This is a genomic window from Stenotrophomonas sp. Ker107b (assembly GCF_053847245.1).
This window is the reverse complement of sequence record NZ_JBSPHX010000001.1, coordinates 1,074,302-1,535,674: the sequence shown is the minus strand read 5'-3', so window position 1 is coordinate 1,535,674 and position 461,373 is coordinate 1,074,302. Positions and strand designations below refer to the sequence as shown.

The following is a 461,373-nucleotide window of genomic DNA, read 5'->3' as shown; positions in this document are numbered from 1 at the left end:
CCGCGCCACCTGGTTGGGCAGGCTGCGCATTCGTGCCCACCTGCCGACCAGGCGAAGTATCGGTGTGCGTCCCCATCCTTTGCACGATTCAAGCGCTGGCCGATAGCGGACCTTCACGTCAGGGAGGTTTCTTTGGGGCGCGCGCTATTCCCCGGCACCCGCTGACAGAGTGTCCCAGATGCGCTCGATCCGTTGCGCTTCAGTGGTGACGTTGATCACCGCCTGCTCGCCTAGACGATCATGCAATTGCTGCAGATATAGGCTGCGAGGTGTGACCACCTGACCCATCGATTGCACGATCCCCCTCTGCTCCTCAGGCGGGAATTTCCCAGGTGCAATAGCGCCAACCTGTCCCACGCTCCAGTTCATCGCAAAGGGAGGCGTCTGGACGACGTAGATATCGTGCTCGGTGTTCCAGAACATCTGCTGCGCACCCGCCCACCCATGCCCCGTTCCGCTATACCGGCGGTTCTGTGCCCGCAGCATGTACCCCTTGGTGTTGTCGTACAGTGTGCCGGTGGACCAGCGATGGTGTGGACCACTGTCATTGCTGTCGCCGACGGCGAGGCAGTCCAGAAACACGTTGGGGCCAGGCACCCGTGCGCCGATGACGAAGGTATGCCTGCCGCCCTGGTTGTAGCAGCGCTGGATCAGATTGAAGGCCGAGTTGCCCTCGTACAGAAATACATAGCGGCGGGCGCCTTGGGTTTCGCCATACCTCGGGTCGAGATAGGCAATGTCCTGCAGGGTATTGAACTGCGCGCCGTTACGGGTCACGAATCCATGCGACACATAACGCACGGTGACATCGCGAACCCATGAATCTTGAATCGCACCCAGTCGGAGTGCGGTAAAGGGGCCGGAATCGGGGGTGCCGTTGACCGTGCCGGTCTCGGGGTTACCCTCAAGCCGGAGGTCTTCGATGCCGACCTGGGAGATACGGGTGGAATCCGTGCGATAGACGCTGCCGCCACCAAAGCGCGTCTGAATGGCATCCATGATCGGGGCATCAAGGGTGATCGTGTCATGGTCTACGGCGGTGACCACGCGTTCGCTGTAAACGGCGTAGTCGCTGGGCGTCCACCGATATCGCGCGGTATCGATGCCCTCGGGGCCGACCCAGCGGGCATCGGGCTGCCTCGCGATCGACACCGTATCGCCCACGCGATAGCCGGCTGCGGACGTTACCCTGATCCGCGTTGCCCCTACCGGCACGTAGTCCATGTTGATTGCGGTGCGGCGTGCATCCAACGCTGCGCGGGGCACCGCGGATTCGCTGGTCCCGACGTCAAGGATCCTGCCCTGACGCTCGCTGACGTCGGAGCGGATCACCGTGCCGTCTGCACCTCGACCCTCACCGCGCAGCACCACGCCGCTTGCCCGGATGGTCAGCATCTGGCTCAACCTGTAGTGGCCGCGTCGCAACAGGACTGCGCCGCGCAGGCCCCGGCTGTCCTTGGCACGTATGGCGACCGCATCGATAGCTTCCTGGATACGGGGATAGTCGTCACCCTCGGCGTTTGGCCCAAGGACTTCGATGACGGGAATGCTGGAGCGGGTGGGCAGACTGATGCCGCCGCCTTGATAGCCTGCGCGGGAGAAGTCCGGAACGATGTTGCGCGCGTGATCGCTACCGCGTTCGGCATACAAGGCATAACGCAGCAGGCCACTGCTGCCAAGGCCTATCAAAGGGGCGTCTTTGGCGGTGTTGATGGGATGGGTGAAGGCGCTGGTCTCAGAAGCAGGCTCTGCCGCTGACAGGGTGGACACCGGACAGAGTGGCAATGCCACGAGCGTCAGCGCTACAACCCGATGAAACGCCGGGAGGAAAAGCATGCGGGCGACGTCCTTCCACGGAGGAGTGGCTGACAATGTTAGCAACTGCTTCCACCGATGCAGTCCGTGCAGCCGCGTCAGGCGGGTCCGCCTCTGGCCGAAGGCGGGCGTTTGAGTTGTAAGGCGACGCACACGCAGCCTGTGCCCGCCTGCCTGGCCTAGAAGTAAAACCCGATGTTGAGGTTGAACCGGGAGTGCCAGCCTGTGGCTGCGCCGTCATCGATCCCGACCCCATTGCCGCCGGCAAACCACATGTTCTTGCCCGCGATCCAGTCGGCGTAGGTCAGCATCGCGCCCTTCTGCACACTGCAGCCGGTGACGTTCTGCCAGGAGTTCCGCAGCTGCGGGGCATCCTGCACGGGCAAGGTCATGCTCAGGTTGTTGTAGCAGGTGACGTTGTCCAGCCAGCGCGTCTTGCCGAAGGAATAGGCCACATTGGCGGTGGGGACATCGGCCTCTGCCGCGATCTCGAACGGCGCAAGGAACGCCGACATGGCGATGCGATCGCTCGGGATGCTGTAACGGTAGCGCGCCCACTGCAGCTGTGTGGTCCAGCTGTCGCGCGTCCATTGCGCGTGCACGGCCGCCGCATGATGGCCGTAACGCTGCCCGGTCCGCACGTTCTCAACCCGTCCACTGAAAGCAGAGCCGCCCAGCAGCAGGTCGCCGCCGGCCCAGGCCTGGCTGTGTTCGTAACGCAGGTGCAGCCTCTCGCGCTCGCGGTAGGGCAGTGTGTCTGTCTGGGCCACGTCGAAGGAGTAGCGATCACTGCGTGCGCCGGTGCCGTATTCGTCGCCGGCGAACCAGCCGAGGTGCCACTGGTCTGCGCCATCGCGGTGACGGATCACCATGCCGGGATCGTAGTCATCCTCGATGCCCAGGTAATAGCCGGAGCCGAACCAGAAACTCTGCGCGGCAAAGGGCAGCAGTCCGAACGGAACCTGCTGGATCCCGGCCTGCACGACGGTGTCCTCGCTCGCGTTCCAACCGACATAGGCATGGTGCACGGCATCGAACCCGTCATACCAGCGGTACTGCGCGGACAGGAACAGCGGGCCGGCACCGGCGTCGATATCGGCACGCAGCAGCTCCAGTTGCAGGCGGCTGGTGGGGCCGTAGTCCAGCCAGCCATAGTTGAAGCGCACCGCGCCGCCGATGTCCACGTGCGGTTCTGTTGTCGAGGTGGATTCAGCAGCGTGCGCCGCAGAGGAAAGGGTCGCGATCAACGCGAAGGTCAGCGACAGCGTGGAACGGTTTTTCATGGCAGTGGACGACGTAGATCGCAGAAACATCGGCGCGCACTATAGCCTGCGTTCTCTGGTCACGTGCATGTCGAATGGTTCTTAAAGAACGTCGCCTTCACGCCGTTATCGCATGACGGTGCACTGCGTCCATTCCGGACCGTGGCCATTTTCTTTCGAGTGCCATCCATGGGTTTGTCGTTGATTCGCCGTGACAGTGTCGCCGCACGTCTGATGTTCGGTACCGGTCTGCTTGCATTGGCCTGCTTCACCTTTACCGCGGTGGTCATCTACTGGCGGAGCAGTGATGCGCTGTCGACGTCAGCGCAGGACATGCTGCGCGAGGTGGCGCGGCATGAAGCGCGCAACATCTCCAGCGAGCTTGAGTTGGGCTTCGATACCGCCGCGTCGCTGGCCAATGCGCTACGCACGCAGCACACTGATCCGCGCTTCAGCCGTGAAACCGCCGCGGTCGTGCTGCGCGAGCAGCTGCGTGCGCACAAGGACTGGCTGGGCATCAGCAGTACCTGGGAGCCGGACGCCTTCGATGGCAAGGACAGTGCGTTCGCCGACACCGAGGGCCATGATTTCAGCGGACGGTTCATGGCCTATTGGTCGTGGCAGAACGGAACGCTGGTGCGCGAGACGTTGCGTGACTACGACGTCCCGGGTGTCGGCGACTGGTACCTGAAGAGCCGCAACACCCATCGGCCCAATGTCATCGAGCCCTACGTCTACCCGCTGGCCGGCGTGGACACGCTGATGACCACGTTGAGCACGCCGATCATGGACGGCGAGCGCTTCCTGGGCACGGTCAACGTGACCCTGGCGTTGGACGCGCTGCAGAAGCGCATCGCCCAGCTGCATCCGTTGGGGGTGGGCGAGGCCAGCCTGCTGTCGCCGGCAGGCGCGGTCATGGCCAGCGCCGATGCGTCGGAGGTCGGCAAGATCCGTGACGACGCCGATACCCGCAAGGTCCTGGACGTCACCCGCAAGGGCGAGGTGATCGCCGATCAGGTCAGTGTGCGTGGTGTCGACTCACTGCGTGTGGTGGTGCCGTTGCGTCTGGGCGATGCGCCGGAGGTCTTCGCGCTGGGCATCACGGTCCCCACGAGCCACGTGATGGCGCCGGCGCGGTCGCTGCTGATGGTGATCGTCGTGGTGGGCCTGCTCTCGGCGGCATTGTTGTGTGCAGCGCTGTTCCTGTTGATCCGCCGCCAGGTGCTTGCGCCGCTGGCCGAGGCGGTGCGCGTCTCCAGTGCGGTCGCCTCCGGGCGCCTGGACAGCCGGATTGAGCCGCGCCGCATGGACGAGATGGGCCAGCTGCTGCAGTCGATGGGGCATCTGCAGAACCAGCTGCGCAGCGTGATCGATGCCCAGGGTGAGATGGCCACGCGCCATGACCAGGGTGAGATGGGGTACCGGATGGAGGCATCCACGTTCCCGGGTGACTACGGACGCATGGTGGCCGGGACCAACGCACTGGTGGCCGCGCATGTCCAGGTGCAGCGCCAGCTGGTGGAGGTGATGTCGCGTTATGCGGTGGGAGACATGACCGTGGACATGCCGGCGCTGCCTGGCGAAAAAGCCGCCATCAGCGACGCGATGGTGGTGACCAAGCGGAATCTGCAGGCCATCAACACCCAGATTCTGGCGCTGGCCCAGGCGGCTGCCGCCGGCGATTTCAGCAAGCGCGGCGACGCACAGGCGTTCTCGCACGACTTCCGCGGCATGGTGGACGGCCTGAATGCCCTGATGCAGACCACCGACACCAACCTGGCCGAGCTGTCGCGTCTGCTGCGCGCCATTGCCGCCGGCGACCTCAGCATCCGCATGGTCGGCGACTTCAAGGGTGTCTTCGCGCAGATGCGGGATGACGCCGATGCGACCGTGGATCAGCTGACCGCCATTGTCGGCCGCATCCAGCACAGCAGCGGCGCGATCAATCTGGCCGCCAGCGAGATCGTGGCCGGCAATGACGATCTGTCACGCCGTACCGAGCAACAGGCGGCGAGCCTGGAGGAGACCGCCGCGTCGATGGAGGAGCTGACCTCCACGGTACGCCAGAACGCCGACCATGCGCGCAAGGCCGACGAGCTGGTGCAGCGCACGGCGCGGGTTGCCGGGCAGGGCGGCGAGGTGGTCGCCCAGGTGGTCACCACGATGGCGGGGATCGAGACGTCGTCGCGACGCATCGCTGACATCATTTCGGTCATCGACGGTATTGCGTTCCAGACCAACATCCTGGCGCTCAATGCCGCCGTGGAAGCGGCCCGCGCCGGTGAGCAGGGCCGAGGCTTTGCCGTGGTGGCCAGCGAGGTGCGTACCCTGGCACAGCGTTCGGCGGATGCCGCGCGCGAGATCAAGAGCCTGATCGAAGACTCTGTGGGCCAGGTGGAGGGCGGTGCGGTGATGGTGCGCCGTGCGGGCACCACCATGGAGGAGATCGTCGCCTCCGTGCAGCAGGTCACCCAGATCATGGCCGAGATCTCCGCAGCGTCGCAGGAACAGAGCGCCGGCATCGAGCAGGTCAGCCAGACCGTGATCCAGATGGACGAGGCCACCCAGCAGAATGCAGCGCTGGTGGAAGAAGCCAACGCTGCAGCGCGATCGATGGAGAGCCAGTCCCAAGCGCTTCAAGGGGCGGTGGCGATCTTCAAGCTGGGTGACGCGCGCCGCTGACCGGTGCTGGATAAGGGCCGGATGCTCAGCGTATCCGGCCCGCCGCGTGCGGTTGTCTTATCGGCGCGGTGGCATCAACCCGTCGAAATGCGCGCTCAGCGTCTCGATCTGCTGCGCGTGGACCACGGCGGCGACGTAACCATCCGGCCGCACCAGTACCCACTCGCCCGGCTGCAGGCCATAAGCACCGGCGAAGTGTCCCTGCGTATCCCACAGATCGCCGCACTGGCCGATCACGTGGACGTGCAAGCCCTTCCGCGCCGGTGCATCGGCGCGTGTGGCTTCGTAACCAAGCAACGTCCAATGCGTACCGCGCAGCACCTCAAACAAGCGCAATGGCTGCCCACCCGCGCCCTGCAATGGGGCGTCGGGAGCGCGGCTGCCAGGGTTGATGCGTCCGGTACGGGGCTCGCCCGCCAGCGAGAGCGATGAGTCCGCGTACCCGAGATCAAGCTGCTGGACCTCCCGGCCGCGTCGATTGTCGCCGCGGCGGGCGTGGTCGAGCAGTTTCGTCGCAAGCCCAAGCATCGCGGCTGCAACAGGGCGGCGCTCTTCTTCGTAGGTCTCCAGCAGGGTCTGCGGTGCCCCCTGCAGCACGGCGGCCAGCTTCCATCCCAGGTTGTAGGCATCCTGGGCACTGGTGTTGAGCCCCTGTCCGCCGGTGGGGGGATGCGTGTGGGCGGCGTCGCCGACGAGGAAGGCCCGGCCGACGCGGTAACGGTCGGCGAGTCGGGCGTTCATCTGGTACGCCGAGGCCCACTCGACGTCCAGAACCGCAATGTCATCCCGCCCGGTGCGCTCACGTACCATCGCCGCCAGGCCCGCTGCCGAGAGATCCACCTCGCCCTCCACGGGCACCGGGGCCTGTAACTGGAACAACGCGGTTCCCATCAAAGGACACAGCGCGATGCGCCGCGCCATGTCCTCTTCGTTGAAGGTGTGCCAGGCATCGCGTGGCAGCCCTTGCAGCACGATGTCAGCCACCACTGCACGCACGCCCAGGGTCTTGCCGGGGAAGCCAAAATCGAGTGCGTGACGCACGATGCTGCGGCCGCCGTCAGCGCCGATCAGATAGCGTGTGCGGAGCGTCTGCTCGCCAAGAGAGGTGGCAAGACGCAGGGTCACGCCATCGGCGTCCTGCTCCAAACCGATCAGTGCATGCCCGAAGTCGACCCGGTGCCCCAGCGCCGCGAGGCGGCCGCGCATCACGCACTCGGTCAGGAACTGCGGCACCATCAGCGGCCGCCGATAGGGTTCGGCGGGTGTGGCTGGCGACGCCTCCACCATGACCGTGTCCGTATGGGTGCCATCGGCGTGATGTGATCGGGAGACAGGATAGGCCCCGCCCGCCGCGAACAGCTGATTGACGATGCCCATGTCCTCGAAGACCTCTTGGCTGCGCGGCTGGATACCTTTGCCGCGTGAGCCGTGGAAGGGTCGGTCACGCTGCTCCAGCAGCCGGAATGCCACGCCGCGGCGAGCCAGTTCGATGGCGAGGGTGAGGCCGGCAGCGCCAGCGCCACAGATCACTACATCAAGGTTGTTGCTCATGCCTCGCTCCAGCTGTGTGTAATATGCACGTACTTGGAGGAGATGCTATGCCTGTGAAAAAGAAGGTGCAAGATACACATAATTCGGCTGAACTGAAGTCGCTGCACCTCTCCATGGTCAGCCTTGCCAGCGTGATGAACCGCCCGCGCAATGATGAAATGCTGATCCAGGCCGCCGGCCTGAAGCTGGACCAGGCGCTGTTCCGCCTGCTGGTGATGATCGAGCGGGTCGGCCCGATCGGGGTGGTGGATCTGGCCGACCGGCTGGGCCGCGATTACACGACCATCAGTCGCCAGGTCGCCAAACTGGCGTCGATGGAACTGGTCACGCGTCGCGGCAATCCAGAAGACCGTCGCATCCGCGAGGCGACCATCGCGCCGAAAGGCAAAGACATGACGGACCGGCTGGACGCGGCCCGCGAGCGGATCGGACGGGAGATCTTCGCCTCATGGTCCGCGCAGGACGTATCGGAGCTGGTGCGATTGATGGCAAAGTTCGCCGGCGCGCTGGAATCCCGGGAGCGTGAGCCGTAACGGCACACCCAGCCAACCTGCGTTGCCGCGCCCGGCATCTTGATCCCGCTGTTGGAACCTCACAAGGCATCACATATGAAGCGATTGTTGTTACTCGGGGTGCTGCTCGCCGTGTCCTCAACTGCCCATGCCATCGTCATCCGGCATGACGTGGATGATGCGAAGTATCGCGTTCCCGCTACCGAGTTTCCCGCACTCGTGGACATGCCCGGCGAGGGTCACGGCGCGCTGATCGCACCGCAGTGGGTGCTGACGGCCGCGCACACGCTGCCGATGCATGGTGACCTCAAGCAGGTAGTGATCAACGGAGCGGCCCGGGACGTCGAGCGCGTTGTCGTCCATCCCGGCTACAGGACGCTGCCGCAGACATTGATCGATCAGGCGATGGCCAGTGGCGAGGCAATGTTGATCGTGGTGTTCCTTGCATCGGGCGACGATGTTGCGTTGATCAGGCTGAAGGCGCCGGTGACCGACGTTGCGCCTGTGGCCATCTACAGTGGCACCGACGAGGCCGGTCAGATCGCGAAGATTCTGGGAAAGGGGGCTACGGGGACGGGCGCCACCGGGCATTCTCCCAGCGGCCCCAATCGCACCGAGCTGCGGCGCGCGTTCAACACGATCACCAGTGCCTACGACCGCTGGCTCTGCTATGTCTTCGACGAACCGCCGCAAGCGCTGCCCCTGGAAGGCGTGCTGGGCAACGGTGACAGCGGTGGCCCCGTGCTGATCGAGCGCGATGGTCAGTGGCTGCTGGCCGGGCAGGGCGCGTGGAAGGTCGTCCAGGGCAATGTGCTGACCGCCCGGCCCGGGCGCTATGGGCAGGTCACCTGCAATGTGCGTGTGAATCACTATCGTGACTGGATCGAGCGCATCATGGCCGAACCGGCGCAGACAACCGCAGTTGGTTGATCCAGCCCATTGCACGTCCTGCCAGTGGCGAGCGCCTGCATGCGGCATGCAGTGCGTGACGTGTGGGCCATCCGTGGCCGACACGCGACACGCTGGTCTGATCAGCCCGCCTGACCCAACCGCACCTTCAACTGATCGATCTCCGCCTCGCTGACGCCGATGGACTTCAGATAGCCCTCGGCCCCGCCGTACTGCGTATGCAGAGCGGCGAGAAACATCTCCATGTTCTCCGGTGCGGTGCCCGACATGCCGGCCATCTTCCTGCCGATCTCCGGGTTCTGCTTGATCAGCTCCATGATCTGCGCGTTCATCGCGCTGTCCTTGGGCTGGCCGTCGAGGTAATGCGCGGAGATCGCATAGTTGTGCACGATGTCTGCCCGGGACACGCCGGCTAGATCCAGCAGCAGGCCGGCGATGATGCCGGTGCGGTCCTTGCCCGCGGTGCAGTGGAACAGCACGGTCCCGTCGCGCTCGGCGGCGATGCGCTGGAAGACCTGCTTGAATTGCGGCTGGCTGTGATCCAGCCACTGCACATAGGCTGCGCCCAGCGAGTCGGGGAAGGTGGTCATCATTTTCTGCAGGTCCATCTTCTCGGTGCCCATCAGCGAGGTGCGCTGGTAGGCGAAGCGCGCGTCGCTGGCCAGCAGGTCGGGCGACTGCGCCTGCTCATCGGCGGTACGCAGGTCGATATCCAGCGTGATACCGGCAGCGGCGAGTGCGTCGCGGTCGGCCGCAGTCAGACGGCCCAGGTCCGAGGTGCGCACGAAGGCGCTGGCCGGGATCGGGCCATGGCTGCCTTGCAGGCCCGCAAAGGTGCGCGTGTTCCAGGCGCCCTGCAGCGCGATGACGCGCTGCGCGTCGGCGGCGACCGGCTGCACGTTGGCGCTTGCCGCGGTGGTGGGCGTGGCGGCGGTATCGGTGACGGGCGAGCGGGCCAGTGCGAGGCCGGCGCCAGCGAGCATCGGCAGGCTGAGGGCAACGGCAAGGGCAAGGTAGGTGCGGCGAAGGTGCATCGGGATCTCCAGGGCGATCAGAAGGTGACGGTGACGTCCAGGCCGTACGTGCGCGGGTCATTGAAGATCCCGCTCTGGCCCAGTGAGGCGTTGTTGAGCTTGTAGAACAGGTGTTCTTCGTCCAGCAGGTTGCGCGCCCACAGTGAGACGGCCATGGTCGAGCCCGTGCTGTTGAGGGGGACGTCAATCAGGGCGACACGGGCGTTCACGATGAAGGAACTGTCGGTGAGCATCTGGTCGTACTCGCTGGTGTAGTAGCCATCGGACCAGTTGCCGTCCAGGTGGAACTTCAGCGCGGAGAAGTTGGCGAACGGCACCAGATACTCCAGCGACACGCTGCCGGCGTTCTTCGGCGCCAGCAATGGCTGCACCGTGACCTGCACGCCGGCACCGAACGGGTCGACCGCGCTCTGCGCATCGATGCGGGTGTAGGCGTAGTTCAAGCCCACGGTGAGGTTGTCCACCGGCATCACGCTGAACTCCAGCTCCGCACCGCGTGAGGTGCCGTTGCTGAGCGCGTTGGTGGTAACCATCGTGGTGCGGGTTTCACCGCTGTTAGGATCGAACGGCAGCGAGAAATCCATCTGCTTGTGTTCGATCTTCGAATCGAACAGAGCCAGGTTCAGGCGCGCGCGGTTGTCCCAGAACTGCGACTTGAAGCCGAGCTCGATCGCCGTCACCTCTTCGGGCGCAAAGGCGGTATAGGTGGTGGAGCGCGAGTTGGCGCCGCCCGCCTTGAAGCCGGTGCTGTACTTGGCATACACCATGGCGTTCTCGCCGAGGTCATAGGCGATGTTCACCATCGGGTCGAAGCGGCCCCAGGCATCATCGAAGGCGAGATCCTTGGCGGCGCCATTGACGATGTACAGGCTGCCCTTCTTGTCATCGCGCGTGTAGCGGCCACCGGCGGTCAGGTGCAGGCGTTCGAGCGAGGCCGGCGTCCAGGTGGCTTGGCCGAAGATGCCCAGGCTGTCCGTCCACGCCTTGCTGGCGCGGTCGATGCGCACGTTGCCCAGGTTCAAGGGGTTGGTGGCGGGGTTGACGGTGTAGCTGTTGCCGCCGGGCCCCCACAGCAGCATGTTGGGCGTCTGCGCGTTGTCGCCGGCGGTTTCGTGATAGTAGAAGGCACCGGCCAGGAACTGCACCTGCGAGGTGGTGCCGATCAGCTGGAATTCCTGGCTGTACTGGTGCTGGTAGACCTGGGCGAGGCTGTAGCGGCCGAACGGCGTGTTGGGGCCGCCATAGGCGGAGATCGCGTCGACCAGACCCATGTCGAACTGGCCCTGGGTCAGTTCACGGTAGGAACTGATCGACTTCAGTTCCAGGCTGTCGCTCAGGGTCCAACCAAGGTTGAGCAGATGCCCGCTGGTACGGCCGATGTTGTCTTCCTGCGGGCCACCGAGGATGGCGGAATCGCGTCGATCTTTGCTGGCGCCGGCCTTCTGCAGCGGGCTCACGTAGGCGCCCGGCACCAGCAACTGGGTGTGGTACGGCGTGGTGGCATCGTAGGAGCGGTCGAAGGCATACAGCGCGGAGAAATCATCGCTGGGCTGCCACAGCGCGCTGAAGCGTGCACCGCGCTTGTCGTAGCTGTTGAAGTCGCGCTCGCCGCGCATCGGGTTGTCTGTGGTACCGCCGCGTTTGGCCTGCACGGCGTCGATCTTGAAGCTCACATCGCCCACCTTCGGCAGGTCCAGGTGCAGGCCGGTGGTGTAGCCGCTGTAGTTGGAGACGCCGGCGCTGACGCTGCCGCCAAACTCGCCGGTGGGCTGTTTGGTGACAATGCTGATCGCGCCGCCTTCGGTGTTGCGGCCGAACAGGGTGCCCTGTGGACCCTTCAACACCTCGATGCGCTCCACGTCATACAACATGCTGCCCAGGCCCTGCGCGCGGCCCATGAACACCCCATCGACATACACGCCGACACCGGCATCGCGCGCGGGCTGATTGGCATCGCCGGAGGCACCGATCCCGCGGATGCCGATGTTCAGCGCCGAGCTGCGGGTGGCGAACGGGGTGACACGCAGTGAGGGGATCGAGCCATCGGAGAGGCTGCCGATCGAGATCGCGCTGCGATCCTTCAATGCTTCGGCATCCAGCACGGAGACCGAGATCGGGGTGTCTTGCAGATTGGTGGCACGCTTCTGGGCGGTAACGACCACCTGGTCCAGCGCGACCACATCGCGGGCGGCGGTGTCGGCGGTGGCGACAGTGGTGGCGTCATTGGCCACGGCGAGGCCGGGCAGGGCGGTAGCGATGGCGAGGGCTAACAGGTGACGGTGCAGCTGGGCGTGGCGCATCGGGTTCGTTCACGGGAGGAGGGGGCCTGCGCAGTCTGTGCGCGTAAAATGACAGATGAATGACCGTTCATTCAGCCCCTGCGTGTCGTACCATCACCCCTCAACTGGACGCCATCTACGACGAGCAATGACGCTTACACCCCTTTCCGGCGCCCCCGCCGAAGACGCTGCAGCCGTGCGTGCCGAAGCGCAGCGCCAGCGGATCCTGGACGCGGCGCAGCGCTGTTTCATCGCCCGCGGTTTCCATGCCGGCTCGATCAGTGACATCGCCGCAGAGGCGGAGATCAGCCAGGGCCTGATGTACCGCTACTTCGAGAACAAACGTGCGCTGATCCTGGCGCTGATCGAACGACAGCTCGCTTACGACCAGGACGCGATCGGCCACATGCCGGCGGCGGCCGATCTGGTTGACGGACTGCTGCGTTGCTACCAGCTGTGGGCGCGCGGGGAGACGCTGGAAACCCGTGGCAATGCCATCGCCAATGTCGCGCTGTATGCGGAGATCACCGCTGAAGCGCACCGCGATCCGGTGGTCGCAGACGTGCTGCGCCGGCACGACAGGCAGACCAGCGCGGCCATCACCGGCTGGCTTCGGCAGCACGACATCGCGCGTGGGCGCACGCCGGAGGACGCCGATCTGGAACGGCGTACGTTGCTGATGCGGTTGCTGGTCGAAGGGCTGGCGATGCGCGCAGTGCGCGATCCAGACCTCGCGGCGGAGACCGTGCGGGGCCTGCTTGCGGTGGCCATTGCGAGCGTGCTGGGGGAGTGAGGTACCCGCCGATCAGGGTGATTTAACAGGACGGTACAGCGCCGTGCGCACACTGGTCCGGTCTGCAATGCCCCTCAAGCACCCGAACCGGAGATCCCATGTCCTTCAAAGCCCTTCTTGCGACCAAAAACGGTGACGCCATCAGTGCTGGCGTCGTCGACCTGACCGAGCAGGACCTGATGCCTGGCGACGTCACCGTTGCCGTGGAGTACTCCACGGTGAATTACAAGGACGCGCTGGCGCTGAGCGGCCGTTCGCCGGTGATCCGCACCTTCCCGCTCATTCCCGGCATTGATCTGGCCGGTGTGGTTGAAACGTCCACCCATCCGGGTTTTGCGCCGGGCGATCGCGTGCTGGTCAACGGCTGGGGCTTGAGCCAGACCCACCATGGCGGCTATGCGCAGAAGGCGCGTGTGCCGGGCGAGTGGCTGGTGAAGATTCCCACGGCGTTTTCCAGCCAGGAAGCGATGGCCATCGGCACCGCCGGTTACACCGCGATGCTGTCGGTGCTGGCGCTGGAGCATGGCGGCGTGTCACCGGATCAGGGTGACATCCTGGTCACTGGCGCCAACGGCGGTGCCGGGTCCATCGCGATCGCACTGCTCTCCACACTGGGTTACCGGGTCGTCGCGTCGACCGGCCGGCTCGAGGAATCCGCCTATCTCAAGGAACTGGGTGCGGCAGAGATCATCGACCGCGCGACGCTTTCCGGGGCCGGTGCGCCGATCGCCAAGGAGCGCTGGGCTGGTGCGATCGATGCGGTGGGCAGTCATACCTTGGCCAACGTGCTGGCGCAGACCCGCTATCGCGGCGTGGTGGCTGCATTTGGTTTGGCCCAGGGCGCGGATCTGCCGGGCTCCGTGCTGCCCTTCATCCTTCGCAACGTCACCCTGGCGGGCATAGATTCGGTCAACGCGCCCTATGCGGCCCGCGAGCAGGCATGGGGGCGACTGGCCACCGATCTGGATCTGGGCAAGCTGGCCCGTACTACACAGACAATCGGCCTGGCCGACGTTCCGGCGCTGGCCGAGCAGGTGCTGCAGGGGCGTGTGCAGGGCCGCACGGTAGTCGACGTCAACGCGTGATCCTGCCGCCGCACGCGGGCGAGGGGCTGGGGTTCCAGCCTCTCGCCAGTGCGCTAAGCCGAAGGCGGGTGGGGGCCCGGCAGCTGCCTGACCAGCTGTTCGGCCATGGCCTTGTAGATCGGCACGCGGCAGACCAGCCCGGAGACGCCGCGCGCGATCAGGACGGTCGCCAGAATGGGCAGCAGCATGTCGCTGCTGTCCGTCAGTTCCAGCGAGATGACCGCAGAGGTCAGCGGGGCCTGGGTCACCCCGGTCAGATAGGCGCACATGCCCAGCAGGACAAAGATGCGCTCATCGACGGACGGCATGATGGCGGCAAGGTTGTGTCCCAGCCCGGCACCGACGGCCAGTGCGGGCGAGAACAACCCGCCCGGAATGCCGGCAAGGTACGACACCAGATTGGCGAGAAGTTTCATCAGGCCGAATTCGTGCCCGACGGTTGCGCCACCTTGGACCAGTCCCTTGGCTTGCTCGTAGCCGGTACCGAACGCACCCGCGCCGAAGGCAGCACCCAGCAGCACCAGCGCGAGCCCGCACAGGGCGGCCAGCAGCACCGGGTGCCGCTGGCGCAGCCTGCCCAGCCATCGCGGTCGGCCCGCCATGGTGAGCAGTACCGCCTTGGCGAACACGCCACCGAGCAGGCCTGCGACCGTGCCGCACACCAGGATCGCCAGCCATGCCTGGCCCAACGGGAGCGTGGCACTTACTTTGCCGAAGTAGGTGTAGTTGCCGAGCAGGCCAAGCGACACCACGCCACCGACGATGACCGCAGTGAGCAACGTGCCTGAAAAACGGTGCTCGAAGCGGCCACTGAGCTCTTCAATGGCGAACACGATGCCGGCCAGCGGTGTATTGAACGCGGCGGCGATACCGGCTGCGCCACCGGCCAGCAGGAAATGCGACAACTCCTTCGGGTCACGGAAGCCGAACCAGCGCCCGAACATGTACATCAGGCTGGCACCGACGTGCACCGTGGGGCCTTCACGGCCCACCGATGCACCTCCGAGCAGGGACAGTGTGGTCAGCGCCAGTTTGCCGGCCGATACCTTCAGCGAGAGGTTGTCGCGCCGGAACTCGGGCGTGGCAACGTCCAGTGCGGCGATCACCTGTGGAATCCCGCTGCCACGCGTCGGCTTGAGTGCGCCACTGGTCAGCCATGCCAACAGGGCGAACACCGCCGGCGTCACCAGCAGCGCCCACCAGATCGAATGGGCGATGATCCACTGGAACACCCGGAAGGCCGCGTCGCTGGCCTTGGCGAACACGATCGCGACCAGGGCGACGGCTACCGCGCCGCCCCACAGCGCCGCACGGCGCTTCCACGCGTCCCTGGACAGGAGCGGGCGTTGAGAGTCCGGTGAGGTCATGAACCACATTATCTCACGGGGGTCTGGCGGGCTTTTTCACCCAATCTGTCGGTTGGGAGATCGCCATGGCTTACCTTCGCCCGGTGAGCATGGAGGTGCCGAAGATCAACTGCTGGGCCATGGGCCGGCCTTTCGGCGGCTCCTTCCTGCCAAGTGAGAGACCATCAGCGATGCGTGGTCAGGACGGCGTCGGCCAGTAGAGGCTGTCCGGCGTCGAGCGCGCGCCGAAGATGGCTTGGCCCACACGCACGACGGTGGCGCCTTCTTCGATGGCGATCTCGACGTCGCCGGACATCCCCATCGAGAGTTCCTCCAGGCTGACCCCCGCCGGAAGCGTACGGCGCAGTCGCTCGCGCAGATCGCGCAGACGCGCGAAGCACGGCCGCACCTGTTCCGGATCGGGCGAGAACACTGCCAGGGTCATCAGCCCGCGCACGCGCAGGTTCGAAAACGCGGGGAGCTGCTGCACGAAGTCGGCGACCGCGATCGGGTCCAGGCCGTACTTGCTGTCCTCGCCGGAGGTGTTGACCTGCACGAACACGTCCAGCGTGCGCTGCTCCAGTTCCAGGCGCTGATCCAGTGCCTGCGCCACGCGCAGGCTGTCCAAGGCCTGGAACTCGCTGGCGAAGCGCGCCACGTCGCGCGCCTTGTTGGTCTGCAGGTGGCCGATCACCGACCAGCGCAGGCCGGGCAGGTCGGCCATGGCGGCAGCCTTGCGCTGGGCTTCCTGCACTTTGTTCTCGCCCAGCTCGTGGCAGCCAGCGTCCCACGCCAGGCGCAGGCGGGCTTCATCGACCGTCTTGCTGACCGGCAGCAGACGCACGCTGGCCGGGTCGCGGCCGGCCAATGCGCAGGCACGTGCGATGCGCTCGCGGACCGCCGCCAGGTTGCGGCGGATCTCATCGACGGTGGTGGCCTGGGGCCAGGTGGGGGCAGCAATGGGCATGAGCACTCCAGAAGCGGGGACGGCTGCTGCGCGGTGGCGCGCGTGCAGGACGGTCCCATGACAACGGTTAGGGTGTCATAGCGCTATCTGAAAATCACCGCCAGCTTGCTCAGGGCGCGGCAGCGGAGTGCGGACTGATGTAGTGCGTCTGTTCGTCGTCGTTGAGAAAGATCAGCTCCGGCTTGCCCTGCCAGGAGGTCAACATCGCACCGGTGCTGTTCTGATGCTTGACCACGAGCGTGGCGCCGCGGTCCGGGTTGGCCGTGACCTTGAACACCTCGGTGGTACCGCTGGCATCGTCCAGGGTGAGGATGGCCTCATCGCCGACATCGACAGTGCCGTAGCCGCCGCGCTCGGAGCCATCGGCGCCCAGCAGGATCAGGCCTGACAGCGGTGATGCGCGTGGCCCCTGGGTCACTCCCTTGGTGAGCGGATCGGGGACCGGCGCGCCGAGGATCACCCGTGCCTGGCCCGTGGCATCGCGGATCACCAGGCCGCGTGCGGTGATGACACGCTCATCGGACTGGCTCTGATGCAGTTGCAGCGCGGTCCAGCCGGAGACAGCCAGGGCGAGGCTGGAAATGACCAGCGTGGTGACAGTCAACGCGCGCGACATGCAGTTCTCCGGATCCTTGGAAGGCTGCGACCATACCGGATAGGCCATTCACGACACCAGTCGGAAAAGTCTGGAATTGCATTCAGAGCGTGAAGTCGGTCACGGGATGGCTCAGCGGAAATCGCGGCTGTGGGTGCGCACGCCGTCGATCAGGGGGTCGATGTTGTGCATCTGGCGGACGATCAGGTGCTGCACACCGTCCACGCGTTCGAGCCGGCCATCGATCTGCATCAGTTGCGCTTCAACCAGTACGCGATGCTGGCGGTCGGCGATTTTGCGCCAGACCACCGCATTGACCATGCCGCATTCGTCTTCCAGGGTGAGGAAGGTGACGCCGCTGGCAGTCTGTGGGCGCTGGCGCATGCGTACCAACCCGGCAAACCGCACGCTTCGCCCGTGCGGCAGGGCGGCCAGTTCGTCGGAGCGGTGGCAGCGGCGCTGGCGCAGCTGGCTGCGGATGAAGGAGACCATGTGCCGGCCCAGCGTGGTGCCGGTGGTGTTGTAGTCGGCCTGCATGTCCTCGAACGCGCTGGGCAGCGGCAGCGGGACGGCGGCCTCGGTGGTGGCGCGGGCAGCCTCGAACAGCGGCAGCGGCTTTTCCACGCCGGAGACGTCCCAGCGTGCACGATGGCGATGGCCGCTCAAGCCCTTGAGTGCACCGGCATCGGCCAGCAGGCCCTGGTGGCGACGGTCCAGCTGCGCGCGCTGGCTCAGGTCGGCCACGCTCTCGAAAGGCGCGCGCTGGCGCGCCTGCACCACGCCGGTGGCGACCGCCTCGCTGAAGCCATCGACCAGGCGCAGGCCCAGGCGGATGCCGAATGGCCGGCCCGGCGAGGGGGGCGGGACCAGCGTGCAGTCCCAGTCGCTGTAGCGTACGTCCACCGGCAACACCGGTACGCCGTGGCGACGCGCATCCTGCAGGATCTGGTCCGGGGTGTAGAACCCCAACGGCTGGCTGTTGATCAGGCTGGCGGCAAACGCGGAAGGATGGTGGCACTTGAGCCAGCAGCTGACATAGGTGATCAGCGCGAAGCTGGCCGCATGGCTTTCCGGGAAGCCATAACTGCCGAAGCCTTTGATCTGCTCGAACAGGCGCTCGCCGTATTCGCGGCTGTAGTTGTTGGCGGCCATGCCGGCGAGCAGCTTGTCGCGGTGCGGCTCCAGCCCGCCGTGGCGCTTCCACGCGGCCATCGAGCGGCGCAGTGCGTCGGCCTGCCCGGGGCTGAAACCGGCGGCGGCGACCGCCAGCTGCATCACCTGTTCCTGGAACAGCGGCACGCCGAGGGTGCGTTTGAAGACCTTCTCCAGCTCGGGCGGGTAGTCGACCTCTTCGATGCCTTCTTCCTTGAGCTTCTTCCGTCGGTTCAGATACGGATGGACCATGTCGCCCTGGATCGGGCCGGGGCGCACGATCGCCACTTCGATCACCAGATCGTAGAAGCAGCGCGGCTGCATGCGCGGCAGCATCGCCATCTGCGCGCGCGACTCGATCTGGAACACGCCCAGGGTGTCGGCGCGGCAGATCATGTCGTAGGTGGGGCCATCGCCGGAGGGGATATCGGCCATGCCCATCTTCGGCTCGCCATGCGCTTCCAGCATCGCCAGGCATTTGCGCACGGCGGTGAGCATGCCCAGTGCCAGGCAGTCCACCTTCATCAGCCCGGTGACATCCAGATCGTCCTTGTCCCACTGGATCACGGTGCGGTTGTCCATGGCCGCGTTCTCCACCGGCACCATCGTGGACAGGGGGTGTTCGGAGATCACGAAACCGCCCGGGTGCTGGGACAGGTGGCGCGGGAAGTCGACCAGTTCGGCGGTCAGGGCGACCACGCGCCGCATCAGCGGGGTCTCCGGGTCGAAGCCGCGCTCGCGCAATGCCTCCGGCAGCGGCTCGTGGCTGCTCCAGCGGTCCAGGCAGGCGGCCAGTTCGTTGACCTGGTCTGGCGGCAGGCCCAGCACCCGGGCCACATCGCGCACCGCGCTGCGCCCCCGGTAGCTGATCGCCACCGCGGTCAATGCGGCGCGTTCGCGACCGTAGCGGTTGAACACGTACTGCAGCACTTCCTCGCGGCGTTCGTGTTCGAAGTCGATGTCGATGTCCGGCGGCTCATCGCGTTCGGCGGAGATGAAGCGCTCGAACAGCAGCGCCATCTCGCTGGGGTCGATCTCGGTCACGCCCAGCACGTAACACACCGAGGAATTGGCGGCCGAGCCGCGGCCCTGGCAGAGGATCTGCTGGCCGCGCGCGAAGCGCACGATGTCGTGCACGGTCAGGAAGTAGGACTCGTACTGCTTGGTGTGGATCAGCGCCAGTTCGTGTTCGATCTGGTGGCGTTGCTGGGGCGTCTCGCCCGCGGGCCAACGCCATTGCATGCCTTCTTCCACCAGCACCCGCAGCCAGCTGGCCGGGTCGTGACCGGCCGGCACCAGTTCACGCGGGTAGGTGTACTTCAGTTGCTTGAGATCGAAGTGGCAGCGCTCGGCGATGCGCACGGTTTCGGCCAGCAGCTCGGGCGGGTACAGCGTGGCCAGGGCCTGGCGGGTACGCAGGTGGCGCTCACCGTTGGGGAACAGGCGCCAGCCGGCTTCGCCGAGCGTGCAGTGGTGGCCGATCGCGGTGAGGGTGTCCTGCAGCGCGCGGCGGCGGCGCACATGCATGTGCACATCACCGCTGGCCACCAGTGGAATGCCCTGGTCGCGACCGAAACGACGCAGGCGCTGCAGGCGCGCACGGTCGTCGGCCTCGCGGTGCAGTTCAACCGCCAGCCACAGGCGCTGCGGGAAACAGGCCTGCAGCCACTGTGCATCCTCGATCCCGGGGCTGGGGGCGACCCACAGGCACAACAGGCCCGCATGCAGCTGTTCCATGTCGCTGCGCAGGCAGCGGTACTCGCCCTTGGGCGCGCGCCGGCGGCAGGTGGTGATCAGCTGGCACAGCGCGGCGTAGCTGCCCTGGTCGGTGCACAACAGCACCAGTTTCGGGCCATCTTCCAGCTGGAATTCGGCACCGGTGATCAGGGGCAGTGCGTGCTTCTGCGCCGCCTGCCAGGCGCGCACGATGCCGGCCAGCGAGCACTCATCGGTGATCGCCAGCGCGTGGTAGCCCTGGCCCTTGGCACGCGCGAACAACTCCTCGGCGATGGACGCACCGCGCTGGAAACTGAAGGCCGACAGGCAATGCAGTTCGGCGTATCCGGGCAGCGGTGCGCTCATGCGAACCAGCCGTGCAGCATGAACGGTCCGCTGCGTGCATCAGCGGCGGTATAGGCCCAGCCGCGCTGGCCTTGCGTGGTTTCGATGACGTAATAGTCGCGGCGGATGTCGTCGGCATCCCACCAGCCCGACTCGATCCGCTCCGGCCCGGACAGGATGCGCAGGTGTGGGTCCTGCAGCGCCTGCGGCTGGGCCAGCAGCCAGCCCGGGCGCATCGGCAGTACCGCAGGCGGGGCCTTGGGTGCGCCCTGGGCGTCACCGGTCGCGCGTTCGGGCCGATGATCGGCGCGCAGCCCCAGCCCCTGCACGGCGTCATCGCCGAGCCGGGCGCGCAGGCGCTCGCGCAGCTGTTCCCACGGCATGGCCTGTTGCGGGCGCGGGTCGAACAGATCGCGTGCGGCCGGCACGAACGGTGGCAGTTGCTCGGCTTGGAGGCGCAGGCCGCGGCTGCCGGCCGGCAACTGCAGATGATCCACGCGGTTGCGGGCCAGCTCGAACAGCATCGCCGGTTCGCGCTCGGGCGCGAGCAGGCCGATCGAGAGCCGCGTATCGGGGTGGTGTTCGTGTTCGAACCATAGATCGAACTGCAGCACGCCGCCATCGCGCGAGCATAGGAACGCGGCCAGATCGGCGGTCAGACGCCGCAACGGGAACAGCATGGCCTGGGTGGATTCGACCTCGTACTCGAACTCGATGCGCGCATCGAAACGGTCCGGTGGCTGGAAGTAGCGCAGCGGCGGCGTGCTGATCCCGCGCAGCGCATCCAGATGCGCCAGCACCTGCGGCGGGAAGCGCCGGGCCAGGCTCTCGCGCGGCAGGCTGAACGCCGCGCCCAGCGTGCGCAGGCCCGAGCGCGCCAGCACGGTGACCGCTTCGACCGGCAACCCGCTGCGTTCGATCGGTACCTGTGCCAGTGCGGCATCCAACTGATGTGCATCCACGCCGAGCCGGCCATGCACGCGGGCCAGCACGCTGGCGGCATGCGGATTGGGTGCGGCCACCAGCCGATGCCGGAAACCCAGTTCGGTCAGGCCACGGGTGAGCCGCTGCTCGACCTTGGGCCAATCACCGAACAGCGCGCGGCTGGCCCGGATCTCCAACGCCATCGCATGCGGAAAATCCAGGCTGACCTGCGAGCTGATGCCGTACAGCCAGCTGGCCAGCAACTGGCGGGTGGACTGCTCGGCGCGTGGGTCGTATTCCACGGTGAGCATGTCGCGGGTGAGCACCTGCGCGGCCGAGAGCAGCATGCCGCGGCGCAGCCCCCGCTGCCGCGCCGAGGGACTGACCGCATGCAGCACGCGCCGCTGCGCCGGGCCGGTGACCAGCACCAGTGGCGCGGCCGGGTCCGGTTGCTGGCGCAGGGCAGCGTCCAGCGCCAGGTGCGGCAGCAGCAGGCAGGCCCAGTCCATGGCGGCGGCTCAATGGGCCACGGCCAGCGGCAACGGCTGCGCCGGTGCCAGCCCGCCGCGGCATTTGAGGACACGCACCTGGCCATCGTCGAGCTGCAGGCGCAGCGCAGCCGGGGAGGGATTGCGCGCGTGCCGGGCATCGCGGAAGGAAAAGCCCAGGCACTGGCCGGTTTCGGCCGCCACCTGCAGCCGGCGCAGCGCCCGGTCATCGGCCTGCTGCGGCCAGCACAGCACCGCCGCGCAGGCGGCCGAACGCAGGCATTGTTCGGCGGCCCACAACGCATCGCGCGGGCTGGCCTGGACCACCTGCACCTGGTTCAGCGCCAGCCCGGCGCGGGCCCACGCCGGGGCATGCGGCAGGTGCGGCGGGGCGATCAGCACCACGGTCTGCTGTTGCTGGCTCAACCGCGCCAGCGTCGGCCAGACCAGGGCCAGCTCACCGACCCCGGGCGAGGCCAGCAGCACCTCCGACAGCGCCGAGGGCGGCCAGCCGCCGCCGGGCAGGCGGGCATCCAACGCGGGGTGCCCGGTCGGGTGCGGGGCCACCTCCGGGAAAGCCGCACGTGGCTGCCCCCGCCAGACCCGGCGGGTCTCCAGCAGCCGGTCCAGGGCCAGCACGGCGCCCATCAGCGGGCCTCCCGGCAGGGCTGGAGCAGGCGGAAACGGGCAGGAAACAAGGGCATGGCGGCAAGTATCGGCAGCACGCGTGTCAAAGGCTGAGACCGACAATCCTACCCGCAATTAGTAAAAATGCTAACGAATTCGGCAGCCGGATTTCGAACCGGTTGAGGGTGATGAATGCTTCAGGAGCGCGGAATGGCAGCGCGCCAGATGGGATGGCCACGCGCGTGATGGAGGGCATCCACGCATGGCGTGGATCTACTCAGCGCCCCTGCGGATCGGGCCGGTGATGCACGTACTCGACCACGGTGCCGTCCGGATGCACGGCGTTGAAGGCCGCCCCGGTGGGCACGACCTGCAGTGGAAAGATGATCTGCGCCCCGGCCGCCACCAGCCGGTCGTAATAAGGCTGCACGTCATCCACCAGCAGCGTGCCGGTGGTGGAGGTGAACGGGGCCAGCTTGTCCGGCGCGCCTTCGATCAGCAGGAACGCCCCGACCATCGCCAGACGCAGGCCGGCCTCGGGGAACGGAAAGCCCGCATCGGCGACCACGCCCTGCAACTGCTCGTAGAACGCCACCCGTGCTTCCAGCTCGCCCGGTCCGACGAACACCCGGATCAGCACCCGCGGGCTGCGTTGCCGGGAGGTGTCGTTGCGGTCGCGCCAGAGTTGATCGAAGTGGCGGTGTGGGGGCATGCGGCGGCTCCGGGACGTGAGCGCTCATTATCGAGCCGCGATCCGCCTGGAACAGGGCAGACCTCATGACCACCGGTGATGGCGTGATAACCCGGCATCGCCCACCAGGCCAGCAACGCCAGCAGCGACACACCGGCACCCGCCGTGCAGACCCCGGGCCACCCGAACGCGGCATACAACGCACTTCCGGCCAGCGCACCCAGCCCGCTGCCGGCAGCGTAGAACAGCATGTAGGCGGCGATGACCTGGGCCTGTGCGTGCGCGGCTGCGGCCAGAATCCGGCTCTGGTTGGTCACATGCAGCGCCTGCACCGCCAGATCCAGCAGCAGCACGCCGAGCACCAGCCAGCCCAGGTGGTGGGACATCGCGGCGATCGGCAGCCAGCTCAGCAGCATCAACCATAGGCCGCCGGTGGTGACCCGCCCGGCATGGCCCCGGTCACTCCAGTGCCCACTGCGTGCCGCCGCCAACGCACCGAGCAGGCCGACCAGCGCGAAGGCGCCGATGGCGGTGTGGCTGAGGGTATACGGCGGTGCGCTCAGTGGCAGGCTCATGCTGCTCCAGAACAGGCCGAACACAGTGAACAGCAGCAGGCCCAGCACGCCGCGCTGGCGCAGCATCGGCTGTTGCTGCAGCAAGGCGATCAACCCGGTTCGCGCGGTGGGGGGCGTCGAGACCGGCAGCCGTGGCAGGCGTGCCCACAGCAAGGTGCCCGTCACCACCATGACCGCCGCAGAGAGCAGGTACACCGCCCGCCATCCGCCCAGATCGGCTACCGCACCGGCCACGACGCGTGCCAACAACAACCCGACCACCACGCCCGCCTGTGCGGCGCCGACCACGCGGCCGCGCTCGTGCTCGCCTGCAGCGGCGGCGGCATAGGCGATCAACCCCTGGGTCATCGCGGTGCCGAGCAGGCCGACCACCAGCATGCCCAGCAGCAGGCTCCAGGCCTGGGCCGCGAGCGCGACGGCCAGCAGGGCCAGCACCAGGCCACCGGTCTGGATCGCCATCAGGCGGCGACGGTCCATGCGGTCGCCCAGCGGGACCACCCACAGCAGGGCGGCGACCGAACCCAGCTGGGTGGCGGCGATCACCGCGCCGATGTGGGCGGTGCTGATCTGGAGATCGGCGGCCAGGGCGTCCAGCAAGGGTTGGGCGTAATAGACATTGGCCACGCTCAGGCCGGCGGCGCAGGCAAACAACAGCAGCAGGGCGGACGGGAGGCGGGAGGCAGTGGCCTGGGCGATGATCGCCATCATGGAGTCTCAAAATAGAACCAGTTGATTCTGGGGTATCTGGTTCTAAAATGAAACCTGGAAAGGAGCCCGCTCATGACAACCGATGCCACTACCTCCTGCCCGGTGGGGCGCGCGCTGGATCTGGTCGGCGACCGCTGGTCGCTGCTGATCGTGCGCGAGGCCTTCGATGGGGCGCGCCGTTTCAGTGACTTCCAACGCCGCCTGGGGATGTCGCGCAGCATGCTCAGCCAGCGCCTGCAGGCCTTGCTGGAGGCAGACGTGCTGGCCCAGCAGCCGTTGGGCGAGGGCCGCGGCTATCAGGAATACGTGCTCACAACGCGCGGCCGCGCGCTGTTCCCGCTGGTGGTGGCGCTGCGCCAATGGGGCGAGGCATTCCTGTTCGCGCCGGGCGAGCCGCGCTCGGTACTGCAGGCCGCCAGCGATGGATTGCCGCTGGCACCGATGCAGCCGCGCGACCAGCGCGGGCGGGTCGTGGAGGCCGCCGCTACAGCGGTGATCAAGCCGGTTTCGGCGTAAAAGGGAGCGCCCCTGGCGTCTCAAATGTAAGCATCCTGTTGACAGGCATGAACAGGCTCGGACACTCTTCGGGGGTGAGGCGCTGGTCAGGGCCTCCCAGGTGGTGCGGCTGTCACGACGGGCGGAGGGGCCTGGACGTAGCCGTCGTCGCCTTGCGTTGTAAACGGTTCCGCGCGCCCGCGCGTGGTTCCCGCCGACATGGCGCTGCACCCTTCTGCGGCAAGACTCCCTGGATTTATTGCGCAAGCAAAGGTGTTTCGTCCGCTCATGAAAACGATTTCAAAGCCCCTGGCCCTGACGGCCGCCATCGCGCTCTCGCTGAGCGCTTCCGCCTGGGCTGCCGCCCCGGTCGCCACCACCGACGCGTTCACCGTGCTCACCCTGGAGCAGACTCCGGGCGATCTGGATGCGGCCGTGGTCGCCGCCCAGCTGGAGAAACTGCAGGTCGATGCACTGACCGTGCGCAACGTGGAGCGTCGCGCCGATCGCGTGGATCCGCTGCAGGGTCTGGCCGATGCGCTGGGCTACCACTATCGTTTCGTGACCGCCGATCCTGCCGCCGCGCAGCAGACCGGCAGCGTCGTGCTGACCCGCCTGCCGATCGAGGCCGAATCGGGCACCGAGCGGCCATCGCTGAATTACCTGCGCCTCAACGATGGCCGCCACGTGGTCGCGCTGTACACCAGTGCCGCCGATGCCGCGGCACTGCCGCCGCTGGTCACTGGCTCGCGCCTGGGTGCACCGGCCGTGCTGCTGGGTGCGGTCAGCGCCGATGCGGCCACCACCGCGGGCTTTGATCCGTCGCGCGTCGCGCTGGAAGCCAATGAAAGCTACTTCAGCGATGGCTTCCAGTCGGCCACGTCGGCGGCGATCAAGCTGCGCACCCATGAGGGCAAGAAGGGCACCACCGCAGCCACGCTGCTGACCTTGGGCTATGCCGCGCCGGTGGGTGGCGACACGCCGTGGATGGACACCGGCTTGAACGCCGATGCCCGTGCCAAGGCGCTGGTCGCGCAGATGACCGTGGACGAAAAATTCCAGATGCTGCACAGCTACTTCGGGCTGGGCAAAGACGGCGGTCCGCTGCCGGAAGGCGCGGTCGGTTCGGCCGGTTTCGTGCCGGGCGTGCCGCGCCTGGGCATTCCGGCGCAGCAGTCGGCCGATGCCGGTGTCGGCGTGACCAATCCGGGCGGCCTGCGCAAGGGTGACCATGCCACCGCGATGCCGTCCGGTCCGTCCACGGCCTCCAGCTGGAACCCGGATATCGCCTTCGCTGGCGGTGCCACCATGGGCCGCGAAGCCTGGCAGCAGCGCTTCAACATCCTGCTGGCCGGCAGCGTCAACCTGCAGCGTGATCCGCGCAACGGCCGCAACTTCGAATATGCCGGTGAAGATCCGCTGCTGGCCGGGGTGCTGGTCGGCGAGTCGATCCGCGGCGTGCAGAGCCAGCACGTCATCTCCACGATGAAGCACTTCGCGCTCAACGACATGGAGACCTCGCGCAATTTTCACAGCGCCGAGATCGGCGAGCAGGCGATGCGCGAATCGGACCTGCTGGCCTTCGAGATCGCCATGGACATCGGCAAGCCCGGTTCGGCGATGTGCTCGTACAACCGCATCAACGGTACCTACGGCTGCGAACACGATTACCTCATGAACGAGGTGCTCAAGCAGGAATGGAAGTTCCCCGGTTTCGTGATGTCCGATTGGGGCGGCGTGCACAGCGGTTCCAAGGCGGCCCTGGCCGGTCTGGACCAGCAGTCGGCCGGTGAAGTGTTCGACAAGGCGGTCTATTTCGACGAACCGCTGCGCCTGGCCGTGGCCGGTGGCGTGGTGCCGCAGGCGCGCCTGGACGACATGGTCGGCCGCATCCTGCGCACCATGTTCGCGCACGGTAACTTCGATCTGCCGCCGGTGCATGAGCCGATCGACGACGAAGCCGGCTTCCACGCCGCGCAGCGGACCGTTGAAGAAGGCAGCGTGCTGCTGCGCAATGCCGATGATCTGCTGCCGCTGGGCAAGGACGTGCAGCGCATCGTGATCATCGGTGGCCATGCCGACAAGGGCGTGATCGGTGGGGGTGGTTCGTCGATGGTGGGTTGGACCGCGCGGGGCACCAATGCGGTGCCGGGCGTGATGCCGACCACCTGGCCGGGCCCGGTGATCTTCCACCCGTCCTCGCCGCTGGAAGCGCTGCGCGCCGAGCGTCCGGATGCCCGCATCGATTACGTGGATGGCCGCGATGTGGCTGCCGCCGCGCGCGCTGCCGCTGCCGCCGATGTGGCCATCGTGTTCGCCACGCAGTGGTCGGCCGAATCGGTCGATCTGCCGCACATGCAGCTGCCGGACAACCAGGACAAGCTGATCGCCGGGGTGGCCAAGGCCAACCCGAAGACCGTGGTGGTGCTGGAAACCAATGGCCCGGTCGAGCTGCCGTGGCTGCAGCAGGTGCCGGCCATCCTGCAGGCCTGGTACCCGGGCATCCGGGGCGGTGAAGGCATCGCCGCGCTGCTGACCGGCAAGGTCAATCCGTCCGGTCGCCTGCCGGTGACCTGGCCGACCGATGTCAGCCAGCTGCCGCGCCCGCACGTCAACGGCCTGGGCTTCAATCCGAAGAACAAGCCGGATGACACCATCGACTACGACATCGAAGGTGCCAACGTCGGCTACAAGTGGTTCGCCGCCAAGGGCCTGACCCCGCAGTACGCGTTCGGCCATGGCCTGTCCTACACCAGCTTCGGCTACGACAACCTGCAGGTGGTGGTGGAAGGCCAGCGTGTGGTCGCCAGCGTGGACGTGCGCAACACCGGCAAGGTCGCTGGTGCGGACGTGCCGCAGCTGTACCTGCAGCTGCCGCAGGGCAGCACCACGCCGATCCGCCTGATCGGCTTCCAGAAGGTGACGCTGCAGCCGGGCGAAAGCCGCCGGATCCGCATCGAAGCCGAGCCGAAGACGCTGGCCAGCTTCGATACCGCTGCCAAGCAGTGGAAGATCGCCGGTGGGCAGTACGAAGTGCAGCTCTCGCGCGCGGCCAATGCACCGGTGCAGCGCGTGCCGCTGGAGCTGGCCGAGCAGGTGGTCCGCTGAGCTGACGGGCAGGGCACGACCGTGGGTCGTGCCTCCGGTCACCCCGGCAGGTGCTCGCGCAGGTGCGCCAGCAGCAGCCGGACCCGGCGCGAGGGCTGTGCAGTGTTGGGAAACACCGCATAGACGCCCTGGCGCGGGAAACGATGACGGCGCAGGATCGGCAGCAGCCGGCCCTGCGCCAGATCGTCATCGATCAACCACTGCGGCAATACCGTCGCGCCGGCCCCGGCCAGCGCGAATGCACGCAGGGTGGAGGCGTTATCGACCGTAACCACCGCATGGGCGGGGTTGCAGGCAAACAGCTGGTCGCTGCCATCGGGCGCCACCAGCGGCAGATCCGCCAGGCGCGGATACCCCAATCGCGGCAGCGTACGGACCCAGTCCGGGTCATCGCGCGCGGCATCATCCGGCAGCGTGGACAACAACGACGGCGCGGCGACCGCGCACAGCGCGTGTTCGTCCAGCAGAGTCGCGCGCAGCTGCGAGTCCTGCAGCCGCCCCAACCGGATCGCCAGATCGAACCGCTCGGGAATCAGGTCCGCCGGCGCCGGTGAGGTGGACAGGTGCAGGCGCAGCTCGGGATGCAGGGCGCGGAAGGATTCCAGCACGGGCACGACCCGGGCGATCGCATACTCCGGCGTGGTGGTCAGCCGCAGCGTGCCACGCAGCTGCAGCAGTTCGCTGCGTGCCTCCTCGATCGCCAGCTCGGCAGTCGCCAACAGGGCAGTGCAGTGCTGGTAAAAGCGTTCGCCGGCCTCGGTCAGTGCCAGGCTGCGGGTATTGCGCACCAGCAGGGTCACGCCGAGTTCCTGCTCCAGTCGCTTGAGATTGAAACTCACCACCGCGCGGCTCTGGCCGAGGCGCTGCGCGGCCGCGGTCAGGCTGCCGGCATCGACAATCGCCTTGAAGGTCTCGAAGCGGTCCAGGCTGACCATGGCGGCGCTCTGACTGTCAAAAAAGGTTTGACAGTCTTGCATCCGGTTGCCCGTATATCCAGCCGCCGCCAACGCGCATGCTGCCGCCTCGCAATCGGAGCACCGCATGACATACCGGGCCAGGGTGGAAACACTGTACCTGCTGGGATTCTCGCTGGACCTGGTGAACATGTTCATCGGTACCGTCGCGTATCCGGCCATCGCCGCCGACCTGCAGGCCTCCGTGCCGCAGCTGGCGTGGATCGGCAACGCCTACATGCTCGGCCTGACCCTGGTGATTCCACTGGGCAGCTGGCTGGCCGCGCGGCTTGGCGAGCGCAGGGTGCTGTGCCTGTCGCTGGCGCTGTTCAGCGCGGGCGCTGTGCTGGCAGGCACCGCGCCGAGCATCGAGTGGCTGATCGGCTGGCGCCTGCTGCAGGGGCTGGGTGGCGGATTGTTGATTCCGGTGGGGCAGGCGATGGCCTACCGCGAATGCCCGCCGGCCGACCGCGCGCGTCTGACCGCCCGCATCATGGCGGTGGCACTGCTGGTGCCGGCGCTGTCACCGACGCTGGGCGGCCTGCTGGTGGAGTGGGGCTCATGGCGCGGCGTGTTGCTGGTCAGTGTGCCGCTGGCCATGGTGGCCTTGGCGCTGGCGGCCGCGTGGGTGCGCCCGGGTGCGCCGGTGGCCGTACCGGCGCTGGACCGTCGCGGGCTGCTGTTGGGCTCACTGGGCCTGAGCGTGTTGCTGGTTGCGCTGAGCCTGTTGGCAGAGCCGGGGCAGCGGATGCTCGGCGCGGGCCTGCTCGTGGTCGCCACCGTGGTGCTGGCGTTGTATGCCCGCAGTGCGCGCCTTACAGATCATCCGGTCCTGCACTGGTCGCTGCTGCGACATGCCTCGCTGCGGCTGGCGATGCTGGTCTATCTACTTGTGCCGGGCACCTTCATCGGCACGCAACTGGTGGCGACGCTGCTGCTGCATCGGCAGGGCTACGGGGCCGCAGCGATCGGGGGTTTCATGCTGCCGTGGGCGATCGCCTCGGCCTGCGCCATCGCCACCACACGGCACTGGCTGCCACGCATCGGGGCGCGCCCGCTGTTGAGTGCCGGCATGGGATGCCAGGCGGTCGGCATCGCGTTGTTGATCGGCCTACCGGCCAGTCAGCCGTGGTTGCCGGTACTGGCCTTCGCGCTGATGGGGCTGGGCGGGAGCCTGTGCAGCAGCAGCGCACAGACGCTCGCGTTCCAGACACTGGCGGACGCGGAGCTGCTGCCGGGCAGTGCGCTGTGGAATCTCAACCGCCAACTCAGCTTCTGTCTGGCCGCCGCGCTGTTGGCCTGTGTGCTGGCGGTGCTGTCCTCCGTGCTGCCAGCGCACGCGTTCCCGCTCACCCTGATGCTGGCGGCGGGCATGAGCCTGCTGCCGATGCTTCTGCTATGGCGCCTGCCGGCGTCTTCCCTTGCTTTGAGAGCCTCCCCATGAATGACACGCTTGCCTTCAACGAGATCCATGACCTGCATGTGCTGATCGAAGACTGGTTCACCGGCCGCTCGCCGGTGGCTGCGCTGGACACACTGCTGGCCCGTTTCAGCGAGGACTTCAGCATGGTCGGGATCCGTGGCATCCGCCTGGACAAGCCCGCGCTCGCCGACCTCTTCGCCTCCGCCCGTGGCAGCCGGCCCGGGCTGAGAATTACGGTCGATGCAATGCAGTACCTGCCACTCGCGCCCGCCGCCTGCGCGGTGCGCTATCGTGAGGATCAGGTCGGCGCGGAGGGCACCGGCCATCGACGTGAGGCCTTGGCGGTTCTCGTGAGCCGCCCGGACGGCACGCTGCGCTGGCAGGCTTTGCACGAAACGGTGGTTGGCAGCTGAATGCGCGAAATGGCCACGGAACAGGCCGATCGGCATCTACCGGGGCAGCGCCCGCGGCGCTAGGCTGCGGGAGTTGCCATCACTGCCGGGAGAGCCCCATGCGTGTGTGTGTATTGCCAGTTGCGCTGTTGAGTCTGATGGTTGCGGCCAGTGTGTCGGCGCAGACCTCGCCGATGACCCCGGACATTCCCGCCAAGGGCTTCGTGACGCCCACGGCGCAGGACAACTACGACAAGCGCGTGGTGATGGTGCCGATGCGTGACGGAACGAAACTCTACACGGTGATCGTGGTGCCCAAGGGCGCCAGGCACGCGCCGATCCTGCTGACCCGCACGCCGTACGATGCCGCCAACCGCGCCAAACGCATGGATTCGCCGAACATGCGCGACATCCTGCCGCAGGGCGACGAGGTGTTCGTCGATGGCGGGTACATCCGGGTGTTCCAGGACATCCGCGGCAAGTACGGCTCCCAGGGCGATTACGTGATGACCCGGCCGCTGCGCGGGCCGCTCAACACCACGAAGGTGGACCACGCAACCGACGCGTGGGACACCATCGATTGGCTGGTCAAGCATGTACCCGAAAGCAATGGGAAGGTCGGCATGCTGGGTTCGTCCTATGAAGGCTTCACCGTGGTGATGGCGCTGACCAACCCGCACCCGGCACTGAAGGTGGCTGCGCCGCAGAGCCCGATGATCGATGGCTGGATGGGCGATGACTGGCTCAACTACGGTGCGTTCCGGCAGGTCAATTTCGGCTACTTCACCGGGCAGTTGGCCAAGCGCGGCAAGGGGCCGTCCATTCCCAGCGTGGGCTACGACGACTACACGACCTTCCTGCGCGCCGGCTCGGCCGGGGACTACGCCAAGGCCAATGGTCTGGATCAGTTGCCGTGGTGGCACAAGCTGATCGAACACCCCAGCTACGACGCGTTCTGGCAGGAGCAGGCGCTGGACGCGCGCATGGCCAAGACCGAGCTGAAGGTGCCCACGATGTGGCTGCAGGGCCTGTGGGACCAGGAAGACATGTGGGGTGCGGTGCACAGCTATGCGGCGATGGAGCCGCGCGACACCGGCAACACGCTGAACTATCTGGTGATGGGGCCGTGGCGGCACAGCCAGGTCAACTACGACGGCAGTAGCCTGGGCGCCCTGAAGTTCGACGGCGATACCGCGCTGCAGTTCCGCCGCGATGTGCTCAAGCCGTTCTTCGATCAGTACCTGGTGGATGGCGCGCCCAAGGCGCAGACGCCGCCGGTGCTGATCTACAACACCGGTGAAAACCAGTGGGACAAGCTGCAGCAATGGCCGCGCAGCGTGGCGCAGCCCAAGCCCCTGTATCTGCGCGCGGGCGGCAAGCTGTCCTTCGAGGCACCGCAGGCCGGTGAAGCGACCTTCGAGGCGTATGTGTCCGATCCGGCCAAGCCGGTGCCGTTCGTGCCGCGCCCGGTGCGGTTCGCCGACCGCGATATGTGGACGAGCTGGTTGGTGAAGGATCAGCGCTTCGTGGATGGCCGGCCGGACGTGCTGACCTTCGTCAGCGAACCGTTGACCGCCCCGTTGCGGATCGGCGGTGCGCCGCAGGTGAATCTGCAGGCCGCCACGAGTGGCAGCGACAGCGACTGGGTGGTGAAGCTGATCGATGTGTATCCCGACCAGACGCCGTCGACGCCGGAGATGGGCGGCTACGAGCTGTCAGTCTCGATGGCGATCTTCCGTGGCCGGTACCGCGAGAGCTTCAGCGACCCGAAGGCGATCGCGAGCAACCAGGTGCTGGACTACACGTTCGGTCTACCAACGGCGAACCATGTGTTCCAACCGGGTCATCGGGTCATGGTGCAGGTGCAGTCGAGCCTGTTCCCGCTGTATGACCGCAATCCGCAGACGTTCGTGCCGAACATCTACCTGGCCAAACCGGGCGATTACCAGAAGGCGACGCAGCAGATCTGGCACGCGCCGCAGCAGGCCAGTTTCATTTCATTGCCTGTGTACTGAGCGCCGGAGTATCGCGCGCACGAATGTTGCCGACTGCATTGCATCGTCAAGGCACAGGCGCTAGCGTGCAGCTCCACTTTGTCTGATGCGACCGATGAAAAGGATGTTCGTGGTAGGCGCGCTGGTCTGGCTGGCAGGCGGCGCGCAGGCGCAGTCGTTCACCGCACTGGGCAACAGTTTCGGCGCCGAGGCGCTGGTGTCCCTCGATGGCCGCCTGCTGGTGCCGCCCAATGGCGCGCGCATGCATCGGCTGTCCGCCGACCGCTGGATGCGTGCGCAGGGCCCCACCACGCCGCAGCAGTGGTACGACGATGCAGGACGACTGCTGCGTGAGGACCGCGGTTATACCGAGTACCACGAACGGTTCGTGCTGCCGCAGGCCGCACCCGGTGATCCGTTGTGGGAGGCGTTCATCCAGGCCGATGGTGAGGCGGTCGGTGGCCGGGGCGTGGTGGATGCGCTGGGTCAGGTTCGCTTTCCAGCGCTGAAGGATGGCGAATGGGTGCCGTTGGCGGTACCCGATCGCGTGCTGTGGAACGCCCGCAGTGGTCCGCTGCGCTTCCATGACCTGCACGGGCGCGCGGTCATGGAACTGGACGAGCAGCAGGTCCAGTGGGTGGCTGGGCCCTTCGTCGGCCGCCACGTGTATGTCGCGTGCAGTGTCCAGGTGCCTGAGCACTGCGACGTGCGGGATGAATCCGGTACGACGTTGTTTTCCGATGACATCGACGCGCTGCTGCCCGTTACCGACGGTGGCTGGTGGCTGCGCCAAGGCGAGCTGTGGCGGCGGGTGGATGCACAGGGCAGGGCGACGGACAGTGCGCGCTACCAGCAGGATGGTCTGTATCCCCGTTATCGCCAGTATGGCGGCACTGCGGGCCGGCGCGACTGGCCCGAGCAGGTCAACCGGCATGCCACCGGCAGCGCCGACGACACGCCCGAGCCCGGCTGGCTGATGGCCGACGGACACTTTGCCGCACAGCGTGGCAACGTCCGCCTGGATTACTGCGGTGGCCGCTGGCAGGTGCTGGACAACGAGGGCGCCAACCCGCCCACCGCCGCCCCGGCCGCGCTGGCAGCGGGGCTCGACGAGCCCGATGCCGAACAACGGCAGGCACCGCCGTGGCGCGTGCGGCATCCCACCGAGACCGAGACCGCAGCGGTGCTGGACTGCAATGGCGAGGTCGTGTTCGCGCCTTCAGACGTGACCCGGTTCGACGCCGTCGGCACTGGATTGCTTGGAAGGTTCGGCGGCGAATCCTCACCGCGCCTGTGGTGGGATGGACGCACGGCCTACACGGTGCCTGCCGACATGGCCATCGACGAACGCCACGTCACCCCGCCGTTGCTGGTGCTCCGGGGGGAGGCCGCCGGCGTCAACCACCTGTACAACCTCGAGCGTGGCCGCATCGTGGGTCGTCCGTTCGAAGGTGTGGTGCGCATGGACGGTGGCCGGGTGGTGTTCCGCCGGGACGGGAAACTGGGCATGATGCTGGCCGATGGCAGCGAACCGGCGCCGCCGGAGAGCTTCGATATCCTGCCCTGGGGCACGGACCGCACCTGGACGCGCCGCTATCTGGACGGGGGCGATGAAGAGCTGGTCCTGCTGGACGCCAGCCATCAGGTGCTGCTGCGGCGACGCCTGCTGTTCAGTGGTGTGGAACTGCAGTCCACCTGGCAAGGGGATGTGGAAAGCCAGCCGCTGACGCTGGTGAATCTCGGCACGATGCGCTTTGCCGATGGCGAATACTTCGTCCAGCAATGGCTGGATCGCGACGGACAGGTGCTGCTCAGTGACATCAGCTGTCCGGCATCCGGCAATGGCCCGCCCTCGAAGGGGAAGGGCGTCCTGCTCGGGCGCGGGTGGCGCGTGGACAGTCTGCCCACGCGCCCCTGCAAGCTGCCCCGGGCGCTGCTGCCGGTGCTTGCCGGCGGCGATGTGACCGATGCGATGCGCGACCGGTAACCGCGCGCGGATCAGCCTGAAACGCTGGGGTAGTCGGTATAGCCGTGCGCACCGCCGCCGTACAGCGTGTCCTGGTCCAGGTCGGACAGCGCCACGCCGAGACGGAAGCGCTCGACCAGATCCGGGTTGGCGATGAAGGGGCGACCGAACGCGATCATGTCGGCATAGCCCGACGCCACGGCGGCTTCCGCGCGTGCCTGGTCATAGCCGTTGTTGGCGATCCAGGCACCGGTGAACTTGGCGCGCAGGGCGGCGTAGTCGAAGGCGATGTTGTCGCGTGGGCCACCGGTCGCCCCTTCGATCACATGGATGAAGGCGAGCGGGCCGATGGCATCCAGGCGCTCCACGGCGCGTTCGAACAACGGCTGCGGGTTGGAATCCTCCGCGTCGTTGGCCGGTGTCACCGGCGACAGGCGCACACCGGTGCGTTCGGCGCCGATTTCCGAGACGATCGCGCGGACCACTTCATCGAGCAGGCGGGTGCGGTTCTCGATGCTGCCACCGTAGCCGTCGGTGCGCTGGTTGCTGCCATCGCGCAGGAACTGGTCGATCAGGTAACCGTTGGCGGCATGCACTTCCACGCCGTCAAAACCGGCGGTGATCGCGTTGCGCGCGGCCTGGCGGAAGTCCTGGATCAGGCCGGGAATCTCGTCCAGGCGCAGGGCACGTGGTTCGGAGACCTCTTCAAAGCCCTTGGCCGTGAACGTTTTGGTGTTGGCACGCAAGGCACTCGGTGCTACCGGGACCTCGCCCTCGGGCAGCAGGCTGGTGTGTGAGATGCGGCCGACATGCCACAACTGCAGCACGATCTTGCCGCCGCGTGCATGCACCGCATCGGTGACCTTCTTCCAGGCGTCGATCTGGGCTTGGCTGTAGATGCCGGGTGTGTCGAGATAACCCTGGCCCATCGGGCTGATCTGGGTGGCCTCGGCAATGATCAGGCCGGCGCTGGCGCGCTGTTCGTAGTACTGGATGGCGAGCGGATTGGGGATGCGGTCGTGGATCGCGCGGTTGCGCGTCAGCGGTGCCATCGCGACGCGGTTGGCGACGTCGATGGCCCCCAGACGGGTGGGGGAGAACAACTGGCCGTCACTGGAGTCTGTCATGGGTTTACCTTGGGGGAGGGGTGCCGCCATCGGCGGAGGAATCAGGTATGTAGGCGTACGACCCCGAGCATAGGCCCAGGTGCGTTGCAGCGATGGGAAGGATTGTTGCGGAGCCTGCTGTGCACGTTCTGTAACGTTTTCGCGGCGTATGGTCGAGGCATGGGCAGGCACTGCCCGCAGCCTTATTCCAACCCGAGGAACAACGCGATGATTGATTATCAACTCAAGGGAAAGGTCGCCATCGTCACCGGCGGCGTCTCCGGCATTGGCCTGGCCGTGGCTGAACTGCTGGCCGATTCCGGTGCGGCGGTGGCGGTGTGGGACCTCAAGGCCGACGCCGTCGAGAAGACCGCCGAGGCGCTGCGCAAGAAAGGTGTGAAGTCGATCGGCATCGCCTTGAACGTCACCGATGAGCACGCTGTTGAAGCGGCGGTGAAGCAGACCGTCGAGGAACTCGGCGGGCTGGATATCGCGGTGAACAACGCGGGTATCGGCGGGCCGTCGGCGGCCAGCGGCGACTACCCGGTGGAGGGCTGGAAGAACGTCATCGACGTCAATCTCAACAGCGTGTTCCTATGCCAGCGGGCGCAGATCCAGGCGATGCGCAGCGCGGGCAAGGGCGGCAGCATCATCAATATGGCCTCGATCCTGGGCCAGGTGGGGTTCGGCAACTCCTCCGCCTACGCCGCTGCCAAGCACGGTGTGGTCGGGCTGACCCAGACGGCCGCGTGGGAACATGCCGCAGACAAGATCCGCATCAATGCCGTGGGCCCCGGTTTCATCGCCACGCCGCTGCTGGACAAGATGGACCCGAAGGTGAAGCAGGCGCTGGAGAGCAAGCATGCGCTTGGGCGCCTCGGTACCCCGGACGAGGTTGCGGCCCTGGTGGCATGGCTGGCCAGTGCCGATGCCAGCTTCGCGACCGGCACCTACTACGCCATCGATGGTGGTTATCTGGCGCAGTAAGCCTTGCAGCGGCAGGCTCACCCGGGCCTGCCGCTGGCTTCACGGTGCTCAGACGCCCCTGTCTGCGACGCTCCGTCCATTGCCGGATGAGAGACGCAGATGGGACTGGAACAAGATCTATCGATCCTGCTGCGCATAGCCGTGGCGATGCTGTTGGGTGGCACCCTGGGCATCGAGCGCGAGATGGGCAAGCACGCGGCTGGCCTGCGGACACACATGCTGATTGCCGGTGCGGCGGCATTGATCGTTGGACTCGGTGACAGCATCGCAGAACACTTCCAGGAAGAGCGCTACCGCGACCTGCTGCAGGTCGATCCTGTCCGTCTGATCGAAGCGGTGGTGGCCTGCGTCGGCTTCGTCGCGGCCGGTACGATCCTGCGGGGCTCGCGCGATGACCAGGTCAGCGGACTGACCACTGCCAGCTCGTTGATCATGGCCGCCGCCATCGGCATCGCGGTTGGCATCGGCGAGTACGTGATCGCCACGGGTGTGAGTGTGCTGTGCCTGATCGTGCTGGTCGTATTCAGCCGTATCGCCAAGAAACTGGAGTCCTCATGAGCAGCGAACGACCGTTCAACATTCAGCGCATCGACCATGTGGTGCTCCGCGTGCAGGATCTGCCGCGGGCCGTACACTTCTATCGCGACATCCTCGGCTGCACCGTGGCCCGCGAGCGCCCGTCGCTGGGCATGGTGCATCTGCATGCCGGCGAATCGATGATCGATCTGGTCAGTGTGAACGGCCCCCTGGGCGCCAAGGGCGGTGCGGCGCCGGGGCGCGAAGGACGCAATGTCGATCACCTGTGCCTGCGCGTTGAGCCCTTCGATGAGGCACACGTGCGCGCGCATCTGGAGGGGCAGCAGCTCACGCTGGAAGGGCCGGCCGAGCGCAACTACGGTGCGGAAGGCGATGGGCTGTCGCTGCGCCTGCGTGATCCCGACGGCAACCTGGTGGAACTGAAGGGGCGGTCCAGCGACTGCGGCTGATCGTCCGCAGGGCGGCGGGAAAGGCGTTCGACCAATGGTCTGGTTGGCATGCCCTGCGATCTGCGGTTCACTGGGGGCCGTTCCAGCGCAGATGAGCCATGATCATTTCCGCCTCCACCGATTATCGCGCAGCAGCACAACGCCGCCTGCCGTCGTTCCTGTTCCATTACATCGATGGCGGCGCGTACGCCGAGGACACGCTGAAGCGCAACGTCACGGACCTGTCGGACATCGCGCTGCGCCAGCGCGTCCTGCGCAACATGTCCGATCTGAGCTTGGAAACCGAGCTGTTCGGCGAACGTCTGGCGATGCCGGTGGCACTGGCGCCGGTCGGCCTGACCGGGATGTATGCGCGCCGTGGTGAGGTGCAGGCGGCCAGGGCAGCGGCAAGCCGGGGGATCCCGTTCACGCTGTCCACCGTCTCGGTCTGCCCGATCGAGGAAGTAGCCCCGGCCATCGACCGGCCGATGTGGTTCCAGCTGTATGTGCTCAAGGACCGCGGCTTCATGCGCAATGCGCTGGAGCGGGCCAAGGCGGCGGGCGTGACCACGCTGGTGTTCACTGTGGATATGCCGACGCCGGGCGCACGTTACCGCGATGCGCATTCGGGCATGAGTGGCCCGAACGCGCCGGCGCGGCGCATGCTGCAGGCGGTCACCCACCCGCGCTGGGCGTGGGACGTCGGTCTGTTCGGCCGCCCGCATGACCTGGGCAACATCTCCACCTACCGTGGCAGCCCGACCGGCTTGGCCGATTACATCGGCTGGCTGGGCACCAACTTCGATCCGTCCATTTCGTGGAAGGACCTGGAGTGGATCCGCGAGTTCTGGACTGGCCCGATGGTGATCAAGGGCATCCTCGATCCGGACGATGCGCGTGATGCCGTGCGCTTTGGTGCCGATGGCATTGTGGTCTCCAACCACGGCGGGCGCCAGCTCGACGGTGTGCTGTCCACCGCGCGGGCGCTGCCGGCCATTGCCGACGCGGTGAAGGGCGAGCTGAAGATCCTGGCCGACTCCGGCATCCGCAACGGCCTGGATGTGGTGCGCATGATTGCCCTCGGCGCGGACAGCGTGCTGCTGGGGCGTGCGTTCGTGTATGCGCTCGCTGCGCAGGGCGAGGCTGGCGTGGCCAATCTGCTGGATCTTATTGCCAAGGAAATGCGCGTGGCGATGACGCTTACCGGCGCGAAGACCATCGCCGATATCGGTGCCGATTCGCTGGTGGACGCCACCCAACGGCGCCAACCACCGGCAGAGCCACAACATGGGTGGCTGCACGGAAACCCTGCGATCTGACGGTCCAGCCACCCATGGGGTGGCTACCGCGGAAGAATCATTCGCAGCGGACGGCGGTGATGACGTTGTCCTTGTCGATGAACACCCGCAGGCGGTCCTGGCGCAGGTCACGGGTGGTGATCGTGGCCGGGCCGATCGGATTGATCAGGCCGGCCCCGCTCTGCACCAGCAGCTTGCGCATGTTCGCTTCGTCGGCCTTCTGGCCCACGGCCCAGTCCAGCGCGTCGGCCTTGCACAGGCCCGGCCCCTTGATTTCCGGCCCCGGCGTGCTGACGCAGGCGGTCAGTGACAGGGTGCCTGCGAGCATGATCGCGGCGAGGGGATAACGGGAAAGGGATGCCATCGGGTCGCTCCTGCGGGGTCAGGCGCCGACCATACCACCGCGGTGCGCATGGGCGTGTGGTGGCCACCCCGCGACGGTTCGACGCAGCGAGTATCGCGCGCGCGGGCCAGAACGCCGCCGGCCTGGCGTTACACTGGATACCCGCTCAACATCGGTCATGCCGGGAGTCGCAGGTGCTGCACGTGTTCATGCTTGGCGGGCGGCACGCCCGGGCCCGGATCGAGGTCCACGATGTGGCTTTCGCCAACGTCGATGTGATCGAGGAGGCCTACCCGCAGCTGCGCCAGGACTGGTTCGGCGAGCGCAAAGGGCTGCATGTCGATGGCTGGCTCGCCGTGGATGGGGTGGAAGAGTACCGGGTTCGCTTCGCCGATGTGGCTACGGCTGTCGACGGACCGCGGTTGTATTTTCTCAATCTCGGTGGGTATGCCGCCGGCGCGCTGGGCGAGGCGCATGACTACCGGCTGCTGGTCGCCACCAGTATTGAAGAGGCCAAGCGCAAGGCCAAGGCGCTGCGCGATGCCAGCTGGTTCAAGCCGCATACCGATGCCCTGCTGGAAGTCGATGACTGCATCGCCATCGATCAGGTCGGCGGCCGCCACGTGCAGCTTGAACGCGGGGACCACCAGGGCATCAGTCTGGTCAGTGACTACATCGTGATCGGCTGAGCGGCACCGATTGCCCGTCGGCCTGTCGCTGGCGCATAGTGTCGCGGTCTTGTGAGGTCCGGCGGTATCGCCGCGACAGGTCAACCAACGGAAACAGAGCATGCAGAGCAGGAAGATCACGGCCGCCTTGATCGTGACGGTGGGAATGGCCTTGGCAGGCAGCGTGATGGCCGCCGAGCCGGAGGCGCCGGTGTTTGGAGGGTGGCGCAATCTGCATTCGGCCAATGGCGCAGCGCCCGTGCTGGAGGATCTGCCGTTCGCGATCCTGCCGCGCGACGTGGCCAAGGGCACCCGCTTTGCGCTCCTGGACCGCGAGAACAAGCAGGCGGTGTGCTGCCTGGTCGTGGACAGCGAACGGCTCGATGCGATCGGGCTGGAAACCCGCTACCGCCTGCCGGGCGTCTGGATTGCGGATCTGCTCGGCAACGAGGACTTCAACCAGCGTCATGGCGACCGCCATGTGTTCGCGATGAAGCGCGAAGACGCCTTGCTGGACCACGTTTTCTCCGATGCCGGGGGCGCCTACAGCGATCTGGGCGGGCTGCTGCTGCCGGCCGGTGCCGCGCTGGAAGAGGGCGGCAGCATCAAGCTCGGTGCGACCAGCTACCGCCTGCAGACCCAGTCGCAGCGGTTCGCCGATGACAACGGCGCACTGGATCGCTACACCCTGCAGCCGCCGGCGCCGGCCGCTCCGGTGGTGGTCGAGGTGCCGTACAGCACGTACTGACACGGAAACGACAGAAGCGGCACGGTACAATTGCGCCCGCCCGCCGGCAGTGCCCGGCCGGGCCTGCATCCCTGTACGAGCCTGTCCGTGATCGCCCGAGTGTCCCTGTCCTGCGCGCTGCTGCTGTTGACCGCCTGCGCCACGCCGGTGTTGCCGCCAGCAAAACCCCAGCCCAACCCGGACGCCCTGTGGGGCATCATCCAGCGCGACTGCGCGGGCGAGGCAGCCCCCCGTGGCAGCTGCCTGGCCGTCGCCGCCGAGGCACGGCGACGCGACGTCCTGCTGAAGGATTCGCACGGCCACTATCAGTTCCTGCTGCTGCCGCTGGATCGGGTGTCGGGCATCGAGAGCCCGGCGCTGCTGCGGGCCGGTGCACCCAATTATTTCGCCGCTGCCTGGGCCGCCCGCAGCCACACCGAGCAGGCGCTGGGCCGGCCGTTACCCCGTGACGTGGCCAGCCTGGCCCTGAACTCACCCCACGGACGCTCCCAGCACCAGTTGCACATCCACGTGGACTGCCTGCGGGCCGATGTCCTGACGCAATTGCGCCGCCTGCAGCCTGCCATCGGCAGCAGCTGGCAGGCGTTGCCCGAGCCCTTGCGTGGGCATGTGTATCTGGCCCGCCACCTGCCGGGTGCCGAGCTGACGGCCAATCCGGTCCGCTTGCTTGCCAACCACTTGCAAGACCCCGCCGATATCGGCAACTGGTCGCTGGTGGTGGCCGGGCAGACCGACGCGGCGGGTGCGCCAGGTTTCCTTCTTCTGGCAACCCGCCTGGATCTTGATACCGGCAACAAGGCCAGCGGTGAGGAGCTTCAGGACCACGCCTGCGCTGCCCTGACCGGTGCGACAGGCCCGCTGGATGGCGTGCTCTGAGGCCTGGCACGTTATAGTGGCCTTTCAATGCGATTCCCGCTTTCGCGCCCGGGCTCACTGGCGCGTCGTATTCGACTTATTCCATGACTGCTGAAACCACGACTCCGCCCACCGCTGCGCCGTCCCAGGCCACCGGTCCGCTGTTTTACCAACAGGCTGTGCCGCTGCGTTCGGACGAGCACGCCACTTGGCGCCTGCTGCCGGAAACGGCGAACTTCGCGGCTGACACCAACGCGATCCCGGCCGTGATCGGCGAGTTCGGCTCGCTGGCGCAGCACTACCCGATCATCTTCACCGGCCAGGACGCGATGCCGCTGGTGGCCGTGGGTCTGTCCCAGCGCAATCTGTTTGTCGCCGATGGCGTATGGGATGAACAGAGCTACGTGCCGGCGTACGTGCGCCGCTATCCGTTCGTGTTCATGCAGGCCGGTGAGCCGGACAACTACGTCCTCGCCGTGGATGCGGCCGCCAAGCAGGTCAACCAAGGCGACAGCGAAGAAGGCCTGCCGCTGTTCCAGGATGGCAAGGCGACCGAACTGGTCGACAACGCGATGCGTTTCTGCAGCGATTACACCCGCGAGCACGAGCATACCCGCCGCTTCTCGGCCGCGCTGATCGAGAACGATCTGCTCATCGACCGCAACATCGATGTCACCCTGGCCGATGGCCGGAAGATGTCGGTCAACGGTTTCCAGGTGGTGGATGTTGAAAAGTTCGCCGCGTTGCCGGACGAGACCGTCGTGGCCTGGCACCGCAGCGGCTGGCTGGCGCTGGTTCATCATCATCTGAGCTCGCTGGCGCGCTTCAGCGCGCTGGTGAACCGCCAGAGCCAGGTGCCTGCCGAGGCCTGAATCCCGGCACGCACGCAGTAAAAAAAACGGCGGCCGCAGGGCCGTCGTTTTTCGTTGTTCGGGAAGCGCCGCGATCAGTCGCGGGTGCTGACTTCCCAGTTGGCGTGCACCACCCCTGGCTGACGCTGCAGCCGAGCGACCACCGCGTCGAGCTCGTCGGCACTGACCGCCGTGCTGACCAGTATCGCCACCAGCTCGACCGGGCCGTCGCCGTGTTCGATCACCTGTACATCGCTGACGGGATACTGGGCGGCCTCCAGCGCGTCGACCAGGCGTTCGCGTGCGAGAGGAGTAGCGGCAGGGTCCACGCTCAGGCGCACCTCGTAGGTGGCCTCGGAGGCGGCCTCATTGATCGGGATGCGGTTGATGGCGTTGACCAAGGGCCGCAGCAGGGTGTTGCCGGCGATGATCAACACCGTCAGCAGCGCGCCCTCGGCCAGCATGTCCGCACCGGTGCACGCCCCGACCGCCGCCGAACACCACAGCGTCGCGGCGGTGTTGAGGCCGCGCACGTTCATGCCTTCCTTCATGATCACGCCTGCGCCCAGGAAGCCGACCCCGGACACCACGTAGGAAATCACCCGCACCGCCTCGACACTGCCGGCGATGCGCATGCCCAGATCCACGAAGGCCGCCGCGCCGACCGCCACCAGCACATTGGTGCGCAGCCCGGCGGTGCGCTGGCGGTACTGCCGCTCGGCGCCGATCAGCGTGCCCAGCACGAAGGCGGCCGCCAGGCTGACCACGGTGTCCAGGAAGGGATACAGCTGGAAGGTCTGGATGAAGCGCATGCGGAGTCCTTGCAGGGCAGGGCTTAGGCGAAATCCCGATAAGCATATCCCGGTCGGTCATTTCCTCCTTTCCCACCTGTTCAGCAGAATCCCGACCCTCTCTCCACCACGATCCGGCGCGGGCCTGCCTGCGCTGGCGCGTTCTTATTGACCGGAAATCTGCATGTCTGTGCTGTATCGCCCGCTGCGTCGGCGGGTCTTGGTTGTGTCGTTGTTGCCCCTGCTTGGCGCCAGTTCACTGGTTCACGCCGCCGATCCGCCCACGCAGCTGGATGCGGTCACGGTCACCGGCTCGCGCATCCCCCGCGCCAGCGTGGAAGGCCCATCCCCGGTCACCGTGATCACCCAGGAACAGATCGAGGCCCAGGGCTACCGCAGCGCCTTCGAAGCGCTCAGCGCGCTGACCGAGAACACCGGCAACGTGCAGGGCGAGGATTTCGGGAATACATTCACCCCGGCCGCCAACACCATCAATCTGCGTGGCCTCGGCCCCAACCGCACCCTGGTGCTGGTCAACGGTCGCCGCCAGTCGGATTACCCGCTGGCCTACGAAGGCTCGGTCAATGTGGTCAACCTGGCCAATATTCCAAGCGCGCTGATCGATCGGATCGAAGTGCTGGCTGGCGGTGCCTCGGCGGTGTATGGCTCCGATGCGATCGCCGGCGTGGTCAACATCATCCTCAAGAAGACCTATGACGGCGTCGGCATCAATGTGCGCGCCGGCACCACCGAACAGGGCGGCGGCGACAATCAGCGCCTGCAGGCGGTCGGCGGCAGCTCGGGCGAGCAGTGGGACGCGATCTTCGGCCTGGAGATCGCCAACCGCAAGGCGATCTATGGCTCGCAGCGCGATTTCATGGACTCGTTGAGAGATGATCCGCGGGGCGTGGCGCCGCTGGCGACGGCGGTGGCGTATCGCCGCAACGCCTCCACCAATGATTACATCGATCCCGGTACCGACGGCTGTGATGCCTCCAGCACCCTGTACGGTGGCAGCGTGTTCCGCGCGCAGAATCCGCGCCAGGGCTGGTACTGCGGCAGCAATGAGGCCGCGCCCACGTTCTGGACCGTGCAGACCGAGAAGCGCAACATCGATGCGTACAGCGCGGTGACCTGGCGCTTGAACGAACGCCAGGAACTGTTCGCCGATGCCGCCATCGGCACCGCACGCATCTACAACAACACCCGTGCGCCGAGCTGGACCTCCTCGCGCAATTACTTCTACAACCAGAACAGCGGTCAGCTGGAAAGCTGGTACCGGCGTTTCGCACCGGAAGAAATGGGCGGCGTACAGCGCAATGCCAACCGGTTCCTGGAGCAGTCCTGGTCGTTCAACGTGGGCGCGCGTGGCAGCATCGGCGGTTCGGACTGGGATTACGAAGCGGCCTACAGCCGCTCGCGCTATGAAAACAAGACGCAGCGCCCGGGCCTGCTGGTCGACATCAATACGTACCTGCTCGGCCCGCAGCTGGGCACCCGCAACGGCGTGGAGGTGTATGCACCGGATCCGTCACGTCTGTATCAGCCGCTGACCCCGGGCGAGTATGAAGGCCTGTCGGGCCGCTACGAGAGCCGCAACGCCGCGTGGCTGCAGACGGCCAGCGTCAGCGTCAACGGCCAGCTGTTCGATCTGCCCGGTGGCCGTGCCGCGCTGGCAGCCGTCGTCGAAGCGGGCAGCCAGGGCTACCGCAACCGCCCGGACCCGGCGTTGGCACAGGGCGTGTTCTGGAACCTCAATGCCGGCATTCCCGCCGGTGGCGAACGTGATCGCTATGCGGCCGGCGTGGAGCTGCAGCTGCCGTTGCTGGAGCGCCTGACCGCCACCGTGGCTGGACGCTACGACCAGTACCGCGCCGCCGGTGATCACCTGGGCAAGGCGACCTGGAGCACCGGCCTGGAGTTCCGTCCGTTCGATACGCTGCTGCTGCGCGCCAGTGCGGCGACCAGCTTCCGTGCGCCGGACATGAACTACGTGTTCGCGACCGAAACGCGTGGCTACAACCCCGGCATGACCGACTACTGGCGGTGCCGCAGTGCGGGCCAAGCCTATGACGACTGCGATTTCAGCGGATTGGCGATCGACTACACCAGCGGCGCCAACCCGCAGCTGCAGCCGGAAACCGCCACATCATATGGCCTGGGTTTCGTGTGGTCGCCCTCGGCCAACCTGGACTTCACGGCGGACTACTACGACATCCGCATCGATGATGAGGTCACCAACCTGGATGCGACCCGCATCCTGAAGGACGAAGCCGACTGCCGCCTCGGCCAGACCGTCGGCGGTGACGCACGCGATATCGGCTCGGCGCAGTGCCAGGACGCGCTGCGCCGGGTGATCCGCAACCCGGCCGATGCAACCGTGCAGCCCAACCAGGTGGTACGCGTGCTGATCAACCCGATCAACGCCGCCTCCGAAACCGTGCGGGGTATCGACCTGAAGTCGACGATGCGCTGGGATGCGGGCCGTTACGGTCGATTCTCGGCACGTGTGGCGTACTCGCTGGTGATCGATCACAGCTACCGCCAGTTCGCTGGCGATGACGTGCAGGACCAGCGCAATTCGCTGGATTCCTACCAGTGGCGCAGCAAGGTCAACGGCAGCGTCACCTGGGCGATCAACGACTGGACCGCCACCCTGTACGGCATGCGCTACGGCTCGTTGCCCAAGAGCGACGGCAGCGGCCGCATCGCCCCGTACATGACTTACAACGCGAGCCTGTACCGCAAGCTCAATGACAACGCCACGCTCGGCCTGATCGTCAACAACCTGCGCGACAGCCGCCCACCGGCGGACAAGAACGGCGGTGGCTGGCCATTCTATCCGGTCGGCAACTACGACCCCTACGGTCGCCAGCTGTGGCTGGAGTTCGACTACCGCTTTCTGTAATCGCTTCGCGGGCCCGGCAATGCCGGGCCCGCTGCGTTTGCGGCGCAGGCACCGCAGCTGCTCAGATCACCATCCTGCCCAGTACCGCCAGCGCGAGGATGATCAGCAGCACACCTGACAGGCGTTCGATCCACGGCAGCGCAGCATTGAATCGTTCCATCGCGGCGGCCCGCCCGACCAGACCCGCCATCAGCAGATCCCAGCCGAGCACCACCGCGAACATCCACACCCCGTAGAACCACCGTGTTCCGGCGCTGTTGTCCGGCCCGCTCAACATGGCCGCGAGGCTGGCGTAGAACAGGGCATTCTTGGGGTTGAGCAGGGCGGAGATTGCACCCAGCCCGAAGGCACGGAACCACGCGGATCCTGGTGCCGGGCGGGAGGACACGGCCGGCTGCCCTGCTGGAGCGCGCAGCGTCGCTGCCCCCGCATGGCGCAGGAACAGCACGCCGACATACAGCAGGAAGACGCATCCGGCCACCTGGATCACCTGGAACAGCACGCTGTCGGGCTGCAGCCCCGCCACCCCGGAGAATGCCAGCGCGATGTAGGCACCATTGGCGAGCGCCACGCCGAGGCACGCGCCGCTGGCAATGCGCCAGCCCTGATGGATGGCAGTGCGGGTGATCAGGAAAAAGTCCGGCCCCGGCGACAGCAACGCCAGAAAATGCACGGCAGCGACGAGCAGAAACTGTTCCATGGGGGCGGGCGTCAACGGGGCGCATGACTGTGCCGATGTTGCGTGATGACGTATTGCACGATATTGCGCGGCGCTCAGCGGCGCTCAGCGGCGATAGCGGCCTGGGGTGATGCCGGCGTGGGCCTTGAACAGGCGTTGGAAATGGCTTTGGTCTGCAAAGCCAAGCGCATGTGCGACCTCGGCCAGTGGTTGCCCTTGCCCCAGCCGCTCCCGGGCGACATTGATCCGCCGGTTGAGTTGCCAGGCATGTGGGGTAAGGCCAGTGACAGTGCGGAACGCACGGATCACCGCGTAGCGGTCCATACCGGTGCAGCTGGCCAGATCGTCCAGCGACACGCTCGACATCGGCGCGGCGTCCAGCAGGGCCAATGCCGGCTGCAGTCGCCGGTGCTGTTGCGGGCTTGCGTGGCGGGCCGGGATCGGTAGCCCGGCAGCGACGTCGAGTTCGTCGATGAAAGCGACGACCGCTGCTTCCTTTTCCCCTGGATCGGCACTGGAGAACAGCAGGGCATTGATGTGGCAGAACATCCGATAGCGCGCCGCGCTGCGGTCGATGCGGATCAGCGCCGCCGTTGCAGCGTCTGCGTCGGGCGGCTGCCTGTCTGCACTGACTGCCTGCACCCAGGCTGCATCCAGATGCAGCATCTGATAGCTCCAAGCGGTGTCGGGCGCTGGATTGCAGGCATGTACACGGTGCGCCGGCACGATGACCAACGTGCCCGGTTGAAGGCGGTGCTGTCCGCCCGGTGCGCCGCTGAAGATGCTCTCGCCCGCATCCACGGCGCCGATCGACCAGGTGGGGTGACTGTGCGGGCGGTAGCAGGCCCGGCTGTTGCACGCGCGGCGTGACTCAACCCACGGCAGGCGAGGATCGCGCCAGAACTCCGCCGCCGAGGTCATATCGCTGGCGAGTGGGCTGCGCACGCTCGGGGCGTCGCGTATGCTCACCGCCTGAAACTTACTGCAGTCCATGCGCCATGGTAAATCACATCCACTACCGCCGCGCGCTACCCGACGATGCCGCTGCCTGCATCGATCTGCGTGGCCGCACCCGCGAGAATGCCTTTTCCGCGGCCGACCTTGCCGAGCTTGGCATCACCGAAGACAGCTGGGCCGCCGGTATCCGTGACGGCGCACTGCCGGGACATATCGCGCTGGAGGGTGAGGGTATGGTCGGCTACTGCTTCGGCGATCGCGAGGGCGGCGAGATCGTGGTGCTCGCATTGCTCCCGGCGTATGAAGGGCAGGGCATCGGTCGGCGGTTGCTGGATCTATCCATCGCCGATCTGGTGCAGGCCGGGCATTCGCGTCTGATTCTGGGGTGCGCGGCCGATCCGGCGGTACGCTCGCATGGGTTCTACCGCTACCTGGGCTGGCGGCCGACCGGCGAGATCGATGCGCTGGGCGATGAGGTGCTGGAACTGCACGTAGGCGCGACGCCGTAACAGCGGCGTAGGGCGTGGCAGTGATTCCGTGTCGGGATCCTGCGCATCGCACGACTTGCGTGCGATCGGTCACGGCGCGCGGCGTCACGCCTGGGCAGGCTGGGCGCCTTTGGAGGGAGCAATGCGATGCCTGCCTGGTGCTTGACCTTGATCATGAGTGCCACAGCGGTAGCCCTGCCGCCGCGGCAGGTTCATACCTGTGTCGTGGATGGGGCGCGCCACTACCAGTCCACGCCCTGCGCGGGGCGCACCGAACGCATCCGCGAGATGCCGCCGGCGTCAGACACGTGGGCCAATGAGCTGTATATCGAATCGCTGCGCAAGGAGCTCAACGCCAAGCCGCGTGCTGGAACCGCGCAGCCGCGCCAACGGCGTTCACAACAGCGCAGCGTTCGGCCGACGCCCGCCATCCGGGGCGCGGCCATCTCCGTGCATGCCGATCCGGCCCGGTGTGCTGCCGCGCGACGCCAACGCGAGACGACCTACCGCAAGGCAGGCGACCGGCCCAGCCTGGCGCTGAGCCGGAAGATGGATGACCTGGTGCACGATGCCTGCCGCTGAGGTCCAGTCATCGTGGGCGATCACTGCCCCCGGTCGCGCTCCATCAGATATCGAGCCACGGCATCGAACGCCGGCAGCGTGGTCGGGTCATTCGCGCTGTTGCCGGCCACCGGGTGCGAGCCGAACCGCGCGATCACTACCCGTGCGGTGGGATCGATGTACAGCGCCTGGCCATGCACGCCACGCGCCATGTAGGCACCGTGGTCGTTGTGCGAGATCCACCACATGCCGCGATAGCTCCAGCCCGATAGTTGTGGATAGCCGGCCTTGGCGAAGGCCTGCGTGTTGCCACCGGCGCGGATCCGGTCGATCGCCGCGGCGGGGACCACGGTCTGGCCGTCCACCTTGCCCTCGTCGAGCAGGAGCTGGCCCACCCGGGCCAGATCGCGCAGGCCGGCATTGAAGCCTCCGCCCGCGAACGGTGTGCCTGTGGAATCGACGGTGTAATAGGCGTCCTGCTCGGCGCCGATGCGTTGCCAGATCCGCGATTGCAGCAACTGCGCCACCGATTGACCGGTGCGGCGGGCGATGATCCAGCCGAGGGCGTCGGTGTTGATCGTCTTGTAGCCGAACGCCTCGCCGTGGCGACCCTGTTTCTGCACGGTTTTCAGGTAGTCATAGTAACTGCGGGGGCCCGTGTAGCCGGCGGGCGGGGGCAGGGTGCTGCCGGCGGCGGCGTACGCCCAGACCTCGGCATTGGGGTCGGCGTAGTCTTCGCTGTAGCGCAGCGCGGTGGTCATCTCCAACACCTGCTTGACCGTGGCATCACCGAAGGCGCTGTCCTTCAATTCGGGAATGATCGCGCCGACACGCTGGGTTTCATCGATGACGCCCTCCGCGACCAGCATCTCGCCGAGCAGACCGGTGATCGATTTGGTGACGGACATCGCACCGTGCTGGCCCTGTTCGTCCAGGCAGCCGCTGTAACGCTCGTATACCACTACGCCGTCATGCAGTACGACGATGCCATCGGTGTAGTTGGCGGACAGCGACTGCGCCCAGGTCATGCCGGTGCTGCTGCCGGTCGGGGTGAACGAGAGCGCATCGATCGCGGCGTCCAGTCGACGCGGCAGCGCACGGGCAGCGCCGGCCCCACGGCTGACGCCCACGGTGGGCATCAGCTGACGGAAGTGGCAGGCTGTCCAGCGCAGCTTGGGAAAGCTGAAATAGTCGTCGTCGGTGTAGCGGATGCGCTTGTCTTCCGGCGGAGGCGCGCCCTGCATCCAGCCAAGCAGCTTCGGATCGGAGGCTTCTGCCGAGAGGGGTGATGAGGCAGGCGAGACCGGGGCAGCCGTGGTGGCACCCGGCAGCGCGAGCATCGCGACCAGCGCCACGGCCAACCGGGCGCGCGGTGATGCCTGTGACAAGCGCGCGCGCGACAGGGCGATGCGAGGACGTGAAACGGGCATGGTGCACTCCTTGCTGAGGCGCAGTACGTCTGCGCCGCCAAGGGTACTGCACCCCACACGAAGACGGCGCCATCGGCGCCAGGTCATCTCCTCCTCCCACCCGGGGCGGCCGCAGGCATGCTGCGGCCGCCGTATCCGGTTACGGCATCAGCACCTTGTTGATCACGTGGATCACGCCATTGCTCTGCTTCACATCGGCAATGGTGACGTTGGCCACCTGGCCCTTGCTGTCGGTCAGAGTGATGCCGTTGCCGACCACGCGGGCCGTCAGCGCTTCACCTTCGACGGTGGTGAGGCTGGCTTTGCCACCGCCCTGCTTGATCTTGGCCATCAGGTCGGTGCTGGTGACCGCGCCCGGCACCACGTGATAGGTCAGGATCTTGGTCAGGTCCGCTTTTTTCTCAGGCTTCAGCAAGCCTTCCACCGTGCCCTTGGGGAGTGCGGAGAACGCTGCATTGGTCGGTGCGAACACGGTGAACGGGCCGGCGCCTTTGAGCGTATCGACCAGGCCGGCTGCTTTGACCGCAGCCACCAGGGTGGTGTGGTCCTTGGAATTGACGGCGTTGTCGATGATGTCCTTGTTGGCATACATCGCTGCGCCGCCCACCATCGGGTTGCTGTGCTGCGCGCCCGTCATGGGGGCGGGCGCCTGCGCGAAGACGAGCGGGGATGCGGTGGCAGCAAGACAGCCGATCAGTACAAGGCCTGCAAACTGGATCTTCATGACCAAACTCCCAAATGGATGCGCCGGTATGACGCACCTTCAATTACGGCGGGAGTGGGCCGGCGGATGCAGTACCTCCGCACTATATTTTTTCGTCACGCGCAGGTGAGGATCGCGTCGAGGCGGCGCGACGGCTACAGCACCCCGGGAATCTTCACCGCGAGCGCGGCCTTCTCGGCGTCACAGCCGGTCGGCTCGACGCTGTTGCTGCGCAACGCCTGTATTTCCGCACGGGCCAGCGCCATGTCGCGATTGAAATCCGCATTGGCGTGGAGCATCGCCACGGCGCCGGCCGCCACGGCACGGCCCTCGAGCACGTCACTCTGCCAGTGCGCGTTGCAGATCAGCCGGTTCTCGCCGAAAGCGCGGCCACGGGCGAGCAGCGCATCGGCCTGGCCCGGGCTCAGCTCGGTCAGCACCAGCGCCCAGGCCCAGCTGATCGCGGTGTGGCCGGAGGGATAGGAACCATCGGTGCGCAGCGACGCCTCATCGGCGGGCGCGCAGGTGTTTTCCTTGAAGAACACGAATGGGCGGGTGCGTTTGTAGTGGTCCTTGGCCGCATACGTGGCCAGGCCGGCGTCCACCAGGGTCCGCTGCAGCAGCAGATAGAGCGCCGGTGACGTCTGTTGGCTGATCGGCACCCCCAGCGCGCAGGAAAACGTGTTGGCAACCTGCGGGAAGCGCAGGTCCGCATCGGTGGTGGCCAGCGCATAGCGCGGTGATCTGCGCAGTTGCTGCGCCGCGCGATGGACGGCCTGATCGTTGGCGAATGCGGGCGAGCCTTTGGCTGGCGGCGGCGGCAGCAGTGCCAGGCTGTCGGGCAGGGCGCGACCCAGGTAACCGGCCGGCACGCCAGGGCGCAGTTCCGGAACGGGCGCCGGCGCGGGAGCGGTGGTCGGCGCAGGCGGCGCGGGTGCGGTCGACAGCGGCGGGGCGGTACTGCAGCCGCCGAGCGTGACGGCCACGACCAGTGCAACGGCACTGTGGCGGCGGAAGGAGGGCAAGGCAATCCTGTGCATACGGGCGCTCCGCAGGGGTGTCGGCTCACTCTGTCGGTCCCGCGGCGCGCGTACAACCGCCTTTCTACGTGGTCCCCATCAGTATCTTTACTGGTGAACGGCGCTCCGCAGTGGCGGTATCGAACGGACGGTGCCGGACAGCGGAAAACGCACCTCGATACGGGTGCCGCCGAGGGGACTGGCGCTGACCTGCAGGGTCCCGCCGAGCAGGCGTGCGCGCTCCTCCATGCTGATCATGCCCAGCCCGGGCGCTGCCGGGCCATGGCTTGCCGGCATGCCGATGCCATCGTCATCCACGCGCAGCACCATCTGCTCGCCACGCACCGTGACCAGAATCTGCGCGGCGCGCGCACGGGCATGCTTGTCCACGTTGTTCACTGCCTCCTGCATGATCCGGAACAGGCTCAGTTCCTGGTCGTCGCGCAGCCGCGGCAGGTCATCGATGCGGCAGCGCACACGCAGCGCGCCACGGGCGTTGCGCTTGATGCAGAACGCATCCAGTGCACTGGCCAAGCCGGTGAAGCGCAGGATGCTGGGATGCAGTTCATGCGAAATGGAGCGGATGTCGTTGGACACGGTCAGCAGCTGATCCTGCAGGTCGATCACACGGTGCCGCTCCGTTTCGGGTATCTGGTTGCGCAGCGCGCTCAGGCAGATCGAGATCGCCGCCAGCGACTGGTTGACGTCGTCGTGCAGGTCGCGTGCGATCCGGGTGCGTTCTTCCTCCTGGACCACCAGCATGCGTCCGGTCACTTCGCCGAGCCGTCGATACGCCTGTTTCAGCTTGAGGTGGTTGGACAGCCGCTGCTCCGACAGCGCGCCGAGGAACAACAGGGCGCAGCCGGTGCCGAGGGTCCAGACCTGGGCCGTGATCAGGTTGTGGTCGGTGGTCCAGAGGGCGAACGGGCCGATGTCCTGCATGCTCAACTGCATGCCGAGCACGGCCACGATGAGCATGCAGGCCGATGCCCCCGAGACGCCCAGGACGATCAAGGCCCAGACCAGCAGCGGAATCGGCGTAAGGACCAGCAGGGGCGTCATGACCCCGTCCGCCCAGTCGACACCCCAGACCAGGCCCAGCAGCACCAGCAGCAGCACCGCGATCACCGCCGTCCGCCACTGCCATCCATCACGCCGTTCCGGTGTCTGCAGGACGCGCGCGACGTTCACCAGGCAGGGCACGATGAGCAGATAGCTCACCGCGCTGCACAGCCACAGTGCACCGATCGCACCTGACGCTGCGCCGGTGCGATGGCCCGACAGCAGCACCGCCTGCCAGAGTCCCACACACACAGGCAGTGCCACACAGCCGACCAGCACGAACAGGCCGATATCGCGGTAGCCCTCCAACGGCGCACGATCCCCACGCCAACGCAGCAACAGCCATGCCACACCGATCACCAGCGCGAACTCACCCGCGCTGGCGATCAGGTGGGTCAGCCCCAGAAACGGGGCGAAGGCAAAGGCCACCCCGGTGCCCGCACAGGCGGCAAGAATGCAGGTGCGCCACTGCGCGCGGGGGGTGAACAACAGCCAGCCGAGCAGCAACGGTCCCGGAATCCACAGCACGTGCAGACGGAAGCCGGGCATCTGGGCGAGGGTCGGCAGCAACTGTCCGAGCAGGCAGCCGAGCAGCAGCGGCGCCACCCGTGTGAGGGTGACGCGAAGCGCGGGTGAGGTGCGTGTGGACGGGGCTGGGTTGGCGGGGTCATCCGGCGGAATGTCGGTGGTGCTATCGACAGCAGCAATGTGCTTTACGGTCGCATTGACGTGCACGTAGACCTCGGCGGGGCGTGAGTATGCTCGGGTCGATCCGCGGAGGCGTCTCGATGTGATGCGCTTCACGCTTGTGGGGGATACTGCGCGACCGGTTGTCGTGATGTCGCTTCCGCCCCACAATCGGGTCGATCTAAACAGCTTGTTCCCCCGCGCGCTATCCGATTTCCGACTTGCCCAAGGAGCTGGCATGGACGAACCGATGGCCCCGTATAGTCGCTTTGTCGTCGACGGGTTCGATGCCGATGCGTTGCTGGGTGTGGTGCGTGATACCCGCTTCGAGCAGCGGCTGCTGGCGGCCGGGCATTTTCGGGCGTGCCTGCAGCGCCTGGTGTTTCCCGAGTTCAGCCTGGACAGCGGTGCCTACACATTGCCGATCTTCGCCAGCGGCAGCTTCGGCCAAGGGCTGGTCGCGCTGGCGATGGCGGTGTCCTGCGAACAGCCGATGTGGGCCAACGGACGCTGGATTCCCGCCGGGCAGGTGATGGTGTTCGCCGAGGACAGCGAGCTCAATGTGCGCCCGAGTCCCGGTGGCTGGCAGTGGGCCGTGCTGCTGATTCCACGCGAGGTGCTGCAGCGTGAAGCGGTGGCGCGGATTGGGCGCGAACTGCGTCTGCCACGCAGCGGCTGGTGCAGCCGCCCGGCGGCACCGGCAGAGGCCTATGGGTTGCGCTATGGGGTGTTCAAGGCACTCGATGCGGCCGCCAGCTGGACGGGTGTGGTCACCTCCGAGCAGGTTGCCGCGCAGGCGGCACTGTTGTTGGGGGCGTTCGTCGACGCGGTGAGTGCGGCCGATGCCGGGCCGGCGCGGCGTGCGGATGGCAGCTGGTTCGAACGCCACCGCGACAGGGTGGTGCGGCGCGCCGAGGAGTACCTCAAAGCTCACCTGGATCGGCCGTTCGACAGCAGAGCCCTGTCACTGGCGCTGGGCGTGGGAGAGCGGCAGCTCGAGCGCCTGTTCCGTGATGCCTACGGACACGGCCCGTGCCATTGGCACCAGCTGGCCCGGCTCAACTGCGTCCGCAGTGCGCTGCTGCAGGCAGATGCACGGCAGAGCGTGACGGACATCGCCCTGCGGCTGGGGTTCGGTCATCTCGGGCGGTTCTCGGTCATGTACCGGAATGTCTTTGGTGAATGTCCGCGGGACACGCTGCGACGCTGAACAATGGACTGAACGAGTACGTCCAATGTCATTGTTTCGCATGGGAAATATCACGGCCCCATCACGGCGATGTGCGCATGTTCGGCGCGTTGCAGGGGCAATGGAATCGATCCGCATCTGCAGCTCAATCAGGGGATGATTGACGCCAATGGAGGCAATGCGATGGGCGTTTCATGCGCGCAGGCAGTGGCGGTGCCGTTCCGTAAAGTTGTCGTGGCCGATGACCACATCCTGGTCGCACAGGGCATCGAACGATTGTTGATGGAGTGCTTCGAATCGATCGTGCTGGTGTCGTCGGGGGAAGAACTGCTGGCATCGCTGCATCGCGAGGCACCGGACGTGGTGGTGTCCGATATCAGCATGCCCGGCCTCAGTGGCATCGATGTGATGCGTCAGGTCCGCAGCGAAGGGTGTCTGACACCGTTCGTGTTCCTGACCATGCATGACGAATCCAGCATGGCTGCCGAGGCGATCCGTGCAGGTGCGCGCGGCTATATCCTCAAAAGCGCGGCCGGCGACGAGCTGGTACGGGCGATCAATGGCGTGATGGAAGGCCAGACCTATGTCACCCCGACGCTGGCCGCCAACGCGATCGTGTCGTCCGGCCGCTCTCAGTATGTGTTGACCGACAAGCAGCTACGAATCCTGGAGTACGTGGCCCGCGGCCTGCGTTCCAAGCAGATCGCCTACGAACTGGGCGTGTCGGTGCGCACGATCGAATCGCACAAGTACGCGATCATGCAGGAGCTGGGTGTGCACGGCACGCTGGAGTTGGTCCGCAAGGCCGAGCTGGAAGGGTTGATCCGTCACTGAACAGGCCGCGCCGGACACGGGCAAGTAGATTTACTTGCCCGTGTCCCGTTGTTTTGCCCTTGTTCCCGTAGCGCCCGCCCCACACCATCGGAACAGGCGTCGAACTGGCGAATGCGATGAATGCTGTCCGTGTGCTGCTGGCCGAAGACGGATGCGCGATGGGACGCCAGTTGCGCGGCCTGCTTGCCCAGCAGTTCCAGGTGATCGGATTGGTCCAGGACGGCGCCTCGCTCGTGCAGGCGGCGCAGAGCATGCTGCCCGACGTCGTGGTGACCGATATCGGCATGCCGGAATTGAACGGTCTGGAGGCCGCGCGTCAGCTGCGGCTGCAGCGGCCGGTGCTGGGCGTGGTGTTCATCACGGTCCACGCCGAACCGCAGATGGTGTCCCAGGCGATGGCCTTGGGCGCCTGCAGCTACGTGCTCAAATCCGATGCGGGCGATGACCTGCTGCAGGCCGTTGCGGCCGCCGTAAAGGGCGAAGCGTTCGTGTCGCGCTCGCTGCGCGGGCTGCGTCGACGCTGATCGCGCCGGCCTAGACCAGGATGCCGATCAGCTTGCGCGCCAGTTCGTCCACCGACATCGCCAACAGCACCAGGGGCAGCAGGGGAAGGATCGCGTGCAGGGCGATCCACAGCACGTTCCAGCGCGTCATCGGCAGCACCGACATCGACGCCAGCCCCTTATAGACGCCGCTGAAATCCGCGAACGCCGAGGCATCACCATGATCGAGCAGGGACTCGCTGCCCGCATCCGGTGACTGCGCCGAGGGCCAGCGCTGGTCGAACAGGTCGGCGGCGCGATTGCCCAACGCGTCAAAGTGGTACAGCGCGTGGCGCTTGGTCCGCATCATCGTCGGCATCAGCAGCAGCAACGGCGCGACCAGGACCAGTGTGGCGGCAATGACGTAGCCGGCAAGCAGGTGCCGCAGGTCGTAAAGGCTGTCGCCCAGGTAGTGCACGTGGTTGATGCAGGCGCCGGCCAGCAACAGCCCGCCCGCCAGCGCGAGCACCGCAAAGCGTTCCTGGGCCAGGCCGAGGAAGGCCAGCCCACCGGCCCCATCGGGATGCTCGGCGTGCAGCACCAGGCCGCTGCGTGGCAGGCGCCAGAGCACGCATGTCCAGAGCACGAAGCGCCACAGCCACAGCAGGGCCACCAGGCGGAACAGCGGCACCGCGACCCACTCGTACCAGTGGCCGGCCGCGGTCAGGACACCGTGCTCCAGGCGCCAGTCCGCTACCCCTGGCAGCAGGCTGACGCTGTCACCCCCGAACAACAGCGGGGCCCATGCGATCAGCACACAGAGCGCTTCGGGCAACCAGCCATCGCGCCAGTGTCGGACCTTGGCGAGCAGGGCATCCATGCGTTTCTGGCGTCGGGCCGGGACCAGACTGCTGTGGGTCAGCTGGCGGAAGGCATTGCGCAACAACGCGTCCGAACGTGGTGCTGCGATCACCAGCAAGGGCAGTGCAAGCAGCACTCTGGCCAGAGTGGCGTAATCGCCGAGCAGGGCCATCCGGGGTGGCTGTGGCCATAGCGTGCCGGCCCGCGCAGCCAGCACCAGCATGGGACCAAACGACACGACGAGCAGGATGCCGGCCACCCACAGCGACACCCGGGCACGGCCATGCAGTGCGCCGGTTGCCTGTAGCAGACGGTGCACCAGCCCGCCGCGCATAAGGGAATAGTGGTGCTGGCTCGATCGCATCGCCGGCATGCCCCACGACATCGGAAGCAGGCAGCATAGCGCTGCATTCCAAGCCGTTGAACGCAGTAAAAATACTGGGGGCGATGCAGTACTAATCTCGATTGTGCAGCGCAGGCGCGACGCCCAAGCTGGAGGCCTGACGCAAGGATCCCGCCCATGCTCCTGGTGATCGATATTCTGACGCGCTTCTGGACCGACATGATCGATCGCGCGGACGGCCCCATGACCTTCCGCTTCTTCCTGCAGCCGACGATGGCGCTGATCGCAGCATTGATCGATGGCATCAAGGACGCCAAGGCCGGCAAGGCGCCCTACGCCTGGCTGATGGCGCACAGCTCGGCCGGTGACCGTCTGGTCGCCTGGCGCGAAGGGGTCACCGCGACTGCCCGCATTCTGCTGCTCGGGGTCGGCATGGATGTGATCTACCAGTTCCGCATGTTCGGCGGCTTCAAGTATCCGGTCGAGGCGTTCGTCATCGCGGTCGTGCTGGGGTTCCTGCCGTATCTGATCCTGCGCGGCCCGATCACCCGCATCGCCAGCCACTTCCTTCGCCGCAAATGACACCCTCACGAGACGACCCGCCGATGAGTGCCCAGGACCCCCGCGAGCAGCTGACCGAGCGTGCGCGCACCATCGAGCAGGCCAAAACGCTGCTGGGGGGGGCCGATGCCACCTCGATGGAGCTTTCCTCGCGGCGCACCGGGATGTCATTCCAGCGCACGCGCATGAGCGCGGACCGCACGCTGATGTCGATCATCCGCACGGCGCTGTCGCTGATCGGCTTTGGTTTCACGATCTACCAGTTCTTCGGCCACATGCTGGAGGTGCCCGGCGTCGGCCTGCGTCCGCATGCGCCACGCAACTTCGGCATCGCGCTGGTCGGCCTCGGCATGGTTCTGTTGACCCTCGGCATCCTCTATCACATCCGCTACATGCAGGGCCTGCGTGCCGAGCGCGAGGAGATGATCCGCGAAGGCCTGATCCACGGGGAGAGTCACTACCCGATCTCGCTGACCCTGATCACCGCCGGCCTGCTGTGGCTGCTGGGCCTGCTGGCGATCGTCAGCATGACCTTCAACGTGGCGCCGTTCGCATGAGTGTCGTGGCCGATAGCATGATCGAGCTGGCCGGCGGGGTCTTCAGCATGGGCTCCAACGACCACTATCCCGAGGAGCGACCCGCGCACAAGGCGCGGGTAGGGCGGTTCCGCATCGATCGCTACCCGGTGACCAACCGGGAGTTCGCCCGCTTCATACGCGCGACCGGCCACGTCACGGCTGCCGAGCAGGCCGCCGATCCGCGCGACTACCCCGGTGCCGATCCGGCACTGCTTCAGCCAGCCTCGGTGGTGTTCGTGCAGCCGGCGCACCCGGTCGATCTGGGCAACACGCATAACTGGTGGCACTACCTCCCCGGCGCAGACTGGCGACACCCGCGCGGACCGGCCTCGAGCCTGCAGGGCCTGGACGATCATCCGGTCGTGCACGTGAACTTCGCCGATGCGCTCGCGTATGCGCACTGGATGGGCAAGGATCTGCCGACCGAAGCGGAGTGGGAGTTCGCCGCGCGCGGTGGCCGGGACAGCGGTGAGTTCGCCTGGGGCGACAGCCTGACGCTGGACGGACGCCATCAGGCCAATACCTGGCAGGGCGAGTTTCCCTGGCACAGCCTGGATGAGGACGGGTACCGTTGGACCTCGCCGGTCGGCAGTTACCCACCCAACGGGTATGGGCTGTACGACATGATCGGCAACGTCTGGGAGTGGACCAGCGACTGGTACCAGCAGCATGACCAGCTGCAGAGCAAACCGTGCTGCGCGATCGACAATCCGCGAGGGGGGCTGCGCGAACGCAGCCACGACCCGCGTGATCGCAGCGCGGTCCCACGCCGGGTAATGAAAGGTGGCTCGCACCTGTGCGCGCCGAATTACTGCAAGCGTTATCGCCCTGCGGCGCGCATGGCGCAGCCGATCGATACCGCCACCTGCCATCTGGGTTTCCGCTGCGTGGAGCGCGGATGAACCGCGCCGGCCAGGATCGACCCCGTTACCGGAGCTCCGATGATGTCTCCTCTCAAGGCGTGGCTGGTCGCGCTCACCGAGCCGGTGGTGGTGATCATCGATGCGATGGCATTGGCCCTGATCACCCTGGCCACTGCGGTGGTGTTCGTCAACGCGCTGCGCCTGGCGCTGCGTGGCCATCCCACCAATGTGGAGCGGCGCGAACTGTGGCTGTCCTACGGCCGCTGGCTGGTCGCAGGTCTCACCATGCAATTGGCGGCCGACATCATCGAATCCTCGATCTACACCAGCTGGGACGCGATCGGACAACTGGCGGCGATCGCGGTGATCCGCACCTTCCTGAACTACTTCCTGGAACGCGACATCGCCGATGTGCGCGAGCGCCAGCACCAGCACCAGCGCCAGGCAGTGCCCGGCCCACCCTGACGCCCATGACCCCGCAACCGTGTCCGCTCTGGAGGGCCACGCCATGACCATCCCTGTCCTGAAACCGCGCCGCCACACCCGACGGCACACGCCTTTGGCGGTCGCATTGACTCTGCTTGCCGCGCTGGCGGCGGTGCCTGCAGGCGCGACCGAGGGTGCGATGGGGCGCTCCATCACCGGGATGCAGATCACGTCCTATGCCGGTGTGATCCCGCCCGAGCCGGGGATGCAGTGGTCGTTGAGCTACATCCATTACGACGGCAAGATCAGCGGCAACCGGCAGGCACCGATCGCCGGACAGATCTCGCTCGGCCTGGAGGCCGATGTCAGCCTGACCGCCGCTACCGGCGTGTATGTGTGGCCGACCCAGGCAGGCAAGTGGAACTTCGCCTCGATGCTGACCGTGCCGTATGTCACCGCCGACGTGACCGCCAACCTGACGGGCCCCCTGGGCGGACGGCGGCAGGTCAAGGACAGTGCGTCCAATCTGTTCGATGTGTACTTCGCGCCGGTCATTGCCGGTTACCACATCGACCCGGTGCAGCATGTCTCGTTCGGCGTGTATGTGTACGCACCGACCGCCAAGTACGACCCCAGCCGCCTGGCCAACCCCGGCATGAACGTCTGGACCGTGTCGCCCAGCGTCGGCTACACGCATCTGTTCCAGAAAGGGACGCTGGAGTTCAGCGTGCTGGGCGCCCTGGACTGGTACGGGCGCAATGACGACACCGACTACAAGAACGGCGTGGTGGCGCGTACCGATGTGCTGCTGGTCAAGCGCACGCCCAGTGGCTGGGGCTTTGGCGCGGCCGGCGGCTGGATCCAGCAGTTGCAGGACGACGAAGGTGACACCGCCGATCGCCTCAACGGATTCAAGGGGCGCGCCTTCGGCCTGGGCCCGGTCCTGACCTACGGCAAGAAGTGGTCCGGTGGCGAGCACGTGGACGTGTCGTTCCGCTACATCGGTGAGTTCAGCGTCAAGAACCGCTTCGAGGGCGATCCCTGGAGCCTGTCCATCAGCGGCGGCTTCTGAGCCGCGCCGTGCCCCTCTTTCATGGAGTCCTGGTCATGTCACCTGCATCCCATTCCGCGGTATGGACCAGCTGCCTGCTGTTGGCGCTCTTGGCGCCGGCAGCGCACGGCGCTGCACGCACCCCGGCAGCGCCAGCCCCGCCTGCCGCTGCCACGGCTGCCGCCACGCCGGAGCGCGACCCGGAGGCACTGGCCGCGCTGGACCGCATGGGCGCCGCGCTGCGTGCGCTCAAACAGTTCTCACTGACCTCCGATGCCAGCATGGAAATCGTGCTGGACGATGGTCAGAAGGTGGAGCTGGATGGGGTGGTGACCTACAAAGTACGCGCACCGAACCAGCTGTTCCTGGAGCTTCGCAGTGATCGCCAGTTACGCCAGCTGTTCTACGACGGCAAGGCGCTGTCGGTGTACGCACCGCGACTGAAGTACTACGCGCAGGTGGAGGGGCTGAGCAGCACGCTGGGTGAGCTGGTCGAAGACGCGTCCACCCGCTACGGCATCGATATGCCCTTGGCCGACATGTTCCTGTGGGGCACCGACAAGGCGCCCAAGACCGCGATCCGCGGCGCGCTGCATGTTGGCGGTGGCACGGTCGACGGCGAAGCGATCGAGCAGTATGCGTTCAAGCAGGACGGCGTGGACTGGCAGCTGTGGGTGAGCAAGGCCACGTCGCTGCCCAAGAAGCTCATCATCACCTCACTGGACGACCCGGCACTGCCGCAGTATCGCGCGCAGCTGCGGTGGGATACCCGCACCCCCGTACCAGCTGCGGCGTTCGCGTTCAAGCCGCCGGCAGACGCGTCGCGGATCAAACTGGTTCCGGTCGCCGTGGCCGTTGTCGATGCTGAGCAGGAGAACTGAGATGCGTATTGTGATCGGACGTTTCTTCGTGGCCTCGTCATTGCTTGCAGGGGTGGCGCTGCTGGTACTGCTCACAGTCGCCACGCCCGCCAGCGCGCAGCGCGCCGGCCTGCATGGTGGTGGTGCGCGTGCCAGTGCCCACACCAGCATCAATCGCCCGGCGCAGCGCGCCCAGGGCGGAAACATCAATCACGGCGGTAATGTGAATCGCAACATCGACAACAACCGCAACGTCGATCGGAACGTGAACCGCAACGTCAACCGCAACGTCAACGTGGACGTCAACTACCACGACGATCACTGGAACCACTGGGACGATCATCCCTTCGCCACCGCAGCGGCCGTCACCGCCGGTGTGGCAGTGACCTCGGCGGTGATCGGTTCGATCGTCAATTCGGTGCCGCCCAGCTGCGTGACGACTGTGATCAACGGCATGGCGTACCAACAGTGCGGCAACGTCTGGTACGAACCGCGCTATGCCGGCACCACGGTGCAGTACGTGGTGATCAATCCACCGCGCTGATCCGCCTGTTCCACCTGTCACAGGACGGCTGCGACCGCAGCGCGTCTTTCCATCCATGCCTTGGAGACTCGCGTCATGAAAGCCCTTGCCCTCGCTGTCCTGGCCACGTCCCTGGTCGCTTGCGCGTCCACACCGACCGTCAAGACCGATTTCGATCCGTCGGCCAGTTTCGCGTCCTACAAAACCTACACCTGGGCGCTGAAGCCCGAGGCCAGCTCGCCGTTGGTGCAGCAGCGCATCATCGATGGCATCAACGCACGCCTGCAGGCCAAGGGGCTGCGTGAAGCGCCGAACGGTGACATCGCGCTGGCCGCGCACATCGCCACCGGCCAGAAGCAGACCCTGGATACCTTCTACAGCGGCACCGGCATGGGGGGATGGGGCTGGCGTGGCGGTGGCTGGGGCGGCGGCATGGCCATGGGCAGCGCCACCACCACTGTGCATACCTATGACGTGGGCACGCTGGTGGTGGACATGTTCGATGCCAAAACCAAGCAGGCGGTCTGGCGCGGGACCGCCAGCGGCACCGTGCCGAGCTCGCCGGACAAGGTCAACGCTGCGGTTGAAGCCGGGCTGGACAAGCTGTTCGTCGGCTTCCCGCCGGGCAAGACTGCGGCGCGCTGATCCCGCGCGGCACCACCTGAAACACGTTACCCGCGTGGGCCCGTGCCGGGCTCCCCCTTCCCACCGGCACGCGCCCGCGCTCTACACCCTTCCGTTGAGGTGCCCTGTGCCGATCGGCCATGCCGTCCGCTTGCTTGTGTTGTTGGGTGCATCAATGTCGTGGGCCGTATCGGCGCAGCAGACGGATGCCGATGCGACGGCGCCTGTGACGGCGACGCCTTCGAACGCCGGCATGTTCCGTGACGCTGAGGACGGCCATTTCGACATGTCGCGGTGGCTGCTTGAACACCGGGGCTTCCTGCCCGTTCCGATCATCATCACCGATCCTGCTGTCGGCAACGGGGGCGGAGTGGCACTGGCATTCTTCCAGCGCCCGTCGGGTACGCAGCCGTCAGGCGAGGGTGGCGCACCAAAGATGGTGACACCCAACATCTATGGAGGTGGCGCGATGCGCACCTCCAACGGCAGCGAGGCCTACGGGGTGGGTGCATCGCTGCATTTCGACGATGACCGCTGGCGCTACCGTGGGGGTGTGGCCAAGGCGTCGTTCAATCTGGGGTTCTACACCCCTGGCACGCTGCTGCCGGCGCAGAAGATCGAGTACAACGTCGATGGCGTGATGTCGTTCCAGCAGGGCTTCCGTCGTCTGGGCGAGCGCGATCTGTATCTTGGTCTGGCCTGGATCTACATGGATCTGGACCTCGGCTTCGACATCGCCTCGGACAGCGATCGGTTCCAGCCGCACGAGTTGTCCAAGCGCAGTTCCGGGCTGGGCCTCTCGCTGGAGTACGATTCCCGCGACAATCCGTTCACCCCGTCCAGCGGTTGGCTGGGCATGGTCGAAGGCAATTTCTACCTGCCCGGCATTGGCAGTGATGCCAGCTTCCAGAGCTATCGCGGTCACGCGTACGGTTACTGGCCGATGGGCAAATACCTGGTCCTTGGTGGCCGCGCAGATGCCCGCTGGGCTAACGGCGATATCCCGTTCTACCGCCTGCCTTACATCGATCTGCGCGGCATCGGCTCGGCACGCTACCAGGACACCCGCGCCGCGGTGCTGGAGAGCGAACTGCGCTGGAACCTGACGCAGCGCTGGGCCCTGATCGGCTTCGTCGGCGCGGGTCGCACCTGGGGGCGCCACAACAGCTTCGGCGATGGCGCCAGCCAGGTCTCCAAAGGGGCCGGGGTGCGGTATCTGATCGCCCGCCAGCTGGGCATGCATGTGGGCGTCGACTATGCCTGGGGCCCGGAAGACGACACCTTCTACATCCAGGTGGGCAGCGCATGGCGCTGATGCGTACCGGCCGAGGCAGACCACGCGCCACCAGGTTTGCGGTTCTCTGCCTGTGCGCGGCGGGAACGGTATCGCCGATGCAAGCCGCCGAGCCCGCCGTGCCCGTGGTCATGCAGGTGGGGGCCATGCATTGTGGCGAGCGCGCCCCGGGCGACACCCGGCCCCGTATCGGCCTGGCGCTCGGCGGCGGCGGCGCCCGGGGCATCGCGCATGTGCGCATCCTCAAGCAGCTCGAAGCGCTGCACATCCCGGTGGATTGCATCGCCGGCACCAGCGCAGGCGCGCTGGTCGGCGCACTGTACGCCTCCGGCTCCACCCCGGCGCAGATCGAGCAGCTCGTCCTGAGCACCGAATGGTTGAGTCTGTTCACCGACACCCTGCCGCGGCGGGATCGCTCGCTGCGGCGCAAGGCGGATGACTACGCCCAGCTGGCGCCGATCGGCATCGGGCTGGGCGGGGAGGGCAAGGCAGTCGCCCTTGCCGCGGGGGTCTCCGAAGGCGAAAAGCTGATCGCGCTGTTCGAGCGCGCGACCGGCGGCAGCCGGGTCAGTGGCCGCTTCGATGACCTGCCGATCCCGTTCCGGGCCGTGGCCACGGACATCAATACCGGCAAACCGGTGGTACTGGCCGAAGGCAGCGTGGCGATGGCGATGCGTGCGAGCATGTCGTTGCCGGGCATCTTCCGCCCTGTAGTGATCCAGGATCAGGTGTTGCTTGATGGCGGGCTGTCCAACCAGGTGCCGATCGACGTGGTGCGCGCGATGGGCGCTGACCGGGTCATCGCGGTCGATGTGGGCACGCCGCTGAGCGCACTGGATCGCGATGCCAGCCTGGTCGATGTGATCAGCCAGCTCAGCGGATTTCTGACCACCCGCAGCGCGCAGCAGCAGCTGGACAGCCTGGGCCAGCAGGATCTGCTGATCGCCCCGGACCTGACCGGCAAGGTGGCGACGGGTGATTTCGACAAGGCACCCGAGGCCCTGCAGATCGGCCAGGTGGCAGCGGAGCGGGCCGCCCCGGCACTGCTCGCCTTCGCGCAGCCGCCGGAGACGTACGACCGTCTTGTGCTGCAGCGTGCGCAGCGTGAGCGGCCGGTGGGTTCCGACCGCATCGCGTTCGTCGAGGTCGACAACCACACCGGCTATGCCGATGCGTTGCTGCTGTCCTATTTTCCGGTCGAGATCGGTGCGCCGCTGGATGTCGCGGCGATGCAGGATGGGGTGCTGCGTGCGTACGGCATGGGCACGCTGGCCAGCATCAATTACGAGGTCAAGCGGCGCGACGGGCGCACCGGGGTGGTGGTCTCCGCGTATGCCAAGCCCAATGGGCCGGCCTACCTGGAGGCCGGGCTAAGCCTGAGCAACGATCTGGAGGGCGGCCACCAGAGCAATCTGCGCGCGGGCCTGCTGTTCTCGCCGCTGTCGGCCTATGGCGCCGAAGCGCGCGTGGTGCTGCAGATCGGCAATGAGCCGGCCTTGACCGGGCAGTACTACCATCCCTTCGATCTGCAGGGCCGGTATGCGTTCCAGGTGGGCGGCGGATTCCAGACCCGCAGCTTCAATCTGTACGACGATGACGGCAACAAGACCGCGCTCTACCGTGTGCGTCGCACCGGTGCGACGGTGGCGGCGGTGCGCAATGTCTCCAATGTGCTGGCACTCACCGCCGGCGTGGAGCGCTACCGGGGCAATGCCAAGATCGAGGTCGGCGACCCATCGATTCCGCGCGTGGATTTCGAGGAAGGCGCATGGATTGCGCAGGCAACGCTGGACGATATCGACAGCCTCTACTTCCCGCGTGACGGCTATCTGGTCAACGCGGGCACCTATCAATCCAGCCCAAGCCTGGGTGCGGACGCCCGGTTCGGGCAGCTGGACCTGGATGCCGTGGCGGCCAGGTCCTTCGGCAAGCATGCCGTGCAGCTGGGGCTGCGCTACCACGTGACCTCCTCGGGAGAGGCGCCCGTGCAGAACCTGTATCGTCTGGGGGGGCGGTGGCGGCTTGCGGGCTTCCAGCACAACGAACTGACCGGCCAGGATTACGCGCTGGGCTTTGCCGGCTACACCTATGAACTGGGCAAGCTGCTCGGGCGCTCGGCCCAGGTCGGCGGCACGGTCGAATACGGCAATGCCTGGCAGCGGCGCAGCGACATGTCACTGAGTGACGGCATCTGGAACGGCAGCCTGTTCCTGGGTTTTGATTCCTGGATCGGGCCGTTGATCTTCGGCATGGGCTTCCGCGAAGGCGGCCGGAACGTGATCTTCATTGAACTCGGGCAGTCGTTGTGATGCTGGCAGCGCAGGTCACCAGACCTGTGACAGGATCACCCCGAGCGCGCCGCACCAGCAGACGATCACGAACCAGGCCAGCACCGCGTTCGCACTGATGCCGCGGTGGCGGACGAACAGGCTCAGCACCAGCGCCGCCACCAGCGGCAGCACGAACAGGCTGACGATCCAGATCAAGGGATGTCCGTGCATGAAGGTCTCTCCACGTGGATACTCTGCAGGGCGCGCGCGGTACACCGCGCCGGATTCATTCGGGGAACACCAGGGTGACGGTCAGGCGCGCGGTCCAGCGACTGGCGTACTGGGGCCGGTCCACGTTGTAGAAGCCGCCGACACCCACGCTGACCGGGGTGTGTCCCACGCGCAGTACCTTGGACACGGTGGCGCCGAGCGGCACCGTCCAGGCATCGCTGCTGGCGGCCTTCCAGTTGTAGTTGGTTTCCGAGGTCACACTGAGTGACCAGCCATCGGGCAGATTGCGGGTGACGAATGGCTGCACGCTGGTGCTGCTCACATCCTCGCGGTCATCATCGCCGGCAACGGACCAGACATGGTTGGCCAGCGCGCCGACCGTCCACGCCTTGGTCTTGTGGACCAGGATGAAGGCGGGGCCGAGCGAGTATTTTCCCGTACCGAGGCTGTCGTGCGAGGCGGTATCCAGCAGCGCGGCGAAGCCGTAGCCGAATTCGGTGCCGTGCGCTTCCGCCGCGGTCCTGGGGATGTAATACCCCTGCACGAACAGGTCCCCGGTGCCGTGCTTGTCCTGCGGAAACTGGTTCCAGCTCAGCGGCAGGATCGGGCGCAGGATGAACTTGCCGTTCTCGCCCACGAAGGGAATCACCGGCTGGATCTTCAACTGCGGGTTGTGCGCGTCGCCGCCAGGCCCGGCCGAGCCTTGGTAGTTGTACTGGAACGGCACGGAGATCAGCGCCGCGCCGGGATCGGCGAGCTTGCGTGCGATGTCGTCGGAGGACGCCGACCCGGCCGGCGCCTCCTGTGCGGCGAGGGGCGCGGCACCCAGCAGGGCGAGCAGCGCCAGCCAGGCCGGATGCCGCCGACACCTCATCGCGGCGCATCCACGACGATGTACTGCACCGTGGTGCCCGCATAGCGCGGCTGATACCAGGCGTTGTCGCACTGCTGGTAGCCGATGCCGTTGACGACGACCGTGCTGCAGTCCACCGGCAGCGAGTAGACGATCGATCCGATCACGGCCGACGTGACGGCCACGCCTGCGGTGAACGCGGCAGCATCCCAGAACGGATGGTCCCAGTACGGCGGCGGGGGCGGCGGAGGGGGTGGCCCGGGCGGATGCGGCCCGGGTCCAGGCCCAGGCCCAGGTCCAGGTCCAGGGCCTGGAGGATGAGGTCCCGGCCCGGGTCCCGGCCCCGGAGCAGGGTGGGGACCGGGACCCGGGCCAGGATGCGGGGCCGGCTCCGGGCGCGGGCCCGGGCCGGGATGCGGAGCGGGGCCAGGCCCCGGCGGGTGCGGGGTGAATCCACCGCCGCCGTGGGGCATGCCACCCCCGCCGAAGCCGCCGGCATGGGCGATCGAGGGGTGGGCAAAACCGCGCAGCCCGGGGCGCGCGTCGGCGTCGGCTGGCAGCAGCGCGGCGCCGAGCATCAGGGTCATCAGGGCCGGGGCCAGCGCGGCGCGCAGGCAAGTGGAACGGTCCATGCTCAGTTCTCCCCGTCAGTGGTCTGCACGGCCAGCGCGACCGGTACGAACACGATCTTCGTCGCACCCTTGGGATCGAACGCCAGCTCTTTGGCGGTCACCGTGCGCCGCGTATCCCAGTTCAACGTGGCCTGGTAGGTGGGCAACGCGGGATCGCTGTGGCTGGTGATCGCCAGCTGGCGGGGCAGGTGGGTCGTGTCGGAAATCCAGACCTGCCAGTCCACCCCGGGTTGCCGGAAGGCGTAGTGCTGGGTTGCCTCGCCCCCGATGCGGGCGCTGCCGATGCGCAGTGCGGAGTGCAGCTGATCGGTCGGAAACGCCGGCGTGCCCCACAGGAACAGATCGGCCAGCGGCAACTCGATGCCATAGGTCGTCGCCGATTCGGTCAACAGCGCCTGGCTGCTCTTGTTCAGGCCATCCAGCGTCGCGTAGTACTTCAGCCGCGGCGAGTAGATCGTCAGCGCCTTGCCGTCGTAGAACAGCTGGCGGTGCTGGTCCTCGCTCTGTATCTCCACGAAGAAGTGGTCCGGGCCCAGCACGCGGTACGCCACGGTGCCGGGCAGGGCGATCTTCTGCCCATCGTCGAGCACGTACTCGGTGCTGGTGGTGGCGTTGAGGGTGAAGTGCGGCAGCGCGCGCAGGGCCGTGCCCATGCGCGTCAGTGCCTGTACGGCCTGGGGATCAACGCCGGCCGCTGCGGGCTGCGCCGCAAGCGGAGGAGCAAGCAGGAGCAGCGGTCCGGCCAGGACCAGCGCCAACAGCAGGCACGATGAGGTGCGCGGCATGACAGTCTCCAGAGTGTCGTCGGTGGGGCGCGCGACGGGCCGACCCTGTTTGACACTCTGCGCACCGCCCACGCGGTGGACAACCGGAGTTACACGGTAACGCGCTAGGTATTTATACGCAGGCACCGGCCGGCGGCCGGCACCTGTGCAGGGGCGTCACGGTGTCCGGGGGGAGGCCGGTCCGCCGGCGGCGATCCAGGCGTCCACGGCCTGGCTGACCACCGTCATCGGCATGGCCCCGTTGCCCAGGATCAGGTCGTGGAACGCACGGATGTCGAAGCGGTCGCCCAGCTCCCGGCGTGCCTGCTCGCGCAGTTCCAGCAGCCGCAGTTGGCCCATCTTGTAGGAGGCGGCCTGACCCGGCTGCACCAGGTAGCGGTAGACCTCGATGCGCACATCGGCCGGGGTCATGCCGGTCTTGTCCTGCATGTAGCTGATGGCCTGCTCGGGTGTCCATCGTTTGCGATGCAGGCCGGTGTCGACCACCAGCCGCACCGAGCGGAACATCTCGGCCTGCAGACGGCCCAGATCTCCGGCCGGGTCATCGCGGTACACACCGGTCTCGGCCATCAGCTGCTCGGCATACAGCGCCCAGCCTTCGCTGAACGCACTCGGATTGAGGCTGCGGCGCAGCATCGGCAGCTCGGTCAGGGTCTGGCCGATCGAGATCTGGAAATGATGCCCCGGCGAGCCCTCGTGATAGGTGAGGGTGGGAATGCTCCAACGCGTATTGGACGTGATGTCGCCCAGGTTGATGAAGAACGTGCCCGGCCGTGAGCCGTCCATCGCCGGTGGGTAGTAGTAGCCGCCGGGCGAGGTGGCCTGCATGTGCGTGGGTACCGGCTGCACCAACAGCTTCTGCGTCGGCAGATGGCCGAAGTAGGTGGGCAGGATCGGATCGAGAGCGCGCAGGCGCTGTTCGATGTCGCCGATCAGCTGCCTGCGGCCGGCGTCGCTGTCCTCATACAGGTAGCGCGGGTCCTTGCGCAGCTGTTCGATGCGGGCGGCCACGCTGCCCTCGCGCAGGCCCAGCTGCTTCAGGCGGTCATCCATCGCCGTGTCCAGCCGCGCCACTTCGCGCAGGCCGATCTGGTGGATGGCATCGGCGTCCAGGTCGGTACTGGTGTACCAGCGCAGGGCCGCATCGTAGTAGGCCTTGCCCTCGGGCAGTGCCCACACGCCGTTGTTGCCGGGGTGGGTCGCCAGCGTGGCCTGCACGTTGTCGAGCAGGCGTTGATACCCCGGGTTCACCGCGTCGCGCACCGCAGCGGTGGCCTGCGCGATCAGTTCAGCGCGACGGGCCGCCGGGATGGACGACACCTTGTCCAGCTTGCGCTGCAATGACTGCACCCACAGGCTGTCCTGCGGCGCCGGTTTCAGCAGGGCACGGTACTGGTTGGCCGCGCCTTCCAGCGCAACCGCCGGCGGCACCACGCCCTGTTGGGCCTGCATGTCGACGTTGGCGCGGACCTGGTCCAGCTTGGTGCCCATCGCCTGCAGCCGTTCAATGTAGCGGCGGGCACTGGTCTCGTCGGTCACCGCATGCTGGTTGTCCATGAACTGTGGGAGGTTGACCGGCAGGCTGAACAACTGGTCGATCGCGTAGGTGCTGCCGCCCACCGGCAACCAGGCCGCGGCCCATGGCACGGCCATCAGATCGATCTGGGTCTGGTAGAACCAGCGCGCCAGGCCGTCGCTGAGGCGTTGCTGCGGGTCCAGCGGTGCGCCTTTCCATGCACGGATCTGCGCCAGGTTGTCGACAAGAAAGCGGCGGTTGATCTCGCGCCGGGCCAGCGAGACGTCGGTCAGCTGGCCGGATAGATCACCGCCGGCATCGCCGCTGATGCCGAGCATGGTGCGCAGTTCCGGGTCGGCGTTGATCGCGGCCATCGTCTGCGCATCGAGCAGGGCGTTGAACCCGACGTCGGCGGCGGGCGCGGCCGCCGTGGTCGGCGCCTGTGCATGCGCCCCGGTGGATGCAAGCGTGAGGGTCCCGGCGATGGCGAGTGCGAGCAGGGCGGGGAATCGGCGGGCGGGCGTGGTCGGAATCACAGGGCGATCTCCGTTGGCGGGCAGGCTGCGCGCAGGCTACGCCAGCACGTACGCCAGCGCACGTATCGATCGTCACGCGTGCGCAGCCGGCTGGATGCATCCTGCGTTCCGGTGCCTTGCCCGAGCACCGTTGGCTATGTGGATATGCAGGTGTGTAAGGGCGCTTTCGGTAAAAAGACGGGCCCCAGTGAATCAAATCAAGCACTTGATCGGTGGCGGCCCTGCACGCCATTCCACCCGCGCGGGGGCACGCCCCGCGGTGGATTGACGCTCTGCAACAAGTTTGCAACAAGTGCCTCCAGGTCACCTGGGGGAACCTGCCTTGCCTGCTCCGTACCTGCCACGGCGATGTCGCCGCTGACGTACCGCCTGCGCCGCCTCATCGTCTTCTTCGGGCGTAACGCCCGACCTCTGCGGAAACCACCATGAATCCTCGCGCCACCGTGCTGCGACGTCGCCGTCTGTCCGTCGCCGTGCTTGCCAGCCTGTTCACCGCCGTTCCGGTCCATGCTCAAACCGCGGCAAATGCGCCGGCGGTCACCCAGCTCGACCAGCTCACCGTCCTCGGCAACCGCACCCAGGCCCGCACCGTGCTCGAATCGCCGGTGCCGATCGATGTGCTGAGCGCGCAGGACCTCCGCAGCAGCGGCTACACCGATATCAGCCAGATCCTGCAGTCGCTGCTGCCCTCGTTCAACTTCCCGCACCCGACCACACCGGACGGCAACACCCACATCCGCTCGGCGACGCTGCGCGGGCTCTCGCCGGATCAGACCCTGGTGCTGGTCAACGGCAAGCGGCGGCATGCCAGTGCGTGGGTCAACACCGGCGGCACGGTGGGCAAAGGCGCGGTCTCCACGGACCTCAATGCGATCCCGGTGAGTGCGATCGAGCGGATTGAAGTACTGCGTGATGGCGCGTCTGCCCAGTACGGTTCCGATGCGATTGCCGGGGTGATCAACATCGTGCTGCGCGAGGATGCCGGCTTCGAAGGGCGGGTCAGCCGCGGCACCACCCGCGATGGCGGTGGTGGCACCACGGCCGTCGCCCTGGACACCGGCGTGGCCTTTGCCGACGGCGGCGGCCTGCACCTCACCTGGGATTATCGTGACCGCAAGGCAGCCAACCGCGCCTTGCCCGATACCCGTCAGCAGTACTTCGGGATCGGCCGCAACGGTGCGCCGGTGGCGCCGTCGGGCACCTTCGGCTCCGGCACCGGCCTGGCACCGATCGGGGGCGCGGCGGCGGGTGCCGTGGCCGACCCACGCGAAGCCAGCATCGACCGCGATGCCCTGTGGCGCTTCGCCGACTCGGCCGACACCGTGGAAAAGACCGTGTTCGGCAACCTGCGCAAGCCGCTCGCCTGGGCGGAGGGATTGGAGGCGTATGCGTTCGGCGGCTACGGGGTAAGCGAGGGCAGTTCCAACGCCTCCCTGCGCCGCGCTGGCCAGGTCGAGAACGTGCGCGCGATCTACCCCGACGGGTTCCTGCCGTGGGTCGATACCCAGAGCACCAACGCCTCGCTCGGCGCCGGCATCAAAGGTCTGCTCGGCGACTGGCATTGGGACCTGAGCAGCGTCTACGGCCGCAACAAGCTGGTCTACCGCACCCGCAACACGCTCAACGCCACGCTGGGTGCGGCCAGCCCCACCGCGTTCTACAACGGTGCGCTGGAGGCCTCGCAGTGGACCACCAATCTGGATGCCAACAACAGCATCGAGCTGGGTTGGCATGCACCGCTGCGGCTGGCGCTCGGGGCAGAGTTCCGCCGCGATACCTACGGCATTTCACCCGGTGAGCGGAACTCATACGTCTGGGGGCCGGCGCGGGTGCTTGATGGCCCCTCGGCCGGCGCGGTGCCGACGATCGGCTCGCAGGGCTTCGCGGGCATCCAGCCGGCGGACGCCGGCAACCATCACCGTCACAACGTCTCGGCCTACGCCGAAGCGGAAACCGATGTGACGGATCGCTTCCTGGTCTCGCTGGCCGGGCGCTGGGAGGACTACAGCGATTTCGGCAGTACCACCAACGGCAAGCTGGCCCTGCGCTACCAGCTCGACGGCGGGGTGGCGGTGCGCGCCTCGGTCAGTACCGGCTTCCATGCGCCGGCCTTGGCCCAGCAGTACTTCAGTTCCACCAGCAGCCGCACGTTGAACAACGCGGTGACCGGGGTGCCCGAGTACGTGCTGGTGCGCACCGCACCGGTGGATACGGTGGAGGCGCGTGCCCTGGGGGCGGGCTCGCTGGAGCCGGAGCAGGCGACCAATGTCACGGCGGGCCTCACTTGGGGCATCGGTGGGCTGAGCGCGTCGGTGGATGTGTACCGGATCGACATCGACGACCGGATCTTCCTCTCCAGCAACTTCGTTGATGCAGCCGGGTCGACCGCGATCCGTGACTACCTGGCCGCGTTGGGCTCGCCGGGCGTAACCAGCGTGCGCTACTTCAGCAACGCCGCCGATACCCGCACCACTGGCGTGGACGCCTCGGCGCGCTACCGTTGGGAGCTGGCGGACTATGGCAGGCTCACCGCGACCGTCGCGTACAACCGCAACAAGACCGAGCTGACCCATGTCGCCTCGACCCCGGCGCAGCTGACCGCGCTCGGCGTGCGCACGCCGTTGTTCGATGTCACCGAGCGCACCCGGGTGGAGAAAGGCCAGCCGCGCGACAACCTGACCCTCGCGCTGGGCTGGGATGTCGGCCGCTGGGGCCTCCACCTGGGCACGCACCGCTATGGCGAGATCGAAGGCGTGGCGGCAACCAACCAGAGCGCGGCCAATGTCGCCGCCTTTGCGCAGGGCTCGACCCGTTTCCGCACGCTGCCGACCGAAGCCGGCACCGCCGGCAATCTCGATGTGATCCAGAAGCTGGAGGCGCGCTGGGTCACCGATCTGGACATCGCCTTCCGTGCGACCGAGACGGTGACGTTGGTGCTGGGCGCCAACAATCTGTTCAACACCTATCCCACCCGCAACATCGCCACCACCCCGCAGGTCTCCGGCGCGGATACCTTTGGCGTGTTCCCGTACAGCGAGCTGTCGCCGTTCGGTTGGAGTGGCACCTACTACTACGCACGCCTGGAGGCGCGTTTCCAATGACCCGTTCCACGATTGCAGGCCACCTGCCTGCCGACCCGCAGCGCCGCCGCTGGCTGCGCGCCGGGCTGACCAGTGTCGCAGCGGTCGCGCTGGCGCCGGCCGCTGGATCCGCTGCGCCGGCCGCGCCGGTAGCCGTGACAGCCGCCGGGCGCACCACGGACCTGCTGCGGCTGGATCTCAATGAAAGCAGCTACGGCCCGTCACCTCGGGTCGGGCCCGCGGTACAGCGCGCGCTGGTGGAGGCCCCGCGGTATGTCAGCGCCGCGCAGCTGCAGGCGTTGCAGAGCCAGATCGCCACGCTGGAAGGGGTCGCGCCCGAACAGGTCATCGTCGGTGAAGTGCTCGAAGCACTGGGCCAGCATCTTGCGCTGAGCCAGGGCGCGGGCGGTTTCATCTACAGCGTGCCCGGGTATGGCGCCCTGGTGGATGCGGCCAGGCCCTTTGGCGGCCGGGCGGTGGAAGTGCCGTTGAACGCGCGGCTGGAGAATGATCTGCCCGCATTGCTGGCGGCGATCGCGCCGGATACCCGCGCGCTGTTCGTGGTCAACCCGCACAATCCCTCCGGCACGCTGAGCCCCGGGGCCGAGTTCGATCGTTTCGTGAGCGCCGCGCAGGCGCGCACGCTGGTGATCGTCGACGAGGCATACCTCGACTACCGCGAGGGTGCCGCCACGTTGAGCGCGGTGCGCCTGCTGCGGCAGGGCCAGAACGTGGTGGTGTTCCGCACGCTGGGCAAGATCCATGCCCTGGCCGGGCTGCAGGTCGGGTATGCGCTGGTGCCCGCGGCGCTCGCCGGGGCACTGCGCCAGCGCGGCGTCGGCGGCGCGCATGCGCAGAACCAGTTGTCGCTGGCGGCTGCATCGGCCGCGCTTGCCGATCCCGCCCACGTGGCCCAGGTCCGGCGCAGCGTGGCGGCGGAGCGGCAGCACTGGCAGCAGGTCCTGAGCGGCCTGCGCCTGCGCTCGACCGAAGCGGCCGGTAATTTCGTGTTCGTCGATACCGGGCACCCCCATGCAGCCGTCGCTGCCGGGCTCCTGCAACAGGGCGTGCGCATCGCCCGTGTGTTCGCCCCGTATGACACCTGGGTGCGGATCACCGTCGGCACGCCGGCGGAGAACCGGCGTGCGCAGCAGGCGTTGCGCAGCGTGCTCGCCCAGCTGGGCAAGGCCCAGGGTGGGGCGGCGGCGTAGACGCTGCCCGACGCGCCGTCAGCCGTCGATGCGCTCGAAGCCGTCCGCGCTCCAGTCCTCACTGCCCACACCGTGATGGATCACGAACAGGCCCTGCGGATCGTAGCGGCGCTTGGCGGCCTGCAGCCGGGGGTAGTTCGGCCCCCAGAAGGCCTGCTGCCAGTCCTTCTGGAAATAGTCGCTCTCTGAAACATAGGCCGGGGCCGAGGGCGCCACCACGCTCAGGGCCTGGTAGGCGCGCGCCACGTTCAAGGCACCCCGCCGTGCCCGGGGCTCATCCACCGTGCGCCCCAGGCCCGGATACACCGGCCCGCTGGCATTGCCGATGATCGCCAGCGCGAAGGCGTCCAGTACCGCCGGATGGGTGGCCGTGTCGCGGCTGGCGGCCAGCGCCGCCGCCGGCGCACCGAACAGGCCCTTGTTGCAGTGCAGGCCGACATCCATGTGATCGGCGGCTGCACAGATCGCGGCGGCCGCCTGCTCACGCTGCGCATCGTCCAGCAGCCCCGACGGCAACCAGGCCGATGCGTAGCCATGCAGAAACCAGCCGACCTGGCCCTGGTCGCCCTTCCACAGCATGTGCCGGGAGGAGGCGCCGTCGCGGGTGTCCTCGGCGATGAGGGCAGGGGCGTGCTGGCGGAAGAAGTCCGCGTCCCAGAAGTCTCTGGCCGGCATCGCCAGTGCCTGCAAGGGTTCGGTGATCGTGTACACCGGTCGGGCGCGGACCCAGTCCAGGAACGGCCTCCAGGTCGCTTCGGCCGCGTCGCGCGACAGACCCTGGAACACCATCGAGATCGACAGCCGGCGCGTGTCCTTGAAGGTGAACTGCTCACCCCAGTGCGGGTTGCACAGCGTGTCGCGGTAGAAGCGGAGCATCTCCGCCGCCAGTGCCCGCCAGCTGGCGTCGTCGCTGGCCTGGATCTGGCAGGAGACGCCGCCGAAGGTATCGGGCAGGTCATGGGTCCGCAGCGTCATCCGGGTGACGATGCCGAAACTCGCCGCGCATCCGCCCTTCAAGGCCCAGAACAGGTCCGGCTCGTTGTCGGCGTTGACGGTGCGGATCTGCCCGTCGGCGGTGACGATCTCGGCTTCGAGCAGGCTGGCCGCGGCTGTGCCATGCGCTTTGGAGAAACTGCCGAAGCCCCCGCCGGTGACCAGGCCGGTCACGCCCACCGAGGTGCAGCCGCCGCCCTGGACATAGCGCCCACCAAAGGTGGTGACCGCATCGTAGGCATCGATCCACATCGCCCCGGCGCCCACGCTGACCGCCGGCTGCGGCGGCGTGCCCGGGCGGGCGTTGTGGGCGACGAAGGCATCGTGCAGCTCGACCTGGTTCATCGCGCGGGTCCAGACCAGCAGCGAATCCGGCGCGCAGGAGGTGCCGTGATAGCTGTGCCCGCCGCCTTTGACCACCAGCCGCAGGCGGTGGGTGCGGGCGAAGTTCACCGCCGCGGCCACATCGGCGCTGTTGGCGGCGGCCACCACCTTCGCGCTGGGCACTGACCGCCACGCGCCGAAGTAACCACTGGTCTGGGTGAGCGCGGGCGCATCGCCGAGGAAGAACGGATTCTGCAGCTGCTCCAGCGCGGCGGCGCGGGTGGCGGCGTCAGCGAGAAAGGGGGACTGCGGCACCGACAGCCGACCGCCGACGGCACGCGACAATCGGTCCCACTCGGCGGCAGCGGGCCACCCCGCAGCGCCCGGCCGGACCCTCGCACGCGTCGCTGCGACGGCAGGGCCGGCCTTGAGCAGCATCGGCAGCAGCGGCAGGGTCAGCCCGGCCTTGAGGCAATCGCGTCGTTTCATGAGGGTCGTTCCTGCGGCAGCAGCGGGGTTGATGCCAGCGAGTGTGTTCCCGCAGAGGCCCGCGGGCCCTGGCCTGGGGCCGGATGTCGGTGATGAAGGGACGAGTGGCGGGGGCCCAGGGGCGGGCGGCGCCAGCCGGAGACACGTCGGTCCCGCGCCGATTGACGGATGTCCGACGGGGCTTACCCTAGTCTGGTTCCATTGCGCTCGCGGCCGTCGCTGGGCGAGCGCCCCACGACATCCGGATCCATGCCCACCTCGAACGACCCCGCCCCCGGCGCACTGGCCACCTTCACTCCGGCCACGCGCGATTGGTTCACGGCAGCCTTCGCTGCGCCCACGCCAGTGCAGGACCATGCCTGGGCGGCGATCAGCGCCGGCCAGCACACCCTGGTCATCGCGCCGACCGGCTCGGGCAAGACCCTGGCCGCGTTCCTGCACGCGATCGACCAGCTGTTCCGCAGCGGTGAGCAGCAGGGCGGTGGGCGGCCGGCGACGGCCACGTCCACCAAGCGCGGCACCCGTGTGCTGTATCTCTCGCCGATCAAGGCGCTCGGCGCCGATGTCGAGCGCAACCTGCAGAGGCCCCTGCAGGGGGTGAGTGCCGAACGCGAGCGGCGCGGCGATCCGGCGGTCACCCTGTCCGTCGCGATCCGGACCGGCGACACCACCCCGGCGGAGCGGGCGCGGCTGCTGCGGCGTCCGCCCGACATCCTGATCACCACGCCCGAATCGCTGTTCCTGATGCTGACCTCGCAGGCGCGCGAGACGTTGCGCGAGGTGCATACCGTCATCATCGATGAAATCCATGCGGTGGCCGGCAGCAAGCGCGGCACCCATCTGGCGTTGAGTCTGGAACGGCTGGATGCGCTGCTGCAGGTGCCCGCGCAGCGCATCGGGCTCTCGGCCACGGTGCGCCCGGTGGAGGAGGTCGCGCGGTTCCTCGGCGGCGACCGTCCGGTCAGCGTGGTCCATCCACCGTCGCAGCGGGCGCTGGAGGTCCGGATCGTGGTGCCGGTCGAGGACATGGCCGACATTCCGCCGCATCCCGCGACCGCCGATGCACCCGCGTCCGCCGGCCGGGTCGGCTCGATCTGGCCGCATGTGGAGGCCAGCATCCTGGACCAGGTGCTGGCGCGACGTTCGACGATCGTGTTCGCCAACTCGCGGGGCGTGGCCGAAAAGCTGACTGCCCGGTTGAATGAACTGCATGCCGACCGTGTCGCCCGTGGCCAGCTCCCGGCGCTTGCATCGATAGCGGCGGCTGCCCCCGAGCACTACGGGTCGTTCAACGGCGGCACCGCCGGGCGGGCCGCTGGAGCGGACGCGCTGATCGCCCGGTCGCACCATGGTTCGGTCTCCAAGGAACAGCGCCGTGAGATCGAACAGGCGCTCAAGTCCGGCGAGTTGCGCTGTGTCGTGGCCACCTCCAGCCTGGAGCTGGGCATCGACATGGGGCTGGTCGATCTGGTGATCCAGGTCGCCGCGCCGCCTTCGGTCGCCAGCGCGCTGCAGCGGGTGGGGCGGGCCAGCCATCAGGTCGGGGGCATCTCCACCGGCCTGGTCTACCCACGCACGCGGCGCGACCTGATCGATGCGTCCGTGGCGGTGGAGCGCATGCTGGCCGGTCAGATCGAAGCGATCGATCCGCCGCGCAACCCGCTGGACGTACTGGCCCAGCAGACAGTGGCCGCCGCGGCGATGGAGACACTGGACGTGGACGCCTGGTATGCGCGCGTACGCCGTGCCGCGCCGTACCGTTCGCTGCCGCGCAGCGCGTTCGATGCCACCCTGGACATGCTGGCCGGGCGTTATCCCTCCGATGATTTCGCCGGCTTCCGCCCGCGGCTGGTCTGGAACCGCGACACCGGTGCGCTGAGCGCGCGGCCGGGCGCGAAACAGCTGGCGGTCACCAGCGGTGGCACCATCCCGGACCGCGGCATGTTCGGTGTGGTGCTTCCGGAAGGCGAGGAGCGTGCCGGGTCGCGCCGGGTCGGCGAGCTCGATGAGGAGATGGTCCACGAATCACGGGTCAACGATGTGATCACCTTGGGCGCCACCTCGTGGCGGATCGAGCAGATCACCCATGATCAGGTCGTGGTGACTCCCGCACCGGGGCGTTCGGCGCGCTTGCCGTTCTGGCGCGGTGAGGGCGTCGGCCGCCCGGCCGAACTGGGCGAGGCGGTGGGTGCCTTCATCGGTGCGCTGGATGCCGGTGTCGCGGAAGCGGGCATGCCGGCCGGGCTGCGCGAGCGGCTGCAGGCCTGCGGATTGGCGGACAACGCGATCACCAACATCGCCGGCCTGCTGGCCGAACAGCGCGAGGCCACCGGCGTGCTGCCCACCGATCGCACGCTGGTGCTGGAGCGCTGCCGCGATGAGGCTGGTGACTGGCGGCTGATGTTGCATTCCCCCTATGGGCGGCGCGTACACGATCCGTGGGCACTGGCGGTGGCCGCGCGCATCCGCGAACGCTGGGGTGTGGATCCGGCGGTGGTCGCCAGCGACGACGGCATCATCGCGCGGCTGCCCGACGCGGAGGGGCGCCTGCCGGGCGCGGAGCTGTTCCTGTTCGAGCCCGAGCGGCTGCGCAGCGACGTCACGCGCGCCGTGGGCGGCTCGGCCCTGTTCGCCGCGCGCTTCCGCGAATGTGCTGCACGCGCGCTGTTGCTGCCGCGGCGCACGCCGGGTCGCCGCTCGCCGCTGTGGCAGCAGCGCCTGCGCGCCGGTGAACTGCTGGCCATCGCGCAGGGCTACCCCGGGTTCCCGATCCTGATCGAGACCGCACGTGAATGCCTGCAGGACGTCTACGATCTCGATGCGCTGGGCGTGCTGATGCAGCGGCTCACCGACGGCCGCGTGGCGATCGCCGATGTCACCACCGAGGTGCCGTCGCCGTTCGCGGCGAACCTGCTGTTCGGCTATGTCGCCGAGTTCATGTACGGCACCGATGTGCCGCTGGCCGAGCGCCGCGCGTCGGTGCTGTCACTGGACAGCGGCCTGTTGGGCGATCTGCTCGGCCAGGTCGATCTGGGCGAACTGCTGGATGCGGCCGTGGTGGAGCAGGTGGGCAGCGAGCTGCAGCGCCTGGCGCCCGACCGCCGTGCGCGCGGCAAGGAAGGGGCGGCCGATCTGCTGCGCGAACTGGGCCCGCTCACCGATGAAGCGATGGCGCTGCGGCGGGTCGATGACGATCCTGCCGGGCATCTGCACGATCTCGCCGCCGAGCGGCGTGCGATCCAGGTCCAGATCGCCGGCCGCATGCACTGGGCGGCCATCGAAGATGCCGCACGCCTTCGCGATGCGCTGGGGGTCACCCTTCCGCGCGGCATCCCCGAGATCTTCCTGCAGTCCTCATCGGACCCGCTGGGCGAGCTGCTGGGCCGGTATGCGCGTACCCATGCGCCGTTCACCACGGCCGAGGTGGCGGCCGCGTTCGGAGTGGGCGTTGCCGTGGCCGATGCGGCACTCACGCAGCTGGAGACGCAGGGCAGGCTGCTCAAGGGTCGTTTCGGTGTGGCGCGTCGCGACGCCGAGGCCCTCGGTGAGGCCGCCGAGCCGGCGCCGCTGGCCCGTCACGAATGGGTGGGCGAGGCGGTGTTCCGTCGGCTGCGGGTGCGCTCGCTGCAGGCGGCACGCGAGGCGACCCGGCCGGTCACGCGCGACGCCTATGCCCTGCTGTTGCTGGAGCGGCATGGGCTGCTGGCCGATGCCGAACAGGCTGCACGTGGCATCACTCACCGCGGGCCGGGTGCGCTGGAGGGCATCGACGGCGTGCTGCGCGTGGTGGACCTGCTGGCGGGTGTGGCGCTGCCGGCGTCGGTGTGGGAACAGCAGATCCTGCCTGCGCGCGTGGTGGATTACGCGCCGGCGATGCTCGATGAGCTGCTCGCTACGGGCACCGTGGTGTGGGCCGGGCACGGGCGGCTTGGCGAGGAGGATGGCCTGGTCTCGCTGCACCTGCAGGAATTCGCGGCAGAAACGCTGCCCGCGCTTGCGCTGGCAACCGCGCTGTCGCCGCTGCAGGACGCGCTGCTGCAGGTGCTGGCCGACGGGGGGGCGTACTTCGCGCGCCAGCTGGCCACCGCGGTGGGCACGCACGGGGCGCGGGCCGGCAACCCGCCCATGGAGATCACCGCCGCGCAGCTGCACGACGCCTTGTGGGGCCTGGCCTGGTCGGGGCACCTGACCACGGATCTGTGGGCGCCGCTGCGCGGCATGGCCGGGGCCCGCACGCCACGGCCGCGGGTCGCGCGCGCCTCGCGGCGCGGTCGACGCGTCCGTGGCATCCCGATGCACGACACGCCCTTGGCCGACGGCGCGCCGGGCGTGATCGCCAGCTTTGCGGCCCCCGCGCTGGCCGGGCGTTGGTCGCTGTTGCAGCGTGAGGCGATCAGTGACACGGCGCGCGCGGTGGCGCTGGCCGAGGGGCTGCTGGACCGGTACGGCATCGTGACCCGCGGGGCCGCGATGGCCGAAGGGATCGCCGGCGGCTTCCCGGCGCTGCAACAGGTGTATCGCGGCATGGAGGATGCGGGCCGGGTGCTGCGCGGGCGCTTCGTGGACGGGCTGGGCGGGGCCCAGTTCGCCGATCGCCTGATCGTGGATCGACTGCGTGGCGTCGCCGATGCCCTGCGGCCCGGTGCTGGCGAGGTGGCGATCGGGCTGTCCGCAGTGGACCCGGCCAACCCGTTCGGTACCGTGGTGCCCTGGCCGGTGCACGGCTCGGCGGTCCGGCCGGTGCGACGTGCCGGCGCCGTGGTGGTGATCGGCGGTGGGCGTCTGTTGATGTACCTGGCCCAGGGGGGGCGCCAGCTGCTGACGTTCTTCGATGCGGACGATGTGTCCCTGGTCGGCACGACGGCTGCCGCGGCGCAGGCGCTGGTCGGTGCACTGCGGCGGGGGCGGCGGATCTCGTTCACGGTGGAGCTGATCAACGATGCGCCGGCGCGGCGCGATGGAACGATGGACGCACTGCGGGCCGCCGGGTTCTCCAGCGCGCCCAAAGGCATCAGCTGGGAAGGATGAGCAGGGAGAGGCGAAGACTTACTGATGCGATCTAAGTAGAAACACGCTGGCCGCCATCGCGACCCACACCGACTATTGAGCACCACCGTCGTCGGAGAAGTGCATGGCCAGCTCATCCGCAAAGAAGAAGCCCGGTTCATCCGCAAAGAAGCCCAACATCCTCGTCATCTGGGGAGACGACATCGGCATCTCCAACCTGAGCTGCTACTCGCGCGGGTTGATGGGCTACCAGACCCCGAACATCGACCGGCTGGCCAATGAGGGCATGATGTTCACCGACTCGTACGGTGAGCAGTCCTGTACCGCCGGCCGGTCCTCCTTCATCACCGGGCAGAGCGTGCTGCGTACCGGTCTGTCGAAGGTGGGCATTCCGGGCGCGCCGGTCGGCATGAACGAGAAGATCGTCACCATCGCCGCGCTGCTGAAGAACGAGGGCTATACCACCGGGCAATTCGGCAAGAACCATCTTGGCGATCTGAACCACATGCTGCCCACCAACCATGGGTTCGATGAGTTCTACGGCAACCTCTACCACCTCAATGCCGAAGAAGAGCCGGAGATGTACGACTACTTCCCCAAGGACGAGTTCGGCGATTTCATCGAGACCATCAAGCCGCGCGGGGTGATCCACAGTTTCGCCACCGACAAAGATGACAGCACCGACCAGAAGCGCTGGGGCAAGGTGGGCAAGCAGAAGATCGAAGACACCGGCCCGCTGGACCGCAAGCGCATGCTGACCTGCGATGACGACTTCGCCGACCGCGCCAAGGGCTTCATCAAGAAGGCGAACGACGATGACCAGCCGTTCTTCGTCTGGGTCAACTTCACCCACATGCACCTGATCACGCATACCAAGAAGGAAAGTCTGGGGCAGGCGGGGCGCTGGCAGTCGCCGTACCACGACACCATGATCGACCACGACAAGAACGTCGGCTCGCTGCTCGATTATCTTGACGAACTGGGCATCGCCGAAGACACCCTGGTGGTGTACTCCACCGACAACGGGCCGCACCGCAATTCGTGGCCGGATGGCGGCATGACGCCGTTCCGCAGTGAGAAGGACACCAACTGGGAAGGCGCGTTCCGCATTCCGCTGGTGGTGCGTTACCCGGGCAAGATCAAGCCGGGTTCGGTGTCCAACGAGATCGTCCAGCACCATGACTGGCTGCCGACCTTCCTGGAACTGGCGGGCAACAAGGGCGTGGTCAACGACCTCAAGAAAGGGGTCAAGGCGATCGGGCGCACCTACAAGAACCACATCGACGGGGTCAGCCTGCTGCCGTATCTCACCGGCAAGGAGGAAAAGTCGCCGCGCAAGCTGTTCGTCTACATCTCCGATGATGGCGACATGCTCGGCATCCGCTACGACAACTGGAAGGTGACGTTCATCGAGCAGCGCTGCAAGGGCACCATGCAGCTGTGGGGCGAACCGTTCACGGTCATGCGCATTCCCAAGATCTACAACCTGCGCACCGATCCGTACGAATTCGCGGATGTGACCTCCAATACCTATTGGGACTGGTACATCAACCACGTCTACATCGTGTACGGGGCGATCGCGCTGCTCACCAAATTCAACGAGACCTTCGTTGAGTTCCCCAAGATCCAGAAGCCGAACACGTTCACCGCCGACCAGGCCGTGGAGAAGCTGCAGGAAGCAGTGACGGGCAAGTAGCGGCTGCGGTGATCGCATGGAAGGATCGACCAACGGGGGGACCGAATGTCCCCCCGTTCGCGTGCCCGCTCCGTCAGGCGGCCTCGGAGGCTGCCTGTGCGTGGGTCGGGGCGTACGCCGGGTAATCGATATACCCGGTGGCACCACCCCCATAGAACGTGTCCCGATCGGCGGGCGCCAGCGGCCACCCGTTCTGCAGGCGCGCCACCAGATCCGGGTTGCTGATGAACGGGGTGCCGAAGGCCGCCAGGTCGATCAGGCCCGCATCGATCAGCTGCTCGGCCCGCTCACGGGTCATGCCGCCGGCAAGGATGAGGGCGGTCCCGGGCAGGTGCGGCTTCAACGTGCGCAACAGACCACCGAAGCCCGAATCGCGAGCGCCATCGACCGATTTCTGGCCGACCTTGAAGCCGGACTGGTCCATGAGGTGCACGTAGGCCAGGCCACGCTGCCCGATCGCCTGGATCAGTGCGGTATAGGTCGCGTCGATTTCCGGGTAGTGCGGCATGTCGAACAACTGGCCATAGGGCGAGAGCCGGATGGCCGTACGCGCGGCGCCGACCCGCGCGACCACGGCGTCGATCACCTCCAGCGTGAAGCGCAGGCGGTTGTCCAGCGACTGCGGGCCGTACTGGTCGGTGCGGTCATTCACCTGCGGATTGATGAACTGCTCGTGCAGGTAGCCGTTGGCGCCGTGGATTTCCACGCCGTCGAAGCCGGCCTCGATGGCATTGGCGGCCGCCTGCGCGAACTCCGCCACGATGCGCGGAATCTCATCGGTCTCCAGCTGGCGCGGCGCCGGGGCGGCGACCAGCGCCGGTTGGCCCTGCTCGTTGTAGCCGAATGCCTGCGCGCCGACCGGCAGTTTCGAGCTGGCACTGACCGGGCGCGCATCGTTGGCCTGGATGGTGGGGTGCGAGACGCGACCGACATGCCAGATCTGCGCGAACATCCGGCTGCCCAGCGCATGGACCGAATCGGTGGTCAGGCGCCAGCCGGCGATCTGCTCGGCCGTGAAGATGCCGGGATTGAACAGGTAGCCCTGGCCCTCGCGGGAAATGGGCGTGCCTTCGCTGACGATCAGGCCGGCGGTGGCACGCTGGGCGTAATACAGGGCGGTTCGCTCATCAGCGGCATCCTGCGGGGCGCGTGCACGGGTCAGCGGGGCCATGACCACGCGGTTGCGCAGCGGGATGCCTGCGAGGTCGAACGTATTGAAAAGGGAGCTCATGGAGGTTCCTGAGGGGGCGAGGGGGGAGGGCGTGGCGGGTTCGCCATGCGCTTCACTTCATCGTATGGGCGTGCGATATCGGCCACAATGCGGCGATTCGGCAAATGACTATTGCTGAAACAGCAATCAGCTCCCAAGGTGCCCGCCATGCAGCTCAAAGCCCTCCGCTATTTCCTCACCGTCGCCGCCACCGGCAGCTTCCTGGCCACGGCGCGGCAGTACCGGGTGCCAGCTTCATCGGTGTCGCGCTTCATCGCGGCGCTTGAACAGGACGTGGGGCACCAGCTGTTCTACCGAAGCACCCGGGCGGTCCGGTTGACCGAAGCGGGCGAGCAGTTCCATCAGCAGGTGCGAGACGCTGTGGACCTGCTCGATGACGCGGTCGGGCAGTTGGAAGGCCGCGATGCCGAGCTGCGGGGCCTGATCCGCATCAACGCCCCAGAGTCACTGGGGCGGCTGCACATCGCACACATCGTCAATACGTTGCAGGCGAAATATCCCGAGTTGATCGTCGAGCTGACCCTGACCGACACGCTGATCGATCCCGTCCAGGAAGGCGTGGATATCATCATCCGCGTCGGGCTTCTGATGGATTCGGGCCTGATCGGCAAGGTCATCGCGCCCCACCGCAACATCCTCGCCGCCAGCCCGGCCTATCTTGCCGCGCACGGCACGCCGGTGGTGCCGGAGGATCTGCTGCAGCATCAATGCCTGGTCTACAAAGGGCAGCTCGGCATCCAGAAGTGGTATTTCCGTTCCTCGCCGGAGGTGCCGTTCAAAGCGGTGAACGTGACCGGCCCCCTGCGCAGCAACAATGCCGAAGCGCTGCTGGCGGCGGCCATTGCCGGGCGTGGCGTGGTGCTGTTCCCCACCTGGCTGTTCAACGCAGAAACGCTGCACAGTGGCAGCATGGTCACGCTGCTTGGAGACTGGGAGTTCTCCCCGCAATCCGAACGGGTGTATCTGCAGCTGCTCTCGCCGGAAAACAGACTGCGCTCACGCAAGGTCCGCGAGGTGTCGGCCTTCCTCACCGAGGCGATCGGGTCGCCGCCGTACTGGGACCTTTCTGATCGGTGAGTCATGGGCATCCCCATCACACAGGGGATGGCAGGATCGGGAGAGATTCGCCCCTCACCAGGAGACCACCATGGCTTCGACCGTTGTCCTGACCCGATCGTGGGTCATCCATCCCTTCCACGCCGCTGTATTGGGCGGGGTGCTGCCGTTGTTCCTGGCGGCGCTGCTGGCCGACTACGCGTACTGGAGCACGTACGAGATCCAGTGGGCGAACTTTGCCTCCTGGCTGCTGATCGGCGCGATGGTGATGACAACGCTCGCCTTGCTGTGCGGGATCGTCGGCCTGGTCCGCCGCAGCCGCAACCTGGCGTATGTCGTGATTCTGGCGGTGACCTGGGGCGTGGGCTTCATCAACTGCCTCCACCATGCGCGCGACGCGTGGGCGGTGATGCCGGCGGGCCTGGTGCTCTCGGTGATCCTGACCGTGCTGGCGCTGATCGCCACCTGGGTGGGACTGTCCAGCCTGCGCGTGGGAGGTGTGCGATGAGCCGCCAGACCACGCTCCGGATCCTCTCGCTGTCCGCGCTGGCGGTCGCCCTGGCGGCCTGCAGTGGCAAGGCGCCCCAGCTTGATCAATATGGTGGCAGCCCGGAGATGCCCAAGCCGCATCGCGGGCTGATGCCGGACATGACCATCGCCAAGCCGGCGCAGTGGGGCGATACGCTTCCCACGGTGCCCAAGGGCTACCGCATTTCGGCGATCGCCACCGATCTGAACATCCCGCGGCAGACCCTCATGCTGCCCAATGGCGACATCCTGGTGGCCGAAGGTCGCGGCGGCAGCGCGCCCGCGCTCAAGCCGAAGGATGTCATTGCCGGCAAGATCAAGGCCAAGGGCAATACCTCGGTCAAGAGTGGCAACCGCCTGACGCTGCTGCGCGACGCTGATGGCGACGGCACCTACGAACTGAAGACGGTGTTTGCCGACAAGCTCAACGCGCCCTATGGTCTGGCGCTGATCGGCAATGCGATCTACGTGGCCAACCAGGACGCAGTGGTGCGCTTCGATTATCAGGAAGGGCAGACCAAGGCGAGCGCGGCGCCGGTCAAGCTGACCGACCTGCCGTCGGCCATCAACCACCACTGGACCAAGGCGATGACCGCCAGCGCCGATGGCCGCTATCTGTACGTGGGTATCGGTTCCAACAGCAACATCACCGAGCGCGGCATGGCGGTGGAGATCGATCGCGCGCGGATCTGGCAGATCGATGTGGCGACCGGTGCGCACAAGGATTACGCCACCGGTATCCGTAATCCCACCGCGCTGGCGATCCAGCCGGGCACCGGCACGCTGTGGGCCGTGGTCAATGAACGCGATGAGATCGGCCCGAACCTCGTGCCCGATTACCTCACCTCGGTGAAGGAGGGCGGCTTCTATGGCTGGCCTTACAGCTACTGGGGCAAGAATGTGGATCGCCGCGTGATGCCGCAGAACCCGGAGAAGGTCGCCTCGGCGATCGCCCCGGATTACGCACTGGGCTCGCATGTGGCCGCACTGGGCGTGGCCTTCTCGTCCGAGGTGATGGGTGCGCAGTTTGCCGATGGCGTGTTTGTGGGCGAGCACGGCAGCTGGAACCGCAATCCCCCGGTCGGCTACAAAGTCGTGTTCGTGCCCTTCAGCAATGGCCGCCCGGCCGGCGAGCCGATCGATTTCGTGAGCGGCTTCTTCGGCGAAGACGGCAAGACCCGCGGCCGCCCGGTAGGCGTCACGGTCGACCCGCGTGGTGCGCTGATCGTCGCCGATGACCTCTCCAACACCATCTGGCGGGTCACCCGCGACGGCGCTCAGTAATCTCTTAACGGGGACGGAGGTAATTAATAACTACCTCCGTCCCTGTTATTTCAGCCCAGCTGCTTCAGCAGGACCTGGGCCGCCTCTTCAGACGAAGCGGGGTTCTGGCCGGTGATCAGCAGGCCATCGGTAACCACATAGGAACCCCAGTCCGGACCCTTGGAGTACGTTCCGCCTGCGGCCTTGAGCATGTCTTCGACCAGGAAGGGCACCACGTCGGTGAGGCCCACGCCTTCTTCTTCCGTGTTGGTGAAGCCAGTGACGTTCTTGCCCTGCACCAGCGGCGCACCCTCGGCAGTCTTGACGTCACGCAGCACGCCCGGGGCATGGCAGACCAGCGCGACCGGCTTGCCGGCGGCGATGAACGCCTCGATCAGCGAAATGGAGTGGGCGTCTTCGGCAAGGTCCCACAGCGGGCCATGGCCGCCGGGATAGAACACGGTGTCGAAGTCGGCCTGTGAGACGCTGTCCAGGCGGACGGTGTTGGCCAGCTGTGCGTTGGCATCGGCGTCGGCTTCAAAGCGACGGGTCGCGTCGGTCTTGAAGTCCGGCTCGTTGCTCTTGGGATCCAGCGGCGGCTGCCCACCCTTGGGCGAGGCCAGCACGATCTCCGCGCCGGCATCCTTGAAGGTGTAGTAGGGCGCGGCCAGCTCTTCGAGCCAGAAACCGGTCTTCTTGCCGGTGGTGCCGAGTTCGTCGTGCGAGGTCAGAACGATGAGGACTTTCATGGGTGATGCTCCTGTGGATGCTTGATTAGACTGGTCGTCTAGTGATGGGGCCGAGAAAAACACGCCGATGCGGGCGTGTACGAGACATCCCCTTGTCAGGGGGCGGTATGCAGAAGGCGGGCGGTCAACGCCACGGCGTCGTCGAACGGGCGCGTGCTGCGGGCGATCTTGACCATGATGCTGGTCCCGAGCCACAGCTGATACAGGTTGCGCGCGACAGCATCGGGCGGGTCCTGGATCGTCACTGAGCCGTCGGCGACGCCCGCTGCCAGGGCACGCGCCAGACGATCGGTGATTCCCGTAGTGCCACGTTGAAGGGCGGCGCGCATGGACCCGGACAGGTCGGCGACTTCCGCACCGAGCTTCACGGCCAGGCACTTGCCCTGGCAGTCCTCGAAGGACTGGCTGTCCTGCCAGGCGCGGAAGTAGGCCTCCAGCTGCGCGGCCTTGGTCTGCCCGGGCTGGCGGAAGATACGGTCCATATCAGCGAGATAGGCGGTGAAGTAGTCCTCCAGCATCGCCTCGCCGAAGGCTTCCTTCGAGGCGAAGTAGTGGTAGAACGAACCCTTGGGCACGCCGGCCGCAGCGAGGACCTCGTTGAGGCCGACCGCGGAAAAGCCCTTGGCGCTCATGATCCGCTGGCCGGTGGTCAGGATGGTGTCGCGAACCGGGGAGCTGGCGGTGGGGGAGTTCATGGACGCCACTGTACGCCTGATTAGACCGGTCGTCTAGTGTCTCCTTGCGTGGGTTACGGGAAGCCGGCCAGCGGCCGGCACTACCCCGTCCCCGGGCGGCGATTGCCGACGGGGAGGGGGCAGATCACGGTATATTCCCCGGCCCCATTTTCCTTGCCAGATATCGCCCCGCCATGAGCACGCCCCGCAAACACTACAAGCACCCCGCAGAATCCGAGATCGGCAACGGCACGATCTACCTCGAGGCGCAGGGCGATGTGATCGTGCGGCAGGTGGAGAGCTACCGCAGCGTGCTGGTCTGGGCCGACAAAACCGGGCAGGCCGATGAACGTTTTCCGCTGTCCGATCAGCCGCTGTCGTGGCTGGATCTGGATTCGGATGACGCGATCACCGCCAGCCAGTTTGAGGCCGTGTGGAAGCAGGCCAAAGCCGTTTCGGGCTGAGTGGGCCGGAAGGCTGGCGTCAGACCGTCCAGCCGGTGTTTTCTGTCGCCGCCACATGCATCAGCTGATCCAGCTGGCGCAGCGCCCGGTGCAGTTCCTGCCGGTTGGCGGCGGCACCCAATGAAATCCGCACCGCATCGTTGATCGCCACGCCCTCCGGCGTGAACGCCGATGACGGTGCGATGCCCAGGCCCTGCAGCCGTGCGGCGTGGGTCAGGCTGGCATCGGTCCAGTGCGCAGGAAGACGGCACCAGGCGTGCACGCCCGCACAATGCTGCAGGAACCGTGGCGACAACGCCGAGTGCGCCAGATAGCGGCGCTCGGCGGCTTCGTCCTGCACCAGTTTCAGCATCGCCTGCGCGGAGCCATCCAGGATCAGTTGCGTCACCAGTGCGTTCATCAGCGGCGGCGCCATCAGGTTGACCGCGCGCAAGGCATCCAGCACGCCTTGGCGCGAGACGCCATCGGGCAGCTGTACAAAGCCGGTGTGCAGGCCCGGGCTCAGGCATTTGGACAGCGTGGAGATGTAGCAGGTGTGCTGCGGCGCCAGCAGCGCAAGCGGGGCAGGGGCCTCGTTCTCCAGCAGCCAGTAAGGGTCGTCTTCGATCAATCGCAGATTCTGCGCGCGCACCACCTCGGCCAGCGCTTCGCGGCGTTCCTGCGGCAGCGTGTGGCCCGTCGGGTTCTGTGCGGTCGGGTTGAGATAGACCACCCGCGCGCTGTGTTTCCTCGCGGCACGCGCGAGTGCATCCGGGCGCATGCCATGCGCATCGCACTCGACCACCTGCAGGCGACGCTGCAGCACCCGCGCGGCATGCAGCAGGCCCGGGTAGACCAGCGGCTCGCACAGAATCGTGTCACCGGCGTTGGTCAGCGCCAGCAACAGGGCTGACAGTGCGGCCTGCGCGCCTTCCGTGACCACCAGCGCCTCGGCCTCCACCTTGCCGAGCATCGGCTTGAGCCACTGCTGCGCCGCCAGTTGATCCGCGCGGCTGCCGCCGCCGATGTGATACGTCATCAGGTTGCCCGCATCGCTGCGGGTCAGCACCGAGGACAGGCCACGCCGCAGCATGTCCGCGACCTGCCCGCCGCCGGGGCTGGGCGGCAGGTTCATGCTCAGGTCCACCAGCTGCGCCAGTTCCACCTTGGGCGGCGCCACGAACGACCCCAGCGGTCCGCGTGCATCGATCAACCCGCGCGTGCGCGCCTCGTTGAAGGCGCGGGTCACCGTGGTGAGATCGACACCGAGCTCGGTGGCCAGCGCGCGCTGTGCAGGCAGGCGCTGGCCGGGGCGCAGCGCACCCGACCAGACCGCACGTTCCAGCGCCTGCACGATGCGCAGGTAGACCGGCCCGTGGCCATCGGCGATGAGGGAGCTCCATTCCATGCGCGCATGGTACGCGCGCCGGGCAGAGCGGCTGCGACAGTGTGTCGCATCATGTATGGATCATGTCGTTGCCTAACGTACGCGGCTGCGGCGGGCACCCCCCATGCATATCGGTCATGCAGGGGGGTGTTCGCCACTTTTCATGATCCGGGCCGCCCGGCCCGGCACTGCGTTGGAAGGGCCGTCACGCATGAACCCCGCTACACATTCCGCTCGCCGCGCCACGCTGGCCGGTCGAGCCCGCGCCGGACGCTGGTTCGGCCTGGCAGCGCTGCTGCCGCTGCTCACAGGCTGCAGGAACCTGGAGCTGTTCAACCCCATGGGTAGCATCGCCGAGCAGGAAATGCAGCTGATCCTGGTCTGCACCGGCTTGATGCTGCTGGTGGTGATCCCGGTGATCATCCTCACGCTGTACTTCGCGTGGCACTACCGCGAGTCGAACAAGGAGGCCACGTACGCACCGACCTGGTCGCATTCCACCGCGATCGAAGTGGTGGTGTGGACGATTCCGTGCCTGATCGTGGTCGTACTCGGCGTGTTGATCTGGAAGAGTACCCACGCACTGGACCCGTACCGCCCGATCGAATCGGACAAGGCGCCGCTGCGCGTGGAAGTGGTCTCGCTCAACTGGAAGTGGTTGTTCATCTATCCGGACCACAACGTGGCCACGGTCAACGAACTGGTGATGCCGGTCGATACGCCGGTCGCGTTCAAGCTGACCTCCGAGTCGATGATGAACGCCTTTTTCGTGCCGCAGCTGGGCAGCATGGTCTACACCATGCCGGCCATGCAGAGCCGCCTGCATCTGATCGGGCACACGCCCGGCACCTATGCCGGCATGTCCTCGGCGTACAGCGGCGCGGGCTTCTCGGACATGAAGTTCGATGCGCGGGTGATGACCGAGGCGGACTTCGAACAGTGGCTGGCGCAGTCGCGCGGCACCGCCCAGCACCTGGGCCAGGCACGCCTGGCCGAACTGGAGAAGCCCACCCATGGGGCGCCGATGCAGCGTTTCGCCAGCGTGGACACCGGTCTGTTCGACAGCATCCTGCGCCGGTATGGCGGCATGCCCGACGACGAAATCTGCCTGCCCGGTGAAGCGCCCGGCGCGAAAACCCAACTCGTGAGCCTGGCCGCACCTGCCAGCCGTACCGCGGAGAACTGATTGTGCTTGGAAAGTTGAACCTCGAAGCGATTCCCTACCACGACCCGATCATCATGTCGGCGCTGGCGGGCTCGCTGCTGCTGGGGGCGGCGATCATCGCGGCCATCACGTATTACAAGAAGTGGGGCTATATCTGGACCGAGTGGATCACCTCGGTGGACCACAAGAAGATCGGCGTGATGTACATCATCCTGGCCCTGGTCATGCTGGTGCGTGGCTTCGCCGATGCGCTGATGATGCGTGCCCAGCAGGCCATCGCCGCCAATGACAGCGCCGGCTACCTGCCGCCGGAGCACTACGACCAGATCTTCACCGCGCACGGCGTGATCATGATCTTCTTCGTGGCCACGCCGCTCATCGTGGGCCTGATGAACATCGTGGTGCCGCTGCAGATCGGCGCGCGCGACGTGGCATTCCCGTTCGTCAACTCGCTCAGCTTCTGGCTGTCGGCGGTGGGTGCGGTGCTGGTGATGCTGTCGATGTTCGTCGGTGATTTCGCCGCGACCGGCTGGGTGGCGTATCCGCCGCTGTCCGGCATCGAGTACAGCCCCACGGTGGGCGTGGACTACTACATCTGGTCATTGCAGGTCTCCGGCATCGGCACCACGCTGACCGGCCTGAACTTCATCGTCACCATCCTCAAGATGCGTGCGCCGGGCATGGACCTGATGAAGATGCCGGTGTTCACCTGGACCGCATTGATCACCAACATCCTGATCGTGGCGATCTTCCCGGTGCTGACCGCGACCCTGGCGCTGCTGACTATGGATCGCTATTTCGGGATGCATTTCTTCACCAATGACGCCGGCGGCAACGCCATGATGTACGTCAACCTGATCTGGATCTGGGGCCACCCGGAAGTCTACGTGCTGATCCTGCCGTGCTTCGGTGCGTTCTCCGAGATCATCGCCACGTTCTCGGGCAAGCCGCTGTTCGGCTACCGCTCGATGGTCTATGCAACTTCGTCGATCGGCATCCTGTCGTTCTTCGTGTGGCTGCACCACTTCTTCACCATGGGCTCGGGTGCGAACGTCAATGCCTTCTTCGGCATCATGACCTCCATCATCTCGATCCCCACCGGGGTGAAGCTGTTCAACTGGCTGTTCACCATGTACCGCGGCCGGATCCGCTACCACTCCTCAACGTTGTGGACGATCGGCTTCATGGTCACCTTCGCGCTGGGCGGCATGACCGGCGTGATGCTGGCGATCCCGGGGGCGGATTTCGTGCTGCACAACAGCCTGTTCCTGATCGCGCACTTCCATAACGTGATCATCGGCGGCGTGGTGTTCGGCTGCCTGGCCGGCATCAGCTTCTGGTTCCCGAAGGCGTTTGGCTTCACCCTCAACGAGCGCTGGGGCAAGATCTCTTTCTGGTGCTGGCTGGTCGGCTTCTATCTGGCCTTCATGCCGCTGTACGTGCTGGGCTTCAAGGGCATGACCCGCCGCATGAACCACTACGGCGTGGAGGGCTACCAGCCGTGGCTGATCGTGGCCGCCATCGGTGCGCTGGTGATCGCCGCCGGTATCGCCGCGATGTTCATCCAGTTCTACGTCAGCGTGCGTGACCGCAAGGCCAACATGGATCTCACCGGCGACCCGTGGAATGCGCGCAGCCTGGAGTGGGCCACGTCCTCGCCGCCGCCGTTCTACAACTTCGCCACGCTGCCGGCGATCACCTCGCTGGAGCAGCATTGGGACGACAAGCAGCACGGCCGGGCCTGGCAGCGCCAGGACACCTACGAAGACATCCACATGCCGCGCAATACCGCGTCGGGTGTGGTGATCTCGGTGTTCAGCCTGGTGCTGTGCTTCGCCCTGGTCTGGCACATGTGGGTGCTGGCCGGCATTGGCCTGATCGGTGTGATCGCGACCTTCGTGCTGCGCTCGTATGACCGTGATGTGGACTACTACGTGCCCGCCGCCGAGGTGAAGCGCATCGAAGACGCGCACTTCGCGCAGATGGAAGGAGCCAAGGCATGAGCGGCGATACCCTGACCGCTGCCACGCAGCACGGGCAGCTCGCGGCCGGTCATCACGACCACGCCCATGAGCACCACGACGACGGCAACAAGACCGTCGTCGGGTTCTGGATGTACCTGATGGGCGACTGCCTGATCTTCGCGGTGCTGTTCGCCACCTTTGGCGTGCTGCTCAACGGGACGGCCGATGGCCCCAGTGGCAAGGAACTGTTCAAGCTTGGCTTCGTGCTCTCCGAAACGGTGGTGCTGCTGCTCAGCAGCTTCACCTTCGGCCTGGCGATGCTCGGCATGCAGGCCGGCAAGCGCAACCAGGTGGTGGGCTGGCTGGCCGTGACCGGTGTGCTCGGTGCGGTCTTCATCGGCATGGAGCTGTATGAGTTCGCCGAGCTGATCCATGAAGGCGCCACCCCGGATGTGAGTGCCTACCTCTCGGCGTACTTCACGCTGGTGGCCACCCACGGCCTGCACGTCACCTTCGGCCTGCTGTGGCTGGCGATCATGATCCACCAGGTGCTGACGTTCGGCCTGGACGGCATCGTGCGTCGCCGCCTGGCCTGCCTGAGCCTGTTCTGGCACTTCCTGGATCTGATCTGGATCTGTGTGTTCACCTTCGTCTACCTGAGGGAGTTTGTATGAGCGGCCACGCCACCCTGAAGGGCTACATCCTCGGCCTGCTGCTGTGCCTGGTGCTCACCGGTGCCTCGTTCGGCGTGGTCATGACCGATCTGGTGCCGCAGCCGCTGCGGCTGACCGCCATCGTGGTGCTGTGCGTGGTGCAGCTGGTCGCGCAGCTGGTGCTTTTCCTGCATATCGGGGCAGGGCGCAGCCAGCGTGAGAACACCGGCATCTTCCTGTGCACCGCGTTCCTGATCGCCATCGTGGTGGCCGGCTCGCTGTGGGTGATGCACAACGCCAACCTCAACATGATGCCGATGCAGATGTCGGCCGCACCATGAGCTGGTCACGCTGCGGTGCCATGCTGATCGCGCTGGTCCTGTCCGCTCCCGTGATGCCGGTGGTGGCCGCGGCGCCGCAGACCCGCACCGCGGCAACGGTGTCGGTCAGCGACCCGTGGATCCGTCTGCCACCGCCGGCCGCGAACGTGGCGGCCGGCTACGTGCAACTGCATAACGGTGGTGGCGTCGACCGCCTGTTGTCGGCCACCTCTTCAGCCTTCGCCGAGGTGCAGGTCCATGCCATGCGCATGGACGGTGAGGTGATGCGCATGCAGGCGCTGCCTGACGGGCTGGCCCTGCCGGAAGGCCGCACGGTCGCGCTGGAGCCGGGCGGGTATCACCTGATGCTGCTTACCCCGAAACGGCCGCTGTCGGTGGGGCAGGTGGTCCGGGTGACGCTCACGTTTGCCCGCAGCGCAGACCAGGTGGTGGACTTCAGCGTGCGCGATGGCCTGATCGCGCATGGAGGGACCAAGTGAAGCGCTGGTTGGCGTCAAACATCGTGGCGGTGGCACTGCTGGCCGGCTGCGCCGACGGCCAGGCACCGGTGATGGGCCAGGCGGCACTCGGGGCGGTCAAGCTGGAGAGCAGCGACGGGCGCACGCTCGCGATACGGGATCTGCAGGGCAAACCGACGCTGCTGTTCTTCGGCTTCACCCATTGCCCGGAAGTGTGTCCGCTGAGCCTGGTCAAGGCGGTGCAGATCAAGCGGTTGCTCGGGCCCGCCGCCGATGACCTGCAGGTCGCCTTTGTCACGGTGGATCCGCAGCGTGATACCCCGGCGCATCTGCGCGACTACCTGTCTGCCTTCGATACGACGTTCCTGGGCCTGGCCGGCGACGAGGCGGGCACCCGTGCCATCGCCGAGAGCCTGGGCGTGAGCTATCGCCGGGTCGGCGAAGGCGATATGGCCACCTTCGAGCACACGGCATCGTGGTTCCTGCTCGGTGCCGACGGGCAACTGCAGGATGTGTACGGTTACGCGATGAGCGAGCAGGCGATCGTGGAGAAGCTGCGCATGCGGCTGCCATGACGCCCGGGGTGCCGGCCGTGGGCCGGTGCCCCTCCGTAACGGCTCACCACGCCCGCGCCCGCACCTCCCAGCAGGCTGCGGTGAAGGTCACTGCATCGCCTTCGATGAAGGGGGCGAACGCCGCCATGACCGCCTCCAGCACCTGTGTGCGGGTTGCTCCATCAAGATCCGGCGCCCTCAGCGCGCTTCCGACCGGCCCCAGCAACGCGACATACGTGGCCAGGTCCGCCCGGTCGATCCGGCAGACCACGTCCAGCGGCAGCACCTCGATATCCTCCCAGCCGCCGTCGCTCAGGATCTGCTCGACCCGGGCCTGATCGGCAAACGCGAACTGACCCGGTGCCCCGGGCGAGCGAGGTGGCACCTGCAGCCAGGGTGCCGCGGCGCGCTCGGCGGTGGTCATGAACGCGTTCTCGTCCGGCCTGCGCCAGGCCAGCGCCTGCAGCTCGCCGCCGCGTTTGGCGGCGCGCTGCAACTGGCCGAAGGCCTGCACCGGGTCATCGAAGAACATCACGCCGAAGCGCGACACGATCCGGTCAAGACTCCCGGGTGCGAACGCATGCTGCTGCGCGTCGGCGACGATGAAGTCCACTGCCAGCCCGGCTCGCTGCGCGCGCTCACGCGCCAAGGCGATCATCGGGGCGGAGATGTCGACCCCGGTGACACGCCCCTGCGGGCCCAGTTGCCCGGCGATGGCCAGTGCCACCGCGCCGGTCCCGCAGCCCACGTCCAGCACGTGCAGATCGTCGCCCGGCGGGATCGCCTCCAGCAGGTGGGTGGCGAGCGGTGCGAACATCTGATCGAGGATGCGCTGCGCCTCCACCCAGGCCTCACCGGCCGGGCCATTCCATAACGCGTGCTGCGAAGTGTCGGTCATTGCAGGGCTCGATCTGGCATTGCCAGTGGGATGAGGAGGCTGCACTGTGCCACCTCAACCAACGTTGAGGTCAAGTGGCCAGGCCTCAGCCCCGCCACACATCCACGAGAAGTTTCACGTTCAACACGATGATCAACCCGCCGATCAGCCACGACAGCACGATCAGCCAGCGTGGCGCCACCAGCGCCCCCATCTTGGCCTTGTCCGAGACGAACCGCACCAGCGGCACCACTGCGAACGGCAACTGCATCGAGAGCAGCACCTGGCTCAGCACCAGCAAGCGCGCGGTGCCTTGCTCGCCATAGATCGCGGTCACCACCACCACCGGCACGATCGCGATGCCGCGGGTGATCAGCCGCCGCGCCCACGGGGCGATCCGCAGGCGCAGGAAACCCTCCATCACGATCTGGCCGGCCAGCGTCGCCGTCACGGTAGAGTTGATGCCCGAGGCGAGCAGGGCGACCGCGAACAGGGTCGAGGCCAGCCCGAGGCCGAGCATCGGCGCCAGCAGCTCATACGCCTGCTCGATCTCCTGCACGTCGGTACGGCCCTGCGCATGGAACACGGCGGCGGCCAGGATCAGGATCGAAGCGTTGATGAACAGTGCGAGCATCAAGGCGATGGTGCTGTCCGTCACCGCCCAGCGCAGTGCACTGCGGCGCCCGGCATCGGTGCGCGGGTAAGCGCGGGTCTGCACGATGGAAGAGTGGAGATACAGGTTGTGCGGCATCACGGTGGCACCGATGATGCCGATCGCCAGGTACAGCGCCTTGGGATCGGTCACCACCTGCGCATGCGGAATGAACCCGGCCAGCACTGCCTGCAGCGGCGGCGCCGCGATGACCATCTGGATCGCAAAGCAACCGAAGATCACCAGCAGCAGCGCGATCACGAAGGCTTCCAGGGCACGGAAGCCGCGGTTCATGAGCAGCAGCACCAGCACCACGTCCACCGCGGTGATGATCGCGCCGGCCAGCAGCGGGATGCCGAACAACAGCTTCAAGGCGATCGCGGTGCCGATCACCTCGGCCAGGTCGCAGGCGATGATCGCGATCTCGCACAGCAGCCACAGCCCCAGGTTCACCGGCCGTGAGTAGTGGTCGCGGCAGGCTTGCGCCAGATCACGCCCGGTCGCGATGCCCAGGCGTGCCGACAGCCCCTGCAGCACGATCGCCATCAGGTTGGAGAGCAGGATCACCGAGAGCAGCAGATAGCCGAACTGCGCGCCACCGGCGATGTCCGTGGCCCAGTTGCCGGGGTCCATGTAGCCGACCGAGATCATGTAGCCCGGGCCGAGGAAGGCCAGCAGGCGGAACCACCAGTGGCCGCCCGTAGGCACCGCGACGCTGGCGTTCATTTCGCCCAGGCTGGGGGTGTGCCCGGTCGATGAGGACCAGGCGGGGGGAGGCTCGGGGCGGCGCGGGATGTCCACGGCCGCAATATAGCAGAGGCTAAGTTACTAAGGCTTTGCAATCTGAGGCATCCCAACGCCTTAACCCTGAACCGCGTATCGTCACCGCTCTTTTCAGCTGGAGTGGGTGCATGCGTTGGATCGTGTTGTTGGCCGCCTTGGCCATGCCCGTGGTGGCGTGGTTCTCACAGACCGGCATGTTCGGCCCGACCAACGGTGCAGTCTCCGACCAGTACCCGACGCTGCTGGTCGCGGCCGGGTACGCCTTCGCGATCTGGGGCGTGATCTTCCTGTGGGATGCGCTGTTCGGGTTCTGGCAGCTGCGCCTGCGCAAGCCGGACATCATCGGGGTTCGCCCCTGGGCCGCGGCGGGCTTCGCGCTGACCGCCGTCTGGATGCCGGTGTTCTCCAACCAGTGGTTCCTGCCGGCGCTGGCCATCATCTGGGCCGCCTTGCTCTGCCTGATTGTGGCCGCCTACCGCGCCTCGCCGATCACCGCCCCGGGCGGTCAGCGTGCCTGGGCGGCATACCCGCTCGGGCTGCACGCCGGCTGGCTGTCGTTGGCGGCCTACCTCAATACCGCCCAGGTGATCGTCGCCTACCGCTGGCTGCCGACCGACAACATGCTCGGCTGGAGCCTGGTGCTGCTGGTCCTGGCCACGCTGCTGGTGCTGGTGGTCAACCAGCTGCTGCGCGGGCACTTCGCCTATCCGGCGGCCGTGATCTGGGCGCTGGCCGGGATGTACGTCAAGCAGTCCGGCTGGGATCTGCCGGGCGCGGCCAACATCGCCACCCTGGCGCTGGTGCTGATCATCATCGTGGTGATCCAGACGGTCTGGCTGCGCGTACGCGCTTACCGCCAGCCGCGCGCCATCGTCGCCGCGCACCGTCATCGCCGTTGATTCTTTCTGCAGGAGACCCCTCATGACCATGTTGATGAAGGAGCGCGGCTGATGCGCGCTGCCATCCATACCGCCTTTGGCGATCCGACCCAGGTCCTGCACGGCGGCGATGTGCCGCCGCCGACCCCCGCGGCCGGTGAGGTGCGGATCCGTACCGTGCTGGCGCCCATCCACAACCACGACCTGTGGACCGTGCGTGGCCAGTACGGCTACAAGCCCGAGCTGCCCGCGGTCGGCGGCAGCGAAGGCACCGGTGTGATCGAGGCGCTGGGCGAGGGCGTCGAGGGCCTGAAGATCGGCCAGCGGGTCAGCGCCGCCTCGGTGCATGGCACCTGGGCCGAGTCCTTCATCGCGCCGGCGCGCATGGTCATCCCCATGCCGGACAGCATCGATGACAACACGGCCGCGCAGCTGATCGCCATGCCGCTGAGTGCGCTGATGCTGCTGGAATTCCTGCAGGTGAAGGAGGGCCAGTGGATCCTCCAGAACGCGGCCAATGGCGCGGTCGGCAAGGCCTTGGCGATGCTGGCCAAGGCGCGTGGGGTGCACTGCATCAACCTGGTGCGGCGCGATGCCGGCGTGGCCGAGATGGCCGAGCTCGGCATCGACCACACCATCTCCACCGCGCAGTCGGACTGGATGGCGCAGGTGCAGGCCAAGGTCGGCAAGGCCCCGATCGCCGCCGCCGTGGATTCGGTCGGCGGACGCGCCAGCAGCGAGCTGATGACGCTGCTGGGCGATGGCGGCACGCTGGTCTCGTTCGGCTCGATGACCGGCGAGCCGATGCAGCTCAGTTCGGGCGATGTGATCTTCAAGCAGGCCACGGTGAAGGGCTTCTGGGGCAGCAGGGTCAGCCAGGCCATGGCGCCGGAGGACAAGCGTCGCCTCGTTGGCGAACTGCTGCAGCTGGCCGCGCGCGGTGGATTGAGCCTGCCGGTGGACGGCGTGTTCGGGCTGGACGAGGTGGCCGCTGCCGCCAAGGCCAGCCTGGAGCCGGGCCGCAACGGCAAGGTGCTGCTGCGTCCCTGATGTACACGGTCGGTTCTACCGGCCTGCGCGCAACGCCTCGATCACGACCTTCATCGCGCTCGAGGATTGCCGGCGGCTGGGATAGTAGGCGTAGTACCCGTCGAACGGGTCGCACCAGTCCTCCATGACACGCCGCAAGGTGCCGGCGGCGATGTCATCAAGCACCATGTCCTCGGGCAGATAGGCCAGGCCCGCACCCACCAGTGCGGCACGATGGATCGCGCTGCTGCCGTTGAAGGTCCACTGACCATCCACGCGCACGTTCACTTCCTCGCCGTCCTTCTCCAGATCCCACACCATCAGCCCGCCGTGGGTGGGCAGGCGCAGCCCGATGCAGTTGTGCGCGGCCAGGTCGGCCGGCAGCTGCGGCGCGGCATGCGTGGCGAAGTAGGCCGGGCTGGCCACGATCGCCATGCGCAGCGGCGGGCTGATCGGCACGGCAATCATGTCCTTGGCCACGCGGCCGCCCAAACGGATGCCGATGTCGTAGCGCTGGGCGACGATGTCGGCCAGGCCATAGTCGATGGTCAGTTCCACATGCAGGTCGGGGTAGGCGGGCAGCACGGCGGACAGCCGGGGCCAGACGAGCGTGTTGGCGGCATGCTCGGCCGTGGTGATGCGGATCGTGCCAGCGGGCCGGTCACGGTACTCGCTTATCGCGGCGACCTCGGCCTCGATCTCCTGCATGCGCGGCGCCACGGTGTCGTACAGCCGTTCACCGGCCTCGGTCATGGAGACGCTGCGTGTGGTCCGGGTCAGCAGGCGCACGCCGAGGCGCTCTTCCAGCCCGCGCACGGTGTGGCTGAGCGCGGATTGCGAGACACCCAACTGCGCCGCCGCACGGGTGAAGCTGCGTTCGCGCGCGACGGTGACGAACACCTGCAGATCGTTGAAATTCTCGCGGGCCATGGGGCAGGGCCAAGGGCGCATGGCAGTCATGCGCGCCCATGATGAGCGCGGCCGACTGATGAACTCAAGCGGCTTTGTTTCGTGATTGATGAGCTGCAGTTATGGCTGCATGCCGATCGGGGCGGCTAGTGCCCGTGCGGGGGCAGGCCTACAGTGGGTGTCCCCGGCGGGCGCCGCCGTTCCTTCAGGAGAGGCCTCCATGGACCTGTTCACTGCCGCACTGTCGCTTTCGATGGCCGCCGTCGTGCCCGCCGAAACGGCACCGATCCGCATCACCAGCGCGGGCACCGCCGCCTCCGCCGCGGGCCCGGCGGACTACTTCACCGGTCGTGTGCGCATCGATGCACCGTTCCAGACCGATGCGCCTGCGCGCGTCGGCGGGGCCACGGTCACCTTCGAGCCCGGCGCACGCACCGCGTGGCACACCCACCCGCTGGGCCAGACGCTGATCGTCACCGCGGGCATCGGCAGCGTGCAGGAATGGGGCAAAGCCGTACGGGAGATCCGTCCGGGCGACATCGTCTGGATTCCGCCGGGCGTCAAACATTGGCATGGTGCCAAGGCTGCCACCGCGATGACGCATATCGCGATCGCCGAAGCGGTCGATGGCTCACCGGTGACGTGGATGGAGCAGGTCAGCGACGCGCAGTACAGCGGCAACTGAACCATGCCCCGCGATGGGGACGGTCGTGTCACATCCACCTGCGTACCCTCGTAGGCCGATTGAAACAGGAGAACCGTCTTGAGTACCGTTTTCATCGTCGGCGCGGCCGGCAAGGTCGGCCGTCACCTGGTCAAGCAGTTGGCCGACAAACAGCATCACGTACGTGCGCTGCATCGCCGCGCCGAGCAGGGCACTGAACTGAGCGACCTCGGCGCAACGCCGGTCACCGGTGATCTCACCGCCATCGACGTGGGCACGCTGGCCGGCCAGATGCGCGGCAGTGACGTGGTTGTTTTCACGGCCGGTGCCGGTGGCGCAGGGGTGGAAGTGACCAACGCCATCGATGGCCGCGGCCTTGAACTGGCCGTGGATGCCACCCGGCAGGCGGGCGTGCGCCGCTTCCTGCTGGTCTCGGCATTCCCGGAAGCGGGCCGCAACAAGGGGATGGGCGAGGGTTTCGAGAATTACATGACGGTCAAGAAGCGCGCCGATGTGTATCTGGCCGCGACCGATCTGGACTGGGTGATCCTGCGCCCGGGCACCTTGAGCGATGCGCCGGGCACCGGCCGCGTCACGGCCGGCCCGGCGATCGCATACGGCGATGTGCCGCGTGCGGATGTGGCCGCCACGTTGGTGGTGCTGGTGGAACATCCGCAGGTGCGGCGGACGATCATCGAACTCACCGAGGGTGATATGCCGGTCGATGAGGCGGTCCGGGCGCAGTCGCGCCAGTAGGTCCGGTCAGCGCAACGAGGCCATCAGTGCCTCGGCTCCCTTGTCCGCGCCGGTCAACGCCGCGCTCAGGCGGCCGCTGCTGGCCTTGATGTTCATGGCATTCGGGTACTGGGTCTCCACGTACGCCGCGAGCAGCTGGTTGGTCTGCGCATCGTAGATTTCCACCGCGTAGGCCAGCCAGCCCGACAATGCGCCAGGACGTCCGCGCGCCGATTGCACCGCGTTGTAAGGCGCGCCGGCCAGATCGAACTTCATCGCCGTGCTCAGGAATCGCGTGGTCGGCTTGGCGCCGGTCAGCACCAGTTGCACGCGCAATGTGCGTGGGCCTGGCTGCTGGGTCGGCTCGAAGCGCGTCGCGAGCGCCTCGCCAAAGGCGCGGAACATGTGGTCGCTGATCACACGGGTGTCGGCATCGCTGAGCTTCTCGAACTGTGCCTCGGGCTGCGGATAGATCTCCACGGGCTCCAGCACGAAGCGTTGGTAATCGCTCCAGCGGACATTGGACTGGTAGGCGTAGGGGCGGCGGTCTCCGCGGCTTCCCTCGTGGGCCTTGAGGTAGGTGGCCGAGGGCAGGCCGGGGTAAGCCACGCGCGGGGCGCTGGCACAGCCGGTGAGGGCGATGGCAACGACAAGGGCGCTGAACAAGGGGATGATCGAGGGCATGGTCGGTATCCAGAGCGAAGAAAGAGGCATGGCGACACTAGCGGCCGGTGAACAGCAGCAGCGGCAGCAGTGCCAACAAGGCGAGCAGGCAGGCGCCGGCCATCAAGGTGAACATCCATCGCCGCGGGCAGCGCCGGGCGTCTGCCGGCCGAGGCAGGTCGGGCAGGTCCAGCCACGCCGAGCGGCTTATTGCCGAAGCGCGGGAGCGGCGGTGTTGCACAGCACGGGAGGCAGTCATGGCGCGGTTCCACATCGGGGGAAACGGACGCCGGCATCCCGGGTCCTGCAGCGCATGCTAGGCAGCAGATGTTCGGGAAATATTCGAAGAACGGATCAGTGCATCAGCGCTGCGGCATGATCGCGGGAAAGACCACGCGCACGCGCAGGCCACGCCCATCCATGCCGCTGTCGCACTCGATGCGTGCGCCGTGTTGCCCGGCAATGGTGGCCACCAGTGACAACCCGATGCCACTGCCCGGCTCGGTGGTGCCCGGCACGCGGTAGAAGCGCTCGAAGGCACGCGGGCGTTCGCTTTCGGCGATGCCGGGGCCGTCATCAAGCACTTCCAAATAGGGGTACAGCGCGTCGCCGTCGCATTGATGGCCGCTTCTGACCTCGATGATGCTGCAGCGCCCGGCATAGCGGATGGCGTTGTCCACCAGGTTGCGCAGCAGAATGCCGATGGCATCGATATCGCAGCGGATGCGGCACGGCGCCAGTCGCTGGAACAGACTGATCATCTGCGCATCGGCCTGGACGCTGAACTCGCCGAGCAGATGCCGGACCAGCTCGGGCGCATCGGCCTCCACCCAGTTCGCCGGTTGCGGGCCCGATTCCAGCCGCGCCTGGTCCAGCAGCTGGTCCGCCAGCCGACTGGTGCGTGCGGCGGCATCGATCAGCCGTCGCAGCAACGCGTCCTTCTCGGCGATGTCATCGGTCAGCAGTGCGACCTCGGCATAGGTGTGCAGCGCCGACATCGGCGTCCGCAATTCGTGAGCGGCCTGTGCGATGAAGTAACGCTCGGACTGCATCGACGCCTCCACGCGCGCGAGCAGCGAGTTGAACGCCCCGATCAGCGGCGCGATTTCGCCGGGCACGCGGTCCTGCGCTATCGGCGTGGTGTCCGAGGGGGGACGCTGGGCGACCTCCGCCGACAGCCGCTTCAACGGCCGCAGCGACAGAACGACCGAGCCGCCAAGCAGTACACCGACGGCGAGCAGTTGCAGGGTGTTGAGCGTCAACGCCGTCAGGATGTTGCCGGGCTCGCCGGTGTCACCCCGGACGGCGGGCAACGGCGACCGCATGGTGCTGGAGGATGCCGCCGCGGTCAGTGCGTTGGCGACGGGATCGGGGAGGGCCAACAGGAGCTGGTCGCCCAGGTGGGCCAGGCCCGCCTTCCAGGGGCTGTCGCTGCCATGCTGCCAGTACGCGGCCAGCATCGCGAAGAACACACACCAGATCAGCAAGGTGGCTGCTGCCAATGCAGTCCACAGGCGCCGCTTGATCGATCTCATGCCGTCGGGCCTCCGATGCTGTAGCCATGCCCATGGACTGTGGTGATCAGGGTGTCGCCCAGCTTCCGGCGCAACTGGTGGACCAGCACGGTGATCGCACTGCGGCTGCCGTCGGCATCGACGCCGTAGACCACGGACTCGAGGTAGTCACGCCCGACCACGCGGCCACAGCGCTGGAGCAGGGCCACCAGCAGCGCGTACTCATGCGGGGTCAGCCCGATCACCTGCGTGCCGCGGGTCACCACGCGGGCGACCGGGTCCAGGCTCACCTCGCCATGCGTGAGCTTGGGCACCACGCGGCCCTGGCTGCGGCGTGCCACGGCCCGCACGCGTGCAATCAGCTCGTCCAGCTGGAACGGTTTGACCAGGTAGTCGTCCGCGCCCGCATCGAGCCCGCGGATGCGGTCACTCAGTTGGCCACGTGCAGTGAGTACGATCACAGGCGTGTCGTCGTAGCGCTCGCGGAGGAACTGGATGACCGTCAGGCCCGACGGCCCCGGCAGGCCGAGATCGAGCAGGACGGCGGCGAAGGCATGGTCGATCAGCGCGGCGCGCGCGGCCGGCGCACTGCCCGCACAGGCGACCTCCCATCCCTGCCGGCTCAGCCCCGCCTGGGTGGCGGCGGACAACATCGGGTCGTCTTCTACGAGCAGCAGGCGCATGGGGTGGGGCATCGGCGGAGTCAGGGCGAGAGGATCGCAGCATGCCGCATGAATATTCGGAAAGTGTTGGCTGATAAAATCGGGACTTTCCGCCACAGCCCGAGCACGCCATGACCAACGCCCCCTTCTATCCTATCGGCACCCCCGGCCAGCCCTGGGGCGCAGCGGAGAAGGCGCAGTGGCGCGCCCGTCAGGTGCCGCAGCGGCGTTACGCCGAAGACGTGCTGCCAGCGGTGGACGCGCTGCGCGATGCGTTCGAGGTGAACCAGTACGGCACGCTCGATTACGCCCCGGACCAGTACCCGCTGTTCGCCGTGCGCAGCCGCGACTGGAATCCGGCGTTGCCGACGATGCTGGTCACCGGCGGTATCCACGGTTACGAAACCAGCGGCGTGCAGGGTGCGCTGCAGTTCCTGCAGACCCGGGCAGCGGACTACGCCGGGCGCGCCAACCTGCTGGTCGTGCCCTGCGTCAGCCCGTGGGGCTACGAGCGCATCCAGCGCTGGAACGCCGAGGCGATCGATCCGAACCGCTCGTTCATCGCCAACAGCCCGGCGGCTGAATCGGCCGCGCTGATCGCCCTGGTCGCGCCGCTGCGCGGCAGCATCGTGATGCATATCGACCTGCACGAAACCACCGACACCGATGAAACCGAGTTCCGCCCGGCGCTGGCCGCGCGCGACGGCAAGCCGTTCGAGCCGGGGTTGATTCCCGATGGTTTCTATCTTGTCGATGACAGCGAGAACCCGCAGCCTGCGTTCCAGACCGCGGTCAATGCGGCGGTGGAGCGGGTGACCCACATCGCGCCGGCCGACGAGAAGGGCGAGATCATCGGTTCCCCGGTGGTCGCCCCGGGGGTGATCGAGTACCCGCTCGAAAAGCTGGGCCTGTGCGCCAGCGTCAGCGGCGCCAGATACACGACCACCACCGAGGTGTATCCGGACAGCCCGCGTGCCACCCCCCAGCAGTGCAACGACGCCCAGGTGGCGGCGATCTGCGCGGCGATCGATTACGCGTTGGCTGCCCCCAGGAACTGATCCAGCAACCACAGCGCCGCTGGCCCCAGCGGCGCGCCTTTGCGCCATACCGCATCGGTGGAGACCAGCCGCGGCCAGCCGGGCAGGGGCAGCTCCACCAGCATGCCCCGGCCATAGCGCGTCACCAGGGCGCGCGGCAGTTCGGCCCAGCCGAAGCCGTCCTCGGCCATCTCCAGCACCATCAGGTAATCCGAGGCCGACCAGGTGCGGCCGCGTGCATGGCCCTCGCGCGCCGCGTCGCCGCTCAGGCAGATCTGGCGATGGCTGGCCAGGTGCGATTCCTCCGGCGCCTGCAGAGCGGCCAGCGGGTGATCGGCGGCAACAAACACCGCCATCTCCGCGCGCAGGGGCAGGGCGCGCACCGCCAGTTCGGACGGGTAGGCCGGCTGATGCGGCATCAGCCCGAGATGGGCACGCCCGCGCTGCACCACGTCCAGCACGTCACTGCCTTCGGCATCCAGCCATTCCAGTTCGATATCCGGAAACCGCTGCTCGAACCGGCGCAGCAGATGCTGATCCGGGTTGAGCTGATAGATGTCCGAGAACACCAGGCTCAGGCGCGGCTCGACCTCGTCGGCAAGGCGGATGCTCAGCTGTTCGAGGCGGTCGGCGGCAGCGAGGATTTCCTGCGCATGGCCGAGCACCTTGAGGCCGTCCTCGGTCAGGACCGGGTAGCGGCCGCTGCGGTCGAACAGCGTGAGTCCCAGGTCGGCCTCGAGCGTGGCGATCGCGGTGCTGATGGTCGACTGGGTCTTTTTCAGGCGCCGCGCGGCGGCGGAGAACGAGCCGAGTGCAGCTGCTTCCACGAAGGCGTGCAGGGATTCAGGGCCGTAGCGCATGGATGTATCGCCTTTATCGATGGATCCCATCTTTGTTCTGATGGAAATGGCGATGATAATGGGCGCGTCGCTCCGGCGTCATCACACAGAGCACCCGGCCAACAGCGACGTAGGTGAATCCAAGGAGCTTTCCATGCACACACAGGTGCATTCGCAATCCCGTGCCCGTGGCGGTCTGATCGCCTGGGCCTGCCTGACCGTGGCGATCGTCGCCGAAGTGGTCGGTACCTCGTTCATGGCCGATGCCGCCCGTCATGGCGGCTATCTGGGCTATGCCGTGATGGCCGTCGCCCTGGCCATTTCGTATTACTTTCTGGCGCTGTCGGTGCGCGGTATCGCGGTGGGCGTGGCCTACGCCGTGTGGGAAGGCCTGGGCCTGACGCTGCTGACGGTGGTCGGCATTGTCGTGTTCAAGGACAGCCTGTCCGTGCAGCAGATGATCGGGCTGGTGATGGCGGCGGTCGGCATCGTCTGCGTCACCCTCGGCGAGGCGCACACGTCATGAACCTCACCGCCTTCCTGTTCGTGCTGTGCTCGGCACTGATCGACATCGCCGCCAACATGATGGTGGCCAAATCCGATGGCTTTCGTAAGCCGGTGTGGGGTTTGGCCGCGATCGTGCTGGTCTGGATCGCCTTCGCGCTGCTCGGCCAGGCGGTCAAGACCATGGACCTGGCCACGGCCTATGCGATGTGGGGCGCCATCGGGGTGATCGGTACCGCCCTCTGCGGGCGCGTGCTGTTCGGCAACCGCCTGCGCCCGATCGGCTGGGTGGGCATTGCGCTGGTCACCGGTGCGGTGGTGGTGCTGTCGAGCCACTGATTCCGATCAGCGGAACAACTGATTCAGCACCGCCCCGGAGGCCGCATCGGCGAACCCGTCGAAGCGGCCTTCGTCCATCAGCAGCTGCGAGGCCCGCATCATCCCGCCCCAGGCGGTGCGCGCCATCGCACCTCCGACACTGACCCGGCGCACGCCCATGCCGGCGATGTCCTGCAGAGTGAACGGCGATGCGCTGCCGACCAGCAGGTTGACCGGTCGCGGCGCCACCGCGGCCACCACCGCTTCGATCTGCTCCCGGGTGGTGATCCCGGGCGCATACAGGCAATCCGCACCGGCCTCGGCGTAGGCACGCAGGCGGGTGATCGCATCGTCCAGGTCGGGGCGGCCGACGAAGAAGTTCTCGGCGCGGCCGATCAGCAGCACGTCCTCACCGGACGCGTCGATCGCGCGTCGCGCGGCACGGACCCGTGCTACCGCATCGTCCAGCGGGCGCAACGGATGCGCCGGATCCGGGCTGGCATCCTCGATGGAGATACCGGCCACGCCGGTGGCGATGGCGCGGATGACGTTGCCGCCCACCGCGTCCAGCGTGCCGAAGCCATCGCCGAAATCGGCGTTCAGTGGCAATGGGGTGGCGGCCGCGAGGCTGTGCAGGTGGGCAACGGTTTCGTCCAGCGTCAGCGTGCCATCGGCCTGGGCCTGGCTCCATGCATAGCCGGAGCTGGTAGAGGCCAACGCCTGGAAGCCGAGACTGTGCAGGTAACGTGCGCTGCCTGCATCCCACGGGTTGGGCAGCACGAAGCAGCCGTCCTCATGCAGCGCACGGAAGGCGGCGCGACGCGGGCGGGGATCGAAGGGCAAGGCCATCATGACGCGCATCCGGGAAGCAGTGACCCGATGGTAACGCCATCGCTGCGCACGTCCCTCAGGCCCGCACCCAGCGTGCCGCCAGGCCGATGCAGACCAGCGTCACCGCCACCGCACTGAAGGCGAACACCAGGCTGCTGGCCTGCGCGACGAACCCGATCAGTGCCGGGCCGGCCAACACGCCGGCATACCCGAGCGTGGTGATGGCCGGGATGGCCAGACTCTCGGGCATGACCTTCTGGTTGCCCGCCATCGAGAACAGCGCCGGCACGATGTTCGCGCAGCCCAGGCCCACCAGCGCATAGCCGCACAATGCCAGTGGCATCCAGGTGGCGAACGTTGCCAGGGCGAAGCCGGATGCCGCCACCAGGCTGCCGATCAGGATCGAACGATGGCGGCCGAGCCTGGCCACCACGCCATCGCCGACCAGCCGGGTGATCGTCATCGCGATGGCAAAGGCCAGATAACCGAGGCCGGCGCGGGAGGGATCTACGTGCTGCACTTCATGCAGGAACACCGCGCTCCAGTCCAGCACCGCGCCTTCGGCCAGGAACGCCACGAAACACAGCACGCCGATCGCCAGCACCACGCCGTGCGGCACCGCGAACATCGGCGCATCGCTGGGTGCCTTGTCGGTCCGCCAGTACGGCAGCGAGATGGCCAGCAGCGCGGCCATCACCGCCGAGGCCAGCAGGCACACCAGCCACGGCGGCAGGTGAAGCGCCAGCAGGGCGGTCATCGCACCGGCGCCGACCGCACCGCCGATGCTGTAGAAGGCATGGAAGCCGGACATCATCGGCCGGCCGCTGTCGCGCTCCACCATGATCGCCTGCATGTTCATCACGCAGTCGCAGGCGCCGACGCCGGCACCGAACACGAACAGCACCAGGCCCAGGGTCACTGGCGAGGGCGCGATGGCCAGCAGGGGCAGGGTGGCGATCACCATCACCAGCGTGGCGATTATGACGGCGCGGCAGCCGTGGCGTGCGGCGAGCATGCCCGCGATCGGCATCGCCAGCAGCGAACCGGCGCCCAGGCACAGCAGCACCAGGCCGAGTGAGCCTTCATCCAGACCGGTGCGGTTCTTGGCGAACGGGACCAGCGGCGCCCAGGCGGCGGTGGCGAAGCCGGGCAGGAAGAAGGCGGCGCGGGTGGCGTGCTGCTGGCCGCGGGCGAGGAGGGACGAGGGCGCGGAAAGTGTCGACATGGGTCCGGACCTCAGTGCTGCGCGGCGCGCTGGAGAGCAACGCCACGACGCTCGAACGCGGCGACCTGTGCAGGCGGCGCGTCGGCCTCGACGACCAGCAGATCGATCTGGTCCACATCACCGATCCGGTGCGAGGCCTGCGCACCCAGCTTGTCGTTCGTGGCCACCACCACGCAGCGGCTGCTCGCGGCGAGCAGGGCGCGCTTGAGCGTTGCTTCCTCGCCATCCACCGCCCAGATGCCAGCGTCGGCATCCACCGCGCAGGTGCCGACAAAGCACACGTCCACGCGCAGCGCGGCGACCGCTTCCAGCGCCTGCGCGCCCACCGTCGCGCCGATGCGCGGGTCCATGCGGCCGCCGACCAGGCTGACCTCGATGCCCGGACGCGCCATCAAGGCCAGCGCGATATCCGGGGCGTTGGTCACCACGCGCACGCCCTGATCCGCGGGCAGGCAACTGGCAATCACGCTGTTGGTCGAACCGGCGTCGAGAAACACCAGCTCACCGGGCAGCACCTGCGCGGCGGCGATCCGGGCCAACGCGAGCTTGCGGTCATGGTTCTTTTCGTGGCGCTCGGCCAGCGCCGGAAACGCCGGGGCCGCCGGCAGTGCGCCGCCATGCACCTTGCGGCACAGACCCTGCGCGGCCAGCTCACGCAGGTCACGGCGGATCGAATCCTCCGAGACCTGCAGTTCGACGGCCAGCTGGGCCGACATCACGCGGCCGTGTTCGCGCAGCAGGCGAAGGATGGTCTGTTGGCGCTCGCCCGGCAGGGCGTCCTGGGTAGTCATGGGTAACCTCGGTTCAGGGCGGAGGCGCGGCGGCGGCTTGCCTGAACATGCACGAACGTGCACGTATGCGCCTGTATCTGGAGCGAACCTTAGCACGAAACGACGACTCTCGTGCGCATGTGTGCGGAAATGTGCGAGAAGGTGCGGTTTCATTCAGATTGGGCGCGCATCGCGCTCTCACGCCTGCGGCAGCAGCTCCGGCCGGATCACCGTGGCCGCCCATTCCATGAACGCCGCGACCCGGCGCGGCAGATGGCGGCGCTGGGCGTACAGAAGGGAGACCGGCATCGGCTCGGCCAGACAGTCCGGCAGGATCTCCACCAGCGTGCCGTCCGCCAGCGCGCGCCGGACGCCCAGCCGGGGCACCTGGATGATCCCCAGTCCGGCCAGCGCCGCAGCGGTATACCCGTCGCCACTGTTGACCGTCACCGCGCCGCGCATCGGCAGGCTGCGATAGCCCTCGCCATCGTGGTACTCGAAGCCGGGCGAGCGCTGGCCCAGAGTGCCCACGTAGTGCACCAGCGCATGGCCGGCCAGATCATCCAGCGTGACCGGTATACCGCGCGCGGCCAGGTACGCGGGACTGGCGCAGTTGACGATCGGCAGCCGTCCCAGCGGGCGGGCCACCAGCGTGTTGTCATCCAGCGGGCCGACCCGCAGCACACAGTCGAACCCCTCGCGGATCAGATCGACCCGGCGGTCGGTACCGCTCAGCTCGATCTCCACCCCCGGATGCTGCGCGAGGAAGCTCGGCAGCTGTGGGATCACCAACTGCCGGGCCAGCCCACTGGACATGTCCACCCGCAGGCGGCCCTTCAACTGGCTGGTATCGACCCGGAACATGCCCTGCAGGTCGTCCATGTCATGCAGCAGATCGTGGGCGCGGGTCTGGAACTGGGCACCATCAGCGGTGAGCTGCACCCGGCGCGTGGTCCGGTGCAGCAGCTGTACGCCGACCTCCGCCTCCAGACGTTGCACCGCCAGCGATACGCTGGCCTTGGGCAGGCCGAGGCTGTCGGCCGCGCCGGTGAACGAGCCCAGTTCGGCGACCCGCAGGAAGCAGCGCAGTTGATCGAGGCGATCCATTGATTGTTCGTGATGTATGGACAGTCAAATCAGCATCTGCCGATTTATGCAGCCCTGCAACACCAATACGCTGGTCTCCCATTCCCCAGGCAGGTGCACTGACATGAGCAAGACAACCCGAGTCGTTCTGATCACCGGCGGCAGCCGTGGCCTCGGCCGCAACGCCGCCCTCGCACTGGCGGCCGATGGCGCCGACATCATCCTCACCTACCGCAGCCAGGCCGAGGCCGCTCAGGAGGCGGTCGCCCGCATCAACGCGTTGGGGCGCCGTGCCGCCGCGATTCCGTTGGACATGGCCGACAGCGCCGGCTTCGCTGCCTTCGCCGGCCAGGTTCGCAGCGTGCTGGAGGGCTGGGGCGAGTCCCATCTGCAGGGGCTGCTCAACAACGCCGGCGAAGGCCTGCACGCGATGATCGCCGACACCACGGTCGACCAGTTCGATGCACTGGTCGCCGTGCATCTGAAGGGGCCCTACTTCCTGACCCAGGCGGTGCTGCCGCTGATCGCCGACGGCGGTCGCATCCTCAACGTGTCCAGCGGGCTGGCGCGGTTCTCGCTGCCGGGCAGTTCGGCCTACGCGATGATGAAAGGCGGCATCGAAGTGTTTACCCGTTACCTGGCCAAGGAGCTGGGCGCACGTGGCATCAGTGCCAACACGCTGGCCCCGGGCGCGATCGAGACCGACTTCGGCGGCGGCCGCGTGCGCGACGATGCGCAGGTCAACGCGATGGTGTCCTCGGTGACCGCGATGGGCCGTCCTGGCAAGCCCGATGACATCGGCCCGGTGGCGGTGGCGCTGCTGTCGCCGCAGACGGCATGGATCAATGCGCAGCGGGTGGAGGCGTCGGGCGGCATGTTCGTCTGAGGGCGCATCACCAGGATGACGCGCAATGGCCGTGCCGGCAAAGGCGGGCCGGAAGAAGGTGCGCGCCACGACGGCGCGCGCTGCGATGGATGGGGATGGGGATGGGGATGGGGATGGGTCTCATGGGGCGGGAAGGCGCATAGGTCCGATGGCGCGTGGTGCCTGGTGGTTTGTGAACGCGTTCATTTAAAAAGTGTGACGAATTGCCTGCTGACTGATGGGACGGCGCTGCTTTCCACGGTTGTTAGGCAAAGGGGCACTTTTTGCACTCCAGGGGGAACCACCATGAAGCAGCTGCTCATCTACGAACGTCCGATCCAGCTCAACCGCGTTGCCCATCGCAACCACCGCGTGGTGGCCACCCCAGGCGATTTCGCCTTCGCCACCGCGCTCAATTCCGTACCGCTGGCCTGTGTGGAGTTCGCGCCGGTCGCCCGCGAGTACCCGATCCTGTTCGCCGGCAACAGCGCCGACGCGGTGGTACCCGCCGCACTGCTGGGCCTGCGCGCCGGCCAGAACCTGATGGTCGATGCGCAGGGCAGCTGGGCCGAAGGGGCCTACGTCCCGGCGTTCCTGCGCCGCTATCCCTTCGTGCTTGCCGAACACGATGAGAAGGGCAGCGACTTCACCGTGTGCCTGGATGAGGCCTATGCGGGTATCCGCGAAGGTGGCGAGGAAGGTGCGCCGCTGTTCGATGACGAGGGCAAGGACAGCCCGCTGCTGAGCAACGCACTGCAGTTCCTGCAGGAGTACCAGGCGCATCTGGCGCGTACGCGTGCCTTCAGTGCGGCGCTGGCCAGCCATGGGCTGCTGGTGCCGCGGCAGGTGAACGTGCAGACCGCGCTGGGCGAGGGCTTCTCGCTGGATGGCTTCTTTGTGGTCGATGAGCAGAAGCTGCGCGAATTGAAGGGCAAGGCGCTCCAGGATCTGGCGCGTTCGGGCGATCTTGGGCTGATCTACGCCCATCTGCTTTCGCTGGGCAATGTCGAGCTGCTCAGCCGCGCGCTGGACAGCCGTCCAGCCGCTGCCGCAACGCACTGATCCCTTCCCAGTAACGCCACCGAGCGGCAAGGCATCTATTGCCTTGCCGCGACCCTTGCTGGCCCGCGGTAGCCCCGCCTGCCACTGCCCGGAGCCTGCCATGAACCATCGCGACCCTTCGTCCTGCCCGTCTTCCGCCGTGCGTAACGCGCAGTTGGGGCCCCATCGCCTGCGCCCTGCCGGGCTGGCCGTGGCCATCGGCTCCGTGCTGGGGCTGGCGTTGCCAGGCAATGTGATCGCCGGCGATGACGGCAGTGCGATGGTCACCGATGGCCGCACCGACACCCAGGTGGTCCGGCAGGGAAGCGATCCGCGCTGGAGGGTCACCACCGGCACAGTGAAGGGGGCCGCCGGCAACCAGGTCGCCTTCAACTCCTTCCGCGAATTCGGCGTGGACGTCGGCCAGACCGTTGATCTTGTGCTGCCCACCCAGGGTACGAACCAAGTGCACAACCTGGTCAACCTGGTCACCGACGCGCGTGCGTACATCAACGGCAACCTCAACAGCGTGCTGGAGTCGACCAATGCGGTGGGCGGCAAGGTGTTCTTCGTCGCCCCGGATGGCCTGTTGGTCGGCAACGGTGGCGTGCTCAATGTCGGCTCGCTGTCGGTGGCCACGGCCAACCGCGCCACGGCCGACGACATCCTCAACGCCGGAAAGAGCCTGGAGGCCCTGATGTACGGCACGCTGACGCCGGGTCAGCTCACCGACAAGACGGTGGCGCTGCACGGGACGGTGAACGCAAGCAACGGCGTCCGCGTACAGGCCAGGGCCATTGATGTCACCGGCACGCTGTTCGTACAGGCCGGCCCGCGCGATGCCAATGGCGATCTGCAGGGCATCGAGGCGGCCGTCAATACCGGCGCCTCGCAGCCGCTGGTACTGGTCAACGAGGGCGGCAGGATCCAACTGCGCGCGGCGGCGATCTCCGATACCGGGTTGGGTGTGCGCAGTGCCGAGGCAACGGTAACGGTGGGCGGCAACGCACGTCTGGAGGCGGACGATATCGAGTTGACCGCGCTTGCGGTCATTGATTCCGGCTACGACAAGGACGGTGCGGTATTCGACGAGCTCAAGGCCGATCTCGTCAACAGCGTCACCGATTCCAGCAGCCTCAAGGACATCGGCGACGCGCTGGTGAACCTGGGCGCGGACAAGCTGCTGGGGGAACAGATCTCGTTCCTGCACGGCTCCACCACGGCACGGGTGGAAGTAAAGGACAGCGCGGCGCTGACCGCGCGCGATGACATCACGCTGCACGCCAGCACCCGGCAGGCCATCGACAATTCTGCCGCCGGAAAGGCGTACGAGAAGGGCGATGTGGTGACCGATGCCAACGGCAACCCTGTGAAGGATGCCAATGGCAACACGATTCCGAAAAAACACCTGCTCAGCCTGGGCGCGGCGTACGCGCAGATCAACGCCACCACGGAAGCCATCGTGCGCTCGGGCGCAACGCTTGCAGCGGGCGGCGATGTCGCGGTGAAGGCCGATGCCGATACGACGCTGAAGCTTGCGGCCGAATCGTTCGCGGTGAACAACACGACGGCTGCGTTCACGGCGGCGATCAGCAACGTCAATGTTGACACCCGTGCGGTGATTGAAGCCGGTGGGCCAGCGCTCAACGCCGCCAGCGTCAACGTTTCCGCCGTCAACGCGGTCTCCCTGGACACCTCCGCCACGGCGCGCGCCGACAAGAATGGCGCGGTGGGCCTGGCCGGCGCGATCAGCCTGCAGGATATCGCGGCCGAAGCACACCTGGACCGTGATACCCGCACCACGGCGGGCGATGTCACCGTGCAGGCGGCCAGCATCACGCGCCTCAACAAGACCAGCACGCTGATCACCGGCCCGAAGAGCGAACCGCTGCCGGGCCAGGAACAGGTGGAAGCGATCAGCAGCGGCAGCGATGGCCTGATGAGCGTGGCGCAGTCGCTGGCCGGCGCCGGCATTGGCGGTGCCATCGCCAAGCTGAGCGGCAGCGAGGACGGTGGCGGCACGCCGCCGGCGACGACCCCGACCACCGCGTCGCCCTTCCGCCTCGGCGGGGCGATCAGCGTCGTCGACGGCGACCACACGGCCACCGCCAGCATCGGCGCGGGCACCAAGGTCGACAGCGCCGGCGCGATCGTGGTCGACAGCCAGGTAACCGACGCACAGATCGGCAACCATGCGATGAGCAATGTGCTGGCCAAGGGCAAGAGCGCGGACGGTTCAGCGTTCGCGTTGTCCGGGGCGGTCAACATCGCCAACCTCACCCATGAGGCACGGACCCTGGTGGGCAGTTCGGCCGAGCTCGCGGCGCAACGCATCGGGTTGTCGTCGGACGTACGCCTGCCGCGGGATTTCAGCGCGCTCACCGGGGCCGTCCCGGATTTCAGCAGCTTCGACGCGTTCAAGGCCTCGATCTCCGCCGCGAAGGACCTGATCACCGACCCGTCGGAGCTGTTCGCTTCGTACGCCGCAGCGCGGGGCTCGGCAGAAGAAGTGGCCATCGGGGGCGCGGTAAGTTGGTTCAAAGCCACCAACAGCGCACGTACCGATGTCGCCGCGGGTGCCTCGCTGACCACCCGCGACACCAGCACCGCGGCGTGGAGCGCCGCACTGGAAGGTGAGGACCATGCCGGCGCTGCGCGCAGCCGGACGTTTGACGCCACCACCACCGTGCGTGCCAACACCGATGTCACCGGGCTGCACGCCGCGGGTGATCTTGCCCTGAAGAACCTCAAGGACAGCAACGTCGGCAACGGTGGAACTGCCCTGGGCGGCAGCGTTGGCTACGTCGATTATCAGAACACGGCGGCGGCGATCATCCATGATGGCGTCCGCGTCGACGCCGGTGCAGGCAGCCTGGCCGTGCAGGCCGACAACAAGGAAACCGTGGTGGCGCTGGCGCTGCAGTCCGGCCAGGGCGGCAGCATCGGTGTCAGTGGAACCGCCACCGCGCTCGACCTGGACAGCACCACGCTGGCCGGTATCAGCAACCGTGCCGACATCCGTGCCGCCACGGTTGGCGTGCGTGCCGATGAAGACCTGTTCGTGTGGTCCGTGGCCGGCGCGGTTGCGATGAGCGACAGTGTGTCGGTGGGGGCCAGCGTCGCCTACCAGCAGCTGGACACCGACACCCGCGCCTTCATCGGTGCGGTACCTGCAGCCTTCGCCACCGGCAGCAGCACGGCGCCGGTAGGCGCGATCACCATGGGTGAGCTGGCGGTCAACGCCACCAGCGGCGGGCTGGCCGGTGCGGTGGCCGCAGCCGGCGCAGTCGCCAAGAGTTCGTCCGAGCAGCTGCAGAAGGCGCAGGACGAGCTGGCGGCGAAGCAGAACGCGGAGAATCCTGGCTTCCTGGATTCACTCAAGACCCGTGCGCTCGGCAAGGTCACCGCGCTGGAAGGCATGGCCAACAAGGCAGACAGCAACGGCAGCGCCGGGCTGACCGCGTACTTCGACAAGGCCAAGGGCCTGCTGGGTAGTGGGAATGCAGCACCGGGGCAGGGGCAGGGCGCGCAGACGCCGCAACCCAAGTTCGGCATCGCCCTGTCCGGCAGTGCGACGGTGAATCGTGCCCGGCAGAACACCAAGGCGGACATCAGCTCGGCGGTGATCAAGGACAACAGCGGCAACGGCCTGAAGCTGGATCTTGCCGCGACCAACCAGACGCTGCTGGTCAGCGTCAGCGGCGCGTTGTCGGTGGCCGCGGCCGGGTCGGACAACACCCAGGGCAGCGCATCGCTGGCCGGTGGCGTGGCCTACGGTGACATCCAGAACACGACCACCGCGCAGTTGCGTGACAGTACCGTGGAGGATGCCGGCACCGTCACGGTGACCGCACGCAACGAAAGCGAACAGGTCAACGTCGGGCTGAGCGTGGGCGTGAATGCTTCCTCCAACCAGAGCTCGGCCGGTGCCGGCGCGATCTCGGCGACCGTGGCGATGTCCCACAACGATACGGCCGCCAGCATCGTCGGGGGCAGCCTCCGCGGCATGAGCGGCGCGGCCGCCGATGTCGATGTCAAGGCCGTGAACGCCTCCAAGATCGCCAACGGGGGTGGCGCACTGTATGCGGGTGGCAAGGCCGGCCTGGGGGCGGCAGTGACGTACGCCGAAGTGGGCGACAGCACCCGCGCGTCAGTCAGTGGCGCCGACATCGAAGGCGTACAGGACATGCGCGTGCGTGCGGCCGATGCATCACGGATCGTGGCGGCGGCTGCCAGTGGGGGAGCGTCCACGCGCAGCGACGGCGTGGCGATCGCCGGTTCGGTGCTGGTCAACCAGATCGCCAGCCAGACCGCCGCCAGCATTGACGGCGGCAGCCGCATCACTGCCAGTGGTGACATTGAAGCCTTCGCCGGGACGGCGACGATCGACGACGTGCGTGGCACCGGTGACGGATGCGGCTCGGGCTTTGCGGTCGATTACTGTGGCACCGGGATCGGCAGCATCGAGGTGGATGCCAATGCCGATACCGCGAGCACGGACGATACGCAGGTGGATGCGGCGGGTCGCAACAATGCCCGCAGCTCGATCATCGCCGTTGCCGGGATGGTCCAGGTGGGTGGCAACAATGCCGGCGTGGCTTTCGCCTACAACACCATCAACAACACGCATACCGTCTCGGTCAACGATGCCACGCTCAATGCCGGGCGCATTGCGCTCACGGCCAGCGACCAGTCCGACATCCTGGCGGTGAGCGCCGGCATCGGCGGCAGCACTGGCAACTTCACCGGGGTGGGCAGTGCGTCCTACAACGCCATCGGCAGCATCACGTCGGTGCTGGTCGGCCGTGGCCTGGCGGACGCGCAGGGCCAGGTGCCGCGGGATGGCGCACAGCTCAACGCGGGCAGCATTCACCTGCAGGCACGCGATGAATCCTTCATCGGCTCGCTGGCGGGGGCGGCAACGCTGGGCTCCAAGGTCGCCGTGGGTGCGGCACTGACCATCAATGACATCGGCAACACCACGCTGGCGCTGGTCGATGATGCGCAGCTGACCGCTGGCACCGGCCGGGTCGACCTCGAGGCCGCCAATGCCGCAAGGATCCTGTCCGGTGCGGTTGCCGCAGGCGCGGCCAACAATGTCGCCATTCAAGGCTCGGTGGGCTGGAGCATGATCGACAACCATGCCGAGGCTGCATTGCGGGAAGGCAGCGTGCAGGCAGGCATCGTGCAGGTGGCCGCCAGCAACGAATCGCGTATCCACACACTGGCCGGTGCGGTCGCCGGCAGCGGCACCGCCGCGATCGGCGCGGCGATCAACGTGGCCACCATCGGCGATACCACGCTGGGCGAGGTGGATGGAACCGCGCTGGAGGTGAGTACTGCGCTGGATGTCAGTGCAGCGTCGGCCGCCACTACCAAGACACTGGCCATTGCCGGTGCGCTGGGGGGCACCGCATCCATTGCCGGCAGCAACACCACCAACCTGATCGACACCCTCACCGAGGCCCGCCTGCGGGGTGTCACCGGGCAGGGGAGTGGCATCACCGGTGCGGTGTCCGTCAGCGCCGACACCTCGGGTGCGGCCTATTCGTTGGGGGGCGCGCTGTCGGCCGGTGGGACGGCAGGCATCGGCGCAGCCAGCAGCGTCAACGACATCGGCGGCCGTACCCGTGCCGTGGTGGAGAATGCAACGCTGGGCGGCGCCAGTGCGCTGAGCATTGATGCGGCCAACCGCAGCCTGGTGCGTACCGCGGCCGTGTCCGGTGCGGGGGCAGGCACGGCAGCGGTGGCCGGCAGTGTCACCACCAACCTGATCCATTCCGATACCCAGGCCAGCCTTACTGACAGCAGCCTGCACAACGCGTTGGCCGATGTGAAGGTGAGCGCCCGTGACGAGCGCAGCATCGATTCGCTGGCGGGTGGCGCAGCGGTCGGCGGCAGCGTGGGCGTGGGCGCGGCAGTGGCCTACAACGATATCGGCGGCACTACCTCGGCGGTGGTGTCCGGTAGCGCGCTGGAGCTGGATGTCCGCAATCTACTGGTGCAGGCAGATGCGTCCGGTGCGGCCGGCGGACAGGGCAACCGCATCCGCACCGTGGCCGCTGGCCTGGGCGGCGGCGGCGCGGTCGGTGGCGCAGCCTCGGTGGCGGTCAACCGGATGAAGGGCGCCGTCTCGGCACGGATTGAAGCAGGCGCCAATGTCCTCGCACAGGACAACGTCGGCGTGCTCGCCGCGCAGGCGCAGCAGATTGACGTGTACGCCGGCAGCATCGGCGGGGGCGTCAACGCGGGCATCGGCCTGGGGACCGTCGTCAACCTGGTGGATGGCAGCACCGAGGCGGCGATCACCGGTGCCGGAACTGCCGTGACCGCGCTGGGGCTGGGAGATGCGCTGACAGGCGTGGACAGTGGCCGGCGCACGGCGGGCAATACCCACAGCACCCGTACCGACGCCGCCGGCATGGCCTTCGATACCGTGGACCTGGGCACCGGCCATATCGACGTGCATGGCATCGCGGTCAATGCGGCCACGCGCCAGCAGGTCAGGACCATCGGCGTCAGTGGCGCGCTGGGTACCACCCCGATCGCCAGTGGTGCGGTGGCGGTGATGGCGGCCGTCAACGACATCGCCGGCAGTACCACCGCGATCATCAAGGACGCACGGATCAACCAGCATGGGTTGGGCACCAGCAGCGACCCCGACCAGGACAGCGCAGGTCTCGCCGCAGCGGAGCAGAGCGTGGATGTGCGCGCCAGCCATCACGTGGCCTCGGCCAATTATGTGGCCGGCATCGCTGCCAGCGCAGGCGTCTTCTCGGGGGCGGGCGCGCTCTCGACCAACCTGTTCGACAGCCACGCCAGCGCCAGTATCGAGGGCGTCACCCTGTCGGCTGCCGACGCGGTGACCGTGGAGGCCAATGCAAGCCAGAACGCGCTGGCGATCGTGGTCGGCGCGGCCGCAGGCCTGACCGGCGGCGCCGCCACCGGCGTGGTCAACAATTTCACCACCGATACCCGCGCAAGCGTGCTGGGCGGCACCCTGCGGGCGGGCTCCCTGGCGGTGAACGCCAACAGCGACAACGCTGCCTCGCTGGTCGGCGGCGCGGGCGCAGTCGGGGGTGGCGCGGCGGTGGCCGGCACCGCGCTGGTCAACATGGGCACCGCAACCACGCTGGCGCAGGTGGGCGAACGTGGGCGCGCGACCAACATTTTCGTGTCACGCGACCTCGACGTGAACGCGCGCAGCCGCTCCGATTTCAACGGCGTGGCGGTGAGCGGCGCGGGTGCCGGCGCCGCCGGCATCGCCGGCATGGCACAGGTGCACCTGCTGCAGAACGACACCCGTGCGCTGGTCACCCAGGCCTCGGTGGATGCCACCGATATGGCGGTGGTGGCCGAGGATATCCTGCGGCTGTCCGCGTACTCCGGTGCGGTGGGCGTGGGCATCGCCGGCAGCGGTGTAGGTGCGGGCGCCTCGGTGGCCATTCTTGGCAGCACCGTCAAGGCCACCGTGGAAGACAGCACGCTGTCGACCACGGGCAGCATCGATGTGACTGCCATCTCCGATCGTGCGGTGGACATGGTCACCGTGACGGCTGGCGTGGGCGCCACCACCGGCATCGGCGGCGCTGCCGGGCTGCTGCTGGCCGGCATCGGCGACCGCGGTGACAGTGATACGGAACTGGGGGGCACCTTTGCCAGCCTGAAGCAGCTGGGCAATGGCCAGAAGATCGACGCCGCCGCGCTGGACGGCACCCTGGGGGCGCAGGGCGCCGGCGCGCTGAACAGCCGCGCCCAGGTGGACATCGGCAGTCTGCAGGGTCGTGGGGACCTGGTGAGCGCCAGCATCCGTGGCGGCAGCGTGCAGGCACGCGCGCTTGAGGTGAGCGCGCAGACCCTGATGAGCAGCAGCAACACGGTCGGTGGCCTCGGCGCCGGTGGCCTCGGCGTGGGCGGCGCATTCGGCATGACCGGCCTGTATGGCAGCACCGAGGCAGTGCTGGCGGCGAACACCACGCGGGCCGGTTCCATCGCGGTGCTCGCCAACGCCGGCGACGGCAGCGCAGGCAAGGCCGCAGGTCTGGACGTCTATGCCGGCGGTGCCGGCCTGGTGGGCGTCGGTGCGGCCATCGGCTTGGCGCGCCTGGAACAGACGGTATCGGCCACGGTGGCCGGTGACCTGCAGGCAGGCAGCCAGGGCCAGGGTCTTGCGGTCCGTGCCAGCGATGCCAGCACGCTGGATGTGACAGCCACCGGCATGGCGGCCGGTGCACTCGCGGCCGGTGCGGTCGTCGCAACCGCGGCACGCAACGCCAACGTCCAGGCGTGGTTGCACAACGACAGTACCTTGGCCGGCTTTGGCAACGTGACCTTCGCCGCCAGCTCGCTGGGCGGCGCGCATGCGGGCGCGTGGGGTGCGGCCGGTGGCGTGTTGGCCGGCGTCAGCGCTGCCGTCGCACTGGCCGACGATGGCTCCGACGTGCGCGCCTGGCTGGGCGAGCGGACACGCGTATCCGGGGTGGGTGGCAGCATTGACGTGCATGCCGAGGCTACCCCCCAGGTCTCGGCCGAGGCCTTCGGTGCTGCACTGGCTGGCGGGCTGGCGGTCGGTGCGGCGGTCGCTGATGCCACCTCCCGTGCCAAGGTGGACGCCCATGTGGGCGATGGTGCGGTGCTGTCCAACCGCGGCGGGCTGGATGTCCTGGCCAGCGTCCACGGCGGGAGCGTGGATGCACGCGCGGTCGCCGGTTCCGGTGGCCTGTATCTGGCCGGCGCCGGCGCCTTCGCCACCGCTGCCAGTACCAACGCGGTGCAGGCAGCGCTTGGGTCCAACGTGGTGGTGCAGGGTGAGGCCTATTCCACAAACAACATCATCGACTATGCGCGCGGCGGCACGATCGCGATGCGCGCAGTCAACAACAGCAATCAGCATGCCGATGCCACCGGGCTGAGCGTGGCGGGGCTGCTGGCCGCTGGCGTCGTCGATGCCAACGCGCGGTCCTCGGCGACCACCGGCGTCACTGTGGGGGCCGGGAGCCTGCTGTACGCAGGCAACACCACGCTCGCCGCCAGCGGCAAGGACGAGAATCGCGCCAACGCCACGGCGGGGACCGGCGGACTCATTGCGGGCAACGCCGCGCTGGCAGCGACGCACACCGACAGCACCACGCAATTGACCATCAGCCGCAACGCCGTGCTGGATGTCAACCGCCTTGACGCCCGGGCGCTGCACGACAGCAACTACGCGGGCAGCGCGAACAGCACCAGCGCAGGCGTCCTCAACGCCAGTGGCGCCAACGTGAACAACCGTGCGGACGCGGCCGTCGGGCTGCTGGTGGACGAGGATGCCCAGATTGTCTCGGCCGGATCGCTGGTGCTGCGCACCGACAACAACTACACCGGCACGCTGGGCAGCGAGCTTGCCGCCAGCGCGGCCGGCGGCGGTGTCCTCAGTGGCAGTGCCGCACAGGTGGTCACCCGGCTGGATGGCAGCAGCACCATCGATATCGGCAAGGGCGCCCTGCTGCGCGCCGGTGTCGCACCGACGCCGGGCGATGGTGGCGCGCTGGACATCGTGGCAAACACCCGTGCGAACACCGATGACCGGGCGGGGCTGACCACCGGCGGGGCGATCAATGCCGCCGTGGTCAAAGCACGCACCAATGCGGTGCTCGGCAACCGCGTGAACATCGGCGATGATGCGCGCCTGCAGAGCAGCTACATGCTCAACGTCGGTACCTACGCCGCGACCGACATCGGCGCCACCGCGCTGGTGAACACCTGGGGTGTGCTGGCCGCGGTCGGCATCTCCGACGCGGACGTGGCGCTGGCAATGGACCAGCAGGTCAATGTCGGCCGCGGCGCGAAGCTGGAATCGCTGCACAACGCTTTCGTCTCCGCCGGCCAGGACGGCATGAATGGCTGGACCTCACGCCTGGCCGCCAATGCGGTCTCGCAGGGGTACAGCCGCGGGCTGATCGCGGTGCCGGACTCCTCGGCGTCCTCCACCGTGGACAGCAACGCGAGCACCGCTCTGGCGGCAGGCAGCGAGCTGCTCAGCGGCGCATTCGTGTCGCTCGGTGCCTACGGTGAAAATGTTTTCCGCAACGCCGATGGCGCCGCCACCGGCTACCAGTTGGGGTTCATTCCGGTCACCGTGCGCGACAGCCGCAGTGGTGGCAGCACCCGCGGTGATGTGCTGATCGATGGCCGCGTCGTTGCCGGGCGCTACAACGTGCTGGATATCCTGATCGATGCCAATGGCAAGCTGACCAGCAGCGGCGCGGGCGGCGATGTGCTGCCGTTCGATACCCAGCGCGAGCTCAGCAGCGCGCTGAAGGCGCGACTGAACGCGTCGGGCATCCACGATTTTGATGCGATCGCCGGCAACGCGCTCTACACCCACACCATCGGCGACCTGTATGCGGCCGGCGGCGATGTGATCCTGTATGGCCGCAACATCCGCGGTGGCGGCTCGGTCACCGCCAAGGGCGCGCCTAAGATCACCATCACCAACCGCAGTACCGACAACCTGCTGCTGGCCGGCGATATCCTGGTACCGGAGTACAGCGGCGGCAATGTGCTGTTCACCGGCAACAGCAACCAGGCCTTGGGCATCGGCGTCAGCCAGAACCCGGGGCAGAGCAATGCGCTGGTGAGCATCCGCAACGAGGCGACCACCGGCACCGCTGCGATCGGTGCGGGCGGGCTGATCTCGGTCACGGGCGGCGAGCTGGACATGTACAACGCGCTCGGCAACATCCAGAGCTGGGGCGAACAGCTCGCCGAAAGCGTGACGATCAATGCGCCCAACGGTGAGGTCGGCTACAACCGGGGCTCGGAAAACTGGTACGGCAGTGTGGTGAGCGCGCTGTGGGCACGCCACAGCGTGGCATCGGGCATCACCGATGCCGACGACGCCGCGGCGTACATCGCCAACGCGAAGTACGGCGCCGCGGCCGCCGCCGCCGGCATGAGCTTGACCGACTATCTGCTGTATGGCACCGGTAACGACGTCAACAACCCCAGCATCCTGGTGTTTGGTGCATGCCGCTATCGCATCGGCGACAAGGACTGCACCGCTTCAGCGCTGGGCGGGCAGTACTACGACGGTGGCGTGGTATCGCGGTACAGCCACAAGGACACCAATTACCTGCCAAAGGTGAATGCCCGGAATCTGCGCACCCTGCTCACCACGCAGCCCGACGACGTCAGCAACGCCAGCCTTGGCCAGGTGCCCAGCACGGGCAGCGGTGTGAACGCCGGCAGTGGCATCAAGATCACGGCCAACTACATCGACGTCAATGTCGCGCTGAAGGCCGGCCGGCCGGTGGATTACTCGGCAATCCTGGTCGAAAGCAGCGCGTTGCGCGCCTGGATCGACGGCAAGGACAACCAGGCCAGCAAGGGCATCTTCGATGTGCCTGCCATGTTCGTGGCGAAATCCGGCGCAGGTTCTTCCCGCATCGCCCTGAAATACGATTCGCTCAACCGCCAGTTCATCGTGCCGGACATTTCGGCCAACGGTGGCGGTTCGATCTACCTCGATGGCCGCATCGTCAGCACATCCACCGCCGGCTCGCTCAATGTGGTCAGTGGCAAGGGCTCGGTGGTCATCAACAATGGCCTGGCCGATGTGGGCCTGCAGCTTGGCAACATTCTGGTCGGCAACGGGGCGCCCGGGCAGATCACCATCCGCGACCGTGAGCTCAATACCGCCTCGTGGTATCTGCGCGACGGCAACGGCAACGTGAGGGGCTATCAGGGCGGCGTGAATGCCCTGAACTGGGATGCCCCGGGGGTATCGGCCATCAGCAACACGACCGCGTATGACCCGCGCGCCGGCATGTTTGCGAGTTGGACACAGACGGCCCGCATCGCGCGCAACATCCAGTCCGACAACGGCGTGCTTACTGCCGAGAACTGGCGCTGGGTGGACAGGTACAACAACACCGTCTTCAACGGCCAGCAGTGGGAAACCTCCGGCGTCACGTACGGCAACAAGGCAGGCGGCGTGCCGGTGTTCGAGTCGCAGCTGACCGGCGACTTCGGCAGCAACCTCAATTCACGCGTCAACTACCGCTGCGAAAAGAAGAACGAAAGTGGCTGCCGCTACAACTACGGCTTCCCCGGCAGTAATGAGTTCGATGACGGCGGCACGTGGCGCACGAGCTGGTACCAGCGCGCCCCGCGCACTGGCACGCTGGTCGTCACCAACACGGCCAAGGCCGACAACCGGATCGGCATCAACTTCAGCGCCAACGATGCAGGCCTGCTCGACGTCGACTCCGGCCAGACCATCCGTATCAATGGTGTTCTGAAGAACACCGATGGCCGGACCTTCCTGACCAGCGAGAACGGCAGCATCGTCAGCGCATCACGTGACGCCAGGATCATCACGAACCAGTTGACCCTCGACGCGGCCGGCAGCATCGGCAGCATTGTCGGCGCCCAGGTCGGCGAGGCCGCCAATCCGCTGGATGTCCAGATGGTGTCCTACACCAACGCCAACGGCGCCACCGTGGCCGCCGGCAACCTGGTGGCCCGTGCGGGCGGTGACATTGCGCTGGACGTGGATTCGGCAGCCAAGGTACTGATCAACGCCGGCAGTGGCACCGGCCGTGGCGATGTGTGGCTGCGCGCCAAGTACGACATTGAAGGTGCGGCCACCGGCAATGCTGCGTCGATCATCGGTGCCGACATCACCCTGGACAGCGTCTACGGTGCCATCGGCTCGCTTTCCCGGCCCTTGGTGGTCGATGCCGGCGAGCGTACCCGCAGCGACGGCGTGCTGGAGGGTGGGCTCATCTCGGCGCGGGCGACTGGTGACATCGCGCTGCGCGACCTCGGCGGCGACTTCTGGGTACAGCGCATCGAGTCGCTTGCCGGTGACGTGCTGATCGAGGCCCCCTCGGGCTCGATCTACAGCGGCGCCCAGCGCGCCTCGTCCAGCTTCCTCAACGAAGCGCAGCTGGCCAGCCTGCGCGACAACCTCAAGCTGTTCCAGGGCGGCGGCCAGCAGTCGATCGTCAGCTACCAGAGCCAGGTCGACGCCAGCTACGCCGAGTACTTCCAGCTCCACGCGCTGGGCAGTGTCGTCGATGGGCGCTACCTGGCCGGTGGCACTGCCATCAACCTGTTCCGCTCCATGGCAGAAGCCGCGCGGGGCGGCAGCCTGGACGATGCAGGAGTAAGTGACTACCTCGCCGAGCGCTTCAACCGTCTGGGAACGGTGTTCACCGACGCCTTCGGCAGCGGCTGGCAGCAGGAAGCGATCTTCGCGTCCTTCAACGCGGGGTACCGCTATGAGCTGGCTGCCAGCGGTGGCGACAGCGCGATGGTCGCGGCACGCAAGGCGGCACTTCTTGATGGCATGACGGCTGACTCACAGTGGAGCCAGGACCAGCTGCGCTACGTGTTCAACGCCAATGCGCTGGAACCGTCCACCGGTTCGGCCCTGAATGCCGAACCGGTGATCATCGGGCGCAATGTCAGCCTGCATGCCCGCGATGACCTGGGCCGGCTGGACAAGGAATACACGGTCAGCCTGGCCGACGTGAACAGCGGCAACCTCAGTGCCGAGGCGATGCTGGCCATGCGGCTTGCGACCACGCCCGGCGATGTGCAGATGCTCGACGCGGCCGGCAATGTGCTCACGCCCGATCAGGTGCGCGGCGGTGCCATGGTGGTCTCGCTGCGGATCCGCAGCACGGCTCCGGTGGTGCTGGCAGCCACGGGCGGGATCGAGGCCGATGTGGGGGGCGATGCCTACCTGCATGGCAGCACTTCGCTGGCGCTGAACAGCTTCGACGCCGGTGGCGATGTACGTATCGGCAGTGACGGCGATATCACCGATGCCGGTGGCAGTGCGGCCGGTGCGACCCTGAGGATCGGCAGGGACCTCAGCCTGAGCGCCCTGCGCAGCATCATGGGCCGCGATGGTCAGCCGCTGCGTGTGCAGATCAACGGCCGGCTGCTGCTGGCCAACGCCGGTGAACACGTGCGCCTGGCGCAGCAGAACGGGAACCTGCGTATCGGCCTGGTGAGGGCGAACGAGGACGTCGTACTGGACGTCGGCGGCGGCAGCCTGCTGTCGTACCTGAAGGGCGTGAGCACGCTGACCGGGCGCGACATCCAGCTCGCCGTGCGCGACGACATCCGCGACGAGGACGGCGGTTCGCTGGCCGTGCGCATCGTTGCCGGCGGTCGGCTGGATGGCGAGGCGGGGGGCGAGGTGCGTCTTTCCAGCGACGTGGATATGCCGATCGGCACGCTTACCGCAGGGGGCGACCTGCAGCTGATGAACACGGCGGGCAAGCTCAGCGCGGTGCGGTTGCAGGCCGGTGGCGATCTGGGCGCCACCGGGTACAACGGTGTCGACCTGGGTTCGGTGCAGGCGGCGGGGGAAGCGATTGTCAGCGCCCCGATGGGGGACGTCCGCATCGGCAACCTGCGCGCAGCCTCCGCCAATGTCGCCGCCGGTGGCGGCCTGCAGTTGGGGGATGCCGCCATTGACCAGGTCCTGCAGCTGCTCTCGCTGCAGGCCACATCGCTGGCGGCAGGCGCGCAGGTCAGCGCCGGCGACAGCGTGCAGATCGACGCGGGCGGCTTCGCGATGGGCGCCGGAAGCCAGTTGAGTGCTGGCCGGGTGGTCGCGGTGCGTTCCAGTGCGGATATCAGCGTGGGCCAGCTGGCCGTGACCGGTAACACGGCCACCGGCAACGTGATGCTCGAGGCGGACGGTCGTATCCACTCCAATGGGGATGCCGCGGTCAATGTCGGTGGCGGCAGTCACGTGCTGGCCAGCCTGCAGGCGGGCCAGGGAATCGGGAGTGACGCGCAGGCCCTCATGGTCGATGTCGGCCGGCTTGTCCTGGCACGCAGCGATCGCGGCGACATCCACCTGCGCCTCCCCAACGGGGGTGTTGTGGGCGACGTGGTTGCCGCATCGGGTGCGCTGTCGCTGCACAGCGACGCGCACCTGCAGGCGGATCTGCTGGATGCGGCAACCGATGTCCGGCTGGAAACGGCCTCCGCCGACATCGGCCACGGCGTCGCCGGTCAGTCGGTGGCGATGCAGGCGCGGGGAGCGCTGGACATCGGCCGCCTGGAAGCTGGCGCGGATGCCGTCGTGACCAGCGCCGGCGGACTTACCCTGGGCCACGGCAGGATCGGCGGCGATGCGCAGCTTCGTAGTACCGGAGCCATGCGAATTGGCGAACTGCACGCGCAGGGCGCAATGAACGCGGCTGCTGGTGCCGCGCTGGTGGCGCAGACACTGTCTTCCGGCGCGGCGATGCAGTTGGACGCGTCCGGTGCGTTGGATGTGCAGCAGCTGCGCAGCGGGGGCGACCTGGCCGCCACGGCAGGTGGGCTGCTCGCCATCGGCGACCTGGTGGCCGATGGCGATGCGCGCCTTGAAGGCGACGCGGATGTCCGCCTGGCGCAGGCGGTGATCGGTCAGTCGTTGAACGTTGCTGCGGCCGGTACGCTGGATATGCGTACCGCCACGGTCGGTGGCGATGCGCGGCTTCGCAGCGGCGGGGCGATGGGCATTGGCGAACTGCAGGCGCAGGGCGCCATGAGCGCGGCTAGCGGTGCCACGCTGGTAGCGCAGACGCTGTCCTCCGGGGCGGCGATGCAGCTGGATGCGGCCGGTGCGCTGCAGATCCAGCAGCTGACCAGCAACGGCGACCTCGCCGCGAACGCTGGAGGTCTGCTGGCCATCGACGATGCCGCCGTGGGGGGGCAGGCAAGTTTGGATGGCGGCACGGATGTGCAGCTTGGCAATGCAACGGTCGCGCAGTCACTGGCGCTCAACGCGGGCGGCGCCATCACCCTCGGCAGCGCGGCGGTCGACGGCTCGATGACCCTGCGCGCCGGCCAGGCCATCGATGTGGGCACGGCCGTGATCGGTGTGGATGGTGACTGGATCGCAGGCACCCAGCTTTCCGCCGATGAGGTGACCGTGGGCTGCAACTTCCGCGGCGATGCCGGTGTCGCACTGGTCATCGGCACGCTCAACGTGGGCTGCAATCTTGGGCTGACGTCCACCGAGGCGCTGCGGTTCGATGCGTTGCAGGCGGCCGGCGGCATCGCGCTGGCATCGCGCGGCTCGGATGTCCAGGGCCGGCAGGTGGACGCGGGGAGGGCGCTGCAGGTGCAGGCCGCCGGCGATATCCGGATCGAAGCGGCCAGCGCCGGCAGCGACCTGGTGGCCACCAGCGGCGGCACCCAGCAATGGGGTGTGTACCAGGCCGGCGGTGATGCAGCGCTGCAGGCGGGTCGGGATATCCACTTCGGTGACGGTCGCAGTGGTGGCGCACAGTCGATCCTTGCGGGTGGCCGCATCGGCTTTGAGCGGGCCAGCGCCGGCACCACGGCCTACATGGACGCCCAGACCGGTTCGCTGACCGGTGGGCGGTTGCAGGCGGGATCTGCACAGCTGGCCGCACGTGACACCGTGTCGTTGGCGCAGGCGATGGTCGATACCCGTCTGAACCTGGCCGCCGATGAGGTGCAGGCGCAGGTAAGGCAGTCCGCTGCTGGCCCAGGCCTGCTGACGACCACCCTGACCGGCTACCGCAACGGTGTCGCCCGCCGGATCGTGGTGGACGTTCAGCCGCGCGATGCCTGGCTGATCGATGCGCTGCGGGCCATGGAGGCAGAGCTGACGTCCTCCTCGGCGAAGGTCGCCATCGCCGATGGCCATGTCGAACGCACCATGACGCTGACCACCCCGGCGCTGCGCGTGCTGATGGACAACACCAGCCCGGCGCTGCGCCCGGCGGACGCACAGCTGCTGCAGTTGAACCGTCGCTTCCACCTGGCGGCCGATGGCCGCCTGCTGGATACCGACGCCTATGTGCTGCGGTTCAACGATGGGGTCGCGGTGAGCAGCCCGAACTACAACCGCGACCACCTCGAGGCCGGGCCGGCCTACCTGGGCGAAAGCGCGGTGCGCTACCTGGGCCGCATGCTCAATCTCCGCTCGCCGGAGATGGCGGTACCCGCCCGTGCGCCCGCGGAAGGTGACGAAGCAAACGCCCGCGACGTGGTGGTTCCGGCCCTGGGCGGCGCGGTCAACCTCGGGGCGCCCAACTGATGAACGACGGAAAACACACCATGTACCGAGGGATGTTCCTGATCGGCAGCGCGCTGCTGCCCTGTCTTGCACATGCGCAGAACAGTAGTGGCACCGCGGGGAAGGACACCGCACAGCGCATTGACGGCTACTACGAGCAGCGCCAGCCGCTGCAGCCGGAGCGCCCGGTGGTGGACCCGGTGCAGCCGGCGCCTCCGCCGGCCGGGCAACGCGGGCTGGCCGACGTCCATGGCAGCTTCGTGCTCAAGGAGGTGCGTTTCAGTCCATCGGCGCTGCTGCCGAAGGCCACGCTCGATGCGATCGCCGCCCGCTACCAGGGGCGCGAGGTCCACTTGGCCGAGCTGGAGACACTGGTGGCCGACGTCAATGCGGCTTACGAGGCAGCCGGCATCAGTACGGCGCGCGCGCTTCTGCGCGAGCAGTCGATCAACGAAGGGCGCGTTGACGTCACCCTGCTGGAAGGCACGCTGGGCACGCTGGAGGTGACCGGGGAGGGCAAGGTGCCGGTGCGCTTTGTGGAGCGGCGGGTGCGGCAGCCGGTAGGGGAGGTGGTGCGCAGCGATCGCCTGCGCGATGAGCTGATCTACCTCAACCGCACCACCGATCTGCAGGTGCGCGCACTGATGCGGCCCGGCCAGGCCGCCGGCCAGACCGATATCGTGCTGCTGGCGGAGGTGCCGGACCGAAGCAACTGGGGCGTGTTCGTCGATAATTCCGGCGTAGAGACCACGGGCCGCGAGCGCTACGGTGCGCATGGCCAGTTCTGGGGCCTGGCGGGTATCAGTGACCTGCTGGCGGGCTCGGTGGCGTGGTCGCGCGGTGGCCTGGAAGGGCGCATCGGCTACTCCGGCATCGTCAACACGCGCAACGGCCGTGTCGGCGCCAGCGTGTCGCGCAGCCAGATCAATATCATCGATGGTGCCTACCGCGCCCTGGACATCACGGGTGAGTCGACCAGCTATGGTCTGGACTTCACCCAGCCGTGGGTGGCCACGCCGAACTGGCTGCTGTCCACCATCGCCAACGTCTCGCGCAGCAACTCCGTGTCCGATATCGGTGATGTGCGGGTGTCGGAGGTCGATTCGACCACGGTGACCCTGGGTGTGAGCACCGGCTACCGCAATGACGGCTACGACTGGACGTTCTATCAGGGCGTGTCGCGCATCCGTACCGATGAGACGCTGGCCGAAGGGCGTGCCTTCACGACCGCCAACGGATCCACCAGCTGGACCCAGCGCATCGGCAGCAGCGGCTTGCTGTACCGGGCACAGCTGGGATGGCAGTTCAGCAACGGCGACTTCCTGCCCTCAAGCAACCTGTTCCAGGTGGGCGGCATCGGCAGCGTGCGTGGCTATGTTCGCGGTACCCTCTCCGGGGTGAAAGGCTACTTCGGCAGCGTCGAGCTGCACCGGCCCTATCGGCAGGCGCACGATGTCTACGTATTTTTCGATCACGGCGAGGTGCGTGGCGACTATCCCACCTCGGCCAGCATCAGCAGCGTCGGCGTCGGCCTGAATGGACAGCTCGCCAAGCGCTACAGCTACAGCCTTGACCTGGGCCACCCATTGGACAAAGTGCTGCAGGACGATGACAGCCTGCGCGCTGACTTCCGCATCAGTGCGCGCTGGTGATCGGCAGGGCCGCCGCTGCATGCTGAGAATGATTCGCATCAAAACCGTTCGCTGGCTATGATGCGGGTCCTTTCCGTTACGACCCCGAGCCCATCTTGAAGCGTGCCTTGCCAATCAGCCCCATGGGCCGCGTGTTCGCCACGGTCGCCTTCGTCGAAGCCCTGACCTGGGCCGGCCTGTTGATCGGCATGTACTTCAAGTACCAGGCGGCCGATCCGACCCCGGTCGGGGTCAAGATCTTCGGCCCGGTGCACGGTGTGGCCTTCATGGTCTACGTGGTGGTGTCGGTGCTCGCCGCGATCCGCCTGCGTTGGCCGTGGTGGGCCGCGCTGCTGGCGCTGGCTGCTGCGGTGCCGCCGCTGGTGACGCTGCCGTTGGAGTGGTGGTTCAAGCGTCGTGGGCTGTTGTCGGCATCGGTGCGATAACGCACGCCCAATGAGGCCTCTGCCACTGCAGGGGCCTGCCTGGCTCAGGCGTCACCCAGCGCCCAACACCGCCAGAATCTGCTTCGGCGACTGGAACCCCGCCAGCCGCGCCGTTTCGTGACCGTCGCGCACCACCAGCAGCGTCGGCGTCTGCCGCAGCCCCAGTTCGCGGAACAATCCCTCACCGACCGTTTCCAGCTTGACCTTCAACAGCGTCATCCCCGCCTCCGCGATGGCGCCAGCGACACTGGCCAACGACATCTCCAGCATCCGGCACCCCGGGCAGTCGTCCTTGTGGAAATCCACCAGCAGCGCCGGGTGCTCGCGCAGGGCGGCGTGGTAATCCTCAGCGGTCTGGGCGTGCAGGGTCAGCATGTCGTAGGGCTCTGGGTATGGGCCAACACGGTGTCGGTCCAGTGGTGGATGGTGTGGGTGTCTTCGGCGCCGTGCGGCATCTGCTCGATCTCCAGCACCGGGTACGGGGCGCCGAAGAACCGCGCCAGCCGGTGGGCGGCGCCGCAGTAGTACTCCTCGCCCCATTGGGTCTCGCCGGTACCGAATACCGCCACCGGGAACGGCAGTGGCAGCCCGAAGCGATCACGCAGCGCGGCCACGCAGTCCTTCATCTCCGCCGGGGTACGCCCGGCGTTGTCCGTCCAGGAACCGACCAGACACAGGGCAGGCGGCTCTCCCGCCAGCGCCACGGCCACGTCAACGGCATCCACGTCGATCCAGTCCACGCGGTGTCCCAGCGCGTCGCAGCGCGCCCGGATCAACGCCGCCACCTCGCGGGTGTTGCCGCTCAGCGAGGCAAAGGCCAGCAGGATGTGCATCGCCATGCCTCCTTACAGATCATCGAATCCATTGTCCGCATTGGTCTTCTTGTAACTGGCGTTGCGCATTTCGAAGAAGTCGGTCTTGGTCTCGGTGAAGTTGTCGGCGTAGGCCTTGATCCACGGCATCACGTTGACATTGGTCTCGCTGTACAGCTTCTCGATGCCGAGCATGCCGGCCATCTTGTTGGCGCGGTACTTCACGTAGCGGATCATCTCGTCCACGTCGATGCCGTCGATGCCGTCCAGCACCTCGCCGGTCCAGCGCGTTTCCAGCTGGATGGCGTGCTCGAAGGCCTCATGCACGTAGGCGGTCAGCTGCTCGCCCTGCAGCGCCGGATTCTCGCCGATGATGGCGCGGATCAGTTCGCTGATGAACTTGGTGTGGGCCAGCTCGTCGCGGTTGATGAAGCTGATGATCTTGCCGGTACCGGTCATGCGGTTCTGGCGGACCAGGTTGTAGAAGAACGCGAAGCCGGAGTAGAAGTTGATGCCTTCCAGGATCGAGGACTGGATCAGTGCGCGGATCAGCGTCTCGGCGGTCTTCTCGCGCATGAAGTCATCATAGGACTGCATGATCGGCGCGTTGCGGGCCAGGATGGTCGGGTGGGTACGGGCGATCTCGAACACGCGGTTCTGGTCGGCCAGCCCGGCGATCGAAGCGAGCACGTAGCTGTAGCTTTCGTTGTGGATCACTTCCTGCTGGCCGATGATCGCCGCATTGGCATGCGCGGCGGGATCGGTGATGTACTCGGCGACGTTGTAGATGAAGCGCGTCTGCGGCGAGTCCAACGTGGCGAGCAGGCCGATGATCGAGTCGTAGGCGTTCTTCTCGCGCGCATTGAGCTCGCCGTACTGGCGCGCGTCGCCCTTCATGTCGACTTCGTCGGGAATCCAGAAGTTGGTCGAAAGCTCCTTGTACGCGCGGTAGAAGGACGGGTAGGGAATGTCGTTCCAGTTGAGGATGCCGCTGGTGCGCCCGTTGATGATGCCGGTGGAGCGGTTGGGGTGGCGCGGTTCGAGGATCTTGATGCGTTCGAGGGGGATGGCCATGGGGGTGCGTCCTAGTTTCTCTGCGGGCAATACGAGTTGCCGGCCAGCGGCCGGCATTACCGGGGCATGTGTGGGGTTGCCGGCCAGCGGCCGGCACTACCGGTCAGTGGGCTGACGTACGTCAGCTGCTGCACCATTCGCACTCAGAAATGTCTATGTCGTTGGAGCGCACGTAGTAGGTCGTCTTCAGCCCTTCGCGCCAGGCACTCATGTGCAGCGCGAGCAGGGTGCTGGCGCGGATGGTGCTCGGCACGTACAGGTTGAAGCTGATCGACTGGTCCACGTGGCGCTGGCGGCGGGCGTTCTGGCGGATGCTGGCGAACTGGTCCACCCGGTAGGCGCCTTTCTCGTAGTACGGGTAGGTCTCCAGCGACAGGCCCGGCGCGGCGACCGGGCGGCGGAAATCCTTCTTTTCTTCGTAGTAGAACGCGCCGTACACCGGATCGATCGAGGCCGTGGAGCCGGCGATCTGGGCGGTGCTCATGTTCGGTGCCACCGCCATCAGCCAGCCGTTGCGCAGCCCGTTGACGCCCACCTGCGCCGCCAGTTCCCGCCAGGCCGGGCTGTCATAACCACGGGCGCGGAAGTACTCGCCGTTCTGCCAGTCGCTGCCGACGAACGCGCTGTAGCGCCCCTTTTCCTTGGCCAGGGTCATGCTGGCCTGGATGGTCAGGTAGTTGATGCGCTCGTACAGGCTGTCGGCGTAGTCCTCGGCCTGGGCGGAGTTCCATTCGATCTGCTGCAGGGCCAGCAGGTGATGCCAGCCGAAGGTGCCCAGCCCGATCGCGCGGTACTTGCGGTTGGTGATGGTGGCCTGCGGCACGGGCAGCTGATTGAGGTCGATCACGTTGTCCAGCATCCGCACCTGGATTGGCACCAGCCGCTCAAGTACATCGCTGCTCAGCAGGTCCGGGGCGGCCGTCACCGCGCGGCCCAGGTTGATCGAAGACAGGTTGCACACCACGAAGTCGCCGGCCTGTTTGGTCGTCACGATCTGGTCGCCGCTGATCATCTCCTGGATCATGCGGGTGGGGCTCATGTTCTGCAGGATCTCCGTGCACAGGTTGCTGGAGTAGATGCTGCCGGCATGCTTGTTCGGGTTCATCCGGTTCACTTCGTCCCGGTAGAACATGAACGGATTGCCGGTCTCCAGCTGGCTGACCATGATCCGCTTGAACAGCTCGATGGCCTTGAGGGTGCGCCGGCTGATGCGCTCGTCGGCGACGACCTCCTCGTACTTCGCGCGGAAGCTGCCCTGGCCGCGCTGCTCATCGTGGAAGTCCTGCAGGTACCAGCCCTTGATCCGCTTCACCTCATACGGGTCGAACAGGTACCAGTCGCCGCGCCGCTCCACCGCTTCCATGAACAGGTCCGGCAGGCACACCGAGGTGAACACATCGTGCGCGCGCAGGCGCTGGTCGCCGTTGTTCAGGCGCAGATCGAGAAACGCCTCGATGTCGCGGTGCCAGACATCCAGATACACCGCGATCGCGCCTTTGCGCTGGCCGAGTTGATCTACGCTCACCGCGGTGTTGTTGAGCTGCTTGATCCACGGCACCACACCGCCGGAGGAATTGGCCACGCCGCGGATCGAGGAGCCCGCAGAGCGTACATAGCCCAGATAGGCGCCCACGCCGCCGCCGTGCTTGGAGACCCGCGCCACGTCGGTGTTGGAGTCGTAGATGCCCTGCAGGCTGTCGTCCACCGTGTCGATGAAGCATGACGACAGCTGGCCGCCCACTTTGCCGGCATTGGCAAGCGTCGGCGTCGCCACGGTCATGTACAGGTTCGACAGCGCCCAGTAGGCCTCACGCACCAGCAGCATGCGCCGCCGCCGTGAGCGCTCGCCGTGCTCGTGTTCGTGCTGCATCAGGTACAGCGCGATGGTCAGCCAGCGCTCCTGCGGCAGCTCGTAGACGGCGCGCGAGTGATCGGTGGCGAGGTAGCGGGTGGCCAGCAGGTACAGGCCGTTGTAGGCGAACAAGGTGTCGCGCTCGGGCTCGATCATCTGCCCGGCTTCCTCCAGTTCGTCCTTGGAATAGGCCTTGAGGATGTCGATCGAATACACGTTGCGGTCCGCCAGGCTTTCCTGCAGACCCACATACGAGCCGTACTTCAGCGTGGCATCGTAGAAACGGTTCTTGCTGGCGCGCTTGTACAGGCGGCGTAGATAGAGGCGGGCGGCGAAGTGCTCCCAGTCCGGCGCGGTCAGGTCGATGCGCGATTCCGCCTCGCGGATCAGCAGGTCCACCATTTCATCGGCGCTGAGCTGCTGTCGGCGTGCGATCTGCCCCAGCACGCTGCGCAGGTAATCGGCCACGTCCAGCTGCGGGAACTCGCCATGCACGCTGTGCACGGTGCGCTCCAGCCGCGCCTGGTCGAACGGCATGCGTCGGTTGCCGCCCTCCTTGGTGATCCACAGCGTCTCACTGCAGGTGGCCGCATCAACGGGGGTGTCCGTGGGCGGGGTGAGGGTCGAAGCGACGGTGTCGTCGGTGTTCATGCGTTCTCCATGCATGGCGCAGAGCCCAGCAGGCGGCGCGGCAGAGCCGTGCGGCAGCCGGACAGAGGGCGTGATTGGTGGGCAGGCCCTGCGTGTGCAGGAATACGTCGCCGCAGGCTCACATCGGTGGCGACGGGCCATGCTTCCAGGCGCCGGTCAGGTGGGCGCAACGGGGCGTTCAACAGCAACGCGGCGTTGCAACGGTTCACCGGGCCTGGCGGAAGCGGGGAGCCGATGGACACAACATAGTGGGGTAGTTGGAGCTCGTCAACCGTATATGTAGTGTCTTTTTGTCGCAGGGGGTGTCGCCTGCGCACCTGAACATGCGATACAGATTGCACTATCAAACGCAAATGCGAGCCGTTATCATTTGATGGATCACAGGGCGGTGATGCGTTCGCAACCGGATGGCAGAACCGCGCGCGCGTCGGCGCACCGCGTGGTTCAACTTCTTATTGGCTGTGGTGTTCAATGTCTTCACGTCCTGTCGTTTCCGGTTTGCCCGCCCTCGTTTCCGCCGCGTTGCTCGGCACCATGGCGATGATGGCGTTCGTATCGGTGATCGGCCCGGTGGTGCGGGTGTTGGGCCTGGCCGAGTGGCATGCCGGCCTGTCGGTGACCGCGGCCGGTGTGTTGTGGATGCTGTCGGCGCGCCGCTGGGGCGCACTCAGCGATCGCATCGGGCGCAAGCGCGTGCTGCTGATCGCACTGGCGGCCTACGCGGCGATCTACGTGGCGCTGGCGGTGTTCGTGGATGTGGCGCTGACCTCGCCGCCAGCGATCTGGCTCTCGGTGCTGGTCCTGGTCGGCACGCGTGCCCTGGTGGGGCTGTTCTACGCCGCCGTGCCGCCGACCGCTGCGGCCATCATCGCCGACCAGGCCGCCCCGGGGCAGCGCGGCAGCGTGATGGCCAAGCTTGGCACCGCCAATGCGCTGGGCATGGTGCTCGGCCCGGCCGCCGCCGGTTGGATCGCCTACCAGAATCTCTCGCTCACACTGTATGTGGCCGCGTTGTTGCCGCTGTTGTCGCTGCTGATGATCTGGTGGCGGCTGCCGGACACGCCGCCCGTCGCGCCGACGCACACCGGCCCCAAACCGACACTGGGCCTGGGCGATGCGCGCCTGCGCCTGCCGTTGCTGGCGGTGTTCGCCGCAATGATCTCGGTGACCATCGCGCAGGTGACGGTCGGCTTCTTCGCGATTGATCGGCTGCAGCTCTCACCGGCAGACGGCGCACGCATGGCCGGGCTGGCCCTGACCGCCGTCGGTGTCGGCCTGATCTTCGCCCAGGGTCTGGTGATGAAGCTCAAGGACATCCGCCCGACGCGCTGGATCCTGGTCGGGGCGCTGATCTCCGGACTGGGCTTTGCGTCGGTCGCGCTGGTCAGTGTGCCGTGGCAGTTGCTGACCAGTTATGCGATCGCCGCGTTCGGCATGGGGTTCGTGTTCCCCAATTTCCAGGCGCTGGCGGCCGATTCGGTGGAAGCGCATGAGCAGGGCGCTGCGGCAGGTACGGTAGCGTCGGTGCAGGGCATGGGCATGGTGGTCGGGCCGATGATCGGCACACTGTTGTATCGGTGGTCGCCGAGCGCGCCGTACCTGCTGGTGGGCGTGGTGCTGCTGATCCTGGCGGGCTCTGCCGCCCTGCATCGTGCGCGGGGTGCGGCATGAACGAGATGCTCGCCAGCGGCATGGCCGATGAGATGACCGACGCCGCCACCGCTGATGCGGCCGACGCCCCGTACTTCCTGCTGCGCAGCCCGCAGCAGGCGATGGAAGCGCACGGTGTGCGTGCGCGGCTGCCGTCCGGTGCCACCGCCACCTTGGCCGAGCGCGTCGCTGCGTTCTTCGCCGCGCCGCGCTCCGGCCCGCGCCTGCTGGTGGGGGCGGTACCGTTTGATCCCGAGCAGGGCGATGCGCTGTATCAGCCGGATCAGGTGTCTGGCCAGCCGACGGTGGTCCGCGTGGAAACGCCGACCCTCGTTGGCGATGTGCTCGCCGAACCGTCTGCCGATGCGTATGCGCAGGCGGTGGCGGCTGCAGTCACGGAACTGCAGCGCACCGACTGCCCATTGGAAAAAGTCGTGCTCGCGCGCAGCCTGCGGGTCACCACCGCGCAGCCGCTGCATCCGCGCGTGCTGGCCGCACGCCTGGGCAAAGACCCCAGCGTGGCGACCTACGTGGTCCCGGTACCCGCAGCAAGTGCGGGCGACGCGGCCTGGCTGGTCGGCGCCACCCCGGAGCTGCTGGTCTCCCGACGCGGTGACCGTGTGCTCTCGCATCCGCTGGCCGGCTCGGCCCGTCGTTCGGCCGATCCGGCCGAGGATGCACGCGCCGCGGAGACGCTGCTGGCCTCGGCCAAGGATCACGACGAGCATCGCCACGTGGTCGAGGCCATCGTGGCCGCGTTGGCACCGCTGTGCCATCACGTCGAGGCACAGCCGCGGCCGACACTGCACGCCACCGCCACCATGTGGCATCTCGGTACCCGCATCCACGGCACGCTGAAGGATCCTTCGGTGTCCTCGGCCGCGTTGGTCGCACTGCTGCATCCCACCCCGGCGGTCTGCGGCACGCCGCGCCAGCCGGCACTTGAACTGATCCGTCAGGCTGAACCGGTCGCACGGGGCTTCTATGCCGGCGCCGTCGGCTGGACCGATGCGCAGGGCGATGGCGATTGGTATGTGGCGATCCGCTGCGCACGCGTGCAGGGCACCGAAGTGCGCCTGTATGCCGGGGCCGGCATCGTCGCCGAGTCCCAACCCGATCTCGAGGTGGCCGAAACGGCTGCCAAGTTCATGGCCCTGCTGACCGCGCTCGGCGTCCATGACGTTCGTCCTTTCTGATGTGCGGGAGCTGTCCATGAACGCATCCTTCTCTTCCTCCCGGGTGCCGCTGCGCCAGGTCTGGCCGCCGGCCCTGGTCGCGCGCTATCGCGCGGCCGGCCATTGGCGCGGCGAGACCTTTCCGGGCTTCCTGCGCGAACGCGCCGAGCGCTTCGCCGGTGATATCGCAGTGGTCGGCGGCGATACGCGCCTCACCTATGCCCAGCTGTGGCAGGAGGCCGGCCGCATCGGCGCCGGCCTGCTCGCGCAGGGCTTGATCCCGGGTGACCGGGTGGTGGTGCAGCTTGGCAACGTGCCGGAATTTGTGACCGTGGTCTGCGGGTTGTTCCGCGCTGGTTTGATTCCCGTGTATGCATTGCCCGCGCACCGCATCACCGAGGTCGTGCATTTCGCCCGCAAGGCCGAGGCCAATGCCTATATCGCTGCCTCCAGCTACGAGGGGTTCGATTACCGCACCCTTGCGCGCGAACTGCAGGCGCAGGTACCCGACGTGCAGCACGTCATCATCGCCGGTGACGCGGCCGGGTTCACCGCGCTGGCATCGCTGGCAGGCGATCTTGATCAGCTGCCGCCCGATCACGATCCGCAAGCGGTTGCGTTCCTGCAGATCTCCGGGGGCAGCACTGGCCTGTCCAAGCTGATCCCGCGCACGCACGACGACTACCTGTATTCCTTCCGCGCCAGCAACCAGATCTGTGGCATCACGCAGGACAGCGTCTATCTCGTGGCGCTGCCGGCTGCGCACAACTTCCCGATGAGCTCGCCGGGGTTCTTCGGCACGCTGTACGCCGGTGGCCGTGTGGTGCTGAGCCCGGGCGCGGGCCCGGAGACCGCGTTCGGCCTGATCGCGCGCGAGCGGGTCACCTGTGTCGGCCTGGTGCCGCCGCTGGCGCTGCTGTGGGCGCAGGCGGCCGCAACGACCACGCACGATCTCTCCAGCCTGCAGGTGGTGCAGGTCGGCGGCGCCAAGCTGGTGCCGGAGGCCGCGCGCCGGGTGATCGCCGGACTGGGCTGCACCCTGCAGCAGGTGTTCGGCATGGCCGAGGGCCTGGTCAACTACACCCGCCTGCACGACAGCGAGGAGATCATCGTTTCCACCCAGGGCCGCCCGATCAGCGAAGACGACGAGGTGCTGGTGGTCGACGACCACGGCAACCCGGTTGCCGACGGTGAGACCGGCCATCTGCTTACCCGCGGCCCGTACACCATCCGCAGCTATCACAACGATCCCGCCGCCAACGCACGCGCCTTCACCGAGGACGGCTTCTACCGCACCGGCGACAGGGTGCAGCGCCTGCCCGGCGGCTATCTGGTGGTGCAGGGCAGGGCCACCGACCACATCAACCGTGCCGGCGAGAAGATCTCCGCCGAAGAGATCGAAGACCATCTGCTGGCGCACCCGAGCGTGTTCGATGCGGCGGTGGTCTCCATTCCCGATGCCTACCTTGGTGAACGCAGCTGCGCCTTCATCATTGCCCAGGGCGAGCCGACCAAGGCCGCCAGCCTCAAGGCGTGGGTGCGCGGCCGTGGCCTGGCGGCGTTCAAAGTGCCGGACCAGATCGTGTTCGTCGATGCCTTCGGCACCACCGCGGTCGGCAAGATCAGCCGCCGCGAGCTGCGTGCCCAGCTGCGCGAACGTTTCATGCAACAGACAGGAGAAACGCGCTGATGGCGCTGCCCAAGATCCAACCGTACCCCCTGCCGACCCAGGCCGAACTGCCCACCCCGCGCGGTGCGTGGCAGCCGCAGACCGAGCGCGTGGCGCTGCTGGTGCATGACATGCAGCGTTATTTCCTGGCCGCGTTCGCGCCGGATGCGGCGCCGCTGGCACCGGCCGTGGCCAACATCGCCCGCCTGCTCGCGCATTGCCGCGCCCGTGACATCCCGGTGTTCTACACCGCCCAGCGGGGCAACCAGGATCGCCGCGACCGGGGCCTGCAGGCCGACCTGTGGGGCCCGGGCATGTCCGCGACCGAAGAACACGAAACCATCGTCGAGGCCGTGGCCCCGGCGCCGGGCGACCATGTGCTGGTCAAGCACCGCTACAGCGCGTTCCAGCGCAGCAACCTGGAGACAATGATGCGCGCCCGTGGCCGCGACCAGCTGCTGGTCACCGGCGTGTACGCGCACATCGGCTGCACCGCCACCGTCGCCGAGGGCTTCCAGCGCGACATCGAGAGCTTCATCGCCGCCGATGCGGTCGCCGATTTCTCGCGCGCCGATCATGACTTCGCCCTGCACTGGATCGCCCGTACCTGTGGCGTGCCGATGACCACCGATCACCTGCTGGAGACCCTCGCATGACCGCACTCACCCTGGCGCGCATGCGCGCCGATGTCGCCGAGATGCTCGGCGAAACGCCCGAGGACATCAGCACCGAGGAGAACCTGATGGACCTCGGCCTGGATTCGATGCGGGTGCTTGGCCTGGTGCTGGCCTGGGGCAACACCGGCATCGCGCTGGAGTTCAGCCACCTGGCCGAGCACGCCACGCTCGGCGGCTGGTGGACGGTGGTGCAGCGCCTGCAGGCACAGGCGTCGGCCAGCGCATGAAGGGCCGTGCGGTGCCGGGTGCGGCAGAGCCCATCGTTCGCGGGTTGAGCGAGGCGCAGGCTGGCCTGTGGTACGCGCAGCGTCTGGCGCCGGACAACCCGGCCTTCAACACCGCCCATGCGGTATGGATCGAAGGTGCGCTGGACGTTGCGGCCTTCGTGCGCGCTGCCGACCAGGCCGCACACGAATCCGACGCGCTGGCGTTGCGCATCGCCGAAGACGCGCAGGGCCTTCCCGAACAGTGGGTGGACCCGCAGCACACGCCCACGCTGCAGGTGGTGGATTTCTCCGGCGATCCGGACCCGGCAGCCGCTGCCTGTGAGGCCATGGAGCGCGACCGCCTCAATCCAGTCGATCCGGCCCGCGACCGGCTCAGCCAGCAGCGCCTGTTCCTGCTGGGCCCGGCACGCAGCGTCTGGTATCTGCGCGTGCACCACCTCGCCACCGATGGCTATGGCATGGGCCTGCTCACCGAGCGGGTCTGCGCGCTGTATGCGGGCAACGCATCACACGCCGCATTGGCGCCACTGGCCCCCGCGTTGGAGGAAGACACCGCGTACCGTGCCAGCGAGCGCCGCACGCGCGATGCCACTTACTGGCGCGAGCTCATGGCCGGTGCGCCGGCCGCCACCGGTCTGCAGGCCGGGCTTGCTGCCGCCGCACCGGATGCACTGCGTCACGTACAGCCGATGGCGCCGGCCCTGCGCGAGCGCCTGCACCGTGCCGCCGCCGCGATCGGCCAGCCCTGGCCGGACCTGTTGACCGCGCTCGGCGCCGAATACTGCCGCCGGATCAGCGGCGAAGCGGAGGCCATCATCGGCGTGCCGTTCATGGGCCGGCTCGGCAGCGTCTCCGCCCGTGTGCCGGCGATGGTGATGAACGTATTGCCGCTGCGGGTCACGGCCGGCGAGGGCAGCGTGGATGCCTTCGTGCGTGAGGTCGCCCTGCGCCTGATGCGCGGCCGCCGCCACGGGCGTTACCGCGGCGAGCAGCTGCGGCGTGACCTGGGCTTGATTGGTGGCCAGCGCCGCCTGCATGGCCCGCTGGTCAACGTGCAGCCGTTCTATCGGCCGCTGCAGCTGGCCGGCGTCCATGCCACGCTGGAGGTGCTCTCCACTGGTCCTGTCGATGATGTGACGCTTGGCTTCCGTGGCGACGGCAGCGCCGTGCTCGATCTGGAGATCGAGGCCAATCCCACGCTGTACACCCTTGCACAGGTGCAAGGGCACGCCATACGGCTGCTGCATTTTGTGTCGGCCGCGCTGGAGGCGCAGGCCGCTGGCGGCGACATTGCAGCGGTGCCGTTGTGCACGCCAGAAGAAACGCGGCGCTATCTATATGACATCAACGCGACCGCCCATCCTGTGCCCGAGGTCAGCCTCGCCGCGCTGATCACCGGATGCATGCAGCGTACGCCCGAGGCCGTCGCCGTGGTCTTCGGCACGCAGCAGCTCACCTACGCTGCGCTGGAGCAGCGCAGCCGTGCCTTGGCGCTGCAGTTGCAGGCGCAAGGCGTCGGCCGCGAGGCGAGGGTGGTGGTCGCGCTGCCGCGCTCGCTGGAGCTGATCATCGCCCTGGTCGCGGTGCTGCGGGCCGGGGGTGCTTACCTCCCGGTGGATCTGGCCCACCCGGACGAGCGCCTCGCTCGGATCCTGCGCTCGGCCGAACCGGCGTGCGTCCTGGCCCTGGAGCAGGACCGCGTCCGCTTCCCGGGCACCGCCGTGCTCCCCCCCTCGCAATGGCAGCGCGCCAGCGACGCGGCACTCGGCACCGCACCGGCGCCGGCAGACGCGGCCTACGTCATCTATACCTCCGGCTCCACCGGCGAGCCCAAGGGCGTGTTGATCGAGCACCGCGCCATCGTCAACCGCCTGGAGTGGATGCGCGAGCACTATGCCTTCCAACCGGACGACCGCATCCTGCAGAAGACCCCGGCCACCTTCGATGTCTCGGTCTGGGAGTTCTTCCTGCCGCTGATCAGCGGGGCGACGCTGGTGGTGGCACCGCCCGAGGCGCATCGCGATCCCCTGGCGCTGGCCGCATTGATTCGCGAGCACGCCATCACCACCCTGCATTTCGTGCCGGCCATGCTGGCCGCGTTCCTGGCGGCCCCGGCCGCACGTGGGCTGCAACTGCGACGCGTGTTCACCAGTGGCGAAGCACTCGATGCCGCACTGCGTGACCGCTTCCATGCCACCGTCCACGCCGAACTGCACAATCTCTATGGCCCGACCGAGGCGGCCGTGGATGTCAGCTTCTGGCCGGCCAGCCGCGACGACACCTCCGCGCCTGTGCCGATCGGCCATCCGGTCTGGAATACCCGCCTGTATGTGCTCGATGCCCGGATGCAGCCGCTGCCGCCCGGCGTGGCCGGTGATCTGTATCTCGGCGGCGTGCAGCTGGCACGTGGCTATCTGGGCCGCGACGATCTCACCGCCGAGCGCTTCCTGGCCGATCCATTCGTGCCCGGGGGCCGCCTGTACCGCACGGGTGATGTGGCGCGCTGGCGCGAGGATGGGGCCGTGGAGTACCTCGGCCGCAATGACTACCAGATCAAGCTGCGCGGCCTGCGTATCGAACTCGGCGAGATCGATGCGGCACTGCGCTCTGCACCCGGCATCACCCGTGCCGAGGTGCTGCTGCGCGAGGACCGGCCGGGCGAACCGCGGCTGGTGGCCTACCTCAACACGGGTGGCCCGGAGCAGGAGTCGCTGCGTACCCATCTGAGCGCGCGCCTGCCGGACTACATGGTGCCCAGCGCCTTCGTGGCAGTGGAACACTGGCCGGTCACCGCCAACGGCAAGCTGGATCGCGCCGCGTTGCCGGCGCCCACCCAGGCGGTCTCCACGGGCGTGGCGCCGGTGACCACCACCGAGCAGGCGCTGGCCGCGCTGTTCGCGCAGACGCTCTCACTCAGTGCACCGGTCAGCGCCGACGCCGATTTCTTCGCATTGGGCGGTGACTCGCTCAGTGCCGTGCACCTGTTGCTGGCCATCCAGCAGCAGTGGCGCTGCGACCTCGGCCTGGGCGCGGTGTTCGCCGCCCCGACCGTGGCCGGGCTCGCGGCACGGATCGATGCGCCGCCGGCCGCTGCCGATCATGGCCTCGCGCCGATGATCCGGCTGGCCAGGAGCGATGCCGCACTTGCGCCGCTGTATGTCATCCATCCCGCAGGCGGCATCGCCTGGAACTATCGTGACCTGGCCCGGGCGCTGTCTCCCACGCGCGAGGTGCAGGGCCTGCAGTCGCCCGTGCTCGATCCCGACCCGCCGCTGCCCACCAGCATCGAGGCCCTGGCCGCGGACTATGCAGCGCGCATTCTCGCGTTGGGTCGGCCCGGCCCGGTCCATCTGCTGGGCTGGTCGGTCGGCGGCATCCTCGCCCAGGCGATGGCGGTGCACCTGCGCGGCCTCGGCCATGAGGTGGGCGTGCTGGCGCTGCTCGATGCGTACCCCAGCGAGTGCTGGCGGGCCGAGCCCGAGCCGGACCCGATCGCCGCACTGCGCGCCTTGCTCGCCATTGCCGGCCACGATCCGGATGCACACCCCGAGCTGGACACCCGCGCGCGCATCCTGGCCTTCCTGCGCCGCGGCGACAGCGCGCTGGGCAACCTGCCGGATATCGTTCTCGATGGCGTGGTCCGGGCCGTCACCGGCACCAACCGCCTGATCCGCGCCCATCACCACACGCACTACGAGGGTCCGCTGCTGCACGTCCGGGCCGGCCGCGACCACCTCAACCGCCCGCAGTTGCAGTCGGCCTTGTGGCAGGCCCACGCAGCGCACGTGGAGGCGATCGAACTCCCTTATCTGCACGCCGAACTCACCGGGCGCGATGCCGTGGCGCAGATCGCGCCGTGGCTCGATGCGCACCTTCAGCGGTACGACGCACTCAGGACATCGGCATGAAACTCACCGGATTCGACGGCACCATCGCCCTGGTCACCGGCGCCAGCGGCGGCATCGGCGCGGCCCTGGTCACCTTGTTGCGTGACAGCGGCAGCATCGTGGTCGCCACCGATATCACCGCGCCCGTGCTCGAGCAGCGGACAGGGCAGCCGCCCCTCCACGCCCGCGCACTGGATGTCACCGATTCCAGTGCGGTCGAGGCGCTGGTCGAGTGGATCGAACGCGAGATCGGCCCGATCGGTTTCGGCGTCAACGTGGCCGGCATACTGCAGGTCGGCACCGTCACCGGCATCGATGACGCGCAGTGGCGGCAGGTCTTCGCGGTCAACACCGATGGCGTCTTCCACGTCTGCCGGGCACTGGCCCGGGTAATGAGCCCACGCCGCGGCGGTGCCATCGTCACCGTCAGCTCCAACGCCGCGGGCGTCCCGCGCCACGGCATGGCCGCCTACGCCGCCTCCAAGGCCGCCGCCACGATGTTCACCCGCTGCCTGGGGCTGGAACTGGCACCGCTGGGCATCCGCTGCAACATCGTCGCCCCGGGTTCCACGCTCACCCCCATGCAGACCGGCATGTGGGCCGACGACCACGGCGCGGAGCGGGTCATCGCCGGCTCGCTGGAGACTTACAAGGCCGGCATTCCACTGCGCAAGCTGGCCACCCCGGACGACATTGCCCAATCGGTGATGTTCCTGCTCTCCGACCAGGCCGGGCATATCGCCATGAGCGATCTCTACGTGGACGGCGGCGCGACGCTGCGCGGGTGACCGGCAGCCGCCGTCCTCCTTCCCGAGGCAGGGCGTTCAGGCGCAGACCGTAGCGCTGATCGTGGCTGGCAATAGTGATAGCCACTGCAGAACGCGAATTATGCAACTCGAGTCATAGAGGCCGGGCAGCGACTTCTCCTATCCTCAAGGTGTCCCCGGTCCTCGGGGAACGCGCTGCCTGCTGCGTCGTTGAGCGCCCCGCGACAAGGTCGCCCGCTTGACCCACACCGCAGTTGCCGCCGCAGGACGCGGCGTGAGCAATCAATGCGCGCGCACCGATTCCAACGACGAGGTCTTTGCCATGAAACGCATCCTGCTGGCGGACGACCATCCCGTCGTCCGCACCGGTCTCCGCTCGGTTCTTGCTCACGTACCGGAGTGGGCGATCGTCGGTGAGGCGGCCGACGCCGCGCAGCTGGAGGATCTCCTGCTCCTGCACCGCTGCGAACTGGTCATCACCGATCTCTCCATGCCCTTCGGGCAACGGCCGGACGGCATTCGGATGCTGGCCGATATCCGCCGCAATCATCCACGGGTGCGCCTGCTCGTGGTGACCTCCTTCAGCAATCTTGTCGTGCTGCGCGCGGTGGCGCGGCTGGGGGTTGAAGGCATCCTTGAGAAAACCTGCGCATTGGCGGTACTCACCGAGGCCGTCAGCACGGTCCTGGCGGGCGGCCGCTTCTACTCCGGCGATCTGGCCCAGCGGCTCAAGGCGTCCGCCACCGGCACGCGTGCGCTGAGCGCCAAGGAAAGCGAGGTGGTGCGGCTGATGGCACACGGCCTGAGCATCAAGCAGATCGCCGACATCCATCGGCGGACGGTCAGCACCATCAGCCGGCAGAAAGGCGCGGCGATGAAGCGGCTCAATCTGAAATCCGACTACGAGCTCATGCTCTATGCCAAGTCCATCGGCCTGTCGCCCAGCGGAAGTTGAGCCGCGCAGAGTGCGAACAGGTTCGCCCTTCTCGAAAGTAACGGAATTTTATCAAGTTGTTGCATGGTGCCGCGCAACGCGGCTGCCTAGTGTGAGGTGCTGGTCGGGAAGGGCGCGCAGCGCTCCCCACGTTTCCCGGCCAGCCTCCCCAACTACAACACCAAGGAAAGAACCCGATGAACCTGATCACCAAGCTGTTCGCTGCCGCTGCCCTGGCAACCGCGTCGATGTCCGCCCATGCGGTACAGGCCGACATCACCGTCTGGGCCGATATCGACCCGACGCTTGCGCTGCTCAAGGCCGATGGTACCCCGCTGAGCGATGTGGTCGAGCTGGGTTACCGTGCGGGTAGCGGCACCACTGCCGGCCTGGTGCCGTGGACCGACCAGGTGCGCGTGTTCTCCAACGACATCACCAAGGACATCACCGTGCGCCTCGGTTCGGCACCCAGCCTCATCCCGACGATGGCAGGCCCGACCGCAACGGCCGTGCCGCTGTCGGTCCATCTGAACTCGGTCGCGGTGACCGTCGGCGGCGTGGATTTCACTGCAGCCTCGCTGTTCCCGGGTTCCAACTACCCGGGCGCCTCGATCGTGCTGCCGCTGACGATCTCGCAGACCACCGCAGGCCCGATCGCCGTTGCCGGTCGCTATGAAGGCATCGTCAGCCTCGTCATGGTGCAGAAGCCGTAACAAACGCCTGTGCGGTGCAGCCGCCGCCTGACCGGGCGGCTGCGCTGTGGGCTACCTGCCATGCACACTCCTTACCTATCCTGTTCCCGCCTCACCATGGCCATGGCTGCCGTGCTCGCCTGCGCCGCTGCGGGCGCGCGCCCGGTGCCCGCCGGATTCGAGGACCTTGTGGCCGGCCAGACCGAACAGCTCGACGTCCGTTTGATGGGGCGCTCGGCAGGCGTCTGGCCGGTGTTCGTCACGCCCGACGGCGTGCGCCTGCTGGATCCGGAGCCGGTGCTGACCGCGCTGGAGCTCAGTGAGGAGGCCAAGGCCGCACTCGTGCCGGCACTGTCGGCCACGCTGCCGCGCAATGGTCACCTCGCCTGCGACAACGTGGCGCCGGACAGTGGCTGCGGCTACCTGGCGCCCACCGATGACCCGACCAGCATCGGGGTGATCCACGATGAAAACGAAGGCGTACTGAATCTCTTCCCGGCACGCCAGTGGCTGCCGTCGGCAAGCCCGGTGCGTGACCGCTACCACCGCCCCAACGAGGCCGCGCAGAACGCCCTGCTGCACCAGCAGATGTTCAACATCAGTGGTGGCAGCGGCTACATGAGCCTCTCGGCGATGGGCACCGGCATGCTGGGGGTGTTCCGCGACGGACACATCGGCGTGGACTGGAGCTACAACCGGCAGCAGCAGCGCGGCCGTGGCAGCCGCGATACGTTGTCCTTCAACGACCTGTACCTGCGCAATGATCTGGCGCGCAAGCACTATGTGCAGGTGGGCCGCATGGACCGCCGCAACCTCTCCAGCGCCGAGGGCGGCAATTTCGCTTTCAGCATGCTGCCGCTGGACCGCTTCGAGGGGGTCCGCTTCGGCACCACCCAAGCCTATCTGGACCGGGCGGTGATCGGGCAGGGCAGCCCGCTGACCGTGCTGCTCAGCCGCAACGCACGCGTGGATGCCTACGATGGGCAGCGCCTGCTGCAGAGCTTCTACCTGGACAGCGGCATCAATGATCTGGACACCACGCGGTTTCCGACCGGCAGCTATCTGGTCAACCTGCGCATCTTTGAAGATGGCGTACTGGTGCGCACCGAAGACGCGCCGTTCAGTAAATCCGGTGCCACCTGGGATGAGGACAGCCGGCAATGGTTCGTGCAGGGCGGGCGGCTGATCACGCACGATGAGCGCGATCACCGCGGCGCGCTGCAGGCCGGCCTGCGCCTGCCGCTGCACCCCAACCTGGCCATGACCGTGGGCTCGGCCATCGTTGACAACATCGCCTACGGCGAGCTCCGCCTGGAGGGCCGCAAGGCGTTGGGCACCCATGAATTCACCGGCAGCAGTGCGATGCTGCGCGGCGATGACGGCAGCCGCGGCCTGCAGCAGCAGGCAACGTACCGCCATCGTGTGTCGGGCACGGTCTATCACCAGCGCATGCGCGGTGGGGCCTGCCGTGGCAACTACATCAACCCCGAATCGCTGGGCTGCAGCGATGCGCTCAGTGCCTCGCTGTCCACCCCGTTGGCGGGCGGCAACCTCTATTTCGGCTATACCCGCCGTACCACCTACACGCTGGGCCGCGAGCAGAACCTGCTGCCGTGGTTCGACGACGGCCTGCCGCCCGGCGCGCCGTGGCGCCCGGGAGACCGCGAAGGCCAGCTCACCCGCACGTTGCAGGCCAACTACAGCCGCAGCTTCCAGTGGCGCGGCATGAGCCTGGCCACGCGCACGGGCGCATTCACCCAGCACACCGGCGCCAGCCAGGGCCCCCGCCGCGACAACGGGGTGTACGTCAACCTGGCCGTATCCCGCGTGGTCCGCACACCGATGACCACCCGCCAGGACCGCGTTGGGCTGGACCTGCAGCATGGCCGCGAGGAGCAACCGCGCGCCGGCTATCGCATCGGCCGTACCCGCCGCTGGGAGTGGGGCACCGGTTACCGCGAGCTGGGCGGCGAGTTCAATGGCCGCAGCAACGGGCAGAACAGTGCCAGCGCCAGCGTGCGCCAGCAGGATGATTACGGCGCCACCGCCGCCACCGCCTCGCACTACCGCAGCCGCGACCAGGGGGAAACGAGCTATACGGCCACGCATACCTCCTCCTTCGCAGTGGGCCGGGGCGGGCTGTTCTGGGGCAGTGAGTACGGCAGCGGGGCGGGTGTCGCCGTGCAGGTGGACACCCCCGAAGACATCGAACTCAACGGCCACGCGGCCGAGGTACGCGTGGCCGGTGCACGCCGCCAGACGCTGCGCTTCGGCCAGCGCCGCCTGCTGCCGCTGAGCAGCTACACCCTCACCCGTGCCGAAGTGCAGGACGTCAGCGCGCACGACGTTGCCGCCGCCGTGCGCGTGGAGGGGCAGGGCAGTGGCCAGTCCCTGTTCCTGCCACCTGGAAAACTCTGGATGATGCCCATCGAACTTGACCTGACCTACACCTTCATCGGCAGCGCCCACGACGACGAGGGCGTCGCCCTCCACGGCGCACGCATCCTCAACGCGCCGCTGCCTTCGCTGGGAAATGACGGCGGCTTCATCGCCGATTTCCCGCAGCGCGAAAAAACCCTGTATCTGCTGCAGGAAAACCGCCTGATGGAGTGCCCCCTGCAGGTGCGTGAGCGCCGCAGCGTGGTGTTCATGGTGGGTGCGGTGCGCTGCCAGCCATTGGCCGTTGACCGGTTGCCCTCGAAGATCCAGCAGCAGGCGCGGGTGCAGCGGTTGCTGCGCGAGCAGGCGCTGGGCGAGCAGCTGCCTTCGGTGGCGGGGGCGCAGCCATGAGGGCGCTGGATTGGATCATGGCGCTGAGCATTCTGGTTGGCACAGCACTGCCGGCAAAAGCGCAGCGCCCGCCGGAAGTCAGCCCATCGGACAAGCATGAGCGCATCGCACTCACTTACGACCGGAGCGTGATGCCAGGGGATCAGATTCTCTTTCCGGCCCGAACGATCCTTGCGCACAGCTATGCGGAAGGCGATGGGTACGGCGGCGTGTACATGGTCTGTAGATCCAATTCTGACCCAAGTCACGGCCGATGCCCCACGGCGGACACGGGCGAGCCGGTGGGAAGTGGCAGTGAGATTCCGCTCCGCTTCCGGGAGCGTCGGAGTGGTTTGACCGTTGAGCTTTCGGTACGTGGCCATTTGTCTCGCATCGAACGCACACAAAACTGCTTTCGCGACTGGTGGCAACCGGCACGCTACCCCTTGTCCTCGTCAACGTCGGCGGTGTGCGTCGTCGATAAGCCAGTTGGAACAGGCGCAGAAATCACGCTTCCTTCGAGCGAGTTAGCCAAGCTTGTAGCGGGCCGGTGGGACGCCACGCTTGAGCTCACGCTGCAGAGAGAGGGCGGGCGCTTGGCAAGCTATACCTTCACCTTCGATCTCACCATCACCGACCACGACCGCGTCAGCATCTACTTCCCCCAGTACGACCAGGCCACCCCGCATGTCGGGCTCAACGTGAAGTACAACCCCGTCAGCACGCCCTCGTTGTCCGGTCGGCGCGATCTGGATATGTGCCTTTACGACGGCCTCGGCTCACAAAGCCCGTACCTGGAAATAAGCGTCACCGATACGGGCCGGCCCGCGCCCGGGCGCCCGCCCGAACGGTTCTCGGTCTGGAATGCGGCGGCCATCGGCAGCGACGAACGCGACCGGCTGGATTACACCGTCACCCTGCGCCATGCCGGCGTGCCGATCCAGATGCAGAACGGACGGCTGGAGCCCTTGAATGGCATCGATAGTGCGGAGCTGCGCCTGGTAGTGCTGCCGGGCATGTCGCTGCCGGTGTACTGCGTGCCCACGCCGCTGACCCTGGAGGTGCCGCGCGTGGATGCCTCGTCCAAAACCGAAGGCTACTACCAAGGCAATTTGACCATCGTCCTGAACGTTCCCACGGGCACGCCCTGATGGCCCCCCAACGAGACACCGTAATGAACAGCCCCATCGCTCGCCTGCAGGCCCTCCTTTTCCTGGCGGCGGCCGCATTGGCCGCGCCCGCAAATGCCAACCTGAGCGTGCACCCCATGCGCCTGCCGGTGCACGATGGCCATACCGGGCAGATCCGGGCGCATTCGCAGACCAGCCGCACCCAGTACGTGCAGACCCGGGTGCTGCGCCTCGAGCATCCGGGCACCGAAGAAGAAACCGAGGTCGAACTTGCACCCGGCCACCGCGATGGCGTGGCGGTCACCCCCGGCAAGTTCGTGCTCGCCGGGGGCGGCAACCGGCTGGTCCGGGTCATTCCGTTGGCATCGGTCCAGCAGGAAACGCCGTACCGGGTGTATTTCGAGGGTGTCCCGCCGCCGCGCGAAGAGAGTGCCGAGCAAGAGCCGGACAACCCGGTCGCCAACGTCGGCGTCAGCCTGGTCTGGGGCGCACTGGTCCACGTCATCCCGGCCCAGCCCGTACCGGATATGCGTATTGATGGGGGCGAACTGCACAACGTCGGCAACGTCCGCCTGGGCGTGACCAGCATCCGGGCGTGTACGGCCGCGACGCAATGCACCGAGCACGCCGTGGAACGCAGCGTGTATCCGGGTGCGCGCATGGCGCTGCCGTTCGATCCCGCTGGCACCTCGCAGATCACCGTGTCCTATCGCCTGAGCTACCAGGGGTATCGGGACCACCACCAGGTGCTCACGCCCTAAGACGGCCGCGCTGTATTCCGATCGCCGCCGCAAACGGCGCGGCCGGGTATCTGCTCGCTTCCCTTCTGCTACCGCGGCACCGCCGTGGACGGCAACGCTTTGCCTTTTTCTTTTTTTGACCCATGGAGTACTTCAGCGTGAACCACATTTACCGCCTCATCTGGAACACCGCCCTTGGCTGCTGGATGGTCGCCAGCGAGCACACCAAGGGCCGCGGCAAGCGCGCCAGTGGCGCACGCGCCGTGGCAACCGCCGCCGTTGCGCTGGTGCTTTCGCTTCCGGTCATGGCTGCGAACGATGTTGCTGCGGACGATGCCGAAGAGCAGCTGCGGTTCACCGTGGTGCCGGAAGCCGTGATGTCGCCGTTCGCAGCGCAGGGCATCGCACCACGAGCCGTCGCGGGCATTCTCAGTGTCCACAATCAGACTGCGCTCACCTCCGATTCTTCCTACAAAAACGCGACGCTGAGCGGCGATCATTCCATCGTGCTCGGCTCGCGCTCCGCGGTGAGCGGCGGCTATTCGACGGCATACGGGAACCAGGTGGTGGTGAGCGGGCCCGATGGCAGTGCCTTTGGTTTCGGTGCCAATGCCGATGGTATAGGGGCCACTGCGTTGGGTGCGAAGGCGCGGGCGTCCCACTTTGCGTTGGCGGTTGGCTACTCGGCCTCCGCCACGGGCACTGCCGACGTGGCGATTGGTAATAAAGCTGTAGCATCCGGCACGTACAGCAACGCCATGGGTTACTCGGCGACCGCCACAGGCGCGAACAGCGTGGCCATCGGCACCCTCGCCAAAGGGGCAGCCAGCAGTGCCGTCAGCCTCGGCAACCGCGCCGAGGTCGCAGCCGCGGCGACAAATTCGGTGGCTTTGGGGAGTACCTCGAGCGCTACGGCGGCCAACACAGTGTCGGTCGGCAACGCGACGCTGAAGCGCAAGATCGTCAATGTGGCCGACGGCGCGCTCAGTGCCACCAGCACGGATGCCGTGACCGGCAAGCAGCTGCACGCCACCGACGGCAAGGTTACCGCCGTCGACAACAAGGCCGTTGCGGCGCAGACCACCGCCACCGCTGCGGCCACGGCCGCCAACAAGGCGCAGACCGGTGCGGACCTGGCCACCACCACCGCCAATACAGCCTTGGCAAAGCTGGCCAGCACGAGAGTCGAGCTGGGCGAGGGCGCCGCCGCGACCGGCACCCGCGGCACGGCCATCGGCACACGTAGCGCTGCCAGCGGGCGTCTGAACGCCATTGCACTCGGTACGGATGCCAAGGCCAGCGGCGATGCCTCGTCGGTGGCAATCGGCACTGAATCACACGCCGATCACCAATACGCCGTTGCCATTGGGCACCGCGCCAGGGTCACCGGCAACACATCCACCGCGATCGGGTATGAAGCGCTGGCGTCCGGGGCTGGCGTGACAGCCATTGGCCGGTCCGCCACCGGCAGCGCTGACTACACCGTGGCGCTGGGCCATAATGCCAAGGCAAGCGGTGCCAGCGCGATCGCATTGGGTCACGGTTCCGTTGCTACGGTAGCCAACACGGTGTCGGTTGGTAGCGCGAGCCAGCAACGCAAGATCGTCAATGTGGCCGATGGCGTGCTCAGTGCAGCCAGCACCGAGGCGGTGACCGGCAAGCAGCTGCACGCCACAGACGGCAGGGTTGCCGCCGCCGACAACAAGGCCACCGCAGCGCAGACCACCGCCACGACGGCAAGCACCACGGCCAACAACGCCGTTGCCAAGCTGACCAGCGCGCAGACTGCCTTGGGCAAGGACGCTGTCGCCACGGGTACCAATGCCACTGGCGTAGGCATCCACGCAAAGGCCTCCGGGGCCAATGCCACTGCACTGGGCACCGGCGCTGAAGGTGCTGGCTCCTCGGCGGTTGCTCTCGGCGCGGGCACCAAGGCCATGACCTCCGGCGCCGTGGCACTGGGACAGGCAGCCAGTGCCTCACAGGCCAATGCAATGGCCATGGGAGCACAGGCCTCTTCGACCAATAGCTACGCCACTGCGGTCGGCTATCAGGCCGCGGCCAGTGGCTCAAGCGCGGTAGCCATCGGCTCTGTCTCCAGCGCTGCGGCGCAACACTCGCTGGCGTTCGGCGACCGTGCATCGGTTGCTGCCACCTCCGCAGCGGGCATGGCGTTGGGCCGCGGTGCGAAGGTGGACGAGAACGCGAGCAAGGCCGTTGCGTTGGGTACTGAATCGGTAGCCACCGTGGCCAATGCGATCTCCGTTGGCAACGCGACTCTGAAGCGCAAGATCGTCAACGTGGGCGACGGCCTGGTGGCGGCCGGCAGTAGTGAGGCGGTCACCGGCAATCAGCTCAGTGCCACCAACACCAACGTGACCGCGGCCACCAACACGGCCAACACGGCGAAAGCCGACGCAGCCACCGCGCTGACCCAGGTCGGTGCCGTTGGTGGATTGATCCGCCAGACAGCAGCCAACGCCAATGTTCGCATCGGTGCCGAGAACACCGGCACGATCATCGATGTGCGCAACAAGAATGAAGCGGGCCGCAAACTGAGTGGCGTCGCCGATGGCGCGCTCAGCGGTACCAGCACTGAGGCGGTCACAGGCAAACAGCTGCATACCACCAACACCAACGTGACCGCTGCCGACAACAAGGCCACCGCGGCGCAGACCACGGCGACCGCCGCGGCCACGGCTGCCAGCAAGGCGCAGACCGGTGCGGACCTGGCCAACAGCCTTGTCAGCCAGGCCTCGGCTACGGGCAATGTCCGCTTGGGTGCGCAGAACACCGGCCGTACGCTGGATGTGCGTAACCAGGGCGGCCTGACCCGCACGGTGTCGGGTGTAACTGACGGTGCGCTGAGCGCTACCAGCACGGAAGCGGTGACCGGCAAGCAGCTGCACGCCACCGACGGCAAGGTGACCGCCGCGGACAACAAGGCCGTTGCAGCGCAAACCACCGCCACCGCTGCGGCCACGGCGGCCAGCAAGGCGCAGACCGGTGCGGACCTGGCCAACAGCCTGGTCAGCCAGGTCTCGGGCACGGGCAATGTGCGCTTGGGCGCGCAGAACACCGGCCGTACGCTGGATGTGCGTAACCAGGGCGACCTGACCCGCACGGTGTCCGGTGTGACCGATGGTGCGCTTAGCGCCACCAGCACGGACGCTGTGACCGGCAAGCAGTTGAACGCGACCAATCAGACCATCTCCACCAACGCGGCCAAGGTCCAGAGCCTTATTACCGAGGCATCGTCTACCGGTACGGTGCGCGTAGGTATCGGTAACGAAGGCGTACGCCTGGATGTACGGAACAAGGATAATCAGAGCCGCACGCTGACGGGCGTGAGCGACGGTGCGCTGAGCGCCACCAGCACGGAAGCGGTGACCGGCAAGCAGCTACACGCCACAGACGGCAAGGTGACCGCCGCCGACAACAAGGCCGTTGCGGCGCAGACCACCGCCACCGCGGCTGCCACGGCGGCCAACAAGGCGCAGACCGGTGCGGACCTGGCCAACAGCCTGGTCAGCCAGGTCTCGGGCACGGGCAATGTGCGCTTGGGCGCGCAGAACACCGGCCGTACGCTGGATGTGCGTAACCAGGGCAACCTGACCCGCACGCTGTCAGGTGTAACCGATGGTGCACTGAGCGCCACCAGCACGGACGCTGTGACCGGTGGCCAGCTGTTCGCCACCAACGAAGTGGTCAAGAACCAGCAGGAGGTGGTGGCCGGCAACACCCGGCTTATCGGCGATAACCGCAGCAGCATCGCCACGCTGCGCACCGACCTTGATGCAGCGACGGCAAATCTGGACTACGCGGTGATGTTCAACAAAGAGCGCACCGTGGTGGATCTGGGTAACGCCCGGATCAGCGGCCTGGCGGCGGGGGACATCAGCCGGGCCGACAGCAGGGAAGCGGTGAACGGGGGGCAGTTGTTTGCCACCAATGCACGTGTTGGTTATCTTGAGGACCAGCAACGCTACGTAGCGGTGGGTTCAGACGAATACAGCGAAGCGGCCCGCGCTGGTTGGGGCGGTGTTGCAATCGGCACTGGAACCGAGGCAGCGGTTGATGGCGAGGGCGCAACCGCTTTGGGGAGCTTTGCAAAAGCCGCTGGTGACAATTCAGTTGCGCTCGGGCGTGCTGCACACGTACATGCTGGATCTGCTGGCGGCTTCGCGCTGGGTACTCTTTCTCAGGTTGCCGTACAAAATGGTGTCGCATTGGGGACCGCAAGTGAAGTCCGAGTTGGGGCTCAAAGTAGTGTGGCGCTCGGTTATGCGTCCATTGCGACCGAATCCAATAGCCTGTCAATCGGCAACTCCAATCTCAAGCGCCGGATCGTCAACCTCGGCGCTGGTACCGCCGACGATAACGCGACAACCGTCGCCCAGCTCAACGGTGCGCTGGATGGTCTCGGCGGCGGCGCCAGCGTTGACGCCACCGGAGCGATCACGGCCCCCGAGTATGTCCTGAGCGGTGGCACCTACGACAACGTCGGTACGGCATTGCTTGCACTGGACTCCGCCGTTGTGACCACCAAGTCCGATGTGGATGCCTTGGGTAGTCAAGTCAACCGCCTGTTCCAGGAAGAGGCCAGCACCCGCACCGACGGCCCCGGCCGCCTGAACCTGGGCGGGGCCCACGGCATGGTGCTGGGCAATGTGGCCAACGGTCTGATCGCCTCCGGCAGCCGCGATGCGGTCAACGGCGGGCAGCTGTATGAGGTGCAGAAGAACCTGCAGGGCCAGATCGATACGCTGGAAGGCCGCGGCAGTGAGCCGGTCGCGATGATGGCCCGGATGGGTACGCCGGTGGACACCCCGGTGGACACCCCGGTTGCCAAGGTCGATGCGCCCGAGCCGGTGGTCAAGGCCGAGGGGGACAACGCCGTGGCCGTGGGCAGCGAAGGCAAGGAGCGCAGCGTCCGCCACGTGGCCAAGGGCACGGCCGATACCGATGCGGTCAATGTCCGCCAGCTCAATGACGTACTCACGCAGTCCAACGAGTACACCGATCTGGCGGTGGAGGGCTTGAACAAGCGCCTGGATGGCATGGACAGGCGCTTCAACCGGATGGCGGCGATGAGCAGTGCACAGAGTGCGATGGCGATGAACACCGCCGGCCTGAATACCTACAACCGCCTCGGCGCGGGTGTGGGCCATTCCGATGGCGAATCGGCACTGGCGGTGGGCTACCAGCGGGTGATGAACGAGCGTGGTTCGGCCACCTTCAGCCTCAATGGCGCCTTCACCAACAGCGGTGAGAAGACCGTTGGCGTGGGCGTGGGTATCGGCTGGTAAGCGACGCGTCGCATTGCTGCGGCTCCAATGGGCGGTCCGGGTCGGGATGACCGGGCGGCCCGTGCGGGCCGGTGACCCGGCGCGGTCCGCTTCTGGCGGGCCGCGCCTTTTCGTTAGTGGAGGTTTCTCATGGCCAAACCCAAACGCACATCAGCCGCGCGGTGGCTCACGCCCGTGCTGGCCCTCGACGCGTTGAAGAACGAATCACTGCTCGCGCTGCAAGGCGAGGGCGGCGGCTTCGCCGACGTCAATCACTACAGCACCGCGCTGTGGGAGATCGTGGATATCCATGCCGAGATGACCGAGGCCTTTGAGCGCGAGCACCGTTTCGTGACCGTGCTTCAGTTGCTGCTCCGGGGCACGCCGTCCACACCGTCGGCCGGGGCCGGGGCCGGGCTGAGACTGGCCACCAGTGCCCAGACCTGCGCATCGGCGGGGTCGCCGTTGATGGCATGCGCTTTCAGGCAGCGCTGTAGTTCGCACAGGGTGGGCACGGTGTCCACGTCGCCCACCAGCGAGGCCGCGCCCTGCATGCGGTGCGCCATGGCCAGCGCACCGCGCCAGTTCTGCACACGGATCGAAACCTCCAGCCCGGTCCGGTCGAGCTGCATCTGGTGATGGTAGATTTCCATCACGCTCACGCCTTGCTGTACGGGCACGACGGGCGCCTTCGCATCACGCACCGGTGCGCCGCTGGCGGCATCGAAGGCGACCCAGTCGATGGGCTTGCCAAGATAGACATCGACCCCGGCGCGGCGGTAGGCCGCGCGGTCCATCACGTCGGTGGCGGCGGAGACAGACAGCAGCCTTGCGGGCGGCCAATCGTGGCGGCGTTCGATCGCGCGGATCTCCTGGGCGATATCGCTGCCATCGGAGTCCATCAGGTCGCCATCCACGGTGATGATGCTAAACGGCCCCTCTTGATTCATGAGGCGGATCGCCGCGGCACCGGAGCTGGCGACGACCGTCTCGAACCCCAGCCCGCGCAGCCGGCGGACCATGATGTTGGCGATCGCGGGTTGATCCTCGATCACCAGTGCGCAGGCCACTTGGGGTGCAGAGGCCCGGAGGAGGGGCGAGGTCATCTCCGGGGCGGTATCGCCGAGTTGCCCGCGTAGCGTGGCCACGAAGGTCGCCCCCGATCCTGGCCGGCTGGAGACGGTCACGTCCCCGCCGCGCGCGCGCGCGATACGGCGGCACAGGGAAAGCCCGATGCCGGCGCCGTGTTTGAGCTGGCCGGTGCGGGTGGCGCTGAAAGGCTCGAAGATGCGTGCCATGTCGTGGGCTGGAATCCCGGGGCCGACATCGGTCACGCGAAGCACGACCGTTCCGGTGTGCCCGACGCCAGGCAAGAAGCAGAGCCCGATCGTCACCTCGCCGTGGTCACTGAACTTGATGGCGTTGGAGATCAGGTTGCTGGCGATATGGTGCAGGGCGCGCGCATCGCAACGCGCCTGCGGCGTAGCCTCACCGTCCATCTGCAGCACCAGGTGAAGCCCCTTGCAGCGGGCCAGCGGCCGCATCGCCGAGAGGCATTCGGCCACGATGCCGTGGGCGTTGTGCAGGAAAGCGGCATCGGCATGCTCGGGCGCATCACGGAACATGAACTCCAACGCGTTGGTCAGGGTGTGCTTGAGCGCATCGGCAGCCGACCGGGCCGATTGGAACAGCCGGTTGCGTTCGTCCGGGTCCGCCTCGGCCTCCAGCAGATCGATGGCTGAAATGACCGAGGCCGCGCCGTTGCGGACTTCATGATTGACCAGGGTCAGGATGCGCGCTGCACTGGCCTGGCGTGAGGCCAGTGAGCGCGCATTGCGCTGCGACTGGGCGACGGCCAGCAGGAACGCCAGCAGGAACAGGCCGAGCAGTGTGATAGGCACGCGGTAGTGGGACAGCACCGCCCGCAGTGTGGGTGGAGAGCGGTACAGCGTGTTCAACCAGCGCTCCAGGATGTCCTGGCGGGTATCCAATGGCAGCGAGAGGAAGGTCTGGTGCGCCATGGCAATCTCGCCGGCGCGCTGCGGCAGCGAGGCCACCCGCATCTCCACCGGTGGGCCATCCGAAACCAGATGCACCTCCAGCCGCTCGCCGAAGCGCTTGCGCGCCAGCGGCGCCAGCACGGCATCCACACCGAGCGCGGCGTCGATGCCACCGCTGTCCACCGCCTCGAGCATCGCATCGACGCTGGGCAGGGGATACACGTCGATACCGGGGAAGTGCTCAGCCAGATAGCCGCGATACTCCCCATGGCCGATCACGCCCACGCGCATCCCGCTCATCGCCGACAGCGCGCGAAAGGCCGCTGTCGGGCGCGTCACCATGACCGTGGCGCCGCTGTAGAAGGACGGCGAGACCGCGGCGGTGTCGGGCAGCATCTTGGCGGTGGAGGGCAGGGAGAAGGCCATTCCGTCCACCTGCCCGTTGTGCAGCAGCAGGACTGCACGCTCGATGGAGGGCGCGGTGACCAGCTTCAGCGTGAGCCCGGACAGCGCCTCGACTGCCTCCAGATAGGCACCGGGCCCGCCTTGCGCGGCATCCCCGGCCAGGCCGTGCTGGCTGGCCATCTGCGGGCCGATGGCCAGGCTGAAGGGCGTGCGCTGTGCCGTCGGGGAGGACAGGACCAGCCAGAGCAGGCTGCCGGCGGTAGCGAAGGTGGCCGTGAGCCATGCCACGCGCCACGGGCTTTGTCGCCGGCCGGTGGTGCGGAAAGGGGAGGAAGCACGCGGGTCCATGCACCAGTCATCCGACAAAAATATCCCCCACAGATACGCCGGCATCGCACGGCGGGGTATGCAACAAGTACGAAAGATCCACCCAGCATGGCGTCTCCGCAGGCCGCGTCACAAAGCCATACCCGTCGCCTCCCGGCGTTCATATGAACCCGATTTTCATAGTGCTTGCATGGCGATGCGGTTCCCGATTCGTCATGGTGATCGAAGGACGGGGCTGGCGTCAGCGCCCAGAGGGAATGGACACTCCATGGCAACACGCATTGTGGTCATCAGTGACCACCCGCTCACAGTGTTTTCCCTTTGTTGCCTGCTGGGCAGCGTGCCGGGGTGCCGGGTGGTTGACGATGCCGGCAGTTGGTCGGCATTCCGCGAGCGGGCCGGGGAGGATGCGCCCGAGTTGGTGATCCTCGATCTGCCTGCCTGCATCCGTCAGGGTGCGGAGGCAGTGGAGATGATCGGTGCCGTGCGTGGGCAGACCAGCGCAGCGGTCATGGTGTTGACCGACAGCGCCCACGCCGACGGGTTGGCGAACCTGCTGGACGCCGGGGCATCGGCCATCGTGCAGCGCCGCGCGCCGCTGGCGGTTTATCTGGACGCAATGACATCCGTCATTGCCGGGCGCCGCTATGTGCATGACGGCTGGGCGGAACGCACCCTGGAACAGGACGCACCGCGGCAACCCCCTTTGTCGGCGTTGTCGCGATGCGAGCGGCAGGTATTGGCGCTGATCGCCAAGGGCAACTCGGTCAGTGAGATCGCCGGATGTCAGGCCAAAACCGTCAGCACGGTGAGTCGGCAGAAGCGCACGGGGATGCGTAAGTTAGGCGCTGCAAATGACAGAGAGCTTTTCGATTTACTGCGCGCGCATCCAACAGATCGCTGACTGAATGGAACTGGCGCCAGGCTGAACAATTGCAGTGGCGCCGCTGTTTTTGCAAGTCGTTGCATGTACCTGCCCGCAGGCCGCTGCCACTCTCGCCGCACTTCCGCTGACCTGGTCCCGCTTTGAGCGGGCAACACCCCGTGCCGATACGCATGAGCCCATCGCTTTCCCATCGCGCGCCGCATCGGCAGCGTCGGGGAGGCGCGCGTGTCAGCACATTGGCGGCGGCGCTGGCCGGCTGCTGGCATGGCCTGGCCATGGCCAGTGGCAATGGGGCGCCGGTGGAGCTGGCATTCAATGCCGATTTCCTCATGGACGGCGCCAGCGATGCCGATCTGGAGCGCTTCCGCCACGGTAATCCGGTTGAAGCGGGCGAATACGATCTGGACGTCCACCTCAATGACAGCTTCCTCGGCCGTCACGGCATCACGTTCCATCCCGGCGCCGATCCTCTGCGTGCCGAGGCCTGCCTGCCGCGCACGCTGCTGGAAGACGGCGGCGTCAAAGCCGAGCACCTGCAGCAGGACGTGCGCGGTTGCGTGCCGCTGGTCGGCCGTGTTGAACACGCCCAGGCGCATTTCGATACCCACGCGCTGCGCTTGAACCTGAGCGTACCGCAGCAGGCGTTGGAGACCCAGGCGCGTGGCACGGTCAACCCGGGGCAGTGGGACCCTGGTGTCACCGTCGGCATGCTGGATTACGACTTCAACGCGCAGCGCAATGACAGCGGTGTGGCAGCGTACGCAGGCCTGTCCTTCGGCTTCAACCACGGGCCGTGGCGGCTGCGCCATCGGGGCACATGGCGGCGGCACGAGGGCGACAGCGGCTACCAGGCCGGGCACACGTATCTGCAGCGGGATGTGGTGCGCTGGCGCAGCCAGTTGCTGGTGGGGCAATCCATGACCACCGGCGAACTGTTCGACAGCATCGCCTTCACCGGGGCGCAGCTGTCCAGCGATGAGCAGATGCTGCCCGATGCCCTGCGCGGTTATGCGCCCCTGATCCGCGGCATGGCCCGCTCGGCGGCTACCGTCACCGTGCGCCAGAGTGGTTATGTGATCCATGAGATCCGGGTGGCAGCCGGGCCGTTCCTGATCGATGACCTGTACCCCTCCAATTACGGCGGCGATCTTGACGTGGTGGTCACCGAGGCCGATGGCAGCGAGCAGCGCTTCTCGGTGAACTTCGCCGCGGTGCCGCAGGCACTGCGGCAAGGTGCCTGGCGCTACAGCCTGGCGGGAGGGCGTCGACGCACCTCCGGTGAGCACGATGGGCTGTCCGACCCGGTGTTCTTCCAGGGCACCTGGGGCAGGGGCATGAACAACTGGCTCACCCTGCTCGCCGGTACGCAGGCCACGCAGGGCTACCACGCCGCACTGGCTGGCGCGGCAATCAACACGTCCATTGGCGCGTTCGGCGCAGACCTGACGCACTCGCAGGTAACGCTCAATGGCCATGGCGTGCGCCGGGGCAACAGTGTGCGCGTCAACTACCAGCGGCACATGGCCAGTACCGGCACCAACATCGGCTTGGCCACCTATCGCTACAGCAGTGGCGACTTCGTCACCCTGGAAGAGGCGATGCAGTGGCGCGCCAAGCCGGGCGACGCGTCCGGCCAAGCCATCCTGCAGCGCGCCAAGCGCCGCATCCAGCTGGATTTCTCGCAGCAACTGGGCACGCGCTCGTCTGCCTTCGTGCGTGCCAGCCATGTCAGCTACTGGGGAGCAGGCCAGGCACAGACCGACTACCAGATCGGCCTGCAGAGCCGTTGGCGGCGTGTCAGCTGGAGCCTGAGTGCGATGCGCGTGCGCTCGAGCACCGGCCGCCGTGATGACCAGTTCCAGGCACAGTTCGAGGTGCCGCTGGGGGGCGCCGAGCGCCCGGCCTCGGTCAGCCTGTCGCTGGCGCAGCAGCAGGGAGGCACCAGCCAGTATGTCAATGTCAGTGGCCGGGCCCCCGGCTCGCTGCCGGTTGACTACGGCGCGGGCCTGTCGCGCTCGCCCGATGGCAGCAAGAGCGCCAATCTCAGCGCGCAGCTGCAGACACCGCTGGCGCGCGTCAGTGCCGGCTACATGTACAGCGAGCACGATCAGCGGATCACCGCCGGTGCGTCCGGTGCGGTGGTATGGCATCCGGGCGGCCTCAATCTGGGGCCATCGCTGGGCAACACGTTCGGCATTGTTCGCGTGGACGGTGGCAAGGGGGCCCGCGTCGGCATCAACGGCGCCAAAGTGGGCCGCAACGGCTACGCCCTGTTGCCCGGCCTGAGCCCGTACCGCTGGAACGAGGTGACCATCGCCTCGGACGGCCTGTCACTGGACCTGACGCTGCTGCAGAACAGCCGCCGGGTGGCCCCCACGGCGGGCGCAGCGGTGGCGCTCTCGTTCGAAACGCAGCAGCGGCACGCCGCGTTCGCCTACGTGACCCACCCCGACGGCAGCGCGCTGACCCACTTCGGCAGCCAGGTGTACGACAGCGAAGGCGCCGTGGTCGGCGTGGTGGGGCAGGGCGGCATTGTCCACCTGCATGCGCCGATCAACGGTTGGCTGACCGTGGGCACCGGCACCACGGTGCACTGTGCGATGCAGTTCAGCCAGGCCGAGGTGCGCAGGGAGCGCGGCCAGCGCTGGGCCGAATCGGTCTGCCAGGACAGCGCGACCACGGCCGGTGATGACCACCAGCCCCCTGCTGCACCAGCACCACCCGTAACACCCCTCATCGAGCAGGCCGCCTCCGCGGCTGATCTCACCGTTCCTCTTATTACTTCGACAGGATATCCATGACCACCACCTTCGCATACGCGGCCCGGGCGGGCACCGCGCTCATCGCCCTGGCGCTCACCGCCTTTCCGGCGGCTGCACAGAGTCGCGCCACCGCCAACTTCGCATTGACTGGCCAGATCGAGGCCGGCACCTGCGCCATTGGCGCAGTCAACCGCACCATGCCCACCGCCTCGGCCAGCGACTTTCCCAATGTCGCGGCCACCGCCGGCGGTGCGACACCCAGCTTTGATACGTTCAATCTTGCGCTGACCGGCTGCAGCGGCGTGACCGGTGCCACGATCACCTTTGGTGCGGCCGCCGATGCAGCTGATGGCCAGGCCGACGCGTTCAAGAACAAGGCAGCGACCAACCCGGCGCCGTATACCGGCCTACTGTTGAAGGAGACCAACTGCGCCACCGGCGCAACCGTCACGCCGGGCAAGACCTTGAACCGCACTTTCGCCACCGCCACCCACAACGTGCCGTTGTGCGCGCAGTACTACAAGCTCGCGGGCGGGCTGGTCACCAAGGGCGCGATCAGTACGGCCTTCACTCTCACCGTGACGTTCCTCTGAGCCATGGCAAGTCTGCATCCGTTACTGCTGCTCGGCCTGGTGCTGCCCGGAGCCGCGCTGGCCCAGGCGGGGGGCACCGCCAGCTTCGCCATGGGCGGGCAGATCGAGGCCGGTACGTGCGCGGTGGGCTCTGTGGCCAGGACGTTGCCTGAGGTGACGGCCAACGTCTTTCCGCAGAGCGCAGAGGGAACCGCTGGTGTCCCATCCAGCTACACGGCGTTCGCACTTTCTCTTACCCGCTGTGCGGGTGTGCTGGGCGCGGAATTCGTGATGGGCACCCCTGCCGATGGCGAGCCAACGCATAGCAATCTGTTCCGGAACAAGGCGGCGGATGCAGCGCCGTTTGCCGCCATCTGGCTGAAGGCGGGCACCTGCGCGTCCTCAAGCACGATCACGCCCGGCGCGCCGTTCTCCCGTGATTTCTCCACGCCGGAGTACGAGCTGTTGCTGTGTGCGCAGTATGCCAAGTACCGCGGCGGCCTGGTGACCCAGGGCGGCATCAGCACCGATTTCACCGTGACGATTACCTACCGATGAGGGTCATGATGCGCATAGTGTGCCTCCTGCCGTTGCTGATGCTGGTGAGCGTGCTGCCTGCGCGTGCGCAGAGCACCGGCACATCCAACGTCGCGCTTACGGGCCGGATCCAGCCGGGCACCTGCACGGTGGCGGCGGTCAATGAACGCTTTCCAACCGTCATGGCGAACACGTTCAACAACAATCCCGCAAGCGAGAACAGCAATTCCGCCAGCTGGCTACCGTTCAATCTCACATTGACCGGTTGTGCAGGAGTGACCGGCGCAACGCTGGTGTTCGGGACAGCCGCAGATGCAGAGCCATCCCGCGCGTCGATGTTCCGGAACAAGGCTACGGCGGATGCCGCACCGTACGCGGCTATCTGGCTGCGGCCCACCACCGATTGCGCCACTGGCGGAACCATCGCGCCCGCCAGTACGCGCAACGAAACCATCAGTGGGTCGACCCACGAGGTGCCGCTGTGCGCGCTGTACGTCAAGCTTGCCGGCGGCGTGGTCACGCGGGGTGCGATCAGCACCCGCTTCACCGTCACGATCACCTACCAATGAGGGCGCGCATGACCCTCGCCAAGGCGCTGGTCACCGTGCTGCTCGCGGCGCCGCTGCCGGCGGCGGCACAGGAGATTTCGAGGGCGCGCATCGATCTCAACGGCACGCTCCTGGCCGGTACGTGCACCGCGACGGCCGTGTCGAAGAACATGCCCGCCGTGGGCGTGAATGCTTTCCCGCAGACCGCCGCCGGCAAGGGGGGGGCCGCGGCCAGCTATACCGATTTCACGATCAATCTGACGGCCTGCTCGTCCGTCACCGGCGCGACGTTCGTCTTCGGCACCGATGCGGACCGTCACGCCACCGAGCGCGACAGCTTCCGCAATAAAGGCGCTGGTGGATCGCCCTACATCGCCATCTGGTTGCGCGGCAGCTGCAGCGCGGGGCCGACCTATCAGCCTGCGCAAGCCGTCACGAAGACCTTCACCACAGCAACCTATTCGTTTCCGCTGTGCGCTCAGTACTACAAGTCCGCTGGTGGCCTGGTCACGCAGGGCCCGGCCAGCACCAGCTTCATCGTCACGATCACCTATCAATGAGACCGGGATGAACCTTCTCAACTGCCTTCCGCTACTGGCCCTGTGCGCCTGCCCGTTGGCTGCGGCGCAGAGCACCGTGCGCGTTGATCTCAATGGAAGCATCCAGGCGGGTACCTGCACAACGGCTGCGGTAACCAAGACAATGCCCGCCGTCAAGGCCAGTGCGTTCCCGCAGACCGCTGCCGGCAAAGCGGGGGTGGCGGCCAGCTACACCCCATTCGACGTCGCATTGACCGGGTGTTCCGGCGTGACCGGCGCGAACTTCGTGTTCGGCGCGGCTGCCGATGCCGAGCCCCAGCAGACCGACAGCTTCCGCAACAAGGCCACCAATGGTGCGCCCTTCACCGCCATCTGGGTGCGGGAGACGGCGGCGTGCAGCACCGGCGCCACCGTGCGCCCGGGAGCGACCCTGAGCAAGACCTTTGCCACGGCAACGTACACGCTTCCGATGTGCGCCCAGTACTACAAATTCGCCGGCGGCCTGGTCTCGATGGGACCGCTGACCACCACCTTCACCGTCACGGTGACGTACCGATGAGCACGCATCTGCTTTCCCCGCTGGCGCTGGTTGGGATGCTCGCCTGCGGCGCCGATGCAGCGGCCCAGAACAGTGCCCGCGTCGATCTCAACGGCAGCATCGATGCCGGCACCTGCTCGGTGGCTGCCGTGAGCAAGACCATCCCCGCGGTGGGTGCCAATGTCTTCCCCCAGGTGGCAGGCAACACCGGCTCGGCCCCGGCCAGCTACACGGATTTCGAGATCGCCTTGACCGGTTGCTCCGGCGTTACCGGAGCCACGTTCCAGATGGGGGCGGTGGCCGATGCCAGCACCCAGGCCAATGTGTTCCGGAACAAGGCCACCAATGGCGCGCCGTTCACCGGCTACTGGATCAAGGAGGGCACCGGCCGTTGTACGGCGGGCGCCACCGTCGCCCCGGGCGCATCCATCACCAAGAACTTCACGACTGCCACGTACCAGCTCTATCTGTGCGCTCAGTACGTGAAGATCGCCGGCGGCCTGGTGACGATGGGCCCGCTGTCCACCAATTTCACCGTCACCATCACTTACCGCTGAGGCCTTCCATCATGCGATTTCCTGCCTGCATTGCGATCATGGCGTCCGGGCTCCTGCTGGCTCCCGTGCACGCACAGAACGTCAGCCTGACCGGGACCGTTCGCCCGGGTACCTGCACGCTCAACAATCCCACCCACACCATGCCCGCGGTGAGTGCCGACAAGTTTCCGGCCACGGCCGGCGGTGGGGTGGCGGACAGCTACACGCCGTTCTCACTGGCGCTGACGGCCTGCAGCGGCGTCAAAGGTGCGCGGCTCACCTTCGGCGCCGCCGCCGATGCAGCACCTGCACCGAATGCCACGATCTTCCGCAACAAACTGACCACCGGCGCTGCCCCCAATACCGGCATCTGGCTGCAGCAGGGCGCGTGCTCGGCCACCGGTACCACCGTGGCGCCGGGCAGCACGCTCGCCCGCACCTTCACCGGTACCCATACCGAAGCGTTGTGCGCGCAGTACACCAAGGTCGGCACGGGTGAGGTCACCGCAGGTGACATCAGCAGCACCTTTACCGTGACTGTCGATTACCAATGAGCCGCACGCGCGCCAGCGCAGCGCAGCGGTGCCGCAGTGCCACCGCGCTGTGCGTGATCCTCCTGCCCTGGCCGCGGCCTGCGTTGGCCGACGGTGTGGTCGATCTGGCCGGCAGCGTGCGTCCCGGCACGTGTGAGGTGCACACCGAGGACCAGGCCAAACGGGTGGACCTGCCCAGGGTGCAGTTGCACGTGATCGGGGCGGCCACCGGGGTGGTGGCCGCCACGGCACTGGACTGGGAGTTCCGCCTGGTCAATTGCCGCGGCGTGCGCCGGGTCGCGCTGGTGTTTGCCGGCCCCCCGCATGCCGCCGGTCAGCCGCAATACGCCAACCACGGCACTGCCACCGGCGTGAGTCTGCACTTGGTGGAGCAGGGCTCGGAGGCCGTGATGCCGGCCGCCGGTCATCACGCCAGCCTGGCAGTGGCCAGCGGCGCGGCGACATATCAGGGCCGCAGCTACTTCTATCGGCACAACGGCAGCCCCCTCCAGCACGGCAGCTTCAAAAGCGCCGCCACGGTCGTGGTGACCTACGACTGAAACCTACGCGCCGATCTGTCGCTTGAGCAGGCCGGACCACTGCATATCCCTCAAGCCCACTTCAAAGGAATTTCCCATGAAACGACCCATGACCGCCCTGCTGTTCGCCGCCCTGCTGCTGCCCGCGCTGGCCTCGGCCAACACCATCGATTTCGACGGCGAGCTGGTGGCCAGTACCTGCACCGTCACGGCGGCGGCGAAGGTGGACGTCAAGTTCGGCAAGCTGGATGTATCGGCATTGTCAGCCGCCGGCAATGAGACCGGCCGCGCCTCGATGCCGATCACGCTCACCTGCCCGGGCGCAGCGCCCACCGGCACGGTGGCGGTGCGCTTTGAGAGCCCCACGCTTGGGGACAACGCCACCGGCAACCTGCGCCTGACTGCCGCCAGCACCGCCAAGAATGTGCAGATCGGTATCGACAACGCCGCCGGCACCCGCCAGATCATCAATGGCCTGCCGACCGCCGATTCGTTCGTGCCGATCACCACCGGTGCGGTGAAGCTGGACTACACCGCGGTCTACGTTGCCGTTGGCGGCGCGGCCGGTGCGGGCACCGCCAAATCCAATGCCACCTTCACGGTTGCCTATCCCTGATCCCACGCAGCCCGGGGCCGCAGCTGCGGCTCCGGCGAGGCGGGCGCCCGGCCAGGCCGGGCCTGACTGGAGTTTCCTCATGCATCGCTTTTCTTTCCGCCCGCTGTTGGCCGCTGCCTTGATGGCCGGCGCATCCATGGCCATCGTTCCCCACGCCCATGCCGGCGTGGTGATTGTCGGCACCCGCATCATCTTTGATGCCAACGATAAGGACCGCACCATCCAGCTCAACAACCAGGACGATGCGCCCGCCATGGTGCAGGCCTGGATCGATGCGGGTGACGCCGACGCCAAGGCCAGCGAGATCCGGGTGCCGTTCGTGCTGACCCCGCCGCTGGCGCGCATAGAGCCGCGGCAGGGCCAGTCGCTGCGGCTGCTGCATACGCCGCAGGCGATGCCGGAGCTGCCGACGGACCGTGAGTCGGTGTTCTATTTCAACGTGCTGGAGATTCCCCCGCGCCGCGAGGCCGCGCCGGATGAGAATCTGCTGCAGCTGGCCGTGCGCAGCCGGATCAAACTGTTCTATCGCCCGGTGGGCCTGGAGGGCAAGCCGCGCGAGGCGGCCGCCAACCTGCGGTGGAGCAGAGGGCGCGATGCCGATGGTGAGTACCTTGAGGCGCACAACCCCAGCCGCTATCACGTCTCGCTTGCGACGGCCTCGGTGGGCGGTGCCAGCGTGACCGAGCCGGGCATGATTGCGCCGGGCAGTTCGCTGCGGATGGCGCTGGACAAGGCGCCGGGTGCAGGGCAGGCCGTGCAGTTCGACTGGATCGACGATTTTGGTGGGCACCTGAGCGCGTCGGCGGCGCTGGCGCAGTGAGCAGGTGGGCCGCGGCAGGCCTGCGATGGCGCGGCTGGCTGGCCGCCAGTGTGCTGCTGGTGCTGAGCGCGCCGGCGTGGGCGGATTGCAATGCGAGCAACCCCGGGGTAAGAGCGCTCGCCGCGCCCACCAACGTGCCTTTACCGGCGATTGGCCAGACGGTATCGACCAGCAACGGCACCAGTTTTACGTTCTCAGGGTGCTCCAAGGGGATCCGTATTCACCTCACGATGTCGGCCGGGTCCACGGATGCGGCCACCCTGGCCCATTACAATACATACAGTGCCAATGTGTTCGGCGTGCGGGTTCGGGTGAACGGCGTCCTCAGGCCTCTGGGCACCACAGACATCATGAGCGCACCCTCGTCAGGGACCTATTCGGTGGCATTCGAGGTCATCCGGCGTAATGGCACCACGGTTACTCACGACAATCGAGCGCCCAACATCTCGGTGTGGATCTGCGAAGTCAATTCGTATTCGGGTTGCCCCAGCGTTGACGCCAGCACGTTCCGGACCGACTTTACCTTCGGCATGCTGCCGGGGTTCTGCCGCCTGGCCAATCATGCTCCACCTTTGGCGGACGTGCGCGCGACGGACCTGGGGGCAGTGAACAGTACGGTCACTGCCAATGCGGGGTTCATCATGCCGCTGACCTGCACGGGGGCGGTCACCATGACCACCAATGTGCGCTTTACCCTGCGCGATGCCCACACCACGGGAAGCACGAGCAACCTGCTGGCGGCGATCCCGGGCAGCACCACCAGTAAAGGCCTGCAGCTTCAGCTGTTGCGCAAGAATGCCTCGGGCACTTACGTGGTGCAGAACATGGGATCGAGCTGGACGCAGGCCAAGACGGCCGCCAACGTAACCGCGCCGTTGGATTTTGCCGTGCGCTACATCCGCACGGGCGCATTGACCCCGGGCACGATCGGCAGCGCGGTGACGTTGACGATGGACTATCCGTAGTGGAGCGCACGTGGGCGAGTGTCTGTCCTGCGACAGCGCAGGACAGTCATACACAACGCGATAAAGGTGCACCACGGTGTAAAACTCGCCTATACAATAGGGCGGGCCTATCGGTTAACGCCGCTGCATGCGGGTGCCGCGCCCCATCGCTGTCACTGCAGATCGCCGTCTCGCAACGCCCCTCGCCCTTCCTTTCTGCTGGAGTTGGACGTTGTCACGATCCTCGATCGCACACAGCTACCGTATCGCGCTGGAAGGCCGGGCGCCTTTCGTCACACTGACGGCGGTGGTGGTGCTGGCGGTCACGCTGTTGACCGCGCAGGCGATGCTGGTCCAGCGCGACCGTGCGGTGTTGGATGCCTACGCGGATCGTTTGCTGTCGCAGGCAGAAGCCGTCGCCGCGGCGTCAACGCTCGCACTCGATCAGGCCGCTGCGTTGGTCACCGCGCCGTGCACCTCTGCGGATCTGGCCGAACTGCGCCTGCTGGCGTTCAAGTCGCGCTATGTGCGCGATGTGGGTCGGCTGCAGGACGACCGCTTGGTCTGCTCGGCGGCGTGGGGCGTTCTGGCCGCGCCGGCACGGATGCCTGAACCCGACCGGCGCGTGCGCGGCTACCGGCTGTGGGGGAGCGTGTCGGGGATTGTGGATTCCCGGGTCGCCGCAGACATGTCCGCCAAGGGCGACGTCATCGTCACCACCTCGCCGAGCGCCTTTGACCGCGTGGACCAGCTGGCCTCGGGCATGGGCGCGCTGCTGCTGACCCGCGATGCCGGTCATGTGTTCCAGCGTTTCGGCGATGTCACCGCACTGGATCCATCCCGTCAAGAAGCCTGGAGCGATCTCGGCAGTACGCGGCACTCGCGCCGCTGCAGTGCGACGTTCGATATCTGCGTGGCGGCGCGTGCGCGCCAATCCAGTCTGCTCTCCGAATCGCCGTGGATAGTGATCGGGCTGTGTCTGCTGGGCGGGTTCGCCGGCAGTGGCCTGGGTCTGCTGATCAGTGCATCCCAGCGCAACCACCGTTCGTTGCCCAAGCAGCTGGAGCGGGCGATTCTGGGCGATGGCCTGACCCTGGTGTATCAACCGCTGCGGACGTTGTCCGATCGCCGGCTGGTCGGCGTGGAGACCCTCTCGCGCTGGTGCAACGAGCAGGGCGAGCCGGTGCCACCGGATACCTTCGTGCCGATGGCCGAGCGCCAGCGCCTGGGCGGTGCACTTGCACGGCAGGTGGTGCGCAAGGCGCTGGCGGAACTGGGCGACCGCCTGCGCGATGACCCGACGTTCTACGTCAGTTTCAATGTATCGGCGACCGATGTGGTCGATGCCGCGTTTCGTGCCTACCTCAATGCCGCCACGGCGCAGTCCGGCATCGCCCGGCAACAGGTGGTGCTGGAGATCACCGAGCGCTCCACCACCCGCCATCACGATCTGGCCGACGGCATGACGCGGCTGCGCGAGGACGGATACCCGTTCTACATTGACGATTTCGGTACCGGGTACTCCAACTTCGCGTATCTGGCCGAGCTGCCGCTGGATGCGATCAAGATGGATCAGCGCTTCACGCGCGCGATCGGCACCGGCTCGGCGATCAGCCAGATCATCGAGGCGATCTGCGTGATGACGCGGACCCTGGATATCGGCTTGGTGGTGGAGGGGGTGGAGACCGAAGAGCAGGCGCAGGTGATGGTCGAGCTGATGCCCTCTGCCGTTGCGCAGGGCTGGTTGCTGGGCCGTCCGGTACCGGTGGATGCGTTGCCGGTGGACTGACTGGTCATGCGCGATGCTCTCGCCGCCCTCACGATCAATCCACGCGCTGCTGCCGCGCAGCTACCTAAGATCGGGGCACCCCAAAGGATGTTGCCGCACCATGACGACCGCACTGCAGGATCTCGACGCGCTTGAACCCATCGATATCGACGGGCTGAAGGCACAAGGCGTGCCGCCGGTCGCCCAGTATCTGGTGGATCAGGAGAAATTCGTGCTGCTCGGCGGGAAGCGGGGTATCTATCGTCTGGCCGGGACGGACACGGTCTGCTATTTCACCAGTCTGGATCAGATCCGCCTGCATCTGCTCGGTCAATCGCTGACGCGGTTGACGGTCGAACTGGTGTAAGGCCCCGGAGGGCAGGGCGCTTAGACGCCACCCTGCCTGGGCAGCGGCGCGGGCACATTCAATTGCCCGCCTGCGGCGACGTACGCGGCCAGCGCCTCGCCCTGACTGAGCAGGTGGCGATTCATCATCTCCTCGGCGGCTTCGGCATCGCGGTTGCGGATGCACGCCATCAACGCGCGATGCTCTTCCAGCGACTGTGCCATCCGCCCGGGAGTCAGCAGCTGACGGCCGCGATGCATCTTCAGGATGCGATGCAGGTCATGCGTCACCCGGATCAGCCACGGATTGCCGGCATGGGTCTGCAGGCTTTCGTGGATCAGGTAATTGTTTCGGTAGTACTCGGCCAGATCGCCACCGGCGGCGGCCACTTCCATCGCATCGTGCAGGGCCTGCAGTTGGTCGATGCCTGCATCGTCGACACGCTTGACCGCTTCGTGTACACAGCGGCCCTCCAGCATCGCCATCACCGGGAACAGCTGGTTGAGATCTTCCAGCGTGAGCCGGGTGACGCGGCTGCCACGCCCTGCATCCAGCTGGACCAGGCCTTCGGCCGCCAGCAGCTTGAGGCTTTCGCGCAACGGGGTACGGCTGATGCCCAGTTCTTCGGCAAGCATCGGCTCATCGATCCATTCACCCGGCGGCAGTTCGTAGTCGTAGATCTTCTGGCGCAGGCGCTCGGCGACCTCTTCATAGAGCGGCACGCGTTTCTTCGACAGACGGGGACCAGGAGCCAGAGGCATGGCAGGAGTTCTTGTGCAGGTGTGCAGCATTCTAACGGGTCAGGGCGGGCCTGCCGGAGCAGGCCCGTCATGGGGTCACATCCAGCCCGGTACCACGAACAGCAGCCACGCCAGCAACGGGCCGAAGGCGACGACCAGACCGCTGTAGACCAGGAAGCGGCGGAACAGCGCTTCGCGCTCTTCCTTCGCGGCCGAGGCCACCACCAACGCGCCGTTGGTGGAGAACGGGCTCACATCCACCACCGTGGAAGAGATCGCCAGGGCGCAGATCACCCCAGCGGCGCTCAGATGCCCCTGCATCAGGAACGGCACGGCCAGGGGAATCGTGGCGCCCAGCACCGCCGCCGAGGACGCGAACGCCGACACGATGCCGCCGACATAGCAGACCAGCAGCGCGCCCAGCAGCGGAATGCCGATCGCACCCACGCCATGCCCGATGTAATCCACCGCGCCGGCCTGCTGCAGCACGGCCACGTAGGTGACCACACCGCTGATCAGCAGCACGGTCGACCAGCTGATGCCATCCACCGCGCCCTTCTGCGAGTTCGGCGAGAGCAGGGCCAGCACCACTGCGACGGTGATCGAGACCAGGCCGACGTTGAGGTTGTAGACCAGTGCGGCGATGCCCAGGCCGAGCAGGCCGATCAGGGTGAAGACGCGCTCGCGGTTGATGCGCACGTCATCCAGCGCGTCCGGATCATTGGAGAGCGTGCCACCGCCCGCCGAGACCAAGGCGCCGTGACCTTCGATCGCAAACTGGCGTGAGGAGGCCTGGCTGCCGGCGACCAGCGGTTCGGTCGCCGTGGGTGCGCGACGCATCAGCGCCAGCCCGCCGAAGGCGAAGAAGCAGATGATGCCCATCAGCAGGTTGAAGCCCAGGCTGGTCAGGAACACGGCCATTTCCGTGACTTCCAGGCCGGCCTTCTGCACCACCTGGTTGGTGATGCCGCCATACACGCTGATCGGCGAGAAGCCACCGGCCTGCGCGCCATGGATCACCAGCAGGCCCATCATCAGCGGGTTGATCTTGTACTGCTTGGCAAAGCGCAGCGCGACCGGACCGATGATGGCCACTGCGGCCGGGCCGAGCGCACCGAAGGCGGTCAGCACTGCGGTCACCACGAACATCACCCACGGAATGGCCACGATGTGCCCGCGCACGGCCTTGACCGCCCAATGCACGAGCAGGTCGATGGTGCCGTTCTTCTGTGCGATGGCGAACAGGTAGGTGATGCCGACCAGGGTCAGGAACAGGTCGCCCGGGAAGCCGGCCAACACCTCCTTGCCCTCCATGCCGACGAACAGGCCGCCGATGATGAAGGCCAGCGCGAAGGCGACTGCACCCATGTTGATGGGTAGCGCAGTGGCCACGATGAACATGATCACCAAGCCGATGATCGTTGCGATTTGCGGACTCATGCGCCCTCCCGAGACACTTGATACGCGTGCAGCATGATGGCGACCCGCCACCCGGGGTTTACGTGATGCAACCCTTACCGGCGAACCCTCATGCGCGTGCGCATGCGCGGTCCGCCCACTCCAGAACGCCCTCCAGCGTCTGGAAATCCTCCACGGAACGGGCCTCGAGCTGCGGATGCAGCTCGCGGGCACGACGGCTCAACGCCGCGCCCGGGCCCAGTTCCAGAAATACGCGCCCACCGCGCTCGACCGCCTGCTGCAGCACCGTCTGCCACTGCAGCGGTTGCGCGATCTGCGCCGACAACGTGGCCACGACACGCTCGACATCACCGACCAGGCGGCCGTCGATCCCGGCCAACAGCCGTAGCTGGGGTGCGCGCAGCTCGACCGAATGCAGCAGGTCTTCGAAGCCCTGTGCGGCGGCGGTCAGCAACGGCGTATGCGCCGGCACGCAGACCGGCAGCGGCACTGCCCGGGCGCCGTTGGCGGCCGCTTCGTCGGATGCCGCTGCGAGAGAGGCACGCGCACCGCCAAGGACCACATGGTCCGGGCCGTTGACGATGGCCAGGAAAATGCCGTGCGCAGCGCACAGGCGCGCGATCCGGACATCGTCCAGACCGATCACGGCCAGCAGCCCGGCATCGTCCGGGGTTGCTGCGTCCATCAGGCGCGCACGCTTGCGTGACAGCCGCAGGCAGGTAGCCGTATCGAAACTGCCGGCCACCGCATGCGCCGCCAGCTCGCCCGCGCTGTAGCCTGCGACGGCGGTGATGGTCGGCAGGGAGCGGCGCAGTGCAGCCCAGTGCGCGAGCGCGGCGGTGCAGACCAGCGGTTGTGCCAGTGCGTTGCGGAAGCGCATCGTGTCAGCAGCGATCTGTTCGACCGGCGTGCCGAGCAGTTCGTCGGCCAGATCGAGCACTGGCTGGGCCAATGCGTGGCCACGCACCCGTTCGAACATACCGGGGTGCTGGCCGCCTTGGCCCGGGCAGAGCAGGACCAGGCTCATGCACCCTCCTGCTGGTGCAGGAACCACGCGCAGGCCAGCAGATCGGCACTGCCACCCGGGCTCAGGCGCTTGGCCTCGAAGGCATCGCACACCGGCCCGAGCCGTGCCCGCCAGCCCGGCTGCAGGGCGCCGCCCTCGGCGAGGAAGCGACGTGCCTGCTGCTGTGCGAAGGCCAATCCGCGCTCGCCACCGCGATGCAGCAGGTTGAGATCGGTGGTCACCGCGATGAGCGACATCAGCGTCTGCACCATCGCCGCCTGGCGGTCCTGCGTGGCGCGCAACGCGGCCTGCAATGTGGGCAGGGCGACGTCGCGCAGCAATGGAAAGCCCTGCGCGGCCTGTTCGCGGACACCGGCAACGCCATGGCGCTGGCGGGCCCGCTGGCCGGGGCTGTCGCTGTTCAGCGGAGCGGTGAGCAGCGCGGGCGCCCAGTAATCGCGTACGGCAAGGCAGACCTCGCCCCCCTGGGGTGGCGTTCCCTTGATGTGGCGAAATTGGGCGGACGCGGCGACCAGCAGCCCGAGACTGAAGATGGCACCGCGGTGGGTATTGATGCCGCCAGTGGCGCGCAGCATGGCCGCCTCGGCGTCGATGCCATACGCGCGCAGGTCTTCAAAGGGCGTGGCATGCGCGCCAGCGGCAGCGACAGCCACGAAGTAGCCGCGCAGGGCGAACAGGCTGCGCAGGAAGGTGCCGGCGTCCATGTCCTGGTGGCTGCCCCGGCTCCATGGCGTCACCAGGCCCGGCTTGGGCGCGCAGGCCAGCTCTGCATGCAGGCTGGTGATCGCCAGCCGGCCCAGCCGATGCGCCGCCGCCGTGGGGGAGGGCGGTGTTGCCGGAACCGGGTGCAGGACCGCGTTCATGCAGCGGCCTGCAGCGACAGCAGTGCGTCGCGCGGTGACAACCAGCAGGCATCACCGGTTTTGACCATCACCCGTGCGGCGCCGCTGGCGTACTCACGCCAACTCACCGCACGCTCGCCCGGGAACCGCAGTTCGCCATCGATGCACAGCCGGTGCTCACGCTCCCAGCGCTGCATGCGGGCGGCCAGTCGATCCGCCTGAGCGTGATCCTCCACCTCCCAGAGCAGGTCCAGATCCGAGCTGGCCCGCAGATAGAGAAGGCCGGTCAGGTGTTGCCAGGCGAAACTGCCGAACACGCGCGGGGGAAGGTCCAGATCGCCGGTATCGGCCAACAGCAGGCGTACCTCGTCGCGCCAGGGCGCAGGGAGGCCTTCGGTGACCTCGGCCAAGGCCGGCGGCGGCGTAGTGCGCAGCACATGGCCTGGTTCGATCCGCAGCGACAGCCGCTGGCGTTGCTCGGCCAAGGGCAACGGCACCCCCAGGCGCAAGTGATCGCCATCAGCGGCCGGATCGCGTCGCGCCACCACGAAGGGCAGGCGCGCCTCGGCCCACGCCCGCAGGCGCGCATCCGCGCCCGGGGTCAGCACCTGCCACGGCGCCTGCGGATCGAGCCAGACCAGGTCGTGGCGGCGCATGGTTCAGGCCTCGCCCGCGGCCACGGCAGCGGCGACATCGTGTGCCAGCAGGCGGCCACCGCGCTCGGCGCCCCGTTCGCGGCGTTGGTCGCCGGTGACCGGCGCCTGCAGCGCCTCGACCAGCGCCTGCGCGAGGTCGCCCTCCCAGACGGCCTCCACGGCGCCCATGCGGACGTAGTTCTCCACGCCCGGCGCGAACACCGGCGAGCTTTGACTCAGTGCCTGCAGTTTCTCCAGCGGTTGCTTGGTGACGCGGGCCATCGCGCGCAGATCCATCACCCGCACCTGTGCTTCGGGCAGGGCGAAGATGCGGTCGGCCATCAACCCGAACGACAGGAAGCCGCCGCTCACCGACTCGCCATACACCAGGCTGACCAGTGGCGCGCCGCGTCGGCGGGCCAGATCCAGCGTACGCGCCAAGTGCGCGAAGTAGCTGTTGATGCCGAGCATTTCATCGCGGCGCGCCAGGCGCTGACCGGCGGTATCGACCAGCATCACGATCGGCCGCTGCGGATCTGCGCGGGTGCTGGCGAGCACAGTGGCTGCCAGTGCCAGTGCGTGATCGATACCCACCTCCAGCTTGTTGGCGGTGCCGATGACAGTCACCTCGCCGGCGGCGGTGGTGGCGGTACCGCCCAGCACATCGTGCTCGCGGGTGACCGCGTGACCGAGCGGGAACAGGGCATCGAGCAGGGGCGTCAGTTCCATGGCAGGCTCCGGTCCTTGACGGCGTCAAGGAAGTCAGCGGTCTCCAGCAGCGGCAGCTGCTCGGCATCGGCAATGCCCTGCAGACGCCAGACCTCCAGGCCATCGCGGCAGCCGCCATAGGTGGTGATTCGCGCAGCAAGCCGGGCGTGCGCCTGATCAATCGCGTCCAGCGGATCCTGCGGCTCGACGTGTGCGGCTATCAGCGCCGTTGCGGCATCACCGAATGCCTCGATGCTGTCGGGCACCAGCTGCACGGCGTCGCCGATCAGGTAGCGGTGTTTGCCACCGGTCACGCGCCAGACCAGGGCGCGGTCGCGCGAGTCGAACTCCTCCACGCCGCGCACGGTCTCGATCACTTCCGGGCCGGACAGCGAGAGACGACCCTCTTCGGACATCACTACCGCCGTGCAGCAGCGGGCGACGATACCCATGCCACCGAACGCACCGTTGCCGCTGCCGATCAGCGCGAACACCGGAATGCCGGCGGCGCGCGTGGCCAGCACCGCACGCATGATTTCGGAAATGGCGATCAGGCCCGCGTTGGCCTCATGCAGGCGCACGCCACCACTGTCGAGCAGCAGCAGCACCGCCTCTGGACGCACCGCAACGGCACGCTCCAGCAGGCCGGTGAGCTTGGCGCCGTGCACTTCGCCCACGCCACCGCCCATGAACTGCCCCTGCTGCGCGGCGATCAGTACGCTGCGACCGTTCAAAGCGCCCGCGCCGACCACGATGCCGTCATCGAACGCGCCCGGTTGATCCAGCTGGGCCAGGTGCGGGCTGATGATGCGGCGGGCCGGGCCGACGAACTCGCTGAAGCTGCCGGCATCGAGCAGACCGTGGATACGCTCGCGGGCATCGGCCTCGTAAAAGCTGTGACTGCTCACGCGGCGTCTCCTTCCTGCAGGGTTTCCAGCGCCTGCTGCAGACGCAGGCTGACCACCGCGGGCGTCGCGCCGGCATCGTTGATCGACAGCCGCACGTTGCGCAGCGGGTGGCGCGCGGCAAAGTCGGCCAGCACCGCCTGCCAGATGGTGTCGAAGCCGGTGGCCGAGGTGATCACTTCGATCTCCATTGCGCCGTCCAGCGGGGTGGGTTCGATCAGCACTTCCAGATTGCCCGAGGCGACCACGCCGACCAGCGCGTGGTGATCGCGCTCGGTGAGATCGTGCTGCCCGGGGAAGCGATAACGCAGGGTTTCCATGGCGTGCCCCTTACCAGTTGCGGAAGCGTTTGGGCGGGTTGTACAACCCATCGGACCAACGCACGAGATCCTTGACCGAGCGCGCGGCGAGCAGATCGCGGCTGGCATCGCGGGTGCGGATGCCGAGGTCTTCGGGGCGGCGGATGATGCCGCGGTCGCGCAGGTTCTCGACCATCGCGCGGTCACGGCCCAGGCCGACCGCGGTGTAGCCGGCCACGCCGCGGATCGCCTGCTCGCGTTCCTCCGGGCTGCGGCACAGCAGCAGGTTGGCGATGCCTTCTTCGGTCAGTACGTGGGTGACGTCATCGCCATAGATCATCACCGGCGGCAGCGGCATCTTGGCGCGCTCGGCCAGGTCCCAGGCATCCAGACGCTCCACGAAGGCCGGCGCCATGTGCTCGCGGAAGGTTTCCACCATCTGCACAACCAGCTTCCGCCCGCGCGGCATCTGCCCGGGCAGGGCCGCTTCCTGGCCCGCCTTCAGCCAGGCCGGGCTGGCATGGCGGCGGCCGCGTGCATCCGAGCCCATGTTGGGCGCGCCGCCGAAGCCGGCGATGCGGTCGCGGGTGGCGGTGGAGCTGTTGCCCTGCAGATCGATCTGCAGCGTGGAGCCGATGAACATGTCGCACGCATACAGACCGGCGGTCTGCGAGAACGCGCGGTTGGAGCGCATGCTGCCGTCGCTGCCGGTGAAGAAGACATCCGAGCGCGCCTCGATGTAGCGCTCCATGCCCAGCTCCGAGCCGAACGAGTGCACCGACTGCACGAAGCCGGATTCGATCGCCGGGATCAGCGCGGGGTGCGGATTGAGCGCCCAGTGCGTGCCGATCTTGCCCTTCAGGCCCAGCGATTCGGCATAGGTGGGCAGCAGCAGTTCGATCGCCGCGGTATCGAAGCCGATGCCGTGGTTGAGGCGCTGCACGCCGTACTCGGCGTAGATGCCCTTGATGGCCATCATCGCCATCAGCACCTGGATCTCGGAGATCTGCGCCGGGTCGCGGGTGAACAGCGGTTCGATGTAATTGGGGCGCGGCGCCTCGGTGACGAAGTTGACCCAATCGGCCGGGATATCGACGCGGGGGAGGGTGTCGACGATTTCGTTGACCTGCGCGATCACGATGCCGCCACGGAACGCGGTGGCTTCGACGATCACGGGGGTGTCTTCGGTGTTGGGGCCGGTGTAGAGATTGCCGTGGCGGTCGGCGGCCTGGGCGGCGATCAGTGCGACCTGCGGGGTCAAATCGATGAAGTAGCGGCCGAACAGTTCCAGATAGGTGTGGATCGCCCCGATCTCGATCCGGCCCTCGGCAACCAGATTGGCGAGGCGCCCGCTCTGCGGACCGGAGAAGGAGAAGTCCAGGCGCTGGGCGATGCCGCGCTCGAAGACATCCAGATGCGAGGGGAGCGAAAGCACGGACTGGACCATGTGCAGGCCGTGGACCTGCGCCGGATCGAGCTGGGCCAGGCACTCGGCCAGGAAATCGGCCTGCTTCTGGTTGTTGCCCTCCAGGCAGACCCGGTCGCCGGGTTCCAGCACGGTGTGCAGGAGCTGGGTGATCCCCGCGTGAGGCACCAGGCGCCCAAGGCCGGCATCCGTGGCCCGCTGCAGCCTTGCCTGGCGGCGATCCGCAAGCGTGTTCCAGTCTCGAGCCATCTGCCGCCTCTTCATAATTACGCTGTAATTACCAAACTACCACCGCGATTTGGCGGGGACAAGGGGGGGGGCGGGGGGCAAGGCTGGGGAAGCGCATTCAGGTAGAGTGGCCCTGGAACCGAGTGAAGGGGAGTTTCAATCCATGTGGCGACAACTTGGGGCGTTGCTTCTGTTGCTGGCATTGGTATTCGGGGCCGCGTACTTCCTGGGCATCTCAGTAGTGGCTCGAAGTAACTTTGCATTCGACACAAGCGACGTGCTGTCCTCGGCTGCCGGCATGTGGTTCGCGCTGTTTGGCGGGCTTATCGCAAGGCAGTACCGGTTCGCGATCATCGTCGGCGTGCTGTACGTCTGTCTCTGGGGAATGGCGACTTACTTCGTCAACGCGGGAACCCAGGCAGGCTTCCTGCCAATCTTCCGCATCAATGCGCCGAACGTCGTGGTGTCCGTCCTGAGTGGCATGGCGGGCGCATGCGTTGGCGTGTTTGTACGAAGCGGGCCACGGCGCGCCGAAGCGGAGGTCCATTCTGAACCATGACATTTGACGAGGCAGTGCCCGCTCCTAAGCCTGCGCCGCGATCATGAACCCAAGGAGTGAAGTCTGATGGACCATTTTTCGGATGAGTGGTTTCGGTCCGAATGGAGAAAGCTCCGCTTCTACTATGAGGTCGACCATGCCGCCAAGCAGTGGACAATCACGGGGGAAGTGGGCGGGCTGGAGGCCTTCGTTGCCGCTGTTCGCCTCTATGCTTCCGATCCAGGCAATGATTGGATTTCATGCCACTGCAATCTGGGTCCGTATGACTATCTTGAGATTGGCACATGGACGTCACCAGTCATCGATAGCCATTGGATCGCAGGCCCCCTGAGCGAGCTGGCGAGTCTCTCCGACCATATTCAGGCGTGGCTGGAGGGCGCGCAGTCGGGCGAGTCACTCCTTGCGAGAGAGTTCTTCAGTCCCTCGTCGCCCTATGACCTGTGCCTGCACTTGATCGGCGCTGGTTTTGATCCCTCATCCCTGGATTCTGCGCTCACAGGTTAATGAGAAACCTCAGTTTGCTGCCTTGCCCGCACGCGGCCGCCGCGGCTTCGCCCCTCGCGGCACAACCTTCGGCGTCGCCACCAGCACGCCCCACTGATGCAGGTGCTCCATGCCCGACAGCGCATCCAGGTACGCCATGAAATGCGTCAGATAACCGGGCGAGGTCGCTTTCATCAGCGTCAGGGCGCGATGGACCAGTACACCGGAGTTCAACGGCCCACCATTGGTGGGCACCTGGGCCAGCGACTCCTTGAGCTGGCTGGCATTGCGCAGCCTGGCCCACGTCGCACGGACCTCGCCCAGCACCGGCAATTCCGGATACGCAGCACTGTGCTGCCGGGTCAATTCCGTGATCAGCGCCTGCAGACCGGTGCGAGCCGATGACGAGACCGGCTCGTACGTTATCGATGCCGACGCCTCGGCAACCCGCTCAGCGTAACCCGCGACCAACGCGTCCAGCTTCTGCTGCAACAGCGCCCGCACCGCACCTTCATGCATCTGTGCGCGGGCATGCAACGCTTCAATCATGGCAAAGCGCGTGCGGTCGAGCTGGTCGAGCTTGTCCGCTCGCCAGTTCTGGAGGATCTCAGTCGTTGCGACAGAACTACGGGGCATCCGCTGCCTTGCTGGTCTTGGGCTTGGGAATCGGCGCAATCTCCACACGGCGATTCTTCGCGCGGCCGTCTTCGTCCGCGTTGGAGCTCACCGGCTGCTCGGAACCGAATGCCGCGGCAAACACCGCATCCGACGGCACGCCCTCGGCAATCAGGGTGCGGGTCACGGTCAACGCACGCTCGGCAGAGAGTTCCCAGTTGTCGGCGAAGCGCCAGTTGCCATCGCGCACCTGCTGGTCGTCGGTGAAGCCGCTGACCATGAGGATTTCCTCGCGCGAGGCCAGGTAGCCTTTCAGCGGCCCGGCCAGGCTCTTGAGGACCTCGACGCCCTCGGGCTGCAGCTTGTCGGAGTTCAGGGCGAACAGCACATTGCCGCGGATGCCGATGCGGCCATCCACCAGCGTCACGCGCCCTGCGGCGAGCGGGCCGGCGAGTGCCTGCTCCAGCGTCTGGCGACGCTGCACTTCGGCCTGGCGCTGCTTGACCTCCTCATCCAGGCGGTTGGTCAGCTCCAGCTGCAGCGCGACCACGCCGACCAGGATCAGTACGAACGCACCGAGCAGCACCGACATCAGGTCGCCGAAGGCGGCCCAGATCGGCGCGCCTCCGTCGGCCTCGACTTCGATCTCGTCGCTCATGCCGAGGCGGCTCCGGCCTTGCTGCTGCGGCGGCCGGCCAGCTGCTGCAGCTCGTCGATGATCTGCTTCTGCGAGAGCACGCTGAGGTCGATGACCTCGCGCGCCTGGGCCACGTAATAGGCCAGCTGCTCGTCACTGCGGGCCAGCGAACCATCCAGCGAGGCGGCGATCTGGGCCAACCGCTCGTTGAGACCGTCGCTGGCCGTCCCGAAGGACTGCACGGCGCTGCCGAGCGCATCGGCCAGGCTCGCTACTTCCACTGCACTGCCGGTGACCTGCGCGGCCACGCTGCCGAGTTTGCCGGTCTCGGCTTCGATGTGATCGGTGAAGCGGGTGCCGACGCGGTCCAGCAGCTCGGCCGAGGTCGAGACCAGTGCATCCACGGCGACGCGCTGTTCGTTCGCGGCGTGGTTGACCGCATCCAGCAGGGTCTCCACGGTGGCCAGCAGGCGGCTGCGTTCTTCCAGCGTGGCGGTGTCGCGGACCAGGCTGTCGGAGAGTTTGCTGCGCAGTTCGGCAACGACATCGGCCGCGGCCTTGGGCGCTTCCGAGGCGGCTTGGACGAGGCGCGAGATCTCGCTGATCGTCTCGCTGGCGTGCGCCTGGGCCTGCTGGGTGATGTCGTTGGCGGTGCGGGCGAGGGTGTCGCAGATCTCCTGCTGACGGCTGGCCACGCTGGCGCCGGTCTGCTCCCAGCGTTCGCCGAGGCTGGCGCTCATGCCGGTGAAGGCATCGGTCCACACGCTCAGGCGCTGTTGATCGCGCGCTTCCAGTGCGTCCTGCAGCTGGGTATGCGAGTGCTGCATCGCCTCGCCGAGCGAGACCGCCTGCGCCTGCAGCGTCGCGGCGGCGGCATCCAGCGCGTGCTGGTGACGCTCGCTCACTGCAGTGGCGGCAGCATCCTGGCGGGCGAGCGCCTGCTGCCATGCCTCGGCGATCTGCGCGGTGGTGGCGTCCATGCGGTTGCCGACCGCGTCGATCAGGCCGGTGGCCCGGGCGTCATGTGTGTCGGTGAAGCTGGCCAGCGCCGTGCGCAGGTCGCCGGTGAGCGCAGCATGGGTCTGCTGCTGCGCAGCCTGAGCCTCCTGCCAGCGCTGCGCGGTCGCGCTGAGCTCGGTCGAGACTGCCTCAAGCAACGCGCTGGAGCGCTCGCCATGCTGTTCGGCGAACTGGGTCAGTGCACTGCGCAGCTCAGCCGCCATGGCTTCATTCGTCTGCTGCTGTGCGGACTGGGCCGCCTGCCAACCATCAGCGGTGCTGACCAGCTTCGTGGAAACGGCATCGAGCAGGCCAAGCGCGCGTTGATCGTGCTGCGCGGCAAACCCGTCCAGCGTGGCGCGCAGGTCCGTGGTCAGTGCCTTGTTGGTCTGCTGCTGGCTGTCCAGCGCGGCCTGCCAGGACGTGGCAGTGGCGGCACGGCTTGCGTCGAAACCCTGAGTCAAACCGGCCAGCTGGCGCTGCACCGCATCGGTCACCGTCTCGTGCATGGTGGCGTTGGCACGCGCGATGCCGGCGAGCGTGGTATCCATCACCGGCTGCAAGGCCGCACCGACCGCGCGTGCGCTTTCGGCGACGCTGTCCTTGAGTGACTGCTCGATCGCGGCGGTCAGGCGCGCGTACTCCTCGTCGGCCTTGGCATGAAAGCTTTGCTGGTTAGCCAGCAGGCGGTCACCCGAGGCGCTGCTCTGCTGCTCGATCGCGGTGGTCATGGCCTGCAGCCGTTCCACCAGCGTCGGCATCAGTTCGGCCTGCTGCTGCAGCAAGCGGAAGGCTTCATTGCGCTGCCAGGACTGCGAATGCGTGTGCAGGGTGGTGGCGATCTCCACGTCCAGCCGCTGCACCGCTTCCAGCCGTTCACGCCGGCACAGGGCCGAAAGCAGGCCCAGCATCGCGGAGGTGGCGACACCGGCGATCGAGGTGCCGAACGCGACCGCAAGGCCTTCCACCGGCGCACCCAGCGAGCCGCGGATGGCCTGCAGATCGGTCGCGCTTTCCAGCGCCAGTCCGGTCCCGCGCAACGTCGCCATCATGCCTAGCAGGGTGCCGAGCATGCCCAGCAGCACCAGCAGTCCGACCAGGTACGGCGTCAGGACCGGACCGGGCAGGGCAACGCGCTCGCCTTCCACGCGCAGACGCACAGCATTGCGCAGGCTGGGATGCAGCTGGCCCAGCCAGGTGGCGAGCCCGGCGCTGGCGGTGCCGGCACTGGCGCTGGCCGCCGTGAGCGAGGCGGTGGCCTGTCGGTAGCGATACAGCTCGAGGCCACCGGCGAGGTAGCAGACGGCGATCAGCAGGGCGACAGCGAAACCGACCGGATGGGTGCTGGCATAGCCCGCCCCGATCCAGCACACCGCAACAAGGCCAAGCAGGAAAACAACGTAGTGAAGACTGGTTCTGAACATGACGTCCCGGTTAGTGGGTGCGAAGCGCTGCAAGCAGCCCTTCTATCGGTTGAAAACGAACATCCAGTTCGGCCAGCAGCAGGCTCTGCATGTCACGGCGGAACGCCTCGAGCCAGCCATCATCGCTGCCGGTCTCGCGCAGGCGCTCGAAATGCACCCCGAGCAGCACCGGCACCTTGGCCAGCAGGCTGTACTCCCGCGCGCTCAGGGTCTGCTCCATCAGTGCGTCGACTTCGGCGAGCCGCGCCATCTCGGGCGAGGTGCGGGTCAACATGTCGCGCAGACGGCCACGCATACGGCTGGTGGCACTAAGCATGGCGCGCTGCAGGGTCAGATAGCGCTCGCGGAACACGATGTACTCGACAGGGGCGTCGCCACCGTCGGCCGCCACGACCCGGCGAGGGTGCCTGGTGCCCTCAGGTTCCTGAACAATGGTCGCCGCCAGCGCAGCGCGGATCCGCTGGCACTCGGCGTCCTCGTCGGCATCGAAATCCGGGCCCTCCACGGCGGGTGGGAGCCGGCCATCGAGCGCCTTGGACAGGGTGACCGCCCGCGTCCAGTCCACCCACTCGCTGAGCCGGTCTGACAGGGCAGGGCCCGTCGAAGACAGGTTGCTCTCAGCAAGGCGGGCCAGCAGCCGGATGAAGGCCGGGCCCGGGACAGGCGTCCGTTGCGCGGTTTTGGCCATTGTTCCGGTTAAAACGACGAATTTTACACCCGAAGGGGCCTGCACTGCTGGCGCGGGCGTTCATCCGGGCCGGCTGCGAGGGCCCATCGCGTATCATTGACAGGCGTTCTTCCCTGCATCGAACCATGTCGCTCCCCTCATCGCTGCGCCCACCGATCGGCCCGGTCACCCCGAATCCGGCCGCTGCCGATGACGGTGATGCGCTGCGCTTCTGCACCACATGCGCTTTCTCGGACGCCTGCACCTCGCAGGGGTACGACAAGACGGCCTTGTCCGAGCTGCATGTGCTGGTCGACCACGTGGGTCCGTTCCAGGCGGGCGAGACGATCTTCCGTGCAGGCGATCCGTTTGATGCGATCGCTGCGGTCCGCGCCGGCATGGTCAAGACCTTCATCACCGACACCCAAGGCAATGAGCAGGTGCTCGGTTTCAGCCTGCCCGGCGAGGTGATCGGCCTCAATGCGATCCATGATGGGCGTTACCCGTGCCACGCGGTGGCGCTCGATACCGTGCACCTGTGCCGCTTCTCGTTCCCGAAGATGAGCCTGCTCGCTTCGCGGATGCCTGGGCTGCAGTCGCGGTTGTTCAGCCTGCTCAGCGCGGAGATCGGCAAGGTCGCGCTGCTGGCCGCCAACCATCGCACCGATGCGCGCATGGCCGCCTTTCTGCTGGACCTGTCCGAGCGCTATGCGCGTCGCGGCTTTTCGGCAACGCGGTTCCGGCTGGTGATGGCCCGCACTGAGATCGCCAACTACCTGCGGATGGCGCCGGAGACGGCGACCCGGGTGCTGCGCCGTTTCCACGACGAGGGCCTGATTGCGATCGAGCAGCGCGATGTGGCGCTGCTCCACCCTGAGCGCCTGGCTGCGTTGGCGTCGCCTGACGCAGCGGATTGAAATGCGTCAGTACAACTCGCAGTGCACTCGTCCCTGTGCCTGCAGGGCGGCCCAGCCGGCAGCTTGCGGCACCATTGGATCGATCGCTTCCTGTACCGCACCGTCGAGATGCCGCTTGTTGCCGCACACATACAGATGTGCGCCGCGGCTGAGCAGGTCGCTGATGTGGCCCACATTGGCGGCCAAGGCGTGCTGAACGTAGAACTTCTCCGCGCCATCGCGGGAGAACGCGGTCATCAGTGTCGACAGGCGTCCCGCGGCCTGCCACTGCTCCAGCACCTCGCGATACAGGAAGTCGTGCTCACGCTGCTTCTCACCGAACACCAGGCACACCTCGCGCGGCATGCCGGTGGCGTGCACCTCCTGCATCAGGCCCATCAACGGGGCGATGCCGGTGCCGGTGCCGACCATCACCAGCGGACTATCAAGGTCTTCCGGCAGGTGGAAGCCGGGATTTGAGCGGCAGTAGACGCGCGCATGGCCGGCATTGCCCAGTAACCAGCCGGTCGCGGCACCACGCCGTTCGCGGCCACGCTGCTGGTAGCGCACCTCGCGTATGCACAGGTCCACCGTCTCTGCCTGGCCATGCGAGGCGATCGAATAGGCGCGCGGTAGACAGGGCGGGAGCAGCTCGACCAGCCGCGCCAGCGGCACACTGTCCGGGGTGGCATGATCCTGCAGGATGTCCAGCAGGTCCGTGCCGTGCAGGTAGGCCTCCAGGGCGGTGCGCTGGCTCACTTTCAGCAGACTCTTGAGCGCCTCACTGCCGCTCATCCGTGCCAGTTCGCGCAGTACGGACTTGCCAGGCTGGCGCAGTTCTTTGTGCCGCAACTGCTCGACGGCCTCGTTCTGTCCGTACCAGCGTGCCAGTTCAGCCAGCAGCGCCGGATCGTTCTCCGGTATCACGTGCAGCGTGTCGCCCGCGCGGTGGACAATGCCGCTGCCGCGCAGATCCAGCGACAGGTGCCAGGCCGCTGGATCGCTGGTGTTCAAGCGCCGCCGCGCCACGATCGGTGCCTCGAACGCGTTGTCCTCGCTGTAGGCGGTGACCTGCAGGTGCAGGTCGCGCCCGGCGTCCGGGCGGCCCGCAAGCACCTCGCCCAAGGTCGGTGCCCAGCGCTCGAAGAAATCCTCGAAGCTGGCATCGGCGTCCACGCGATTCATGATGGGCTGCGCCTGACGTGCCTGCAGCAGGGCATCCAGCGCCTTCGTGAAACCGCAGAACTGCGGATAGCCGGTGTCGCCGAGCCCGAACACCGCGTAGCGAAGCCCCGGCAACGCCGGGGCCTGCCGCAGGGCCTCGACGAACTGCTCGCCATTGGCCGGCGGCTCGCCGTCGCCGAACGAACTGGACACCGCGAGCAACACATCGCCATCGCCCAGTTGCCCCACGTCGATCTCGTTGAGTGGCAGTATCTGGTGCGGATGGGCCTTCAGCGCAGGGTGCGCGCCCAGCCGATGGGCCAGGGCGCGTGCCGTGCCGGATTCAGAGCCAAACCCGACCCACAGTCGCTCGATGGGGGCCATGGCAATCACGCAGCGGCGTAGAAATCGTCGAACTTTTCCTTGCTGAACTCCACCGCATCGAAGTTGGACATCAGATCATTCACCACGCGCCGGATGCTGATGTAGGCGGTGATGGTGCCGTCGGCATCGAACAGCGGTTGCACAGTGGTGTCCACCACATACAGCACGCCGCCCTTGCCGAGGTTGGGCACGATGCCGGTCCAGGTCTTGCCGGCCTTGATGGTGTCCCACATGTCCTTGTAGACGGCCTTGGGCACATCCGGGTGCCGCACGATGCTGTGCGGCTGGCCGACCAGCTCCTCACGCTGGAACCCGGTCAGCGTGCAGAACAGATCATTGGCATAGGTGATGTTGCCCTGCAGGTCGGTGGTGGAGATCACCATGACATTCTCGAGCGCGGCAAGCAGCTGGGTGGATTCGGGGGCGTAGCTCATGACAGTTCCTTCAACGGATGGCGGATAGGTGGCCCCCGGTGACCCTCGCGTGCCGGTGCTGCCGCCGGCGCTGGCCGGCAGCGGGAGGCCGGTGACGTCGTGTCCCGGATAGAAATACGGCAGTCGCTGCGGACTGGCGTTGACATTGGTCAATTGCGCTTGGCATGGCGGTGCGACATGGCGTCGCAGTGCTGGTTGGGGTGTATGCAATGACGTCAGTGCGTGCGGGTATCCCGGACGAGCGTTCAATGCAGATCGCATCTGTCGGAAGATGTAGTCACCTGCGTTTTCTCAGAACGGCCGTCGCCAGTTCAAGCGTGGCGAGCGCAACCAGCAACCAGACAAACACGGCCTTGCCGGCAGTGACGAGCAACCAGCCGCCTATGGCCGGAAACCCGAAGATGCCTACGAAGTAGGCCAAGACGAACCACGTCAACGCTGCGTGGCGGTATTCCTGCGGCGAGGCATTGACCGCCCAGGTCTGGATCACGGGATAGAGCAGGCCATAACCGGCGCCAGTGAGAACGGCGGCGGCAATCTGGAACGCAGGATGCACGGGCATTCCGAGCAGGCTCGCCAGTCCCGCGATGAGGCAGCCCAGCAAGCAGCTGATCAGCGGCGTCCGCGGCCACACGGGTAGCTTACGCGCCAACACCAGGCGCGTTACGACGGCGGTGGTGGCATGCACCGCAAAGAAAGTGCTGGCACTCGCGCCCGTGCCTTCGGTAAGGGATCCCTGAAACGCCATCATGCCGGAGAAGACGGCGCCGCCTAAGCCTGCCATCACGATCGGGCGGATGGCAGTGCTTTTGGCGATCATGATGACGCTGCCTACCCACGGGCGCAGCGCAGACTCGCTTGAGCGAATGGGTTCGCGTAGACCGAATGTGCCCAGCAGCAATGAAGCCGCCAGTCCCACTGCCGCCACCCAGAGAAATGCGGTGCTCAATGGAAGGTCATACTGCGCCACCCCCAGGTTCAACAGGATGGGGCTGAGGCAGATCCCGGTCATCTGGAAGGCGCTGAAGCGGATGAAGCCGGGACCGCGTTCGCGATCCGTGAGCCGCTCTGACAACGCCAGTGGTGCAGCCAGATAAAACATGCCCCACCCCAAGCCGATCAGCAGGATGGCCACGCCCGGCAGGTAGGCAGGGCTCAGGCCACGCAAGCCGCCCAGCAGTGCGTAGCCGCAGGCCAGTGCTAGTGCTCCAACGGCAGCCAGACGTGCAGCATCGACTCTGCCGGCGCACCAACCAACCAGCGGAACACCCATAAGGGTGCCAACCAAGGCCATTCCCAGGGCGCTGCCGGCATCGATGTCACTGCCGCCATTCGCCCGAAACCAGAACGAAATCAGGAACGTTGCTCCATAGCCTGCGGCGGTGAACAGTGTGCCCAACAGAATGAAGAGCATCGATTTTGGGTGCATGCACTACGTGCCTGAGGTTGGAGCACGGACGCACCGTCCGCAGGTTGTGCCAGCACGGCACGCCCGGAGTTTAGAAAGCCGACCCGGCGACCAGTAGAGGTAAACACGTCAACTCAGCCAGACCGGGGAGTGACCACATGCCGTGGCGGCGAGGCAGCGGCTATGCTGTGACGCGATTCCGCACGGGGAGTGCAGCAGATGAACAGGATCAGGATGTTCGCGCCACTGGCGCTGTTGTTGGCCGCCAGCGGAACCGTCATGGCGATCACACCTGCACCGCCGCCAGCGGAAGGCATCCGGAACGTACCGGCATTCGCGCTGCCGCTGTCCCCGTATCTGAGCCCGGAAGCACAGGCCGCGATGCGCAGCGCCGTCATCAACGGCGACCCGGTCGCGAAGATGGACAACGCCACCGTGCTCAAGGAACTGGCGACGATCCGCAAGGGCGCCGACGACTGGGCCTACGGCGAGATCAAGGCGCTGCGCCAGCGCTATCCGGTGGAGCTGCACCACGAAACCTGGAATGGCGTGCCGGTGGTCCGTGTCGAGCCACGCAGTGCGCCAGCCGATCCGGCGCAGCGGCGTCTATTGATCGAACTGCACGGCGGCGCGTTCGTGTTCGGCCGCGCCGACAGCCTCGGCCTGCTGGAGGCGATTCCGGTCGCGGCCATGACCGGGGCCACGGTCGTGGCGGTGGAGTACCGGCAAGGCCCGGAGCATCAATTCCCGGCCGCGAGTGAGGATGTGGCGGCGGTCTACCGGGCGGCGCTGGAGAAGATGCCGGCACGGCACATCGGTCTGTTCGGCTGCTCGGCCGGTGGCGTACTGACCGGGGAGTCGCTTGCATGGTTCGGCAAGGAAAAGCTGCCGATGCCGGCCGCGGCCGGCCTGTTCTGCGCCGGCGGCGATGCACGCTATGGCGGCGACTCCCGTTATGTGGCCGCGGCCCTCACCGATGCACTGCTGCCGCATGCCGACGGTTCGCTGCCGATCATGGAGGACCTGTATTACGGGACGGTGGACTTCCGTGATCCGCTGGTGTCGCCAGTGTTTTCCGATGCGGTCCTGGCGCAGTTCCCGCCGACCCTGTTCATCACCGCCACCCGTGCGGCGGAGCTGAGCAACGTGTCCTTTACGCATTCCCGCCTGGTGGACCTGGGCCGCGAGTCGGATCTGCACGTCTGGGACGGGCTGGGCCACGCATTTCATCTGGATGCCCGGCTGCCCGAGAGCCAGCAGGCTTACCGGCTGATGGCCCGTTTCTTCTCCCGCCACCTGGACATGCCGTTGCCGGCAGCGCCAGCGCCCGTGGAGTAGGGCGCACAGGCGCTGCATACGGAATGCATACATCCGTATGCACGGTGCTTACATGGGGTTGCCTACGGTGGAAGCCGAGTGCAACCGCGCTCGGAGTTCCCCATAAGGAGTAGATGATGAGCCAGCAGATTCCCGAAGGTACCCTCGTTGTTGTCGCCGACGGCGGCTCGGCCCGCGTGTTCACCAACGTCGGCACCGCGCACACGCTTCAGCTCAAGCAGGAGGGGGAACTTCAGCTGCAGGCCGTCAGTGAGACCGGCGCCTCGGGGCAGGGCCCTTCCGGCTCGGTGCCACAGGACATGACGATCTCCCAGCTCAATGAAGCCACGTTCGCCAAGCAGGTCGCCGCGCAGTTGAACGAAGATGCGCTGAAGAACCGCTACGCACACCTGATCCTGATCGCCGATCCGCAGACGCTGGGCCGCATCCGTCCGTTGCTGCACAAGGAAACCCAGGAGCGACTCATCAAGGATCTCGCGAAGGATTACACCAATGCACCGCTGGAGGATATCCAGCGAGCGCTTTCCTGAGTAACGCGCATGGCCTTCGTTCGTGAGTACAGCCCTTCCGACATCACCCGTGCCGACATCGATGCGGGCAACGGATGGGTGCTGCTGGAGTTCGGCACCGGTTGGTGCGGCCATTGCAGTGCCGCCCAGCCCCTGCTGCAGAAATTTCTGGGTGGCTACGACGCGACGCACCTGAAGGTCGAGGATGGCAAGGGGCGGCCGCTGGGCCGCTCCTTTGCCGTGAAACTGTGGCCGACCGTGATCCTGTTGCGCGACGGCCAGGAGATCGCGCGTGCGGTGCGGCCACACGAGCGCGACGATCTCGCGCCGCTGATCGATGCGCTCGAACGCGGGCAGTAACGATCAGCCCGCTCTCAATCGCGTGCGGGTACCGCGATCGTAGTCCGTACGATGCAGTTCCCGCGTTGCACAGGCATGTATGAATTGCGTGAAAAGCGCATGAAAGCAGCTTGAAACACGCTGTTCCACGCCGATAGACAGCGCAGCACCGGGCTCACGCTGGCCAAATGTAGTAACATGGCTCGCTTGATCACCCCCGGGCCATTGCCCGCTTCCTGGTCATCCATCCCGCAGCGTCGCTGAGTCCACGCGGCCGTCCGGGATCGTCTGTTGCAACCCCTCTTCGCGCATCGCGCTGTGTCATCAGAGGCGGTATTTCCTGTGCCGTGCGCGGGACCTCGGGCGCCGCGATGGCCTGCTTCCAGGAGAAAGCAGATGCAGGACCTGCCTGCCGCACACGCTCATTTCGGCTGGTTCAAACGTCGCCGCCAGATGCATGTCGACGAAGTCACCGTCGTTGATCGCCCCATGTTGAAGAAGGCCGTTGGCGCTGCGGCGCTCGGCAACGCGATGGAGTGGTTCGATTTCGGCGTCTACGGCTACCTCGCCGTCACCCTCGGCCACGTGTTCTTCCCCGACAGCAGCCCGACCGCACAGCTGATCGCCACGTTTGCCACCTTCACCGTTGCCTTCCTGGTGCGCCCGCTGGGCGGCCTGGTGTTCGGCCCGCTGGGTGACAAGTACGGGAGGCAGAAGGTGCTCGCGGCCACCATGATCCTGATGGCCGCCGGTACCTTCAGCATCGGCCTGATTCCCTCGTACGACCGTATCGGCATCTGGGCGCCGGCGCTGTTGCTGCTTGCCCGCATCGTGCAGGGGTTCTCCACCGGCGGTGAGTACGGCGGCGCGGCGACGTTCATCGCCGAGTATTCGACCGATCGCAACCGCGGCCTGATGGGCAGCTGGCTGGAGTTCGGTACGCTGGGCGGCTACATCGCCGGTGCCGGCACGGTCACCGCGCTGCACATGGCCCTGAGCAGCACGCAGATGCTGGACTGGGGCTGGCGCATTCCGTTCCTGGTGGCCGGTCCGCTGGGTCTACTTGGCCTGTATATGCGCATGAAGCTGGAGGAGACGCCGGCCTTCCGCGCGTATGCCGAAGAGGCCGAGAAGCGCGATCACGAGCGCCCTGGTCTGGGCGCGCTGTTCCGCGTGCATTGGGCACAGCTGCTGATCTGCGTCGGCCTGGTGCTGGTGTTCAACGTCACCGATTACATGCTGCTGACCTACATGCCCAGCTACCTCAGCGTCACGATGGGCTATGCCGAAAGCAAAGGCCTGCTGCTGATCATCATCGTGATGCTGGTAATGATGCCGCTCAATGTGGTGGGTGGATTGTTCAGCGATCGCCTGGGTCGTCGCCCGATGATCATCGGTGCCTGCATCGCGCTGTTCCTGCTGGCGATCCCGTGCCTGAAACTGGTGGGCAGCGGCAATGACTGGCTGATCTTCCTGGGGCTGATGCTGCTCGGGCTGGCACTGGTGTGCTTCACCAGCTCGATGCCGTCCACGCTGCCGGCGCTGTTCTACACCCCGGTGCGCTACAGCGCGCTGTCGATCGCCTTCAACGTATCGGTCTCGCTGTTCGGTGGCACCACGCCGCTGGTGACCGCTTGGCTGGTGGAGCGCACCGGTGATCCGCTGGTGCCTGCGTACTACCTGATGGGCGCGGCGGTGATCGGCGTGATCACGATGCTGTTCGTCCGCGAGACCGCCGGCATGCCACTGCGCGGCTCCCCGCCGGCGGTGGCGAGCGAAGCCGAAGCGCGCGCCTTGATGCGCAGCGATGAGCCGGTCACGGTGGACGCGACCCAGCCCATGCTGCCCGAGGCGGCGGTGCCGGACTCGGCACGCCCGGCGTAAACCGGGCCTGGGTACGACCTGCCTGCGATGGACTACGGACGGGCGACCAAGCGGTAATGGTCGTCCAGTTCCGGGCCGCCGCCGCGATTGCCGCTGCCGGCGACCACATGCAGCGCCCCGTCCAGTACGGCTGCCTGCATGCCGTGCCGCCCCACCGGCAGTGGCGGCAGTGCTTCCCAACGTTGCGTCGCTGGGTTCCAGGCCTCGACCTGCGCATGTGCGATGGTGTGCGCATCGCTTTCGCCGCCGATCACGACGAGCCGGTCATTCCAGGCGACCGTGGCAGTGCCTGAGCGCGGGGTAGGAAGGGGCGAGGGCAGGGTGGACCAGCGGCCCGAGGCAATGTCGAACATGTCCACCGCCGCCACCGACTGCATTCCCGATGCGCCGCTGCCATGGGCGCTGACCCGGCCACCGGCGGCATAGAGCGCACCGTCCAGCACTGCGGCGTGGAAGTGATCACGCGCATGCGGTGCATCCGGCAGCGCCGTCCACCTTTCCGTCGCGGGATCGAAGACATCCAGCCAAGGCACCACACCACCCGTGTGTCCACGCGTGACGCCACCGACCAGGTAAATCCGTCCTGCGTGCAACGCAACGCCGCTGGCACCGCGTGCGCGGCCTGCCGGCAGCGGTGGCCCCGGTTGCCACGCATCGGCTGTCGGGTCGTAGACCCACAGCGTGGGCACGGCGGGCTCGGCCGGGAAATCGCCGGTCAACGCCCCCAGCACCCAGATGCGGCCGTTGTAGGCCAGCGCCTGCGCGTGGTGGAGCTGATCCAGTGGCGGTCGTGCACCGCGCGTCCAGCGTCCGTTCGCGGGATCGAAGATCTCCAGGGGGCGCTCACCACGTCCCCCCCAGAAGGTAGAGCTTGCCGTCGAGCGCGACCAACGCACTTTCGTGGCGCGCAGTGGGTGGATGCCCGCCTGCCTGCTTCATCCATGTCAGCGCGGCCGCCGGTGATTCGGAGGCGCGGGCTGTTGTCGTCAGGCCGCTGGGAACGGTGTGTCCCGCACAGGCGGCAAGCAGGGCAGCGATGATGAGAGAGGTTGCCAGCAGGCAGGTAAGGCGGCGTAACACCATGCGGGTCTTCCGTGTGACGAACCAGGCGCCAGCGTAGCAAGCAGCGTCCCTCCGGACGTCAGCCGCACCGCAACATGCCCCTCTGCCACGCCGGTGCTAGGATCAACCTCACCTGAATCGATCTAAATTCAATGCCATGACAAAAACGGGGACGGTGCGGTGGTTGGGGCTCGCGGTAGGGGCGATGTTGGTGGCCGGCACAGCCGCCGCAGCACCGGCGAAGGTCGGCGAGCGTGCCTATGCGGCCGTTGATCCGTTCATCGGCACCGCAGGGGAAGGCCACACCTATCCCGGCGCCACAGTGCCGTTCGGCATGGTCCAGCTCAGTCCGGACACCCGTATCCAGCCGCGCGAGAAGGCGTATGGCTGGGCCGCCGGCTACCGGCATGACGACACCAGCATCGTCGGCTTCTCGCACACGCACTTCTCCGGCAGCGGCCATTCCGATCTTGGCGATGTGCTGCTGATGCCGGTGCGCACCGATGCCAGCCTGGAACGTGGCGATCCGGACAAGCCCGGCAGCGGCTATACCTCGCGCTTCCGCCACGACGACGAGCGCGCCGAGCCCGGCTACTACGCCGTCACCCTGGATGATCCCAAGGTGCGCGCGGAGCTGACCACCAGCACCCGCGTGGGCGTGCACCGTTACACCTATCCGGCCAACCAGCCGGCGCGCGTGCTGCTCGACCTGCGTACCAGCCTCTACGATTACCCGGGCAAGATCATGTGGTCACGCCTGCGCGCCCGCGAGGACGGCACCGTCACTGGTTTTCGCGAGACCCGCGGCTGGGCACCGGGCCGCCAGCTGTATTTCGCGATGCGCTTCTCGCGGCCACTGACTGGTCACGCCTTCCACAACACCGAGACCGACATCGCCTACAAAGGCTTCCCGCCGCCGGGCCACCAGAGCCCGGCCCAGCGTGCGCAGATCGAAGGCCGCCAGCTCGTGGGTACCTTCGATTTCGGCACGCTCGACACGCCCTTGGTGGTGACGGTGGCGATCTCGTCGGTCAGCGAGGCCGGGGCAATCGCCAACCTGGAGAGCGAAGTGCCGGGCTTCGATTTCGATCGCGTCCGTGCCGAGGCGAAAGCGCAGTGGACGCAGGCACTGTCGGTGCTGGATATCGACGCCCCCGAGCACGACCGGCGCAGCGCCTACACCGCGCTGTACCACAGCCTGCTCGGGCCGACCGTTTTCATGGACAGCGATGGCCAGTACCGTGGCTCGGACAACGCCGTGCACCGCGCCGAGGGCTACACCAACTACTCGACGTTCTCGCTGTGGGACACCTACCGCGCCCTGCATCCGCTGCTGACTCTGGTGCAACCGGAAAAACGCAACAGTGATTTCATCAATTCGCTGCTCGCGCACCAGCACAGCAGCGCCTACGGGATGCTGCCGGTGTGGGCGTTCCACGGGCAGGAAACCTGGTGCATGATCGGTTATCACGCCGTGCCGGTGATCGCCGATGCCTACCTCAAGGGCATCCGTGGCTTCGATGAGAACAAGGCCCTGGCGGCGATGGTGGCCACTGCGAATTACGGCCCGTACGACGGCATCGCGCAGTACCGCGAGCTGGGCTGGGTGCCGATCGATGAGGAAGGCGAAGCGGCCAGCAAGACGCTGGAGTACGCCTTCGACGACTGGACCATCGCGCGCATGGCCAAGGCCATGGGCAACACGAAGGTCGCCGGTGAGTTCGAGAAGCGCGCCACCAACTGGCGCAATGCCTACGACAAAGACACCGGCTTCATGCGGGCGCGCAAACGCGATGGCAGCTTCCGCACGCCGTTCGACCCGAGCGCGAGCGGTTACGGCACGGACTACACCGAAGGCAACGCCTGGCAGTACTCCTGGTATGTGCCGCACGACGTGGCCGGCCTGGCCGCCGCGCACGGTGGCAGCGACGCGCTGCTGGCCCGTCTGGACCAGGTGTTCGAGGCCAAGGTCGACCCGTCCATCTTCGAGCACATGGAAGACATCACCGGCCTGATCGGCTGGTACGCGCACGGCAACGAGCCCAGCCACCACGTGGCCTACCTGTATGCCCATGCCGGCCAGCCGTGGCGCACCCAGGCGCGCCTGAAGCAGATCATGGACACCCAGTATGCCGACCGTCCCGATGGTCTGGCCGGCAATGACGACCTGGGCCAGATGTCAGCCTGGTACGTGTTCACCGCGCTGGGCTTCTACCCGGTCGCGCCGGGCAGCGGCGAGTACATCATCGGCCGTCCGTTCCTGCCCAAGGCGGCGCTGCATCTGCCCAACGGCAGGACCTTCACCATCGTCACCGACGGGCTGGGCAAGGGGCACGACTACGTCGGTTCGGTAACCCTCAATGGCCAGCCGCTGCAGCGCACCTTCCTGCGCCACGACGAAATCCTGGCCGGCGGCGAGCTGCGCTTCACCCTGCAGGCCGAGCCCAACAAGGCCTGGCCGGGACAGGGCGCCGAGCAGCCTTACTCAATGTCCCGCTGACGGGCCTCTGGACCCTCCTTCTGGCCAAAATGGGATTTATGTCCAATTTGGCCAGAAAGGGTATAGTGGGCACATCCCGTCCTGGAGCGTGCCATGACCCTGCCACTGGATCTGCCCGGCCTTGAGAAGGCCACTGCCTCCTCGGTGAAAACCCGCGGCTGGCCCAGCCTGATGCGGACCGTCCGCGAGAAGCAGGCACTGGTGATCACCAACCACAATCACCCCGAAGCGGTGATCGTGGATATCAAGACCTACCAGGAACTCCTGGCCAAGGCGGCTGGCGGCGATGCCGATGAGCGGCTGGGCGAACTGGACCGCCTGCGCGCTGCGTTCGACACCACGCTGGCCAGCCTCGGCCGTGATGGTGGGCTGGGCAAGGTGTTGGGGCAGCCGATCCGCCGCGGCCGCAAGGTCGCCCTCGGCAGCCCGCTCTGACCGATGGGACGGATTCTGGTGCTGGCCGGCGTGAATGGCGCCGGCAAGAGCTCACTGCTGGGCATGTGGCTGGAAGAAGAAGGCTTGACCTGGTTCAACCCGGATACGTTTACCCGCCGCCTGGTCGAGACCGGCTGGGCGCTGGGCGAGGCCAATGCCGCGGCCTGGAACGAAGGCGCGCGCCGGCTGCGGCAGGCGATCGACGCAGGCACCGACTTCGCGTTCGAAACCACGCTGGGCGGCAATACCATCCCGCGCCTGCTACGCGAGGCCTGCGACCGCCACGATGTGGCGATCTGGTTCTGTGGCCTGCAGAGCGTGGAACTGCACATGCAACGTGTCGCCGCACGGGTCAGCCGCGGCGGGCATGATATCCCCGCCGACAAGATCCGCGCCCGCTACGATTCCTCGCGCGAGAACCTGCTGGCGCTGCTGCCGCACCTGGCCGAGCTGCACGTCTACGACAACAGTGCCCCGGCCGATGCCGATGGCGCCGAACCGCTGCCGGTGCTGCAGTTGGACCGCAACGGGCTGCACTATCCGGCCTCGGCGATCGAGCTGCTGCAGACCCCAGACTGGGCCAAGCCGATCGTGATGCGCGCCATGGAGCTGCACGACATCCGGTGAGGCGCAACTCGCGCCTGCGCCCGAAGCGAGCCTCAGCCCACCGGCTCGTGGATCGGACACCCATTGAACCGCGAGCGGAACTGACGCGAGGCGGCCATCACCACGCGGCGCGCGCGATTCAAGCCGCCGAGCGGGCGATGTTCGGCCAGCGCGTGCCACGGCGCGAACGCCAGTGCATCCTCGATGCCGGGCGAGCTGCCGGGCTGCCAGGCCTCCTGCTGCGCGATGCTCAGGCGTGCAACCGGCAGGAACGGGCTGTCGGCCTCGGGCCACGCGACCGACGCATCCTCGATCGGCATGCGCTCCACATCACGGCACAGCTGCACACGCAATTCCCACTCCACGGGATTGGGGCGGTCGGTGAAGAACGCGACCACCGCCTCACGCTGCGCATCCTCGTCCGAGCCGATCTTGTCACCTGTCAGTGCGAGCAGCGCAGGTGAGACCGGCGCCAGGGAAAACTTGGCCATGTACGGGCCATACAGGAACGGCACCTGGCTGAAGAACGTCTCCCCCAGCGGATGGTGCTGCGGCTCGCCGCCCATGCCTTTCAGCGTGGCACTCTGGCCGCCCACCGCTTCCAGCGCCGCCTCCGCGCCGCGCAGCGTGGCCGAGATCATCCGCTTGGTGCGCGGCATCCGCTCGGTGGTGGCGGCGAGCAGTTTGGCCGCGCGCAGGAAACCGGCTACACCGGGCGTATTGAAGGCCGGGCCGTTGACCATCAGGAAATCCTGGCTGTGCTGCTCCTCGGCACCTTCCGCGCGGGGGCCTTCCACACCCATCACTTTGAGCGCCATCGCGCGTGGGGTGGAGACCGAATCGGGGAGCTGCTCGGCCGGCGGGGACGACAGCCGGACCAGTGCGTCGTAGCTTCCCGGCCGTGCGAACAGACCGTGGCGCAGCTCCGCCGGCAATCCATCCAGCACGCGCAGCCTCCCCTTCAACAGGCCCTGACCCTTGGCATGGACCGCACGGTGCGCGTGGCCTTCCTGCTCGGCGACGGTCAAGGCCATGCGCGCGAATACCTCGGTCAGCTCGCGGATATGCGTTGCCTCATCGTCGTCGGCATGCTCAAGCGAGGCGTGGTAGAGAACGGGTGGGGGCAGGGACATGCAAGGCTCCTCTTTGTCGAACTCAGGCCGCGGCGGCCTTGGCATTGCCGCCACCGGCCAGGGCCAGCAGGGTCAGCTTTTCGTCGGTGTCTTTTTCTTCTTTGAGCGTTTCCAGCAGTAACGGCACCGCCGCCTTGTAGCCCAGCTGCTTGGCCAAAGCGGCGATGGTGCCGTAGGAGGCGATTTCGTAATGCTCGACCTTCTGCGCGCCACCAATCAGCGCGGCATCACGTACCGGGCCTTCTTCGATGCTGTCGATCGCTTCCTTGCCTTCTTCGACCAGGCCCTCCATCGCGGCACATTTGATGCGCTTGAGACGGATCCCCAGCAGCTCCACCACCTGGTCGATGCGCTCGATCTGTCCCTGGGTTTCTTCCAGGTGCAGGGTGAATGCGGCGGACAGATCCGGATTGGAGGCCGCACGCGCCATTTTCGGCAGCGCTTTGGTCAGCTGCTTTTCTGCACTGTAGATATCCGAGAGCTCGTGGATGAACAGGTCTTCTGCGGTCTTGATCGCCATGGAGGTACTGCCGGTGGGTGTTGAGCCACCGACGCTAGGCGCGTGGGTGTTAGTCCGGTGCGCTTTGTTGTGAAGGGGACCTGCACGCTGCTCAGGGCGCATCCCGCCATGCCTTCAGAAGCGGCAGCGGATCGTAGGCGCCGTCGTCACCGTAGATGCCCCAGTGCAGGTGCGGCGGGGTGCCCTTGGCATTGCCGGTGTCACCGACGTAGCCCAGCACCGTGCCTTGCTCGATCACTTGGCCACGCTCCAATCCGTCGCGCCAGTCATCCAGATGGGCGTAGTAATAGCGCTCGCGCGCCGGGCCCATGACCCACACCTGACGCCCCCCCAGGCCACTCTCGCGGATTTCCGTAACGATGCCCGGTGTGGCGCTGCGCACCTCGGTGCCGCGTTTGGCGAAGATGTCGACACCGGCATGCGTGCGATCACGACCACGGGGGGCGCCGAAGGTATCGGCGACCTGGCGTGCGGCTACCCCGGCCACGGGAACGGGCAGGGCGGTGGGTGCTGGCATCTGGGACAGGCGCCAGAGTGCGCGGGGTGATTGTGCGATTGGGCTGTTCCAGAACACGCCTATGGCGACCACTACGGCGATGAGGGCGAGCATCCGCAGCAGCCAGCCCCGAACACGGCGCGCGGGCGATGGCCGTGCTCCAGAACGCGATGAGGGTGAAAGGTCAGGGCGCAGTGCAGGGCTCCTTCGCCAGGACGATGAGGGTGGGCATGCCCCTAGTCTGCACGCGCCCGCATCAAGAGGCTGTGGGTGCTGCGACGGACAGGAAGGTCCGGCTGCCTTGACGATGTCACGGAAGGTGGCGCATCCTTGCCGGGCAGAGAGCTAGCCACCATTCATTGCCCAACCCGACTCAAGGGGGCCCATGACTGTGTCCACTTCAACGCATTCGTTGAACCCGAAGCACGCTCCGTCACGCCTGTCGCGCGTTTTCTGGCTTTACGGGGTCATCCCCAGCAACCTGCTCTGGGCCGTTGCACTCTGGTCTTACCTTCATGGCTCTCGGGCGGTCACGGCGACGCTGTTCGCGCTGCTGCTGCTGTTCACCGCGTGGATCATTCCGACGGTCTGGCGCGCTGCACCGACGGCCCAGCAGCCCGGCCTGGGCATGGCCGCGCGTGGCTTGACGGTCGCCTGGGGCCTGAACACGGTGTTGGTCGTGTTCTTTCTGACCCTTCAACTGTTGAATCAGTAGAACTGGACCGGATGACCGTCGCGGTCGAACGCGGCGAAGGTGTTGATCTGTCCATTGTTGATGGCATTGACCATCAGTCGAAGCGGCTGGGCTGCCTCATCTTCAGAGGGCGCTACGCCCCCGCGGCCATCAAGTGCAGCAACGAACACCAGGTCCCAGTCAATGGCAGTGCGCCGGGATTCGTCATGGAGGGCACGGAATGAGGCGATGTCAGAAGGCAGCTTGTCCACGCACAGCACAGGGCTCAACGTGCCACCTTCGCGCCGCTGGTGACGATCACGCTGATCCTCCGTCGCAGCGTCCGGCAGTTCGGTGCGGACGAATACAAACAGCAGTCGTTGCGGCTCGGTCTGGCGCCGGGATTCGGCCAGAAGTTCATCGAAGTCGGTCAGCATCATGGTAGGGGCTTACCCGCGGAGTCCAGAGACGTTGCATGCTGCCACACCTGTTGTCGGCCTGCGTTCGTGTGAATTGATTTAAGTCATCCCATCGCCATCGCCAGCGACGTACGCTGGTTCCCAACGAGAAGTGCCATCAACGGCAGAAAGGCTCAGGGCAGATGAACAGGGTGGAGCTGCAACGTGGTCCGGCCATGAATCCGCTGACAGACGGGTTCGGGCGCCGGTTCCCGTATCTGCGCCTGTCTCTGACCGAGGCCTGCAACTTCCGCTGCACCTACTGCCTGCCCGATGGCTACCAGGCCGGGCCTGTGCGCGGTTTCCTGCAGGTGGAAGAGATCCGTCGGCTGGTGAGCGCCTTTGCGACGCTGGGGATGCACAAGATCCGGCTGACCGGCGGCGAGCCCAGCCTGCGCAAGGATCTGGAGGAGATCATCGCCACGGTAGCCGCCGTGCCCGGGATCCGGAACATTGCGATCACCACCAATGGCACCGTGCTGCCGCGACGCCTTCCGGGATGGCACCGTGCAGGATTGACGGCGCTGAACGTGAGCTTGGACAGCTTGAATCGGGAGCGCTTCAAACGTATCACCGGTCATGATCGGCACGCCGAAATCCTGGAGGGGATCGAGATCGCCCAGCAGCTCGGCATGCCGGCCATCAAGCTCAATGCCGTACTGCTGCGTGATGCCAACGACGATGAACTGCCCCAGTGGATGGAATTTATACGGGATCGGCCGGTCAGCGTGCGTTTCATTGAGCTGATGCGCACCGGAGACAATCAAGCGTATTTCGAGCGTCACCATCTCCGCGCGGAGGTCTTGCTGGATCAGCTGCAGGCGGCAGGTTGGTCGCTGTGTCCGCGCGCGCCGGACGCCGGGCCTGCACAGGAGTACGCACACCCGGACCATCGCGGACGGATCGGCATCATCGCGCCATATTCCAAGGATTTCTGTCGTGGCTGCAATCGCCTGCGGGTTACCGCGACGGGCGATCTGCGACTGTGCCTGTTTGGCGATTTCGGCATCGCGCTGAGACCGCTGCTGCAACACGACACCGACCGCGACGCTCTGTTGGCGCGCATTACGACCCAGCTCGGGCTGAAAGCCGCGGGACATGGATTGCATCAGGGCCAGACGGGGCTGACCCCGCACCTGGCATCGATAGGAGGATGAGCGACACAATGAGTGGGCCGATCGCAGCAGCGTTTCATATGGCGGATGTGCGCGACAAGCGCATCACACGTCGTCGTGCGGTAGCGGTAGGAGAGCTCCTGGCCGGGCCGGTCGCGTACCCGCTGATCGTAGCGCGGCGCCTGCCCAAGGGCGATGCGCTGGTGATGGCGGAAGTCGCAGGATTACAGGGAGCCAAGATGGCGTCGGCACTGATGCCCTTGTGCCACCCGTTGCCGCTGGAACTGGTCCGCGTTCACTGCGCGCCGATCCCGGAACGCCATGCGATCCGTGTGTGGTGCGAATGCGCCAGCGAGGCGCGTACCGGCGTTGAAATGGAGGCGCTGGCCGGTGTCAACGCCGCGCTGCTGACCTTGTACGACCTCAGCAAACCGGTGGAGCCCGCGTTGGAAATCACGGGGATCCGGCTGCTGTTCAAGGAAGGGGGCAAGCGCGGCGTCTGGCAGCACCCACAGGGAATGAGCGAGGAGGAGCGGGCGCTGTTCCAACCTCACACAGCGCGCCGCCTCGATGGTGTGCCCTGCGCGGTCATCACGCTGAGCGACCGTGCCAGCCGGGGTGAGTACGCGGATCGATCCGGCCCGGTGCTGGTGGAAGGACTACAGACGCTGGGCGCGGATGTGGTCGTGGCGCAGGTACTGCCTGACGGCATCGAACCGCTGGCGGGTCGGCTGCGTGAGCTGGCCGGCGGTGATATCCGACTGTGCGTCTGCACCGGTGGCACCGGGCTGGGCGCGCGTGATCTGACGCCTGAGGCGCTGCAGTCGCTGGGCGCCCGACGTATCGAGGGGTTATCCCAGATGGTGCGGGGGCTGAGTGCCCAGCACACGGCGTTCGCGTGGTTGAGCCGTGCCGAGGTGGTGCAGTTGGATGACATGCTGATCGTAGCGCTGCCCGGCAGCCCCCGCGCTGCCGCTCAGTGCCTGGAGATTCTGTCGCCGGTGCTGGGCCACGCACTCGCCATGATCGGCGGCGGTGACCACGCATGATCAGCTACGCCGATGCGTTGGAATTGCTGTTGTCCAGTACGGTGCCGATGCCCGCGCAGACCGTTGCGTTGGCCGAGGCAAAAGGGCGAGTACTGTCCTCCAACGTGTGCAGCCCGCAGTGTCTTCCTCCCTTCGATAATGCGGCGATGGACGGCTTTGCGCTTTACTGCGGCGGGGCCGGCATCGACGCAGGGATGGAGCTGGCGGTCCAGGGCTGGCAGGCAGCCGGCGATGGGGCCAGCCATGGCAGCGATGGCAGCGATGGCGCATGGGAAATCATGACCGGCGCACGCATGCCTGAAGGGTTCGATACCGTCGTGCCGATCGAACACGTGGACATTCTCGAGCAGCGCGACGGGCGTCCTCAGCGCATCCGCGTGTCGCAGGCGGTCACACCCGGCCAGCATGTCCGCCTGCGTGGGCAGGATGTCGGGCACGGAGAGGACGTGCTGCCTGCGGGGACGACGCTGGACATCAACGCGTGCACCCTGCTGCATGCCATCGGCGTGGCCGACGTGCAGGTGCGCGCTCGTCCCCGCGTCGCCGTGATTGCCACGGGTAAGGAACTGGTCAGCGACGCCAGCGTGCCGCTGGGCTCCGGTCAGATCCGCGACAGCAATCGACCCTATCTGGTGGGGCGACTGAAGGCCGCAGGTGCCGAGGTGGTCTGGCAAGGCGTGGTCGGCGACGAGGTGGCCGCCTTCGACGCGGCAGTCGACGAGGCACTCCGCGCTGGTGCGATGGTCCTCATCAGCACCGGTGCTGTCTCCCAGGGACGGTATGACTTCATCCCCGGCGCATTGCGCGCCCGCGGTGCGGAGATCGGCTTTCACAAGGTTGCCATTCGACCGGGCAAGCCGGTGCTGTTCGCCAGATTGAAAGAAGGCGCGATGTACTTTGGCCTGCCGGGCAATCCGGTCTCCGCTGCCGTCGGGCAGCGCTTTTTTGTCGAGCCTGTGCTGCGCCGTCTGCTGGGGCTGGGCGCGGAGCCGATCTGGTCGTTACCACTCACGGGCGATGTGCGGAAGCCGCCGGGCTGGCGCTTTCATGCGCGTGCGCGGGTTGAAATCGACGGCAATGGCCAACTCGCGGCCCGCGTCATCGCGGGCCAGGAATCGTTCCGGCTGATGTCGATGGTGCAGGCAAATGCATGGGTCGTCCTCGACGGCGAGGACAGCGTTGCCCCCGCAGGTAGCCGGGTGCAGGTACAGGGCTGGGGACACAACGACCCGGTCCAGGGAATTATTCAGGAGGAAAGCCGATGAAAGTCGTCGTGCGGATGTTCGGTGCGTATGCGGATCTGATGCCCGAGCGGATGCTGGAGCTGGAGGTGGCAGGGGACCGTATCGCCGACCTGCGTGTGGCGCTTGGCGAGGTGCTGGCCCAGCGCTGGCCGGACTTCCAAGCCGGGTTGCTTCGGTACTCGGCGTTCGCCGATGAGCACACCGTGCTGCGTGATGGCGAGCCATTGCCAGCGGATGGACGCGTGGCGATTCTTCCTCCAGTGAGTGGAGGATGAGCATGATGCCGATCCGAGTACTCAAGGTAGTGGAGCGTGCAGAGGCTGCACTGGATCCCGCCGAGGCCATCGCGTTCGTGTCCGATCCAGGCTTTGGCGGCATCGACATGTTCATCGGCAAGGTCCGGGATCTGAACCATGGCCGGGAGGTGCAGGGCATCACCTACGATCTCTTCGTGCCCTTGGCGCTCAAGGAGTTCGAGCGCCTTGCCACGGATGTGGAGAAGGCATTCGGCCCGCGCGTGAAGCTGTATGTTGCGCATGCCAAAGGACGCCTTGCCGTCGGGGACGTAGCGATCATCGTGGCCGCAGGCACGCCGCATCGCGATGAGGCGTTCCGTGCGTGTCGGGCACTCATCGAGGCCGTCAAACATCGATCGCCGATCTGGAAGCAGGAGCATTACCTGGACGGCGACAGCATCTGGAGCGAAGGCTGCTCGCTTTGCGACGCCTCATCAGAGGCATCTGCAGATGGCGGGGAGCCCACTCATGACCACCACAGCCATTAGCGGGCTGGTGCTGGCCGGCGGGCAGTCGCGGCGGATGGGGCGCGACAAGGCCGCCCTGGAATGGCAGGGTGGATCGCTGTTGATGCACATGCGCCGGCTGCTCCTGACGGCGGGCGCGGACCCGGTGCGGGTCAGTGGAGACTACCCCGCACATGAAGGCATCGTGGACGTGACCCCCGGCTGTGGTCCGCTGGGGGGACTGGCCAGCGCCCTTGTCCATCTGCCCGACGGACCAGCATGGATCGTGCCAGTGGACATGCCACGGCTGAGTGTCTCGCTTCTGCACGAATTGCGTGACGCCCATCACTCGCCAGTTGTGATCTTCAGCGGGCAACCGTTACCCATGCGATTGAATATCGATTTGCGTTGTCGCACCCTGATCATGCAGATGATTGACCAGGTTGATGGGCCGCGCGCTCTCAGGGCATTGCAGGAACGGCTCGGTGTGATCGAACTGCCTGTAGCGGCCGTCGATTTCCCCTTCCTGGCCAACTGCAACACCCCCCAGCAATGGAAGGACGTTGCGTCATGAAGCTGCAGTTCCAACACCAATCCCTGCGCATCCGCCTTGACGAGGCTGAGTTGGCGCAGCTGCTGTCCGGCGGCAGCGTGGTCAACCGCACCGTGTTCGGTCCCGGACAAGCCTGGTCCCAGCAGATCCGGCTGGAGCGAACCTCGGCGGCGCGGCTGGCCGGTGACGTCCAACATCTGGACATTCTCCTTCCCTACGAGGCGGTCACCGCATACAGCCTGCGTCTGCCCTGCCGCGAGGGCATCGTGTTCATGCTGGACACGGACGGCGACACCCTTCAGTTGCAGTTCGATGTGGACGTCCGTGACAGCGTACGGCAGCGCGGGCCGGCACGGCGGGAGGCGGGTTCCGTCGCCCCCGATTGATATATGTCATACCCGCGCGATCAAAGCGCGTGTGATTGATCCAGATCAACCCTGGTCCCGCAACCAGATGGCTCAATGGCGGCGTGACCCGGGAAACACTACAGAGACCCGTCGTCACTCCACAGCCTGGGAGCCATGTATGACAGCCGGTAGCGATGTAGCACAACGCAGCAGTGATGGACCCGGTCGCATCATCACGGACTGGAATCCTGAGGATCCCGCCTACTGGGCACACAGCGGGCACCGCGTGGCCAGGCGCAACCTGATCATCTCCATCCCGGCGCTGCTGCTGGCCTTCGCGGTCTGGGTGCTGTTCTCGGCGGTGTCGATCAACCTGCCCAGGATCGGATTCAACTTCAGTACCGATCAACTGTTCTGGCTGGTGGCACTCCCCAGCCTGTCCGGTGCCACGCTCCGGATCTTCTACTCCTTTGTCATTCCGATCGTTGGTGGCCGTCGCTGGACGGCACTGTCGACCGCCTCGCTGTTGCTGCCGACGGTCTGGCTCGGCTTCGCCGTGCAGAACCCGTCCACGCCGTTCTGGGTATTCGTGGCGATTGCCATCCTGTGCGGATTCGGCGGCGCCAATTTCTCCTCGTCGATGTCCAACATTTCCTTCTTCTACCCCAAGCAACGGCAGGGCATGGCGTTGGGCTTGAATGCCGGCCTGGGCAATGTGGGCGTGTCGGTGTCGCAGCTGGTGGTTCCACTGGTGATTACCGTCGCCGCCTTCGGTGCACTGGGTGGCGCACCACAACCGGCTGCCGATGGAGGCGCGCCGTTGTACATGCAGAATGCCGGCTGGATCTGGGTGCCGGCCATCGCGCTGCTCGCCGTCGCCGCCTGGTTCGGCATGAATGACCTGACCAGTGCCCGCTCGTCCTTTGCCGAGCAGGCGCTGATCTTCAAGCGCAAACACAACTGGCTGATGTGCTGGTTGTACATCGGCACGTTCGGCTCCTACATCGGGTTCTCCGCGGGGTTCCCGCTGCTCGTGAAGAGCCAGTTCCCCGACATCAACCCGATGACCTACGCGTTCATCGGCCCGCTGCTGGGTGCACTCATGCGGTCGGTCGGGGGTAGCCTGGCCGATCGGTGGGGCGGGGCACGGCTCACGTTCTGGGTCTTCGCCCTGATGATCGCAGCCGTCTTCGGCGTGCTGCACTTCCTGCCCACGCACGGCCAGGGTGGCAACTTCTTCGGCTTCCTTGCCGCGTTCATGGCGCTGTTCATTCTGAGCGGCATCGGCAACGGCACCACGTTCCGGATGATTCCCGTGATCTTCCGCACCCTGCATGAGCGCCTGTCGAGCAAGGCCGATGCAGCGGGTAAAGCCGCAGCAGCCCATCAAGCCAGCATCGAGTCGGCCGCCGTGGTCGGTTTCTCGGGGGCGATCGGCGCGTATGGCGGCTTCTTCATTCCGAAGAGTTATGGCTCGTCGATCACTTTGACCGGGGGTCCAGCGCTTGCCTTGTACGGCTTCATTCTTTTCTACGTTACCTGCCTGGCCGTGACCTGGTGGTGGTACTACCGGCGCGGCGCTGAAGCGCCCTGCTGACAACCCGCGCACCGCAGCCACCGCACCCGCCAGCCACGATGCCAACGATTGCCGAGGGAGATTCACGATGAGCTATTTCCTTGACCGCTTGCAGTTCTTCAAGCGCGACGCCCAGCCTTTTGCCGATGGCCATGGGGTGACCAAAACAGAAAGCCGGGACTGGGAGAACAGCTACCGGTCCCGCTGGCAGTACGACAAGATCGTGAGGTCCACGCACGGCGTGAACTGCACCGGGTCCTGCAGCTGGAAGATCTACGTCAAGAACGGCCTGGTCACTTGGGAGACCCAGCAGACCGACTATCCGCGGACCCGGCCGGACCTGCCCAATCATGAGCCACGAGGCTGCCCGCGTGGTGCCAGCTACTCGTGGTACCTGTACAGCGCCAATCGCCTCAAGTACCCGCTGATCCGGGGCGTGCTGGTCCGCATGTGGCGGGAGGCACGTCAGCGTCTGTCGCCCGTGGAGGCGTGGGCCAGCATCGTCGAGGATCCGGCCAAGGCCCGTGAGTACAAGACGCGGCGCGGCATGGGTGGGTTTGTCCGGGTTGCCTGGGACGAAGCCAACGAGATCATCGCCGCCTCGAATCTGTACACGGTGAAACAGTACGGGCCCGACCGTGTGGTGGGCTTCTCGCCCATTCCGGCAATGTCGATGGTGTCCTACGCGGCCGGCGCGCGATACCTGTCTCTGCTGGGCGGCGCCTGTCTTTCGTTCTACGACTGGTACTGTGATCTGCCGCCCGCATCGCCGCAGGTGTGGGGTGAGCAGACCGACGTTCCCGAATCGGCAGACTGGTACAACAGCCGCTACATCATTGCCTGGGGCTCCAACGTCCCGCAGACCCGCACCCCGGATGCGCACTTCTTCACCGAGGCGCGTTACAACGGCACCAAGACGGTCGCGATCTGCCCCGACTACTCCGAGCTGTCCAAGCTGACTGACCATTGGCTGCATCCCAAGCAGGGCACCGACGCTGCACTGGCGTTCGCGTTCGGCCACGTGATCCTGCGCGAGTTCCATGTCGACACCCCATCGCAGTATTTCCAGGACTACTGCCGCCAGTACTCGGATATGCCGATGCTGGTCAGGCTGGAGCGCCGCGAAGACGGCCGTCTGGTGCCGGGCCGGTTCCTGCGCGCCAGTGATCTGGGCGGCTTGGGAGAGGAGAACAACCCGGAATGGAAGACCCTGGCGTATGACGACAACAGTGGCAGCATCACCGTGCCAAATGGCTCGGTGGGCTTCCGATGGGGCGAGAAGGGGCGCTGGAACATTGAAGAGAGGGCCAGCGATGGTACGCAGACCCGCCTGCGCCTGACGCTGTCGGGCGTGCATGACCGAATCGAGGCCGTGAGCTTCCCGTACTTCGGTGGCGTGGAGAACGATCGCTGGACCAATGCGCCGGTCGATGATGTTCTGGAGCGCAGCATTCCGGTGCGGCAGATGGCGCTCGCCGACGATGCGCAGGCGCTGGTGGCGACCGTGTATGACCTGCTGCTGGCGCAGTACGGCGTGGACCGGGGCTTTGGTGGCGACAATGTGGCCAGCAGCTACGATCAGGATGTGCCGGGCACACCGGCGTGGCAGGAACGCATCACTGGCGTGCCCCGCGCCGATGTGATCGAGATCGCCCGTGAATTCGCCAGAACGGCAGACAAGACGCGTGGTCGCAGCATGATCATCGTCGGCGCCGGCATGAACCACTGGTTCCACAACGACATGAACTACCGCGGCCTGATCAACATGCTGGTCATGTGTGGGTGCGTGGGCCAGACCGGTGGTGGTTGGGCCCATTACGTGGGCCAGGAGAAACTGCGGCCGCAGACGGGCTGGCAACCGCTGGCTTTCGGCCTGGACTGGAGCCGCCCGCCGCGGCACATGAACGGAACGTCGTTCTTCTATTTCAATACCGGGCAGTGGCGTTACGAAAAGCTGCAGGTCAACGAACTGCTGTCACCGCTGGCCGATGCATCCAAGTACAGCGGCAGCCTGGCCGATCTCAACCTGCGCGCGGTTCGCATGGGCTGGCTTCCGTGCACCCCGCAGCTGGATCGCAACCCGCTGCAGCTGGTGAGGGAGGCCGACCAGGCCGGCGTGGCGCCCGCGGACTACGCGCTTGGAAAGTTCAAGGACGGTTCGCTGGACTTTGCCTTTGCAGACCCGGATGCCGCCCAGAATCATCCGCGCATGATGTTCATCTGGCGCTCGAACCTGCTGGGCTCCTCCGGCAAAGGCCACGAGTACATGCTGCGTCACCTGCTCGGCACCAAGCACGGGCTGCAGGGCAAGGATCTGGGCGAGAGCGGTTCGATCAAGCCCGAGGAGGTGAAGTGGCGTGATGAAGCACCGGAAGGAAAGCTCGATCTGCTCGTGACGCTCGACTTCCGCATGTGTACCACCGCGCTTTACTCCGACATCGTGCTGCCCACCGCCACCTGGTACGAAAAGGACGACCTCAATACGTCCGACATGCACCCGTTCATCCATCCGCTGTCCAAGGCGGTGGACCCGGCGTGGGAATCGCGGAGCGACTGGGAGATCTTCAAGGGCGTTGCGCGCACCTTGAGCGACATGGCACCGGGCGTGCTTGGCGTGGAGAAGGACCTGGTGCTGGTACCGACCCTGCACGACACCCCCAATGAGCTGGGCATGCCGTTCGGCGTGGCCGACTGGAAGAAGGGTGAGTGCGAAGCCATTCCGGGCAAGACCATGCCTTCGATGGTGGTGGTCGAGCGCGACTACCCCAATCTCTATCGCAAGTTCACCTCGTTGGGCCCGCTGCTGGAGAAGTTCGGTAACGGCGGCAAGGGCATGAACTGGGATACCCGAGACGAGGTGGAGTTCCTCGGCAAGTTGAACCACACGGTCCATGAGCAGGGTGTCAGCCACGGCCGTCCGGCGATCGATAGTGCCATTGATGCGTGCGAAGTGATTCTGCACCTCGCCCCGGAGACGAACGGCCACGTCGCCGTCAAGGCGTGGGAGTCGCTCGGCACCTTCACGGGGCGTGAGCATACCCATCTTGCGGTGGGCAAGGAGCATGAAGCGATCCGCTTCCGTGACATCCAGGCACAGCCCCGCAAGATTATCTCCTCCCCGATCTGGTCCGGCCTGGAGGACGATCATGTCAGTTACAACGCCGGCTATACCAACGTGCACGAGCTTATTCCGTGGCGAACGGTCACCGGACGGCAACAGTTCTACCAGGACCACGAATGGATGATCGATTTCGGCGAAGCGTTCATGGGTTATCGCCCGCCGATCAACACCCGCACCGTGGAGCCCTTGTTGAATCAGCGTGGCAACGGGAACAAGGAAATCGTACTGAACTGGATCACACCGCATCAGAAGTGGGGCATCCACAGTACCTACAGTGACAATCTGATCATGCAGACGCTGTCACGAGGTGGTCCGATCGTGTGGATCAGCGAAGACGATGCACGCAGTGCCGGCATCGTGGACAACGACTGGATCGAACTGTTCAACGTCAATGGCGCGATCGCGGCACGTGCCGTGGTCAGTCAACGCGTGATGCCGGGAATGGCCATGATGTATCACGCCCAGGAACGCATCATCAACGTGCCCGGTTCGGAGATCACCGGCACCCGGGGTGGCATCCACAACTCGGTGACGCGGATCGTGCTCAAGCCCACCCACATGATCGGTGGCTACGCGCAGCTCTCGTACGGGTTCAACTACTACGGCACCTGCGGAACCAACCGGGATGAGTTCGTGATCGTGCGCAAGATGGACAAGGTCGATTGGCTTGACGGCGAAGCGGTGCCGGCCAATGCAACGGAGGTGGCGTGATGAAAGTTCGTGCTCAGATCGCAATGGTCCTGAACCTGGACAAGTGCATCGGCTGCCACACCTGCTCCATTACCTGCAAGAACGTGTGGACCTCGCGCGAGGGCGTGGAGTACGCATGGTTCAACAACGTGGAGACCAAGCCGGGCATCGGCTATCCCAAAGAATGGGAAAACCAGGAGAAGTGGAACGGCGGCTGGGTGCGTAACCGCTCCGGCAAGCTGGTGCCCCGCGCCGGCGGGCGCTGGCGGATGTTGGCCAAGATCTTTGCCAACCCGGACCTGCCGCAGATCGATGACTACTACGAGCCATTCGACTTCGACTACCAGCATCTGCATGACGCCGGTGACAGCAAGCACCAGCCGACGGCCCGGCCGCGATCGCTGATTACCGGCCAGCGCATGCAGAAGATCGAGTGGGGACCCAACTGGGAGGAAATCCTCGGTTCGGAGTTCTCCAAGCGCGCGCGCGATTACAACTTCGACAAGGTGCAGAAGGAGATCTACGGCGCGTTCGAAAAGACGTTCATGATGTACCTGCCGCGGCTGTGCGAACACTGCCTCAATCCGGCCTGCGTGTCGGCCTGCCCATCCGGCGCGATCTACAAGCGCGAAGAGGATGGGATCGTACTGATCGACCAGGATAAATGCCGCGGTTGGCGCATGTGCGTGTCGGCGTGCCCGTACAAGAAGATCTACTACAACTGGAAGAGCGGCAAGTCCGAAAAGTGCATTTTCTGCTACCCACGCATTGAGATGGGGGAGCCGACGGTCTGCTCGGAAACCTGCGTCGGCCGGATCCGGTATCTGGGCGTCATGCTGTACGACGCCGATCGCATCGGCGAGGCGGCGGCGGTACCTGCGGAGAAGGATCTCTACCAGGCCCATCTGGACATCTTCCTGGATCCGGAGGATCCGGCGGTGATCGCCGCCGCGCGTGCCGAAGGCATTCCAGACAGCTGGCTGGAATCGGCCAAGCGTTCGCCGGTCTACAAGATGGCGATCGACTGGAAGCTCGCGCTGCCCCTGCATCCGGAGTACCGGACGTTGCCGATGGTGTGGTATGTGCCGCCGCTGTCGCCGATCCAGTCGGCTGCAGAGCGCGGGCACGTCGGCATGAATGGCGAGCTCCCCGACGTAGCGTCGCTGCGTATCCCCGTGCGCTACCTGGCCAACATGCTTTCGGCCGGCGATGAAGCACCCATCGTACGTGCACTGGAGCGGCTCATGGCCATGCGCGCGTGGCGTCGCGGCATCAATGTGGATGGCGTGGAGGACATCCGCGTATTGGAACAGACGGGGCTGACCGTGGCCCAGGTAGAAGAGATGTACCGCTATCTGGCCATCGCCAACTATGAGGACCGTTTCGTGATTCCGACCGGTCATCGCGAGTACGCCGACGACGCCTTTGGCGAGCGCGGTGGTTGCGGGTTTACCTTCGGCAATGGTTGCAATGGCGATAGTCCGGCCGATCTTTTCAGTCAACGAAAGACGACGGGCTTTACGGTCCATCCCAATCGTCAGCAGCGTCATGAGGTGATCAAATGACTGTGCTCAAACTGATCGGCGTGCTGCTGGACTATCCACGCGACGAGCTTTGGCAGCATGGCGAAGAACTCCTCGCCGCGGCGGACGACCCTGCGCTGTCCCGTGGCAGGCGCAGGCAGGTCGTTGCATTCGTGGAGGCGCTGCTCGCCGCCGATCCATTGGATGCGCAGGATCGCTGGCTGTCCACCTTCGACCGCGGCCGGGCGATGAGCCTGCTCGTGTTCGAACACATCCACGGTGAATCCCGCGACCGCGGGCAGGCCATGGTCGACCTGATCGACGTCTACCGGAAGAATGGTTTCGAGCTGGACGCCAAAGAGCTTCCGGACTATCTCCCGCTGCTGCTGGAGTACCTGTCCCACCGGCCACAGGAAGAGGCCAAGGAATGGCTGCACCACATTGGCCACATCGCGGGCATGCTGGCTGCCCGCGCAGCAGAACGCGAGCTGCCGCATGCGGCGCTGTTCGAGATTCTTGTCGAAGCAGGCGAAGGCAAGGTCAACCTGGAGATTCTGCGCCAGCGCGCCAGTGAAGAAATCCGCGACGACACCGTCGATGCGATGGACCGCCTGTGGGAGGAGGAGGCGGTGCGTTTCGGCACCGATGCCCCTTCGCAGGAGTGTGATCCTCCGCATCGCTCACCGGCCCGCGCCTTGAACCGAGAGGTCCAGCCATGAACCATCTGCACCAATTCGCCTTCCAGTTCTACCCGTACATCGCAGTCGCGGTGTTCCTCATCGGAAGCTGGGCACGTTTCGACAAATCGATGTACACCTGGCGCACGGGCTCCAGCCAGTTGCTGTCCGACCGCGGCATGCGGATCGGCAGCAACTGCTTCCACATCGGCATCCTCGCCATTCTGGGGGGGCACCTGGTAGGGCTGCTGACGCCTCATTGGTTGTACGAGCCCTTCATCACCTCATCGCAGAAGCAGATGCTGGCCATGGTGGTCGGTGGGTTCTTCGGTGCGCTGTGTTTTGTCGGTATCGTGATCCTGCTGGTGCGCCGCCTGTTCAACCCGCGCGTGCGTGCCACCGGCAGTGTGGGCGACACCCTTGTGCTGGTACTGCTGTTTGCGCAGTTATGCCTCGGCCTGATCAGCATCAAGGTCTCGTCGGGGCATCTGGACGGGGGGGTGATGGTCCTGCTGGCCGAGTGGGCGCAGCACATCGTGACCTTCCGCGCCGGCGCTGCTGATTTCATCACGGATGTCAGCTGGGTTTACAAACTGCATATCTTCCTGGGCCTGACGCTGTTCCTCATTGCGCCCTTCACCCGCCTGGTGCACGTCTGGAGCATTCCACTGAGCTATCTGTGGCGACCCTACCAGGTCGTCCGCCGCCGCCAGGCCACGCTGCGCTATGGGCCACGGGAGTAAGCCATGACAGCTCTGCCCAGAATCCTGCCGATCACCGTGATTGATTCCAAACAGCCGGTGCCGGCCGAAGCGGGCCATCACCATGGTGCCGCGGAAGGCGAGGGGCCGCGCACCCTCGGCCAGCCCGCGCCGTGCCTGCTGTTCGTGAACGAGGTGGCGATCAGCGAGGCTGAGATCGCCCGCGAGATGTTGTTCCACCGTGCCATGCGCCCGGAACAATCACGGGCGGACGCGGCAACAGCGCTGGTGGTCCGGGAACTGCTGCGCCTGGAAGCAACGCGGCTGGGCCTGGTTCCCGATGACGATGCGGACGTCATCGATGAAGAGCGGCTCATTGAACAGCTGCTCGACAGCGAGCTGCAGGCGCGCGTGCCCGACGACGATGCCTGCCTGCGCTATTACGAACAGAACCGGGACCGCTTCCGTGCGCCGGACCGGATCCAACTCCGCCACATTCTGCTGGCGGCCCCGGCCGATGACGTGACTGGACGGCTGAAGGCACAGGCGCAGGGCGAGGCGATGATCCTCGAGCTGAAGGCGCAGCCGCACCTGTTTGCCGATCTCGCCCTGCGCCATTCGCACTGTCCCTCCAGGGATCAGGGCGGAGCGTTGGGCTGGCTGCAGCGCGGGCAGACCACGCCTGAGTTCGACCGCCAGGTCTTCCGGCTGCGGCAGGGCCTGGCGGGCTTCCCGGTGGAATCGCGCTGGGGCCACCATGTCGTCAGCGTCGATGCGCTGGAATCAGGCGCGGCTCTGGAGTTCGATGCCGTGCACGAGCAGATCCGGGACTATCTGGAGCTGCAGGTGCGCCAGCGCGATGTCCAGACCTACCTGTTTTCGCTGCAGGAGCGCTACCCGGTACGCGGCCTGGATGAGATCCAGGCGCAGGCCGAATGAGCCCCTCCACCTTCGGGACATCCCATGACTGCCTCTCTTGAACCGGCCAGCCACGGCCAGCAGCAACGTGCGTTATGGCTGAGCACGTTCGCTTTCACGGTGTGCTTCGCGGTGTGGATGATCTTCTCGATCATCGGCATCCAGATCAGTGAGCAGCTCGGCCTCACCGACACCCAGTTCGGCCTGCTGATCGCCACGCCGGTGTTGACCGGCTCGGTCAGCCGGGTGTTCCTCGGCATCTGGTCGGACCAGTTCGGTGGCCGCAAGCTCATGGTGCTGGTGATGCTGTGCGGCGCAGTGGCGACCTGGATGCTCACCTATGCCACGACGTACCCGCAGTTCCTGTTTGCCGCGCTGTGCGTCGGGATTGCCGGCGGCAACTTCTCGGTTGGGGTGGCCTATGTATCCCGGTGGTTCCCTGCCAACCGTCAAGGCACCGCCTTGGGCATCTTCGGCGCGGGAAACATCGGTTCGGCGGTGACCAAGCTGTTGGCGCCGCTGGTGATGGTCGCTGCAGGCTGGATGATGGTGGCCAAGGTATGGGCCGTGGCGCTGGCAGTCACCGCTGTTCTGTTCTTTCTGTTCAGCAAGGAGGATCCCTCGCGTGAGCAACGCCGGCGCGAAGGTGTAAAGCCTGTGCCGTTTGCCGAACAGATGGCCCCGCTGAAGAATCTGCAGGTGTGGCGCTTCTCGCTTTACTATTTTTTTGTTTTTGGCGGCTTCGTGGCACTGGCACTCTGGTTGCCGCACTATCTGGTCGGTGCCTACGGCATGGATGTAGGCACCGCTGGCATGCTCGCGGCGTGCTACTCGATTCCGGCAAGCCTGTTCCGGGTTGTGGGCGGCTGGCTTTCGGACCGGATCGGCGCCCGCCGGGTGATGTACTGGACCTTCGGCGTATCGGCCATCTGTACCTTCCTGCTGGCCTATCCGGACACGGTGTATGTGGTCCAGGGCATCCACGGTGAGCTGCGCTTCCATCTCGCCATCGGCGCAGGCATGTTCACGGTGCTGGTGTTCATCCTGGGCTTCTTCATGTCGCTGGGCAAGGCGGCCGTCTACAAGCACATTCCGGTGTACTACCCGCAGCACGTGGGCGCGGTGGGCGGTGTGGTCGGCATGATCGGGGGGCTCGGCGGCTTCATCCTGCCCATCGTGTTCGGCGCGCTCAACGATGCCATCGGTATCTGGAGCAGCTGCTTCATGCTGTTGTTCCTGGTCGTGAGCGCGGCACTGGGGTGGATGCACCTGGCGATCCGGCGCATGGAGCGCCGGCACTTCCCGGAGCTTGACACCGAAACCGATCTGCCCGAAGCGATCAACGCTGCTGCCGAGGACGCCCGTGCACGGGTTTGATCCAGATCAGGGCGGCGGACCGTGCCGGCGGTCAGGATAGCCACATGAGCGCCGAGCCACTGTTGTCCCACACCCACGTGTTGCAGCAATCGTTGCTGCAACAGCCTGCCTACGTCCTCTATCCGCCGGCCAACGGTTTCAGTCCCGGCTTCAAAGAGGCCGGATGGCGCAACGCGCTCAGCACAAGCAATGAGCAGCTGATTCCACGCTCGCTGACCCTCGGCATGCAGGCGCCCTGCGATCTCCTTGCCGACGCGGGGAACAGCTACCGCGACGCGTTGCTGGCATGCCTGCGTCTGCACGCCGAGCGGATTGCCGATGACCGCGAAGTCGTGGCGATGATCCTCCACCGCGGGCTTGCCGAGCAGTTGACACCGCAGGCGCTGGGACAGGTCATCGACGCTGTGCCGCAGACGTTGCGGGTTGTAGCCCGCCCACAAGTAGAAGTGCGCGTTGATGCAGGGAGCCGGCGGCACCCCGCCGACCTTCGGGGGATCGGCTGCACCCGTCTGACTGTCATCGACCTTGCGGGGGAAGATGGTCCGGGGTTGCTGGCGCAGGGGCAGGGGGCCGGGTTCATTGCCTGCTATTACCAGCTGCGCGTACCTGCGGCCGATGATGCCGGCTTTCTCGATCGGGTCCAGCGGATACTCGCCATGGCGCCCGAGCGCGTTCTGCTGCCGGCACCCTACACGCGGCCGGACAATCCTGCATTGGGGAATTGGGTGCGTGCCTGGGAACTGGTCAGGCAGGCCGGTTACGTGCCCATTGGCGGCGATCACCATCAGCGTGGTGATCGGGCTCCGCCGAAACATGCGCCGGATGACTATCGCCACTGCGACCTGGCCAGAGTGCCGCGGCGTGATCGTACGGACTTCATCGGCATCGGCACGGGTGCCTGCAGTCAGATTGGCGATGTCCTGTGCCGGCTGGACGATAATGTTCCCCGCTGGCAGGCGAAACTGGCGAGCGGACACATCGGCGTCGTTGCAGGCCTGATCCAGTCCAGCCAAGAGGCGCTCGCCTCTGAAGTTGTGCAGCAGATCGCCTGCAATCACACGTTGGATATCGACGAGTTCGAATGGCGCAACGCAGTGGCGTTCTCGGCATGCTTCGCCGATTCGATTGCGCGGCTGCAGCCTTTCCTCGCGCGTGGTTGGGCGCGCTGGGAGGGCAGGATACTGCGCCTGGAGCCAGAGGGCATTCTGCTTTGGCGCATGATGGCCGCGTGTTTCCGCCCCGTGACGACTGCGTCTGCCGGCCTGCCCTGATGTCCGCCATCTCACCCATCCATGCTGCACCCGATCAGCAAGGACGCTCGCCGGCAGCCGCCAATGATGGCAACTCGCTGCGATTCTGCAGCACGTGCGCGTTCTCCGACGCGTGTACATCCCAGGGCTATGACAAGACCGCGCTGGCTGAGCTGCACGTGCTCGTCGACCATGTCGGCCCGTTCCATGCCGGGGACGTGATCTTCCGGGCGGGGGAGGCGTTTGACGCCATCGCCGCGGTGCGGGCCGGCACGGTGAAAACCTTCGTCGATGACAGTCAAGGCAGTGATCAGGTGCTGGGATTCAGTCTGCCTGGGGAGGTCATCGGCCTCAATGCGATTCACGGCGCCCGGTACCCCTGCAATGCCGTAGCGTTGGACACGGTGTATCTGTGCCGCATCTCGTTTCCGAAAATAAGTCAGCTGGCCATTCGCATGCCCGGCCTTCAAGCGCGTCTGTTCAGCCTGCTCAGCGCCGAAATCGGAAAAGCTGCCCAATTGGGCGCCAACAACCGCACCGAAGAGCGCATGGCCGCTTTTCTGGTGGACATTTCCGAACGTTATGCGCGCCGTGGATTCTCGTCCCGTCGCTTCAATCTCACCATGACCCGGACCGAAATCGCCAACTACCTGCGCATGGCGCCCGAAACCGCAAGCCGGGTATTGCGTAGGCTGAACGATGATGGCGTCATCTCGGTCAAGCAGCGTGAAGTGCTGTTGCTGCAGCCCGAGCTTCTTGCTGCCCTGGCGACACCGCATGATGGCCGGGGCGAACTGTCATGAATACCGCATCAGGAGGCGAATCATGCGCGTAGTGTTCTGCTTGTTGGCCGCACTCTTTTCCGTGCAACTCCATGCTGCGGACCTGACAGTATCGGCGGCGTCCAGCCTTACTGAGAGCTTCCGGGAGATCGCGGCGGCGTATCAGAACGAACGACCGGGCACGAAGGTCGACCTGAACTTCGCGGCATCTGGCGTGTTGTTGCAACAGATCACACGTGGCGCACCGGTGGACGTACTGGCTACCGCGGACATGCAGACCATGGACCTCGCCGACACCCGGCATCTGCTGATGCCCGCTTCCCGGCAGACGTTCGCTACGAACCGGTTGGTGGTGGTGGTTCCGCCGGCGACCGCAGCAATGCCCGCAGACCTGGCTGCACTGGCTGCAAAGAAGATCCAGCGCGTGGCAATCGGCAACCCGGACAGCGTGCCGGTCGGCCGCTACGCCCAACAGGCCCTGAAAGAGGCCGGGCTCTGGCAGCAGCTCTCAGACAAAGTCCTGCTGACCCAGAATGTCCGGCAATCGCTGGATTATGTCGCACGAGGCGAAGTGGACGCGGGATTTGTCTATGCCAGCGACGCGCGGGTGATGCCGGGCCGGGTGATCCGGGCGTTTGAGGTGCCGCTTCGCGCGCCCATCCGTTATCCGATCGCGGCCATCTCCGGCAGCCGGCACGAACGCGATGCGCTCGACTTCATCGCCTTCGTCCGGTCGGCGCGAGGCCAGGCCATTCTGAAGCGCCACGGCTTCAGCGCACCCTGACCGATGAGCCTGGACTGGACCGCGTTGTGGCTGTCGCTCAAGGTCGCCGGCTGGGCCACAGCGATCAATCTGGTTCTCGGGGTGTCCCTGGGGGCTTTGCTGGCGCGCTACCGTTTCCCGGGGCGCGAGCTGTTGGACACCGTCCTGACCTTGCCGATGGTGCTGCCGCCCACTGTGCTGGGCTATTACCTGCTGGTGCTGATCGGGCGCAATGGTCCGTTGGGCGCTTGGCTGCAGGAACACGCTGGCATCAACCTCGTATTTACCTGGCAGGCTGCCGTGATCGCGGCAGCCGTGGCATCGCTGCCGCTGGTGTTCAAGCCGGCGCGTGCCGCGTTCGAGGACGTGGACGGACAGCTGGAGCAGGCGGCCCGTACGCTTGGCGTACCGGAGTTCGCGCTCTTTCTGCGTGTCAGCCTTCCTCTGGCGTGGCGTGGCATTCTTGCCGGCCTCCTGCTGGCGTTTGCCCGTTCGATGGGCGAGTTTGGTGCCACCTTGATGGTGGCAGGCAGCATTCCCGGGCGGACCCAGACGCTCTCCATTGCCATCTATGAAGCCGTGCAGGCCGGTCAGGACGAAAAGGCCAATCTTCTGGTCATCCTGACGTCGGTGGTCTGCATCGTGATCCTGCTGGCTGCCGCCCGCTTGGTGGGTGGCCGACGACGGGGGGCGCACGATGTGGCTTGAACTGGATGTCGACAAGCGGCTGGAAGCCGGTGGTCAGCGCTTCGATCTGCAGCTGAGGCTGGAATGCTCCACGCCGCAGGTTGTCGTGTTCGGGCCTTCCGGTGCAGGCAAAAGCCTGACCTTGAAGTTGATCGCAGGCCTGCTGCGGCCGGATCGCGGGCACGTGGTGCTGGGAGGCAGGACGCTGTTTGCCGAGCACCCTCGTGTCGATCTCCCGCCGCAGCAGCGGAACATCGGCTACGTGTTCCAGGACTACGCGCTGTTTCCCCATCTCACGGTGAGGCAGAACGTTGCCTTCGGGCTGCACAGAGGCTGGCTCAATCCACCCCGTCGTGCCCATGATGCACGTGTGGATCAATGGCTGCATGCCTTCCGCATCGAGCAGCTCGGTCAGATGTATCCCGCCCAGTTGTCCGGCGGGCAACGACAACGTACCGCGCTGGCGCGCGCATTGGTCACCACGCCCGATGCGCTGCTGCTGGATGAGCCATTCGCTGCCTTGGATCATGGATTGCGCCAGCATCTTCGGCAGGAGCTCCAGGCCGCACTGACGGCAACCGGCATTCCGTTGCTGTTGATCAGCCATGATCCGGCAGACGTGGCCATGTTCGGGCATCAGGTGGTGGAACTGCAGGACGGCAGGCTGAAGACGGCGCCTCTGACGTGAGGGTAGGGCGCCGGCACTGTCCGGCATGCTGCCACGCCATTTCCACGCGCACGGCCCGCCAGGGCGAGCCGTGCGACGCGGGCGATGCGTCAGCTCACCTTGAACACCACCACCGCGCGATTGAGCACGATGGCCTGATCCTCCAGTGATCGGGAGGCCGCCGAGGCCTCCTCGACCAGCGCGGCATTCTGCTGGGTCACCTCATCCATGTGCACCACGGCCTGGTTGACCTGTTCGATACCCGCCGTCTGTTCCTGCGACGCAGCGGCGATTTCGCCCACCGCGTGGCGTACCTGCTGGATCGAGCTGACGATCTCACGCATGGAGGCGCTGGCATTGTCGACCAGCACCACGCCCTTCTTGACCTGGTCGGACGAGCCTTCAATCAAGGCCTTCACGTCTTTGGCGGCATCGGCGCTGCGCTGGGCCAGCGTTCGGACCTCACTGGCCACAACCGCAAAACCACGGCCCTGTTCACCCGCGCGCGCCGCTTCAACGGCGGCGTTCAACGCCAGGATATTGGTCTGGAAGGCGATGCCGTCGATGACCGAGATGATCTCTGCAACCCGGCCGGAACCGACCTGTATCTCGCGCATGGTATCCATCACATCGGCCGCCGCAGTGCCACCGGCAGAGGCATTCTCTTCGGCCAGTGCAGCCAGTTGCGCTGCCTGGCGCGCATGTTCGGCGTTCTGCCGGACGGTAGAGGTGAGCTCTTCCATCGAGGCAGCAGTCTCTTCCAGGTTGGCGGCCTGTTGTTCGGTGCGCTGCGACAGATCGCTGTTGCCCATCGCGATCACCGCTGCCGAGGTGGAGATCACCGCAGTACTGGCCTGGATGCCGCCGATGATGCCCCGCAGGTTCCGTGCCGTGGCCCCGGCAGAGGCGAGGATATCGGCAAAGACGCCGGAGAACTCGCCCTTGGCTTCCACGGTGAGGTCGCCATCGGCAATGGCCAGCAGCACCTTGGCGATCTCGGCGATGCTTACATCCGTGACATCGATCAGGCGGTTCAGGTCCAGAAGGATGCCCTTGAAGGCGTGCTGGAACTGGTCCGGTTCGCCGCGCTGCGTGAAGTCACCCTGGGCCGCGGCGCTGGCCAGCCGCTGGATATCCGAGCTGATCGCCAGCAGGTTGCTGCGCATCGTCTCCATCGCGGTGGTGATCACCGCCTGCTCGCCGGGCAACTGCCGCATCTGCACGCTCAGGTCGCCGATCGAGTAGCTGGTGGCAGTAGCGACGATCTGCCCGATCAGTGCCGCATTGCTGTTGGCCAGCTCGTTCGTCTCACGGACCAGTTCGCCATACGCACCCGGGAAGCCGGCCGCATCGATGCGGTAGCTGCTCTGCCCGTTGGTCTGCCGGGATGAAAGCTCGCGCTGCGCGTTGATCAAGGCAGACAGGCGCTGCTGCATGTTGGCCATGCTGCGCAGCAGATCCGCCGCTTCATCATTACCGATGGGGGTGATCCTCGCGGTCAGATCGCCACCGGCAATCCGGTCGGCGCAGGCGATTGCATCCCGCAGTGGCACGGTCAGACTGCGCGTAATCAGGAACGCCAGCAGCGCGCTGATCAGCACGGCCACCGTTGCACCCACGATCAGCAGCGCTTTCCCACGGCGGGTCTGCAGCTCCGCATCCGCATACGCGCGGTCACTGTCGGTCTGCTGGAAGGCAATGTTTTTGCGGATGGACGATTGCCATTGGTCGATGGCGACCTCGGCGTCCTCGAAGTGCGCCCGGGCAGCGGTCATATCATCGGCGGCATTGCTGTCAATCACGGCCTGGATCAATGCCCGCGCCGCGCCGCGTGACACCGTGATCTGCTGCAGCATCTGCTTGCCTTCGACCGTGGCAGGCATCGCGTACAGCGCATCGCGTGCCCCGTCGTACGCCTCGCGGAACCGGTGCACGCGCTGCAGGTAGCCGTCATAGCTGGCGACATCGTCTTCCAGCAACAGGCCCTGCACTGCAGCCACCACCTGGGCGTTGGCATCCAGCATGTCGGTGGACAGTCGAATCTTCACCATGTTCTCTTCGACGATCACATCCAGCTTCTGCTTGGTCGCAGCCAAGGCCCAGAGGCCGGATCCGGCGATGATCAGGGTGATCAGAATGAGCGCGGCAAAAGCGGCAGACAGTCGTTGATTGACGCGGAATTTCAATAGGACGTGTTGCATCAGTATCTCGCATGCGATGAAGGAGGCACTGCCCGTGCGTAGTGCAGGGGTAGTCGCGAGGATATCGGCGATGCACGCGTCCACTTGATTGGTGTTGACGCTTATTGCGCCGTGGCATTTTGACGCAGGGAATTGCGTCATCCCGACGAAAAAGAGCTGCGTCACAGTTCGCACGTTGCGCACATGGAATGCGCTGTCGTGAACGCGGGTTCCCGATACATCGTGCATATCGAATGTGATGCGAATCGGGTGAGGGACACCCGAAATTGCGCACCGTGCGTCACTGTTTCCTGCGCGCGTTCGCGTTGCTATCTGGCGCTGGACATCGTCGCCCGTTTCGATACATGCGAGTGGTCTCGCACGGACCAACGCAATGGAAAATCAATCGCTTTGCTGATGCCGATCCGCGGTCCCACCAGTGGATCCCCAGGAGGCTGCACCCCATCGGACACGATGCAGATGCCGCGGTCATCGCGCACCAGATCTGCGCCATCCAAGGCTTTGCTGATGCCCATCGCCTGCGACAACCGTCCCGGCCCGCTGGCCAGATCGCGATCACGCTTGATAGCGGGGCGCGCCTCTCGGATCAGCGCCAACCCGGCGACGGGCTCCAACGCCCGCAGCAGCACGCCCCAGCCTTGGCCGACGTCGCCACACACCGCGTTCGAGCCCCAGTGCATGCCGTAGCTCAAATAGACATAGAGATGACCGGCTTCACCGAACATCGTGGCGGTGCGCGCGGTCATGCCGCGATACGAGTGCGCCGCCGGGTCCTGGTCACCTGCGTAGGCCTCGACCTCCACGATGCGTCCGGCGCGACCGTCATCACGCACCAGCAGCTTGTTCAGCAGCTCGGGCGCCACCTCGGTCGGGTGGCGTTGATAGAAGCGCCGCGGCAGTACCGTCCACGTTTTCATGACCCTGCACGCAATGGAGACGCCTTTTCCGGTCCGGAACGAGTGCTGACTGTGACGCGACGAGAGTCAATGCACGATCAACGTGACCCCGATAGCCGCACTGGCCCGATATCGAAAACACACCGGACACGCTAGAGTCCCCTTGCAGGTCGTTTGCGAGGATATTGGCATGCCATATCGGAAAAGGGACATCGCCCCAAGCGTCGGCGAAGGCAAACGCCTGCCGGCCGGCCCGGAAACGCCCGTGTTCTGCCGGGCGCGCGAGTATCCCGCCGGTACAATCATCGCGCTGCATCATCATCCAGACCGCCATCAACTGGTCTACGCCGAAACCGGCGTGCTGGTGGTCCAGGCCGGGGCAGGGCGCTGGGTAGTGCCCAGCACGCGCGCGATCTGGATCCCGGCCGGCATGGGCCACAAGGTCAGCTGCATCGGCGCGGTCGGCATGCGCAGCCTGTACATCCTGCCGCAGGCGATCGCCCACCCGCCGGCCAGTGCATCGACAGTGTCGGTGACGCCCTTGCTGGCGGCCTTGATCCATGCCGCGATGGAGGTGCCGCCACCGTACCGGCCGGATTCGCGCGATGGGCGACTGATGCAGCTGATCCTGGATGAGCTGCAGATGCTGCCGGTACTGCCGTTGCACCTGCCGCAGCCCGCCGATCCACGTTTGCAGGCGATCGGCCGGCAGCTGGAATCCATGCCCGACGATCCGTCCACCCTGCAGGACTGGGCCGGCCGCCTCGGCGTGGATGTCAAAACCATCCAGCGCCTGTGCGCACGCGAGCTGGGCATGACCTTCGGGCAATGGCGGCAACAGGCGCGCCTGCTGCGTGCACTGGAACAGTTGGCGCACGGCGAAAAGGTGATCGACGTGGCGCTCGCGCTGGGCTATGCCAGTCCGAGCGCCTTCACCGCGATGTTCAAAAAGCGCTTCGGCCAGCTGCCGAGTCAGTTCTTCCACTGAGGCAAACGCCTCAGTGCATCGTCGTCTTCGGCAGGAACGCCGTCGCCAGCCCGAGCAGTGGCAGGTACGAGGTGAAGTGGTAGACCCATACGATGCCATGCGCGTCGGCCAGGTTGCCCAGCCCGGCTGCACCGATACCGCCGATGCCGAACATCAGGCCGAACATCAGGCCCGACACCATGCCCACGCGGCCCGGCACCGCTTCCTGCGCATACACCACCAGTGCGGCGAATGCCGAGGACATGATCAGCCCGACGGCCACTGCCAGCACGGCGGTGCCCATGAGGTTGGCGTAGGGCAGGGCGAGCGCGAACGGCGCCACGCCCAGGAAGGAAATCCAGATCACCGCCTTGCGACCGATCCGGTCACCGACCGGGCCGCCAATGAAGGTGCCCAGCGCGACCGAGGCCAGGATGATGAAGAGGTACATCTGGCTCTGCTGCACGCTCAGGCCGAAGCGTTCGATCAGGTAGAAGGTGAAGTAGTTGGTGAACGAGGCGATGTACACGAACTTGGCGAACATCAGCACCGCGATCACCGCGATGGCCTGGATCACCTTGCCACGGCTCAGCCCGACGCCATGGCTCTTGGCCAGGCTCTTCATCTTGGCCTGACCATGCTGCACCGTCCAACCGGTGAGGCGGAACAGCACGGTGATGGCCAATGCGGCCGCCAGCATGAACCAGGCGATCGCACGCTGCCCATGCGGAATCACGATGACGGCGGCGAGCAGCGGCCCGATCGCCGAGCCGGTATTGCCACCGACCTGGAACGTGGATTGCGCGGTACCGAAGCGACCGCCCGAGGCCATCCGCGCTACGCGCGAGGCTTCCGGATGGAAGGTGGCCGACCCGATGCCAACGATGGCCGCGGCGATGAGCAGCATTTCGTAACTCGTGGCCATCGCCATCAGCGCGATGCCGACGAACGTGGCGATCATCCCCGAGGGCAGCAGATACGGCAACGGCCGCTTGTCGGTGTACATGCCCACCCACGGCTGCAGCAGCGAGGCCGTGACCTGGTACACCAGGCCGATGATGCCGATCTGGCCAAAGGTGAGCGAGAACTCGCTCTTGAACATCGGGTACACCGCCGGCAGCACCGCCTGGATCATGTCATTGAGCAGGTGCGCGAACGCTGCGGCACCCACGATGCGGATCGCAAAGCCCTGGTTGGGGGCGGGGGTGAGCGGATCGGTGGGGAGGACGGGCGGGGCAGCGGTTTCAGTGGTCATGGAGGCAGGATCAGGAGCGGATGGAGCCATGGGCATCGACGGGGCAAGCGTAAGCCCTGTATGGCACCGCGTCTCTCGCGATCTGGGCGGAGATCGTCGCGTTAAGGACATGCCGGCGTCTGTGACATTACAACTAATTGCATATCTTCAAGAGGGCAGCGCTCCTAAAGTCGTCGGCTTCATAACGACCGGCTATCCCCACATGATCACTCGCACCCCCAGTCGCCTGAACCGTCTGCGCCCGCTTTCGCTCGCCATTGCCGCGACCTGGGCGTGCAGCGGGCCCGTCCTGGCCCAGAGCCTGGGGCCGGTCGTCGCCGATGGTCACCCGCTCGACGTCATCTCAGGCAGCTATGCGTCCGCCGATGACGGAGCCGCCGGGTATGTCTTCCACGCGCGTAATGGCGGCAGTATCGGCTCCGGCGGGCCCGTATCGCTTACCGCCACCGGTGCCAATACGGCCGCCGCCCGCGCCGAAAGCGCTGGCACGCTCATCTTCGCTGCGGGCGACATCACCACCTCGGGGGCCAGTGCGGTTGGGCTTTCTGTCGCCACGGGCGGCCGCATCGAGCTGCAGGCCGATGCTGGCGGGCAGGGCACCAGGGTCGCCACGAGTGGCCGGGGCAGCACGGCGGCGCAGGTCGATTCGGGCACGCTGGTGATGGGCAATACGACGCTGGAAACCACCGGTAGCGGGTCGCACGGGCTGGTGGCCACCGGCACTGCGCAGGTGGAGATGGTGGGAGGCCGCATCCAGACCAGCGGTGACCGGTCCCACGCCGTGATGGCAGACAACGGAGTGGTGACGCTGCGCGATGCACGGATCCAGACCGGTGCCAGCTACTCTGACGGCCTGTATGCGCTCAATGGTGGACGCATCGAGGGCGACAACGTGCAGGTCAGCACCGCAGCCGATGGCAGCGCCGGGGCGCGGGTGGCGGGGGGCGCTACGCTGTCGCTGATCAATTCCGATCTCCACGTCGCCGGCGAATACGCCATGGGCGTTGAACTCAGCGGTGGCACCTTGCGCATCGAGAACAGCGCACTGCGCTCGGACCACGAGCGCGGCGATGGTGTTTACCTCAGGGCGAACAGCCGGGCCGACATCATCGGGACGACGATCACGGCCGGGGGCTACGGGATCAACATCAACGGCGACTTCAGCGATGTGCGGCTGAGCGACGTGGAGATCACTGCAAACCGGCGCAACGGCATCTGGATGCCCAGTGCATCTACCTTGACCATGCTTCGTGGCAGCATCACCACCAGCGGCGATGGTGCGGTGGGCATCGACAATCGCGAAGGCATTGCAACGCTGGATGGGTTGACGATGCGCACCGGTGGCGCCTCGGCGCATGGTCTGTATGCGTCCTACGACACGGGTGGGACGCAGCCGCTCTTCGAAGCCGATGGCGTCGACGTCACCACCACCGGCGCAGGCAGCATTGCTGCGATCGCACGTCTTGGCGGCACCGTGCACCTGCGCGACAGCACCCTGCTGACCACTGGCGCCAAGGGCTACGGCGTGCTCAGCGGTGGCCCGGGGGAGCTGACGCTGCGCGACACGCACGTGCGCACCCAGGGCCTGGAGGCCTATGCAGGCGTGGTCAATGCCAACGGCCGGCTGGATATCGATGGCGGCTCGCTGATCAGTGAACGCCATGCTGCATTGTGGGTGCGTACCGCGCGTGAGGTGTCGGCACGCAACGGCGCCCAGCTGATCGGCGGCAATGGGACGTTGATGAATGTGGATGCTGCTTTTTCGGGCCCGTTCGAGCTCCACCTGGACCAGGATGTCTACGCGCAGGGCGACATCGCAATCACCCCGGAGGACATCGCTGCCGGCGTACCGGTATTGGCCGACATCCGCGTACGCCTCAACGGCCGTTCGCACTGGGTGGGCGCCACTACCGCGGTCAACCAGGTGGCACTGTCCGACAACAGCCGCTGGACCCTCACCGGGGACGCCAGCGTCGGCCAGCTGAACCTGCAGGACAGCACCCTGGCCCTGTCGGCAGCGGGCAGCACCAGCTTCAACCGGCTCACCGTGTCCGGCGACGTCGAGGCGAACAATGCGCTGCTGATCTTCAACGGCGCGCTGGGCGATGACACCTCGCTGATCGACTTCCTGCACGTGCGCGGCGACACCCGCGGCAGCGCGGGCATCCAGGTCAACAATGTGCACGGCCTGGGCGCGCAGACGAGCAACGGCATCCAGCTGATCCAGGTCGATGGCCGGTCCGATGCGGCTTACACCTTGAACGGCCGGGCCGTGGCGGGCAGCTACGACTATTTCCTGCACAAGGGCGGCGTCACCACGCCCGGCGATGGGGGTTGGTACCTGCGCTCTGCGCTGACCCCGACCCCGTCGGACCCGTGCGATCTCGACCCGACTGGCCCAGGCTGCGTCATCGTGCCGCCGCCGGAACCGTGTGAGGCCGACCCCACTGGCCCAGGCTGCGTCATCGCACCGCCGCCGGAACCGTGTGAGGCCGATCCCACTGGCCCCGGCTGCGGCATCGTACCGCCGGATCCCTGCGAAGCCGCGGAAGGCGACACCGCCTGTGATCGCCCGCCGCCGCCGCAGATCGTGCGGCCCGAAGCGGGCGCCTATCTGGCCAACCAGGCGGCCGCCGTGTCCCTGTTCCAGCATCGGCTGCAGGACCGTAATGGTGCTGACGGCATGGACGAGGTGCGCGGTGCCGGTTGGCTGCGTGTCAGCAGCAGCCAGACCCGGCAGGATGTCGCCGGGCAGCTGGCACTGACAGGCCGTGCAACGGTACTGATGGGCGGCCTGGATGTGTTGCATTGGGGCGGGGCCAGCCAGGGCAGCGCCGGTGTGCTGCTGGCGGCCGGGCAGGCCTCGACCGACGTGCGTTCGCGGCTGAGCGGTTATGCGGCAACGGGCACGGTAAAGGGCGGTGCGCTGGGCATCTATGCGACGTGGCTGCAGCGTCCGGCAGAAGGAACGGGCGCGTACGCCGATGGCTGGGTCCAGCATGGCCGCTACCGCAACACCGTGCAGGGCATCGGTCTGGCGAAGGAGCGTCAGGACGCGCAGACGCAGGCCGCTTCGGTTGAGACCGGCTACGCGTGGGCCATGCGGATGCGCAGCGGGACCCAGCTGATGGTGCAGCCGCAGCTGCAGCTCACCTACACCGACTATCGTGCCGACCGGATCACCGAACACAACGGCACCCAGGTCGCCGTCGGTGCCGCGGGGGGGCTTTCCTCTCGATTGGGCGTGCGCCTGAGTGGTGACGTGCGCACCGAGGAGCGCCGCGTGCAGCCGTTCGTTGCTGCGCACTGGCTTCACGAGGGTGGCGGAAACCGGATCTGGATGGACGATGCGCTGATCGAGGGTGCGGTGCCGAAGAACCGTTACGAAGTGCGCGGCGGTGCGATGCTGCAGTTGGGGACGCGCTGGTCGGCGTGGGGCGACCTCGGCCTGCAGCGTGGCGACGCTGGCTATCGCAGTGTGAGTGCGCAGCTGGGCCTCAACGCACGCTGGTAAGCAGCGGCAGTACGCCAAGGAAAGGGATCATGAGCAGCATCTGGATCGGAGTGACTGTCCTGCTGGGCGGGTGGATGCTCGTCGCGGTGGCGTTGGGAACGTTGATTGCCCGTTGGATGCGCATGCAGCGCGGATGAGGCGCCCGCATGCATAATCCACCCGACTGCCGGGCGGCAGCCCAGTGGACGGGAGGACAGGATGTTGTTGATCAGAATGCTCACCTATGCGCTGGTGTTCTTCAGCGCCACCGCCTGGGCCGCTACACCGGCGGCCCCCGTTTCGGCCAACCAGATCTTCACCCGCTGGCTGGCCGCCTACAACGACGGCAATGGCGAAGCGCTGCAGACGGTGTTGTCGACCTACGGGATCGACCACACCGCGCAGCGGTATCTGGATATCCGCCAGACCTTCGGTCCGTTCGAGGTGCTGACCAGAACCGTGGAGACACCTGATACCGTCGCGGCCATCGTGCGCGGCACATCGAGCGACCGCGGGGTGCTGATCACCGTGGCCATCGATCCTGCCAACAGGCCGCGGCTCAAGACGTTACAACTGGAAGGCGTGGCGATACCCGACGCGTTCAAGCCCGCGCGGCTTGATTTGCCCGCGCTCATCGCGCAGAGCCGTGCCCGTCTGGATGCGCTGGCAGCACAGGACAAGCTCTCCGGCACCTTTCTGCTGGCGCAGGACGGCAAGGTGCTGATGGCGTGGCAGGGCGGGCTGGCCGACCGGCAGCAGGGTATTCCGGTCGATAGCACCACGACATTCAGGCTCGCCTCGTTGAACAAGATCTTCACCGCGGTGGCGATCCTGCAGTTGGCCGAGGCTGGCAAGCTGACACTGGACGATAGGATTGCCCAGCATCTGGAGCATTACCCCAATCCGGCCGTCGCCACTGGTGTCACGATCCGGCAGCTGCTCAACCACACCAGTGGCCTGGGGGAGATCTTCGACGAGGCGTTCGAGGCGCGGAAGGCATCGCTCAAAACGCTGGCCGACTATTGGCCCGTCTATGGCGCTGCGGCCCCGGCCTTCAAACCCGGCACCCAGGACCAGTATTCCAACTACGGGTACATCCTGCTTGGCTCGATCATCGAGGCGGCATCGGGACAGTCCTACGACGCCTACGTCGAACAGCACATCTTTGCGCCGGCGGGCATGACCTCCACGGGAGCGGCGCCCGAGGCGACCCTGGTGCCAGGCCGCGCGGTGCCGTACACGCGGAACGACGGCCAGTGGGTGCGCGAGACCAAGACCCTGCCGTTGCGCGGTACATCGGCGGGCGGCGGTTACAGCACCGCCCAGGATCTGCTCCGCTTCGCCGAAGCGCTGCGCGCTGGCAGGCTGATCCCGGCCGCGGCGTTGGATGCGGCCACCTCACCGCAGAACACCAAGGGATGGTACGGCTACGGCTTCATGGTGAGCGGCGAGGGCGAGCCGCACCAGTATGGCCACGAGGGTGGGGCGCCCGGTGCGAATGCCGCGCTCATCGTGGTGCCCAGCAACGGCTACGTGGTGATCGGGCTGAGCAATGTCGACCCCGATGCGATGGAGAACGTGGTCAACTTCGTCGGCAACCGTCTGCCGCTGTCGCAGCGCGGCCTCAGCGCCAGCCCAGCAGCGCCGGCAACGACGAGGCCAGCAACGCGATCCCGGACACGGTGAGCAGGCTGAGCACGATCTGCCGGAACCGCAGGTCGCTGATGCCGATGTACAGGCGGGTGCCGAGCAGGGTCGGGATCAACATGGCTGGCGCGACGATGGCGAACATCGGCAGCATCTCGCGGGTGACGATGCCGGTGCCGACATAGGTGCCCATGGTCACCAGCAGCATGGACAGGTTGAAGTTCTGGACCACGGAGCGCTGCACGTCACGCTCATAACCGCGCAGCGTGCACCACAGCGTCGGCAGGGTGCCGGTGAATCCTCCAAGACCGCCCATGATGCCGCCGGCAAATCCCACCACACCATCGGCCGCGCGCCCACCCGCCGTGACACGCGGCAGCTGACGTGACAGCAGCATCGCCGGGCACCACAGCACCAGCAAGGTGCCCAGGATCGCCTTGAGCCAGTGCATGTCGAGCAGGGGCAGCAGGTAGACGCCCAGCGGAATCCCGGCCAGCCCGCCCAGCACGAAAGGCAGCAGGGTCTTCAGATTGAAGCCGCGGCGCACGGTGAAGGCCGCCAGCAGCTGGCCGGTCAGGGCACCGAACACGGAGAGGGTGGCCGCCAGCCTGGGATCCAGCACCCACGCCCAGAAGGAGAGCGCCACCAGCCCGAACGCGAAGCCCGACAGGCCCTGCACGAAGCCCGCCACGATGGCGCCCAACGCCACCACCAGATAGATCGAATCCACGATGACTCCTTACTGCGCGTCCGCGAAGGCATCCGTCGCGCGCACCAGGGCATCGGCGGTCGCCGGTTCCGTTGCGCTGTGACCGGACACCACCATCTGCAGCGAGGCCTCGGGCCAGGCACAGGCCAGGTCCCACGCACTACGGGCCGGGCAGATGATGTCGTAGCGGCCCTGCACGATCACGCCCGGCAGATGCCGGATGCGGTCGATATCGCGCAGCAGCTGCGCATGATCGAGGAAGGCATGGTTGCGGAAGTAGTGCGCTTCGATGCGCGCCTTGGCCAGGGTGTGCAGCGGATCGTCACCGGACACCGCGCCGACGTCGTGTTCCAGCGTGGCAGCGTGATCTTCCCACCCCAGCCAGGCCTGCGCGGCGGCGATGCGGGTCGCTTGGTCCGGGCTGTCCAGGCGACGCCAGTATGCGGCGATCATGTCGCCGCGTTCGTCTTCAGGGATATGCGCCTCGTAGGCCGCCCAGCGCTCCGGGAACACCCAGCGCGCACCGCCGTCGGCCTCGGCGAACCAGCGGTTCTCTTCGGCACGGCCCAGATAGACCCCGCGAAGAATGAGGCCGGTGGCGCGTTCTGGATGCGCCTGCGCGTACGCCAATGCCAGGGTCGAGCCCCAGGAACCGCCAAACACCAGCCAGCGCTCGATGCCGAGCAGGCTGCGGATGGTCTCCACGTCGGCGACCAGGTGCTGCGTCGTGTTGTCACGCAGCTCACCGAACGGCGTGGAACGGCCGCTGCCGCGCTGATCGATCAGGACGATGCGATACCGTGACGGGTCAAAGAAGCGCCGGTGGGTGGGCGATACGCCGGCGCCGGGCCCACCATGCAGGAACACCACCGGGATGCCGTCAGGCGTGCCGCACTCCTCGACGAACAAGGTGTGCAGGTCATCGACCGCCACCTGATGGGTGCGGAAGGGTGTGATCGCGGGATAAAGCGTGCGCATGGTGGGGTCCTACGGAAAACTGACCCCACATGATACCGCCCGGGTTCGACGAGCCGCGTCCGTGACGCGTCACAATGGCGGCGGACTGTCCCTGTCGCGCTGAACGCGTGTCCGGTACGCGCGCACGTTGTCGCCACGGATGCGCCGTTCCTGCGTACCGGTGATGGTGTCGACCTTGCGATCCGCGCCGGTCACCGGTTTGGCATCGATGGTCGTTTCGTGCTCGAAGGCATGTGATTTATCGGTATTGCGGTAGTACCGGTACAACGCCCAGTACAACGCCGTCGCGCCGGCGGGGCCGGCGGCGAGCAGCCAGAGTCCACTGTCATCGCTCATGCGGCAGCTACCAGGAAGAAGAGAACGAGGGCTTCAATGATCGTGCCGGTGGTGAGCGCGGCCAGCAGCAGCTTCCACTGCTGCACCGGCACGCTGCCCATGGTTTCACCGGTGCGGCCGTTCACCGCAATGTAGTGGAGCATGCCGCCGTTGCGGCCCGGCTGGTGATACGAGTACAGCCACACCGGCAGGTACATGGAGACCCAGCGGGTGCCGTGCACATCCACCCGCTCACGCTCCCAGCGCACACCGCGGTCGTACCGGCGTACCGAGCCTTCCACCTGCGCGCGGGCGATCGACAGCAGCTGGTCTTCCAGGCGCGGGCGCAGCGTCTCGACGTCCACGTTGCGCTTTTCCGAGGTGAAACCGGCCAGATAGGAGGCGTTCCACTTCAGGGCGTTCTTGGTGTCGAACGGCAGGATCGCGTTGATGATGTTGTTGGTGTTGGTCTGCGTATCGAGGTTGCCACGCTCGGCCGAGGATTCCATGGTGAGATCGTCCACAGTGAAATCCACCTGGCGATCCACCTGGTAGATATCAGCGTCGTAGTACGTTTTCTTGTTCTTCTCGGTTCCGCGGGTGTACTGCCGCGTCTGGATTTCGCCCTTGCCGGACACGCTGGCGCTGACATTGCTGTCCACGATCATGTAGGGCAGATAGACGCCGGTGACGTTCTCCGGCGTGAACTGGTCCTTGAACGCCTTGAGCGCGAACAGGCGGCGCTTGTCCACGAACTGACGGATCCGCGCGACCGCATCGTCCTTGCTGATATGGAACGGCAGTACCGCATCGGGCACCGCGCCGTTGGAGATCTGCTCGTTGACCCCGAACACATGGCGGCACCAGTGGCAGCGTGCAGTCATCGTACTTTCGGTGTTGATGGTGACTTCGGCGCCGCAACCGGTGCACTTGAAGCTCATCAGGCTGGCGGTATCGGCTTCGATGTCGCGTGCACCGGACGCAATGACCGTGCCGCGCAGCTGATCGATCCCTTCGCCAAACCCGAAGGCCTCCTCAACGCGGTCGCCGTGCCATTCGTGACGGCAGAACTGGCAGATCAGCAGATCGCTACCGAGCTTGAGCCGGATATCGCTGGAGCCGCATTTCGGGCAGCGGTTGAGGCCATCCTTGAGTTCTGCCGCCGAGGTGTCCAGCGCCACCGGATCCGGGGCCAGTACCTCATCGCGGATGGGCTGGGGCAGGGTGGCTGGATCCACCGGGAAACTGCCCGGCAGCGGCGGCACCTCCCGGGGCGAGCCCGGGCCGGTGACCGGCGCCGCCGGAGAGGGCGGCAACGGCGGCGGGACCGCCGGGATCGGCGGTGGCATCTTGGGGTCGGACATGGTGTCGGTGCGCTCGGTGTCTTACAGCCCCAGCGCCTTGGCCTTGAGCTTGTCGTAGTCGTCCTGGGTGATCAGGCCAAGGTCCAGCATCTCTTTGGCCTTCTTCAGCTTGGCGACCGGATCGTCCGCCGCCGGGGCAACCGGCTGCTGCATGCCGCCGACCCCGAGCATGCCCGAGGCCATGCCCACGCCGACCAGGCCGGCCGCGCCGCCGTTCTCGCCCGCCGACTGGATGCCCTGGGCCACACTGGCCTGCAGGTTGGAATTGCCACGCGAGCCGGCCAGCGCATCGGCGCGCTGCACGGTCTTGAGCAGCTCGCGGGTGTTGGCGTCGTACTCGATCGAGACAATGGCGGTCTTGACGATGGCCAGGCCACGGTCGGACTTCCATTGGTAACCCTGCTCGACGGCAGCGGACAGGCTCTGCGCAAAGCCGAGCGAATCCTGCTGCAGCTTGGTGATGCGGTTGCCCTTGCCCGTATCGTTCGTATACAGGCTGAAGGCCGGCGCGAGCGAGCCCACCACTTCATTGAACAGCTGGCTGGCGGCGGCGTTGTCCAGATCGGTGAAGTCGAACACCTGGCCGGGCTGGAGGTAGCTGGCCGGCACGAAATTCTTCACGAACAGGATCGGATCGACGATCTTCAGCGTGTACGAGCCGCGCGTGACCGCGCCGACCTGCGTGCCGAGGAAACCGTCATCCCAGTAGATTTCGGACTGCGTGCCGAAACGGTTGTCCGGCAGTTCCTTCAGCGAGACGAAGAACGCCGCCTGCTGCGACCCTGGCTGGCCGCCGAACTTGAAGCGCTCCCAGCTCTGCTTGATCAGCGGGCTGACGAACCCGTCGCCGGCGAAGATCGACTGCGAATTGGTATCGTCCGAGCGCCATTCATAGCCACCCGGTTCGGCGACGAAGCCGGTGATCGCGCCGTCCTGGAACAGCAGCAGGCCGTACCCTTCGGGCACGACGATCTTCGAGCCGTTGGTGATGATGTTGGAGGAGGCGCTGGTGTTGGAGCCGCGCCCGGCATTGGTGCCACGCGGCACCGCCGCGAACAGCGCTGCCGTGGAGGGCAGGCCCGTCGGCACGGTGTAGAAATCCTTCCACTGGTCGGCCAGAACACCACCGACTGCCCCTGCCACTGCCTGACGAAGACCCATGACCCACTCCCTGCGATTCGTGGACGGGCACCGTGCCCATCGTGCTCACCGCACTATATCAGCAGCCAGTCCGCCGGTAGTGCGCCAGGGCGGGGCAGGGCAGCGTGTGCGGCCGCCCGGGGCCGATCAACCGGGCAGGTCACACTTCAGCTTGCCGTCAACGTAGTACGGCTTGGGCACATTCGGGTTCTCGCTGGTCTTCTCGAAGACCACTTCGAACGAGTCCATATCCGGCGTGCCTTTGCGGTCGGTGCAGGCATCCTGCAGCTTCTTCTTCACCGCCGCGATACCTGCATCGCGATTGGCACCGTCGGCGCTGTTGGTGAGGTTGGCCACTTCGGCAAACGCCACCGGACTGGTGGCGAGCAGGCAGCTTGCGAACATCGCGGCACACAACGTCTTCATCAGCACTCCATTCCATGATCGCGACCCATGACCGGTCGGGGATGGTCAGCATAAAGAGCGTGGGTTAAGACCATGTCGCGTGGTGGATGTGCAGGCCATCGCGACGGCCTGCACGGTGTCTCTGCCCGATTCAGGCGCGGGTGTGTGTGTGGTAGATCTTGCTGACGACCGTCCAGCGACCCGCCACTTTCAGCAGATTGAAGAAATCCGTGAAGCGGAAGCCGGAGATGTCGTCGGTATCGACCCGGGCACTTGCCGCCGTGCCGACGATGTCGATGCGCGCGATCGCCGCGCGTGCCTCAGGCGATGGACGAAATACCGTGTCGATCGTGTTGAACAGACCCTGGATGGGGCCGCCGACGAGTGCATTGTCTGCATCAACGCCGAAGATCGTGGCCTGCTCGCTGAAGGCAGGTCTCATGATGCTGCTCTTGGCCTGTTTGCCGCCCTCGTTGTACTGATTCAGTACGTCGACGATGGCGTTGTAGTCCTGGACGTAGGTCGGGTTGCTCATGGTGAATCCTCTGGGGGTTGGGATGTGGTGTGGGGGAGGGGGCGCAGCATCATTCGGTTGCAGTGGGCCAGTCGGTGTAACCCTTGGCGCCGCCGCCGTAATAGGACTCGCGCGGTGCGATGGTCAGCTGCGTACCGCGGCGAAGGCGTTCGACGAGGTCCGGGTTCGAGATGAACAGACGACCGAACGCGACCGCATCGATGCGGCCCTCGGCACGCCGCGAGATGGCCATCTCCAGGTCGTAGTTGTTGTTGCCGATGAAGGCGCCGTTGAACGTGGCACTCAAGGCATCCAGGTCGACGCCCTCCGGAACGCTGCGCGAGGTTGCGGTTGCGCCCTCGACAAAATGCAGATAGGCCAGGTTGAAGCGGTTCAACTGCGTGATGAGGTAGCCGTAGGTCGCCATGACGTCGCTGTCCGGCGGCGTGTTGCCCGCGTCCGGGGTGACGGGTGACAGGCGGATACCGACGCGGTCACTGCCCCAGATGTTCACGACCGCCTCGGTCACCTCCAGCGTCAGCCTGGCGCGGTTCTTGATCGAGCCACCGTAGCCATCGGTGCGATGGTTGGTGGAATCACGCAGGAACTGGTCCAGCAGATAGCTGTTGGCCGCATGGACTTCCACACCATCAAAGCCGGCGCGCTGTGCATTGCGGGCAGCCAGCTCGAACTGGGCAACGATCCCGGGGATCTCATCGGTCTCCAACGCGCGCGGCATCGAAACCGGCACGAAGCCATCGGCGGTGTAGGTGTCGCCCTCGGCCTTGATCGCCGACGGCGCGACCGGTGCCTGGCCATCGGGCTGCAAGGCCACGCTGGAGAACCGCCCGACGTGCCAGAGCTGGCTGACGATCCTTCCGCCGGCGGCATGCACCGCATCGGTGACCTGTTTCCAGCCGGCTACCTGCGCATCGCTCCAGAGGCCGGGTGTGGCGGCATACCCGCGCCCTTGGGGCGAGATGTTGGTCGCCTCGGCGACGATCAACCCGGCACTGGCGCGCTGGGCGTAATACGTGGCGTGGAGCGCATGGGGAACACCGTCTTCGCCGTAGCGGCTACGGGTGATCGGCGCCATGACGATACGGTTGGCCAGCTGGAGTGCACCCATGTGGGTGGGGGCGAAGAGATCGGAACGGGACGTGTTGTCCATCACGGAAAGTGAACCTTTATATGTGACCGGTCGTCTAGTAACCAGGTAAAACCCGGTCACGACAGCAGGGTGCGTGACGCGGTCAGTGCGGTGTCGAACGGGGTAGTGGAGTCGTTGAGCTTGGCCAGCAGCGAGGCGCCCAGCCAGAGTTGATACAGCGATTCGGCCAGCTCCGGGGCGGGGATGGCCGGGGAGATCGAGCCATCGGCCTGACCGCGTGCGGCGCAACGGGTGATGCGTTGGATGATCGCGTCGGTGCCCTTTCTGAGTACCGTGCGCATGTCCTCGGACAGGTCGCACATCTCCGGGCCGAGTTTGACTACCAGACACTTGTCGTCGGGGAAATCCGAGCCCTGCGTATCTTTCCAGTACTGGAAGTACGCCACCAGGCGCTCCGAGCCGGCGCCCTCTGCGGTCAACAACCGATCGACCGTGGCCAGGTATGCGGAGAAGTATTCGTCCAGCAGGGCCAGGCCGAACTCTTCCTTGGATTTGAAGTAATAGTAGAACGAGCCCTTCGGCACCCCGGCAGCCGCGACGACCTCGGCCAGGCCCACGGCCGTATACCCTTTGCGGGTCATCAGCGCGCGGGTGACGTCGAGAATGTGCTGGCGCGTTTCGTGGGCGGGCTTCTTCATGGCCCTGACGATACGCAACATCTGACCGGTCGTCTAGTATCGTCGCTGATGCGGGCGGGCGAGCATTCAGCCCCGCCCAGCCGCCTTCCTGACCTCGGCGGCGACCCGTGCCTTGATACGGTCCACCTCTGGACTGTTCGGGCGGGTGTAGTCGAAGGCCTGGATCAGAAACACGGTCTGGTCGCCTGCGGTCACGCAATAGGCGACCAGCGAGCGGCCGTCTCCCGGCGGGGCGGAGACATGCACCACCAGGGTCTTCTGGTCCTGGTCCACCCGGGTGGTGTAACCCACGGCGGTCGCACCACGCGACAGGGCGCTGCGGCAGGCCTGCAGGCTGAGCGTCTTGGCCGGGAAGCGGTCGACGTCGTAGCCCAGACTGAAGTCCTGGGCGCCCGCCGGCGGGATCCCTGCCACCGAGGCCATGATGGCTAGTGCAGCGAATGCTGTTTTTCTCATGCGTATCTCCTGTGCAACCGCGTTGATGAAGCGGCGAAGTGCGTTACGTGCGTACGAATATCTCCACCCGGCGATTCATCTGACGCCCGGCGGGGTTGTCCTTGCCGTCCAACTGGTTGGGGGCGACCGGCTCGGATTCACCGAACCCCGTGGCCGTGGCGTCCTGGGCCGCGCCGCGCTGCCTGAGCGCGTTCACCACCGACGACGCACGGCGCTCGGACAGCGCCTGGTTGTACGCGTCATCGCCCTTGGCATCGGTGTGACCGCGGACGTCCATCCGTTTCGCGCCCACCCCGGTCAAGGCAGTGGCGAGCGTATCCAGCAGGTGGCTGGCATCGGGCCGGATGTCGTCCTTGTCGAAATCGAACAGCACGCGGTCGTTGAGCGTGATCAGGTAGCCGCACGGCGCGCCCGGCGGTGCGAATTTCTTCAGCGGTGGGAACCGACCGGCAGGCTGCAGTCGCGGCATCGGCGGCATCTTCACTGCCCGTGCGGGCGGGCCGATGGTGCCGGTGCCGTCGCCATGATTGGTGATCAGGCCCGCCTCGCCATTCCACGTGCCCGAGCCGTCCGCATTGATGCGCAGCAGGCCCTGCGGGCCATTCCAGGTGCCGCTGCCGTCGCCATTGTTGGTGATCAGGCCGCTGTCGCCGTTCCAGGTCCCTGCGCCTTTGCCATCCAGGCTGATCAGGCCGGCAGGGCCGTTATAGGTGCCCGAGCCATCGGCCTGCACGCGGATGATGGCGCCCTCGCCATCCCCGCTGCCGCCCGCCGTGCCGTTGATGGTGCCGCTGCCATCGGCGTTGACGCGGACCAGGCCGCCCTCGAAGTTGGCGGTGCCGCTGCCGTCCGCATTGATGATGAAGATGCCCTCATCACCGTTGCGCATCAGCTGCCCCGACTCGTCCACGCGGGTGATGCCCCCGTCATTGATGAGCGCGCCACCGCTGCCACAGCGGGCAGGGGAGACGGTTATGCCGGCGACCGGGTCCAGGATCGACTGCATCGAGGTTTCCAGCGCTCGCTGGGCCGGCGTCACCCCGAGGATGTCCGGGACGACGATGTTCGGGACCACGGGAAAGGCGGGTACGTCGCCGGGCGCGTCTTCCTCAGCGACCGCGGATGATGCCGTGACTGCGCTGGGAGGGCCGTCGGGCGGGACGGCGGCAGCCCCATCGGGCGCCTGCGGGGCCTTGGAGCAGCCTGCCATGCAGAGCAGCAGGAGGGGAATGATCGGGAAGGGTAGTTCAGCGTTCGATGGGCGCATGAATCCGGGAGGTCCGCGATGATGACTGGCAGCGAGTCTTGTCCAGCCGGCCTTGAGATCGCGTGAAGCCACAGCGCCCACACCTGGCGCCCGCACGACGCGCAGGGGGGAGTGCATCCAAACCGCGCGGCCATCCGTAAACACGGCCATGAACCCCATGTCCACGATCTGCCGGAACTCGCCTACGATGGACGCTGACCCGTCCACCGCCAGGATGACGCCGTTCGAGGCTGCCCGGATGATTGCCGTTCCCGCTCAACCCAGCCCGGAGCTGAAAACCTGGGAGGCCGACATGGCCGGCGTCGCCACGTCGCGCGATCGAGAGTGCTTCATGCGCATCTACGATCACTTCATGCCGCGCCTGTGCCGCTACCTGAGTGGGTTGGGGGCGCCCGATGGCGTGGCCGAGGATCTGGCCCAGGAAGTACTGCTGAAACTGTGGAACCGGGCCGAGCTCTATGATCCGGCGCGCAGCAGCCTGGGCACGTGGCTTTATCGGGTGGCGCGCAATCTGCATATCGACCGGGTACGTCGCGAACATATCTGGGTGCATGCCCATGAGGTGGTCGAGCAGGCGGCGGAGGAAGAGGACGGTGGCGGCTCGCTGGCCGAACGGCATACCGAGCACGTCAGGCTCAAGCAGCGGCTGGACGAACTCTCCGCAACGCAGGCCCGATTGATCCGGATGTCCTACTTCGAAGCAAAAACCCACGCCGAGATCGCCAACGAGCTGCATATGCCACTGGGCACCGTGAAATCCCATATCCGACGTGCGTTTCTTCAGCTGCAGTCCTTGATGGGAGAGCGGCAGTGAACCCTCGTCACCATCTGGATCCGACCACCGTCCTGGGCTTTGCCACCGGGACCTTGGCCGCGGAAATGTCCGTGGTCGCCGCCGCGCACCTGGAAGCCTGCGCCCACTGCCGGCAGCACCTGCGCTCGGCCGAACGGGTGGGCGGGCTGCTGCTGGAGCAGCAGTTGTCGCCGCCTTCGGCAGAGGATCGCCAGGCCGCACTGCGGCAGACCATGCTGGAGCGCCTGGATACTGCCGCGCCTGCGGGTGGCGTGCATGACGACACGGTGGTCCGCAGCGCCGCTGGTCACGATCCGGATCAACTGCCGGCCGCGCTGGCACCGCATTTCGGGACGTCCTACCGCTCGCTGAAATGGCGCTGGATGGCGCCGGGTGTCCACTGCATCCGTGCACCGGCGCACCCGTCGTTGATCATGCTCAAGATCGCCCCCGGCAAATGCCTGCCCATGCACAGCCATGGCAACAGCGAGCTGACCCAGATTCTCCGCGGCGCCTATGACGATTCCCTGGGGCATTTCGCCCCCGGCGATGTGGCCGATCTGGACAGCGACGTCGAGCATCAGCCCGTGACCACCCCCGGTGTGGCGTGCATCTGTGTGTCAGCGCTGGATGCGCCGCTGGTCTTCAGCGGGTGGTTCGCGCGCAAGCTGCAGCAGGTGTTCAAACTCTGACGGGGCGCGGTGTGATCGCGGCCTGTTCGAACACCTGCATCACCGCGGCCGGCGCCATGGGCCGGGCAAGCAGGTAGCCCTGGACTTCGTCGATCCCCATCGCGGCCAGTACATCCACCTGCGCCTGATGCTCGACGCCCTCGGCCACGGTGAGGTAGCCCAGCTCGTGCGCAAGATGATGAATGGCAGAGACCTTGGCGCGGGCGCGCGAGCTGCTGGCGATGCCATCGATCAGTGACTTGTCCAGCTTGACGGTGTGGATGGGAAGGTCGGACAGGTAGCTGAAATTGCTGTAGCCACTGCCGAAGTCATCAATCGCCACCGTGATGCCGGCCTGTGCCATCGCCGCGATGTGGCCGATGGCCGGAGACCCCGGACGCAGCCATTCGCCTTCGGTGATCTCCAGTTCGATCATCGAGAACGGCAGCGCCCTGTGCTCAAGCTTGCTGCGGATGTCATGCCAGGCCGAGGCATTGGACAGAAAACTGCTGGACAGGTTGATCGAGACCGGAATGTCCTGCCCTTGGGCGCGCCACGCCCGGACCTGATCCAGCGCCGTGTCCAGCACCCAGTTGGTCACCTCATCGATCAGTGCGGTCCGCTCGAAGACCGGAATGAACTCGCCCGGGCTTATCGGCCCCAGGGTGGGGTGGTTCCATCGGATCAACGCTTCGGCCGAGACCGGGCGCCGACCGTCAAGGGTGAAGCGCGGCTGGTAGTCCAGATGGAAGTCGCCGTTCTGCAGGCCGCGTTCGGCATCCGAGGCCAGGCGGTAGGCGCGGTGCATCTTTTCGTCGCGCTGTGCGGAATACCAGCAGAATGGCTGCCGCGCGTCGAACGCGCCATGCATGCTCACCAGCAGCCGCCGCAGCAGGTTGTGGCTGTCTTCTTCATCCGGATCGACCGCACAGATGCCGGCATGGAAACGGGGGGACATCGGGACCGCGGCGGCCATCAGCGGACGCAACATGCGCGTTCTCAGCTCCAGCACCAGGCTCTCGACGTGGCCTGCGGTCGGCATCTCGACCACGAAGGCGAACCGGGTCACCCCGACGTGGTACACGGTCGCGACGTCCTCCAGCGCGGTGCGCAGCCGGACGCCGGCACGCCGGATCAGGGCTTCCAGCGGGCGCAGGCCCAGCACCTGGCCCACCTGGTTGGCCCGCGGAATGTCGAGGATGTCCACCGCAATGGCATACGCCGTTCCTTCGGCGCATCGCGCGAGGATGCCGGGCAGATCCGCATGGAACTGGTGCCGGCTTGGCAGGCCACTGGTCGGGTCGAGGTTGCCGGAAAGGTTGCGTAGTTCCAGTTGCGCGATCACCAGCTCGGCCAGAGTGGCCAACTGCTCCTGATCCCGCTCGTCAAAGGTGCGCGGGCGGGTGTCCATGACGCACAGCGCACCGATGGCCACGCCATTTTTAGCCACCAGCGGCGCGCCCGCATAGAAACGCAGGTGGGGACTGTGCGTCACCAGCGGGTTGTCGCGGAAACGCGGATCCTGCTCGAGGTCCGGGACGACCAGAACGCCGCCGGAGGTGACGGCGTGGGCGCAGATCGACGAGCGCATGTCGGTCTGCGCCATGGGTAGCCCGATCCGGGAAATGAAGCGCTGCTCCACATCCCCCAGGACCGAGACGAAGGCCACCGGCGCGTTGAACGTGTAGCTGGCAAGCGCGGTGATCCGGTCCAGCGCGGGCAACGACGCCACGCCGTCGACCTGCATGGCGCAAAGCACCGCGCGTCGTTCATCCAGGGGGGAGGGTGGGGGGCTCATTTCGTATCGACTGGGGGCGGGGCGCGAGCGGCCGTCTGTCCACTCTATACGCACCGAACGTGGTTCCGGATGCAGTTACCAGTCGGTCGGCGCGTAGTCCTTCAGGAACTGACCCCAGACGTGTTCGCCGGTGTTGAACCCGTGGATGATCGGATCAACGATGCGCGCGGCGCCGTCGACGATATCCAGCGGCGGATGGAAGCGTTCTTCCTTCACCTTCTTGGCCGCGATGTCCGCCGGATCCTCGTCGGTCACCCAGCCGGTGTCGACACTGTTCATGTGGATGCCGTCGTTCTGGTAATCGGCCGCCGAGGTGCGCGTCATCATGTTCAGCGCGGCCTTGGCCATGTTGGTGTGCGGGTGGCGGGTGGTCTTGAAGTTGCGGTAGAACTGCCCCTCCATCGCCGAGACGTTCACGATGTGCTTGTCACGCTCAGGCGTGCGCAGCATCAGCGGCTTCAGGCGCGCATTGATGATGAATGGCGCGATGGCGTTGACCAGCTGGGTTTCCAGCAGCTCCACCGACGGCACTTCGGCCATCAGCATGCGCCAGGAGTTGCGGCCGCGCAGATCCACCTGCTGCAGGTCCTGATCCAGCCGGCCATCCGGGAACAGATGCTGCTGGGCGACCAGCTCGTCCTCCAGCAGCGGCACCTGCGACAGCTCGGCGGCACGGGTCAGGCCATTGGCGGCGTTGAAATCACGCCCCTGGACCACCGGCAGCGCGGCCGAGGCGGTGGTGCCGAGCAGTTCGGCACTGCGCAGGCCCTCGTAATCGCCGATCAGCTTGCGCAGCGTCTCGGGTACCTCATGCAGCGCGGCGGTTTCGCCGGCCATCATGTGCGCATAGAACTGCGGCGGGCGGCGCACGGTCTGGCAGGCGTTGTTGATGATGAAATCCAGGCGCGAACGGGTGGCCAGCAGCTCGTTGCAGAAGGCCTCCACGCTCGGGGTATGGCGCAGGTCCAGGCCGTACACCTGCAGGCGGTGGCCCCACACGCCGAAGTCCGGCTCTTCGGCGTAGCGCGCGGCCGAATCCCGCGGGAAGCGCGTGGTCACGATCAGCTCGGCACCGGCCCGCAGCAGCTTCAGGCCCGCCTGGTAGCCGATCTTGACCCGGCCGCCGGTCAGCAGCGCGACGCGACCGGTGAGGTCCGCCGTCTCGGTGCGCTTGACGAAGTTCAGCTCGGCGCAGGCCGGGCACATCTGGTCATAGAAGTGGTGCAGCTGGGTGAACTTCTGCTTGCACACGTAGCAGTGGCGCAGTTCCGGGGAATGCACCGGCTCCGGCGTGGCCGCCGCATTCTCGCCATTGGAGGCGTCATGCAGGCCGGCCGCATGCGGCGGGAAGTAGTTCGGGGTGCTGAACACCGGCTTGCGGCGCAGGGCGCGGATACCGGTCTGTGCCAGCAGCGCCTCGGACTTGGCCACCTTCTCCTGATGCCGCGCCTTGGCCTGCTGCTTCAGCTTGGCCCGGCGGGCCTTGGGCTCGGGGTGATACACCTTGGCCACCACCTGGTGCAGGCGGACGCGATCAGCCTCGGGCAGCGTATCGAGCACGCTGCGGTCGGCTTCGATGGCCTCCAGCAGGTCCAGCGCGGTGCGCAGGCGGTCGGTCAGGGGCAGGTCGTCGTCGGCAAGGGGCAGGGCGGTGGTATTCAATTCGGATCCGGAAAGCAGCAGGAAGACAGGCATGGGGCGCCGCGCGACGGCCCCTGATGGGGGCATCCGCCAGCAGCCCGGGGCATACGGTGGGTGGCTATTGTCCCTGATCCTGCGCCGGGTTGCTTTATTGACGCGCCGAACCTGAATGGAGAAAGCGTGTGCGGGCCCATTTCAGGGTCCCACCGTTCCGCCTGCCCTTGGGGAGCCGCTTCATGACGGCCTACCGCTTCGGTGGCGAGTCGTGCGTGGGCTCTGCCGGTGCTTCTGCGCCATGCCCGGAATCCTGCGTTTCGGAGGCCGCCGTCCCACTGCCACCGCCGGGCACGTTGCGCGAGGACGCGTTGCCCGCCGGTGCAGGTACAGGCTGCTCGATGGTATCGGCGTGCTTGCCCTGATCGGTGGGCTCGGCCTTGTTGCAGCCCGCCAACGCCATCGCCGCAAGGGCACTGAACAACACGGTTCGCATGGCGATTCTCCGGAAGTGAACGAGCCCGGTTTGTAACGCCGATGCCGTGCGCGGTGCGTGAGTCATCACTTATCACTCCGTGATGACAGACAGGGGGAGTAGCCTTGTCGCCGTCGAAGCTTAGCCGTTCCGTGGTCTACGGGCGGGGAGCCGGCGTGTTACGGAGCAGAGTTCACATCATGAGTATTCCCGAGGGATTGGACGAGCATCGTCGGGGCCAAGGCCTCACTCGACGAGGCTTCCTTCTTGCGGTCGGTTCGGTTTCGCTGCTCGCAGCCTGCCGGGACAAAGCGCCTGCGGTGGCAGCGCCGGCTGCAACGGCGCCTGCGGCCAAGACCGATACTGCCTTCCTCGACCTCTCTCATGCCCTGACCGGCAAGACCGATCTGGACCCTGCCACGGCCGACCGGATCGAACAGGCGTTCGCCCATCTTCAGCCCGAGCTGCATGCGCAGTTCCCCACCCTGGTCGCACTGGCAGGGCAGGTGACTGGCGCGCAGGCACTGATCGCGGCGGCGGGCGACGCGAAACCCGCCGCGTTGGCCATCATCACCGCGTGGTACACGGGCACCGTTGGCAAGGGCGTGCACGCCGTGACCGTGTCCTACCGCGATGCGCTGATGCAGCGCTGCGTGGATGACGGCCTTTCACCACCGACCTACGTCCAAGGCGGCCCCGCCTGGTGGACCGCTGAGCCGCCGGCCCCGATTCGAGCACGCGCCTAAGTCCGCGCGGCCCTCTCTCTTCTGTTCCAGATCTGGATTCCTCTCATGAAAGCTCCGGTTTTCCGTGATGGCGACGCCGATGCCGACGTCGTGATCGTCGGTTCTGGCGTGGTCGGTGCGTTGATCGCCCACCAGTTGGTGCGTGCTGGCAAATCCGTGCTGGTGCTAGAAGCCGGGCCGCGCCTGAATCGCGCCGACGTTGTTGAAAACTGGCGCAACGTCAGCTTCGAGCGGCGCATCGGCAGCGATTTCCAAGGGCCGTTCCCGCAATCGAAATTCGCGACGGCGCCACTGTACTTCCCGGCCAACGATTACGTCGGCCTGACCGGCCCCGATGCCAGCAGCTTCCATCAGGGCTTCATCAAGGCGGTTGGTGGCACGACCTGGCACTGGGCGGCCTCCTGCTGGCGCCACCTTCCGGTCGACTTCAAGATGCAGTCCGCCTACGGGGTCGGACGCGATTGGCCGATCAGCTACGAGGACATCGAGCCGTACTACTGCCGCGCTGAAGAGGCCATGGGCGTCTCCGGGCCGAACGATCCCGCGCAGCAGAGCCCCTCGCAGCGCTCCAAGCCGTATCTGGCCGACATGATTCCGTGGGGCAACGGCGACACGGTGTTTGCCGAGGTGGTCAATCCACACGGCTACAACCTGGTGCCGATTCCGCAGGGGCGCATGATCAAGCCCTGGAATGATCGCCCCGCGTGCTGTGGCAACAACAACTGCCAGCCGATCTGCCCGATCGGCGCCATGTACAACGGCGTCCATACCGTCCAGGCCGCCGAAGCCCTGGGTGCCAAGGTGCTGGCCGAATCGGTGGCCTACAAGATCGACACCGACGCGCAGAACCGGGTGACCGCCATTCACTGGTATGACAGCGACAAGGTCAGCCACAAGGCCACCGGGCGCAGTTTCGTGATCGCCTGCAACGCGCTGGAAACGCCGCGTCTGCTGCTGCTGGCCGCCAACGAACAGAACCCGAACGGCATCGCCAATTCGTCCGACCAGGTCGGGCGCAACATGCTGGACCACTCCGGCTTCCACTGCTCCTTCATCGCGGACCGCCCGATCTGGCTCGGGCGTGGCCCGGCGCAGTCCAGCTGCATGGTCGGGCCACGCGATGGTGCGTTCCGGTCGGAGTATTCGGCGACCAAGATCATCCTCAACAACATCAGTCGGGTGGCGATCGCCACCGACCAGGCACTGAAGATGGGGCTGGCCGGTGAGGCGCTGGACGCGGAGATCCGACGCCGCGCGATCTACGGGGTGGACCTGTCGATCAGCCTGGAGCCGCTGCCCGACCCGAGCAACCGGCTGACGCTGTCCACGACCCGCGTCGATGGCCATGGCCTGGCCTGCCCGGACATCCATTACTCGCTGGGCGACTACGCGCGCAAGGGCTACGACAAATCCTGCGAGCAGCTGCGGCACATCGGCACGCTGTTCAACGCCGAAGAATTCGTGATCACCACGGCGCTCAATGCCAACAACCACATCATGGGCTCGACCATCATGGGGGCGGATCCGCGTGATTCCGTGGTCGGTGGCGATTGCCGCGCGCATGACCACGCGAATCTGTGGCTGCCGGGCGGCAGCGCGATGGTCTCGGCCAGCGTCGTCAACAGCACCTTGACCATGGCCGCGCTGGCCCTGCGCGCGGCCGATGCCATCGAGCGTTCCGTATGAAGGCCTTTCTGCTCATCGCATTGGGCCTGTTGGCCGGCGTCAGCCACACCGCGCGCGCCGATGACACCATCGAACGTGGGCGCTACCTGTCCGTGGCCGCGGACTGCGTGGCGTGCCACACCAGCCCGAAGCAAGGCAAGCCCTACGCCGGCGGCTACGCGATCGCCTCGCCGCTGGGTGAGATCTGGGCGAGCAACATCACCCCGTCCACGTCCCACGGCATTGGCAACTACACGGAGGCCGATTTCGCCAAGGCGGTCCGTGAGGGCGTGCGCAAAGACGGTGCCCACCTGTACCCGGCGATGCCGTACACCTCCTACGCCAAGCTGACCGACGAGGACATCCACGCGCTGTACGTCTACTTCATGCAGGCGGTCGCCCCGGTCGATGAGGAGGCACGTACCACCGAACTGCCATTCCCCTTCAGCGTGCGCTCGTCCATGGCGGTGTGGAATCTGCTGTTCCTGGACAAGACCCCGTTCAAACCGGATCCGGCACAGAGTGCGCAGTGGAATAGGGGTGCCTACCTGGTGGAAGGGTTGGCGCACTGCTCCAGCTGCCACAGTCCACGCGGGTTGATGATGCAGGAGGTGGGCGGCAAAGCCTTCGCCGGTGGTTCGCTGGGCGATTGGTATGCGCCCAACATCACTTCGCACCCGATCAGCGGGATCGGCGGGTGGACCGATGACGAACTGGCCCAGTACCTGAAGACCGGCCGGGTTGAGGGCAAGGGGCAGGCCGGTGGCGGTATGGCCGAAGCGGTGAGCAACAGCCTTTCCAAACTGCGCGACGACGACATCAGCGCGATCGTGACCTATCTGCGGACGGTGCCGGCCGTGGCTGACAAGGATGCCACCCGTGCAGCCTTCGCCTGGGGCGATACCGCCACGGCACCGGGTGAGCCCGCGATTCGCGGCACGGGCGCGCCCATCGCCTCCGGTGCGGTGCTGTATTCCGGCCTCTGCGCCAGCTGCCATGGCTCGCGCGGCGAGGGCAGCAACGACGGCTACTACCCGTCGCTGGTGCACAACAGCACCGTCGGCATGGTTCGGCCACAGAACCTGGTGGCGACCATCATCGGCGGCATCGACCGCGAGGTGGACGGTAAGCACGTAGTGATGCCGCACTTTTCGGAAGGCTCGTACGTGCAGGCGTTGAGCGATGCCGACATCGCCGCAGTCGCGAGCTACGTGCGGACCACCTTCGGGCCCGGTGACCAGGTCACGGAAGCCCAGGTCGCGCTGATCCGCGATGGCGGTGAGAAACCGCTGCTGGCCAAGATCGCGCGCCTGTGGCTGCCGCTGCTCATCCTGGGGCTTGCGGCTTTCGTGGTGGTGATCCTGCTGGTGCGACGCGCGTGGACAAGGCGCAAGCAGCGGAGGGCTTCGCCATGAAGCGCACCTCCCTCGTTGCAAGCCTCGGGTTGATGGCATTCGCAGCCGTCATGCCGGCATGGGCGGCTGAACCAGAGGCTCCCAGACCCAAGCCTGTGGACACGATTGCTCAGACTCCACTCAGCGCGGACTGGGCGGCCCGCATCTGGCTGCAGGACCGTGGCGTGACCCCGAGCGCCCGCATCGTGATTGCCACGGGCGTCAACAGCGATGGCTACAAGGGTAACGGCTGGTCCACCGCCGAGCACGTTGATTTCGGTGCCATGATCGATACCAGCAAAGCCTTCGGTTTCGACGGCACGATGCGGGTGGTGTTCTCCGACCGCTTCGGCAATGCCGTCAATGACCGCTCGACGGGCTCCTACGTGCAGAACCAGGCGTTCTATGGCCAAGGGCAGAACCTGCGCTTCAACGAGCTCTCCTACGAGCGCTGGCTGCTGGACAAGCGGTTGAGCCTGAAGGGCGGCTTCTACTCGATGGGCAACGACTTCGGCGGTTTGCCGTACACCTGCAACTTCAACAACAACGGCCAGTGTGGCCATCCGCTGGGCCCGATCTACAGCTCCGGTTGGCTGGACAATCCGACCGGCCAGTGGGGCCTGCGGGTGAAGTGGGCCGATCCCTCGGGCTGGTACGCACAGACCGGCATTTACGATGTCGTGCCGATGCGCAAGCAGGCGGGCAGTGGCTTCCGCGTGTCCGACCGTGGCAAGACCGGCCTGTTCCTGCCCGTTGAAGTGGGCTACAGCCACGGCAACACCGGGCAGCATTACGGTGGCACCTACAAGGTCGGTTATTACCTGGACACGTCCAACGCGGACGACATCGGCAATCCGGCCGCACCGCGCGCCTCGCATCGCAGCGGTTCGTACATCCAGCTGGCGCAGCGCGTGCTGAAGCCCGAAGGCGACACCGTGCGCGGTCTGTCGGTATTCGGCGTGGCCACGCGTGCGGATGCCACGACCGGCCTCATGCGGTATTCGTGGGAAGCCGGCCTGAGTTGGCGCGGTGTGGTGGCCTCACGCGAGGATGATGTGCTGAGCCTGGCGTGGACCCGGCTGGACATCTCCGACCGTCTTGCCCAGTACCAGCGCATCACCGGCAAGGACGAGCAGAGCAACGAGCAGTTCGTGGAGCTCAACTACGGTGTGCAGGTGACTCCGTGGCTGATCCTGCGGCCTGCGGTGCAGTATGTGGCCCGTCCCGGGGCGTATGAGAGCCGCCCGGACAGCTGGGTGTTCACGCTGCAGGCGCAGGCCACGCTGTGATCACGCGGCACGGTCGTCCAGTGCACGCACGCTCCACACCCGGGTGCCTAAAGTGATGCCCACACCATCGAGGCTGGCACGCGTGAACCTGCAGACGACCGTTTCCCCACCGTTTCCCCGGCGCGCGATGCCCGACAGCTGCCACTTTGACCTGCTGGACGTAAGCGCGCTGCAGGATCCCTGCAGCGGCCGCATCGTCCACCTGTACTCGATGGTGGCGCGCTGCCTGTCATGTGAGGTGATCTTCAAGGCACAGGAAGGCGCTGGCTTTGTCAGCAACGCGGCGTCACGGGTACTGCGTTGCCCGACCGGCTGCGGCGAGCAGTCGCTCAAAGCCGCCACCCTGCGCCAGTGGACACCTGAAGCCGCCTGAGCGTGTCGGCGTCACGGCATTGCCGCGACGCCACGCGATCATCAGAGCAGCAGCAACGCCGCGATCAATGCCGGTGGCATCACCAGCATGCCCAGCTTGAAGAACTGCAGCGCGCTGACGTTCTCGCCCTCCCGACGCAGCGCGACCAGCCACAGCATGGTGGCCAGTGACCCGGTCACCGACAGGTTCGGCCCCAGATCCACGCCGATGAGCAGCGCCGCGCGGGTGTGCACCGGCAGGTCCGCCATCTGCCCCAGCGAGCCGGCCACCAGCCCGATGGGCAGGTTGTTGGCCAGATTGCTCGCCACCGCTGCCGCGATCCCTGCCACCCAGCTGGCTTCCGAAGGCGAGGTCCGTGCCAGCGTTTCCAGTGCGTGCGCGGCCGTGCGGATCACCCCGGTCTGGGCAACGGCTTCGACCAGCACGAACAGGCCTGCCACCAAGGGCAGTACCCCCCAAGCAACGTGACGCAGTATCGGCAGCGGGCTGCGACGCTGGCGCAGGCGAACCGCCGCCAACGTGAGCGCGCCGGCGCAGAAGGTCGTCACGCCGAGCGGGCCGTTCATCGCCGAGGTCACCAGCAGCACGATGCCGGTGAGCCCGACACCGATGGCGCACAGGCGACCGCCCTCGGACAGAGCGCGGTGCTCGATCTGCTCCGCCAGCGGGTGCGCGATCTGACGGCGTTGAGCCAGGCGCAGCACCAGATACGTCATCGTGATCGCCGCCAGCGACGGCAGGCTGAACTGCCGCAGCCACTCCGGCAGCGAGGGCATGTGGCTGCCGAACACGACCAGGTTGGCGGGGTTGGAGATCGGCAGCACGAAGCTGGCTGCGTTGGCAATGAACGCGCAGACGAACAGGTAGGGCAGGGGATTGGCGCGGGCCGCTTTGCAGGCCGCGTACACCGCCGGTGTGAGCACCACGGCGGTGGCGTCGTTGGACAGGAAAATGGTCACCAGCGTGCCGACCAGGAAGACCAGATCAAACAGGCGCCGCCCGGATCCCTTGGCGTGCTGGACGGCATACATGGCCAGCCAGTCGAACAGGCCTTCGTGACGCGCCAGCTCGGCCAGCACCATCATGCCGATCAGGAACAGATAGACATCGCCGCCTTCAGCGACCGCCGCGATGGCCGTGGGGATGGGCACCAGCCCGGTCGCAACCAGCAGCACGGCAGCGCCCAGTGCCCAGACATACTCGGGGATCCGCCAGGGACGGAAGATGACGCCGCTGGTGGCAACGGCGGTCACTATCCAGATGATCAGGGAGGGTGTGGGGACGTGCATGGAGGGGTTGCTTGGGCACACAGCTTGGCGAACGCGACATCATACCCAGCGGACGAGGGGATCACGCCTGCGCGCCCAGATGAAGCACCCTGGATACGTCGCGTTTGCCAACGCGTTAAAATGGCCCACCGCCGACGCCGTTCCAAGGCCCATCGCAATGCCTTACGCCACCCGCGACGCGATCCAGCGTCTGCGCGACCAGATCCCCACCTTCCGCTGCATCGTGGGATGTACCGACTGTTGTGGCCCGGTCACCGCCTCAAGTGAGGAAGTGGCGCGGCTGCCGGTCAAGAGCGATGCCGAGCATGCTGCCGCGCTGGCGGACCTGAGCTGTCCCTATCTGGGCAAGCAGGGCTGTGAGGTCTACGAAGAACGCCCTTTGATCTGCCGGATGTTCGGGACGACCCCCAGCCTGCGCTGCCCCAACGGCCAGCGGCCGGTCTACATGCTGGATGAGTCGGTGGAGAAAGAAATCCATCAGTTTCTTCGCAGCACGCGGCAGGTGCTTCTCTAGCGGGCGGCGCGTCCGCAACAGCGTGAGTCAGTCAGACCTGCGGGCACCCAGCCGCCATATCGCCAGACCACCGTACAGCGCCAGCAGCGCGACCAGCGTCCAGAGCTCGTGGCTGACTTCACCCAGGCGGGCATCCATCTGATTCAACCGCACCATCAGGTTGATGCCGGGGGTGGTCGGCAGCAGGTGGGCGAGGGCCACCAGCGCGGGCGGGGAGGTGACCGCCGGCCAGGACAGGTTGGCCAGGAAGAACAACGGGATCGAGCAGGCGACGACCACCTGGAAGGCACGTTCGCGGGTCGCGAAAAAGCTGCCAATGAACAGCCCGAACGCCACCGTGGCGGCGATGAACAACGTGCCGCCCAGCAACTGTCCGAGCGGATTGCCACCGCGCGGGTAGTCCTGCACCCACGCGGTGAAACCGGCGTAATACAGCAGCCCGAGCAGGCCGATGGCACCGAAGCCCACCGCCATGCCGGCCAGTGTCGGCATGTCAAAGCGCAGGCGCCGGCCCAACGCCAAGCGTCGCGCGCCGAGCAGTACGCCGATGCCCATCAGCAGCGTCTGATGCACGATCAGCTCGGCCACGCCGGGCACGATGGCGCTGCCGTACCCTTCCCGCGTATTGAACAGCGGGCGCTGCACCAACGTGATCGGCGGTGCCTGCGGTGCCCCCATGAACGCCGCCTGGGACACGGCCGCCTCGCGCGCGAACGCGGTCAGTGCCTCGGCCACGCCGCCGAGCACCCAACTGGCGCGGCCGAGGTAGGCACCGTTGCCCATCAACACCAGATAGCCGTGGCTGCCGCGCAGAATGTCGCGTTCAAGGTTGGCCGGGATCAGCAGAATGCCTTCGGCCTTACCGGTTTCCAGCACATGGCGTGCCTGGTCGATGTTGGCCGGCTGATCAACAATGCGTACCGTGTGCAGCGCATCCACCCGCCGCAGCAGTTCTCGACTGGTGGCACTCTGGTCGTGGTCGACCACCACGATGGGCAGGTTGCTGGCCACCTGATGGCGGTAGGCCGCCGGGTAGAAGAACGAGTACAGCACTACCGCGCCGACCATCAGCACGACGGCATAGCGATCGGTAAGCACCGTGCGCAGGGTCAGGCGTAGGCTGTCGACGAAGCGGTTCATGCGCGGGTCTCGCGCGGTGCACCCGGCAGCACCGGATCGGCGTTGCGCGCGGCCGCCATCAATCGCCAGCCACCGATGCCACCGGCCACCAGCACCATCAGCAGCAGCGTGCCCAGCGGCCACAGCGAGACACTCCACGGCGCGCCGACGAACTGCTGCTGGGTCTGCAGCTTTACGTAGGCGGTCAGCGGCAGCAGGAGATTCCAGATACGGGTGAACAGCGGCGCATCGACCACCGGGAAGGTGGCGCCGGAAAACGCCAGGGCGGTGCCGATGCTCAAGCCGATCGCCGACAGTGACGTGCCCATGTCACGGGTGAGCCCGACAAACAGCAGCGCCACCGCCGCGCAGGCCAGGTAGAACAGCGGTTGCCCCAGCATCAGCAGCAGGGCACTGCCGGCGATGCCATCACCACGGAGCAGGGCAAGGTAAAGCACCCCGAGCGCACCGTAGACCGAGAACAGCAGGACGTACGGCACGACTTTGCCGGCGATTGCCGACCAAGGGGTGTCGCCCAGCCAGTCGCGCAGGTGCCCATCGCGGACCTCACGGCCCAGGCTGGCTGCAACCGCCAGTGCCAGCCCCAGGGAGAGGATCGCCGGGAACAGCAAGGGCAACAGGAACAACTCATAGCTGCGCGCGGGGTTGTGCAGGATGTCCGACTGCACGGCGATCGGCGGCGCGCGCAACTTGGTCGGGCCGACCTGCTTGCCGATGCGCTCGCCCAGCAGCCGCGCGTTCCAGGCGCTGACCGCCTCGACGATATCGCGCACCGCGGATTGGCCGGTGGTGAGGTAGGTGGCGTTGTAGTACGCGAACACCGTGCCCTGTTCGCCGCGCAGTGCCTGCCGGGTGGCATCGCGCGGCACCAGTACGACCGCAAAGACGTCCAACCGGCGCAGCTGCGATTGCGCTTCGGCCAGGCTGGACGGCTGGCTGGCCACGCTCACGCCGGGGCTGGCATCGAGCATGCGGGCCAGCTGCCGGCTTTCGGCACTGCGGTCCAGGTCGACCATGGCGATGGGGATATCGCGCATCACCGAGGCGGCAAACAACCATGCCATCAGCCCCAGCATCACGGCGGGCAGCAGCGTGATCAGCAGCAGATCGGCACGATCGCGGCGCAGGTGCTGAAGCTCGCGCTGGAACGAGGCTGCAGCGCTCGCCCACACCGGCCGGCTCATCCCTGCGGCCACCCGAACAGCACGCTCATCCCGGGCCGGAAGCCGTCCACCGGGTCGACCGGGCGCAGCCGGATCTCGAAGCTGCGCACGTCATAGCCGGACGATTGCCGGGTGGCACGCCAGGTGGCGTAGTCACCGGCGGGATTGATGAAATACACCTCGAATTCGGCGTCACGATCCAGTGCGGGCACGTTGCCGCGCAGGCGGGCACCGACCTTCAGGCCCCGCATCTGCGATTCGCGCAGGTTCACCGACACCCACATGCGGTCGATGTCGACCAGAGTGAAGACCGGGTAGCCGGCCGGCACCAGCTCGCCGATATCCGACATGCGTTTGTTGATCTCGCCAGCCATGGGCGCGCGGCCGTTGATCTCGTCGCGGGCCGCATCCACCTCGGCCACGGCACCCTGCGCTTGGCGGACCTGGCCCTGCGCGGCGCGCTTGTCCTGGTCGCGCGCGCCGGCCAGCGCCTGGTCGTACTGCGCCCGCGCGGCGTTGGAGAGCTCGCGCGAACTGCGCGCCTGGGCCAAGGCCTCGTCACGTTTCTGCCGCGTCATCACGCCTTCGTTGAACAGGTTCTGCACGCGCTGATACGTGGCATCGGCCAGGGTGGCGCCCGCCTCGGCGCGTTTCCAATTGGCTTGCGCGGCGCGGATGTCCTCGCTGCGTGCCCCTTCGTCGGCCTTGTCGGCCACCGCCCGCGCTGCCTCGAGCGCGCCTTGGGCCTGCTGCTCCTTGGCCGCCACCTCGGGGCTGTCCAGCACGAACAGCACCTGGCCGGCGGTGACCCGGTCGCCCTCGCGCACCTTCAGCTCGGCCAGCCGGGCGGTGATCTTCGCGGCCACGTTGATGGTGTCGGCGTCGGCCATGCCCTGCAGCTGTTCGGCCGGGGTGCGCCAGGCCAGCCACAGCCCGATCACCACCACGATCGCCAGCACCAGCCCGATGAGGATGCCGACCTTGCGTTTTTTCGGCGGCGGCGCGTCGGCCGGTGCCTGCAGTGTGTCATTCATGCGCGATCACCTCGTCGCCGCGGCGGCGGAATTCTTCATATCGGTCCATCTGTCCACTGATCTCCAGCAACTGTGCCAGCGCCACGTCGTATTGATACGCGGCCTGCGCGCGTTCGACCTGCGCGCCGCCCAGCCCCAGGCGCGCATCGATCACATCCAGCGAGGTGGCCTGGCCTTCGCGGAAGGCCAGCTCCTGGAGGCGCAGGTTTTCGCGGTTCTGTTCGATGCTGCTGTCCAGCAGCAGGAACTGCTGGCGGGCGGTATCCAGTTCGTACCAGGCCTTGCGCACGCCCAGCGTCACCTGGTTCTCGGCTTCGCGCAGGCCGGCTTCGGCCTGATCCTGCTGGGCGCGGGCGGCGCTGATCTGGGCGGGGCGCGAGGTGGGCGACAGGAAGGTGTACTTCAGGCCGATGCCGAACGCCCAGTCCGGGTCGGTCAACATTTCGTCGCGACGGCGGAAATCGTACTGGCCAAACAGGAATACGGTGGGTTTGAGCTTGGCCTGCTGCACGCGCACGCCTTGCTCGGCCTGGGCCACCAGGGCGCGCAGCCGGGCAATCTGGGGTTGCCGGGCCTGTGCATCGCGTTCGAAGGTGGGCAGGGCACCGATCGGCGCGCGATGCACGAACAAGGGCGACAGTGGGCGAACGTCGCCACCGCTGCGCAGCAGGGTGGCCAACGCGGCCTTCAGCGTCTGCAGATCATTCAGCGATTTCTGGTACTCGCGCTCGGCCTTGTCGCGGGCCACATTGGCCTGCAGCCGCTGGGCGCGGGTGGCGAAGCCCTCGCGTTCCAGCTTCATCGCATCATCAAGGTGACGCTGCAGCCCATCGCGCACCTCGCGGCGCACGTCCACGGCCTGCTCGGCAAGACGCTGGCCGAAATAGGCCTGGACCAGCTGCACGCTCAGCGACTGGCGCTGCGATTCGCGCTCGGCGCTGGCCTGGTCGGTCGCGCCTGCCGCGGCCTGCTGGGCGGCAGGGATCAACCCACCGGTGTACAGCGGCAACACCGCCGTGACCACCGGGCGGGTGCGCCAATCGCGCTCGGTGAACTGCAGCGGCGAGTCGATGCCGAAGGCCTCAGCGACCGGCGCCAAGGAACCCAGCGGCAGGGTGAGCGTCTTCTGGAACTGCAGCCGGCGTATTTCACCGGTGATCTCTGGAAGACGCAGCAGCCGGGTGGCGTCCTGCAGGTCCTGCTTGTTGCGCACCGACGCATCCGCTGCGGCCAAGGCATCGGAGACCTGCTCCAGCCGCTGCTGCGACTGCTGCCAATCCAACGCGGGGACCGCGGCGCCGTCCGGTGCGGGCTGGGCAACGGCAGCGCCAGTCAACAGAATCAGGGAAAGACAGGTACGTCCTTTTAACGCGCGCGTTGGCGGCCAATGCCGGCTCACGAGGGAGAAGCTCCATGGGGGTGTGACGGCAAGAGGGTAGTGTGCGCCGCGTGAAGCACGAGTCTTCACGCGGGCACCTCCTGCGGGTCACACCACCTTGCAGCGCCCGGCCAATCCGGAGAGCGCGATGCCGCTGATCATCGCGGTCGGCGCAGCGCAGCCCGCACCGATGATCGTGACGTCAATGCCCGCTGCCTCCGGCGACAGTGCCGTATGCGTGATGCAGTGCTGGGTCATCATCCCGACCAGTCGAATGGCCGAGACATTCCGGGCGGCGAGTGTTTCGCCCAGCGCAGTGCCGAGGAAGCTGTCGGCCTGATGCTTCTCGATCACTGGACAGCCCTCCAGCGCCTCGGCAATGGCCGGATGCAATGCCGCGCCCTCGGTGCCTGCGGCCATGAACGGACCATCGCTCGCTGCGATGTGCTGGATACCCACGACCAGCTCACCGGCCTGCCTGGCCTGCGCGATCGCGTGCAAGGCTGCAGCCAAGGCCTGTTCGCTGTTTTCCAGCGGGAAACGGCCGCCCGCGAAATAGTCGTTCTGGATGTCGACCACGATCAGTGCAGTTTTCATGGTGTGCTCCTTCAGAAGTTCAGGGTTTCGCCATCTTCAGGAATCAGCACGCTGTCCTGGAGTGCGTTCTCACGGACGTAGCGGCGCAGGTCCGCACGGGAGACGGTCATGTGATTCACCGCATCCATGTGGACGGCGACGATCTTCGCCGACGGCGCCAACGCATGGACACGCGAGGTGTCCTCCACGCCCATGATGATGCCGGTATCGAAGCCCTTGACCCGTGCATCGCCCGTGTTGAGCACGATGACATCCGGCGCATACCGCTTGATCGCGTCCTGTACGTCGCCGGTCCACACGGTGTCGCCAGCAAGGTAGATGGTGGGCTCACCGCTCTTCTGGAACACGAAGCCGGTCACACTGCCGAGCATCGTCGCCAGCGGCTCCACCTGGAACATGGCCGCCGAACCGTGCTGTGCGGCGACACGAGAAATCGTCACGCCCTCGAAAGTGACGTGCGCGGGCAGGATGCGGACGTCAGCGAACCCCTTGCCGCGAAGCAGGGCCGCGTCCGCTTCATGCTGGACGAACATCGGCATCTGCCTCGGGATCAGCGTTTCCGCGGCGGGGTCCCAGTGGTCGAGGTGGGTGTGCGTTAGCAGGACGGCATCCACGTCCTTGAGCACCTGGCCCACATCGAAGGGCAGTTCGACGGTCGGGTTGCGCAGCTCGCTGCGATACGTGTCCAGGAAGCCTGGATAGGCCCCCTTGGCGGCCAGCATCGGGTCCACCAGCAGCACGGTGTCGCCATAGGTGATCTTGGCCGTGGCATTGCGGATCTGCTGGATCGAAGTGGTCGCTGATGCAGGGCCTGCGGCGTGTGCGCTGGCCTGGATACCCAGGACCAACACCGTGGTAAGTGCGAGGGACAGGAGTTTCATGCGTTTCTCTCAGGGTGAGCGGATGACGCCCAGATTGACGCGCGCGCGAACCTGCGAATACTGGCCTGAGAGACCAACATCGATGGAATCGGGCCATGGCCAGCGATCGTTCACCCCCCCCTGCGGCCACGCCGCTGCAGGTCGTTGTGCTGGCCCCCGAAGGCGTCAGCGCGTTCCATCTGTCCGTGCCGTTGATGATCTTCGACATCCAGCCGGAGGATCAGGCCTTGTTCCACCTGCGCATCGCCGCAGAACGCACGGACGTCATCTTATCGGGCGGGCAGGTGGCTGTAACGCCCCACGGGGGGCTGGAACTGCTTGACCAGGCAGACGTAGTGATCGTCCCGGGGTGGGCGGATCTGCACCTCGCCCCGAGCGCGGGCCTGACCGACCGGCTGATCGCAGCACATCGCCGGGGTGCGCACGTCGTCGGTCTCTGCTATGGCGCCTATGCGCTGGCCTATGCAGGATTGCTGGACGGGCACGTGGCGGCAACGCACTGGCTGGCCGAGGCCGATTTCCACGGGCGTTTCCCACAAGTCAGCCTGGACATGAATGCCCTGTACGTCGACGAAGACCGAATCGTGACGTCGGCAGGCACCGGTGCGGCATTGGACTGCTGCATGTATCTGGCTCGCAAACTCTGTGGCGCGCGCCATGCCAACCGAATCGCCCGCATCATGGTGCTGCCTCCCCATCGCGAGGGCGGCCAGTCCCAATACATCGACCAGCCGATGCCGGCATCGCCGCAGGATGCACTGTTGAGCCGGTTGCTCGACTACATTCGCGAAGACCTGCAGCGGGATCATTCATTGGATGAACTCGCCGAAAAGGTGGCCATGAGCCGGCGGACGTTTACCCGGCGCTTCCTCAAGGCGACCGGCATGACGGTCGGTGCCTGGGTGGATGCTGAGCGCCTGCGCAGGGCCAAGGACCTGCTTGAATCCACCTCGCTGTCCATCGATCAGGTGGCGGAGCAATCCGGCTTCCGCTCGGCGGTATCGTTCCGCCAGAGCTTCAACCGGGCATTCCAGGTGAGCCCGCGCGAGTGGCGGCGGGCATTCGCGCTCACGGAGTGAGCCGGACGCTGGCCAACCACGTGATTCATGGCGCGCGCCAGCCACGGGTGGCGAGGCAATCCAGAACACCCACGACCAACAGCGACAGGCCCACCAGCGGGAACACCAGGCCGCCGATGCACAGCAGCACGAAGACACAGGCCACGCTTCGCCCGTGCCTCGGCAGTGGCGGCACGCCGATCCCACCGATGGGGCGCCGCTTCCACCACATCACCACACCGCTGAGGCAGAGCAGAAGGATCCCCGCGCACGCGACGATCAGCACCACACGGTTGACCGTGCCGTACTCGTTGCCGAGATGGACATTGATGCCCCATTCCAGTCCTCGCCCGAGCGCACCGTAATCGGCGTAGCCCATGTCCAGCAGAACCCGGCCGCTGTACTGATCCAGGTGCACCACCCGCTGACGCGACAGATCCTCCGGATAGACCGAGGCGGTGTAGACACCCATGGGCCCACGCGGCAGCGCGATGCTGTAACCCGGCGCAAGGCCGAGTGCGTTGAACCGGCGCATGGTCGCGTCGATGCCGAGCGCGCCGGGCTGCGGCGACAGGTCCCCGAGAGGGCCGCCACCATGTGCGGCATGCCCGTCATCGGCAGCGGCGTGCTGGACATGCGGCACCGCCGAGACCGGCAGCTGTGCCTGCTCCATCGACCACGCTGGCGTGGTGGTGTCGGCAAGCCGATGCGCGGACATCGGCACGTCCACACGCACCCCGGCCGGGTAACCATAGTCGTGACCGTTCGCCCAGGCATTGACCTGGTTGCCCCAGACCACCGACCACGGCATGCCGGTCACGGCCAGGAACACGAGCACACCGCCCACCCAGACGCCGGTTACCGCATGCAGGTCGCGCCAGAACAGCCGCTGTCGCGGCTGCCCGCGAACCGTGGTGATCCCACCGTTCTGCCCGCGCGGCCACCACAGGTACACGCCGGTCGCCACCAGCAGGATGGCCCAGCCGGCGGCGATCTCGATCAGGGCACTGGCGTAATCACCGAGCAGATCGAGGCTGTGCAGCTGCCGCACCACGCCCGAGAACGTTCCCTTGTCCGGCAGCTGCCCGAGCACCTGCGCGGTGCCCGGGTCGATGTAGTAGATCTGCCGTCGACCGTCGACCTCCTGGACGCCGATCTCGATGCTGCCGTCGGCGTACTCCGGCGTGGTGTAACGGAAGACAGCCCCGTGACTGACGGCGTTGACGCCCGCAAGCTGGGCGCTGGCAGGCGAGGGCGGCACCGCTGCGTTCTCCACGACCTTCAGATCGTGATGGATCCAGCGATCGATCGGCTTCTGGTAGACGTATACCGCGCCGGTCAACGCCAGCCAGGCGATGAAGGGCAGCACGAACAGACCGGCATAGAAGTGCCACCGCCACACCGCGCGGTAGAAACGCCAGCGATCCGATGCACGCGGGGTAGCGGGGGATGGCATGTCAGAGCTCCCGGGTCCAGCTCAGGTACAACGCCCGGCCGTCACCGGGTGAGTAACCCGAGGAACCGCTGTCGTACCAGGCATACACGTAGAAACGATCTGTCGCGTTCTTCAACTGCAGGGCCAGGCTGTTGCGCGCGTCCAGCCGATACGTGGCGCTCAGGTTCAACAGTGCATAGCCGCCGTAGCGTCCCAGCGTGTTGGTCCTTTCCACGAAGTAGTCGCCCTGGCCATTGCCCCAGGCGCTGAAGGCCCAGTCGGCCGTCGGGGCGTAGTCCACCCCCGCGCTGGCCAGCCAGTTCGGCACGTTCTCGATCTGCCGCCCGCGGGTCTGCGGCGCACTGGCGTCGGGCACCTCGATCACCGCCTTCTGCCGCGAGTACGCCGCCCAGGCGCGCCACTGGGCGCTGGCCTGCCACGTCAGCTGGGCGTCCCAACCGCGGCGCAGCGTCTGGCCCACGTTGCCGACCTCATTGGCCCCGACCACGCCATTGACGCCCAGGACGGTGGCGACCTCATCGCTGGCCCGCTGCTCCCAGTACGCGATGCGGGTCTGCAGCCCCTGCACGGGCGCCCATTTCATCCCGGCTTCCCAGCCTTCGTTGAGGGAGGGGGCGAGATCGTTCAGCTGCGTTCGATACGCGCCATTGCCGCTGCCGATCTGGAACGTTCGCCCCCAGTTGGCGTAGGCGACCGTTGTGGGGCTGAGATCGTAGGAGACACTCAGCTTCGGTTGTTTGATCAGGCCATAGTCGTAGACCGGTGCACGCAGGCCGGTCGCCACAGTGTGGAAGTCGCCATACACGCGATCCACCCGGTAGGCGGGCACGATCTTCAGCGCGTCCATCGGCCGGATCACTGCCTGCATGTAGGCACCCCGGGTATCGAGTGTGGAGTCCCAATCGCGCAGGGTCGCCTGGCGCTCCCGCGCGACGGTCCGGTAGCGGCGGGCCGTGTTGTCCTGCCACTGGCCATCCACGCCGGCATCGAGGACGAACTCGGCCAGCCGCGAGTCCGGGCGCCAGGTCGTATTCAAGATCAGGCCGCGATGGGTCTCGTCATTGAAACGTTCCTGTTGAGCGCCTCCCGCGGTGAACGTCACCCAGCGCTGGTTGCGATAGTCGTTCTGGTAGGCCTTGGCGTTCCAGCTCCAGTCGCTGCCCAGTGCGCCATCGATGTGCACGGCGGTCTGGACGGTCTCGCGCTCACTGCGGTCATCGCGTGCGTATGCCGGCGACTGCGTCGGATTGGCCTGCACCTCCGTATAGCTGAGGTAGCCGGCTTCCAGTGCGGCGTTCTTGTAGTAGCGGCTGGTCAGCCCTGCGCGCCACCGGCCGTCGGGGTCGGTGTAGAACCACTTGCCGGCGAAGCTGCGCTGCGTGCCATCGGCATGGTCGCGTTCGCCGTCGGACGTCCGCCAGCCGACGAAATAGTTCTGCGACCAGGCGCCGCTCTCGAACCCTTTGGCCAACTGGACATCCTGCGTGCCAAAGCTGCCGGCGGTGATGCTCAGCTGGCCGTCATTGCCGCCCTGGCGGGTCAACACATTCACGTCACCGGCAATCGCATGCAGCCCGTAGCGGGCATCGTTGGTGCCGCGCACGATCTCGAGCGCGGCGATGTCCAGCGGAAACACCGCATCCAGGTAGGGCATGCCGCCGGAATTATCATTGCTCGGAATACCGTCGATCAGCAGCTTGACCGCGTTGATGCGGCCCTCGCCGTTGAAACCCCGGAAGGAAAAACGGCCGGCGTCGGTGCCCATCTTGAACTGGGTGACCTGCACGCCCGGGGCGTTCATCAGCAGCTCCCAGCTATGGTCGACCTTCTGCGGTTGAAGGACGTCGCCGCCGATGAGATCCACCGAGGTGAAGACCGAGCGGGCCGACAGCTCGCGCTCGGCGGCCGAACGCGCCTGCACGGTGCCCAGGGTCAGCACGGTACCGTTCTGGGCGGCGACGGTGGCGGGAAGAAGAAGGGCAGCGGCAAGCACGGCCGTGATGGCCTTGGCCAAAGGTCGATACGAAAAAGAAGTTGTCATGGTCCACAGCATTCGATGCCGCGGTCAGCGTGACCGGGGCAGGGACAAGGTCCGGCGGATGGGCCGGAAAGCGCAGGGCGTTGGGCATGAACCGGCAGGGCGCAGCAAGGCTGCACCGGATCCGTGCCGGATCAGCAGACCAGAACAGGTGGGCCGCGGGCGCCGAGGGTGCCTTGAGCGGGAGCGCGACGACGCTCGACCAGACCTGACAGCGATCGAAACACGGCCGACCACTGCGTCAGCAGCAGGAGCAGCGCCACGAGCAGGCTGATGAGACGGGCCGCGATCAGGCAGTACTCGCAGTCCACGCCCATGTCATGGTTGGCGTGCGGATCGGCAGGCGCTTCGGCAGCGGGGCGGGCCTCGCCCTGATCCTTATCGTGATGCGCGTGATGGCCCGTGTGCGCGTCGGCATCCGTCATGGCGTGATGCGCCGCATGGGGATCAGGTGCCGGCGAGGCCACGATGACGGGCGCTGTCACCGGCGCCAATGCCCGGCTGACCATGGGCGCGACGATCACCAGCGCAATCGCCAGGAAGGCCCAGGCATGAAGCCAGCGATGGAGGAGGGACGCATGCACCGGCCCGATGGTAAGGCATGGTTGTCGGGATTCCCGGCGAAAATGCCCGTTTTGTGCTCGATTGCGACGGTTTGTCGCAGTCTGGCGCTGGGCGGCGTGCGCCCTGGAGCGGCTAATGGACTGGCCCCGTGCCCGCACTGCACATTGACAATTCTCCAAATAGGACGCTTATATCCTATATGGGCCTCAATCCATCCCGGTCGTTTGCGTTGGCCGGGCAGGCAGATCCCAGGATTCTCAACCGCCTGCGCCCCCTCGCAGGCTTCAGCACGCCATTGAAGAGAGCACGACATGACAGCAGTGAAGGGTTGGCGGCGGTTTCGTCGGTGGGTGAAGTGGATCGTGCTCGGTCTGCTGGCGGTCGCGATCCTGCTCACCCTCATCGGGGTGGTCTACGAGGCCTTGGCGCGCCGGAGCGCGGCGACCGATCATCCACTGCGCGGCCAGATGGTTGATGTCGGCGGACGCCAGATGCATATCGAGTGTCGTGGCAGTGGCACCCCGACCGTGATCTTCGAGTCCGGCCTCGGCACGGGCGGCACGATGGATTGGACCCGGGTGCACGACCGGATCGCCCGCTTCACCCGCGCCTGTGCTTACGACCGCGCCGGCATCATGCGCAGCGATGCCAAGGACACCCCGCAGCGTGCGTCGGCCGTGGCCGATGACCTGCACGCCCTGTTGAAAGGCGCGGGCATCACCGATCCGCTGGTGCTGGTCGGCCATTCCATCGGCGGGCCGTACACCCGGACCTATGTGGGGCGCTATGGCGAGCAGGTCGCCGGGCTGGTGATGGTCGACCCCTCGCACCCGGATCAGATCGCCCGGCTCGGCAGCGTGGTGAGCATCGATGTCCACCCGAAGAAGGTGTCGCTGTTGATGCATACCGCCACGGCACTGTCACGGACCGGCCTGGTGCGCTTCCTGTTCTCGCGCGCCGATCATGGCCCACGCCCGAAGGATGAGGCCGCGGAGATCACCGCCTTCTCCAGTGGCTCGGTCACAGGCGCGACCGCTGAGCTCGACGGCTTCGACAGCACCATGGACGATGCCCGCGCGGTCACGTCCTTTGGCGACCGCCCGGTGATCGTGCTGACCGCGTTGAAGCCGTTCAAGCCCGACGAGCTGAAGAAGATGGGCCTGACGGCAGAGGAGGGCGCCCGGTTCAAGCAGGAATGGCGCACCTTGCATGCCGAACAGGCCGCCCTGTCCAGCCGCGGGCGGCAACAGATCGTGAGCGATGCCGGTCACTACATCCAGATCGATCAGCCTGATCGCGTGGTGGATGCGGTTCGCGAGGTCGTGGATGACGTGCGTGCGCAGGCGCGCACCAACAAGGAGATGCAATGATGAAGCGCACCCTGCTGTGGGCGGGCGTATCCATGCTGTTCGCCGCCAACGCAGCCGCCGCCGACTATGACCTGGTGATCCGCGGTGGACGCGTGCTCGACGGTGCCGGCAATCCGTGGGTCCGTGCCGATGTGGCCGTCAAGGAGGGGCGCGTGGTCCAGGTGGGCCAGGTCCCCGGGCAGGGCACCCGCGAGATCGACGCGACGGGGCGCTATGTGTCGCCGGGCTTCATCGACATGATGGATCAGTCCGGCGCGGCGCTGCTCAAGGATGGCGCGGCCGAGAACAAGTTGCGGATGGGCGTGACCACGCTGATCGGCGGCGAGGGGGGACCGCCGGTGCCTGCGGCGGGGATGCCGGGCTACTTCAAGCAGCTTGAAACGCAGGGCATCGCGGTCAACTTCGGCACGTACTACTCCTCCACCCAGGCGCGCGTGCATGTCATGGGCGATGCCGCCGGTGCGCCGACGCCAAAGCAGCTGGAGGCCATGGGCGAGCAGGTGAAGATGGCGATGGAGGCCGGCGCGTTCGGTATCTCCAGCGCCTTGATCTATGCACCCAGCAGCTTCCAGAGCACCTCGGATCTGATCTCGCTGGCCAAGGTGGCCGCGCAGTGCGACGGCTTCTACGCCACGCATATGCGTGACGAGAGCGAAGGCGTGGTCAAGGCCATCGAGGAGGCCATCGAGATCGGCGAGAAGGGCGGCGTCAAGGTGGAGATTTTCCATCTCAAGGCAGCCTATGCACCGGAGTGGGGCAAGCTGATGCCGCAGGCGCTGGCGACGATCACTGCCGCCCGCGACCGCGGGGTCGATGTAGCCGCCGATCTGTATCCGTACACCGCCGGCGGCACCGGGCTGGAAATCATCGCACCGAGCTGGGTCTGGGCCGATGGGCTCGAGAAGGGCATCGAGCGCGTGCGCGATCCCAAGGTGCGCGAGCGCATGAAGAAGGAGGTGGCCGCCGGTTCGATGCCGGGCTGGTCGAACCTGGTACACGCGTCGGGTGGCTTCCAGAACGTGCGTCTGGCCAACAGTTTCAGTGAGAAGTACCGGCGCTTCCATGGCAAGACGCTGGCCGAGATCGGTGCCGAGCTGAATCTGGATCCGGCTGATGCGGCGTGGGACATCGCGCTGGAAGGGTTGCCCAATCGGGCGGTCGCGCTGTACTTCATGATCAGCGAAGCGGATGTCCAGCTCGCGCTGCGCCAGCCCTGGGTCAGCATCGGCAGTGATGCCGCAGCGGCGGTGAACTACGGCAGCGACGGCGCCATCGGCCTGCCGCACCCGCGCGCGTATGGCACCTTCCCGCGCATCCTCGCCGAGTATGTGAAGCGACGCCAGGTACTGACGCTGGAAGATGCGGTCCGCAAGATGACCAGCTGGCCCGCACAGCGGATGGGATTGAGCGATCGCGGGCTGATCCGCGAGGGGATGCGCGCCGATATCGTCCTCTTCGATCTGGACACGCTGGATGATGTGGCGAGCTGGGACGCGCCCGCCGGCGCGCCGACCGGCATCGACACCGTGATCGTCAACGGTGTGGTGAGTTTCGAGGACGGCAAACACACCGGCGCCCGGGCAGGCTCGGCGCTGCGCCACCCCTGCCGCACGCGCTGATCCACGTGCGCGCTCCAACAACCACAGGACACACCTCATGATTCGTCATTCCACCGGCGGGAGCCTTCTCGCCCTCGCGCTCGCCGCGTCCGCGCCGGCATTCGCCACCGCACCACCGATCACCAGCGCGGACGATCTGGGCACGGCGGTCTCCGCCCAGATCGCCTGCGCCGGCATTTTCGTAGCCAACCGTGCCGAGGCTGACGTGCTGCGCGACGACATCCACGCGCTGGCGCCCTTCACCAAGGCGGTGGCGCTGTCGGTGGATCGCAAGGCCGGGACGGTCACCGCGTCCGCACCTGGCGCGGCCACGCGTACTGCGCTGCATCGGCCGGCCGTCGGCTGTACGTTGACCACCGGCGAGGTGCCGTTGAAGGCGCTCGATGCCCAGGCCGCGCGGCTCTCACCGCTGCCGCAGCCGTCGGCACGCCCGTGGCCACAGGGCGACCTGCCGGCTCCGGGGCTGCAGGCGGCCGCTGAGACGAAGCTCGACCGCGCCGCACTGGATGCGGCCGTGAGTGCGGCGTTCGAGGAGCAGAACGTGGGCGGCTACCCGGACACCCGGGCGATCGTGGTGGTGCAGGGTGGGGCGATCGTCGCCGAGCGTTACGCGCCGGGGTTCAATCAGGACACCCGCATGCTCGGCTGGTCAGCCACCAAGAGCATCATGGGTACGCTGGTCGGCCTGCTGGTCGATGACGGCGTGCTTAAGCTGGATGACCCGGCACCGGTTCCCGAGTGGCAGGGCAAGGGCGACCCGCGGGGCGCCATCACGCTGCGCCAGTTGCTGACGATGTCGAGCGGGCTCACCTTCGTGGAGAGTTACAAGCCAGGCAACGAGTCGATCAAGATGCTGTTCGAGGCGGGCGACATGGCCGCGCTGGCCGCCGCGATGCCGCTTGAACACGCCCCCGGCACGCACTGGAGCTATTCCTCGGGCACGACCAACATCCTCTCGCGCATTGTCTTCGACGCAACCGGCGGCACGCTGGAAGGCATGACCCGGTTTGCGCAGACCCGGCTGTTCGAGCCGGCGGGCATGCGCAGCGCACTGATCGAGCCGGACGAATCGGGCGTACTGGTCGGCAGTTCCTATGGCTACGCCACGGCCCGCGATTGGGCGCGCTACGGGCTGCTGCACCTCAACCACGGCGAAGCGGGTGGCAAGCGCCTGCTGTCGAAACAATGGCTGGCGTTCGCTCTGACCCCCACCCCCGCATCACCGCGCCCCTCGTACGGCGCGCAGCTCTGGTTGAACCTGGCGGCGCCAGACGAAGAAGGGCGCAAGGTGCTGCAGGATGTTCCACCCGATGCCTTCATGGCGATGGGCCACAACCATCAGATCGTGGCCGTGATCCCGTCGCAGGATGCGGTGATCGTGCGGCTGGGATGGACACCGGAAGGGCAGAAGTTCGACTGGAACAAGCATGTCTCGCGGATCGCAGCCGCACTTGCCCCGGCTGCTGCCCTGGCGAAATGAGGTCGTCCTGACGCGCAGAGAGGGCGCCGACCGCGGCGCCCATTGACAGTTCTCCTTATGGAGAACTACTGTCTCAATGTGAGAAATGCTCACCTTGAGGCAGGGAAACCAGATGTGCTCGATCACGCTATTGGCAACGCCCCCGTTGAGTCGTGACCCCGCTGCAACCGGGGTGAACGCCTGATGGCCCGCCTGAAACTCGGGATCGCGGTGGACGCGCTTCGTCTGGCCGCTCCCTTCCGCATTGCCAGTCACGTCTTCGACAGCCGGCTGGCCATCCTCGTCACCCTGGATGACGGCGTGCATATCGGTCGGGGCGAGGCCACCGGCGTCTATTACCTTGGCGAAGACCTCGACAGCATGCGCACCCAGATTGAAGCGGCGCGCGATGCGATCCAGGCACACCCCACGCGCGAGGAACTGCGTTCGATTCTGCCGGCAGGCGGTGCCCGCAATGCTGTCGACGCCGCCCTGTGGGAGCTGGAATCAAAGCAGTCGGGCAGGCCCGTCTGGGCGCTTGCCGGACTCGCGGCGCCGCGACCGCTGCCGACGACCTTTACCGTGGGCGCCGATGCGCCATCGGCCATGGCGGCCGCTGCCGTGGCCTATCGGCAGGCGCGCTCGATCAAGGTCAAATTGACCGGCGATCTGGATCTGGACATTGCCCGCGTCGAGGCCATCCGCGCGGTGCGCCCGGACGTGTGGCTCGGTGTGGATGCCAATCAGGGCTACCAGATCGACGATCTCGACCGTCTGGTGACCGCCATGCTCGCCGCTGACGTATCCCTCATCGAGCAGCCGCTTGCGCGCGGGCGCGAGTCCGATCTGGACGGGTTTGCATCGCCCATTGCCTTGGCCGCTGACGAAAGCGCGCTGACCCTGGCGGACGTCGAGGGACTCAAGGGGCGCTTCAACGTGTTCAACATCAAGTTGGACAAATGCGGTGGTCTCACCGAGGCGCTGCTGATCTCCGCCGCGGCGCGGGAAGCCGGGCTGGGCGTGATGGTCGGCTGCATGGTGTGCAGCAGCCTGGGCGCTGCGCCGGGCTTCGTGGTGGGGCAGCTGTGCGACCTGGTCGATCTGGATGGCCCGACCTTCCTCAAGCAGGACCGCACGCCCGGCGTGGTCTATCGGGACGGCACGATCTGGTGTGACGAGGCCGTCTGGGGCGGCTGACAGCGGCAGTGGGAGCCGTCCTGGGGCACAGATTCATGTCGATGTTGCGACGCGGGATTGACAGTTCTCTGAACAGGACTATTGTGTCCTACATGGGCTTATAAGCATCCATCATTTCCCAGGAGCGTCACTGCCAGGCCGGCCTGATCCCTGCAACCCGGGGTGCCCTGACTGCCGCAATTCGTGCCCATTGCCGTGGGCGTCCTGTTCGCTACCGAGGTCTGACCACCATGAGTCACTGTTCGCCCCGAATCAACGCGTTGTCGCTGGCCTGCGCTGCAGGCATCCTCGCCCTGGGCTGCAGCGCCCCGGTCATGGCGCAGGTGGCCGCTGAAAAAACCAATCGTGACGACGTGCATACCTTGGGCACGGTCACCGCCACCGCGCAGAAACGCGTGGAAGTGGTGACCGATATCCCGATGTCGATCAGCGTCATCAGCGAAGAACAGCTGGACCGGCTGCAGGTCAACAACATGAACGACCTGGCCGGACTGGTGCCGGGCCTGCAGGTCACCAGCCTGGGCGCACCGGGCCGCTCGACGATCTCCATCCGCGGCATCACCCCGATGGGCAACACCGCCGCCACGTCGATCTATGTGGACGACGTGCCGCTGACCGCCAATGGCTCGCTGTCCGGCGCGACCTCGGGCATGTTTGATCTGCTGCCCTACGACGTGCAGAACGTGGAGGTGCTGCGCGGCCCGCAGGGCACGTTGTACGGCGCGAGTGCGCTGGGCGGCGTGGTCAAATACGTGACCAAGCGGCCGGACCTGGAGTACTTCGCTGGCCGTGCCGGCGCCACGATGCGCGTGGTGGACGATGGTGGTCGGGTCGGCCACTCCGAGCGCGCGGCGGTCAATGTGCCGTTGGTGAAGGGCACCCTGGCCCTGCGCGCCAGCTACGCCGAGCAGACCAGCCCCGGCTGGATCGACAACACCGTCCTGCATCGTCGCGACACCAACGATGTGCACCAGAATGCCGGCCGCGTCTCGCTGCTGTGGAAAGCCTCGGACACCGTGGACGTCCTGCTGACCGCCATGCGCCAGGAGAACAAGGGCGACAATTTCGCAACCGTGGCGCTGGATCCGGTCACCTTCAAGCCGAAGCTGCCGGGATACGCCAACGAGTATCTGTTCCTGCAGCCGAGCACGATCAAGTACGACGTCTACGGGCTGACGGTGGACTGGGATCTGGGCTGGGCGGACTTCACCTCTGCCAGCAGCTGGATGAAATCCAACTCGTGGCGCCTGCAGGACCAGTCCGTCGAGTACATTCCGCTGCTGGGCCAGCGCCCCGGCGTGGGACCGGTGATGGCGTACGCCGCGCTGGACACCGACATCGAACTCAAGAAGTGGACCCAGGAACTGCGCCTGACTTCCAAGGGCGACAGCCGCCTGCAGTGGCAGGTCGGCGCGTTCTACACCGATGAGGACGCCGCCTATATCGAAGATGGCAGCGCACTGAGCCCGGCGTTCGCCCCGGTGCTCAATCTGTTCAAGGCCTCCGTGCTGACCAGCTATAAAGAGAAGGCGCTGTTCGGCAACACCACTTGGAAGTTCACCGATCGCTTCGATCTGGCCTTGGGCGTGCGCCATGCGCGCAACGATCAGGTCTTCCGCCAGACGCTGGGCGGCCCGCTGGGCGGCGACGGCGTGCAGCGCGTCACCGAGTCGTCGGAAAGCGTGACCACCTGGAGCGCCAGCCCGCGGCTGTTCCTGGGCGAGGACACCATGGCCTACCTGCGTGTGGCCACCGGCTACCGTGCCGGCAGCCCGAACCCCATCCTGCCGGCCGCGCCGGATGTGCCCTCGCAGGTCAAGTCCGATACGTTGATCAACTACGAAGCCGGCGTGAAAAGTCACTTCTGGGATCGTCGTGCGCTGATCGAAGTGGCTGCGTTCCGGATCGACTGGGATGACATCCGCCTGAACCTGCTCACCCCGCAGGGCATTTCCTATGGCGTCAACGGCGGCAGTGCACGCAGCCAGGGCGTGGAATTCACCGGCGCGCTGATGCCCGTCGACGGCCTGCGCCTGAGTGCCAGCCTGGCCTATACCGATGCCCAGCTGACCTCGCCGATCCCGCCGGCGCGCCCGGGCGGCGCCAATCAGGCCGAATCCGGCGCGCAGCTGCCGCAGGTACCGGAGTGGGCAGGCAGCCTGCAGGCCGACTACCAGTTCCCCACCAGTGGCGATTGGGGCTGGAGTGTCGGCGGCGCGCTGCGTTATTACGGCGAGCGCGAGGCCTCGGTGGCGTCTGCGCAGTCCTTCGAGCTGCCCAGCTACACCACGGTCGATCTGACCGCCGAAGTGAGCAGCCAGAACACGACCGTGCGGTTCTTCATCACCAATCTCACCAACAAGGACATCTACGTTGCCGCCGGCAGGACCATTCCCGCTGGCACGGCGCAGAATTACCGCCGCTGGAACGCGGTGATGATGCAGCCGCGTACGGTGGGCGTGTCGCTGGACTACAGCTTCTGATCGGCGCCTGATGAAACGCGCGGCACCTTCGGGTGCCGCGCAGGGCGGGCTACTTGGAGAACTCCGCCGGCAGGAAGCCCAGCCACAGCAGCAGCAACACCAGCCACAGCCATCGCCAATGGCCCATGCCACGCCACGCGGCACGCCAGGGATCGGGGGTCTTCTGCGGGCTCATACAGCCGCCTTTCGCGCACGCGCACGCAAGGCATCGGCGGTGCGCAGGCCGTAGATGTACACGCCGGTGAAACACAGCGAGGTGAGCAGGGCACCGGCCACGAACCACAGCAGGCGGATCGGCCAGCCGCCGAAGCTTCCGAAATGGAGCGGGTCGGCCATTTCCGCGATGCGTTGGTGCATCCCGAGATCGCCGCCGTCATGGCGCCCCAGCACGGTGCCGTCCTGCAGATCCATGGCGATGTTGTTGGCCCGTTCGCGCACCAGCCAGGCCGTTGCCTCACCCACCAGGACCAGTCCGCGACCATCGCGACTCACGAGGGCGCCGGTGGGCGTGAACGCCGGCCAATGCTCCGATACATGACGCACGGCGGCATCCACCGCCGCGGGGTCCACGGGGCGCGGTGGCGCGTCGCCATCGGCCAGGTGCGTGACCGGGGCCGCCGGCGCATCGCCCCCCAGGGATTCGACCAGATACCACGCCCCGGTGATGCCGATCAGCAGCAGGAACCACATCGACCACACGCCGGCCAGGCGATGCAGATCACCCCAGAGGCGGCGCGGGCGCGCGGTATCGGGACGCTTGAAGAAGCCACGCCACCATTTCTTGTAAATGTACAGGCTGCCCAGCCAGGACAGCAGCAACGGCACCGAGAGTGCCGTCACCAACGGCACCCCATAGATGACCGGCAGCATCAGATGGCGGTGGGTGTTGCGCAGCAGGCGTTGCACATTGAACCAGCCGGTGTCGCCGGTAACCTGCGCGGTGTAGGGGTTGATCCACACGAAACGCCTGCGGCCATCGGGCAGGCGCATCTGCGCGCGGGCCGCGAACAAGCGGGTGTGCCCGGCGCTGATGCCTTCCAGCTCCCAGGCCGGCCGAGCGCGCTGCGCAGCCGAAATGATGCGTCCCCAACTGGCGGTGTTACCGCCGTCGGCCACCCGCATCGGCTTGTGCAGCAGCCAGTCGATCTCCTGCGAGAACACCGCCAGCGTGCCGGTCAGGCAGACGAAGCCCATGAACAGACACAGCTTCAGCCCGATCCAGCTGTGCAGCTCGAACCAGCGCCGACGCCCGCCACCGGTTGGGGGCGGGGCAGGCAGGGGCGCTGGCGAAGGCTGGCGCGTGGGTTGCATCAGAAGGTGTATGCCGCTTGGAGATACACACGACGCGGCTCGCCCGGGAAGTGCCCCGTGCGCCCGGTGAAGCCGCTGGCTGCGTAGACCTTGTCGAACACGTTCTTGAGATTGGCCTGGAACTGCCACTGCTGCCACTGCGTTTTCCAGCTGACGTCGAACGTGGTGTAGGGCTTCACCGTCTGCCCATCCAGGCTGACCCGCTCGTCCACATGGTCGGCACCGAAGCCCACGGCCGACTGGATGGCAGGGAAGTCATAGCGGGTCCACAGACCCAGCTTGTTGCGTGGTGCGTTGGCAAAGCGATCGCCCGACGCATTGGTGATGCCACCCGTGCCGGCATCCTTCACTACGGCATCGTTATAGGCGTAGGTGAGGTTGACCACCCAGCGGTCGGTCACATCGGCCAGCAGGTCCAGTTCCATGCCCTTGCTGCGCACCAGGCCCAGCGTCGCCAGCTGGTTCACGCCATCGATCACCGCGCCGGTGGCCTGCACGATGTTGCTGCGCTCGATGCGGTACGCGGCCATATTCAGGGTGATGCGCTCGGCCAGCAGGCTCTTCATGCCCACTTCCCACTGCCGGCTGCGCTCGGGATCGAACGGACCACCGGCGTCGGCATTCTGGTTGGCGGCCGATTGCGGAACGAAGCCGCTGGCCACGTTGGCATACACGTTCACACCATCGCGGACCACGAAGGTGCTGCCCAGGCGCCAGCTGATGTCATCGCCATCCACGCTGCTGCCGGCGATGCGGTCGTCATCCTTGAAACCATCCCAGCGCAGGCCGGCCAGCACGTGCCAGCGCGGGGTCAGGGTGATCTCGTCCTGCAGGTAGCCGCCGTAGCGCTTGCTGCGGGTGCTGGTCGCACGCCAGGGCAGGGCGGCCAGGTTGTAGTCGTGATAGGAGGTCACGCCATACACCGGGTTGAACAGGTCGATACCCGGGACAGGACCGGCACCGCGGGCGAGATCCGCACTGTTGGCGGTCTGCGCGTTGAAATCCGCGTCCATCTGGTACACGTCGGCGCCGAACAGCACCTTGTGGTCCACACTTCCGGTGCTGAGCCGCCAGACGGCGTTGCCGTTGGCCGCGAAGGCGTCGTTGGCGCGGATCTGGTTGCGCAGCTGGCGCGTCATCCACTCGGCGGTGCCGTCACGATCGCGGTCGATCAGGCCCATCGGCTCGTGATACATCTGGTGCTCGTTGTTCTCGAACCACCGCGCCGCGACGTCCAGGTCCAGGCTGGAGGTAGGCGAGAAGCGGTACTGGGCCAGCACCACCTTGGCATCCATATCGAGGAAGTCGGTGGCCTCGTTGTGGTTCCAGCGGCGATCGGTCAGGAAGGTGCCCGCATCGTTCACCGGCACGCCGCGCAGACGATTGCCGCCCAGTTTCTGCGTGATGTCGGTGTACTGCAGGACCATCTCGCCGGTCTCGCCCACGTCGAACGCAATCGACGCATCGCCGATCACGCTTTGGCTGTCGGTGTTCCAGCGCACGCCATCTTCGGTGTCGCTGTACACGCCAGCGCGGTAGCGCACGCTGCCGGTGGTGTTCAGTGCACCGGTGGCTTCGACGGAGGCGGCGCGGAAATCGTTGTTGCCGACCTGCACCTCCACCCGGCGCTCGACCTTGGCCGACGGCTTGCGGGTGACATAGTTGATGACACCGCCCGCATCGCCGCCGCCGTACAGCGCGCCCGCCGGCCCCTTGAGCACTTCCACGCGCTCGATGTTGAACAGCTGCGGCACCGAGAAGCCTGCGTACGGATCGCCGCGCAGGCCGTCATACAGCACATTCTCCTGGCGGAAACCGCGCAGGGTGACACCGGCATAGCTGAAGAAGCTGATGCCACTGATGCTGCGATACAGATCGGTGACCTGGCGTGCGGCCTGATCGTCGATCAGCTCACGGGGCAGCACCTGGATGGACTGCGGCACCAGCTCCAGCGGGGTATCCGTGCGTGTGCCCACCGCCGCGTCATTCACGCGATACAGGGTCTGCGCCCGCCCGAGCACCTGGACCTTGTCCAGCTCCTTTACGTCGGCAGCGGGATCGGCATCCGCCGCGTAGAGGGCCGGACTGACAGACAGCGCGATGGCAAGGCACAGGGCGTGGCGGGGGGAGGACGGCATCGGGAGGGGGGCAATCAGAAATGGGAATGCGACATATTACCATTTGACGCACTTTGATACGTGCCTGCGCAACGGCGGACCTGCGCTGCCCGAAAGCCAGGCAGCGCAGGGGGGAATCCGGGGCTGCCCGGCTTGCCTGGGTGCCGGCGACCGGTGACAGTACAGCGGTGCGACCCTCGATCCAAAGGACTGTGATGACCCGAATTGCATTGGCCCTGCTTGCCCTGCTCGCCCTGGCGCCCACCGCGCTGGCGGTACCTTCGTGGGGCGCGAAGACGTCCCGTCCGGCCGATACCGTGCCGGCGGCATTGCACCCCGGCGAGTGGGTCTGGGGTGGCGACGCGAAGGCGATGGGGCCGATGGCCGTGGTCGTGAGTCTCACCGAGCAGCGGGCCTACGTGTACCGCAACGGGCTGCTGGTCGCGGTCTCGACGGTGAGCACCGGGAAGCCGGGACATGAAACACCCACCGGAGTGTTCACCATTCTGCAGAAGGACAAGGATCACCGGTCGAGCAAGTACAACGACGCGCCCATGCCTTACCAGGAGCGTCTGACCTGGGATGGCGTGGCCCTGCACGCCGGCGGGTTGCCCGGCTATCCCGAATCCCATGGCTGCGTGCACCTGCCCACCGAATTCGCGCGGCGTCTGTTCGGTGCGACCGACATGGGGATGGTGGTGGTGATCGCCAAAGAAGGCGTGTCGCCGTCAGAGCTGGTCCACCCACGTGTGGCCAGTCCGATCGACCCCGGTACCGGCAAGGAAGCGCTGGTCGCACCCCTGGGCGTGCAGGAGCAGTTCCGCTGGCAGCCCGAGCTCGCGCCGACCGGCGTGCTGTCGCTGCTGCTGAGCACCACGGACGGCAGGCTGTTTGCGTATCGTGATGGCAAGGAGATCGGGCGGGCGAGGGTGGGCTTCGGCGACGGTGCGGCGCCGGCGGGAACGCGGGCCTTCATGGTCGCCGACGGCGTTGCCCCGGCAACGGCTCCCTCATGGGTGGAGATCGGTATTCCAGGACAGGAAGCAGCGAGCGGAACGGTGGTTGCCCGGGCAGACGAAGATAAGATCCTGCTGCCACCGGGTTTCCGTTCCCAACTGCAGCCACTGCTGCGCCCGGGCGTGGTGCTGCTGGTCACCGACAAGCACGTGCTTGCCGACACCACCGGCGCGTCCCTGCAGCTCCTCAACGCGGATCCACCGGAGCTGTAACGGCACTACTGTTCAACCGCTATGCTTGTACGGATACACCCCTCCACCCGTACAAGCACGGCAGGCCGCATCACGATGAACGTGAAAACAAGCACCGCAATGCGTTCGGCAGTGCTGCTGTCAGCGGCCTTGCTTGCCAGTGGCTGCACGCGAACCAAGCGTGAAACGGTGCTCTCGTCGGACACGCTGAAAGTCGTGGCGGTCACGGAAAGCAGGCTGGATATCAACGTCAGCAAGTACCAGCACTACACGACATTCGAGCTGTATGTCGATGGCGGAAAGCTCTCCGACAGCGCTTTCGCAGGACTCCTTGACGATCCTGGTGCTGCTGACGATCGCTTCGTGCATACCGATGCGGTCGTCCTGGACGACCATGCGGTGCTGCTCGCGTCACACAACCGGGACAGCCTGCGCTGCTGGACGACACGCCTGTCCACCAGCGGCGGAACGCCGAGGGTGGAGGAACTCATGAGCGGAACGGTCGACTGCTCCATCCGCCCGGCACCCGCTGGATGGAAAGCGCTTTACGAAGAACCCGGCGACCTGATCCTGATCCGTGAGCACCCCTTCCAGCGCCATCCGATTGCAGGCTACTGGTACGTGCTCTGGATCGAGGGAGACGTCGCAGCGCTGTATCAGAAAGACCGGGAGCATGAGCGGCTTGTTGTCCGGCTTGCCCGGATTTCCTCGGACACGTCCCTCGCAGAGCAGGCGCTGCCCATGCAGCAGTACGCGGAGCCTGACCTGCTGTACGCCTCGCCGGAGGCGCGCAGGCAATGGCTGTTTGATAACTTCAGGGTCTCCATGGGGAACACGCCCTCGATCCAGCTGCGTGCAGACAATCGACTGGAAACCATCACGCCGGAGGTCTGGGCGCAGTACCAGGCGAATGATCGGGAGAACCGGGAGCTGGATGCCCGCGCGCGCGCCGAAGGAGAGGCCTGGAACGACGCACAGCGCAAGGCGCTGGACGCCGGAACGGCGGAGCAATCGCCTGCCAGATAGCACCTGCTCCCGGAAAAACGCTGTCGGCTGCATCGACCCGCCTGCCGCTGGTATCGTCAGCATCCCGGGCCCCACATCACATGATCAGGACTCACATGGACGTCGTTGCACACGCTGTCTCCCCTGATCTGGGCGACCGCATCATCAAGGTCAATCATGCCGGGGAGCATGGTGCCATTGCGATCTACACCGGACAGATTCTGTTGGCCCGGCTGACCGCACCCGCACTGGTGGATGAGCTTCGTGAGTTCCGTTCGCACGAGGAACGACATCGCTCCATCTTCGGCGCGGAGCTGCAGCGACGCGGTCGTCCTCGGTGCCGAAGCTACTGGCTCTGCGGCGTGGGTGGTTTTGTCCTCGGCGTTGCGACCGGCCTGCTGGGGCGAGGGGCTGTTTCCGCAATCACGACAGCCGTAGAGCGTGTGGTGCTGCGCCACCTCCAGCACCAGATTGTGGTGCTGGGAGGTCATGACCCTGCCGCAGTGCTGGCCATCTCATCCATCATTGCGGACGAGCAACAGCATCACGATCAAGCCCTGGCGCATAGCCAGGCAGGCGCGTTCTGGCCCAAGGTGCTCGGCCCTATCGTGTCCGGCGCGACGGAAGCCGTCATCTGGCTGGGCATGCGGTTGTAGATCAGGCCCGCACCGGGTAGTCGGTGTAGCCGCGCGCTTCGCCCTGGTAGAACGTCGCCGGATCCGGCGCCGTCCACGGATTCCCGTGGCGGATGCGCTCGACCAGGTCGGGATTGGCGATGAAGGGGGTGCCGAAGGCGATCATGTCTGCCTCCCCAGCGATCAACGCCGCCTCAGCCCGATCGGCCGTATAGCCGCCGTTGGCGATGTAGGTGCCACCAAAGCGCTGTTTCAATTCAGCGAAGTCGAACGGGACGCTCGCCGCCTGGATCACATGCAGGTAGGCAAGCCCGTACTGGCTCAGCACGTCGGCCGCATGTCCAAACGTGGCCTGCGGATCGCTGTCGCTCATCGAGAAAACGTTCAGTGCCGGGGACAGCCGCACGCCAACGCGATCCGCGCCGAACACCGGGATCACGGCCTCCACCACCTCGCGCAGCAAGCGGACGCGGTTCTGCGCAGAACCACCGTAGCCATCGGTCCGGAGGTTGGCGCCATCACGAAGGAACTGGTCGATCAGGTAACCATTGGCGCCATGCAGTTCAACGCCATCGAATCCTGCCAGCTTGGCGTTCTCGGCGCCCACGCGGAACTGATCGACCACCCCGGCAATTTCATCGATGGCCAGTGCGCGCGGTGCCTCGTACGGCTTCAGTCCTTCGGATGTGTAGAGCTCCCCGTCGGGCGCCAGCGCTGACGGTGCGACCGGCCGTTCGCCGTTGGCCTGGACCAGGGGATGCGAGAGCCGGCCGACGTGCCACAACTGCAGGAACATCCGGCCCCCCTGCGCATGGACGGCATCGGTGACGGCCTTCCAGCCCGCGATCTGGGCCGCAGAGAAGATACCGGGTGTGCGGGGATAGCCCTTGCCCTGTGGCGAGACCTGCGAACCCTCGGTGACGATCAGCCCGGCACTGGCACGTTGGCGGTAATACTCGACGACCAGGGGCGTAGGAACATCACCGTCGCCGGCGCGGCTACGCGTCATCGGCGCCATGACGATGCGGTTGGGAAGGGCAAGACGGCCGATGACGGCAGGGGAGAGCAGGTGGTTGGACGGTTGCATGAGGTGATCTCGTTGTTGATGGGGAGACAGGTTCAGTTGACGTCGACGTCGCGCCGAAGCTCGCGGCCAATGCGACGGATTTCCGCTTCGCCTTGGGCAAGGGCCTGTGCACTGGTATGCACGGAGTACGTGCCGGTGATCAGATCGTGTGGATGGCTGACCGCAGAACCCAGCACGAAGGTGGTGTCGTGGATGGCGTCGACGTCGATGGCCTGTTCACTCGCGTCGAACACCACCAGTTCGCCGGCGTGGATCGGCTCGGGTGCCGCCAGCTGCCCCGTGCTCAACGCCAGCCAGGCAACGGTATGGCCCGACGGCGGGGAATAGCGCCAGCGTTCACCGGCCTTCAATGTCACGGCCAGGTAGGTCATGTTCGAGGGCGGCTCGATCACGCTGTCCGCGGCACCGAACTGGCCCAGCAGCACCCGTGCCGGGCCTTTCAGGTCGATCTGCGACGGCGCGATGTACTGGCTCTGGGCCGGGGCGTTTTCACTTTCGGCAGGCAGTGCGATCCAGAGCTGGAATCCGAGTGCATTCGCGTGACCGAGGGCCGCGCCGGTATGCCAGACACCGTTGCCCGCCCGCATCCACTCCACACCCCCGGCGGGCAGTACGCCCTGTTGGCCGGTCGAGTCTTCGTACGCGATTTCGCCGTTGATGAGATAGGTCAGGGTGGCAATGCCGGAATGCGGATGCATGCCGAAGGCTGGGGCATCCTCGCTCGCATCGAGGCGGAACAGGTCCAGGAAGACGAACGGCTTGAGCACGCGACCGAGGTCGCCGGGGCTGAACAGCCGCGTGATCGGGCCGTGGGTCCGACCGCGCGTACGGAACACGATGGGACGCGGCTCACCCGCCCGCAGTGGTTCGGGGGCGGGTTCTGCGAATGCCAGGACCGGAGCGGGGTGGCGAAGGGCGTTCATCGGTGACTCCAGAGCGGGACAGGGCGGGCAGCGGTACCTGCGGTAGCAGGTGCGCACCGTTGCCGAGCGTCCAACAATAGGCGCCGTCGAATGCTTTGATTAGACGACGCAATGGGATTGCAGTCGTCCATTTGTGGTGGTAATAAGGCGCATGCTTGATTTCAACGACATCGCGCTCTTCGTGGAAGTGGTCCGCTGCGGAAGCTTCGCCGAGGCAGGGCGCAGGATGGGAATGGCGCCCAACACCCTGAGCCGGCGTATCCAGGGCCTGGAACAGGCGCTGGGCACGCGCCTGCTGCAACGCTCCACCCGCAAGCTGGTGCTCACCGCCGCCGGCGAGCAGTTCCATGGGCGCTGCGTGGAGGCTGTGGACACGCTGGGCAGCGCAGGCGTGGATCTGTCGATGGGAAGCCAGGAGATCGCAGGGCTCGTGCGCATCGCGGCCCCTGCGGATTTCTTCCACTTCTTCGAGATGGAGTGGGTGGCCGAATTCCTCGAACAGCATCCGAAACTGCGGCTTGATTTCATTCTGAGCGATGCCAAGGCCGATCTCATTGGCGACCGGATCGACGTGGCCTTCCGTGGCGGACAGCCGCAGGACTCCGCCTATGTGGGACGGCAGATCCTGCCGTCCGGATACGGCGGTCTGTTCGCCAGCCCGGCTTACCTGGCCGCACGGGGCACCCCCGAGAGCCTGCAGCAGTTGGGACAGCACGAAGGTGTCTGTTTTTCCCAGCAGGGCGGAAGCGCCAGCTGGTCGCTGGTGGGGCCAGATGGCGTGGATGTGCGGGTGGAGGTCGCCACGCGATTCAGTGGCAACACCATTCAAGCCTTGCGCCGGGCTGCACTGGCGGGCCTGGGCATTGCACTGCTGCCCAGCGCCATCGCGCGCCACGATCTGGCGACGGGTGCGCTGCTCCCGGTCCTGCCCATGTATCGGCGCCCGGGCCGCGGCATGCATGTGCTCTACCCAAGCCGCCGACACCTGCCTCTGGCCGCCGCTGCGGTGATCGACCTGGTCACGGAGCGATTGAACGCCGCATTGCAGCGCCACGACGAATCACCACCATGACGTCGGCTCAGTGCAACCCGGCCGCCTTGCACGCGTCAACGAATGGCGCGCCCTTTTTGTCCATCAGCGTTCTCACCAATTGATTGGCTTTCATCAGCGCGGCGCTGGGCTTGGCCCATTGCGCCTCGGGCAGCGGCTGCGACCACGCCGTCACCTGCTCCGGCATCGCGGGCCGGCCCCTGCGATGGGTCCATTCCGCAAGAACGTAGGGCAGTTTCCAGAAGGTCAACACACGCCACAGGTACCAGCGGCGAAGCGGCCACCAAGAGCGCTTGTCGTAGCCGTAATGCGCCCGTTGCTCAGGCGTCAGGTCATCACCGCCATCATCAAGGGAGCCCATCGCGCGCGCATCTTCGCGCTCGATCTCAAACGTGTGCATGCCCTCATAGGGCTTCAGCCGATCCTCGGTCGGGACCAGACCCAATGCCTGGAACCAGGGGTTGGGTGCGTTGAACAACTGCCCGTCCTCCATGTAGTTCCGGATCGACGCCCACAGGCCCAGCGAGTGCGAATCACTGGGCTGTGGCAGCAGGACAAACTGCACGGTGTCCCGTTCCTCATCCTCCAGGCCCATGCCGAAGGTGTACTGGCGCGTCGCGCCATAGGGGGTGACGCCCTGTGCATTGGACACCCAGGCAACGACACTCTCCCAGGGCACGATCAGGGCGCGACCGCTGTTGCGGTCGATGTAGCACACCTCGCGACGCTGGCGGTTGAAGCGCACCGGGTAGGGCTTTGCGCCTTTGAACTCGTCGCCGAACATTCCGTAAGCGAATGCTCCCAACGGAAGGAGGCCGAGCAGCGCGCCAGCGGAGAAGACCTGGATGAACATCTTCAAATCCGCCAGCGGCGCCAGGAAGTTCTCCGGGTAGGCGAGCACCAGGTAGAGCATGATGAGCGCAGGCACGATGAACGCCAACACCAGCAGGCCGACGATGCCACCGGCCAGCATCTTGACGCCCTCTACCGTCCCCCAGTTGCTTCCGCCAAGATCCAGGAACACCTCATTGATGTCCGAGAACTGTCGACGGGAGCCCTGGACCTGACCGGTGTACACCGGCAAGGGAGACAGGAACAGCGTTTCGGTCGCGCCTTCGACGCGGATCTCTCCCGCTGAAGGGCGTTTACTCCGCACGTCGAGCGCAGCGGTCGCCGCCGCCTTCGTGCTGTTTTTCTTGAAGAATCGCTTGAACACACACGCTCGCCGCACGGCCAACGTTGCATGATTTCACAGGGGATAGTGGCTGTCACCAAACCCCGAAATGGACCCCGGGTGTAGTGATCCATCGTCGGCACCGCAAGTGACCCGCGCCACGGTGAAGGTCGCTCAGCTTTTACCAGTTCCAGCGCATGCCCACCTTGCCGTTCCAAGCGGTCTCGTCGCCGTTGAAACTCCAGCTGTAGTCGATATCGGCATACAGGTAGCCGGTCTGGGTGAGCTGCCAGGTCCCGCCGATGCCTACTTCGCCCCATGATCCGCCCATGTCCACCGCGAACGGCACGTAGCCGCTGTTGGTGGCGAACGCGGCACGGGGCGCGCCCCGGAACTCGTGCCACACGTTGGCGCGCAACCAGGCATTGCCGCTGCGTGCCTCGCCCTGCGCGGTCTCGCGCTGGCCGGTGCGATTCAATCGCGCGCCGATGCGCCCGGCCAGCGAGTCACCGTCACTGAAGTGCACCTGCGCGGTGTGATCATCGAGGTCGTCGACGTCGATCTGCTGCCAGATCACCTGCGCCTGCGGCTCCAGACGCCAACGGCCGTCCTTTCCATAGGATCCGTCGCCCTCGTTGAGGATGAACGGCCAGCCGCCTTCCAGCGACAGCGCCACCCCATCGGCATCGACAAAACTGTCGGAGCTGCGAGGGGACTGCAGGCGCATGTCATACCAGGTGTACTGGGCCACGGCGTCGATATAGGCGCCTTTGGCGGAAAACGCTGACCAGTAGCCGCCGACGGAGCCCGCCTTGAACCTGTCCGTGCCGGCATGGAAACGGTAGTCCAGGAGGTTGTGCCGCACCTCGCCCTTGCCTTTGCCATACGCCAGGTAGAAACCGGCGTGGCGGCGGCGCAGGTCATCGGCATCCACGCGCCGGTAGAGGTCGGTACCGATCTGCAATGCATCGAAGCGGTAGTCGAAGTCGGGGCCGCGATCGCCATAGATGCCGCGCCGGCCACCATCATGTTCGCCGTCGTGGCCGAGATAGCGCATCCAGGCGCCGTTGAATCCACTGCGCTCGGTATCCAGGTCGCCGCGCTGATGCAGCAGCTGCTCGTCGCCGACCCGCTCGTGCAGGGTATCGATCAGGGTGCGGCCGTACACCTGGGCCATCGCCGGTGCGGCTGCGATCAGCGACACCTCCTGGCGATAGGCCGGGGGCGGGGACGGGGTGGGCGGTGTAGGCGGTGGCTCCGGTGGTGGCTGGGGCGGCTGGGGCGGCGGGCTGGGGCAGGGGGGTGCCGGTGCGCCCGGGCTGGCGCAATCGATCACCGAGCGCAGGTACCAGCTGTTCTCCACGTCCGGGCCGGAGAGCGTGGCTGCACCGCCGCGGTACAGGAAATACTCGTAGGGGCCGGCCACGACCGGCGCGGACAACGCAAAATTGTCCGCCGTGCTGGTGGCGTTGGCTGTCTGCACCACGCGGATGCCATCGGCGAGCGTAAGGTCGCCCCGGCCGCCACTGTTGCGGATCTCCAACGCGCCGGGGCCGCTGCTGCTGCCGTCCACCACGATCAGCTGATCCGAAGGGGACGCATCGTCCCCCAGCCAGGTGTTCAGAGCGAGCGTGCCATTGCCGCTGTAGCGCGACACGGCCAGGGTTTTGTAGCTGGCCCCTTGGGCGGGATCTCCGCCAGGCACCGCGTACGCGATCCGGCTGCGATCATTGAGCAGTGTGGTGAGCGTGGAGCTGCCGGTCAGATTCCACAGCGTGTCGTGCAGCGCCACATTGGAGAGGCTGCCGGGCAGGGTGATCGCGGCGCCGGTGAGCACGCTGCCGGTCGCGGTGATGCTGGCAATGGTCGGGGTGTCGGCGGCGGACAACAGCGGCAGCTGCATGGGCATCGCCATCGGCAAGGGTGCTGCCGGATCATCGGGCGGCAGGTCTGGCGGGAGCACCGGAACCGCCGCATCGAGCCCATCGAAATCGGCGATGGCACCGACCTTCAGCCATAGATCGCGCCCGCCTACCGTCGCACCGCTCAGGTCGATCTGCGCCGCGCCGATGGCGCCTATGCCGGGGCCGTCCGCAGCGGATAGCGTGGACTGCGTAACGAAGGCTGACGCTGGGGCGGGGTCGCCCCGGACCAGCAACGCCGCTGCGCTGGGACCGGTGGTGGCGAGCGTGGTATCGGCCACGTCCACCCGGCCGCCGTTCCATGCCACCGCAGCGTGGGCCAACGCACCTCGGGTAGCCACGCGACTGCCGCCGCCCAGCAGCAGGTGCCCATTCTCGGCCCAGGCAATCAGTCCGTGCGCCTGCACGCCGGTGGTGGCGATGGTGCTTGCCGTCGCGGTCAGCAGGCTGTCGGCATACGCGGCCAGCCCGTAGCCATGCAACCCGCTGGTGGTGACGGCCATGCCGCTCGTACGGATCTGCCCGGCCCCTGCCGCGCGTGCGCCGATGGAATCGGTGCCGCGCGTGGAGACACTCACATTGGCCAAGGTCGCGATCGCATCCACGCCCTGGATGTTGAAGCCTTCGCTGGCGTTACCCAGCGTGGTGATGCTGCTGCGTGCACCGTCGGCCTGACCCGTCACTGGAGTGACGTTCATCCAGACCCGGCCGCCGGCCGTGCCCACGTATACCCCATGCCCGGAGATGCCCGAGGGAACGAATGCGGCGGGATCGGTCACCGCATGGCCGCCGGCATCCACCGGCCGCCCAAACGTCGGCAGCGCCAGATCGGTTCCCAGCAGCACGCCCGTGTGGAGAGTGTCGCCGCTGGAGATCAGCGTGCCAGCCGTGCCACCGCTGGCGTTGAGCGTCATCCCGGGGCGGCCGGCATTGATGATGGTGGAGCCGGCGCTGTCGATGGTGCCGCCCGTCGCGTTCAGGCCGATGCCCCCCGCGCCACCGCCGCCGATGTAGAGATTGCGCGCGGTGATGCGGGTGGCCGCGCCATCGGCACGGATGCCGCCGCCGCTTCCCGAGGTGGTCAGGGTACTGTCGGTGACGCTGACCTGCGCGCCGGCCTGGCCATATACGCCGTTGGCATTGAGATCCGTCGTGCGCGTGTCCAGGCGCAGCAGCGTGGCCTGCGGTCCGGTGGCGCCGGCCGTGCCCTGGACCAGCACGGCATTGGCATTGATGCCGTGCGTGGTGATCACCGTGTTGGCCGCCTGCAGCCGCGATGTCGCCGAGGCGGCCTGGGCCACGAGTACGCCGGTGCTGTTGTTGCCAAACGTTTCGATGCGCGTCGAGGTGGCCAGCGGTGACCCGTCGGCGGCCACGTCCAGGCGCAGCGTGCCGCCGCTGGACGACACCTGCGCACCATTCGCGCCGGTGGTGCCGGTGGCCACATAGGCGGCCGGATCGGTCGTGGCAGTGCCACCGGCATCCACCGGCAGGCCATAGCTGGCGGCGGAAGGATCGGTACCGAGCTGTACGCCGGTCAGCAGGGCATTGCCTTGGCTGACCACGGTACCGCCGCTGGCGGCCTGCAGGCCAACCGCCGCGTTGCCGCCGGCAATGCCGGAGGTGTAGATCGCACTGCCGCTCAGCGTGAGCGTGCCTGAGGTCAGCGCATGGCCAGCGATGGCACCGTTGAGCAGCGTTGAGAGGCGCAGCCCGTTTGCCGTGAGCGCGCTGCCACTGCCTTCGGCGCGCAGCGCATTGCCGGTCTGTCCCGCAGCGATGACGATACCCGGCGCACCTGCCAGTGTGACCGTGCTGCCGCTCCCGGCCAGCACGCCGTGCGCATTCTGCCCGGCCACGCGGATGTCCAGCCCATCAGCCTGCACCTGGGAGGTGCCGGTGGCCGACAGCCCGTGCGCGGTGATGCCGGTGGCGGTGATGGTCAGCCCGGACAAGGTGCCTTGCGCATCAGCGAACACCAGGCCGGTCGCGCCGGTGCCGTTGGTATCGATGGAAAGCTGGGATGCCTGGAGGCGCGAACCGGTGGCAAAGCGTCCGCCACTGTTGTTGTTGCCGCGGGTCACGATGTTCACCGCATGCACGTCGAACTGCGCGCCGCTGGCGCCGAGCAACCCGTGGCTGCCATTGGTTGCTCCGGCGCCGGTGCCCAGGATATGGATCGATGTGGTGCCACCCGTGGGAATGCCGGCGCTGTCCACATTCAACCGGACGGTGCCGTCAATGGCACTGATGCCGTGGGCCGCCGTTGCGGCCTTGCCCACGTAAGCGCTGGGATCGGTGACAAGATTGCCGCTGGCGTCCACCGGCAGACCGTAGGTGGCGGGGTTGCCGGGTTGCGTCCCCAGCAATATCCCGGTGGCAATGATATCGCCGCTGCCGGTGAAACCGCCGCCCGCCACTTGGATGCCTTCGCTGTTGGCCAGGGACGTGTAGAAGCGCGTGCCGTTCGAGGTCAGCGTGGTGCCTGCCTCCAGGCGGGCAGCAGGCCCTCCGGCGCCCAGTCGGCTGACGGTGGAGCCAGCCGCCAGGAAGTTGACCGCGCCCGCGTTGGTCGAGCAGACCGTGGCCGTGTTGGCGGCACTGGTGATCAACGCCACCGCGCCGGTAGCGTGGATCACGCCGGCATTGGCGGCATAGAAGGCCGGTGCACCGGCGGTGGTCGGCGCGTACGTGCCGCTTGCGATGGTCTGGACCGTACCGTTCGCGCGGACCTGCTGGGCGGGTACGGTGGCCGGCACCGTAATGCAGCTGGCGGCGTCCACGCTCTGCGCCAGTGCGGACCAGGGCGCCGCGGCAGCCAGCCCGACCACGAGCAGGCTGCCGCGAATCGATTGCGGTGACACGAACGTACCCGCACACGTCACGCCGGATGCTGCTCGGCGACCAGATCGGGAAGTGTCCACGTTTTATCCATGATGTGCTGTGTTGGTCTACATGCACGAAGTCGCCACGCATGGCGGGCACCGGGTGTCACTCGAGTCTGGCCACAGCGCTCTACGCGCTCAACCGCAATACATGCGGGATGAGGGCAGTAAAACTACCGGCACCCGCGGCGCACAGCATCCCGCAGACAGGCGACGCGGCGCTGACATCGGCCCGGGTATAGTGATCCTGACGTCACCGCAAGGATCGAAGCTATGCAGAAGGGCTCGGATCTACTGGTCAAGGCGCTGGAGAACGAAGGCGTCGACCGCATCTTTGGTGTCCCGGGCGAGGAGAATCTGGACTTCCTTGAGTCGCTCCGGACCTCGCACATCGAGCTGGTGCTTACCCGCCACGAGCAGGCGGCCGCGTTCATGGCCGCCACCCATGGCCGCCTCACGGGCAGGCCCGGCGTGTGCCTGGCCACGCTCGGCCCCGGCGCACTGAATTTCTCCACCGGCGCGGCCTATGCCCACCTCGGCGCGTGGCCGATGATTCTCATCACGGGGCAGAAGCCGGTGATGAGCGCCAAGCAGGCACGGTTCCAGATCGTGGATATCGTGGCGTCGATGAAGCCGCTCACGAAAATGACGCGTCAGATCGTCAGCCCGGCCGCGATTCCGGCCACCGTGCGCGATGCCTTCCGCGTGGCCATGGAAGAGCGCCCCGGGCCAGTGCATCTGGAGCTTCCGGAGGATGTCGCCGGCGAGGAGGTGGAGGAGATCCCCGTCATCCCGGTCCATCCGCTGGAGCGTCCGATCGCACCGTCTGCCGCGCTCGACCGCGCAGAAGCAGCCATCCTGGCCGCCAAACGACCGCTGGTGATGATCGGCGCGGCCGGAAGCCGCCCGTGGCTCACCGAAGCGCTTTCCGCGTTCGTCACGCGGACCCGCCTGCCGTTTTTCAACACGCAGATGGGCAAGGGCGCCGTCACCGGCGGCTCCAACCTGTACATGGGCACGGCTGCGCTCTCCGAAGGCGACTATGTCCACGAAGCCGTCGCCCGCGCGGACCTGATCATCGCCATCGGCCATGACACCGTCGAAAAGCCGCCCTTCCTGATGAAGAGCAGTGGTGGGCCCAAGGTCATCCATATCAGCTTCCAGTCCGCCACCGTGGAGCAGGTGTATCACCCCGATATCGAGGTGCTGGGCGACATCGGGGCTTCGGTGGATGCCCTGGCCGGGCGGCTGGAAGGCCGCTTGGCGACTGACGAAGGCATGATCGAGCTGCGCCAGAAGATCCTCGCCCGTCTCAACGACCGCGCCGAGGAGGACCGCTTCCCGATCACGCCGCAACGGGTCGTGCATGACGTGCGCGAGGCCATGCCGGAGGATGGCATCGTCTGTCTCGACAACGGCATGTACAAGATCTGGTTCGCCCGTAATTACCGCACGCATGTCGCCAATACACTGCTGCTCGACAACGCACTCGCCACGATGGGGGCCGGCCTGCCGTCGGCCATGATGGCGGCGATGCTGTACCCGAAACGCCGCGTCATGGCCGTGTGCGGTGACGGCGGCTTCATGATGAACTCGCAGGAGATGGAAACCGCCGTGCGGCTGGGACTCAACCTGGTGGTGGTGATCCTCAACGACAGCGCCTACGGCATGATCCGCTGGAAGCAGGCGGTGGATGGCTTCGAGGATTTCGGGATGCGCTTTGGCAATCCGGATTTCGTGAAGTACGCCGAGGCCTACGGCGCCAAAGGGAGCCGGGTGACCGCGGTGGGCGATCTGGTGCCCATGATCGAAGCCGCCTTCGCTGGCGGCGGCGTCCACGTGCTGGATGTGCCGATCGACTATGCCGAAAACACCCGCGTGCTGGTGGATGAGCTGCGCAACCGCACGCCGGATGTGGGCTGCGCATGATCGCCACTGCTGATCCTTCCGAGAGGAGCTCAAGATGTTGACCGTCGTACAGGCCTTTGACCGCGCGCCCATCGCCGAGATCGGGTTCGACACTGCCGCAGCGCTGGAGCGCAAGCTCGACGCCGCCGAGCGGGTCTTCAAGAACCGCGACGGCTGGCTCCATCCGCACCAGCGCATCGCCATCCTGCGCAGACTTGCCGCCTTGATGGACGCCAAGCGCGACCACCTCGCCCTGCAGATTGCACGCGAGGGTGGCAAGCCGTTGCCGGATGCCATCGTTGAAACCACGCGTGCCATCGACGGCGTCCACAACGCGGCCGACGAGCTGCGCAATTTTGCCGGCCGCGAAATCCCGATGGGGCTGTCGGCCGCGTCGGAAGCGCGCTGGGCCTTCACCACGCGCGAACCCATCGGCATCGTGGCGGCGATCTCGGCCTTCAATCACCCCCTGAACCTGATCGTCCACCAGGTGGCACCGGCCATCGCGGTCGGTTGCCCGGTCATCATCAAGCCCGCCTCCGCGACGCCGCTGTCCTGCCTGGAATTCGTGGCGATGGTGCATGAGGCCGGACTGCCCGAGCCGTGGTGCCAGAGCTTCGTGCCGGAGGGCAATGACCTGGCCGAAGCATTGGCCACCGACAAGCGCATTGCCTTCCTCAGCTTCATCGGCTCGGCCAGGGTAGGGTGGTCGCTGCACGCCAAGCTGGCACACGGCGCACGCTCGGCGCTCGAACACGGCGGGGTGGCACCCGCCATCGTCGACCGAAGTGCGGACCTGGGCAGAATCATCGAGCCGATCGTCAAGGGCGGCTACTACCACGCCGGCCAGGTGTGCGTGTCCACGCAGCGCATCTTCGTCCACCACGACATTGCCGACGACTTCACCGAGGCCCTCATCGCCCGGGTCGAGCGACTGCGAACCGGCGACCCGACCCTGAAGGACACCGAGGTGGGCCCGCTGATCCATCCGCGCGAGGCAGACCGCGTGGGCGAGTGGATTGACGAAGCGGTGAGCGGCGGTGCGCAGCTGGCTGCTGGCGGCAAGCGGCTGTCTGACACCACCCTGCAGCCCACCGTGCTGATTGATCCCCCCGGTGACGCACGCATCACCACGCAGGAGGTGTTCGGGCCGGTGGTGGCGGTCTATCGCTATGCCGACCTGGACGAGGCGATCACCCGTTCCAACGCACTGCCCACCGCGTTCCAGGCCAGCGTGTTCGCGCAGGATATCGACATCGCCATGCGCGCCGCCAACCGGCTGGATGCCTCGGCCGTGATGATCAACGACCCCACCGCGTTCCGCACCGACTGGATGCCGTTCGCCGGCCGCCGCGAGTCTGGTTATGGCACAGGGGGTATTCCGTACACGATGCGGGACATGTCGCAGGAAAAGATGATTCTGATGCGGCGGGGCTGAGTCCGGGGATGCCACCCTGTACTCCCTGATGCCTGACAGCTGTCACTTGTGATGGGTGGGTGCAACGCGAGAATGTTGCCACTCCCGCACGGCATTCCACGGCCGGCACCCCAAACATCAAGGACGTCCTGTGAGCATGCTGCAGCAACTCGTGTCGAATACCCCCGTGTGGGTCTGGGCGATCCTGATCTTCCTGGTCACGCGTGGCGTCGCGGCCATGAAGCCCGGTGAAACCTCCCTTACGAAACTGGCGATCGTGCCGGCGCTGTTCACGGCGTGGGGCCTCTGGTCGCTGGGCCATCGCTTCGGCGCGTCCTGGGAGGCTTGGGGCGAGTGGCTGGTGGGCATCGCGGCGGGCATGGGTCTGGGGTGGTTGCTGCTGCGGCGGGCAACGCTGACCCTCAATGCGGCGTCGGGGACGCTGTGGCGCAGTGCGGATTACAGCCTCCTGCCGTTGCTGCTGGTCACCTTTGCGGTGAAGTACGGCTTCGAGGTCGCGCTGTCCGTGTCCCCATCGCTCAACGTCAATGCCGGTTTCCGTGCCGCTTACCTGCTCGTGTCAGGTGCGTTCACCGGCATCTTCATCGGGAAGTACCTGCGATACCTGCGTGCCTCGCGCCAGGTGCCGGCTGCCGTGATGCCGACCGTGTAGGACGGGCGACGGATGCCCGCGTGACCAGCTGGTGCGAAAGGACCTGATTGATGGTGCCCCGCACCGAGGAGGCAGGGCGTCGGATCTCCCGCAGGAGGATGTCGATGGCGGTGTCGGCCATCTCCGCCACGGGCTGATGGATGGTGGTCAGTTCCGGCCACACCATCGTGGAGGCGGAGGTGTCATCGAAGCCCACCACGGACAGGTCACGCGGCACATCGAGGCCGCGACGATGCGCGACGGAAACCACGGCCGACGCCATGTCATCGTTGCTGGCAAAAATCGCGCTGGGCGGCAGATGAAGGGCCAACAGCCGTTCGGCCGCCTCCAGCCCCGAGCGATACGTGAAGTAACCGGGCTGGACGAGTGTGTCGTCGTAGCCGATCCCTGCATCGGCGAGCGCATCGCGGTAGCCCTGCCAGCGGTGCGCACTGGCCGTCTGGTTCGGATCGCCGGTGATGTAGCCGATGCGGGTATGCCCGTGCGCGATCAGATGCGACACCATCTCGTGGCTGGCGCGACGATCATCGATGCGCACGCAGGACAGCCTGTCGCTGAAATGGCTGGATGCGATGGAGACCACGGGAATGCCCGCGGTCACGAATTCGTCGACGATGTCGTTCGATTCGCACAGGGGCGGAGGAAGAATCACGCCCGCCACGCTGTTGGCAAGTTGCCGCGCGGCGTCGCGACGCGCCTGGGTGCCCAGCTCATCCCAGGTGGCGATCACCAGCTGCGCCGCGGCCCGGGTGGAGCCGCGCAGCGCGCCGACCAGCAGTTCGCGCAGGTAGCTGGCGCTGGGGTTGGTGTAGATCAACGCGATGCAGGTGTGTTGCGCTGCCGCCAGCGTGCTGGCCGCCAGATTGGGCCGGTAGTCCAGTTCGCGCACGCTGCGCATGACGCGCGCACGGTTGCCTTCGCGCACACCGGCGTGGCCGTTGATCACGCGCGACACCGTCATCGCCGAAACGCCTGCATGCGCGGCCACATCATCGATGGTGATGGCGCTTGCCTTGCGACGGGCCGCTTTGGGGCTGTGCTTCACGACCTGGGCTCCTTTGCTGCGCTGCATGATGACAAGCGCGACCACGGGTGATTAGTCTGCGCCCGTGACGTGATGGTAGCGCTACCACTGTGCCGGGGTAAGGCCAGCGGGTACCCCCCCTTTACCACGCGGCTGTTCTGGCAAGCCTGAAAGCGAGTGTGAGTCGCAGCACGCGCACAGCGCGCTGCGATGTTCGGTGTGGAAGACGGGCATCGCCCGTACGTGCCCCCAGGAGGGGCGGTACATCCATTCGATCGTTATGTCAGAGGGGAGAGTCATGAGCGCTTCTACGTTCCGTCGTACCCAAGGCCGGGGGGCTCGTTCATGAGCCGCACGCTGGCGAAGTTCACCTCCAGGGCCATGTTTACCTTTGTCGGTGGCGTCCTGGTCATCAATCCCGCATTTGCGCAGGACGCGCCAACGCCCGCACCCGTGGCCCAGCCGCAGGCCCAGCCCAGTCCGACACAGCTGGACACCGTGCAGGTCACCGGCATCCGCAACAGCCTCAGCCAGGCGATGGACATCAAGCGCGACTCGGCCGGCGTGGTGGATGCCATCAGTGCCGAGGACATCGGCAAGTTCCCGGACACCAACCTGGCCGAGTCGCTGCAGCGCATCACCGGCATCTCCATCGAACGCCGTGATGGTGAAGGTGCACAGGTCACCGCGCGTGGCTTTGGTCCACAGTTCAACATGGTCACGCTCAATGGGCGGCAGATGCCGGGCGCGGATGCGTTCGGCGCATCGGGGCAGGTCGCCATCGGCGGTGTGGACGGAGGTACCCGTGCCTTCAACTTCGCCCAGCTGGCCGCCGAATCCATCAATGGCATCGAGGTCTACAAGACCAGCCAGGCCAATGTCCCCAGCGGCGGTATCGGCGCCACCATCAACATCCTGACCGGACGCCCGTTCGATCATGACGGCACCGTCGCCAGCGCCGGTGCCAAGGTCGTCTCCGACCAGAGCCAGCCATTCGACAGCGACCTGACGCCCGAACTGTCCGGCATCTTCAGCTACAGCAACCCGGACAAGACCTTCGGCGTTGGCGTGAGTGCGAGCTACCAGAAGCGCAAGGGTGGCTCGGTGCAGGCCACCAACAACTACTGGAACATCCAGCCGTGGACCGGCACGATGCCCGGCAACCCGACCGTGGTCAATGCACCGGCGGTGGGCGCGCTGTACGGTCGTCCGAACGACCTTCGCTATGCGTTCTCCGAGTTCGAGCGCGAGCGCATCAATGGCCAGGCGGTGCTGCAGTTCGCACCGACCGATGCGGTGACCCTGACCCTGGACTACACCTATTCGACGAACGAGATCACCGAGAATCGTGGCGAACAGGGCATGTGGCTGCAGAACAGCAATTACACCGATGTCACGTTCGACACCAGCGGTGCGGTCGCAACCCCGGTCTATATCCGTGAAATCGCCGGCACCAAGGATTTCGGGCTTGAACAGCAGCGCAGCATGCAGAAGTACAAGCTGGGATCGCTCGGCTTCAATGCACTGTGGAACGTCACCGACCGGTTCAAGCTGACTTTCGACGCGCACAATTCAAAGAACGAAAGTCGGCCGAACGATCCGCTCACCGGTGGCGGCTCCATCTTCAGCAGCATCGCCGGCACCAACAACTGCACCACCGGGCCGCACTGCGGTGGGTCGTGGGTGCAGGAAATGAACTTCAACAACGGCCTGCCCGTGGGCACCCAGGTCTGGTACCCGAGCACGGCCGATGCCATCGCCAAGACCAACGGCGTGGTCAACCCGGGCTTCGTGCCGGGCGAGATTGGTTCGCAGGTGCTGCGCATCAATTCGCAGACCCAGGTCAGCGAGATCAAGCAGGGGCGCGTCGACGGTGAATGGAGCTTCGACCGGGGGCGCTTCCAGTTTGGCGTCGACTCCAGCAAGCAGACCACCCACCGGATCCAGGCCGCGGAGAATTACAGCACTCTGGGCGACTGGGGCGTGGCCAACGTTGACGGGGACGTGGCCAATGGGCTGATGGACCTGCTGCAGCCGGTCAACATCGTCGGCCTGTTCAACGACTTCAATGCCAACAGCTTCACCGCCTGGCGCGGCGATGCGGGCCGCCTGGCGCAATGGGCGGCGGACAACTATGGCGCCAGTCTCGGCGTGAGCCCGCAGCGCGCCGCCGACAACCTGGTGGAGGAGAAGACCAAGTCGGCTTATTTCCAGGTCGAGCTGGACGGCGAGCTGGGCGGCCTGCGCACCAATACCCGCCTGGGCGTGCGCTATGAGACCACCGATGTAGTGTCGACGTCCGTCATCGCCATCCCGGAGGCCATCGAATGGCAGTCCAACAACGACTTCCGTGTGGTGTTGTCCGATGAGCAACAGCCGTTCACCGAAAAGAACAGCTACAGCTACATCCTGCCCAACCTCGACTTCAGCATCGACCTCATGGACGACCTCAAGGCACGCGTCTCGTTCGGCAAGAGCATCGCTCGCGCGCCGATCGGCAACCTCTACGCAGGCCCGACCGCACAGCAACCGTTTGGCTCGGTGCTGATCGATCCGTCTTCGCGGGCCAGCGGCACCGCACAGAACCCGCAGCTGAAGCCGCTGGAGTCGGACAATCTCGACCTGGCGCTGGAGTGGTACTTCGCCGACGCGAGCTACGTGTCGTTGACGTACTGGAACAAGTCCGTCAACAACTTCATCGGCAACACCATCGTGCAGGAGAATCTGTATGGGCTGAGGGATCCCACCGCCGGTCCGGATGCGCAGGCCGCGTTGGCGTTCCTCAACAGCGGCGCCTGTATCACCCAGGTCGGTGCGGCCAATGCGGCGGCCTGCTCGGCCAACGATACGGCCCTGTTCACCGCGCTGGCGTTGCTGCGCAACAATCCGGCCGGACTGGGCGCCTATAACGGTACCGACGCGCAGGTTCTGGCGACCGAGGCGGCCTATGACCTGTACGGGGAGGGCGATGATCCGCTCTACCAGTTCAGCGTCAACCGTCCCATCAACCAGAACCAGGCAAAACTGCACGGTTGGGAGCTCGGTGGCCAGTACTTCTTCGGCGATACCGGCTTTGGCGTCCTCGCCAATTACACCCTGGTGGATGGCGATGTCGGCTACAACAACGGGGGCGACCCGGGCATCGACCAGTTCGCGCTGACCGGCCTCAGTGACACCGCAAACGCCGTGCTAATGTACGAAAAATATGGTTGGTCGGTGCGTTTGGCGTGGAACTGGCGTGACCAGTACCTGATCCTCGCCAACCAGGGGACCAGTCGCAATCCGTACTACGTGGAAGCGTACGAACAGTGGGATCTCAGTGTGAACTACACCCTGGATGATCACTGGTCGTTCGGTCTTGAGGCGATCAACCTGACCGGTGAGGACGTCCGTTGGCGCTCGCGCACCTCGCAGATGATCGTGAAGCTGGCGGACCAGAGCCCGCGGTACATGCTCGGCGTTCGTTACAGGTTCTGAACGGTGGGTGCCGCTGCTGAGGCAGCGGCACCTGTTCACGGCTCCTGAGGGGATTGAACAACACCATGCCGCGTTACGAAATGCTCAACAACATCGCCCATCGCGATCTGCGTGTGACCACCGGCTTCGGACCTGAATTCGGCGATGCGGTGGGCATGGTGCCGGCCTACCCGAGTGAGTTCGCCGAGCTGCAGCGCGAATATCCGCTCTTCCTCCGCAAGGACACCACGACAGGTGACTGGCAGTCGGTGGCCCTGCTGGGGTTCGAGCAACACGAGAATCTTTTCCTGCAGGACGGGCGCTGGAATGCGTCCTACCTGCCCGGGGCTGCGGCCAAGGGGCCGTTCCTCATCGGCTTCCAGGAGAACCGGATCGACGGCGAGCTTACCCAGGAGGCCGTGCTGCACGTAGACCTGGACCATCCGCGCGTCAACGCGATGCAGGGTGAGCCGGTGTTCCTGCCGCAGGGGGGCAACACGCCGTATCTGGACCATATCGCAGGCGTGCTGCGTGGCATTCACGATGGCCATGCCTTTGGTGCGCAGATGTTTGCCACGCTCGATGCACACGGGCTGATTCAACCGATCACGCTCGACGTGCAGATCGATCCGCAGCACCGGATCGGTGTCAACGGCCTGCACGCGATCGACCGTGACCGCCTGGCCCTGCTGGACGGTCCCGCGCTGGCCGAACTCAACCGCGCCGGCTACCTGGAAGGGGCTTACCTGATGCTGGCATCGCTGCACAACATGCGACGCCTGATCGCCGAAAAGCAGCGCCGCCTGCGCATGTCCGATAGTGCTGCCGCCGCGGGCAGGAACTGACCGGTGCTCGACGCCGTTGCCATGCAGATCGTGGAAGACCTGGAGCCCGGCGCGCTTCCGCTGGAGGCGCTGGTGGCCGCCGGGGAGCCGGTGGTGCTGCGCGGGATCGCCCGCGGCTGGGCACTGGTGCAGGCCGGGCTGCACTCCACGCAGCAGGCGATGGCCTATCTGCGAGGCTTCGAGGCCGGCGTGCCGGTGCCGTACTCCTTCGGCGGGCCGGAGATCGACGGACGTCCGTTCTACACCGCGGATTTCACGAAGTTGAATATCGAGGTTCGGCGCGGCCTGCTGACGCAGGTGCTGGACGAGATTGCCGCGACCCTCGATGCGCCACGGCCGCCTACCTACTATGTCGCTTCGCTGCTGATCGATCGGGCACTGCCCGGGTTCGCGCAGCACAACGATGCCGGCCTGGCCGGGCAGGGCATCGACGCCTCGGCGAGCATCTGGATCGGCAACCGCGTGACCGCGTCCTGCCATTTCGACACGCCCGACAACCTGGCGTGCTGCGCCGTCGGCCGGCGCCGGTTCACCCTGTTTCCGCCGGAGCAGATCGACAATCTGTACCCGGGCCCGCTGGACCCCACGCCCGGGGGACAGGTGGTCAGCGTGGTGGATATCGACCATCCGGATTTCACGCGCCACCCCCGGTTCCGTGATGCCCTCGCCAGCGCCCGGACCGCCGTGCTCGAGCCTGGCGATGCGATCTTCATTCCGAGCATGTGGTGGCATCACGTACGCAGCCTCGAGCCGTTCAACGTGCTGGTGAACTACTGGTGGCGCAGCTCGCCAAGTTTCCTTCCCTCACCGCTGCCAGCGCTCCAGCATGCGATGTGGGCGCTGCGCGATCTGCCGGCACGCGAGAAACAGGCGTGGGCAGCGATCTTCGATTACTACGTGTTCGGCCCGGGCGAGCGCGCAGGGCAGCACCTGCCCGACGCTGCCCGGGGGGAACTGGCACCGTTCGACGAGACGCAGGCGCGCCGCACGCGCGCGCAGTTGCTGGCTCGACTCAACCGCTGATGGGAGCATCGCATTGAACGTGGCGAACGCATCGCAAGGACGCATCCGCAAGGTCGTCATCGCCGGAGGCGGCACCGCAGGCTGGCTGGCCGGCTGTGCGCTGTCCCATCAGTTCCGCGACCAGCTGGACATCACCCTGGTGGAGTCCGAGCAGATCGGGACGGTGGGTGTCGGCGAATCCACCGTGCCGCCGATCCGGGCGTTCCATCGCTTCCTGCAGATCGATGAGCAGGAATTCCTGCAGGCCGTGGCCGGCACGTTCAAGCTGTCGATCTCGTTCGAGAACTGGCGTCGCCCCGGGGATCGCTTCATCCATCCGTTCGGTACGATCGGGCAGGGGACCTGGGCCACACCCTTCCATCATTTCTGGCTGGACAGCCTGCGCCGCGGTATGCCCTCGGACCTGGGCGACTTCTGCCTGGAAAGCGTTGCCTCGCGTGCAGACCGCTTCTCGCTGCAGACCCAGCCGCAGGTCAATTACGCGTATCACTTCGACGCCGGGCTCTATGCGAAATTCCTGCGGCGCAAGGCCGAAGCCCACGGGCTGCGCAGGGTGGAAGGCAAGATCCGCGAGGTCCGGCAACATGCCCATGACGGCGCCGTGGCGGCGCTGGTGCTGGAAGACGGACAGGTCATCGAAGGCGATCTGTTCATCGACTGCACCGGGTTCCGCGGCCTGTTGACCGAGCAGACCCTGCATACCGGCTACGAAGACTGGAATGAATGGCTGCCCAGTGATCGCGCCGTTGCGGTGCAGACCGAATCGGTCGGGCCGCCGGTTCCGTACACCCGCGCGATCGCGCACGAAGCCGGCTGGCGCTGGCATATCGCGCTCCAGCATCGGGTCGGCTGCGGGCTGGTCTTTTCCAGCCGCCACATGTCCGATGACGAGGCACAGGCCAAGCTGCTGCGCGATGTTGACGGCCCGCCCCTGCGGGACCCCTGGCTGGTGCCGTTCCGCAGTGGACGCCGCTTGAAAGCCTGGAACAAGAACGTGGTGGCACTCGGGCTTGCCAGTGGTTTCATCGAGCCGTTGGAATCGACCAGCATCCACTTGACCATCAGCGCGGTGGTGCGCCTGATCCAGCTGTTCCCGTCCGACGGCATCAGCCCGACGCTGGTGGACCTGTACAACGAGGTCAGCCGCCAGGAGATGGAACATGTGCGCGATTTCATCATCCTGCACTACCACGCCAACCAACGCGACGAGCCGATGTGGAAGGCGTGTCGCGAAATGGCGCTGCCCGAGTCGCTCGCGGTCCGGCTGCGCGCTTGGCGCGAACGTGCACACGCCTGGCAGGACCCGGGTGAGCTGTTCCGCGTGGACTCGTGGACCAGCGTACTGATGGGGCAGGGGATCCAGCCGGGAGCGCCGCATCCGCTGGCCGCGGCCATCAATGACGCGGACCTGCGCACGCTGCTGACGCGGCTCCGGCAGCCGATCGAGCAGGCGGTCGCGACGATGCCGTCGCAGGCCACCTTCATCGAACAGTACTGCAAGGCGGCGCCGCAGGTGTGGTCACGGGGCGCCGCCGTGGCGTAACCGAACACCACGCTGTCGCACAGAAATGGTAGCGCTACCTTTTTAACGAACGGAGTGCAGGACATGGATCTGGTGGCCGGAATCGATGCAGGTACGCAGAGCCTCAAGGTCGTGGTGTACGACCCTGCCGGGCGCCGTCTGGTCGCCAGCACCAGTCTGCCGCTGAGCCTGACCTCCGCCGCCGATGGCAGCCGCGAACAGCAGCCGTCGGACTGGGTCGCGGCACTGCACGCCTGCTTCCATGCCCTTGATCCATCGGTGCGATCGCGGATCGCTGCGCTGGCCGTCTCGGGCCAGCAACACGGCTTCGTCCCGCTGGATGCGGCAGGGGAGGTCCTCGCGCCGGCCAAACTATGGTGCGACACCAGCACCTCCGCCGAGTGCACGCAGATCATGGCGGCGGCGGGCGGCGTGGCGCGCACCATCGCACTGGCCGGCAACCCTGTCCTGACCGGTTACACGGCCTCCAAGCTGCCCTGGACGAAAACGCACCGCCCCGACGCCTACGCGCGGCTGGCCACCATCCTGCTGCCGCACGATTACCTCAACTTCGTACTGACCGGCCAGCGCTTCTGCGAGTACGGGGATGCTTCGGGCACCGGCTGGCTGGATGTACGCACCCGCACCTGGTCGACCGAGCTGCTGCGCGCCACCGATCCGGCGCGCGACCTGACCGCCTGCCTGCCGCGCATCGCCGCACCCGATGAGGTGTTCGACATCGACCCTGCCGCCGCGGCCGAACTGGGGCTGCCCAGCGCCGTCAAGGTCGCGGTCGGGGGCGGCGACAACATGATGGCGGCCATCGGCACCGGCTGCGTCGCGCCCGGTCGCCTGGCGATGAGCCTGGGCACCTCGGGCACCCTGTTTGCCTACGCCGATACGCCGGTGGTCGATCCGGATGGCGCCTGGGCGGCGTTCTGCTCCTCGACCGGCGGCTGGCTGCCGCTGATCTGCACGATGAACTGCACCGTGGCAACCGAACAGGTTGCTGCGGCCTTTGGCTTCAGCACCCGCGACGGCGATGCCCATCTGCGGGCCACGCCGCCCGGGGCCGACGGACTGGTGATGCTGCCGTTCCTCAATGGTGAGCGCACGCCGGACCTGCCGCTGGGCAAGGGCGTGCTGGCCGGTCTGGACACGACCAACATGACCCCGGCGCATATCTACCGCGCCGCCATGGAAGGGGCGACCTACAGCCTGAAGTACGGCTTTGACGCGTTCGTTCGCGCCGGCATGACGTTCGAGCGCATCGTGCTCACCGGCGGTGGCAGCAACAGCGCGCAGTGGCGGCAACTGGTGTCCGATGTGTTCGGCCTGCCGGTGGACGTACCGACGCAAGCCGAAGGCGCGGCGTTCGGTGCCGCGTTGCAGGCGTTATGGGCCGTGGGTCGTGCACGCGGCGATACCGCCTCGATCACCGACATCGCTGATCAGCATGTCGCGCTCGCCCCCCAGCTTTCCGCGCGCCCGGATCCGGCACGCACCCAGGCCTACCCCACGGCGTACGCCCGTTTCCTGCGCCATCTCGACGCCCTCACGCCGCTGTATCGCGGCTGATTCCTCTACGCGACCCCTCGCACAACGACAGGACACCGCACCATGAGCACGCAGCCCTTCATCGGCGCCAAGGAATACTTCCCCGGCATCGGCCGGATCCCCTTCGAAGGCCGGGGTTCGGATAACCCGCTCGCCTTCAAGGTCTACGACGCGGGCAAGATCATCGGTGGCAAGACCATGGAAGAGCATCTGCGCTTCGCGGTCTGCTACTGGCACACCTTCTGCAACGCCGGGCACGATCCGTTCGGTCCGGGCACGCGCCATTTCCCCTGGGAGGTCGGCGCGCCGCTGGCATCGGCCGAGGCGAAGGTGGACGCGGCCTTCGAGTTCTTCACCAAACTGGGTGTGCCGTACTGGTGTTTCCACGATATCGACCTGGCGCCGGACGCCGAGGATGTGGGCCAGTACGAGAAGAACCTGAAACACATGGTGGGCCTGGCCAAGGCGCGCCAGGACGCCACGGGCATCAAACTGCTGTGGGGCACGGCCAATCTGTTCTCGCATCCGCGCTACATGAACGGTGCATCGACCAATCCCGATTTCGCCGTCGTCGCGCGCGCCGCGGTACAGGTGAAAGCGGCGCTGGAAGCAACCGTTGAACTGGGCGGCGAGCATTACGTGTTCTGGGGTGGCCGCGAAGGCTATGCCTCGCTGGTGAACACCCAGATGAAGCGCGAAGTCGACCACTTCGCGCGGTTCCTGACGATGGCGCGCGACTACGGCCGCAGCATCGGCCTGACGGGCAATTTCCTGATCGAGCCCAAGCCGATGGAGCCGATGAAGCACCAGTACGACTTCGACAGCGCAACGGTGGCCGGCTTCCTGAAGGAGCATGGCCTGGACAAGGACTTCAAGCTCAACATCGAGGCCAACCACGCAACGCTTTCCGGCCACACCTTCGAACACGATCTGCAGGTGGCCTCGGACCATGGCCTGCTGGGCAGCATCGACGCCAACCGAGGCAACGCACAGAACGGCTGGGATACCGATCAGTTCCCGACCGATCTGTACGACGCGGTGGGCGCGATGCTGGTGGTGTTGCGCCAGGGCGGGCTGGAAGGCGGCTTGAACTTCGATGCCAAGGTGCGGCGCGAGTCGACCGATCTGGACGACCTGTTCATTGCCCATATCGGTGGCATGGATGCCTTCGCCCGTGGGCTGGAAGTCGCCCATGCGCTGCTTAACGACTCGCCGTGGGAGCAGTGGCGCACCGAGCGCTATGCCAGCTTCGACAGCGGTGCCGGCAAGGAGTTTGCCCGCGGCGCGCTCAGCCTCACGGATCTGGCCGCACTGGGTGCCAAGGGCGGCGAGCCTCGCCAGATCAGCGGCAGGCAGGAGCGCTACGAGAACCTGATCAACCAGTACCTGCTGCGCTGAGCGCGGCGGCAAGGAGCACCACCATGACCCACCACCACGCCACGGGCCGCACCGGAGTGCTGATGGCCGCGCTGCTGCTCGCGCTTGTCGGCTGCAAGGGCGACGACACCACTGCGGTTCCCGCCCGGACCGATGCCAATCCCTGGCCCCAGGTGGCGTGGCCGCTGCCTCCCGATCCGGCCCTGGAAAAGCGCATCACCGACCTGATGGGCACCATGACAGTGGAGGAAAAGGTCGGCCAACTGGTGCAGGGGGATATTGCCAGCATCACGCCGGACGACCTGCGCCGCTACCGGCTGGGCTCCATCCTGGCCGGCGGCAACTCCGATCCCGGTGGCCGGTACGATGCATCGCCTGCCGAATGGCTGGCGCTGGCCGATGCGTTTTATGCCGCCTCGATGGATACCACGCAGGGCGGCAAGGCGATTCCGGTGCTGTTCGGGATCGATGCGGTGCACGGGCAGAGCAACATCATCGGTGCGACCTTGTTCCCGCACAACATCGGGCTGGGCGCGACCCGCAACCCGGCGCTGCTGCGCCGGATCGGTGAGATCACCGCGCTGGAGACCCGTGCGACCGGGATGGAGTGGACGTTCGCACCGACCGTGGCGGTGCCGCAGGACGATCGCTGGGGCCGCACGTATGAGGGGTACGCCGAATCGCCCGAGGTGGTGGCCACCTATGCCGGTGCGATGGTGGAAGGCCTGCAGGGCAAGGTGGGATCGCCCAGCTTCCTTGACGGTCGTCATGTGATTGCCTCGGTGAAGCACTTCCTCGGCGATGGCGGCACCACCGATGGCAAGGACCAGGGCGATACCCGGATCAGCGAGGCCGAGCTGGTCCGCCTCCATGCGGCCGGCTACCCGCCGGCCATCGCCGCGGGCGCGCAGACCGCGATGGCCTCGTTCAACAGCGTCAACGGCGAAAAGATGCACGGTCACAAGGCCTATCTGACCGATGCACTGAAGGGACGCATGAACTTCGGTGGCTTCGTCGTCGGCGATTGGAACGGCCATGGACAGGTGAAGGGCTGCACCACCACCGATTGCCCCGCCACCATCAACGCCGGCCTGGACATGGCCATGGCCTCGGACAGCTGGAAGGGTTTCTACGACACCACCCTGGCGGCGGTGAAGGCCGGCACCATCACCCAGGCACGCCTGGATGACGCCGTGCGCCGGATCCTGCGGGTCAAGATGCGGCTGGGGTTGTTCGAGGCCGGCAAACCGTCCTCGCGCGCGGTCGGCGGCCAGTTCGCGCTGATCGGCGCACCGGCGCATCGTGCGGTGGCACGCCAGGCGGTGCGCGAGTCGCTGGTGCTGTTGAAGAACCAGGGCGGCGTGCTGCCGCTGTCGCCAAAGCAACGCATCCTGGTGGCCGGTGATGGCGCCAATGACGTCGGCAAGCAGGCCGGCGGCTGGACGCTGAACTGGCAGGGCACCGGCACGACCCGCAAGGACTTCCCGAATGCGGACACGATCTACGAAGGCATCGCGCAGCAGGCGAAGGCCGCCGGGGGCGAAGCGGTCCTTGCGGTGGATGGCCGATACGCGACAAAACCGGATGTTGCCGTGGTGGTGTTCGGCGAGAACCCGTATGCCGAGTTCCAGGGCGATCTGCCGACACTGGCCTACAAGCCGGGCGATGACACGGATCTTGCCTTGATCAAGCGGCTCAAGGCCGACGGCATTCCCGTGATCGCCGTGTTTCTCAGTGGGCGCCCGCTGTGGGTGAACCGGCAGATCAACGCCGCGGATGCCTTCGTGGCGGCGTGGTTGCCTGGCTCGGAAGGGGCAGGCGTTGCCGATGTGCTGCTGCGAAAGCCCGATGGCAGCGTGCAGCACGACTTCAAGGGCACGCTGAGCTTCAGTTGGCCGCGCACTGCGACCCAGTACGCCAACAACGTGGGCCAGAAAGATTACGACCCGCTCTTCGCCTTCGGCTTCGGCCTGACCTACGCTGACAACGGCAACCTGGCCGCGCTGCCGGAAGCCTCCGGCCTCACCGGCAATGAAGGGGCCACCGGCGTGTTCTTTACGCGTGGCGATGCCGGGGCCGGCATGGCGCTGCGACTGGAAGGCAGTACGGGGCAGGGGGTCACCGTCACCCAGGTGCCGGAATCCCTCGACGGCGATCTGCTGCACGTCACCGGCGTGGATCATCTGGCGCAGGAAGACGGCCGTCGCCTGGCCTGGTCGGGCAAGGGCGAAGCGATTGTCGCGCTGCAGTCGCATACACCGCTGGATCTGCAGCGCGAGAGCAACGGCGACCTGATGCTGCTGACCACATTGCGCGTTGATGCCGCACCCCAGGGCGAAGCGTGGTTACGGGTGGGGTGCGGTACGGGCTGCTCGGCACGTATTGCGATCGGACCGACGCTGGCAACGCTGCCGGTGGGCCAATGGACGCGCGTGGGCATACCGCTGAAGTGCCTGGCGGCGGCTGGCGCGGACATCGGCAAGCTGGATCGCCCCTGGTCACTGGCCACGGCAGGGCCGATGACGTTGTCGGTATCCCGTGTCGCGCTGGGTGTCTTGAACGAAGCGCAGACCACCCTCGCATGCCCGGGCGCGTGACCATGCGTGCTGCACGATCAACGCTTGGACGGGCTCGCGACCGAATCGCGCATCACCAGCCGGTGGGGCACGACATGGTCCGTCAGCACGCGTGCGTCGTCGGACCTGCGGCGGATGGTGCGCAGCAGGATATCGATGGCGGCATCGGCCATCGAGGCGATCGGCTGATGGAGGGTCGTGAGCTCCGGCCAGACCGTCGTGGCAGCCGAGGTGTCATCGAAGCCCACCACCGACAGATCGCGGGGCACCTCCAGGCCGCGCCGGTGCGCGACGGAGATCGCCGCAGCGCCCATGTCGTCGTTGCTGGCGAAGATCGCGGTCGGCGGCCGGCGATGGGACAGCAGCGTCTCGGCCGCGGCAAGACCCGAGCGGTAGGTGTAATCGCCCGGCTGGACCAGGTCGGGGTCGACCTCCAGCCCGGCGTCATGCAGGGCGCTGACAAACCCATCGTAGCGTCGCGCGCTCGCGCTGAGGTCGTTGCGGCCGCGGATGAAGCCGATCCGGCGGTGACCGTGCTGGATCAGGTGTTCAGCCATCTCCTTGCCCGCGTGGAAGTCGTCGATGCGGACGCAGGAGATATCGTCCCTCAGGTGCCCCGATGCGATGGCAACCACCGGGATGCCTGCCATGACCAGCTCGTTCACGGCGACCTGCGATTCGCACAGCGGGGGCGGCAGAATGACCCCGTCCACCCGACCGGCCAAGGCACGTGCGGCCTTGCGTTCGGCCTCGGGATCGAAGTTGTCCCAGTAGTGGATGACCAGCTGGATGGCGGCGTTGGCGGCAACCCGCAGCAGGCCGACCAGCAGCTCGCGCAGGTAGGCACCGCTGGGATTGGTGTAGATCAGCGCGATGCGGGTGTGCTGCGCGGCAGCCAGCGAACTGGCGGCCAGGTTGGGCGTATAGCCCAGTTCGCGCACCGCGCGCAGGACGCGCTCGCGCGTGACCTCCCGCACTTTTCCGTGGTTGATCGCGCGCGACACCGTCATCGGCGATACCCCGGCCAGGGCCGCTACCTCGTCGATCGTCACGCCACTGGTTTTGCGGCGGACCGATTTCTTCGGCTTGTCCAATACGTCTTGCCTTTGTTCTTCGTGACGCTGCCGCGAGGCGGGCACGGCCTGAGCTTACAAGGTTTAGGGGCGACGCCACGGCCCCGTTGGAATGTCGAGCGGTGTCACTGGATGCTGGTCGCTGCCGCGGTATTGCTGGCGTTCACGGGCAACGTTCGCGCGGAGGACGGCTACGCTCTCTGGATGCGCTATGCACCGCTGCCACCTGCACTCGCGGCGGACTACCGCACGCACCTCGGCGAAGTGGTGGCCCCTGATCAGACGCCGACGCAGCGGGCCGCACGCGAGGAGCTGGTGCGAGGCCTCAGCGGCTTGCTGGGTCGCGCGCCCCGGATGAACACAGCGGCGATCGCTGCCCCGGCCGTGGTGCTGGGCACGCCGCAGTCGTCGGTGTTGATCGCGCCGCTGCGCAAGGAGATGGAGGCGCTGGGTGACGAGGGCTACCTGCTCAGACATGTGCACATCGACGGGCACACGGTGCTGCTGGTCGCCGCGCCGCAGGACATCGGCGTGCTGTACGGCGTGTTCCATCTGCTGCGCCTGCTACAGACCGGCGCCTCACTGGACGCGCTTGAGGTGCGCGAATCGCCACGGCTCCGGCTGCGCCTGCTCAACCACTGGGACAACCTGGATGGGTATGTCGAACGCGGCTATGCGGGCCGCTCGCTGTGGGACTGGCAGACCCTTCCGGAATGGCGCGATCCTCGCTACACGGACTACGCGCGTGCAAATGCCTCGCTGGGCATCAACGGCACGGTGCTGAACAATGTGAATGCCAGCGCGCAGAGCCTGGCGCCGGACTATCTCGCCAAAGCGGCGGCGCTGGCGGACATTTTCCGACCCTACGGCATCCGCGTGTACCTGAGCGCGCGCTTCAGCGCACCGATCGAGCTGGGCGGGCTGACCACCGCCGATCCGCTCGACCCGGCCGTGCAGCGTTGGTGGCGCGACAAGGCCGACGAAATCTACACGCGCATTCCGGATTTCGGCGGCTTTCTGGTGAAGGCCAACTCGGAAGGGCAGCCCGGCCCGCAGGACTATGGTCGTTCGCATGCGGACGGTGCCAACCTGCTGGCCGCCGCGCTGGCACCGCACGGCGGCGTCGTGATGTGGCGGGCCTTCGTCTACGCGCACGACGTGCCGGCAGACCGCGCCACGCAGGCGTACACCGAGTTTGTTGGCCTGGACGGTGCATTCCTCCCGAACGTGATCGTGCAGGTGAAGAACGGGCCCATCGATTTCCAGCCGCGGGAGCCGTTCCATCCGCTGTTCGGCGCCATGCCACGCACGCCGCTGATGATGGAGGTCCAGATCACCAAGGAATATCTCGGCTTCGCCACACACCTGGTATATCTGGGGCCACTGTATGAGGAGGCGCTGCAGTCCGACACCCGCGTCCGCGGTGAGGGCGCTACGGTGGCGCAGCTTCTGACCGGCATTGCCGGCGTCGCCAACATCGGCAACGACCGCACCTGGAGTGGCTCGCACTTCGATCAGGCCAACTGGTATGCCTTCGGTCGTCTCGCCTGGAATCCCCGTCACCCCAGCCGCGACATCGCGGCGGACTGGGCGGCAATGACGTTCACGCCGTCTCCCGAGGTGGTGCAGCCCATCGTCGAGATGATGATGGACTCGCGCGAGGCGGCGGTGAACTACATGACGCCGCTGGGTCTGCACCACCTGATGGCGCGCGGGCACCACTACGGGCCGGGCCCGTGGGTGGACGGCGGCCCACGCGCGGACTGGACATCGGTCTACTACCACCGCGCCGATCGTCATGGCATCGGCTTCGATCGCACCGCCCACGGCAGCAATGCGGTAGGCCAGTACTCACCGGAGGTAGCCGCGGAGTACGAGGATCTGGCGCGCGTCCCGGAGCCGCTGCTGCTGTGGTTCCATCATGTGCCGTGGGATCACCGCATGGCGTCCGGACGGCCGTTGTGGGACGAACTGGTGGGGCGCTATACGCAGGGCGTACGCCAGGTGCAGGGCATGCAGGCGACGTGGGCCGGCCTGCAGGGCAGGGTGGATGCGCAACGACATGCGCAGGTCGCCGCCTTTCTCAGCCTTCAGCGCCGCGAAGCGCAGTGGTGGCGCGATGCCAGCGTGGGGTACTTCCAGTCGGTGAGCGGCAGGCCGTTGCCTGACGGCGAAACCGCACCGCCGCACCCGCTGGCCTGGTATGAGGCCCTGCAGTTTCCTTCCGCACCGGGAGATGGACGATGAGTCAGACACGCTGGAGCGACTGCCTTGCCCACGGCCGCCATCGACGCGCACCCGCGGTGCGCCTTCTGATGGTTGCGGCACTTCTGCTGCTGTCCGCAGCGCCGGCGCTGGCCGCCACGCCCGCGCCACCGGTGTACTTCGATTGGTTCGAATATGCCGGTCGCGACGCGGCCTTCGAGACGCCGCTGCCCGCCGGTCAGTACCGCAACCCGATCCTGGCCGGCTTCCATGCGGACCCGAGCATCGTCCGCGCCAATGACCGGTTCTATCTGGTCAATTCCAGCTTCACCTACTTTCCGGGCATTCCAGTGTTCGAAAGCGTTGATCTGGTGCACTGGAAACAGATCGGCAACGTAATCGACCGCCCCACGCAGCTGGATTTTGATGGCCTGAACGTCTCCCGCGGCATCTTCGCGCCGGCCATCGAGTACCACGACGGCGTGTTCTATGTGGTCACCACGGCGGTCGACAGCGGCGGCAACTTCATCGCGACCGCGCGCGATCCGGCCGGCCCCTGGTCCGATCCACACTGGCTGCCCAGCATCGAGGGCATCGACCCGTCCCTGTTCTTCGACGACGACGGGACGGTCTACCTGGTGAACAATGATGTACCGCCCGGTCCGCCACGCTACGAGGGTCACCGCGCGATCTGGATGCAGCAGCTCGATCTGGCCACATTCACGCCGGTCGGGCCGCGCAGGGTGCTGATCGACGGCGGCGTGGAGCCGGCGAAGAATCCGATCTGGATCGAAGGGCCGCACGTCTACAAGCACGACGGCTGGTACTACCTCTCCGACGCGGAGGGCGGCACCGGCCCGCAGCACTCCCAGGTGGTTCTGCGCAGCCGCCAGGTGTGGGGGCCGTACCTGCCGTATGCGGGCAACCCGATTCTCACCCAGCGCGACCTGCCCGACGACCGGCTGCTACCAATCACCAATGCCGGGCACGCCGACCTGGTGGAAGGTCCGGACGGCACCTGGTGGGCCGTGTTTCTGGCCAGCCGCAACTACCAGACACGGCACTACAACACGGGGCGTGAGACGTATCTGCTGCCCGTGCAATGGCGTGACGGCTGGCCGGTGATCCTGCCGGCCGGGCAGACCATTCCGTATGCGGTCAAGGCACCGTCATGGATGCAGGGCGATGCCGCGCAGGCACCGTCGACCGGCAACTTCATCGATCGCGACGGCTTCGATGCACCCACGCTTGGCACCGGATGGGTGCAGGTACGCGTCCCCAAACAGGCGTGGGCAGACCTCAGCCTGCGTCCGGGCGCACTGGCCGTGCATCCGCTGACGGAGAACCTGGACACGCTGCGCAATCCCGCCTTCCTTGGCCGCCGCCAGCAGCACCTGCGCTTCGAGGCCAGCACCGACATGACGCGGCCGGCCGCCGGTGTGGCGGCAGGCCTTGCCGCCTTCCAGAACGAGGCGTACTGGTACTTCCTTGGCGTGCGCAGCCTCGGCGGGGACCGCGTGGCGGTCTTCCTTGAAGCGCGCGACGGCAGCGGCGTGACCCGCACGTTGGCCACGCGTGAGGTGACCGCAGCCACGTCGTTGCGCTTGAAGATCGCCGGTGACGAGGGGCGCTATGCCTTCGCGTTCGATACGGACGACGGGCGTGGCTGGCAGACCCTCGCGGCTGACGTGGACGGAACGGTATTGAGTACGGATCGCGCAGGCGGCTTCGTCGGCGCCCTGCTGGGACCATTCGCGCGCGACGAGCGCGCTTTGAGGAGCAACTGATGGCGAGTACGTCTTCCCTCCACAGCGGCCGTCGCGGCCCCATCTTCCGCACGCTGGCGCTGTGCGCTGCCATGACAGTGGCGAGCACCGGTCACGCCGCCGAGACCCAGCCGTGGCTGGATACATCGGCCAGCTTCGAAACCCGCGCCGCCGCGCTGGTGGGGCAGATGACCTTGGAAGAAAAGGCCGCGCAGATGCAGAACGCCGCGCCCGCCATCGAGCGCCTGGGCGTTCCGGCCTACGACTGGTGGAACGAAGGCCTGCATGGCGTCGCGCGGGCAGGGCAGGCCACAGTGTTCCCGCAGGCCATCGGGCTGGCCGCCACGTTCGACGTGCCGTTGATGGGGCAGGTGGCCACCACCATCAGCGACGAGGCGCGAGCCAAGCATCACCAGTTCGTGCGCGAGGGGTCGCATGGCCGCTATCAGGGGCTGACCTACTGGTCCCCGAACATCAACATCTTCCGCGACCCGCGCTGGGGACGCGGCCAGGAAACCTACGGCGAGGACCCGTACCTCACCGCGCGCATGGGCGTCGCCTTCGTGCAGGGACTGCAGGGCGACGACCCGGTGTACCGCAAGCTGGACGCCACGGCCAAGCACCTGGCCGTGCACAGCGGCCCCGAGGCCGACCGCCACCACTTCGATGCACGCCCCAGCAAACGCGATCTGTACGACACCTACCTCCCGGCGTTCGAGGCGCTGGTGAAGGAGGGCCAGGTGGATGCGGTGATGGGGGCCTACAACCGGGTCTACGGCGAATCCGCCAGCGCCAGCCAGTTCCTGCTGCGCGACGTGCTGCGCCGTGACTGGGGGTTCAAGGGCTACGTGGTGTCGGACTGCTGGGCGATCGTGGATATCTGGAAGCATCACAACATCGTCCCCACCCGCGAGGCTGCGGCGGCACTGGCGGTCAACAACGGCACCGAGCTGGAGTGCGGCCAGGAGTACGCCACCCTGCCGGCCGCCGTACGCCACGGCCTGATCAGCGAAGCCGAGATCGACGATGCGGTGACGCGCCTGTTCACCGCACGGATGCGGCTGGGCATGTTCGATCCGCCCGAGCGCGTGCGCTGGGCGCAGATTCCGGCCTCGGTGAACCAGGCCCGGGCGCACGATGCGCTGGCCCTGAAGGCCGCACAGGCATCGCTGGTGCTGCTGAAGAACGATGGCGTGCTGCCGCTGCCACGCAACCTGAAGCGCATCGCCGTGGTCGGCCCGACCGCCGATGACACCATGGCATTGCTCGGCAACTACTTCGGCACACCGGCGGCACCGGTGACGATCCTGCAAGGCATCCGCGAGGCGGCGAAGGGCATCGAGGTGCGCTATGCGCGTGGTGTGGACCTGGTCGAAGGGCGCGACGATCCCAGCGCGACGCCGCTGATCGAGGCGGCGTATCTGCGGCCCGCGGCCGACTCCCCGGAACGTGGCCTGCGCGGTGAGTACTTCCGTACGCCCGATCTGTCAGGGACGCCGGCGCTGGTGCGCACTGATGCCCAGATCGGGTTCCGCTGGGACCGCGGCTCGCCGACCGACAACCTGTTGGCCCGCGGTGAAGCCGCACCGGGGCAGGGCATCCCCAACGATGGCTTCAGCATCCGCTGGCGTGGCCAGCTGCTGCCGCCGGTATCGGGCCGCTACCGGATCGAGGCGGCGGCCGACGACGGCTTCCGCCTCTACGTGGATGGCAAGCGGGTGCTGGACCACTGGGCCAACAGTGATCGCCTGCGCAGCGACGGGGTCGACCTGGACCTGCAGGCGGGCCGTGCCTATGAGCTGACGCTGGAGTACTACGACGCCGAGCGCGATGCCGGCGTGCGGCTGGGCTGGCGCATGCCCGGGGCGAAGCCGCCGTTCGAGGAAGCCGTCGATGCCGCCCGCAGCGCGGAGGTGGTGGTGTTCGTCGGCGGCCTGACCGGCGACGTGGAAGGCGAAGAGATGACGGTCAACTATCCGGGCTTCGCCGGCGGCGACCGCACCGACCTGCGTCTGCCCGCTACCCAGCGCGCCCTGCTGGAAGCACTGCACGCCACCGGCAAGCCGGTGGTGATGGTGCTGACGGGAGGGTCGGCGCTGGCGGTGGAGTGGGCCCAGGCGAACCTCTCCGCGATCCTGATGAGCTGGTATCCGGGTCAACGCGGCGGCACCGCCGTGGGCGCGGCGCTGTTCGGCGACGTCAACCCGGGCGGCCGGCTGCCGGTAACGTTCTACCGCGCAGACCAGGCAATGCCCGCGTTCGATGATTACGCGATGGAAGGCCGCACCTACCGCTATTTCCGCGGCACCCCGCTGTATCCCTTCGGTTACGGGCTCTCTTACACCCGGTTCGGGTACAGCAAGTTCCGCCTCGATGCGCCCCGCATTGCCGACCACGGCACGCTCAAGGTGCAGGTGGAGGTGGCCAACACCGGCAAGCGCGCGGGCGATGAAGTGGTGCAGCTGTATGTGCGGCGGCTTGCAGCGGGTGCAGGCGATGCGCAACAGACGCTGCGCGGCTTCCAACGCGTTCACCTGACGCCGGGCGAGCGGCGCACCGTGACCTTCGAGCTGGACGCGCAGCAGGCCCTGCGCGAGTACGACGACGCGCGGGGCGCCTATGTCGTGCGGCCCGGGGCATACGAAGTACGGATAGGCGGTTCAAGCGCCGATGCCCGCGTGCGGAGCCGTTTCACCGTGGAGGCGAATCGTGACTGATGCCCGCCACAGCGATACCCCCGAGCACACGCTGTCGGTCCGGGAGAAGCTGGGCTACAGCCTGGGCGACCTCGCGGCCAACCTGATCTTCCAGACGCTGATCACCTACCTGGCGTTCTTCTATACCGATGTGTACCGGTTGCCGCCCGCCACGGCGGCCACGATCATCTTCGTGATCGGCCTGCTGGGGGCCTTCGTGTTCACCCCGCTGATCGGCATTGCCGCCGACCGCACCGTCAGCCGGTGGGGAAAGTTCCGGCCCTGGATCCTGTGGACGGCGATCCCGTTCGGTGTGCTGTCGCTGCTTGCGTTCAGCACGCCGGACCTGGGCGCGCAGGGCAAGGTTCTCTATGCGCTGGTGACCTATGGCCTGCTGATGTTCGTGTACGCGGCCAACAACCTTCCGTACTCCGCGCTCAGCGGCGTGCTCACCGGCAGCATGGCCCAGCGCAACAGCCTCTCGGCCTACCGCTTCGTGGCAGTGATGATCGCGCAGTTCATCATCCAGGTCCTGCTGTTGCCGCTGGTGCTGATCCTGGGCGACGGGGATCGGGTGCAGGGCTTCGAGCGGGTGATGACGGTGTTCGCGGTGGTGGGCACGCTGTTCTTCCTGATCACCTTCGCCACCACCCGCGAGCGCATCGTGCCTGCCAAGGAGCAGACCGGCGGGGTGATGCAGGACCTGACCGACCTGCTGCACAACCGGCCGTGGAAGGTGATGCTGGCCCTGACCGTGTTGGTCTTCATCAACCTGGCCCTGAAGGGCGGCACGTACATCTACTACTTCCAGTACTACATGAGCGAGGCCGCGCTGGCGGGCTTTCTCGACACTTCCGGCTTCAACCGCTTCATCGGCGGATTGAACGCCACGCTCAACGGATGGGGCCTGTCCGGCTTTACCTGGCCGGAGGACCCGGCGACCTCGGCGTTCAGCCTGTTTAACGCCTGCGGCATTCTGTGCATGATCCTGGGCATCGGGGTCTCCCGGCGCCTGGCCGACCGCTTCGGCAAACGTGACGTGTTCGGTGGCGCACTGCTGGTGTCCACCGTGTTCCTGCTGGTGTTCTACCTGTTTCCGCCCACGGCGGTCGGTGTGGCCTTCGGCGCCTTCATGCTGCACGGGTTCTGCTACGGCATCACCATCCCGCTGCTGTGGGCGATGATCGCCGATGTGGCCGATTACTCCGAATGGAAGAACCATCGCCGCGCCACCGCGATCATCTTTTCCGCGATGCTGTGCGGGCTGAAGATCGGGCTCAGCATCGGCGGTGCGCTGGTCGCCGGCATTCTTGCACACCACGGCTATCAGGCCGGCGCGGAGCAACAGCCCCAGGCCGTGGTGGACGGCATCCGCCTGACCGTGAGTATTTACTGCTCCCTCCCGTTCCTGGTCGCTGTCGCGCTGCTCTTCTTCTACAAGATCGACAAGCGTATGGAGACGCGCATCGAGCATGACCTGCATCTGCGTCGGCAGGGAAACACCCTTGATCAGCTCGCGGCGCATGCCATCTCCCCGCCGCTGGTGACCCACATCTACACGGCCGATCCCTCGGCCCATGTGTTCGAGGGGCGCCTGTACCTCTATCCGTCGCACGACATCGACGGCGGCGCGCCCTTCGACGATGAGGGCGGGCACTTCCGCATGGAGGATTACCACGTGCTGCGGATGGACTCCCCCGAGGGTGAGGCCACCGACTGCGGCGTGGCGCTGCATGTGCGCGACGTGCCCTGGGCCGCGCAGCAGATGTGGGCACCGGATGCGGCGCACCGCGACGGCCGTTACTACCTGTACTTCCCGGCCAAGGACGCGCAGGGCATGTTCCGCATCGGCGTCGCGGTGGCAGATCACCCCGAGGGCCCGTTCACTGCGGAGCCCGAGCCGATAGAGGGCACGTACTCGATCGACCCGGCCGTGTACGAGGATGATGACGGCGCGCATTACCTCTACTTCGGCGGCATCTGGGGCGGCCAGCTGCAGAAGTACCGCGACAACCGATTTGATGCGGCATATGAGGAGCCCACCGGCGACGCACCGGCACTCGGCCCGCGGGTCGGCCGGCTGGACACGGGCATGACCCGACTGGCGGAGCCCACGCGCGAGATCGTCATCCTGGACGAGCACGGACAGCCGCTGCGGGCCGATGACCATGCGCGCCGGTTCTTTGAGGGACCATGGCTGCACAAGTACCAGGGGCGGTACTACCTGTCGTACTCCACGGGCGATACGCATCTGCTGTGCTACGCCATCGGTGACAGCCCGTACGGACCGTTCACCTATGGCGGCGTGATCCTGAAGCCCGTGGTGGGCTGGACTACGCATCACTCCATCTGCGCGTTCGGGGGACAGTGGTATCTCTTCTATCACGACGCCCTGCTATCCGGCGGCGTGACCCATCTGCGCTCGGTCAAGTGCACACCGCTGCACATGGAGCCGGACGGCAGCATCCGGACGATCGATCCGTATGGCGCTTGAAGCGGCGTCACCCAAGGATGATGCGCAGGCGCCGCTGCATGGTGGGCGCCTGTACTGGTTGCGCGCGGGCAGGCTGGAGGTCGCGCTTGCACCGGACGCCGGTGGCCGTATCGCTCAGATGCGGTACGACGAGGTGGACTGGCTGGTGGGCGAGGACGAGGGCGGGGCGGCCGCCATTGGATGGGGCTGCTATCCGATGGTGCCTTGGGCGGGGAGGATCCGGCGCGGGCGCTTTGTGTTTGATGGCAAGGCGTTTGAGCTCCCGCCGAACCTTGGGGCGCATGCCATCCATGGCGTAGGGTTCTCGCGGCCTTGGCGGATTGAAAATCTTGGGGCGGATACCGCGACGCTGTCACTGGCGCTTCCTGAGGATGGCTATTGGCCTTTCGGGGGGCGTGCGACGCAGGCGATCCATGTGCTGCCCGACCGTCTGAAGCTGAGGCTGGCCGTGCAAGCCGGCGACAAGGCGATGCCGGCAGTGCTTGGCTGGCACCCGTGGTTTCGAAAGCCCGATCAGCTGCTGTTCTCGCCAAGTGCGATGTATCCACGGGACGGGGAGGGCATCGCTACATTGCCCCGTGTTACTCCCGCGCCCGCGACTGGGGCTTGGGATGACTGCTTCATCAACCAGGCGGAGGTGGTGCTGGTGTCTGGGGCGCAGCGGCTGGAGTTGCGGGCGGATACGGATCACTGGGTGGTGTATGACGGTGCTGCGCACGCGACGTGTGTGGAGCCGCAGACTGGGCCGCCTGATGGGTTTACGTTGGCGCCGAAGCGGCTGGAGCCAGGACAGACGCTTGAGCTGAACCTCATGATTGAGTGCGCGAAAGCGTAGAAAACACGCCCCGGGTGGCCCCTCGATCTGCCAACGTAGCAGATCCATTCAATTCGCCGAACTATGCCCACATCGCTATAGTTGAACTTCAGGGTGGGGGATAGCTGATGGAGCGGATAAAGAAGCAACTATCGATCGCCGACGTCGCCGGCTGGGGGTCTGGCCTCGTAACGTTCGGGCTCGTCCAGGGCGCGCTCTATCTGCAGTCGTACTGGAGCCAGTTCGGCGTAGATCCATTCCAGTTTGTCGCCGTGAGCGAGATTGCACTGGCCGGCCTAGCGGGTATTGGAGTGGTGCTCGGCCTCATGCTTGTTGCCATTTTGTTGGGAGGATGGCTGGAGGGCAAGATAGTCAGCACCAGCCCAGATCGCAGAGTGCTCACGCGGATCGCACCAGTTGCTCTACTCATAGGGACGGGAGCGATCATCTGGTGGGCAAGCGCATGGACCATCCTGCTGGGCGGTCTGCTCACGGTTGTCTGCCTAGTTGTAGTAATGAATGCACCGGCAGTGCCCAGCTCAGTAAAAAGCTCGCCCTTGCTGACGTCCGCTGTAGCGATGCTTGTTTATGTTTCGACAGCTTCGAGCTGGTTGGGCGCTGAGCGTGCGGAAAAGATCGTGCAAGGGGACGGAAAATACGTCGCAAGCGTGACGGTCGGCCCCAAGACGCTTGATGGGCTGAATCTGATTGGCCGCCTGGGCGACACCTATGCTTTTTGGGATATGGCGCGAAAAGCGACATTACTTCTGCCAGCGAGCGACCTCAAGAGCCTAGAGATAGCACGTGGACGTGCCGCAAATGCGCCAGATCGCCCGTGACCGATTCAAAGCTGATGTAGTCTTGGCTGTGGCGCCCATCAGCTTCAGCCCCACATCACGGGAAGGTTGGATACCATATTTAGGCGGTAAGTTTCCATAACACGCCACTGGACGGCGTTGAACAGGGACGTAACGCAATGCACTCGGATCACCGCAACTATTTCAAGTTCACGTCGAAGGCCCGGCTGGACAAATCCGTCAACGCGCTCATCGGCATCGTGGAAGGTATCGTGATCGACGGCCAGATCAACGCCCTCGAGCTCGACTACCTCAACCTGTGGCTGGCCGAGCACGACACCGTGCGTGACCAGCACCCCTTCAACGAGCTCGTGCCGGTTGTCACTGCCGCGGTAGCCGACGGCGTCCTGACCGAGGAAGAGCACGCAGACATCGTGTGGCTGTGTGAACGTCTGCGCTCGACTGAATTCTACGACGACGTGACTGCCGACCTGCAGCGGTTGCACGCCATCTTGGGGGGCATCGTTGCGGACACGCATATCTCCGTGGAAGAGCTGCGCGCCCTGTCAGATTGGATGGCAGATCACGAGCACCTGAAAACATGCTGGCCCTTCGACGAGGTGGGCAGCCTGATCACAGGGGTGCTCGCCGACAAGCAGATAGACGCGAAGGAACACGCGATGCTCCAAGCTTTCTTCGCAGAGTTCACACCCCTGCTTGACGACCGCACAATCACCAGTCCGCGCGTGTTGGAAGGGCGGCAGATCGTTGGCTTATGCGCGGTGGATCCAGAGATCAGCTTCATGGAAAGGGGCTTCTGCTTTACAGGCGCATCGTCGCGCTTCACCCGCGCCGAATTCGAAGGCGTCGTTAAGAGGCTTGGCGGATCGGCCCATTCATCTCCGTCGAAGAACGTCCACTACCTGGTCATCGGTGCGGAAGGCAATCCATGCTGGGCGTTTGCATGCTACGGACGCAAGGTCGAGAAGGCCATTAAGCTGCGTAAAGCAGGATCTCGAGTTGTCATCGTCCACGAGCTCGACTTTCACGATGCGTTGGCCGATCACGGCAGCTAGTGGGCATGAGCTCCCGATAGTTCCAGCGCTCGCGACACCGCAAGGGTCGCGGCCGGCGTCACTTGAGCGGCGTGCTCAAGGGGTCCCTTGGCACCATCCGCAGCAGCTTCCCGTCCACCCCGTCGGTGAGCGCGTAGATGGAACCATCTCCAGCGACCTTGACGTCACGAATACGTTCGCCGAGTTCACCGAGCAACAGTTCTTGGCGCACTACACGGTCACCGTCGCGAACAAGGCGGCGGACACTCTGCTCACGCAACGCAGGCACCAGGAAGTCGCCCTGCCACCCCTTGAAAAGGGCACCCTGATAGACGGCCAAGCCAGAGGGTGCGATCGACGGCGACCAGATCACCTCCGGGTCGTCGAACCGCTGGTGATGCGTAAACGGGCTCACCCGGGCAAACGGGTAGTCGATACCATGACTGACCAGAGGCCAGCCGTAATTGCCGCCCGGTCGAAGCCGGTTGAGTTCATCGCCGCCGCGCGGCCCGTGTTCGCTGACATAAATGGCGCCGGTGACGGGGTCACGCACGATCCCTTGCGGATTGCGGTGCCCTGAGGTGTACACGACCGCGCCGCTGGCACCCGGGGCGAGCGAAATGCGCATCACTTTGCCCAGCGAGTTGTTTTCGCTCTGGGCGTCTTCCCGGCGCGCACTGCCGTCGCCCACCGTCATAAGCAGGGTGTGCGAGTCGAGAAAGGCCAGACGCCCGCCGTTGTTGCCGTCGCTGGGTTTTGGCGTGGATTCGAATAGAACCTCCACCTGATCTATCGACCACTCACCGCCGGCAAAGTTGAGCGCACTACGCATCAAACGGACGCCCACGCCGCGCGGATCACGGTAGCCCTGCGTCAGATAGATACGGTGGTCGTTCTCGTAGTCGGGGGAGAGGGCGATGTCCATCAGGCCGATCACGCGCTCCCGCTGATACCCCTCGGGTAGTGTGGAAAGGTCGACGTCCACAGATTCACCGACGGGGTCAATCACCTTCAGGCGGCCCGCCATTTCGGTGATGAGCAGTCTTCCGTCCGGCAGTTCCGCCAGCGACCACGGCCACTGCAGGCCGTTGGCGACGATGGTGGCTTGGTATCCCGCCGCCGCAGGGGGCTGTGACCGTTCCGGCATCGGGCGCATCAACAGGAACGACGCAAGCGGCAGCAACACGAGGCAAGCAGGCACCAGGTAAGCCGCCCGGTCGTGCCGGCGTGCTCCGTGCACGACACGTCCTGCCAGCACGTGGCTCACATACCCTCCCACCAGCCCACACAGGCTGAGCAAGACGAAGCCTGGGATCTCCCGGATCGCGGCGACCGCGGGCATCGGGATCACACTGCGTAGCAGCGCCAGCACGATGGCCAGCCCGGCCACACCGGCGAGCAGCGCGCAGGGCAGGGCGCTCAACCCCAGGCGCCGCAGGCCTGTTTGCAGACCAAGCGCGAGAACGCCGCCTGCCAGCGAAAAGCCGAACATCACAGGCCCGAACCGAGCCAGATCCTCCAACGTAACGGCAGCCCGAGCCTGCCAGCTGACCTCGAGGCCAAGTTTAGTAAGCGCATGCAGATTGATCTGGGTCTGCAGCAGGCTGGCAACAACGGCGGTAGCCAGCGCTGCCGCCAGAGTGATGGAGACTGTTCGCAACCAGGAGCGCATGTGGGGAGTTCGTCAGGGCAAGCCGAAGGCGCACTGTAGCAATGGGGCGCAGTGAACCTCCAGTGATGCCCTCCGCTGAAGAATTCACAGCGGAGGAACTGCACGGCGGCGACCCTCTATACACCTCCTTTTGAAGTGAAGAGTCTCTCTCCATGTCCAACAAGCAGCTGACCACGATCAATCCGCTGACCGAAGAAGTGCTCGCTACCTATTCCTACATGTCCGACGCCGAAGCCGCCGCGGTAGTGAAGGCAAGCCATGAAGCGTTTACGCAATGGCGTCTACGCAGTCTGGACGAGCGGGCAAACGTGATCGCGAACATCGCCAAGGCGCTTCGCGAGCGCAAGGAAGAATTCGCACAACTGATGACCGACGAGGTCGGCAAGCTCATTGAAGACAGCCGCACCGAAGTCGAGCTGTGCGCTGCTATCTGTGACTACACCGCCAAGCAGGGTCCGGTCGCCCTGGCCGATGAGGAGCGCGACGTGGAAGGTGCCACAGGCATCGTGACCCATGCGCCCATCGGCGTGGTCTACGGCATTCAGCCGTGGAACTTTCCGGCTTACCAGGCGATCCGCTATTCCATCGCCAGCCTGATGGCAGGCAATGGCGTGCTGCTGAAGCATGCCGAGAGCTGCACCGGCAGCGGGCTGCTGCTGCGTGATATCTACGAAAGTGCCGGGCTGCCCAAGGGGCTGTTCGGGGTGCTGTTGATCAGCCACGAGCAATCCAATGACATCGTGGAAAACGACCTGGTGCGCGCGGTGACACTGACCGGCAGCGAGGCAGCCGGGCGCACCGTGGCAGCCAAGGCCGGCGCGGCCCTCAAGAAGACCGTGCTTGAGCTGGGCTCCAACGACGCCTATCTGGTGCTGGACGACGCCGACCTGGACCTGGCCGTAGCGACCTGCGTCAAGGGCCGCCTGTTCAACAACGGGCAGACCTGCGTCAACGCCAAGCGTTTCATCGTGACAAAGAAGAACTATGACGCCTTCGTCAGCGGCTATGCAAAGGCGTTCGAAGCGATCCGGATGGGCGATCCGAACGCCGACGACACCCAGCTCGGCCCCATGGTCTCCAAGGCGCAGCGCGACAAGCTGCACGAACAGGTGACCAAGAGTGTCTCGCAGGGGGCGCGTCTGCTGGTGGGCGGCGAAGTGCCGGACCGCACCGGCTGGTTCTATCCGGCCACAGTGCTGGCGGATGTGGCGCCGGGGCAGGTGGCCTACGAAGATGAGCTGTTCGGTCCTGCAGCGGCCATCATCCGCGCCGAGAACGATGAGGATGCGCTGCGCATCGCCAACGACAGCCGCTATGGCCTGGGCGGCGGCATCTTCAGCCGTGACGTACAGCGTGCGCGGGAGCTGGCCAGCAAGTACTTCGACACCGGCATGGTCTTCATCAACACGTTCGACGTGGCGTCACCAGCGCTTCCGTTCGGTGGGGTGAAGGCGTCGGGGTATGGTCGCGAGCACGGCCCGGAAGGTCTGAAGGAGTTTGTGAACGTCAAGTCGATCAAGATTGCGGCGGAAACGTCGGGTTGATCTGAGCACCGATGCCTGGCCACCTGGCAAGGCTGTCCGGCGGCGAGAGCATGCCAGCATGAACACCGCCGTCGCCGTGCAGACGCCGGTGCATGAATCGATGGAGCACGCGCAGTAGATTGGCCAATCGCCACAGCAGGCAGCCCTGCTGCGGAGGGAGGAGCCTGCCCCTGCCGATGCAGGGGTCAGGCGATGGGTGGATGCCGTTCCAGTGCCTGCACCAGCTGGGTCGTCATCAGCTGTAATGACCCACCGGCCTCCTGCAGGGACAAGGCGAGATGCCTTCTCCGTGCGCGTTGTCGCCGCGAACCGTATGCACGGAACGGACGGAATGGTTGATCAGGCACTGCGCGTGGCCGTGGCCGGTTCCACGCGGCTCGCCTTCAGGGCGGGCTGGAGGATGGCCAACTGCCCAAGGGGAACCAGCACGGCCAGGCCAAGCAGCAGGTAGGCTGCGGGCAGGCGAGGCACCTCGTAGAACTGCATGAGCAACAGGTTCAGGGCCACCGCAAGCAGTGCGCCCAACAGTGATCCGCCCAGGGTCAGCAGGAGGTTCTCGGTCTGGAAATAGCGCAGGATCTGCACCCGCGTGGCGCCCAGTGCGCGGCGGATACCGATGGCGCGCGTGCGCTGCTGCACCCAGAAGCTGGCCAGGCCGACGATGCCGGCGACAGTGATGACCAGCAGAGACACGCAGATCAGCGCGAGCAGCCACGCCATCGCCTTGTCGTTGCGATAATAGCGGTCGCGCAGCGATTCAATGGACCCATTGTTGAGGCCGAAGATTCGTGGTGGACCGCTCTCGCGCAGTGCGGCGGTCGCCTGTTCCAGCACGTTGTCGCGCTGTCCGGGCTGCGTACGTACCAGGAAGTTGGCACCGGAGGTGTAGGGCACACTGACCGGGAAGATCATCGAGTACTCCATGCTGCTGGGGTCATCGGTCTCGCTTGGCCGCGTAAGCCGCTCCACCACGCCCACTACCTGGGTGGGCTGGCTGCCCCAGCTGTAGAACTGCCTGCCGACCGCGTTGCCCTGCGGGAACAGGCGGTCTGCCGTCGCCTGGGTGATGATGGCGGTGGGAATGTTGATCTCGCCCGGCGCGGTACCGGGTTGCCAGTCGATGTAGTCCTGCGCACTGAAATCACGCCCGGCGACAAGACTGAGTCCCAGCGTGGGCAGCGCCTCCGGACTGGCCAGGTACACCGATGCATCCAGCGTAGGGGCGTCCTGGTCCTGCCGCAGGTTGACGCCACTGTTGGACGAGGAATCGCCGTAAGGTATCTGGCTGACCACCGTTGCAGACTGCACGCCGGGGATGGCGCGCAGCGCGGCCAGATCGGTACGTGTCTGTGCGAGCGCGTCCTGATCGCCGCGCTTGGCGGCACTGAGCTGCAGGCGCAGGAGGCTGTCTTCGGCCAATCCGGACGGTCGCTGCACGCGTTCGATGCGCTCGGCGATGAGGAAGCCGGCGTTGCAGATCACCGCGCAGGTGAATGCGATCTCGAGCACGACCAGGCTGGCGATGATCTTGTGGCGCCGCAGCGCGGCGAGAACCAGAGAGATATCCATGAGCGGCCTTAGAGACTCTTCAGTTGGCTGGCGGGAGCCACCAGGCAGGCTCGCCAGGCAGGGAACGCCGCCGCCGCCAAGCTGGCAACCAGGGCAAGCAAGAATGTGCCGAACAGCGTGCCCGCCTCCATCCCGGCAAGCGCGGCGTAACCCACCGCCTGCTGACGAACCAGCCACAGGCCGCACCACGCCAGTAGCAGGCCGAAGGCGCCGCCCGCGATGCCGATCAGGCCGGCTTCGACCAGGCATTGCTGGAACACAGCGCTGCGCGGTGCGCCAAGCGCCCGCCGCAGGCCGATTTCCGGCGCGCGTCGCAGGAACTTCGCCAGCAGCAGGCCCGTCGTGTTGAGCAGGCAGATGAACAGGAATCCGAACGCCAGCCAGGTCTGCAGGCGGACGTCACTGGGCACTACGCGCTTGTAATCCAGCCATTGTGGAATATTGTCCAGACGCACATTGACGGGACGCTGGTAGCGGCCGTTCTGTCGCTGCTGGCTGGAATGGTTTTCCAGGTAAGCCCGGAAGTCCGCTGCGTCCTGTGCGCTGGCCAGCTCCACCCAGTACTGCACCCACGCACACGAAGAATTCAGCCCAAGCTGACCTTCTTCCTTGTCCACCTCGCCCCAGCAATCGAGGTTTCCCGCAAAGCCCATGCGCAGCGCCCGCGATGTGGAGAAGGGAAGGAACAACTGGTCCGCCTCGGCGAAGCCACCTTCACGGTTGAGGTCGTAGAAGGTCGGCTGCGGGTGCCACGGTGCAGCGACACCGATGACGCGGAACTGCTCGCCATTGATGCGGAGCAGTTTGCCCACGCTGTTGCCGCCGTTGAACACGCGCTGGTTCAGATCGGCGCCAATGACCACCACGCGTGCACGCGCCTCGTCGTCGGCTGCCGACCAGGGTTGGCCGTGCTGCAAAGGCACGCCGAACATCGGGAAGAAGTCGGACGAGGTGTAGCGGATGCGCTGGCGGAACGGCATGTCGTCGCCCTGGTCAAGCTCGATGACGCTAAAGCCGGCGTACATCATGGCCTGGCGGACGCCGCGCTTTTCTCGCAATAGCTGCTCTGCGTCGAGCCGGGTCAGCAGATCATGTGGCTCGCCGCCGGGGGCATAGCCAGACATGTCCTGTGAATCCAGTCGTGGATGGAAAACGCGCTCGCTGCGGTCCGGAAGTGGATCATTGGTGAGCACCATGAACACGGTGAGCGTGGTCATGGCCGCACCGATGCCCACGCCGATGGCAACCACCATCAGGCTGGTCAGCAGCAGGTTGCGTCGCAGGCTGGCAAGAGCCATGCGCAGGTAGTAGCCAAACAGAAGCGTGTGGGTCATGGGGGACCTCATGCCAGCGCCGACGCGTTGAGTGTCAGGGTATCGCTGACTACGGCGTCGATCTCGGAAGCAATACCGTCCAGCATCCTTATCTGCCGATGCGCCCGGGCCGCCAATGCCGTGTCATGGGTGATCAGCACCACGGTAGTGCCGGCCTGGTTGACCCCCTCCAGCATCGCCATGATCTCTTCTGCCATATGCGTATCCAGATTGCCGGTGGGCTCATCGGCAAGCAGCACGCGCGGCGAACCTGCGAGTGCGCGCGCGATGGCGACGCGCTGTTGCTGGCCACCGGATAGCTGCGTTGGAAAGTGCCGTGCGCGCGAAGCGAGACCGACACGCTCCAGCGCGGATTCAATCCGCGTGCGGCGCTCGGTTCCACCCATGCCGCGATAACGCAACGGTATGTCGCAGTTGTCGAAAATAGTGAGATCCCGCACAAGGTTGAACCCTTGGAAGACGAACCCAATCTTCTCGTTACGCAGGCGCGATCGCTCGAAATCGGACAACGTGTGGGACAGCGCGCCGTCGATCAGGTACTCGCCGGCGCTGGGCGCCTCCAGCAGGCCAAGTAGATTGAGCAGCGTCGACTTCCCGGAACCGGAAGGACCGGTGACGCTGACGAACTCACCCGGCTTCACATGAAGATCGAGGGAACGTAGCGCCGTCGTTTCCACACTTCCGGTCCGATAGATCTTGCTGACGTTGCGAAGAGCGAGCATACGAGAAAAATCCCCAACAATTGGCGTTCACGACTTTAGAAACGGCAAGGGACAGCAACCCCGCGATCAATAAAATCGCGTAGGGAGCGCAAAAAAGTGGGGGAAGAAGCGGCGGCCTGCAGCGAGGCAAGCGGGTAATGCGTTCATCCTTGAACTCATTTACGTTTCCGATCCATCGGCTGTGAGTGCCTATGATTAATACAACATGAAGTCAGTACTTTGCAACGCTCATTCGAGATGTGTGTCACAAAGTTTGTAATGCGTGTGATTGCCGTGGGCTAGATGCCCCGTTCGTCAACCCTGTAGCGTTACAACACGCTGTTCCCGTCCAGCGGAAAACCTGGTGACGTGGATGACGCACGCGTTTGCTCCATGTAGAGGCGCCGGACCGCGGCTTCGATCTCGTTTTCGTTACGCAGTGGCCGAGCAAGATTCATCATCAGGCTCAGCGCCTGTATTCTCGCTATCGCAGCGCGGCGCTGCACACGGCCAGCCATGAGTTCAAGGTGCCTAGGCGCGTTCTTCAGGGCCTGTCCGTTTACATAACGGTGATCATCTTCTTGTGGTTGGGCTGGCTCTACCTTTCCAAGCCGCGCGCCGCCAAAGTGGAGCAGGGGGCCGGTGCTTCGCTGGCGGCAAGTGCCCTGGCGCCCTTGGGAGCGGCCCTCCACTCGGGATAGATTTAGGGCATCTGGAACCACCGACAAGGACACGACCTGCACGTGCCTGACAGAGGGCACAAAGGCCAAAGTTAGGTTGCCAGTCTGTGTCGCAATCGCTCGCGATGGCTCGGCCTACAACCCCTGCAACCAGCCAGGACAGTCCGATGAAGACATTCCCAATCGAACTTGGCGCAATCGGCGGCGCAAGGTGCTGGGCGACAAGCGGAGTCAAGCATGGGAGCCGTTCCACACGCCCTAATTACTGCTGGGGAGAGGCCTATGATCACTTTCCCCGGATGCCCCTGGTGCAACGATGAAATGAGCAACTTATCCGCGGCAGACACGTGTTGGGTTCCCAAGACGGGGGGAAAGACTTGATCCACAACCAGAACAGCTTAAGACTGCCAAACTGCATCGCGCAATCTTGGTACATATGCGAGGTGTTGCCATCACTGAGCACATGCTTTACTAGAGTATTCCGGTCAATGATCGAAAAGACCCGTTGCGCTCTTGAATATGCTCAAGTGTTGCGCCCGCATTGGAAAGCCAGCGCAACACTGGGCGCCTTGGACGTAGCGCTGTGGTTGCAGCCTTTGCGAGCGGAGGACAGGAATTAAAAAGTCCGGGGCCGCCTAGACGCAGAAAGTTGCGTGCCGCAGATGGCTTGGGCCACTGAGCGCCCCGCCGTGGCCGCTGATGCGGCACCGCACTTCTACCCACGACGCCAGCCTCCGGCAAGGCCGAAAGCAATGCCCTGCCTGAGCCGCAGCCACGTGCCTATGGTGGCGCGTATGGTATACAACAACTCCCAAAGCTAGGCCTATGGTGGACCCTGTGAGCACCCGCGTGATCATCGCCGATGACCACCCGATCGTCCGCGCTGGCGCACGCGGCATCATCAGTGCCGATGTCTCGGTCATTGTCGTCGCCGAGGCCTCCACGCCTGAAGAGTTGCTGGAATGGCTGGCACGTGAGACCTGCGATGTGCTGGTCACCGACCTGACGATGCCCGGGCAGCAGCCCGACGGACTGCCAATGCTGGCTACGGTCCGCCGCAAGTACCCGGCGATAGGCATCGTGCTGTTCACCGTCAGCACCAATACACGGCTGCTCCAGCTGGCCATCGCCTCCGGCGTAAAGTGCGTGGTCAACAAAAATGCGGCGATGGATGAACTGCCGCAGGCCATCAGCGCGGCGGTGCGTGGCCGCTCGTACATCGGCCAGTCATTGCAGGCTGAGTTGAACGCGAGCCCGGCCGGCAAGCGCGTGAAGGGGGTGACCCAACTCTCCCCGCGCGAAATCGAAGTCCTTCGACTGATTGCCGCACACCGCACCGTCAGCGAAATCGCTCAGCAGCAGAACCGCAGCGTGGCCACCATCAGCCACCAGAAGATCAGCGGCATGCGCAAGCTCGGCCTGGCCACCGATGCGGAACTGCATGTGTTCCTCAGCAACAGCGATTTCATGCTGTAGGCGCGATGCCTCAGGAAGTGGCGGGGGGCGACGGCCTCAGTGCTTCCAGCAGCACGGCAAGCCGCTCGATGGCCGCCCCGCGGTTTTCCATAGGCGCCTGCTCGATGGCGGCCGCCGTGGCGGCCAGGTCCTGCATGCCGACCAGTCCCGCTGCGCCATGCAGCCGATGGGCGTAGAACACGATCCGCGCGCTATCCGCCGCCTGGATGACGGCTATCAGTTGCTGCAAGTCATCGGCAAGCAGCTGCCGCAGATCCACCGCCATCTCCGCTTCGACTTGGCGTTGTAATGCATCGGTGGCATCGGGCTGGCCAGCATTCCATCCGCCGCCGCTCCACAGGGCCAGCATGCCGCGCAGCTCGATCAGCCGCACCGGCTTCTGCAGCACGCCATTCATGCCGCTGTCCTGGCAGCGCTGCAGGTGCGGCGCATCAGTGGCGGCGGAAGTGGCGATCACGGGCAGGCGTTCGCTGCCGGCAATACCCGATGCACGGATCCGTCGGCACGCTTCGTAGCCATCCACGTCCGGCATGTAGCAATCCATCAGCACCACATCGGGCAGGGGCTGTTGCTGGTGAAGCCGTATTAGCGCCGCTTCGGCGCTGTCGGCGGTCTCGGCAGCGATGCCCAGCCGTGCCAGCTGCTCACCCAGCACCAGCCGGTTGGCGGCATTGTCATCCACCACCAGCACACGCAGGCGGGCGATACGATCACCCGCTTCGGTAGCCGTGGCCACTGGTGTCTCTTCGGCCGATTCCACCGGGACACGCACGCTGACCGTGGTGCCTTCGCCTTCCTCGCTATGCAGTTCGATATCGCCGCCCATCAGCACCACCAGTTCCCTGCTGATCGCCAGGCCCAAGCCGGTGCCGCCATAGCGGCGTGATATACTGCCGTCGGCCTGGGTGTACGGGTCGAAGATACCGGCCTGCAGCGCGGGCGGGATGCCGCAGCCGGTGTCACTGACCACCGCGTGCAGCCAGCTGCTTCCGCCTTCCTCCAGCACCTCCAGTGCCAGGGTGACGCTGCCGCGCTCGGTGAACTTGCGCGCATTGCCCAGCAGGTTCATGAGCACCTGGCGCAAGCGGGTGGGGTCGATCATCAGCCAGCGCTCTTCCTCCGGCATGCTCACGTGCAGATCGATACCGCGCTTCTCCAGGTCTGTCCTGAAGATCGAAACCACGCTGCGGCCCAGTGCGCGGATCTCGACCGGCACCTTGTCCAGCTGCATCTTGCCTTCATCCAGCTTGGACAGGTCCAGCACGTTGTCCAGCAGCCCGGTCAACGCCTCGGCGGCCTGTTCGGCGGTTTCCAGCAGGTCCCGCTGGCGCCCTTGCGGGGCCTGGTCGGCCAACACCTCGATCGCACCCAACACGGCATTGACGGGGGTGCGGATCTCATGGCTCATGGTGGCCAGGAAGCGCGCCTTCACCCGCTCGCCTTCGATGGCCGCACGTCGCGCCCGCATCGCCCAGCGGGCAACGATGGCCAAGCTCAGGACAAGGATGCCGATGGAGGCCACCCAGGGCCAGTTGTATTGAAGCACGGTCTTCAGCGTGGGCGCGCCGAAATCCTCGCTGCGCAGCCATTGTTCGCGAAGGTGCGTTTCCTCTGCCGTGGTTACCGAGGACATCGCTTTTTCGATGATGCCATGCAGTTCCGGCCAGTCCTTACGCGTGGCAAACTGTGCGGTCATCGCCATCCCGATCTGGGGGTGCGATATGTATAGCTCACTGTTGTCTTTCCGGGTGATGAAGGGCACGAACGTCAGCGACGTGCCTATTGCCGCGTCTACCTGGCCATCCATCACCATCTGGAAGGCATCCAGTGGCGTAAGCGCCGGCACCACCTTAATGTCGGGGTAGTTCATCTGCACTACTTCTGCGTACTGGCCCTGGCTGCGAGCCGCCACGCGCTTGCCGGCCAGGTCGTCCATGCTCCATACATTGGGATGGCCCGGCTTGCTCAATACCACGCTGTACGCCACCAGGTAAGGACGCGACAACTGCACTGCCTCTTCCGTGGTCTGGAAGAGGCGATCGGGCATGGCATTGACCAGCATATCTGCTTGGCGCGCGACCACGGCGGCCTGCGCCGCATCCCAGTCACGTGCCTCGTCAAACTGGAAGCGCAGCCCGGTGCGCTTGGCAATCAGGTCGAGGTAGTCGGCCGACAGGCCGCTCAGGCGACCATCGCGCATGTGCTCCACCGGGGCCAGCTGCGCATCGGAGGTCACCCGGATGACAGGGTGCGCCGCGATCCACGCCTGTTCGACCGGCGTGAGCTGCACCGGTTGCGCGATCGCGTGCCATGGCACGCAAACGATCAGCAGCGTCATGAAGACGCGCGTTGGCCAAAGGGATGCGTTGGTATTGGCGGGTAGGGTGGGCGTCATCGGTAGGGCCGGCAGGGCGACGGGCGGGATGCGTGGCAGCGGGTCTGCCTGACGATAAGGTAGCGCGATTCCAGTCCCGGCGAGTGAACTTCCATCGGCGTCCCGCTGGGCCGGAAAACCAGGCAGAACTTTGCGATTTCTCATATGGAAACCAGTGAGGCTGGCAGCGCATTCTTTTCACCTGCTTCGCCGCTCGTGCGCTCCCGGCAGAAGTTCATCGGACCGATGAAACCCGATCCGATCAAGCCGCCCACCGTTAACGTGGCGGCAGAATGGAACCCGGTGACCGGAGTTCAGCTGGGGAGCCCGGATGCCGCCGATGCCACGGCCACGGGCGGCGGGGGTGAAGGATAGCGGCGCCATCAACTATCTCAAGAGGTTCGGGCAGATGAAGACCGGCCGCACTTCGAAGTACTACGACAACGGTAGCGAGCTCTACTATGCCGCCATCCGCTACCTGCGCAGGCTGGGCAACGTTGCCGAGTTCAGTGCGCTGTCCAGCAATGCGATCACCTGCTATCGGCAGGCCGGTGGCTTTCCGGTGATCACGCGCTGGGATGACCCGATCGCCTACCAGTGCCAGAGCAACACGTTGCTCGGCATCGGCGACACCAATACCTGGAAGGAGAAAATCCTGCCGGCCGCCACCAGCGAAGCGGGTGAGGATCACGCCAAGCCCGCAGCCGTAGCCGCCGGCACGTCTTACGACGTGGTCAAGGCCATGACGAAAATCTGGCACATGCCGGCTGACGCCACCCGCCGCGCTACAGCCGCATCGTTCCATCTGCCGCAGAAGTACAACTCGGGCTACATCGCCGCGCTGGTGCATCTCGGAGACGTCACCGAACTGCACCCGGATTCTGTGGCCAACGGACTGCCAGGCAAACAGACGCTGCGCACCTGCTGGGTGGACGTGATTGAGAAGGGCGACTGTAAGGTCGCCAACAACCAGTACGTGGTGGCGGCCAAGTACGGCGGCTTCAAAGTACCGGATGGCGTCAATGCCTTCGATCCGTCGGCGCAGAGGCTGCCCGACGCCAGCCGGTGGAACGACGTCGACTTGGTCAATGGTGACAAGCGTGAGAATCGTCCGCGCACCTTCTTCGCCGCCTCCGACGCTACCCGCATGGTCGCTAGCCTGGAAGACGCCTTCCAGATGATCACACAGTCCAAACCGGGCGCGGGTGCGGCGCTGGCCAGCAATGGCGGCGCGCTGGATACGGACGGCGGGGCATTCAGTGCGACCTACCGAGCCGACAGCTGGAGCGGCGATCTGGTGGCCTATGGCGTGGATGCGACCAGCGGGGCGACCAGCACCGGGGCAGCGCAGTGGAGCGCGGCAGCGCGCCTGCATGCTCGCGAGCGGACGGGGCGCAATCTGTACACCGCCAGTGCCGGGCGGCTAATGACGCTGCAATGGTCCAATCTATCGCCCACCGCGCAGGGCATGTTGGGCGACAGGAGCGTGCTGGACTATCTGGCGAGCGACCGCAGCAGTGACACGCTGGGGCACGGCGGGCGCGGGGTGTTTGCGCTGGATGAGACCGAGCCCGCGAGCCCTAGCCTGCTTTGGGAGTACGTTGCCAGCACGATCTACGGGCTGGGCCGGTTGCTGGGAAAGCCGCTAGTCGCGCAGGTGGCCGACGGCGACTGGCGGGTAGTGCTGGGCAATGGCGTGGAGAGCAGCGGCGATGCCTCCCGGTTGATCAGCATCGGCCTTGCGGGCGGCGATGTGCGCAGTATTCTATTCGACGAGCATGTAAAAGGCGCCTCGGGGCCATGCACCTGGGATGCCGATCGCGATGGGTTCGCAGAGACCACCTACGTCGGTGACCTTGCTTGTGGCGTGTACCGCGTCAACTTGCCGGCCGCCCAGGGCGAGCACCTATTCGCCGCCCTCAGCGGCAGCCACGCGCAGCCGATCACCGCCGCCCCGTTGGCGGCGCGCAATCCGGATACAGGCGAGACGTTGGTGTTCATCGGCTCCGGCGCACTGCTGGACGTCGCCGATCTTGCCGACGCCAGCGTGCGGACGCCTGGACGACAGTTTCTTCGGCCTGGTGGGCAGGGGCCCAACGCGCCCGGTTCCCTGGGCGACTGGCTGGGCGGCTCTGGTGAGGACGGCGGCATCACCAATCCGATCGGCGACCGTGTGCGCAGGGTCAGTTGGCGCGAAGTGCGCCTGGTGGATGATGAGGAAGACTGAGATAGTCGTCCGCCACGTCCGCGGCTTTAGCCTGCTGGAGCTGATGATCACCTGCACGGTCACCGCCGTCCTTGCCGCCATCGGGATGCCGTCCTACCGGCAGCACGTGGTCAGGACATATCAGGTGCGCGCGCAGGTCTGCATGACCGACCGGGCCAACGTGCTTGAGCGGCGCTACACGCGCGCACTGAGCCATCTGGCGGCGCCGGCCGCGGCCGCGGCCTGCGCCGGCGAACTGCGCAGCTATCGCCTGCAGGTGGAGACCACCGACCCCGGCTACACCATCAGCGCCGAGCCGGTATTGCCGCAGGCCGACCATACCTGTGGCCGGGTGACGCTGGACCAGGCTGGACGCACCAGGGCCGGACGCAGCGAATGCTGGTGATCGGATGGCGCCCGCAATGCAATGCGCAATATCCCGTATCCGGCAACGAGACCGTCGCTTATGAATGCCGCCGCCGTACCGCCCGCCACGCGCGTGGTGATTGCCGATGACCATGCCCTGCTGAGAGCCGGGGTGTCGGTGATCGTGAACGAAAGCCAGTCCTTCCAGGTCGTCGGCCACGCCGAGGGCCCAAGCAGCTTGGAAACCTTGCTTGCCACCCGTAGCTGTGACCTGTTGCTAGTGGACCTGCACATGCCCCAGGAGACGCTGCCCGACGGGCTGTCCATGCTCGCCCGCCTGTGCGGGCTGTACCCCATGCTTCGTATCATCGTGCTCACTGCCGATGACGCCCCCGAACAGATCGGCTTGGCCTTCACCTGCGGCATCGATGGGTTTGTGCACAAGACCTCCAGTTCAGCGGAGCTGCTGGATGCCATGCATGGGGTGGTCGCCGGCCGCCGCTACCTGTGCCAAGCCACCCGCGCGAGCCTAGCCCAGCGCCTTCAGCCCGATGCCTCGCCACTGGATGTGCTGACCGCGTGCGAGGCCGAAGTGCTGCGGCTGCTGCGTGAAGGGCTGACGCTGACCGGCATCGCCCAATTGCGCAAGCGGACGGTGGCCACGGTCAGTCACCAGAAGATCAGCGCGATGCGGCGATTGGGGGTGTCAGGCGATGCCGAGCTTTTCGCGATGCTGGCGAGGCTGCAGCGCGAGTAACTACCTCATGCCGGCGGAACACTTACAAGCCCAGCACTTGGTGCAGTTCGTTGGTCATACGGCCATGGGCATCATTGGCTGCCTCCACGCAGGCCTGCGTTATGCAGATCTTCAGGCCCGAGCATAGTCCGACCTGGAAGTAATGGTTGCGCGCAGCGGACCGAACGGTGGAGACAAACGCCACCTCACAGGAGGCGAAGAGGTAGCCACCGGCCGACAGCAGCGACACCGGACCAGGCCTCTTCGTATTCATCCTGGCACTCTTCTCCGACCAACCGATGGCCACCAAGTCGAACTGCTGGTCGGTGGCCGGCAAGGTCTATGCTTCGGTTCCGCAACCTAGGCTGTAGGTGCGCCAGTGGACATCCAGAAGCCGAGGCACGATCGCTCCGCACCGTGTTGCATCTGCCCGTCGGGCAGATGCAACACGCGAGACAGGCCGCGGCGTTCGCCGTCGGCGCCTGGGTTGCTTGAAAGGGTGTCGACAGCAACAACGCCTATGTCCTTCTGGACGACCACATTGATGACAGACATTGCAATCCGCTTTCGTCAGAAGGGCGGCGGACTATTTCAGGGCGGATGGGCGGCTGTATTTAGTCAGGCTCGAAAAATGCAGTGCAAATGAGAGGCAGGCGCACCTTCACTGTCTTGTTCAAGCGGAAACAACTGCTGCTCAATCGATTCGCCGGTGGCCGCAACTTTGCGAATCCTATGATATGAACGGGCCCCGGTCACATCTAACATTTTACCTCGTTGGCCACACGGCCCTAACCCAGCAACGAGGCATGACCATGCGAACCCTTTCTTATCCCTGTGCGCGACACCTGTTATCCCTTTCAGTGGCGGCAGCGCTGATGGCCCCAATGATGACCCGGGCAGCACCGATCGTGGCCGACGGCGTTCACGTCGATGTCAGTGACGCGACCGCAGAAAGCAATCCGGTCGACTGGAACCATGGCCTGTCTGCCGTGAATGGAGGCACGATTTCCGCAACAGGCGTCACTGCCTCGGGCGTAGGCAATAACTCGTCCTACGGCGTGCACGCCGAGGGCGAGGGCAGTCACATCGACTTCGCCGGCGGCAGTGTCAGCGCCAGTGGTAACGCCAGCCACGGTGTGGGCGTCCGTTCCGGCGGTAGTGCGGCGATCAAGGGCGCTGTCATCAGCACCACCGGGCAATCTGGTGCAGGACTGAGCGCAACCTACAGCGGCTCGACCATTACCTTCTCTGACGTGGAAGTATCCACCAGCGGCTACGCGTCGCATGCCATCCAGGCAAGAGGCGCGCAGATCACCGGGATCGGCGCGCGCATCAACACCAGCAATGAGTTCTCCGACGGTGCATTCTCTGTTGAAGGCGGTGATTTCTCAGGTACTCAGCTGAATATCCATACCACTGGCAACACCTCGCGCGGGGTGGCGACAGGGGACGCAGGATCAAAGCTTGCTATCTCAGAAAGCCGCATTGTCACGGAGGGCACCAACTCGCACGGCGCCCGTGCGCGCGATGGCGCGGTGCTCGAGATGCGCGACACCAACGTGGCAACTCACGGCATGGGCAGCAAGGGCGTCGATCTTGAGGGCGGCATCGCGGTGATTGAAGGATCATCTTTCGAGACCGCCGGCCATGGCCTGGATGTGTGGAAAGCGGGCAACGCTTCGGTCGCCAACAGCACGTTCACCACTCATGGCGAAGCGGCGCACGGACTGGAAGCGCGCACCGGCGCACAGCTGAACGTGGCTGACACTTTGGTCTTCACGCAGGGCACTGGCGCCAATGCTGCGCGCGCCAGCGGAGGTGCCACGATCGCCTTGGCAGGCAGCGCGCTGCGCGCGGATGCCGCCGCGGCGTTGCACCTCGACAACGGCACGCTGACCGCCACCGATGGCAGCACCATTGAAGGCAACGGGACCGTGGTCGAGTTCGGCTCGGACGTGGCCAACACCCTCAGTTTCGACCGAGATGTCGTGGCGCTTGGTGACATGCGCTTTGCCGACGGTGCGCTGGATTCGGATGCCAACGGCGTCCTGGATCGTACCTCCGCGCTGTTGCTGGACAACAACAGCTACTGGAAGGGCGCCACGGATGCCATCGGCGATCTTTCGCTGGCCAATGGCAGCCGCTGGGATATCACCGGCAACTCGGAGGTGGGCACCTTGTCGCTGGTCGGCGGCAGTGTGGTGTTTGACCACAGCGATGGACAGTACAAGACGCTTACGGTGGAGGGAAACTTCCACGCCGACAACGGCCTGCTGGCGATGAATACCGACCTTGGCGATGACAGCTCGCCGACCGATCTGCTGCACGTCATGGGCGATACCTCGGGCAATGCGCAGATCGCCGTCAACAACATCGGCGGTACCGGTGCGCAGACGGAGGACGGCATCAAGCTGGTCCAGGTGGATGGCATGTCGGCCGGCGAGTACGCGCTGGCCGGTCGAGCGGTGGGTGGTGCCTACGAGTACTTCCTGTACCAAGGCGGGCACACCGATCCGAACGACGGCGACTGGTACCTACGGTCGGAGCTGTCGAATGTTGATCCGGTCATCGACCCGCCGAAGCCGCCGTCGGTGTTTCGCGCGGAAGGCGGCGCGTACCTGTCCAACCAGGCCTCGGCGCTGGGCCTGTTCAACATGGATTTGCACGAGCGCGTGGGTGAGCCGAATCTCGCTCAGCGCCAGCGCGGCGATGGCAGCCTCGGCAGCGCCTGGGCACGCATCACCACCGAGCAGCCGCGCTACCGCGTCAATGACCAGCTCGTGGGGCAGGGGCGTCAAAACGCGGTGCAGGTGGGCAGCGATCTGACCTTCTGGGGCAGCCAGGACCGCGGCGTGGTCGGCGTAATGGCCGCGAGCGGCCAAGCAACCCACCGCATCACCTCTGAGCTGACCGGCTATGGGGCCGAGGGGCGTGTGGATGGGCGTGCGCTCGGTGTTTACGGCACCTGGATGCAGGACGCCGAGGACGATGATGGCCTGTACATCGATGGCTGGGTGCAGGCGGCCCGCTTCAAGAACCGGGTTCAGGGCGATGCACTGGCCCGTGAGCAGTATCGTTCGAGCGCACTGTCGGCTTCGCTGGAAGCGGGCTACGCGGTGCGTCTGCACCAAACCGACAACAGCGGGCTCTATCTCGAGCCGCAAGCGCAGGTGATCTGGACCGACTACCGGATGAACGGTGGCCAGCATCAGGAAGTGAACGGCACCATCGTGAAGGGCGCCGAAGCGGGTGGCGTGCAGACCCGGATCGGCGCACGACTGTACGGTCACTCCACTGCCGCCACGGGTAACCGCGTGCAGCCTTTCATGGCGGTAAACTGGATCCGCAACGGCCGCGATGCCAACGCGGTGTGGATGGGCGATCAGCAGCTGCAGGGAATTGTGTCCAAGGACGTCTATGAGGCCAAGGTCGGCGCGCAGCTGCAGCTGTCGCCGCGACTGACGGGCTGGGGCGAGCTGAGCACCCAGCGCGGTGACGATGGCTTCCGTAGCGTTGGTGGCCAGATGGGCGTGAAGTACGCCTGGTAAACGCCGCTTTCCAGGTCAGGTAACTCAACGGCTCGCGATCCGAAAGGACGCGGGCCGTTTCTGTTGAGAATGCAAGCAATCTCATATCGTGCGGGGGCAGGCCTTGCAATAATCACGTTGATTCTCCCTTTCAACCCGTCGACCTCGGCCTTGCATGCCTCGTTGGGCCTTGGTCGACGGGTCCTTAATTCGAAGCCGGCGCAGCTGGACTGCGGACGTGAAAGCCGGATCTGCGCTTCTGGCCGAAAGCGAATGAAGGTCGAGCCTTGAACTGAACTGACAATTGGCAGTTGCCGATGGTCGTGCGCGCGACGAGCCATCCACAGCTTGTCCGCGACCAAGCATCGCGACATCCGCCGTCTGAACACTACACCCGCTTCCGGCGTGCATCAGGTCCAGGTCAGCCGACGGCGCAGCGACAGTGATGGTGGCCGCGATCGCAGGGCCCCGCCGGCGCCTCGACCTGAAGGGCTAGCTCGTCATCCGGAACGGGCGTTGCTTCTTGAAGGCCATCGCGAAACGGTAGCGGCGACCGTGGATGAAGTTGGGTAGATGCTAAGCCCCTCGCAGTGACGGATCGGCATTTGCCGGTCTAAGGCACGATAACCTCGCATTCCGGTCTTCGATACAGGATCGCCCTTGTACACATGTAGCCAATAAATCATCTGCAGGAGCTGGCCGTGACTGAAGGCGAGGGTATGCCCGGCACTCATTCCGGCTCCAAGCAGACAAAGGGCGTCACGCGCACGCCCGACGAGCATTGAGAATGACTCGGCACCGGGCCCATCTATGTACTTCGGATCGCAGCGGCTCCAGTAGTCCTCCACCCACTGCATCCGCTCGCTTGCAGTCGTCCCCGCGCACCGAGCCGGGCAAAGATAGGTGAACTCGTGGATGGGGAGCTCTTGGACAGTCAGCCCGTACCGCTCTGCAGTAGGGGTCGCCGTTTGAACTGCCCGCAAGTAGGGTGAGCTCCAGACTGCCCCTACTGGAGAGGGGAACGCTGATCTCGCCAATTGTTTCGCGTGCAAATGCCCCGCCGGCGTCAGAGGAATGGTCGCAGGATCATGCGTTGCAGAGCCAGCATTTGCGGTGCTTTGCGCGTGTCTAATCAGCGTGAGCATTGAGTCTCATTTGAGTTCGCTTCTCCTCTGGACGAGAGTGCGTGCGATACCAATTTTATGCGGATTTCGGGGGTTTAAGGCGACCGCGCGTACGCTTCGAACCTAGGATCAGATTTGCGTTAGCGTCCAAAAAAGCGCCCATGTCGCTGCGGCGCTGGAGAACCTTGGCCGGTATCTCCAGGTTTAACTTCCTCGCAAGCGACACGGCATAGCTTACTTGTGCGGAAGTGGGTGGCTTCAGGTCCCAGTCGAGGCAGTCTGATAGAACTGGCAAAAGGCGAGCCGCAATCCGAGCTGCAAACTCCTCACGCTCCGGGTCATGGGCCAGCCGCAGCCACTGTTCTTGTACGGACTCAAGCACACCAACTGGGGCGCCTAGGTCAAGCAGGAGGTCGTAATCGGGATCAATTAGAAGCAGCGCCATGGCTTTGCCGGCTGATACCTATAAGTAGTCTACCTTTAGGGTGGTAGCTATAGAAGTAGCTCAACGCCAATCCTGTGCCCATGCAGGAAGAGAATCTAGCGCTCCAACTTGGGGCAGCCATTCGAACAAGCCGCCTAGCCACCGGCTCGAGCCAAGAGCGCTTCGCCGACGCAATTTCAATGCATCGCGCCTACTGCAGTGCAATTGAGCGAGGCGAGAAGAACATCACTATAGGGACCCTGGTCCGGCTCGCAAATGGGCTAGGGATCAAGCCGTCCGAGCTCTTGGCTGCTGCCGGGCTTTAGGTTGGCAGGGCCATAGTGGGGACTGCGGTCGCGTTACCTTGCAGTCACAAGTGCGGGGGCTGGCCGACGGCGGCGCGGCTCAGTCACCGGGTGTGGACGAAGCTGAGGATCGGAGGTAGTCGCTGATCTGCCTAACAGCTTCGCGCGCGTAGCGGGTGACGCCGATCAGCGTGGCTGATGCAGTACCGTTCCAGTCGCCGTAGCCCAACAGCCAGACCAATGGCTCTGCGACAGAGCGAACCTTGGAGTCGTCCACATCGATCTGACCATGCGCGTTGACCAAGCCCAGCCCTTCCAAGTATGACAACGCCGGCCGGAAGCCGGTGCACCAGATCACGGCATCAATGGGGCGCTCGCTGCCATCTGGCCATTGCATACCTGTGGGGGTGAAACGGGCCGGCGGCCTTATGGAGGCAAGCACGCCGCGTTGACGCGCGTCCACCACCGGCGGGACCATGACGATGTCGCCGAAACCGCCCTGCGGCAAATTCGGCTCGCGGCCTTCCTGCTGCGCTCTCCATTTCGCTGTAGCGCGTTCGAACAGCACGCGCCCATCGACATCGTCACCCAGGAACGCCGGCTCCTGCTGGGTGATCCAAATGGCTTGGGCGACCTTGGATACCTCGGCCAGAATCTGCGCGCCGGAGTTGCCGCCTCCGATGATGGCCACGCGCAGTCCGGCAAAGGGTTCGGGGGTGAGATAGTAGGCCGAGTGCAGCTGCATACCAGCAAATGTCTTCAACCCGTCGAACACAGGTCTGTAAGGATGACGCCAGGTACCGGTGGCGCTGATTACCGCACGCGCGTGCCACTGCCGGCCTTCATCTGCCTCTACCAGCAATTGATCGCCTGAGCGGCTGATGCGCTGCACCCACACGGGGCGCAACACCGGCAGCGCGTACTTGTCTTCGTAGCGGGCCAGGTAGTCGATCACTTCCGTCTTGGCGGGGTAGGGCGCGCGGCTGACCGGCATCGGCCAGCCGGGAATCGAGCTCCAGCCCGCGGGCGAGAACAAGTGCAACGACTCCCACGCATGCTGCCAGGCACCGCCGGGAGCTGCCTCCGCATCAAGAATCACATAGGACAGCCCGCTCCGGCGCAGGAAGTAGCCGGCTGCCAAGCCGGACTGGCCACCCCCGATCACCACCACATCGATGCTGTCCATCTACGCTCCCTTCTGCCTGCGCAACAGTCAGGCGGCGCTTCTATGCTGCTGTTGATCAGAGATATTGAGCGCATCCAGGTAACGCTCGGCATCCAGCGCAGCCATGCAGCCGAAACCGGCCGAGGTGATCGCCTGGCGGTAGTGCTGGTCGGCCACGTCGCCGGCGGCGAACACGCCTTCCACCGAGGTCTGGGTGGCGTTGCCGCCCAGGCCCGAACGGATGTCCAGGTAGCCGTTGTTCATGGTCAGCTGGCCGTCGAACAGGCTGGTGTTGGGGTGGTGGCCGATGGCCACGAAGAAGCCGTGCGCCTCGATGTCGCGGGTGCTGCCGTCCAGGGTGGACTTCACCCGCACGCCGGTGACGCCGGCGTCATTGCCCAGCACTTCGTCCACCTGGTGGTGCCAGACGGTCTCGATCTTGCCGGCGGCGACCTTGGCAAACAGCTTGTCCTGCATGATCTTTTCGGCCTTGAGGGTGTCGCGGCGGTGCACCAGGTAGACCTTGCGGGCAATGTTGGACAGGTACAGCGCCTCTTCCACGGCGGTGTTGCCGCCGCCGACCACGTCCTGGTCACGGTAGAAGAAGCCGTCGCAGGTGGCACAGGCCGACACGCCGCGGCCCTTGAAGGTTTCCTCGGACGCAATGCCCAGGTACTTGGCGGTAGCGCCGGTGGCGATGATCAGCGCGTCGCAGGTGTACTCGGCGCTGTCGCCGATCAGCCGGAACGGGCGCTGGGACAGGTCGGCGGCGTGGATGTGGTCGAAGATCACCTCGGTCTCGAAGCGTTCGGCGTGGGCCTGCATGCGGCTCATCAGGTCCGGGCCCATCAGCCCATGCGCGTCGCCGGGCCAGTTGTCCACCTCGGTGGTGGTCATCAGCTGGCCGCCCTGCTGCAGACCGGTGATCACCACCGGCTTGAGGTTGGCGCGGGCGGCGTAGACCGCCGCGGTCCAGCCAGCCGGGCCAGAGCCGAGGATTAACAGCGAAAGGTGTCGTGTGCTGCTCATTGATCAGTGGCTCCTGGCATCGGCAGGAAAGTAGCGCTTGCCCAGCCGCAGGGCGACGTGCACCAGCAGGATCAGCACCGGCACTTCCACCAGCGGGCCGATGACCGCCGCGAAGGCGACCGGCGAGGCCAGGCCGAACGCCGCGATCGCCACGGCGATGGCGAGTTCGAAGTTGTTGCCCGCCGCAGTGAAGGCGATTGCGGTGGTACGCGGGTAATCCTTGGCGATGAGTTTGCCCATGAAGAAGCTGAGGATGAACTGGATGATGAAGTACAGCGTCAGCGGGATCGCGATGCGCACCGCGTCCATGGGGATGCGCAGCACGTCGCCGCCTTTCAGGCTGAACATCGCCATGATGGTGAACAGCAGCGCGGCCAGGGTGATCGGGCTGATCGCCGGCAGGAATTTCTCTTCATACCAGCGCACGCCCTTGCGCGCCTTCAGCCAGCGGCTGGTAAGGAAGCCGGCCAGGAACGGAATGCCCAGGTAGATCAGCACGGCTTCGGCGATGGTCCAGAAGCTGACAACGATCACGCTGCCCTGCAGGCCGAATACCGGCGGCAGCCAGGACAGGAAGAACCACGCGTAGACGCTGAACAGCGCGATCTGGAAGATCGAATTGAACGCCACCAGGCCGGCCACGTACTGGCTGTCACCGCGTGCCAGCTGGTTCCATACCAACACCATCGCGATGCAGCGGGCCAGGCCGATCAGGATCAGGCCGGTCATGTATTCGGGGTAGTCGCGCAGGAACAGCACGGCCAAGCCGAACATCAGGAACGGACCGACGATCCAGTTCTGCAGCAGCGAGAGCATGAGCACGCGCTTGTCGGCGAAGACCTTGGGCAGTTCTTCGTACTTCACCTTGGCCAGCGGCGGATACATCATCAGGATCAAGCCGATCGCGATCGGGATGTTGGTCGACCCGACCGACAGGCTGTTGAGCGCGGCAGGGACACCTTCGAACATCGCGCCCAAGCCGACGCCGAGGGCCATCGCCAAGAAAATCCAGAGCGTAAGGTACCGGTCCAGGAAGGACAGGCGGGGGGAATCAGTAGTCATGGCAGGTCTCGGAAAAGCGGTTAGTCGATCTGCGCGATCGGGTCGAGGCGGGCCTTCAGCGCCGCGCGGTCGTCCCAAGCGCTGTCAGGAATCTCTAGGAAGGCCTGCAGGCGTCGCTTGATGGTCTGATGGGCACGGTCAAAGGCTTCTGCCTTCTGCGCATCCGAACCTTCCACGCCGGCCGGGTCGAACAGGCCCCAATGCACGCGGATGAAGTCACCAAACACCACCGGGCATGCCTCGGCGGCCGCGCTGTCACACACGGTGACGATCAGGTCCATAGCAGCGGCATCGGCCTCGGCAAATTCGTCCCAGGACTTGCTACGCATGCCCTCGACCGGGAAGCCTTCGCGCTCCAGCTGGGCAATGACAAAGGGATTGACGCGACCGGCCGGCTGGCTGGCCGCACTGAAGGAGAGATAGCGGCCCTCGCCCCATTTTTTAAGGGTCGATTCGGCAAGCACGCTGCGGGCGGAATTGCCAGTACACAAGAACAGAACACGACGGGTCATTTGAGCGATCTCTATGACGGGAGAAGGTCAGCAGCCAGCAGGACGTTCGCAGGCTTGTTCGTTGGCGCAGCAGTTTTCGGTCAGGTAGGCCACCAGCGCTCTCATCGCCTCGAACTCGGCCCGGTAGCAGATGGTGCGACCGCGCTGCTCGGCGGTGATCAGGCCAGCGGCCAGCAACTCCTTCAGATGGAAAGAGAGGGTGGCACCGGGAAGGGAGAGGGACTGGGCGATGTCGCCGGCCAGCTTGCCGCCACTTCCGGCCTGGACCAGCAGGCGGAAGATGGAAAGCCGGGTGGCGTGACCCAGGGCGGCCAGGGCGTGAGTTGCGTTTTTATGTTCCATGATTCTAGAATAGTCGAATCGAATAGGCAGGACAACCCCCATGCAACACCTTCCCAATGTCGTCCCGGGCGCCTTGAACCCTCCGGTGGCCGAAAAGCTGAGCGAGCCGAATGCCGCGCCGCACCGGCCCCGCATCCTGATCTTGTACGGTTCCCTGCGCCCGCAGTCGTTCAGCCGCAAGCTGGCTTTGGAGGCGCAGCGGTTGCTGGAACATCTGGGCGCAGAGACCCGAGTGTTTGATCCGCATGAGCTGCCGATGCTCGATTCGGTGCCCGCCTCCCACCCCAAGGTGCAGGAGCTGCGCCAAGCCTCGTTGTGGTCCGAAGGGCACGTGTGGGTCAGCCCGGAACGGCACGGGACGCTGACTGCCGTGTTCAAGAACCAGATTGACTGGCTACCGCTGGAAGAGGGCAGCGTACGCCCGACCCAAGGTCGTACCCTGGCAGTGATGCAGGTCTGCGGCGGCTCCCAGTCCTTCAACGTGGTCAACGCGTTGCGAGTTCTCGGCCGCTGGATGCGGATGGTCACGATTCCGAACCAGTCCTCGGTGGCCAAGGCCTGGCAGGAGTTCGATGACGAAGGGCGCATGAAGCCGTCGGCCTACTACGATCGCGTCGTGGATGTGATGGAAGAACTGGTCAAGTTCACCCTCTTGGTGCGTGGCCGCAGTGACTACCTGGTAGATCGCTACAGCGAACGGAAGGGGGCAGTCGAGGCGGCCGCCCTGACCGCCGCGGCCGGCGTGGTCGAGTCCGCATTGAATGAAAAGGCGAACGCATGAACGCTGTCATTTATCACAACCCCAAGTGCGGCACCTCGCGAAACACCTTGGCGTTGATTCGCCACGCCGGCATTGAGCCTGAAGTCATTGAGTACCTGGTCAACCCACCCAGCCGCACGCGGCTTGTCGAGCTGATCGCCGCCGCCGGATTGGATGTTCGCGGTGCAATCCGCCAGAAAGGCACACCCTATCTGGAACTGGGGCTGGACGATCCCGCGTTGAGCGAGGACGCACTGCTGGATGCCATGCTGGCCAATCCTATTCTCATCAATCGCCCCTTCGTCCGGACCACCATGGGCACGCGCCTGTGCCGGCCCTCCGAGATGGTTCTGGACATCCTGCCAGCAGTGCACGAGCCCTTTACCAAGGAAGATGGCGAAGTGGTGATCGATCAGGACGGCAAGCGCGTCCGCTGAGTTGCTAAGCGGCAGGGAGAGTTCGAGCGCATTCAGAGCGCGTCCAGACCGCCGCAAAAGCTGCCCCAGCTGATCGTTGCGCTGGGAGTCCGGCCTGATCATTGCGTGTGCCAGCAGCTATTACCTGTTGGCCATTCTGGCGCTTCCCATGTCCAGAAGCACTGGCTGGTCGCTGGGGCTGTTGGTGGGAGGCTTCTCCGCTGGGCTGGTCACCGCCGGACTACTGGCTCCTCTGGCCGGTCGGACCATTGATTGACTAGACGGACATCTAGGCGCAACAAGGCGTCCGGGGCATTTGGTACATTATTGGCACAGGCGCTCACGCGGTCGTACACCGAATCCAAGAGGAAAGGCCACCCGGAGGCGGCCTTTTTCGTTACGCGTCCCACCAGCTGGCCACGTCCCGGGTGTCGTAGACCTGCCCGGTCCAGGCATTGAGTAGCCCCGCGCTGCGCTTATTGGCCAGCCGCATGCTGCAGAACGGGGCGCCTGTGCTGCCGTTCACCGATTGGCAGCAGATGCCACTGACCACAGGCGCGCTGCAGGATCCCGGGTTCACCCAGCCCGGTGTGGCGTTGTGGACAAGACAGAGGGCGTGCGCACGCAACTGGGGCGCTTCCGCAACCAGGCCCAGTACCTGGTTTGGGGCAGCAAGGGGACCATGCCGCTGGGTCGGCGGCGCGCCGGTGCTGCCTGGGGTCATCCGAGAGGCCATAAGTAAAGCAGACAAGCCTCACATACCGGCAAGCCTACCAATCTCATGCGCCATCTGGCGGGAATCTGCGATGAAGGCGGACAGATTCTTGATCCGTTCTCTGGCTCGGGCACCACTCTGGTAGCCGCGGATGCGGAAGGTTACGGTTGGACCGGTATCGAGATGAAAAGTCATCACCACGACGTCGCTCTGTGACTGCCACAGCGCTGATGAAGTTGGCGTAAGGCAAGAAGCCGCCCTCGGGCGGCTTCGGTTCCACCCTCTGGGCATCAGGTCATTTTGCCGATATGTGGAGGGAGGTTACAAGTCGTCGATGGCGCGGAGAATTCCTGATACCCGTACTCCGTTGATCGGTGACCGTTCACTGAGGATCTCGAGCGCACTACGAATTCGACGTTGTGCCACAGCAACGTGTTCACCGCCTTGGAACTGCATGCTGGTGGTAATAAAGGTCCTCGACGTTCGTCCAGGATTACGTTCAAACCAGCGAACGATGTCGTCAAGGTCCGAGCGGGAGATGGTGTGCAGTGCTTGGTCAAGAGATCCCTGTCCTCGTGCGACGGTTTCCAGTGCTTCGTTCAAATCTGGGGCGGTTGTTTCCTCTCGTTCGGCCTGATCTAAGGCTTGCAGGAACCTCGCGTCAGTAATGGGGCCGAATATCTGTGCTTCACGAAGAGAAAGCTCCTGTCGCCGCGCGCCTCGACGCGGCGTAATCCAGTCTGCGATGAAGGAGTCGGCCAGTTCTTCCTGTCCGAGTCGCCTCATTAGTGCAATCGTAGAATTGGCGTTCATTGCGTGCATGGTCGGTGCTGCAGCTGGAAACACCTGCGCGAATCCAGCAATGATGTCGCCTGAGTTGTCGTCGAATGAGTTGTGATAGGCCTCCCATGCCGACGTGAAGGCCTGCTCTACGCTGTTTGCCTGATGCGCAGACTCCAATCGATTTACCTGATTGGTGAACTCCGTAATGTCCGGGTAGCCGTCCCGAACGTATGCTGTAACCGCAAGATCAAGCTCGTCGGGGTAGAAGTCAATTTTGTTGAGAATTGCATCCCACCGCTTCTCTTCCGCGCTCTGGTCGTCGGGCTTGGTTGCAAACGCTAATCGGTGATGCGCGAGCGCTCGATCCATTGGTGGTGCGCCTTCTCCCGATGCATTGTGGCAATAGATGTAGAGAGCCAGCGTCGCGCCGATCTGAAACTTGGTTGCGCTTGACACGCTTCCAAATTGTTCGGCGAGTGGGGCGATTGCATCTTTGATGCGGGTCATTATCCGCATATTGCTTACATCCAGCTGCATTAAAACGTGGCGCGCACCTTTGTACCATTCGTTACCGTCGTTCGTTCCGAGAATGATATCGACGCACGTCTCGGTCGAGGGGCGATACGTGACCTCTGAATGGAATACTTTTTCGCGCAGCTTGTTCCAATCATTGATGCCTTCCATGGTGGTGTCATTCAGGATCAGTACCACAGCGCACTCCCTCTCTTCGTAGAGGTATGTGATCAGGCCGAGCACCTGCCCCAGGTCAAGGTCTTTGCCTTTCCTTTCGAAGTCGTCCAAACAGATCAGGCGGCCTTTTACGCGGGAAAAGGTGATCGTCCTGTAGAGCGCATTGAGGTTTCCGATCCATGGGTTCTCCAGTTGCGTCGCTGTCTCAGCCGCTGCTCGTCCTGGCATCTTTGACACCAGTCGGTCCCACCGACTCGGCTCGGCCTTTGGCGGCCCGGCGTCGATCTCCTTTTGGAAGATAGCCAGCTTCAAATCTTCCAGACTATTGACTCCGAAGAGTGAGACGTAGCTGTACTTGAGCCTAGGTTGGTTGGCGGTCGAGTCGACCAGGCGCCGCCATAGGTGCGTCTTCCCCCGGCCCCAGCTCCCGACCAAGGCTAATGCGCGGGGCTCGGGCGACATGATCAAGCGAACGAGAGCTGACTCTGCGGTCATGCGGCGGGTCCTTCCTCTGTGAGTGGCGGGATGCCATGTCGTAGGCGACTTGCCTCCGTTCAGATTAGAGCCGCCACTGGACGGACACAAGCCGGCGCGCGCACTCGTCTCCCCGCCACGCCCGCGAGGTGTAAAGCGCGCGTGGTCGATCGTGCAGCGGGTGTACAAGTGCAATCAAACACGGTACCCAGAAAATTGGAGGCAAAACCAACCCCACTTCCAGCTTGATCCATCAAATCCTAAACCCAAACAACAATGCACAGCTGCGCTGCCTCGTCCCGTACCGGAGGGTCACTGCTTCTTGCGTAGCGGCATCACGTCAACGCTCGCCTCAGGTAGCGCTCCGAGCTGAATCAATCTGTCCCTTGAATCTCGATACGACTGGTAGAACTGCGCCCATTTGCTGAATCCGCCCAACTCGCCTACCGCCCGGATCAACGCGACATGAGAAGAGGTAAGCAAGGCAACCTGAGACTCAAGCTCCGAGATAGACAGGTCACGGTCCGCAAGAGCGCTGGCAGCTGCGGCACCGGCTAACTTGGTGGGCCTGCCACGCCACCGACGAAACTCAGCCTGCCGCTGCTGGTAGCTAGATAGAAGCCTACTCCGCTCTATGCTGCGCGTAATTGATGACGCAGCTTTGATCCTAGGGTGCAGTCGTGCGACGGACCGCGCAGTGATGTCCTCATCCCGTGCCAGGAGATCATCAAGTACCAACCGCATTTCCGGGTCGTGGTCAGTGTCGCTGGGGTCAGAGCTTTCACTATTCATCCATAACTCCCTTGGGTGTAGCGAGCGAAAGGTCCGGGCCGCTTGGAAATGGCTTCTCTCCCGGCGAAGTCGCTAGAAGTGTTTGCACGCCCGCGAGCCTGGCCTTCGCGTGATTAATCTGATTGATTCGACCTACGCTATTAGAGGACCTTGCCTCTGCAGCCTCAACAGTTGCGACAAGCTTTAGCTCAAGCGTCTGCAAATGGCGTCTATTCTCAGGCAGATTGGTAGCGGAAAGATGTCTGCAGCCAGAGAAACACTCCAAGTGCTTCGGGCACGGATCTACAGTGAAGCTGTTCAAGCAATGTCCGTAGGGGGTTGCATGAAATCCATCGGCCTCCGCCTTCAAGAATTCGAACGCAGCAGCGTCACCCTCACTGACCTGAATCTGCTTGAATGCGTTCACGATTGGTCCGCTAGCTCGGCCCAGCTGAATCATTCTCGCAACGGTGGAGGCCTTTTCTCCCAGTGTCGCTTCGACCCCATCTGGAAGCTCGAGTTGATCAAGCTCTTCCGCCAAGCTCCGATGATCATACTCGTAGCTCTGAGCCAGGCTACGACGGTTAAAGCGCTTTGAGATGATTGTATCCGCGACACCAAGCCTGAAGAGCTCAGTATTCTGCAGATGACGAAGAGAGTGAGAGGTCAGAACCAGTTCCTTGTCCGTTGTCGATTGGCCGTAGCGCTCAAACAGCGTGTCGCGGGATCTTTGCTCGCCTAGGCCACGATTGACTAAGACATCGTCTGGCCTACCAACGGCAAAATAGCGACTTACATCACAAATCCCCCCGTTTCGCTCCTCGCTAAGCGATCGCTTCGGGTGCAGAAAGAGGAACTCCCATGACGCGAGCTCGCGATCTTCCAGACGAAAAGGCGCGGTATCAGGCAACTTTGAAGCCGCCGCAGCACGTAGGTGACTCTCAAGCTCGCCGATCCTTACGAATGCGGAATGTAGATCGTGCCCGGCACTGCTAAATGAGATGGCATTACCATCTTCATTCCTTAGTGAGATAGCGCCCCGGCCCCCGCTCTCAATCCCTGCCATTCTACGAAAGTACATGCCAGCGGCTGCGCTTACCTCCACTTGGGAGTGGACACTCATCTGTTCTTGCAGACGTTGTATCTCAGCGAAGATCTCCTCCGAGTACTGTCTGCGACACCTTTCTACAAGACCCTTCTTCTGGACCTCACTCAAATTCAGCCAAAACGCATTTCCCGTAAGATAGGTGTAGATCTGCGTGACTGGGACCAAGTCACTTGGCTGGAAGTCTGGAAGAAGGCGCCCTGTATCGATCTGCTTCCTCAGGGTATTCCGAAGAGGATCGGTGATTGCCACAGCCCGTCCGAGCGTCTCTGCAACGATATCCTCGAACATCTTTGGGACGTAGTGACTTCTCTCGATGAGCACGGCGCTCTTTGCGTTCTTAGCCCGCTGCTTCTCGGCAAAATGCCGAATCATCATTGAGTGCGAGTAGCCGCCCAACTCGCCGGCCGGCCGCAACCTTGAGTCGTAGTAGTGTCTTTCTGTACGCCAATCTGCGGGGAGGAGAACAGCTTCGCCAATCCTAAATCCGGTAAGAATCATTATGCGGATAGCTGCGAATCTCAGTTCGTCCATGAACGTGAGAGGCTGCTCGGTCATCACGATCCTGACCAACTCCCAAAACGCGCGGCGCTCTGGCAGCCGCTCCGCCTTCTTGCGTTCCTCAAGCCCGTGCTTGATCTCCGATTGCGATCTTAAGAAGCTGGACCTCCGATGAGCCCGGGGTTGAAGGCGGGCCGATGCCAGGGCAGGGTAGAGCGGTCCCGAATCCGTCAAGTGATTGGTATCGAGCAGATCGTTGATCAGCCCGACGATCAAGTCACCGAGCTTGCCTGAGGCCTGAATATCTCTTCCGATAGCAACCGCGAGGGCTACGTCGTCAATTGTCGCTTGCCACGGCTCAATCATCGCCAGACAGGTCGCAATCACCCGCAGGGGGCGAACCACACTGTTGGCGACGTGACCTGAAGAGTTCCTCCGAACAAACAGTTGCTGCATCACTGCGGCTTTGATGAGGTCCTGCCATGATCTGGAAAAGGTCACAGAGGGCAGGGCTGGAAGCCCATTGGAGACACGCACCCCATTTAGCGCGCTCAGCGCAGCGGGATCTGAACAAAAGTGGCGTAGGCGGTGCGTGGGTGCGACGCCGCCTGAGAGGCTTGTCAGATCCCACTCATGGCTTTTAACGGCAGTCCCAGTGGACTCAAGGGGGATGTCCCAAGTCACACCGTGCGTTGCTGCCAGCGCCATCCCGTGATGAACAAAGGCCTTGAAATGGATGTTCATGACGGCAGCCCCTCAAGCTCGAATACGACTGCCTGAACTTCGGCGATAGTTCGTTCGAGCTGCAAGTACGCAGGAGAGACGACATCCCCACGAGAAGATTCATGAAAGAATCGCGCAACCTCACGCAGATCACTCAGGACCTTCAAATGCATCGGCAGGTTCTGAATCGGCATGAATTTCATACAGCCATAGCACGACAGGATCGGATTGTAGGGGCATGCAGGCTGTCCAGAAGTGCACCCTCCAATGCCGGCAATTGCTACTCCGTGAGGCGCCCCCCCGATCTGCTGCGAATCCTTCAGTAGCGCGAGTTCGTCTGCGCTGATAAACCTATCATGGGCAATGCGAGCAATCCGCTGATAAATTTCCGATATACCGAGTGCGGAATTGACCCTCTCGGCCTGATTAGCAGAGGTTTCGTAGTAGACAAGTGCGGTTGTAGTGTCTGAGTGGCCAAGGAACTCAGCCAGCTCATCATGACTTGCGCCGGCATCAACTAGGCGCTGGGCGGCCGTATGCCGGAGGTTGACCGCCGTCGCATCCAACTCAAGTCTAGTGCGGAGCAATGCGCTGATGTGGCGACTTGCTTCAAGGGCAGATTGGACGCCAAACAATCTTCCGCCACCATCCACGCCATCCGTTCGAAGTTGACGATCGATTTGAACGACGAGCGGGGTCCATTCGCTTTTCACGCGCCTGACAAGAGGTTTGTAAGCACTCGATGTACGTTGCTTCACCATCCGAAACGTGATGTACGCGGAGGCGAAGCAATCTGTCGAACAGTGGCGAATCTTTAAGTCGCGTAGCGAGAGCAATGCGATCTGGACGGGGCGCATTCCGAACTGATACGCGCAGAGCAACATCGTCGCCTTCCGCGCATCTTCAAACGTAAGTTGCCCCTTAGTCGACTCCTCCGCTGCGTCATCCAAGAATCGAACGATCAGTGCTTCGTCCTGGGCCGAGATAAAGGCTCTGCCGGATCGAACTACCGCATACTTGTCCTTGAAGGGCAGGGGAAGGGCAGATATCACGTCTTGATAGGTTTCAGACCACTCACCAATTCGATGCTTGCACAGGAGATGCAAGATTGACTTAGCACAAGAGTACGCATCGGTCGGCAGCGCCCGAGAGAAGAAGATCGACCAAAAGGCTCCAACCTCCACTGGCACAAGCGTCAGAAGTTCCGATAGGGCAGAGTCGCCTATAGCCTTACTTCCAAGCACGTACTTTACTGCCGTTGACGGAGCCAAGCCGTGCTCCAAAATGTTCTGGAAGACGTGCTTCATCAAAATTGCAAGCTGGTCCGATAGATGATCAAATCTAACGTTGATGACGCGACCATCGACGTAGACAGCGAAGACGGGCGCTGTAGTCGGATCTTGAATCGTTCGCTGCTTTTCGTCGAACTCGTCGTAGTAACGGATCATCGGAGGTAGAGCGGGAAGCTGGCCTACTATCGAGCAAATATTACGACCGGACCTCGAACGTGCATTTGTCTTTTTCAGCATGCTTCTCTCCCGGCGAGAGGGTACTAAGGTATCGCCCTCAATACCGCAACCCTTTCATCCAATGCATCGTTCCATACGGTAGACAGCCGATCCTCAAACACTGCTCTCGCGTACCGGATGGGCATTTGAGATTCCCTGGACCAGCCAAAGAAGGCTCTTAATTTTTGAAGTGCTTCATCCATTGAGTCTCCTTGCCTCAGGAGCTGATTGAGCCTGACCACAGCGCAGGTATGACGCAGGTCGTGCGGCGTTACCGTCGATCTCCCATTCCTATCAGTCAGCTCTTTGATCACGCTAGGAGGCAGGCTAGCGGAAATTTTCGCGAACATCTTTGTGAGGGACTCCGTGGATAAAGGAGTGTTCTGCTGCGTGTTCAGAAGGAAAGGGTGGCCAGGCTTTCCCCGATAGTTCTCAACATAGCACTGCACCATTCTTGCTAGAGAAGCACTCACCGGCAATTGTCGAATCGCGTTGAAGGACTTGATGCTTGGGCGCGAGTAGCGCGAGTCGATTTCATCGTCTGCGTACTGGTTGTTGGAAACATTCAACCAGTGGCGGATCCGCTGTTGACGGTCATCGAACGCGCTATTGATCACATCGGCCGATAAGAGCATCAACTCGCCGCGGCGAAGTCCTTGGTGAAGCATCAGCATGAACGCGATGTAGGCTAGCCACCGGCCATGCTCCCTTGAGAACGGATTGGTCCGGGATTCAGGGTCAAGCATCTCGTAAAGGCCTTCGATCACTACAGCGGGAAGAGATCGAATGTGGCTGGCCTGCTTTGCTTTTCTAACGTGTAGCTGGGCGTAGAGCGCAGACAGGCGATGAAGCTGGCCATTGATACGTCGCAATTTCCCGGCGGGCAAATTCGTCTTAGAAAGCCAAGTCACGACCGCGGTCACGAACAGCAGCCCGGTCCTCCAGCGCGATTCATCGGCTGACGTTGGCTCCGTCCGATTTCGGATCGATATGTACCAGGACTCAAGTATTTCAGCGAGGCGGGCTTCGTCCAGATCTCCAAGCGCGTCATCTAAAGAACAGGCGCCGAACAGGTCATCCGCGTGGCGATAAAGGCTCTCCACGTATCTGAGCCGCTTGATTTGCGTCGACGCTGCCAATCCAGAGCTGGTCATTGATGCCCAGACCGTAGCCCAGTAGCGGGGCAAATTGTAGCGATCATCAACGATCAAAGCTCCCCGCAGAGCGCTGGGCACCTGGGAACCAGTCAACTGTCTCAGCACAAATATGTCCTGCGAGGCCAACGCCATTTGTACTATTTGTCAGGCTGCTGTTGCAGTCAAATCATGGCAAGATGCCCGCCGGACGCAACAGCCCTAGAAGTACCACTTTTTCGCATAATGTATATTATGTTAAACGTCAGCCGGTACTACGCAGGCTTGATCCGCCTGCTGCTGGCATCGCTCTTGCCTCTCCGTGGTTCCAAGGACAAAGCGAGCATTGATGCATGTGCCAGTACCTGACCGGCCCCTTCGCGGGCTGGAGCGTCAGAGGCAACTACCTAGTCAGCCCTGACGGCGACCGCATGACCCCCGAACGGATTGCCGGGCTGGCATGGCGCGATCAGATGGAACTCAGGGTGGCCGGGTTCGCCTCCCGGCGCAAGGCCGAGGCCGGACAGCAAAAAGCCGGTCAGCGCCAGATGGTCAAGGTCGTCGTCGTAGACCTGGGCGACTTCCGAGACCGGCACTTCGGGCGGTCTGCGGGCTGAGAGCGTCTCCGTAGGGGCCGTGCCCCTACACCCCCTACAATCCGGGGACCACAAGGAGATGATATGACCACGTACGCAGACGCCCAAATCACAGCCGACTATATCGACGGACTGAGCGATGCGATCGCGCTGATGACGTTCATTGCGACGGATGCCGCACAGGTGGACGCGGCAGTACGCGCCCTGACAGACCTCGCCGCTGATCCAAAGAGAAACCCGAAACGGCGTGAGCTTCTTCGGCTGCTTGCGATGAAGCTACACGACCACCGGACGCGCGACGCCGATTGGAAAGCATCCATCGGCGCTACAGAGTAGTTGTCGGGCCGGTCACTGTTTCAGACGTGTAGCCCGCCGAGCGCGGGAACACGTCGGCGCGCTTGCCTGACTCAAAACCAACGACAGTCCCGGCGTCCACAGGTGTCGCATGCCCTTGCCTTCCCGCATCGTCCTGGCGCGCGGACTGTGTATAGGGGTGATAGACGTTGATCGGCAACGGACGCTCAATGACCGACTTGCACTCAGCCTGCGTCTGATCGATCTGGTAGCCGTCACGGTTGAAACACCGGCAACCACGCTCACTGGAAACACAACCGGCCAACTGAGGAACGCTGGGCGCGGTCAGTGAATAGTACTCACCAGTGGGAGGCGATTTGTCAGTGGCTTGAACCTCCTGCGGTTGCCCGATAGCTGAAAGACGTTCCGGCGCAGTCTCCGCTACGCTGCGCTGCGCCGGAGCGTCTTTTGCGGCAGACGGGACGAGGAACAGGTACAGGCCCCACAAAACAAGCGCGATCATAGGTGCCACGATCAGCCCGTTTCGTATCTTGGCGGGCAATTTGAACTTGTGGGCATCGGTATGCAGCGATGATGACTTGTAGACGCCGTAAAGGTCTTTCGGGTAGCTCCAGATCGACTCATCAGCGCCCTTACGCGCGAGCTGGCTGTATGGGTTGAGGACGCCCCGGGTAAAGGCGCAAAGGCTGGCGGACTGCAGCCCGAATGCGCGATTGAGGTGCCAGTGTGTACCGACCAGTCGGAATAGCTCGTTATCGATCTTGTCGGGCCACTGCGTGATGAACATCAGATCAAAGCCGCGATGCCGGTGTTCGTCCATGTCCTGGACAACCTGCAACGGCGACCGCCCCTTACCTTTGTACGAAGGGAAGCGCTTGTGCGCTTCATCGTAAACAACGAGCGCGCCATCGGGCAGCGTTCGCCAGTCGTCAGGTGCAGGCTCAACACCGGGCAACGTCAGACCCTTGATATCGCTGTAGACCGCACGACCCTTCCCCACCTCTTTCTTGATGAAGTCAACGGCGTAGAGCGTTTTGCCGTTGCCCGGCATGCCCGTAATCAAATAGATCATTTCGTGGCCTTCCCGATACCCACACCAGCGGCGGAAATCGCCATGCGTGCCATGATTGCGGAGCCGATGACACTGAGCCCCTCCCCTGCCCCGGACAACAGCGCCAGGCTCGCAAGATCGGCCGGCATTCCTTGCAGTTTGGAGGCGACAAGATTAAGCGCACCAAGGACGACCGGCATGATTGCGGCCATGCTGATGACGGACAGGCCTGCGCCGCCCAGCATGCGAGCGATGGCGTCACCGAAGAGAGATTGCAACAGCGCTTTCATGACTTAGCTCCGTTTCGCAGCCCAGCCAGAATGAAGACGGCCACCAGCGAGCAGACGGTTATCAAGAAGGGTTTGAGGGTGCTGGCGAAATCGCAGGCAGGCTGCCAGTCGAACTGAGCCTGACCCTGTGCACCGACGACGGTGATAGAGAACGTCTGTGGGGCCGGGCACGTGCCGCCACCGATCCCGCTGTTCCAGCCTTGCGGATCGATCTGCAACTCCGTCTCAGGCAATTCCTTATGTGGCTCGCCGTCGCTCTTGACCCAATCAATGAACTCGCAGACCACAGACGCCCAATTGCAGAAGCCGGGCCACGTGGACTCCATACGTTCGGGCTTTGTGGGATCGTCAGTCGGCTCCAAATCTGGCGCAGGTTCAAGCCCGTTGGCCTGCTCAAGCGACTTGCGGAGCTCATTCATGGAGTTCACGAGCTCGGTCGTTCTGATGGGCGCGCCGCTCTCTGGGTCTATCAGAATGGCATTTACAATCTGTGGGGAGCGTTTCATCAGCTCGCCCAAATCGTGATCAGGAACCGGCTCATCGAACTGCGAACCGCTGCCGTGATTGAAGGTGTTAGAGGTGACTGTACGGCGCGCCAGCGCGAGGCCGTCACCGCCTTTGTTGCAAGACACCATGATGAAACTGCCTTGAAAATAGGCAGAGTTGCAGTCCTTGAACTGGACCGAGGCGATCTGCTTTGCGCCTTCAAGGGTGGTAGTGCATCGAAGCGCGCCGCCGGTGGTGGCACACCACATCTGAGTGCCTGGCGGTGAATACGTGCCGTCCGCTGGCTTGACCACCTGCTGCTGCAGCTCATTGATCGCCCAGCCTGCACCATCGATGAGGCCTTTCGCGAGGCTGTACCAGCCGTATGCTGCACCACCGCGTTTGATCGCCGATTTCGCGAGATTACCGAGCGTGCCGGAAGGTAGATGCACGGGGACATTGAACTGTTTGACGCCGTTCTTGGTGCCTGTGTATGTGCCTTCAAGCAACGCGCTTGTGCGGACGCCGGTAGGCGTAGTCGCGGCGTAGCGAATAGAGGACGCGGTAACGCGGACACTGCCGTTAGATTGCCCTGTTGCAGAGAACACGGTCAGCACCAGGGCGATGCCGACCGCAAAGCCGATCAGTCGCCGAAGAGAATGTTTAGACCCATCAGTCCGACGCATAGAACTATCCAACCTTCCATATGACCTCCAAAGAAAAGGGGGCCGAAGCCCCCTCCCGATCAAGCAGGGATCAGCCGCGGATTGCGGACTGGATCCAGCTCCACGCCTTGATCGCGGCGTTCGGCAGCATCTTTGCCGCGCCGACCAGACCAACAGCAGCCACGATCCCGCCGAAGGCGGTAACAACACCGGAGACGTCGATATCCATTGCAATTCCTTTTCATCGTTGAGTGAGTTGGCCGAGCTTCTTCCAGCCCCAGCAAACGGCGAGAACAACGAACGCCATCGCTAGAATCTGTCCCGCCTGCTCGACCGATAGCGGGGGCAAAAGAGACGGCGCAGGCAACCACGCTTGCGTGATGCACTCCTTGCTGACTGCATCGAACTCGACGCAGTAAAGGACGTGTGCTTGCTGCGCCACGGATCAGGCCTTGACCGGTGCAGCGCCCGGCGCGGGCGACGGAGTGAGGAGACGGATACGGCGACCGAACTCCAGACCACCGAACTTGCTGTTTTCCAGCGACGTGGGACACAGGTCATATACGCCCGCCTTGTACGGCTGCTGGTCTTCATCCAGCGTCATCTTGAAAGGCAGCGGGTGGTCACCCGGGCGCAGTACTGCGGCCTTCTGCTCACGGAACACGGTGGCCGCTTTGCCCTCGCGGGCGGGGAACGAACGGACGGCGATGTTTTCGCTGATGACTTCGACTTTCATAATGGGATTACCTTCCAAGCGATGGTCCGGCCGAATGCAAAGGTCACTCGCCATGGGGACGGCCAGAACTCCCCTGTGAGCTTGTCGAAATAGCCGCCCTGGCACTTACGGATGTCGGCTTCAGTGCCGAGCGCTTCACGTGCCGATACGGGGGCTTTCCACCACCGCAGTTCGCGGCGGGATTCTGTGTCGAGGCCACCGCAACCATGCGTGCGAAATCCCTTGGGGAACGCAGCAGCAATGACGCTGGTGAACTTCGATGCGTACTTGGCGAGATACCCCACCGCGTTGCGCGCTTTCTCAATCTGGCTGCTGCCGTGCGGCCACCAACCGCGGTGATCGACCTTGCCGAAATAGATGCCCTTGGGTACCCAAATTAGGAGGTGGTAGTGGGGTCGGCCACGCTGGGTAAGCTCACCGACCCATAGGTAACGGAACACCTCACCCGCGAACCGTCTGGCCCGAGCAACAATTCCATTGAAGTGCCCCCGCATGCGTTTAAGTAGCTCGCTAACGTCACGAGGGCCGCTACGGCTTCCGTCTCGGTAGGTGAGCGTGAGCATGTACCACGCCCCACGGCGCGATCCCTTCTTGGCTTCTTGGTCATGGAGTCGTGCACTCGTGATTACGGACTTGCGCAGCCGTTGCGCCCGCGCCAGCAGCGGGTCGATTTCGATGGACAGACGGCCGTGCTTCGGCCCGTTGTCACTTGTTTTGTAATGGACAAGCCCAAGGGCCAGCGCTTCGCGCTGGCCCTCCGGGGTCAACGCGATCGGAGCCGCTGCGAGGTACGATTTGAGCGAAGCACCCGATGCGCGCTTATTGCGCTGCATGGCCTCTGAGGCCATCTCGGTGCGGCGTGCAGAGGCGTGCATCACGCCGATGGCGTCATCGAACGCGGCAAGCTCAGGACGCGGCGCAGGCGTCATACCTTCCAGCTTGATGCGGGCGTTCTTGCCGGTGCAGGCAGCACAAAGACCGCCTGCGAAGAAGTAGACGGTCGGCTCGCCGCAGAAGTTGCAATGGCCGCTCATTTCTTGCGCCTTTGCAGCAAGAAGCCGACGACGAAGATCGCTACGAGGCCGACGAAGAACGGCACCATCTCTGCGGGGGTCATGATCATTCGAACGGACCCCGGCCGCTGCGGATGTACCTGTAAAGCCAGATAAGTGCCGGGACACACAGGACGAGGATGAAGATCACCGGCGCACCTCGGCTGACGCCTGGGCGACGAATGCGGCGTCACGGATTGCCTTGGTGCCCTGCTCTTCCCGGCGGTCGATACCCCACGCAACGAGACGAGCGATTCCAACGATCACGGCGAGCGCTCCCAGCAGCCCGCAGACCAACATGATTCCGTCCATGCCCCTTCCCCCTCCCCTAGCCCCTAGATTCCCCGCCACGGCCTAGGGGGGCCGGGACGGGGTGTATCCACACGCGTGGATACGGAGCACTGTATAAACGGGCGTGGATGCCAATGTCAACAGGCGTGGATATGACGACCCAAGAAAAATTGATCGAAGGGCTGCGGCAGGCCTTCCCGGCTGAGTCACAGGCGGCGCTTGCCCGGCGCGCGGGCCTGAGCGTTCAGCGGTTCAACAACTACTGCACCGGCATCAGGACGATGGACGTGGACGCGGTGATTGGATGCGCTCAGGCGCTGGGATGGGACGTGCGAAAGGCCGTCGCAGACCATGAGATCGAGACGGCCCCTACCCCGCGAGTCAAGGCGCTATGGCGCAAGCTGGCGGCAACGGCGATGGTCGTAACGATCGCTACCGGAATGGCCGCATCGCCTACTGCCGCAACGGCTTTGACGGGTTCGGCTAAGACCGGAATGTATATTATGTAAAGACACTGGCGGCCGTAGTGAGGTACCCCGTGGGCCTGCTCAAGCTACTACTGGCGTCGCTCTAGCCTCATCGAGTCTCCACGGAAAAACCAGCATTGATGCACGGGCCACGACCTGACCGGCCCCACCTTGATCGCCATAGGCGTCGCCCCTACATGCCGTTACTTGCAGGCGGCGTACACCTTGTCGTCCATCTGACGACTAAGCTCAAACGAACGCTTGATGCCAGCTGCACGGTAAACCGCGTCCCGATGATCTTTGGCCGCTTGGCAGCGATCAGGCTCTTTGTACTGGCTGACCACGACACCCCTGACACCACCACCAGACGATGCCTGGTAAGACTGCCGTTGATCACGCTGACGCATGTCCTGCCGTATACGCTCCAGGCGCAGCTGGTTTTCGTATGTGTCGTATTTCGGCGTGGCATCCCACGTCTTTTGGGGCGCGCTGTTGGCGCACGGTGCAGATTGGTAACTGGTCTTCCCACCTTCAACGCACTTATGCACCTGCTGTGCAGATGCCGGGCCGGCAGCCATAGCGGCCAGCAACAGAATAGCTCTCACGTCCATGTAGCCCCCTATAGCTGAGGGCATCATAGCTCCCGCGGCCGTCACCGGTCACATCGAGCCGAGCAGCAAGGCTGCTGCCAGGCGCTTCACAGGACGCAAGCGGTTCAAGGGCGATGATGAGTATCAGCGTGATTACATGCGTCGACTCGACCGGATCAGCCTCAACGTGCTTCAGAACCTGCTTCATTTCGCCCCACTGATAACCGCAGCCATGACCTGCGTGACGGCGTTGATCTGGGTCGTCTACCTGAATTTCTTCCTGCGCAGCTACCGCCGCCAGCAGCGTCCTTCCATCCTGATCACGTCGGGCGCGGGCAAGGACCTGGATGCGCACTGCTTCGTGACCAATCTGGGGCTTGAACCGGTCTACCTGCTGGATGTGGTCATCGACCTGATTGAGCCTACTGGGAAGGTGGTCCGCGCGATCATTCCCGAACGCACAGAGCGTTGGAGCCAAGCGATTCCCGGCGACGACGACGATGTCCGCCGTGCGACCAACGTGGGTGCGCTCAGCAGCGGCGGCGAACGAGACCTGGGGCGATTCCGGACCTTGATCGAGCGCGCCAGCATGGAGAACCCCGACATCGCCGCCGAGAACGCCTTCACCAGTCTGGAAGTCACCGTGGTGACGGTCACGGCGAGCCAGGCAGAGCTGTGTGGCGCTTCGCGCTGCTACCGCATCGAGCAACGCGCCGGTGGCAACGCTCGACTGAGGGCAAGAACCATCAAAGCACGCCAGCTGCAGGGGTACTTTGCGCGCCGTAGCCTGACTCGCCTGTTGACTGACCAGTTGAAGTCCTTGGATACAGCGTAAATCCCATTCACGCCCCTCGTTGTGGTGGGTAGTCGGCACTGCCCTGCCCTCGAACCTACAGGCCGCTGACGATTGCCGGCCGCACTGTACCGACGGCCTGAGGTTGCGCCACGGCCACCCGGGCCACCCGGGCCGCTCGACCTCTCCCCGCCTTCACAGTTACCACGCCACCCCGAATGCAACTATGCAAGGACGCGACCTGCCTCCTCGGTAACCTATGCCCCACTTTCGCCGTCTTTTTGGTCGTTGGCTCCGCCTGCGTCGTCTTGTCCGTTGGCGCTGGCGTGAGCGCCAGGCCTCGGTTCCGGCCATTGAAGCCACCGAGGTCCCCCTGCGTGCCGCGCTGTACAGCGTTGAACAGATGGAGGTGTACGGCCGCGCACTGGCGCGCCAGCATCGGGTGCGGATGCGACCTGGCGCAGAGCGCCTGCTCGATCGCCTGCAGGCCAACGAACGTGTCCTGGAAGATGCCAACACGTTGCTCAGCAACGTAGTGCGCGAACAGCGGCCGGTGACCCCGGCCGGGGAATGGCTGCTCGACAACTACTACCTGATCGAAGAACAGATCCAGACCGCGCGACGCCACCTGCCGCGCGGCTACAGCCGGCAGTTGCCTTCGCTGGTCGCCGGCCCCTCGGCCGGGTTGCCGCGCGTGTATGAGCTGTCGATGCAGGCCATCGCGCATGGCGATGGCCGCATTGACGGCGATACGCTGGGCCGCTTCATCGCCTCGTACCAGTCGCTGGCGCCGCTGAGCCTGGGCGAACTGTGGGCCGTTCCGATCATGCTGCGACTGGCCCTGCTGGAGAATCTGCGGCGCATGGCGGCGCGGGTGATGCGCGACGGGACGGACCGTGGCCTGGCTGCCCAATGGGCGGACAGCCTCAACCGCGCGGCGTCCGACACCCCGACCGATGTCGTGCTCGTGGTGGCCGACATGGCGCGCTCCGAGCCGCCCTTGACCGGCGCGTTCATCGCCGAGCTGACCCGCTCGCTGCAAGGGCGCGGCGGTGCGTGGGCCATGCCCATCGCCTGGCTGGAACAGTGGGCCGCCGCGGCTGGGCAGCGCATCGACGAACTGGTCGCCGCAGAGGGGCAGCAGCAGGCGGCCGATCAGGTCTCCATCGGCAACAGCATCGGCAGCCTGCGTTTTCTGTCCACCATGGATTGGCGCACCTTTGTCGAAGACATGAGTGTGGTCGAACAGCGGCTGCGGGAAGACCCGATGGCCGTCTATCCGCAGATGGATTTCGGCACGCGCGATGCCTATCGCCATGTCGTGGAGAAGATCGCGCGCGGCAGTCGCGTTGCGGAAGAACGCGTTGCGACCATCGCGCTGGATCTGGCACGCGCGGCTGCGCCGCACGATGGACCACGTACGCATGTGGGCTATTGGCTCGTGGGCGAAGGCGCCACGGCCACCGTTGATGCCGTGGCCGAGGCGGCACCCCGCCACCGCAAGGCCAGGCGACTGGCGCATCGCGTGCCCCTTGCCCTGTACCTGCTGCCGATCGCCCTGCTGGCGGTGGTGGCGACCGCTGGCCTGCTGGCCTCGGGCAGTGGCGCGGTGCCCGTGTGGCTGGCCGCGCTGTTCGGGCTGCTGGTATTCAGCGAGCTGGGCATCGTCCTGGTGAACTGGACGGCGACGGTACTGGTCACGCCCAGGCCGCTGCCCAAGCTCGATTTCAGCGAGGGTATTCCTGCCGCCTGCTCCACCGTGGTTGCGGTGCCGTCCATGCTCTCCAGCATCGACGGCATCGATGTCCTGACCGAAGCGCTGGAGGTCCGCTTCCTGGCCAACCGCGATCCTCAGCTGCGCTTTGTGCTGCTGACGGACTTTCTCGACGCCGCGGCCGCCGAGACGCCGACGGACGACACCCTGCTCGCGCATGCCGTGGAGCGCATCGAGGAATTGAACAGTCGTTACGCGGCCGAGCGCGGCGATCGCTTCTACCTGCTGCACCGCCCCAGGCAATGGAACCCGGGCGAAGGGGTGTGGATGGGGCACGAGCGCAAGCGCGGCAAGCTGGCAGCCCTCAATGCCCTGCTCCGCCAGGGCAATGCGGCCGCGTTCATGCGCACCGTCGGTGACACGGCGGCCCTGATCGGTGTCCGCTACGTCATCACCCTGGATTCGGACACGCAGCTTCCGCGGGATGCCGCACGCGCCTTCGTCGCCACCCTGGCGCACCCGCTCAACCGCCCGCGCTTCGATCCTGCGCTGCAACGCGTAGTGGAGGGCTACGGCATCCTGCAGCCCAGCGTCGGCACCAGTCTCGGCACGCGCCGCACCTCGCGGTTTGCCAGGATGTTCGGCAGCGAGCCCGGCATCGATCCGTACTCGCGCATGGTCTCGGATGTCTACCAAGACCTGTTCGACGAAGGTTCGTTCGTGGGCAAGGGCATTTATGACGTCGAAGCGTTCGAGCATGCGCTCGAAGGCCGCCTGCCCGAGAACCGCATCCTCAGCCACGATCTGCTGGAAGGCTGCTATGCACGCGCCGGCCTGGTCAGCGATGTGCGCCTGTACGAGGACTATCCCGAACGCTACGCCGCCGATGCCAAGCGCCGTGCGCGTTGGATCCGCGGCGACTGGCAGCTGCTGCCCTGGTTGATGCCGTGGACACCGCGCCCGGGATCGGGCTGGGAACGCAACCGGCTCAGCCTGCTGTCGCGCGGCAAGTTGCTGGACAACCTGCGCCGGAGCCTGGTGCCGATCGCTGCCTTGGCCTTGCTGGTGGCGGGTTGGCTGTATGCCGAAAGCCCGGCTGCGTGGACGGCATGGGTGCTGGCACTGTGGTTCGCGCCGCCGTTGATCGGCATGCTGCGCGATGCGCTGAGCGTTCCGGACGACACCCCGCTGGAAGCGCACTACATCATGGTCGGGCGCGGCACGCTGCAGTCGTTGCTGCGCGCGGCCACCCAGGTCGCGTGTCTGCCCTACGAAGCGTTGCTGGCCGGTGGGGCGGTGCTGCGCACGCTCTGGCGCATGACCGTCACCCGCCGCCACCTGCTGCAATGGAACCCCTCCAGCGAAGTCGAACGCCGCCTCGGCAGCGACCGCGGCGCGGAATGGCGGGTGATGGCGCCAGCATCGTTGCTGGCAATTGCGCTGGCGGCAGTGGTGGCCAGCGTGGCTCCGCAGGCGCTGCCTGTCGCCCTGCCCCTGCTGTTGGCGTGGGTCTTCGCCCCCGCCTTGATGGCGTGGCTGGGCCGGCCGCCGGCCGCAAGCGTGGCCGAACTTTCCGTGACACAGCGGGCATTCCTGGGCCGGCTGGCGCGGCGCACCTGGTCGTTCTTCCAGGCGTGGGTGCGCGAGCAGGATCATTGGCTGCCGCCGGATAACATCCAGGAGCATCCAACCCTGGTGGTGGCGCGGCGCACCTCGCCGACCAACATCGGCCTGTCACTGCTGGCCAATCTGTCGGCATGGGATTTCGGATGGCTGCAGCTGGGCGCGGTCGCGGAACGTACCGCGCTCACGTTCGATACGCTGGACCAGCTGCCGCGACACCGCGGCCACTTCCTGAACTGGTACGACACCGAAACCCTGGCGCCGCTGCAGCCGCGCTACGTCTCCACCGTGGACAGCGGCAACCTGGCCGGCCACCTGCTGACGCTGCGCCAAGGCCTCCTCGCGCTGGTGGATGCGCCAGTGCTGGCGCCACATACCTTCGACGGCCTGGCCGATACGCTCGGCGTGCTGGAAGAAGAACGGCAGCGCCATCGCCCTGCTGACGCGCCACTGGGCGAGGCACTCAACCACCTTCGCCAGCGCCTGGCCTCAACGCGTACCGACCCACCCCGTGGCACGGCGCAGCTGCTCGCCCGGTTGCAGGAGCTGGCCGGTCTGGCCGACGCCGTACTGGCGCAATGGCCGGCACCGGAGTCGCCCGAGGAAGGTGCGCTGCACTGGCCGGCCCTGTTCGCTGCCGAATGCCATGCCGCCCATGCAACACTCGCCGACCTCCCTGCCGATGCCGGCGCGGACGTCGAGGCGCCGGTGCCCAGCCTGCGCCAGCTGGCCGCCCTGCCCGGCTCCGTCGGTGCGGACGCGCGCGCGCGCATCGAGCAGCTGCAGGCGCTGGCGCACCGTGCCGGGCAGTTCTCCCTGATGGAGTACGGGTTCCTGTTCTACCGCACTCGGAACCTGCTCTCGATCGGCTACAACGTCGACGACCATCGCCTCGACAACAGCTTCTACGACCTGCTGGCTTCCGAAGCGCGGCTGTGCGCCTTCGTCGCCATCGCCCAGGGCCAGTTGTCGCAGGAAAGCTGGTTCGCGCTCGGGCGGATGCTCACCGAGGTCAACGGCACACCGACGCTGTTGTCGTGGAGTGGCTCGATGTTCGAGTACCTCATGCCGCAGCTGGTGATGCCCAGCTATCCGGACACGCTGCTCGACCAGACCGCGCGGCATGCGGTGGAGGCGCAGATCGTCTACGGCCGCACCTTGAACCTGCCGTGGGGCGTGTCCGAGTCCGGCTATAACGCTGTGGATGCCCGCCTGAACTACCAGTACCGCGCGTTCGGCGTGCCCGGGTTGGGGCTCAAGCGCGGCCTGGGCCAGGATCGGGTGATTGCGCCCTATGCCAGCATGATGGCGCTGATGGTGGCACCGGAGGCGGCGTGCCAGAACCTCCAGGCACTCGAAGGTCTCGGGTTCTCCGGGCGCTTTGGCATGTACGAAGCGATCGACTACACCCCCGCCCGGGTGCCGCCGGGGCAGGATCACGTGCTGCTGCGTTCGTTCATGGCACACCACCAGGGCATGGGCCTGCTGTCGCTGGATTACCTGTTGCGCGACCAGCCGATGCAGCGCCGTTTCGTTGCCGATACCGAGTTCCAGGCCACCTTGCTGCTGCTGCAGGAACGTATTCCGCGCATCGGCGTGTTCCATCCGCATGAGGTCGAATCCCTGGGCGAGCACTCCGCCATGGCCGAGCACGAGACCTCCCTGCGCGTCCTGCGCGACCCGGCTGGCCCGCGCCCGGAAGTGCAGCTACTCTCCAACGGGCGCTACCACGGCATGTTGACCCATGCCGGCGGCGGCTACAGCCGCCACGGCGACCTGTCACTCACCCGCTGGCGCGAAGACGGCACCACCGATGCCTGGGGCACGTTCTGCTACCTGCGCGACGTGGACAGCGGCGAGTTCTGGTCTGCCGCCTACCAGCCCACCTGCGTGGCGCTGGACCACTACGAGGCGATCTTCTCCGACGCCAAGGCCGAGTTCCGCGGTGCCCGCCGCGGCTGCGAGAGCCATCTGCAGGTCGCCATTTCCGCCGAGGATGACATCGAGCTCAGGCGCCTGCGCCTGACCAACCGCGGCCGCCGCCAGCGCACGGTGGAGATCACCACCTATGCCGAAGTGGTGCTGGCGCCCGCAGCCTCCGACGATGCGCATCCGGCCTTCAGCAACCTCTTCGTGCAGAGCGAGATCCTGGCCGCCAAGCAGGCCGTGCTCTGCACGCGCCGGCCCCGTTCGCACGACGAAGTGCCACCGTGGATGTTCCATCTGGTCGCGGTGCATGACGCGGAGGTGGTGTCGATCTCCTACGAGACCGACCGTTCGCGCTTCCTCGGGCGTGGCAACACGCCGCGCACGCCGCAGGCGTTGACCACCGATACCGACCTCTCCGGCACGGACGGTTCGGTGCTCGACCCGATCGTGGCCATCCGCGTGCGGGTGGTGCTGGAACCCGAGCAGACCGTGCAGCTGGACATGGTGTATGGCATTGGCGCGGACCGCACCGGTTGCGAGGCGATGGTCGACAAGTACCGTGATCGCCGCTTGGCGGACCGTGTCTTCGACCTGTCCTGGACACACAGCCAGGTGGTGCGCCGGCAGATCAACGCCAGCCAGGCCGAGGCGTCGCTGTACGAGCGCCTGGCCAGCCACGTGCTGTATGCCAATCCGCTGCTTCGCGCGGGCGACGCCGTCCTGCAGCAGAACCAGCGCGGACAATCCGGGCTGTGGGGCCATGCCATCTCGGGCGACCTGCCCATCGTCCTGCTCAAAGTCACCGACGCGGAGAACATAGAACTGGTCAGGCAGCTGGTGCAGGCGCATGCATATTGGCGCCAGAAGGGACTCAACACCGACCTGGTCATCTGGAACGACAGCAAGGCCGGCTATCGGCAGGAACTGCAGGACCAGATTCTGGGGATGGTGGCCGCCAGTTCGGAGACCGGCCTGCTGGATCGCCCCGGCGGCATCTTCGTGCGGCCGGTGCAGAACATGAGCCACGAGGACCGCATTCTCTTGCAGGCGGTGGCACGGGTAGTGCTCAGCGACGAGGACGGCACGCTGGCCGCCCAGGTGGGGCGTCAGCCCCTGCCCGTGAGACGCATTCCGGCCCTGGTGCCGCAGGCGGAGCAACAGGAGCTGGCCCTGGCGATGGAACAGACGCCAGGGCTTCCCGTCGTCGCCGACCCGGGCCCCGAACCCGGGCTGCCGCCGGGTGCCGAGCACGACGAAGAGGTGGACGACCCGTGGCCGTTCCTTCCGTACCGCGGCGCCGGCCGTTTCGACAACGGCACCGGCAGTTTCAGCGAGGACGGCCGCGAATACGTGGTGGTGGTGCGCGAAGGTGCCCCGACGCCGGCGCCTTGGGCCAACGTGATCGCGAACGCCCGCCTGGGCACGGTCGTCAGCGAGAGCGCACCGGGCTACACCTGGTTCGAGAATGCACACGAATTCCGCTTGACGCCCTGGCTCAACGATCCGGTGTCTGATACGGGTGGCGAAGCCTTCTACGTGCGCGACGAGGACACCGGCCGTGTCTGGTCGCCGATGCCGCTGCCGTGCCGGGGCACCGGCGCGTACCGGACGCGCCATGGATTCGGCTACACCGTCTATGAGCATATCGAGGACGGCATCGTCAGCGAGTTGTGGGTCTTCGTCGACGTCACCGCCCCGCTGAAGTTCTCGGTCCTGCGCTTGCACAACCTCTCGGGCCGGCCGCGGCGGCTGTCGGCCATCGGCTACGTTGAGTGGGTCATGGGTGACCTGCGCCCGAAATCGCGCATGCACGTGGTCACCGAACGCGACCCGCAGACCGGGGCGCTGATGGCGCGCAACAGTTACAGCACCGAGTTCGGCGGCCGGATGGCCTTCTTCGACACCGATGCCGAGGGCTGCGGCTGGACCTGCGATCGCCTGGAGTTCATCGGCCGCAACGGCGGCCTGCACGCACCGGCCGCGTTGCGTCGCGAACGTCTGGATTCGCGGGCGGGTGCAGGCCTGGATCCCTGCGCGGCGATCCAGGTGCCGCTGGAGCTGGCGCCGGGCGACCGCAGTGAAACCACGTTCCGCCTGGGCGCGGGGCGCGACCGCGAGGAAACGCTGGCGTTGGCACGAAGCCGCCAAGGCAATCAGGAAGCCATTGATGCGCTGGACGCCGTGCGCATCCACTGGCGCAATGTGCTGGCCACGGTGCAGGTACGCACGCCGGACCCGGCGTTCGATGCACTGGCCAATGGGTGGCTGGTCTACCAGACCCTGGGCTGCCGCTACCTGGCGCGCAGTGGCTACTACCAGTCAGGCGGCGCGTTCGGCTTCCGCGACCAGCTGCAGGACGCACTTGCTCTTGTACACACGCGCCCGGACCTGACCCGCGAACACCTGCTGCTCTGCGCGGCACACCAGTTCACCGAAGGCGATGTGATGCACTGGTGGCACCCGCCGCAAGGTCGCGGCGTGCGCACCCGCTGCTCGGACGATTATCTGTGGTTGCCCCAGGGCGCATGCCGCTACCTGGAGGTCACCGGCGACGCCAGCGTGCTGGACGAAGTGGTTGGCTACATCGAGGGTCGCGCGGTGACCCCGGAGGAGGAAGGCTACTACGACATGCCCACCCTTTCGGCGCAGCGCGGCACCCTGTATGCGCACTGCGTCGTCGCGCTGGAACGCGGGTGCCGGTTGCTCGGCGAACGTGGGCTTCCGTTGATGGGCAGCGGCGATTGGAACGATGGCATGAACCGCGTCGGCGACCAGCAGCGCGGTGAGAGTGTGTGGCTCGGGTTCTTCCTGCACGACACGCTTCGCCGCTTCATCGGGCTGGCCAACGCCCGTGGCGATGCCCCCCGTGCACAATGGTGCGAAGAACAGGCCGAACGCCTGCGTCAGAACCTGGAACAGCATGCCTGGGACGGGGCGTGGTATCGCCGCGCCTGGTTCGACAACGGCGCCATGTTGGGCTCGTCACAGAACCAGGAGTGCCGCATCGATTCGATCTCCCAGAGCTGGTCGGTGCTGTCCGGCGTTGCCGCGCCTGAGCGCGGCACGCAGGCCCTGGACTCGCTGTACACGCATCTGGTGCGGAAGGACGCCAAGCTGATCCAGCTTCTGGACCCGCCCTTCGACCAGACCACGGAGGACCCCGGTTACATTCGGGGCTACGTCCCGGGCGTGCGCGAGAACGGTGGCCAATACACCCACGCGGCGGTGTGGGCGGCCATGGCATTCGCACAACAGGGCGATGCGGTGCGTGCCTGGGAGCTGGCCGGCATGATCAACCCCCTCAACCACGCGCTCGACCCGGAGGCGGTCCAGACCTACCGCGTCGAACCCTATGTGTTGGCGGCCGATGTCTACGCGGTGTCGCCGCACGTCGGGCGAGGTGGCTGGACGTGGTACACAGGCTCAGCCGGCTGGATGTATCGCCTGCTGGTGGAATCCCTGCTCGGCATCCGTCGCGACGGCGATCGTCTGTCACTTGAACCGTGCCTGCCCGATCACTGGCCGTCATTCGAACTGAGCTACCGCTTCGGGCGCAGCCTGTATGAGTTCGTGGTGACCCGCACGGCGCAGGGTCGGCCGACACTGCATGTGGATGACGTCCTGCAGCCGGACCTCAGCGTCCTGCTCCGCGACGACGGCCATTACTACCGTGTCGCGCTTGATCTCGGTGCACCTCCGGGATGAACGTTCGTCCCGACATACAGGTGCAGCTCGATGCGCTGGGCGACAAGCTGGACCACTGGGTGGCGCAGGTGCGCCATCCAGCGCAGTTCTGGCCGCAGTTCGAAATGCTCGCTGGAGAGATTCTGGATCAATGCGCGCAGGCGGAGAGAGACCACGCGTGCGCGTGCATTCAAGCCATGCTCAAAGAGCATGCCCTGGAGATTCCGGCGTGGCACGAGCGTGATGACAGCGTGCCGCCGAGAGAGCCAGGTGCGTGATGACCATTGCTATCGAAAGTGGCCAGCAGCAACATCATTGCATGACTGCGGGATTTACTGCTGCCAGATGAATCCGACGATAAGAATGATCAGCACCTGGGCAAGCAGGACCATGGCGACCGGGTGTTTGCGTACGAGTGCCGCTGCGATCACACCCGCCACAACGGCGCAGGCCGCGCCGACAAGCAAAAGTAGAAGAAGCGAGCTTGATTCCCACATCGATAGCGGTTGCGCCGCCAACGTGTAGAGCACAAGAATCAGGAAAGCGCCGAATGCGGCAAGCGCAGAGCGCTTCAAGTAGTCCATCAACGCCTTCCTGGTTCTACCTGCTCCAGCAGCAGGCCATACCAATTGCTGCGAGCCTTCACCCAGGCTACCGCCAACATGCTGCCGAGTCGTACAGCGTACTATTGGCGCCGATTCCGACGCCACGTCTACGATGTGGTTACCACAGTGCACTGCGTAGTGCTTGAACGGTCCTGGGTACTCGTCGTCAGCGAAGGTGCCAGCCGCGACAAAGTCCAAAAATGTTGATTTGGAGTAGATTCGCAGTTGCTCGCCCTGCCACTCCTCTGTGTCATCCCAGCGGCAGTAAGATTCATCTCGAACCGCGTAGCTTACGTAGGTTTCCCAGATCAACTCGAAACGACGAGAATCCGTGGTCACCTCGATCGGCCGGATACCGCTGAGCGAGACGCCGTTGATTTCAATTGACTCCGTCCGATCCAGCACGAGCGCTTCGTCAACTACGATGCGAAGCGCATTCTCTTCGGGCTCTCCGATCTCGGCAAGAATGAGATGTTCGCAGGTATCCAACTGCTGAGCTGAGGTCATATCGTTCATCAGGTTAGGGAACTCAGTCTAGTACGGCCACATTGCCTGTCCAAACCCCCACGCCAACTGCGCAAGGGGTTCTTGTTACTTGCCGGGAGCGCGTTCGCCCTGAAGGGCCGACTCAAGCAGATTGACGTAAGTGTCTACTCGGGTGCGCAACCCGATCAGCAGCCAGCCCGCCGCATACAGAAGCACCATCATCCAGATGAGCAGGCCAGCCACTAAGTTCACATCGAACGCCGACGCCCAATCGCCCCATTTCCAGTTGCGGAACTGAAGATAGAGCGCGACCAGCATCGGGAAAACACCCAGGCGCTGAAAGCCGCCGTAAACAAGGCCCATCCGCTCATTCATTCGATCGCGCAATGCGCTGGCGAATCTCAGCATCTCCTTCCTCTGCGCACGCGGAAACCCACTCAGCTCTGCAACGAGCTCGCGCCAGTACGCAAAATCGAAGTCCATCTCGGCAGCATGCGCCAATCGCGGCTTGAGCAGCTGAGGCAGTTCACGCTTTGCCATGAGAATCAGGTGGGTCGCGAACCCGGCAAGCTCCACCGCCAGACAGGCGGACAAAACCCCTGCTGCCAGCTGTGGGGCAATGACACGCGGCGACAGAGCGGCAACGAGCAACCCCACGCCAGCGGCACCTACCCCGACCCAGACCGACGCACGCTCCACGCGGGATGGCTTCGGATAGCGACTATGAGCAACGTACGCTGCCACTTTATCGTGCAGCCAGGAAAAACTCAGCGCGAGCCCAGCATCCCGCTGTCCAGATGTTCGTGATTCCGCCGTGGCATCCATTCCTTATCCTTGAGGTCTCCATGCCAAGACCAGATCATAGCGCCAGAGTCGAGCGCAGGAAGAACGCCCCTCATTCCACCCAGTACACCGTCTTCAGCGCCTCCGCCAATCGCGATGCCGCCTCCTGCTGCGTGAACGGTGGCGTGCGCGGCGGATCGTAGACCTCCGGGCGCGTGCCAGCCACGACCAGGTCGATCGCATAGCAACTGCCATCGCGTACCGCGCGATAGCTCTCCGCGTTGACGTAATGGCTCATCGCCGCATCACCCACGGTGAAGTGCGTAAAAGGCACGCCGCCGATATCGACCGTGGTCGCCGCCGCTGGGCCGGTCGCTTCGGCGGGCAGCTCGAGACAGGCGTTGACCGCCGCGGCATCCTCGCTGCGCCCAATCCGCAACTCCCCGGCAGTAACACGATCCGAGCCCTCCAGCACCAGCGCCACCAGCGGTGTGCCCACGCTGTCCGGCGAAGCAAACAGCTTCCACGTGGGCGACGCCAGGTAGTCACGCTGGAAATCGTGCACCACCCGCACCCCTGCAACCGGGCCAACCGCGATGCCGGATGCCCCCTCCTGATACACAGGGGCCGGCCGCCACCCGGCTGTGGTCGCAGCGGCCGCTGGGTCTGCGGCCTTCGCCGCGCCCGGGTCCGCGGCGCTGGGCGACACGATCGGGGCGGCATCCCCCTGGCCCTGCGGCGAACAGGCGCAGAGCAGCATCGTCAAACCGACCGCGGCCAACCCTGCCTTGATGCGGATCTGGTTCTGCATGGGGGGCTCCAGTGGCAATGGTCCCAGACTGCATCGCCCACCGTTAACGGTGCGCCACGTTCTCCGTGAAAGGCGCCCGCGCCAGCGCCGGCGGGCAGGGGTCCCCTCCCCCGCCCGCCCTACTCTCCTCCGTCAGTAGTCATAGCTCACGCTGACCCGCAGCGATCGCGGCGCCTGCCGGATGGTCGCTGCGCCATACAGCGGATCGGGCTGGCCCGGATCCAGCTCGGAGTACGGCGACTTCCACAGCGCCACCTGGCGGTTGAACACGTTGAAGACGTCCAGATTGAAGCCCAGCCGCCCCTCGGCCACCGCGGGGCGGTAGGACACCCCCAGGTCCAGCTGCTTCAGCCACGGCAGGCGCCCCTGGCTGCCCGGAGGCGCCGGCTGCCCGTTGTAGAAGTGATACGCGATGCCATAGCCGGAAGGGTCTTCGAAGTCCGGTCCATACGAGCCCAGTGCACTGAACGGCGAGCCGGAGAGCACCTTGAGATTGGCCGAGACCAGCCACTCCGGCGTCAGCTGGTAATAGCCGTGCAGCTTGAACTGATGGGTGTGATCGTTGCTCTGCGGACCGTTGGTGTGCTCCATCAGCTGGGCGTAATCCCACGCCTGGGTCGTGGACACGGCGGTCTGGCCGATGCCGGAGAGCAGCTGCCCTTCGGTGGTGCCGTAGCTGCGCGACCAGGTGTAGTCGCCGCGGGCATACCAGCGGCCATCAAACGGATGTTCCAGCGAGAGGTTCACCGCGTAGTAGTTGCGCTTGAACTGCGGGAAGCCCATTTCCGCGTTGCTCAGCGGGACGGTCACGTAATTGCCGCCGGTGTCGACCAGATTGAAGGTGTTGGCGCGCCCGGGGTTGATCAGCCAGCAGCTGACCGGGTTGCTGTCCTTGGTCACGTTGTAGCCCAGGCTGCTGGCCTTGCCGAGCACCGCATCGATATCGCAGTAGTCGTCCACACCGCTGCGCAGCACGCGGTAGGTCGCCTTGGCCCCGTACACCCAGTTCTGCCCCAATGCCTTGCTGAAGCCGAGGATGAATTCGTCCTGGTAGGACGGTTCGATGCCGGAGGTGGCCACCGTCTTCGCATCGGGCAGCAGGCCGTAATTGTTGTTGGCCGACACCGCGTCGGAGAACTGGGTGAGATCGGTCGGGTAGCCGTTGCTGTCGATGCCGCCGTAGGTGTAATACGTCGAGGTGGCAAGCGTCGCACCCGCTGCATTGAAGGCCGGGTTCAGCGGCAGTGCGAGGTAGTAGCGCCCCACGTTGCCGAACACCTTGAACCGCCCATCGCCGTCGACGTCCCAGCTGAAGCCCAGGCGTGGCGCCCACTGCCCGCTGGTCTGCTTGATGTAGGCATCGCCATCGCGGTTGAAGTTGGTGAACTGATCCAGGCGCAGGCCGAGATTGAGCAGCAGGCGATCGGTCACCTGCCAGTTGTCTTCAATGTACTGCGCCCGCTGCGACGCCCGCACCGAGGCCAGCGCACTGTAGATGTACTGGCGCACGTAGTAGCCGTCTTCGCCATTGCGGATGCCGCCCGTTGCCGGCACGCCCAGGCCGGTGTTGATCGGCACATTCGGGTTGGACTGCCCGTAGATCCAGTAGTAGCCATCGGCCGACGCGACCGAGCCTCGGTTCAAGGCACGGGCGTTCTGGTTGTCGATGCCGACGGTGATGCTGTGGTCGCCCCACACGTAGTTGGCATCGAGGCGTAGGTTGTTGCTGCGGTTGCCGCGGTCCGGGTTGACCAGCAGCGAGGTGGTCTGCGCATTGGTGATCGGCGCGCCACCGGTCAGTGCCGGATTCTGCAGCGTGGGGCTGTTGATGTAGGTCAGGCTGCCGTCGTAGGCCGGGTTGCCGATGTAGTCATCCGTGCGCATTTCGCCGTACTGCGCGCTGACGGTGAGCCGGTCGGTGAGGTAGCCGGTGTATTTGGCCGTCCACAGGTCGCCACCGGTTTTGGTGGTGTCTTCCTTGCCGCGCTGGGCGCCACGGGTGAGCGTGTCGTAGTCGTAGGCGAAGATGTCGCCCCGGAAGACGTTGCGACTGGAGGCGCCGGTCACTTCGAGCAGGTGGTTGTCGGTGATGTTCCAATCCACTTTGGCGTACCAGCGGGGGCGCTCGTACGCGTAATTGGAGTACGCATTGGTGGCCTCGACATTCTTGACGTCGGTGCCTTCACGGCGCTCCAGCTCGTAGGAGCCAAAGAAGAACAGCCGGTCTTCGATCAGCGGGCCGCCGGCGTAGATGCTCTGCGTGCTGACCCACTCGCGGTCCTTGCTCTCCGGCGCATACAACGCACCGTCGCCGGGATAACGCACGTCGTCCTTGTCCGAGCGTGTGGAGGCCGGCTCCCAGGTCGCCTGGCCGCCGAAATGCCATTCGTTCGTGCCGCGCTTGCCGACCGCATTGATCACGCCGCCGTCGGAGCGGCCGTATTTGGCGCTGTAGCCGCCGGTATAGATTTCCTGCTGGTCGATGCTGCCGTAAGGCAGCGTCAGGCCGCCCAGGCCGCGCAGTGGGTCGGTGCTGTTGAAGCCGTTGATGTAGTACGCGTTCTCGGCCGCGGACGAACCGCCGAAGCTCACCAACTGCGCGCCGGTCGGGCCGGCATACGTGCCGTTGCCGCTGTTGCCGATCACGCCGGGCGCGAGCTGTGCAATCGCCTCAGCCGAGCGGCCCAGCGGCAGTCGCTGCAGCTGCTCGGCCGTGATCACGGTGCGCGAGTCCACGCTGCTGACATCGATGGCCGCCGCCGCGCGGTCGGCGCTGACCTGGACGCCATCCAACCGGGTGACATCGGCGAAGGAGACGTCGGTGCTGGTGCCGACCGTCAGTGCGACATCCTGTCGGGTCTGCACTACGTTGCCGTCGGCATCACGTGCCTCCACTGAGTAACGGCCAAGCGGCAGCTGCGGGATTGCGTAGCGGCCGCGCACATCGACCGACACTTCACGAGTGAAACCCGTGTCGCTGCGAACGAAAATGCGCTGTGCCGATGCAGGCGCCTGACCGGTGATCGCACCGGTGGTGGACTGTGCATGTACCAGGGGAGATGCGGTGGCAAGCAACACCGCCAACGCCAGCAGGTGCGGGCGCAGGGAAGAACGAGCTGTCGTCATCGTGGGGCAATCGTTGGTGGGGGAAACGATTTCATTAACCCTGCTCTTGGCCCGATCGAGAAATGCGCAGGGGTTATGTCGTGTTTGCCGATGGCGATATCGCGCGCGACCAAAACATGACATTCGTCACCGCGCGGGCTGCATCAGGACGCTACGCGGGCGAAGCGCGCAAGCGCCCCGCACCCGCCTTATCACGCCAGCGCCTGCCGTCATGAGCAATCCGCATCAGGCTGATGCAGTCGCAGGGTCCTGCGCTTCCTACAATCAATCACGCCTCCCGCTCTGCGTCCCTATCTGGATTCCTCAATGCGCTTTGCTCTGTCCCTTGGTCTGCTGGGTGTGGTCGCCCTGCTGCCGGCCTGTACGCCTGCCCCCTCCCCCGCCGCCACCGCCACGCCTGCTGCGACCGAGCAGGCGCCTGCGGAAATCGCCTGGCGCCACGGCGACGTAGACGACGCCTTTGCCGAGGCACGCGACAGCGGCAAGCCGGTGCTGCTGTACTGGGGCGCGGTATGGTGCCCGCCGTGCAACCAGCTCAAGGCGACCTTGTTCAAGGACCCGGCCTTCATCGCGCTGACGCGCCAGTACGTGCCGGTCTACCTGGATGGCGATGAGGAAGGCGCCCAGGCCTGGGGCGAACGCTTCGGTGTACGCGGCTACCCGACCCTGATCGTGCTCGATCCCCAGCGCAATGAGCTCACCCGCCTGGCCGGCGGTAGTGACAGTGAAGCACTGACCCGCGCCCTGACCCTGGCCGTCAGCCGGCGCACCGCCGTCAGCGAGGTCCTGCAGCACGCGTTGACGGCACCACAGGACGTCAGCGCGGAGGACTGGCGCGTGCTGGGTGACTACGGCTGGGAGGTGGATGCCAATCGCCTGGCCGGCGAGCGCGATGCACCCTCACTGCTGCAGCAGTTGGCCGAGGCGGCGCCCGAGCCGGCCCTGCGGCGTCGCTTCACGTTGCTGGCGCTGGGTGCAGGCACGCCGGATGCGACCGCAACGCCGGCGCAGCGCGACGCCACCCGCAGCGTGCTGGAGGCAGTGCTTGCCGCGCCCGCGGAAGTCCGTACCAACCGCGAGCTGCTCGGGTATCAAGGGCCGGCACTGGTGAAGCAGGCCAGCGCCACCCCGGCGCAGGCCCAGCAACTGGGCACGCAGCTTCTGTCCGCGCTGGATGCGGCCGACCACGCCTTGGGCGACAAAGCGGACGCGCGGCTGGGCACCGTGATCACCGAGCTGGCGCTGCAGCGCCAGCAGCATCCCGACCAGGCCATTCCGGCGGCACTGAAGACCAGGGCGCAGCAGCGCGTCGCCGCTGCCGATGCTGCCGCGACCACCCCGCACGAACGCCAGGCCACGGTCAGCACCGCGGTGTATGTGCTGCGCCAGATCAAGGACGACGCAGCGGCCGAAAAACTGCTGCTGGCCGAGCTCGACCGCAGTCAGACGCCGTACTACTACATGCCTGAACTGGCCGACCTTGCCGAGGAACGTGGCGACAAGGCCACTGCCCTCTCGTGGCTGCACAAGGCCTACCAGGGCGCGCAGGGCCCAGCTACGCGCGTGCAGTGGGGTGTGCTGTACGTCGAAGGCCTGCTCCGCCTGGCACCGGACGATGCGCCGGCCATCGAGCAGGCCACCGGCGAGGTGATTGCCGATCTCGCAGCGCAGCCGGCGGGCTACCACCAGCGCACGCGTCAGCGCTTTGAACGGCTGGGCGGCGCGCTGCAGGCATGGAGCCGCACGCATCACGGTGCGGCGAGCTTGACCCGCCTGCAGGCACAGATGACCGCAACCTGCACCAAGGCCGCCTCCTCTGCCGAGGGCACAGCAGGCTGCGAGCGCTGGCTGAAAAGCTGACCCAGCCAAATGCCTGTGATACCGCAGCCGCTACCCTTTCAGTTGCGTTTCCAGCGCATGCAGTCGCTGCAGATACGGTGCGGTCGGCACCAGTTCGGTTTCCAGCAGCGGTTTTGCCCGTGCCACCTGGCGGCGGGCCGCATCGCGCTCGCCATTGGCCAGCAGAGCCTCGGCCAATGGAACCCGCCAACGCGCAACCGACGCAGCGCCGTCACCAAACAGCGCTGCATTGCCCTCGACCACCGTGCGCCATCGGCTGGCTGCGAGGGCTGCTTCACCGGCACGCAGCGCTGCTTCGGCCTGCATCTGCTGATAGCGCAGCTGCAGCGGCGGCGACATCGACGGCACCAGCGGCGCCATCTCCAGCAGCGCAGCCTCGGCCTGGGCAGGGTCGCCGCGCTGGATCATCCATTCGATCTCACCCAAACGTGAGATGCGCAGATCCGGCGCATCGGCTGGGCTGATCCGCTGCCAGATCGGGAGGACGCGCTGGATCAGGGGGCCTGCCTGTTCGGCACGTCCGCTGCGCATCAGCAACCGTGCGAGATTCATTTCGGCGCGCAGGCTGGAGGGCTTGTCCCGCCCCAACACCTGGCGGCGGATTGCCAGCGAGCGGCGGTAGAGCTGCTCTGCGTTGGCCATGTCGCCGCGCGCCTCCTCCAGGTTGGCATAGTTGTTGAGGTTGATCGCGTGGTCGATGCTGTCTTCGCCATTGGTGAGTGCACTGATGCGCAGGCAGGTATCAAAGCCTGCCGCGCTCTCCGTATAACGGCCCAGATCCATGTGCAGCAGCGCCAGTTCGCAGTACGCCATCGCTGTGCGGGAGCTGTCCCGACCGTACAACAGCAGGCTGAGTTCGCGCGACTGCAGCAGCAGCGGCGCGGCATCATTCGGTTTGCCCCGCTCCTGCAGGGTCATCGCCAGCGCATGCAGACCGTGCTGATAATCAGCGCTGGTATCGCTGCGGCGGCGCTTGAGCGCCAGCGACTCGCGCAGCAGCTGCTCCGACTTCGCCAGGTCGCCACGGTTGCGGTACATCAGTCCCATGTTCTGCATCACGGTCGCGGTACCACCTTCCGTTCCCGGCTCGCTCAGGCTCCCGCGCATCCCCAACGACTGCTGGAATGCCGCTTCGCTTTCGGGATACCGCTCCAGCTGGTTGTACGCCAGGCCCAGGGAGTTCAGTGCGTGCGCACGCGTCCGCGGATCGTCGTCGCGGTCGAGCAGCTGAAGTGCCCGCTCCGCGAACTTCAACCCCTCTTCGCCGCGCTTGCCGTTGCTCATCTCCACCGACAGGTCGCTGTAAGTCTGGGCTGCGAGCCGGGCGCGACCGACCGACGGCGACGAAAGGCCTTCGGCGGCGCTGCGCAGCAAGGCCTCGGCCTGTTTGGGCAGGCCGATGTTCTGATAGGCGCGTCCCAATACGCTCTGCAGCCGTGCCCGCAACGCCGGCGAGTCCGCTAGTTCAGCGTCAACCTGTGCAGCGCTGGCATCCAGCACCGCACGCGCACTCACCTCCTCGGTGCCGCGCGCACCGCGCTCGCGTGGATCGGCTGCGTCGAAGGCCGCCACCAGGAATTCGCTCACCTGCTCGGCGATCGCCGCTTCTTCCTGGGCGCGCGCATTGGATTCGCTCAAACGCCAAACGAAGCCACCCGCCATGGCAGACACCGCCACGGCTACGCCCGCCGCCTGCCAGTGGCGGCGCAGCCAGCGCTGCACACGGTAGCCTGCGCGTGGGGCGCGGGCACGCACCGGGTGATGCATCCGCCACCGCTCAATGTCGTCGGCCAGCGCTTCCACCGAGCCATAGCGCTGGGATGGATCACGTGCGCAGGCCTTGCCGGCGATTGCATCCAGATCCCCGTGCAGCCGGCTGTGCCAGGGGCACGTTGGCAGCGCCCAGGCACTGGGCAGCGGCACGATCGCGCCAGGCTGTCCAGCGTCGTTGCCAAGGCGGCGGTCGCTCAGCATCTCCACCAGGATCACGCCCAGGCTGTACACGTCGGTGGTGACCCCTACGTGCTCCCCGGCGATCAGTTCAGGGCTGGCATACACCGGCGTGTAGAAGCGGTCGATGCTGGACTCGGCGGCGCCGCCCAGCCAGCGGGCGATGCCGAAATCGAGCAGCACCGGCTCGTTGTCCGCGCGCACCAGCACGTTGCTGGGCTTGAGATCGCAGTGCACGACCAGGCGCGCGTGCGCGGCCTGGACGGTGCGGCAGATCCGCACGAACAGACGCAGGCGCTCGGTCAATCCAAGCTGGTGCTCGCGGCATGCGCGGTCCAGCGGCTCGCCGTCCACGAACTCCATCACCAGATAGGGCTGGCCGGTGGCGGTGCTGCCACCGTCGTACAGCCGCGCAATGTTGGGGTGCTCCAGACCGGCCAGGATCTGCCGCTCCGCCGCGAGCCGTTGACTGAACTCGGCACTCCCCAATCCGCGCAGCAGCTTGATCGCCACGCGCTGCTGGTAGGTGTCATCGGCACGTTCGGCAAGGAACACCGCGCCCATCCCGCCGCTGGCCACGCGTCGGGTGAGCCGCCACGGGCCGATCCGCTCACCCACCTGCGCATCAGGCTCGGCGAGGTGCGTGATCAGTTCGCGCAACGGGCGATGCGCACTATCCAACGCCACGGTCTGGGCTTGAAGCAGCTCGATGACTTCATCCAGCAACGCTGGATCGTTGGTCATGCGTCCCAGTTCACTGCGCCACTCGGTAGGCGGCAGCTCGCATGCCGCATCGAACATCGTGCGCAGCTGTTGCCAGCGCTCATCCGTCATTGCCCATCCCCTGTCACGATAACGGCCCGGTTTACGCCAGGCGTTGATTGAGCCACGCCCTCGCGAAGCGAAGATCGCGATCCACTGTCGGCACCGACACCTCCAGCACGACCGCGATTTCTGCGCGGTCCATCCCGCCGAAGTACATGTACTCCACCGCACGGGCAGCCCGCGCATCGTGCCCGGCCAACTGGTTCAACGCCTGATGCAATGCCAGCACTTCGTAATCGCAGGTCGGCGCACACGGCAGATCGCGATCAGCGTGCGACAGCGTCAAGTTCAAGGCGCCTGCCCCGCGCTTGGCGGCCGCACCGTTGCGTGCGAAATCCACCAGTACGGAACGCATCTTCAGTGCTGCCAAGGCGAAGAAATGCGCGCGATCGGAGAACTCCACCTCAGACCCCATCACCCGCAACAACGCCTCATGCATCAGCGAGGTCGGCCGCAGGGTCACATCGTCACGGTGTTGGCCGATACGCGCCTGCGCCATCTCGCGCAACGCGGGATAGATCAGTTCAAACAGGTATGCCTGCGCCTGGACATCCCCGCGGCGCCACCGGTGCAGCCACTGCGTGACCTCTCCACTCATGATTCCCGCTCCATCTCACCCGGCCTCCCCGGCCAGGCGGACCTCGTCCCTGACGCTCGATCATAGCGCAAGGCTGCTGGACCGCGAGCACGCCAGGCGCCGCCGTCGGAATCATGGCTGTGCCTCTCTGATCAGCCCCGCGGATGGGCCAGCGCGAAGTCCAGCCCCGCACACACCGAGGTGACCTGCGCCGCATTGCACTCCTGGGGCGAAGTGCGCGGGCTGTCCGGGTATACCTCGGTGGTGGTGGCGTACAACGCGTCGGTAAACCCGGCGCAGGCGCCGATCGAACGCGATTCGCCCCAGACCACGCCCGGGGACTGCAGCGGCATGCCGATCAACTCGCCGTTCGCATCGGCCGGGGCAATGTGGGTAACCTTCTCAACCGCGGCGATAAGCGCCTGCTGGAAGGCCGGCTGCGGGTCTTCGCTGTTGCCGATCACATAGAAGCCGTCCGGAATGATGTCCGGTACCAGCGCGATGCCATCGCGGGCGCAGCGCGCCGGGTCGAATTCCTGCAGATCGCTGTCGGTGGTTTCGTGCAGGTCCATGTGGACCAGCAGCGTGTCGCCCCGCGCGGCCATCCAGCGCATCAGCGCGGCCGCCTCCTCGATCAGGCCCTCGCCGCGGAAGCTGCGATTGGGATCGATCGCATCCGGATTCCAGCGCTGGATGCGCTCATAGCCCCACGGGCTGACGCAGGGCGCCACGATCAGGTTGATGCGGCCGGCATAGGCTTCGGCGTGCTGATCCAGGAACTGCAGCGCGCCATGCACGCCGCTGGTTTCGTACCCATGCACACCGCCGGTGATCAGCGCGGTCGGCAGTGCAGGATTCCATTCGTGGCTGACCACCGCGAACAGCGGGTAATGATCCGGTGCATAGTCCAGCTGGCCGTACTGGACCACCTCGAAGCGCTCCTCCAGGCCCTCGAGCGCGGCCACCACATCGTCGTGGTAGCTGCGCTGGCGCTGCTGGGCGGCACGCCACTGCGCCCGCTCGGCGTCGCCCCAGGGCTGGCCGGGGGTGCCGATCGGGTAGAAATGCGTGTTGCTCATGGCCGTGCTCCAAAGAGAAATCCGGTCGCTGCGGCCGTTGGCTGCGTGCGACATTACGGGGGACATTCTAGCTGCGTGCGGGCAACCGGCGGTGTGCGCGCTGCCAACGCTGGCACGAAAAAAGAGGACCGGTTGCCCGGCCCTCTTCTCTTTCCACATTGACGATCAGGCCGTCTGCGCCGCCTCATACCCGTTCAAGCGCATGTCACTGGACGCGCGCCCCTGGGTCAGCGAACGCAGCGAGGTGGTGTAGCCACCCAGTCGCGCCAGCGGTGCATAGCCGAGCACTTCCGCCTGCCCATCCTGGTCCTCGATCGAGGCAACCCGTCCGCTGCGACGGTTGAGGTCACCCACCACATCGCCGACATTGCCCGACGGCGCGTGGATGGCGATCTCCATCACCGGCTCCAGCAGCTGCGTGCCCGCCTGGGCCAGCGCCGCTTTCACCGCCTCGCTGCCGGCGCGATGGAAGGCCATGTCCGAGGAATCCTTGACGTGGGTCTGACCGTCGACCAGCGTCACCTCGATACCGACCACCGGATGGCCCAGCGGGCCTTCGCCGAGTGCAGCGCGAACGCCCTTCTCCACCGCGTTGACGAACCCGCGCGGGATCGCACCGCCGACGGTGCGGTCGACGAAGGTCACCTCACCATCCTCGCGCGGCGTCACATCGATCAGCACCTGGGCGAACTGGCCCTGGCCGCCGGTCTGCTTGGCGACCTTGCCTTCCACCCGCTGCACCGCACGCTTCGGCGTTTCCTGATAGGCCACACGCGGCTCGCCGGTGCGGATGGTGACGCTCCACTCCGTTCGCAGGCGCTGGACCATCACCTCCAGATGCAGCTCGCCCATGCCCCAGATCAGGGTTTCACCGCTGTCCGCATCGGTCTCGACCCGGAACGACGGATCCTCCTGCGCCAGGCTGGCCAATCCTTGGCTGATGCGGATCAGGTCAGAGGCCTTCTCCGCCGTCAACCGCCATGCCAGCACCGCATGCTGCGCCTGGATCGTATCGAGCAGCAGCGGGCGCGAGGGTGCACTCAGCGTTTCACCGCTGACCGCATCCTTCCAGCCCAGCACCGCGACGATGTCACCGGCCACGGCCTGCTTGATGTCGTGGGTCTGGTCGGCCTGCACCCGCACCAGGCGACTGACCCGTCGCCCCTGCGGATGCTGCGAACTGGCCAGCGCGTCGCCCACCTTCAGCGTGCCCGAATACACCCGCACGAAGCTCAGCGCACCGTGGTTCTGGTGCGTGATCTTGAACAGCAACGCCGCAAGCGGGCCCTCCGGGTCCGGTGGCAGCAGCACCTCGCTGCCGTTCTCGGCGGCGACCACCGCCGGCTGATCCAGTGGCGAGGGCAGATAGTCGACCACCGCATCCAGCAGCGTCTCCACGCCCTTGCTCTTGAACGCCGAACCCGCCAGCACCGGGACGCCCGCACCGGCCAGGGTGCCGCGACGGATCGCCGCGCGCAGCTGTGCGTTGTCGATCACCGCGCCCTCCAGCCACGCCTGTGCCAGCACGTCGTCGGCATCGGCCACGGCCTCGATCAGCGCTTCGCGCTGCGGCAGCCACTGCGCCGCCTCATCGGTCGTCCAGGCATGACGCAGGGCGGTGCCCTTGTCATCCCAATGCACGGTGCTGCGGTCGACCAGGTCCACCCAGCCGTTGAACTGGCTTTCGGTCCCGATCGGCACGCCCAGCGCCCACGGCGTCGCACGCAGTTTCTCGCGCAGTTGGGTCAGCACGCGTTCGAAGGACGCCCCGGTGCGGTCCATCTTGTTGGCGAAGGCGATCAGCGGCACCCCGTGGCGACGGGCCTGACGCCAGACCGATTCGGACTGGGGCTGCACGCCATCCACCGCGGAGAACACCGCGACCGCGCCATCCAGCACGCGCAGGGACCGCTCTACTTCGATCGCGAAATCGATGTGGCCGGGGGTGTCGATCAGGGTCAGGTGATGGATGGGCTGGTCGCGCGGGGCCCAATGGGCCTGCACGGCGGCCGCACCGATGGTGATGCCACGCTCGCGCTCGATCGCCGAGAAATCGGTGGTCGCCGCGCCGTCGTGCACCTCGCCGACGCGATGGATTTCGCCGGTTTTCCACAGCAGTCGCTCGGTGAGTGTGGTCTTGCCGGCGTCGATGTGGGCAATGATGCCGAGGTTGCGCCGGAGGGTAAGGGTCTGGGTATGGGTGTTCATGGGATAGGTCTCGCTGCCAACATCGGGGAGCCGCACGCCGCCGTTGGCTAACGGGCGTGCGGCCAGGTTTGGGGCTCGGCGATCTGGTGCATGGCACGTTCTCCTTCAAACAGTTCTGCTGCGTGGAAACGAAAAGAGCGCCCGGTGGGCGCTCTGCGTGGGGTCCAGGGTGACCGGTGTTCCGGTCAGCAGCCTCGCACTCCGATTGGCAGACGCGCCCGTGCCGCGACATCGCGGGTCAGGGTAAAAAACGTCAGAAGCGGCATCGAAGTCATGAGGGTCACCTGGGGTGTAGCCGGCATTGTAGACCTCTGCTGGCCGGCCACAAGCCCCAATTAGAACCACCATTGCAACACTGATCGTTATTTACCCACATTTACACCATTCATGGCGGCGATGCTGGGTCGGCCTACCCCGCATGTGCGAATGTGTCGCAATTGCGAATGCGGCGACAATCCTTAAAATGGGGCCATATGCGTCGCCTTGACGACGCCCGCGAGGCTGGCGCCACCCGACCCCGGACGCCGAGCCAGCACCCGCACCCCCTTCCTCCGCGTTGTCGAGTTGTTGCCCATGCCCTGCTCCCTGACCCTGTATCCGCGCCGGTTGCGCCCCAACCTGCTGGCCCTGGCCTGTCTGGCCGCTGCGATCGTTCCCACCGCCCACGCCCAGACCGCCACCGATCTGGACGCCGTACGCGTCAATGCCTACCGGGCGGCCAACAGCACCAGCGGCGCGACCAAGACCAGCACCGCGCTGGCTGAAACCTCGCAGTCGGTCTCGGTGATCGAGCGCGCCGAGCTGGATGCCCGTGGCGTGCAGTCGCTCAACGATGCGATGCGCTATGTCGCCGGCGTCAGCCTGGAAAGCTCGGGCATCGACAACCGCGTGGACGACTTCCGCATCCGCGGGTTCGATGCCGGCAGCTGGTCCAACAATGTGACCCTGGATGGCATGCGCGCGCCGCAGGGCAGTCAGTGGAACCGCAGCATGTTCGACAGCTGGAACCTGGAGCGCGTGGAAGTGCTCAAGGGCCCCTCTGCCGTGATGTACGGCCAGGTGGCCCCGGGCGGCATGGTCAATCAGGTCAGCAAGACGCCGACGCCGGATCAGGTGCAGCAACTGCGCCTGGGCGTGGATGCGAATGGCCAGTACAGCGCTGCCTTTGACGTGGGCGCCGGCACGGCCGGTGATGATCACCTGTTCCGCCTGGTCGGCCTCTATCGCGACGGCCAGACCCAGATCAAGCGCACTGAGCAGGAGCACTGGTTCCTCGCGCCCAGCTACACCTGGCAGCTCGCCGAGCGCACCCGCCTGACCCTGCTGGGCATGTACCAGAAGGACGATGGCGGCTCGACCTACCAGTTCCTGCCGGCCGCCGGCACGCTCCATCCGACGGCGTCAGGCTACATGAAGAACAGCACCTTCATCGGCGAGCCGGACTGGAACACCTTCGACCGCACGCTGTGGACGGCCGGCTGGGTGTTCGAGCACCAGTTCAACGACCACCTCACGCTGACCCAGAGCGCGCGCCGCACGCATGTCGATTCGCTGTTCCGCAGCGTGGTCACCTTCGGCGCACTCAATGCCGATGGCCGCACCCAGAACCGTCGCGGCGTAATGGGCACCGGCGACTCCGATGGCGACACCTTCGATACCCGCCTGCAGGCCCGTTTCAGCACCGGCGCGGTGGATCACACCGTGCTGCTTGGCTGGGACTGGCAGCGTGCGGACTGGGAGGGCGTACGCAGTGCCATGAGCAGCCCGCGCCCGATCGACATCTTCAACCCGGTGTATTCGACCTACCGCCCGATGGTGAGCACGGAAACTCCGACCGCCGGCATCAACCGGCAGAGCGGCGTGTATCTGCAGGACCAGCTGGCGCTCGGCAACTGGCGGATGACGTTCGGCGGCCGCTACGACTGGACCAAGGACGACAGCAGCAGCGCCAACCGTAACATCGCCACCGGCATCTCCACGCCGGGCGGGCGCAATGTGATCAAGAGCGAGGCCTTCACCGGTCGCGCGGGCGTGCTGTATGTATTCGAGAACGGTCTGACCCCGTATGTGAGCTACGCCGAATCGTTCCAGCCGTCGACCAAATCGCCGTTGGACAGCTTCACCCAGACCGCATTCGAGCCAGTGACCGGCTCGCAGTGGGAAGCCGGCCTGAAGTATCAGCCCGCCTCGGTGGATGGCCTGGTGACACTGTCGGTGTACGACCTGCGCCAGCAGAACATGATCGTGGATGATCCAGTGGCGTCGCATCGCAACTGCGGCGCGACCGGCACCGCCACCTGCTCGATCCAGGGCGACGAGGGCCGCGTGCGCGGCATTGAACTGGAAGGCCGGATCACGCCGATCGAGGGCTTCAGCCTGATCGGCGCCGCGTCCCGAATGGACTCGGAGATGACCCGTTCGGCGCCTTACCAGGGCAAGGAACTGGCGATGGTGCCCGACTACAGCGCCTCGTTCTGGGCGGACTACACCTTCCAGGCAGGTGCGCTGCAGGGCCTGAGCCTGGCCGCGGGCGCGCGCTACAACGGCGTCAGCTACGGCGACAGCGCCAACCTGTACCGGATCCCGTCCTACACGCTGTTCGATGCGGCGATCCGCTATGACGTGGGCCAGATCGGCAGCACCCAGGTGCAGCTGGCACTCAACGCCAGCAACCTGGCTGACAAGCGTTTCGTATCGACCTGCACCGGCGTGTCGTCGTGCTACTACGGCAGCGGCCGCACCGTGATGGCGACCGCGCGCTTCGGCTGGTAATCCTTCATCGACGGGGCCGGCCACTGGCCGGCCCCGTCACACCGTCAGCGCGCCGGTCACCACCCCCAACGGAACCAAGCTGGCATGAGGCCAGTAAAGTGCCAGTTCGCCTCGCGGTTTCGGGCTGCTTACGACATCTCTTGCTCATATATCAGCAAGATCGGTATCGGCACTTTCATTGTTCTGGGCGTCCGTAATACCTGTTTCGATTCTGCGCCTACATCGGTATTTCTCAATGCCATGACGCTAAAGATCGGCGTGCCACGCAGCAGCGGGTATTAATGGGGTGTTCATTGCCAAACACAGACCTTCGAGCAACCGGGGGCTACACCCCACCCACAGAAGGAACCTGCGATGAAATCGATTGTTGTCACGCTTGCCATGTCAGCGGCGCTGGTGAGCCTTGCCGGCTGCTCGCATTTTGATGATGGCAGGCACCACGGCAGCCAGGCGTCCGAACGCGCCCGCGCGCCCGAACGCGCCAATGTGTCCGAACGCCCCCGTGTGTCCGAACGCGCCCGCGTGGGAGAAGAGGCACGCGACATTCGCAGCCGCGATGACTACCGGCAATGACGCGCTGAGCATCAGCGTCGTTGGTCGTGTCGGCCGCTCGCGGGCTCCGGCGACATCGCGATGGCGCCGGGGTAACTCCCGGCGCTACGCGTCGGTCACCACCACCAACGGGACATCGCGCTGCGGATGCCGCAGCACCAGCACCGGCTGCTGGTAGACACGCTCGATGTGCTCGCGCGTCAGCACCTCGGTCGGCGTGCCATCGGCCGCTACGCGGCCCTGTTCCAGCAACACGATCCGGTCCGCATACGCGGCGGCCAGATTCAGATCATGCAGCACCACGATCACGCAGGCGCCGGCATCGGCCAGGTCGCGGACCGCGCGCAGGGTGCGCTCCTGATGACGCAGATCCAACGCCGCCGTCGGCTCATCCAGCAGCAGCAACGGGGTGTCCTGGGTCAGCACACGAGCGAAGGTCGTGCGCGCCGCCTCGCCACCGGAGAGGTGTTCCACTTCCCGCTCGATCAACGCATGCAGGTCCGCCCGCGCCAGCGCATCGGCGATGCAGGCCGCATCTTTGACCGGATCCGGCGGATGCGGCAGCCGCCCCATCGCCACCACTTCATGCACACGGAAGGCGAACCGCACCGCGTGCTCCTGCGGCATGACCGCGCGCTCGCGTGCCAGCGGCTTGGCTTTCCAGTCCGCCAGCGCCTGCCCACGCAGCAGCACCTTGCCCTGCTCCGCTTCCAGATCGCCTGCGGCTACCGCCAGCAACGTCGACTTGCCCGCGCCGTTCGGCCCAACCAGCGCCGTGACCGTGCCCGGGACGAAATCCAGCGTGATGTCATCCAGAATGCGCCGCGCGCCGCGGCTCAACTGCACCGACTGCAACTGCAGCAGCGCGCTCATGCGCCGCTCCGGTGGCGCTGACGCATCACCAGCCACAGGAAGAACGGCGCACCCAGCGCGGCCGAGAACAGGCCCAGCGGAATCTCCGACGGCGGATCCAGCGTGCGTGCGGCGGTGTCGGCGACCACGATCAGCAACGCACCGGCGACGGCCGAGACCGGCAGCAGCCAGCGATGGCCGGGGCCGACCAGCAGACGCACAACGTGCGGCACCACCAGACCCACGAAGCCGATCGAGCCGGCAAAGGCGACGGCGGCACCGACCAGAAGCGCGCTGAAGGCAATCAACTTGAGCCGCGTGCGCTTCACATCCAGCCCCAGGTGCTGGGCCTGGCGCTCACCGAGCGCGAGCATGTCCAAGGGGGTGGCCAGACGCAGCAGCGCGATCGTGCCGAGCACGAACACCGGCGCCACCGCGACCACATCCATCCAGTCGGCCTGGGCCAACGAGCCCATCTGCCAGAACACCAGCGATTGCAGTTCGCTTTCGCTGGCGATGTAGGTCAGGAACCCGATCATCGCCGAGCAGAATGCCGCGATCGCAATGCCGACCAGCAGCAATGTCGCCGTGCCGGTGCCCTGCCCCGGCCGCGCCAGCAGATACGTCAAGGTGATCGCGCCACCGGCACCGGCGAACGCCGCCAGCGGCAGCGTCCACACACCGAAGGCGCCGGCACCCAGCACGATCGCCGAGACCGCGCCCAACGCAGCGCCCTGGGTCACGCCGACAATGCCGGGGTCGGCCAAGGGATTACCGAACAACCCCTGCAGGCTCGCACCGGCCATCGCCAGTGCGGCGCCCACCATCGCACCCAGCAAGGCACGCGGAATGCGCAGCTGCCAGACCACGGCCAGATCGCGGGTACTGACGCTGGCCGGATCGGCCAGCCCCAGCTTCACGCCGATCGCCTGCAGCACCTCCATCGGGGGCAACCGCAACGGGCCCACCGCGAACGAGGCAATGACGGCGATCAGCAGCCCCGCCGCGGCCCAGATCAACACGGTCGCGCCGCGGCGACGCGCAGGACTCAACGCCGCCATGCCTCAAGCACTCACGGGCGCGGAACGGTTGCAAATGCCGCGGCCAGCGCCACCGCACCACTGCCCGAGGCGACGCTGGCGGACTTCAACTCCACATCCGGCATCACCCACACGCGGTTGGCCGCACCAGCCGGCGTCTGCCGGAGCGTCGGATAGGCGCGCCACAGCCCGGCCTGGCCACCAAACAGGGCCAGATCATTTTCGGTCACCAGGATCACATCGGGCGCAGCGGCCACCACGCCCTCGTTGCTCAGCGCGGAGTAGTTGGCCACACCGGCTTCGTCGCCGATGTTGATGCCGCCGGCGAGCGTGATCAGCTTGCCCGAGGCGCTGTCCGAGCCTGCCACGGTCGGCGCACCGCCGGCACCGGTCGCGGACACGTGGATCACGCGCGGGTGCCATGCCAATGCGGCACCACTGGCCTTGGCCGCATCCAGCTGCGACTGCACTTTCGTGGCCAGTGCTTCACCCTGCTCGGCCATGCCAACGGCGGCGGCGACCTTGCGCACCTTGTCCGCGGCCGGCTGCAGATCGTCGACGATCACCGCCGCTTCGCCTGCACCGCGCAGCTTGGCGGCGAGATCGGAATGGCGGCGCAGGCTGTTGCCCAGGAACAGGGTGCCCTGCAGGCTCAACACGCCTTCCACACCGGTGGTGCGGTTGAACAGAAATTGTTTGGGGGCCTTGCGGCCGGACGCGGTGGCCGAGCGCAGCGGCGCGGCGTACACCTGGTCGTCCAGACCAAGCGCTTCGAGCACGGCGATGATGTCATCGCCACCGGCAATGATCTTGGAGGTATCGGTCACCGTCGTGGCCACACCATCATCGGAGGTGACCTGTGCCGGCAACTGCTGGGTGGCGCCGTCGATATCCGGCACGTCCACGCCCACCACGCGCTGCCAGCCCTCCGGCAGTGCTTCGGCGCCCTGCACGGCGGGTGCCGCGGCGGTATCGGCAGCCGGCGCGGCAGGCTCTTTCGAGCACCCGGCGATCACAGCGACCAGGGACAGCGCCAGCAGGCTGCGGCGGACAACAATCGACTTCATGGCAGTTCCTCTTCCATCAGAACGGCGGGGCTGTTCGCCCCGCCGCCAGTGCAACGCACTGCGCGAACCTCAGTTCGCGCGGGTGCTGATGCGGGTGATGCGGTCGCCCTTGGGATCCTGGGCATCACGCGACTTGTTGACGGCAAACACGTTGCCCTTGCCATCTTCACGCACATGGTTCGGGAAGGTGCCGCCATCCAGGTTGCCCACCACCTTGCCGTTGCCATCGACCACGGTCACCGTGCCGGCACCGCGATTGGTCACATAGGCCAGCTTGGACACCGGCTCGAAGGCGACGTTCAGCGCACCCGCGCCGACCGGCACGTCGTGCAGCACCTTGCCACTGGCGACATCGACGATCAGCAGGTTGTCGGTGCCCTGCGAGGCCACGTACAGGCGACCTGCCGAAGCGTCATAGGCCACGCCGGAGGCACTGATCGAGTTGCCCAGATCGATGACCTTCTCCACTTTGCCGGTGGTGGTGTCGATCACGGCCGCTTCGGGCGTGCCGATGCTGACGGTGAACAGCTTGCCGGCCGCTTCATCCAGCACCAGGCTCATCGGGACGAACTTCTTGTCGTCCACGCCCGAGGCCAGGGTGATCGGCTCCAGCGGCTGCAGGGTGCGGGCATCGAACACCGAGAGATGATCCTCACCGGCGGCCGAGGCGAACACCTTCCCATGACGGCCATCGACCACGACGTCGCGGGCATGCGGCACAGTGCCGACATCGAACTGGCGCACCAGCGACAGATCCTTCTGGCGATACACGGCCACGGTGTCCTGGCGGGTATTGGTGACCCACACGTTGCCGTTGGCATCATCCACGCCCACGCCATACACCGCGAACACCGCACCGCCCTTGCCACCCGGCACTTCCGCCGGGGTGATCTTGGCGGTGACCTTCAGCGTCTTCGGGTCCAGCTTGAGCAGCTGCGACTGGGTGACCGGCGGGCGACCGACGGCAGCGGTGACGAACACCGCATTGCTGGCCGCGCTGTACGCGGACTGGTACAGGCCCTGGACCAGCTTGGCCGAGGTCTGGTTGAAGTTCTGCTGGCCGCTCAGCGGCAGGTTCGGCGAGACGCGCAGCGACAGCACCGCGGCGGCGGACGGCTGGCTGGCGCGCACGATCACCGGCTGCTGACCGGGCACGGCGTCGGCCGGAATCGCGACCTTGCCCTTGAAGTTGCCCTCGGCATCGACCACGTACGGGGTGGCATTGAGCACCGTGTCACCGCGCAGCAGGGTGACCTGCTGGCCCGGCACGAACTGGCGGCCGATCACCTCGGCATCGCTGCCCGGCACCACGTTCTGACCACGGCTGACCACTTCACCGCGGAAGCCGTTGGCCGGCGCATCGAACACCGGCTGGGCGAACACGGTCGGGCTGGCCAGCGACAGCGCAAGGGCCAGGGTGGCGACGCGCGGGAGGGTTTTCAGGGTGTACATCAGCAGACTCCTTCTGTTGGGGGCGCGCCGGTTGGCGCGTTGTCACAGTGCTTGCCTTGGCGTGGCCGCGGTCCGTTGCGGCGGTGGCACAGGGCCACGGAACTGCCTGGGTATCGAAAAATCAGGGTGCCGGCGCGGGCGTGCCGCTGCGATCGGCGATGCCATACAACTGGCTCAGCGTGGCCTTGAGCGATGCCGGCAGCATCGGCCCGTGGCCAAGGCCGGGGAATTCGCGGTACTGCACGGTCAGGCCCGGCACCTTGGCCAGGCGGGTGGCCAGCTGCTGCGCGGCATCCGGGGTAGCCCCACCGATACGGCGCAGATGCGCGACCACGCGCGGATTGGTCATGTCACGCACACCACGGTTGCCGGTGCGCTCATCACCACCGAGCATCACCGTCACCTGCGCCGGCTGACCCTGGGTGTTGGCGATGAACTGGCGCTCCATGTCGCCCAGCGGCGCGCCCTGGCTCCACCACAGTGACGGGCTCGCCGACACGTAATGCTGGAACGCGGCCGGCCGGGTATACAGCGTGCTGACCACAAACAGACCGCCGAGCGAATGGCCCCACAGCGACTGCTGCTGCAGATCCACGCTGGCGCGGCGCTGCACTTCCGGCTTGATCCGGCGCTCGATCAGATCCAGGAACGCATACGCACCCCCGCCGCTGGACTGCGACGTGCCGTTTTCGTCATCGGCGGTATCGATCCACGCGGTGTAATCGCGGGTACGCGCCGCGGAATCGATGCGCAGGTCGTTGTCGTAGCCGATGAACACCAGCACCGGCGCGGCATGCGCGGCAAGATCGGCGAGCATGGACTGGTCGAGCACCATCGCCGCGGCGTTGCCATCCAGCATGTACAGCACCGGTGCCGGCGTGGCCGAGGCCTTGGCCGGCACGCCGATGTTCACCCGCCAGCGGCGCGCCTTGTCGGGGCTGTCGAGCACGAAGTGTTCGAAACGATAGCTCTGCGCCGGCTGATCCAGCACCGTCTCACCGACCTTCTGCTCGGGATTGCGCTGCTGCGCCGAGGCGGGCGACAACGCCGCCATGCCGATGGCGGTCGCCACGCCCAGCGTGCGCAACCACGGCGATACGGAAGAGATCAGCGACGACGAAACAATCATGACTACCCGGAGCGAGGGACGGTGCTATCGCGCCAGTGTAACTCAAATGAGAATGGGTATCACTGACGTTGCGCCACCGGCTTCAGCGCCCGCAATCGCCCGACGCCTTGCGCGCCGCACCTACCGTCGCGCCACCCTTGCCACTGGCGGACATCCAGCCCTTCAAGGACATGTCGTCCGGCACGGACGCCCCCATCGGCGATGAGGCGATCACCAGCTCGCGCGCGGTACCGACCGGCTCAAGCTCGGCCAGGCGCGCGGCCTTGTCACCGTTGGTGCTGACGATGTCATCCGGCCCCGACGATGGGGTTCTCGTCGTATTTCCCGTCTTGGCCACCCTGATCCGCAGCTCGCCGTCGACGTCGTTGTTCACCGTCACCGCGTACTGCTCCTTGCCATAGGCCCAGGAAGTCTCGCGCTCCACCGTGGAGGCCTGCCCTTCGGCCGGCAGCTCCAGCGTGTCGCCCGCGATGCCCTGCGCCATCGCCATGCCGCCCATCACCGCCATGTACAGGCCGTACGCACGCATCTGCTTCTCTTCCTGCGTCTTCGCCGCGGGCGCGCCGGGCCAGCTCGCGTCGAGATTCATATGCGCCTTGCCATTGCACAGCGTCAGCACCAGTGGCTCACCCCCACCCTCGCCGAGGCGGACCAGGCTGTCGCCATTGCGGAACTGCTGCACCCGGCCGATCAAGGGCGCGCCGCTCGCCGGGACCTGGTTCACCTCGACACTCGATGCGTTCTTCAGGCGCTCGTTCAACGACAGTGTCGCAGCGCTGGTGGGCACGGCCGCAGTGATCGCAGCGGTGAGTGCAGCAACAGTGAGAAAAGCGCGCATGGCATCCAGTCCAGAAGGGCGGGACATCATACGCGCCCGATCGCGCCCGCCCAGGGCACCGCGACATCGCTCAAGCGCGCTGCCGCACTGCGATGCTCAACCGCGCATCACCATCGCCTCGATCGTCGCGGCCAGCTCCTGCTCGGCCTGTACGGGCGTGATGTCGCCGGTGGTCGCCGCAACGGAGAGCCCTTCAGCAGCACCCAGCATGCCCCACAACCCTGCCTGCGCCAGCGCCCCCGCAGGCGCGAAGGGTGACAGCAACGCGCGGCACTGATCGAGAAACACGACGTCATAGTCGCGTTTGATGCGCGCCAGTTCAGGCGAGCCGGCCAGCGCAGCAATCACACCGGGAATCTCGCGTCCCTGCTTCATCACGCAGGCCACGTAGGCCTCGGCGATGACCTGCGCTTTCGCCGCGAGTGTCGGGCCGCTGCTGGCAAACAGCGTCTCCATCACCACCCCCTGCCGCGCATCGAAATCGCGATACAGCGCGGCCAGCAGACCCGCCCGCGTCCCGAAATGGTCATACACCACCGGCTTGGTGACCCCGGCCTGCTCAGCCAGCCGCCCCAGCGTCAGTGCGTCGGTGCCCTCTTCGCGGATCAGTCGCCAGGCCTCCTCCAGCAACTGGCGCAGGCGCTCCTCTCGCGACATGCGGCGGCGTGGCGTGGTGGGGGCGGCAGGCTTGGGCGGGCTTGACATGTCTATATACCAATCGTAACTTACAGTCAGTAACTTACCGAAAGTATACCGCCTCCCCCACTTCTGGACGCCGATGCACACCCTGATCGTTACCTCCCACCCCAATCCAGACGCACTGACCCATGCCGTCGCCCGCCACATTGCCGAGGGCATCACCTCGACAGCTGCCGGCGCAACGGCCGAACTGGCCGATCTGAGTGCCGAGGGCTTCGACCCCCGCTTCAATCAGGACGACATGCAGGGCCATCAACGCCTGGCGCCCTTTCCCGCGGATGTGCTGGCCGAACAGGCCCGCCTGGACCGCACCACTGCACTGGTGCTGGTCTTCCCTGTGTATTGGTGGAGCATGCCGGCCCTCATGAAGGGCTGGATCGACCGCGTGTTCTCCAATGGCTGGGCCTACGACGACAGCAGTGGGCAGGGGGTGGTCAAGAAACTGGGTCACCTGTCCATCCACCTGGTCGGCCTCGGCGGTGCCGACCAACGCACGTGGCAGAAGCGCGGCTATACCGACGCGATGAAGACCCAGATCGAGACCGGCATCTTCGATTACTGCGGCGCGCCGGTGCTGTCGTCCACGCTGCTGCTGGAAACGGACAACGGCGATGCACACGCCCATCTGCAGACGGCGCATGCATTGGGACAGCGCATTGCCACCCTGCCCGGCGCGGCAGCCCACTGAGCCCATCCGATGCCGCTGCCAAGCCCAGGCATTCCGCGCGCGACAACCAGGGCCCCGCAACGCGGGGCCTGCGACCTATCGCCCAGGGACATCCGGATACGGCCCCAGCGCACAATCCTGCCGCAGCCGATTGATGTTGCTGATGCGCCACTGCCCTTAACTCAACTTCACCACCTGCACATCGATGTCATTCCAGGCCGCGCCATCGGGGTAGGTCGCACGGACACGGTAGCGGACCCAGTCCTTCCGCCGCGCCACTTCGGTCGCGGGATACGCTGGCGACAGCGCCTCCTGTGAACCGGTCAACGGGTCGTAGTTGATGGTCGGGACCAGATCCGTCGGTGCGCCCGGGGCGTCCAGCGCCCGCTGGTAACGAGCGCATCGCGCCAGCAATCCGGGGCTCAGCATGGACCGCAACCCCGGAAATGCATCTGGATACGCCGGGCCGTGTGTCGCACGAAACCCATACAGCGCATCCACCACCGCGCGCGCAGGATCACCCGTTGCAGCCAACGCAGGCATTGCGATCGCCATCGCGATCCCCGCCAGCACGGAAACAACAGGAATACGCCTCAAACGTGGAGCCGCAGCAGCAAGCTTGCCCATCGTTCTACCTCCTGCTTTACCTGACCGGATCACAATTCCAGCACATCTGCGGCCTTCGGTGCGTGCAACTGTGATGGGCCGCGCTCGACAGCCGCCGAATCAGCGCTAGGCTCGACACCGATTCGGCCCGAAGTGAGATGACCCATGCCCTTTGCCAGGCTGCTTGCCCTGTTCCTGCTGGCTGCCTCACCCGCCGCCCACGCACTCACGCTGGCCAATGCACGCTGGCAGGTGGACATCGACCCGGCGACGCTTGCAGTCACCGCCACCACCCGCGACGGCGTGGAAACCGTGATCTCCTCCGCCACAGCGCGCGACACCATCCTGGACCTGGTGCAGACACCGGTGAGTGCGCAGTGGCAGCGCGGCGGCGCCACCACCATCCACGCCACACTGGAGAAGGACGCCCTGCAGCTGCGCTTTGAGCGCAGCTCCGCCGGTGTGGTGACATGGCCCACGCTGCCGACCGGTGCCGGCGCGCTGCTGCTTCCGCTGCACGAGGGCTATTACATTCCCGCCGGCGACACCGCCTGGCGCGATGAACTGCTCAGCGCCTATGGGGAGGTCAATACCACCGAAGACCTGACCCTGCCCGTGATCGGCCTCGCCTGGCCGGACCGGGTGCTGTCGATCCTGTTCGCCACGCCCTTCAACAACACCGTGCGCTTCAGCGCCGATGGGGCGACCCTCGCGTTCACCGCAGAGCACGACTTCCATCCCCTCAACCAGACCGACCCCTATGTTGTGATCGTCAACCTGGATGCCCCGGATTGGCTGGCGCCAGCCAAACGTTACCGGCAATGGCTGCAGGCGCAAGGCGGCTTCATCGCGCTCAAGGACAAACTGGCGCGTGTGCCGGACGGCGACAAACTGATCGGCGCCAGCCACCTGTACCTCTGGGGCGACCGGGTACTGGCCGAACAGGACGTGCGCGACTGGCGCCAGCTGAAAGCCCTCTTGCCGCACGCGTGGGTCGGCAAGGACAAGGAGGCACGCGAGGCAGTGACCGCCCCGCACAGCGGCCCCTATGTGCAGCAGGTGCTGGTCAGCGCCATCAACGCCGCACTGGCCGAGCAGTTCCCCGGTGAGACCGCCGACGCTCTCCAGCAGCGTCGACACGCCCTGGACGCGACGCTGGGCAAGGCCCTGCAGCCGGATGCAGCACGCGGCGACACGGCATCGCCGCGGATGATCCACGCGCTGCAGGCCGCGGGTCTGCCACGACTCTGGCTCGGGCTGCCGGACTGGACCGCCGCCTGGGCGAGCCCGGGCGCGGTGGACACGGCCGTACAGGCAGGCTATCTGGTCGCGCCCTACGATTCCTATGACACCGCCCTGCCCGACGGTAACGACAATCCTTCCTGGCTCTCAGCACAGCTGGGGCAGGACGCATTCGAACGCTGCGGGATCATGAAACCCGACGGCCAGCGCATCAAAGGCTTCCAGGGCAAGGGGGTGTACACCAATGCCGCCTGCGTCCGCCCGCTGATGGAACGCCGCGTACGCGCCCTGCGCGCTGATACCCCCTACAACAGCTGGTTCCTCGATGTCGCTGCCACCGGCATGCTGTTTGACGACAGCGACCCGGCCAAGCCCACCACGCAGGCGCAGGACGCGGCGAACCGCAGTGCCGCGCTGGCCTGGCTGGCCGATAGCGAAAAGCTGGTGGTCGGCTCGGAAGTCGGCGCAGCGGCGGTCAATCGCCACGTCGCCTTTGCCCACGGTGCGCAGACCGCCGGCTTCGGCTGGGGCGACCCGCAGATGCGCCGTGAACGCGCTTCGCCTTACTACCTCGGCGCCTGGGCGCCCGAGCACCAGCCGGCCTTCTTCTTCAAGCAGAGCCAGCTTAAACCGCGCTATCAGCAGCTCTACTTCAACCCGTCGCGACGCCTGCCGCTGCTGCAGGCGGCCTTCCACGACAGCGTGATCAGCACCCATCACTGGACCCTGGACAGCCTGAAGTTCCGCGAAAGCCGAAGCACTACCGAGCTGCTGCAGCAGCTCTACAACGTGCCGCCCCTGCTCAATCTCAGCGTGGATACCGCTACGCGGCGGATCGCCTACCTGCGCCATCTGGACGCCTTTTTCCGGCCACTGCATGAGGCCCTGTTCGACCAGGCACTGGTGGACTTCCGCTGGCGCGATGCCAATGGCCAGGTGCAGCAGACCACCTTCGCCGATGGCAGCGTGATCGTGGCCAATTTCTCCGATCAACCGCAGCAGGTCGATGCGCACGCTTTGCCCCCGCGCAGCGCGACCGCGCGCCTTGCCGACGGCCGAACGTTCACCTTCACCTCGCCGACATCGCCGTAGGCCGGCTCACTGTCCAGCCCCATGCGCGCCCACCACACCGGTGAGCGCGCCCGAAGCCACTACTCCTTCGCTTCTTCAGCCTTCCACGCCGTGACCTTCGCCTTGGTCTGCTCCAGCAGCGCATCCAGCGCTTTGCGGTCATACCCTTGGCCGCGCAGCACCACGTACTGGATGCCACGCGTGGCCTCGATGTCCTCCAATGGGTTGCGCTCCAGCAACACCAGATCGGCGGCCTTGCCCGGCGCGACCGCGCCGTAGCGATCCAACGTGCCGAACCAGGCCGGGCCTGCACGGGTGGCCGCCGAGAGTGCCTGCGCCGGGCTCAGCCCTTCCTTGACGAACAGTGACAGTTCGTCATGCAGGCCGATGCCCGGATAGTTGAACGAATTGAGGAAGCCCGCATCGGTGCCGGCCATGATCGTGACGCCGGCCTGCTGCAGCATCGGCAGCACCGCGGCGACCTGGTGGTATTGCTGATGACGGGCCTGGATCTGTGCCGGGGTTGCCTTGGCGGCGCGCTCCACACGCCAGGCGTAGGTGGCCTGGAGCTTCGGGCCGATGTAGGCCAGGTAAGGATCGTCGTGGTGATCATCCTGATCCAGGAAGTCCAGGATGCGGCCGCCATTGAGCGTGGGCGTTACGAACACGCCCTTCGCTGCGAAGCCACGGTAGGCCAGCATGGCGGTGTCGCGATCAAATCCAGCATCCAGCCGTGCGTTGGCCTGCGCGCGATCAATCCGCTTGGCCGCGAAGTCCGCCGCGATGGCCGCCTCATCCTTGACCCCGGCTTTGTAGGCGTAGTCCAGGTGCTCGATGGAACTGATACCCGCATCGACGGCCTGCTGCACGGTCAACGCCATCGGGATGTGGCCGGAGGCACGCAGCCCATTGGCGCGCGCCCCGCGCACGGCAGCCAGGAACAACTCAGGTGTCAGCGTGCTGTCGGTGATCTTGACGAAATCGACGCCGTCGCGCTTGAGGCGCACGAACGCCGCATCCAGATCCGCCTGCGAGCCCACTTCAATAGTGCCCTTCCAGACCGGCTTGATGCCTTCGATCTTGGCGCCCGAGGTGAACAGCTGCGGGCCAGCCAACTGGCCGCTGGCGATCTCACCGCGCCACTGCAGCACCTGCTCGGGCAGATCGCCGGACGCATCACGGATGGTGGTGATGCCATGGGCAATGTACAGCGGCAGCAGCGCCTTGTTCTCTTCGATGAGCGCCGGCCCGCCGCCGAAGTGCACATGCATGTCCCACAACCCGGGGATCAGATAGCGACCCTTGCCGTCCACCTGCTGTCTGGCCTGCCATGCCTTGCGCATGGCCCGGTCGGTGCCGACGGCGACGATGTCCTGACCACGGACCACGACCGTCTGGTCGGCCACCGTCGTGGCGTGCTCGACGTCGACCACGGTGGCATGCCGGATCATCAGATCCGCCTGCTCGGCCGCGAACGCGGATGGGGTCAGTGCAAGCAGCACCGGGATGGCAAGACGCAAAGACATGGAGTGCATACCGGAAAAGAGAACCGGGCCACCTTACGGTCAGGCCCGGCACATTCACCAGTTAAATTTCAGCATGAAGCACATGCATGATTGCGATGCTGCGCGCTGCAGGATCCGGCTGCGTCAATTCTCGCCCTGCATCGCCGGGCGGGCCTGCACCCGCTGCAGCCAGCCGGCCACCGCCGGATGCGCATCCACCACCGCTCCCAGATGGGTGCCGTAGCCCACCACCTGGCCTACCACCAGATCCACCAACGAGTACGCCTCACCAAGCATCCACGACTGCTGCGACAGGCGCGCCTCCAGCAGATCCAGCAGTTCGTTGGCGGCACGGATGCCCGCCGCAGCATGCTCCACGCTGCGCAGCGCATCGTCCACGGTCGCCAGCCATACCCGCCCGAGCACTGCTGCGTAGGTGACGTACGCCCACGTGCACCAGGACATCGCCTCCAGTCGAGCCGGGGTCCCCACCGCCGGCCACAGGCCCTGGCCCACCCCGTACTGCTCGCCCAACCACAGGTGGATCGCCAGACCTTCAAACAGGGGCGTGCCGTCCACCACCAGGCACGGGACCTTGCCGTTCGGATTGATCGCCAGATACGCCGGCGTGCGCTGTTCGCCGTTGCGGATGTCGATCTTGACCCGATCGTGCGGGACGGACAGCTCGGCCAGGGCGCACGCGACCGGGGTGGCGCTGGACATGGGGTGCCAATAGAAAACGAGGGACATCGAAGAACTCCTTGAGAGGGGTGGAAAGGTGCGGCGGAACCGGTGCTGCACCGTGCGCTCAAGACTAGGCAGCATTGCGGACAGAATCGGCCCGCAATGACTGCTACGCTGCCGCGCATGCTGACCGCTTCCGCCCGCCTGCTGAGCCTGCTTTCGCTGCTGCAATCCCGCCCGCACTGGGCCGGCGGCGAGCTGGCCGAGCGCATGGCCATCCATCCGCGCACGCTCCGGCGTGACATTGATCGCCTGCGCCAGCTCGACTACCCCATCCACGCCAGCACCGGCGTCGCCGGCGGCTATGCGTTCCGCCCGGGGCGTGCATTGCCGCCGCTGTTGTTGGATGACGAGGAAGCGCTGGCGGCGGCGGTTGCGCTGCGGACCGCCGTGACCGGCACCATCAGCGGCATCGAGCAGACCGCGATCACGGCGCTGGTGAAGATCGAACAGGCCATGCCACCGCGACTGCGCCCCCGGCTGGCCGCGCTGCGTTCGGCGGTTCTGCCCGCCAACCCGATCGGCCCGCAGGTGGATGCCGGGCGGCTGACCACCCTGGCCTGCGCCTGCCGCGACCAGGTCCAACTCCGTTTCGACTACACCGACCGTGAGGGCATCTCCAGTGCACGCCAGGTCGAGCCACAGGGCGTGGTGCATGCCGATCGCCGCTGGTATCTGGTCGCCTGGGATACCGGGCGCAACGACTGGCGCACCTTCCGCATCGACCGGATCGCCAGCGCACCGGTGGTGGGTGCGCACTTCGCGCCGCGCGCAGGGCCCGGAGAGGGCGATCTGCGCCAGTGGGTCGCCCGCGCGCTCTCGCTGGGCCAGCACCATGAGCCGGCACGGATCATCCTGCACGCACCGCTGTCGGTGATGCGCCAGCAGATCCCGGCATCTGCCGGAGAACTTGAGGCGGTCGATGACCGGCGCTGCCTGCTGCGCTGCGCCGCCAACCCCTTGGGCACGGTGGTGTATTGGTTGTTGGCACTGGGTCTGGATTTCGAGGTGCTGGGACCCCCTGCACTGCATCAGGCCATGCGCGAGGCGGGCGAGCGGATCAGCCGCAGCCTGGCCCGTAGCGAACCGTCGGAGGCCTCGGCAGGCACCAACAGCACCTGACCGCATGCGCGTCGGTGTTGGCGCCGACAGCCATTGCGATTCACAATGACAGCATGACCGCAAGTGAAAAACCGAATCGCACCCTGTTCGATCTGGACCTGCTGCGCGCCATGGTCATGGTCGCCGACTGCGCCAGCTTCACCACGGCCGCCGCGCGCCTGCACTCCACCCAATCCACCATCAGCCAGAAGATCCGCCGGCTGGAGGAGATGGCGGGCCATCCACTTCTGGTGCGGGGCAATCGTGATGTGCATCCCACCGATGCAGGCCAGCTCGTGCTCGGCCATGCTCGCCAACTGCTGGCACTCAACGACCAACTGCTCGAAGCGCTGGCCGGCACCACGGTGGCCGTCACTGTGCGGCTGGGCGTGCCGGAGGACTTCGTCAGCGCCGCGACCACCCAACTGCTCGGCGCCTTCAACCGCGAGCACCCCCAGGTGAAGCTCGAAGTGACCAGCGGCCTCAGCCGCGACCTGGCCAATGGCTACGATCACGGCGAGCTCGATCTGATCCTGGTCAAGCAGCGCCGCAACAGCCGCGCCGCCGTGGCCTGCTGGCCGGAGACCATGGTCTGGATCGACAGTGCCCGAAATGGCTGCATCGGCCTGGACCCGGTGCCACTGGTCACCTTTCCGCCGCGCGGGCTGTACCGCGACGACATCATCGATGCCATCGAAGCACTCGGCCGCCGCTGGCGGATCAGCTTCACCAGTTCCAGCCTGAGCGGCATCCAAGGCGCGGTCGCCGATGGCATGGGCATCAGCCTGCTGCCGGCGCGCGCCTTGAGTCGAGAGCACACCGTGCTGGGCGTCGAACAGGGTCTGCCGCCGATCGATACGTTCGAAATCGCCCTGCTCCGTCGCGCCACCGCCGACCCGCTGGTCAAAGCCCTGGCCGTGCGTCTGACGGGCCTGCTCGATCAGGAACGGGCGGGCACGCTTACTTGAGCTGCAGCGGGTAGCGCTGCCAGAGCACGTGCACCAGGAAGCCGGTCAGTTCCGGATCCTTGGCGGTGATCGAGGCGCGGATCTTGTCCAGCAGCACCATGTCGCTGCAGTTGCGCACATCGGCGTGGCCGGCCTGACCGGCACGGCGCGCACGGTATCGGGCCGCACGCTGTGCATCGGTCATCGCGTAGCCGAACGTGGGCGGACGGCCGCGCTTGCGCGGCAGCGTCAGTTCCAGTGTTCCGGGGTCTTGTTCATCGCGCATGACGGACGAGGATGCAAACGGGGGCGCGCACGATATCGTGAGACATCACTTTAATCCAGCGTTTTCCGTGGATTTCTGCGTTTGCGACGCGCGCGTCAGCGCCAACCCTCTGCCACGCGCGCGCCCGCCCACACCAGCAGCATCCCGCCGACGAGGCTCACCCCGAGGTACAGCGGCACCATCAGGCTTCGATCCGCGCGGGTGAACACCAGCGACTCCAGCATCATCGACGAAAACGTGGTCAACCCGCCCACGATCCCCACGATCAGGAATGCGCGCCAGTACACCGCGGCCGTGCCCCGACTCTGCAGCCAGATCATCACGTAACCCGCCACGAATGCACCCACCAGGTTCACCGTCAGCGTGCCCCACGGGAAGCCAGTGCCGAACTGGCGCAGCATCGCATCGCCGATCATGAAACGCAGTGCCGCGCCCAGTGCGCCACCGGCCATCACCAGCCCGAGCTGCTGCCACCACAGGCCGATGCCGTCCATCAGTCCGCGCCCTTCTCCGCACGCGCCTGTGCACGCGCTGCACGCAGCCGGTCCAGCTTCTCTTTCAGTTTGATTTCCAGCCCACGCGGCACCGGCTCGTAATACACCCGCTCGCCCATCGCATCGGGGAAACCGGTCTGATCCAGCGCAATCCCACCGTCGGCATCGTGATCGTACTGATAGGTCTTGCCGTAGCCCAGCTCCTTCATCAGCTTGGTAGGCGCGTTGCGCAGGTGCAGCGGCACCTCCTGGGTACCGGTCTCGCGCACTTCCTGCTTGGCCTTGTTGAAGGCGGCATAGCCGGCGTTCGATTTGGCGGTACTGGCCAGATACAGCACCAGCTGCGCAAACGCGAGCTCGCCCTCCGGGCTGCCCAGGCGCTCATAGAGATCCCACGCCTCCAACGCCATCGACTGCGCGCGCGGATCGGCCAACCCGATATCCTCGATCGCCATCCGGGTCAGGCGACGTGCCAGATACGACGGATCACAGCCACCATCGAGCATGCGCGTCAGCCAGTACAGCGCGGCATCCGGGTTGGAGCTGCGCACGGATTTGTGCAGCGCCGAGATCTGGTCGTAGAACTGCTCGCCGCCCTTGTCGAAGCGGCGGGTGCGATCGGCCAACACCTGCACCAGCATCTCCGGACTGATCCGCCCGCCGTCGCCAGTGGCCAGCTCGGCCGCGATCTCCAGCAGGGTCAAGGCCCGGCGCACATCGCCATCGGCGGCGGTCGCGATCTCCAGCAACGCCTCCGGCGCGACCTGCAGCTGCTCCGCGCCCAGGCCACGCTCGGTGTCCTGCAGCGCACGCTCCAGCGCCTCCACGATGTCCGCCGGAGAAACCGACTCCAGCACGTGCACGCGGCAGCGCGACAGCAGCGCCGAGTTCAGTTCGAACGAGGGGTTTTCGGTGGTGGCGCCCACGAACACGATGGTGCCGCGTTCGATATGCGGCAGGAACGCATCCTGCTGGGCCTTGTTGAAGCGGTGCACCTCGTCCACGAACAGCACCGTGCGGCGCCCCTCGGCGAAGCGCTGCGCGGCCTCGGCCAGCACCTGGCGCACCTCCGGCAACCCGGACAGCACGGCGGAGATCGCACGGAACTCGGCATCGGCGTAATGCGCCAGCAGCAGCGAGAGTGTGGTCTTGCCGCAGCCTGGCGGGCCCCACAGGATCATCGAGTGCACATGGCCGGATTCGACCGCCCGGCGCAGCGCACTGCCCGGTGCAAGCAGGCGCTTCTGGCCCACCATCTCATCCAGCGTCTGCGGGCGCATCCGCTCGGCGAGCGGACGCATGTTGTCCCGATCCACGGTCAGCAGATCGGGCTCATTGAAAGTCGTTCGGTTTCTGGCCACGTCTCTATTCTATCGCGGCCGAACGCCCGCGGCCGTTACTCGCCGATGACGTCCACACCCTTGGCCGGGGTGAAGCTGAAGGTGCCCGAGGCGAAGCTCGGGTTGCGCTTCCAGCCGGTGAAGCTGATCACCGTGCGCTGGCCCACCGCATCTACTACTTCCATGCGGGCCAGGCCCTGGCCATTGAAGCCTAATGCGGCGTACTGGAAGGCAGTGTCGGTCTCACGCTTCGGGCTCAGCGACAGCCACTGCAGGCCATCGCGCACGGCGGCCTCTTCGCTGACGTCGTACTGCTTGTCCAGCAGGGCCGGATTGATCAGCGCGGTCAGCGGGCTGTTCTGCTCTTCCTGCCCCTGCGGGCGCACGCTGGCCTGCTCCAGGTCCGGCTCGTAGACCCAGACCTTCTTGCCGTCGGCCACGATCAGCTGCTCGTGCGGCTTGATGTATTCCCAGCGGAACAGGCGCGGCGCGGACAACGCAACGCGGCCGCTGGTGGTTTCCTTGACCTTGCCCTTGCTGTCGAACACCTGCTGGCTGAACTGTCCGTCCAGGCCCTTCAGGCCCTGGGTGAAGCGGTTGAGCTCATCGCGGGCGCCTGCCCAGGCCGAAGCCGAGCCGACACTGGCCACGACCAGGGTGGCGGCAAGCAGGGAGCGGCGGAAGGTGGTGTGCATGCGAGGTATCCAGGCGAATGGGAAGGATGGGAGGCAGTGTGCCCATTCAATCCTGAATGGGCGATCAGGGGCACATTATGCGCTGGAAGCCGCTTGCCGAACGCGGTTTACGGCCCGGCCTGCACCGTCTTCAGATCCCCATACACCACCTGCCCGCGGAAGCCGCGACGGACCTGCTGGTACAGCTCACGGAAGGCGGCGTAATCCTGCGGCTGGCACAGCGCATCCGCCCCACGCACGGCCCGCTGGTGCAGCCGATGGTTCGCGGTGATCACCTGCCCCTCGCGCGTCCAGTCCACCTGGTACTCACCCGCCGCATTGGCGAAGTGCTGGCTGCGCGGGATCGCTACGATCGGCACGTTCGCCGGGAACGTCAGCTGGTAGCGCTCATCGCGCAGACTGTCGTTGCAATAGAACGGCGTGGCGTTTTCCGGCGCCGACGTGCTGGCATACAGGTCACGGAACGATTGGCTGCCCGGGGCGTCAGGCAGCACCATCCCGCCGACCACGCCAAAATCGACGTAGTCGCTGGCCAGGAAGTCATAGCGGAAGTTGAACGGCCGGGTCAGGTCCTGCGGGTCGCCCAGCAGTGTCAGTGCGCCACTGCCGTCGAAGCCGGATGCGGCCATCATCGATTCTTCGGCGCGCGCCCGGTTCTGCGCGTTGAGCCGTGCGAAAGCACCGCGCATGCCAATCTCGGTCACGCCGCTCGGGTGAAGCACGGTCTGGCCAGACAGATTGCCCGCCGGATCGAACCGGAACGCCGCCTCGATCCCGGTGCCGTTGCGCGAGGCATCGTTGGCCGGGGTGCGCGCCACCACCGCCTGGCGGGTATGCAGCACCGGCACGCCCAGATCGCCCTCGGGCAGCTGGCCAACACGCGCATAGGGCGCGGTCGAGTCCAGGTACAGGTCGAACTCGGGGATGTAGGTGATGGCGTGGTCGAAACGGCCCAGCAGCGGAATCGCCGGCAACGTCGGCCCTCCGCCGGCACCGATCAGCACCGGCGTGCTCTGGATGCCACGCGCAGCCAACAACGCCTCCAGGATCACGACATGGTCTTTGCAGTCGCCGTAGTGGTTGTCGAGGATGCTCTGCGCGGGGTTCGGCTCCAGTCCGCCGTTGCCGAGGTACACCGCCACGTAGCGGATGTTCTGCGCCACCCAGCGGTACAGCACGGCGGCCTGCTCGCGACGGTCGGTGATGCCACGGGTGAGCTCGTCGGCCAGCGCCTGGATCTGCGGCGTGACAGCGGCGGCCTCGCCACCCTTGAGCTGGTAGGCCTGCGCCACCTGCGACCAGTCACGGTACGTACTGGCCATGATGGTGGGGCTGTACTCCCACGCGGCGGCGGACCAGTTCTGCGCCTTCAGCGGATCCGTGCGCCGGTACGTCCATTCCCAGTGCGCCATGCCATTGCGCACACGCGGCACCTGGCTGCCCTGCACGCCCCGCTGTTCCACCTGCATGGGCAGATCGGCAGGCGCGCTCAGGGTCACGCGGGCATCGTCGTACTGGGTGAACACGCTGAAGGTTTCCCACAGGCCGAAGTAGCCCGGGAAGTACGGCGTGTTCTGGGTGCGCCGGGTCTGGTAGACCACGCGCGTACCGGGCGCCAGATTCGGGAACACCACCACGCGCACCTTGCGGTCGGCGTACATCGCCGCAGCCGCGCTGGAATAGCTTTCCTGCGTGTAGATGCGGTCGGCCGGCACGTCCCGACGCTGACCATCGGCGGTGAGGGTGTAGGCCTGCAGCACCTCCAGCGTTTCCATCTTCTCGCTGTAGCTCAGCCGCACCTGGCTGAACTGCTCGACCGCCGAGGTGGTCTTGAGCAGGATCTCGTACGCTTCGGTCTGCGTATTGCCCGCATCCGGGCGCACCACGTAGTCGGCGCGATAGCGCACGAAGCTGAAGTTGTTGTTGGCCTGCGCTTCAGCGCCCGCGGCCGGGCCGCTCTGCCCGCCCGGGGTGGGCGGTGCCACGGGTGTCACGGGTGCCGGCACGGGCTGGGCATCGGCCCACGCCACTACGGGCGCGAGCGTCATGGCGCCCAGCATCGTCCAGATCATCGGCTTCATTGCAGGTTCCTTGTGCTCGGCAACACCCGGGCCGCGCCCGGGTTCTACGCAGCCAGGCCGGGCCCGGCGTTACTTGGGCGGGGGCGGCGCCAGCACGCTGCGGTCGCCGTTGTGCTCGGGCGGGCTGACCACGCCAGCCGCCTCCATCGCTTCGATCAGGCGCGCGGCACGGTTGTAGCCGATCTTCAGGCGACGCTGCACGCCGGAGATGGAGGCACGACGTGTTTCGGTGACGATGCGCAGGGCCTCGTCGTACAGCGGATCGGACTCATCGCCGCCACCGCCGCCTGCCTCGGGCAGGCCACCGGGGCCGACCACGACGCCATCGCCCATCATCTGCACTTCGTCCAGCACGCCGGTGATGTAGTCGGTCGGGCCGCTGGCCTTGAGATGTTCGACCACGCGGTGCACCTCCTCATCGGAGACGAACGCACCATGCACGCGGTCCGGCAACGCGGTGCCCGGCGGCAGATACAGCATGTCGCCGTGGCCCAGCAGCGTTTCCGCGCCGGACTGATCGAGGATGGTGCGCGAATCGATCTTCGAGCTGACCTGGAAGCCGATACGGGTCGGGATGTTGGCCTTGATCAAGCCGGTGATCACGTCCACCGAGGGGCGCTGGGTGGCCAGGATCAGATGGATGCCGGCCGCACGCGCCTTCTGCGCCAGGCGCGCGATCAGCTCTTCCACCTTCTTGCCGACGATCATCATCATGTCGGCGAATTCGTCGATGAAGATGACGATGAAGGGCAGCGTCTCCAGCGGGCGCGGGGCCTCGCCGAGTTCCGGGTTGGGCTTGAACAGCGGGTCCATCATCGGCTGCCCGGCGTCCTGGGCATCCTTGACCTTCTTGTTGAAGCCGGCCAGGTTGCGCACGCCCACGGCGCTCATCAGCTTGTAGCGCCGCTCCATTTCGGCCACGCACCAGCGCAGGCCGTTGGCGGCCTCCTTCATGTCGGTGACCACCGGCGCCAGCAGATGCGGGATGCCCTGGTAGACGCTCAGTTCGAGCATCTTCGGGTCGATCATCAGCATCCGCAGGTCTTTCGGCGAGGCCTTGTACAACAGGCTCAGCACCATCGCGTTGACCGCCACGGACTTGCCCGAGCCGGTGGTGCCGGCCACCAGCAGATGCGGCATGCGCGCCAGGTCGGCCACGGTCGGGCGGCCGGCGATGTCTTTGCCCAACGCGAGCGTCAGCACGCTGGCGGACTTGTCGTATTCCTTTGAGCGCAGCAGCTCGGACAGATAGATCATCTCGCGGGTGACGTTGGGGATCTCCAGACCCACCACCGACTTGCCCGGGATCACATCGACCACGCGCACCGACTTCACCGACAGACCGCGCGCGATGTCCTTGTCCAGCGAACTGATCTGGCTGACCTTGATGCCCGGGGCCGGCTCGATTTCGAAACGGGTGATGACCGGGCCGGGATAGGCACCGACCACCTGTGCATCGATGCGGAAGTCCTTGAGCTTGAACTCGATCTGGCGCGAGAGCGTCTCCAGCGTGCCTTCGTCGTAGCCCTTGGGCTGCGGCTTGGGATCATCCAGCAGCGCCAGCGGCGGCACATCCGAGCCATCGCCGTTGACCCCGCGGAACATGGGAATCTGGGTCTCGCGCTTGGCGCGATCACTCTTCTCCAGCACCGGCTCCGGGCGCGGCTCGATCTTGACCGGCTCGCGCTTGGCGCGGACCTCGGCGTCGACCTTGCGCACTTCCTGGCGTTCCTCGCGCATCGCGCGGGTCTGCTGCCACTCGGTGGCCTGCTCTTTCTTCTTGTTGAACAGCGGCGGCAGCGCCAGCACCCAGTTGCCGATCTTCTCCATCACCACGAACCAGGAAATGCCCGTGGCCAGGGTGATCGAAGCCAGAAGCAGGACCAGTACGAAAAGGTTGGCGCCCAATGCGCCGAAACCGACGCTGAGCGAGCTGCCCACCAGCTTGCCGAGGATGCCGCCGGCATGGGCCACATCGGCCACGAACAGGCGCAGGTGCAGGAAGCCGGTGCCGGCGATCAGGAACCCGACCAGGCCGACCAGGCGCAGCGCCGGATCCAGATCATGCTCGCCCTTGGCCTCGCGCTTGAGCCCGAACATCGCGATCCAGGCCAGTGCGCCCAGCACGATCGGCAGCACGAAGGCCATGTAGCCGAACAGCTGCAGCAGGACGTCGGCGATCCAGGCACCGGCGCGACCGCCCATGTTGTGGACCGGGGCAACCACGCTGCCGGTATGCGACCAACCGGGGTCGGTGGCCGAGTAGGTGAACAGACTGGCGACCAGATACAGCAATGCCGGGGCGACCGCGATCAACCCCAGGTCGCGCCACAGGCGCTGCCGGCGCGGATTGTCCTCGCCAGCCGGTTTGCGCGGCGCTGCCTTGCTGTCGGACGCCTTGGCTCGTTCCGGGACCTGTTTCGCCACCTTAGACCACACCTTGGGAATGCACTGTTAGTGCTTGATAATAAACGACTGGGCTGCGCTTTTCAGTCCCTTCGAACACCGGGCCCCGCCATCTCCGTCAAAAACCCTGCGGCGCCGATGTCCCGATGCCCGATGGGTCGCCGCGTTCCACTGCGCGCCTTGAATCGCCCCGCCCCTGCCGCCACTCTATGACTTCGCTCGGACGCCGCGCAATCACCCTGCCAGCGTCCCGCCCTACCTTCTATTGCGAGCTTACATGAGCAACTCCAAGCACTCCCGCCTGTTGATCCTTGGTTCCGGCCCGGCCGGCTGGACCGCCGCCGTCTACGCCGCGCGCGCCAACCTCAAGCCCGTCGTGATCACCGGCCTGCAGCAGGGCGGCCAGCTGATGACCACCACCGAGGTGGACAACTGGCCTGGAGATGCGCACGGCCTGATGGGCCCGGACCTGATGACCCGCATGCAGGCGCACGCCGAACGCTTCGAGACCGAGGTCATCTTCGATCACATCCACACCGCCGATGTCTCCCAGCGCCCGTTCAAGCTGATCGGTGACAGCGCCGAATACACCTGCGACGCCCTGATCATCGCCACCGGCGCCACCGCCAAGTACCTGGGCATTCCCAGCGAAGAGGCCTTCAAGGGGCGCGGCGTGTCCGCATGCGCCACCTGCGATGGCTTCTTCTACCGTGACCAGGACGTGGTCGTGGTCGGCGGCGGCAACACCGCCGTGGAAGAGGCCCTGTACCTGTCCAACATCGCCCGCAAGGTCTACCTGGTCCACCGCCGCGACACTCTCAAGGCGGAAAAGATCATGCAGGACAAGCTGTTCGCCAAGGTCGCCGCCGGCAAGATCGAGACCGTGTGGCACCACCAGGTGGACGAAGTGCTGGGCAACGACGCCGGCGTGACCGGTGTGCGCGTCAAGTCCACGCTGGACGGCAGCACCCGTGACATCGAGGCCCATGGCTTCTTCGTGGCGATCGGCCACCACCCCAACACCAGCCTGTTCGATGGCCAGCTGACCATGAACAACGGCTACCTGGACATCCGCTCGGGCCTGGGCGGCAACGCCACCCAGACGTCGGTGGAGGGCGTGTTCGCCGCCGGCGACGTGGCCGACCAGCACTACCGCCAGGCGATCACCTCGGCCGGCTTCGGCTGCATGGCCGCGCTGGATGCCGAGCGTTATCTGGATGCGAAGGGTCAGGCGAGCTGATCTGCCGCCCGTATCGCGCAGCACACGAAGGCCGGTGAATCATTCACCGGCCTTTTTACTGACCAGTACGTTCCGCACGCCCTGCGCCCGTCCCGCCTGCTCTATCCTCTGCCCATGCCCGATCCACGTTTCCTGTATCGCCTGTCCGATGTCCCCGCCGCTGCCTGGGACGCCCTGCACGACGGCCGCCACCCCTTCCTGTCGCATGCCTTCCTGGCGGGTCTGGAAGAACACGGTTGCCTGCGCCCGGAGTGGGGCTGGCGCCCGCGCCACTTCACCCTGTGGGACGGGGACACCCTGGTCGCGGCGATCCCCGGCTACCTCAAGGACAACTCCCACGGCGAGTTCGTGTTCGATCACGCCTGGGCCCACGCTTACGCGCAGCACGGGCTGGACTACTTCCCCAAGTGGCTGGGCGGGGTGCCGTATTCGCCGGTGACAGGCCCGCGAGTGCTCGCCCGCACGACAGAAGATCGTGGCGCGCTGCTGGCGACGCTGGCGGGCGAAGTGGCGCGCCTGGGCTGGTCCTCGGCCCACATCAACTTCCACCCCGCCGACGAAGACCCCGCCTTCAGCCCGGACTGGCTGCTGCGCGAGGACATCCAATTCCAGTGGCACAACCCCGGAAGCTGGGAGACCTTCGACGACTTCCTCGGCGCGATGGACCACAAGCACCGCAAGAACATCCGCCAGGAACGGGCCAAGCTCGCGCGCAGCGGCGTCACGTATCGCATCGTGCATGGCGATGAGGCGACCGAGGCTGACCTGCGCGCCATGCACGGCTTCTACCTGCAGACCTTCGCCGAGTACGGCAACTCGCCCGCGTTGACGCTGCCGTTCCTGCAGCATCTCGCCCGCACGATGCCGCGCGCGCTGGTGATCTTCCTGGCGGTGCTCGATGGCGAGCCGGTCGCCGGTGCGCTGTGCCTGCGTGGCGCGGACACGCTCTATGGGCGCTACTGGGGCGGCGCCACCCTGCCCGGCCTGCATTTCGAGACCTGTTACTACCAGGGCATCGCCTACTGCCTGCGCGAAGGACTGGCCCGCTTCGAGCCCGGCGCCCAAGGTGAGCACAAGCTGGCGCGCGGCTTCCTGCCGCACCGGGTGCGCAGCCGGCACTGGATCGCCGAGCCGGCCTTCGCCGAGGCACTGATCGCGTGGTGCGCACAGGAACGTGCCGAGATCGCCCACTACGCACGTGTACTGGCCTCGCACAGTCCGTTCAAGGCCGACCCGGCGTGACCCGCCACCTGCCCTGGCGCCTGGACGACGCGCCCGATGCCCCGTTCCCGCCCGCCGAGACCGCCCTGCGCGATCCCGACGGCCTGCTGGCCCTCGGCGGCGACCTCTCCCCGGTGCGGCTGCTCAATGCCTATGCGGGCGGCATCTTCCCGTGGTTCTCCGAGGGCCAACCGCTGCTGTGGTGGTCGCCGGACCCGCGCATGGTGTTCCGCACCGACGGCGTGCACCTGTCCAGCCGCTTTCGTCGCTCCCTGCGCCAGAGCACCTGGGCGCTGCGCGCCGATACGTGTTTCGAGCAGGTGATCGATGCCTGCGCAGCCAGCCCGCGCCCCGGCCAGGACGGCACCTGGATCACGCGTGACATGCGCGATGCGTATGTCGACCTGCACCGGCTCGGCTTCGCGCACTCGGTGGAGGTATTCGATGGCGATGCCTTGGTCGGTGGCATCTACGGGGTGGCGATCGGGCGGATGTTTTTCGGGGAAAGCATGTTCAGTGCGGCATCGGGCGGCTCCAAGGTCGCCCTGGCCGGGTTGGCCCATCGGCTGGCCAGCTGGGGATGGCCACTGATCGATGCGCAGGTCGAAAACGACCACCTGCTGCGCATGGGGGCAGAGCACTGGCCGCGGCAGCGCTTTCTCGCGCTGGTGCGTGAACAGGTCCAACAGCCAGTCGCCGCAGGCGATTGGGTGGATTTGTTCGGCACGCTGTCCGCCGCCGAAATCGCTGATCCGGACCGGTCTTAACCAAAACTTTGCATCAAACGCCCGACGCGCGTAAAATGCCCGCTCTTCAGGCCAGCTCGGCCGGTTACAGAACTGCACAGGACTACATGTCGAAAGACGACTCCATCGAGTTCGAAGGCACCGTCAGCGAGACGCTGCCGAACACCACTTTCCGCGTACGACTGGAAAATGGGCATGAAATCATCGCCCACATCTCCGGCCGCATGCGCAAGAACTACATCCGCATCCTGACGGGCGACCGCGTCAAGGTCGAAATGACCCCGTACGACCTGACCAAGGGTCGCATCACCTACCGCATGAAATAAGCGGTCCGGGGGTTGTTCCCGCCAGAAGGCCAGCCAGGTGCTGGCCTTTTTGCGTGGGCGGCATTCAGCCGGCAGCGGCCTTACCCTGCCAAGCGGCACCCTGACCCAGTGCACCCTGACGTCGGTCAGGATGCCTTGATGCAGATTCGCCCTTGCGCGCAACGGTTCACGCTGTCCCTCGATCCAATCCGGATCCTGCCCGATGGCCCCCGCCATGAAGCGCCTGCTCTCCCTGCTCCTGCTCGCCTCCTGCGTCGCCACCGCTGCGTCGGCCCAGGCCGCCGAGCCCGCCGCACCCGCCGACTGCATCACCCTGTCCTCCGACCAGCAGGTGGTGCGCAACCGCGCCGATCGCGATGTACTGCTGCGCAACGGCGATCAGCATTACCTCGTGCGCTTTGAACGCTCCTGCACCAGCGCTGCGATGTCCCCGAAACTGACGTTCGCCACCCCCGGCCAGGACGGTCAGTTGTGCGGCGCCGGGGTGACCAAGCTCCAGACCAGTTCACAGAGCTGCGCCGTGGCTGCAGTGGAGCCCCTGAGCGCCGAAGAATTCGCCCGCAAGGCACGCATGCGCCGTTGAGCAAGCCGCAGGTCCGCGCACAAAAAAAGCCCCCTTGCGGGGGCTTTTTCGATTTCATCACCGCGGTCGAGGCCGGCGTTACACCGTGGCCGGCAGCAGACGCTCCGGCTCGGCCTCGGTCTCCACGAACAACTGGTCGTCGCGGACGTCGATGCTGACCTTGCCACCGTTGACCAGCTTGCCGAACAGCAGCTCGTCGGCCAGCGGACGCTTGATCTTGTCCTGGATCACGCGGGCCATCGGGCGCGCACCCATCAGCGGGTCGAAGCCATGGTGGGCCAGCCAGTCGCGCGCGGTCGGGGTGGCCGACAGGCTGACGTGCTTTTCCTGCAGCAGCATTTCCAGCTCGATCAGGAACTTGTCCACCACGCGCAGGATGTGCTCGAAGCCCAGCGCCTGGAACTGCACGATCGCATCCAGACGGTTGCGGAACTCCGGCGTGAAGCTCTTGCGGATGACCTCCATCGCGTCGGTGGCATGGTCCTGGCGGGTGAAGCCGATCGAACGCCGCGAGGCCTGGGCCGCGCCGGCATTGGTGGTCATCACCAGCACCACGTTCTTGAAGTTCGCCTCACGGCCGTTGGTGTCGGTCAGCACACCGCGGTCCATGACCTGCAGCAGGATGTTGAAGATGTCCGGATGGGCTTTTTCCACCTCGTCCAGCAGCAGCACGCAGTGCGGGGTCTTGACGATCTTCTCGGTCAGCAGGCCGCCCTGGTCGAACCCGACATAGCCCGGAGGAGCACCGATCAGACGGCTGATCGAATGCGACTCCATGTACTCGCTCATGTCGAAGCGGACCAGCTCGATGCCCAGCTGCAGCGCGAGCTGCTTGGTCACCTCGGTCTTGCCCACGCCGGTCGGGCCGGAGAACAGGAAGTTGCCGATCGGCTTTTCCGGATTGGCCAGGCCCGAGCGGGCCAGCTTGATCGCCGAGGACAGCGTCTCGATGGCCGGGTCCTGGCCGAAGATCACCATCTTCAGGTTGCGCTCCAGATGCTGGAGCACGTCCTTGTCGGTCGCGCTGACCTGCTTGGCCGGGATCCGCGCCATCTTGGCGACGATGGTCTCGATCTCCTCGATGTCGATCAGTTCCTTGCGCTCACCGTCCGGCAGCAGCCGTTGGCGGGCACCGGCTTCGTCGATCACATCGATCGCCTTGTCCGGCAGCAGACGGTCGTTGATGTGCTTGACCGACAGATCCACCGCGGCCTGAAGCGCGTCATCGGCGTAGGTCACGCCGTGGTGGGCTTCGTACTTGGGCTTGAGGCCCTGCAGGATTTCGTAGGTTTCGCCCACGGTCGGCTCGACGATGTCGATCTTCTGGAAGCGGCGGGCCAGCGCCCGGTCCTTCTCGAAGATGCCGCGGTATTCCTGGAAGGTGGTCGAGCCGATGCAGCGCAGCTCGCCCGAGGCCAGGGCCGGCTTGATCAGGTTGGAGGCATCCATGGTGCCACCCGACGCCGAGCCGGCACCGATGATGGTGTGGATCTCATCGATGAACAGCACTGCGTTGGGCAGCTTCTTCATCGCGGTCAGCACGCCCTTCAGGCGCTTCTCGAAATCGCCGCGGTACTTGGTCCCGGCCACCAGGGCGCCCAGGTCCAGCGAGTAGATCACCGCATCGGCGAGCACGTCCGGCACCGAGCCTTCCACGATGCGCTTGGCCAGGCCTTCGGCGATCGCGGTCTTGCCCACGCCGGCCTCACCCACGTAGAGCGGGTTGTTCTTGCGGCGGCGGCACAGGACCTGGATGGTGCGCTCGATCTCATCGGCACGGCCGACCAGCGGGTCGATCTTGCCGTTGCGGGCCTGATCGTTGAGGTTGCTGGCGAACTCGGCCAGGGCATCGCCCTTGCCTTCGCCCTCGGCCCCCTCCGCACGCCCTTCGCCATCGGCGGCAGGCGGCACTTCGCCCTCCTCACCCAGCTTGGCGATGCCATGGGAGAGGTAATTGACGATGTCCAGCCGGGTGACGTCCTGCTGGTTGAGGTAGTACACGGCGTGCGAGTCCTTCTCGCCGAAGATCGCGACCAGCACGTTGGCGCCGGTGACTTCCTTCTTGCCCGAGGACTGCACGTGGTAGACCGCGCGCTGCAGCACGCGCTGGAAGCCCAGCGTCGGCTGGGTATCGCGCCCATCATCTTCGGCCAAGCGCGAGACCGAGGCCTCGATGGCCTGCTCCAGTTCCTGGCGCAGGCGGTCGGCATCCGCGCCGCAGGCCTTGAGGACGGCTTGGGCGGACGGGTTGTCGAGCAGTGCCAGCAGCAGGTGTTCCACCGTCATGAATTCATGCCGGGCCTCACGGGCGCGCTTGTAGCACTGTCCGATGGTGTGTTCGAGGTCTTTACTGAACATGATTAACTCCGGCGGCAGTTAGGAACAATATGCGGCCAACCTTCACGATTTCCATCACCCTAGCGGATCGGTGCGTTCAGATGGCGTTAGCACTTGCCTGATCGCTCCGTCCATTCGACGAGCCTCCATCATGCACGATCTTCCGGCCACGAAATGGCAGCTTGGCCGTGATGGCACTGTCACGGTCAGCCGAGAATGTGGCGGCGGACGGGCGCTCGCGCGGAGAAGGGCGTGGCGCGGCTGCCATGGCCGGACCGCCAGGATGGGCTTCGCAGCAGGTACGGCGCAGGGACACGCCGGCCGCTGAGGGCCGGATGTCATTGTGGGTGGAACAGTGCGGATCGCGGGCGCACGCAGTGCTGGCCCGCGCCAACGGTCAGCCGCTGGTCTTTTCCATCGTGCACAGCAGCGGGTGCTGGTTCATGCGCGAGAATTCATTGACCTGGGCAACCTTGGACTCGGCGACTTCACGGGTGAACACCCCGCACACGCCGCGGCCGCGGGTATGCACGTGGAGCATCACCTGGGTGGCCTTGTCCAGATCCATCGAGAAGAAGTGCTGCAGAACCGTCACCACGAAATCCATCGGGGTGTAGTCGTCGTTCAACAGCATCACCTGGTACATCGGCGGTGGCGCGACCTCGGGGCGTGCAGGCTCAAGCAGCACGCCGTGGTCGTGATGAGTTTCGTGGGAAGTCTCGCGGGGCATCCCCACATTATAGGGCCCTGCTCCGCCGGATTGGACGTTGCCCCCCACCGCCCTTCACAATCTGCACTCTCCAACCAGACTTTCACAGGGATTTCATGAAAAGGATTGCTGCCGCACTGCTGCTGGCCATCACTGCCACCAGCGCCCATGCGGCCGAAGCGGACAAGGCTGTCGGGCGTGCTCTGGACACGCTGGAGTACACCTACGAGGTGGACGAAGACGGCGACTACAAAATGGTCTTCGACATGGATGATGGCCGCAGCCAGCTGGCTTTCGTGCGCTCCACCGTCGAGGAATTCGGCAAGCACAAGATCCGCGAGATCTGGTCGCCGGCCTACAACTCGCCGGGCAAGCAGTTCCCGGCCGCCGTGGCCAACCGCCTGCTCGAAGACTCCCAGGATGCCAAGATGGGCGCCTGGGTGAAGCAGGATCAGCTGGCGATGTTCGTGGTCAAGGTTGACGCCAACGCCACCCCCGAGGCACTCAGCGACGCCATCGATGCGGCCATCCGCACCGCCGATGCGATGGAGCTGGAGCTGACCGAGCAGGACGAATACTGAGGTGAATGACGTGCAGGAACCGCGCTGGGCGCCCCATGTCACCGTGGCCACGGTTGTGGTCCGCGACGGGCGCCTGTTGCTGGTCGAGGAAGCCATCGACGGCCGCCAGGTGCTGAACCAGCCGGCTGGGCACCTGGAGCGGAACGAGACCCTGGCCGCTGCCGCGGTCCGTGAAACGCTGGAGGAAACCGGCTGGACGGTGCGCCTGAGCGCCTTCATCGGCACCTACCAGTGGACCGCCCCGGATGGCACGCCGTTCCTGCGCTTTGCCTATGCGGCCGAGCCGCAGTCGCACGATCCCGACCGTCCGCTGGACGACGGGATCCTGCGCGCCCTGTGGCTGACACCCGCCGAACTGAGGGCCGACCCTGCCCGCCTGCGCAGCCCGCTGGTGTGGGAGGTGGTGGCCGACTATCTGGCTGGCCAGCGCCACCCGCTGTCGATCGTGCGGGAGGCCCGATGAGCACCCCACGCGTGATGGTAGGCGTCTCCGGGGGTGTGGATTCCTCGGTGGCCGCCTGGCGGCTGGTCCAGCAGGGCGAGCCGGTCGCCGGCCTGTTCATGCAGAACTGGGCCGATGACGGCAGCGGCGACTGCCGCGCCGAGGACGACCGCCGCGATGCCGTGGCGGTCTGCGGCCTGCTGGGCATTCCGTTCCACTTCCGCGATTTCTCCGGCGAGTACTGGCAGGGCGTGTTTGAACACTTCCTGGCCGAGTACGCCGCCGGGCGCACGCCCAACCCGGACGTGTTGTGCAACCGCGAAGTGAAGTTCAAGCATTTTCTCGACGCCGCGCGCGAGCTTGGCGCCGAGCGCATCGCGACCGGGCACTACGCCCGCATCGCGCAGATCGACGGACGCTGGGCCCTGCTGCGCGGCGCCGACCGCAGCAAGGACCAGAGCTATTTCCTGCACCAGCTGGGCCAGCAACAGCTGGCGGCGACCCTGTTCCCGATCGGCGACCTGCAGAAGAGCGATCTGCGCCGGATCGCCCGGGATGCGCGCCTGCCGACCCATGCCAAGAAGGACTCCACCGGCATCTGCTTCATTGGCGAACGCGACTTCCGCGAGTTCCTCGGCCGTTACCTGCCAGCCAAAAGCGGCGAGATCCGCGATCCGGATGGCGCCCTGATCGCCGAACATCCCGGCGTGTTCTACTTCACACTGGGTCAGCGCGAGGGCCTGAACATCGGTGGCGTGCGTGGTCGCCCGGCGGCGCCGTGGTACGTGGTCGGCAAGGATGTCGCCAGCAATGTGCTGTATGTCGACCAGGATCGCGAGAGTCCGTGGCTGCAGTCGACCCGGCTGCATTCCGAGACCGCCCACTGGATCGCCGGCGCACCGCCCGCGCGCCAGTTCGACTGCACCGCCCAGACCCGTTACCGCCAGCCCGACGAGCCGTGCACCGTCACCGTGCACGACGATGGCACCCTGGCGGTGCGCTTCGCCCGACCGCAGCGCGCCGTCACCCCCGGTCAATCGCTGGTGTTGTATGACGATGAGGTCTGCCTGGGTGGCGCCGTCATCGCCGCCACCGACGCTCCGCTGGAACAGCGCCTGCGCGCCACCCCTTCTCCTTTCGAGGTATCTGCTGCATGAGTTTTTCCGTCGACGACCGTGTTCTTGCTCTGGCCGGCATCGCCCAGGCCCTGCAGCAGGTGCGCCGCATCGCCGAAACCGGCCACTCCGAAGCCGCCGTGGTCCGTACCGCGGTGGACAGCGTGTTCCGCATTGACGCTGCCACCCCGCAGGAGATCTACGGCAGCGCCAGCCATGTCGCCCCCGGGCTGCGCCTGCTGCACAACTACCTGAGCAGCCAGGGCCAGGACGAGCACCTGCCGCGGCTGGCGCTGTCGGTCCTGCAGCTGGAGCGGCGCTTCGTGCGCGAGCACGAGATCGTGGCCAAGGTCAGTACCGGCATCGAGCGCGCCCAGTCCCAGGCCACCGAGCTGGGCGACAGCGCCCATCCGGACGTGCTCGCCAGCTTGGGCGGCCTGTACGCCGACACCATCAGCAATCTCAAGCCGCGCGTGATGGTCCAGGGCAACCCGCATTACCTCGGCCAGGCCGGTGTGGTGGCCGAGATCCGCGCGCTGCTGCTTTCGGCGGTCCGCTCGGCCGTGTTGTGGCGCCAGACCGGCGGCCAGTACTGGGACTTCCTGTTCTCGCGCAAGGCGATGCTGGAAGCGGTTGCCCGCCAGCTGCGCTGAGGCCAACGGCCTGGAATTCCGGTCGCCAGGCCCGTGCGCGGGCCGGCGCCGGGGCGTGCGGAGGGTTACGGGCGGACCACCGTGATGCATCAAAATTCAGCGGACGGCTAAAGCAAACCGGGGTACGGCCGATACAGCATCCGTGCACCTCCCCGAGAACGTCCATGTACTCACGCCTCTTCATCCGCTTGGCCGCCCCACTGGTCCTGACCCTTCTGCTCCCCGTTGCCATCGGCTTCGAGTGGCCAGCCGCCCTTCGCTGGGCGATCCTGACCACGATGACGCTCAGCTGGCTGGGCTTCGCCTGGTGGACGGCTCGCGCCCAGAACCAGCGGTCGCCCGAGCAGGCCCGCATCCTGCGTGAGCAGGACCAGTTGCTGAGCGAGCTGCGCTCGTTCGTCGGCAACGAAATCGAAGGCTCCCGCGGCGAAGTCGAACGCGCCCGTGACCTGATCCGCCACGCCGTCAGCGGCCTGGGTGGCAGCTTCGATGCCATGAACCGCAAGTCCCGCCAGCAGAGCCAGGCCCTGGCCCGCATCGTCGACCGCGCCGGTGAAGACGGTGGCGCCGGCGTCGACGTGGCCCGCTTCGCCCAGCACGCCAGCCACCGCATGGAACAGCTGGTGGAAGCGCTGGAACAGGTCAGCGGCCAGAGCAGCAACACCGTGCAGCACATCGATCAGATGGCGCAGCACCTGGATGGCATCTTCGCGCTGCTGGAAGACGTCAAGTCGATTGCCGACCAGACCAACCTGCTGGCCTTGAACGCCGCCATCGAAGCTGCCCGTGCCGGTGAAGCCGGTCGTGGGTTCGCGGTGGTCGCCGACGAAGTCCGCAACCTGTCCGAGCGCTCGACCACCTTCAACGAGCAGATCCGCAAGCTGGCCCACAGCTCCAAGGATGCCATCGCCAAGGTCCGCGAGACGGTTTCGCACATGGCTTCCCGCGATATGGACCGGTCCCGCGAAGCGCGCCAGGAAGCGGCGGCGATGCTCGACAACGTGGCCCAGATCAATGCCTCGCTGGGCGATGGCATGCGCGAGATTTCCGAGTGCGGCCGGGCGATCGACAGCAGCGTGGCCGAAGCGGTCCGCGCCCTGCAGTTCGAGGACATCGCCACCCAGGCCCTGGGCGGCGTGCATACCCACCTGGATCGCCTGACCGCGATCAACCGCGAAGCGGTGGCTCTGCAGGAACTGCTGCAGCGCAATGGCGGCGTGATCGACGAAGAGATCGTCACTGCCCTGCAGCGCACCGGCAACCGCCTGCGCGACATGCGCAGCGAATGGGAGCGTCCGCCGCACAAGGCCGTCGCCCAGCAGAGCATGGCCGCCGGCGCGGTCGAACTGTTCTGATCCAGCGGTACCGTGCCGCCCCCGGCACACCCTGCGGCCCCGGCTCACCCCGGGGCCGTTGCGCTTGCACTACCCGCCTCGCCTGCAGATGATCGACCCATGTTGAATGCGTCCATGTTGTCCGTTGCATCCGTAGCACCCACCGACCTGGAGCCCGTGGCGCAGATTGCCGACGGCGCCCTCCAGGCAGCCATCAAAGACCGCACTCCCCTGCAGGGCCGCGCCCTGATCGCGCATCTGGAGCAGCTTGCTCGGCAGGAGCTGGCGAAACTGGCCAGCCAACCCATTGATCCGGGCACCGCGCCCATCAATCCGGCCCTCGCCGGCCTGGCGTGGGACCTGGGCCTCAGTGGTGATGATCTGGGCGCTGCTGCGCGCTGAGCGTGGGCCGGTGGTCCGGCCAACCCGGGTATTCTTCAGCGTCACACAAGGTGAGTACGCATGAAGGAATGCCTGAAACAGGTGGCATTGCATGCCCAGGGATGGGTTCGGCCCCGCTGTTCAACCCAGGGGCCGATGGAGCCCTTAATGCCATCTCTCACCTCGGCTACGTCCAGATCGACACGCTGTCGGTCATCGAGCGCGCACATCACCACGTGCTGTGGAATCGTGTCCCGGAATACGACCCGGCGTGCTTGAACCATCTCGTCAGCGAAAAAAAGCTCTTCGAGTACTGGTTCCACGCCGCTGCCTACCTGCCGATGCGCGACTATCGCTTCGCGCTGCCCCGAATGTCGTCGATACGCACAGGGGAAAGTCGCCACTTCTGCAACGGCGATCCCTGCCTGATGAAGGTCGCAGAGCGCTGCCTGCCGGATGATCTGGACCTAAGCATCCCGGATGATCACGAGTACGCCGTCCATCTTTTCGAGACCCGCTCAGGGCACACGGCGTCTTCACCGCGAACCAGCTGCTGCTTCTCCGGAGCGGGAAGGCGCTCCGCACCGCCATGCGTGAGGTTGTCCACGATCGGATCACTGCTGGCAGCATCCAACTGGTCATCCACCGTGATCGCCTCAGCGCGCTGTTCGGCTTCGCCCTGAGGCAGCGCGCAGGTCGGTCGAGGGTGCCTCCAAAGGGCTGGCGTCACCCTTGACACCGTCTCCGCCTGGCCGGCAGTGCCATGCCAGGCCCACGGTCGCTCAGAAGGCTACGTAGGCCGTCCTCAGACGCTTTGCGTCACCGCTACATAGCTCTCCCGCGGCGGCGTCTGCAGGCCCTGCTTCAACCACAGCGCCAGATCACGCGGGGCCAGCGGACGCGAGTACAGGTAACCCTGGATCTCATCACAGCCCTGACGGCGCAGCATGGCCTCTTCCTGTTCGGTCTCCACACCCTCGGCCACGACCTTCATGCCCAGTGCATGGCCCAGATGCACGATTGCCTGGGTCACTTCGGCGGTACCGGCGTCGTGCAGCATGCCCTGGACGAAACTGCGGTCGATCTTCAGGCGGCCGACCGGGAACCGGTTGAGGTAATGCAGGTTCGAGAAGCCGGTGCCGAAGTCATCCACCGCGAGCGGGACGCCGTGACGCTCCAGCACATCGAAGCAGTGGCGCAGCACGTCGGTGTCACGGATCAGCGCCGACTCGGTCAGCTCCAGCTCCAGCCGCTGCGGCGGCCAGCCGTGCGCATGGCAGATGTCGATCACGCGTTCGGCAAAGCCGCGGTCACGCAGCTGCACGGCCGAGACATTCACGGCCACACGGTCGAACTCCAGCCCCGCTGCATCCCAGGCGGCGGCCTGGCGGCAGGCCTCGGCCAGCACCCAGTCGCCGATCCGCACAATCTCGCCGCACTTCTCGGCGATCGGGATGAACTCGGCCGGGCTGCAGTAGCCGATCCCGGGCCGATGCCAGCGCAGCAGCGCCTCGATGGCCGGCGGCTGGTCGTTCTCGGCATGCATCAGGGGCTGGTAGGCCAGGGTGAACTCTTCGCGTTCGATCGCACCGAGCAGTGCGTGTTCGATCTCCAGCTTGCGCTGGATCTTGGCCAGCGCGTCCTGGCTGTAGTACTGGTAGGTATTGCGTCCGGCTTCCTTGGCCGCGTACATCGCCGCGTCGGCGGCGCGCAGCAGCGATTCGAAATCCTGGCGGCTCTCATCCAGCATCGCAATGCCGACACTGGCGCCGACCTTGAGCGTGGTTTCACCGCGGTGCAGGGGTTCGGCCAGCGAGGCGATCAGCTTGCGTGCCACATGCCCGGCGTCTTCCGGTGCGGCCAGGTCGCGCAGCACGACGATGAATTCGTCGCCACTGAAGCGGCCGAACAGATCGTTGTTGCGCAGGCTCTGGTGCAGGCGCGAGGCAGCCGCCTTGAGCAGCGCATCGCCGGTGGCGTGGCCGAAGGTGTCGTTGATGGTCTTGAAGCCGTCCAGATCGATGAACAGCATCGCCAGCGGGCTGCCGCGATCGCGTGCTTCCTCGATCGCATCGGCGGTCTGCTCGCGCAACAACATCCGGTTGGGCAGGCCGGTGAGCAGATCGTAATGGGCCAGCAGCTCGATGCGCTCGTTGGCTTCGCGCTCGCGGGTGATGTCACGGAACAGCACTACGAAGCGTGTCGGCAGACCATCGCGACGGTCCAGCTCGATCAGCACCTGCACCCAGATGCGCAGACCGGACTGCCGGTAGAAGCACAGGTCCAGCTGCTCGGGCAGCCCCCCCTCGGCGATCCGGACCAGCGCCGCCTCAAACGCGTCGCGCGAGTCCTGGGTGTACAGGCTCAGCGCCTGGTCCAGCGTGATCGGCTCCTTGCGCAGGCCGTGGATGCGGTAGCACTCCTCGGTCCACTGCATGAGCCGGGTCGCCACCTCGATCTCGCAGCCGCCAATGCGGCCGAGCGCGGAGACGCGGTTGAGCAGCTCGGTGCGCCAGCGGATCAGCGCATCGGTCTGGTGCTGCTCGGTGATGTTCTGCACCTGACCAAGCAGGCGCTGGATGCGCCCGTCGGGGCCGACCAGCGGCTGCATCCACACCCGCAGGTACAGTGCAGCGCCTTTGCTGCGGATCAGCTCCAGTTCCAGGGTCGCTGCAGCGCCATCGCGCCACATGCGGCGCCACGCGCGACGCAGGCGCCCACGCGATTGCGGCTCCATCTGGCGCAGCCAGTGGCGGCGACCGTGCATGGGGTCATCGCCGGTCTCCAGCAGGGCCCGGAACTCGGGCGACCACCAGAACTGGCGCGCCTCCGGGTCCCACGACCAGCTGCCCATGCTGGCGATCCGCTGCGCCTCACGCAGGTGGACCTGCTGCTCAAGCAGCAGCGACTCCATCTGCTTCTGGGCCTGGATGTCGGTATGGGTACCCACCATGCGCAGCGGCTGGCCGTCGGCGGTGCGGGTGACCACGCGGCCGCGGTCCAGCACCCAGCGCCACTCGCCATCGGGGTGGCGGGCGCGGAACTGGGCGGTGTAGGCCGCACTCTCGCCACGCAGGTGCGCGTCCAGAGCGGCACGAACGGCCGCCTGGTCATCAGTGTGAACGTATTCCAGCAGCGCGCTCACGCCGGCGCGGGCGTGCGACTCCTCGATCGGCTGGCCATCCCAGCGCCGCGAGCGGCGCACACTGTCACTGGGCAGGTCCCAGTCCCACAGCCCGTGGCCCGCGTGATCCAGCGCCACTTCCCAGCGGCTGCCGGCGACGCTGGCGACCGGCTCGGGCACGCTCACGGTAAAGGCCAGCAGGTGGCCATCCGGATCGTGCACGGCGCGCATCCAGCCATCGAGTCGCCCGGCCGGGCCGCCCGGCAGCTGGCAGGGAATCAGGCCGCCATCCGCGGCGAGCAGGCGCAGGTCCTCCAACATCTCGCCGTACGCGGCAATCGTCGCCGGCAGGCCGTGTTCACGCGCGGCCGGATTGGCCGCGAGCGGGCGACCAGCACGGTCGAGGATGACCAGCGCCGACGCCAGCGGGTGCTGCAGCAGACTCGCGATAATCCCTTGATCCACGCCTGTAACTCCGATAACGCACCCGACAGCCGGGAACGCAATCGTTAGCGGCGGGTTTTGCGGATTATTGAGCGTTCCGGCCACCTGCATCCCCACCGGGGACAGGTAAGATGACGCTCGCCTTTCCCGATCGGCCCGCCCTGCCCCATGCCCACCGACCTGCCAGGCCACCCCGAACCCGCCGCCGCGACCTCGCTGGCCCGCGATCTGCGCCGTGACCGCTGGCGTGTGGTGGTGGCTTACCTGGTGCTGGCGCTGGTCTGGATCCTGTGCAGCGATGCCGCGGTCAAAGTGGTCGCCGGCGATATGCAGACCGCCGCCCAATGGCAGACCATCAAGGGCACCTTCTTCGTGCTCTCCAGTGCCGCCCTGATCTATCTGCTGCTGCGGCCGCTGGCCCAGCACGTCCTGAGCACCCATGCGCGCCTGGAATCCTCGGAGACCCGCCACCGCCAGATGTTCGAAGGCAACCCCGGGCCGATCCTGGTCTATGACCTGGACTCGCTGGCGATCCTGGACGTCAATCCCGCCGCTGCCAGTTTCTTCGGCTACAGCCGTGACGCCTTCACTGCGATGCCGATCAACGCGCTGTGGCCGCCTGGCGATGTCCCCGCGTTGGAGGTCAAGCTGGCGCAGATCCGCGAGAATCCCGACCAGCTGTGCGTGATCACCGCCGATCTGTGCCTGAGCGATGGCAGTACCCGGCGCATGGAGATGCGCAGCAACCTCATCAGTTATGGCGGCCGCCGCTCGCGACTGCTGATCGCGATCGACCGCACGCGCGAAGACCAGGCCCTGCAACGTCGCGATCAGGCGCTCGCCCGCGTCGAGGAAGCGCACGAGATGGCGCGGATCGGCGCCTGGGAAATCGATCCCGCCACCGGGCTGGGCCGTTACGCCAACCAGGTCTATCGGCTGCTTGGCCGGCGCCCGCCCGAAGCGCGTCGCTGGCATCGCTTCGATGAGCTGCTGGTACCGGCCGACCCGGCCACCGCCGCACTCAGCGAGCAGCTGCTGCAGGACATGACCTCCGGCGAGCCGGTGCAGATCGATGTCCTGCTCCCGCTGCTGGCGATGGATGGTCGTGCATTGATGGTGCACCTGCGCGCCGAGAGCGGCCAGGACGATGCCGGCCGGCCACGCGTGCTCGGCACCCTGCAGGACGTCACCGAACGCGAGCAGTCGCGGCGCCTGCTGCGTGAACGTGAGGAACAATTCCGCGAACTGGTGCGGGTGCTGCCCGATGGCGTGGTGATCCTCTCCGAAGAACATGTGCTGTACGCCAATGCCTGCGCCGCGGCGCAGTTCGGCTACGGCCAGCACACGCTGCTGGGCGAACCGCTGGCGGCCCTGGTCGCCACCGACGACCTGCCGCGGGTCCGCGGCCAGCTGTTCGCCAAGGTGCCGCAGCAGAGCGTCAGCGCCGGTGAGGTGATCGGCATGCGGCGGCTCAATGGCGAGCGTTTCCAGGCCGGGCTGGCCGTCGGTGACGTGCGGTATGGCGGGCGCAACTGCAAGCTGCTGATCGTGCGCGACCTCAGCGAGCCCGAGCGCATCCGCGAGGCACTGGAAACCAGCAACCGCGAGCTGCAGGCCATGGCCGGGCGCCTGTTCTCGCTGCAGGAAGACGAACGGCGGGCGATCTCGCGCGACCTGCACGACGATATCGGTCAGGCCATCACCGCGATGAAGTTGTCGGCCTATGCGGCGCAGGACGAGCAGGACGCCGCGCGCCGTGACGAGGACCTGGCCCAGATCATCCAGCTGGCCGACGCCACCGTGGGCAAGCTGCGCGACATCTCCACCCTGCTGCGCCCGCCACAGCTCGATGCACTGGGCCTGGAAGCAGCGCTGCGCTGGCAGGCCGGCGTGCTGTTCCGCTCGGCGGCGATCGACCTGCTGCCGGACATCCAGTCACTGCCACGGCGGCCGGCCGGTGATATCGAGCAGGCCTGTTTCCGCATCGCGCAGGAAAGCCTCACCAATGTGCTGCGCCACGCCCGCGCCAGCCAGGTCAATCTGCACCTGCGCGATGTCGACGACCACGGCCTGCACCTGCAGGTCCGCGATGACGGCGAAGGCTTCGACCCGGAAGGCCCACGCGGCCTCGGCCTGATCGTGATGCGCGAGCGCGCGCAGAGCGTGGGTGGCACCCTGCGCATTGAATCGGCGCACGGCGCCGGTACCCTGATCGACCTTTACCTGCCGTATCGCGCCTCGGGCGCGACGGCTCACGACTCTCTGGAACACTGAGCCCATGTGGAACCCTTCCCTGCCCCTGGTCAGCATCGAGGACGCGCCGCCCCGCCTGGGCGCCGGCAACCCTGAGCTGCAGGCCATGGTGACCGAGGCTGCCTCCGGCGGCACGCCGCTGATGCTGATGCACGTGGACATCGACCACTTCGCCTCGGTCAACGAGAACATGAGCGCCGAAGTGGGCGATCAGGCCCTGGTACTGGTCGCCCAGCGCCTGCAGCACCACCTGCGCGGGCGCGGCAAGCTGTGGCGCCACGGCAGCGATGAGTTCCTGCTGGCCGTCCCGCGCACGGCCGAAATGCCGCTGCCCGAAGACCTGGCCGAGGAAATCCGCCAACAGCTGGAGCTGCCGCTGTCGGTGCTGCCGTACACGCTGTTCATGACCGGCAAGCTGGGCGTGAGCCTGTGCCCGGAACACGCCACCGGCGTGTCGCGCCTGCTCGATCACGCCGAAGACGCGCTGTACCAGGCCGCCCGCGAAGGCGGCAATGCGGTGCGCATCCATGCGGTGGATACGCCCTCCAGCGCGCACAGCGAGAGCATCATCGCGCGCCAGATTGTCGACGCGATCCCCAATGGCGAGCTCAAGCTGCGCTACCAGCCGCTGGTGAGCGCCCGCGATGGCCACGTGGTCGGCATGGAGGCGCTGCTGCGCTGGCAGTCGCCCACGCTGGGCATGCTGGTGCCGGAGCGCTTCATGCGCACCGCCGAGCGGCTGGGCATCATCGTGCAGATCGGCACGTGGGTGCTGGAAGGCGCCTTGAAGCAGGCCAAGCTGTGGCGCGACCAGGGCTTCGACGATTTCACCATCGCGGTCAACGTCTCCACACTGCAGCTGCTGCGCCCGAACTTCTTCGCCGAGGTGATGTCGCTGCTGCAGGCCGCTGGCGTGCCGGCGCACATGCTCACGCTGGAGATCAACGAAAGCGCGCTGACCAACAACGTCAACTTCGTCCACGAGACGCTGGTCAACCTGCGTAACGAAGGCATCAGCCTGAGCCTGGACAACTTCGGCACCGGTGATTCCAGCCTCAGCGCGCTGGTCCGCTACCCGGTGGACAAGCTGAAGATCGACCGCAGCTTCATCAAGAGCGCGCCGGCCGGCAACCGCGAGGCCGCGATCGCCCGCGCGATCATCGCCATGGGCCACCAGCTGGGCATGACGGTGATCGCCAACGGCGTGGAGTCGCAGGCACAGCTGGGCTTCCTGCGCCGCAACGACTGCGATGTGTTCCAGGGCTATCTGTTCGGTGAGCCGATGTCGGCCGATGCCGCCGGCATGACCCTGCGCCGTCGCTACCTGCGCCCGGAAGCATTCGCCGAGACCCGCCCGGACCGCACGCTGTTGCTGCTGGATGACGAGGAGAACGTGCTGCGCTCACTGGTGCGTCTGTTCCGCCGCGACGGTTACCGCATTCTCGCTGCCGGCAACGTCCGCGATGCCTTTGATCTGCTGGCCATCAACGACGTGCAGGTGATCCTGTCCGATCAGCGCATGAGCGACATGAGCGGCACCGAGTTCCTGGGCAGGGTGAAGATGCTCTACCCGGACACGATCCGGCTGGTGCTGTCCGGCTACACGGACCTCAACACGGTCACCGACGCGATCAACCGCGGCGCGATCTACCGGTTCCTGACCAAGCCATGGAACGACGATGAGCTGCGCAAGCACATCCACCAGGCGTTCCGCACGCACGAGGAACAGCGCCGGGCCAACACCGCGCCTGCGGTGGCTGCCCCGGCAGACGACTGATCAGCGCGGCTGCTTGATCGGCAGCACCACGCGGAATTTCGACCCCACGCCCGGTGTGCTGTCCAGGTCGATGCGACCGTGGTGCTTGTTGATGATGCTGTAGGAGATCGACAGGCCCAGGCCGGTGCCGCTGCCCACCGGCTTGGTGGTGAAGAAGGGATCGAAGATGCGCTGGCGCAGATCCGGCGAGATGCCCCCGCCGGTATCTTCGAACTCCACCCAGACTGTCTCACCATCCACGCCGGTGCGCACGTTGATCGTGCCGCGGTCGGCGATGGCGTGGCCAGCGTTGAGCAGCAGGTTCATGTAGACCTGGTTCAACTCCGACGGCAGGCACTCCACCAGCGGCAGCTGGCCGAACTCGCGGTGCAGGGTCACCTTGTACTTGAGCTCGTTCCAGATGATGTTGATCGTGGATTCCAGACCGGCATGCAGGTCGACCAGCTTCCACGACTCATCGCGGCCGGAGTAAGAGAAGTCCTTCAGATCGCGCACGATGCGCGTCACCCGCTCGATGCCCTCGCGCGATTCGGCCATCAGCTGCGGCAGATCGCGGCTGATGAAATCGATGTCGAAGCGCTGACGGATGTCGTCGATCTCCGGGATCAGCGCCTTCGGATCGGGCGCACGCAGCGCACGCTCGTACGCTTCGATCACGGTGAACAGACTGCGCAGGTATTCCTGCAGGCTGCCCAGGTTGGAGTGCACGTAGCCGATCGGGTTGTTGATCTCGTGCGCCACACCGGCGGCCAGCTGGCCGATGGAGGCCATCTTTTCGGACTGCAGCAGTTTTTCCTGGGTGCCGTTGAGGCGCAGGTACGCCTGGCGCAGCTCGGCATGACGCTGCTGCAGCTCGCGCTCGTAGTCTTCCTGGCCTTCGATACGGCGGAACAGCGCCAGATAGTGCCGCTGGCCACCATCGTCGTGGTGGTAGACGTGGGCGATGACCATGCGCTCACCGACCGGCAGGCTGCCATTCCAATGGCCGTTGAGGCGTGCCTGCTCCAGCGCATCGGGCGGTAGCAGCTGGCGCAGCCATTGCGCGGGGGTCAGATCGGCATCGCGTTCGGCCTGGCCGAGAATCTCACTGACCGCGGTGTTGGCCAGCGCGACGCTGCCGTCCTCACGAAACAGCAGGACCCCTTCCTTGATCCGCTCGAACAGGGCAAGCAGAACCGGATGCGGGGGCAACGGGGCGGTGACAAGGGAGGACGTTACGGTCACGGTCACATCGGGCGGCTGGAAAACAGGCGCCCAATATACGCGGTGACGTCATCGTCGGCAGCCTGGGGCCGCCGGATCGGGCTGCTCAGGCGACCGCGAGCGGCCGCCGGGTGTGCAGCGTGTGCGACTGGCCCTTGGCGTCGTACGCCGAGGAATCCTCGCTGCGGCCGAGTTGGCGCAGCGCCCAGTTGACCTCGCGGCGGCGCCGCGACAGCAGCACGCCGTTGGCGCGATTGCGCTCGGCCAGCTCCTGCACGCGCTCGGCCTGGCCGAGCGGCAATGCGGCCTCGAGGGCCCGCAACGCCTCCAGCTTGGCACCGGTCGCGCGGATCAGGGCCTGCACGTCATGCTCGACCAATGCCTGGCGTTCGACGTCCAAGGCATCGCTGAGGCGCTGCAGCGGCTCGCTCATCGCCAGCTTCATCCCTGCAGCTGCTGGTCCAGCTCAAGCATGCGCGAGGCGATCGCGTCGGGATTGATCTTGTAGGTGCCGTTCTGCAGCGAATCACGCACGGCCTGGACGCGGTTGGCATCGATTGCCGGAGCCGTGGACAGTTCACGCTGCATGGCCTGCAGGCTGGTGGCTTCGCCAGTCAGGCGCAGGCTGTCGGCAGCCTCCACCGGGCGCGCCGGGGCATCGGTGCTGACGCTGGGCTTGTTGCCGAGCGCAACACTGCGCAGATGGGCGGTGGCCTGCAGGTTGCCGTCGATTTTCTGGCTCATGGATTTGTCCTGGAAGTACGGTTCACAAGGGATAACGGCCAGTCAGCCGCCATCTTTAGGAGAATATTGCAGGTTTTGCGGTAAAAGTGGCCCGTATTCACAATTCTGGTCAGCGCGCCACTAAAACGTCACCGCTGGCCGCGACGGTGCCCTGCACGATCTTGCGCGAAGAGAGGTTCTCGACCGAGACCCGCTCATTCTCGCCCGCGTCGGCCATGGCGCGCCCGGCGACCCGGACCTCCACCCCGCCGCGCCGGGACACCAGGGCGACACTGTCGCCGCGCCGCACCAGCCGCTGGGCGACCAGATCGTTGGCCGACAGCAAGCTGCCGGCACTCAGGGTCCTGCGTGCCACCCGGCCAACCGCTGCCGCCGGATCGGCCAGCGCAGCACCGGCGATCCGTGCCGCATCACGCTGGCCAGTGGTGATATCGGCCGCGGCCAGGGTTTCTCCAGCGGCCACCCCTCTATTGAGAATGAGCACGGTCTGGTTGCGCCGCACCTTTACCGGTACGAACAAACGCCAGCCGCCCGCGTCGGGGCAGCTCACCTCCACTGTACTGGTCCCGGTGGGCTGGGCGGCCAGCGCTTGACCACACGCCGGCAGGCGCAGTGCCGAGTCCAGGGTGGTGTCACCTTCGCTGCCGGGCGGCAACGTCCCCAGCGCCGCCTGGCGGATGCTGTCCACGGGTTGCCAGCCCCCCGCGGCCCAGGCGGGCGCGGCCAGCAACAGTGCGGCAAAGAGAACAGAACGCATGGGCACTCCACGGGCAAGGATCATGCGCAGCTCGATGCAAGGGTCATGCCGAACTCCTGCGCGCGGGGCGCTCAAGTCGCCGCCGGTGCCGCCGATACCAAGTCCATGTCCCATGACCTGCTCAACCGCATCGACCAGCGTACGCGACTGGCCGGCCACAATCGTCTGGCCCTGCTGCTGTTCCGGCTGGGTGGACGTCAGCTTTTTGGCGTGAATGTCTTCAAGGTGCAGGAAGTGCTGCGGCGCCCGGATCTGTTCCAGGTGCCAGGGCTGCCCAGCCAGTTCGCCGGTGTGGCCGATGTCCGTGGCCGCTCGGTGCCGGTGCTGGACCTGGGCCTGGCGATCGGCCACCCCGAGCGTGAGCCCGATGCCGACAAGGCGCCGGGTTACCTGGTGGTGACCGAGTTCAACCGCTCCATCCAGGGCTTCCTGGTCAGCGGTGTGGAACGCATCGTCAACATTGCCGTCGAAGACATCCATCCGCCGCCGGAACTGGGCGCCGAGTCCAGCTATCTGACCGCAGTCACCCGTTTCCAGGGCGAACTCATCCAGGTGATCGACGTGGAAAGCGTGCTGGCCGACATCGCCGAAGTCCGCGGTGAGGCCGTGCTGGATCCCTCGATGGCCCTGCCCGCCGACGCCCCGCCGATGCAGGTCCTGGTGGTGGACGACTCCCGCGTGGCCCGCCAGCAGATCCGCAGCGTGCTGGACCAGCTGGGGGTCGGGGCGACCCTGCTCTCGGACGGCAAGCAGGCGCTGGACCACCTGCTGCAGATCCACGCCTCCGGGGAGAACCCCGCCGAGCGCTACGCGATGGTGATCTCCGATATCGAGATGCCGGCGATGGACGGCTACACCCTGACGACGGAAATCCGGCGTCACCCGGGCCTGGCCGGCCTGTACGTGCTGCTGCACACCTCCCTGTCGGGCGTGTTCAACAACGCGATGGTCGAGCGGGTCGGCGCGAATGCGTTCGTGGCCAAGTACTCGCCGCATGAGCTGGCGGACTTCCTGCTGGACCGCCTGAAGAAGGTCGCGATGGCGGCGTAAGGGGCGGCCGGCCCTGGCGCCGGCGTCCTTCCCCCGGTGGGTTTACGGCATCCGTGCGTCGCGTGGATGCACACCCGGGGCATGGCTTGCTCATCCACGCATGGCGTGGATCTACCTTGGGGCTTGCCCCCCTTGCCCTGGGGTGGTGAATTCCCCGGCGTGAACATGCCGCCAGCTACCTTCGCGCCCTGCCCTCTGGCACGCCGCTTGCACTGCCCCTGGCATCGTCCCGTGGGAGTGCGCCATGCCCAATCTGATTTCCAACTATCTGGGTGTCCATGCCCAGGCCATGCCGTTGCGCGAGCAGCGGATGAAGCTGATCGCCAGCAACCTGAGCAACGCCGATACCCCCGGCTACAAGGCCCAGGACCTGGATTTCGATGCCGCGTTGCGTAATGCCCAGGGCCTGGATGCAAACGGCCTGATGAAAACCACCAACGAACAGCATTATGAGATCGGCGGCGGGCTGAACCCGTTCCAGATCGCCAAAGAAGGCGTGCAGCCGAGCATCGACGGCAACACCGTCGACCCGGATGCCGAACGCGCCGCCTACGGCCGCGCTGCGCTGGAGTACCGCGCCTCGCTGAGCTTCGTCGAATCCAAGGTGCGCTCGATGCTCACCGCGATCACGGGGCAATAAGCCATGAGCAACCTGCCCATTTTCGATATCGCCGGTTCCGCGCTGCAGGCGCAGTCCGTGCGCATGAGCACCATCGCCTCCAACCTCTCCAACGCCGACACCGTCGCCGGTTCGGCCGATGCGGTCTACAAGCCGCTGGAGCCGATCTTCCAGTCGGTCACCAGCCGCACCGACCCGAACATCACCACGGTGCAGGTCAAGGAGATCAGCCAGAGCAACGCCGCGCCGATCCAGCGCTACGAGCCGGGCCACCCGCTGGCCGATGCCGATGGCTACATCTACCAGCCCGACGTGGACCCGGTCGCGCAGATGGTCAACCTGATCTCGACCTCGCGCAACTACCAGGCCGGCGTGGAGATGCTGACCACCGCCAAGGAACTGGCGCTGGCCACGCTGACCATGGGTCGCTGACCCTCACTCCCCAGGAATCGACCCCCATGAGCACCACCAACGGCGTTGGCCAGAACAGCAGCGACATCTACACCGCGCTGGGCCTGAACGCACCCAACAGCGACACCAGCAAGAAGAAAAGCACCTTGGACCAGGCCGACTTCATGCGCCTGATGACCGAGCAGCTGCGTCACCAGGATCCGCTCAAGCCGATGGACAACACCCAGATGGTCGCGCAGATGGCGCAGCTGTCGCAGGTCCAGGGCATCACCGACCTCAACAACACGGTCAAGGGCTTCCAGGATTCGATGTCCAGCGACCAGATCCTGCGCGGCGCGGCCCTGGTGGGTCACGAAGTGCTGGTGCCCTCGGAGAAGCTCGCGCTGGAGAAGGACGGCGACGTCACCGGCATGGTCGCCGCGCCCGGCGCCGGCTTCGTGACGGTGGACATCACCGATGCCAACGGCGTGAAGGTCAACCAGATCAGCGTGGAAGCCAAGGCCTCCGGCGAAGTCACCTTCGATTGGGACGGCAAGGATGCCAACGGCAACCGCATGGCCGAAGGCACCTACACCATCGTCGCTTCGCATACCGACACCGCTGGCGCCAAGACCAAGCTCAACACCTATGTGCAGGCCCCGGTAGAGAGCGTCACGGTCGGCACGGATGGCCTGTACCTCAACCTCAAGGGTCTGGGCACGGCCCCGATCGATTACGTGCTCCGCATCAGCTGAGCCGCACCACCCGAATCCACAGGAGCAACCCATGGGCTTCAACGTCTCGTTGTCCGGCATCAACGCAGCCAATGCCGATCTGAACGTCACGGCGAACAACATCGCCAACGTCAACACCACCGGCTTCAAGCAGTCGCGCGCCGAATTCGCCGATCTGTTCTCGGCCACCAGCTACGGCCTGTCCAAGAACGCGGTCGGCTCGGGCGTACGCCTGACCAACGTCGCCCAGCAGTTCTCGCAGGGCAACAACGAACAGACCGGGCGCAGCCTGGACATGGCCATTTCCGGTGAGGGCTTCTTCACCATGACCATGAACGGTGCGCGTGTGTATTCGCGCGCCGGCAACTTCCAGACCGACCAGGCCGGCTACGTGATCAACCCGCAGGGTGCACGCCTGCAGGTGTTCGCACCCAACGCCGACGGCACCAACTTCGATGCCGGCCGCCTGACCGACCTGCAGCTGCTGACCACCGACAGCCCGCCCAAGCAGACCACCGGCGTCAACATCAGCTTCACCCTGCCGGCCAACGCCAAGACGCCGACGGTCACCGACTTTGATCCGGCCGATTCGAACAGCTACAACCATTCGACCGGTGGCATCACCGTGTACGACTCGCTGGGCGTCAGCCACACCCAGACCTCGTACTTCGTCAAGACCGCAACCACCAACCAGTGGCAGGTCTACAACTTCGTCGACGGCCAGCAGGTTGGCGCCGCAACGCCGATGGCCTTCAACGAATCCGGTGCACTGACCAACCCGGCCAACGGCAAGATCGCGTTCACCGCGTTCAGCCCGACCACCGGCGCCGGCGATCTGTCGCTGACCCTGGATATCAGCGGCTCGACCCAGTACGGCGAGAAGTTCGCCCTGCGCAACACCCAGCAGGACGGCTACGCGGCCGGCAAGCTCAACGAAATCACCGTGTCTGAAGAAGGCGTCGTCTACGCGCGCTACTCCAACGGCGATGACCGCCCGCTGGGCCAGGTCGCGCTGACCACCTTCAACAACGCGCAGGGCCTGGAAGCCAAGGGCAACAACCTGTGGGTGGAAACCTTCAACTCCGGCACCCCGCGAACCGGCGCGCCGGACAGCTCCAACCTGGGCAAGGTCCAGGCCGGTTCGCTGGAAGCCTCCACGGTCGACCTGACCGAGCAGCTGGTCAACATGATCACCGCCCAGCGCAACTTCCAGGCGAACTCGCAGATGGTCTCCACGCAGGACCAGATCACCCAGACCATCATCAACCTGCGTTGATGAGCCACTGACCGCAACACGGGACTACACCACCGATGGACAAGGCACTCTACGTCGCGATGACCGGTGCACGCGCCTCCCTGCAGGCGCAGGGCACGCTGTCGCACAACCTGGCCAACACCGATACCCCCGGCTTCAAGGAGGCGCTCGCCAATACCGAGGCCTACCCGGTGAAGGGGACCGGCTACGCCTCGCGTGTGGATGCGATGCACGTCGACGCCGGCTTCAACCGCCGGATGGGCGCACAGCAGCTCACCGGCAACCCGTTGGATCTGTCCCTGCAGGCCGGCAACTGGCTGGCCGTGCAGGCGCCCGGTGCCGACGGTGGCGAGGCGTACACCCGTGGTGCGGCACTGTCGATCACGCCCAATGGCCAGCTGGTCACCGCCGGCGGCCATCCGGTGCTTGATGAGAACGGCAATCCGCTGGCGGTGCCGCCGCACCAGGCCATGGATATCGGCAACGACGGCACGATCTCGATCATCCCGCTGGGCGAAGGCCCGCAGACCATGGCCAACATCGGCCGCATCCGCGTGGTGCAGGCCGAGGACGCCCGGCTGGAGCGCGGCCTGGACGGGCTGATGCGCAACACCGATCCGCAGCAGCCGTTCGTGCAGGCCCAGGGCAAATCGCTGGAAAGCGGGCAGCTGGAAGGCAGCAACGTCGATGCCGCCGGCGCACTGGTGCAGATGATCCAGCTGCAGCGCCAGTACGAAATGCAGGTGAAGGTGATCAAGCACGGCGACGACAACGCCCGCAGTGCCAACAGCCTGCTGCGCCTGGGCGGCTGATCGCCGCCCGTGACGTAATCCCGGCGCAGTTGTGGCACGCGCCATGCATTGCCCTTCACAAGGGCCGCACCACGCGGCCATCCGCTACAACACAGGAATCACGCCATGAACCAGGCATTGTGGATCGCCAAAACCGGACTGGATGCGCAGCAGACGCGCATGTCGGTGGTTTCCAACAACCTCGCCAACACCAACACCACCGGTTTCAAGCAGGACCGTGCCAGCTTCGAAGACCTGCTGTACCAGCAGGTCCGTCAGCCGGGTGGCGCGTCCTCCGCCCAGACGCAGCTGCCCTCGGGCCTGCAGCTGGGTACCGGTGTGCGCGTGGTCGCCACCGCCAAGAATTTCGAGCAGGGCAGCCAGCAGCAGACCGGCCGCGCGCTGGACGTGATGGTCAACGGCCGCGGCTTCTTTGAAGTGCAGATGCCGGACGGCTCCTCGGCCTACACCCGCGATGGCTCGTTCCAGCGCAACCAGGATGGCGAGCTGGTCACCAACAGCGGTTACCCGGTGCAGCCGGGCATCCAGATTCCGGAAGGCGCGCAGTCGCTGACCATCGGCACCGACGGCACCATCAGCGTGAAGATGGCCGACGACGCCGCCACCGTGGAAATCGGCGCGCTGACCCTGACCGACTTCGTCAATCCGGCCGGCCTGCAGGCCCGCGGTGAAAACCTCTTCCTGGAAACCACCGCCTCCGGCCCCGCGCAGAACGGCAATCCCGGCCTCAACGGCCTGGGCACCGTGGTCCAGGGCGCGCTGGAAGGCAGCAACGTCAACGTGGTGGAAGAGCTGGTCTCGATGATCGAAACCCAGCGCGCCTACGAAATGAATGCCAAGGCGATCTCCACCACCGACGCCATGCTCGGCTACCTCAACCAGAACGTCTGATCGGTCGAACCGGGAACCTGCCATGTCGCGTCTTGCCCCTACCCTCCGCCTGCTCGCCGCCGCCGTCCTCGTCGCCACGCTGAGTGGCTGCGTGATCGCCGGCGATGTCCGGCCGTACCCGGCCATGGCGCCGGTCATGCCGGTCATGCCGCCGTCCGCCGAAGCCACCGCCGGGGCGATCTACGCCGCCGGCCCCGGGCTGCAGCTGTACTCGGATCGCCGGGCACGCGATGTGGGCGACCTGCTCACGATCACCCTGACCGAGAACACCACCGCGCAGACCACCGCCAACACCTCCACCTCGAAAGAGTCGGAACTGAGCATCGGCACCCCGACGATCTTCGGCGCGCCGGTGACGCTGGGCGGCAAGGACATCCTCAGCGCCAGCGCCGCCGGGTCGCGCGACTTCACCGGCAAGGGCACCAGCGCGCAGAGCAACCGCCTGCAGGGCAACGTGACCGTCACCGTGATCCAGCGCCTGCCCAACGGCAACCTGGTGGTACAGGGCGCCAAGAACCTGCGCCTGAACCGCGGCGATGAGCTGGTGCAGGTGCAGGGCATCGTGCGCGCGGCGGACATCTTCCCGGACAACACCATTCCCTCCAGCCGTGTAGCCGATGCCCGCATCGTCTACGGCGGCCGTGGCCCGATCGCCCAGTCCAACGCGATGGGCTGGTTGAGCCGCTTCTTCAACTCGGCGCTGTCGCCGTACTGAGCCTGACATGACCTTCTTCCTTTCCCTCATTTGCCGTCAGCGAAGCGCCGAAGCGTGCCCAGAGGCGGCGCGGTCAGATCCGGGCGCGTGGCGACGCCTCGAGCCGACCGGCGCCCTCTGGTCATGGGGCGCGGCGTCGCTCTACACGTCGAAGCAACGAGGCGTGGTGTCGCACGGCGCGACGCGCGCGCTGCTCGCGCTGCTGGCCGTGTTCGCGCTGGTTGCACCCGCCTCCGCCGAGCGCATCAAGGATCTGGCGCAGGTTGGCGGCGTGCGCGGCAACGCGCTGGTCGGGTACGGCCTGGTGGTCGGCCTGGATGGCAGCGGCGACCGCACCAGCCAGGCCCCCTTCACCGTGCAGAGCCTGAAGAACCTGCTCGGCGAACTGGGCGTCAACGTGCCAGCCAACGTCAACCCGCAGCTGAAGAACGTGGCGGCCGTGGCGATCCACGCCGAGCTGCCGCCGTTCGCCAAGCCGGGTCAGCCGATCGACATCACCGTCTCCTCGGTGGGCAACGCGGTCTCGCTGCGCGGTGGCTCGCTGCTGATGGCGCCGCTGCGCGGTGCCGATGGGCAGGTCTACGCGATCGCCCAGGGCAACCTGATCGTCGGCGGCTTCGGCGTGCAGGGCAAGGATGGCTCGCGCGTCTCGGTCAACGTGCCCAGCGTCGGCCGCATTCCCAACGGCGCCACTGTCGAGCGTGCGCTGCCGGACGTGTTCAGCGGCGGTGGCGACATCACCTTGAACCTGCACAAGAACGACTTCACCACGGTCTCGCGGATGGTGGCGGCGTTGAACAACGCTTTCGGCGAAGGCGCTGCCCGTGCCATCGATGGCGTCACCGTCTCGGTGCAGTCGCCGTCCGATCCGGGCGCACGCATCGGTCTGTTGGCGCGTATCGAGAACCTGGAACTCACCCCCGGCAGCGCGCCGGCCAAGGTGGTGGTCAACTCGCGTACCGGCACCGTGGTGATCGGCTCCCAGGTCCGTGTGGGCGCGGCGGCGATCTCGCATGGCTCGCTGACCGTCACCATCAACGAGAACCTCAACGTCAGCCAGCCGGGCGCCTTCAGCGGCGGCCAGACGGCGGTCACACCGCAGTCGACGATCACCGCGACCGCCGATGGCAGCCGCATGTTCAAGTTCAATGGCGGGACCACCCTGGATGAAATCGTGCATGCGGTGAACGCCGTCGGCGCGGCCCCTGGCGACCTGATCGCCATCCTGGAAGCCCTCAAGCAGGCCGGCGCGCTGAGTGCCGAGCTGGAGGTGATCTGACATGCGCATTCAACCTGCGCTGGAACTCAACCCCGCCCAGCCCAACAGCCCGGCCAAGGTCGACAAGGTCGCCCGCCAGCTGGAGGGCCAGTTCGCCCAGATGCTGATCAAGAGCATGCGTGAGGCCAGCTTCGGCGATTCGCTGTTCCCCGGCGAAAACACCATGTTCCGCGAGATGTACGACCAGAAGATCGCCGACGCGATGACCCGCGGCCGCGGGCTGGGCCTGTCCAGCATGATCGCGCGCCAGCTCGGTGGCGGCGAAGGCGAGACCGCCAAGCCGGTGGATACCTCGCTCAACCCGGCCGCCGCACTGCGCGCCTATCGCCTCAATGCCCCGGCCGCCGCTGGCCTGCCGATGCCTGCGGTGACGGCGCCGGTGGTGCCCAGTGAAGTGGATCTGCTGCAGCAGCTGGGCGGCAGCGAGCCGTCGGCCGTCCTGCAGCCGATGGAGCGTGCGCTGGACCTGATCGCCGGGCGCGAGAGCAGCCAGATGCACGAGGCGATCGGCAGTCGTGATCCCTACGCCGCCGCTGCCGAGGCCGATCCAGCCAGCGCCAACTGGGCGATGGCCGACGACCGCTGGCAGGACGTCAACCGCACGGCCGCCACCGGCCCCAGCGCGGTCGACAACCTGGCCGCCTCCACCGCGGCTGCGGAACTGGGCCCGCACACGCCGGCCGGCTTCGTCGCCAGCATCTGGGGCCATGCCCAGCAGGCCGCCCGCGAACTGGGCGTGGACGCCAAGGCGCTGGTCGCCCAGGCTGCTCTGGAGACCGGCTGGGGCCGCAAGCTGGTGCGCCGCAGTGGCGGCGACAGCACGCACAATCTGTTCGGGATCAAGGCCAACGGTTGGCAGGGCGATCGCGCCACCAGTGGCACCCACGAGTACGTCAATGGCGTGCGTCGTAACGAAACCGCCAGCTTCCGCGCCTACAACTCGGTGGGCGAGAGCTTCGCCGACTACGTTCGCCTGCTGAAGACCAGCCCGCGTTACCAGAACGCCCTCCAGGCCGGCAGCGACGTCCGCAGCTTCGCGCAGGGCCTGCAGCGCGCCGGCTACGCCACCGACCCCACCTATGCCGCCAAGATCGCCGCGATCGCCGGCGGCCCGACCATCGAACGCGCCGTCGCGGCCGTGACCGATGCCGGCCAGCGCCTGGGTCGCACTTTTGCCAGCACCGCCAGCCCGACCGGGCTGGGTGTCATCCGTCGTTGAGGTAATCCATGTCCAGCGTTCTCTCCACCGGCACCAGCGCACTGCTCGCTTTCCAGCGCGCCCTGGCGACCACCAGCCATAACGTCGCCAACATCAAGACGCCGGGCTACAGCCGGCAGAAGGTGGATTTCGCCACCGCCAACCCGCAGAACTACGGGTATGGTGACGTCGGCAACGGCACCCGCATCACCGATGTGCGCCGTGTCGCCGACCAGCTGGCGATCTCGCGCCTGCTCGACGGCAGCGGTGAACTGGCGCGCCTGAAGCAGCTGTCCACCATGGCCGACCGCGTGGACGCCATGTTCTCCGACACCGCCACCAACGTCGCCGGTGTGTGGTCGAACTTCTTCGACTCCGTCAGCGGCCTGTCCTCCAATGCCTCCGGCAGCGCCGACCGCCAGAACGTGCTGGATGCCGGCAAGACCCTGTCCGGCCGCTTCCAGCAGCTCAACACCCAGCTCAACAACCTCAACGGCGAGGTCAACAACGGCCTGATCGCCGGTGCTACCGAGATCAACCGGCTGGCCAAGGAAATCGCCCAGCTCAACGGTGCGATCGGTGGCAATGCCGCCACTGCGGCGCCGGATCTGCTGGACCGCCGTGACGAACTGATCGCCAACCTGGTCGGCTACACCGGCGGCAACGCGGTGATGCAGGACGGCGGGCTGATGAACGTCTACACCGCCGGCGGACAGGCGTTGGTGGTAGGTACCACGGCCTCCAAGGTCACCACCGTCACCGACCCCTACCAGCCCGAGCGCCTGCAGCTGGCGCTGGAAAGCCAGGGCCAGAAGATCACCATCGAGCCCAAGACGCTCGGCGGCCAGATCGGCGGCCTGCTGGAGTTCCGCGACACGGTGCTGACGCCGGCCCAGGCCGAGCTCGGCAAGCTGGCGATCGGCATGGCCAGCAGCTTCAACGACGTCCACCGCCAGGGTGCCGATCTTTACGGCCAGATGGGCGGCGACTTCTTCAACATCGGCAACCCGCGCATCACCGCCAACAGCAACAATGCGGGCACCGCCCAGATGACCGCGCGCTTCGGCGATCTGGCCAAGCTGGACGGCCAGAACATCGTGATGAAGTTCGACGGCACCCAGTGGCTGGCCTCGCGCGCTGACACCGGCGCGAGCATCCCGATGACCGGCACCGGCACCGCTGCCGACCCGCTGGTGCTCAACGGCGTCGAGCTGGTCATGACCGGCACCCCGTCCACCGACGACCGCTTCCTGCTGCAGCCGACCGCGGGCGTGGCCGGCAGCATGGCAGTGGCGATCACCGACACCTCCCGCCTGGCCGCTGCCGCCCCGATCAAGGGCACCGCCGCGATGGCCAATACCGGCACCGGCAAGCTGACCGGGGTCAAGGTGACCGACGCGGACAACGCCGCGCTGCGCACGCCGGCGGCGATCGTGTTCATCAGCGCCACCGAATACACCATCGATGGCGGAGCACCCAACACCTATACCGCTGGCCAGACCATCACCGCCAACGGCTGGAGCTTCGTCCTCGACGGCGCGCCCAGGACGGGCGACACGTTCAACATCGGACCGACTCCGGCCGGCTCCTCGGACAACAGCAACGCGCTGCTGCTGGCCAAGGTCGAGCAGGCCAAGGCGTTCAACGAAGGCACGGTCACCCTCAGTGGCGCGCTGGGTGGCCTGACCACCCAGGTCGGTGCCGCCGCGCGTTCGGCCGAGTACTCCCTGATGGCCCAGCAGGTGATCACGGACCAGGCGCAGGCCGCCCGCGACTCGATCTCCGGCGTCAACCTGGATGAAGAAGCCTCGGACATGCTCCGCCTGCAGCAGGCCTACCAGGCTGCCTCGCAGCTGATCTCCACCGCCGACACCATGTTCCAGACGATCCTCGGAGCCGTACGCTCATGAACAATCGTATTTCCACCGGCATGATGTTCAATCAGTCGGTGTCGCTGATGCTCGCTTCACAGGCCAAGATGAACCACCTGGAGCGGCAGATCGCCACCGGCAGCAAGATCGTGTCCGCCAAGGACGACCCCGTCTCGGCCGGCAGCGCGGTCGGCCTGGACCGTACCCTGGCCTCGCTGGACCGCATGCAGCTCAACGCCGGCAACGTGCAGAACCGGCTGGGCATCCAGGAAAACGCCCTGGCCCAGGTCGGCGACATGATGGGCCGCATCACCGAACTGACCATCTATGCCAACAACCCGGCGCTGGCCGCGGCTGACAAGCAATCCATGGTCACGGAAATCGAGGCGATCCGCGGCAATCTGCTGGCGGTGGCCAACAGTACCGACGGCACCGGCCGCTATGTATTCGGTGGCACCGACGACGGCAGCCCGCCCTTCAGCCAGATCGATGGCCGGATCGTCTACAACGGCGACCAGAACCAGCGCCAGGTCGAGGTCGGCCCGGACACCTACGTGCTCGACGCCCTGCCCGGCAGCGAAATCTTCATGCGCATCGTCACCGGCGATGGGCATGTGGATGCCGCGGCGGCCGCCGGCAACACCGGCACCGGCGTGCTCACCAACGTCACCCGCAACGGCGATGGCAGCTGGAATGGCGAGGGCTTCAGCGTGCGCTTCACCGCCGCCGATGCCTACGAACTGGTCGATGCCGGCGGCACCGTGGTGTCCACAGGGAGCCTGAAGACCGGGGACGACATTGTGGTCAACGGCGTGCGCCTGCATATCGACGGCGTTCCAGCGGCAGGTGACACCTTCGAGGTGAGCCCGTCCTCCAGCCGCGACATCTTCGGCACCTTGGATTCGCTGATCGGGGCCTTGAAGATGGATACGGGCACCCCTGCCCAGCAGGCAGCGCAGCAGAACCTGCTGCAAAGCGGCCTGCGCGACGTGGCCCGGGCCTCGGAGCGGATGATCGACTCCCGCGCTTCCGGCGGTGCTCAGTTGAAGATGCTGGACAATGCTGCGGACATGCGCGAATCGAATGTCGTGACCCTCAAGACCACGCTCTCGCAGATGCGCGACCTGGATTACGCCGATGCGTTGAGCCAGTACCAGCTGGAAAAGACCGCCCTGCAGGCAGCACAGACCCTGTTCTCACAGATGCAGTCGATGTCGCTGTTCAACACGATCCGCTGACCCCCCTACAACCTGGGTTGGCCTGAAGGCCGCGATGCTTTGAGCATCGCGGCTTTTTTCGTTTTTGGGCCCTGGCATATCGATGATCAGGCTTGAGTAGCACTACGACGACGCCCGCGGCGCGCTAAGAATGGCCCCTAAAGCCACCCAGCCTCTTTTCACGGCGTCCCGCAACGGCTCACACGAACCGCCGGAGCTCCCGGATAGCCGTGGAGTCGTCGCCCCCCCTCCTCCCTGTAAATCCGCGTGAATCCCCTCCTAAAGGTTGTTGACAAAGCGCCGTTATTGATTTGGCAACAGCGAAGCACACAGCCAAAAACAAAAAAACGGCGGCGCTTCGTTCCTTTCACCACCAGGATTCCAATAAGGGAGACGATCCATGGCACAGGTAATCAACACCAACACGATGTCGCTCAACGCTCAGCGCAACCTGAGCACCAGCGGCAGCTCGCTCGCTACCACCATCCAGCGCCTGTCGTCGGGCCTGCGCATCAACAGCGCAAAAGACGACGCCGCTGGCCTGGCGATCTCCGAGCGCTTCGGCACCCAGATCCGCGGCACTGACGTCGCCATCCGCAATGCCAACGACGGCATTTCGTTGGCGCAGGTCGCCGAAGGTTCGCTGAACGAAGTCGGCAACAACCTGCAGCGCATCCGCGAACTGGCCGTGCAGGCCTCCAACGCGACCAACTCCGCCAGTGACCGAAAGGCACTGCAGGCCGAGGTGACCCAGCTGGTCAGCGAAATCGACCGCGTCGCCAAGCAGTCCGACTTCAACGGCACCAAGCTGCTGGACGGCAGCTTCACCAGCCAGCTGTTCCAAGTGGGCGCCAATGCGGGTCAGGCCATCGCGATCAACAGCGTGGTCAATGCCAAGGCGGATTCCCTCGGCGCAGCCACTTTCGCCAACAACTACCTCTCAGAGGGTCTGGCGGCTGACAAGGCTCCGGACGACATCGTTTACTCGCAGATGCAGATCTCGGTCACGCCCGAAGGCGGCACGGCTGCAGATGCCAAAGCGATCAACATCGGCGACATCACCATCAAGGCGGGCGAATCGATTTCCGCTGCGGTCGCTGGCGCCGTGAATGCAAAGCTGGGCGAAACCGGCGTCTACGCCGAGGTCAAGGAGAACAAGATCACCCTGAGCTCGGTGAAGGCCGGCGAGACGTTCGAGCTGGCCTTCGATGGGCCGGAGAACGATGACGCGACGGTGGCAACCGCGGCGCTCCTCGGTCTGACGGAGGAAGCTACTCCCGGTGGCGGCGGCACGCTGACCGGTGCGACCAACCAGTTCGTCAAGGATTTGTCGGTTCAGGATGTGGTCGGTGCCCAGCGCACGCTCGAAATCGTCGACAAAGCGCTGGAGTCGGTGAACAGCGTTCGCGCCGACCTCGGTGCCATCCAGAACCGTTTCACCTCGGTCGTTGCAAATCTGCAGACCTCCTCCGAAAACCTGTCGGCCTCCCGCAGCCGTATCCGCGACACCGATTTCGCCAAGGAAACCGCGGAGCTGACCCGCACCCAGATCCTGCAGCAGGCCGGGACGGCAATGCTCGCCCAGGCCAACCAGGTTCCCCAGAACGTGCTCAGCCTGCTGCAGCGCTGACATGAGACGCTCCTGAAGCACGTCAGGAGCGGCTAACCCAACTCACGTGCAACTGCTCAAGGACCTCTCCTCATGGCACAAGTCATCAACACCAACACGATGTCGTTGAATGCTCAGCGTAACCTGAGCACCAGCGGCAGCTCTCTGGCCACCACCATCCAGCGCCTGTCCTCGGGTTCGCGCATCAACAGCGCCAAGGACGACGCCGCCGGCCTGGCCATCTCCGAGCGTTTCGGCACCCAGATTCGTGGTACCGACGTCGCCATCCGCAATGCCAACGACGGCATCTCGCTGGCCCAGGTCGCCGAGGGTTCGCTGACCGAAATCGGCAACAACCTGCAGCGTATCCGCGAGCTGTCGGTACAGTCGGCCAATGCGACCAACTCTGCCAGCGACCGCAAGGCGCTGCAGGCCGAAGTCACCCAGCTGGTCAGCGAAATCGATCGCGTCGCCAAGCAGTCCGACTTCAACGGCACCAAGCTGCTGGACGGCTCGTTCTCCAGCCAGCTCTTCCAGGTTGGCGCCAATTCTGGTCAGGCCATTGCCATCGATAAGGTGGTCAACGCCAAGGCAGACTCGTTGGGTGCAGCTCAGTTCGCGACCGCCTTCGAGGGTACGACACTCGATGACGGTGACGACACCAACGGCAAGGAAGACATCGCTGCAGCGGACATCACCTACAAGCAGCTGACCTTGAAGATCACTGCCCCCGGCGGTGACCCGACGGCTGACGCGGTCAAGTTTGATGTTGGCGACTTCACCATCAAGTCCGGTGAATCGATTACTGCAGCTACTGCCGCAGCGATCAACGGAAAGATCGGCGAGACGGGCGTCTATGCTGAGGTGAAGGAAGGCGTGATCAACCTGACCTCCGTAAAGGCCGGTCAGCAGTTCTCGATCGACATCGATGGCACGGATACCGAGACTGAGGACGCGGTGACCGCCGACCTCGCAGCGCTTGGCTTGACGGAGGCGTCCACCGATGGCGGCACCATTGACACCACCAAAGCGGCAAGCGTGCTGAAGGACCTGTCTGTGACGACCGTTGCAGGTGCCCAGCAGGCGCTGGAAATCGTCGACAAGGCGCTGGAATCCATCAACAGCACCCGTGCTGACCTGGGTGCCATCCAGAACCGCTTCACTTCGGTCGTTGCAAACCTGCAGACCTCGTCGGAGAACCTGGCCTCCTCGCGCAGCCGTATCCGCGATACCGATTTCGCCAAGGAAACCGCCGAACTGACCCGCACCCAGATCCTGCAGCAGGCCGGTACGGCCATGCTGGCCCAGGCCAACCAGGTGCCGCAGAACGTGCTCAGCCTGCTGCGTTAAGCAGGCCACAAATCGCCCGCGCCGAGTCATTCGGCGCGGGTGTAGCAACCGACTCATGGTCCATCGCCAAAGGAAACCAACATGGCACAGGTAATCAACACCAACACGATGTCGTTGAATGCTCAGCGTAATCTGAGCACCAGCGGCAGCTCTCTGGCCACCACCATCCAGCGCCTGTCCTCGGGTTCGCGCATCAACAGCGCCAAGGACGACGCCGCCGGCTTGGCAATCTCCGAGCGCTTCGGCACCCAGATCCGCGGTACCGACGTTGCCATTCGCAACGCCAACGACGGTATCTCGCTGGCGCAGGTCGCCGAAGGTTCGCTAACCGAAATCGGCAACAACCTGCAGCGTATCCGCGAGCTGTCGGTACAGTCGGCCAATGCGACCAACTCCGCCAGCGACCGCAAGGCGCTGCAGGCCGAAGTCACCCAGCTGGTCAGCGAAATTGATCGCGTCGCCAAACAGTCCGACTTCAACGGCACCAAGCTGCTGGACGGTTCGTTCTCCAGTCAGCTCTTCCAGGTTGGCGCCAACGCCGGCCAGGCCATTGCCATCGACAAGGTGGTCAATGCCAAGGCCGATTCCATTGGCTCCGCGACCTTTGCAACGGAGTACAAGGGTACAGCGATCCTTGAGACTGCTGATGCCGCAGCTGACGACGTGGTGCTGTCCGAACTTGCCATCACCGTGACATCGGCGGACGGCGTTGAGTCGAAAATCGACATCGGCGACATCAGTGTGAAGAAGGGTGAATCGCTGTCGGCCGCAACCGCAGCAGCGATCAATGCGAAGATCGGCGAGACTGGCGTTTATGCTTCCCTTGACACCACCACGACCGCAGGGAGCGTTGGTATCAACCTGACCTCGGTGAAAGCCGGGCAGGAATTCGCCATCGCTGCCGATGGCACGGAATCGACCAACGAAGACGCTGAAGCGATCGCACTGGCAGACGTTGGCCTCGCAGGCGGCGGCACTGACGCCGGCACGATCACCGCTACCAGCACCGCGAGCGTATTGAAGGACCTCTCCGTGACCACGGTGGTCGGTGCACAGCAGGCGCTGGAAATCGTCGACAAGGCGTTGGAGTCCATCAACAGCACGCGTGCTGACCTGGGCGCCATCCAGAACCGCTTCACCTCGGTGGTTGCAAACCTGCAGACCTCGTCGGAAAACCTGGCCTCCTCGCGCAGCCGAATCCGCGATACCGACTTCGCCAAGGAAACTGCCGAACTGACCCGCACCCAGATCCTGCAGCAGGCCGGTACGGCCATGCTGGCCCAGGCCAACCAGGTGCCGCAGAACGTGCTCAGCCTGCTGCGCTGATCCACACCTGCATCGCTCCCGCCGCCGGCTTCGGCCGGCGGCGGGAGCAACCCGAAGCCTCGCAATCGTCACGCAGGAACGGGCCATGGCCATGAGCCGGACTCTCTCCCGGTCGCCACATCTTCGTGGCCATGGCCCGCCCCTGCGGCAGAACTGTTATCAGCGCTGTTTGTTTGACTGAACACCCCGGGTGGCTTCGTCTCCCCCCGTTTTTCAGTAGCCTGACCCCTCCTCTGCATTGGAGGAGGGTTTTTTACAGACCCTCTGGCATGAGCGCGAATCGCCGCCCTGCCCCAAGCTACCTGCAACCGCCGTGCCAAACCCGGCGCCAGATTGCTGGCACAAATCCTGCATCAACGAGAGTTCTAAAGACCCGGCGGCTACGGCCGCTAATTTCGTTGATGGCATCGCCCTGCACCAGGTCGCAGCGGCAACACACAGGAGATACAACGTGGCGGACTTCGGTTACGGCGGCATCGGTTCAGGACTCGATATTTCCGGCATGGTCAGCAGCCTGGTGGCTGCCGATCGCAAGCCGGCGGACAATGCACTGAACCTGCAGCAGTCCAAGGCCAAGATGCAGCTCTCGGCGATCGGGACGGTAAAGTCTGCGTTCGACACCCTGAACACGGCACTGAAAGCGCTGAAGGCCGACACCGCGTTCGACGCGCGAACGGTAACCGCCAGCAAATCCGGCACTGACGAGATTTTGACTGCCACCGGCACCAATGCCGCTGCAGCTGGCACCCATCTCATCAACGTGACGAAACTCGCCACGGCCAACAAGTGGATCGCTGACACGGCACTGCCGAAAACCGAGACGTTTGGCGCCGGAACCCTGACACTGACTGTCGGAGAGGGCGACAAGCAGAAGACGTTGAACATCGACGTGGCCGCGGATGACACGCTCAGCTCGATCCGCACCAAGATCGAAAAAGCGGGTCGCGCATCCGGGGTTCAGGCGACGCTTATCGCTTCAGGAGACAGTCAGTACTTGTCGCTGTCGCAGGGGAAGTCAGGCGCCGCCAATGCAATCAAGCTGACTGCAGACGCGGGCAATCCCAAGCTGGTCGCGCTCGCCGGGAGCCTGAAGGAGCATACGAAGGCAGCAGACGCAGAGTTGACCATCGATGGTGTGGCCGTCACCAGCAGCGAGAACACCGTCAGCAGCGTTGTGCCCGGCCTCACACTGAATCTGAAAAAAGAGGGCGAAAGCACCGTCACCATCACCACCGATGCCGCCGCAGCGCGCAAGGTGATGCAGGACTTCGTGACCGCCTACAACGGCGCAATCGCTGCGATCAACACCGCGACCAAGTACGACATCGAGAACAAGGAGCCCTCGTCGCTGACCGGCGATGCGCAGATGCGTGGCGCCTCCAGCCAGTTGCGCGGCCTGATGGGCGGCATCCTGAAGGATCTGTCGGCGGCCGGCTTGGATCCCAAGACGCTGGGGCTTCAGACCCGAGGCTATCCCAACGCCGATGGCAGTCTGGTACTGGACACGGCGAAGTTCGACGCGGCGCTGGTCAACCAGGGCGGTGCTGTGCGAGAGGCGCTCACTGGTGATGATGGCGCAGCAGCCAAGCTGTTTGCCATGGTGGATGGCTATGTCAGCACCGCTGTAGGCAAGGAAGGGGCGTTCGTGTCGCGCACCAAGGGTATTAACGCCACGCTGACCGACATCGACAAGCGCCGCAAAGCCCTGGACGTACGCATGGAAGGCGTGTCCGAGCGTTACAAGAAGCAGTTCCTGGCACTGGACGCGTTGATGAGCAAAATGAGCCAGTCAATGTCCAGCCTGAGCAGTCAGCTCTCCCAGCTCAGCGGCTGATCGATCAAGGCCGCGGACTCAAGTTGAACCGGTCCGCTGCCGATACCACACGCAGGACACCCCGCAGGCTCCACCCGGTGCCGACGATGTCGCGAACCTCGCGGCCCCGAACGAAGGAGACATGATTGATGTACGGTTCCAACCGTCAATTCACCGAGCAGTACCGCCAGGTCGGCGTACAGAGCGCCATCACCGATGCCGACCCGCACAAGCTGGTCGCGCTGCTGCTCGCCGGTGCCTGCGAACGACTTCGACTCGCCCTGGCCTGCCTGGAACGCGGCGACCAGGCGCGCAAGGGCAAGGCGATCGGCGAGGTCTGTGCGATCGTCGGTCACCTCAACGGCTCGCTGGACCATGAAGCTGGTGGCGAAATCGCCGGCAATCTGTCCTCGCTGTACGACTACGTGATGCAGCGCCTGACCGAAGCCAATCTGCACAACGATCCGGCCGCGCTGACCGAGGCGCTGGAACTGCTGGGCGAGATCGATGCGGCCTGGAATGCCATCCCGCACCAGCAGCGCCACGCTGAGCAGGCCACCCCATGACGTCGCTGGGCTCGCTCAACGCCCGTCTGGATGCTCTGGAGACGGCGCTGCAGGAAGAGAACTTCGATGAGGCCGGCCTGCAGCTGGATGCCCTCGATGCCGCCCAGACCACTTACCTGGCCGGCCCGTCGGCATTGTTCGACGTCCCGGGCCTATCCTCGCTGCAGGCGCGCCAGCAGCGGATCATGCTGTTCATGATGCGCCAGCGCGAAGAAGCCAGCCGGCATCTCCACAACGGCCGCCAGTCGCTTCGCGCCGCGCATGCGTACCTGACGGCAGAATCCCTGTCATGACCGACCTTCGCGCCAGCGAGATCCATCACCCCGCCGAAAGCGAGCTGTTCGATGAGACGCTGAGCTGCGAACTGGCGCTGCCGGCCGAGTTCCGCATCGGCAGCGCGGTGATCCGCCCGGGCACCGCCGAAACCCTGCTGCGCAGCGTGGCCCTGGTGGAAGATGCCCGCAGCGATGACGGGCACGATGACCGCAGCGACGCCACGCTGCAGGTGCAGCGCCTGGAAGCCAAGCTGGACCTGGTGATGGTGCTGCTGGGCCGGCTGGTCCGCCAGAGCGCCCAGGATCTGCCACTGCGTCCGCTGCGCTGGTCCCGCCGGGGCATCCGGATTGAACAGGGCATGCGTACCGGCGCCCCGGCTGGCAGCCAGGGCGTGATCCGCCTGCAGCCCTGCGATTGGCTGCCCGACCATATCGATCTGCCCGTGGTGATCGTGGCCGAGGCGGCCAACGGCGCCGGCGCGCATTATCTGTGGCTGCGCTTCGAGGGCCTGAGCGACGCGCTGGAAATGGCACTGGAGCGGCATTTGTTCCGCCTGCATCGCCGCCAGATTGCCGAAGCACGGCGTCTGCGCTGACCATACGGTACCGACTGTGACCCAGTCGGCTTGGCGCTGGCCCGCCACTCCGTTAAGGTTACCGCCTCCCCGCTCCCCTAGTAGCCTGTGCGCGTACTCATTGTCGACGATCACACCCTGGTCCGTGCCGGCCTCAGCCGCCTCCTGCAGGGCTTCACCGACGTGGACGTCGTCGCCGAGGCGAGCAATGCCGAGCAGGCCCTGCAGCTGAGCGTGCAGCATGCGCCGGACGTGGTGCTGATGGACCTCTCCCTGCCCGGCCGTACCGGGTTGGAAGCGCTGAGCGACATTCTGCTGCGTACCCCCGGCTCACGCGTGGTGATGATGACCATGCACGATGACGCCGTGCATGTGCGCGATGCACTCGACCGTGGCGCCGTCGGCTTCGTGGTCAAGGATGCCGCCCCCCAGGAACTGGAACTGGCCCTGCGCGCCGCCCATGCCGGCCAGGTGTTCCTGAGCCCGCAGATCTCGGCAAAGATGCTGGCGCCGATGCTCGGCAAGGAGAAGCCAGTGGGTGTGGCGGCCCTGTCGCCGCGTCAGCGCGAGATCCTGCGCCAGATCGGGAAAGGCGAGAGCAACAAGGAAATCGCCGCCGACCTGGGCATCAGCGTCAAGACGGTGGAGACCCACCGTGCCCGCATGATGGAGTCGCTGGGCTGCCGCCGCGCCACCGATCTGGTGCTCCTCGCCGCGCGCCACCAGCACGAGCTGGAATGATCGGCGACGGTTCAGTGGCGCTTTTCGGCCACGGGCAGGCCACCACGTCAGGATTCTGATGCGGCACACGGCCACCCGGCCGATGTTACGAGGGGGTTGCACCAGTAAATGCGTCAAAATGACGTACTGATGTAGTGGTTTTCCCTACATGCTGTCGGGGATTTGACGACCTCACTCAGGAACCCCCTGATTCCGGTGCCACCGGAACAGAAGCAAGATGTGTTCCATAACGCGCCGGGGACTCGGCGTGATCGGGGAAACGCCTTGAAAGCCTCCATGTCGACCCAGATGGGTCAGCAGCTTCACCTCACGCCGCAACTGCTGCAGTCGATCCGTCTGTTGCAGCTCGATGGCATGCAGCTGGAGCTGGAAATCCGCCGCGCACTGGAAACCAATCCGCTGCTGGAGATCGAAGAGGCACCCGAGCCGGTCGCTGCCGACACCGCCGAAGCCGTCACGGCCCAAGACGTGGCCGCCTTCGACGAACTGCCCGAGAACACCATGTGGGACGTGGCCGGTGCCGGCTGGCAGGACGGCGATGACGACCGCATGCAGCGCGTTGCGGCTGGCGAATCCACCGACCCGCAGCTGCGCGTGCTGCAGCGCCTGGCGATGGAACTGGACGACCGCGAACTGGCTGTGGCCGGTTTCTGGCTCGAACACTGCGATGACACCGGTTATCTCGACGCCCCCTTGGCGCAGCTGACCCTGCTGGCCAGCGCGCATTGCGACATTGATGCCGCCGGCGTGGAAGCAGTCCGTCAGCGCATCCTGCACGGCGACCCGGCTGGCCTGGCCGCCCAGAACCTGCACGAATGCCTGAGCGTGCAGCTGCGCACCCTGCCCGGCCGCGTGCCGGCCCGGCACCTGGCCCAGCGCGTGCTGGATGATGGGCTGGCCGCACTGGCCACGCATGACTACGCCGCGCTCGCCCAGCAGCTGGACGCCGAAGTCGCCGACATCCACGAAGCCGTCCGCCTGATCCTGTCCCTGCAGCCGCGCCCGGGCGAGAGCCTGCTGCCCGATACCAACGGTGTGGTGATCCCCGACGTGGTCGCCTGGCATGCCGATGGCCAATGGCGCGTCGCGCTGAACCCGGCCACCAGCCGCCGCCTGAGCATCAACCCGCACTACGAACAGGCCCTGGCCGAGACCAGCGAAGCGGCCCAGCCGCTGCGCGACATGCTGCAGGAAGCCCGCTGGCTGACCCGCGGCCTGTCGATGCGCTATGACACCCTGCTGCGCACCGCGCGGGTGATCATCGAGCGTCAGTCCGGCTTCCTGACCCGGGGCGAGGAAGCGATGGCGCCCCTCACGCTGAAGGAAGTGGCCGATGAAATCGGCATGCACGAATCCACCGTTTCGCGCATCACCACCGGCAAATACCTGCAGACGCCGCGCGGCACGCTGGAACTGAAGCACTTCTTCGCCGTGCGCCTGGAAGGCGCGAGCGTCTCCGGCCAGGCCGTGAAAGCCATGGTGCGTCGCCTGATCGAGTCCGAGCCGGCGGCCCGCCCGCTGGCCGATGAGGCCATCGCCGGCCTGCTTTCGCGGCAGGGGGTGAACATTGCCCGCCGGACCGTTGCAAAATACCGCGAACAACTGGACATCGCTCCGGCGCGCGAACGCCGCCGCAGCCATGCCAGCACCCCGCAATTGGCCCGGGTGGGCTGAAGGAAATGGACGACATGAACAAGCTCACCGTGCTGCTGGTCGATGACCACGAGGGTTTCATCAACGCTGCGATGCGCCACTTCCGCAAGGTCGATTGGCTCGATGTCATCGGCAGCGCCGCCAACGGCCTGGAAGCGATCGAGCGCTCCGAGTCGCTGCGCCCGCAGGTGGTGCTGATGGATCTGGCCATGCCGGAAATGGGCGGCCTGCAGGCGACCCGCCTGATCAAATCGCAGGATGACGCGCCGTACATCGTGATCGCCAGCCATTTCGATGATGCCGAACACCGCGAGCACGCCCTGCGCGCCGGGGCCGACAACTTCGTCAGCAAGCTCTCCTACATCCAGGAAGTGATGCCGATCCTGGAAGGCCTGAAGGAACCAGGCCATGAGTGAATCCCGCATCCTGGTGGTGGACAACGACGCGGTCCGGGCCGAGCGCACCGTCGCGCTGCTGGAGTTCATGGACTTCAATCCGCGCTGGGTGGCCGATGCCAACGATTTCGACGTCACCCGCCACCGCCCCAATGACTGGATGGCCGCCATCATCGGCAGCCTGGACAATTCCGACCGCAGCGATGCGTTGTTCGCGTGGCTGGGCAAGGGCGCCCTGCCCCCGCCGGTGATGTTGATCGACGGCGATACCACCGCGTTCGCGCAGCAGCATGGCCTGCACGAAGCCAACGTCTGGCCGCTCGAGGCGCCGCTGCGGCACGCGCAGATGGAAGGCCTGCTGCGCCGCGCCAGCCTCAAGCGCCTGGATGCCGAACACCAGGCCGGTGCCGTGCAGGACCAGGGCCCGACCGGCGAAGGCGTTGCGGTCACCCAGCTGCGCCGCATGATCGAGCAGGTCGCCGCGTTCGACACCACCGTGCTGGTGCTGGGCGAATCGGGCACCGGCAAGGAAGTGGTCTCGCGCTCGATCCACCAGCGCTCCCCGCGTCGTGATGGGCCGTTCGTGGCGATCAACTGCGGCGCGATCCCGCCGGACCTGCTGGAAAGCGAGTTGTTCGGTCACGAAAAAGGCGCCTTCACCGGTGCGCTGAGTGCCCGCAAGGGCCGTTTCGAAATGGCCGAAGGCGGCACTCTGCTGCTGGATGAAATCGGCGACATGAGCCTGCCGATGCAGGTCAAACTGCTGCGCGTGCTGCAGGAGCGCAGCTTCGAACGTGTGGGTGGCAACCAGACCATCCGCTGCAACGTGCGCGTGATCGCCGCGACCCATCGCGACCTGGAAACGCGCATCGCCGACGGCAAGTTCCGCGAGGATCTGTTCTATCGCCTCAACGTCTTCCCGATCGATGTGCCGGCCCTGCGTGAGCGCAGCGAAGACCTGCCGGCGCTGGTGACCACCATTGCCGGCCAGCTGGCCCGCACCGGCCGCGGTGAAGTGCGCTTCACCGGCGAGGCCCTGCAGGCGTTGGCCAGCTACGAGTGGCCGGGCAACGTGCGCGAGCTGACCAACCTGGTCGAGCGCCTGGCCGTGCTGCACCCCAGTGGCAACGTGCGCGTGCAGGATCTGCCGGCCCGCTACCGCGCTGATTTCGCCATCACAGCACCGGTGGCCGCCGCAGCGCCCGCGCCGCTGGCCGATGAACGCCTGGACCTGCGCAGCTTTTCGTTCCACACCCCGGGCAGCCAAGGCGCCACCTCGGCGGAGAACGGCAGCGCCCCGGCCAACCGCGCCCCGGCCCTGCCCGACGACGGCCTGGACCTGCGCAACCACATGGCCAACATCGAGCTGACCTTGATCAACGAAGCGCTGGAGCGCACCCAGGGCGTCGTCGCCCATGCCGCCCAGCTGCTCGGCCTGCGCCGCACCACGCTCGTGGAAAAGCTGCGCAAGTACGGCATCGAGCGCGACCAGACCGAACTGACTGGCTGAGCAGAACGACACAAGGAAACCAGACGCCCGGGCATGTCCCGGGCTTTTTTGTGGATCTGCCGGAGGGTCTCCGCCAGTCCCCATCGCGAGCGTAAGGGCCCCGCAGCGACCATCAGGCCCCTCGGCAAATGTCCCCCGGCCGCCGCCTGGCGGCGACGCCCTCCTCCTTGATTTTGCCCAGGGACCTGATGGCCGCTACGGAGCACAGGCTCACGGTATGCAAGCGGAGAAACCCAGCTTTTTCCACGGCCGCCAGCGGTCTCCACACGTGGGTCGCGATGCCCTTGTGGGCGAAGTAAAGGAGGAGGGGTCGGCCGCAGGCCGGCGCCGGGGGACATTCGCCGGCAAGGGCATCGTGGCCCACCGCCCGACCGACCCACCGGTTTCTGCCTCGAAGGATCAGACCACCCTCCGCCGGTTTTCCGGCGTCGACTCTCCGGCACGCCAGCGCGTCAAACCGCCGCTGGGCCAATCAACCGCGCCTCGCGTACACCACGGCCACCCCGCCGGAGCGGCTGACCCCGAAAACCCCCGCCCCCCTTACGAAACTGAACCACTCATCACTTTCGGCACGGCACTTGCAACGTATTCACTCGAAACCCATCCCCTGCTTCGGAACGTTCCAGATGTCGCACTCCGTCACCTCGATCCTTTCTCAGATCCGCACCTTCCAGACCCAGATGGGGCAGCCTGCCGTCAGTCCGCTGACGGAGATGCCGCGCAGCAATGCCATCCAGGGCCTGGTATCCCCCCAGGAGATCCAGGGCCCCAGCTTCACCGAAACCCTGCGTGGCGCCATTGCCGGCGTCAACGATGCGCAACAGAAATCCGGCGCCCTGGCCAAGTCCTTCGAACTGGGTGAACCCGGTGCGGACCTGGCCAAGGTCATGGTCGCCTCGCAGCAGTCCCAGATCGCCTTCCGCGCCACCGTGGAAGTCCGTAACCGTCTCGTCCAGGCTTACCAGGACGTGATGAACATGCCGCTGTAAGGATAGAAACGCATGGCCCTGTCGCTCTCCAAAGAATCGCTGAACACCGAAAAGGCTGGGCAGTGGTTCGACCGGCTGCAAAGCCTGCAGATCACCCGTCGGCTCGGCCTGATGGCGATGATCGCCGTGGCCGTGGCGGCGGGCCTGTTCGTGTTCTTCTGGTCGCAGAAGCCCGGCATGGTGCCGCTGTACACCGGGCTGGATCAGAAGGCCACGGCCGAGGCCACCGATCTGCTGCGCGCCGCGCAGATTCCGTTTGAACTGGACCAGGCCACCGGTGGCATCACCGTGCCGGAAAAGAACCTGCACGACGCCCGCCTGAAGCTGGCCAGCTCCGGGCTGACCGACAGCGGTCGTCTGGGCTTTGAGCTGATGGAGCGTGACCCGGGCTTCGGCGTCAGCCAGTTCATGGAGAACGCCCGCTACCAGCACTCGCTGGAAACCGAGCTCTCGCGCACCATCAATACGCTGCGCCCGGTCCGCGATTCGCGCGTGCACCTGGCCATTCCCAAGCCCAGCGCCTTCACCCGCCAGCGCGATGTCGCCAGCGCCTCGGTGGTGCTGGAACTGCGTGGCGGCCAGCAGCTCGAACGCGGCCAGATCGATGCCATCGTGCACATGGTCGCCGCCAGCATTCCGGATCTGGCGCCGGAGCGCGTCACCGTGGTCGACCAGAGCGGGCGCATGCTCAGCGTCTCCGACCCGAACAGCGAGGCGGCGATGAATGCCGCGCAGTTCGAGCAGGTGCGCCGCCAGGAAACCTCGTTCAACCAGCGCATCCGCGAGCTGCTCGAGCCGATGACCGGCCCCGGCCGCGTCAACCCGGAAGTGAGCGTGGACATGGATTTCTCGGTGATCGAGGAAGCCCGTGAGCTCTATAACGGCGAGCCGCAGAAGCTGCGCAGCGAGCAGATGAGCGAAAACAGCACCAACGTGCCCGGCCCGCAGGGCGTGCCCGGTGCTGCCAGCAATACCCCGCCCGGCCCCGCCGCCGCGCCGGCCACCGCGCAGGCACCGACGGAAAGCTCCAAGAACGCGACCCGCAACTACGAGCTGGACCGCACCCTGCAGCACACCCGCCAGCCAGCCGGTCGCATCAAGCGTGTCTCGGTGGCGGTGCTGGTGGACAACGTGCCGCGCGCCGGTGCCAACGGCAAGATGGCCGACCAGGCCCTCTCCGCGGCCGAACTCACCCGCGTCGAAGCGCTGGTCAAGCAGGCGGTCGGCTTCGATGCCGAGCGAGGCGACACGGTCTCGGTGATGAATGCCCCGTTCGTGCGGGAAGTCACCCCGGTCGAAGGCCCGAAATGGTGGGAGCTGCCGCAGGTCCAGGACGCACTGCGTCTGCTGCTCGGCGCGATCGTGGTGCTGGCCCTGGTGTTTGGTGTGCTGCGCCCGGCGCTGCGCTCGATCACCGGCCAGAACAAGGCCAAGGAAGAAGAGCTGGAACCCCACACGGCCGACGTGCAGCTGGTCGACGATGGCGAGGGCTTGCCCGCCCTCGGTAGCGAACGCCTGAACGCGGCTGGACATGAACCCCTGGCACTGCCGGTGGACTCTTACGAGGAACGACTGCGCATGGCGCGTGAAGCTGTAAAGACCGATTCCAAGCGCGTGGCCCAGGTGGTCAAGGGCTGGGTGGCCAATGACTGAGAACGTGCCCCTGACCGGCGTTCAACGCGCTGCCGTGCTGCTGCTGTCGCTGGGTGAACTGGATGCGGCCGAAGTGCTGCGCCACATGGAACCCAAGGAAGTGCAGAAGATCGGCATCGCCATGGCGACCATGACCGATATCACCCGCGAACAGGTCGAGCGGGTCATGGACCAGTTCGGTGCCGAACTGGGTTCCAAGACCTCGCTGGGCGTGGGCTCGGACGACTACATCCGCAACATGCTGGTGCAGGCGCTGGGCACCGAGAAGGCCGGCAACCTGATCGACCGCATCCTGCTCGGCCGCAACACCACCGGCCTGGATGCCCTGAAGTGGATGGATCCGCGCGCCGTCGCCGATCTGGTCCGCAATGAGCACCCGCAGATCATCGCCATCGTGATGGCCCATCTGGAAACCGACCAGGCCGCCGACGCGCTCAAGCTGCTGCCCGAGCGTACCCGGGTGGATGTGCTGCTGCGCATCGCGACCCTGGATGGCATTCCGCCGAACGCACTCAATGAGCTCAACGAGATCATGGAGCGCCAGTTCGCCGGCAACCAGAACCTGAAGTCCTCCAACATCGGCGGCGTGCAGTGCGCGGCCAACATCCTGAACTTCATGGACAGTGGCCAGGACCAGGCGATCCTGGGCGAGATCGCGCGCATCGATGCGCCGCTCAGCGGCCGCATCCAGGACCTGATGTTCGTGTTCGACGATCTGGTGGATCTGGACGACCGCGAACTGCAGCTGGTGCTGCGCGAAGTCAGCGGCGAGCGTCTGGGCCTGGCCCTGCGTGGCGCCGACATCAAGGTGCGCGACAAGATCACCCGCAACATGTCCCAGCGTGCGGCCGAAATCCTGCTGGAAGACATGGAAGCCCGTGGTCCGGTGCGCCTGTCGGATGTGGAAGTGGCACAACGCGAGATCCTGGCGATCGTCAAGCGCATGGCCGATGAAGGCACCGTCACCATTGGTGGCAATGCGGAGGCCATGCTGTGAACGCTGCCGTGCGCTGGCTTGCCCCCGATCTGCTGGCGGTGCCCGAGCCGGCGCCGGAAGAAGAGATCTTCGACCTCACCGAGCCGGATCCGGAGCTGGAACCGGAGCCGTTGCTGCAGCTGCCGACCCTGGAAGAAATCCAGGCGATCCAGGACAACGCCGAGAAGGATGGCTTTGACCAGGGTCACGCCGATGGCCTTGCCCAGGGCCAGGCCGAGGTGCGCCGCCTGATCGCACAGATCGAAGGCATCCTGGACAACTTCAGCCGGCCGCTGGTGCGGTTGGAAAACGAAGTGGTCGCCGCGCTCGGCGAACTGGCCGTGCGCATTGCGGGCAATCTGGTCGGCCGCGCGTATGAAGCCGAGCCGGAACTGCTGGCGCAGCTGGTCAACGAAGCCGTCGACGCCGTCGGCGGCGCCGCCCGCGAGGTCGAAGTGCGTCTGCACCCGGACGACATCGCTGCGTTGACCCCGGTATTGAGCCTGTCCCCGAACCAGCGCCTCACCCCGGATCTCAGCCTGAGCCGCGGCGACCTGCGGGTCCACGCCGAGACCGTGCGCATCGACGGCACCCTGGACGCCCGCCTGCGCGGCGCGCTCGATGCGGTCATCCGCAAGGGAGGCACCACGCCATGAACACCGATACCCTGCCCCCGCCGGCCGATTGGACCGCCGTCCGCAACCTGCGGCTGGCCTCGCGCCTGGACAACATCCGCCCGGATACCGCGCATGGCCGTGGCCTGATCCGCGAAGGCGTGCTGCGCCGCGCGGTCGGCCTGACCCTGGAAGCGGTCGGCTGCGAAGCGCCGATGGGCGCCAGCTGCAAGGTCGAAGTCGCCGACGGTGGCTGGGTGGATGCCGAAGTGGTCGGCTTTGCCGGTGAACGCACCTATCTGATGCCCAGCGCCGAACTGCATGGCCTGCTGCCCAATGCGCGGGTCGTGCCTGCGCTGGGCCGCGGCGGCGTGGAAGTGGGCGAAGGCCTGCTCGGCCGCGTCATCGACAGC

At 66.1% G+C, this 461,373-nt stretch carries 383 protein-coding genes and 3 pseudogenes (1 of these 386 running past the window's edge); 223 read left to right on the top strand and 163 right to left on the bottom strand.

Annotation, left to right across the window (positions count from 1 at the left end):
- Window positions 1-144 precede the first annotated feature (144 nt).
- Both ACWV8V_RS06980 and ACWV8V_RS06975 read right to left on the bottom strand, forming a co-directional pair.
- Window positions 145-1,836, bottom strand: coding sequence for a hypothetical protein (locus ACWV8V_RS06980; RefSeq protein WP_455899310.1), 1,692 nt, complete (start codon window positions 1,834-1,836; stop codon window positions 145-147).
- Window positions 1,837-1,994: 158 nt separating this feature from the next.
- Window positions 1,995-3,098, bottom strand: a complete 1,104-nt coding sequence (locus ACWV8V_RS06975) for a hypothetical protein (protein WP_259259802.1) — start codon at window positions 3,096-3,098, stop codon at window positions 1,995-1,997.
- Between the two features lie 168 nt (window positions 3,099-3,266).
- Here ACWV8V_RS06975 and ACWV8V_RS06970 point away from each other — a divergent pair, with 168 nt between their 5' ends.
- Entirely contained in the window at window positions 3,267-5,759 is a 2,493-nt protein-coding gene (locus ACWV8V_RS06970) for a methyl-accepting chemotaxis protein (protein WP_259259803.1), read from the top strand.
- A 57-nt stretch (window positions 5,760-5,816) separates the two neighbouring features.
- Here ACWV8V_RS06970 and ACWV8V_RS06965 read toward each other — a convergent pair whose 3' ends face one another.
- The gene (locus ACWV8V_RS06965; protein WP_455899309.1) at window positions 5,817-7,310 is read right to left on the bottom strand and encodes an FAD-dependent oxidoreductase; all 1,494 of its coding nucleotides are present in this window, start codon (window positions 7,308-7,310) and stop codon (window positions 5,817-5,819) included.
- A gap of 23 nt (window positions 7,311-7,333) precedes the next feature.
- Here ACWV8V_RS06965 and ACWV8V_RS06960 point away from each other — a divergent pair, with 23 nt between their 5' ends.
- Both ACWV8V_RS06960 and ACWV8V_RS06955 read left to right on the top strand, forming a co-directional pair.
- A complete protein-coding gene (locus tag ACWV8V_RS06960) occupies window positions 7,334-7,843 on the top strand; it encodes a MarR family winged helix-turn-helix transcriptional regulator (RefSeq protein ID WP_455899308.1) in 510 nt (169 codons plus the stop codon).
- A 75-nt stretch (window positions 7,844-7,918) separates the two neighbouring features.
- Window positions 7,919-8,752, top strand: coding sequence for a S1 family peptidase (locus ACWV8V_RS06955; protein ID WP_259259806.1), 834 nt, complete (start codon window positions 7,919-7,921; stop codon window positions 8,750-8,752).
- Window positions 8,753-8,853: 101 nt separating this feature from the next.
- On the opposite strand, the gene ACWV8V_RS06950 is transcribed toward ACWV8V_RS06955, so the two are convergent.
- The gene (locus ACWV8V_RS06950; RefSeq protein WP_455899307.1) at window positions 8,854-9,765 is read right to left on the bottom strand and encodes a tyrosine-protein phosphatase; all 912 of its coding nucleotides are present in this window, start codon (window positions 9,763-9,765) and stop codon (window positions 8,854-8,856) included.
- Between the two features lie 17 nt (window positions 9,766-9,782).
- Window positions 9,783-12,065: a TonB-dependent receptor gene (locus tag ACWV8V_RS06945; RefSeq protein ID WP_455899306.1), complete on the bottom strand. Its 2,283-nt coding sequence runs from the start codon at window positions 12,063-12,065 to the stop codon at window positions 9,783-9,785.
- Between the two features lie 127 nt (window positions 12,066-12,192).
- Here ACWV8V_RS06945 and ACWV8V_RS06940 point away from each other — a divergent pair, with 127 nt between their 5' ends.
- Both ACWV8V_RS06940 and acuI read left to right on the top strand, forming a co-directional pair.
- Window positions 12,193-12,837 (top strand): TetR/AcrR family transcriptional regulator, encoded by a 645-nt coding sequence (locus ACWV8V_RS06940; RefSeq protein ID WP_455899305.1) that lies wholly within the window; start codon window positions 12,193-12,195, stop codon window positions 12,835-12,837.
- Between the two features lie 98 nt (window positions 12,838-12,935).
- Window positions 12,936-13,922, top strand: coding sequence for an acrylyl-CoA reductase (NADPH) (gene acuI, locus ACWV8V_RS06935; RefSeq protein WP_259259810.1), 987 nt, complete (start codon window positions 12,936-12,938; stop codon window positions 13,920-13,922).
- A gap of 53 nt (window positions 13,923-13,975) precedes the next feature.
- Here the strand turns inward: acuI and ACWV8V_RS06930 are convergent, their stop codons facing one another.
- From ACWV8V_RS06930 to ACWV8V_RS06895, 8 genes are all read right to left on the bottom strand, one after another.
- Complete coding sequence (locus ACWV8V_RS06930) at window positions 13,976-15,298, bottom strand: chloride channel protein (RefSeq protein WP_429000519.1); 1,323 nt, start codon at window positions 15,296-15,298, stop codon at window positions 13,976-13,978.
- A gap of 169 nt (window positions 15,299-15,467) precedes the next feature.
- The gene (locus ACWV8V_RS06925) at window positions 15,468-16,235 is read right to left on the bottom strand and encodes a YggS family pyridoxal phosphate-dependent enzyme (RefSeq protein ID WP_259259812.1); all 768 of its coding nucleotides are present in this window, start codon (window positions 16,233-16,235) and stop codon (window positions 15,468-15,470) included.
- Between the two features lie 109 nt (window positions 16,236-16,344).
- Window positions 16,345-16,851: a hypothetical protein gene (locus ACWV8V_RS06920; RefSeq protein ID WP_310443673.1), complete on the bottom strand. Its 507-nt coding sequence runs from the start codon at window positions 16,849-16,851 to the stop codon at window positions 16,345-16,347.
- A 111-nt stretch (window positions 16,852-16,962) separates the two neighbouring features.
- Window positions 16,963-20,064: an error-prone DNA polymerase gene (locus tag ACWV8V_RS06915; RefSeq protein WP_259259815.1), complete on the bottom strand. Its 3,102-nt coding sequence runs from the start codon at window positions 20,062-20,064 to the stop codon at window positions 16,963-16,965.
- Entirely contained in the window at window positions 20,061-21,476 is a 1,416-nt protein-coding gene (locus ACWV8V_RS06910) for a Y-family DNA polymerase (protein ID WP_259259816.1), read from the bottom strand. Before ACWV8V_RS06910 ends, ACWV8V_RS06915 begins: the two co-directional genes overlap by 4 nt.
- 9 nt (window positions 21,477-21,485) lie before the next feature.
- Window positions 21,486-22,103 (bottom strand): translesion DNA synthesis-associated protein ImuA, encoded by a 618-nt coding sequence (gene imuA / locus ACWV8V_RS06905; protein WP_088433373.1) that lies wholly within the window; start codon window positions 22,101-22,103, stop codon window positions 21,486-21,488.
- A gap of 256 nt (window positions 22,104-22,359) precedes the next feature.
- Window positions 22,360-22,794, bottom strand: a complete 435-nt coding sequence (locus ACWV8V_RS06900) for a VOC family protein (protein WP_070425312.1) — start codon at window positions 22,792-22,794, stop codon at window positions 22,360-22,362.
- Window positions 22,716-24,056 (bottom strand): MFS transporter, encoded by a 1,341-nt coding sequence (locus ACWV8V_RS06895; protein ID WP_259259817.1) that lies wholly within the window; start codon window positions 24,054-24,056, stop codon window positions 22,716-22,718. The genes ACWV8V_RS06900 and ACWV8V_RS06895 overlap by 79 nt, the downstream gene beginning before the upstream one ends.
- A 72-nt stretch (window positions 24,057-24,128) precedes the next feature.
- On the opposite strand from ACWV8V_RS06895, the gene ACWV8V_RS06890 reads away from it, so the two are divergent.
- A complete protein-coding gene (locus ACWV8V_RS06890) occupies window positions 24,129-24,572 on the top strand; it encodes a winged helix-turn-helix transcriptional regulator (protein ID WP_259259818.1) in 444 nt (147 codons plus the stop codon).
- 267 nt (window positions 24,573-24,839) lie between these two features.
- Window positions 24,840-27,659 carry a beta-glucosidase gene (locus tag ACWV8V_RS06885; RefSeq protein WP_346466937.1) on the top strand — a complete coding sequence of 940 codons (2,820 nt, stop codon included), beginning with the start codon at window positions 24,840-24,842 and terminating at the stop codon, window positions 27,657-27,659.
- Window positions 27,660-27,697: 38 nt separating this feature from the next.
- On the opposite strand, the gene ACWV8V_RS06880 is transcribed toward ACWV8V_RS06885, so the two are convergent.
- Window positions 27,698-28,594 (bottom strand): LysR family transcriptional regulator, encoded by an 897-nt coding sequence (locus ACWV8V_RS06880; RefSeq protein ID WP_455899304.1) that lies wholly within the window; start codon window positions 28,592-28,594, stop codon window positions 27,698-27,700.
- A 106-nt stretch (window positions 28,595-28,700) separates the two neighbouring features.
- Here ACWV8V_RS06880 and ACWV8V_RS06875 point away from each other — a divergent pair, with 106 nt between their 5' ends.
- The 4 genes from ACWV8V_RS06875 (at window position 28,701) to ACWV8V_RS06860 (ending at window position 34,408) form a co-directional block, all read left to right on the top strand.
- On the top strand, window positions 28,701-30,056 hold the full coding sequence (locus tag ACWV8V_RS06875; RefSeq protein WP_259259821.1) for an MFS transporter: 1,356 nt from the start codon (window positions 28,701-28,703) through the stop codon (window positions 30,054-30,056).
- A complete protein-coding gene (locus tag ACWV8V_RS06870) occupies window positions 30,053-30,448 on the top strand; it encodes a hypothetical protein (protein WP_259259823.1) in 396 nt (131 codons plus the stop codon). Before ACWV8V_RS06875 ends, ACWV8V_RS06870 begins: the two co-directional genes overlap by 4 nt.
- 98 nt (window positions 30,449-30,546) lie before the next feature.
- The gene (locus ACWV8V_RS06865; RefSeq protein ID WP_259259825.1) at window positions 30,547-32,442 is read left to right on the top strand and encodes a CocE/NonD family hydrolase; all 1,896 of its coding nucleotides are present in this window, start codon (window positions 30,547-30,549) and stop codon (window positions 32,440-32,442) included.
- 94 nt (window positions 32,443-32,536) lie between these two features.
- Complete coding sequence (locus tag ACWV8V_RS06860) at window positions 32,537-34,408, top strand: hypothetical protein (RefSeq protein WP_259259826.1); 1,872 nt, start codon at window positions 32,537-32,539, stop codon at window positions 34,406-34,408.
- Between the two features lie 11 nt (window positions 34,409-34,419).
- Here ACWV8V_RS06860 and ACWV8V_RS06855 read toward each other — a convergent pair whose 3' ends face one another.
- Window positions 34,420-35,514 carry an alkene reductase gene (locus tag ACWV8V_RS06855; RefSeq protein WP_259259828.1) on the bottom strand — a complete coding sequence of 365 codons (1,095 nt, stop codon included), beginning with the start codon at window positions 35,512-35,514 and terminating at the stop codon, window positions 34,420-34,422.
- Between the two features lie 207 nt (window positions 35,515-35,721).
- Here ACWV8V_RS06855 and ACWV8V_RS06850 point away from each other — a divergent pair, with 207 nt between their 5' ends.
- The 4 genes from ACWV8V_RS06850 (at window position 35,722) to lldD (ending at window position 38,764) form a co-directional block, all read left to right on the top strand.
- On the top strand, window positions 35,722-36,480 hold the full coding sequence (locus tag ACWV8V_RS06850; protein ID WP_259259830.1) for an SDR family NAD(P)-dependent oxidoreductase: 759 nt from the start codon (window positions 35,722-35,724) through the stop codon (window positions 36,478-36,480).
- A 99-nt stretch (window positions 36,481-36,579) separates the two neighbouring features.
- Window positions 36,580-37,038, top strand: a complete 459-nt coding sequence (locus ACWV8V_RS06845) for an MgtC/SapB family protein (RefSeq protein ID WP_259259831.1) — start codon at window positions 36,580-36,582, stop codon at window positions 37,036-37,038.
- Window positions 37,035-37,466, top strand: coding sequence for a VOC family protein (locus tag ACWV8V_RS06840; protein ID WP_259259833.1), 432 nt, complete (start codon window positions 37,035-37,037; stop codon window positions 37,464-37,466). The genes ACWV8V_RS06845 and ACWV8V_RS06840 overlap by 4 nt, the downstream gene beginning before the upstream one ends.
- 98 nt (window positions 37,467-37,564) lie before the next feature.
- Window positions 37,565-38,764: an FMN-dependent L-lactate dehydrogenase LldD gene (lldD, locus tag ACWV8V_RS06835; RefSeq protein ID WP_259259836.1), complete on the top strand. Its 1,200-nt coding sequence runs from the start codon at window positions 37,565-37,567 to the stop codon at window positions 38,762-38,764.
- A gap of 37 nt (window positions 38,765-38,801) precedes the next feature.
- On the opposite strand, the gene ACWV8V_RS06830 is transcribed toward lldD, so the two are convergent.
- A complete protein-coding gene (locus tag ACWV8V_RS06830) occupies window positions 38,802-39,107 on the bottom strand; it encodes a hypothetical protein (RefSeq protein WP_259259837.1) in 306 nt (101 codons plus the stop codon).
- Between the two features lie 173 nt (window positions 39,108-39,280).
- Between ACWV8V_RS06830 and ACWV8V_RS06825 the strand changes: the two genes are divergently transcribed.
- The 4 genes from ACWV8V_RS06825 (at window position 39,281) to ACWV8V_RS06810 (ending at window position 42,229) form a co-directional block, all read left to right on the top strand.
- Window positions 39,281-39,775: a DUF1543 domain-containing protein gene (locus tag ACWV8V_RS06825; protein ID WP_259259840.1), complete on the top strand. Its 495-nt coding sequence runs from the start codon at window positions 39,281-39,283 to the stop codon at window positions 39,773-39,775.
- Window positions 39,776-39,875: 100 nt separating this feature from the next.
- Entirely contained in the window at window positions 39,876-40,502 is a 627-nt protein-coding gene (locus tag ACWV8V_RS06820) for a decarboxylase (RefSeq protein ID WP_455899303.1), read from the top strand.
- Between the two features lie 99 nt (window positions 40,503-40,601).
- Entirely contained in the window at window positions 40,602-41,378 is a 777-nt protein-coding gene (locus ACWV8V_RS06815) for a CDP-diacylglycerol diphosphatase (protein ID WP_455899302.1), read from the top strand.
- Window positions 41,379-41,461: 83 nt separating this feature from the next.
- A complete protein-coding gene (locus ACWV8V_RS06810) occupies window positions 41,462-42,229 on the top strand; it encodes a SapC family protein (protein WP_259259844.1) in 768 nt (255 codons plus the stop codon).
- Between the two features lie 74 nt (window positions 42,230-42,303).
- Here ACWV8V_RS06810 and ACWV8V_RS06805 read toward each other — a convergent pair whose 3' ends face one another.
- Entirely contained in the window at window positions 42,304-43,020 is a 717-nt protein-coding gene (locus ACWV8V_RS06805) for an MgtC/SapB family protein (RefSeq protein ID WP_259259845.1), read from the bottom strand.
- A gap of 163 nt (window positions 43,021-43,183) precedes the next feature.
- Between ACWV8V_RS06805 and ACWV8V_RS06800 the strand changes: the two genes are divergently transcribed.
- Window positions 43,184-45,907 (top strand): TonB-dependent receptor plug domain-containing protein, encoded by a 2,724-nt coding sequence (locus tag ACWV8V_RS06800; protein ID WP_455899301.1) that lies wholly within the window; start codon window positions 43,184-43,186, stop codon window positions 45,905-45,907.
- A gap of 61 nt (window positions 45,908-45,968) precedes the next feature.
- Here ACWV8V_RS06800 and ACWV8V_RS06795 read toward each other — a convergent pair whose 3' ends face one another.
- Window positions 45,969-46,607 carry a LysE family translocator gene (locus ACWV8V_RS06795; RefSeq protein WP_259259849.1) on the bottom strand — a complete coding sequence of 213 codons (639 nt, stop codon included), beginning with the start codon at window positions 46,605-46,607 and terminating at the stop codon, window positions 45,969-45,971.
- Window positions 46,608-46,691: 84 nt separating this feature from the next.
- Window positions 46,692-47,507, bottom strand: a complete 816-nt coding sequence (locus ACWV8V_RS06790; protein WP_455899620.1) for an AraC family transcriptional regulator — start codon at window positions 47,505-47,507, stop codon at window positions 46,692-46,694.
- A gap of 77 nt (window positions 47,508-47,584) precedes the next feature.
- Between ACWV8V_RS06790 and ACWV8V_RS06785 the strand changes: the two genes are divergently transcribed.
- Window positions 47,585-48,052, top strand: coding sequence for a GNAT family N-acetyltransferase (locus tag ACWV8V_RS06785; RefSeq protein ID WP_259259851.1), 468 nt, complete (start codon window positions 47,585-47,587; stop codon window positions 48,050-48,052).
- Window positions 48,053-48,199: 147 nt separating this feature from the next.
- Entirely contained in the window at window positions 48,200-48,613 is a 414-nt protein-coding gene (locus ACWV8V_RS06780; protein WP_259259852.1) for a hypothetical protein, read from the top strand.
- Window positions 48,614-48,633: 20 nt separating this feature from the next.
- On the opposite strand, the gene ACWV8V_RS06775 is transcribed toward ACWV8V_RS06780, so the two are convergent.
- From ACWV8V_RS06775 to ACWV8V_RS06760, 4 genes are all read right to left on the bottom strand, one after another.
- Window positions 48,634-50,022, bottom strand: coding sequence for a serine hydrolase domain-containing protein (locus tag ACWV8V_RS06775; protein WP_259259853.1), 1,389 nt, complete (start codon window positions 50,020-50,022; stop codon window positions 48,634-48,636).
- Window positions 50,023-50,161: 139 nt separating this feature from the next.
- The gene (locus ACWV8V_RS06770) at window positions 50,162-50,746 is read right to left on the bottom strand and encodes a fasciclin domain-containing protein (RefSeq protein ID WP_429000520.1); all 585 of its coding nucleotides are present in this window, start codon (window positions 50,744-50,746) and stop codon (window positions 50,162-50,164) included.
- Window positions 50,747-50,880: 134 nt separating this feature from the next.
- Entirely contained in the window at window positions 50,881-51,756 is an 876-nt protein-coding gene (locus ACWV8V_RS06765; protein ID WP_455899619.1) for an acid phosphatase, read from the bottom strand.
- 96 nt (window positions 51,757-51,852) lie between these two features.
- Window positions 51,853-53,412: an ATP-binding protein gene (locus ACWV8V_RS06760; protein ID WP_455899300.1), complete on the bottom strand. Its 1,560-nt coding sequence runs from the start codon at window positions 53,410-53,412 to the stop codon at window positions 51,853-51,855.
- Between the two features lie 319 nt (window positions 53,413-53,731).
- Between ACWV8V_RS06760 and ACWV8V_RS06755 the strand changes: the two genes are divergently transcribed.
- From ACWV8V_RS06755 to ACWV8V_RS06745, 3 genes are all read left to right on the top strand, one after another.
- Window positions 53,732-54,703 (top strand): helix-turn-helix domain-containing protein, encoded by a 972-nt coding sequence (locus ACWV8V_RS06755; RefSeq protein WP_455899299.1) that lies wholly within the window; start codon window positions 53,732-53,734, stop codon window positions 54,701-54,703.
- A gap of 162 nt (window positions 54,704-54,865) precedes the next feature.
- A complete protein-coding gene (locus ACWV8V_RS06750) occupies window positions 54,866-55,516 on the top strand; it encodes a response regulator transcription factor (RefSeq protein WP_259259858.1) in 651 nt (216 codons plus the stop codon).
- A gap of 116 nt (window positions 55,517-55,632) precedes the next feature.
- Window positions 55,633-56,040, top strand: a complete 408-nt coding sequence (locus ACWV8V_RS06745; protein ID WP_123729443.1) for a response regulator — start codon at window positions 55,633-55,635, stop codon at window positions 56,038-56,040.
- 10 nt (window positions 56,041-56,050) lie between these two features.
- Here ACWV8V_RS06745 and ACWV8V_RS06740 read toward each other — a convergent pair whose 3' ends face one another.
- Complete coding sequence (locus ACWV8V_RS06740) at window positions 56,051-57,178, bottom strand: hypothetical protein (RefSeq protein ID WP_455899298.1); 1,128 nt, start codon at window positions 57,176-57,178, stop codon at window positions 56,051-56,053.
- A 201-nt stretch (window positions 57,179-57,379) separates the two neighbouring features.
- Here ACWV8V_RS06740 and ACWV8V_RS06735 point away from each other — a divergent pair, with 201 nt between their 5' ends.
- From ACWV8V_RS06735 to ACWV8V_RS06690, 10 genes are all read left to right on the top strand, one after another.
- Window positions 57,380-57,784, top strand: a complete 405-nt coding sequence (locus ACWV8V_RS06735) for a hypothetical protein (protein ID WP_259259860.1) — start codon at window positions 57,380-57,382, stop codon at window positions 57,782-57,784.
- Window positions 57,785-57,807: 23 nt separating this feature from the next.
- Window positions 57,808-58,320: a YidH family protein gene (locus tag ACWV8V_RS06730; protein ID WP_455899297.1), complete on the top strand. Its 513-nt coding sequence runs from the start codon at window positions 57,808-57,810 to the stop codon at window positions 58,318-58,320.
- Complete coding sequence (locus ACWV8V_RS06725) at window positions 58,317-59,243, top strand: formylglycine-generating enzyme family protein (RefSeq protein ID WP_259259863.1); 927 nt, start codon at window positions 58,317-58,319, stop codon at window positions 59,241-59,243. The genes ACWV8V_RS06730 and ACWV8V_RS06725 overlap by 4 nt, the downstream gene beginning before the upstream one ends.
- A gap of 39 nt (window positions 59,244-59,282) precedes the next feature.
- Window positions 59,283-59,669 (top strand): DUF1622 domain-containing protein, encoded by a 387-nt coding sequence (locus ACWV8V_RS06720; protein ID WP_455899296.1) that lies wholly within the window; start codon window positions 59,283-59,285, stop codon window positions 59,667-59,669.
- A gap of 43 nt (window positions 59,670-59,712) precedes the next feature.
- Window positions 59,713-60,702 carry a SphA family protein gene (locus tag ACWV8V_RS06715; RefSeq protein ID WP_259259865.1) on the top strand — a complete coding sequence of 330 codons (990 nt, stop codon included), beginning with the start codon at window positions 59,713-59,715 and terminating at the stop codon, window positions 60,700-60,702.
- Between the two features lie 35 nt (window positions 60,703-60,737).
- Entirely contained in the window at window positions 60,738-61,562 is an 825-nt protein-coding gene (locus ACWV8V_RS06710; protein ID WP_259259866.1) for a DUF2092 domain-containing protein, read from the top strand.
- Window position 61,563: 1 nt separating this feature from the next.
- Complete coding sequence (locus ACWV8V_RS06705; RefSeq protein WP_259259867.1) at window positions 61,564-62,085, top strand: hypothetical protein; 522 nt, start codon at window positions 61,564-61,566, stop codon at window positions 62,083-62,085.
- A 75-nt stretch (window positions 62,086-62,160) separates the two neighbouring features.
- Complete coding sequence (locus tag ACWV8V_RS06700; protein ID WP_259259868.1) at window positions 62,161-62,709, top strand: DUF4136 domain-containing protein; 549 nt, start codon at window positions 62,161-62,163, stop codon at window positions 62,707-62,709.
- A 232-nt stretch (window positions 62,710-62,941) separates the two neighbouring features.
- Complete coding sequence (locus tag ACWV8V_RS06695) at window positions 62,942-64,003, top strand: BamA/TamA family outer membrane protein (protein WP_259259869.1); 1,062 nt, start codon at window positions 62,942-62,944, stop codon at window positions 64,001-64,003.
- Window positions 64,004-64,080: 77 nt separating this feature from the next.
- Complete coding sequence (locus tag ACWV8V_RS06690; protein ID WP_455899295.1) at window positions 64,081-66,291, top strand: patatin-like phospholipase family protein; 2,211 nt, start codon at window positions 64,081-64,083, stop codon at window positions 66,289-66,291.
- Window positions 66,292-66,306: 15 nt separating this feature from the next.
- Here the strand turns inward: ACWV8V_RS06690 and ACWV8V_RS06685 are convergent, their stop codons facing one another.
- The 5 genes from ACWV8V_RS06685 to ACWV8V_RS06665 all read right to left on the bottom strand — a co-directional run bounded on the left by ACWV8V_RS06685 (window position 66,307) and on the right by ACWV8V_RS06665 (window position 70,805).
- On the bottom strand, window positions 66,307-66,483 hold the full coding sequence (locus ACWV8V_RS06685) for a hypothetical protein (RefSeq protein WP_184997109.1): 177 nt from the start codon (window positions 66,481-66,483) through the stop codon (window positions 66,307-66,309).
- A gap of 55 nt (window positions 66,484-66,538) precedes the next feature.
- On the bottom strand, window positions 66,539-67,357 hold the full coding sequence (locus ACWV8V_RS06680; protein ID WP_455899294.1) for a hypothetical protein: 819 nt from the start codon (window positions 67,355-67,357) through the stop codon (window positions 66,539-66,541).
- Window positions 67,354-67,521, bottom strand: a complete 168-nt coding sequence (locus ACWV8V_RS06675; protein ID WP_221180332.1) for a DUF6515 family protein — start codon at window positions 67,519-67,521, stop codon at window positions 67,354-67,356. The genes ACWV8V_RS06680 and ACWV8V_RS06675 overlap by 4 nt, the downstream gene beginning before the upstream one ends.
- A gap of 449 nt (window positions 67,522-67,970) precedes the next feature.
- Window positions 67,971-68,753, bottom strand: coding sequence for a DUF2092 domain-containing protein (locus ACWV8V_RS06670; RefSeq protein WP_259259874.1), 783 nt, complete (start codon window positions 68,751-68,753; stop codon window positions 67,971-67,973).
- 156 nt (window positions 68,754-68,909) lie between these two features.
- Window positions 68,910-70,805 carry a DUF885 domain-containing protein gene (locus ACWV8V_RS06665; RefSeq protein ID WP_259259875.1) on the bottom strand — a complete coding sequence of 632 codons (1,896 nt, stop codon included), beginning with the start codon at window positions 70,803-70,805 and terminating at the stop codon, window positions 68,910-68,912.
- A 425-nt stretch (window positions 70,806-71,230) separates the two neighbouring features.
- Here ACWV8V_RS06665 and ACWV8V_RS06660 point away from each other — a divergent pair, with 425 nt between their 5' ends.
- Both ACWV8V_RS06660 and ACWV8V_RS06655 read left to right on the top strand, forming a co-directional pair.
- Window positions 71,231-73,906: a TonB-dependent receptor plug domain-containing protein gene (locus tag ACWV8V_RS06660; protein ID WP_455899293.1), complete on the top strand. Its 2,676-nt coding sequence runs from the start codon at window positions 71,231-71,233 to the stop codon at window positions 73,904-73,906.
- Window positions 73,903-75,096 carry a pyridoxal phosphate-dependent aminotransferase gene (locus ACWV8V_RS06655; RefSeq protein ID WP_455899292.1) on the top strand — a complete coding sequence of 398 codons (1,194 nt, stop codon included), beginning with the start codon at window positions 73,903-73,905 and terminating at the stop codon, window positions 75,094-75,096. Before ACWV8V_RS06660 ends, ACWV8V_RS06655 begins: the two co-directional genes overlap by 4 nt.
- Before the next feature lie 18 nt (window positions 75,097-75,114).
- Here ACWV8V_RS06655 and ACWV8V_RS06650 read toward each other — a convergent pair whose 3' ends face one another.
- Entirely contained in the window at window positions 75,115-76,902 is a 1,788-nt protein-coding gene (locus ACWV8V_RS06650; protein ID WP_455899291.1) for an FAD-dependent oxidoreductase, read from the bottom strand.
- 249 nt (window positions 76,903-77,151) lie between these two features.
- Between ACWV8V_RS06650 and ACWV8V_RS06645 the strand changes: the two genes are divergently transcribed.
- Together ACWV8V_RS06645 and ACWV8V_RS06640 are read left to right on the top strand one after the other, a co-directional pair.
- Window positions 77,152-81,930 (top strand): ATP-dependent helicase, encoded by a 4,779-nt coding sequence (locus tag ACWV8V_RS06645; RefSeq protein ID WP_455899290.1) that lies wholly within the window; start codon window positions 77,152-77,154, stop codon window positions 81,928-81,930.
- A gap of 103 nt (window positions 81,931-82,033) precedes the next feature.
- On the top strand, window positions 82,034-83,605 hold the full coding sequence (locus ACWV8V_RS06640) for an arylsulfatase (protein ID WP_455899289.1): 1,572 nt from the start codon (window positions 82,034-82,036) through the stop codon (window positions 83,603-83,605).
- 73 nt (window positions 83,606-83,678) lie between these two features.
- Here ACWV8V_RS06640 and ACWV8V_RS06635 read toward each other — a convergent pair whose 3' ends face one another.
- On the bottom strand, window positions 83,679-84,836 hold the full coding sequence (locus ACWV8V_RS06635; protein ID WP_455899288.1) for an alkene reductase: 1,158 nt from the start codon (window positions 84,834-84,836) through the stop codon (window positions 83,679-83,681).
- Window positions 84,837-84,983: 147 nt separating this feature from the next.
- Between ACWV8V_RS06635 and ACWV8V_RS06630 the strand changes: the two genes are divergently transcribed.
- The 3 genes from ACWV8V_RS06630 to ACWV8V_RS06620 all read left to right on the top strand — a co-directional run bounded on the left by ACWV8V_RS06630 (window position 84,984) and on the right by ACWV8V_RS06620 (window position 87,704).
- A complete protein-coding gene (locus tag ACWV8V_RS06630) occupies window positions 84,984-85,913 on the top strand; it encodes a LysR family transcriptional regulator (protein ID WP_455899287.1) in 930 nt (309 codons plus the stop codon).
- A gap of 70 nt (window positions 85,914-85,983) precedes the next feature.
- Complete coding sequence (locus ACWV8V_RS06625) at window positions 85,984-86,400, top strand: DUF2231 domain-containing protein (protein WP_123729422.1); 417 nt, start codon at window positions 85,984-85,986, stop codon at window positions 86,398-86,400.
- Window positions 86,397-87,704, top strand: coding sequence for a PQQ-dependent sugar dehydrogenase (locus tag ACWV8V_RS06620; RefSeq protein WP_455899286.1), 1,308 nt, complete (start codon window positions 86,397-86,399; stop codon window positions 87,702-87,704). The genes ACWV8V_RS06625 and ACWV8V_RS06620 overlap by 4 nt, the downstream gene beginning before the upstream one ends.
- Window positions 87,705-87,754: 50 nt before the next feature.
- Here ACWV8V_RS06620 and ACWV8V_RS06615 read toward each other — a convergent pair whose 3' ends face one another.
- The gene (locus ACWV8V_RS06615) at window positions 87,755-88,432 is read right to left on the bottom strand and encodes a type 1 glutamine amidotransferase domain-containing protein (RefSeq protein WP_455899285.1); all 678 of its coding nucleotides are present in this window, start codon (window positions 88,430-88,432) and stop codon (window positions 87,755-87,757) included.
- Window positions 88,433-88,527: 95 nt separating this feature from the next.
- Window positions 88,528-89,127, bottom strand: coding sequence for a TetR/AcrR family transcriptional regulator (locus ACWV8V_RS06610; protein ID WP_455899284.1), 600 nt, complete (start codon window positions 89,125-89,127; stop codon window positions 88,528-88,530).
- Window positions 89,128-89,300: 173 nt separating this feature from the next.
- On the opposite strand from ACWV8V_RS06610, the gene ACWV8V_RS06605 reads away from it, so the two are divergent.
- The gene (locus tag ACWV8V_RS06605) at window positions 89,301-89,570 is read left to right on the top strand and encodes a hypothetical protein (RefSeq protein ID WP_121036968.1); all 270 of its coding nucleotides are present in this window, start codon (window positions 89,301-89,303) and stop codon (window positions 89,568-89,570) included.
- A 19-nt stretch (window positions 89,571-89,589) separates the two neighbouring features.
- Here the strand turns inward: ACWV8V_RS06605 and ACWV8V_RS06600 are convergent, their stop codons facing one another.
- Window positions 89,590-90,957 (bottom strand): aminotransferase-like domain-containing protein, encoded by a 1,368-nt coding sequence (locus ACWV8V_RS06600; protein ID WP_455899283.1) that lies wholly within the window; start codon window positions 90,955-90,957, stop codon window positions 89,590-89,592.
- Window positions 90,958-91,147: 190 nt separating this feature from the next.
- Here ACWV8V_RS06600 and cyoA point away from each other — a divergent pair, with 190 nt between their 5' ends.
- The 6 genes from cyoA to ACWV8V_RS06570 are packed head-to-tail and all read left to right on the top strand — an operon-like array spanning window position 91,148 to window position 96,092.
- Window positions 91,148-92,122, top strand: coding sequence for a ubiquinol oxidase subunit II (cyoA, locus tag ACWV8V_RS06595; RefSeq protein WP_259259891.1), 975 nt, complete (start codon window positions 91,148-91,150; stop codon window positions 92,120-92,122).
- 2 nt (window positions 92,123-92,124) lie between these two features.
- Window positions 92,125-94,104, top strand: coding sequence for a cytochrome o ubiquinol oxidase subunit I (gene cyoB / locus ACWV8V_RS06590; protein ID WP_455899282.1), 1,980 nt, complete (start codon window positions 92,125-92,127; stop codon window positions 94,102-94,104).
- Entirely contained in the window at window positions 94,101-94,739 is a 639-nt protein-coding gene (cyoC, locus tag ACWV8V_RS06585; protein WP_259259895.1) for a cytochrome o ubiquinol oxidase subunit III, read from the top strand. The genes cyoB and cyoC overlap by 4 nt, the downstream gene beginning before the upstream one ends.
- Window positions 94,736-95,059, top strand: a complete 324-nt coding sequence (cyoD, locus tag ACWV8V_RS06580; RefSeq protein ID WP_121036963.1) for a cytochrome o ubiquinol oxidase subunit IV — start codon at window positions 94,736-94,738, stop codon at window positions 95,057-95,059. The genes cyoC and cyoD overlap by 4 nt, the downstream gene beginning before the upstream one ends.
- The gene (locus tag ACWV8V_RS06575) at window positions 95,056-95,538 is read left to right on the top strand and encodes a copper chaperone PCu(A)C (RefSeq protein WP_455899281.1); all 483 of its coding nucleotides are present in this window, start codon (window positions 95,056-95,058) and stop codon (window positions 95,536-95,538) included. The genes cyoD and ACWV8V_RS06575 overlap by 4 nt, the downstream gene beginning before the upstream one ends.
- Window positions 95,535-96,092, top strand: a complete 558-nt coding sequence (locus ACWV8V_RS06570; protein ID WP_455899280.1) for an SCO family protein — start codon at window positions 95,535-95,537, stop codon at window positions 96,090-96,092. Before ACWV8V_RS06575 ends, ACWV8V_RS06570 begins: the two co-directional genes overlap by 4 nt.
- A gap of 43 nt (window positions 96,093-96,135) precedes the next feature.
- Here the strand turns inward: ACWV8V_RS06570 and ACWV8V_RS06565 are convergent, their stop codons facing one another.
- A complete protein-coding gene (locus ACWV8V_RS06565) occupies window positions 96,136-96,969 on the bottom strand; it encodes a class I SAM-dependent methyltransferase (protein ID WP_455899279.1) in 834 nt (277 codons plus the stop codon).
- Window positions 96,970-97,054: 85 nt separating this feature from the next.
- Window positions 97,055-98,395 (bottom strand): Nramp family divalent metal transporter, encoded by a 1,341-nt coding sequence (locus ACWV8V_RS06560; protein ID WP_455899618.1) that lies wholly within the window; start codon window positions 98,393-98,395, stop codon window positions 97,055-97,057.
- Between the two features lie 116 nt (window positions 98,396-98,511).
- Here ACWV8V_RS06560 and ACWV8V_RS06555 point away from each other — a divergent pair, with 116 nt between their 5' ends.
- Window positions 98,512-99,282, top strand: coding sequence for a hypothetical protein (locus tag ACWV8V_RS06555; RefSeq protein WP_455899278.1), 771 nt, complete (start codon window positions 98,512-98,514; stop codon window positions 99,280-99,282).
- A 51-nt stretch (window positions 99,283-99,333) separates the two neighbouring features.
- Window positions 99,334-100,311, top strand: coding sequence for a zinc-binding dehydrogenase (locus ACWV8V_RS06550; protein WP_455899277.1), 978 nt, complete (start codon window positions 99,334-99,336; stop codon window positions 100,309-100,311).
- A gap of 15 nt (window positions 100,312-100,326) precedes the next feature.
- Here the strand turns inward: ACWV8V_RS06550 and ACWV8V_RS06545 are convergent, their stop codons facing one another.
- A complete protein-coding gene (locus ACWV8V_RS06545; RefSeq protein WP_259259902.1) occupies window positions 100,327-101,220 on the bottom strand; it encodes a LysR family transcriptional regulator in 894 nt (297 codons plus the stop codon).
- A 199-nt stretch (window positions 101,221-101,419) separates the two neighbouring features.
- Between ACWV8V_RS06545 and ACWV8V_RS06540 the strand changes: the two genes are divergently transcribed.
- Window positions 101,420-101,884, top strand: coding sequence for a (R)-mandelonitrile lyase (locus ACWV8V_RS06540; protein ID WP_455899276.1), 465 nt, complete (start codon window positions 101,420-101,422; stop codon window positions 101,882-101,884).
- A 78-nt stretch (window positions 101,885-101,962) separates the two neighbouring features.
- Complete coding sequence (locus ACWV8V_RS06535) at window positions 101,963-102,619, top strand: SDR family oxidoreductase (protein WP_455899275.1); 657 nt, start codon at window positions 101,963-101,965, stop codon at window positions 102,617-102,619.
- A gap of 6 nt (window positions 102,620-102,625) precedes the next feature.
- Here the strand turns inward: ACWV8V_RS06535 and ACWV8V_RS06530 are convergent, their stop codons facing one another.
- The 4 genes from ACWV8V_RS06530 to ACWV8V_RS06515 all read right to left on the bottom strand — a co-directional run bounded on the left by ACWV8V_RS06530 (window position 102,626) and on the right by ACWV8V_RS06515 (window position 105,458).
- The gene (locus ACWV8V_RS06530) at window positions 102,626-103,282 is read right to left on the bottom strand and encodes a DUF3313 domain-containing protein (protein WP_455899274.1); all 657 of its coding nucleotides are present in this window, start codon (window positions 103,280-103,282) and stop codon (window positions 102,626-102,628) included.
- Between the two features lie 37 nt (window positions 103,283-103,319).
- Window positions 103,320-103,520 (bottom strand): hypothetical protein, encoded by a 201-nt coding sequence (locus ACWV8V_RS06525; RefSeq protein WP_455899273.1) that lies wholly within the window; start codon window positions 103,518-103,520, stop codon window positions 103,320-103,322.
- A 103-nt stretch (window positions 103,521-103,623) separates the two neighbouring features.
- Window positions 103,624-104,796 (bottom strand): ATP-binding protein, encoded by a 1,173-nt coding sequence (locus ACWV8V_RS06520; RefSeq protein ID WP_259259907.1) that lies wholly within the window; start codon window positions 104,794-104,796, stop codon window positions 103,624-103,626.
- Complete coding sequence (locus ACWV8V_RS06515) at window positions 104,793-105,458, bottom strand: response regulator transcription factor (RefSeq protein ID WP_259259908.1); 666 nt, start codon at window positions 105,456-105,458, stop codon at window positions 104,793-104,795. Before ACWV8V_RS06515 ends, ACWV8V_RS06520 begins: the two co-directional genes overlap by 4 nt.
- A 110-nt stretch (window positions 105,459-105,568) precedes the next feature.
- On the opposite strand from ACWV8V_RS06515, the gene ACWV8V_RS06510 reads away from it, so the two are divergent.
- Window positions 105,569-106,495: a M14 family metallopeptidase gene (locus tag ACWV8V_RS06510; RefSeq protein WP_455899272.1), complete on the top strand. Its 927-nt coding sequence runs from the start codon at window positions 105,569-105,571 to the stop codon at window positions 106,493-106,495.
- Here ACWV8V_RS06510 and ACWV8V_RS06505 read toward each other — a convergent pair.
- Entirely contained in the window at window positions 106,468-107,334 is an 867-nt protein-coding gene (locus ACWV8V_RS06505) for a LysR family transcriptional regulator (protein WP_455899271.1), read from the bottom strand. The genes ACWV8V_RS06510 and ACWV8V_RS06505 overlap by 28 nt on opposite strands.
- A 133-nt stretch (window positions 107,335-107,467) precedes the next feature.
- Between ACWV8V_RS06505 and ACWV8V_RS06500 the strand changes: the two genes are divergently transcribed.
- The gene (locus ACWV8V_RS06500) at window positions 107,468-107,839 is read left to right on the top strand and encodes a DMT family transporter (protein WP_259259911.1); all 372 of its coding nucleotides are present in this window, start codon (window positions 107,468-107,470) and stop codon (window positions 107,837-107,839) included.
- Entirely contained in the window at window positions 107,836-108,156 is a 321-nt protein-coding gene (locus tag ACWV8V_RS06495) for a DMT family transporter (protein WP_455899270.1), read from the top strand. The genes ACWV8V_RS06500 and ACWV8V_RS06495 overlap by 4 nt, the downstream gene beginning before the upstream one ends.
- Before the next feature lie 6 nt (window positions 108,157-108,162).
- On the opposite strand, the gene ACWV8V_RS06490 is transcribed toward ACWV8V_RS06495, so the two are convergent.
- The 4 genes from ACWV8V_RS06490 to ACWV8V_RS06475 all read right to left on the bottom strand — a co-directional run bounded on the left by ACWV8V_RS06490 (window position 108,163) and on the right by ACWV8V_RS06475 (window position 112,068).
- Complete coding sequence (locus ACWV8V_RS06490) at window positions 108,163-108,987, bottom strand: isocitrate lyase/PEP mutase family protein (RefSeq protein WP_455899269.1); 825 nt, start codon at window positions 108,985-108,987, stop codon at window positions 108,163-108,165.
- A gap of 55 nt (window positions 108,988-109,042) precedes the next feature.
- Window positions 109,043-110,191, bottom strand: coding sequence for an MFS transporter (locus ACWV8V_RS06485; RefSeq protein WP_455899268.1), 1,149 nt, complete (start codon window positions 110,189-110,191; stop codon window positions 109,043-109,045).
- Between the two features lie 11 nt (window positions 110,192-110,202).
- On the bottom strand, window positions 110,203-110,982 hold the full coding sequence (locus ACWV8V_RS06480; RefSeq protein WP_121036945.1) for a DeoR/GlpR family DNA-binding transcription regulator: 780 nt from the start codon (window positions 110,980-110,982) through the stop codon (window positions 110,203-110,205).
- A gap of 177 nt (window positions 110,983-111,159) precedes the next feature.
- Entirely contained in the window at window positions 111,160-112,068 is a 909-nt protein-coding gene (locus ACWV8V_RS06475) for a LysR family transcriptional regulator (RefSeq protein WP_455899267.1), read from the bottom strand.
- Between the two features lie 103 nt (window positions 112,069-112,171).
- Between ACWV8V_RS06475 and ACWV8V_RS06470 the strand changes: the two genes are divergently transcribed.
- The 5 genes from ACWV8V_RS06470 (at window position 112,172) to ACWV8V_RS06450 (ending at window position 133,074) form a co-directional block, all read left to right on the top strand.
- Entirely contained in the window at window positions 112,172-112,933 is a 762-nt protein-coding gene (locus ACWV8V_RS06470) for an SDR family NAD(P)-dependent oxidoreductase (protein WP_455899266.1), read from the top strand.
- 285 nt (window positions 112,934-113,218) lie between these two features.
- Window positions 113,219-113,974 (top strand): SapC family protein, encoded by a 756-nt coding sequence (locus ACWV8V_RS06465; protein WP_455899265.1) that lies wholly within the window; start codon window positions 113,219-113,221, stop codon window positions 113,972-113,974.
- A 100-nt stretch (window positions 113,975-114,074) separates the two neighbouring features.
- Window positions 114,075-131,018, top strand: coding sequence for a leukotoxin LktA family filamentous adhesin (locus ACWV8V_RS06460; protein WP_455899264.1), 16,944 nt, complete (start codon window positions 114,075-114,077; stop codon window positions 131,016-131,018).
- A 20-nt stretch (window positions 131,019-131,038) separates the two neighbouring features.
- Window positions 131,039-132,649: a ShlB/FhaC/HecB family hemolysin secretion/activation protein gene (locus ACWV8V_RS06455; protein ID WP_455899263.1), complete on the top strand. Its 1,611-nt coding sequence runs from the start codon at window positions 131,039-131,041 to the stop codon at window positions 132,647-132,649.
- 113 nt (window positions 132,650-132,762) lie between these two features.
- The gene (locus ACWV8V_RS06450) at window positions 132,763-133,074 is read left to right on the top strand and encodes a DUF3817 domain-containing protein (RefSeq protein WP_259260071.1); all 312 of its coding nucleotides are present in this window, start codon (window positions 132,763-132,765) and stop codon (window positions 133,072-133,074) included.
- A gap of 51 nt (window positions 133,075-133,125) precedes the next feature.
- Here ACWV8V_RS06450 and ACWV8V_RS06445 read toward each other — a convergent pair whose 3' ends face one another.
- The 4 genes from ACWV8V_RS06445 to ACWV8V_RS06430 form a co-directional block, all read right to left on the bottom strand.
- Window positions 133,126-133,449, bottom strand: coding sequence for a thioredoxin family protein (locus ACWV8V_RS06445; RefSeq protein ID WP_259259921.1), 324 nt, complete (start codon window positions 133,447-133,449; stop codon window positions 133,126-133,128).
- Window positions 133,443-133,907, bottom strand: a complete 465-nt coding sequence (locus tag ACWV8V_RS06440) for a flavodoxin (protein ID WP_455899262.1) — start codon at window positions 133,905-133,907, stop codon at window positions 133,443-133,445. Before ACWV8V_RS06440 ends, ACWV8V_RS06445 begins: the two co-directional genes overlap by 7 nt.
- A gap of 12 nt (window positions 133,908-133,919) precedes the next feature.
- Window positions 133,920-134,960, bottom strand: coding sequence for a ribonucleotide-diphosphate reductase subunit beta (locus tag ACWV8V_RS06435; RefSeq protein WP_088434232.1), 1,041 nt, complete (start codon window positions 134,958-134,960; stop codon window positions 133,920-133,922).
- A 121-nt stretch (window positions 134,961-135,081) separates the two neighbouring features.
- Window positions 135,082-137,463, bottom strand: a complete 2,382-nt coding sequence (locus ACWV8V_RS06430; RefSeq protein ID WP_121036936.1) for a ribonucleoside-diphosphate reductase subunit alpha — start codon at window positions 137,461-137,463, stop codon at window positions 135,082-135,084.
- Between the two features lie 471 nt (window positions 137,464-137,934).
- Here ACWV8V_RS06430 and ACWV8V_RS06425 point away from each other — a divergent pair, with 471 nt between their 5' ends.
- From ACWV8V_RS06425 to ACWV8V_RS06365, 13 genes are all read left to right on the top strand, one after another.
- Window positions 137,935-139,134: an MFS transporter gene (locus ACWV8V_RS06425; RefSeq protein ID WP_455899261.1), complete on the top strand. Its 1,200-nt coding sequence runs from the start codon at window positions 137,935-137,937 to the stop codon at window positions 139,132-139,134.
- Window positions 139,131-140,309 carry an isochorismate synthase gene (locus ACWV8V_RS06420; protein ID WP_455899260.1) on the top strand — a complete coding sequence of 393 codons (1,179 nt, stop codon included), beginning with the start codon at window positions 139,131-139,133 and terminating at the stop codon, window positions 140,307-140,309. The genes ACWV8V_RS06425 and ACWV8V_RS06420 overlap by 4 nt, the downstream gene beginning before the upstream one ends.
- A 16-nt stretch (window positions 140,310-140,325) precedes the next feature.
- Window positions 140,326-141,978: a (2,3-dihydroxybenzoyl)adenylate synthase gene (locus ACWV8V_RS06415; protein WP_455899259.1), complete on the top strand. Its 1,653-nt coding sequence runs from the start codon at window positions 140,326-140,328 to the stop codon at window positions 141,976-141,978.
- On the top strand, window positions 141,978-142,613 hold the full coding sequence (locus tag ACWV8V_RS06410; protein ID WP_455899258.1) for an isochorismatase family protein: 636 nt from the start codon (window positions 141,978-141,980) through the stop codon (window positions 142,611-142,613). The genes ACWV8V_RS06415 and ACWV8V_RS06410 overlap by 1 nt, the downstream gene beginning before the upstream one ends.
- Window positions 142,610-142,861 (top strand): phosphopantetheine-binding protein, encoded by a 252-nt coding sequence (locus ACWV8V_RS06405; protein WP_455899257.1) that lies wholly within the window; start codon window positions 142,610-142,612, stop codon window positions 142,859-142,861. The genes ACWV8V_RS06410 and ACWV8V_RS06405 overlap by 4 nt, the downstream gene beginning before the upstream one ends.
- On the top strand, window positions 142,858-146,769 hold the full coding sequence (locus tag ACWV8V_RS06400) for an amino acid adenylation domain-containing protein (RefSeq protein ID WP_455899256.1): 3,912 nt from the start codon (window positions 142,858-142,860) through the stop codon (window positions 146,767-146,769). Before ACWV8V_RS06405 ends, ACWV8V_RS06400 begins: the two co-directional genes overlap by 4 nt.
- Window positions 146,766-147,536, top strand: coding sequence for a 2,3-dihydro-2,3-dihydroxybenzoate dehydrogenase (locus ACWV8V_RS06395; RefSeq protein ID WP_455899255.1), 771 nt, complete (start codon window positions 146,766-146,768; stop codon window positions 147,534-147,536). Before ACWV8V_RS06400 ends, ACWV8V_RS06395 begins: the two co-directional genes overlap by 4 nt.
- A gap of 217 nt (window positions 147,537-147,753) precedes the next feature.
- Window positions 147,754-148,470: a response regulator transcription factor gene (locus ACWV8V_RS06390; protein ID WP_147433832.1), complete on the top strand. Its 717-nt coding sequence runs from the start codon at window positions 147,754-147,756 to the stop codon at window positions 148,468-148,470.
- A gap of 176 nt (window positions 148,471-148,646) precedes the next feature.
- Window positions 148,647-149,162 (top strand): CS1 type fimbrial major subunit, encoded by a 516-nt coding sequence (locus ACWV8V_RS06385; protein ID WP_455899254.1) that lies wholly within the window; start codon window positions 148,647-148,649, stop codon window positions 149,160-149,162.
- A 102-nt stretch (window positions 149,163-149,264) separates the two neighbouring features.
- Window positions 149,265-151,931, top strand: a complete 2,667-nt coding sequence (locus tag ACWV8V_RS06380) for a TcfC E-set like domain-containing protein (protein WP_455899253.1) — start codon at window positions 149,265-149,267, stop codon at window positions 151,929-151,931.
- Between the two features lie 17 nt (window positions 151,932-151,948).
- Window positions 151,949-153,061, top strand: a complete 1,113-nt coding sequence (locus ACWV8V_RS06375; protein WP_455899252.1) for a CfaE/CblD family pilus tip adhesin — start codon at window positions 151,949-151,951, stop codon at window positions 153,059-153,061.
- Window positions 153,062-153,084: 23 nt separating this feature from the next.
- Window positions 153,085-153,801, top strand: a complete 717-nt coding sequence (locus ACWV8V_RS06370) for a pilus assembly protein (RefSeq protein ID WP_259259935.1) — start codon at window positions 153,085-153,087, stop codon at window positions 153,799-153,801.
- A 137-nt stretch (window positions 153,802-153,938) separates the two neighbouring features.
- Window positions 153,939-159,089 (top strand): ESPR-type extended signal peptide-containing protein, encoded by a 5,151-nt coding sequence (locus ACWV8V_RS06365; RefSeq protein ID WP_455899251.1) that lies wholly within the window; start codon window positions 153,939-153,941, stop codon window positions 159,087-159,089.
- A 341-nt stretch (window positions 159,090-159,430) separates the two neighbouring features.
- On the opposite strand, the gene ACWV8V_RS06360 is transcribed toward ACWV8V_RS06365, so the two are convergent.
- The gene (locus tag ACWV8V_RS06360; protein ID WP_455899250.1) at window positions 159,431-161,821 is read right to left on the bottom strand and encodes an ATP-binding protein; all 2,391 of its coding nucleotides are present in this window, start codon (window positions 161,819-161,821) and stop codon (window positions 159,431-159,433) included.
- A gap of 247 nt (window positions 161,822-162,068) precedes the next feature.
- Between ACWV8V_RS06360 and ACWV8V_RS06355 the strand changes: the two genes are divergently transcribed.
- The 15 genes from ACWV8V_RS06355 (at window position 162,069) to ACWV8V_RS06285 (ending at window position 174,305) form a co-directional block, all read left to right on the top strand.
- Window positions 162,069-162,704, top strand: coding sequence for a LuxR C-terminal-related transcriptional regulator (locus ACWV8V_RS06355; protein ID WP_259259940.1), 636 nt, complete (start codon window positions 162,069-162,071; stop codon window positions 162,702-162,704).
- A gap of 152 nt (window positions 162,705-162,856) precedes the next feature.
- Window positions 162,857-165,487, top strand: coding sequence for a fimbria/pilus outer membrane usher protein (locus tag ACWV8V_RS06350; protein WP_455899249.1), 2,631 nt, complete (start codon window positions 162,857-162,859; stop codon window positions 165,485-165,487).
- Window positions 165,484-166,041 (top strand): fimbrial protein, encoded by a 558-nt coding sequence (locus tag ACWV8V_RS06345; RefSeq protein WP_121036918.1) that lies wholly within the window; start codon window positions 165,484-165,486, stop codon window positions 166,039-166,041. Before ACWV8V_RS06350 ends, ACWV8V_RS06345 begins: the two co-directional genes overlap by 4 nt.
- Window positions 166,042-166,044: 3 nt before the next feature.
- Complete coding sequence (locus ACWV8V_RS06340) at window positions 166,045-166,578, top strand: hypothetical protein (RefSeq protein WP_121036917.1); 534 nt, start codon at window positions 166,045-166,047, stop codon at window positions 166,576-166,578.
- A gap of 5 nt (window positions 166,579-166,583) precedes the next feature.
- Entirely contained in the window at window positions 166,584-167,126 is a 543-nt protein-coding gene (locus ACWV8V_RS06335; protein ID WP_455899248.1) for a fimbrial protein, read from the top strand.
- Window positions 167,127-167,134: 8 nt separating this feature from the next.
- Window positions 167,135-167,665 carry a fimbrial protein gene (locus ACWV8V_RS06330; RefSeq protein ID WP_183073632.1) on the top strand — a complete coding sequence of 177 codons (531 nt, stop codon included), beginning with the start codon at window positions 167,135-167,137 and terminating at the stop codon, window positions 167,663-167,665.
- A gap of 142 nt (window positions 167,666-167,807) precedes the next feature.
- Complete coding sequence (locus ACWV8V_RS06325; protein ID WP_455899247.1) at window positions 167,808-168,203, top strand: hypothetical protein; 396 nt, start codon at window positions 167,808-167,810, stop codon at window positions 168,201-168,203.
- Window positions 168,200-168,739 carry a fimbrial protein gene (locus ACWV8V_RS06320; protein WP_455899246.1) on the top strand — a complete coding sequence of 180 codons (540 nt, stop codon included), beginning with the start codon at window positions 168,200-168,202 and terminating at the stop codon, window positions 168,737-168,739. Before ACWV8V_RS06325 ends, ACWV8V_RS06320 begins: the two co-directional genes overlap by 4 nt.
- Before the next feature lie 38 nt (window positions 168,740-168,777).
- A complete protein-coding gene (locus ACWV8V_RS06315; RefSeq protein ID WP_455899245.1) occupies window positions 168,778-169,272 on the top strand; it encodes a fimbrial protein in 495 nt (164 codons plus the stop codon).
- Window positions 169,269-169,811: a fimbrial protein gene (locus tag ACWV8V_RS06310; RefSeq protein ID WP_455899244.1), complete on the top strand. Its 543-nt coding sequence runs from the start codon at window positions 169,269-169,271 to the stop codon at window positions 169,809-169,811. The genes ACWV8V_RS06315 and ACWV8V_RS06310 overlap by 4 nt, the downstream gene beginning before the upstream one ends.
- Before the next feature lie 76 nt (window positions 169,812-169,887).
- Complete coding sequence (locus tag ACWV8V_RS06305) at window positions 169,888-170,406, top strand: fimbrial protein (protein ID WP_152154291.1); 519 nt, start codon at window positions 169,888-169,890, stop codon at window positions 170,404-170,406.
- Between the two features lie 79 nt (window positions 170,407-170,485).
- On the top strand, window positions 170,486-171,226 hold the full coding sequence (locus ACWV8V_RS06300; RefSeq protein WP_183073630.1) for a fimbrial biogenesis chaperone: 741 nt from the start codon (window positions 170,486-170,488) through the stop codon (window positions 171,224-171,226).
- A 50-nt stretch (window positions 171,227-171,276) separates the two neighbouring features.
- On the top strand, window positions 171,277-172,191 hold the full coding sequence (locus ACWV8V_RS06295; RefSeq protein ID WP_455899243.1) for a fimbrial protein: 915 nt from the start codon (window positions 171,277-171,279) through the stop codon (window positions 172,189-172,191).
- A 211-nt stretch (window positions 172,192-172,402) separates the two neighbouring features.
- Window positions 172,403-173,959, top strand: a complete 1,557-nt coding sequence (locus ACWV8V_RS06290; protein ID WP_259259942.1) for an EAL domain-containing protein — start codon at window positions 172,403-172,405, stop codon at window positions 173,957-173,959.
- Window positions 173,960-174,059: 100 nt separating this feature from the next.
- The gene (locus tag ACWV8V_RS06285) at window positions 174,060-174,305 is read left to right on the top strand and encodes a hypothetical protein (RefSeq protein WP_259259943.1); all 246 of its coding nucleotides are present in this window, start codon (window positions 174,060-174,062) and stop codon (window positions 174,303-174,305) included.
- Between the two features lie 20 nt (window positions 174,306-174,325).
- On the opposite strand, the gene ACWV8V_RS06280 is transcribed toward ACWV8V_RS06285, so the two are convergent.
- From ACWV8V_RS06280 to mdcA, 9 genes are all read right to left on the bottom strand, one after another.
- Window positions 174,326-175,045: a GntR family transcriptional regulator gene (locus ACWV8V_RS06280; RefSeq protein ID WP_259259944.1), complete on the bottom strand. Its 720-nt coding sequence runs from the start codon at window positions 175,043-175,045 to the stop codon at window positions 174,326-174,328.
- Window positions 175,046-175,120: 75 nt separating this feature from the next.
- Window positions 175,121-176,464 (bottom strand): SLC13 family permease, encoded by a 1,344-nt coding sequence (locus ACWV8V_RS06275; protein ID WP_019184589.1) that lies wholly within the window; start codon window positions 176,462-176,464, stop codon window positions 175,121-175,123.
- Between the two features lie 88 nt (window positions 176,465-176,552).
- Window positions 176,553-177,470: a malonate decarboxylase subunit epsilon gene (mdcH, locus tag ACWV8V_RS06270; protein WP_455899242.1), complete on the bottom strand. Its 918-nt coding sequence runs from the start codon at window positions 177,468-177,470 to the stop codon at window positions 176,553-176,555.
- Complete coding sequence (gene mdcB, locus ACWV8V_RS06265; protein WP_455899241.1) at window positions 177,467-178,333, bottom strand: triphosphoribosyl-dephospho-CoA synthase MdcB; 867 nt, start codon at window positions 178,331-178,333, stop codon at window positions 177,467-177,469. Before mdcB ends, mdcH begins: the two co-directional genes overlap by 4 nt.
- Window positions 178,330-178,968: a malonate decarboxylase holo-[acyl-carrier-protein] synthase gene (gene mdcG / locus ACWV8V_RS06260; RefSeq protein WP_455899240.1), complete on the bottom strand. Its 639-nt coding sequence runs from the start codon at window positions 178,966-178,968 to the stop codon at window positions 178,330-178,332. The genes mdcB and mdcG overlap by 4 nt, the downstream gene beginning before the upstream one ends.
- Window positions 178,969-178,971: 3 nt before the next feature.
- The gene (mdcE, locus tag ACWV8V_RS06255) at window positions 178,972-179,676 is read right to left on the bottom strand and encodes a biotin-independent malonate decarboxylase subunit gamma (protein ID WP_455899239.1); all 705 of its coding nucleotides are present in this window, start codon (window positions 179,674-179,676) and stop codon (window positions 178,972-178,974) included.
- Entirely contained in the window at window positions 179,667-180,563 is an 897-nt protein-coding gene (locus tag ACWV8V_RS06250; RefSeq protein WP_455899238.1) for a biotin-independent malonate decarboxylase subunit beta, read from the bottom strand. Before ACWV8V_RS06250 ends, mdcE begins: the two co-directional genes overlap by 10 nt.
- On the bottom strand, window positions 180,560-180,880 hold the full coding sequence (mdcC, locus tag ACWV8V_RS06245) for a malonate decarboxylase acyl carrier protein (protein WP_121036901.1): 321 nt from the start codon (window positions 180,878-180,880) through the stop codon (window positions 180,560-180,562). Before mdcC ends, ACWV8V_RS06250 begins: the two co-directional genes overlap by 4 nt.
- A 10-nt stretch (window positions 180,881-180,890) precedes the next feature.
- Window positions 180,891-182,534, bottom strand: coding sequence for a malonate decarboxylase subunit alpha (mdcA, locus tag ACWV8V_RS06240; protein WP_455899237.1), 1,644 nt, complete (start codon window positions 182,532-182,534; stop codon window positions 180,891-180,893).
- A gap of 142 nt (window positions 182,535-182,676) precedes the next feature.
- Here mdcA and ACWV8V_RS06235 point away from each other — a divergent pair, with 142 nt between their 5' ends.
- Both ACWV8V_RS06235 and ACWV8V_RS06230 read left to right on the top strand, forming a co-directional pair.
- Complete coding sequence (locus tag ACWV8V_RS06235) at window positions 182,677-183,072, top strand: hypothetical protein (RefSeq protein WP_123729365.1); 396 nt, start codon at window positions 182,677-182,679, stop codon at window positions 183,070-183,072.
- A gap of 66 nt (window positions 183,073-183,138) precedes the next feature.
- Window positions 183,139-183,576 (top strand): hypothetical protein, encoded by a 438-nt coding sequence (locus ACWV8V_RS06230; protein ID WP_455899236.1) that lies wholly within the window; start codon window positions 183,139-183,141, stop codon window positions 183,574-183,576.
- Between the two features lie 9 nt (window positions 183,577-183,585).
- Here the strand turns inward: ACWV8V_RS06230 and ACWV8V_RS06225 are convergent, their stop codons facing one another.
- Genes ACWV8V_RS06225 through ACWV8V_RS06210 form a run of 4 tightly spaced genes read right to left on the bottom strand, consistent with a single transcriptional unit; the run spans window position 183,586 to window position 187,918 of the window.
- Window positions 183,586-184,191, bottom strand: a complete 606-nt coding sequence (locus ACWV8V_RS06225; RefSeq protein WP_455899235.1) for a DUF2894 domain-containing protein — start codon at window positions 184,189-184,191, stop codon at window positions 183,586-183,588.
- Complete coding sequence (locus ACWV8V_RS06220; RefSeq protein ID WP_259259958.1) at window positions 184,181-184,828, bottom strand: OmpA family protein; 648 nt, start codon at window positions 184,826-184,828, stop codon at window positions 184,181-184,183. The genes ACWV8V_RS06225 and ACWV8V_RS06220 overlap by 11 nt, the downstream gene beginning before the upstream one ends.
- Window positions 184,825-187,230, bottom strand: coding sequence for a DUF802 domain-containing protein (locus ACWV8V_RS06215; RefSeq protein WP_455899234.1), 2,406 nt, complete (start codon window positions 187,228-187,230; stop codon window positions 184,825-184,827). Before ACWV8V_RS06215 ends, ACWV8V_RS06220 begins: the two co-directional genes overlap by 4 nt.
- Before the next feature lie 10 nt (window positions 187,231-187,240).
- A complete protein-coding gene (locus tag ACWV8V_RS06210; RefSeq protein ID WP_455899233.1) occupies window positions 187,241-187,918 on the bottom strand; it encodes a DUF3348 domain-containing protein in 678 nt (225 codons plus the stop codon).
- Between the two features lie 125 nt (window positions 187,919-188,043).
- Here ACWV8V_RS06210 and ACWV8V_RS06205 point away from each other — a divergent pair, with 125 nt between their 5' ends.
- Window positions 188,044-188,814, top strand: coding sequence for a cyclic nucleotide-binding domain-containing protein (locus tag ACWV8V_RS06205; RefSeq protein WP_259259961.1), 771 nt, complete (start codon window positions 188,044-188,046; stop codon window positions 188,812-188,814).
- Window positions 188,815-188,820: 6 nt separating this feature from the next.
- Here the strand turns inward: ACWV8V_RS06205 and ACWV8V_RS06200 are convergent, their stop codons facing one another.
- The 3 genes from ACWV8V_RS06200 to ACWV8V_RS06190 all read right to left on the bottom strand — a co-directional run bounded on the left by ACWV8V_RS06200 (window position 188,821) and on the right by ACWV8V_RS06190 (window position 192,189).
- The gene (locus tag ACWV8V_RS06200; RefSeq protein WP_455899232.1) at window positions 188,821-190,341 is read right to left on the bottom strand and encodes a diflavin oxidoreductase; all 1,521 of its coding nucleotides are present in this window, start codon (window positions 190,339-190,341) and stop codon (window positions 188,821-188,823) included.
- 5 nt (window positions 190,342-190,346) lie between these two features.
- Window positions 190,347-190,775, bottom strand: coding sequence for a PAS domain-containing protein (locus ACWV8V_RS06195; RefSeq protein ID WP_259259963.1), 429 nt, complete (start codon window positions 190,773-190,775; stop codon window positions 190,347-190,349).
- 277 nt (window positions 190,776-191,052) lie between these two features.
- A complete protein-coding gene (locus ACWV8V_RS06190) occupies window positions 191,053-192,189 on the bottom strand; it encodes an MFS transporter (protein ID WP_455899231.1) in 1,137 nt (378 codons plus the stop codon).
- A gap of 213 nt (window positions 192,190-192,402) precedes the next feature.
- Between ACWV8V_RS06190 and ACWV8V_RS06185 the strand changes: the two genes are divergently transcribed.
- The 4 genes from ACWV8V_RS06185 to proP all read left to right on the top strand — a co-directional run bounded on the left by ACWV8V_RS06185 (window position 192,403) and on the right by proP (window position 196,253).
- Entirely contained in the window at window positions 192,403-193,521 is a 1,119-nt protein-coding gene (locus ACWV8V_RS06185) for an alpha/beta hydrolase fold domain-containing protein (protein WP_455899230.1), read from the top strand.
- Between the two features lie 116 nt (window positions 193,522-193,637).
- Complete coding sequence (locus ACWV8V_RS06180; protein WP_259259965.1) at window positions 193,638-194,051, top strand: host attachment family protein; 414 nt, start codon at window positions 193,638-193,640, stop codon at window positions 194,049-194,051.
- Window positions 194,052-194,060: 9 nt separating this feature from the next.
- Window positions 194,061-194,390: a thioredoxin family protein gene (locus ACWV8V_RS06175; RefSeq protein ID WP_259259966.1), complete on the top strand. Its 330-nt coding sequence runs from the start codon at window positions 194,061-194,063 to the stop codon at window positions 194,388-194,390.
- Between the two features lie 375 nt (window positions 194,391-194,765).
- Window positions 194,766-196,253, top strand: coding sequence for a glycine betaine/L-proline transporter ProP (gene proP / locus ACWV8V_RS06170; RefSeq protein ID WP_123729357.1), 1,488 nt, complete (start codon window positions 194,766-194,768; stop codon window positions 196,251-196,253).
- A 32-nt stretch (window positions 196,254-196,285) separates the two neighbouring features.
- Here proP and ACWV8V_RS06165 read toward each other — a convergent pair.
- A pseudogene (locus ACWV8V_RS06165) lies at window positions 196,286-197,336 on the bottom strand (Kelch repeat-containing protein).
- A gap of 184 nt (window positions 197,337-197,520) precedes the next feature.
- Between ACWV8V_RS06165 and ACWV8V_RS06160 the strand changes: the two are divergent.
- The 3 genes from ACWV8V_RS06160 (at window position 197,521) to ACWV8V_RS06150 (ending at window position 200,877) form a co-directional block, all read left to right on the top strand.
- Window positions 197,521-199,815 (top strand): GH92 family glycosyl hydrolase, encoded by a 2,295-nt coding sequence (locus tag ACWV8V_RS06160; RefSeq protein WP_455899229.1) that lies wholly within the window; start codon window positions 197,521-197,523, stop codon window positions 199,813-199,815.
- 93 nt (window positions 199,816-199,908) lie between these two features.
- Window positions 199,909-200,250, top strand: coding sequence for a type II toxin-antitoxin system prevent-host-death family antitoxin (locus ACWV8V_RS06155; RefSeq protein ID WP_455899228.1), 342 nt, complete (start codon window positions 199,909-199,911; stop codon window positions 200,248-200,250).
- A 3-nt stretch (window positions 200,251-200,253) separates the two neighbouring features.
- Window positions 200,254-200,877: an AAA family ATPase gene (locus ACWV8V_RS06150; protein WP_455899227.1), complete on the top strand. Its 624-nt coding sequence runs from the start codon at window positions 200,254-200,256 to the stop codon at window positions 200,875-200,877.
- A 32-nt stretch (window positions 200,878-200,909) separates the two neighbouring features.
- On the opposite strand, the gene ACWV8V_RS06145 is transcribed toward ACWV8V_RS06150, so the two are convergent.
- From ACWV8V_RS06145 to ACWV8V_RS06135, 3 genes are all read right to left on the bottom strand, one after another.
- Window positions 200,910-201,989, bottom strand: coding sequence for a catalase family protein (locus ACWV8V_RS06145; RefSeq protein ID WP_455899226.1), 1,080 nt, complete (start codon window positions 201,987-201,989; stop codon window positions 200,910-200,912).
- Between the two features lie 22 nt (window positions 201,990-202,011).
- The gene (locus ACWV8V_RS06140; RefSeq protein WP_455899225.1) at window positions 202,012-202,509 is read right to left on the bottom strand and encodes a YciE/YciF ferroxidase family protein; all 498 of its coding nucleotides are present in this window, start codon (window positions 202,507-202,509) and stop codon (window positions 202,012-202,014) included.
- 91 nt (window positions 202,510-202,600) lie between these two features.
- A complete protein-coding gene (locus ACWV8V_RS06135) occupies window positions 202,601-203,119 on the bottom strand; it encodes a M23 family metallopeptidase (protein ID WP_455899224.1) in 519 nt (172 codons plus the stop codon).
- A gap of 298 nt (window positions 203,120-203,417) precedes the next feature.
- Here ACWV8V_RS06135 and ACWV8V_RS06130 point away from each other — a divergent pair, with 298 nt between their 5' ends.
- Entirely contained in the window at window positions 203,418-203,720 is a 303-nt protein-coding gene (locus ACWV8V_RS06130) for a hypothetical protein (protein WP_259259975.1), read from the top strand.
- Here ACWV8V_RS06130 and ACWV8V_RS06125 read toward each other — a convergent pair.
- Window positions 203,714-204,118 (bottom strand): ribonucleotide reductase subunit alpha, encoded by a 405-nt coding sequence (locus tag ACWV8V_RS06125; protein WP_259259976.1) that lies wholly within the window; start codon window positions 204,116-204,118, stop codon window positions 203,714-203,716. The genes ACWV8V_RS06130 and ACWV8V_RS06125 overlap by 7 nt on opposite strands.
- A 194-nt stretch (window positions 204,119-204,312) precedes the next feature.
- On the opposite strand from ACWV8V_RS06125, the gene moaA reads away from it, so the two are divergent.
- From moaA to ACWV8V_RS06030, 19 genes are all read left to right on the top strand, one after another.
- A complete protein-coding gene (gene moaA / locus ACWV8V_RS06120; RefSeq protein WP_259259977.1) occupies window positions 204,313-205,293 on the top strand; it encodes a GTP 3',8-cyclase MoaA in 981 nt (326 codons plus the stop codon).
- A gap of 8 nt (window positions 205,294-205,301) precedes the next feature.
- Window positions 205,302-206,300: a bifunctional molybdenum cofactor biosynthesis protein MoaC/MoaB gene (moaCB, locus tag ACWV8V_RS06115; protein WP_455899617.1), complete on the top strand. Its 999-nt coding sequence runs from the start codon at window positions 205,302-205,304 to the stop codon at window positions 206,298-206,300.
- Window positions 206,297-207,565, top strand: a complete 1,269-nt coding sequence (locus tag ACWV8V_RS06110) for a molybdopterin molybdotransferase MoeA (protein WP_259259978.1) — start codon at window positions 206,297-206,299, stop codon at window positions 207,563-207,565. Before moaCB ends, ACWV8V_RS06110 begins: the two co-directional genes overlap by 4 nt.
- Window positions 207,562-207,819: a MoaD/ThiS family protein gene (locus ACWV8V_RS06105; protein ID WP_259259979.1), complete on the top strand. Its 258-nt coding sequence runs from the start codon at window positions 207,562-207,564 to the stop codon at window positions 207,817-207,819. The genes ACWV8V_RS06110 and ACWV8V_RS06105 overlap by 4 nt, the downstream gene beginning before the upstream one ends.
- 2 nt (window positions 207,820-207,821) lie before the next feature.
- Entirely contained in the window at window positions 207,822-208,328 is a 507-nt protein-coding gene (locus tag ACWV8V_RS06100; RefSeq protein WP_259259980.1) for a molybdenum cofactor biosynthesis protein MoaE, read from the top strand.
- A complete protein-coding gene (gene mobA / locus ACWV8V_RS06095; RefSeq protein ID WP_259259982.1) occupies window positions 208,309-208,860 on the top strand; it encodes a molybdenum cofactor guanylyltransferase in 552 nt (183 codons plus the stop codon). The genes ACWV8V_RS06100 and mobA overlap by 20 nt, the downstream gene beginning before the upstream one ends.
- A complete protein-coding gene (locus ACWV8V_RS06090; RefSeq protein WP_259259984.1) occupies window positions 208,857-209,225 on the top strand; it encodes a hypothetical protein in 369 nt (122 codons plus the stop codon). The genes mobA and ACWV8V_RS06090 overlap by 4 nt, the downstream gene beginning before the upstream one ends.
- A gap of 139 nt (window positions 209,226-209,364) precedes the next feature.
- Window positions 209,365-210,783 carry a NarK family nitrate/nitrite MFS transporter gene (locus tag ACWV8V_RS06085; RefSeq protein ID WP_259260074.1) on the top strand — a complete coding sequence of 473 codons (1,419 nt, stop codon included), beginning with the start codon at window positions 209,365-209,367 and terminating at the stop codon, window positions 210,781-210,783.
- 67 nt (window positions 210,784-210,850) lie between these two features.
- Entirely contained in the window at window positions 210,851-214,594 is a 3,744-nt protein-coding gene (locus ACWV8V_RS06080; RefSeq protein ID WP_455899223.1) for a nitrate reductase subunit alpha, read from the top strand.
- On the top strand, window positions 214,594-216,138 hold the full coding sequence (narH, locus tag ACWV8V_RS06075; protein ID WP_455899222.1) for a nitrate reductase subunit beta: 1,545 nt from the start codon (window positions 214,594-214,596) through the stop codon (window positions 216,136-216,138). The genes ACWV8V_RS06080 and narH overlap by 1 nt, the downstream gene beginning before the upstream one ends.
- Complete coding sequence (gene narJ, locus ACWV8V_RS06070) at window positions 216,135-216,815, top strand: nitrate reductase molybdenum cofactor assembly chaperone (protein ID WP_455899221.1); 681 nt, start codon at window positions 216,135-216,137, stop codon at window positions 216,813-216,815. The genes narH and narJ overlap by 4 nt, the downstream gene beginning before the upstream one ends.
- Window positions 216,812-217,516 carry a respiratory nitrate reductase subunit gamma gene (gene narI / locus ACWV8V_RS06065; protein WP_259259989.1) on the top strand — a complete coding sequence of 235 codons (705 nt, stop codon included), beginning with the start codon at window positions 216,812-216,814 and terminating at the stop codon, window positions 217,514-217,516. The genes narJ and narI overlap by 4 nt, the downstream gene beginning before the upstream one ends.
- 3 nt (window positions 217,517-217,519) lie before the next feature.
- Complete coding sequence (locus tag ACWV8V_RS06060) at window positions 217,520-218,413, top strand: peptidylprolyl isomerase (protein WP_455899220.1); 894 nt, start codon at window positions 217,520-217,522, stop codon at window positions 218,411-218,413.
- Window positions 218,414-218,437: 24 nt separating this feature from the next.
- Window positions 218,438-219,769: an MFS transporter gene (locus tag ACWV8V_RS06055; protein WP_455899219.1), complete on the top strand. Its 1,332-nt coding sequence runs from the start codon at window positions 218,438-218,440 to the stop codon at window positions 219,767-219,769.
- Between the two features lie 44 nt (window positions 219,770-219,813).
- Complete coding sequence (locus tag ACWV8V_RS06050; protein WP_259259993.1) at window positions 219,814-221,040, top strand: oxygen-independent coproporphyrinogen III oxidase; 1,227 nt, start codon at window positions 219,814-219,816, stop codon at window positions 221,038-221,040.
- Entirely contained in the window at window positions 221,040-221,822 is a 783-nt protein-coding gene (locus ACWV8V_RS06045; protein ID WP_455899218.1) for a helix-turn-helix domain-containing protein, read from the top strand. Before ACWV8V_RS06050 ends, ACWV8V_RS06045 begins: the two co-directional genes overlap by 1 nt.
- A gap of 19 nt (window positions 221,823-221,841) precedes the next feature.
- Window positions 221,842-222,585, top strand: a complete 744-nt coding sequence (gene modA / locus ACWV8V_RS06040) for a molybdate ABC transporter substrate-binding protein (protein ID WP_455899616.1) — start codon at window positions 221,842-221,844, stop codon at window positions 222,583-222,585.
- A 3-nt stretch (window positions 222,586-222,588) separates the two neighbouring features.
- Window positions 222,589-223,272, top strand: a complete 684-nt coding sequence (modB, locus tag ACWV8V_RS06035) for a molybdate ABC transporter permease subunit (protein WP_455899217.1) — start codon at window positions 222,589-222,591, stop codon at window positions 223,270-223,272.
- Window positions 223,262-223,939, top strand: coding sequence for a sulfate/molybdate ABC transporter ATP-binding protein (locus ACWV8V_RS06030; RefSeq protein ID WP_455899615.1), 678 nt, complete (start codon window positions 223,262-223,264; stop codon window positions 223,937-223,939). Before modB ends, ACWV8V_RS06030 begins: the two co-directional genes overlap by 11 nt.
- 89 nt (window positions 223,940-224,028) lie before the next feature.
- Here the strand turns inward: ACWV8V_RS06030 and ACWV8V_RS06025 are convergent, their stop codons facing one another.
- A complete protein-coding gene (locus ACWV8V_RS06025) occupies window positions 224,029-226,119 on the bottom strand; it encodes a methyl-accepting chemotaxis protein (protein ID WP_455899216.1) in 2,091 nt (696 codons plus the stop codon).
- Between the two features lie 308 nt (window positions 226,120-226,427).
- On the bottom strand, window positions 226,428-227,036 hold the full coding sequence (locus ACWV8V_RS06020; RefSeq protein WP_455899215.1) for a DNA-3-methyladenine glycosylase: 609 nt from the start codon (window positions 227,034-227,036) through the stop codon (window positions 226,428-226,430).
- Window positions 227,037-227,205: 169 nt separating this feature from the next.
- Here ACWV8V_RS06020 and ACWV8V_RS06015 point away from each other — a divergent pair, with 169 nt between their 5' ends.
- Window positions 227,206-228,003, top strand: coding sequence for an AraC family transcriptional regulator (locus ACWV8V_RS06015; protein ID WP_455899214.1), 798 nt, complete (start codon window positions 227,206-227,208; stop codon window positions 228,001-228,003).
- 10 nt (window positions 228,004-228,013) lie between these two features.
- Here the strand turns inward: ACWV8V_RS06015 and ACWV8V_RS06010 are convergent, their stop codons facing one another.
- Entirely contained in the window at window positions 228,014-229,237 is a 1,224-nt protein-coding gene (locus ACWV8V_RS06010) for an MFS transporter (protein WP_455899213.1), read from the bottom strand.
- A gap of 202 nt (window positions 229,238-229,439) precedes the next feature.
- Here ACWV8V_RS06010 and ACWV8V_RS06005 point away from each other — a divergent pair, with 202 nt between their 5' ends.
- Both ACWV8V_RS06005 and ACWV8V_RS06000 read left to right on the top strand, forming a co-directional pair.
- Window positions 229,440-232,751: an autotransporter outer membrane beta-barrel domain-containing protein gene (locus ACWV8V_RS06005; protein ID WP_455899212.1), complete on the top strand. Its 3,312-nt coding sequence runs from the start codon at window positions 229,440-229,442 to the stop codon at window positions 232,749-232,751.
- A 213-nt stretch (window positions 232,752-232,964) separates the two neighbouring features.
- Complete coding sequence (locus tag ACWV8V_RS06000) at window positions 232,965-234,416, top strand: serine hydrolase domain-containing protein (protein ID WP_455899211.1); 1,452 nt, start codon at window positions 232,965-232,967, stop codon at window positions 234,414-234,416.
- On the opposite strand, the gene ACWV8V_RS05995 is transcribed toward ACWV8V_RS06000, so the two are convergent.
- The 11 genes from ACWV8V_RS05995 to ACWV8V_RS05945 form a co-directional block, all read right to left on the bottom strand.
- Window positions 234,355-235,107, bottom strand: coding sequence for a sulfite exporter TauE/SafE family protein (locus tag ACWV8V_RS05995; RefSeq protein WP_152153127.1), 753 nt, complete (start codon window positions 235,105-235,107; stop codon window positions 234,355-234,357). The two genes, ACWV8V_RS06000 and ACWV8V_RS05995, sit on opposite strands and share 62 nt — an antisense overlap.
- Before the next feature lie 9 nt (window positions 235,108-235,116).
- Window positions 235,117-236,064, bottom strand: coding sequence for a prolyl aminopeptidase (gene pip / locus ACWV8V_RS05990; RefSeq protein ID WP_455899210.1), 948 nt, complete (start codon window positions 236,062-236,064; stop codon window positions 235,117-235,119).
- Window positions 236,065-236,133: 69 nt separating this feature from the next.
- Window positions 236,134-236,400, bottom strand: a complete 267-nt coding sequence (locus ACWV8V_RS05985; protein ID WP_070474049.1) for a hypothetical protein — start codon at window positions 236,398-236,400, stop codon at window positions 236,134-236,136.
- On the bottom strand, window positions 236,397-237,743 hold the full coding sequence (locus tag ACWV8V_RS05980; RefSeq protein ID WP_259260006.1) for a TFIIB-type zinc ribbon-containing protein: 1,347 nt from the start codon (window positions 237,741-237,743) through the stop codon (window positions 236,397-236,399). Before ACWV8V_RS05980 ends, ACWV8V_RS05985 begins: the two co-directional genes overlap by 4 nt.
- Before the next feature lie 21 nt (window positions 237,744-237,764).
- Window positions 237,765-238,904, bottom strand: a complete 1,140-nt coding sequence (locus ACWV8V_RS05975; RefSeq protein ID WP_455899209.1) for an SPFH domain-containing protein — start codon at window positions 238,902-238,904, stop codon at window positions 237,765-237,767.
- A gap of 126 nt (window positions 238,905-239,030) precedes the next feature.
- Window positions 239,031-239,309 (bottom strand): hypothetical protein, encoded by a 279-nt coding sequence (locus ACWV8V_RS05970; protein WP_259260008.1) that lies wholly within the window; start codon window positions 239,307-239,309, stop codon window positions 239,031-239,033.
- Between the two features lie 130 nt (window positions 239,310-239,439).
- Window positions 239,440-239,823 carry a nuclear transport factor 2 family protein gene (locus ACWV8V_RS05965; protein ID WP_455899208.1) on the bottom strand — a complete coding sequence of 128 codons (384 nt, stop codon included), beginning with the start codon at window positions 239,821-239,823 and terminating at the stop codon, window positions 239,440-239,442.
- Between the two features lie 49 nt (window positions 239,824-239,872).
- The gene (locus ACWV8V_RS05960; RefSeq protein WP_259260010.1) at window positions 239,873-240,973 is read right to left on the bottom strand and encodes an alkene reductase; all 1,101 of its coding nucleotides are present in this window, start codon (window positions 240,971-240,973) and stop codon (window positions 239,873-239,875) included.
- A 56-nt stretch (window positions 240,974-241,029) separates the two neighbouring features.
- Entirely contained in the window at window positions 241,030-241,611 is a 582-nt protein-coding gene (locus ACWV8V_RS05955) for a TetR/AcrR family transcriptional regulator (protein ID WP_455899207.1), read from the bottom strand.
- 66 nt (window positions 241,612-241,677) lie between these two features.
- The gene (locus tag ACWV8V_RS05950) at window positions 241,678-242,067 is read right to left on the bottom strand and encodes a DUF6180 family protein (RefSeq protein ID WP_259260012.1); all 390 of its coding nucleotides are present in this window, start codon (window positions 242,065-242,067) and stop codon (window positions 241,678-241,680) included.
- A gap of 43 nt (window positions 242,068-242,110) precedes the next feature.
- Window positions 242,111-243,334, bottom strand: a complete 1,224-nt coding sequence (locus tag ACWV8V_RS05945; protein WP_455899206.1) for an OmpA family protein — start codon at window positions 243,332-243,334, stop codon at window positions 242,111-242,113.
- A gap of 187 nt (window positions 243,335-243,521) precedes the next feature.
- On the opposite strand from ACWV8V_RS05945, the gene ACWV8V_RS05940 reads away from it, so the two are divergent.
- Window positions 243,522-244,148, top strand: a complete 627-nt coding sequence (locus tag ACWV8V_RS05940; protein ID WP_455899205.1) for a sigma-70 family RNA polymerase sigma factor — start codon at window positions 243,522-243,524, stop codon at window positions 244,146-244,148.
- Window positions 244,145-244,819 (top strand): ChrR family anti-sigma-E factor, encoded by a 675-nt coding sequence (locus ACWV8V_RS05935; RefSeq protein WP_259260015.1) that lies wholly within the window; start codon window positions 244,145-244,147, stop codon window positions 244,817-244,819. The genes ACWV8V_RS05940 and ACWV8V_RS05935 overlap by 4 nt, the downstream gene beginning before the upstream one ends.
- Here ACWV8V_RS05935 and ACWV8V_RS05930 read toward each other — a convergent pair.
- From ACWV8V_RS05930 to ACWV8V_RS05920, 3 genes are all read right to left on the bottom strand, one after another.
- On the bottom strand, window positions 244,809-246,596 hold the full coding sequence (locus tag ACWV8V_RS05930; RefSeq protein ID WP_455899204.1) for a putative bifunctional diguanylate cyclase/phosphodiesterase: 1,788 nt from the start codon (window positions 246,594-246,596) through the stop codon (window positions 244,809-244,811). The two genes, ACWV8V_RS05935 and ACWV8V_RS05930, sit on opposite strands and share 11 nt — an antisense overlap.
- A gap of 75 nt (window positions 246,597-246,671) precedes the next feature.
- Complete coding sequence (locus tag ACWV8V_RS05925; RefSeq protein WP_428999391.1) at window positions 246,672-248,291, bottom strand: SDR family NAD(P)-dependent oxidoreductase; 1,620 nt, start codon at window positions 248,289-248,291, stop codon at window positions 246,672-246,674.
- A gap of 190 nt (window positions 248,292-248,481) precedes the next feature.
- Complete coding sequence (locus tag ACWV8V_RS05920; RefSeq protein ID WP_455899203.1) at window positions 248,482-248,727, bottom strand: hypothetical protein; 246 nt, start codon at window positions 248,725-248,727, stop codon at window positions 248,482-248,484.
- A gap of 179 nt (window positions 248,728-248,906) precedes the next feature.
- Here ACWV8V_RS05920 and ACWV8V_RS05915 point away from each other — a divergent pair, with 179 nt between their 5' ends.
- From ACWV8V_RS05915 to ACWV8V_RS05895, 5 genes are all read left to right on the top strand, one after another.
- Window positions 248,907-249,452: a sorbitol dehydrogenase family protein gene (locus ACWV8V_RS05915; RefSeq protein ID WP_259260018.1), complete on the top strand. Its 546-nt coding sequence runs from the start codon at window positions 248,907-248,909 to the stop codon at window positions 249,450-249,452.
- Between the two features lie 45 nt (window positions 249,453-249,497).
- Complete coding sequence (locus ACWV8V_RS05910) at window positions 249,498-251,138, top strand: FAD-dependent oxidoreductase (protein WP_455899202.1); 1,641 nt, start codon at window positions 249,498-249,500, stop codon at window positions 251,136-251,138.
- Window positions 251,135-252,532 carry a c-type cytochrome gene (locus ACWV8V_RS05905; RefSeq protein WP_455899201.1) on the top strand — a complete coding sequence of 466 codons (1,398 nt, stop codon included), beginning with the start codon at window positions 251,135-251,137 and terminating at the stop codon, window positions 252,530-252,532. Before ACWV8V_RS05910 ends, ACWV8V_RS05905 begins: the two co-directional genes overlap by 4 nt.
- A 95-nt stretch (window positions 252,533-252,627) precedes the next feature.
- Window positions 252,628-253,800 (top strand): carbohydrate porin, encoded by a 1,173-nt coding sequence (locus tag ACWV8V_RS05900; RefSeq protein WP_455899200.1) that lies wholly within the window; start codon window positions 252,628-252,630, stop codon window positions 253,798-253,800.
- Window positions 253,801-253,927: 127 nt separating this feature from the next.
- Window positions 253,928-254,173 carry a hypothetical protein gene (locus tag ACWV8V_RS05895; protein ID WP_455899199.1) on the top strand — a complete coding sequence of 82 codons (246 nt, stop codon included), beginning with the start codon at window positions 253,928-253,930 and terminating at the stop codon, window positions 254,171-254,173.
- A gap of 41 nt (window positions 254,174-254,214) precedes the next feature.
- On the opposite strand, the gene ACWV8V_RS05890 is transcribed toward ACWV8V_RS05895, so the two are convergent.
- Window positions 254,215-255,462 (bottom strand): arsenic transporter, encoded by a 1,248-nt coding sequence (locus ACWV8V_RS05890; protein ID WP_455899198.1) that lies wholly within the window; start codon window positions 255,460-255,462, stop codon window positions 254,215-254,217.
- Between the two features lie 157 nt (window positions 255,463-255,619).
- Here ACWV8V_RS05890 and ACWV8V_RS05885 point away from each other — a divergent pair, with 157 nt between their 5' ends.
- Window positions 255,620-255,976 carry a YkgJ family cysteine cluster protein gene (locus tag ACWV8V_RS05885; RefSeq protein WP_259260025.1) on the top strand — a complete coding sequence of 119 codons (357 nt, stop codon included), beginning with the start codon at window positions 255,620-255,622 and terminating at the stop codon, window positions 255,974-255,976.
- 27 nt (window positions 255,977-256,003) lie between these two features.
- On the opposite strand, the gene ACWV8V_RS05880 is transcribed toward ACWV8V_RS05885, so the two are convergent.
- The 6 genes from ACWV8V_RS05880 to ACWV8V_RS05855 form a co-directional block, all read right to left on the bottom strand.
- Window positions 256,004-257,116, bottom strand: coding sequence for an ABC transporter permease (locus ACWV8V_RS05880; RefSeq protein ID WP_455899197.1), 1,113 nt, complete (start codon window positions 257,114-257,116; stop codon window positions 256,004-256,006).
- The gene (locus ACWV8V_RS05875) at window positions 257,113-258,300 is read right to left on the bottom strand and encodes an ABC transporter permease (protein WP_455899196.1); all 1,188 of its coding nucleotides are present in this window, start codon (window positions 258,298-258,300) and stop codon (window positions 257,113-257,115) included. Before ACWV8V_RS05875 ends, ACWV8V_RS05880 begins: the two co-directional genes overlap by 4 nt.
- Window positions 258,297-259,313: an HlyD family secretion protein gene (locus tag ACWV8V_RS05870; RefSeq protein WP_455899195.1), complete on the bottom strand. Its 1,017-nt coding sequence runs from the start codon at window positions 259,311-259,313 to the stop codon at window positions 258,297-258,299. The genes ACWV8V_RS05875 and ACWV8V_RS05870 overlap by 4 nt, the downstream gene beginning before the upstream one ends.
- Window positions 259,306-260,658, bottom strand: coding sequence for a TolC family protein (locus ACWV8V_RS05865; protein ID WP_455899614.1), 1,353 nt, complete (start codon window positions 260,656-260,658; stop codon window positions 259,306-259,308). The genes ACWV8V_RS05870 and ACWV8V_RS05865 overlap by 8 nt, the downstream gene beginning before the upstream one ends.
- A gap of 141 nt (window positions 260,659-260,799) precedes the next feature.
- Complete coding sequence (locus ACWV8V_RS05860; RefSeq protein ID WP_455899194.1) at window positions 260,800-261,288, bottom strand: isochorismatase family protein; 489 nt, start codon at window positions 261,286-261,288, stop codon at window positions 260,800-260,802.
- Window positions 261,289-261,299: 11 nt separating this feature from the next.
- Window positions 261,300-262,169 (bottom strand): MBL fold metallo-hydrolase, encoded by an 870-nt coding sequence (locus ACWV8V_RS05855; protein ID WP_455899193.1) that lies wholly within the window; start codon window positions 262,167-262,169, stop codon window positions 261,300-261,302.
- 95 nt (window positions 262,170-262,264) lie between these two features.
- Between ACWV8V_RS05855 and ACWV8V_RS05850 the strand changes: the two genes are divergently transcribed.
- A complete protein-coding gene (locus ACWV8V_RS05850; RefSeq protein WP_455899192.1) occupies window positions 262,265-263,248 on the top strand; it encodes a GlxA family transcriptional regulator in 984 nt (327 codons plus the stop codon).
- A 25-nt stretch (window positions 263,249-263,273) separates the two neighbouring features.
- Here ACWV8V_RS05850 and ACWV8V_RS05845 read toward each other — a convergent pair whose 3' ends face one another.
- The 3 genes from ACWV8V_RS05845 to ACWV8V_RS05835 form a co-directional block, all read right to left on the bottom strand.
- Window positions 263,274-264,683, bottom strand: coding sequence for a PepSY-associated TM helix domain-containing protein (locus ACWV8V_RS05845; protein WP_455899191.1), 1,410 nt, complete (start codon window positions 264,681-264,683; stop codon window positions 263,274-263,276).
- 1 nt (window position 264,684) lies between these two features.
- Window positions 264,685-266,724 (bottom strand): TonB-dependent receptor, encoded by a 2,040-nt coding sequence (locus tag ACWV8V_RS05840; protein WP_455899190.1) that lies wholly within the window; start codon window positions 266,722-266,724, stop codon window positions 264,685-264,687.
- Between the two features lie 131 nt (window positions 266,725-266,855).
- Window positions 266,856-267,254, bottom strand: a complete 399-nt coding sequence (locus ACWV8V_RS05835; RefSeq protein ID WP_455899613.1) for a DUF2946 family protein — start codon at window positions 267,252-267,254, stop codon at window positions 266,856-266,858.
- A gap of 342 nt (window positions 267,255-267,596) precedes the next feature.
- Between ACWV8V_RS05835 and ACWV8V_RS05830 the strand changes: the two genes are divergently transcribed.
- The 5 genes from ACWV8V_RS05830 to ACWV8V_RS05810 all read left to right on the top strand — a co-directional run bounded on the left by ACWV8V_RS05830 (window position 267,597) and on the right by ACWV8V_RS05810 (window position 275,413).
- On the top strand, window positions 267,597-268,655 hold the full coding sequence (locus ACWV8V_RS05830) for an alpha/beta fold hydrolase (protein ID WP_455899189.1): 1,059 nt from the start codon (window positions 267,597-267,599) through the stop codon (window positions 268,653-268,655).
- Window positions 268,655-270,274: an N-acyl-D-amino-acid deacylase family protein gene (locus ACWV8V_RS05825; protein WP_259260032.1), complete on the top strand. Its 1,620-nt coding sequence runs from the start codon at window positions 268,655-268,657 to the stop codon at window positions 270,272-270,274. Before ACWV8V_RS05830 ends, ACWV8V_RS05825 begins: the two co-directional genes overlap by 1 nt.
- Before the next feature lie 37 nt (window positions 270,275-270,311).
- The gene (locus ACWV8V_RS05820; RefSeq protein ID WP_455899188.1) at window positions 270,312-271,754 is read left to right on the top strand and encodes a serine hydrolase domain-containing protein; all 1,443 of its coding nucleotides are present in this window, start codon (window positions 270,312-270,314) and stop codon (window positions 271,752-271,754) included.
- 183 nt (window positions 271,755-271,937) lie between these two features.
- A complete protein-coding gene (locus ACWV8V_RS05815; RefSeq protein WP_455899187.1) occupies window positions 271,938-272,930 on the top strand; it encodes a dipeptide epimerase in 993 nt (330 codons plus the stop codon).
- 230 nt (window positions 272,931-273,160) lie between these two features.
- Entirely contained in the window at window positions 273,161-275,413 is a 2,253-nt protein-coding gene (locus ACWV8V_RS05810) for a TonB-dependent receptor (RefSeq protein WP_123729309.1), read from the top strand.
- Window positions 275,414-275,462: 49 nt separating this feature from the next.
- Here ACWV8V_RS05810 and ACWV8V_RS05805 read toward each other — a convergent pair whose 3' ends face one another.
- Genes ACWV8V_RS05805 through ACWV8V_RS05795 form a run of 3 tightly spaced genes read right to left on the bottom strand, consistent with a single transcriptional unit; the run spans window position 275,463 to window position 278,862 of the window.
- Window positions 275,463-275,588 (bottom strand): hypothetical protein, encoded by a 126-nt coding sequence (locus ACWV8V_RS05805; protein WP_455899186.1) that lies wholly within the window; start codon window positions 275,586-275,588, stop codon window positions 275,463-275,465.
- On the bottom strand, window positions 275,585-276,724 hold the full coding sequence (locus ACWV8V_RS05800) for a PepSY-associated TM helix domain-containing protein (protein ID WP_455899185.1): 1,140 nt from the start codon (window positions 276,722-276,724) through the stop codon (window positions 275,585-275,587). The genes ACWV8V_RS05805 and ACWV8V_RS05800 overlap by 4 nt, the downstream gene beginning before the upstream one ends.
- On the bottom strand, window positions 276,724-278,862 hold the full coding sequence (locus ACWV8V_RS05795) for a TonB-dependent siderophore receptor (protein WP_455899184.1): 2,139 nt from the start codon (window positions 278,860-278,862) through the stop codon (window positions 276,724-276,726). The genes ACWV8V_RS05800 and ACWV8V_RS05795 overlap by 1 nt, the downstream gene beginning before the upstream one ends.
- A 194-nt stretch (window positions 278,863-279,056) precedes the next feature.
- Here ACWV8V_RS05795 and ACWV8V_RS05790 point away from each other — a divergent pair, with 194 nt between their 5' ends.
- From ACWV8V_RS05790 to ACWV8V_RS05780, 3 genes are all read left to right on the top strand, one after another.
- Window positions 279,057-280,070, top strand: a complete 1,014-nt coding sequence (locus ACWV8V_RS05790) for a L,D-transpeptidase (RefSeq protein ID WP_455899183.1) — start codon at window positions 279,057-279,059, stop codon at window positions 280,068-280,070.
- 75 nt (window positions 280,071-280,145) lie between these two features.
- Window positions 280,146-281,075: a hypothetical protein gene (locus tag ACWV8V_RS05785; RefSeq protein WP_455899182.1), complete on the top strand. Its 930-nt coding sequence runs from the start codon at window positions 280,146-280,148 to the stop codon at window positions 281,073-281,075.
- Window positions 281,076-281,170: 95 nt separating this feature from the next.
- Window positions 281,171-281,710: a demethoxyubiquinone hydroxylase family protein gene (locus tag ACWV8V_RS05780; protein ID WP_455899181.1), complete on the top strand. Its 540-nt coding sequence runs from the start codon at window positions 281,171-281,173 to the stop codon at window positions 281,708-281,710.
- A 1-nt stretch (window position 281,711) separates the two neighbouring features.
- Here the strand turns inward: ACWV8V_RS05780 and ACWV8V_RS05775 are convergent, their stop codons facing one another.
- Both ACWV8V_RS05775 and ACWV8V_RS05770 read right to left on the bottom strand, forming a co-directional pair.
- A complete protein-coding gene (locus ACWV8V_RS05775) occupies window positions 281,712-282,776 on the bottom strand; it encodes an alkene reductase (RefSeq protein WP_455899180.1) in 1,065 nt (354 codons plus the stop codon).
- Between the two features lie 32 nt (window positions 282,777-282,808).
- A complete protein-coding gene (locus tag ACWV8V_RS05770) occupies window positions 282,809-283,699 on the bottom strand; it encodes a pirin family protein (protein WP_455899179.1) in 891 nt (296 codons plus the stop codon).
- A gap of 151 nt (window positions 283,700-283,850) precedes the next feature.
- Here ACWV8V_RS05770 and ACWV8V_RS05765 point away from each other — a divergent pair, with 151 nt between their 5' ends.
- Window positions 283,851-284,771: a LysR family transcriptional regulator gene (locus ACWV8V_RS05765; protein ID WP_346467076.1), complete on the top strand. Its 921-nt coding sequence runs from the start codon at window positions 283,851-283,853 to the stop codon at window positions 284,769-284,771.
- Window positions 284,772-284,778: 7 nt separating this feature from the next.
- On the opposite strand, the gene ACWV8V_RS05760 is transcribed toward ACWV8V_RS05765, so the two are convergent.
- Entirely contained in the window at window positions 284,779-285,966 is a 1,188-nt protein-coding gene (locus ACWV8V_RS05760; protein WP_455899178.1) for a hypothetical protein, read from the bottom strand.
- Between the two features lie 139 nt (window positions 285,967-286,105).
- Window positions 286,106-290,710: an autotransporter outer membrane beta-barrel domain-containing protein gene (locus ACWV8V_RS05755; RefSeq protein WP_455899177.1), complete on the bottom strand. Its 4,605-nt coding sequence runs from the start codon at window positions 290,708-290,710 to the stop codon at window positions 286,106-286,108.
- Window positions 290,711-291,004: 294 nt separating this feature from the next.
- Here ACWV8V_RS05755 and ACWV8V_RS05750 point away from each other — a divergent pair, with 294 nt between their 5' ends.
- From ACWV8V_RS05750 to ACWV8V_RS05740, 3 genes are all read left to right on the top strand, one after another.
- On the top strand, window positions 291,005-292,660 hold the full coding sequence (locus ACWV8V_RS05750) for an acetolactate synthase large subunit (protein ID WP_455899176.1): 1,656 nt from the start codon (window positions 291,005-291,007) through the stop codon (window positions 292,658-292,660).
- A gap of 34 nt (window positions 292,661-292,694) precedes the next feature.
- Window positions 292,695-294,077, top strand: coding sequence for an aldehyde dehydrogenase family protein (locus tag ACWV8V_RS05745; protein ID WP_455899175.1), 1,383 nt, complete (start codon window positions 292,695-292,697; stop codon window positions 294,075-294,077).
- Between the two features lie 130 nt (window positions 294,078-294,207).
- Window positions 294,208-294,729 carry a DUF6622 family protein gene (locus ACWV8V_RS05740; protein WP_455899174.1) on the top strand — a complete coding sequence of 174 codons (522 nt, stop codon included), beginning with the start codon at window positions 294,208-294,210 and terminating at the stop codon, window positions 294,727-294,729.
- Here the strand turns inward: ACWV8V_RS05740 and ACWV8V_RS05735 are convergent.
- Window positions 294,659-295,774, bottom strand: coding sequence for a LacI family DNA-binding transcriptional regulator (locus ACWV8V_RS05735; protein WP_455899173.1), 1,116 nt, complete (start codon window positions 295,772-295,774; stop codon window positions 294,659-294,661). The two genes, ACWV8V_RS05740 and ACWV8V_RS05735, sit on opposite strands and share 71 nt — an antisense overlap.
- Before the next feature lie 324 nt (window positions 295,775-296,098).
- Between ACWV8V_RS05735 and ACWV8V_RS05730 the strand changes: the two genes are divergently transcribed.
- The 7 genes from ACWV8V_RS05730 (at window position 296,099) to ACWV8V_RS05700 (ending at window position 308,130) form a co-directional block, all read left to right on the top strand.
- Window positions 296,099-299,230, top strand: coding sequence for a TonB-dependent receptor (locus ACWV8V_RS05730; RefSeq protein ID WP_259260047.1), 3,132 nt, complete (start codon window positions 296,099-296,101; stop codon window positions 299,228-299,230).
- A gap of 65 nt (window positions 299,231-299,295) precedes the next feature.
- Window positions 299,296-300,054 carry a SapC family protein gene (locus ACWV8V_RS05725; protein ID WP_455899172.1) on the top strand — a complete coding sequence of 253 codons (759 nt, stop codon included), beginning with the start codon at window positions 299,296-299,298 and terminating at the stop codon, window positions 300,052-300,054.
- A 21-nt stretch (window positions 300,055-300,075) separates the two neighbouring features.
- Window positions 300,076-301,077, top strand: a complete 1,002-nt coding sequence (locus ACWV8V_RS05720; RefSeq protein WP_455899612.1) for a cupin-like domain-containing protein — start codon at window positions 300,076-300,078, stop codon at window positions 301,075-301,077.
- A gap of 13 nt (window positions 301,078-301,090) precedes the next feature.
- Complete coding sequence (locus tag ACWV8V_RS05715; protein ID WP_455899171.1) at window positions 301,091-302,620, top strand: tryptophan halogenase family protein; 1,530 nt, start codon at window positions 301,091-301,093, stop codon at window positions 302,618-302,620.
- A 63-nt stretch (window positions 302,621-302,683) separates the two neighbouring features.
- Window positions 302,684-304,177, top strand: coding sequence for a xylulokinase (gene xylB, locus ACWV8V_RS05710; RefSeq protein WP_455899170.1), 1,494 nt, complete (start codon window positions 302,684-302,686; stop codon window positions 304,175-304,177).
- A 42-nt stretch (window positions 304,178-304,219) separates the two neighbouring features.
- Complete coding sequence (gene xylA / locus ACWV8V_RS05705) at window positions 304,220-305,554, top strand: xylose isomerase (protein ID WP_455899169.1); 1,335 nt, start codon at window positions 304,220-304,222, stop codon at window positions 305,552-305,554.
- Between the two features lie 23 nt (window positions 305,555-305,577).
- Entirely contained in the window at window positions 305,578-308,130 is a 2,553-nt protein-coding gene (locus ACWV8V_RS05700; protein ID WP_455899168.1) for a glycoside hydrolase family 3 N-terminal domain-containing protein, read from the top strand.
- Between the two features lie 17 nt (window positions 308,131-308,147).
- On the opposite strand, the gene ACWV8V_RS05695 is transcribed toward ACWV8V_RS05700, so the two are convergent.
- Window positions 308,148-309,203 (bottom strand): LacI family DNA-binding transcriptional regulator, encoded by a 1,056-nt coding sequence (locus tag ACWV8V_RS05695; protein WP_455899167.1) that lies wholly within the window; start codon window positions 309,201-309,203, stop codon window positions 308,148-308,150.
- 48 nt (window positions 309,204-309,251) lie between these two features.
- Here ACWV8V_RS05695 and ACWV8V_RS05690 point away from each other — a divergent pair, with 48 nt between their 5' ends.
- From ACWV8V_RS05690 to ACWV8V_RS05655, 8 genes and pseudogenes are all read left to right on the top strand, one after another.
- Window positions 309,252-311,429, top strand: coding sequence for an alpha-glucuronidase family glycosyl hydrolase (locus ACWV8V_RS05690; RefSeq protein WP_455899611.1), 2,178 nt, complete (start codon window positions 309,252-309,254; stop codon window positions 311,427-311,429).
- Window positions 311,430-311,497: 68 nt separating this feature from the next.
- Window positions 311,498-313,174, top strand: a complete 1,677-nt coding sequence (locus ACWV8V_RS05685; protein ID WP_455899166.1) for a glycoside hydrolase family 43 protein — start codon at window positions 311,498-311,500, stop codon at window positions 313,172-313,174.
- Window positions 313,175-313,245: 71 nt separating this feature from the next.
- The gene (locus tag ACWV8V_RS05680) at window positions 313,246-315,870 is read left to right on the top strand and encodes a glycoside hydrolase family 3 C-terminal domain-containing protein (protein ID WP_455899610.1); all 2,625 of its coding nucleotides are present in this window, start codon (window positions 313,246-313,248) and stop codon (window positions 315,868-315,870) included.
- Window positions 315,824-317,344 (top strand): annotated as a pseudogene (locus ACWV8V_RS05675) (MFS transporter); the annotation flags it as partial. The gene ACWV8V_RS05680 and the pseudogene ACWV8V_RS05675, both read left to right, overlap by 47 nt.
- Window positions 317,327-318,343 carry a glycoside hydrolase family 43 protein gene (locus ACWV8V_RS05670; protein WP_455899609.1) on the top strand — a complete coding sequence of 339 codons (1,017 nt, stop codon included), beginning with the start codon at window positions 317,327-317,329 and terminating at the stop codon, window positions 318,341-318,343. The pseudogene ACWV8V_RS05675 and the gene ACWV8V_RS05670, both read left to right, overlap by 18 nt.
- Window positions 318,333-319,178, top strand: coding sequence for an aldose epimerase family protein (locus ACWV8V_RS05665; RefSeq protein WP_455899165.1), 846 nt, complete (start codon window positions 318,333-318,335; stop codon window positions 319,176-319,178). Before ACWV8V_RS05670 ends, ACWV8V_RS05665 begins: the two co-directional genes overlap by 11 nt.
- Window positions 319,179-319,285: 107 nt before the next feature.
- A complete protein-coding gene (locus ACWV8V_RS05660) occupies window positions 319,286-319,996 on the top strand; it encodes a hypothetical protein (protein WP_455899164.1) in 711 nt (236 codons plus the stop codon).
- Between the two features lie 137 nt (window positions 319,997-320,133).
- Window positions 320,134-321,030: a BRCT domain-containing protein gene (locus ACWV8V_RS05655; RefSeq protein ID WP_455899163.1), complete on the top strand. Its 897-nt coding sequence runs from the start codon at window positions 320,134-320,136 to the stop codon at window positions 321,028-321,030.
- A 58-nt stretch (window positions 321,031-321,088) separates the two neighbouring features.
- Here ACWV8V_RS05655 and ACWV8V_RS05650 read toward each other — a convergent pair whose 3' ends face one another.
- Window positions 321,089-322,681, bottom strand: coding sequence for a PQQ-dependent sugar dehydrogenase (locus ACWV8V_RS05650; RefSeq protein ID WP_455899162.1), 1,593 nt, complete (start codon window positions 322,679-322,681; stop codon window positions 321,089-321,091).
- A gap of 152 nt (window positions 322,682-322,833) precedes the next feature.
- On the opposite strand from ACWV8V_RS05650, the gene ACWV8V_RS05645 reads away from it, so the two are divergent.
- The gene (locus tag ACWV8V_RS05645; protein ID WP_455899161.1) at window positions 322,834-324,225 is read left to right on the top strand and encodes an aldehyde dehydrogenase family protein; all 1,392 of its coding nucleotides are present in this window, start codon (window positions 322,834-322,836) and stop codon (window positions 324,223-324,225) included.
- Window positions 324,226-324,564: 339 nt separating this feature from the next.
- Here the strand turns inward: ACWV8V_RS05645 and ACWV8V_RS05640 are convergent, their stop codons facing one another.
- The 3 genes from ACWV8V_RS05640 to ACWV8V_RS05630 are packed head-to-tail and all read right to left on the bottom strand — an operon-like array spanning window position 324,565 to window position 327,850.
- Complete coding sequence (locus ACWV8V_RS05640) at window positions 324,565-325,794, bottom strand: ABC transporter permease (protein WP_123729280.1); 1,230 nt, start codon at window positions 325,792-325,794, stop codon at window positions 324,565-324,567.
- Window positions 325,795-325,802: 8 nt separating this feature from the next.
- Entirely contained in the window at window positions 325,803-327,113 is a 1,311-nt protein-coding gene (locus ACWV8V_RS05635; protein WP_259260082.1) for an ABC transporter permease, read from the bottom strand.
- A 23-nt stretch (window positions 327,114-327,136) separates the two neighbouring features.
- Window positions 327,137-327,850 carry an ABC transporter ATP-binding protein gene (locus ACWV8V_RS05630; protein ID WP_123729279.1) on the bottom strand — a complete coding sequence of 238 codons (714 nt, stop codon included), beginning with the start codon at window positions 327,848-327,850 and terminating at the stop codon, window positions 327,137-327,139.
- Between the two features lie 1,496 nt (window positions 327,851-329,346).
- On the opposite strand from ACWV8V_RS05630, the gene ACWV8V_RS05625 reads away from it, so the two are divergent.
- Window positions 329,347-329,985, top strand: a complete 639-nt coding sequence (locus tag ACWV8V_RS05625; protein ID WP_455899160.1) for a response regulator — start codon at window positions 329,347-329,349, stop codon at window positions 329,983-329,985.
- Window positions 329,986-329,995: 10 nt separating this feature from the next.
- Here ACWV8V_RS05625 and ACWV8V_RS05620 read toward each other — a convergent pair whose 3' ends face one another.
- Complete coding sequence (locus tag ACWV8V_RS05620) at window positions 329,996-332,323, bottom strand: ATP-binding protein (protein WP_455899159.1); 2,328 nt, start codon at window positions 332,321-332,323, stop codon at window positions 329,996-329,998.
- Between the two features lie 445 nt (window positions 332,324-332,768).
- Between ACWV8V_RS05620 and ACWV8V_RS05615 the strand changes: the two genes are divergently transcribed.
- Genes ACWV8V_RS05615 through ACWV8V_RS05605 form a run of 3 tightly spaced genes read left to right on the top strand, consistent with a single transcriptional unit; the run spans window position 332,769 to window position 335,688 of the window.
- Window positions 332,769-334,586 carry a PilC/PilY family type IV pilus protein gene (locus ACWV8V_RS05615; RefSeq protein WP_455899158.1) on the top strand — a complete coding sequence of 606 codons (1,818 nt, stop codon included), beginning with the start codon at window positions 332,769-332,771 and terminating at the stop codon, window positions 334,584-334,586.
- The gene (locus ACWV8V_RS05610; protein ID WP_455899157.1) at window positions 334,570-334,971 is read left to right on the top strand and encodes a type IV pilin protein; all 402 of its coding nucleotides are present in this window, start codon (window positions 334,570-334,572) and stop codon (window positions 334,969-334,971) included. Before ACWV8V_RS05615 ends, ACWV8V_RS05610 begins: the two co-directional genes overlap by 17 nt.
- Before the next feature lie 60 nt (window positions 334,972-335,031).
- Window positions 335,032-335,688, top strand: coding sequence for a response regulator (locus ACWV8V_RS05605; protein ID WP_455899156.1), 657 nt, complete (start codon window positions 335,032-335,034; stop codon window positions 335,686-335,688).
- Between the two features lie 22 nt (window positions 335,689-335,710).
- Here ACWV8V_RS05605 and ACWV8V_RS05600 read toward each other — a convergent pair whose 3' ends face one another.
- A complete protein-coding gene (locus ACWV8V_RS05600) occupies window positions 335,711-336,004 on the bottom strand; it encodes a hypothetical protein (RefSeq protein ID WP_455899155.1) in 294 nt (97 codons plus the stop codon).
- A 469-nt stretch (window positions 336,005-336,473) separates the two neighbouring features.
- Between ACWV8V_RS05600 and ACWV8V_RS05595 the strand changes: the two genes are divergently transcribed.
- Window positions 336,474-339,215, top strand: coding sequence for an autotransporter family protein (locus ACWV8V_RS05595; protein ID WP_455899154.1), 2,742 nt, complete (start codon window positions 336,474-336,476; stop codon window positions 339,213-339,215).
- 479 nt (window positions 339,216-339,694) lie between these two features.
- On the opposite strand, the gene ACWV8V_RS05590 is transcribed toward ACWV8V_RS05595, so the two are convergent.
- Complete coding sequence (locus tag ACWV8V_RS05590; protein WP_455899153.1) at window positions 339,695-340,339, bottom strand: histidine phosphatase family protein; 645 nt, start codon at window positions 340,337-340,339, stop codon at window positions 339,695-339,697.
- A gap of 504 nt (window positions 340,340-340,843) precedes the next feature.
- Here ACWV8V_RS05590 and ACWV8V_RS05585 point away from each other — a divergent pair.
- A complete protein-coding gene (locus tag ACWV8V_RS05585; protein ID WP_455899152.1) occupies window positions 340,844-341,068 on the top strand; it encodes a helix-turn-helix domain-containing protein in 225 nt (74 codons plus the stop codon).
- Between the two features lie 79 nt (window positions 341,069-341,147).
- On the opposite strand, the gene ACWV8V_RS05580 is transcribed toward ACWV8V_RS05585, so the two are convergent.
- From ACWV8V_RS05580 to ACWV8V_RS05560, 5 genes are read right to left on the bottom strand one after another with little or no spacing between them, the layout of a single operon-like run.
- Window positions 341,148-342,233, bottom strand: coding sequence for an ArsO family NAD(P)H-dependent flavin-containing monooxygenase (locus ACWV8V_RS05580; protein WP_455899151.1), 1,086 nt, complete (start codon window positions 342,231-342,233; stop codon window positions 341,148-341,150).
- A gap of 27 nt (window positions 342,234-342,260) precedes the next feature.
- Window positions 342,261-343,241, bottom strand: a complete 981-nt coding sequence (gene trxB / locus ACWV8V_RS05575; protein WP_455899150.1) for a thioredoxin-disulfide reductase — start codon at window positions 343,239-343,241, stop codon at window positions 342,261-342,263.
- Between the two features lie 3 nt (window positions 343,242-343,244).
- Entirely contained in the window at window positions 343,245-344,303 is a 1,059-nt protein-coding gene (gene arsB, locus ACWV8V_RS05570; protein WP_455899149.1) for an ACR3 family arsenite efflux transporter, read from the bottom strand.
- 20 nt (window positions 344,304-344,323) lie between these two features.
- A complete protein-coding gene (locus ACWV8V_RS05565; RefSeq protein ID WP_455899148.1) occupies window positions 344,324-344,815 on the bottom strand; it encodes an arsenate reductase ArsC in 492 nt (163 codons plus the stop codon).
- A gap of 27 nt (window positions 344,816-344,842) precedes the next feature.
- The gene (locus tag ACWV8V_RS05560) at window positions 344,843-345,157 is read right to left on the bottom strand and encodes an ArsR/SmtB family transcription factor (protein ID WP_455899608.1); all 315 of its coding nucleotides are present in this window, start codon (window positions 345,155-345,157) and stop codon (window positions 344,843-344,845) included.
- Window positions 345,158-345,197: 40 nt separating this feature from the next.
- Between ACWV8V_RS05560 and arsH the strand changes: the two genes are divergently transcribed.
- From arsH to ACWV8V_RS05545, 3 genes and pseudogenes are all read left to right on the top strand, one after another.
- Complete coding sequence (gene arsH, locus ACWV8V_RS05555) at window positions 345,198-345,938, top strand: arsenical resistance protein ArsH (RefSeq protein WP_455899147.1); 741 nt, start codon at window positions 345,198-345,200, stop codon at window positions 345,936-345,938.
- Entirely contained in the window at window positions 345,935-346,354 is a 420-nt protein-coding gene (arsC, locus tag ACWV8V_RS05550; protein ID WP_455899146.1) for an arsenate reductase (glutaredoxin), read from the top strand. The genes arsH and arsC overlap by 4 nt, the downstream gene beginning before the upstream one ends.
- A gap of 464 nt (window positions 346,355-346,818) precedes the next feature.
- A pseudogene (locus ACWV8V_RS05545) lies at window positions 346,819-347,264 on the top strand (DNA methyltransferase); the annotation flags it as partial.
- A gap of 105 nt (window positions 347,265-347,369) precedes the next feature.
- Here ACWV8V_RS05545 and ACWV8V_RS05540 read toward each other — a convergent pair.
- The 4 genes from ACWV8V_RS05540 to ACWV8V_RS05525 all read right to left on the bottom strand — a co-directional run bounded on the left by ACWV8V_RS05540 (window position 347,370) and on the right by ACWV8V_RS05525 (window position 354,838).
- The gene (locus ACWV8V_RS05540) at window positions 347,370-349,016 is read right to left on the bottom strand and encodes a P-loop NTPase fold protein (RefSeq protein WP_455899145.1); all 1,647 of its coding nucleotides are present in this window, start codon (window positions 349,014-349,016) and stop codon (window positions 347,370-347,372) included.
- 763 nt (window positions 349,017-349,779) lie between these two features.
- The gene (locus ACWV8V_RS05535) at window positions 349,780-352,116 is read right to left on the bottom strand and encodes a hypothetical protein (RefSeq protein WP_455899144.1); all 2,337 of its coding nucleotides are present in this window, start codon (window positions 352,114-352,116) and stop codon (window positions 349,780-349,782) included.
- On the bottom strand, window positions 352,113-353,543 hold the full coding sequence (locus ACWV8V_RS05530) for a site-specific integrase (RefSeq protein ID WP_455899143.1): 1,431 nt from the start codon (window positions 353,541-353,543) through the stop codon (window positions 352,113-352,115). The genes ACWV8V_RS05535 and ACWV8V_RS05530 overlap by 4 nt, the downstream gene beginning before the upstream one ends.
- Window positions 353,544-353,647: 104 nt before the next feature.
- A complete protein-coding gene (locus ACWV8V_RS05525) occupies window positions 353,648-354,838 on the bottom strand; it encodes a tyrosine-type recombinase/integrase (protein ID WP_455899142.1) in 1,191 nt (396 codons plus the stop codon).
- Window positions 354,839-355,089: 251 nt separating this feature from the next.
- Here ACWV8V_RS05525 and ACWV8V_RS05520 point away from each other — a divergent pair, with 251 nt between their 5' ends.
- Entirely contained in the window at window positions 355,090-355,353 is a 264-nt protein-coding gene (locus tag ACWV8V_RS05520) for a DUF3653 domain-containing protein (protein ID WP_455899141.1), read from the top strand.
- A gap of 63 nt (window positions 355,354-355,416) precedes the next feature.
- Window positions 355,417-355,668 (top strand): hypothetical protein, encoded by a 252-nt coding sequence (locus ACWV8V_RS05515; protein WP_346470670.1) that lies wholly within the window; start codon window positions 355,417-355,419, stop codon window positions 355,666-355,668.
- Here ACWV8V_RS05515 and ACWV8V_RS05510 read toward each other — a convergent pair.
- The 7 genes from ACWV8V_RS05510 to ACWV8V_RS05480 form a co-directional block, all read right to left on the bottom strand.
- The gene (locus tag ACWV8V_RS05510; protein WP_455899140.1) at window positions 355,658-356,719 is read right to left on the bottom strand and encodes a zonular occludens toxin domain-containing protein; all 1,062 of its coding nucleotides are present in this window, start codon (window positions 356,717-356,719) and stop codon (window positions 355,658-355,660) included. The two genes, ACWV8V_RS05515 and ACWV8V_RS05510, sit on opposite strands and share 11 nt — an antisense overlap.
- On the bottom strand, window positions 356,716-356,988 hold the full coding sequence (locus tag ACWV8V_RS05505; RefSeq protein ID WP_346470668.1) for a DUF2523 family protein: 273 nt from the start codon (window positions 356,986-356,988) through the stop codon (window positions 356,716-356,718). Before ACWV8V_RS05505 ends, ACWV8V_RS05510 begins: the two co-directional genes overlap by 4 nt.
- On the bottom strand, window positions 356,985-358,160 hold the full coding sequence (locus tag ACWV8V_RS05500) for a virulence factor TspB C-terminal domain-related protein (protein ID WP_455899139.1): 1,176 nt from the start codon (window positions 358,158-358,160) through the stop codon (window positions 356,985-356,987). The genes ACWV8V_RS05505 and ACWV8V_RS05500 overlap by 4 nt, the downstream gene beginning before the upstream one ends.
- Before the next feature lie 70 nt (window positions 358,161-358,230).
- Window positions 358,231-358,368, bottom strand: coding sequence for a major capsid protein (locus tag ACWV8V_RS05495; protein WP_346470666.1), 138 nt, complete (start codon window positions 358,366-358,368; stop codon window positions 358,231-358,233).
- A 216-nt stretch (window positions 358,369-358,584) separates the two neighbouring features.
- A complete protein-coding gene (locus ACWV8V_RS05490) occupies window positions 358,585-358,875 on the bottom strand; it encodes a single-stranded DNA-binding protein (protein ID WP_346470665.1) in 291 nt (96 codons plus the stop codon).
- Complete coding sequence (locus ACWV8V_RS05485) at window positions 358,872-359,804, bottom strand: rolling circle replication-associated protein (protein ID WP_455899607.1); 933 nt, start codon at window positions 359,802-359,804, stop codon at window positions 358,872-358,874. Before ACWV8V_RS05485 ends, ACWV8V_RS05490 begins: the two co-directional genes overlap by 4 nt.
- A 270-nt stretch (window positions 359,805-360,074) precedes the next feature.
- A complete protein-coding gene (locus tag ACWV8V_RS05480) occupies window positions 360,075-360,239 on the bottom strand; it encodes a hypothetical protein (RefSeq protein ID WP_455899138.1) in 165 nt (54 codons plus the stop codon).
- A gap of 131 nt (window positions 360,240-360,370) precedes the next feature.
- Here ACWV8V_RS05480 and ACWV8V_RS05475 point away from each other — a divergent pair, with 131 nt between their 5' ends.
- Window positions 360,371-360,727 (top strand): DUF3693 domain-containing protein, encoded by a 357-nt coding sequence (locus ACWV8V_RS05475; protein WP_455899137.1) that lies wholly within the window; start codon window positions 360,371-360,373, stop codon window positions 360,725-360,727.
- Between the two features lie 161 nt (window positions 360,728-360,888).
- Here ACWV8V_RS05475 and ACWV8V_RS05470 read toward each other — a convergent pair whose 3' ends face one another.
- Window positions 360,889-361,296 (bottom strand): hypothetical protein, encoded by a 408-nt coding sequence (locus ACWV8V_RS05470; RefSeq protein WP_455899136.1) that lies wholly within the window; start codon window positions 361,294-361,296, stop codon window positions 360,889-360,891.
- 136 nt (window positions 361,297-361,432) lie between these two features.
- On the opposite strand from ACWV8V_RS05470, the gene ACWV8V_RS05465 reads away from it, so the two are divergent.
- The 3 genes from ACWV8V_RS05465 (at window position 361,433) to ACWV8V_RS05455 (ending at window position 371,296) form a co-directional block, all read left to right on the top strand.
- Window positions 361,433-362,110: a hypothetical protein gene (locus ACWV8V_RS05465; RefSeq protein ID WP_455899135.1), complete on the top strand. Its 678-nt coding sequence runs from the start codon at window positions 361,433-361,435 to the stop codon at window positions 362,108-362,110.
- A gap of 217 nt (window positions 362,111-362,327) precedes the next feature.
- Window positions 362,328-371,039 carry a GH36-type glycosyl hydrolase domain-containing protein gene (locus ACWV8V_RS05460; protein WP_455899134.1) on the top strand — a complete coding sequence of 2,904 codons (8,712 nt, stop codon included), beginning with the start codon at window positions 362,328-362,330 and terminating at the stop codon, window positions 371,037-371,039.
- Entirely contained in the window at window positions 371,036-371,296 is a 261-nt protein-coding gene (locus tag ACWV8V_RS05455; RefSeq protein ID WP_259260839.1) for a hypothetical protein, read from the top strand. The genes ACWV8V_RS05460 and ACWV8V_RS05455 overlap by 4 nt, the downstream gene beginning before the upstream one ends.
- 54 nt (window positions 371,297-371,350) lie before the next feature.
- Here the strand turns inward: ACWV8V_RS05455 and ACWV8V_RS05450 are convergent, their stop codons facing one another.
- From ACWV8V_RS05450 to ACWV8V_RS05435, 4 genes are all read right to left on the bottom strand, one after another.
- Window positions 371,351-372,139, bottom strand: a complete 789-nt coding sequence (locus ACWV8V_RS05450) for a hypothetical protein (RefSeq protein WP_455899133.1) — start codon at window positions 372,137-372,139, stop codon at window positions 371,351-371,353.
- 75 nt (window positions 372,140-372,214) lie between these two features.
- The gene (locus ACWV8V_RS05445; protein WP_455899132.1) at window positions 372,215-372,934 is read right to left on the bottom strand and encodes a hypothetical protein; all 720 of its coding nucleotides are present in this window, start codon (window positions 372,932-372,934) and stop codon (window positions 372,215-372,217) included.
- 70 nt (window positions 372,935-373,004) lie between these two features.
- On the bottom strand, window positions 373,005-373,703 hold the full coding sequence (locus tag ACWV8V_RS05440) for a hypothetical protein (RefSeq protein ID WP_455899131.1): 699 nt from the start codon (window positions 373,701-373,703) through the stop codon (window positions 373,005-373,007).
- A gap of 132 nt (window positions 373,704-373,835) precedes the next feature.
- Window positions 373,836-376,829: a TonB-dependent receptor gene (locus ACWV8V_RS05435; RefSeq protein ID WP_455899130.1), complete on the bottom strand. Its 2,994-nt coding sequence runs from the start codon at window positions 376,827-376,829 to the stop codon at window positions 373,836-373,838.
- 306 nt (window positions 376,830-377,135) lie between these two features.
- On the opposite strand from ACWV8V_RS05435, the gene ACWV8V_RS05430 reads away from it, so the two are divergent.
- Complete coding sequence (locus ACWV8V_RS05430) at window positions 377,136-378,689, top strand: thioredoxin family protein (RefSeq protein ID WP_455899129.1); 1,554 nt, start codon at window positions 377,136-377,138, stop codon at window positions 378,687-378,689.
- A gap of 30 nt (window positions 378,690-378,719) precedes the next feature.
- On the opposite strand, the gene ACWV8V_RS05425 is transcribed toward ACWV8V_RS05430, so the two are convergent.
- The 4 genes from ACWV8V_RS05425 to fusA form a co-directional block, all read right to left on the bottom strand.
- Window positions 378,720-381,473: a protein kinase domain-containing protein gene (locus tag ACWV8V_RS05425; protein ID WP_455899128.1), complete on the bottom strand. Its 2,754-nt coding sequence runs from the start codon at window positions 381,471-381,473 to the stop codon at window positions 378,720-378,722.
- Between the two features lie 31 nt (window positions 381,474-381,504).
- Entirely contained in the window at window positions 381,505-382,062 is a 558-nt protein-coding gene (locus ACWV8V_RS05420) for an ECF-type sigma factor (RefSeq protein ID WP_455899127.1), read from the bottom strand.
- A gap of 131 nt (window positions 382,063-382,193) precedes the next feature.
- On the bottom strand, window positions 382,194-383,120 hold the full coding sequence (locus ACWV8V_RS05415; protein ID WP_455899126.1) for a M14 family metallopeptidase: 927 nt from the start codon (window positions 383,118-383,120) through the stop codon (window positions 382,194-382,196).
- A gap of 165 nt (window positions 383,121-383,285) precedes the next feature.
- Window positions 383,286-385,328, bottom strand: coding sequence for an elongation factor G (gene fusA, locus ACWV8V_RS05410; RefSeq protein ID WP_455899125.1), 2,043 nt, complete (start codon window positions 385,326-385,328; stop codon window positions 383,286-383,288).
- 573 nt (window positions 385,329-385,901) lie between these two features.
- Here fusA and ACWV8V_RS05405 point away from each other — a divergent pair.
- Together ACWV8V_RS05405 and ACWV8V_RS05400 are read left to right on the top strand one after the other, a co-directional pair.
- Window positions 385,902-388,100 (top strand): TonB-dependent siderophore receptor, encoded by a 2,199-nt coding sequence (locus ACWV8V_RS05405; protein ID WP_455899124.1) that lies wholly within the window; start codon window positions 385,902-385,904, stop codon window positions 388,098-388,100.
- 354 nt (window positions 388,101-388,454) lie between these two features.
- Window positions 388,455-388,673, top strand: a complete 219-nt coding sequence (locus ACWV8V_RS05400) for a hypothetical protein (RefSeq protein ID WP_455899123.1) — start codon at window positions 388,455-388,457, stop codon at window positions 388,671-388,673.
- An 84-nt stretch (window positions 388,674-388,757) separates the two neighbouring features.
- Here the strand turns inward: ACWV8V_RS05400 and ACWV8V_RS05395 are convergent, their stop codons facing one another.
- The 7 genes from ACWV8V_RS05395 to ACWV8V_RS05365 all read right to left on the bottom strand — a co-directional run bounded on the left by ACWV8V_RS05395 (window position 388,758) and on the right by ACWV8V_RS05365 (window position 395,735).
- On the bottom strand, window positions 388,758-389,525 hold the full coding sequence (locus ACWV8V_RS05395; protein WP_259260864.1) for a heme ABC transporter ATP-binding protein: 768 nt from the start codon (window positions 389,523-389,525) through the stop codon (window positions 388,758-388,760).
- Entirely contained in the window at window positions 389,522-390,556 is a 1,035-nt protein-coding gene (locus ACWV8V_RS05390) for a FecCD family ABC transporter permease (RefSeq protein ID WP_455899122.1), read from the bottom strand. Before ACWV8V_RS05390 ends, ACWV8V_RS05395 begins: the two co-directional genes overlap by 4 nt.
- Before the next feature lie 20 nt (window positions 390,557-390,576).
- Window positions 390,577-391,611: a heme/hemin ABC transporter substrate-binding protein gene (locus tag ACWV8V_RS05385; protein ID WP_455899121.1), complete on the bottom strand. Its 1,035-nt coding sequence runs from the start codon at window positions 391,609-391,611 to the stop codon at window positions 390,577-390,579.
- Window positions 391,612-391,680: 69 nt separating this feature from the next.
- Window positions 391,681-393,063 (bottom strand): YncE family protein, encoded by a 1,383-nt coding sequence (locus ACWV8V_RS05380; RefSeq protein WP_455899120.1) that lies wholly within the window; start codon window positions 393,061-393,063, stop codon window positions 391,681-391,683.
- 121 nt (window positions 393,064-393,184) lie between these two features.
- Window positions 393,185-394,192: an alpha/beta hydrolase gene (locus ACWV8V_RS05375; RefSeq protein WP_455899119.1), complete on the bottom strand. Its 1,008-nt coding sequence runs from the start codon at window positions 394,190-394,192 to the stop codon at window positions 393,185-393,187.
- An 82-nt stretch (window positions 394,193-394,274) separates the two neighbouring features.
- Window positions 394,275-395,030 carry a hypothetical protein gene (locus tag ACWV8V_RS05370; protein WP_455899118.1) on the bottom strand — a complete coding sequence of 252 codons (756 nt, stop codon included), beginning with the start codon at window positions 395,028-395,030 and terminating at the stop codon, window positions 394,275-394,277.
- A 96-nt stretch (window positions 395,031-395,126) separates the two neighbouring features.
- Window positions 395,127-395,735, bottom strand: coding sequence for a TetR/AcrR family transcriptional regulator (locus tag ACWV8V_RS05365; protein ID WP_259260870.1), 609 nt, complete (start codon window positions 395,733-395,735; stop codon window positions 395,127-395,129).
- A gap of 73 nt (window positions 395,736-395,808) precedes the next feature.
- On the opposite strand from ACWV8V_RS05365, the gene ACWV8V_RS05360 reads away from it, so the two are divergent.
- Entirely contained in the window at window positions 395,809-396,417 is a 609-nt protein-coding gene (locus ACWV8V_RS05360) for an NAD(P)H-dependent oxidoreductase (RefSeq protein ID WP_259260871.1), read from the top strand.
- Window positions 396,418-396,573: 156 nt separating this feature from the next.
- On the opposite strand, the gene ACWV8V_RS05355 is transcribed toward ACWV8V_RS05360, so the two are convergent.
- Window positions 396,574-397,023 (bottom strand): hypothetical protein, encoded by a 450-nt coding sequence (locus ACWV8V_RS05355; RefSeq protein ID WP_455899117.1) that lies wholly within the window; start codon window positions 397,021-397,023, stop codon window positions 396,574-396,576.
- Between the two features lie 144 nt (window positions 397,024-397,167).
- On the opposite strand from ACWV8V_RS05355, the gene ACWV8V_RS05350 reads away from it, so the two are divergent.
- Window positions 397,168-399,336: a glycoside hydrolase gene (locus ACWV8V_RS05350; protein WP_455899116.1), complete on the top strand. Its 2,169-nt coding sequence runs from the start codon at window positions 397,168-397,170 to the stop codon at window positions 399,334-399,336.
- Window positions 399,337-399,395: 59 nt separating this feature from the next.
- On the opposite strand, the gene ACWV8V_RS05345 is transcribed toward ACWV8V_RS05350, so the two are convergent.
- Entirely contained in the window at window positions 399,396-400,841 is a 1,446-nt protein-coding gene (locus ACWV8V_RS05345; RefSeq protein ID WP_455899115.1) for an amidohydrolase family protein, read from the bottom strand.
- A gap of 123 nt (window positions 400,842-400,964) precedes the next feature.
- Window positions 400,965-401,570 carry a glutathione S-transferase family protein gene (locus ACWV8V_RS05340; protein WP_455899114.1) on the bottom strand — a complete coding sequence of 202 codons (606 nt, stop codon included), beginning with the start codon at window positions 401,568-401,570 and terminating at the stop codon, window positions 400,965-400,967.
- Between the two features lie 96 nt (window positions 401,571-401,666).
- Here ACWV8V_RS05340 and ACWV8V_RS05335 point away from each other — a divergent pair, with 96 nt between their 5' ends.
- Together ACWV8V_RS05335 and ACWV8V_RS05330 are read left to right on the top strand one after the other, a co-directional pair.
- On the top strand, window positions 401,667-402,686 hold the full coding sequence (locus tag ACWV8V_RS05335; RefSeq protein ID WP_455899113.1) for a helix-turn-helix transcriptional regulator: 1,020 nt from the start codon (window positions 401,667-401,669) through the stop codon (window positions 402,684-402,686).
- Between the two features lie 53 nt (window positions 402,687-402,739).
- Window positions 402,740-403,633, top strand: coding sequence for a LysR substrate-binding domain-containing protein (locus ACWV8V_RS05330; RefSeq protein WP_455899112.1), 894 nt, complete (start codon window positions 402,740-402,742; stop codon window positions 403,631-403,633).
- On the opposite strand, the gene ACWV8V_RS05325 is transcribed toward ACWV8V_RS05330, so the two are convergent.
- The 6 genes from ACWV8V_RS05325 to ACWV8V_RS05300 form a co-directional block, all read right to left on the bottom strand.
- Complete coding sequence (locus ACWV8V_RS05325; protein WP_259260879.1) at window positions 403,626-403,898, bottom strand: hypothetical protein; 273 nt, start codon at window positions 403,896-403,898, stop codon at window positions 403,626-403,628. The two genes, ACWV8V_RS05330 and ACWV8V_RS05325, sit on opposite strands and share 8 nt — an antisense overlap.
- A 95-nt stretch (window positions 403,899-403,993) precedes the next feature.
- Window positions 403,994-404,392, bottom strand: coding sequence for a fluoride efflux transporter CrcB (crcB, locus tag ACWV8V_RS05320; RefSeq protein ID WP_455899111.1), 399 nt, complete (start codon window positions 404,390-404,392; stop codon window positions 403,994-403,996).
- Complete coding sequence (locus ACWV8V_RS05315) at window positions 404,392-405,693, bottom strand: replication-associated recombination protein A (RefSeq protein ID WP_455899110.1); 1,302 nt, start codon at window positions 405,691-405,693, stop codon at window positions 404,392-404,394. Before ACWV8V_RS05315 ends, crcB begins: the two co-directional genes overlap by 1 nt.
- 95 nt (window positions 405,694-405,788) lie before the next feature.
- Window positions 405,789-406,427 carry an outer membrane lipoprotein chaperone LolA gene (gene lolA, locus ACWV8V_RS05310; protein ID WP_259260883.1) on the bottom strand — a complete coding sequence of 213 codons (639 nt, stop codon included), beginning with the start codon at window positions 406,425-406,427 and terminating at the stop codon, window positions 405,789-405,791.
- Window positions 406,428-406,534: 107 nt separating this feature from the next.
- Window positions 406,535-408,508 carry a DUF3857 domain-containing transglutaminase family protein gene (locus ACWV8V_RS05305; protein ID WP_455899109.1) on the bottom strand — a complete coding sequence of 658 codons (1,974 nt, stop codon included), beginning with the start codon at window positions 408,506-408,508 and terminating at the stop codon, window positions 406,535-406,537.
- 69 nt (window positions 408,509-408,577) lie between these two features.
- Window positions 408,578-410,935: a DNA translocase FtsK gene (locus ACWV8V_RS05300; RefSeq protein WP_121036781.1), complete on the bottom strand. Its 2,358-nt coding sequence runs from the start codon at window positions 410,933-410,935 to the stop codon at window positions 408,578-408,580.
- Between the two features lie 256 nt (window positions 410,936-411,191).
- Here ACWV8V_RS05300 and trxB (ACWV8V_RS05295) point away from each other — a divergent pair, with 256 nt between their 5' ends.
- From trxB (ACWV8V_RS05295) to ACWV8V_RS05275, 5 genes are all read left to right on the top strand, one after another.
- Window positions 411,192-412,154 (top strand): thioredoxin-disulfide reductase, encoded by a 963-nt coding sequence (trxB, locus tag ACWV8V_RS05295; RefSeq protein ID WP_102788476.1) that lies wholly within the window; start codon window positions 411,192-411,194, stop codon window positions 412,152-412,154.
- 114 nt (window positions 412,155-412,268) lie between these two features.
- Window positions 412,269-413,396, top strand: a complete 1,128-nt coding sequence (locus ACWV8V_RS05290; RefSeq protein ID WP_455899108.1) for a GNAT family N-acetyltransferase — start codon at window positions 412,269-412,271, stop codon at window positions 413,394-413,396.
- Window positions 413,393-414,142, top strand: coding sequence for a leucyl/phenylalanyl-tRNA--protein transferase (aat, locus tag ACWV8V_RS05285; RefSeq protein WP_455899107.1), 750 nt, complete (start codon window positions 413,393-413,395; stop codon window positions 414,140-414,142). The genes ACWV8V_RS05290 and aat overlap by 4 nt, the downstream gene beginning before the upstream one ends.
- 86 nt (window positions 414,143-414,228) lie before the next feature.
- A complete protein-coding gene (gene infA / locus ACWV8V_RS05280) occupies window positions 414,229-414,447 on the top strand; it encodes a translation initiation factor IF-1 (RefSeq protein WP_005409596.1) in 219 nt (72 codons plus the stop codon).
- Between the two features lie 202 nt (window positions 414,448-414,649).
- Window positions 414,650-415,030, top strand: coding sequence for a hypothetical protein (locus tag ACWV8V_RS05275; RefSeq protein WP_259260887.1), 381 nt, complete (start codon window positions 414,650-414,652; stop codon window positions 415,028-415,030).
- 78 nt (window positions 415,031-415,108) lie between these two features.
- On the opposite strand, the gene clpA is transcribed toward ACWV8V_RS05275, so the two are convergent.
- Both clpA and clpS read right to left on the bottom strand, forming a co-directional pair.
- Complete coding sequence (gene clpA / locus ACWV8V_RS05270) at window positions 415,109-417,388, bottom strand: ATP-dependent Clp protease ATP-binding subunit ClpA (RefSeq protein WP_265307902.1); 2,280 nt, start codon at window positions 417,386-417,388, stop codon at window positions 415,109-415,111.
- A 376-nt stretch (window positions 417,389-417,764) separates the two neighbouring features.
- On the bottom strand, window positions 417,765-418,097 hold the full coding sequence (clpS, locus tag ACWV8V_RS05265) for an ATP-dependent Clp protease adapter ClpS (RefSeq protein ID WP_123729237.1): 333 nt from the start codon (window positions 418,095-418,097) through the stop codon (window positions 417,765-417,767).
- 95 nt (window positions 418,098-418,192) lie between these two features.
- Between clpS and ACWV8V_RS05260 the strand changes: the two genes are divergently transcribed.
- From ACWV8V_RS05260 to ACWV8V_RS05230, 7 genes are all read left to right on the top strand, one after another.
- Window positions 418,193-418,657: a hypothetical protein gene (locus tag ACWV8V_RS05260; protein ID WP_259260889.1), complete on the top strand. Its 465-nt coding sequence runs from the start codon at window positions 418,193-418,195 to the stop codon at window positions 418,655-418,657.
- A gap of 1 nt (window position 418,658) precedes the next feature.
- On the top strand, window positions 418,659-419,120 hold the full coding sequence (locus tag ACWV8V_RS05255; RefSeq protein ID WP_455899106.1) for an NUDIX hydrolase: 462 nt from the start codon (window positions 418,659-418,661) through the stop codon (window positions 419,118-419,120).
- Window positions 419,117-420,256: a tRNA 2-thiouridine(34) synthase MnmA gene (gene mnmA, locus ACWV8V_RS05250; RefSeq protein ID WP_259260891.1), complete on the top strand. Its 1,140-nt coding sequence runs from the start codon at window positions 419,117-419,119 to the stop codon at window positions 420,254-420,256. The genes ACWV8V_RS05255 and mnmA overlap by 4 nt, the downstream gene beginning before the upstream one ends.
- On the top strand, window positions 420,253-420,867 hold the full coding sequence (gene hflD, locus ACWV8V_RS05245; protein ID WP_259260892.1) for a high frequency lysogenization protein HflD: 615 nt from the start codon (window positions 420,253-420,255) through the stop codon (window positions 420,865-420,867). The genes mnmA and hflD overlap by 4 nt, the downstream gene beginning before the upstream one ends.
- A gap of 164 nt (window positions 420,868-421,031) precedes the next feature.
- A complete protein-coding gene (locus ACWV8V_RS05240) occupies window positions 421,032-422,222 on the top strand; it encodes a methyl-accepting chemotaxis protein (RefSeq protein WP_259260893.1) in 1,191 nt (396 codons plus the stop codon).
- 99 nt (window positions 422,223-422,321) lie between these two features.
- Window positions 422,322-422,603, top strand: coding sequence for a hypothetical protein (locus tag ACWV8V_RS05235; RefSeq protein ID WP_455899105.1), 282 nt, complete (start codon window positions 422,322-422,324; stop codon window positions 422,601-422,603).
- A 68-nt stretch (window positions 422,604-422,671) separates the two neighbouring features.
- Window positions 422,672-423,265, top strand: coding sequence for a DNA glycosylase AlkZ-like family protein (locus ACWV8V_RS05230; protein WP_455899104.1), 594 nt, complete (start codon window positions 422,672-422,674; stop codon window positions 423,263-423,265).
- A gap of 122 nt (window positions 423,266-423,387) precedes the next feature.
- Here the strand turns inward: ACWV8V_RS05230 and ACWV8V_RS05225 are convergent, their stop codons facing one another.
- Window positions 423,388-426,171: a bifunctional diguanylate cyclase/phosphodiesterase gene (locus ACWV8V_RS05225; RefSeq protein WP_259260896.1), complete on the bottom strand. Its 2,784-nt coding sequence runs from the start codon at window positions 426,169-426,171 to the stop codon at window positions 423,388-423,390.
- A gap of 147 nt (window positions 426,172-426,318) precedes the next feature.
- Between ACWV8V_RS05225 and ACWV8V_RS05220 the strand changes: the two genes are divergently transcribed.
- Both ACWV8V_RS05220 and ACWV8V_RS05215 read left to right on the top strand, forming a co-directional pair.
- The gene (locus ACWV8V_RS05220; RefSeq protein ID WP_455899103.1) at window positions 426,319-428,424 is read left to right on the top strand and encodes a sensor histidine kinase; all 2,106 of its coding nucleotides are present in this window, start codon (window positions 426,319-426,321) and stop codon (window positions 428,422-428,424) included.
- A 4-nt stretch (window positions 428,425-428,428) separates the two neighbouring features.
- The gene (locus ACWV8V_RS05215) at window positions 428,429-430,180 is read left to right on the top strand and encodes an EAL domain-containing protein (protein ID WP_259260898.1); all 1,752 of its coding nucleotides are present in this window, start codon (window positions 428,429-428,431) and stop codon (window positions 430,178-430,180) included.
- Here the strand turns inward: ACWV8V_RS05215 and ACWV8V_RS05210 are convergent, their stop codons facing one another.
- The 4 genes from ACWV8V_RS05210 to flgA form a co-directional block, all read right to left on the bottom strand.
- The gene (locus ACWV8V_RS05210) at window positions 430,181-431,410 is read right to left on the bottom strand and encodes an ATP-binding protein (protein ID WP_455899102.1); all 1,230 of its coding nucleotides are present in this window, start codon (window positions 431,408-431,410) and stop codon (window positions 430,181-430,183) included.
- 79 nt (window positions 431,411-431,489) lie between these two features.
- Window positions 431,490-431,828 carry a flagellar protein FlgN gene (locus ACWV8V_RS05205; protein ID WP_123729227.1) on the bottom strand — a complete coding sequence of 113 codons (339 nt, stop codon included), beginning with the start codon at window positions 431,826-431,828 and terminating at the stop codon, window positions 431,490-431,492.
- Entirely contained in the window at window positions 431,825-432,127 is a 303-nt protein-coding gene (gene flgM, locus ACWV8V_RS05200) for a flagellar biosynthesis anti-sigma factor FlgM (protein WP_123729226.1), read from the bottom strand. Before flgM ends, ACWV8V_RS05205 begins: the two co-directional genes overlap by 4 nt.
- 109 nt (window positions 432,128-432,236) lie before the next feature.
- Window positions 432,237-432,884, bottom strand: coding sequence for a flagellar basal body P-ring formation chaperone FlgA (gene flgA, locus ACWV8V_RS05195; RefSeq protein ID WP_455899101.1), 648 nt, complete (start codon window positions 432,882-432,884; stop codon window positions 432,237-432,239).
- Between the two features lie 105 nt (window positions 432,885-432,989).
- On the opposite strand from flgA, the gene ACWV8V_RS05190 reads away from it, so the two are divergent.
- The 28 genes from ACWV8V_RS05190 to ACWV8V_RS05055 form a co-directional block, all read left to right on the top strand.
- On the top strand, window positions 432,990-433,934 hold the full coding sequence (locus ACWV8V_RS05190) for a chemotaxis protein (protein ID WP_259260901.1): 945 nt from the start codon (window positions 432,990-432,992) through the stop codon (window positions 433,932-433,934).
- A 244-nt stretch (window positions 433,935-434,178) separates the two neighbouring features.
- Entirely contained in the window at window positions 434,179-434,574 is a 396-nt protein-coding gene (gene flgB, locus ACWV8V_RS05185; RefSeq protein ID WP_123729224.1) for a flagellar basal body rod protein FlgB, read from the top strand.
- Window positions 434,575-434,577: 3 nt separating this feature from the next.
- Window positions 434,578-434,985, top strand: coding sequence for a flagellar basal body rod protein FlgC (gene flgC / locus ACWV8V_RS05180; RefSeq protein WP_088435081.1), 408 nt, complete (start codon window positions 434,578-434,580; stop codon window positions 434,983-434,985).
- 26 nt (window positions 434,986-435,011) lie between these two features.
- Window positions 435,012-435,698: a flagellar hook assembly protein FlgD gene (locus ACWV8V_RS05175; protein WP_259260902.1), complete on the top strand. Its 687-nt coding sequence runs from the start codon at window positions 435,012-435,014 to the stop codon at window positions 435,696-435,698.
- 31 nt (window positions 435,699-435,729) lie between these two features.
- Window positions 435,730-436,953 (top strand): flagellar hook protein FlgE, encoded by a 1,224-nt coding sequence (gene flgE, locus ACWV8V_RS05170; protein ID WP_259260903.1) that lies wholly within the window; start codon window positions 435,730-435,732, stop codon window positions 436,951-436,953.
- A 35-nt stretch (window positions 436,954-436,988) separates the two neighbouring features.
- A complete protein-coding gene (locus tag ACWV8V_RS05165) occupies window positions 436,989-437,744 on the top strand; it encodes a flagellar basal body rod protein FlgF (protein WP_259260904.1) in 756 nt (251 codons plus the stop codon).
- Between the two features lie 105 nt (window positions 437,745-437,849).
- Window positions 437,850-438,635 carry a flagellar basal-body rod protein FlgG gene (flgG, locus tag ACWV8V_RS05160; protein ID WP_123729220.1) on the top strand — a complete coding sequence of 262 codons (786 nt, stop codon included), beginning with the start codon at window positions 437,850-437,852 and terminating at the stop codon, window positions 438,633-438,635.
- A gap of 22 nt (window positions 438,636-438,657) precedes the next feature.
- Entirely contained in the window at window positions 438,658-439,350 is a 693-nt protein-coding gene (gene flgH, locus ACWV8V_RS05155; RefSeq protein ID WP_259260905.1) for a flagellar basal body L-ring protein FlgH, read from the top strand.
- A 163-nt stretch (window positions 439,351-439,513) separates the two neighbouring features.
- Complete coding sequence (locus ACWV8V_RS05150) at window positions 439,514-440,629, top strand: flagellar basal body P-ring protein FlgI (protein WP_259260906.1); 1,116 nt, start codon at window positions 439,514-439,516, stop codon at window positions 440,627-440,629.
- A gap of 1 nt (window position 440,630) precedes the next feature.
- A complete protein-coding gene (locus ACWV8V_RS05145) occupies window positions 440,631-441,848 on the top strand; it encodes a glucosaminidase domain-containing protein (RefSeq protein ID WP_455899100.1) in 1,218 nt (405 codons plus the stop codon).
- Window positions 441,849-441,856: 8 nt separating this feature from the next.
- Window positions 441,857-443,737: a flagellar hook-associated protein FlgK gene (flgK, locus tag ACWV8V_RS05140; RefSeq protein WP_455899099.1), complete on the top strand. Its 1,881-nt coding sequence runs from the start codon at window positions 441,857-441,859 to the stop codon at window positions 443,735-443,737.
- Window positions 443,734-444,936: a flagellar hook-associated protein FlgL gene (gene flgL / locus ACWV8V_RS05135; protein ID WP_455899098.1), complete on the top strand. Its 1,203-nt coding sequence runs from the start codon at window positions 443,734-443,736 to the stop codon at window positions 444,934-444,936. The genes flgK and flgL overlap by 4 nt, the downstream gene beginning before the upstream one ends.
- A gap of 379 nt (window positions 444,937-445,315) precedes the next feature.
- Window positions 445,316-446,545: a flagellin gene (locus tag ACWV8V_RS05130; RefSeq protein ID WP_455899097.1), complete on the top strand. Its 1,230-nt coding sequence runs from the start codon at window positions 445,316-445,318 to the stop codon at window positions 446,543-446,545.
- A 72-nt stretch (window positions 446,546-446,617) separates the two neighbouring features.
- Window positions 446,618-447,874: a flagellin gene (locus ACWV8V_RS05125; protein WP_455899096.1), complete on the top strand. Its 1,257-nt coding sequence runs from the start codon at window positions 446,618-446,620 to the stop codon at window positions 447,872-447,874.
- Window positions 447,875-447,955: 81 nt separating this feature from the next.
- Window positions 447,956-449,200, top strand: a complete 1,245-nt coding sequence (locus tag ACWV8V_RS05120) for a flagellin (protein ID WP_455899095.1) — start codon at window positions 447,956-447,958, stop codon at window positions 449,198-449,200.
- 451 nt (window positions 449,201-449,651) lie between these two features.
- Window positions 449,652-451,034, top strand: a complete 1,383-nt coding sequence (gene fliD, locus ACWV8V_RS05115) for a flagellar filament capping protein FliD (protein WP_455899094.1) — start codon at window positions 449,652-449,654, stop codon at window positions 451,032-451,034.
- Between the two features lie 128 nt (window positions 451,035-451,162).
- Entirely contained in the window at window positions 451,163-451,579 is a 417-nt protein-coding gene (fliS, locus tag ACWV8V_RS05110; RefSeq protein ID WP_123729210.1) for a flagellar export chaperone FliS, read from the top strand.
- Entirely contained in the window at window positions 451,576-451,872 is a 297-nt protein-coding gene (locus ACWV8V_RS05105; RefSeq protein WP_123729209.1) for a hypothetical protein, read from the top strand. Before fliS ends, ACWV8V_RS05105 begins: the two co-directional genes overlap by 4 nt.
- Window positions 451,869-452,450: a PilZ domain-containing protein gene (locus tag ACWV8V_RS05100; RefSeq protein ID WP_455899093.1), complete on the top strand. Its 582-nt coding sequence runs from the start codon at window positions 451,869-451,871 to the stop codon at window positions 452,448-452,450. Before ACWV8V_RS05105 ends, ACWV8V_RS05100 begins: the two co-directional genes overlap by 4 nt.
- An 87-nt stretch (window positions 452,451-452,537) precedes the next feature.
- Window positions 452,538-453,170 carry a response regulator gene (locus ACWV8V_RS05095; protein WP_259260918.1) on the top strand — a complete coding sequence of 211 codons (633 nt, stop codon included), beginning with the start codon at window positions 452,538-452,540 and terminating at the stop codon, window positions 453,168-453,170.
- Window positions 453,171-453,434: 264 nt separating this feature from the next.
- Complete coding sequence (gene rpoN, locus ACWV8V_RS05090) at window positions 453,435-454,844, top strand: RNA polymerase factor sigma-54 (protein ID WP_455899092.1); 1,410 nt, start codon at window positions 453,435-453,437, stop codon at window positions 454,842-454,844.
- Window positions 454,845-454,858: 14 nt separating this feature from the next.
- Window positions 454,859-455,239: a response regulator gene (locus ACWV8V_RS05085; protein WP_123729727.1), complete on the top strand. Its 381-nt coding sequence runs from the start codon at window positions 454,859-454,861 to the stop codon at window positions 455,237-455,239.
- The gene (locus tag ACWV8V_RS05080; RefSeq protein ID WP_455899091.1) at window positions 455,232-456,728 is read left to right on the top strand and encodes a sigma-54 dependent transcriptional regulator; all 1,497 of its coding nucleotides are present in this window, start codon (window positions 455,232-455,234) and stop codon (window positions 456,726-456,728) included. The genes ACWV8V_RS05085 and ACWV8V_RS05080 overlap by 8 nt, the downstream gene beginning before the upstream one ends.
- Window positions 456,729-457,354: 626 nt before the next feature.
- Complete coding sequence (gene fliE / locus ACWV8V_RS05075) at window positions 457,355-457,717, top strand: flagellar hook-basal body complex protein FliE (protein ID WP_259260921.1); 363 nt, start codon at window positions 457,355-457,357, stop codon at window positions 457,715-457,717.
- Between the two features lie 12 nt (window positions 457,718-457,729).
- Window positions 457,730-459,370, top strand: a complete 1,641-nt coding sequence (gene fliF / locus ACWV8V_RS05070; RefSeq protein WP_259260922.1) for a flagellar basal-body MS-ring/collar protein FliF — start codon at window positions 457,730-457,732, stop codon at window positions 459,368-459,370.
- Between the two features lie 10 nt (window positions 459,371-459,380).
- Window positions 459,381-460,367, top strand: a complete 987-nt coding sequence (gene fliG, locus ACWV8V_RS05065; protein WP_123729202.1) for a flagellar motor switch protein FliG — start codon at window positions 459,381-459,383, stop codon at window positions 460,365-460,367.
- Window positions 460,364-461,002 carry a FliH/SctL family protein gene (locus ACWV8V_RS05060; RefSeq protein WP_455899090.1) on the top strand — a complete coding sequence of 213 codons (639 nt, stop codon included), beginning with the start codon at window positions 460,364-460,366 and terminating at the stop codon, window positions 461,000-461,002. Before fliG ends, ACWV8V_RS05060 begins: the two co-directional genes overlap by 4 nt.
- Window positions 460,999-461,373, top strand: partial view of a FliI/YscN family ATPase gene (locus ACWV8V_RS05055; RefSeq protein ID WP_123729200.1) — the start only. Its footprint extends 1,005 nt past the window's final position; the window shows 375 of its 1,380 coding nt (coding positions 1-375); the start codon lies at window positions 460,999-461,001; its stop codon lies beyond the right edge, outside the window. The genes ACWV8V_RS05060 and ACWV8V_RS05055 overlap by 4 nt, the downstream gene beginning before the upstream one ends.

Coding starts and splice junctions, on each gene's coding strand:
- ACWV8V_RS05145 (WP_455899100.1), top strand. CDS start 440,631: ATGCGCATTCAACCTGCGCTGGAACTCAACCCCGCCCAGCCCAACAGC.
- arsC (WP_455899146.1), top strand. CDS start 345,935: ATGAACGCTGTCATTTATCACAACCCCAAGTGCGGCACCTCGCGAAAC.
- ACWV8V_RS05240 (WP_259260893.1), top strand. CDS start 421,032: ATGTACTCACGCCTCTTCATCCGCTTGGCCGCCCCACTGGTCCTGACC.
- ACWV8V_RS06205 (WP_259259961.1), top strand. CDS start 188,044: ATGTCGCTCCCCTCATCGCTGCGCCCACCGATCGGCCCGGTCACCCCG.
- ACWV8V_RS05540 (WP_455899145.1), bottom strand. CDS start 349,016: ATGACCGCAGAGTCAGCTCTCGTTCGCTTGATCATGTCGCCCGAGCCC.
- ACWV8V_RS05655 (WP_455899163.1), top strand. CDS start 320,134: ATGCACTCGGATCACCGCAACTATTTCAAGTTCACGTCGAAGGCCCGG.
- ACWV8V_RS06660 (WP_455899293.1), top strand. CDS start 71,231: ATGAATCCTCGCGCCACCGTGCTGCGACGTCGCCGTCTGTCCGTCGCC.
- ACWV8V_RS06960 (WP_455899308.1), top strand. CDS start 7,334: ATGCACGTACTTGGAGGAGATGCTATGCCTGTGAAAAAGAAGGTGCAA.
- ACWV8V_RS05565 (WP_455899148.1), bottom strand. CDS start 344,815: ATGACCCGTCGTGTTCTGTTCTTGTGTACTGGCAATTCCGCCCGCAGC.
- ACWV8V_RS05665 (WP_455899165.1), top strand. CDS start 318,333: ATGGCGCTTGAAGCGGCGTCACCCAAGGATGATGCGCAGGCGCCGCTG.
- ACWV8V_RS06885 (WP_346466937.1), top strand. CDS start 24,840: ATGAAAACGATTTCAAAGCCCCTGGCCCTGACGGCCGCCATCGCGCTC.
- ACWV8V_RS06335 (WP_455899248.1), top strand. CDS start 166,584: ATGATGCGCATAGTGTGCCTCCTGCCGTTGCTGATGCTGGTGAGCGTG.
- ACWV8V_RS05425 (WP_455899128.1), bottom strand. CDS start 381,473: ATGACGGATGAGCGCTGGCAACAGCTGCGCACGATGTTCGATGCGGCA.
- flgA (WP_455899101.1), bottom strand. CDS start 432,884: ATGCGTTCTGTTCTCTTTGCCGCACTGTTGCTGGCCGCGCCCGCCTGG.
- ACWV8V_RS05895 (WP_455899199.1), top strand. CDS start 253,928: ATGCCCGACAGCTGCCACTTTGACCTGCTGGACGTAAGCGCGCTGCAG.
- ACWV8V_RS06725 (WP_259259863.1), top strand. CDS start 58,317: ATGAGTGTCGTGGCCGATAGCATGATCGAGCTGGCCGGCGGGGTCTTC.
- ACWV8V_RS05215 (WP_259260898.1), top strand. CDS start 428,429: ATGTGGAACCCTTCCCTGCCCCTGGTCAGCATCGAGGACGCGCCGCCC.
- ACWV8V_RS06415 (WP_455899259.1), top strand. CDS start 140,326: ATGAACGCATCCTTCTCTTCCTCCCGGGTGCCGCTGCGCCAGGTCTGG.
- ACWV8V_RS06355 (WP_259259940.1), top strand. CDS start 162,069: ATGGCAACACGCATTGTGGTCATCAGTGACCACCCGCTCACAGTGTTT.
- ACWV8V_RS05330 (WP_455899112.1), top strand. CDS start 402,740: ATGACCGCAAGTGAAAAACCGAATCGCACCCTGTTCGATCTGGACCTG.
- ACWV8V_RS05930 (WP_455899204.1), bottom strand. CDS start 246,596: ATGAGCCCCCCACCCTCCCCCCTGGATGAACGACGCGCGGTGCTTTGC.
- ACWV8V_RS05970 (WP_259260008.1), bottom strand. CDS start 239,309: ATGAAGACGTTGTGTGCCGCGATGTTCGCAAGCTGCCTGCTCGCCACC.
- flgG (WP_123729220.1), top strand. CDS start 437,850: ATGAACCAGGCATTGTGGATCGCCAAAACCGGACTGGATGCGCAGCAG.
- ACWV8V_RS06540 (WP_455899276.1), top strand. CDS start 101,420: ATGGACCTGTTCACTGCCGCACTGTCGCTTTCGATGGCCGCCGTCGTG.
- ACWV8V_RS05850 (WP_455899192.1), top strand. CDS start 262,265: ATGGCCAGCGATCGTTCACCCCCCCCTGCGGCCACGCCGCTGCAGGTC.
- ACWV8V_RS06340 (WP_121036917.1), top strand. CDS start 166,045: ATGGCAAGTCTGCATCCGTTACTGCTGCTCGGCCTGGTGCTGCCCGGA.
- mdcH (WP_455899242.1), bottom strand. CDS start 177,470: ATGAGCCTGGTCCTGCTCTGCCCGGGCCAAGGCGGCCAGCACCCCGGT.
- ACWV8V_RS06530 (WP_455899274.1), bottom strand. CDS start 103,282: ATGCCCTCGATCATCCCCTTGTTCAGCGCCCTTGTCGTTGCCATCGCC.
- ACWV8V_RS06135 (WP_455899224.1), bottom strand. CDS start 203,119: ATGCTCGCCCTCATCGCCGTAGTGGTCGCCATAGGCGTGTTCTGGAAC.
- ACWV8V_RS05795 (WP_455899184.1), bottom strand. CDS start 278,862: ATGCCGTCCTCCCCCCGCCACGCCCTGTGCCTTGCCATCGCGCTGTCT.
- ACWV8V_RS06755 (WP_455899299.1), top strand. CDS start 53,732: ATGGACGAACCGATGGCCCCGTATAGTCGCTTTGTCGTCGACGGGTTC.
- ACWV8V_RS06315 (WP_455899245.1), top strand. CDS start 168,778: ATGGCGTCCGGGCTCCTGCTGGCTCCCGTGCACGCACAGAACGTCAGC.
- modB (WP_455899217.1), top strand. CDS start 222,589: ATGAGCCTGGACTGGACCGCGTTGTGGCTGTCGCTCAAGGTCGCCGGC.
- ACWV8V_RS05785 (WP_455899182.1), top strand. CDS start 280,146: ATGAACGTGAAAACAAGCACCGCAATGCGTTCGGCAGTGCTGCTGTCA.
- ACWV8V_RS06720 (WP_455899296.1), top strand. CDS start 59,283: ATGATGTCTCCTCTCAAGGCGTGGCTGGTCGCGCTCACCGAGCCGGTG.
- ACWV8V_RS06025 (WP_455899216.1), bottom strand. CDS start 226,119: ATGCAACACGTCCTATTGAAATTCCGCGTCAATCAACGACTGTCTGCC.
- xylB (WP_455899170.1), top strand. CDS start 302,684: ATGGATCTGGTGGCCGGAATCGATGCAGGTACGCAGAGCCTCAAGGTC.
- ACWV8V_RS05120 (WP_455899095.1), top strand. CDS start 447,956: ATGGCACAGGTAATCAACACCAACACGATGTCGTTGAATGCTCAGCGT.
- flgM (WP_123729226.1), bottom strand. CDS start 432,127: ATGAGCCAGAAAATCGACGGCAACCTGCAGGCCACCGCCCATCTGCGC.
- lolA (WP_259260883.1), bottom strand. CDS start 406,427: ATGCACACCACCTTCCGCCGCTCCCTGCTTGCCGCCACCCTGGTCGTG.
- ACWV8V_RS06920 (WP_310443673.1), bottom strand. CDS start 16,851: ATGTCGCGCGCGTTGACTGTCACCACGCTGGTCATTTCCAGCCTCGCC.
- infA (WP_005409596.1), top strand. CDS start 414,229: ATGTCGAAAGACGACTCCATCGAGTTCGAAGGCACCGTCAGCGAGACG.
- ACWV8V_RS05780 (WP_455899181.1), top strand. CDS start 281,171: ATGGACGTCGTTGCACACGCTGTCTCCCCTGATCTGGGCGACCGCATC.
- ACWV8V_RS06645 (WP_455899290.1), top strand. CDS start 77,152: ATGCCCACCTCGAACGACCCCGCCCCCGGCGCACTGGCCACCTTCACT.
- ACWV8V_RS06225 (WP_455899235.1), bottom strand. CDS start 184,191: ATGCCCCGTAGTTCTGTCGCAACGACTGAGATCCTCCAGAACTGGCGA.
- ACWV8V_RS05130 (WP_455899097.1), top strand. CDS start 445,316: ATGGCACAGGTAATCAACACCAACACGATGTCGCTCAACGCTCAGCGC.
- ACWV8V_RS06105 (WP_259259979.1), top strand. CDS start 207,562: ATGAAAGTCGTCGTGCGGATGTTCGGTGCGTATGCGGATCTGATGCCC.
- ACWV8V_RS06775 (WP_259259853.1), bottom strand. CDS start 50,022: ATGCCCGTTTCACGTCCTCGCATCGCCCTGTCGCGCGCGCGCTTGTCA.
- ACWV8V_RS06670 (WP_259259874.1), bottom strand. CDS start 68,753: ATGCCGCGCACCTCATCGTGCCTGCTGTTGGCGCTGGTCCTGGCCGGA.
- ACWV8V_RS06435 (WP_088434232.1), bottom strand. CDS start 134,960: ATGGCCATCCCCCTCGAACGCATCAAGATCCTCGAACCGCGCCACCCC.
- ACWV8V_RS05375 (WP_455899119.1), bottom strand. CDS start 394,192: ATGATTGTTTCGTCGTCGCTGATCTCTTCCGTATCGCCGTGGTTGCGC.
- ACWV8V_RS05325 (WP_259260879.1), bottom strand. CDS start 403,898: ATGCGCGATGAACAAGACCCCGGAACACTGGAACTGACGCTGCCGCGC.
- narJ (WP_455899221.1), top strand. CDS start 216,135: ATGACTGTGCTCAAACTGATCGGCGTGCTGCTGGACTATCCACGCGAC.
- ACWV8V_RS06490 (WP_455899269.1), bottom strand. CDS start 108,987: ATGATGGCCTTGCCCTTCGATCCCCGCCCGCGTCGCGCCGCCTTCCGT.
- ACWV8V_RS05955 (WP_455899207.1), bottom strand. CDS start 241,611: ATGAAGAAGCCCGCCCACGAAACGCGCCAGCACATTCTCGACGTCACC.
- ACWV8V_RS05920 (WP_455899203.1), bottom strand. CDS start 248,727: ATGCGAACCGTGTTGTTCAGTGCCCTTGCGGCGATGGCGTTGGCGGGC.
- ACWV8V_RS06370 (WP_259259935.1), top strand. CDS start 153,085: ATGAACAGCCCCATCGCTCGCCTGCAGGCCCTCCTTTTCCTGGCGGCG.
- ACWV8V_RS05490 (WP_346470665.1), bottom strand. CDS start 358,875: ATGAAAGTCGAAGTCATCAGCGAAAACATCGCCGTCCGTTCGTTCCCC.
- ACWV8V_RS05455 (WP_259260839.1), top strand. CDS start 371,036: ATGAACGTTCGTCCCGACATACAGGTGCAGCTCGATGCGCTGGGCGAC.
- ACWV8V_RS06045 (WP_455899218.1), top strand. CDS start 221,040: ATGTCCGCCATCTCACCCATCCATGCTGCACCCGATCAGCAAGGACGC.
- ACWV8V_RS05855 (WP_455899193.1), bottom strand. CDS start 262,169: ATGAAACTCCTGTCCCTCGCACTTACCACGGTGTTGGTCCTGGGTATC.
- ACWV8V_RS06300 (WP_183073630.1), top strand. CDS start 170,486: ATGCATCGCTTTTCTTTCCGCCCGCTGTTGGCCGCTGCCTTGATGGCC.
- ACWV8V_RS06865 (WP_259259825.1), top strand. CDS start 30,547: ATGCGTGTGTGTGTATTGCCAGTTGCGCTGTTGAGTCTGATGGTTGCG.
- ACWV8V_RS05445 (WP_455899132.1), bottom strand. CDS start 372,934: ATGGATGCCACGGCGGAATCACGAACATCTGGACAGCGGGATGCTGGG.
- ACWV8V_RS05165 (WP_259260904.1), top strand. CDS start 436,989: ATGGACAAGGCACTCTACGTCGCGATGACCGGTGCACGCGCCTCCCTG.
- ACWV8V_RS06655 (WP_455899292.1), top strand. CDS start 73,903: ATGACCCGTTCCACGATTGCAGGCCACCTGCCTGCCGACCCGCAGCGC.
- ACWV8V_RS06840 (WP_259259833.1), top strand. CDS start 37,035: ATGAGCAGCGAACGACCGTTCAACATTCAGCGCATCGACCATGTGGTG.
- ACWV8V_RS05465 (WP_455899135.1), top strand. CDS start 361,433: ATGCGTCGACTCGACCGGATCAGCCTCAACGTGCTTCAGAACCTGCTT.
- ACWV8V_RS06545 (WP_259259902.1), bottom strand. CDS start 101,220: ATGGCCCGCGAGAATTTCAACGATCTGCAGGTGTTCGTCACCGTCGCG.
- flgL (WP_455899098.1), top strand. CDS start 443,734: ATGAACAATCGTATTTCCACCGGCATGATGTTCAATCAGTCGGTGTCG.
- ACWV8V_RS06425 (WP_455899261.1), top strand. CDS start 137,935: ATGTCTTCACGTCCTGTCGTTTCCGGTTTGCCCGCCCTCGTTTCCGCC.
- ACWV8V_RS06625 (WP_123729422.1), top strand. CDS start 85,984: ATGGCTTCGACCGTTGTCCTGACCCGATCGTGGGTCATCCATCCCTTC.
- ACWV8V_RS05800 (WP_455899185.1), bottom strand. CDS start 276,724: ATGCAACCCACGCGCCAGCCTTCGCCAGCGCCCCTGCCTGCCCCGCCC.
- ACWV8V_RS05640 (WP_123729280.1), bottom strand. CDS start 325,794: ATGGATATCTCTCTGGTTCTCGCCGCGCTGCGGCGCCACAAGATCATC.
- ACWV8V_RS06970 (WP_259259803.1), top strand. CDS start 3,267: ATGGGTTTGTCGTTGATTCGCCGTGACAGTGTCGCCGCACGTCTGATG.
- ACWV8V_RS05230 (WP_455899104.1), top strand. CDS start 422,672: ATGCCTGAAACAGGTGGCATTGCATGCCCAGGGATGGGTTCGGCCCCG.
- ACWV8V_RS05910 (WP_455899202.1), top strand. CDS start 249,498: ATGAAAGCTCCGGTTTTCCGTGATGGCGACGCCGATGCCGACGTCGTG.
- flgB (WP_123729224.1), top strand. CDS start 434,179: ATGCCCAATCTGATTTCCAACTATCTGGGTGTCCATGCCCAGGCCATG.
- ACWV8V_RS05730 (WP_259260047.1), top strand. CDS start 296,099: ATGAGCCGCACGCTGGCGAAGTTCACCTCCAGGGCCATGTTTACCTTT.
- ACWV8V_RS06555 (WP_455899278.1), top strand. CDS start 98,512: ATGCGTTGGATCGTGTTGTTGGCCGCCTTGGCCATGCCCGTGGTGGCG.
- ACWV8V_RS05940 (WP_455899205.1), top strand. CDS start 243,522: ATGGACGCTGACCCGTCCACCGCCAGGATGACGCCGTTCGAGGCTGCC.
- ACWV8V_RS06695 (WP_259259869.1), top strand. CDS start 62,942: ATGTTCCGTGACGCTGAGGACGGCCATTTCGACATGTCGCGGTGGCTG.
- fliS (WP_123729210.1), top strand. CDS start 451,163: ATGTACGGTTCCAACCGTCAATTCACCGAGCAGTACCGCCAGGTCGGC.
- ACWV8V_RS05450 (WP_455899133.1), bottom strand. CDS start 372,139: ATGAACGATATGACCTCAGCTCAGCAGTTGGATACCTGCGAACATCTC.
- ACWV8V_RS06155 (WP_455899228.1), top strand. CDS start 199,909: ATGACCCTGCCACTGGATCTGCCCGGCCTTGAGAAGGCCACTGCCTCC.
- ACWV8V_RS06015 (WP_455899214.1), top strand. CDS start 227,206: ATGCCATATCGGAAAAGGGACATCGCCCCAAGCGTCGGCGAAGGCAAA.
- ACWV8V_RS05980 (WP_259260006.1), bottom strand. CDS start 237,743: ATGTCCGACCCCAAGATGCCACCGCCGATCCCGGCGGTCCCGCCGCCG.
- ACWV8V_RS05350 (WP_455899116.1), top strand. CDS start 397,168: ATGCCCTTTGCCAGGCTGCTTGCCCTGTTCCTGCTGGCTGCCTCACCC.
- ACWV8V_RS05790 (WP_455899183.1), top strand. CDS start 279,057: ATGACCCGAATTGCATTGGCCCTGCTTGCCCTGCTCGCCCTGGCGCCC.
- ACWV8V_RS06110 (WP_259259978.1), top strand. CDS start 206,297: ATGATCAGCTACGCCGATGCGTTGGAATTGCTGTTGTCCAGTACGGTG.
- ACWV8V_RS05650 (WP_455899162.1), bottom strand. CDS start 322,681: ATGCGCTCCTGGTTGCGAACAGTCTCCATCACTCTGGCGGCAGCGCTG.
- ACWV8V_RS05405 (WP_455899124.1), top strand. CDS start 385,902: ATGCCCTGCTCCCTGACCCTGTATCCGCGCCGGTTGCGCCCCAACCTG.
- mdcE (WP_455899239.1), bottom strand. CDS start 179,676: ATGGAACTGACGCCCCTGCTCGATGCCCTGTTCCCGCTCGGTCACGCG.
- mdcG (WP_455899240.1), bottom strand. CDS start 178,968: ATGCGCCGCCACGACCTGGTCTGGCTCGATCCGCAGGCGCCGTGGCAG.
- ACWV8V_RS06880 (WP_455899304.1), bottom strand. CDS start 28,594: ATGGTCAGCCTGGACCGCTTCGAGACCTTCAAGGCGATTGTCGATGCC.
- ACWV8V_RS06575 (WP_455899281.1), top strand. CDS start 95,056: ATGAGCTGGTCACGCTGCGGTGCCATGCTGATCGCGCTGGTCCTGTCC.
- ACWV8V_RS06080 (WP_455899223.1), top strand. CDS start 210,851: ATGAGCTATTTCCTTGACCGCTTGCAGTTCTTCAAGCGCGACGCCCAG.
- ACWV8V_RS05385 (WP_455899121.1), bottom strand. CDS start 391,611: ATGAAGTCGATTGTTGTCCGCCGCAGCCTGCTGGCGCTGTCCCTGGTC.
- ACWV8V_RS06090 (WP_259259984.1), top strand. CDS start 208,857: ATGAAGCTGCAGTTCCAACACCAATCCCTGCGCATCCGCCTTGACGAG.
- ACWV8V_RS05645 (WP_455899161.1), top strand. CDS start 322,834: ATGTCCAACAAGCAGCTGACCACGATCAATCCGCTGACCGAAGAAGTG.
- moaA (WP_259259977.1), top strand. CDS start 204,313: ATGAATCCGCTGACAGACGGGTTCGGGCGCCGGTTCCCGTATCTGCGC.
- ACWV8V_RS05750 (WP_455899176.1), top strand. CDS start 291,005: ATGCAGAAGGGCTCGGATCTACTGGTCAAGGCGCTGGAGAACGAAGGC.
- ACWV8V_RS05305 (WP_455899109.1), bottom strand. CDS start 408,508: ATGAAGCCGATGATCTGGACGATGCTGGGCGCCATGACGCTCGCGCCC.
- ACWV8V_RS06020 (WP_455899215.1), bottom strand. CDS start 227,036: ATGAAAACGTGGACGGTACTGCCGCGGCGCTTCTATCAACGCCACCCG.
- ACWV8V_RS05610 (WP_455899157.1), top strand. CDS start 334,570: ATGATGAGGAAGACTGAGATAGTCGTCCGCCACGTCCGCGGCTTTAGC.
- flgH (WP_259260905.1), top strand. CDS start 438,658: ATGTCGCGTCTTGCCCCTACCCTCCGCCTGCTCGCCGCCGCCGTCCTC.
- ACWV8V_RS05840 (WP_455899190.1), bottom strand. CDS start 266,724: ATGACAACTTCTTTTTCGTATCGACCTTTGGCCAAGGCCATCACGGCC.
- hflD (WP_259260892.1), top strand. CDS start 420,253: ATGAGTTTTTCCGTCGACGACCGTGTTCTTGCTCTGGCCGGCATCGCC.
- ACWV8V_RS06820 (WP_455899303.1), top strand. CDS start 39,876: ATGCAGAGCAGGAAGATCACGGCCGCCTTGATCGTGACGGTGGGAATG.
- mdcC (WP_121036901.1), bottom strand. CDS start 180,880: ATGGAAACCCTGCGTTATCGCTTCCCCGGGCAGCACGATCTCACCGAG.
- ACWV8V_RS05260 (WP_259260889.1), top strand. CDS start 418,193: ATGAAAAGGATTGCTGCCGCACTGCTGCTGGCCATCACTGCCACCAGC.
- ACWV8V_RS05085 (WP_123729727.1), top strand. CDS start 454,859: ATGAACAAGCTCACCGTGCTGCTGGTCGATGACCACGAGGGTTTCATC.
- trxB (WP_455899150.1), bottom strand. CDS start 343,241: ATGAGCAGCACACGACACCTTTCGCTGTTAATCCTCGGCTCTGGCCCG.
- ACWV8V_RS06305 (WP_152154291.1), top strand. CDS start 169,888: ATGAAACGACCCATGACCGCCCTGCTGTTCGCCGCCCTGCTGCTGCCC.
- fliE (WP_259260921.1), top strand. CDS start 457,355: ATGTCGCACTCCGTCACCTCGATCCTTTCTCAGATCCGCACCTTCCAG.
- ACWV8V_RS06900 (WP_070425312.1), bottom strand. CDS start 22,794: ATGCCCCCACACCGCCACTTCGATCAACTCTGGCGCGACCGCAACGAC.
- ACWV8V_RS06125 (WP_259259976.1), bottom strand. CDS start 204,118: ATGATGCTGACCGACTTCGATGAACTTCTGGCCGAATCCCGGCGCCAG.
- ACWV8V_RS05080 (WP_455899091.1), top strand. CDS start 455,232: ATGAGTGAATCCCGCATCCTGGTGGTGGACAACGACGCGGTCCGGGCC.
- ACWV8V_RS06620 (WP_455899286.1), top strand. CDS start 86,397: ATGAGCCGCCAGACCACGCTCCGGATCCTCTCGCTGTCCGCGCTGGCG.
- ACWV8V_RS06010 (WP_455899213.1), bottom strand. CDS start 229,237: ATGACCACTGAAACCGCTGCCCCGCCCGTCCTCCCCACCGATCCGCTC.
- ACWV8V_RS05770 (WP_455899179.1), bottom strand. CDS start 283,699: ATGAACGCCCTTCGCCACCCCGCTCCGGTCCTGGCATTCGCAGAACCC.
- ACWV8V_RS06185 (WP_455899230.1), top strand. CDS start 192,403: ATGAACAGGATCAGGATGTTCGCGCCACTGGCGCTGTTGTTGGCCGCC.
- ACWV8V_RS05845 (WP_455899191.1), bottom strand. CDS start 264,683: ATGCCATCCCCCGCTACCCCGCGTGCATCGGATCGCTGGCGTTTCTAC.
- ACWV8V_RS05700 (WP_455899168.1), top strand. CDS start 305,578: ATGACCCACCACCACGCCACGGGCCGCACCGGAGTGCTGATGGCCGCG.
- ACWV8V_RS05290 (WP_455899108.1), top strand. CDS start 412,269: ATGCCCGATCCACGTTTCCTGTATCGCCTGTCCGATGTCCCCGCCGCT.
- ACWV8V_RS05725 (WP_455899172.1), top strand. CDS start 299,296: ATGCCGCGTTACGAAATGCTCAACAACATCGCCCATCGCGATCTGCGT.
- ACWV8V_RS05860 (WP_455899194.1), bottom strand. CDS start 261,288: ATGAAAACTGCACTGATCGTGGTCGACATCCAGAACGACTATTTCGCG.
- ACWV8V_RS05815 (WP_455899187.1), top strand. CDS start 271,938: ATGGCCCGCCTGAAACTCGGGATCGCGGTGGACGCGCTTCGTCTGGCC.
- ACWV8V_RS05985 (WP_070474049.1), bottom strand. CDS start 236,400: ATGAGCGATGACAGTGGACTCTGGCTGCTCGCCGCCGGCCCCGCCGGC.
- ACWV8V_RS06410 (WP_455899258.1), top strand. CDS start 141,978: ATGGCGCTGCCCAAGATCCAACCGTACCCCCTGCCGACCCAGGCCGAA.
- ACWV8V_RS05360 (WP_259260871.1), top strand. CDS start 395,809: ATGCACACCCTGATCGTTACCTCCCACCCCAATCCAGACGCACTGACC.
- ACWV8V_RS06350 (WP_455899249.1), top strand. CDS start 162,857: ATGAGCCCATCGCTTTCCCATCGCGCGCCGCATCGGCAGCGTCGGGGA.
- mnmA (WP_259260891.1), top strand. CDS start 419,117: ATGAGCACCCCACGCGTGATGGTAGGCGTCTCCGGGGGTGTGGATTCC.
- ACWV8V_RS06910 (WP_259259816.1), bottom strand. CDS start 21,476: ATGGACTGGGCCTGCCTGCTGCTGCCGCACCTGGCGCTGGACGCTGCC.
- ACWV8V_RS06485 (WP_455899268.1), bottom strand. CDS start 110,191: ATGTCGACACTTTCCGCGCCCTCGTCCCTCCTCGCCCGCGGCCAGCAG.
- ACWV8V_RS06515 (WP_259259908.1), bottom strand. CDS start 105,458: ATGCGCCTGCTGCTCGTAGAAGACGACCCGATGTTGTCCGCCGCCACC.
- ACWV8V_RS05400 (WP_455899123.1), top strand. CDS start 388,455: ATGAAATCGATTGTTGTCACGCTTGCCATGTCAGCGGCGCTGGTGAGC.
- ACWV8V_RS05590 (WP_455899153.1), bottom strand. CDS start 340,339: ATGCTCACGCTGATTAGACACGCGCAAAGCACCGCAAATGCTGGCTCT.
- ACWV8V_RS06610 (WP_455899284.1), bottom strand. CDS start 89,127: ATGAACTCCCCCACCGCCAGCTCCCCGGTTCGCGACACCATCCTGACC.
- ACWV8V_RS05535 (WP_455899144.1), bottom strand. CDS start 352,116: ATGAACATCCATTTCAAGGCCTTTGTTCATCACGGGATGGCGCTGGCA.
- clpA (WP_265307902.1), bottom strand. CDS start 417,388: ATGTTCAGTAAAGACCTCGAACACACCATCGGACAGTGCTACAAGCGC.
- ACWV8V_RS06475 (WP_455899267.1), bottom strand. CDS start 112,068: ATGGATCGCCTCGATCAACTGCGCTGCTTCCTGCGGGTCGCCGAACTG.
- ACWV8V_RS06465 (WP_455899265.1), top strand. CDS start 113,219: ATGAAGCAGCTGCTCATCTACGAACGTCCGATCCAGCTCAACCGCGTT.
- ACWV8V_RS05125 (WP_455899096.1), top strand. CDS start 446,618: ATGGCACAAGTCATCAACACCAACACGATGTCGTTGAATGCTCAGCGT.
- ACWV8V_RS06615 (WP_455899285.1), bottom strand. CDS start 88,432: ATGAAAGTCCTCATCGTTCTGACCTCGCACGACGAACTCGGCACCACC.
- proP (WP_123729357.1), top strand. CDS start 194,766: ATGCAGGACCTGCCTGCCGCACACGCTCATTTCGGCTGGTTCAAACGT.
- ACWV8V_RS05460 (WP_455899134.1), top strand. CDS start 362,328: ATGCCCCACTTTCGCCGTCTTTTTGGTCGTTGGCTCCGCCTGCGTCGT.
- ACWV8V_RS05365 (WP_259260870.1), bottom strand. CDS start 395,735: ATGTCAAGCCCGCCCAAGCCTGCCGCCCCCACCACGCCACGCCGCCGC.
- ACWV8V_RS06180 (WP_259259965.1), top strand. CDS start 193,638: ATGAGCCAGCAGATTCCCGAAGGTACCCTCGTTGTTGTCGCCGACGGC.
- ACWV8V_RS06175 (WP_259259966.1), top strand. CDS start 194,061: ATGGCCTTCGTTCGTGAGTACAGCCCTTCCGACATCACCCGTGCCGAC.
- ACWV8V_RS05235 (WP_455899105.1), top strand. CDS start 422,322: ATGTTGAATGCGTCCATGTTGTCCGTTGCATCCGTAGCACCCACCGAC.
- ACWV8V_RS06795 (WP_259259849.1), bottom strand. CDS start 46,607: ATGGAACAGTTTCTGCTCGTCGCTGCCGTGCATTTTCTGGCGTTGCTG.
- ACWV8V_RS06890 (WP_259259818.1), top strand. CDS start 24,129: ATGACAACCGATGCCACTACCTCCTGCCCGGTGGGGCGCGCGCTGGAT.
- ACWV8V_RS05480 (WP_455899138.1), bottom strand. CDS start 360,239: ATGGACGGAATCATGTTGGTCTGCGGGCTGCTGGGAGCGCTCGCCGTG.
- ACWV8V_RS06210 (WP_455899233.1), bottom strand. CDS start 187,918: ATGGCCAAAACCGCGCAACGGACGCCTGTCCCGGGCCCGGCCTTCATC.
- ACWV8V_RS06950 (WP_455899307.1), bottom strand. CDS start 9,765: ATGCACCTTCGCCGCACCTACCTTGCCCTTGCCGTTGCCCTCAGCCTG.
- ACWV8V_RS06380 (WP_455899253.1), top strand. CDS start 149,265: ATGGCTGCCGTGCTCGCCTGCGCCGCTGCGGGCGCGCGCCCGGTGCCC.
- ACWV8V_RS06805 (WP_259259845.1), bottom strand. CDS start 43,020: ATGCGCTTCATCCAGACCTTCCAGCTGTATCCCTTCCTGGACACCGTG.
- ACWV8V_RS06375 (WP_455899252.1), top strand. CDS start 151,949: ATGGCGCTGAGCATTCTGGTTGGCACAGCACTGCCGGCAAAAGCGCAG.
- ACWV8V_RS05620 (WP_455899159.1), bottom strand. CDS start 332,323: ATGACGCTGCTGATCGTTTGCGTGCCATGGCACGCGATCGCGCAACCG.
- xylA (WP_455899169.1), top strand. CDS start 304,220: ATGAGCACGCAGCCCTTCATCGGCGCCAAGGAATACTTCCCCGGCATC.
- acuI (WP_259259810.1), top strand. CDS start 12,936: ATGTCCTTCAAAGCCCTTCTTGCGACCAAAAACGGTGACGCCATCAGT.
- ACWV8V_RS06500 (WP_259259911.1), top strand. CDS start 107,468: ATGCACACACAGGTGCATTCGCAATCCCGTGCCCGTGGCGGTCTGATC.
- ACWV8V_RS06925 (WP_259259812.1), bottom strand. CDS start 16,235: ATGCCCATTGCTGCCCCCACCTGGCCCCAGGCCACCACCGTCGATGAG.
- ACWV8V_RS06940 (WP_455899305.1), top strand. CDS start 12,193: ATGACGCTTACACCCCTTTCCGGCGCCCCCGCCGAAGACGCTGCAGCC.
- ACWV8V_RS06330 (WP_183073632.1), top strand. CDS start 167,135: ATGACCCTCGCCAAGGCGCTGGTCACCGTGCTGCTCGCGGCGCCGCTG.
- ACWV8V_RS05765 (WP_346467076.1), top strand. CDS start 283,851: ATGCTTGATTTCAACGACATCGCGCTCTTCGTGGAAGTGGTCCGCTGC.
- ACWV8V_RS06060 (WP_455899220.1), top strand. CDS start 217,520: ATGACAGCTCTGCCCAGAATCCTGCCGATCACCGTGATTGATTCCAAA.
- ACWV8V_RS06150 (WP_455899227.1), top strand. CDS start 200,254: ATGGGACGGATTCTGGTGCTGGCCGGCGTGAATGGCGCCGGCAAGAGC.
- ACWV8V_RS05875 (WP_455899196.1), bottom strand. CDS start 258,300: ATGAGCCGGCCGGTGTGGGCGAGCGCTGCAGCCTCGTTCCAGCGCGAG.
- narH (WP_455899222.1), top strand. CDS start 214,594: ATGAAAGTTCGTGCTCAGATCGCAATGGTCCTGAACCTGGACAAGTGC.
- ACWV8V_RS06745 (WP_123729443.1), top strand. CDS start 55,633: ATGAATGCTGTCCGTGTGCTGCTGGCCGAAGACGGATGCGCGATGGGA.
- mobA (WP_259259982.1), top strand. CDS start 208,309: ATGACCACCACAGCCATTAGCGGGCTGGTGCTGGCCGGCGGGCAGTCG.
- flgC (WP_088435081.1), top strand. CDS start 434,578: ATGAGCAACCTGCCCATTTTCGATATCGCCGGTTCCGCGCTGCAGGCG.
- ACWV8V_RS05505 (WP_346470668.1), bottom strand. CDS start 356,988: ATGAAAGCGCTGTTGCAATCTCTCTTCGGTGACGCCATCGCTCGCATG.
- mdcA (WP_455899237.1), bottom strand. CDS start 182,534: ATGGCTCGAGACTGGAACACGCTTGCGGATCGCCGCCAGGCAAGGCTG.
- ACWV8V_RS05335 (WP_455899113.1), top strand. CDS start 401,667: ATGACTGCTACGCTGCCGCGCATGCTGACCGCTTCCGCCCGCCTGCTG.
- fusA (WP_455899125.1), bottom strand. CDS start 385,328: ATGAACACCCATACCCAGACCCTTACCCTCCGGCGCAACCTCGGCATC.
- fliF (WP_259260922.1), top strand. CDS start 457,730: ATGGCCCTGTCGCTCTCCAAAGAATCGCTGAACACCGAAAAGGCTGGG.
- ACWV8V_RS06050 (WP_259259993.1), top strand. CDS start 219,814: ATGAGCGCCGAGCCACTGTTGTCCCACACCCACGTGTTGCAGCAATCG.
- ACWV8V_RS06140 (WP_455899225.1), bottom strand. CDS start 202,509: ATGGCGATCAAGACCGCAGAAGACCTGTTCATCCACGAGCTCTCGGAT.
- ACWV8V_RS05820 (WP_455899188.1), top strand. CDS start 270,312: ATGATTCGTCATTCCACCGGCGGGAGCCTTCTCGCCCTCGCGCTCGCC.
- mdcB (WP_455899241.1), bottom strand. CDS start 178,333: ATGAACGCGGTCCTGCACCCGGTTCCGGCAACACCGCCCTCCCCCACG.
- ACWV8V_RS06200 (WP_455899232.1), bottom strand. CDS start 190,341: ATGGCCCCCATCGAGCGACTGTGGGTCGGGTTTGGCTCTGAATCCGGC.
- ACWV8V_RS05175 (WP_259260902.1), top strand. CDS start 435,012: ATGAGCACCACCAACGGCGTTGGCCAGAACAGCAGCGACATCTACACC.
- flgE (WP_259260903.1), top strand. CDS start 435,730: ATGGGCTTCAACGTCTCGTTGTCCGGCATCAACGCAGCCAATGCCGAT.
- ACWV8V_RS05915 (WP_259260018.1), top strand. CDS start 248,907: ATGAGTATTCCCGAGGGATTGGACGAGCATCGTCGGGGCCAAGGCCTC.
- ACWV8V_RS05630 (WP_123729279.1), bottom strand. CDS start 327,850: ATGCTCGCTCTTCGCAACGTCAGCAAGATCTATCGGACCGGAAGTGTG.
- ACWV8V_RS05430 (WP_455899129.1), top strand. CDS start 377,136: ATGCGCTTTGCTCTGTCCCTTGGTCTGCTGGGTGTGGTCGCCCTGCTG.
- ACWV8V_RS05220 (WP_455899103.1), top strand. CDS start 426,319: ATGCCCACCGACCTGCCAGGCCACCCCGAACCCGCCGCCGCGACCTCG.
- ACWV8V_RS05975 (WP_455899209.1), bottom strand. CDS start 238,904: ATGGGTCTTCGTCAGGCAGTGGCAGGGGCAGTCGGTGGTGTTCTGGCC.
- ACWV8V_RS06870 (WP_259259823.1), top strand. CDS start 30,053: ATGAATGACACGCTTGCCTTCAACGAGATCCATGACCTGCATGTGCTG.
- ACWV8V_RS06635 (WP_455899288.1), bottom strand. CDS start 84,836: ATGAGCTCCCTTTTCAATACGTTCGACCTCGCAGGCATCCCGCTGCGC.
- cyoD (WP_121036963.1), top strand. CDS start 94,736: ATGAGCGGCCACGCCACCCTGAAGGGCTACATCCTCGGCCTGCTGCTG.
- ACWV8V_RS06285 (WP_259259943.1), top strand. CDS start 174,060: ATGACGACCGCACTGCAGGATCTCGACGCGCTTGAACCCATCGATATC.
- ACWV8V_RS06190 (WP_455899231.1), bottom strand. CDS start 192,189: ATGCTCTTCATTCTGTTGGGCACACTGTTCACCGCCGCAGGCTATGGA.
- ACWV8V_RS06440 (WP_455899262.1), bottom strand. CDS start 133,907: ATGCACATCCTGCTGGCCTTTGCCTCGCTGAGCGGCAACACCCGCGAG.
- ACWV8V_RS05495 (WP_346470666.1), bottom strand. CDS start 358,368: ATGGATATCGACGTCTCCGGTGTTGTTACCGCCTTCGGCGGGATCGTG.
- ACWV8V_RS06310 (WP_455899244.1), top strand. CDS start 169,269: ATGAGCCGCACGCGCGCCAGCGCAGCGCAGCGGTGCCGCAGTGCCACC.
- ACWV8V_RS05605 (WP_455899156.1), top strand. CDS start 335,032: ATGAATGCCGCCGCCGTACCGCCCGCCACGCGCGTGGTGATTGCCGAT.
- ACWV8V_RS06520 (WP_259259907.1), bottom strand. CDS start 104,796: ATGAGATCGATCAAGCGGCGCCTGTGGACTGCATTGGCAGCAGCCACC.
- ACWV8V_RS06810 (WP_259259844.1), top strand. CDS start 41,462: ATGACTGCTGAAACCACGACTCCGCCCACCGCTGCGCCGTCCCAGGCC.
- ACWV8V_RS05595 (WP_455899154.1), top strand. CDS start 336,474: ATGACCATGCGAACCCTTTCTTATCCCTGTGCGCGACACCTGTTATCC.
- ACWV8V_RS06955 (WP_259259806.1), top strand. CDS start 7,919: ATGAAGCGATTGTTGTTACTCGGGGTGCTGCTCGCCGTGTCCTCAACT.
- ACWV8V_RS06750 (WP_259259858.1), top strand. CDS start 54,866: ATGGGCGTTTCATGCGCGCAGGCAGTGGCGGTGCCGTTCCGTAAAGTT.
- ACWV8V_RS06790 (WP_455899620.1), bottom strand. CDS start 47,507: ATGACCTCGGCGGCGGAGTTCTGGCGCGATCCTCGCCTGCCGTGGGTT.
- ACWV8V_RS06730 (WP_455899297.1), top strand. CDS start 57,808: ATGAGTGCCCAGGACCCCCGCGAGCAGCTGACCGAGCGTGCGCGCACC.
- ACWV8V_RS06100 (WP_259259980.1), top strand. CDS start 207,822: ATGATGCCGATCCGAGTACTCAAGGTAGTGGAGCGTGCAGAGGCTGCA.
- ACWV8V_RS05580 (WP_455899151.1), bottom strand. CDS start 342,233: ATGGACAGCATCGATGTGGTGGTGATCGGGGGTGGCCAGTCCGGCTTG.
- ACWV8V_RS05745 (WP_455899175.1), top strand. CDS start 292,695: ATGTTGACCGTCGTACAGGCCTTTGACCGCGCGCCCATCGCCGAGATC.
- ACWV8V_RS06630 (WP_455899287.1), top strand. CDS start 84,984: ATGCAGCTCAAAGCCCTCCGCTATTTCCTCACCGTCGCCGCCACCGGC.
- ACWV8V_RS06875 (WP_259259821.1), top strand. CDS start 28,701: ATGACATACCGGGCCAGGGTGGAAACACTGTACCTGCTGGGATTCTCG.
- ACWV8V_RS05340 (WP_455899114.1), bottom strand. CDS start 401,570: ATGTCCCTCGTTTTCTATTGGCACCCCATGTCCAGCGCCACCCCGGTC.
- ACWV8V_RS05380 (WP_455899120.1), bottom strand. CDS start 393,063: ATGTACACCCTGAAAACCCTCCCGCGCGTCGCCACCCTGGCCCTTGCG.
- ACWV8V_RS06405 (WP_455899257.1), top strand. CDS start 142,610: ATGACCGCACTCACCCTGGCGCGCATGCGCGCCGATGTCGCCGAGATG.
- cyoC (WP_259259895.1), top strand. CDS start 94,101: ATGAGCGGCGATACCCTGACCGCTGCCACGCAGCACGGGCAGCTCGCG.
- ACWV8V_RS05720 (WP_455899612.1), top strand. CDS start 300,076: ATGCAGATCGTGGAAGACCTGGAGCCCGGCGCGCTTCCGCTGGAGGCG.
- ACWV8V_RS05825 (WP_259260032.1), top strand. CDS start 268,655: ATGAAGCGCACCCTGCTGTGGGCGGGCGTATCCATGCTGTTCGCCGCC.
- ACWV8V_RS06385 (WP_455899254.1), top strand. CDS start 148,647: ATGAACCTGATCACCAAGCTGTTCGCTGCCGCTGCCCTGGCAACCGCG.
- ACWV8V_RS05315 (WP_455899110.1), bottom strand. CDS start 405,693: ATGCGTCCGCTCGCCGAGCGGATGCGCCCGCAGACGCTGGATGAGATG.
- ACWV8V_RS06005 (WP_455899212.1), top strand. CDS start 229,440: ATGATCACTCGCACCCCCAGTCGCCTGAACCGTCTGCGCCCGCTTTCG.
- ACWV8V_RS05205 (WP_123729227.1), bottom strand. CDS start 431,828: ATGAAGCTGGCGATGAGCGAGCCGCTGCAGCGCCTCAGCGATGCCTTG.
- ACWV8V_RS05960 (WP_259260010.1), bottom strand. CDS start 240,973: ATGGACAACACGTCCCGTTCCGATCTCTTCGCCCCCACCCACATGGGT.
- ACWV8V_RS06235 (WP_123729365.1), top strand. CDS start 182,677: ATGTGGCGACAACTTGGGGCGTTGCTTCTGTTGCTGGCATTGGTATTC.
- ACWV8V_RS06325 (WP_455899247.1), top strand. CDS start 167,808: ATGCCCGCCGTCAAGGCCAGTGCGTTCCCGCAGACCGCTGCCGGCAAA.
- ACWV8V_RS05355 (WP_455899117.1), bottom strand. CDS start 397,023: ATGGGCAAGCTTGCTGCTGCGGCTCCACGTTTGAGGCGTATTCCTGTT.
- ACWV8V_RS06505 (WP_455899271.1), bottom strand. CDS start 107,334: ATGCGCTACGGCCCTGAATCCCTGCACGCCTTCGTGGAAGCAGCTGCA.
- ACWV8V_RS06855 (WP_259259828.1), bottom strand. CDS start 35,514: ATGACAGACTCCAGTGACGGCCAGTTGTTCTCCCCCACCCGTCTGGGG.
- pip (WP_455899210.1), bottom strand. CDS start 236,064: ATGCGCACGCTTTATCCCGCGATCACACCCTTCCGCACCCATCAGGTG.
- ACWV8V_RS05275 (WP_259260887.1), top strand. CDS start 414,650: ATGGCCCCCGCCATGAAGCGCCTGCTCTCCCTGCTCCTGCTCGCCTCC.
- ACWV8V_RS06850 (WP_259259830.1), top strand. CDS start 35,722: ATGATTGATTATCAACTCAAGGGAAAGGTCGCCATCGTCACCGGCGGC.
- ACWV8V_RS05830 (WP_455899189.1), top strand. CDS start 267,597: ATGACAGCAGTGAAGGGTTGGCGGCGGTTTCGTCGGTGGGTGAAGTGG.
- ACWV8V_RS05890 (WP_455899198.1), bottom strand. CDS start 255,462: ATGCACGTCCCCACACCCTCCCTGATCATCTGGATAGTGACCGCCGTT.
- ACWV8V_RS06510 (WP_455899272.1), top strand. CDS start 105,569: ATGACCAACGCCCCCTTCTATCCTATCGGCACCCCCGGCCAGCCCTGG.
- moaCB (WP_455899617.1), top strand. CDS start 205,302: ATGAGTGGGCCGATCGCAGCAGCGTTTCATATGGCGGATGTGCGCGAC.
- ACWV8V_RS06160 (WP_455899229.1), top strand. CDS start 197,521: ATGTTGGTGGCCGGCACAGCCGCCGCAGCACCGGCGAAGGTCGGCGAG.
- ACWV8V_RS06965 (WP_455899309.1), bottom strand. CDS start 7,310: ATGAGCAACAACCTTGATGTAGTGATCTGTGGCGCTGGCGCTGCCGGC.
- ACWV8V_RS05520 (WP_455899141.1), top strand. CDS start 355,090: ATGTGCCAGTACCTGACCGGCCCCTTCGCGGGCTGGAGCGTCAGAGGC.
- ACWV8V_RS06680 (WP_455899294.1), bottom strand. CDS start 67,357: ATGAGGTGTCGGCGGCATCCGGCCTGGCTGGCGCTGCTCGCCCTGCTG.
- ACWV8V_RS05945 (WP_455899206.1), bottom strand. CDS start 243,334: ATGCGCCCATCGAACGCTGAACTACCCTTCCCGATCATTCCCCTCCTG.
- narI (WP_259259989.1), top strand. CDS start 216,812: ATGAACCATCTGCACCAATTCGCCTTCCAGTTCTACCCGTACATCGCA.
- ACWV8V_RS06685 (WP_184997109.1), bottom strand. CDS start 66,483: ATGCACGGACATCCCTTGATCTGGATCGTCAGCCTGTTCGTGCTGCCG.
- ACWV8V_RS05685 (WP_455899166.1), top strand. CDS start 311,498: ATGGTTGCGGCACTTCTGCTGCTGTCCGCAGCGCCGGCGCTGGCCGCC.
- ACWV8V_RS06700 (WP_259259868.1), top strand. CDS start 62,161: ATGAAAGCCCTTGCCCTCGCTGTCCTGGCCACGTCCCTGGTCGCTTGC.
- ACWV8V_RS06280 (WP_259259944.1), bottom strand. CDS start 175,045: ATGCCTCTGGCTCCTGGTCCCCGTCTGTCGAAGAAACGCGTGCCGCTC.
- ACWV8V_RS05500 (WP_455899139.1), bottom strand. CDS start 358,160: ATGCGTCGGACTGATGGGTCTAAACATTCTCTTCGGCGACTGATCGGC.
- cyoA (WP_259259891.1), top strand. CDS start 91,148: ATGAACCCCGCTACACATTCCGCTCGCCGCGCCACGCTGGCCGGTCGA.
- ACWV8V_RS06895 (WP_259259817.1), bottom strand. CDS start 24,056: ATGATGGCGATCATCGCCCAGGCCACTGCCTCCCGCCTCCCGTCCGCC.
- ACWV8V_RS05530 (WP_455899143.1), bottom strand. CDS start 353,543: ATGATCCGTTACTACGACGAGTTCGACGAAAAGCAGCGAACGATTCAA.
- ACWV8V_RS06395 (WP_455899255.1), top strand. CDS start 146,766: ATGAAACTCACCGGATTCGACGGCACCATCGCCCTGGTCACCGGCGCC.
- ACWV8V_RS06220 (WP_259259958.1), bottom strand. CDS start 184,828: ATGAGCGACGAGATCGAAGTCGAGGCCGACGGAGGCGCGCCGATCTGG.
- ACWV8V_RS05775 (WP_455899180.1), bottom strand. CDS start 282,776: ATGCAACCGTCCAACCACCTGCTCTCCCCTGCCGTCATCGGCCGTCTT.
- ACWV8V_RS06650 (WP_455899291.1), bottom strand. CDS start 76,902: ATGAAACGACGCGATTGCCTCAAGGCCGGGCTGACCCTGCCGCTGCTG.
- ACWV8V_RS05805 (WP_455899186.1), bottom strand. CDS start 275,588: ATGAGCCCGCAGAAGACCCCCGATCCCTGGCGTGCCGCGTGGCGTGGC.
- ACWV8V_RS05440 (WP_455899131.1), bottom strand. CDS start 373,703: ATGCAGAACCAGATCCGCATCAAGGCAGGGTTGGCCGCGGTCGGTTTG.
- ACWV8V_RS06800 (WP_455899301.1), top strand. CDS start 43,184: ATGTCTGTGCTGTATCGCCCGCTGCGTCGGCGGGTCTTGGTTGTGTCG.
- ACWV8V_RS06470 (WP_455899266.1), top strand. CDS start 112,172: ATGAGCAAGACAACCCGAGTCGTTCTGATCACCGGCGGCAGCCGTGGC.
- ACWV8V_RS06445 (WP_259259921.1), bottom strand. CDS start 133,449: ATGCTGACCCTGCACGCCCAGACCGCTGAGGATTACCACGCCGCCCTG.
- ACWV8V_RS06640 (WP_455899289.1), top strand. CDS start 82,034: ATGGCCAGCTCATCCGCAAAGAAGAAGCCCGGTTCATCCGCAAAGAAG.
- ACWV8V_RS05435 (WP_455899130.1), bottom strand. CDS start 376,829: ATGACGACAGCTCGTTCTTCCCTGCGCCCGCACCTGCTGGCGTTGGCG.
- arsB (WP_455899149.1), bottom strand. CDS start 344,303: ATGACTACTGATTCCCCCCGCCTGTCCTTCCTGGACCGGTACCTTACG.
- ACWV8V_RS05905 (WP_455899201.1), top strand. CDS start 251,135: ATGAAGGCCTTTCTGCTCATCGCATTGGGCCTGTTGGCCGGCGTCAGC.
- ACWV8V_RS06215 (WP_455899234.1), bottom strand. CDS start 187,230: ATGTTCAGAACCAGTCTTCACTACGTTGTTTTCCTGCTTGGCCTTGTT.
- arsH (WP_455899147.1), top strand. CDS start 345,198: ATGCAACACCTTCCCAATGTCGTCCCGGGCGCCTTGAACCCTCCGGTG.
- ACWV8V_RS05660 (WP_455899164.1), top strand. CDS start 319,286: ATGGAGCGGATAAAGAAGCAACTATCGATCGCCGACGTCGCCGGCTGG.
- ACWV8V_RS06495 (WP_455899270.1), top strand. CDS start 107,836: ATGAACCTCACCGCCTTCCTGTTCGTGCTGTGCTCGGCACTGATCGAC.
- ACWV8V_RS05475 (WP_455899137.1), top strand. CDS start 360,371: ATGACGACCCAAGAAAAATTGATCGAAGGGCTGCGGCAGGCCTTCCCG.
- ACWV8V_RS06565 (WP_455899279.1), bottom strand. CDS start 96,969: ATGACCGACACTTCGCAGCACGCGTTATGGAATGGCCCGGCCGGTGAG.
- ACWV8V_RS06085 (WP_259260074.1), top strand. CDS start 209,365: ATGACAGCCGGTAGCGATGTAGCACAACGCAGCAGTGATGGACCCGGT.
- ACWV8V_RS05485 (WP_455899607.1), bottom strand. CDS start 359,804: ATGACGCCTGCGCCGCGTCCTGAGCTTGCCGCGTTCGATGACGCCATC.
- ACWV8V_RS05395 (WP_259260864.1), bottom strand. CDS start 389,525: ATGAGCGCGCTGCTGCAGTTGCAGTCGGTGCAGTTGAGCCGCGGCGCG.
- ACWV8V_RS06455 (WP_455899263.1), top strand. CDS start 131,039: ATGTACCGAGGGATGTTCCTGATCGGCAGCGCGCTGCTGCCCTGTCTT.
- ACWV8V_RS05470 (WP_455899136.1), bottom strand. CDS start 361,296: ATGGACGTGAGAGCTATTCTGTTGCTGGCCGCTATGGCTGCCGGCCCG.
- ACWV8V_RS05680 (WP_455899610.1), top strand. CDS start 313,246: ATGACAGTGGCGAGCACCGGTCACGCCGCCGAGACCCAGCCGTGGCTG.
- ACWV8V_RS05370 (WP_455899118.1), bottom strand. CDS start 395,030: ATGCGCGCTTTTCTCACTGTTGCTGCACTCACCGCTGCGATCACTGCG.
- crcB (WP_455899111.1), bottom strand. CDS start 404,392: ATGGACGGCATCGGCCTGTGGTGGCAGCAGCTCGGGCTGGTGATGGCC.
- ACWV8V_RS06605 (WP_121036968.1), top strand. CDS start 89,301: ATGAGCACGCCCCGCAAACACTACAAGCACCCCGCAGAATCCGAGATC.
- ACWV8V_RS06525 (WP_455899273.1), bottom strand. CDS start 103,520: ATGACTGCCTCCCGTGCTGTGCAACACCGCCGCTCCCGCGCTTCGGCA.
- ACWV8V_RS06945 (WP_455899306.1), bottom strand. CDS start 12,065: ATGCGCCACGCCCAGCTGCACCGTCACCTGTTAGCCCTCGCCATCGCT.
- ACWV8V_RS06275 (WP_019184589.1), bottom strand. CDS start 176,464: ATGAGTCCGCAAATCGCAACGATCATCGGCTTGGTGATCATGTTCATC.
- ACWV8V_RS06195 (WP_259259963.1), bottom strand. CDS start 190,775: ATGAGCTACGCCCCCGAATCCACCCAGCTGCTTGCCGCGCTCGAGAAT.
- clpS (WP_123729237.1), bottom strand. CDS start 418,097: ATGCCCCGCGAGACTTCCCACGAAACTCATCACGACCACGGCGTGCTG.
- ACWV8V_RS06145 (WP_455899226.1), bottom strand. CDS start 201,989: ATGTCCCTGCCCCCACCCGTTCTCTACCACGCCTCGCTTGAGCATGCC.
- ACWV8V_RS06915 (WP_259259815.1), bottom strand. CDS start 20,064: ATGAGCGCACCGCTGCCCGGATACGCCGAACTGCATTGCCTGTCGGCC.
- ACWV8V_RS06860 (WP_259259826.1), top strand. CDS start 32,537: ATGAAAAGGATGTTCGTGGTAGGCGCGCTGGTCTGGCTGGCAGGCGGC.
- ACWV8V_RS06710 (WP_259259866.1), top strand. CDS start 60,738: ATGTCACCTGCATCCCATTCCGCGGTATGGACCAGCTGCCTGCTGTTG.
- ACWV8V_RS05615 (WP_455899158.1), top strand. CDS start 332,769: ATGAAGACCGGCCGCACTTCGAAGTACTACGACAACGGTAGCGAGCTC.
- ACWV8V_RS05100 (WP_455899093.1), top strand. CDS start 451,869: ATGACCGACCTTCGCGCCAGCGAGATCCATCACCCCGCCGAAAGCGAG.
- ACWV8V_RS06000 (WP_455899211.1), top strand. CDS start 232,965: ATGCTCACCTATGCGCTGGTGTTCTTCAGCGCCACCGCCTGGGCCGCT.
- ACWV8V_RS06430 (WP_121036936.1), bottom strand. CDS start 137,463: ATGAACACCGACGACACCGTCGCTTCGACCCTCACCCCGCCCACGGAC.
- ACWV8V_RS06420 (WP_455899260.1), top strand. CDS start 139,131: ATGAACGAGATGCTCGCCAGCGGCATGGCCGATGAGATGACCGACGCC.
- ACWV8V_RS05105 (WP_123729209.1), top strand. CDS start 451,576: ATGACGTCGCTGGGCTCGCTCAACGCCCGTCTGGATGCTCTGGAGACG.
- ACWV8V_RS05880 (WP_455899197.1), bottom strand. CDS start 257,116: ATGAACCGCTTCGTCGACAGCCTACGCCTGACCCTGCGCACGGTGCTT.
- ACWV8V_RS06705 (WP_259259867.1), top strand. CDS start 61,564: ATGCGTATTGTGATCGGACGTTTCTTCGTGGCCTCGTCATTGCTTGCA.
- ACWV8V_RS05515 (WP_346470670.1), top strand. CDS start 355,417: ATGACCACGTACGCAGACGCCCAAATCACAGCCGACTATATCGACGGA.
- ACWV8V_RS06770 (WP_429000520.1), bottom strand. CDS start 50,746: ATGAAGATCCAGTTTGCAGGCCTTGTACTGATCGGCTGTCTTGCTGCC.
- ACWV8V_RS05965 (WP_455899208.1), bottom strand. CDS start 239,823: ATGAGCAACCCGACCTACGTCCAGGACTACAACGCCATCGTCGACGTA.
- ACWV8V_RS06360 (WP_455899250.1), bottom strand. CDS start 161,821: ATGGACCCGCGTGCTTCCTCCCCTTTCCGCACCACCGGCCGGCGACAA.
- ACWV8V_RS06230 (WP_455899236.1), top strand. CDS start 183,139: ATGGACCATTTTTCGGATGAGTGGTTTCGGTCCGAATGGAGAAAGCTC.
- ACWV8V_RS06460 (WP_455899264.1), top strand. CDS start 114,075: ATGAACCATCGCGACCCTTCGTCCTGCCCGTCTTCCGCCGTGCGTAAC.
- ACWV8V_RS06735 (WP_259259860.1), top strand. CDS start 57,380: ATGCTCCTGGTGATCGATATTCTGACGCGCTTCTGGACCGACATGATC.
- ACWV8V_RS05810 (WP_123729309.1), top strand. CDS start 273,161: ATGAGTCACTGTTCGCCCCGAATCAACGCGTTGTCGCTGGCCTGCGCT.
- ACWV8V_RS06830 (WP_259259837.1), bottom strand. CDS start 39,107: ATGGCATCCCTTTCCCGTTATCCCCTCGCCGCGATCATGCTCGCAGGC.
- ACWV8V_RS06785 (WP_259259851.1), top strand. CDS start 47,585: ATGGTAAATCACATCCACTACCGCCGCGCGCTACCCGACGATGCCGCT.
- ACWV8V_RS05925 (WP_428999391.1), bottom strand. CDS start 248,291: ATGCCTGTCTTCCTGCTGCTTTCCGGATCCGAATTGAATACCACCGCC.
- ACWV8V_RS06715 (WP_259259865.1), top strand. CDS start 59,713: ATGACCATCCCTGTCCTGAAACCGCGCCGCCACACCCGACGGCACACG.
- ACWV8V_RS06055 (WP_455899219.1), top strand. CDS start 218,438: ATGACTGCCTCTCTTGAACCGGCCAGCCACGGCCAGCAGCAACGTGCG.
- ACWV8V_RS06320 (WP_455899246.1), top strand. CDS start 168,200: ATGAGCACGCATCTGCTTTCCCCGCTGGCGCTGGTTGGGATGCTCGCC.
- ACWV8V_RS05345 (WP_455899115.1), bottom strand. CDS start 400,841: ATGTCTTTGCGTCTTGCCATCCCGGTGCTGCTTGCACTGACCCCATCC.
- ACWV8V_RS05420 (WP_455899127.1), bottom strand. CDS start 382,062: ATGAGTGGAGAGGTCACGCAGTGGCTGCACCGGTGGCGCCGCGGGGAT.
- ACWV8V_RS06930 (WP_429000519.1), bottom strand. CDS start 15,298: ATGTGGTTCATGACCTCACCGGACTCTCAACGCCCGCTCCTGTCCAGG.
- ACWV8V_RS05885 (WP_259260025.1), top strand. CDS start 255,620: ATGCCTTACGCCACCCGCGACGCGATCCAGCGTCTGCGCGACCAGATC.
- ACWV8V_RS06600 (WP_455899283.1), bottom strand. CDS start 90,957: ATGGAATGGAGCTCCCTCATCGCCGATGGCCACGGGCCGGTCTACCTG.
- ACWV8V_RS06030 (WP_455899615.1), top strand. CDS start 223,262: ATGTGGCTTGAACTGGATGTCGACAAGCGGCTGGAAGCCGGTGGTCAG.
- ACWV8V_RS06550 (WP_455899277.1), top strand. CDS start 99,334: ATGCGCGCTGCCATCCATACCGCCTTTGGCGATCCGACCCAGGTCCTG.
- ACWV8V_RS05585 (WP_455899152.1), top strand. CDS start 340,844: ATGCAGGAAGAGAATCTAGCGCTCCAACTTGGGGCAGCCATTCGAACA.
- imuA (WP_088433373.1), bottom strand. CDS start 22,103: ATGGGCGCCGTGCTGGCCCTGGACCGGCTGCTGGAGACCCGCCGGGTC.
- ACWV8V_RS06345 (WP_121036918.1), top strand. CDS start 165,484: ATGACCACCACCTTCGCATACGCGGCCCGGGCGGGCACCGCGCTCATC.
- ACWV8V_RS05560 (WP_455899608.1), bottom strand. CDS start 345,157: ATGGAACATAAAAACGCAACTCACGCCCTGGCCGCCCTGGGTCACGCC.
- ACWV8V_RS06975 (WP_259259802.1), bottom strand. CDS start 3,098: ATGAAAAACCGTTCCACGCTGTCGCTGACCTTCGCGTTGATCGCGACC.
- lldD (WP_259259836.1), top strand. CDS start 37,565: ATGATCATTTCCGCCTCCACCGATTATCGCGCAGCAGCACAACGCCGC.
- ACWV8V_RS06845 (WP_259259831.1), top strand. CDS start 36,580: ATGGGACTGGAACAAGATCTATCGATCCTGCTGCGCATAGCCGTGGCG.
- ACWV8V_RS06400 (WP_455899256.1), top strand. CDS start 142,858: ATGAAGGGCCGTGCGGTGCCGGGTGCGGCAGAGCCCATCGTTCGCGGG.
- ACWV8V_RS05190 (WP_259260901.1), top strand. CDS start 432,990: ATGTCCCATGACCTGCTCAACCGCATCGACCAGCGTACGCGACTGGCC.
- ACWV8V_RS05415 (WP_455899126.1), bottom strand. CDS start 383,120: ATGAGCAACACGCATTTCTACCCGATCGGCACCCCCGGCCAGCCCTGG.
- ACWV8V_RS06690 (WP_455899295.1), top strand. CDS start 64,081: ATGCAAGCCGCCGAGCCCGCCGTGCCCGTGGTCATGCAGGTGGGGGCC.
- ACWV8V_RS05510 (WP_455899140.1), bottom strand. CDS start 356,719: ATGATCTATTTGATTACGGGCATGCCGGGCAACGGCAAAACGCTCTAC.
- flgK (WP_455899099.1), top strand. CDS start 441,857: ATGTCCAGCGTTCTCTCCACCGGCACCAGCGCACTGCTCGCTTTCCAG.
- ACWV8V_RS06480 (WP_121036945.1), bottom strand. CDS start 110,982: ATGACTACCCAGGACGCCCTGCCGGGCGAGCGCCAACAGACCATCCTT.
- trxB (WP_102788476.1), top strand. CDS start 411,192: ATGAGCAACTCCAAGCACTCCCGCCTGTTGATCCTTGGTTCCGGCCCG.
- ACWV8V_RS05870 (WP_455899195.1), bottom strand. CDS start 259,313: ATGAATGACACACTGCAGGCACCGGCCGACGCGCCGCCGCCGAAAAAA.
- ACWV8V_RS05950 (WP_259260012.1), bottom strand. CDS start 242,067: ATGAGAAAAACAGCATTCGCTGCACTAGCCATCATGGCCTCGGTGGCA.
- ACWV8V_RS06980 (WP_455899310.1), bottom strand. CDS start 1,836: ATGCTTTTCCTCCCGGCGTTTCATCGGGTTGTAGCGCTGACGCTCGTG.